Annotated in this window: 369 protein-coding genes, 59 pseudogenes and 2 riboswitches (2 of these 430 only partly in view); of the genes and pseudogenes, 240 read left to right on the plus strand and 188 right to left on the minus strand. The window is 63.3% G+C overall.

Annotation, left to right across the window (positions count from 1 at the left end):
• Nucleotides 1-14, plus strand: the 3' portion of a protein-coding gene (gene recD / locus ACQVLG_RS20130; RefSeq protein ID WP_474290769.1) for an exodeoxyribonuclease V subunit alpha. 1,945 nt of this gene lie to the left of the window's left edge; the window shows 14 of its 1,959 coding nt (coding positions 1,946-1,959); its start codon lies beyond the left edge, outside the window; its stop codon occupies nt 12-14.
• Nucleotide 15: 1 nt separating this feature from the next.
• Here recD and ACQVLG_RS20135 read toward each other — a convergent pair whose 3' ends face one another.
• Complete coding sequence (locus ACQVLG_RS20135) at nt 16-678, minus strand: thiol:disulfide interchange protein DsbA/DsbL (protein WP_474290770.1); 663 nt, start codon at nt 676-678, stop codon at nt 16-18.
• Between the two features lie 198 nt (nt 679-876).
• On the opposite strand from ACQVLG_RS20135, the gene ACQVLG_RS20140 reads away from it, so the two are divergent.
• Nucleotides 877-2,817, plus strand: coding sequence for a methyl-accepting chemotaxis protein (locus ACQVLG_RS20140; RefSeq protein ID WP_474290771.1), 1,941 nt, complete (start codon nt 877-879; stop codon nt 2,815-2,817).
• Nucleotides 2,818-2,824: 7 nt separating this feature from the next.
• On the opposite strand, the gene ACQVLG_RS20145 is transcribed toward ACQVLG_RS20140, so the two are convergent.
• Entirely contained in the window at nt 2,825-3,448 is a 624-nt protein-coding gene (locus tag ACQVLG_RS20145) for a LysR family transcriptional regulator substrate-binding protein (protein ID WP_474295736.1), read from the minus strand.
• On the minus strand, nt 3,330-3,725 hold the full coding sequence (locus tag ACQVLG_RS20150) for a LysR family transcriptional regulator (protein ID WP_474290772.1): 396 nt from the start codon (nt 3,723-3,725) through the stop codon (nt 3,330-3,332). The genes ACQVLG_RS20145 and ACQVLG_RS20150 overlap by 119 nt, the downstream gene beginning before the upstream one ends.
• 110 nt (nt 3,726-3,835) lie before the next feature.
• Between ACQVLG_RS20150 and ACQVLG_RS20155 the strand changes: the two genes are divergently transcribed.
• On the plus strand, nt 3,836-4,771 hold the full coding sequence (locus ACQVLG_RS20155; RefSeq protein WP_474290774.1) for a DMT family transporter: 936 nt from the start codon (nt 3,836-3,838) through the stop codon (nt 4,769-4,771).
• On the opposite strand, the gene ACQVLG_RS20160 is transcribed toward ACQVLG_RS20155, so the two are convergent.
• Nucleotides 4,772-5,650: a serine hydrolase gene (locus ACQVLG_RS20160; protein WP_035826880.1), complete on the minus strand. Its 879-nt coding sequence runs from the start codon at nt 5,648-5,650 to the stop codon at nt 4,772-4,774.
• A 418-nt stretch (nt 5,651-6,068) separates the two neighbouring features.
• Here ACQVLG_RS20160 and ACQVLG_RS20165 point away from each other — a divergent pair, with 418 nt between their 5' ends.
• From ACQVLG_RS20165 to ACQVLG_RS20175, 3 genes are read left to right on the plus strand one after another with little or no spacing between them, the layout of a single operon-like run.
• Nucleotides 6,069-6,578: a hypothetical protein gene (locus ACQVLG_RS20165; RefSeq protein WP_474290775.1), complete on the plus strand. Its 510-nt coding sequence runs from the start codon at nt 6,069-6,071 to the stop codon at nt 6,576-6,578.
• Complete coding sequence (locus tag ACQVLG_RS20170) at nt 6,506-7,321, plus strand: sensor histidine kinase (protein WP_474290776.1); 816 nt, start codon at nt 6,506-6,508, stop codon at nt 7,319-7,321. The genes ACQVLG_RS20165 and ACQVLG_RS20170 overlap by 73 nt, the downstream gene beginning before the upstream one ends.
• A complete protein-coding gene (locus ACQVLG_RS20175) occupies nt 7,318-8,067 on the plus strand; it encodes a LytR/AlgR family response regulator transcription factor (RefSeq protein ID WP_474290777.1) in 750 nt (249 codons plus the stop codon). The genes ACQVLG_RS20170 and ACQVLG_RS20175 overlap by 4 nt, the downstream gene beginning before the upstream one ends.
• A 63-nt stretch (nt 8,068-8,130) precedes the next feature.
• Here ACQVLG_RS20175 and ACQVLG_RS20180 read toward each other — a convergent pair whose 3' ends face one another.
• Complete coding sequence (locus tag ACQVLG_RS20180) at nt 8,131-8,349, minus strand: TOBE domain-containing protein (RefSeq protein WP_034757699.1); 219 nt, start codon at nt 8,347-8,349, stop codon at nt 8,131-8,133.
• Nucleotides 8,350-8,522: 173 nt separating this feature from the next.
• Here ACQVLG_RS20180 and ACQVLG_RS20185 point away from each other — a divergent pair, with 173 nt between their 5' ends.
• The gene (locus tag ACQVLG_RS20185) at nt 8,523-9,008 is read left to right on the plus strand and encodes a hypothetical protein (RefSeq protein WP_474290778.1); all 486 of its coding nucleotides are present in this window, start codon (nt 8,523-8,525) and stop codon (nt 9,006-9,008) included.
• 57 nt (nt 9,009-9,065) lie between these two features.
• On the opposite strand, the pseudogene ACQVLG_RS20190 reads toward ACQVLG_RS20185, so the two are convergent.
• Nucleotides 9,066-10,023 (minus strand): annotated as a pseudogene (locus ACQVLG_RS20190) (sulfate ABC transporter substrate-binding protein).
• Nucleotides 10,024-10,573: 550 nt separating this feature from the next.
• On the opposite strand from ACQVLG_RS20190, the gene ACQVLG_RS20195 reads away from it, so the two are divergent.
• A complete protein-coding gene (locus ACQVLG_RS20195; RefSeq protein WP_474290779.1) occupies nt 10,574-10,957 on the plus strand; it encodes a GNAT family N-acetyltransferase in 384 nt (127 codons plus the stop codon).
• 66 nt (nt 10,958-11,023) lie between these two features.
• Here ACQVLG_RS20195 and ACQVLG_RS20200 read toward each other — a convergent pair whose 3' ends face one another.
• Nucleotides 11,024-11,836: a class II glutamine amidotransferase gene (locus ACQVLG_RS20200; RefSeq protein ID WP_230541871.1), complete on the minus strand. Its 813-nt coding sequence runs from the start codon at nt 11,834-11,836 to the stop codon at nt 11,024-11,026.
• Nucleotides 11,837-12,070: 234 nt separating this feature from the next.
• Here ACQVLG_RS20200 and ACQVLG_RS20205 point away from each other — a divergent pair, with 234 nt between their 5' ends.
• The gene (locus ACQVLG_RS20205; protein WP_474290780.1) at nt 12,071-12,898 is read left to right on the plus strand and encodes an EAL domain-containing protein; all 828 of its coding nucleotides are present in this window, start codon (nt 12,071-12,073) and stop codon (nt 12,896-12,898) included.
• Nucleotides 12,899-12,997: 99 nt separating this feature from the next.
• The gene (locus tag ACQVLG_RS20210; protein ID WP_373633025.1) at nt 12,998-13,747 is read left to right on the plus strand and encodes a YcbK family protein; all 750 of its coding nucleotides are present in this window, start codon (nt 12,998-13,000) and stop codon (nt 13,745-13,747) included.
• Between the two features lie 124 nt (nt 13,748-13,871).
• Here the strand turns inward: ACQVLG_RS20210 and ACQVLG_RS20215 are convergent, their stop codons facing one another.
• Nucleotides 13,872-14,075, minus strand: coding sequence for a DUF3460 family protein (locus tag ACQVLG_RS20215; RefSeq protein ID WP_474290781.1), 204 nt, complete (start codon nt 14,073-14,075; stop codon nt 13,872-13,874).
• A 68-nt stretch (nt 14,076-14,143) separates the two neighbouring features.
• Here ACQVLG_RS20215 and ACQVLG_RS20220 point away from each other — a divergent pair, with 68 nt between their 5' ends.
• Entirely contained in the window at nt 14,144-15,025 is an 882-nt protein-coding gene (locus ACQVLG_RS20220; RefSeq protein WP_474290782.1) for a LysR family transcriptional regulator, read from the plus strand.
• Here ACQVLG_RS20220 and ACQVLG_RS20225 read toward each other — a convergent pair.
• A complete protein-coding gene (locus tag ACQVLG_RS20225) occupies nt 15,001-15,468 on the minus strand; it encodes a PACE efflux transporter (RefSeq protein ID WP_474290783.1) in 468 nt (155 codons plus the stop codon). The genes ACQVLG_RS20220 and ACQVLG_RS20225 overlap by 25 nt on opposite strands.
• Before the next feature lie 206 nt (nt 15,469-15,674).
• Here ACQVLG_RS20225 and ACQVLG_RS20230 point away from each other — a divergent pair, with 206 nt between their 5' ends.
• The 3 genes from ACQVLG_RS20230 to ACQVLG_RS20240 all read left to right on the plus strand — a co-directional run bounded on the left by ACQVLG_RS20230 (nt 15,675) and on the right by ACQVLG_RS20240 (nt 18,405).
• Nucleotides 15,675-16,124 carry a hypothetical protein gene (locus tag ACQVLG_RS20230; RefSeq protein ID WP_230541875.1) on the plus strand — a complete coding sequence of 150 codons (450 nt, stop codon included), beginning with the start codon at nt 15,675-15,677 and terminating at the stop codon, nt 16,122-16,124.
• 116 nt (nt 16,125-16,240) lie between these two features.
• On the plus strand, nt 16,241-17,437 hold the full coding sequence (locus tag ACQVLG_RS20235) for a diguanylate cyclase domain-containing protein (protein ID WP_474290784.1): 1,197 nt from the start codon (nt 16,241-16,243) through the stop codon (nt 17,435-17,437).
• Nucleotides 17,422-18,405, plus strand: coding sequence for a putative bifunctional diguanylate cyclase/phosphodiesterase (locus ACQVLG_RS20240; protein WP_474290785.1), 984 nt, complete (start codon nt 17,422-17,424; stop codon nt 18,403-18,405). Before ACQVLG_RS20235 ends, ACQVLG_RS20240 begins: the two co-directional genes overlap by 16 nt.
• A gap of 28 nt (nt 18,406-18,433) precedes the next feature.
• On the opposite strand, the gene ACQVLG_RS20245 is transcribed toward ACQVLG_RS20240, so the two are convergent.
• From ACQVLG_RS20245 to flgB, 13 genes and pseudogenes are all read right to left on the minus strand, one after another.
• Complete coding sequence (locus ACQVLG_RS20245; protein ID WP_230541877.1) at nt 18,434-19,555, minus strand: glycosyltransferase family 2 protein; 1,122 nt, start codon at nt 19,553-19,555, stop codon at nt 18,434-18,436.
• A 120-nt stretch (nt 19,556-19,675) separates the two neighbouring features.
• Nucleotides 19,676-20,722, minus strand: coding sequence for a hypothetical protein (locus ACQVLG_RS20250; RefSeq protein WP_474290786.1), 1,047 nt, complete (start codon nt 20,720-20,722; stop codon nt 19,676-19,678).
• A gap of 5 nt (nt 20,723-20,727) precedes the next feature.
• On the minus strand, nt 20,728-21,639 hold the full coding sequence (flgL, locus tag ACQVLG_RS20255) for a flagellar hook-associated protein FlgL (RefSeq protein WP_474290787.1): 912 nt from the start codon (nt 21,637-21,639) through the stop codon (nt 20,728-20,730).
• A 10-nt stretch (nt 21,640-21,649) separates the two neighbouring features.
• On the minus strand, nt 21,650-23,011 hold the full coding sequence (gene flgK, locus ACQVLG_RS20260) for a flagellar hook-associated protein FlgK (protein WP_230541880.1): 1,362 nt from the start codon (nt 23,009-23,011) through the stop codon (nt 21,650-21,652).
• Nucleotides 23,012-23,092: 81 nt separating this feature from the next.
• The gene (locus tag ACQVLG_RS20265) at nt 23,093-23,497 is read right to left on the minus strand and encodes a rod-binding protein (protein WP_474290788.1); all 405 of its coding nucleotides are present in this window, start codon (nt 23,495-23,497) and stop codon (nt 23,093-23,095) included.
• Nucleotides 23,497-24,608 (minus strand): annotated as a pseudogene (locus ACQVLG_RS20270) (flagellar basal body P-ring protein FlgI). Before ACQVLG_RS20270 ends, ACQVLG_RS20265 begins: the two are co-directional and overlap by 1 nt.
• A gap of 9 nt (nt 24,609-24,617) precedes the next feature.
• Nucleotides 24,618-25,292: a flagellar basal body L-ring protein FlgH gene (gene flgH / locus ACQVLG_RS20275; protein WP_474290789.1), complete on the minus strand. Its 675-nt coding sequence runs from the start codon at nt 25,290-25,292 to the stop codon at nt 24,618-24,620.
• The gene (gene flgG, locus ACQVLG_RS20280) at nt 25,292-26,080 is read right to left on the minus strand and encodes a flagellar basal-body rod protein FlgG (RefSeq protein WP_170909686.1); all 789 of its coding nucleotides are present in this window, start codon (nt 26,078-26,080) and stop codon (nt 25,292-25,294) included. Before flgG ends, flgH begins: the two co-directional genes overlap by 1 nt.
• A 32-nt stretch (nt 26,081-26,112) precedes the next feature.
• The gene (gene flgF / locus ACQVLG_RS20285) at nt 26,113-26,841 is read right to left on the minus strand and encodes a flagellar basal-body rod protein FlgF (RefSeq protein WP_230541884.1); all 729 of its coding nucleotides are present in this window, start codon (nt 26,839-26,841) and stop codon (nt 26,113-26,115) included.
• Between the two features lie 26 nt (nt 26,842-26,867).
• The gene (locus ACQVLG_RS20290; RefSeq protein ID WP_230541885.1) at nt 26,868-28,046 is read right to left on the minus strand and encodes a flagellar hook protein FlgE; all 1,179 of its coding nucleotides are present in this window, start codon (nt 28,044-28,046) and stop codon (nt 26,868-26,870) included.
• Between the two features lie 57 nt (nt 28,047-28,103).
• Nucleotides 28,104-28,757: a flagellar hook capping FlgD N-terminal domain-containing protein gene (locus ACQVLG_RS20295; RefSeq protein ID WP_230541886.1), complete on the minus strand. Its 654-nt coding sequence runs from the start codon at nt 28,755-28,757 to the stop codon at nt 28,104-28,106.
• 3 nt (nt 28,758-28,760) lie between these two features.
• Nucleotides 28,761-29,179: pseudogene (flgC, locus tag ACQVLG_RS20300) on the minus strand (flagellar basal body rod protein FlgC).
• 7 nt (nt 29,180-29,186) lie between these two features.
• Complete coding sequence (flgB, locus tag ACQVLG_RS20305) at nt 29,187-29,549, minus strand: flagellar basal body rod protein FlgB (protein WP_034758109.1); 363 nt, start codon at nt 29,547-29,549, stop codon at nt 29,187-29,189.
• A gap of 281 nt (nt 29,550-29,830) precedes the next feature.
• Here flgB and flgA point away from each other — a divergent pair, with 281 nt between their 5' ends.
• A complete protein-coding gene (gene flgA, locus ACQVLG_RS20310; protein ID WP_474290790.1) occupies nt 29,831-30,451 on the plus strand; it encodes a flagellar basal body P-ring formation chaperone FlgA in 621 nt (206 codons plus the stop codon).
• Between the two features lie 6 nt (nt 30,452-30,457).
• Here the strand turns inward: flgA and ACQVLG_RS20315 are convergent, their stop codons facing one another.
• From ACQVLG_RS20315 to fliE, 19 genes and pseudogenes are all read right to left on the minus strand, one after another.
• Entirely contained in the window at nt 30,458-30,868 is a 411-nt protein-coding gene (locus ACQVLG_RS20315) for a glucosaminidase domain-containing protein (RefSeq protein WP_474290791.1), read from the minus strand.
• Nucleotides 30,777-31,220, minus strand: coding sequence for a hypothetical protein (locus tag ACQVLG_RS20320; protein WP_474290793.1), 444 nt, complete (start codon nt 31,218-31,220; stop codon nt 30,777-30,779). Before ACQVLG_RS20320 ends, ACQVLG_RS20315 begins: the two co-directional genes overlap by 92 nt.
• The gene (gene flgN, locus ACQVLG_RS20325) at nt 31,207-31,647 is read right to left on the minus strand and encodes a flagellar export chaperone FlgN (RefSeq protein ID WP_230541889.1); all 441 of its coding nucleotides are present in this window, start codon (nt 31,645-31,647) and stop codon (nt 31,207-31,209) included. Before flgN ends, ACQVLG_RS20320 begins: the two co-directional genes overlap by 14 nt.
• On the minus strand, nt 31,644-31,934 hold the full coding sequence (gene flgM, locus ACQVLG_RS20330; protein ID WP_230541890.1) for a flagellar biosynthesis anti-sigma factor FlgM: 291 nt from the start codon (nt 31,932-31,934) through the stop codon (nt 31,644-31,646). Before flgM ends, flgN begins: the two co-directional genes overlap by 4 nt.
• Before the next feature lie 13 nt (nt 31,935-31,947).
• Entirely contained in the window at nt 31,948-32,433 is a 486-nt protein-coding gene (locus ACQVLG_RS20335; RefSeq protein ID WP_474290794.1) for an OmpA family protein, read from the minus strand.
• Nucleotides 32,337-33,011 (minus strand): flagellar motor protein MotB, encoded by a 675-nt coding sequence (locus ACQVLG_RS20340; RefSeq protein WP_474290795.1) that lies wholly within the window; start codon nt 33,009-33,011, stop codon nt 32,337-32,339. The genes ACQVLG_RS20335 and ACQVLG_RS20340 overlap by 97 nt, the downstream gene beginning before the upstream one ends.
• Complete coding sequence (gene motA, locus ACQVLG_RS20345; RefSeq protein WP_034757817.1) at nt 32,938-33,852, minus strand: flagellar motor stator protein MotA; 915 nt, start codon at nt 33,850-33,852, stop codon at nt 32,938-32,940. The genes ACQVLG_RS20340 and motA overlap by 74 nt, the downstream gene beginning before the upstream one ends.
• Before the next feature lie 56 nt (nt 33,853-33,908).
• Nucleotides 33,909-34,654 (minus strand): annotated as a pseudogene (locus tag ACQVLG_RS20350) (FliA/WhiG family RNA polymerase sigma factor).
• Between the two features lie 33 nt (nt 34,655-34,687).
• Nucleotides 34,688-35,152 (minus strand): flagellar basal body-associated FliL family protein, encoded by a 465-nt coding sequence (locus tag ACQVLG_RS20355; protein WP_474290796.1) that lies wholly within the window; start codon nt 35,150-35,152, stop codon nt 34,688-34,690.
• An 11-nt stretch (nt 35,153-35,163) separates the two neighbouring features.
• Nucleotides 35,164-36,294, minus strand: a complete 1,131-nt coding sequence (locus ACQVLG_RS20360) for a flagellar hook-length control protein FliK (RefSeq protein ID WP_474290797.1) — start codon at nt 36,292-36,294, stop codon at nt 35,164-35,166.
• Complete coding sequence (locus ACQVLG_RS20365) at nt 36,291-36,533, minus strand: hypothetical protein (RefSeq protein WP_230541895.1); 243 nt, start codon at nt 36,531-36,533, stop codon at nt 36,291-36,293. Before ACQVLG_RS20365 ends, ACQVLG_RS20360 begins: the two co-directional genes overlap by 4 nt.
• A gap of 67 nt (nt 36,534-36,600) precedes the next feature.
• A pseudogene (gene fliS, locus ACQVLG_RS20370) lies at nt 36,601-36,999 on the minus strand (flagellar export chaperone FliS).
• Nucleotides 37,000-37,049: 50 nt separating this feature from the next.
• The gene (fliD, locus tag ACQVLG_RS20375) at nt 37,050-38,462 is read right to left on the minus strand and encodes a flagellar filament capping protein FliD (protein WP_230541896.1); all 1,413 of its coding nucleotides are present in this window, start codon (nt 38,460-38,462) and stop codon (nt 37,050-37,052) included.
• An 89-nt stretch (nt 38,463-38,551) separates the two neighbouring features.
• A complete protein-coding gene (locus ACQVLG_RS20380; RefSeq protein WP_474290798.1) occupies nt 38,552-38,929 on the minus strand; it encodes a flagellar export protein FliJ in 378 nt (125 codons plus the stop codon).
• A 67-nt stretch (nt 38,930-38,996) separates the two neighbouring features.
• Nucleotides 38,997-40,307 carry a flagellar protein export ATPase FliI gene (gene fliI / locus ACQVLG_RS20385; protein ID WP_230541897.1) on the minus strand — a complete coding sequence of 437 codons (1,311 nt, stop codon included), beginning with the start codon at nt 40,305-40,307 and terminating at the stop codon, nt 38,997-38,999.
• A complete protein-coding gene (gene fliH / locus ACQVLG_RS20390) occupies nt 40,304-40,993 on the minus strand; it encodes a flagellar assembly protein FliH (RefSeq protein ID WP_099375832.1) in 690 nt (229 codons plus the stop codon). Before fliH ends, fliI begins: the two co-directional genes overlap by 4 nt.
• Nucleotides 40,990-42,030: a flagellar motor switch protein FliG gene (locus ACQVLG_RS20395; RefSeq protein ID WP_230541898.1), complete on the minus strand. Its 1,041-nt coding sequence runs from the start codon at nt 42,028-42,030 to the stop codon at nt 40,990-40,992. The genes fliH and ACQVLG_RS20395 overlap by 4 nt, the downstream gene beginning before the upstream one ends.
• The gene (gene fliF / locus ACQVLG_RS20400; RefSeq protein ID WP_230541899.1) at nt 42,008-43,744 is read right to left on the minus strand and encodes a flagellar basal-body MS-ring/collar protein FliF; all 1,737 of its coding nucleotides are present in this window, start codon (nt 43,742-43,744) and stop codon (nt 42,008-42,010) included. The genes ACQVLG_RS20395 and fliF overlap by 23 nt, the downstream gene beginning before the upstream one ends.
• 60 nt (nt 43,745-43,804) lie before the next feature.
• A complete protein-coding gene (fliE, locus tag ACQVLG_RS20405; protein ID WP_034787870.1) occupies nt 43,805-44,143 on the minus strand; it encodes a flagellar hook-basal body complex protein FliE in 339 nt (112 codons plus the stop codon).
• Nucleotides 44,144-44,694: 551 nt separating this feature from the next.
• Between fliE and ACQVLG_RS20410 the strand changes: the two genes are divergently transcribed.
• The 7 genes and pseudogenes from ACQVLG_RS20410 to ACQVLG_RS20440 all read left to right on the plus strand — a co-directional run bounded on the left by ACQVLG_RS20410 (nt 44,695) and on the right by ACQVLG_RS20440 (nt 51,015).
• Complete coding sequence (locus tag ACQVLG_RS20410) at nt 44,695-45,573, plus strand: FliM/FliN family flagellar motor switch protein (RefSeq protein WP_230541900.1); 879 nt, start codon at nt 44,695-44,697, stop codon at nt 45,571-45,573.
• Nucleotide 45,574: 1 nt separating this feature from the next.
• A complete protein-coding gene (locus ACQVLG_RS20415; RefSeq protein WP_230541901.1) occupies nt 45,575-45,940 on the plus strand; it encodes a FliM/FliN family flagellar motor switch protein in 366 nt (121 codons plus the stop codon).
• On the plus strand, nt 45,937-46,707 hold the full coding sequence (fliP, locus tag ACQVLG_RS20420; RefSeq protein ID WP_230541902.1) for a flagellar type III secretion system pore protein FliP: 771 nt from the start codon (nt 45,937-45,939) through the stop codon (nt 46,705-46,707). Before ACQVLG_RS20415 ends, fliP begins: the two co-directional genes overlap by 4 nt.
• A 3-nt stretch (nt 46,708-46,710) precedes the next feature.
• Nucleotides 46,711-46,986, plus strand: a complete 276-nt coding sequence (locus ACQVLG_RS20425) for a flagellar biosynthetic protein FliQ (RefSeq protein WP_474290799.1) — start codon at nt 46,711-46,713, stop codon at nt 46,984-46,986.
• Between the two features lie 11 nt (nt 46,987-46,997).
• A pseudogene (locus ACQVLG_RS20430) lies at nt 46,998-47,800 on the plus strand (flagellar biosynthetic protein FliR).
• Nucleotides 47,790-48,931 (plus strand): annotated as a pseudogene (gene flhB, locus ACQVLG_RS20435) (flagellar type III secretion system protein FlhB). The pseudogenes ACQVLG_RS20430 and flhB overlap by 11 nt, the downstream one beginning before the upstream one ends.
• Entirely contained in the window at nt 48,928-51,015 is a 2,088-nt protein-coding gene (locus ACQVLG_RS20440; RefSeq protein WP_474290800.1) for a flagellar biosynthesis protein FlhA, read from the plus strand. The pseudogene flhB and the gene ACQVLG_RS20440 overlap by 4 nt, the downstream one beginning before the upstream one ends.
• A gap of 52 nt (nt 51,016-51,067) precedes the next feature.
• On the opposite strand, the gene ACQVLG_RS20445 is transcribed toward ACQVLG_RS20440, so the two are convergent.
• From ACQVLG_RS20445 to ACQVLG_RS20505, 13 genes and pseudogenes are all read right to left on the minus strand, one after another.
• Nucleotides 51,068-51,943, minus strand: coding sequence for a hypothetical protein (locus ACQVLG_RS20445; protein WP_474290801.1), 876 nt, complete (start codon nt 51,941-51,943; stop codon nt 51,068-51,070).
• Nucleotides 51,944-52,229: 286 nt separating this feature from the next.
• Complete coding sequence (locus ACQVLG_RS20450; RefSeq protein WP_230541907.1) at nt 52,230-53,105, minus strand: flagellin N-terminal helical domain-containing protein; 876 nt, start codon at nt 53,103-53,105, stop codon at nt 52,230-52,232.
• Between the two features lie 186 nt (nt 53,106-53,291).
• Nucleotides 53,292-54,167: a flagellin N-terminal helical domain-containing protein gene (locus ACQVLG_RS20455; RefSeq protein WP_230541908.1), complete on the minus strand. Its 876-nt coding sequence runs from the start codon at nt 54,165-54,167 to the stop codon at nt 53,292-53,294.
• 193 nt (nt 54,168-54,360) lie between these two features.
• Entirely contained in the window at nt 54,361-55,965 is a 1,605-nt protein-coding gene (locus ACQVLG_RS20460; RefSeq protein WP_474290802.1) for a Rieske 2Fe-2S domain-containing protein, read from the minus strand.
• Nucleotides 55,966-56,055: 90 nt separating this feature from the next.
• A pseudogene (locus tag ACQVLG_RS20465) lies at nt 56,056-56,815 on the minus strand (SDR family NAD(P)-dependent oxidoreductase).
• A gap of 4 nt (nt 56,816-56,819) precedes the next feature.
• Nucleotides 56,820-57,875 (minus strand): ketoacyl-ACP synthase III, encoded by a 1,056-nt coding sequence (locus tag ACQVLG_RS20470; RefSeq protein ID WP_474290803.1) that lies wholly within the window; start codon nt 57,873-57,875, stop codon nt 56,820-56,822.
• 2 nt (nt 57,876-57,877) lie between these two features.
• Nucleotides 57,878-58,096: a phosphopantetheine-binding protein gene (locus ACQVLG_RS20475; RefSeq protein WP_230541912.1), complete on the minus strand. Its 219-nt coding sequence runs from the start codon at nt 58,094-58,096 to the stop codon at nt 57,878-57,880.
• 73 nt (nt 58,097-58,169) lie between these two features.
• Nucleotides 58,170-59,186: a 3-oxoacyl-ACP synthase III family protein gene (locus ACQVLG_RS20480; RefSeq protein ID WP_474290804.1), complete on the minus strand. Its 1,017-nt coding sequence runs from the start codon at nt 59,184-59,186 to the stop codon at nt 58,170-58,172.
• A 57-nt stretch (nt 59,187-59,243) separates the two neighbouring features.
• Complete coding sequence (locus ACQVLG_RS20485) at nt 59,244-59,972, minus strand: LbetaH domain-containing protein (RefSeq protein WP_474290805.1); 729 nt, start codon at nt 59,970-59,972, stop codon at nt 59,244-59,246.
• Nucleotides 59,972-61,126: a DegT/DnrJ/EryC1/StrS family aminotransferase gene (locus ACQVLG_RS20490; RefSeq protein WP_474290806.1), complete on the minus strand. Its 1,155-nt coding sequence runs from the start codon at nt 61,124-61,126 to the stop codon at nt 59,972-59,974. Before ACQVLG_RS20490 ends, ACQVLG_RS20485 begins: the two co-directional genes overlap by 1 nt.
• On the minus strand, nt 61,123-63,489 hold the full coding sequence (locus ACQVLG_RS20495; RefSeq protein WP_474290807.1) for a tetratricopeptide repeat protein: 2,367 nt from the start codon (nt 63,487-63,489) through the stop codon (nt 61,123-61,125). Before ACQVLG_RS20495 ends, ACQVLG_RS20490 begins: the two co-directional genes overlap by 4 nt.
• Complete coding sequence (locus ACQVLG_RS20500) at nt 63,434-64,330, minus strand: tetratricopeptide repeat protein (protein ID WP_474290808.1); 897 nt, start codon at nt 64,328-64,330, stop codon at nt 63,434-63,436. Before ACQVLG_RS20500 ends, ACQVLG_RS20495 begins: the two co-directional genes overlap by 56 nt.
• A gap of 236 nt (nt 64,331-64,566) precedes the next feature.
• Nucleotides 64,567-66,243 (minus strand): electron transfer flavoprotein-ubiquinone oxidoreductase, encoded by a 1,677-nt coding sequence (locus ACQVLG_RS20505; protein ID WP_474290809.1) that lies wholly within the window; start codon nt 66,241-66,243, stop codon nt 64,567-64,569.
• 251 nt (nt 66,244-66,494) lie between these two features.
• Here ACQVLG_RS20505 and ACQVLG_RS20510 point away from each other — a divergent pair, with 251 nt between their 5' ends.
• Nucleotides 66,495-67,271 carry an SDR family oxidoreductase gene (locus ACQVLG_RS20510; protein ID WP_010397505.1) on the plus strand — a complete coding sequence of 259 codons (777 nt, stop codon included), beginning with the start codon at nt 66,495-66,497 and terminating at the stop codon, nt 67,269-67,271.
• A 56-nt stretch (nt 67,272-67,327) separates the two neighbouring features.
• Here ACQVLG_RS20510 and ACQVLG_RS20515 read toward each other — a convergent pair whose 3' ends face one another.
• The 3 genes from ACQVLG_RS20515 to ACQVLG_RS20525 all read right to left on the minus strand — a co-directional run bounded on the left by ACQVLG_RS20515 (nt 67,328) and on the right by ACQVLG_RS20525 (nt 69,999).
• Nucleotides 67,328-68,383, minus strand: a complete 1,056-nt coding sequence (locus ACQVLG_RS20515) for a class I SAM-dependent methyltransferase (protein WP_474290810.1) — start codon at nt 68,381-68,383, stop codon at nt 67,328-67,330.
• 130 nt (nt 68,384-68,513) lie between these two features.
• On the minus strand, nt 68,514-69,326 hold the full coding sequence (locus ACQVLG_RS20520; protein ID WP_474290811.1) for a phytanoyl-CoA dioxygenase family protein: 813 nt from the start codon (nt 69,324-69,326) through the stop codon (nt 68,514-68,516).
• Between the two features lie 106 nt (nt 69,327-69,432).
• A complete protein-coding gene (locus ACQVLG_RS20525) occupies nt 69,433-69,999 on the minus strand; it encodes a LuxR C-terminal-related transcriptional regulator (RefSeq protein WP_070221561.1) in 567 nt (188 codons plus the stop codon).
• A 147-nt stretch (nt 70,000-70,146) separates the two neighbouring features.
• Here ACQVLG_RS20525 and ACQVLG_RS20530 point away from each other — a divergent pair, with 147 nt between their 5' ends.
• Both ACQVLG_RS20530 and ACQVLG_RS20535 read left to right on the plus strand, forming a co-directional pair.
• Nucleotides 70,147-70,848, plus strand: coding sequence for a CoA transferase subunit A (locus ACQVLG_RS20530; RefSeq protein ID WP_230541918.1), 702 nt, complete (start codon nt 70,147-70,149; stop codon nt 70,846-70,848).
• A gap of 18 nt (nt 70,849-70,866) precedes the next feature.
• Nucleotides 70,867-71,517, plus strand: coding sequence for a CoA transferase subunit B (locus tag ACQVLG_RS20535; RefSeq protein WP_230541919.1), 651 nt, complete (start codon nt 70,867-70,869; stop codon nt 71,515-71,517).
• A 54-nt stretch (nt 71,518-71,571) separates the two neighbouring features.
• Here the strand turns inward: ACQVLG_RS20535 and ACQVLG_RS20540 are convergent, their stop codons facing one another.
• On the minus strand, nt 71,572-71,982 hold the full coding sequence (locus ACQVLG_RS20540) for a DoxX family protein (protein WP_474290812.1): 411 nt from the start codon (nt 71,980-71,982) through the stop codon (nt 71,572-71,574).
• A 235-nt stretch (nt 71,983-72,217) separates the two neighbouring features.
• The gene (locus tag ACQVLG_RS20545; RefSeq protein WP_474290813.1) at nt 72,218-73,555 is read right to left on the minus strand and encodes a dicarboxylate/amino acid:cation symporter; all 1,338 of its coding nucleotides are present in this window, start codon (nt 73,553-73,555) and stop codon (nt 72,218-72,220) included.
• 226 nt (nt 73,556-73,781) lie between these two features.
• Between ACQVLG_RS20545 and ACQVLG_RS20550 the strand changes: the two are divergent.
• From ACQVLG_RS20550 to ACQVLG_RS20560, 3 genes and pseudogenes are all read left to right on the plus strand, one after another.
• A pseudogene (locus ACQVLG_RS20550) lies at nt 73,782-74,665 on the plus strand (alpha/beta fold hydrolase).
• Nucleotides 74,666-74,719: 54 nt separating this feature from the next.
• Nucleotides 74,720-75,070 (plus strand): RidA family protein, encoded by a 351-nt coding sequence (locus ACQVLG_RS20555; protein WP_474290814.1) that lies wholly within the window; start codon nt 74,720-74,722, stop codon nt 75,068-75,070.
• 40 nt (nt 75,071-75,110) lie between these two features.
• A complete protein-coding gene (locus ACQVLG_RS20560) occupies nt 75,111-77,360 on the plus strand; it encodes a RelA/SpoT family protein (protein WP_099375840.1) in 2,250 nt (749 codons plus the stop codon).
• An 87-nt stretch (nt 77,361-77,447) separates the two neighbouring features.
• Here the strand turns inward: ACQVLG_RS20560 and ACQVLG_RS20565 are convergent, their stop codons facing one another.
• From ACQVLG_RS20565 to ACQVLG_RS20575, 3 genes and pseudogenes are all read right to left on the minus strand, one after another.
• Complete coding sequence (locus ACQVLG_RS20565; RefSeq protein WP_474290815.1) at nt 77,448-78,401, minus strand: cation diffusion facilitator family transporter; 954 nt, start codon at nt 78,399-78,401, stop codon at nt 77,448-77,450.
• Between the two features lie 116 nt (nt 78,402-78,517).
• Nucleotides 78,518-79,392: pseudogene (locus ACQVLG_RS20570) on the minus strand (pirin family protein).
• A gap of 57 nt (nt 79,393-79,449) precedes the next feature.
• Nucleotides 79,450-80,049, minus strand: coding sequence for an FMN-dependent NADH-azoreductase (locus ACQVLG_RS20575; protein ID WP_230541926.1), 600 nt, complete (start codon nt 80,047-80,049; stop codon nt 79,450-79,452).
• A 126-nt stretch (nt 80,050-80,175) separates the two neighbouring features.
• Here ACQVLG_RS20575 and ACQVLG_RS20580 point away from each other — a divergent pair, with 126 nt between their 5' ends.
• Nucleotides 80,176-81,081, plus strand: a complete 906-nt coding sequence (locus ACQVLG_RS20580) for a LysR family transcriptional regulator (RefSeq protein ID WP_326459983.1) — start codon at nt 80,176-80,178, stop codon at nt 81,079-81,081.
• Between the two features lie 17 nt (nt 81,082-81,098).
• On the opposite strand, the gene asd is transcribed toward ACQVLG_RS20580, so the two are convergent.
• Nucleotides 81,099-81,947 carry an archaetidylserine decarboxylase gene (gene asd, locus ACQVLG_RS20585; RefSeq protein WP_474290816.1) on the minus strand — a complete coding sequence of 283 codons (849 nt, stop codon included), beginning with the start codon at nt 81,945-81,947 and terminating at the stop codon, nt 81,099-81,101.
• 240 nt (nt 81,948-82,187) lie between these two features.
• Here asd and ACQVLG_RS20590 point away from each other — a divergent pair, with 240 nt between their 5' ends.
• From ACQVLG_RS20590 to ACQVLG_RS20620, 7 genes and pseudogenes are all read left to right on the plus strand, one after another.
• Nucleotides 82,188-84,410, plus strand: coding sequence for a TonB-dependent receptor plug domain-containing protein (locus ACQVLG_RS20590; protein WP_474290817.1), 2,223 nt, complete (start codon nt 82,188-82,190; stop codon nt 84,408-84,410).
• 118 nt (nt 84,411-84,528) lie between these two features.
• Nucleotides 84,529-85,769, plus strand: a pseudogene (locus ACQVLG_RS20595) (DEAD/DEAH box helicase).
• A gap of 51 nt (nt 85,770-85,820) precedes the next feature.
• Nucleotides 85,821-85,922 (plus strand): annotated as a pseudogene (locus ACQVLG_RS20600) (LON peptidase substrate-binding domain-containing protein); the annotation flags it as partial.
• A 37-nt stretch (nt 85,923-85,959) separates the two neighbouring features.
• Nucleotides 85,960-86,439, plus strand: coding sequence for an LON peptidase substrate-binding domain-containing protein (locus tag ACQVLG_RS20605; RefSeq protein WP_474290818.1), 480 nt, complete (start codon nt 85,960-85,962; stop codon nt 86,437-86,439).
• Nucleotides 86,440-86,582: 143 nt separating this feature from the next.
• A complete protein-coding gene (locus tag ACQVLG_RS20610; protein WP_046684938.1) occupies nt 86,583-87,326 on the plus strand; it encodes a DNA-binding protein in 744 nt (247 codons plus the stop codon).
• A 216-nt stretch (nt 87,327-87,542) separates the two neighbouring features.
• On the plus strand, nt 87,543-88,130 hold the full coding sequence (locus ACQVLG_RS20615; protein ID WP_474290819.1) for a chemotaxis protein CheB: 588 nt from the start codon (nt 87,543-87,545) through the stop codon (nt 88,128-88,130).
• 53 nt (nt 88,131-88,183) lie between these two features.
• Nucleotides 88,184-89,135, plus strand: a pseudogene (locus tag ACQVLG_RS20620) (cupin-like domain-containing protein).
• Here the strand turns inward: ACQVLG_RS20620 and ACQVLG_RS20625 are convergent.
• Nucleotides 89,136-90,041, minus strand: coding sequence for a DMT family transporter (locus ACQVLG_RS20625; protein ID WP_474290820.1), 906 nt, complete (start codon nt 90,039-90,041; stop codon nt 89,136-89,138).
• A 51-nt stretch (nt 90,042-90,092) separates the two neighbouring features.
• Here ACQVLG_RS20625 and ACQVLG_RS20630 point away from each other — a divergent pair, with 51 nt between their 5' ends.
• From ACQVLG_RS20630 to ACQVLG_RS20640, 3 genes are read left to right on the plus strand one after another with little or no spacing between them, the layout of a single operon-like run.
• Nucleotides 90,093-90,512, plus strand: a complete 420-nt coding sequence (locus ACQVLG_RS20630) for a helix-turn-helix domain-containing protein (RefSeq protein WP_474290821.1) — start codon at nt 90,093-90,095, stop codon at nt 90,510-90,512.
• A complete protein-coding gene (locus tag ACQVLG_RS20635; protein WP_474290822.1) occupies nt 90,490-90,648 on the plus strand; it encodes a cupin domain-containing protein in 159 nt (52 codons plus the stop codon). The genes ACQVLG_RS20630 and ACQVLG_RS20635 overlap by 23 nt, the downstream gene beginning before the upstream one ends.
• Before the next feature lie 16 nt (nt 90,649-90,664).
• Nucleotides 90,665-91,591 (plus strand): ADP-ribosylglycohydrolase family protein, encoded by a 927-nt coding sequence (locus tag ACQVLG_RS20640; protein ID WP_230541935.1) that lies wholly within the window; start codon nt 90,665-90,667, stop codon nt 91,589-91,591.
• Here the strand turns inward: ACQVLG_RS20640 and ACQVLG_RS20645 are convergent.
• From ACQVLG_RS20645 to trpS, 4 genes and pseudogenes are all read right to left on the minus strand, one after another.
• Nucleotides 91,588-92,319, minus strand: a complete 732-nt coding sequence (locus tag ACQVLG_RS20645; protein WP_474290823.1) for a class I SAM-dependent methyltransferase — start codon at nt 92,317-92,319, stop codon at nt 91,588-91,590. The two genes, ACQVLG_RS20640 and ACQVLG_RS20645, sit on opposite strands and share 4 nt — an antisense overlap.
• A pseudogene (locus ACQVLG_RS20650) lies at nt 92,316-93,571 on the minus strand (voltage-gated chloride channel family protein). The gene ACQVLG_RS20645 and the pseudogene ACQVLG_RS20650 overlap by 4 nt, the downstream one beginning before the upstream one ends.
• A 36-nt stretch (nt 93,572-93,607) precedes the next feature.
• Entirely contained in the window at nt 93,608-95,197 is a 1,590-nt protein-coding gene (locus ACQVLG_RS20655; protein WP_474290824.1) for a pyridoxal-dependent decarboxylase, read from the minus strand.
• A 124-nt stretch (nt 95,198-95,321) separates the two neighbouring features.
• Nucleotides 95,322-96,407, minus strand: coding sequence for a tryptophan--tRNA ligase (gene trpS, locus ACQVLG_RS20660; RefSeq protein WP_474290825.1), 1,086 nt, complete (start codon nt 96,405-96,407; stop codon nt 95,322-95,324).
• Between the two features lie 315 nt (nt 96,408-96,722).
• Between trpS and ACQVLG_RS20665 the strand changes: the two genes are divergently transcribed.
• Nucleotides 96,723-98,684, plus strand: a complete 1,962-nt coding sequence (locus tag ACQVLG_RS20665; RefSeq protein ID WP_474290826.1) for a CocE/NonD family hydrolase — start codon at nt 96,723-96,725, stop codon at nt 98,682-98,684.
• Here the strand turns inward: ACQVLG_RS20665 and ACQVLG_RS20670 are convergent.
• The 4 genes from ACQVLG_RS20670 to ACQVLG_RS20685 form a co-directional block, all read right to left on the minus strand.
• Nucleotides 98,681-99,439 (minus strand): EamA family transporter, encoded by a 759-nt coding sequence (locus tag ACQVLG_RS20670; protein ID WP_474290827.1) that lies wholly within the window; start codon nt 99,437-99,439, stop codon nt 98,681-98,683. The two genes, ACQVLG_RS20665 and ACQVLG_RS20670, sit on opposite strands and share 4 nt — an antisense overlap.
• 104 nt (nt 99,440-99,543) lie before the next feature.
• Nucleotides 99,544-100,365 carry a substrate-binding periplasmic protein gene (locus ACQVLG_RS20675; protein ID WP_230541942.1) on the minus strand — a complete coding sequence of 274 codons (822 nt, stop codon included), beginning with the start codon at nt 100,363-100,365 and terminating at the stop codon, nt 99,544-99,546.
• 100 nt (nt 100,366-100,465) lie between these two features.
• Nucleotides 100,466-101,746, minus strand: a complete 1,281-nt coding sequence (locus tag ACQVLG_RS20680) for a TCR/Tet family MFS transporter (RefSeq protein WP_474290828.1) — start codon at nt 101,744-101,746, stop codon at nt 100,466-100,468.
• Between the two features lie 119 nt (nt 101,747-101,865).
• Nucleotides 101,866-102,516 (minus strand): HD domain-containing protein, encoded by a 651-nt coding sequence (locus ACQVLG_RS20685; protein WP_474290829.1) that lies wholly within the window; start codon nt 102,514-102,516, stop codon nt 101,866-101,868.
• A 333-nt stretch (nt 102,517-102,849) separates the two neighbouring features.
• Between ACQVLG_RS20685 and ACQVLG_RS20690 the strand changes: the two genes are divergently transcribed.
• From ACQVLG_RS20690 to ACQVLG_RS20700, 3 genes and pseudogenes are all read left to right on the plus strand, one after another.
• The gene (locus ACQVLG_RS20690) at nt 102,850-103,341 is read left to right on the plus strand and encodes a chemotaxis protein CheW (protein ID WP_230541945.1); all 492 of its coding nucleotides are present in this window, start codon (nt 102,850-102,852) and stop codon (nt 103,339-103,341) included.
• 217 nt (nt 103,342-103,558) lie between these two features.
• Entirely contained in the window at nt 103,559-105,199 is a 1,641-nt protein-coding gene (locus ACQVLG_RS20695; RefSeq protein ID WP_230541946.1) for a methyl-accepting chemotaxis protein, read from the plus strand.
• A gap of 80 nt (nt 105,200-105,279) precedes the next feature.
• A pseudogene (locus tag ACQVLG_RS20700) lies at nt 105,280-106,919 on the plus strand (methyl-accepting chemotaxis protein).
• Here the strand turns inward: ACQVLG_RS20700 and ACQVLG_RS20705 are convergent.
• The 3 genes from ACQVLG_RS20705 to mgtA are packed head-to-tail and all read right to left on the minus strand — an operon-like array spanning nt 106,916 to nt 110,487.
• Nucleotides 106,916-107,428, minus strand: coding sequence for a ribonuclease HI family protein (locus ACQVLG_RS20705; RefSeq protein WP_474290830.1), 513 nt, complete (start codon nt 107,426-107,428; stop codon nt 106,916-106,918). The pseudogene ACQVLG_RS20700 and the gene ACQVLG_RS20705 overlap by 4 nt on opposite strands.
• On the minus strand, nt 107,425-107,766 hold the full coding sequence (locus ACQVLG_RS20710; protein ID WP_474290831.1) for a hypothetical protein: 342 nt from the start codon (nt 107,764-107,766) through the stop codon (nt 107,425-107,427). The genes ACQVLG_RS20705 and ACQVLG_RS20710 overlap by 4 nt, the downstream gene beginning before the upstream one ends.
• A gap of 36 nt (nt 107,767-107,802) precedes the next feature.
• On the minus strand, nt 107,803-110,487 hold the full coding sequence (mgtA, locus tag ACQVLG_RS20715; RefSeq protein ID WP_474290832.1) for a magnesium-translocating P-type ATPase: 2,685 nt from the start codon (nt 110,485-110,487) through the stop codon (nt 107,803-107,805).
• A 474-nt stretch (nt 110,488-110,961) separates the two neighbouring features.
• On the opposite strand from mgtA, the gene ACQVLG_RS20720 reads away from it, so the two are divergent.
• Nucleotides 110,962-111,651 carry a hypothetical protein gene (locus tag ACQVLG_RS20720; protein WP_474290833.1) on the plus strand — a complete coding sequence of 230 codons (690 nt, stop codon included), beginning with the start codon at nt 110,962-110,964 and terminating at the stop codon, nt 111,649-111,651.
• A gap of 97 nt (nt 111,652-111,748) precedes the next feature.
• Here ACQVLG_RS20720 and ACQVLG_RS20725 read toward each other — a convergent pair whose 3' ends face one another.
• The 4 genes from ACQVLG_RS20725 to ACQVLG_RS20740 all read right to left on the minus strand — a co-directional run bounded on the left by ACQVLG_RS20725 (nt 111,749) and on the right by ACQVLG_RS20740 (nt 114,252).
• Nucleotides 111,749-112,336 carry a hypothetical protein gene (locus tag ACQVLG_RS20725; protein WP_230541952.1) on the minus strand — a complete coding sequence of 196 codons (588 nt, stop codon included), beginning with the start codon at nt 112,334-112,336 and terminating at the stop codon, nt 111,749-111,751.
• Between the two features lie 62 nt (nt 112,337-112,398).
• Entirely contained in the window at nt 112,399-113,010 is a 612-nt protein-coding gene (locus tag ACQVLG_RS20730) for a TetR/AcrR family transcriptional regulator (RefSeq protein WP_230541953.1), read from the minus strand.
• Between the two features lie 25 nt (nt 113,011-113,035).
• The gene (locus ACQVLG_RS20735; protein ID WP_474290834.1) at nt 113,036-113,332 is read right to left on the minus strand and encodes a hypothetical protein; all 297 of its coding nucleotides are present in this window, start codon (nt 113,330-113,332) and stop codon (nt 113,036-113,038) included.
• Nucleotides 113,269-114,252: a Bcr/CflA family efflux MFS transporter gene (locus tag ACQVLG_RS20740; RefSeq protein WP_474290836.1), complete on the minus strand. Its 984-nt coding sequence runs from the start codon at nt 114,250-114,252 to the stop codon at nt 113,269-113,271. The genes ACQVLG_RS20735 and ACQVLG_RS20740 overlap by 64 nt, the downstream gene beginning before the upstream one ends.
• Before the next feature lie 144 nt (nt 114,253-114,396).
• Between ACQVLG_RS20740 and ACQVLG_RS20745 the strand changes: the two genes are divergently transcribed.
• Nucleotides 114,397-114,555 carry a hypothetical protein gene (locus tag ACQVLG_RS20745; RefSeq protein WP_157751005.1) on the plus strand — a complete coding sequence of 53 codons (159 nt, stop codon included), beginning with the start codon at nt 114,397-114,399 and terminating at the stop codon, nt 114,553-114,555.
• Nucleotides 114,556-114,772: 217 nt separating this feature from the next.
• Here the strand turns inward: ACQVLG_RS20745 and gcvP are convergent, their stop codons facing one another.
• The 3 genes from gcvP to gcvT form a co-directional block, all read right to left on the minus strand.
• Nucleotides 114,773-117,673, minus strand: coding sequence for an aminomethyl-transferring glycine dehydrogenase (gene gcvP, locus ACQVLG_RS20750; RefSeq protein WP_474290838.1), 2,901 nt, complete (start codon nt 117,671-117,673; stop codon nt 114,773-114,775).
• A 103-nt stretch (nt 117,674-117,776) separates the two neighbouring features.
• Nucleotides 117,777-118,157, minus strand: a complete 381-nt coding sequence (gcvH, locus tag ACQVLG_RS20755; RefSeq protein ID WP_076569743.1) for a glycine cleavage system protein GcvH — start codon at nt 118,155-118,157, stop codon at nt 117,777-117,779.
• 71 nt (nt 118,158-118,228) lie between these two features.
• A complete protein-coding gene (gene gcvT / locus ACQVLG_RS20760) occupies nt 118,229-119,356 on the minus strand; it encodes a glycine cleavage system aminomethyltransferase GcvT (protein WP_474290839.1) in 1,128 nt (375 codons plus the stop codon).
• A 74-nt stretch (nt 119,357-119,430) separates the two neighbouring features.
• Nucleotides 119,431-119,536: riboswitch (glycine riboswitch) on the minus strand.
• Nucleotides 119,537-119,564: 28 nt separating this feature from the next.
• Nucleotides 119,565-119,651: riboswitch (glycine riboswitch) on the minus strand.
• Nucleotides 119,652-119,820: 169 nt separating this feature from the next.
• On the opposite strand from gcvT, the gene ACQVLG_RS20765 reads away from it, so the two are divergent.
• From ACQVLG_RS20765 to def, 7 genes and pseudogenes are all read left to right on the plus strand, one after another.
• The gene (locus ACQVLG_RS20765) at nt 119,821-120,405 is read left to right on the plus strand and encodes an ATP-dependent Clp protease proteolytic subunit (protein ID WP_230541957.1); all 585 of its coding nucleotides are present in this window, start codon (nt 119,821-119,823) and stop codon (nt 120,403-120,405) included.
• Between the two features lie 162 nt (nt 120,406-120,567).
• Entirely contained in the window at nt 120,568-121,203 is a 636-nt protein-coding gene (locus ACQVLG_RS20770) for a phosphatase PAP2 family protein (protein ID WP_474290840.1), read from the plus strand.
• Between the two features lie 184 nt (nt 121,204-121,387).
• Nucleotides 121,388-124,919, plus strand: a pseudogene (gene smc / locus ACQVLG_RS20775) (chromosome segregation protein SMC).
• A complete protein-coding gene (locus ACQVLG_RS20780; RefSeq protein WP_474290841.1) occupies nt 124,916-126,091 on the plus strand; it encodes a cell division protein ZipA C-terminal FtsZ-binding domain-containing protein in 1,176 nt (391 codons plus the stop codon). Before smc ends, ACQVLG_RS20780 begins: the two are co-directional and overlap by 4 nt.
• A gap of 14 nt (nt 126,092-126,105) precedes the next feature.
• Nucleotides 126,106-128,461, plus strand: a pseudogene (gene ligA / locus ACQVLG_RS20785) (NAD-dependent DNA ligase LigA).
• 25 nt (nt 128,462-128,486) lie between these two features.
• On the plus strand, nt 128,487-129,380 hold the full coding sequence (gene galU / locus ACQVLG_RS20790) for a UTP--glucose-1-phosphate uridylyltransferase GalU (RefSeq protein WP_230541962.1): 894 nt from the start codon (nt 128,487-128,489) through the stop codon (nt 129,378-129,380).
• Nucleotides 129,377-129,913: a peptide deformylase gene (def, locus tag ACQVLG_RS20795; protein WP_230541963.1), complete on the plus strand. Its 537-nt coding sequence runs from the start codon at nt 129,377-129,379 to the stop codon at nt 129,911-129,913. The genes galU and def overlap by 4 nt, the downstream gene beginning before the upstream one ends.
• Nucleotides 129,914-130,049: 136 nt before the next feature.
• On the opposite strand, the gene ACQVLG_RS20800 is transcribed toward def, so the two are convergent.
• The 4 genes and pseudogenes from ACQVLG_RS20800 to map form a co-directional block, all read right to left on the minus strand.
• Complete coding sequence (locus ACQVLG_RS20800) at nt 130,050-130,814, minus strand: flagellar brake protein (RefSeq protein ID WP_230541964.1); 765 nt, start codon at nt 130,812-130,814, stop codon at nt 130,050-130,052.
• A 130-nt stretch (nt 130,815-130,944) separates the two neighbouring features.
• Complete coding sequence (locus ACQVLG_RS20805) at nt 130,945-131,694, minus strand: pseudouridine synthase (protein ID WP_230541965.1); 750 nt, start codon at nt 131,692-131,694, stop codon at nt 130,945-130,947.
• Nucleotides 131,695-131,735: 41 nt separating this feature from the next.
• Nucleotides 131,736-134,304 (minus strand): annotated as a pseudogene (locus ACQVLG_RS20810) ([protein-PII] uridylyltransferase).
• A 35-nt stretch (nt 134,305-134,339) separates the two neighbouring features.
• The gene (gene map / locus ACQVLG_RS20815; protein WP_474290842.1) at nt 134,340-135,152 is read right to left on the minus strand and encodes a type I methionyl aminopeptidase; all 813 of its coding nucleotides are present in this window, start codon (nt 135,150-135,152) and stop codon (nt 134,340-134,342) included.
• A gap of 401 nt (nt 135,153-135,553) precedes the next feature.
• On the opposite strand from map, the gene rpsB reads away from it, so the two are divergent.
• From rpsB to ACQVLG_RS20900, 17 genes and pseudogenes are all read left to right on the plus strand, one after another.
• Entirely contained in the window at nt 135,554-136,306 is a 753-nt protein-coding gene (gene rpsB, locus ACQVLG_RS20820; RefSeq protein ID WP_152283262.1) for a 30S ribosomal protein S2, read from the plus strand.
• Nucleotides 136,307-136,464: 158 nt separating this feature from the next.
• Complete coding sequence (gene tsf / locus ACQVLG_RS20825; protein WP_086137734.1) at nt 136,465-137,376, plus strand: translation elongation factor Ts; 912 nt, start codon at nt 136,465-136,467, stop codon at nt 137,374-137,376.
• Nucleotides 137,377-137,523: 147 nt separating this feature from the next.
• The gene (gene pyrH / locus ACQVLG_RS20830; RefSeq protein ID WP_034752258.1) at nt 137,524-138,240 is read left to right on the plus strand and encodes a UMP kinase; all 717 of its coding nucleotides are present in this window, start codon (nt 137,524-137,526) and stop codon (nt 138,238-138,240) included.
• Between the two features lie 163 nt (nt 138,241-138,403).
• Nucleotides 138,404-138,963, plus strand: a pseudogene (gene frr, locus ACQVLG_RS20835) (ribosome recycling factor).
• A 99-nt stretch (nt 138,964-139,062) separates the two neighbouring features.
• Nucleotides 139,063-139,830, plus strand: a complete 768-nt coding sequence (uppS, locus tag ACQVLG_RS20840; protein WP_474290843.1) for a polyprenyl diphosphate synthase — start codon at nt 139,063-139,065, stop codon at nt 139,828-139,830.
• Nucleotides 139,830-140,660, plus strand: a complete 831-nt coding sequence (locus tag ACQVLG_RS20845) for a phosphatidate cytidylyltransferase (protein ID WP_474290844.1) — start codon at nt 139,830-139,832, stop codon at nt 140,658-140,660. The genes uppS and ACQVLG_RS20845 overlap by 1 nt, the downstream gene beginning before the upstream one ends.
• An 8-nt stretch (nt 140,661-140,668) precedes the next feature.
• Nucleotides 140,669-141,854 (plus strand): annotated as a pseudogene (gene ispC, locus ACQVLG_RS20850) (1-deoxy-D-xylulose-5-phosphate reductoisomerase).
• Nucleotides 141,851-143,215 (plus strand): annotated as a pseudogene (gene rseP, locus ACQVLG_RS20855) (RIP metalloprotease RseP). Before ispC ends, rseP begins: the two co-directional pseudogenes overlap by 4 nt.
• 83 nt (nt 143,216-143,298) lie before the next feature.
• Nucleotides 143,299-145,634: pseudogene (gene bamA, locus ACQVLG_RS20860) on the plus strand (outer membrane protein assembly factor BamA).
• A gap of 51 nt (nt 145,635-145,685) precedes the next feature.
• Entirely contained in the window at nt 145,686-146,204 is a 519-nt protein-coding gene (locus tag ACQVLG_RS20865) for an OmpH/Skp family outer membrane protein (protein ID WP_230541972.1), read from the plus strand.
• Between the two features lie 21 nt (nt 146,205-146,225).
• Nucleotides 146,226-147,281 (plus strand): UDP-3-O-(3-hydroxymyristoyl)glucosamine N-acyltransferase, encoded by a 1,056-nt coding sequence (gene lpxD / locus ACQVLG_RS20870; RefSeq protein ID WP_474290845.1) that lies wholly within the window; start codon nt 146,226-146,228, stop codon nt 147,279-147,281.
• Nucleotides 147,278-147,772, plus strand: coding sequence for a 3-hydroxyacyl-ACP dehydratase FabZ (gene fabZ / locus ACQVLG_RS20875; protein ID WP_035818168.1), 495 nt, complete (start codon nt 147,278-147,280; stop codon nt 147,770-147,772). Before lpxD ends, fabZ begins: the two co-directional genes overlap by 4 nt.
• A gap of 1 nt (nt 147,773) precedes the next feature.
• A complete protein-coding gene (gene lpxA / locus ACQVLG_RS20880) occupies nt 147,774-148,565 on the plus strand; it encodes an acyl-ACP--UDP-N-acetylglucosamine O-acyltransferase (protein ID WP_230541974.1) in 792 nt (263 codons plus the stop codon).
• Entirely contained in the window at nt 148,549-149,727 is a 1,179-nt protein-coding gene (gene lpxB, locus ACQVLG_RS20885; RefSeq protein WP_474290846.1) for a lipid-A-disaccharide synthase, read from the plus strand. The genes lpxA and lpxB overlap by 17 nt, the downstream gene beginning before the upstream one ends.
• A gap of 44 nt (nt 149,728-149,771) precedes the next feature.
• Nucleotides 149,772-150,410, plus strand: a complete 639-nt coding sequence (gene rnhB / locus ACQVLG_RS20890) for a ribonuclease HII (protein WP_230541976.1) — start codon at nt 149,772-149,774, stop codon at nt 150,408-150,410.
• The gene (locus ACQVLG_RS20895) at nt 150,407-151,192 is read left to right on the plus strand and encodes a TrmH family RNA methyltransferase (RefSeq protein WP_474290847.1); all 786 of its coding nucleotides are present in this window, start codon (nt 150,407-150,409) and stop codon (nt 151,190-151,192) included. The genes rnhB and ACQVLG_RS20895 overlap by 4 nt, the downstream gene beginning before the upstream one ends.
• An 11-nt stretch (nt 151,193-151,203) precedes the next feature.
• Entirely contained in the window at nt 151,204-152,406 is a 1,203-nt protein-coding gene (locus ACQVLG_RS20900) for an aminotransferase class V-fold PLP-dependent enzyme (protein WP_474290848.1), read from the plus strand.
• A 34-nt stretch (nt 152,407-152,440) separates the two neighbouring features.
• On the opposite strand, the gene ppsR is transcribed toward ACQVLG_RS20900, so the two are convergent.
• Nucleotides 152,441-153,289, minus strand: coding sequence for a posphoenolpyruvate synthetase regulatory kinase/phosphorylase PpsR (gene ppsR, locus ACQVLG_RS20905; protein ID WP_230541979.1), 849 nt, complete (start codon nt 153,287-153,289; stop codon nt 152,441-152,443).
• 152 nt (nt 153,290-153,441) lie between these two features.
• Between ppsR and ppsA the strand changes: the two are divergent.
• The 5 genes and pseudogenes from ppsA (at nt 153,442) to ACQVLG_RS20930 (ending at nt 159,034) form a co-directional block, all read left to right on the plus strand.
• Nucleotides 153,442-155,876, plus strand: a pseudogene (gene ppsA, locus ACQVLG_RS20910) (phosphoenolpyruvate synthase).
• A 146-nt stretch (nt 155,877-156,022) separates the two neighbouring features.
• Nucleotides 156,023-156,520, plus strand: coding sequence for a Dps family protein (locus tag ACQVLG_RS20915; RefSeq protein WP_152255343.1), 498 nt, complete (start codon nt 156,023-156,025; stop codon nt 156,518-156,520).
• Nucleotides 156,521-156,699: 179 nt separating this feature from the next.
• A complete protein-coding gene (locus ACQVLG_RS20920; RefSeq protein WP_474290849.1) occupies nt 156,700-157,122 on the plus strand; it encodes an NfeD family protein in 423 nt (140 codons plus the stop codon).
• Nucleotides 157,123-157,137: 15 nt separating this feature from the next.
• Nucleotides 157,138-158,082, plus strand: a complete 945-nt coding sequence (locus ACQVLG_RS20925; RefSeq protein WP_230541981.1) for an SPFH domain-containing protein — start codon at nt 157,138-157,140, stop codon at nt 158,080-158,082.
• 643 nt (nt 158,083-158,725) lie between these two features.
• Nucleotides 158,726-159,034 carry an H-NS histone family protein gene (locus tag ACQVLG_RS20930; RefSeq protein WP_010397665.1) on the plus strand — a complete coding sequence of 103 codons (309 nt, stop codon included), beginning with the start codon at nt 158,726-158,728 and terminating at the stop codon, nt 159,032-159,034.
• A gap of 302 nt (nt 159,035-159,336) precedes the next feature.
• Here the strand turns inward: ACQVLG_RS20930 and smpB are convergent, their stop codons facing one another.
• Entirely contained in the window at nt 159,337-159,786 is a 450-nt protein-coding gene (gene smpB / locus ACQVLG_RS20935; RefSeq protein ID WP_034784131.1) for an SsrA-binding protein SmpB, read from the minus strand.
• A gap of 93 nt (nt 159,787-159,879) precedes the next feature.
• On the opposite strand from smpB, the gene ACQVLG_RS20940 reads away from it, so the two are divergent.
• From ACQVLG_RS20940 to ACQVLG_RS21010, 15 genes and pseudogenes are all read left to right on the plus strand, one after another.
• Complete coding sequence (locus ACQVLG_RS20940; protein ID WP_035818194.1) at nt 159,880-160,311, plus strand: type II toxin-antitoxin system RatA family toxin; 432 nt, start codon at nt 159,880-159,882, stop codon at nt 160,309-160,311.
• Complete coding sequence (locus tag ACQVLG_RS20945) at nt 160,304-160,597, plus strand: RnfH family protein (protein WP_474290850.1); 294 nt, start codon at nt 160,304-160,306, stop codon at nt 160,595-160,597. Before ACQVLG_RS20940 ends, ACQVLG_RS20945 begins: the two co-directional genes overlap by 8 nt.
• Before the next feature lie 135 nt (nt 160,598-160,732).
• A pseudogene (gene guaB / locus ACQVLG_RS20950) lies at nt 160,733-162,194 on the plus strand (IMP dehydrogenase).
• 175 nt (nt 162,195-162,369) lie between these two features.
• Entirely contained in the window at nt 162,370-163,980 is a 1,611-nt protein-coding gene (guaA, locus tag ACQVLG_RS20955) for a glutamine-hydrolyzing GMP synthase (RefSeq protein WP_070288027.1), read from the plus strand.
• Between the two features lie 258 nt (nt 163,981-164,238).
• On the plus strand, nt 164,239-166,011 hold the full coding sequence (locus ACQVLG_RS20960) for a ShlB/FhaC/HecB family hemolysin secretion/activation protein (protein WP_474290851.1): 1,773 nt from the start codon (nt 164,239-164,241) through the stop codon (nt 166,009-166,011).
• Between the two features lie 70 nt (nt 166,012-166,081).
• On the plus strand, nt 166,082-166,561 hold the full coding sequence (locus tag ACQVLG_RS20965; protein ID WP_474290852.1) for an ESPR domain-containing protein: 480 nt from the start codon (nt 166,082-166,084) through the stop codon (nt 166,559-166,561).
• Nucleotides 166,558-167,787 (plus strand): annotated as a pseudogene (locus ACQVLG_RS20970) (filamentous hemagglutinin N-terminal domain-containing protein); the annotation flags it as partial. The gene ACQVLG_RS20965 and the pseudogene ACQVLG_RS20970, both read left to right, overlap by 4 nt.
• Nucleotides 167,788-167,899: 112 nt before the next feature.
• Nucleotides 167,900-168,217, plus strand: a pseudogene (locus tag ACQVLG_RS20975) (hypothetical protein); the annotation flags it as partial.
• A gap of 99 nt (nt 168,218-168,316) precedes the next feature.
• Nucleotides 168,317-169,030 (plus strand): hypothetical protein, encoded by a 714-nt coding sequence (locus ACQVLG_RS20980; RefSeq protein ID WP_474295738.1) that lies wholly within the window; start codon nt 168,317-168,319, stop codon nt 169,028-169,030.
• A complete protein-coding gene (locus tag ACQVLG_RS20985; RefSeq protein ID WP_474290853.1) occupies nt 169,008-175,001 on the plus strand; it encodes a beta strand repeat-containing protein in 5,994 nt (1,997 codons plus the stop codon). The genes ACQVLG_RS20980 and ACQVLG_RS20985 overlap by 23 nt, the downstream gene beginning before the upstream one ends.
• A 35-nt stretch (nt 175,002-175,036) precedes the next feature.
• Nucleotides 175,037-177,307, plus strand: a complete 2,271-nt coding sequence (locus ACQVLG_RS20990) for a beta strand repeat-containing protein (protein WP_474290854.1) — start codon at nt 175,037-175,039, stop codon at nt 177,305-177,307.
• A 154-nt stretch (nt 177,308-177,461) separates the two neighbouring features.
• Nucleotides 177,462-184,049, plus strand: a complete 6,588-nt coding sequence (locus ACQVLG_RS20995; protein ID WP_474295740.1) for a hemagglutinin repeat-containing protein — start codon at nt 177,462-177,464, stop codon at nt 184,047-184,049.
• Nucleotides 184,046-185,464 (plus strand): hypothetical protein, encoded by a 1,419-nt coding sequence (locus ACQVLG_RS21000; protein ID WP_474290855.1) that lies wholly within the window; start codon nt 184,046-184,048, stop codon nt 185,462-185,464. The genes ACQVLG_RS20995 and ACQVLG_RS21000 overlap by 4 nt, the downstream gene beginning before the upstream one ends.
• 237 nt (nt 185,465-185,701) lie before the next feature.
• Nucleotides 185,702-186,160: a hypothetical protein gene (locus ACQVLG_RS21005; RefSeq protein ID WP_474295891.1), complete on the plus strand. Its 459-nt coding sequence runs from the start codon at nt 185,702-185,704 to the stop codon at nt 186,158-186,160.
• Complete coding sequence (locus ACQVLG_RS21010) at nt 186,051-186,440, plus strand: pYEATS domain-containing protein (protein WP_474295742.1); 390 nt, start codon at nt 186,051-186,053, stop codon at nt 186,438-186,440. Before ACQVLG_RS21005 ends, ACQVLG_RS21010 begins: the two co-directional genes overlap by 110 nt.
• A gap of 707 nt (nt 186,441-187,147) precedes the next feature.
• Here the strand turns inward: ACQVLG_RS21010 and ACQVLG_RS21015 are convergent.
• The 5 genes and pseudogenes from ACQVLG_RS21015 to tssK all read right to left on the minus strand — a co-directional run bounded on the left by ACQVLG_RS21015 (nt 187,148) and on the right by tssK (nt 193,554).
• Nucleotides 187,148-187,585 (minus strand): hypothetical protein, encoded by a 438-nt coding sequence (locus tag ACQVLG_RS21015; RefSeq protein ID WP_474290856.1) that lies wholly within the window; start codon nt 187,583-187,585, stop codon nt 187,148-187,150.
• 50 nt (nt 187,586-187,635) lie between these two features.
• The gene (locus tag ACQVLG_RS21020) at nt 187,636-187,944 is read right to left on the minus strand and encodes a hypothetical protein (protein ID WP_474290857.1); all 309 of its coding nucleotides are present in this window, start codon (nt 187,942-187,944) and stop codon (nt 187,636-187,638) included.
• Entirely contained in the window at nt 187,941-191,420 is a 3,480-nt protein-coding gene (locus ACQVLG_RS21025; protein WP_474290858.1) for a type VI secretion system Vgr family protein, read from the minus strand. The genes ACQVLG_RS21020 and ACQVLG_RS21025 overlap by 4 nt, the downstream gene beginning before the upstream one ends.
• Nucleotides 191,420-192,199 carry a type IVB secretion system protein IcmH/DotU gene (gene icmH / locus ACQVLG_RS21030; RefSeq protein WP_474290859.1) on the minus strand — a complete coding sequence of 260 codons (780 nt, stop codon included), beginning with the start codon at nt 192,197-192,199 and terminating at the stop codon, nt 191,420-191,422. Before icmH ends, ACQVLG_RS21025 begins: the two co-directional genes overlap by 1 nt.
• Nucleotides 192,200-192,208: 9 nt before the next feature.
• Nucleotides 192,209-193,554: pseudogene (gene tssK / locus ACQVLG_RS21035) on the minus strand (type VI secretion system baseplate subunit TssK).
• A gap of 354 nt (nt 193,555-193,908) precedes the next feature.
• Between tssK and ACQVLG_RS21040 the strand changes: the two are divergent.
• From ACQVLG_RS21040 to ACQVLG_RS21140, 21 genes and pseudogenes are all read left to right on the plus strand, one after another.
• The gene (locus ACQVLG_RS21040) at nt 193,909-194,487 is read left to right on the plus strand and encodes a tetratricopeptide repeat protein (RefSeq protein ID WP_474290860.1); all 579 of its coding nucleotides are present in this window, start codon (nt 193,909-193,911) and stop codon (nt 194,485-194,487) included.
• A gap of 68 nt (nt 194,488-194,555) precedes the next feature.
• On the plus strand, nt 194,556-195,065 hold the full coding sequence (tssB, locus tag ACQVLG_RS21045) for a type VI secretion system contractile sheath small subunit (protein WP_230506834.1): 510 nt from the start codon (nt 194,556-194,558) through the stop codon (nt 195,063-195,065).
• A 4-nt stretch (nt 195,066-195,069) separates the two neighbouring features.
• Nucleotides 195,070-196,554, plus strand: a complete 1,485-nt coding sequence (gene tssC, locus ACQVLG_RS21050; RefSeq protein ID WP_230542365.1) for a type VI secretion system contractile sheath large subunit — start codon at nt 195,070-195,072, stop codon at nt 196,552-196,554.
• 30 nt (nt 196,555-196,584) lie between these two features.
• The gene (locus ACQVLG_RS21055; RefSeq protein ID WP_230506832.1) at nt 196,585-197,076 is read left to right on the plus strand and encodes an Hcp family type VI secretion system effector; all 492 of its coding nucleotides are present in this window, start codon (nt 196,585-196,587) and stop codon (nt 197,074-197,076) included.
• A 145-nt stretch (nt 197,077-197,221) separates the two neighbouring features.
• Entirely contained in the window at nt 197,222-197,710 is a 489-nt protein-coding gene (gene tssE / locus ACQVLG_RS21060; protein WP_034777804.1) for a type VI secretion system baseplate subunit TssE, read from the plus strand.
• Between the two features lie 2 nt (nt 197,711-197,712).
• On the plus strand, nt 197,713-199,557 hold the full coding sequence (tssF, locus tag ACQVLG_RS21065; protein ID WP_474290861.1) for a type VI secretion system baseplate subunit TssF: 1,845 nt from the start codon (nt 197,713-197,715) through the stop codon (nt 199,555-199,557).
• A pseudogene (gene tssG, locus ACQVLG_RS21070) lies at nt 199,521-200,616 on the plus strand (type VI secretion system baseplate subunit TssG). Before tssF ends, tssG begins: the two are co-directional and overlap by 37 nt.
• A gap of 45 nt (nt 200,617-200,661) precedes the next feature.
• Nucleotides 200,662-203,349, plus strand: a complete 2,688-nt coding sequence (tssH, locus tag ACQVLG_RS21075) for a type VI secretion system ATPase TssH (protein ID WP_474290862.1) — start codon at nt 200,662-200,664, stop codon at nt 203,347-203,349.
• Between the two features lie 15 nt (nt 203,350-203,364).
• Entirely contained in the window at nt 203,365-205,053 is a 1,689-nt protein-coding gene (locus ACQVLG_RS21080) for a type VI secretion system Vgr family protein (RefSeq protein ID WP_474290863.1), read from the plus strand.
• Nucleotides 204,999-205,900, plus strand: a pseudogene (locus tag ACQVLG_RS21085) (DUF2345 domain-containing protein). The gene ACQVLG_RS21080 and the pseudogene ACQVLG_RS21085 overlap by 55 nt, the downstream one beginning before the upstream one ends.
• Before the next feature lie 37 nt (nt 205,901-205,937).
• Nucleotides 205,938-206,186: a hypothetical protein gene (locus ACQVLG_RS21090; protein ID WP_230542371.1), complete on the plus strand. Its 249-nt coding sequence runs from the start codon at nt 205,938-205,940 to the stop codon at nt 206,184-206,186.
• On the plus strand, nt 206,126-207,073 hold the full coding sequence (locus ACQVLG_RS21095) for a DUF4123 domain-containing protein (protein WP_474290864.1): 948 nt from the start codon (nt 206,126-206,128) through the stop codon (nt 207,071-207,073). The genes ACQVLG_RS21090 and ACQVLG_RS21095 overlap by 61 nt, the downstream gene beginning before the upstream one ends.
• Before the next feature lie 21 nt (nt 207,074-207,094).
• Entirely contained in the window at nt 207,095-207,571 is a 477-nt protein-coding gene (locus ACQVLG_RS21100) for a hypothetical protein (protein ID WP_474290865.1), read from the plus strand.
• Nucleotides 207,572-207,888: 317 nt separating this feature from the next.
• Nucleotides 207,889-208,395, plus strand: a complete 507-nt coding sequence (locus ACQVLG_RS21105; RefSeq protein ID WP_474290866.1) for a hypothetical protein — start codon at nt 207,889-207,891, stop codon at nt 208,393-208,395.
• 1 nt (nt 208,396) lies between these two features.
• Nucleotides 208,397-209,518 (plus strand): T6SS phospholipase effector Tle1-like catalytic domain-containing protein, encoded by a 1,122-nt coding sequence (locus ACQVLG_RS21110; protein ID WP_474290867.1) that lies wholly within the window; start codon nt 208,397-208,399, stop codon nt 209,516-209,518.
• Nucleotides 209,491-210,507, plus strand: a complete 1,017-nt coding sequence (locus tag ACQVLG_RS21115) for a hypothetical protein (protein ID WP_474290868.1) — start codon at nt 209,491-209,493, stop codon at nt 210,505-210,507. Before ACQVLG_RS21110 ends, ACQVLG_RS21115 begins: the two co-directional genes overlap by 28 nt.
• Nucleotide 210,508: 1 nt before the next feature.
• Nucleotides 210,509-210,775 (plus strand): PAAR domain-containing protein, encoded by a 267-nt coding sequence (locus ACQVLG_RS21120; protein WP_230542376.1) that lies wholly within the window; start codon nt 210,509-210,511, stop codon nt 210,773-210,775.
• A 7-nt stretch (nt 210,776-210,782) separates the two neighbouring features.
• Nucleotides 210,783-212,123 (plus strand): hypothetical protein, encoded by a 1,341-nt coding sequence (locus ACQVLG_RS21125; protein ID WP_474290869.1) that lies wholly within the window; start codon nt 210,783-210,785, stop codon nt 212,121-212,123.
• A gap of 406 nt (nt 212,124-212,529) precedes the next feature.
• Complete coding sequence (locus tag ACQVLG_RS21130; RefSeq protein WP_474290870.1) at nt 212,530-212,880, plus strand: hypothetical protein; 351 nt, start codon at nt 212,530-212,532, stop codon at nt 212,878-212,880.
• A 180-nt stretch (nt 212,881-213,060) separates the two neighbouring features.
• Nucleotides 213,061-213,777, plus strand: coding sequence for a hypothetical protein (locus tag ACQVLG_RS21135; RefSeq protein WP_474290871.1), 717 nt, complete (start codon nt 213,061-213,063; stop codon nt 213,775-213,777).
• A 157-nt stretch (nt 213,778-213,934) separates the two neighbouring features.
• Nucleotides 213,935-214,432, plus strand: a complete 498-nt coding sequence (locus ACQVLG_RS21140) for a DUF3304 domain-containing protein (RefSeq protein WP_474290872.1) — start codon at nt 213,935-213,937, stop codon at nt 214,430-214,432.
• 268 nt (nt 214,433-214,700) lie between these two features.
• Here the strand turns inward: ACQVLG_RS21140 and tssA are convergent, their stop codons facing one another.
• From tssA to ACQVLG_RS21175, 7 genes and pseudogenes are all read right to left on the minus strand, one after another.
• Nucleotides 214,701-215,744: a type VI secretion system protein TssA gene (gene tssA / locus ACQVLG_RS21145; protein WP_474290873.1), complete on the minus strand. Its 1,044-nt coding sequence runs from the start codon at nt 215,742-215,744 to the stop codon at nt 214,701-214,703.
• A 19-nt stretch (nt 215,745-215,763) separates the two neighbouring features.
• Nucleotides 215,764-216,526, minus strand: a pseudogene (locus tag ACQVLG_RS21150) (OmpA family protein).
• A gap of 35 nt (nt 216,527-216,561) precedes the next feature.
• Complete coding sequence (gene tagF / locus ACQVLG_RS21155; protein WP_474290874.1) at nt 216,562-217,542, minus strand: type VI secretion system-associated protein TagF; 981 nt, start codon at nt 217,540-217,542, stop codon at nt 216,562-216,564.
• A pseudogene (gene tssM / locus ACQVLG_RS21160) lies at nt 217,539-221,442 on the minus strand (type VI secretion system membrane subunit TssM). The gene tagF and the pseudogene tssM overlap by 4 nt, the downstream one beginning before the upstream one ends.
• 46 nt (nt 221,443-221,488) lie before the next feature.
• A complete protein-coding gene (locus ACQVLG_RS21165) occupies nt 221,489-222,940 on the minus strand; it encodes a hypothetical protein (protein ID WP_474290876.1) in 1,452 nt (483 codons plus the stop codon).
• A gap of 31 nt (nt 222,941-222,971) precedes the next feature.
• Nucleotides 222,972-223,241 (minus strand): PAAR domain-containing protein, encoded by a 270-nt coding sequence (locus ACQVLG_RS21170; RefSeq protein WP_230542386.1) that lies wholly within the window; start codon nt 223,239-223,241, stop codon nt 222,972-222,974.
• Nucleotides 223,242-223,256: 15 nt separating this feature from the next.
• The gene (locus ACQVLG_RS21175; protein WP_230542387.1) at nt 223,257-224,102 is read right to left on the minus strand and encodes a M15 family metallopeptidase; all 846 of its coding nucleotides are present in this window, start codon (nt 224,100-224,102) and stop codon (nt 223,257-223,259) included.
• Between the two features lie 217 nt (nt 224,103-224,319).
• On the opposite strand from ACQVLG_RS21175, the gene ACQVLG_RS21180 reads away from it, so the two are divergent.
• From ACQVLG_RS21180 to ACQVLG_RS21250, 15 genes are all read left to right on the plus strand, one after another.
• Nucleotides 224,320-225,078: a hypothetical protein gene (locus tag ACQVLG_RS21180; protein ID WP_474290877.1), complete on the plus strand. Its 759-nt coding sequence runs from the start codon at nt 224,320-224,322 to the stop codon at nt 225,076-225,078.
• On the plus strand, nt 225,075-226,088 hold the full coding sequence (locus tag ACQVLG_RS21185; protein ID WP_474290878.1) for a type VI secretion system Vgr family protein: 1,014 nt from the start codon (nt 225,075-225,077) through the stop codon (nt 226,086-226,088). The genes ACQVLG_RS21180 and ACQVLG_RS21185 overlap by 4 nt, the downstream gene beginning before the upstream one ends.
• Nucleotides 226,004-227,989: a type VI secretion system Vgr family protein gene (locus ACQVLG_RS21190; protein WP_474290879.1), complete on the plus strand. Its 1,986-nt coding sequence runs from the start codon at nt 226,004-226,006 to the stop codon at nt 227,987-227,989. Before ACQVLG_RS21185 ends, ACQVLG_RS21190 begins: the two co-directional genes overlap by 85 nt.
• Before the next feature lies 1 nt (nt 227,990).
• A complete protein-coding gene (locus ACQVLG_RS21195; protein WP_474290880.1) occupies nt 227,991-229,214 on the plus strand; it encodes a hypothetical protein in 1,224 nt (407 codons plus the stop codon).
• A 130-nt stretch (nt 229,215-229,344) separates the two neighbouring features.
• On the plus strand, nt 229,345-229,587 hold the full coding sequence (locus ACQVLG_RS21200; protein ID WP_474295744.1) for an AHH domain-containing protein: 243 nt from the start codon (nt 229,345-229,347) through the stop codon (nt 229,585-229,587).
• Nucleotides 229,569-229,916, plus strand: a complete 348-nt coding sequence (locus ACQVLG_RS21205; protein ID WP_474290881.1) for a hypothetical protein — start codon at nt 229,569-229,571, stop codon at nt 229,914-229,916. The genes ACQVLG_RS21200 and ACQVLG_RS21205 overlap by 19 nt, the downstream gene beginning before the upstream one ends.
• Nucleotides 229,917-229,966: 50 nt before the next feature.
• Nucleotides 229,967-230,539 carry an imm11 family protein gene (locus tag ACQVLG_RS21210; protein ID WP_474290882.1) on the plus strand — a complete coding sequence of 191 codons (573 nt, stop codon included), beginning with the start codon at nt 229,967-229,969 and terminating at the stop codon, nt 230,537-230,539.
• Between the two features lie 116 nt (nt 230,540-230,655).
• Nucleotides 230,656-231,273, plus strand: coding sequence for an imm11 family protein (locus tag ACQVLG_RS21215; RefSeq protein ID WP_474290883.1), 618 nt, complete (start codon nt 230,656-230,658; stop codon nt 231,271-231,273).
• Between the two features lie 274 nt (nt 231,274-231,547).
• Entirely contained in the window at nt 231,548-232,168 is a 621-nt protein-coding gene (locus tag ACQVLG_RS21220) for a hypothetical protein (RefSeq protein WP_474290884.1), read from the plus strand.
• A 216-nt stretch (nt 232,169-232,384) separates the two neighbouring features.
• Nucleotides 232,385-235,201, plus strand: coding sequence for a type VI secretion system Vgr family protein (locus tag ACQVLG_RS21225; protein WP_474290885.1), 2,817 nt, complete (start codon nt 232,385-232,387; stop codon nt 235,199-235,201).
• 55 nt (nt 235,202-235,256) lie between these two features.
• Nucleotides 235,257-236,189 (plus strand): DUF4123 domain-containing protein, encoded by a 933-nt coding sequence (locus tag ACQVLG_RS21230; RefSeq protein WP_474290886.1) that lies wholly within the window; start codon nt 235,257-235,259, stop codon nt 236,187-236,189.
• Nucleotides 236,176-239,070 (plus strand): T6SS effector BTH_I2691 family protein, encoded by a 2,895-nt coding sequence (locus tag ACQVLG_RS21235; protein ID WP_474290888.1) that lies wholly within the window; start codon nt 236,176-236,178, stop codon nt 239,068-239,070. The genes ACQVLG_RS21230 and ACQVLG_RS21235 overlap by 14 nt, the downstream gene beginning before the upstream one ends.
• Complete coding sequence (locus ACQVLG_RS21240; RefSeq protein ID WP_474290889.1) at nt 239,067-239,876, plus strand: hypothetical protein; 810 nt, start codon at nt 239,067-239,069, stop codon at nt 239,874-239,876. The genes ACQVLG_RS21235 and ACQVLG_RS21240 overlap by 4 nt, the downstream gene beginning before the upstream one ends.
• A gap of 162 nt (nt 239,877-240,038) precedes the next feature.
• Nucleotides 240,039-240,551, plus strand: coding sequence for a hypothetical protein (locus tag ACQVLG_RS21245; RefSeq protein WP_474290890.1), 513 nt, complete (start codon nt 240,039-240,041; stop codon nt 240,549-240,551).
• A gap of 398 nt (nt 240,552-240,949) precedes the next feature.
• On the plus strand, nt 240,950-241,645 hold the full coding sequence (locus ACQVLG_RS21250) for a putative type VI secretion system effector (RefSeq protein ID WP_474290892.1): 696 nt from the start codon (nt 240,950-240,952) through the stop codon (nt 241,643-241,645).
• A gap of 136 nt (nt 241,646-241,781) precedes the next feature.
• Here ACQVLG_RS21250 and ACQVLG_RS21255 read toward each other — a convergent pair whose 3' ends face one another.
• Nucleotides 241,782-242,063 carry a hypothetical protein gene (locus tag ACQVLG_RS21255; protein ID WP_474290893.1) on the minus strand — a complete coding sequence of 94 codons (282 nt, stop codon included), beginning with the start codon at nt 242,061-242,063 and terminating at the stop codon, nt 241,782-241,784.
• A gap of 197 nt (nt 242,064-242,260) precedes the next feature.
• Between ACQVLG_RS21255 and ACQVLG_RS21260 the strand changes: the two genes are divergently transcribed.
• Nucleotides 242,261-242,956: a putative type VI secretion system effector gene (locus ACQVLG_RS21260; protein ID WP_474290894.1), complete on the plus strand. Its 696-nt coding sequence runs from the start codon at nt 242,261-242,263 to the stop codon at nt 242,954-242,956.
• Nucleotides 242,957-243,149: 193 nt separating this feature from the next.
• Here the strand turns inward: ACQVLG_RS21260 and ACQVLG_RS21265 are convergent, their stop codons facing one another.
• Genes ACQVLG_RS21265 through ACQVLG_RS21275 form a run of 3 tightly spaced genes read right to left on the minus strand, consistent with a single transcriptional unit; the run spans nt 243,150 to nt 244,922 of the window.
• Nucleotides 243,150-243,419, minus strand: coding sequence for an ankyrin repeat domain-containing protein (locus tag ACQVLG_RS21265; protein ID WP_474295746.1), 270 nt, complete (start codon nt 243,417-243,419; stop codon nt 243,150-243,152).
• A complete protein-coding gene (locus tag ACQVLG_RS21270) occupies nt 243,317-243,682 on the minus strand; it encodes a hypothetical protein (protein ID WP_474290895.1) in 366 nt (121 codons plus the stop codon). The genes ACQVLG_RS21265 and ACQVLG_RS21270 overlap by 103 nt, the downstream gene beginning before the upstream one ends.
• A 40-nt stretch (nt 243,683-243,722) precedes the next feature.
• Complete coding sequence (locus tag ACQVLG_RS21275; RefSeq protein ID WP_474290896.1) at nt 243,723-244,922, minus strand: YbfB/YjiJ family MFS transporter; 1,200 nt, start codon at nt 244,920-244,922, stop codon at nt 243,723-243,725.
• Between the two features lie 307 nt (nt 244,923-245,229).
• Between ACQVLG_RS21275 and ACQVLG_RS21280 the strand changes: the two genes are divergently transcribed.
• From ACQVLG_RS21280 to ACQVLG_RS21290, 3 genes are read left to right on the plus strand one after another with little or no spacing between them, the layout of a single operon-like run.
• Complete coding sequence (locus ACQVLG_RS21280) at nt 245,230-245,904, plus strand: CsgG/HfaB family protein (protein WP_230538325.1); 675 nt, start codon at nt 245,230-245,232, stop codon at nt 245,902-245,904.
• 8 nt (nt 245,905-245,912) lie between these two features.
• On the plus strand, nt 245,913-246,281 hold the full coding sequence (locus ACQVLG_RS21285; protein WP_442908019.1) for a DUF4810 domain-containing protein: 369 nt from the start codon (nt 245,913-245,915) through the stop codon (nt 246,279-246,281).
• Entirely contained in the window at nt 246,278-246,940 is a 663-nt protein-coding gene (locus ACQVLG_RS21290; protein ID WP_442908018.1) for a DUF799 domain-containing protein, read from the plus strand. Before ACQVLG_RS21285 ends, ACQVLG_RS21290 begins: the two co-directional genes overlap by 4 nt.
• 380 nt (nt 246,941-247,320) lie before the next feature.
• Here ACQVLG_RS21290 and ACQVLG_RS21295 read toward each other — a convergent pair whose 3' ends face one another.
• From ACQVLG_RS21295 to ACQVLG_RS21310, 4 genes and pseudogenes are all read right to left on the minus strand, one after another.
• The gene (locus ACQVLG_RS21295; protein ID WP_474290897.1) at nt 247,321-248,424 is read right to left on the minus strand and encodes a tryptophan 7-halogenase; all 1,104 of its coding nucleotides are present in this window, start codon (nt 248,422-248,424) and stop codon (nt 247,321-247,323) included.
• The gene (locus tag ACQVLG_RS21300) at nt 248,421-248,939 is read right to left on the minus strand and encodes a LodA/GoxA family CTQ-dependent oxidase (protein WP_474290898.1); all 519 of its coding nucleotides are present in this window, start codon (nt 248,937-248,939) and stop codon (nt 248,421-248,423) included. Before ACQVLG_RS21300 ends, ACQVLG_RS21295 begins: the two co-directional genes overlap by 4 nt.
• A 94-nt stretch (nt 248,940-249,033) precedes the next feature.
• Nucleotides 249,034-249,261 (minus strand): annotated as a pseudogene (locus ACQVLG_RS21305) (LodA/GoxA family CTQ-dependent oxidase); the annotation flags it as partial.
• Nucleotides 249,216-250,289, minus strand: a complete 1,074-nt coding sequence (locus ACQVLG_RS21310) for a LodA/GoxA family CTQ-dependent oxidase (protein WP_474290899.1) — start codon at nt 250,287-250,289, stop codon at nt 249,216-249,218. The gene ACQVLG_RS21310 and the pseudogene ACQVLG_RS21305, both read right to left, overlap by 46 nt.
• A gap of 234 nt (nt 250,290-250,523) precedes the next feature.
• Between ACQVLG_RS21310 and ACQVLG_RS21315 the strand changes: the two genes are divergently transcribed.
• The 3 genes from ACQVLG_RS21315 (at nt 250,524) to ACQVLG_RS21325 (ending at nt 252,744) form a co-directional block, all read left to right on the plus strand.
• A complete protein-coding gene (locus ACQVLG_RS21315) occupies nt 250,524-250,697 on the plus strand; it encodes a hypothetical protein (protein WP_230538322.1) in 174 nt (57 codons plus the stop codon).
• A 77-nt stretch (nt 250,698-250,774) separates the two neighbouring features.
• On the plus strand, nt 250,775-251,440 hold the full coding sequence (locus ACQVLG_RS21320; RefSeq protein ID WP_474290900.1) for a response regulator transcription factor: 666 nt from the start codon (nt 250,775-250,777) through the stop codon (nt 251,438-251,440).
• Nucleotides 251,434-252,744 carry an ATP-binding protein gene (locus ACQVLG_RS21325; RefSeq protein WP_474290901.1) on the plus strand — a complete coding sequence of 437 codons (1,311 nt, stop codon included), beginning with the start codon at nt 251,434-251,436 and terminating at the stop codon, nt 252,742-252,744. The genes ACQVLG_RS21320 and ACQVLG_RS21325 overlap by 7 nt, the downstream gene beginning before the upstream one ends.
• A gap of 56 nt (nt 252,745-252,800) precedes the next feature.
• On the opposite strand, the gene ACQVLG_RS21330 is transcribed toward ACQVLG_RS21325, so the two are convergent.
• Together ACQVLG_RS21330 and ACQVLG_RS21335 are read right to left on the minus strand one after the other, a co-directional pair.
• A complete protein-coding gene (locus tag ACQVLG_RS21330) occupies nt 252,801-253,439 on the minus strand; it encodes an NAD(P)H-dependent oxidoreductase (protein WP_230538319.1) in 639 nt (212 codons plus the stop codon).
• Nucleotides 253,440-253,547: 108 nt separating this feature from the next.
• Nucleotides 253,548-254,546, minus strand: a complete 999-nt coding sequence (locus ACQVLG_RS21335; RefSeq protein ID WP_474290902.1) for an aldo/keto reductase — start codon at nt 254,544-254,546, stop codon at nt 253,548-253,550.
• A gap of 114 nt (nt 254,547-254,660) precedes the next feature.
• Between ACQVLG_RS21335 and ACQVLG_RS21340 the strand changes: the two genes are divergently transcribed.
• Entirely contained in the window at nt 254,661-255,551 is an 891-nt protein-coding gene (locus ACQVLG_RS21340; RefSeq protein ID WP_474290903.1) for a LysR family transcriptional regulator, read from the plus strand.
• Here ACQVLG_RS21340 and ACQVLG_RS21345 read toward each other — a convergent pair.
• Nucleotides 255,548-256,633 carry an ATP-binding protein gene (locus tag ACQVLG_RS21345; RefSeq protein WP_230538316.1) on the minus strand — a complete coding sequence of 362 codons (1,086 nt, stop codon included), beginning with the start codon at nt 256,631-256,633 and terminating at the stop codon, nt 255,548-255,550. The two genes, ACQVLG_RS21340 and ACQVLG_RS21345, sit on opposite strands and share 4 nt — an antisense overlap.
• The gene (locus ACQVLG_RS21350; RefSeq protein ID WP_474290904.1) at nt 256,633-257,382 is read right to left on the minus strand and encodes a response regulator; all 750 of its coding nucleotides are present in this window, start codon (nt 257,380-257,382) and stop codon (nt 256,633-256,635) included. Before ACQVLG_RS21350 ends, ACQVLG_RS21345 begins: the two co-directional genes overlap by 1 nt.
• Nucleotides 257,383-257,514: 132 nt before the next feature.
• On the opposite strand from ACQVLG_RS21350, the gene ACQVLG_RS21355 reads away from it, so the two are divergent.
• The 3 genes and pseudogenes from ACQVLG_RS21355 to ACQVLG_RS21365 all read left to right on the plus strand — a co-directional run bounded on the left by ACQVLG_RS21355 (nt 257,515) and on the right by ACQVLG_RS21365 (nt 263,264).
• The gene (locus tag ACQVLG_RS21355) at nt 257,515-258,687 is read left to right on the plus strand and encodes an efflux RND transporter periplasmic adaptor subunit (RefSeq protein ID WP_474290905.1); all 1,173 of its coding nucleotides are present in this window, start codon (nt 257,515-257,517) and stop codon (nt 258,685-258,687) included.
• Nucleotides 258,688-258,728: 41 nt separating this feature from the next.
• Nucleotides 258,729-261,880 (plus strand): annotated as a pseudogene (locus tag ACQVLG_RS21360) (multidrug efflux RND transporter permease subunit).
• Nucleotides 261,880-263,264 (plus strand): annotated as a pseudogene (locus tag ACQVLG_RS21365) (efflux transporter outer membrane subunit). Before ACQVLG_RS21360 ends, ACQVLG_RS21365 begins: the two co-directional pseudogenes overlap by 1 nt.
• 7 nt (nt 263,265-263,271) lie before the next feature.
• Here ACQVLG_RS21365 and ACQVLG_RS21370 read toward each other — a convergent pair.
• Together ACQVLG_RS21370 and ACQVLG_RS21375 are read right to left on the minus strand one after the other, a co-directional pair.
• A complete protein-coding gene (locus tag ACQVLG_RS21370) occupies nt 263,272-263,958 on the minus strand; it encodes a DAPG hydrolase family protein (protein WP_474290906.1) in 687 nt (228 codons plus the stop codon).
• 4 nt (nt 263,959-263,962) lie between these two features.
• Nucleotides 263,963-265,132: an MFS transporter gene (locus tag ACQVLG_RS21375; RefSeq protein WP_474290907.1), complete on the minus strand. Its 1,170-nt coding sequence runs from the start codon at nt 265,130-265,132 to the stop codon at nt 263,963-263,965.
• Between the two features lie 135 nt (nt 265,133-265,267).
• Here ACQVLG_RS21375 and ACQVLG_RS21380 point away from each other — a divergent pair, with 135 nt between their 5' ends.
• On the plus strand, nt 265,268-266,026 hold the full coding sequence (locus ACQVLG_RS21380; protein ID WP_474290908.1) for an IclR family transcriptional regulator: 759 nt from the start codon (nt 265,268-265,270) through the stop codon (nt 266,024-266,026).
• Here ACQVLG_RS21380 and ACQVLG_RS21385 read toward each other — a convergent pair.
• Complete coding sequence (locus tag ACQVLG_RS21385) at nt 266,016-266,198, minus strand: hypothetical protein (protein WP_474290909.1); 183 nt, start codon at nt 266,196-266,198, stop codon at nt 266,016-266,018. The two genes, ACQVLG_RS21380 and ACQVLG_RS21385, sit on opposite strands and share 11 nt — an antisense overlap.
• Before the next feature lie 28 nt (nt 266,199-266,226).
• Complete coding sequence (locus ACQVLG_RS21390) at nt 266,227-266,514, minus strand: 7(1) septoil knot domain-containing protein (protein ID WP_474290910.1); 288 nt, start codon at nt 266,512-266,514, stop codon at nt 266,227-266,229.
• Nucleotides 266,515-266,762: 248 nt separating this feature from the next.
• Here ACQVLG_RS21390 and ACQVLG_RS21395 point away from each other — a divergent pair.
• The 4 genes and pseudogenes from ACQVLG_RS21395 (at nt 266,763) to ACQVLG_RS21410 (ending at nt 269,799) form a co-directional block, all read left to right on the plus strand.
• Nucleotides 266,763-268,044 (plus strand): annotated as a pseudogene (locus tag ACQVLG_RS21395) (arsenic transporter).
• Nucleotides 268,045-268,089: 45 nt separating this feature from the next.
• Nucleotides 268,090-268,720 (plus strand): annotated as a pseudogene (locus ACQVLG_RS21400) (Rossmann-fold NAD(P)-binding domain-containing protein).
• 47 nt (nt 268,721-268,767) lie between these two features.
• Nucleotides 268,768-269,190 (plus strand): annotated as a pseudogene (locus tag ACQVLG_RS21405) (GNAT family N-acetyltransferase); the annotation flags it as partial.
• 3 nt (nt 269,191-269,193) lie between these two features.
• Complete coding sequence (locus ACQVLG_RS21410; RefSeq protein ID WP_474295748.1) at nt 269,194-269,799, plus strand: flavin reductase family protein; 606 nt, start codon at nt 269,194-269,196, stop codon at nt 269,797-269,799.
• On the opposite strand, the gene ACQVLG_RS21415 is transcribed toward ACQVLG_RS21410, so the two are convergent.
• From ACQVLG_RS21415 to ACQVLG_RS21425, 3 genes are all read right to left on the minus strand, one after another.
• Entirely contained in the window at nt 269,800-270,837 is a 1,038-nt protein-coding gene (locus ACQVLG_RS21415) for a DUF2145 domain-containing protein (RefSeq protein WP_474290911.1), read from the minus strand.
• Entirely contained in the window at nt 270,719-271,150 is a 432-nt protein-coding gene (locus ACQVLG_RS21420) for a hypothetical protein (RefSeq protein WP_230538359.1), read from the minus strand. Before ACQVLG_RS21420 ends, ACQVLG_RS21415 begins: the two co-directional genes overlap by 119 nt.
• Before the next feature lie 112 nt (nt 271,151-271,262).
• Nucleotides 271,263-272,075, minus strand: a complete 813-nt coding sequence (locus tag ACQVLG_RS21425; RefSeq protein ID WP_474290912.1) for an HDOD domain-containing protein — start codon at nt 272,073-272,075, stop codon at nt 271,263-271,265.
• A gap of 423 nt (nt 272,076-272,498) precedes the next feature.
• Here ACQVLG_RS21425 and ACQVLG_RS21430 point away from each other — a divergent pair, with 423 nt between their 5' ends.
• On the plus strand, nt 272,499-272,813 hold the full coding sequence (locus ACQVLG_RS21430) for a (R)-mandelonitrile lyase (protein WP_474290913.1): 315 nt from the start codon (nt 272,499-272,501) through the stop codon (nt 272,811-272,813).
• 38 nt (nt 272,814-272,851) lie between these two features.
• Here ACQVLG_RS21430 and ACQVLG_RS21435 read toward each other — a convergent pair whose 3' ends face one another.
• Entirely contained in the window at nt 272,852-273,958 is a 1,107-nt protein-coding gene (locus ACQVLG_RS21435) for an acyl-CoA dehydrogenase family protein (RefSeq protein WP_474290914.1), read from the minus strand.
• Nucleotides 273,959-274,032: 74 nt separating this feature from the next.
• A complete protein-coding gene (locus ACQVLG_RS21440) occupies nt 274,033-274,824 on the minus strand; it encodes an AraC family transcriptional regulator (protein WP_474290915.1) in 792 nt (263 codons plus the stop codon).
• Between the two features lie 69 nt (nt 274,825-274,893).
• Between ACQVLG_RS21440 and ACQVLG_RS21445 the strand changes: the two genes are divergently transcribed.
• The 3 genes and pseudogenes from ACQVLG_RS21445 (at nt 274,894) to panB (ending at nt 276,356) form a co-directional block, all read left to right on the plus strand.
• Entirely contained in the window at nt 274,894-275,028 is a 135-nt protein-coding gene (locus ACQVLG_RS21445; RefSeq protein WP_474290916.1) for a hypothetical protein, read from the plus strand.
• A 36-nt stretch (nt 275,029-275,064) separates the two neighbouring features.
• Nucleotides 275,065-275,511 (plus strand): PaaI family thioesterase, encoded by a 447-nt coding sequence (locus ACQVLG_RS21450; protein WP_474290917.1) that lies wholly within the window; start codon nt 275,065-275,067, stop codon nt 275,509-275,511.
• Nucleotides 275,512-275,520: 9 nt separating this feature from the next.
• A pseudogene (panB, locus tag ACQVLG_RS21455) lies at nt 275,521-276,356 on the plus strand (3-methyl-2-oxobutanoate hydroxymethyltransferase).
• On the opposite strand, the gene gstA reads toward panB, so the two are convergent.
• Together gstA and ACQVLG_RS21465 are read right to left on the minus strand one after the other, a co-directional pair.
• Nucleotides 276,353-276,967 (minus strand): glutathione transferase GstA, encoded by a 615-nt coding sequence (gene gstA / locus ACQVLG_RS21460; protein ID WP_474290918.1) that lies wholly within the window; start codon nt 276,965-276,967, stop codon nt 276,353-276,355. The pseudogene panB and the gene gstA sit on opposite strands and share 4 nt — an antisense overlap.
• Nucleotides 276,968-277,076: 109 nt before the next feature.
• Entirely contained in the window at nt 277,077-277,973 is an 897-nt protein-coding gene (locus ACQVLG_RS21465; protein ID WP_474290919.1) for a LysR family transcriptional regulator, read from the minus strand.
• Between the two features lie 75 nt (nt 277,974-278,048).
• Between ACQVLG_RS21465 and ACQVLG_RS21470 the strand changes: the two genes are divergently transcribed.
• Nucleotides 278,049-279,437 (plus strand): MFS transporter, encoded by a 1,389-nt coding sequence (locus tag ACQVLG_RS21470; RefSeq protein ID WP_474290920.1) that lies wholly within the window; start codon nt 278,049-278,051, stop codon nt 279,435-279,437.
• Between the two features lie 277 nt (nt 279,438-279,714).
• Complete coding sequence (locus tag ACQVLG_RS21475; protein WP_474290921.1) at nt 279,715-280,839, plus strand: fimbrial protein; 1,125 nt, start codon at nt 279,715-279,717, stop codon at nt 280,837-280,839.
• Nucleotides 280,840-280,942: 103 nt separating this feature from the next.
• Here ACQVLG_RS21475 and ACQVLG_RS21480 read toward each other — a convergent pair whose 3' ends face one another.
• A complete protein-coding gene (locus ACQVLG_RS21480) occupies nt 280,943-281,803 on the minus strand; it encodes a LysR substrate-binding domain-containing protein (protein ID WP_474290922.1) in 861 nt (286 codons plus the stop codon).
• A 142-nt stretch (nt 281,804-281,945) separates the two neighbouring features.
• Here ACQVLG_RS21480 and ACQVLG_RS21485 point away from each other — a divergent pair.
• The 5 genes and pseudogenes from ACQVLG_RS21485 (at nt 281,946) to ACQVLG_RS21505 (ending at nt 285,265) form a co-directional block, all read left to right on the plus strand.
• Nucleotides 281,946-283,473: pseudogene (locus ACQVLG_RS21485) on the plus strand (MFS transporter).
• A 33-nt stretch (nt 283,474-283,506) separates the two neighbouring features.
• A pseudogene (locus ACQVLG_RS21490) lies at nt 283,507-283,824 on the plus strand (hypothetical protein); the annotation flags it as partial.
• Nucleotides 283,825-283,955: 131 nt separating this feature from the next.
• Nucleotides 283,956-284,309: a hypothetical protein gene (locus ACQVLG_RS21495; RefSeq protein ID WP_474295893.1), complete on the plus strand. Its 354-nt coding sequence runs from the start codon at nt 283,956-283,958 to the stop codon at nt 284,307-284,309.
• Nucleotides 284,310-284,437: 128 nt separating this feature from the next.
• A complete protein-coding gene (locus tag ACQVLG_RS21500) occupies nt 284,438-284,755 on the plus strand; it encodes a hypothetical protein (protein ID WP_474290923.1) in 318 nt (105 codons plus the stop codon).
• Between the two features lie 87 nt (nt 284,756-284,842).
• The gene (locus ACQVLG_RS21505) at nt 284,843-285,265 is read left to right on the plus strand and encodes a hypothetical protein (protein ID WP_152615268.1); all 423 of its coding nucleotides are present in this window, start codon (nt 284,843-284,845) and stop codon (nt 285,263-285,265) included.
• Nucleotides 285,266-285,429: 164 nt separating this feature from the next.
• Here the strand turns inward: ACQVLG_RS21505 and ACQVLG_RS21510 are convergent, their stop codons facing one another.
• Nucleotides 285,430-286,494, minus strand: coding sequence for an NAD(P)H-dependent flavin oxidoreductase (locus tag ACQVLG_RS21510; protein ID WP_474290924.1), 1,065 nt, complete (start codon nt 286,492-286,494; stop codon nt 285,430-285,432).
• A gap of 87 nt (nt 286,495-286,581) precedes the next feature.
• Between ACQVLG_RS21510 and ACQVLG_RS21515 the strand changes: the two are divergent.
• Both ACQVLG_RS21515 and ACQVLG_RS21520 read left to right on the plus strand, forming a co-directional pair.
• Nucleotides 286,582-287,459 (plus strand): annotated as a pseudogene (locus ACQVLG_RS21515) (LysR substrate-binding domain-containing protein).
• Complete coding sequence (locus ACQVLG_RS21520) at nt 287,456-288,586, plus strand: YbfB/YjiJ family MFS transporter (protein WP_474290925.1); 1,131 nt, start codon at nt 287,456-287,458, stop codon at nt 288,584-288,586. The pseudogene ACQVLG_RS21515 and the gene ACQVLG_RS21520 overlap by 4 nt, the downstream one beginning before the upstream one ends.
• A 3-nt stretch (nt 288,587-288,589) precedes the next feature.
• Here ACQVLG_RS21520 and ACQVLG_RS21525 read toward each other — a convergent pair whose 3' ends face one another.
• The 3 genes and pseudogenes from ACQVLG_RS21525 to ACQVLG_RS21535 all read right to left on the minus strand — a co-directional run bounded on the left by ACQVLG_RS21525 (nt 288,590) and on the right by ACQVLG_RS21535 (nt 291,429).
• A complete protein-coding gene (locus ACQVLG_RS21525; protein ID WP_474290926.1) occupies nt 288,590-289,702 on the minus strand; it encodes a serine hydrolase domain-containing protein in 1,113 nt (370 codons plus the stop codon).
• Nucleotides 289,621-290,416, minus strand: a pseudogene (locus ACQVLG_RS21530) (alpha/beta fold hydrolase). Before ACQVLG_RS21530 ends, ACQVLG_RS21525 begins: the two are co-directional and overlap by 82 nt.
• Nucleotides 290,413-291,429 carry a M14 family zinc carboxypeptidase gene (locus ACQVLG_RS21535; protein WP_474290927.1) on the minus strand — a complete coding sequence of 339 codons (1,017 nt, stop codon included), beginning with the start codon at nt 291,427-291,429 and terminating at the stop codon, nt 290,413-290,415. Before ACQVLG_RS21535 ends, ACQVLG_RS21530 begins: the two are co-directional and overlap by 4 nt.
• A gap of 209 nt (nt 291,430-291,638) precedes the next feature.
• On the opposite strand from ACQVLG_RS21535, the gene ACQVLG_RS21540 reads away from it, so the two are divergent.
• The 6 genes and pseudogenes from ACQVLG_RS21540 to ACQVLG_RS21565 form a co-directional block, all read left to right on the plus strand.
• Nucleotides 291,639-292,382, plus strand: a complete 744-nt coding sequence (locus ACQVLG_RS21540) for an STN domain-containing protein (RefSeq protein WP_474290928.1) — start codon at nt 291,639-291,641, stop codon at nt 292,380-292,382.
• A complete protein-coding gene (locus tag ACQVLG_RS21545) occupies nt 292,379-292,954 on the plus strand; it encodes an RNA polymerase sigma factor (RefSeq protein ID WP_474290929.1) in 576 nt (191 codons plus the stop codon). The genes ACQVLG_RS21540 and ACQVLG_RS21545 overlap by 4 nt, the downstream gene beginning before the upstream one ends.
• 8 nt (nt 292,955-292,962) lie before the next feature.
• On the plus strand, nt 292,963-293,634 hold the full coding sequence (locus ACQVLG_RS21550) for a DUF4880 domain-containing protein (RefSeq protein WP_474290930.1): 672 nt from the start codon (nt 292,963-292,965) through the stop codon (nt 293,632-293,634).
• Nucleotides 293,604-293,945, plus strand: coding sequence for a FecR family protein (locus ACQVLG_RS21555; RefSeq protein ID WP_474290931.1), 342 nt, complete (start codon nt 293,604-293,606; stop codon nt 293,943-293,945). Before ACQVLG_RS21550 ends, ACQVLG_RS21555 begins: the two co-directional genes overlap by 31 nt.
• A 154-nt stretch (nt 293,946-294,099) precedes the next feature.
• The gene (locus ACQVLG_RS21560) at nt 294,100-294,663 is read left to right on the plus strand and encodes a hypothetical protein (protein WP_474290932.1); all 564 of its coding nucleotides are present in this window, start codon (nt 294,100-294,102) and stop codon (nt 294,661-294,663) included.
• Nucleotides 294,617-294,925, plus strand: a pseudogene (locus tag ACQVLG_RS21565) (two-partner secretion domain-containing protein); the annotation flags it as partial. The gene ACQVLG_RS21560 and the pseudogene ACQVLG_RS21565, both read left to right, overlap by 47 nt.
• Before the next feature lie 93 nt (nt 294,926-295,018).
• Here the strand turns inward: ACQVLG_RS21565 and ACQVLG_RS21570 are convergent.
• On the minus strand, nt 295,019-295,474 hold the full coding sequence (locus ACQVLG_RS21570) for a hypothetical protein (protein ID WP_474295895.1): 456 nt from the start codon (nt 295,472-295,474) through the stop codon (nt 295,019-295,021).
• Between the two features lie 62 nt (nt 295,475-295,536).
• Between ACQVLG_RS21570 and ACQVLG_RS21575 the strand changes: the two genes are divergently transcribed.
• The 15 genes from ACQVLG_RS21575 to ACQVLG_RS21645 all read left to right on the plus strand — a co-directional run bounded on the left by ACQVLG_RS21575 (nt 295,537) and on the right by ACQVLG_RS21645 (nt 320,790).
• Nucleotides 295,537-300,276 carry a hypothetical protein gene (locus tag ACQVLG_RS21575; protein ID WP_474290933.1) on the plus strand — a complete coding sequence of 1,580 codons (4,740 nt, stop codon included), beginning with the start codon at nt 295,537-295,539 and terminating at the stop codon, nt 300,274-300,276.
• Nucleotides 300,210-301,496, plus strand: coding sequence for a hypothetical protein (locus tag ACQVLG_RS21580; RefSeq protein ID WP_474290934.1), 1,287 nt, complete (start codon nt 300,210-300,212; stop codon nt 301,494-301,496). Before ACQVLG_RS21575 ends, ACQVLG_RS21580 begins: the two co-directional genes overlap by 67 nt.
• Entirely contained in the window at nt 301,493-304,057 is a 2,565-nt protein-coding gene (locus ACQVLG_RS21585; protein WP_474290935.1) for a translocation/assembly module TamB domain-containing protein, read from the plus strand. The genes ACQVLG_RS21580 and ACQVLG_RS21585 overlap by 4 nt, the downstream gene beginning before the upstream one ends.
• A complete protein-coding gene (locus tag ACQVLG_RS21590; RefSeq protein WP_474290936.1) occupies nt 304,008-305,048 on the plus strand; it encodes a hypothetical protein in 1,041 nt (346 codons plus the stop codon). Before ACQVLG_RS21585 ends, ACQVLG_RS21590 begins: the two co-directional genes overlap by 50 nt.
• Complete coding sequence (locus ACQVLG_RS21595) at nt 304,937-307,453, plus strand: sigma-70 family RNA polymerase sigma factor (protein ID WP_474290937.1); 2,517 nt, start codon at nt 304,937-304,939, stop codon at nt 307,451-307,453. Before ACQVLG_RS21590 ends, ACQVLG_RS21595 begins: the two co-directional genes overlap by 112 nt.
• Before the next feature lie 76 nt (nt 307,454-307,529).
• Nucleotides 307,530-308,180, plus strand: a complete 651-nt coding sequence (gene paoA / locus ACQVLG_RS21600) for an aldehyde dehydrogenase iron-sulfur subunit PaoA (RefSeq protein WP_474290938.1) — start codon at nt 307,530-307,532, stop codon at nt 308,178-308,180.
• Complete coding sequence (locus ACQVLG_RS21605; protein WP_474290939.1) at nt 308,177-309,136, plus strand: FAD binding domain-containing protein; 960 nt, start codon at nt 308,177-308,179, stop codon at nt 309,134-309,136. The genes paoA and ACQVLG_RS21605 overlap by 4 nt, the downstream gene beginning before the upstream one ends.
• Before the next feature lie 4 nt (nt 309,137-309,140).
• Nucleotides 309,141-311,339 carry an aldehyde oxidoreductase molybdenum-binding subunit PaoC gene (gene paoC / locus ACQVLG_RS21610; protein WP_474290940.1) on the plus strand — a complete coding sequence of 733 codons (2,199 nt, stop codon included), beginning with the start codon at nt 309,141-309,143 and terminating at the stop codon, nt 311,337-311,339.
• Nucleotides 311,340-311,464: 125 nt separating this feature from the next.
• Nucleotides 311,465-313,102 (plus strand): response regulator, encoded by a 1,638-nt coding sequence (locus ACQVLG_RS21615; RefSeq protein ID WP_474290941.1) that lies wholly within the window; start codon nt 311,465-311,467, stop codon nt 313,100-313,102.
• The gene (locus tag ACQVLG_RS21620) at nt 313,099-314,118 is read left to right on the plus strand and encodes an ABC transporter substrate-binding protein (RefSeq protein WP_474290942.1); all 1,020 of its coding nucleotides are present in this window, start codon (nt 313,099-313,101) and stop codon (nt 314,116-314,118) included. The genes ACQVLG_RS21615 and ACQVLG_RS21620 overlap by 4 nt, the downstream gene beginning before the upstream one ends.
• A gap of 10 nt (nt 314,119-314,128) precedes the next feature.
• On the plus strand, nt 314,129-316,138 hold the full coding sequence (locus ACQVLG_RS21625) for a GAF domain-containing protein (RefSeq protein WP_474290943.1): 2,010 nt from the start codon (nt 314,129-314,131) through the stop codon (nt 316,136-316,138).
• Nucleotides 316,042-316,608 (plus strand): response regulator, encoded by a 567-nt coding sequence (locus ACQVLG_RS21630; RefSeq protein ID WP_474290944.1) that lies wholly within the window; start codon nt 316,042-316,044, stop codon nt 316,606-316,608. Before ACQVLG_RS21625 ends, ACQVLG_RS21630 begins: the two co-directional genes overlap by 97 nt.
• 197 nt (nt 316,609-316,805) lie before the next feature.
• Nucleotides 316,806-317,321: a sigma-70 family RNA polymerase sigma factor gene (locus ACQVLG_RS21635; protein ID WP_230538273.1), complete on the plus strand. Its 516-nt coding sequence runs from the start codon at nt 316,806-316,808 to the stop codon at nt 317,319-317,321.
• The gene (locus tag ACQVLG_RS21640) at nt 317,318-318,235 is read left to right on the plus strand and encodes a FecR family protein (protein ID WP_474290945.1); all 918 of its coding nucleotides are present in this window, start codon (nt 317,318-317,320) and stop codon (nt 318,233-318,235) included. The genes ACQVLG_RS21635 and ACQVLG_RS21640 overlap by 4 nt, the downstream gene beginning before the upstream one ends.
• A 149-nt stretch (nt 318,236-318,384) precedes the next feature.
• Complete coding sequence (locus ACQVLG_RS21645) at nt 318,385-320,790, plus strand: TonB-dependent siderophore receptor (protein WP_474290946.1); 2,406 nt, start codon at nt 318,385-318,387, stop codon at nt 320,788-320,790.
• Between the two features lie 51 nt (nt 320,791-320,841).
• On the opposite strand, the gene ACQVLG_RS21650 is transcribed toward ACQVLG_RS21645, so the two are convergent.
• From ACQVLG_RS21650 to ACQVLG_RS21670, 5 genes are all read right to left on the minus strand, one after another.
• Nucleotides 320,842-321,948 (minus strand): TonB-dependent siderophore receptor, encoded by a 1,107-nt coding sequence (locus ACQVLG_RS21650; RefSeq protein WP_474290947.1) that lies wholly within the window; start codon nt 321,946-321,948, stop codon nt 320,842-320,844.
• The gene (locus tag ACQVLG_RS21655; RefSeq protein ID WP_474290948.1) at nt 321,891-322,931 is read right to left on the minus strand and encodes a TonB-dependent siderophore receptor; all 1,041 of its coding nucleotides are present in this window, start codon (nt 322,929-322,931) and stop codon (nt 321,891-321,893) included. Before ACQVLG_RS21655 ends, ACQVLG_RS21650 begins: the two co-directional genes overlap by 58 nt.
• A gap of 32 nt (nt 322,932-322,963) precedes the next feature.
• Entirely contained in the window at nt 322,964-323,257 is a 294-nt protein-coding gene (locus ACQVLG_RS21660) for a hypothetical protein (RefSeq protein ID WP_474290949.1), read from the minus strand.
• 61 nt (nt 323,258-323,318) lie between these two features.
• On the minus strand, nt 323,319-324,275 hold the full coding sequence (locus tag ACQVLG_RS21665) for a FecR domain-containing protein (RefSeq protein WP_474290951.1): 957 nt from the start codon (nt 324,273-324,275) through the stop codon (nt 323,319-323,321).
• Nucleotides 324,272-324,799, minus strand: coding sequence for a sigma-70 family RNA polymerase sigma factor (locus ACQVLG_RS21670; protein ID WP_230538268.1), 528 nt, complete (start codon nt 324,797-324,799; stop codon nt 324,272-324,274). Before ACQVLG_RS21670 ends, ACQVLG_RS21665 begins: the two co-directional genes overlap by 4 nt.
• Before the next feature lie 184 nt (nt 324,800-324,983).
• On the opposite strand from ACQVLG_RS21670, the gene ACQVLG_RS21675 reads away from it, so the two are divergent.
• The 5 genes from ACQVLG_RS21675 (at nt 324,984) to ACQVLG_RS21695 (ending at nt 331,116) form a co-directional block, all read left to right on the plus strand.
• Nucleotides 324,984-325,970 (plus strand): magnesium and cobalt transport protein CorA, encoded by a 987-nt coding sequence (locus tag ACQVLG_RS21675; protein ID WP_230538267.1) that lies wholly within the window; start codon nt 324,984-324,986, stop codon nt 325,968-325,970.
• A gap of 145 nt (nt 325,971-326,115) precedes the next feature.
• The gene (locus tag ACQVLG_RS21680; protein ID WP_474290952.1) at nt 326,116-327,123 is read left to right on the plus strand and encodes a helix-turn-helix transcriptional regulator; all 1,008 of its coding nucleotides are present in this window, start codon (nt 326,116-326,118) and stop codon (nt 327,121-327,123) included.
• Nucleotides 327,124-327,345: 222 nt separating this feature from the next.
• Nucleotides 327,346-328,749, plus strand: coding sequence for a hypothetical protein (locus ACQVLG_RS21685; RefSeq protein ID WP_474290953.1), 1,404 nt, complete (start codon nt 327,346-327,348; stop codon nt 328,747-328,749).
• Nucleotides 328,697-329,416, plus strand: a complete 720-nt coding sequence (locus tag ACQVLG_RS21690) for a hypothetical protein (protein WP_474290954.1) — start codon at nt 328,697-328,699, stop codon at nt 329,414-329,416. Before ACQVLG_RS21685 ends, ACQVLG_RS21690 begins: the two co-directional genes overlap by 53 nt.
• Complete coding sequence (locus ACQVLG_RS21695) at nt 329,416-331,116, plus strand: LeoA/HP0731 family dynamin-like GTPase (RefSeq protein ID WP_474290955.1); 1,701 nt, start codon at nt 329,416-329,418, stop codon at nt 331,114-331,116. Before ACQVLG_RS21690 ends, ACQVLG_RS21695 begins: the two co-directional genes overlap by 1 nt.
• 207 nt (nt 331,117-331,323) lie before the next feature.
• Here ACQVLG_RS21695 and ACQVLG_RS21700 read toward each other — a convergent pair whose 3' ends face one another.
• The 9 genes from ACQVLG_RS21700 to ACQVLG_RS21740 form a co-directional block, all read right to left on the minus strand.
• Nucleotides 331,324-332,022: an alpha/beta hydrolase gene (locus tag ACQVLG_RS21700; protein ID WP_474290956.1), complete on the minus strand. Its 699-nt coding sequence runs from the start codon at nt 332,020-332,022 to the stop codon at nt 331,324-331,326.
• 142 nt (nt 332,023-332,164) lie between these two features.
• Nucleotides 332,165-332,941, minus strand: a complete 777-nt coding sequence (locus ACQVLG_RS21705) for a universal stress protein (protein ID WP_474290957.1) — start codon at nt 332,939-332,941, stop codon at nt 332,165-332,167.
• Nucleotides 332,942-333,040: 99 nt separating this feature from the next.
• The gene (locus ACQVLG_RS21710; RefSeq protein WP_474290958.1) at nt 333,041-334,846 is read right to left on the minus strand and encodes a PHA/PHB synthase family protein; all 1,806 of its coding nucleotides are present in this window, start codon (nt 334,844-334,846) and stop codon (nt 333,041-333,043) included.
• A gap of 62 nt (nt 334,847-334,908) precedes the next feature.
• Nucleotides 334,909-338,451, minus strand: a complete 3,543-nt coding sequence (locus ACQVLG_RS21715; protein ID WP_474290959.1) for a response regulator — start codon at nt 338,449-338,451, stop codon at nt 334,909-334,911.
• A complete protein-coding gene (locus ACQVLG_RS21720; protein WP_474290960.1) occupies nt 338,448-339,590 on the minus strand; it encodes an FIST signal transduction protein in 1,143 nt (380 codons plus the stop codon). Before ACQVLG_RS21720 ends, ACQVLG_RS21715 begins: the two co-directional genes overlap by 4 nt.
• Before the next feature lie 14 nt (nt 339,591-339,604).
• On the minus strand, nt 339,605-340,663 hold the full coding sequence (locus ACQVLG_RS21725) for an HD-GYP domain-containing protein (protein ID WP_474290961.1): 1,059 nt from the start codon (nt 340,661-340,663) through the stop codon (nt 339,605-339,607).
• A gap of 49 nt (nt 340,664-340,712) precedes the next feature.
• The gene (locus ACQVLG_RS21730) at nt 340,713-341,216 is read right to left on the minus strand and encodes a chemotaxis protein CheW (RefSeq protein WP_474290962.1); all 504 of its coding nucleotides are present in this window, start codon (nt 341,214-341,216) and stop codon (nt 340,713-340,715) included.
• Nucleotides 341,217-341,273: 57 nt separating this feature from the next.
• Nucleotides 341,274-341,483 carry a GGDEF domain-containing protein gene (locus ACQVLG_RS21735; protein ID WP_474290963.1) on the minus strand — a complete coding sequence of 70 codons (210 nt, stop codon included), beginning with the start codon at nt 341,481-341,483 and terminating at the stop codon, nt 341,274-341,276.
• Nucleotides 341,480-342,178 (minus strand): GGDEF domain-containing protein, encoded by a 699-nt coding sequence (locus ACQVLG_RS21740; RefSeq protein ID WP_474290964.1) that lies wholly within the window; start codon nt 342,176-342,178, stop codon nt 341,480-341,482. Before ACQVLG_RS21740 ends, ACQVLG_RS21735 begins: the two co-directional genes overlap by 4 nt.
• Nucleotides 342,179-342,661: 483 nt before the next feature.
• Between ACQVLG_RS21740 and ACQVLG_RS21745 the strand changes: the two are divergent.
• The 3 genes and pseudogenes from ACQVLG_RS21745 to ACQVLG_RS21755 all read left to right on the plus strand — a co-directional run.
• Nucleotides 342,662-343,381 (plus strand): annotated as a pseudogene (locus tag ACQVLG_RS21745) (PAS domain-containing protein); the annotation flags it as partial.
• A gap of 196 nt (nt 343,382-343,577) precedes the next feature.
• On the plus strand, nt 343,578-344,102 hold the full coding sequence (locus ACQVLG_RS21750) for a methyl-accepting chemotaxis protein (RefSeq protein WP_474290965.1): 525 nt from the start codon (nt 343,578-343,580) through the stop codon (nt 344,100-344,102).
• A complete protein-coding gene (locus ACQVLG_RS21755; RefSeq protein ID WP_474290966.1) occupies nt 344,095-344,313 on the plus strand; it encodes a hypothetical protein in 219 nt (72 codons plus the stop codon). Before ACQVLG_RS21750 ends, ACQVLG_RS21755 begins: the two co-directional genes overlap by 8 nt.
• Before the next feature lie 34 nt (nt 344,314-344,347).
• Here ACQVLG_RS21755 and ACQVLG_RS21760 read toward each other — a convergent pair whose 3' ends face one another.
• The 8 genes from ACQVLG_RS21760 to ACQVLG_RS21795 all read right to left on the minus strand — a co-directional run bounded on the left by ACQVLG_RS21760 (nt 344,348) and on the right by ACQVLG_RS21795 (nt 354,492).
• Entirely contained in the window at nt 344,348-345,637 is a 1,290-nt protein-coding gene (locus ACQVLG_RS21760; protein WP_474290967.1) for a DUF445 domain-containing protein, read from the minus strand.
• Between the two features lie 76 nt (nt 345,638-345,713).
• Nucleotides 345,714-347,114, minus strand: coding sequence for an amino acid permease (locus tag ACQVLG_RS21765; RefSeq protein WP_474290968.1), 1,401 nt, complete (start codon nt 347,112-347,114; stop codon nt 345,714-345,716).
• 210 nt (nt 347,115-347,324) lie between these two features.
• The gene (locus ACQVLG_RS21770) at nt 347,325-349,112 is read right to left on the minus strand and encodes an MFS transporter (protein ID WP_474290969.1); all 1,788 of its coding nucleotides are present in this window, start codon (nt 349,110-349,112) and stop codon (nt 347,325-347,327) included.
• Nucleotides 349,113-349,162: 50 nt separating this feature from the next.
• Nucleotides 349,163-350,257, minus strand: a complete 1,095-nt coding sequence (locus ACQVLG_RS21775) for an N-acetylglucosamine-6-phosphate deacetylase (RefSeq protein WP_474290970.1) — start codon at nt 350,255-350,257, stop codon at nt 349,163-349,165.
• A 3-nt stretch (nt 350,258-350,260) separates the two neighbouring features.
• Nucleotides 350,261-351,028, minus strand: coding sequence for a DeoR family transcriptional regulator (locus ACQVLG_RS21780; protein ID WP_070223655.1), 768 nt, complete (start codon nt 351,026-351,028; stop codon nt 350,261-350,263).
• A 35-nt stretch (nt 351,029-351,063) separates the two neighbouring features.
• Nucleotides 351,064-352,407, minus strand: coding sequence for a D-tagatose-bisphosphate aldolase, class II, non-catalytic subunit (locus tag ACQVLG_RS21785; RefSeq protein ID WP_474295750.1), 1,344 nt, complete (start codon nt 352,405-352,407; stop codon nt 351,064-351,066).
• Nucleotides 352,407-353,369 carry an ROK family protein gene (locus ACQVLG_RS21790; RefSeq protein ID WP_474290971.1) on the minus strand — a complete coding sequence of 321 codons (963 nt, stop codon included), beginning with the start codon at nt 353,367-353,369 and terminating at the stop codon, nt 352,407-352,409. Before ACQVLG_RS21790 ends, ACQVLG_RS21785 begins: the two co-directional genes overlap by 1 nt.
• Nucleotides 353,356-354,492, minus strand: coding sequence for an AgaS family sugar isomerase (locus tag ACQVLG_RS21795; RefSeq protein ID WP_230538248.1), 1,137 nt, complete (start codon nt 354,490-354,492; stop codon nt 353,356-353,358). The genes ACQVLG_RS21790 and ACQVLG_RS21795 overlap by 14 nt, the downstream gene beginning before the upstream one ends.
• Before the next feature lie 539 nt (nt 354,493-355,031).
• On the opposite strand from ACQVLG_RS21795, the pseudogene ACQVLG_RS21800 reads away from it, so the two are divergent.
• The 9 genes and pseudogenes from ACQVLG_RS21800 to ACQVLG_RS21840 all read left to right on the plus strand — a co-directional run.
• A pseudogene (locus ACQVLG_RS21800) lies at nt 355,032-356,414 on the plus strand (TIM-barrel domain-containing protein); the annotation flags it as partial.
• A 134-nt stretch (nt 356,415-356,548) separates the two neighbouring features.
• Nucleotides 356,549-356,929 (plus strand): annotated as a pseudogene (locus ACQVLG_RS21805) (DUF5110 domain-containing protein); the annotation flags it as partial.
• Between the two features lie 115 nt (nt 356,930-357,044).
• Complete coding sequence (locus ACQVLG_RS21810; RefSeq protein WP_474290972.1) at nt 357,045-358,205, plus strand: NPCBM/NEW2 domain-containing protein; 1,161 nt, start codon at nt 357,045-357,047, stop codon at nt 358,203-358,205.
• 99 nt (nt 358,206-358,304) lie between these two features.
• Nucleotides 358,305-361,265 carry a TonB-dependent receptor plug domain-containing protein gene (locus tag ACQVLG_RS21815; RefSeq protein ID WP_474290973.1) on the plus strand — a complete coding sequence of 987 codons (2,961 nt, stop codon included), beginning with the start codon at nt 358,305-358,307 and terminating at the stop codon, nt 361,263-361,265.
• Between the two features lie 491 nt (nt 361,266-361,756).
• Nucleotides 361,757-362,062: a carboxypeptidase-like regulatory domain-containing protein gene (locus ACQVLG_RS21820; protein ID WP_474290974.1), complete on the plus strand. Its 306-nt coding sequence runs from the start codon at nt 361,757-361,759 to the stop codon at nt 362,060-362,062.
• Nucleotides 362,014-364,806: a TonB-dependent receptor plug domain-containing protein gene (locus ACQVLG_RS21825; protein ID WP_474290975.1), complete on the plus strand. Its 2,793-nt coding sequence runs from the start codon at nt 362,014-362,016 to the stop codon at nt 364,804-364,806. The genes ACQVLG_RS21820 and ACQVLG_RS21825 overlap by 49 nt, the downstream gene beginning before the upstream one ends.
• A gap of 66 nt (nt 364,807-364,872) precedes the next feature.
• The gene (locus ACQVLG_RS21830; RefSeq protein WP_474290976.1) at nt 364,873-366,264 is read left to right on the plus strand and encodes a Gfo/Idh/MocA family protein; all 1,392 of its coding nucleotides are present in this window, start codon (nt 364,873-364,875) and stop codon (nt 366,262-366,264) included.
• A gap of 105 nt (nt 366,265-366,369) precedes the next feature.
• Nucleotides 366,370-367,128, plus strand: coding sequence for a DUF5077 domain-containing protein (locus ACQVLG_RS21835; protein WP_474290977.1), 759 nt, complete (start codon nt 366,370-366,372; stop codon nt 367,126-367,128).
• On the plus strand, nt 367,016-367,591 hold the full coding sequence (locus ACQVLG_RS21840) for a DUF3472 domain-containing protein (RefSeq protein WP_474290978.1): 576 nt from the start codon (nt 367,016-367,018) through the stop codon (nt 367,589-367,591). Before ACQVLG_RS21835 ends, ACQVLG_RS21840 begins: the two co-directional genes overlap by 113 nt.
• 10 nt (nt 367,592-367,601) lie before the next feature.
• On the opposite strand, the gene ACQVLG_RS21845 is transcribed toward ACQVLG_RS21840, so the two are convergent.
• The gene (locus ACQVLG_RS21845) at nt 367,602-368,114 is read right to left on the minus strand and encodes a hypothetical protein (RefSeq protein WP_474290979.1); all 513 of its coding nucleotides are present in this window, start codon (nt 368,112-368,114) and stop codon (nt 367,602-367,604) included.
• Nucleotides 368,115-368,364: 250 nt separating this feature from the next.
• On the opposite strand from ACQVLG_RS21845, the gene ACQVLG_RS21850 reads away from it, so the two are divergent.
• The 3 genes from ACQVLG_RS21850 to ACQVLG_RS21860 all read left to right on the plus strand — a co-directional run bounded on the left by ACQVLG_RS21850 (nt 368,365) and on the right by ACQVLG_RS21860 (nt 372,404).
• Nucleotides 368,365-368,877, plus strand: a complete 513-nt coding sequence (locus tag ACQVLG_RS21850; protein WP_230538241.1) for a sigma-70 family RNA polymerase sigma factor — start codon at nt 368,365-368,367, stop codon at nt 368,875-368,877.
• Complete coding sequence (locus ACQVLG_RS21855) at nt 368,877-369,854, plus strand: FecR domain-containing protein (protein WP_474295752.1); 978 nt, start codon at nt 368,877-368,879, stop codon at nt 369,852-369,854. The genes ACQVLG_RS21850 and ACQVLG_RS21855 overlap by 1 nt, the downstream gene beginning before the upstream one ends.
• Nucleotides 369,855-369,938: 84 nt before the next feature.
• On the plus strand, nt 369,939-372,404 hold the full coding sequence (locus ACQVLG_RS21860; RefSeq protein WP_474290980.1) for a TonB-dependent siderophore receptor: 2,466 nt from the start codon (nt 369,939-369,941) through the stop codon (nt 372,402-372,404).
• A 4-nt stretch (nt 372,405-372,408) separates the two neighbouring features.
• Here ACQVLG_RS21860 and ACQVLG_RS21865 read toward each other — a convergent pair whose 3' ends face one another.
• On the minus strand, nt 372,409-372,786 hold the full coding sequence (locus tag ACQVLG_RS21865) for a SirB2 family protein (RefSeq protein ID WP_474290981.1): 378 nt from the start codon (nt 372,784-372,786) through the stop codon (nt 372,409-372,411).
• Nucleotides 372,774-373,319, minus strand: a complete 546-nt coding sequence (locus tag ACQVLG_RS21870; protein ID WP_474290982.1) for a GNAT family N-acetyltransferase — start codon at nt 373,317-373,319, stop codon at nt 372,774-372,776. The genes ACQVLG_RS21865 and ACQVLG_RS21870 overlap by 13 nt, the downstream gene beginning before the upstream one ends.
• A 283-nt stretch (nt 373,320-373,602) precedes the next feature.
• On the opposite strand from ACQVLG_RS21870, the gene ACQVLG_RS21875 reads away from it, so the two are divergent.
• From ACQVLG_RS21875 to ACQVLG_RS21885, 3 genes and pseudogenes are all read left to right on the plus strand, one after another.
• The gene (locus ACQVLG_RS21875) at nt 373,603-374,847 is read left to right on the plus strand and encodes an MFS transporter (protein ID WP_230538357.1); all 1,245 of its coding nucleotides are present in this window, start codon (nt 373,603-373,605) and stop codon (nt 374,845-374,847) included.
• A pseudogene (locus ACQVLG_RS21880) lies at nt 374,844-376,230 on the plus strand (NarK family nitrate/nitrite MFS transporter). The gene ACQVLG_RS21875 and the pseudogene ACQVLG_RS21880 overlap by 4 nt, the downstream one beginning before the upstream one ends.
• A 61-nt stretch (nt 376,231-376,291) precedes the next feature.
• Nucleotides 376,292-376,989: pseudogene (locus tag ACQVLG_RS21885) on the plus strand (carbonic anhydrase).
• Here the strand turns inward: ACQVLG_RS21885 and ACQVLG_RS21890 are convergent.
• A complete protein-coding gene (locus ACQVLG_RS21890) occupies nt 376,975-377,346 on the minus strand; it encodes a ribonucleotide reductase subunit alpha (protein WP_474290983.1) in 372 nt (123 codons plus the stop codon). The pseudogene ACQVLG_RS21885 and the gene ACQVLG_RS21890 overlap by 15 nt on opposite strands.
• 242 nt (nt 377,347-377,588) lie before the next feature.
• Between ACQVLG_RS21890 and ACQVLG_RS21895 the strand changes: the two are divergent.
• The 10 genes and pseudogenes from ACQVLG_RS21895 to ACQVLG_RS21940 all read left to right on the plus strand — a co-directional run bounded on the left by ACQVLG_RS21895 (nt 377,589) and on the right by ACQVLG_RS21940 (nt 390,063).
• Nucleotides 377,589-381,297, plus strand: a pseudogene (locus ACQVLG_RS21895) (nitrate reductase subunit alpha).
• Nucleotides 381,294-382,846, plus strand: a pseudogene (narH, locus tag ACQVLG_RS21900) (nitrate reductase subunit beta). The pseudogenes ACQVLG_RS21895 and narH overlap by 4 nt, the downstream one beginning before the upstream one ends.
• A 21-nt stretch (nt 382,847-382,867) precedes the next feature.
• Complete coding sequence (narJ, locus tag ACQVLG_RS21905; protein ID WP_474290984.1) at nt 382,868-383,536, plus strand: nitrate reductase molybdenum cofactor assembly chaperone; 669 nt, start codon at nt 382,868-382,870, stop codon at nt 383,534-383,536.
• A 27-nt stretch (nt 383,537-383,563) separates the two neighbouring features.
• Nucleotides 383,564-384,250 carry a respiratory nitrate reductase subunit gamma gene (gene narI / locus ACQVLG_RS21910; RefSeq protein WP_474290985.1) on the plus strand — a complete coding sequence of 229 codons (687 nt, stop codon included), beginning with the start codon at nt 383,564-383,566 and terminating at the stop codon, nt 384,248-384,250.
• A 25-nt stretch (nt 384,251-384,275) separates the two neighbouring features.
• On the plus strand, nt 384,276-385,022 hold the full coding sequence (locus ACQVLG_RS21915; RefSeq protein ID WP_474290986.1) for a peptidylprolyl isomerase: 747 nt from the start codon (nt 384,276-384,278) through the stop codon (nt 385,020-385,022).
• 102 nt (nt 385,023-385,124) lie between these two features.
• Nucleotides 385,125-386,111 carry a GTP 3',8-cyclase MoaA gene (moaA, locus tag ACQVLG_RS21920; protein ID WP_474290987.1) on the plus strand — a complete coding sequence of 329 codons (987 nt, stop codon included), beginning with the start codon at nt 385,125-385,127 and terminating at the stop codon, nt 386,109-386,111.
• A 29-nt stretch (nt 386,112-386,140) separates the two neighbouring features.
• On the plus strand, nt 386,141-388,042 hold the full coding sequence (locus tag ACQVLG_RS21925) for a type IV pili methyl-accepting chemotaxis transducer N-terminal domain-containing protein (protein WP_474290988.1): 1,902 nt from the start codon (nt 386,141-386,143) through the stop codon (nt 388,040-388,042).
• A gap of 23 nt (nt 388,043-388,065) precedes the next feature.
• Nucleotides 388,066-388,728: a response regulator gene (locus ACQVLG_RS21930; protein WP_086147379.1), complete on the plus strand. Its 663-nt coding sequence runs from the start codon at nt 388,066-388,068 to the stop codon at nt 388,726-388,728.
• A 124-nt stretch (nt 388,729-388,852) separates the two neighbouring features.
• Nucleotides 388,853-388,975, plus strand: a pseudogene (locus tag ACQVLG_RS21935) (NnrS family protein); the annotation flags it as partial.
• A 23-nt stretch (nt 388,976-388,998) separates the two neighbouring features.
• Nucleotides 388,999-390,063, plus strand: coding sequence for an NnrS family protein (locus ACQVLG_RS21940; RefSeq protein ID WP_474290989.1), 1,065 nt, complete (start codon nt 388,999-389,001; stop codon nt 390,061-390,063).
• A gap of 7 nt (nt 390,064-390,070) precedes the next feature.
• Here the strand turns inward: ACQVLG_RS21940 and ACQVLG_RS21945 are convergent, their stop codons facing one another.
• The 11 genes and pseudogenes from ACQVLG_RS21945 to ACQVLG_RS21995 form a co-directional block, all read right to left on the minus strand.
• On the minus strand, nt 390,071-390,196 hold the full coding sequence (locus ACQVLG_RS21945) for a hypothetical protein (RefSeq protein WP_263643050.1): 126 nt from the start codon (nt 390,194-390,196) through the stop codon (nt 390,071-390,073).
• A 33-nt stretch (nt 390,197-390,229) separates the two neighbouring features.
• Nucleotides 390,230-391,012 (minus strand): Hpt domain-containing response regulator, encoded by a 783-nt coding sequence (locus ACQVLG_RS21950; protein WP_474290990.1) that lies wholly within the window; start codon nt 391,010-391,012, stop codon nt 390,230-390,232.
• A complete protein-coding gene (locus ACQVLG_RS21955) occupies nt 390,901-393,651 on the minus strand; it encodes an ATP-binding protein (protein ID WP_474290991.1) in 2,751 nt (916 codons plus the stop codon). Before ACQVLG_RS21955 ends, ACQVLG_RS21950 begins: the two co-directional genes overlap by 112 nt.
• A gap of 74 nt (nt 393,652-393,725) precedes the next feature.
• On the minus strand, nt 393,726-395,447 hold the full coding sequence (locus ACQVLG_RS21960; protein WP_474290993.1) for a sensor histidine kinase: 1,722 nt from the start codon (nt 395,445-395,447) through the stop codon (nt 393,726-393,728).
• 156 nt (nt 395,448-395,603) lie between these two features.
• Nucleotides 395,604-395,957 (minus strand): response regulator, encoded by a 354-nt coding sequence (locus ACQVLG_RS21965; RefSeq protein ID WP_474295754.1) that lies wholly within the window; start codon nt 395,955-395,957, stop codon nt 395,604-395,606.
• Nucleotides 395,851-397,854, minus strand: coding sequence for a sensor histidine kinase (locus tag ACQVLG_RS21970; protein ID WP_474290994.1), 2,004 nt, complete (start codon nt 397,852-397,854; stop codon nt 395,851-395,853). Before ACQVLG_RS21970 ends, ACQVLG_RS21965 begins: the two co-directional genes overlap by 107 nt.
• Complete coding sequence (locus ACQVLG_RS21975; protein WP_230538222.1) at nt 397,851-398,213, minus strand: Hpt domain-containing protein; 363 nt, start codon at nt 398,211-398,213, stop codon at nt 397,851-397,853. The genes ACQVLG_RS21970 and ACQVLG_RS21975 overlap by 4 nt, the downstream gene beginning before the upstream one ends.
• 27 nt (nt 398,214-398,240) lie before the next feature.
• Nucleotides 398,241-398,866, minus strand: a pseudogene (locus tag ACQVLG_RS21980) (response regulator).
• A 74-nt stretch (nt 398,867-398,940) separates the two neighbouring features.
• Entirely contained in the window at nt 398,941-399,855 is a 915-nt protein-coding gene (locus tag ACQVLG_RS21985; protein WP_230538220.1) for an HDOD domain-containing protein, read from the minus strand.
• A 24-nt stretch (nt 399,856-399,879) separates the two neighbouring features.
• On the minus strand, nt 399,880-400,494 hold the full coding sequence (locus ACQVLG_RS21990; RefSeq protein WP_474290995.1) for a hypothetical protein: 615 nt from the start codon (nt 400,492-400,494) through the stop codon (nt 399,880-399,882).
• A gap of 49 nt (nt 400,495-400,543) precedes the next feature.
• Nucleotides 400,544-402,245 (minus strand): annotated as a pseudogene (locus ACQVLG_RS21995) (methyl-accepting chemotaxis protein).
• A 787-nt stretch (nt 402,246-403,032) separates the two neighbouring features.
• On the opposite strand from ACQVLG_RS21995, the pseudogene ACQVLG_RS22000 reads away from it, so the two are divergent.
• Nucleotides 403,033-405,007: pseudogene (locus ACQVLG_RS22000) on the plus strand (membrane-bound PQQ-dependent dehydrogenase, glucose/quinate/shikimate family).
• A 75-nt stretch (nt 405,008-405,082) separates the two neighbouring features.
• Here ACQVLG_RS22000 and ACQVLG_RS22005 read toward each other — a convergent pair.
• The 4 genes from ACQVLG_RS22005 to ACQVLG_RS22020 are packed head-to-tail and all read right to left on the minus strand — an operon-like array spanning nt 405,083 to nt 409,676.
• A complete protein-coding gene (locus ACQVLG_RS22005) occupies nt 405,083-405,982 on the minus strand; it encodes a hypothetical protein (RefSeq protein ID WP_474290996.1) in 900 nt (299 codons plus the stop codon).
• A gap of 17 nt (nt 405,983-405,999) precedes the next feature.
• The gene (locus tag ACQVLG_RS22010) at nt 406,000-406,176 is read right to left on the minus strand and encodes a hypothetical protein (protein ID WP_474290997.1); all 177 of its coding nucleotides are present in this window, start codon (nt 406,174-406,176) and stop codon (nt 406,000-406,002) included.
• Nucleotides 406,177-406,197: 21 nt separating this feature from the next.
• The gene (locus ACQVLG_RS22015; RefSeq protein WP_474290998.1) at nt 406,198-408,630 is read right to left on the minus strand and encodes a DUF748 domain-containing protein; all 2,433 of its coding nucleotides are present in this window, start codon (nt 408,628-408,630) and stop codon (nt 406,198-406,200) included.
• A complete protein-coding gene (locus tag ACQVLG_RS22020) occupies nt 408,618-409,676 on the minus strand; it encodes a DUF748 domain-containing protein (protein ID WP_474290999.1) in 1,059 nt (352 codons plus the stop codon). Before ACQVLG_RS22020 ends, ACQVLG_RS22015 begins: the two co-directional genes overlap by 13 nt.
• Before the next feature lie 245 nt (nt 409,677-409,921).
• Between ACQVLG_RS22020 and ACQVLG_RS22025 the strand changes: the two genes are divergently transcribed.
• The 7 genes from ACQVLG_RS22025 to ACQVLG_RS22055 all read left to right on the plus strand — a co-directional run bounded on the left by ACQVLG_RS22025 (nt 409,922) and on the right by ACQVLG_RS22055 (nt 418,819).
• Entirely contained in the window at nt 409,922-412,057 is a 2,136-nt protein-coding gene (locus tag ACQVLG_RS22025) for a TonB-dependent siderophore receptor (RefSeq protein WP_474291000.1), read from the plus strand.
• 55 nt (nt 412,058-412,112) lie between these two features.
• Nucleotides 412,113-412,508 carry a DUF2946 domain-containing protein gene (locus ACQVLG_RS22030; RefSeq protein WP_077403781.1) on the plus strand — a complete coding sequence of 132 codons (396 nt, stop codon included), beginning with the start codon at nt 412,113-412,115 and terminating at the stop codon, nt 412,506-412,508.
• Nucleotides 412,509-412,606: 98 nt separating this feature from the next.
• Nucleotides 412,607-414,694, plus strand: a complete 2,088-nt coding sequence (locus ACQVLG_RS22035; protein WP_474291001.1) for a TonB-dependent receptor — start codon at nt 412,607-412,609, stop codon at nt 414,692-414,694.
• 460 nt (nt 414,695-415,154) lie between these two features.
• On the plus strand, nt 415,155-415,592 hold the full coding sequence (locus ACQVLG_RS22040) for a hypothetical protein (RefSeq protein ID WP_474291002.1): 438 nt from the start codon (nt 415,155-415,157) through the stop codon (nt 415,590-415,592).
• A gap of 112 nt (nt 415,593-415,704) precedes the next feature.
• Complete coding sequence (locus ACQVLG_RS22045; protein ID WP_474291003.1) at nt 415,705-417,036, plus strand: D-serine ammonia-lyase; 1,332 nt, start codon at nt 415,705-415,707, stop codon at nt 417,034-417,036.
• The gene (gene dsdC / locus ACQVLG_RS22050; protein WP_474295756.1) at nt 417,036-417,956 is read left to right on the plus strand and encodes a DNA-binding transcriptional regulator DsdC; all 921 of its coding nucleotides are present in this window, start codon (nt 417,036-417,038) and stop codon (nt 417,954-417,956) included. Before ACQVLG_RS22045 ends, dsdC begins: the two co-directional genes overlap by 1 nt.
• A 41-nt stretch (nt 417,957-417,997) precedes the next feature.
• The gene (locus ACQVLG_RS22055) at nt 417,998-418,819 is read left to right on the plus strand and encodes a ferritin-like domain-containing protein (protein WP_474291004.1); all 822 of its coding nucleotides are present in this window, start codon (nt 417,998-418,000) and stop codon (nt 418,817-418,819) included.
• A gap of 27 nt (nt 418,820-418,846) precedes the next feature.
• On the opposite strand, the gene ACQVLG_RS22060 is transcribed toward ACQVLG_RS22055, so the two are convergent.
• A complete protein-coding gene (locus tag ACQVLG_RS22060) occupies nt 418,847-422,290 on the minus strand; it encodes a hypothetical protein (protein WP_474291005.1) in 3,444 nt (1,147 codons plus the stop codon).
• A gap of 226 nt (nt 422,291-422,516) precedes the next feature.
• On the opposite strand from ACQVLG_RS22060, the gene ACQVLG_RS22065 reads away from it, so the two are divergent.
• Together ACQVLG_RS22065 and ACQVLG_RS22070 are read left to right on the plus strand one after the other, a co-directional pair.
• Nucleotides 422,517-422,777, plus strand: a complete 261-nt coding sequence (locus ACQVLG_RS22065; RefSeq protein ID WP_230538206.1) for a hypothetical protein — start codon at nt 422,517-422,519, stop codon at nt 422,775-422,777.
• A gap of 155 nt (nt 422,778-422,932) precedes the next feature.
• A complete protein-coding gene (locus ACQVLG_RS22070) occupies nt 422,933-423,319 on the plus strand; it encodes a YkvA family protein (RefSeq protein WP_474291006.1) in 387 nt (128 codons plus the stop codon).
• Here the strand turns inward: ACQVLG_RS22070 and ACQVLG_RS22075 are convergent.
• The 4 genes from ACQVLG_RS22075 to ACQVLG_RS22090 all read right to left on the minus strand — a co-directional run bounded on the left by ACQVLG_RS22075 (nt 423,316) and on the right by ACQVLG_RS22090 (nt 427,091).
• The gene (locus tag ACQVLG_RS22075; RefSeq protein ID WP_474291007.1) at nt 423,316-424,509 is read right to left on the minus strand and encodes a serine hydrolase domain-containing protein; all 1,194 of its coding nucleotides are present in this window, start codon (nt 424,507-424,509) and stop codon (nt 423,316-423,318) included. The genes ACQVLG_RS22070 and ACQVLG_RS22075 overlap by 4 nt on opposite strands.
• Nucleotides 424,510-424,630: 121 nt before the next feature.
• Nucleotides 424,631-425,524, minus strand: a complete 894-nt coding sequence (locus ACQVLG_RS22080) for a cation:proton antiporter domain-containing protein (protein ID WP_474291008.1) — start codon at nt 425,522-425,524, stop codon at nt 424,631-424,633.
• Complete coding sequence (locus ACQVLG_RS22085; RefSeq protein WP_474291009.1) at nt 425,461-425,925, minus strand: cation:proton antiporter domain-containing protein; 465 nt, start codon at nt 425,923-425,925, stop codon at nt 425,461-425,463. Before ACQVLG_RS22085 ends, ACQVLG_RS22080 begins: the two co-directional genes overlap by 64 nt.
• 50 nt (nt 425,926-425,975) lie before the next feature.
• A complete protein-coding gene (locus ACQVLG_RS22090; RefSeq protein ID WP_474291010.1) occupies nt 425,976-427,091 on the minus strand; it encodes a mechanosensitive ion channel family protein in 1,116 nt (371 codons plus the stop codon).
• 260 nt (nt 427,092-427,351) lie between these two features.
• On the opposite strand from ACQVLG_RS22090, the gene ACQVLG_RS22095 reads away from it, so the two are divergent.
• The 4 genes and pseudogenes from ACQVLG_RS22095 to ACQVLG_RS22110 all read left to right on the plus strand — a co-directional run bounded on the left by ACQVLG_RS22095 (nt 427,352) and on the right by ACQVLG_RS22110 (nt 432,209).
• The gene (locus ACQVLG_RS22095) at nt 427,352-429,106 is read left to right on the plus strand and encodes an alpha,alpha-trehalose-phosphate synthase (UDP-forming) (protein ID WP_474291011.1); all 1,755 of its coding nucleotides are present in this window, start codon (nt 427,352-427,354) and stop codon (nt 429,104-429,106) included.
• On the plus strand, nt 429,030-429,620 hold the full coding sequence (locus ACQVLG_RS22100; RefSeq protein WP_474291012.1) for a trehalose-6-phosphate synthase: 591 nt from the start codon (nt 429,030-429,032) through the stop codon (nt 429,618-429,620). The genes ACQVLG_RS22095 and ACQVLG_RS22100 overlap by 77 nt, the downstream gene beginning before the upstream one ends.
• Nucleotides 429,620-430,384 (plus strand): trehalose-phosphatase, encoded by a 765-nt coding sequence (gene otsB / locus ACQVLG_RS22105; protein ID WP_474291013.1) that lies wholly within the window; start codon nt 429,620-429,622, stop codon nt 430,382-430,384. The genes ACQVLG_RS22100 and otsB overlap by 1 nt, the downstream gene beginning before the upstream one ends.
• Before the next feature lie 3 nt (nt 430,385-430,387).
• A pseudogene (locus tag ACQVLG_RS22110) lies at nt 430,388-432,209 on the plus strand (glycoside hydrolase family 15 protein).
• Between the two features lie 181 nt (nt 432,210-432,390).
• Here ACQVLG_RS22110 and ACQVLG_RS22115 read toward each other — a convergent pair.
• Nucleotides 432,391-433,317, minus strand: coding sequence for a LysR family transcriptional regulator (locus ACQVLG_RS22115; protein WP_474291014.1), 927 nt, complete (start codon nt 433,315-433,317; stop codon nt 432,391-432,393).
• A 116-nt stretch (nt 433,318-433,433) separates the two neighbouring features.
• Here ACQVLG_RS22115 and mdcA point away from each other — a divergent pair.
• The 9 genes and pseudogenes from mdcA to mdcH all read left to right on the plus strand — a co-directional run bounded on the left by mdcA (nt 433,434) and on the right by mdcH (nt 440,724).
• A pseudogene (gene mdcA / locus ACQVLG_RS22120) lies at nt 433,434-435,112 on the plus strand (malonate decarboxylase subunit alpha).
• Nucleotides 435,112-436,003 (plus strand): annotated as a pseudogene (locus tag ACQVLG_RS22125) (triphosphoribosyl-dephospho-CoA synthase). Before mdcA ends, ACQVLG_RS22125 begins: the two co-directional pseudogenes overlap by 1 nt.
• A 6-nt stretch (nt 436,004-436,009) precedes the next feature.
• Entirely contained in the window at nt 436,010-436,300 is a 291-nt protein-coding gene (gene mdcC, locus ACQVLG_RS22130) for a malonate decarboxylase acyl carrier protein (protein WP_474295758.1), read from the plus strand.
• On the plus strand, nt 436,297-437,151 hold the full coding sequence (locus ACQVLG_RS22135; RefSeq protein ID WP_474291015.1) for a biotin-independent malonate decarboxylase subunit beta: 855 nt from the start codon (nt 436,297-436,299) through the stop codon (nt 437,149-437,151). The genes mdcC and ACQVLG_RS22135 overlap by 4 nt, the downstream gene beginning before the upstream one ends.
• A pseudogene (mdcE, locus tag ACQVLG_RS22140) lies at nt 437,148-437,961 on the plus strand (biotin-independent malonate decarboxylase subunit gamma). The gene ACQVLG_RS22135 and the pseudogene mdcE overlap by 4 nt, the downstream one beginning before the upstream one ends.
• Nucleotides 437,962-438,015: 54 nt before the next feature.
• Complete coding sequence (madL, locus tag ACQVLG_RS22145) at nt 438,016-438,429, plus strand: malonate transporter subunit MadL (RefSeq protein WP_474291016.1); 414 nt, start codon at nt 438,016-438,018, stop codon at nt 438,427-438,429.
• A complete protein-coding gene (gene madM / locus ACQVLG_RS22150; protein ID WP_474291017.1) occupies nt 438,422-439,186 on the plus strand; it encodes a malonate transporter subunit MadM in 765 nt (254 codons plus the stop codon). The genes madL and madM overlap by 8 nt, the downstream gene beginning before the upstream one ends.
• Nucleotides 439,186-439,794: a malonate decarboxylase holo-ACP synthase gene (locus tag ACQVLG_RS22155; protein WP_474291018.1), complete on the plus strand. Its 609-nt coding sequence runs from the start codon at nt 439,186-439,188 to the stop codon at nt 439,792-439,794. The genes madM and ACQVLG_RS22155 overlap by 1 nt, the downstream gene beginning before the upstream one ends.
• Nucleotides 439,791-440,724, plus strand: a pseudogene (mdcH, locus tag ACQVLG_RS22160) (malonate decarboxylase subunit epsilon). Before ACQVLG_RS22155 ends, mdcH begins: the two are co-directional and overlap by 4 nt.
• Here mdcH and ACQVLG_RS22165 read toward each other — a convergent pair.
• The gene (locus ACQVLG_RS22165; protein ID WP_474295760.1) at nt 440,721-441,977 is read right to left on the minus strand and encodes a PepSY-associated TM helix domain-containing protein; all 1,257 of its coding nucleotides are present in this window, start codon (nt 441,975-441,977) and stop codon (nt 440,721-440,723) included. The pseudogene mdcH and the gene ACQVLG_RS22165 sit on opposite strands and share 4 nt — an antisense overlap.
• Nucleotides 441,978-442,209: 232 nt before the next feature.
• Here ACQVLG_RS22165 and ACQVLG_RS22170 point away from each other — a divergent pair, with 232 nt between their 5' ends.
• The 7 genes from ACQVLG_RS22170 to ACQVLG_RS22200 all read left to right on the plus strand — a co-directional run bounded on the left by ACQVLG_RS22170 (nt 442,210) and on the right by ACQVLG_RS22200 (nt 447,495).
• Nucleotides 442,210-443,040 carry an alpha/beta fold hydrolase gene (locus tag ACQVLG_RS22170; RefSeq protein WP_474291019.1) on the plus strand — a complete coding sequence of 277 codons (831 nt, stop codon included), beginning with the start codon at nt 442,210-442,212 and terminating at the stop codon, nt 443,038-443,040.
• Nucleotides 443,041-443,051: 11 nt separating this feature from the next.
• On the plus strand, nt 443,052-443,651 hold the full coding sequence (locus ACQVLG_RS22175; protein WP_474291020.1) for a PAS domain-containing protein: 600 nt from the start codon (nt 443,052-443,054) through the stop codon (nt 443,649-443,651).
• The gene (locus tag ACQVLG_RS22180; RefSeq protein ID WP_474291021.1) at nt 443,564-444,526 is read left to right on the plus strand and encodes an ATP-binding response regulator; all 963 of its coding nucleotides are present in this window, start codon (nt 443,564-443,566) and stop codon (nt 444,524-444,526) included. The genes ACQVLG_RS22175 and ACQVLG_RS22180 overlap by 88 nt, the downstream gene beginning before the upstream one ends.
• A gap of 628 nt (nt 444,527-445,154) precedes the next feature.
• Complete coding sequence (locus ACQVLG_RS22185) at nt 445,155-445,475, plus strand: hypothetical protein (protein ID WP_230538184.1); 321 nt, start codon at nt 445,155-445,157, stop codon at nt 445,473-445,475.
• 315 nt (nt 445,476-445,790) lie between these two features.
• The gene (locus tag ACQVLG_RS22190) at nt 445,791-446,312 is read left to right on the plus strand and encodes a hypothetical protein (RefSeq protein ID WP_474291022.1); all 522 of its coding nucleotides are present in this window, start codon (nt 445,791-445,793) and stop codon (nt 446,310-446,312) included.
• A 13-nt stretch (nt 446,313-446,325) separates the two neighbouring features.
• Complete coding sequence (locus ACQVLG_RS22195; RefSeq protein WP_474291023.1) at nt 446,326-446,730, plus strand: hypothetical protein; 405 nt, start codon at nt 446,326-446,328, stop codon at nt 446,728-446,730.
• Between the two features lie 66 nt (nt 446,731-446,796).
• Complete coding sequence (locus tag ACQVLG_RS22200) at nt 446,797-447,495, plus strand: aspartate/glutamate racemase family protein (RefSeq protein ID WP_474291024.1); 699 nt, start codon at nt 446,797-446,799, stop codon at nt 447,493-447,495.
• 113 nt (nt 447,496-447,608) lie between these two features.
• On the opposite strand, the gene ACQVLG_RS22205 is transcribed toward ACQVLG_RS22200, so the two are convergent.
• From ACQVLG_RS22205 to ACQVLG_RS22225, 5 genes are all read right to left on the minus strand, one after another.
• On the minus strand, nt 447,609-448,448 hold the full coding sequence (locus ACQVLG_RS22205; RefSeq protein ID WP_289898105.1) for a DUF3037 domain-containing protein: 840 nt from the start codon (nt 448,446-448,448) through the stop codon (nt 447,609-447,611).
• Nucleotides 448,449-448,499: 51 nt separating this feature from the next.
• On the minus strand, nt 448,500-449,183 hold the full coding sequence (locus tag ACQVLG_RS22210; RefSeq protein ID WP_474291025.1) for a HipA family kinase: 684 nt from the start codon (nt 449,181-449,183) through the stop codon (nt 448,500-448,502).
• A 166-nt stretch (nt 449,184-449,349) separates the two neighbouring features.
• Entirely contained in the window at nt 449,350-450,573 is a 1,224-nt protein-coding gene (locus ACQVLG_RS22215; protein WP_474291026.1) for an MFS transporter, read from the minus strand.
• 294 nt (nt 450,574-450,867) lie between these two features.
• Nucleotides 450,868-451,284 (minus strand): SRPBCC family protein, encoded by a 417-nt coding sequence (locus ACQVLG_RS22220; protein ID WP_474291027.1) that lies wholly within the window; start codon nt 451,282-451,284, stop codon nt 450,868-450,870.
• Between the two features lie 18 nt (nt 451,285-451,302).
• Complete coding sequence (locus tag ACQVLG_RS22225; protein ID WP_474291028.1) at nt 451,303-452,325, minus strand: aldo/keto reductase; 1,023 nt, start codon at nt 452,323-452,325, stop codon at nt 451,303-451,305.
• 102 nt (nt 452,326-452,427) lie between these two features.
• Here ACQVLG_RS22225 and ACQVLG_RS22230 point away from each other — a divergent pair, with 102 nt between their 5' ends.
• Complete coding sequence (locus ACQVLG_RS22230; RefSeq protein WP_474291029.1) at nt 452,428-453,330, plus strand: LysR family transcriptional regulator; 903 nt, start codon at nt 452,428-452,430, stop codon at nt 453,328-453,330.
• 27 nt (nt 453,331-453,357) lie between these two features.
• Here ACQVLG_RS22230 and ACQVLG_RS22235 read toward each other — a convergent pair whose 3' ends face one another.
• The 4 genes from ACQVLG_RS22235 to ACQVLG_RS22250 all read right to left on the minus strand — a co-directional run bounded on the left by ACQVLG_RS22235 (nt 453,358) and on the right by ACQVLG_RS22250 (nt 457,421).
• On the minus strand, nt 453,358-455,700 hold the full coding sequence (locus ACQVLG_RS22235; protein WP_474291030.1) for a hypothetical protein: 2,343 nt from the start codon (nt 455,698-455,700) through the stop codon (nt 453,358-453,360).
• Between the two features lie 150 nt (nt 455,701-455,850).
• Complete coding sequence (locus ACQVLG_RS22240) at nt 455,851-456,324, minus strand: DUF6328 family protein (protein WP_230538174.1); 474 nt, start codon at nt 456,322-456,324, stop codon at nt 455,851-455,853.
• Nucleotides 456,293-457,105 (minus strand): hypothetical protein, encoded by an 813-nt coding sequence (locus ACQVLG_RS22245; protein ID WP_474291031.1) that lies wholly within the window; start codon nt 457,103-457,105, stop codon nt 456,293-456,295. The genes ACQVLG_RS22240 and ACQVLG_RS22245 overlap by 32 nt, the downstream gene beginning before the upstream one ends.
• 103 nt (nt 457,106-457,208) lie before the next feature.
• The gene (locus ACQVLG_RS22250; RefSeq protein ID WP_034751103.1) at nt 457,209-457,421 is read right to left on the minus strand and encodes a hypothetical protein; all 213 of its coding nucleotides are present in this window, start codon (nt 457,419-457,421) and stop codon (nt 457,209-457,211) included.
• A gap of 262 nt (nt 457,422-457,683) precedes the next feature.
• Here ACQVLG_RS22250 and ACQVLG_RS22255 point away from each other — a divergent pair, with 262 nt between their 5' ends.
• Complete coding sequence (locus ACQVLG_RS22255; RefSeq protein ID WP_230538172.1) at nt 457,684-458,103, plus strand: YidB family protein; 420 nt, start codon at nt 457,684-457,686, stop codon at nt 458,101-458,103.
• 165 nt (nt 458,104-458,268) lie between these two features.
• Here ACQVLG_RS22255 and ACQVLG_RS22260 read toward each other — a convergent pair whose 3' ends face one another.
• A complete protein-coding gene (locus ACQVLG_RS22260; RefSeq protein ID WP_474291032.1) occupies nt 458,269-459,294 on the minus strand; it encodes a LacI family DNA-binding transcriptional regulator in 1,026 nt (341 codons plus the stop codon).
• Nucleotides 459,295-459,532: 238 nt separating this feature from the next.
• Nucleotides 459,533-459,899: the 3' portion of an Ig-like domain-containing protein gene (locus ACQVLG_RS22265; RefSeq protein WP_474291033.1), read on the minus strand. 1,724 nt of this gene lie beyond the right edge of the window; only the last 367 of its 2,091 coding nucleotides appear in the window; its start codon lies beyond the right edge, outside the window; the stop codon is at nt 459,533-459,535.

The raw sequence follows: 459,899 nt of genomic DNA on the forward strand, positions 1-459,899 counted from the left end.
GCTTGATCGGCTGATTTATTTCGCCAGCTTCGCCTTGGCCACCAGCGCCTGCACCACTTGCAGGGTGGCTTGCTCCACGTCCTGGCGCGGCAAGCCCGGGTTGGCGCCGGCGACCAGCGATGGATTGGTCAGGTAGCGCCCGCCCACGATCAGGGTGGGCGTGCTGTCGACCTGGTAGCCGGCGGACAGGCGGGGCAGATTTTTCAGCCTGGTCTGCACGCCAAACGACTGGTAGGCGCCTTCGAAGGTCGCCTTGTCCAGGCCATTTTTCAGCGCCCAATCGAGGTTGTCGCTGTCGCTGGCGAGGCGTTTGCGCTCCACATGCCAGGTGTGCATGACTTGCGCGTGCAGCGTCTCTTCCTTCTTCAGCGCTTCCAGGGTCAGGAACAGATGCGCTTCCGGATCGTTTGCCGGCGTGTGCGGCAAATGGATGCGGCGGAACGACACCGTGGCGGCATTTTCCTTGAGCCAGCGCGCCAGGCCCGGCTCCAGCGCGTTGCAGGCGGGGCAGTGGTACATGAAAAACTCGATCACTTCCACCTTGCCCGGCGCCGCCTGCACGGGCTGCGGCGTGGCCAGCACCTGGTATTCCTTGTCAGGCACGGGCGCTTGCGGCGAGGCGAAGGCGCTGGAGATGGCGAAGCTGGCGCAGGCCAGGACGACGTGGTGCAAACGCATGGAAGCTCCTTTGAAAAGATTGACTATGAGGCAATCGTTGTAGAGCGTCAACGTCTGATGGTGTTGCTTTGATGTAATAAATGCTTATTATTCCGAATATTGAATAATATCGTTCCGATTTTTGTGTGAAAATGGCAGCAGAGTGTGCGTGGCTCAGCCGCTGGTTCACACCATAAAAATCACCACAAGGAGTACACCATGTTTTCATCGTTGCGCACGCGTCTGGTGCTCATTTGCGTTTCCATCGTCGTGCTGTCCATGCTGGCCTTGTCGGTCGCCAACTACGTCACTACGCGCAACAGCATGCTGGCGTCGGCCGACCAGCAGATGCAGCAGCTGCTGCAAAGCCAGTCGGCCGTGCTGGCGCAATGGGTCGACGGCAAGAAAAAGGTCATGGCATCCGTCGTGATGTCGGCCGAGACGCCCGATCCGCTGCGCGCCTTCCAGATTGCGGAAAAGGCCGGCGATTTTGCGGAGGTGTTCATCGGCTACGCGGACAAGCGCTCCGTGTTTACCCATCCGGGCCGTCCGGCCGATTTCGATCCCACGGCGCGTGCCTGGTACACGGACACCGTCAAGGCGGGCGTGCCGATGCTGACGCCGCCGTACGTGGACGCGGCCAGCCACAAGCTGGTGGTGTCGTTTACGGCGCCCGTCGGGCCGAAAGAGGCGCTGCTGGGCGTGGCGGGCGCGGACGTGCTGCTCGATACGGTGATCGCCAACGTGGTGGCGATCAAGCCGACGCCGCACAGCTTTGCCTTCCTCGTCGACCAGAGCGGCACCATCATCGCCCATGCGGACAAGGAACTGAGCCTGCAGCCGGTGGCGAAACTCGATGCGGCGCTGTCGGCCGCGCAGGTGAACCGCCTGGAAAGCGCACGCCAGAGCGAGGCCGTGCGCCTGAATGACCGCGACGGCATGCTGTATGTGACGCGCGTGGCCGGTACCGACTGGCTGCTGGCCGTGGTGCTGGACCAGCAGGAAGCCATGCAAGCCTTGCAGACGATGCTGACGACGGCCACCGTCACGGCCGTGCTGCTGACGGGGCTGGCGGCGGTGCTGCTGTCGCTGCTGGTCTTTAAAATGCTCAAGCGCCTGGAACTGGTGCGCGACGCGCTCGACGACATCGCCTCGGGCGAGGGCGACCTGACGCGCCGCCTCGACGCTTCCGGCGTGGATGAACTGGCGCAGATCGCGGATGCCTTCAACCGCTTCATCGACAAGATCGCCGCCGTGCTCGTGAAAATCCGCACGGCCAGCGAATCGGTCAAGGTATCGTCGTCGGAAATCGCCGCCGGCAACCAGGACCTGTCGTCGCGCACGGAACAGCAAGCGAGCTCGCTGGAAGAGACGGCCGCCTCGATGGAAGAGCTGACGTCCACCGTCAAGCAGAACGCGGACAATGCGCGCCAGGCCAACCAGATGGCGCAATCGGCGTCCGGCGTGGCCAGCAAGGGCGGGCAGGTGGTGGCGCAGGTGGTCGACACCATGGCCTCGATCAATGATTCGTCGAAGAAGATCGTCGACATCATCAGCGTCATCGATGGCATCGCCTTCCAGACGAATATCCTGGCCCTGAATGCGGCCGTGGAAGCGGCGCGCGCGGGCGAGCAGGGACGCGGCTTTGCCGTGGTGGCGACGGAAGTGCGCAGCCTCGCCCAGCGCTCCGCGGGGGCGGCAAAGGAAATCAAGCTGCTGATCGACGATTCGGTGGGCAAGGTCGATTCGGGCGCGCGCCTGGTCGACGAGGCGGGGGCGACGATGCAGGAAATCGTCGACGACAGCGTGCGCCGCGTGACCGACATCATGGGCGAGATCACGGCCGCCAGCGTCGAGCAAAGCTCTGGCATCGAACAGGTGAACCAGGCGATCGCGCAAATGGACCAGGTGACGCAGCAGAACGCGGCCCTGGTGGAAGAGGCGGCCGCCGCGGCGGAAAGCCTGCAAGACCAGGCCAGCACCCTGGCGCAGGTGGTGGGCGTGTTCAAGCTCGATGACGGGCAGGCTCCGGCGGCCGTGCCGCATGCCGCAAGGCCCGTGGCGCGCGCGCCGGCTCCGGCGCGCATCGCGCAGGCGCCAGCGTCCAGGGCCGCGGCGCAGCGCAAGCCGGAAGCGAGCGAGGAGTGGGAAACGTTCTAAGCAGCGTTCAGGCGCGCCGGGGCGCCAGGGTCGGTGCCATCTGCTTGGCCACCTCGAAAAAAGCGTTGGTGGCCGGCGTGTTCTGGCGCCGGTCGCGCACGGCCAGGCCCACCTTGCGGCTGACGGGCGGATTTAACGGCAGGGCCACCAGTTCCGGGTATTGTTCCCGCAAGCGCTGCGGCAGGGCCAGTTCGGCGACGATGGAGACGCCGTCGCCGCGGCTGACCATGTCGAGGATGGTAATCACCTGGCTGATGCGGTAGGGGACATTGGGCTGCAGCCCCGCGTTGGCGAACAGCGGTTCGATCAGGCAGGCGCAGCCCGCCTCGGACATGATGAACGGCCCTTCGCACAGCTGCGCCAGGGTGATGGCCGTTTCGCTGGCCAGCGGGTGGCTGCGCGGCACCAGCGCCATCATCTGGTCTTCCACCAGCGGCGCCGTATCGAAACGCTCGTCGGGCAGCACGACGAAGCCCACATCCACGCGGCGTTCGCGTATCCACTGCACCACTTCATGGTCGGCGCCTTCGTCGATGCGCAGGGCGATGCCCGGATAGCGCAGGCGGAACTGCGCCGTGATGGCCGGCAGCAGATTTAACGACGAAGTGGGGCCGAAGGAGCCGATGCGCAGGCTGCCCCTGGCGCTGGCCCAGCACGTCGGCCGCTTCCTGGCGCATGGCTTCGGATAGCCCCAGGATTTCGCGCGCCCGCACCAGCAGCTGGCGCCCCACGTCCGTCAGCTCGGCCGACGCCTGGTGGCGCACGATCAGGTCCACGCCCATCTCCCTTTCCAGCGCTTTTAACGCGTGCGAGACGGCCGACTGGCTGATGCCCAGCTGCGCGGCGGCGGCGGAAAAGCCGTGCAGCTCGGCCACCAGGGTAAAGATTTCCAGTTGCGTGAAGGTCATCTGTGGTTTTCCTGTGCTATGAGTTTTTGCTCATTATTTCATGAGTTGATATTAGTATTAATATATAAGTGTACACCACCCGCCGCGCAAACGGCCTCACAGGAAATTCCATGTCTTCATCCGCCTTGCCCTCTGCCGCCTTGCCTGCCGCGCAATCGCCGCTCGTCTACCTCAAACTGATTTTCGTCGCCCTGTTCTGGGGCGGCACCTTTATCGCGGGCCGCGTGCTGGCGCAGCAGATGCCGCCCATGACGGCTGCCAGCGGGCGCTTCGGCGTGGCCGTGCTGCTGCTCGTCGTGCTGGCGTGGAAGCTGGAAGGGGGCTTGCCGCGCCTGAACCGCAAGCAGCTGGCAACGACGGCCGCGCTGGGCCTGACGGGCATCTTTTTATACAACCTGTGCTTCCTGGCGGCCCTGTCGCGCATGCCGGCCGGGCGCACGGCCCTGTTCGTGGCCCTGAACCCCATCGTCACGGCGCTGGCCTCGGCCATGCTGTTCCGCGAACGGCTGGGATCGTTCAAGTGGCTGGGCATCATGCTGGCGTTTTGCGGCACGGCCATCGTCATCACGCGCGGCGATCTGGCCGGCGTGCTGCACGGCACGGGCGGCGGCATCGGCATGGGCGAAGTGTTCATGTTTTGCGGCATTTCCAGCTGGGCCGCCTATACCCTGATCGGCAGAGTGGCGCTGAAGGGCCTCTCGCCCATTGCCGCCACCACGTACGCGTCGATGTGGGGCCTGGCCTTCTTGCTGGTCGGGGCGGTGGTGGAATTCCCGACGGTGCCGTGGCACAGTTTCGGCTGGCAAGTGTGGGCCGCCATCGGCTACCTGGGCGTGTTCGGCACGGTGATCGGCTTTGTCTGGTATTACGAAGGCGTCAAGGCGGCGCTGGGCCCGTCGCGCACGGCCGTGTTCAACAACCTCGTGCCCGTGTTCGGCATCGTGCTGGCGGCGGGGCTGCTGGGCGAACCGGTGCTGGCCTCGATGCTGGTGGGCGGCGCGGTGACGATAGCCGGTGTGGTGATGACCAACCGGCAAGCGAAGTAATTATTTGGCGCGGCGGCGCTTCGAAGGCTTCGCCGGCGCCTTCTTGTGCCGGCTGACGGATGCGCGCATCACTTTCGGCTCTTCGATGCCGTTTTCGGCCGCCAGCATGCGGCGGATGTTGACGGCATCCATGGCGCGCACGGAATTGGCGCGCGCGTTGAGCAGGATCATGGTGGCGAACTTGCCGGCCGACTTGATGCGCATGATCAGGCAGCGGCCCGCTTCATTCGTGTAGCCCGTCTTCGACAGGCCGATGTCCCAGCCCTTGGCGCCCACCAGGCGGTTCGTGTTGTGGTATTCCACGTCGCGGCCCTTGATCTGGATCACGTCCTTCGAATCGGTGGTGATGCGGCTGATTTCCGGGTAGCGCGAGGCGGCCACGGCCATCTTGACGAGGTCGGCCGCCGTCGACTGGTTATTCGGCGACAAGCCCGTCGGCTCTTCGATCACGGTCTGGCGCATGCCCAGGGCCTTGATCTTGGCGTTGACGGCCACGGCAAACGCCGTCGGGCCGCCGGGGAAGGTGCGCGCCAGCGAGGCGGCGGCGCGGTTGTCGGACGACATCAGTGCCAGTTGCAGCACGTCGTGGCGGCTCAGGGTGGCACCCACTGGCACGCGCGAAGTGCTGTGTTTCAAGGTATCGACGTCCTCGCGGTCGATGCTGATCTCTTCCTGCATATTCGCCTTGGAGTCGAGCACGACCATGGCTGTCATGAGTTTGGTCAGCGAGGCGATGGGCACTACCACGTTGGAATTTTTTTCAAGCAAGACTTTGCCTGTGCCGTCTTCGACCACCAGAATCGACTGGGAACCGAAGGGCACGGCGATGGCCGCTGTCGAAAGCGTCATCAGCACCGCGGCGAACATTTTTTTGAGCATGGGATTGTATGTGGGAAAGCAGTTTTGGGGCGCCATCGTGGGCGCTGCGCGCAAATCCGGAAGCGGGCCGCGCGGGGACGCGGCGTGTATCTCGGAGGCAATATTTGCCAAGCTTAAACAATACCATTAAAGATCAAGCGATGTCTACGGAATCAGGGTGCCACAGGCGGCGTTGCGGCCAATTTGGCAAATAAATGGGGCTATTCTTGCCGTAGTGAAAATTGTTGCGCAATTGTTGATTTCATCTTGGAAACTTCGTATGATTTCAGCAAGATTGGCAGCCTTGGCCGGGCAGGCACGGCGCGCGCGTCGTCGTTGATGCCTGCCGCTTCGTGCTTCGTCGCCCCGCGCTAGGTCCCGCAACCGGGGCGCCGTAGACTGCGTTCATGCCTGATTGATACGACAAGGAGAACGCAGCATGTGGAAAAAATTTGCCGGATGGTATCGCTGTTACGACGATGAAACCCTCAGGGTGCTTGCGCATCCGGACACGGCGGCCCAGTTGCCGCAGGGCTGGCGGCGCTGGGTGGCGTTGCGGCTGGCCACCCTGACGCCAATCGAGCGCCAGCAATTCCATGCCTTCATGCTCAAGTACCGGGGCGCCGGCTTTTACCTGGCTGCGGTCAGGCTGGTGCTGTTGTTTAGCATTCTCGGCGTCGCGCTGCACCTGCTGCTGCCGGACAGGGTAGGCTGGAGCAAGGCCTTGGTGCTCAGCAATATTCTCGGCCTGGCGATGGCCTGGGGCGTGCTGGGCGTCTGGTTCAATTACCGCAAGCTGGCGCAAAAGAAATTCAAGGTGCTTTACTGCTGCTTGTGCCCGCCCTGGCAGGTGTGGCGATTGGCGTCCTGCGCGCCATGCTGGAAGGTGATAGTTCCATCGGTCCGGCGCTGGAGCACGGCGTGCGCGTGGGCGGCTGGGCCGCGCTGACGACAGGGCTGGTCTACATGGTGCCGATGACCATCGTCGTTCTCTGGCGCAACCGCCAGTACGAAGCGCTGACCCTGCAGTTGCAGCAAGATGCCGAGCGCGACCGCCTGGCGCGCGAGCTGAGCGAATCGCAGCTGCGCCTGCTGCGCGCGCAGATCGAGCCGCATTTCCTGTTCAACACCCTGGGCGCCGTGCAGCAGCTGGCCGAGCAGGGCGCGCCCAGGGCCGCGGCGCTGACGTCCGACCTGATCGCCTTCCTGCGCGCCAGTCTGGCGGAAATGCGCAGCGAGCACGTGCCCTTGCAAAGCGAATTCGAGATGGTGGCCGCCTACCTGCGCGTGATGCAGGCCCGCCTGGGCTCGCGCTTGCGCTTCAGCCTGGACTTGCCGGCAGAGCTGGCGCAGGCGACGATACCGAGCATGATCTTGCTGACCCTGGCGGAAAACGCCATCAAACATGGCATCGAGCCATCGTTGCGTGGCGGCGAGATCGTTATGTCGGCCGCGCTCGCCGGCGATGGCAGGCTGCGCCTGCGCGTGCAGGACAGCGGCATGGGCTTGCCGGAAGACGGCGCGGGCAGCGCGCCCGGAGGCGGCCTGGGCCTGGAAAACGTGCGCAGCCGCCTGTTGCTGTCCGATCCGTCCGCCAGCTTGAGCCTGCGCGGCGGCGAAGAGGGCGGCGTGATCGCTGAAATAGTGTTGCCCATTAAAATTGCATCCAGCCTGAAAGACTCCGCCGCATGAACGCCACCATCCTGATCGCCGAAGACGAACCGCTGATGCGCGAGCGCCTGCAAATGCTGCTGGCGCAAGCCTGGCCCGAGGCGCGCGTCGTGCTGGTGGCGGAAAACGGCAACGATGCCTGGGACGGTTTCCTCGAACATGAGCCGGACGTGGTCTTCCTCGACATCCGCATGCCGGGCCTGTCGGGCCTGGAAGTGGCCGAGCGCATCGGCACGCGGGCCCACGTGGTATTCGTCACGGCCTATGACCAGTACGCCGTCGACGCGTTCGACGCGGGCGCCGTCGACTACCTGTTGAAACCCGTGCAGGGCGAACGGCTGGCGCGGGCGCTGGCCCGCCTGCGCGACAAACTCGGCGCCCAGCCGGCCGACATGGCCTATTTGCTGCAGTCGCTGCGCGCCGCCTTGCCGGCGCCGCCGCGCGAAAAACTGAAATGGATCAAGGCCAGCGTGGGCAAGCAGATCCGCCTGATCGACATCGACGATGTGCTGTTCTTCCAGGCGGATACCAAGTACACGCGCGTGGTGCTGGCCGGCTCGGAAGCGCTGGTGCGCACGCCGCTGAAGGATTTATTGGGGGGACTTGATCCGGAACAGTTCTGGCAAATTCACCGCGGCACGATGGTCAACGTGAAAGCCATCGAAGCGGCCGAGCGCATCGACGCCGAGCGCATGCAGGTACTGCTGCGCGGCAGCACGGAAAAGCTGCCCGTCAGCCGCACGTTTACGCATTTGTTTCGCGACTAGCCCGCAAGGCAAACGCCCCGCATCTGGGGGGGGGCGGGGGTGGTGATGGAGGCGGCGCCGCGCCTACTGGATCTTGGCGATCGACACTTCCGTCGATTTGACCAGCGCGATGACTTCGCTGCCCACTTTCAGGTCCAGATCCTTGATCGAGCGCGAGGTGATGACCGAGGTGACGATGCCGTGCGGCGTTTCCACGTCCACTTCGGACACGACGGGCCCAAAGATGATTTCCTTGATCTTGCCGCGAAACTGGTTGCGTACATTCACTTCCGAGATAGCCATGATATTTCCTTTGTGCCCGTAATACGCCGTGCGGCGCGACATGGCCAGAGTACGGCGCGCGCGTGGTTTTGACCACGAATCGATGCGCATATCGATATGCGCAAAGTGTGCGGCAGCGCTGGCGCAAGCATATTATTCGCCTATACTCGTTTGCATTGACCAGGAGGTTTGCCATGCGCCCATTGCCTTTGCTGCTGCTGTTGCCCTCATTTGCCGTGCTGGCGCAACCCACTGCCGCCCTGCAGCCGATGGCTTTCCTGGCCGGGCATTGCTGGAAGGGCGAATTTCCTGGTGGCAAGCAGACGGATGAGCACTGTTTCCAGTGGCTGTATGGCGGCCGGATGCTGCGCGACGTGCACACGGTGCGCAGCCCCGGCAAGCCCGATTACGTGGGCGAAACCACGTATTACCACGATGCCGTCGAAGGCAAGGTAGCCTTTCTGTATGTGGAAAACAGCGGCGGCCATAGCCGTGGCACGATGTTGCCGGCGGACGGCGGCCTCGACTTTCCCGCCACGCAGTATGTGGGTGCCAGCGGCAAGGCGCTGACCTACCGCGTGCGCTGGACGCCGTCGGGCGATGCCTACGAGGCGGCCAGCGAGATGCTGGTGGACGGGCGCTGGCTGCCGCAATTCAAGTTGCTGCTGAAAAAGCAGTGACGCGACGGCAATAAAAAACCGGGACTCATCCCGGTTTTTTATTGATGTGGCGCAAGCTTACTTCTGATAAATCTTGTCGAACTCGCCGCCATCGTCAAAATGTTTCTTTTGCGCTTGTTTCCAGCCGCCAAAGACGTCATCGATGGTGAACAGGGTGATCGGCTTGAAGCTGGCTGCGTATTTCTTCGCTACTGCGGCCGAACGGGGGCGCAAATAGTGCTTGGCGACCAGTTCCTGACCTGGCTCCGAGTACAGGTATTGCAGATAGGCCGTGGCTTCCTTGCGGATGCCGCGGCGGTCGACCACCTTGTCGACGACGGCCACCGGCGACTCGGCCAGGATGGAGATGCTTGGATACACGACTTCGAAGTTGTCGCCGAATTCGGCGCGCACCAGTTGCACTTCGTTTTCAAACGTCACCAGCACGTCGCCGATTTTCGCGCTGCGTAAAAGTGGTGGTGGCGCCGCGGCCGCCGCCGTCGAGCACGGGCACGTTCTTGAACAGCTTGGTCACCAGCTCGCGCGCCTGCGCTTCGCTGCCGCCTTTTTTCACGGCATAGCCCCAGGCTGCCAGGTAGGTGTAGCGGCCGTTGCCCGAGGTTTTCGGGTTCGGCACGATGACCTTGATGCCCGGCTTGGCCAGGTCGTCCCAATCCTTGATGTGTTTAGGGTTGCCTTTGCGCACCAGGTACACCATGGTCGAATAAAACGGCGCCGCATTGTTCGGGAATTTCTTGGCCCAGTCGGCCACCACGAGGCCGCGGTCGACGAGGATGTCGATGTCGTTCGCCTGGTTCATGGTCACGACGGACGCTTCCAGGCCATCGGCGACGGAGCGCGCCTGCTTGCTGGAACCGCCGTGCGATTGCTTGATGGTAATGGTTTCGCCCGTCTTGGCTTTCCAATCAGCAACAAATGCGGGATTCACATCCTTGAACAGTTCGCGCATCACGTCGTACGAGGCGTTCAGCAAGACCACAGGTTCGGCGGCGCTGGCGGCCATCGGCAGGCTCATGGCGGCAGCGGAAGCGGCCAGGGCGCTGGCCAGGAACCAGCGGCGCGAGCGTTGGGTGAGTGTCGCTGCGGCAGTCGATACGGCGTTGGAATGGGTCATGTTGAACTCTTGTTGTGAGAATAGACAGTCATAGTCTAAAATTCCGGCCGGAAAAGAAACGAATTTTTCGTAATATGCTTAGATCCGATTCCCGTTTGCGCTAAAAAACAGATATCGATTTCTGGAAACATTCGTGGGCAAGATGCGCATCAGCACTTAGTCTGCAGGCATGGCGCCATAGGCAAATCCGCCCCGTGGCGTGGCGCGAAAAAACCCGATTGCGCCGCTTGGTGTATAGTCGAATCGCGCGATACAGGGGTAAAACCGCCTGCATCGGCAACTGGAATATTTTGTGAGCGTACATGAGTCTTGAAATTCGTATTGCAACATCGACGACGACGCTTTCGAGGCGTGCAATGTATTACGACGCTCCATCGTCGAATGCTGCAGCCTCGATCATCGGGACGATCCGGCCATCCTGGAAGCCTGGCTGGGCAATAAAACACCGCAGATGGTGGCGTGCTGGTTTGCGTCGCCTACCAATTTTTCGCTGGTCGCAGTCGAGCAGGGCGCCGTCGTCGGCGTCGGCCTGCTGACGCGCGCCGGCAAGCTGGCCCTGTGCTACCTGCTGCCCGAGGCGCAAGGCCGGGGCGCCGGCAAGGCGCTGGTGGCGCAGCTGGAAGCGCAGGCGCGCGAATGGGGCATCAAGGCCCTGCAACTGCACAGCACGGCCAGCAGCCAGGCCTTTTTCGTCAAGCAGGGCTATATCGAGGCGGGCAACGTGCGCTCGCCGTATGGCGTGGAAACGATTTTTTGCTGGAAACAGATTGATCCCGCGGGTCTCGCTAGCGGCGACCCCAAGCGCAAGCGTTTTTGCAACTGCAATTCGGCCTGACGGCTTTTCTGCACTTCAGCCCGCCCATCCGGCGGCGGGCCATTTCCTTCCTTTGAATATTTCCCTTCAGTAACTGATCTGGATATACACGCCTTGTTGCGCGCCATCGCTTGCCTGCAGCAAGGTGCCGTTCGCAAACAGTTTCAGTTCGCCGGGCGCGAATGCCAGCCAGTCCTCGTTTTGCGTCAGCGGGTGCGTGGCGATGACGGCGATACGGTCGTCCAGGTGGTTGTGCTGGCGAAAATCGATGCTGCGCTCGCAGTCGATCAGTTGCGCCACGGAAAACGGGTATTCGCGGATCACATAGTGCAGATGCGTGGAGCAGTGGGCAAACAGCAGTTCGCCGTCCGACAGGATGAAATTGAACGTGCCGTGCGCGGCGATTTCCGTGGCGACCTCGGCGATGGCGGCGCGCAGCGCGGCGCGCGCGGGTTCGCCGGCGGGAAACTGCGCGCGCAAGCGGGCCAGCAGGTGGCAGAAGGCCTGTTCGCTGTCCGTGTCGCCGCTGGCGCGGTAGTGGGCATTGGCGGGGGCGCGCCACGTCTTGAGGTCGCCATTGTGGGCGAAGGACCAGGTCTTGCCCCACAGTTCGCGGGCGAACGGGTGGGTATTTTCCGGCGCGATGCGGCCCTGCGTGGCCTTGCGGATGTGGGCGACGATGTTTTTCGCCTTCACGGGATGCCGCTGCACCGTGGCCGCCAGCGGCGAATCGATGGCCGCCAGGTGATCCGTCAGCAAGGTGCAGCCGCTACTGGAATGATAGGCGATGCCCCAGCCGTCGCGGTGCTCGTCCGTGCGCCCGCCCCGCTCGGCAAAGCCGGCAAAGGAAAAGCCCAGCGCGGCCGGCTTGCTGCTGTTCATTGCGAGTAACTGGCACATGGCGGCCCTTCCTGATGGTATCGGTACATGACCACAGTAAAGGCCGGGGCAGGGCGCTGGAACGAATGTTTCCAACTATTGATATGCGCTGGCCGTTGCCGTGACCTTATTCGCTGGACGCATATCAAATGGCGAAACCATTCGTTCTCCTTTGGTTCGACCTGCCTTAGTCTGCACACTTTGGCGCCGCCTGCCCCACGAGAGCCGGCGGCGCAGCCCGATGAAGGAGCACGTATGCCATTTCCCGTCCTGAAAAACTACCTGGCCCGTTTGTCGCACCAAACCCAGGCCGGCACCAGCGTCTGGCTCGACGGCGAGGGCAGGGCGCTGGGGCGTTTTTTCAATTGCACCATGACCAGCGCCTTCCAGCCGCTGCGCGAACTCGACAGCGGCAAGCTGGTGGCGTTCGAGGGGCTGGCGCGCAGCGTGTCGAAGGCGGACGAGGGCTTGTCGCTGTGGCGCCTGCTCGATCACGCGGCCAGCGACGACGAATCCGTGGAGCTGGACCGCCTGTGCCGCATGTTGCACGCCATTAATTTTTTCCGGCAGGCGGAAGCGGAGCAGTCCGACCTGTACCTGAACGTACACGACCGCCTGCTCAGTGCCGTCAGCAGCAATCACGGGCACGCCTTCCAGCGCATCCTCGACGCGCTGGGCTTGCCCATCGAGCGCATCGTGCTGCAATTGCCGACGGTCACGCCGAACCAGGGCTGGCTGCTCAACTACGTGGCCGACAATTACCGGCGCAACGGTTTCCGCCTGGCCATCAACGTGGCCAGCGTGCAGGAGGCCACGGGCATGCTGGAGCGCCTGCACCCGCATGCGTTCAAGCTTGATGCGGGCAACCTCAGCGACGAGCAAGCCGTTGCCAGCTTCGTCACGGTGTGCCATGCGGCGAAGATCCGCGTCGTCTTCAAGCGCCTCGACACGCCGGCCGCGCTGGCCGCGCTGCAGCGCGTCGCCGCCATTACGGGCTTGCCCATCGTGGCCCAGGGTTATCTGCTCGACAAGCCTTTGACGGCGCTGGCGCAGGCAAATCGGGACGTTGCCGCCACCGCCTAGGGGGCCAGATGTCGAAATGAGGGCGGCACGATAGGCATTGAGGGTTTTTCTTCGCAGCACAATACGCTATAGTATTCCCATCGTTACATTGGACTGACTATGGCATCGCGCAGAAATTTTCTACACCACGGTATGGGCCTGGCCGCGCTGGGCCTGGTAGCCACCCCGCTCATCGGCTGCGCCTCGCGCACGGCCGCTCCCGCCTCCGCTTCGGCCAGCGCCAAGCCGCGCGCCCCGCGCACGGGCGTGCCGCCCCAGCCCACGCAGCTGGCCAGCGTCGACCGCTCGATCACTTCGCAGTCGCGCCAGGCGATCACGGAAATGGAACCGCCACCCGACATCTTCGATGCCCAGGCGCTGGACCTGGAATTCTGGCTCAAGCCCCGCACCCTGGAAGTGGTGCGCCCGGCCAGCAATGAAAAAGCGAAATTGCTGTACTGGAAAGATGGCGAAGTCATCGATTCGGCCTACCAGGAACTGTGCCACTTGCTGCGCGACGTGAACGGCAAGAAGACGGCCCCCATCGACCCGAAACTGCTGGAAACCCTGTGGGGCACGCAAGCGTTCGTGGCCCGCTACGGCATCGAGCAGCCGCTGGAAATCCTGTCGGGCTACCGCACGGCCGAATCGAACGGCAAGCTGCGCGAAGCGGGCGTGCCGGCCGCGCGCCAGTCGCTGCACATCTCGGGCCGTGCCGCCGACATCCGCGTGGCGAATCTGAACGCGGAAGTGCTCGGTTCGCTCGTGCGCAGCTTCAAGCAGGGCGGCGTGGGCTTCTATTACCGCTCCGGCCCCCGTGGCGGCTGGATACATGCCGATACGGGATTGCAGCGCGTCTGGAAAGGTTAAACACCTGACCAAACCTCGCTTGGCGCGCTTTGCGGCTTGCGATGCTCGCTGTGCTATAGCACAGCTGCGCTTCTCGGCCACAAATCACTGTCGCTCGCTACGGTTTTGTCAGGCGTTTGTTTGATCAGTCATAGTGATACGGCGGCTCCGGCACGCTATCGGTGCCGGCGCGCCGCCATGCGTCGAAATTCACGGGGCGCCCCCAGAAAATGCGCCAGCCCTGGCGCTGGCTGGCCTGCACCTCCGGGTGCGCCTGCAGATAGCCGTCGATAAAGCGCGTAAAGTCCGATACATAACCGCTGCGGCGGTAGGGAAGTCGATGCGGCATGGCTGCTCCTTTCTTGCCTGGCCTGGCTTTTGACCTCTGGCGCACGCAAAAGTGCCGCGCTCTCTTCCATGAAACTCTCCAGCCATAACATCGAACTGTTCCTGGCCGTCGTCGACGGCGGCTCGTTCTCGGCCGCCGCGCGCGCCTTGCGCCGGGCGCCGTCGGCCGTCAGCATGGCGATGGCCAACATCGAGGCGGAACTGGGTATCGCCCTGTTCGACCGGGGCGCGCGCGAAGCCGTGCCCACGCCGGCCGCGATGGCGCTGCTGCCCCACGCGCGCCTGATCGCCGAGCAGCTGAAACAGTTGCACCTGCACGTGCAGGAATTGTCGCAGGGGCTGGAAAGCCGCATTTCGCTGGGCATCGCGGCCGAACTCGACCATACGCCCTTCCTCGCTGCCGTGCGCGCGCTGTCGCAGCGCCATCCGCTGCTCGACATCGAGGTGCTGACGGCGCCGCAGGACGACGTGCTCGACATGCTGCACCGGGGCCGCATCAGCGCCTGCATGGCCTTCGCTGGCGGGCGCATCAATCACGAGGAACAGTTCCAGCTGGTGGGCAGCGATGCCTTGCTGGCGATTATTTCCACCCAGCATCCGCCCGACGCGGCGGGCCGGCCCCTGTATATCGAGGAATTGGTGAATTTGCGCCAGATCATCGTCGCCAGCCGCGAACTCGACCTGGCCGATGCGCGCCCCGTGGTGGGCTTGTCTTACTGGCGCACCGACAGCTTGCCGATGGCGCTGGCGATGGTGGAAGCAGGTTTGGGCTGGGGCAACTTTGCCGCCTCGGCCATCGCCCATTCTCTGGCGGCGGGGCGGGTGCGCCGCGTGGCGTTCAAGAATACGGGCAATGGCCTGGTCGTGCCCATCCACCTGGTGTGGATGAAGGACCGGCCGCTGGGCATGGCGGCGCGGTCCTTTCTTCAGTTGCTCAGCGAAGCGGCCTGAACGTCTGCAGGCTCTTCCTTCGGCTGCTGCGCCGACAGGGGCACGCCGAACAGGCCGTCGAAGAAGTAGTTGAAGATGAAGCTGTAGCAGGGAATGATCAGCATCAGCGCGAAATCCAGCACGAACGCTTGCCACAGGCTGATGTCGAGCCACCAGGCGATCAGCGGGATCAGGTAGATGACGAGGGTGATCTGGAAACCGATCGCATGCAGGATGCGGCGCCAGACCGTGCGCGTGCGCGACACTTGCCGGATTTCCCAGTATTCGAAAGCCGTGTTGTAGAGCAGATTCCAGATCACGGCGATGGTGGTGATCATGATGGCCAGCGGGCCCGTGCTGGTGGGCGATTCGCCCGAAAGCAGGGTCAGCCAGGCCGTGGAAATGGCCATGCCGATGATTTCAAAGGCCGTGACGTAGACGATTTTGTTTTTGATGCCTTGCATGTAAAACCTGTAAAGAAGAGATGGCGCGTATTTTAAGTCAGTCATGCTGATGTTAAAAGTTAATAGCTGTCAGTTTTTCTGATACATTGATGCGCGTAATCGCATGTTGCCCAGGAACGGGGGATAATGGCGGCTGGCGGGCGAACGCTCCCCTGCATCACCGCAGAACATCACCGCAGAACATCACCGCAGAAAAGGCAACGAGCATGCAAGGCGCAGCAGACAGCAACATCCCCGACACCCCCGCCAGCGCGGACGAACGTCCCCGTTTCCGCCCCCGTCCGTGGGAACACCTGGAAACGCCGTACGACGTGGAAGTGTGGATCGAAGAACATAACCGCAGCATGCAGGACAATATCCGCGCCACGGAAACGGGCGTGGGCATCTGCTTTACCCTGGCAGAAGGGGGCGATATCTATATGCAGACCAGCGCCGACGGCGCCGTCGTGCTCGACGTGACGCCGGACGCGGCCTGGGTCGCTCCCCTGATCAGCGCGGCCACGGGCTGCGAGACGCCGGACTCGTCACTGTGGATATTGCCTGACGATAAGCTGATTCAGCTCATCGTGGGACTGTCCAGTCTGGTCGCCAGCACTTTGCTGGTGGTCGGCCATGATTTCGGCTTGCGCCGGCGCGGCATGGGGCTGGGCCGCTGAGCGGCTTGTTGCAGAACAGTTATCCATGGCAGGCATGGCTCGACACTGCGCGTGGCGCGTGCTAGTCTCGCTACTGCACCCACCTTGTTGCCTGGGCGGCGGTGCAAAGGACAGCCATGGACACACCACCGCTAGCGGTACCTGCTCCGGATTCCTCCCCGCGCGTCCACGACGGCGTGCCGCGGCATGCCGCGTCCCTGCTTGATGATGGCGTCTTCAGCCCGGAGCGGGTGAAGGCCGAACGCGAGCAAGCCTATTTCAACGATTTATACCTGCTGGCGCCCGTCGCCTATTTCGTGCTCGGCCTCGATGGCGCGATCGTGCAAGTCAACCTGGTGGCGGCCGAGCTGTTCGGCCTGGCGCGCGAGCGCCTTGGCCACGTGCTGTTCCGTTCCTATGTGCACGAAGCCTTCCGCCACGATTACGAGCGGTTCGTGCAGCGCGTGCTCAATAGCAGCGAGCCCGAGCGCATCCAGCTGCAGGTGCAGCTGCCGCCGCCGCGTCCCGGCGCGCGCGAGGCCGGCTTGCCCGTCAGCCTGCTGGGCAGCGCCGATCCGAATGGCCAGGCGCTGCGCCTAGTGCTGGAGCAGGCCGAGGGCAAGCTGGCCGTGCTCGAACGCAGCGAAGAGCGTTTCCGGCGCATCGTGCACAGCGCCGAGGAAGGCATCTGGGAAATCGATGCGCAGGCGCTGACCAGCTTTGTCAATCCGAAGATGGCGCACATGCTCGGTTGCCGGATCGAGGATATGCTGGGCCAGCCGCTGGCCGCCTTCATGGATGAGGAGGGGCGCGCCATCCTGGAGCGCAACATTGCGCGGCGCCAGGATGGCATTGTCGAGCGGCACGAATTCAAGTTCCTGCGGCGTGACGGCAGCACCCTGTGGGCCACCCTGGCCACCAATCCCATCTTCGACTCCGGCGGCAGCTATCTGGGCGCGCTGGCGCTGGTCAGCGACATCACGGCGCAGCGCGCGGCGTCCGAGCGCATCTGGCGGCAAGCCAATTTCGACCAGCTGACGGGCTTGCCGAACCGCCACATGTTTCTCGACCGCTTGCAGCACGAGGCGGCCCATGCCAAACGCGAGGGCGGGTGCCTGGCCCTGCTGTTCATCGACCTCGACCATTTCAAGCAGGTGAATGACCGCCTGGGCCACGAGAAGGGCGACATGCTGCTGCGCCAGGCGGCACGGCGCATCAGCGAGCACGTGCGCGCCACCGATACGGTAGCGCGCCTGGGCGGCGACGAATTCACCGTCATCCTGGCCGGCGTGGGGCAGCTGGGCGGCATCGAGCGCGCGTGCTGCAGGAGCTGACGGCCGCGCTGGCCCTGCCTTTCCTGCTTGACGGCGACTCGGCGCAAGTGTCGGCCAGCGTGGGCGTGGCACTGTATCCGGCCGACGCCGAGGCGCCGGACGCCTTGCTGCGGCATGCCGACCAGGCCATGTATGCGGCCAAGAGCGGGGGGCGCAACGGCTACCGCTATTTCACGCCGGCCTTGCAGCAGGCTGCCGAACTGCGCCGCAACATGGTGCGCGAGATGCGCCTGGCGCTGGCGCAAGACCAGTTCGAAGTGCATTACCAGCCCATCATCCGCCTGCTCGATGGCGCCATCGAGCGGGCTGAAGCGCTGCTGCGCTGGCGCCATCCGCTGCGCGGCTTGCTGGTGCCCGCCGACTTCATCGCCTTTGCCGAGGCGAACGGCCTGATCGTCGATATCGGCGAATGGGTGTTTCGCCAGGTCGTGCGCCAGGCGCGGCAGTGGCAGGACGAGCTAGGCGCCGTATTCCAGATATCGATCAACAAGTCGGCCGTGGAGTTCCGCTGCGACGCCGCGCTGTACCAGGACTGGGGCAATGCCCTGGCGCGGGCGGGCCTGGCGCCGGGCGCCATCGTCATCGAAACCACGGAAGCGGTGCTGCTCGACGAGGCGCGCCAGGTGGCCGACCGCCTGCGCCAGTTCCGCGCCATGGGCCTGGCCCTGGCGCTCGACGATTTCGGCAGCGGCCAGGTGTCGCTCGCGTGCATCAAGAAGGCTGATATCGACTTTCTCAAGATCGACCGCTCGCTGGTCGCCGAACTGGGCCGCGACGGCGCCGGGCAGGGGCTGTGCGAAGCGATCATTGCACTGGCGCATCGGCTGGGGCTGAAAGTCGTGGCCGAAGGCGTGGAGACGGCGCCGCAGCGCGATGTGCTGCGCGCCGCCGGCTGCGATTATGCGCAGGGATACTTCTTTTCCCGCGCGCTGCCGGCGCAGCAACTGGCCGCCTTGATCGCGGCCTGACAAGGGATGCTCAAGGCACGGGGGATGCTCAGGACACGGCGGCGCGGCCCAGGCCCATCCTCAGCTTGTTGCGCCAGGCACGCACGGTGCGGCTGACGGTCTGTTTCACGTCAAAGGCGATACTGCCGCCCAGCACCTGGCGCAATTGCCTTGCCTGCTTCTTGCGGAACTCGCTGCGTTCCTGTGCCGCGGCGGCATCGCGCCCGCCCTGGCTGTCCCGGGGGAGCGGCATGGCCGCCAGCACGTCCTGCCACGGATGGAAGAGCGCCCCCAGCAAGGTCGCCCGGATTTCCTTGCGCAGCCGGCGGCCCTGCAGCAATGGCAGATTGTAGGTGTCCTTGACGATCCCGATGAAGACGTGGCACAGCGCCACGTCGAAATACAGGCGGCTGCCGGCGTTCAGGCCGCTCTCGGCAAAGTGGCGGCGCGCCGGCAGCAGGGCGGTGGACAGTTCGCGGAACGACTTGACGCTGCTTGTCTTGCTGATGCTGCCGTCGCGCTGGCGGTAGTTGATAATGCAATGCGGCAAATAATACAGGTTGTCGCAGCTGTCGAGCAGTTGCGGCAACGCAGTCACATCTTCATAGACGCGCCCTTGTGGAAAGACGGGGGCCGTCTGCCGCAAGTAAATTTCGCGTCGGAAAATCTTCGACCAGACGAACATATGACATTCGTCAAAATAGGTATTGAGTATTTCGTCTTTACTTGTCGTCAAGACATGCGGCGCAAAGGCCGTGGTGATCCGCTTGTTTTTCGACTCGCGTTGCGGATACCAGAATTGCAGGTCGCAGGCGATGACATCGGGGCGCGCTTGACGTATCACGTCATCGAGGGCATCGAGGGAAGCGGGCAGCAGGATGTCATCGCTGTCGACGAAGGCGATATAGTCGCCGCGTGCCAGCGCCAGGCCCTGATTGCGGGCCGCTGCGACCCCCTGGTTGCTTTGCTCGAAGATAGTGATGCGCAAGTGTTCGAACTCTTGCTGCAAGCGCCGCAGCTCTGCCAGCGTGCTGTCGCTGGAGCCATCATCAATGACGATCAGCTCATGGCATGGCCGCATTTGCGTGGCAATGGCCACGATGCTGGCGCGAATATAGTCTTGGACATTGTATGCAGGAACAATGAGGCTTAGCGAGATGGTGTCGGTCATGGATAGGTGCGCAATGGAAGTGGCGCTATCTTGACTGAATTTCTTGTTTTTGTGAAATGAAATTTCCTGCCGTAACTATTGATGCCGCATGCGTCCGGCAATTGCGCCGCCGGACCAGGCTTATTCCAGGCCCAGCAGGGCGACGACTCGTTCGCGGCTGATGCCGACCAATGCCGAGCTGATCGCCAGCAGCGATTCATAGCCGGGCTGGCTGGCCTTTTCCGTGAAGTTTTCCGCCAGGGTATCCATGCTGACGGCCACTTGCACCGGTTGTGCGCGGGCAACCCTTCCCGTGGCTTGCGCCAGGGCCAGGCTGACGGCGCTGCGCGCCGCCTGCAACTGCGCCAGCGCCTGCACCACTTGCTGCAAGGTGGCGCGCAGGGCTTCCGTGTCGCCCGTATGCCATTCTTCCGGGGCGATGGCGGCTGGCTCCACATCCGTGCGCACGCGGCTCATCTGGCCCGTCGGATAGCGGATGCCGCTGCCGCGCACGGACAGGCTGTCGCGCACGTTGGCCCAGGCGGCTTCCGAGGTGCTGAACACCAGCTCGCCATTCTCGCCCAGCTTCACGCCTATGCCTGAGGGCATCAGTGCGCGGTCGAAGCGGGAGACGATGTCGTTCGCGCTCAGGCCAGGTTCGATATTCACCGAGCGCAAGGCCTGGTTCGCGCCGCCGACGGAAAAGGCCAGCACTTCCTGCGGGCCTTCCTGCAGGCTGGCCATGGTCAGGCCGCGGATGCTGAAGTTCTGCTGTGCCGCCTGCGGGCTGGTATAGCTGAGCTGCGCGTCGAGCGTGCCGCCCGAGGCGCTGGCGCGCTGGCGCCAGGTATTGCTGAATTGGCGTACTCTTGCCTCGACTTGCCCCTCGCGGCCCTGGCGCGCGGCCAGCTTGGCCGCCGCCAGTTCGCTTTTCAGCGCTTGCAGCTGGCTGCTGCTGCGTTCCAGGTAGTCGAGGGTTTGTTGTGCGTTGGAAATTTCCCCCTGCAACTGGTGATCCCAGTTGCTCAGGCCACGCTGCAGGCTCGCCGTCGAACTCCTCGCTGCCGGCGCCTCGCTGCGCGCGCTGGCGCTGCCTTTGACTGCGGCGGACGCGTCATCGACGACGCGGGCGGTGCCGGCGCCTTTGGCGGCAACGCCGGAAGAGGAGGAGGTCTGAACGATTTGCATGATGGTCAGAGAAGATCAAACAGGGAAATGGTGCCAACCTTGGCGTAAGCCTTGTATGTTGCCTGCAGGGCCGTCTGGTAGCCGGTCAGGTCGATGGCGGCCGCGCCCATGTCGGTCTTTTTCAGGTCCAGCAGGGCCGAATTGTTCGACAGCGAGACATTGGCCAGGTTGCCGGAGAGCGTAGTGAGGATGTTTTGCGCGCCGCCGAAGATGGCGATCTTGCCGGAAAGCAAATCCATGCCATCATCGGTGCCGCCGAGGCCGTCGCTGACGATGGCGCGCACGGCAGGGTCGTTGGGATTGACGCCCGGCGCGCTGAGGGTGGCGATGACCTTATCGATCTTGTTCAGCCACACCTCCAGGTTCTTCACGTCGACGTTGGCCGCCTGCGACACGCCGTTGCCCACCACCACGGTTTGCGTGCCGGTATTGCCGATGTAGCTGTAGCGCGAACCGGCGTTTGCCGCCGAGTCGTATTTGATCGCGGGCTGGTCGGTAGCGGTGCCGGAAAACATGTAGCGGCCTTCCTGGTCCTTCAGGTTGGCCGTGTACAGCACGCTGTCGCGCATGGCGGTCAGCGATTGCGTCATCGCATTCAGGTCGCCGGGCGTGTTGCTGCCGTCGGCGGCCCACACCAGCAGGTCGCGCGCCTCGCCCATGTCGGTGACCATGCTCGACAGGTAGTTTTCGTTTTTCAGCAGGCGCACTTTGACCGTGGCGATATTGTCCTGGTACTGGGTCACCATGGCTTGCTCGCGCGTCAGGCGCGAAATGCGCACGTTGCCGATCGGATCGTCCGATGGCAGCTGGATGCGCAAGCCCGACGACATCTGCTGCGTCAGGAAGTTGATGCGTTCCTGGTTTTGCTGAAGCGAAATATTGATCAGCGATTGGTACTGGCTGCTGGCGACACGCATGATCTTCTCCTTAACCCATCATTTGCAAAGTGGCATCAAACAAGGTATTTGCCACGGAAATGACTTTCATGTTTGCCTGATACATATTCTGGAATTCGACCAGGTTCATCGCTTCCTCGTCCTTGTTCACGCCGCTGGTGGATTTCCAGTCGTCGATGGCTTGCGCGCGCACCGTGGTGGCCGTTTTCAGCAAGGCCTGGTTCTGCTGGCTGTAGATGCCCAGCTTGCCGACCAGCTGCGTATCCGCGTCGCTCATCAAGACATCACCCACCCAGCTGACGTTGATCGATTGATTCTTGATATCGATCAATTTTTGCAAGTTGCCGCTGTCGCCGGCGGCGCCCGTCAACGACAGGGCCAGATCCTTGGCGTTGAAGCCTGGAGTAATGCTCAGCTTGCCATTCGCGTAGGCCAGCAGTGGACCACCGGGGGTGCCAGCCATGGTTTTTCCCAGTGCCAGCTGTGCGTTGACCTTGCTGGTCAGCTGGGTGGCCATGTCTTGCAGCGACTGTTGCAGCGGTTTCAGGGTATTCTTTTCGAATTCGCCCAGGCCGCCCATCTGCCCGCCGATGGCTGCCAGATCGAGGGTGTACGTCGACTTGGCGAAATCAAGGCTCAGGGTTTGCTCGCCCGAGTTCGTCATGGTGCTGGTCAAGGTGCCGGCCAGGCTGCCGATGACCAGCGGCTGGCCAGACTTCAGCGAGACATTGCGCGAGCCGTCCGGCTGGTCGAGCACGTCGATGCCCATTTGCGAGGCCAGGCCATCGATCAGCTGGTCGCGTGCATCCATCAGCGACGACACGTTCGTGCCCGAGGCCGTGGAGGCGCTGATGCGCTGGTTCAGTGCGGCGATATTGGCCAGGGCGGTATTGGCTTGCGGCACGATCGCTGCGCGTTGTTGCTGCACCGACAGCAACTGGTTGCCCATGACGGTGCTGATGCTGTTGAAGCGCTGCGCCATGGCGTCGGCGGAGGTGATGATCTGCTGGCGCAGCGGCGTCGAGGTCGGGTCGACGGCCGAGGCGTTGAGGGCGGCGAAAAAGCCGTCGATGCCGTTGCTGATGCTGGAGGCATCGTCGCCCATCACGCGTTCGAGCTGCGTCAGATAAGGCTGGGTCTGCGAACGGGCGCCCTGGTCGGACGCGGCGCGCCACATTTGCTGGCTTTTATAAGCATCGGCAAAGCGCAGCAGGGCGGACACTTCCACGCCATTGCCGGCCGAGCGTACGCCGGCGCTAGCGCCAAGCGAGGACAACAGCACGCCTTGACGGGTATAGCCCGCCGTTTGCAGGTTGGCGATGTTCTGGCTGGCCGCATTGAGTGCGGCCTGGGCGGCGATGCTGCCTGACAATGCATTGCTGATGATGCTCATTGGGCAAGTTTCTTTCGTGAAGAGTGTGGCGCATGCGGGTGGGCAGGCATTGAATCGTTGTTACCTTGTACAGGCGACGCTTCAGGCCGATTTATTAAGCGGCGCTGCAATATTGTCGGTTTTGACAGCGCTTTTGCCAGTGACGTTGGCCGAAACGGGTGCGCTGGCCGCCGGCAGCAGCTGGCGCAGGATGGCGTCGGCGATGCCGAAGGCGCGCTGGCCGGCCATCTTGTCGGCCACCAGGTTGTCGGCCATTTCCAGCATGTCGCTGTTGATGGGGTCCTTGAAGACGCTGTCCTCGCCCGCCATCTCGCGCGTGCCTGAACGCATCTGGCGCAGCATGTGCGAGATGAAGAAGGCTTCGAACTTGACGGCCGCCTCGGTGGCCTTGGCCGCATAGCGGGGATCAGCCGGCGTGGCGGCGGCGGGGGTCTTGTCGTCGAGCGCCGAAGGCAGGGCGCTGCTGCTGTCATTTATATTAAGCATCAGATAACCACCAGTTCGCCTTCGATGGCCCCGGCCTGGTCGAGGGCTTGTAAAATTGCCATGATGTCATCGGGCGAAGCGCCCAGGCTGTTGACCACGTCGATGATCGATTGCAGCTTGGCGCCGGCCGGCCATTTGAACATATTGCCGTTGCCCTGGTCGACGGACACCTTCGATTGCGGCGTGACGGTGGTCTGGCCGCGGCCGAACGGCGCCGGCTGGCTGACGGCCGAACTCTCGGAAATGACCACTTTCAGCGAGCCGTGCGTGACGGCGGCCGCTTTCACGCGCAAGCCTTCGGCGATGACCACGGTGCCGGTGCGCGAATTGAAGACCACTTTCGGCGTGTCGACGCCCACATCGACGCTCAAGGCTTCCAGCTTGGCCATGAAAGCCACGCGCTGGGTCGGGTTTTCCGGCGCCAGCACGTCCACGCTGGTGGCGTCGGCGTGGTGGCGACGGCGCCGAAGCGGCGGTTCACGGCTTCGACGATATTGATGGCCGTCTCGAAATGCGGGTGGCGCAGGTTCAGGGTGACGGAAGGCTTGGTGGAAAAGTCGCTGAGAATCTCGCGCTCGATGTTGGCGCCGTTGGGAATGCGGCCCGAGGTGGGCGTATTCACGGTGACGGACGAGCCGCTCTTGCCGGTGGCGTTGAGGCCGCCGACGACCACGTTGCCTTGCGCCAGCGCATACGTTTCATTGTCGGCCGCGCGCAGTTGCGTCAGCAGCAAGGTGCCGCCGCGCAAGCTTTTCGCATCGCCCAGCGAGGAGACGGTGACGTCGATGGACTGGCCACGGCGGTATCCAGGCGGAAACACGGCGCTGACCATGACGGTGGCGACGTTCTTGCTTTTCGCTTCGGCGCCATCGGGCATCTTCACGCCGAACTGCTTGAGCATGTTGACCACGGACTGGCTGGAAAACTTCACCTGGGTGGTGTCGCCGCTGCCGTTCAGGCCCACGACGAGGCCATAGCCGACCAGCGGGTTGTCGCGCACGCCCTCGATGCTGACCAGGTTGCGCAGCACTTGCGCGGCGCTGGCGGGCAGGGCTAAGCCGGAGAGCACGGCCAGCATGGCTGCCAGGGGCAGGGCGGAACGAAATTTCATGAGCTCACCTTAAAACGGCATCCATGGGCCGACGAAGAAGCGCGTCAGCCAGCCTGGTGTATTGGCTTCGGCCAGGGTGCCCTGGCCGGAATAGGCGATTTGCGCATTGGCGATGCGCAAGGACGATACCTGGTTGTTGGAATCGATGTCGGCTGCGCGCAGGTAGCCGCGCAGGCGCACGAATTCCTCGCCCTGGTTCAGGGTCAGCGTTTTTTCGCCCTGTACGCGCAGCAAGCCGTTCGGCAGCACTTCCTGCACGATCACGGTGATGGCGCCGGACAGCGCATTTTGCTGCGTGCTGGTCGAGTCGCCGGCGAAGTTGCGGTCGGCCGACAGGTCGATGCCCGTCTTGGGGAAGGTCTTGCCGAGGATGTTGGCCGCATTCACGCCGACGGAGGAACCCTTGTTGAACGACGTGCCGGCCTTCTTGCTCGCTTGCGTGGTTTCCTGCAGGGCCACCGTGACGACGTCGCCCACGCGGAAGGCGCGGCTGTCCGAAATCAGGTCCAGTCCCGCATCGGGATTGAAGACGCCGCCGCCCACGCCGCCGCGCGCAGCGCTGCGCGGCGCCACGGGCAGCGGCGTATCGGAAAAGCTGGGCGCCACTGGCGCGGCCGGCTGGCTGGCGCAACCGGCGATCGACACCAGCAGCAGGGCCGCCGTGGCTTTCATGGCGACCGTCATCAGCGTGCCGCTTGCGCCAGGTATTGCAGCATATTGTCGGCGGCCGACAATACCTTGGTATTCATTTCATAGGTGCGCTGGGCCGCGATCATGTCGACCATTTCTTCCACCACCTGCACGTTCGAGCCTTCCAGCGCGAACTGTTTCAGCTTGCCCAGGGCGCCTTCGCCGGGACGGCCTTCCGTTGGCGTGCCGCTCGATGCCGTTTCCTGGAACAGGTTTTCACCGAGTGCCAGCAAGCCCGTCGGATTGACGAAGCTGGTCAGGTTCAGCTGGCCCAGCTGGGTGCCGTTGACATTGCCCGGCACGGTGGCCGTAACCATGCCGTTTTCGCCGATGGTGATCGCCGTGGCATTGTTCGGCACGGTGATCTGCGGCACCAGCGGCAAGCCCTGGGCGTTGACCATCACGCCGTTTTCATTGATGCCCAGCTGGCCGGCGCGCGTGTAGGCCGCTTCACCGTTCGGGCGCAGCACTTGCAAAAAGCCGTTGCCGGTGATGGCGACGTCGAATTCGCGGCTCGTCGTTTGCAGGCTGCCCGTGGTAAACACCTTTTGCGTGCCCACCATGTGCGTGCCGTTGCCCAGCTGCACGCCCGACGGCGACAGGGTATTGTCGGCGCGCTGCGTGCCCGGCTGCTGTTCGACCTGGTAAAACAGGTCTTCGAAGACGACGCGGTCGCGCTTGAAACCAACGGTATTGACGTTGGCCAGGTTGTTCGCGATGGCTTGCAGTTTGGCATCTTGCGCCTGCACGCCGGTCTTGCTGATCCACATTGCTGGATTCATGATTTACTCCTGGTAATTGGTTGGCGTGGGGCTTAGGCGCCCAGCAGGCGGTTTCCCGATTCCGTCATGGAATCGCTGGCCTTGAATACTTTCATTTGCATCTCGAAACTGCGGTTCAGGCTCATGGTGGCGACCATTTCCTCGACGGCAGAGACGTTGCTGCCTTCCAGGTGGCGGTCGCGCAGGCGTACCGTCGGATCGGCCTGCAAGTCTTCGCCGCCGCGCGCCACGATCAGGCCCGCCTCGTTCTTCGTCAGCTCGCCCGCTTCGGCATTGACCAGCTTGAGCTTGTCGACCGTCTGCATTTGCGCGGTGCCCGGCACCTGGATGGAAATCGTGCCATCGGCGCCGATCGACAGGCTGGTGTGTTCGGGAATCGTGATGGGGCCGCCTTCGCCCAGCACGGGCCGGCCGTTGATGGTCAGCGCGCCCGTTTCATCGAGGTCCATGGCGCCGGCGCGCGTGTAGGCTTCGCCGTTTTGCCACTGCACCGCGAGAAAGCCGTTGCCCGTGATGGCCACGTCGAGCTCGCGTCCCGTCTCCTTGATGGCGCCGGTGCGCGTGCCGACGGCGCTCGACTGCGTCTGCGTCATGTGGCGGTCGTCGTAGCCATAGCCGTTCTGCAGCGGCTGGGCCGTCGATACCTCGAGATTGGCGCGGAAGCCGCCCGTTTCGATGTTGGCCAGGTTGTTGGCGTGTACCTGCTGTGCCCGCAGGGCACGGTCGGCCCCGCTCATGGCGGTATAAATCAGCGCATCCATTGCTCTTTACCTTTGCGTATCGTGGATTACAGCGCTTGCATCAGCGATTGCAGCATGGCGTTCTCGGTCGAAATGACCTTCGAGTTCGCCTGGTAATTGCGCTGCGACGTCATCAGGCCCACCAGTTCGGAAGTGATGTCGACGTTCGACTGTTCCAGCGAGCTCGTCACCAGTTTGCCGGCCATGCCCACGCCCGGACGGTCATACATGGCGGTACCGGAGGTGGTCGAGGCGACCCAGCTGGTATCGTTGACGGCCGTCAAGGCGCCTTCGTCGGGGAAGGTTGCCAGGGCGATCACGCCGATGCTTTGTTTCTGGCCATTCGTGTATTTCGCCACGACGGAGCCGTCATCGGCCAGTTCCACGCCCATGTAGGTGCCCGAGGCATAGCCGTCGGCGCGGTCGGTCGAGGTCGTGGCTTCACCGGCGAACTGGGTGGTGCCCGCGTAGTCGATGGCGACCGTCATCGGCGCGGCGCCAGCCGGCGTCGGCAGCACTGGCGACGCGGTCGTGCCCGTCAACAGCTTGCCGTTCGTGTCGAAGGTCATGCTCGTCACCGGCGTCACATCGGCGTTGTCGAAGGTGTAGTGCACGTCCACGCCCGTTGCCGTCTTGACGAAGTACTGGCCCAGCGAGTGCTTCGCGCCCAGCGAGTCGTAGACGATCGAGGACTTGGCGCTGTTGTAGCTCAGTTCGTTGGTCTTGCTGAACGGCGGGGTTTTCACGGTCCATTCGGACGACATGTTGGCGGCATACGCCAGCTTGGTCGTTGCCACGGCGGGAATCTGGCCCGTCGGAATGTTCATGTCGCCCATGGTGCCCAGAGTGGTGCTGCCCTTGACGGCGGCGTAGCCCTGCACCAGGCGGCCGTTCGAGTCGATCAGCTTGCCATCATTGCTGGCCGAAAAGATGCCAACGCGGCTGTAGATCATGGTGTTCTGCGCATCGCGCGTGACGAAGTAGCCGCGGCCGTCGATGGCCGCGTCGAGCGCGCGGCCCGTGTTGAGCACGCCGCCATTGAGCGACATGCTTTGCGTCAGCGAACCGATTTCCGTGCCCGTGGCGCGCGACCCGGCGTACATGGCCGAAAAGTTGGCGCGGCTGCTCTTGAAACCGTAGGTGCCGGCATTGGCGATATTGTTACTGGTGCTGTTCAACTGTTGGTTGATGGACTGGATACCGGACAGGGCGATGTCGAAACTCATGTTGACTTCCTTTAGTGAAGGAGGAGATTAGTGTTCAGGAACGAAGGGGAGAGCGGATCAGGCCGTCTTACCGTTAAAGCCGGTGATCGCGCCAGGGTTGACTTCGCCCAGGTTCGACACGCTCAGAATCATGCTGCCGCCGGCCGACAGGCGCACGCTGTTCAGCTTGCCCGCGATATCGACCGTCGGCTTTTCGGTGCCATTGGTGGTGACCTTCATGCTGTAGGTGCCAGCAGGCAAGCCCAGGGCGACGGGATCGATGGTGAACGGCACCGTGCCGGCCGCCTTGGCGCCCAGTTCGATCTTGTATTCCTTGTCGTCGATGCCTTTCAGGGTCACGGTGGTCTTGGTGGTGCCGGACGCCAGCGCGATGCTGCCGCTGACCTTGCTCTTGTCGAGCTGCACCGTTTCGCTGTTGACCATGACTTCGGAACCGACTTGCGCGCCCAGGGCCAGCACTTGCATCGATTGCAGCACGCTGGCATTGGCGCTGGTCAGAGCCGACAGGTTCTGCATCGCTTCCGTCTGCGCCTGCTGCGTCAATTGATTGACGAACTGGCTCGGATCGGTCGGCGCGAGGGGATCCTGGTTCTTGATCTGCGCGACCAGCAATTTGGTGAACATATCCTGGGTGGCATTGCTTTGCGACTTGACGGCATTGCTGTTGCTGCCGCTGCCGCTGGTGTTATTTGTAAAGAGATTGGTTTCCATGGATTATGCTTCACCTAATTTGAGGAGCGATTGCTGCATCGACTTGATGCGGCCCAGAACTTCGACATTGGTTTCAAACGCGCGCGAGGCCGACATCATGTCGGTCATCTCGGCGACCTGGTTGACGTTGGGGTAGAACACCATGCCATCGGCATTGGCCATCGGATGGCCCGGTTCATACACCTTGCGCGCAGCGGCTCATCGCTTTGCACCACGTCGAGTACTTGAACTCGTCCGCCGGCGCCGCTGGCACCGGGGCCATCCATCACGGCCGCAAACACCGGCTTGCGCGCGCGGTAGGTTTCGCCTTCGGAACCGGCCACGGAATCGGCATTGGCCAGGTTGCTGGCGATGGTATTGAGGCGCACGGTTTGCGCCGCCATCGCCGAACCGGCGATCTTGGAAATATCCTGGAAGCTCATGTGATCCTTATTGTCCGGAAATGGCCTTGGACAGACCCTTCAGTTTCATGTTGACGAAAGTGAGGCTGGTCTGGAAGTCGGTGGCATTCTGCGAGAACGCCGCCTGCTCCACGCCGATTTCGACGGTGTTGCCGTCGCGGCTGGGGTGGTAGGGGACGCGGTACAGGGCGCTGGCATCGTCATCGGTCGACAGCAGGCCGGCCTCGTTATCCTGCAACTGCTGCAGGGCGCTGCCGAAATCCATGTCCATGGCCTGGAAGCCTGGCGTGTTTTCATTGGCGATGTTGGCCGCCAGCACGCGTGTACGGTCGGCGCGCAGCGCGAGCGCATCGGCGTGCACGCCCAGCGCATCCTTGAAATTAATCCCCATGGTCATCCTTTGTATTGAATTCGATCGTGCTTTTTGCGGTTCGGGCTAGAAAATAGATGGTGCAGAGGTAAAATCCCAGCCTGGTCATGTTGACGCATGGTAAGGTCATGCCGCTTCAGTATCTTTGATTAAGGTTAGCAATGATTTATTTTGAGAACTATTCCATGATGTGGAACAAGGCGCAAGGTCGTCACATACTATTGCCAAGCCTATTTTTACTGACCAGCCTATATAGTAGTGCAGGACGCGCAGAATTGCCAGCCGACAATATATTTTCGCGTGTGGAACAATTGGCGCGCGAGCAATTGGCACAGCAGGCAGCCTCGGCGGGATTGCTGGAGCCGCAGTTCCAGGTGGCCGTGGTGAAAAGCACGCGCCCCATGCCGGCGTGCGCGGCGCCCGTCGCGCTGGAAACGGCGGACAGCCGTTCGGCGCAGCGCATGCGCTTTGTTGCAGTGTGTCCTGGGAGCAACGGTTGGCGCTATGAAATGCTGGCGCGCGGCAGCATCACGGCCCAGGTGGCGGTGACGAGCGCCCCCGTGACGGCGAATACGCCCTTGCAGGCGGGCGACGTGACGATGGCGCGGCGCGATGTGACGATGGTGCCCGACAGCATTGCCTCCTTGCCCGGCGCCGTTGGCCTGTCGAGCCGGCGCAGCTTGCGTGCCGGCGAAGTGTTGCGGCAAGGACAACTGGCCTCGCCCGTGTTGATCAAGCGGGGCAGTGCGGTGAATATCGTGGCGCGCAAGGAGCAGGTGGAGGTGAGCATGGCCGGCGAAGCGCTGGATCCGGGCGCGCTGGGCGAGGTGATTCGCGTGCGCAACGCCACCAGCGGCACGGTGATACGTGCCAGGGTGGTCGATGCGGGTGTGGTGGAGCCGGCCGATATTGCTGGCCGTTAAGAAAAATCAGTCGGCGGCGGCCGTGCGCTGCAGCCGCGTCGCCAGCTGCGTCAGCTTGGCGGCGTAGTTGGGGTCGGTGGCATAGCCGCCGCGCGCCAGGCCTTGCGCGAAGGCGCCCGCGTCGGCACCCGTGTTCAGGGCGGCGCGGTAGCGCGGGTTGTCGAGCAGCACTTGCGCATAGTCGCGGAAGGCGCTGGCCTGGTCCGGGTAGCTGCGGAAGCGTTCCGTTTTTTTCAGGGCCGTAGCGCTGCCCGCCTCGTATTCGGTGGTGACATTGCTGGCCACGTCGCCCTGCCATTTGCCGCCGGCCTTGATGCCGAACAAATTATTCGTGTCCGCGCCCGTGCCCTGGCGCAGCGGACGCTGGCCCCAGCCCGATTCCAGCGCCGCGTGGGCGGCGACGATTTCCGGCGCCACGCCAAGGCGCGCGCCTGTTTCTTCCGTCCACGGCTTGATCGAGGCGAGGAATTGCTGCTGCGTTTCGCCGAATCTCGCCGCCCTGGCTGATGGCGCCCAGGACGTTGACAGGCTGGCTTTGCTCCAGGTAGGCGCGGCCCTGCGGGCTCAGGCTGGTGGCATTGCCGCCGCCCTGTTCGATGAAGCGGGCCACTTCGCCCTGCACTTGCCGGAACACGCTGCCAAAGCTGCCGCCGGAGACAGTGGCGCCAGTGGCGTCGGTGGCGCGCATATTGCTTTGCACGGCATGGGTCGCCGCCGTCGATGGCGTCGCCGCCGTGGCGCGGGTGGTCAGGAAATCAGCCTGGCGCATACGTATCTTCCTCGCCATGCAGCACGCGCTGCATGATGCTGTACTGCTCTGTTAATAAATCGCTGTTGCGGGCATTCAGGCGCTTGCATTCCAGCACCATCTGTTCCAGCAAGGCCCAATCGGCCTGGGCCTTGCTGCGCGCGTCTTCTTGTAATAACGCAAACAATTGCGGCATATCGCCTTGCGGGCCCAGCAGGGCAGTGACGAGGCTGACCCGCTGGCGGCGGCGCGCATCGAGTGGCTCGACGGCGGCGACGACCTGGTCGGCCAGCGCCGTCAGCTGCGCGCTCTGGTGGTGCAGGGTGGCCTGAAATTGTTCTTCCAGCAAGGTTTGCAGGGCGGCGTAGCCGGCGCGGTCGTCCGTCATGCCTTGCAGCACGCGGCGCATGGCTTCCTGGCGCGTGATGCCCTTGCGCGGCGCGGTCACGATTCGCCGCCGTGGAAACGCTGGATCAGGCCAGCCAGTTTTGACGGATCGAACGGCAATTCGCCCTTGGCCAGCGCATCGCGCAGCATGGCCACGCGCTCGTGATCGATCTCGGGCATGGCGCGCAGGGCGGCCATGGCCGGTTGCAGCACGGCCGATTGCAGTTCCGCCCCGGCCGACGAGCCGCCCATGGCGCCTGCGGCACCCGCGTGCTCGGCGATCGCCTCGGCCGGCGCCACGGCGCTGCTGCGCACGGCAGCGCCGGTATTGCCGGAGGAGATTTTCATACGTTGTTTGCCTTTAATTTGCATGCTCGTCCCGTTCCTTCTTTGCGGGCAGGCCCAGCTTATCACGCAGGCGCTGCAAGGTGCCCGAGTCCGGTTCACCCACTTGCAACTCTTCGCCTTGCGGCTTTTGCCCGGCCATGCCGAACATGGCGGCGATGCTGTCGGCCTGGCCACGCGTCAATATTAACAGTTCGATGCGGCGGTTGATGCCGGCACTGGCATTTTTCACGTCCAGCGGCGCGCGGTCGGCCATGCCCACCACTTGCAGCACGCTGTCCGGACTCATGCTGCCGATCAATAATTGCGCGCGCGCCGACATGGCGCGGTTGGCCGACAGGGTCCAGTTCGAAAAGCCTTCATAGCCGGTATTCGCGTATTGCATCGAATCGGTATGGCCGACGATCAGCATCTGGTTGTCCATCTGGGCAAAAACAGGGCCCATCTGGCGCAGCAGCTTGCGGAAGCGGTCGGTCGGCACGGCGCTGCCGCGCACGAACATGCCTGCCCTTGTCCGTATCGTGCAGCATGACGCGCAAGCCGTAGGGCGTGATCACCGATTGCAAGTTGCTTTTCAATCCAGCTTCGTCGCTGAGCTTGTCGAGCGCGCGCGACAGGCTCAGCAGGTCTTCCGGCGACTGGTAGCTGATCTTGGTCTGGTTTTGCGCGCGCGGCGCCAGCCTTGCCATCTTGCATCTGCTTGCCTTCCGTGCGCGTGTCGCCCGTGCCCTTGCGGGGCATGGGGAAGCGCTCGATCAGGCTGCCACGGGGGCCGCCTTTCTGTTCCGGCATGACGCCCTGGCCTTCGCCCTGGCGGCTGCCGGCGCTGGCATCCATCATGATTTCCTTCATCGCCTGCTGCTCGCGCGCGGCCATCAGCCACAGCACGAGGAAGAGCGACAGCAGGGCCAGGCAAAAGTCGGCAAACGCTACTTTCCAGGCGCCGCCGTGGCCGTCGTCGTCGTGCTTGCGGCCAGCCCGCTTGATGATGGCCTGTTCATGTTTCTCATGCGGCTTTAGCACGGCGGCCTCCCCGGCCTTGGCCTTGCTCTTGTTCGGCGCCGCCATCTTCCAGCGCATTGATCCAGCTTTCCAGCTGGGCGAAGCTTGGCTTGATGTTCAACTGCACCAGGCGGCGGCCCGCATCGATGGCCAGCAGGGGCGGTTTGCCCGCCACGTGCGTGACCAGCACGACCTTCACGCATTCCATGGTCGAGCCTTCCTCGCCCACCAGCTGTTTCATCATGTTGCACATCGGATCAAGCACGCCGTAGCAAAAGAAGATGCCGATGAAGGTACCGACCATGGCGGCGCCCACTTTTTCCGAAATTTCCGCCGCATCGGCGCCGTCGGCCACGGAATTCATGGCCATCACGATACCGAGCACGGCGGCCAGAATACCGAAGCCGGGCATGGCTTCGGCGATCTTGTGCAGCGACTTCGACGGTTGCAGCAATTCGTCGTGGATGGCTTCCAGTTCCTGTTCCAGCACGCCTTCGAGCTCATGCGCGTTGATCTTGCCCATCGCCATCAAACGGAAGTTGTCGACGATGAAAGCGAGCAGCTTCGGCTCTTCCAGCACCAGCGGATAGCGCTGGAACAGGGCGCTTTCGCGCGGTGCCTCGACGTGGGCATCGAGCGCCTTCAGGCCGCCGGCGGCCGTTTGCAGCAGTTCGTACATCAGCAGCAGCAACTGGCGCTGGAATTCCGAGCCTTGCTTCTTGTGCGTGACGATCTTGCGCATCTGGTGCAGCATTTCACCGAGTACATGCTTGGGGTTGCCCAACACCAGGGCGCCGACGGCGGCGCCGATGATGATGATCAACTCGACCGGTTGCCAGATCGCGTGGACGGTGCCGCCCATCAGGGCGAAGCCTCCGAATACACACCCCATCACGATTAAGATACCGATAATTACCATGTCAACTGCCTTTCTGCGTCATTGTGCTGCGTCAATTTGATGGATAGTGCTGAAACTTATGCGTCTTGCAGCATGGCTTTCATCTTGCCCAGTGCCGTCTTGTTGAGCTGGCAGACGCGGGCGTCGCTCAGGTCAAGCACGGCGGCTATTTCTTTGTAGCTCAGTTCGAATTCGTAATACATCTGGATCACGCGCTGCTCGCGTTCGTCCAGCGCGCGCAACGCTTGCTCCAGGCTGCGGCGCACCATCAATTCAATTCTTCCGGGCTCGGTGCGCTGTCGGCCTGCCCCAGGCTTTCCTGCAGCACTTCGTCGAAACTGGCGATCAGCTCGGCGTTTTCAGCCAATTGATATTCCTGGAAGGCTTCCGGCGTCAGCTTCAGGGCCGCCATGATTTCCGCCTCCTGCGGCTCGCGTCCCAGGCGCCGGGTCAGGGCGCGCACGCTGTCGCGCAGGCGGTGGCTTTCCTGGCGCACGGCGCGCGGGCGCCAGTCCTGGCGCCGCAGTTCATCGAGGATGGCGCCACGGATGCGCAGGCTGGCATAGCTGCCGAAAGACTGATCCGGCACGCCGTAGCGGCGCAAGGCTTCGAGCAAACCCATCAGGCCAATCTGCTCCATGTCGTCGCGGTCGATGGCGCCCGATACCTGCGAATTGAGCTGGCGCACGATGCGCTTCACCAAAGGGGCGTACGCCACCAGATGTTGTTGCTCTTCAGCAACGCTGAGCACGGCCGCGCAAGCGCTGGCGGCCGCATATTCTCCGGCGCCATACGCTTCCTGGTATTGCTCTGCATAAGCCACAGGGTCTCCCACTAGGTCGGCTGGCGTGTTGGCTTATTCAATGATCAGCTTGCCGACCATGACTTCGGTGAACGGCTTTTCCATCTGCTCGCGTTCATAGCTGACATTGAATGCCTTGTTGATCTGCTCGGCATACTGGTCCACGGTCATGGTTTGCGCCTTGTCCAGTGGAAAGCTCGACAGGGTGCTGACGGCGATCGAGCGCATCAGCGGCAAGTGGTCCTTGGTCAGCTTTTCCTTTTCTTCGGTGGTGGCGATCACCAGGTCGGCCGACAGGTAATGCGTTTCGCCTTCGCCGGGAGCGCGGCGCAGCATCACGATGACCTTGTCAAGCGTGATGAATTTGCGCGCCTTCTTGCCCGTGGCGGGTGGCGGCGGGGCTTTCGCTTCGGCAACATCGGCATGGCCGGCGACCGGTTTGGCCAGGTACCACATGGCGCCGCCTGCCGCGCCGGCGGCCAGCACCGCCACGGCGATAAAGCCGCCTATCAGTTTCATTTTCATAGTCATCAGGTGGTTTCTCGCTCATGCATGGCGTACGTGGTGCTGGAGGCTGTGCCATCGGACAGGGCGCGGCCCGGTTCGGCATCGTCCTGCTGGCGGCCCGGTTGACGCTGGCCGCGCGCATCGCCTTCGGCAAATGCCTGGGCGGCGGGGCTGCGCGGGGTGGCGCTTATATTGACGGCCACCTCGGTGTACTGGCGCTGCGCCAGGTCGCTGCGCATGTTTTCGCCGATGCCTTGCAACTGGCGCAACACTTCCGAGTTCGATGCCGTGACGTTCACCTGCAGCGCGCCGGCCGTGTGGCGGATGGAGATCTCAATGCGGCCCAGCATGGGCGGGTCAAGGCGGATCGTCGCGTGTTCGCTGTTGCGGCCGAGCTGCGTCTGCAGGCGTTCGCCCAGCGCTTCGCGCAGCGGTTCCTGCCATTGCTGGGCAGGGCCGTTGAGCTTGATGGTATCGCCGGCCGGGGCCGCCGTGGCGGCATTCCCGACCGCGCCCGTCAGGCCCAGATTGGGTGGCGTTGGCGTTGCAGCGCCGCGTTCGCCTTCGCGCGCCGCAGCGGCAGGAGTGGCGGCCGTCACCGGCGTGCCTTGCTGCAATAGCGACTCGAAAGGCTGGGCCGGCGCGCTGCCCTTGGCGGCGCTCGCCGGGATGGCTGCTGCCAGCGGTTCGCGCGTATCGCGGCCTGCCGGCTGCGCCGTTCCCTGTGCGCTGAGGCTGATCGCCGCCGGATGCAGGCTGATGTTGAGTGCCGGGTTGGCTTGCGCCACATTCGCCTGCGCGTGTGTCTGTGCCTGTGCCTGCGCGGCGGCGCGCGCCTCGGCTGCGGCCGCGTCCGTTGGCGGCAGCATCGTCAGCGGCAAGCCGATGACAGGGGCGGCCATGGCGGGCAGGCCGCTGTCGGCCTGGCTGTCGCTGTCGCCATCCTTGGCGGGTGCGGGCGTATCGCCATCGGCCGTCTGCGTGCCTGTCACATCGAGCACCTGCGCAAACAGGGGCAGGGCGGAGGGCGCTGCACCGTTGCTGCCATAGCCTGGCGTGCCGGGCAAGGCGGCCGCCTGTGCCGACGCTGGCGCCGGTGCCGCATTGGCCGTCGCTGCCGGAGCGGCCGGCGCCTTGTTGAAGTTCATGATCATGCTTGATTCCCGTCCGAGTCGTATTCGCCGAGTGCGGCGTAGGCGACCCAACCTTCCTTATTTGCCTGTAATGCACCCAGGTGTTGACCCAGGCGTTCTTTTTCCGCAGAGCAAATTTTAACCGCTTGCGCGTGAATTTTGCGCAATTGCAACAATTCTGTTTGTTCCAGCGCATTCCATGCGCCGCGTTCGGCCAGCAGCGGGATGTTTTTCGCCAGGCTGGCCGAGATTTGTTCCATCGCCTCCCAGTCTGCCTGGGCGACAGCCGCGCTCAAATGCCGGCTCAGCTGCTGCAGCGCAGCGCGCCTAGGCATTATTGGCCTGGACGCCCACCCAGCCGCGCTTGATGGTGGTCATCAAGGTAGTCACTTCATCGATCAGCGTCGGGTCGAGCTTGATGCCGGCCGTGTACAGGCGAGCCACGCAATAGTCGTACAGGCGCGCCAGGTTGACCACCACTTCGCCGCCATTGTCGAAATCGAGCGAGCTCGACAGACCGTTGATGATCTGCGTGCATTTATCCAGGCTGATGGCCTTTTGCTCGTAGCGCTTGCCCACGATATGCCCCGCGCGCGCGCGCCAGTTCTTCCAGCAAGCCGTCCGTCAGCACCAGTACCAGCTCGACCGGTGTGGCGCGGGCGGTCTGGGAATCGAGGTTGACGGCGTGACGGCGTGGTAGTTGCCGTAAGCTTCATTGTTCAACATTATTATCTTCTCGCTATGTTAACTGTGGCGGCGCGGCTGGCACGTCCGCCTTAGGATTTGCTGCTATTAAACATGGCATCGAACATGTCGGAATTCCTGGTCATTTGCTCCTGCAATACTTGCAGTCGGGAATACTGATCCAGGAAGCGGCTGTACGCCGTGTTGTACTGGTTGGTCAGACGCTCGCTGCTCTTGACCAGGCTCTTCTGCAACTTGTCCGTCGCTGCCATGCGTTGGGTGATCTGGCCCTTGGTGACATTGCTCCACTGGCCCAGCACCTTGTCCAGGCCGCCGAGCACGCCGGCAGGTGCCGACAGGCTGTTATTGCCGAACAGTTTGTCCAGGCCGCCAGGATTGTCTGCCAGTTTGGCCGTCAGTTTGGCAGAATTCAGGCTGATCGTGCCATCGCGCTGGGCCGTAATGCCATACGCCACCAGCGACACGCCATCGACGGTCAGGCGCAAGGCATCGCCCATGCTGGAGCGCAGGGCGTTCAGGCCGGAATCGTGGGCAAAGATGCCGGCAGCGATATTTTTCTCCGGGTTGCCGGGGTTGGCCAGGCCATCCATCACGCTTTTCAGCTTGTTGTAGGCGTCGACGAAGGCTTGCACATTGGCAATGGTGCCAGCGCTATCCGTCCCGACGGTCACGGTAAGCGGATTTTCGCCCGCCGTCATGGCCTTGGTGAATGTCATTTTCACGTCTGGCACGTTGGTAAACGTGTTCGATGCCTGCGTGATTTTGGTGCCGGAGCCCTGGGCTCCCAGCCAGACGATGGCATCCTTGGGCGCCACGAGGGCTTTCTTGTCGCTCTGCAGCGCTGTCTGCAGCGCCGGATCCGTCACACTGTTGGTGTCGATCGAGACGGCATTGGCCAGGCCGGTGAGATTCGATGTCAGCACCAATTGCGCCTGGTTGCCGATATTGATGACGGAAGCGGTGACGCGCGCATTATTCTTGCTGTTGCCATTGATGGCAGCGGCGATTTCCTGCGGCGTCAGGTAGGGGTCGCCATCCTTGTTGGCGGCGGCCAGGTCGATGTCGAAGGCATTGTCGGCCGTGGCAGCGGCTGCCGGGTCGCCGATGCGGATGGTCATGTTGCCGCCGTTGGCGGGCGTGGTGCTGCTCAAGCCGCCATACGACGTCTGGCTGGCCGTGGCCAGTTGTTCCACAAAGAATGCGTAGCTGCCCGGCGCCGCCTTGATGCCGGCCGTGGCCGTGCCATACGCGGTATTGCTGAAGGTGGCGGACTGGTTCAGCACGGATTTGCTGGACGTCATTGCCGACATCGCCAGCTGGAATGCCGAGATGGCCGATTTCAGGTTGCCCAGCGCGCTGGAGGTGTTGTTGGCAAGCGTACTCTGAGCCTCCAGGGCCGCCTTTTGCGCAGCCACCGATTTGGTAGCCAGTTGTTGTGCTGTGACGAGTGGATCGTATCGTGGTGCGGTAATTGCGTTTGCCATGCCAGACTCCTGAATAAAGGGTTATACCGGTACAAGGCGACCCCCATTCCCGTTTCGTGAAGTTTTCCTGAAAGAAACTTACACAAACTTCATTTTACCTGCCCGCGGAACCAGAATTGCGTCGCCAGCTCGTCTTGCCGCTTGGCATCAACTCGTTGTTGCTCATTTGCAACATGCTTCTGTTTTTGCGTCAGCACCTGGTCCAGCACTTCGCGCTTGGCCCAGGCCGTGTTCAGTGCGCGTTGCGAAACGGCCATGTTGGCTTCGTGCAGGTGCAAATCCGTGCGGTGCTGGTCGGCCATCTGCATCACGGCCTGCTTGAAGTTGCCGCAGTTGACGGACAGCGCCAGGGGCAGGGCGCCGCTGGGGCCGCTATCCGTGTACAGGCCCGTCAGGCGCTCCAGGTTTTTCTGGTAGCGCTCGCGCACGGCCGTCTGCGCCGCCATTTCGCCTTGCAGGCGTTCCACTTCGGTGCTGCGCAGGCGACCAGGGTGGTCAGATTGCGGATGGTATGCGCGTCGCTCACATATGCTCCTAGGCCATGATCTGTTCAAGTTGTTCGATGCACGGCCCCATCGGCGCCTCTTCCTTGGTGCCCTGGCACAGGAAGGCTTCGATGGGCGCGTGCAGCTGCACGGCGCGGTCGGTGATCGGGTCGGCGCCCGGCACGTAGGCGCCCAGCGGGATCAGGTCGCGCACGCGCGCGTGGCGCGCCATCGACGCCTTCAGCGCGCGCGCCGCCTGCATGTGCTCGGGCGTGATCACCTGCGCCATGCAGCGGCTGATCGAGGCGGCGATGTCGATGGCGGGGTAGTGGCCCCGTTCGGCCAGTTCGCGCGTGAGCACGATGTGGCCGTCGAGAATCGCGCGCGCCGTGTCGACCACGGGATCCTGCTGGTCGTCGCCTTCGGCCAGCACCGTGTAGATGGCGCTCATGCTGCCGTCCGGGTGGGCGCCGTTGCCGGCGCTTTCCACCAGTTGCGGCAGGTTCGAAAAGACGGAAGGCGGATAGCCGCGCGTGGCCGGCGGCTCGCCCAGGGCCAGCGCCACTTCGCGCAAGGCCATGGCATAGCGCGTGAGCGAATCGACCAGCAGCAGCACGTGCTTGCCCTGGTCGCGGTAGTGCGCGGCGATGGAATGGCACAGCTCGGTGGCCATGATGCGCATCAAGGGCGATTCGTCGGCCGGTGCGATCACCAGCACGGCTTTTTTCAAGCCTTCGGCGCCGAGCGACTTTTCGACGAATTCGCGCACTTCGCGGCCCCGTTCGCCGATCAGGCCGACGACGACGACATCGGCCACCGTCTGGCGCGTGATCAGGCCCAGCAGCACGCTCTTGCCGACGCCGGAACCGGCCATCAGGCCCACGCGCTGGCCCTTGCCCAAGGTCAACATGCTGTTGATGGCCCGCACGCCCACGTCCAGCGGTTCGACCACCGGTTGTTTCTTCAGGGGATTGATTTTTGGTGGCGTGACTTCCAGGATGTGTTCGCCGCCGAGGCGGCCCAGGTCGTCGATCGGCTCGCCCAGGCCATTCACCATGCGGCCCAGCCACGAGGGGCCGATCTGCAGGCTGGCCTTGTCGGGCAGGGGCAGGACCCTGGCGCCCGTGGTCAGGCCCGTGGCCTTCTTGAACGGCATCAGGTAAGACAGTTTTTCGCGGAAGCCGACGACTTGCGCATCGAGCCACTCGCCGCTGACAGTTTCAATTTGACAACGCTGGCCCGTGTGCAGGCGGCAGCCGGCGCTTTCCAGCAGCAGGCCGGAAGCGCCGACCAGGCGGCCGGTGGGTGTCGCGACCGGGATATCGCCGATCTCGAAACTGCGCAGCGTGTCGGCGATCATGCAGGCGCGCCCTGGTCAGCGTGTTCGGCGGCCAGCGCCAGGTGGCTGCTGACTTGCTCCATGCAGGCCGACAGGCGCTGATGGCAGCCGGCGTCGACTTCATTGTCGCCCGCCTTGATGCGGCATTCGCCCGCGTCGAGGCGCGCGTCGGCGATCAGGTTCCAGCGCTTGGCGCGCTTCGGATCGAGTTCGCTGATGCGTTTGAGTTCTTCCGGATTGAGGAAAACGTCGATTTCCTCGCGCGTGGGCGGCATCGAGGCCAGAGTCTCGTCGACCAGGGCCAGCAATTGCACCGGCTGCAGCGCCAGTTCCGCGCGGATCACCTGGCGCGCCACCTTGGCCACCAGGTCGACCACTTCCTTGCGCTGCGCTTCGCGGTAATCGGCGCGCACTTTCTTCAGGTCGCGCAGGATGGCGTCGACGGGGCGGGCCAGGCGGTCCAGCGCCACCAGGGTTTCATTGCGGCCTTCTTCGCGGCCCTGCGCCACGCCGTCGCTGCGCCCGGCGTCGTAGCCGTCCTGCTGGCCTTGCACCAGGCCCACTTCGTAGCCGTCGCGCTGGCCCTGCTCGAAGCCTTCCGAGACGGACGCCTGCCACTGGCCGTCCGTGTCCTCGCTGGCGGCGCGCTGGCCGGCGGCGATGAATTGCGACAGGGGCGGGAAACGATACGAGCGGAAGTGTTTCATTCGATCACCGCTTCGGCAAACAGTTGCACTTCGATTTCGCCCGCATCGGCGAGGCCCTTGACGGTGGCCATGATTTCCTGGCGCGTCTGTTCGATGCGGCTCAAAGGCACGGGGCCGGAACGGCGCATCATGTCTTCGAAGCTCTGCGCCTGGCGGCGCGGCATGGTTTTCAGCACGGCGTCGCGGATCGACGGTTCCGCGCCCTTGAGGGCGATGGCCCACTGTTCCATCGGCACGTCTTCCAGGATGCGCGTGAGCGTGACATCGCTCTGCGTGGCCAGGATCAGGAAGTCGTACATGCTCAGTTCGATTTCCGAGACGACGTCCGGGTCGTGCGCGCGCAGCAGTTCGACCAGCGCGGCACGGTTGCCCGGCATGCGGTTGAGAATCTCTGCCGCCTGGCGGATGCCTTCCACGCTGGTGCTTTGCGTGTCGAGCGTGCCCAGGCAGCGGCCCACCAGTTCGTCGAGCTCGACCAGCAGGTCGCGGTCGATCTCGTCCAGGCGGGCCAGGTTCAGCAAGACCAGGTCGCGGCCTTCGACGGGCAGGGCATCGAGGATCTGGCCGGCCAGCGCGGGCGGCAGGAAGGCCAGGAACACGGCTTGCATCTGCACGTGCTCGTTGACGATGTATTCGGCCAGCCATTTTGGCGAGGCCCATTGCAGGCGCGCCATTTTCGGACGGATGGCGTCGCCGTAAATGTTGTTCAGCACGCTGTTCGCGATATCGCTGCCCAGCGCCATGTCCAGCGAGCGCTTCAGGTAGCTGCGCGAGGCGCCGTGCACGCCGCTTTGCTGGCGGTAGTCGTCGAAGAAGGTCTGCATGGCCGTTTTCACGGATTCGACCTTGATGCCGCTCATGCGCGACATCACCTGCGTGACTTCCAGCAATTCTTCACGCGACAGGCAGCGCAGCACATTGGCGGCCTGTTCTTCGCCTATGCTCAGCAGCACGATGGCAGCCTGTTCCACAGGGCTCAGGCTGACGTTCTCGACATCTGCGTCGTCAGGGAAATTATTGTTGTTGAGTTCGGCCATTTTTCTGCATCCATTGTTTGACGACTTCGGCGACACGCTCGGGTTCTTTTTCCGCCAGCACTTTCAGGTGGTCGACCATCACGTCGACCGCCGAGCCGGGTGGCGGCAAGTCATAGTTTTCCAGCAGCGGCACGACCGGCATGCTGCCGCCGGCGGCAGCTTCGCCTTCGAGCGCCAGCGGGCTGCCATTCACGCCCAAGGCCGGCGCGCCGGCGGCGGCGGTGGCGCCAGTGGCGCCGGCCGTGCTGCTGCCGGCCAGGGCCATGGCGGGATCGATCTGTTTGAGTGCCGGCGGCGCCAGGCGCGTGGTCAGCAGGCGCAGCAGCGGACGCAGGATCAGGAAGTAGCCGAGCACGGCGCCCAGGGCGTACAGCAGCCAGCTGCTGAAATCGACGACGGTGTCGCGCTCTTCCCACCACTGCGCCACGGGCGGCTTGGCCGGGAAGGCCAGCGCCGTCAGGCTCAGGCTGTCGCCGCGCTGGGCGTTGATGCCCAGGCCGCTGTTGAGCATTTTTTCAATATTGCCCAGTTCGGCAGGGGTCCAGCCCGTTTTCGGGTTCGGTGCGGCGGCGCTGTTGAGGACCACGGCGACGCTGAGTTTTTCCAGGCGGCCACGGCTGCGCTTGATCTGCGTGATGCTGCGGTCGTACGCGTACTGGCGCGTGGTGGCGTTCTTGCGGGCCGTGCCGTCGTCGGACGGCTTCGGTGCTCCATCGGCGGGCGCGGCGCCGGCGGCGTCGGCCGGTGCCGGCACGGCGGCCGCTGGCGGACGGTTCGACAGGCTGCCGGGAATGCCGGCCACGGTGCGGTTGCGTTCCTGCTCTTCGCGCATCGCTTCGCTCGTCACTTTCGGAGCTTCGCCGTATTTTTCCAGCGTTTCGTCCACGCGGTCGTTGTTCACGGCGGCCGTCACGCTGAGCTTGAAGTTGTCTTCGCCGATGACGGGGCCGAGCAAGCCCGTGACGTTGCGGCGAATTTCATCCTGGAAACGTTTCGCGCCTTCATTGCCGGCGGCCGAGGCATCGAAACCGTCCGTCAGGTCGACGTGCGAGGACAGCAGGTTGCCGCCCTGGTCGACCAGGCTCACGCGCGTGGGCGCCAGGCTGGCGACGCTGCCGGACACCATGTTGATGATCGCGGCGATCTGTTCCGGCGCCAGGGTGCGGCCCGGTTTCAGCGCCACCACCACGGAGGCGGACGATTTGTCGCCGTCGCTGGCGACAAACGACGTCGATTTGGCAATCGACAGATGGACGCGCGCCGAAGCGATCGCGTCCATCGTCATGATGCTTTGCGCCAACTCGCCTTCCAGGCCGCGGCGGAAGCGCACGTCCTGCACGAATTGGGAGACGCCCAGCGGGTCATTCTTGTCCATCAGCTCCAGGCCGGCCGGCAGCTGCGCCGTCACGCCCTTCGAGGCCAGCAGCATGCGCACCTTGCCCAGCATGGCGTCGGGCACCAGCACCTGGCCGCTGTCCGGATGCAAACGGTAGGGGATGTGCTCGGCGTCCAGGGTGGCCATCATGTCCGTCACGGCCACTTTTTCGCGCGCGCCAAACACCGGCTTGTAGTTGGCCTGGTCGCGCCAGGCATACATGGTCACCATGGCGGTGATGCCGATGGCCAGCACGACGATGGGAACCAGGTTTTTCAGCAGGGCGGGCGGGATGGCGGGCTGGGCGCCAAGGCGCCAGCGCGCAAATGCGGACTTCATGGGGGTAATCACTTGGGGTAACTTTCGCTGGGAGGCTGGGCGTGGATCAGGACGTGAAGATTACAGAGGCAGTTTGATGAGTTCGTCGACGGCGCCCATGACCTTGTTGCGCACTTGCATCAACATGGAGAAGGACAGGCTCGCTTCCTGGCTGGCCAGCATGGCGCCGACCATGTCGTCGCTCTTGCCGCTGTCGACGTCGCTCATTTTCTGCGCGGCCATGCGGTCGTCGCCGTTGACCTTGCCGATGGCGTCTTTCATGCTTTGCGCAAAGGAGAAGCCGGACTGTTCCGGCGCGCCGAACTGGGCGGCGGGCGCGATGCTGGCGCCCAGGGCGCGCGCGTCATTGCTCAGTGCTGCCAGATCGGCCTTGATCAGACCTGCGAGTTCGTTGCTCATCTTGCCCTCTACTTTCAATATGCGGTGACGTATCAATCAGAAATTACTGGTGTTGCCATTCCGGCAGGCATTACATCCAATGCCATCCTGCCCGGTCCGAGTTGCAGGACCCATCAGTTTTATCAGTTGCCACACCATCCGCTCAAGCAGACTCAAACAAACCCAGCAAACCCACGCCGACATGATTTACATGGCCATGATAACTAATATTTATCTGATAAGAGTTTCTGCTGGTGGCAATAATAAAACTGGAAACTGCCATAAAAACCGGAATCAGGTAAGGGGAATGGCGCACTGCAAATCACTATTTTCTCGCCATAAGCTTACCCGCAGGCAACTATAAAGTAAAGAGAGGATTGTCTCAAGGAATATTGATACATGGCAATATTTGGCGTTTTCATGTATTGTTCAGCACCGTAGTCATCTAGCATGCGATACGATGCGCAATCGTTTGCTTGCATACCGGTAGGCAAGGTCAAGATGATGCTGTATTTAATTTCGGGCGATCCGTATAATTTGTTCTGCCACCGCAATACCGACATGACCACTACATGACAATCATTACCAAGACAGATCAAGCTGCGCGCCATCAAGTCCTCGATTCCTGTCTGCTTGGACGTCCTGTCCATTTGCTGCATGTATTCGGCGCCCAGCTGCGCGACGACCTGGCAGTGGCCTTGCGCCAGCCCATGAGCCGTCGCTACTGGGGTAATTTCCAGATCGATGCCGTGAATTTGTCGCGCGTGGAAAACGAGGACAGCGTGAATCGCTGGCTGAGTTTTTCCACGCCGGCCAGCCAGACGGGCTTTGCCCTCGAACGGCAGATCCTCTTGAGCGTGCTGAACTATCGCTATGGTAGTGCCGGCGCCAAGGGCGTGCTGCCCGATCCGGCGCAGGTGCGCGTGACGGCCACCGAGGAGCGCCTCGCTGTGGTGCTGGGACAACAGTTGGTGAACAGCTTGTTTACCCGTATCCACAAGAATCTGCAAACGCTGGGCAAAAGCAGCGGCATCGACACCAGTGCCGAGTTCGCCGTGCAGTCGGGCGTGCACCCGGCGCGCGGCAGCTGGATCGTCAGCGTGGCGCTCAGCGACGTCGAGGCAGGGCAGAGCGGCCACTTCTGGTTCTCGCTGGACAAGCGCCTGATGGCCGACGTGCTGCGCGGCCTGTTGCCCGAACGCGCGCAAGCGAAGAAGGCCTTGCGTGGCAGCGTGCGTCCGCTCGCTTCGCGCCTGCAAGTGACGCTGGAAGGCCGCCTCGTCAGCAAGCAGATGCAACTGGGCGCCTTGTTCGACCTGCGCGTGGGCGACGTGATTCCCGTCAGCCTGAGCCGTACTGACGTCATGCTGGACGACTCCCGTTTATTTACAGCTGCTGTTTCCGAACACAAGGGCAAGCTCTGTTTAACCTCATTTGAAGATGTCGAATAATATGAATATGAACGATACCAACCAGAGCGAAACCCTGCTGGAAGACCTGGGCGATGACATGATCATCGACCAGGGCGACGTGTCCGACGTGCCCAGCGGCCGCGCGCGGCGCGACATTCCGCAGATGATGCGCAAGATTCCCGTCACCCTGACCCTGGAAGTGGGCTCGGCCCGCATTTCGCTGGAAGAACTGATGGCCATCGGCCCGGAAAGCGTGATCGAACTCGACATGCTGGCCGGCGAACCGCTGGTGATCAAGGTCAATGGCACGCCGATCGGCCGTGCCGAAGTGGTAGTTGCTGGCGAGAACTATGGCCTCAAGGTCATCGACCTCGACGGCCTCAATCTCGACCTGATGACAGCATGAAGCTGGCGGTACCCGGTTTGAGCCGGCGCCGCGGTGCGCTGGCTGCCGCGCTGGCTGTTCCCGTTCTGATGCTGTGTTGCGCCGCTGCCGGCGCGCAGGACCTGCTGGCCGGCGTGGTGCCGGGCGCGAAGACCGACCTGTCGGTCAAGATGCAGATCCTGGTCGTCATGACCCTGCTCGGGCTGCTGCCCGTGATGGTCATGATGATGACCAGCTTTACCCGCTTCGTCATCGTGCTGTCCCTGCTGCGCCAGGCCCTGGGCCTGCAGCAGGGCTTGCCCAACCGCATCGTCACCGGCATCGCCCTGATCCTTACCCTGCTGGTCATGCGCCCCATCGGCGACCAGGTGTGGAAGGAAGCGTTTGTGCCGTACGACCGCGACCAGATCGGCATGCAGGAAGCGCTGAAGATCGCCGAAGTGCCGATTTCGCGCTTCATGCTGGCGCAGACGAGCAAGGCCGCGCTGGCGCAGATCGCGCACCTGGCCGGCGAGCCGTCGAGCATGCGCCCGCAAGACCACAGCTTCACGGTCAAGCTGGCTGCGTTTGTCTTGTCCGAACTCAAGACGGCGTTCCAGATCGGCTGTATGCTGTTCATACCGTTCCTCATCATCGATCTGGTGGTGGCGTCCGTGCTGATGGCGATGGGCATGATGATGCTGTCGCCGCTGGTGATTTCGCTGCCGTTCAAGCTGCTGCTGTTCGTGCTGGTCGACGGCTGGACCCTGACCGTCAACACGCTGGTTACCAGCATACAGGGCTATTGATCCATGTTTACCCCTGAAGTCGCCGTCGACCTGATCATCGAGGCCTTGCATGTCGTGATGTTGCTGGTGGTAATCTTGGTCGTCCCGGGTTTGCTCATGGGCTTGCTGGTCGCGCTGGTGCAGGCGGCCACCTCGATCAATGAGCAGACCATGAGTTTCCTGCCGCGCCTGCTGGTCACCCTGCTGGCCCTGATCCTGGCCGGACGCTGGATGGCCGGTTACCTGATGGATTATTGCGTGCGGTCCATTTTTCAGCGCGCCGCCACCCTGGTCGGATAGCGCCACGCGCCATGGATCAGATTTTCAATCAGGTGCTGCCGTTTCTGCTGGCCGTGTGGTGGCCGTTCTGCCGCATCCTGGCCATGCTCAGCGCCTCGCCCGTGATCGGCGACGCCATGGTGCCCGTCCCCGTGCGGGTGTGCTGCTGTCGCTGGTGCTGGCGATCCTGATGCTGCCCGTGATGCAGGCGTCGGGCGTCTCGCAGGAACTGCTGAAAATCGATCCGTTTTCCCTGCACGCCCTCGTCGCCACCCTGGAGCAGGCCATCGTCGGCTTCGTCCTCGGTCTGGCTTTCCACTTCGCCATGTCCGTCATGTCGGTGCTCGGCTATCTGGTGTCGAGCCAGGTGGGCTTTTCCATGGCCGTCATGAACGATCCGCTCAACGGCACCTCGTCGGACGTGATCACGGGTTTGCTCACCATCATGTGCATGATCGTGTTTTTCGCCATTGACGGCCACCTCGTGCTGACGGGCGTGATCGGCGCCAGTTTCACGGCCTGGCCCGTGGGGCAGGGCTACGGCCCGCTGCTGCTGCAGACGGTGGCGTATAACGTGGCGTGGATCTTCGCCGCCGCCATATTGCTGGCCTTGCCCATCGTCTTTTCCACCATGGTGGTGCAGCTCGGTTTTGGCTTCCTGAACCGCGTGGCGCCGTCGCTGAACCTGTTTTCGCTGGGTTTTTCCATGATTACCATGTTCGGCCTGCTGATGCTGACGCAGATCGTGCGCTTTATCCCGGAACACTATGTCGCCATGACCAACCGCGTGCTCGATATGATCCAGGAACAGATGCGGGTGGCCCATGGCGGATAGCAGCACGGGCGACAAGACAGAAAAGGCGTCAGCCCAGAAGCTGAAGAAATCGCGCCAGGAAGGGCAGGTGGTGCGTTCGCGCGACCTGTCGACGGCGCTGGGCATCCTGATCAGCATGAAGGTCTTCATTTATTTGCTGCCGAGCTATCTGGCGAGCTTTCGCGAGCTGTTCGCCATGGCTTTCATGCCGCTCGACAGCAAGGGCGCGCTGGAAAATGCCATGTCAATGGCGTTTACGACATCGGTGGGCTTGCTGATCAAGATGATCGTGCCGCTGTTCTGCGTGCCGTTGTTTGTTGTGCTCGGCTCATTGATCCCTGGCGGCTGGGTCGTCAGCACGAAGAACTGGATGCCGAAGATGGAGCGCCTGAGCCCGGCCAAGAACCTGGGCCGCCTGGTGTCGCCCAAGCATGGCTTTGAATTCGGCTTGTCCATCGCCAAGGCCGCCGTGCTGGGCATGGTGCTGGTGCACGTCAGCCGCTCCAGCCTGATGCAGTACGTGGATTTGCAACACCGGCCCCTGCAGCAAGCCATGCTCGATGGTTCCGTGCTGATGCTCGACGGCCTGATGGCGCTCATTTCCGTCTTTGTCCTGTTTGCCATCATCGACGTGCCGGCGCAGGCGTTTTTCTTTGCCCGCAACCAGCGCATGAGAGCAAGCAGGACGTCAAGGAAGAGCATAAAAGCAGTGAAGGGCGGCCCGAAGTGCGCCAGCGCATCCGCCAGCTGCAGCAGCAGATCGGCCGGCGCAGCGTGCGCAAGACCGTGCCCGACGCCGACGTGGTGATCGTCAATCCCGAGCATTACGCCGTCGCATTGAAGTATGACCAGGACCGCGCCGAGGCGCCGTTCGTCGTTGCCAAGGGCGTCGACGAGATGGCGCTGTATATCCGGCAAGTGGCGAAGGAACACCATATTGAAACGCTGGAGTTGCCGCCGCTGGCGCGCGCCATCTACAACACCAGCCAGGTGCAGCAGCAGATTCCCGTGCAGCTGTACCAGGCCGTGTCGCAGGTACTCAACTACATCCTGCAATTGAAAGCATTCCGGTCCGGGCAGCGTGCTGCCCAGCCCGTATTACCCACCGAGATGGCCGTGCCATCTCATCTGAGCGAGGTCGTACCACCATGAATTTCCTGAACCGGTTGGTTGCCGAAATGCGCCGCCACAAGTTCGCCACGCCGCTGTTCCTGCTGGTGATCCTGGCAATGATCATCTTGCCGCTGCCGCCCGTGCTGCTCGATATCTTGTTCACTTTCAATATCGTGCTGGCACTGATCGTTATCCTCGTCAGCGTGTCGGCCAAGCGGCCGCTCGATTTTTCCGTCTTCCCGACGGTGATCCTGGCCACCACCATGCTCAGGCTGACCCTCAACGTGGCGTCGACACGCGTGGTGTTGCTGCACGGCCATACGGGCGCGGACGCGGCCGGTAAGGTGATCGAGGCCTTCGGTAACGTGGTGATCGGCGGTAACTTCGTCGTCGGTATCGTGGTCTTCGTGATCTTGATGATCATCAACTTCGCCGTCGTCACCAAGGGTGCCGAGCGCATTTCGGAAGTGTCCGCGCGCTTTACCCTCGATGCCTTGCCGGGCAAGCAGATGGCCATCGATGCCGACCTGAACGCCGGCCTGATCAACCAGGAAAAAGCCCAGATCCGCCGCAAGGACGTGGCCGCCGAAGCGGATTTCTACGGCGCCATGGACGGCGCGTCGAAGTTCGTGCGCGGCGATGCCGTCGCCAGTATCTTGATTTTGATCATCAATATGGTCGGCGGCGTGGCCATCGGCTCGCTGATGCACGACCTGTCGTTCGGCGATGCTTTCCGTCAATATGCACTGCTGACCATCGGCGATGGCCTGGTGGCGCAGATCCCGGCGCTGCTGCTGTCGGCCGCGGCCGCCATCCTGGTGACCCGCATCAGCGATTCGGGCGACTTCGAACAGCAGGTGGCGGGCCAGGTGCTGACTTCGCCAACGGTGATCTTCAGCGCGGCCGGCATGATGGTGGCGCTGGCCCTGATCCCGGGCATGCCGTGGTTCATGTTCATGACTTTCGCCGGCGTGCTGGCCTTCGTGGCCTGGCGCTTGACCAAGCGCGTGAAGGGGCCGGACGCGGCCGGCATGGCGGCCATCGAGGCGGCCTTGCGCGACGAGCGCCCGGCAGAGCTGGAATGGCAGCAGTTGCCGGCCGTGCAGCCGCTGATGGTGATGCTCGGCTATAAGCTGGTCGGCATGGTTGATAAAACGCAAGGCGAACCATTGAACAAGCGCGTCAAGGGCGTGCGCCAGAGCCTGTCCGAGGCGATGGGCTTGCTGCTGCCGAACATCGGCGTGCGCGACGACCTGGCCTTGAAGCCGTCGCAATACGCGATCGTGCTGTCGGGCACGGTGGTGGCGCAGGCAGAAGTGCAGGCCGACCGCCTGATGGCGATTCCGTCGCCGAACGTGTATGGCCAGCTCGACGGCATCCCCGGCATCGAGCCCGCCTACGGCATGCCCGTCACGTGGATCGAACCGGGCGAAAAGGCGCATGCGCTGGGCCTCGGCTACCAGGTCATCGAGGCGCCCAGCGTGATCGCCACGCACTTGTCGAAAATGGTGCGCGAATACTTGCCGGAACTGTTCCGCCACGAAGACGTCTCGAACCTGATGGAGCGCCTGACGGCCCTGTCGCCGAAGCTGGCCGGCGCGCTGGACAAGGCGCTGACGCACACGCAGATGCTGCGCGTATTCCGTGTCTTGCTGGCGGAAAACGTATCGCTGAAGGATATCGTGCCCATCGCCACTACCTTGCTCGACAGTTCGGAAACCACCAAGGATCCGATTTTGCTGGCGGCCGAGGTGCGCTGCGCGCTGCGGCGCCAGATCGTCAGCGGCCTGTTTGGCCAGAAGATGGAAATGCAGGCATTCAACCTGGGCGGCGAGCTGGAAAACATGCTGCTCGGTTCGCTGAACCAGGCGCGCCAGTCCGGCAAGGTCACGCTGGATAACTATCCGATCGATCCGCACCTGCTGTCGCAGCTGCAGGTGAACATGCCGGTGGCGCGCGAGCAGATGAAGCAGCAGGCCACGCCGCCGCTGTTGCTGGTGCTGCCGCAGATCCGTCCGCTGCTGGCCCGCTACGCGCGCCTGTTCGCGCCGGGCCTGCATGTGCTGTCGTATAACGAAATTCCGGAAAACCGCGAAGTGAGCATCATCGGCACGGTGGGATAAACCGGGGCAATAACAAAAACGGCGCTTCGGGCGCCGTTTTTATTGTGCTGTATCAATCCTGCTCGTCGATGGGCGGCAGCAAATCCTGCTCCGGCGCTGCCGGCCCGGCCAGCAGCAGCACTTCATTTTCCTGGCTGTCCGCCGCCGCGTCGCCATAGTCGTAGCCGAGCGGCGCCGCCACTTCCTTCGAGACGATGATGGTTTCCTCTTCGGCCACGTCCGCGGGGGCTGCGGGCGCATCGGGATCGGCTGCCGCTTCCGCTTCCGGCTGCGTCAGCAGCAGCGCCACTTCGGCCATGGCGCGGAACAGGGCCAGCGACAGCGCAGCGGCGCCCGCCTGCATCGGGTAATTGCCGTGCATGCGCTGGGCATGCAGCTGGCGGTTCAGGCGGCAGCGCACCACGCGCAGGCCGGCGCGCCGCACGGCGTCGGCGATCCCGGGCAGGGCCAGGCGCAGATGGCGCAAGGCGGCTTCTTCGTCGGCGGCCAGCTCCAGCAGCACGCCGTCGCCGGATGGCTCCATCTGGATCACGACCCGGCCGATGCCGATGATGATCAGTTCGACGCGCAGCGCCACTTTGCCGCGCCGCCTCGGCGTTGCGTCCTCATCCTCGTCGCTGGCCAGCACGCGCAGCAGCAGGCGCTGGCCGCCCCAGCCATACACGGCAAAGCGCCACGCTTCGCTGTCGACCGTCAACGGTGGACGGGCGCCTTCGCGCAGCAGGGCCGGTTGCTGCTCGGCCATGAAGAGGTTGCCCGGCACGTGCTGGCCGCGCGCCTGTTCCTGCAGGGCGGCATATTGCTCGCCATACGTCTTGACCATCACGCGCCACGAGGCGGCCAGCTGCGCCGCGTCGGGCGGCTGCCAGACCAGCTGGCGCGTGAAGAACAATTGATTGACCTGCATGGCGCTGCTGTCGCGCGGCATGGCGCCCCGTACCGTCGGCGTTCGGCTTGATGAGGGACGCCAGGCTGTCCTGGCCCGGCTGTTGCAGCTGGGCGGGCAGGGTGCCGGCGTCGGGCGCGGGCGCCATGTAGGGGCCGATGGGCACCAGCGGCTGCACCACGCCAGGCGTCATCGGTGTCGCCGGGCTGACGTCAAGGCGCTGGGTAATCAGGGGCACAGGATTGCCCGATGAAATGCGGTCTATCGCCATGCCATTGCTTCCTGCTCATACATATTCATCCGATCCGCCATCGCGCCCTGCCAGTAACTATTGTAGTAAAGAAAGAATCAGCTTGCTCATGCTCTGGCTTTGCTTGAGCATTGCCGTGCTCGCTTGCAGCAGCATTTGCGCCGAGGTCATGTTGGCGCTTTCAGCCGCGTAATCGACATCCATGATGCGGCCGATGGCGGACCTGGTGTGGGTGATCATGTTGGACAGGTTATTGTAGACGTGGCCGAGCCGGTTCGCGGTGGCGCCCAGCGCAGAGCGCACGCTGCCCACCTTGTCGACGGCCGCTGCCAGCAGGTCGATCATGCCGTTGGCACTGTTGTTGCTGGCAAATTCGCTGCCGGGCGTGGCGCCTGGCGCGAAATTGGCCGAGATCGCCTGCAATGCCGCATCCAGGCTGCTCATGTCGCCCGCCACGCTGAACTGCATGGTCTCGCTGCCGGTGGCGCCGATCTGGAACGTCATGGCTTGCGACAGGGTGCCCTTGCCGGCGCTGCCGTTGCCCAGCAATAAAGTGCCGCCGTAGCGGGTATTCGTCATCACGTTGTACAGCTCGGCGCCCAGCGCATCGTATTCGCCCTGCATGGCGTCGCGGTCTTTCTGGTTCGACGAGGCGTCCGCTGCCTGGGTGGCCAGGTCTTTCATGCGCACCAGCATGGTGGTGACTTCGCCAAACGCGCCTTCGGCCGTTTGCAGCAGCGAGGTGCTGTTTTGCGTGTTGCGCATGGCCACCGCCATGCCGCTGGTCTGGGCGCTCAGCCTGGTGGCGATCTGCAAGCCGGCCGCGTCGTCCATGGCCGAGTTGATGCGAAAGCCCGTGGAGAGGCGCGTCATCGAGGTCGACAGCATTTGCTGCGCCCAGCCCATGGCCCGCTGGGCAGACAGTGCGGCAGTATTGGTATGAATGCTCAGCACGTGGCGGCTCCGGTAGGCGATTGTTCGGTGTTCTACCTTGTACAGGCGACTATGCGGGCAACATCGTTAAATATAATGGCAATTTAGTCAAATATGCCGGGAATGCATGTAACCGCAGGCGAAAAAAAAAAAAAGCCAGACCGGAGTCTGGCTTCGATAGATAGGCCGCGAACGGCCAAGTCCATATTATTGCAGCAGGGACATGACCATCGAGGACATGCTGTTGCTTTGTTTCAGCATTGCGGTGCCAGCTTGCAGCAGCATTTGCGACGACGTCATGTTCGAGCTTTCGGTAGCGAAGTCGGTGTCCATGATGCGGCCGGTAGCGGCTTTGGTGTTGGTGGCGATGTTCGACAAGTTGGTGTTGACGTGGTCCAGACGGTTAGCCGTCGCGCCCAGTGCCGAACGCAGCGTGCTGACGCTGTCGATGGCGGTAGCCAGCAGGCCGATGTTGGCGTTGGCGTTGGACGTCAGTTCCGTTGCGCCTGTTGCAGCGGCGCTCGAGAAGTTCGCGCTCAGGCCGGTCAGGGCTGCGTTCAGCGTGCTCAGATTGCCGGAAACGTCGAAAGTCATTTTTTCGGTCGAGCTTGCACCGATCTGGAAGGTCATCGAGGTCGACAGCGTGCCGTCAGCTGCAGCGCTACCTTTGCCCAGCAACTTGGTGCCGCCGAACGTGGTGTTGGTCATGACGTTGTACAGCTCTTGGCCCAATGCATTATATTCAGCTTGCATTGCGGTCTTGTCGTTTGCGGTCGACGAAGCATCGGCTGCCTGGGTGGCCAGATCTTTCATGCGCACCAGCATGTTGGTCACTTCGGCGAATGCGCCTTCGGCCGTTTGCAGCATCGAGGTGCTGTTTTGCGTGTTGTTCATCGCAACGGTCATGCCGCTGGTTTGTGCTTTCAGGCGGGTTGCGATTTGCAGGCCGGCAGCGTCATCCATTGCCGAATTGATGCGGAAGCCGGTGCTCAGGCGCGTCATCGAAGTCGACAGCTTGGATTGGGTATTCGTGATCGAATTTTGTGCCGACAGGGAAGCAGCGTTGGTGTGAAGGCTCAGCATGGTGTCATTCCTAATTTAGTGGTTACGGTGAGGAGCGACGTTTATCTGCTCCTATCAGTACAAGACGACCGTCCAGGCAGCTTAATTAAATGCTTTAAGGAAATTTTTGAAAATATTTTCAAAAATAGTGCGGTACAGGCTATTTTCCAGCGATTGCGCCGCAAACTCGATGCGAGCTGACTGGGTGTATCGCTCAATCGCCTGCGGCGGCAAGCAGGCAGGCGCGGAAATGCGCGATTTTCTCTTCATCGCTGGACAGGATGCCAAAGCGCGTGTTGTCGGCGGCATCTTTGGCGATGCGCTTGCAGATGGCATGATCTTCATCAAATACCTGCCGGTTCATGCGCGCGCTGGAATCGAAAAAATTTTGCAGCGCGGCCGCACTGGATGGATTGACGGCGCCATTGAGCAGGCGGCTGGAAAAGTGTGTGCGCCACGGCTGCGCGGACGGGAAGAAGTGCTGCAGCGAGTAGGAATACGAGTAGGTCGACGAGAGCATGGTAAATGGAAACAGATACAGGCTCTGGTAGCCTTCGTATTGCTGGTCCAGCTGGAACAGGCGTTTGATGGAGCGCAACTTTTTCGCCATGGGGGCGTTGCCCAGTTCCGCCTGCCACACGGAAGTCCACGGCGTAAAGTGGTTGCTGCCATCGCCGAGTTGCAATTCCGCCAGTGATTCGGGATGGACGAAAGGCACGTGCAGCGGTTCCAGCGCATTTTCCAGCGCGATGCGCCAGTCGCACTCATATATATAGGCGTTCACGTCGCTGCGGCCCGCGATGTTGAAGGAAATATCGGCCAGCAGCGCGTAGGTGTCGCCCAGCTGTTCGTCCAGCGTCATGCGCGGCGCGGGGGCGGCGAACAGGAAGTCGGCGCACCAGTCCAGTTGCAGCGTGTGCAGCTTTGCGTTGTCCAGTTCGTTTTGCGCATAGCGTTCGCGGCAGGGAATATGCATGGCGCCGGCGCGGTAGGACCAGCCGTGGTAGGGGCAGGCCAGCGGCGCGTTGCCATGCGTTTCCGTGAAAAAACGCGTGCCGCGGTGCGGGCACAAATTGTCGAAGGCCAGCAGATTGCCCTGGTCGTTATACACGACCACTTCCTCGCCCAGCCATTCGAGTTTGAGATAGTCGCCGCTGGACGGCAGTTCGCTGCGATGGCACAGCAGGTGCCAGAAGCCGTCGCGTAATTGTTGTGCTTGTTGCATGGGATTCATAAGGTCTTGGCCGGTTGGGCATATACGGTGGCGCCATCGGCGACGCGGCGCATCACCACGGCGCAGCGCAGCGCCGACGGTGGCGCGTTCGCCGACGGCGACGCGCGGCAGGACGGAGGCGCCCGAACCCACCATCACTGCCGCGCCCAGGCGCACGGCGCCCGTGATGTCAACGTGCGAACTGAGCGTGCAGCCCTTGCCCAGCACGGCGTCATGGCCGACGCTGGAGTAGCTGTTGATGGTGACGAAGTCGCCCACGTCGCTGCCGGCCGAGACTAGGGCGAATGGGCACACGACCACGCCCTGTCCCAGGCGGGCCGTGCGCGCCACGATGGCGCTCGGGTGGATCAGCGTGTGGAAGCGCGCGCCGCGCGCCGCCAGTTCTTCCGCGATGCGCAGCTTGGCTTGCGGCGCGCCGATCGCCAGCAGCAACGCGTCGCCGGGGGCCGGTTGATATTGCTGAATGCTGCCGAGCACCGGATAAGCATAGTCGGCGTCCAGCGCGGGCATGGCGGGCATGGTGTCGTCCAGCAAGCCGGCGATGCGCTCGCTGGCGGGATCGAGAGACTGTCTTCCAGCCAGCACAGCAGTTCACGGGCAAAGCGGCCGGCGCCGACGACGATGATGTTTTTCATGTAATTTCCAGTAGATGATCGGGCAGATGGACGTGTCGCTTCAGCGCGCCAGGTAGCCGCCGTCGACGGCCCAGGTGGCGCCGCTGACCCAGCGTCCCGCCGGCGACAGCAGGAAGGCCGCCGTTTGCGCGATATCATCGCTGTTGCCGAAACCCAAGGGGTGGCGCTGCTGGTAAGCTTGCATCGCTTCATCGGGCAAGCCGCGCGTCAGGCGCGCATGCATTTCAGTGGCGACGGCGCCGGCGGCAATGCTGTTGACGCGCATCGCGCGCGGTGCCAGTTCCACGGCCAGTGCGCGCACGAGGCCGTCGATGGCGGCCTTGGCCGCCGAATACACGCTCATGCCCGACTGGCCGCTCTGGCCCGCCACCGACGACATGAACAACAGCGCCGCGCCATCGCGCATCACGCCGCGCAGGGCGGCCGCGCGTGCCAGCGCGCCGCGCCGTCTTCACGCTGGAATCGAAGACGTCGTCAAATTGTTGCTCCTTCGATAGCTTTACGGGGCGCAGCAGTTCCACGCCCGCGGCGTGGAAGAGGCCGGAAAACGGCCGCTCTTCGCTGACCCGTTTCATGAAGTCGACGATGTGGTCGCCGCCATCGAGCGTCAGCGTTTCGGCCACGTGGCCGTCGCCGGGCAGCGCCTGCAAGGTCTGCTCCAGGCGCTGTGCGTCGCGGCCCGTGATCAGCAACTGGGCGCCGCAGCGCGCCAGCAGCAGCGCCGTATCGCGGCCGATGCCGGACGACGCGCCGGTGACGAGAATACGCTGGCCGGCGAGCATGTCGGAAGTAAATATCATGGGATCAGATTTCTATCAGGCGGTTGACGCGCAGCGACCCGAGATTGAGCAGGGCGGCCGACCAGGAATAGCCGACGCCGAAGCCGAACATGGCCACGTTCTTGCCTTGCGCGTGTGCTCCGAGGCTGGTGCAGATCAGCAGCGGAATCGAGGCGCTCGAGGTATTGCCATAGCGATCCATATTGATGGGCGCGCGTTCGGGCGGCAGCCTGGTCTTCTTGATAATGTGCTTGAGCATGAAGGTATTGGCCTGGTGGAACAGGAAAGCATCGATCTGTTCCGCCTGGCGTCCGGAAAAATGCAGCAGGTCGGCTACCAGCGGCGGGATGTTCTTCAGCGTGAAATTGAAGATTTCGCCGCCATCCATGTACAGCTTGGCCGCATCGCGCTGCGCCAGGCGCGTATCGTCGCCGAGGTAGGGACGGCAGGCGCTGGCGGCCATCATCAGGTGGCGCTCGCCGCTGCCGTCGCTGCCGAGGATGAAGTGGCTGGGCGTCGCCGCGGGGTCGAATTCCAGCGCGCTGGCCGTGCCTGCGTCGCCAAACAGCAGCGCCGTGGCGCGGTCGCTGTCGTCGACCGTCTTGCTGATGGTGTCGCCCACCAGCAGCAGCACGCGCCCGATGGCCTGGCCGTCGAGCATCCGCGATGCCAGCCACAGGCCGTAAGCGTAGGCCGAGCAGCCCAGGTTGACGTCGAACGCTACGCAAGCCTTGTGCAGGCCCAGACGGCCATGCAGCGCGCAGGCGGTAGCCGGCAGCACATAATCGGGGGTTTGCGAGATGAAAATCAGCGCATCGACGCTGTCGCGTTCCCAGCCCAGGTCGGCCAGCAGGGTTTCCGCCGCCGCCTGGCACAGGTCGGCCGTGGTCTGTCCTTCCGGCGCGCGGCGGCGCGACTGCACGCCGATCATCTTGCTCACGTCGGCCACGCCGGCGGCGCCAAAGCGCTCCTCGAACGCGGCATTTTGGATTTCCGTGCGCGGCAAGGCGCAGACGACGCCGCGCAAGGCAAGGTGCGCGGCGGTAAACGGCAAGCCCGAAGCGAGGCGCAGGCTGGACATGTTCAGGCCTTGACGGTGATCAATGCCAGCACGTCGGCCATGGTAACGCACTGCGCCAGGGCCTGGCCATCGAGCATCTGGTCGAACAGGTCGTCAACCAGTGCGATGGTGGAAATGATGGCCAGCGAATCCCAGGCATAGTCGCCCAGGTTCAGCTGCGGGCCGATCTTGTCGGCGTCGATTTCCAGGATGTCGGCCATGCCGTTGAAAAATTCTTGCATAATCATTTCTTTCGGAATAAGTAACAGGTCAGTGAGCAGAGGGTTCTCGGCGTCGCGCCGTCAGTGGGGCATCCTACAGGCGCGCCAGGGTGCCAGCCCAAGAATAGCCGACGCCAAAGCCCAGCAGCAGGGCGGTGTCGCCGGGACGGATGCGGCCCGACTGGCGCGCCCGCGCGATGGCGATCGGTATGGTCGAGGAGACAGTATTGCCGACGGTATCGATTTCAATCACGAATTTGGCTTCCGGGATGCGGATCTTTCGGCGCAGGGCGTCGAGCATGAATTTATTGGCCTGATGGAAGATCACGTGGTCGATATCGTCCAGCGTCTTGCCGGCGGCGTCGAGCAATTCCCGCATTGTACGCGGCACCGCGCCCAGTGTGAACTGGACGATCTCGGCGCCGTCCATGAACAGGTCGTCCTGGCTGCGCCAGTTTCCCGAGGCATCTTCTTTTTCTACCGCCGTGTCCGCGCTGCGCGGCAGGCGCATGGCGCCGGCCGGGACGATCAGGTTCTGCGCACCGCTGCCGTCCGTGCCCAGCACGAAAGGCCCCAGCCCCTGCTGCGCCGCGCCGCCCGTCACCAGGCTGGCCGCCGCCGCATCGCCAAACAGGGTGCGTACGCTGCGGTCGCGCGGATTGATGAACTTGGAATACGTATCGGCCGTCAGGATCAGCACCTGCTTGCGGATGCCGGCCTCGATCAGGCCCTTGGCCATCGCCAGTGCGTACACATAGCCGGAGCAGCCGAGGTTGATATCCAGCGCGCCGCACGAGGTGGGCAAGCCCAGGCGCTGCTGCAGAACGCAGGAGCTGCTGGGCAGCAAATGGTCGGGCGCCTGTGTGCACAGGATCAGGAAGTCGATGCCGGCGCGCGCGATGTCGTGGCTGGCGAACAGTTTTTCCGCCGCATGGTAGGCCAGGTCGCTGGCCGTTTCATCGGGTGCGGCGATATGCCGCTCGGCGATGCCAGTCTTGTCGAAGATCTTTTGCGCCGACCAGTCGTCCAATTCCTGCGCCAGGGCGTCGTTGGTCAGCGTGGCCAGTGGCAGGTGATAGGCGACGGCGGTAAGTTGGGCGTGGTTCTGCATGCGGGGCCGTTGGGTCAGTTGTCAGTGGAGTCAGGGGAGAGGGGGAGTTGGCGGTCCTCAGGCGGATACCTTGCCGTGCTCCCGCTCCCATTCCCGACGGCTGTTTTTGAGGATGTCGACGATCAGCAGGGCTTTTGCCTCGTCCGTGCACATGTCTTCCAGGAACATGGCATTGTTGTCGCGGACCCAGGCCAGCGGCATTTCCCACCACGCCAGTTCCAACAGTGCGGCACGGACTTTTTCCGTGAAGCGGTGGCGGATCAGGCGCGCGGGCGAGCCGGCATAAATGCCATACGGTTCCGAGCGGAAATTGGGCGGCAGCAGCGAGCGCGCGCCGATGACGCAGCCGTTCTCGATCACGCTGCCGCCCAGCACCATCACTTCGTCGCCGATCCACACATCGTTCCTGATCACCGTGTCGGCATACTGGGGCGGGGGCGCATTCTTCAATCCGCCGCCGAGGATCGACAGCATGTACGTGGAGATGGTGCGCATCTCGTGCTGGCCATTGAGCAGGAAGCGCAGGCGCGAGCCGCCGGCCACATACCGCCCCACGCACAGGCTTTGCTGCCCGCTGTCGTATTTCACCAGAGAGCCGACGCCAAAGCCGGAGCCGCGTCCGATGTAGAAGTGCCCGCTTGTCGGTTCCTGGTCCAGCCAGTCGCGGAAAAATTGATGGGGCAGGGTGCTGATGGCCCCATCGTCGTAGCCCAGTACCGTGAATTGGGCCGACCAAGGATGGTTCTCCGCCACGCCGGAAAAAATGGTTTCGGTGGAAATATGCATCAGGCTATGTTCCGTATCAATTCGTGTTGCCGTGCGGGGGCGGCGATCATGGCGATAATGGCATCCACGCTGGCCATCTCCAGGTCCGGATAGATGGGCAGGCAGATCACCTGCGACGACGCCAGCCGCGCCACGGGCAGATTGGCGTGCGCGGCCGACGGAATGCCGCGGTACATGGGGAAGTCGCTGATCAAAGGGTAAAAGTAACGGCGCGCGTAGATTTCCTGGTCGCGCAGCAGCTGGAACAGGGCGTCGCGCGACAGCGGGTAGCCGGGGCCCACCAGGATCGGGAAATACGCGTGGTTGGCTGCCTCGCCTTCGCTCTGCTGCAGGCAGGTGATGCCGTCGATGCCGGCCAGCTGCTGGCGGTAATGCGCATCGATGGCCTTGCGCTTTTGGCGCGCGCCGTCGATGCCCTTGAGCTGCAGCAAGCCGAAGGCGGCATTGATCTCGCTCATCTTGCCATTGATGCCCGCGGCCACGACGGTGACTTCATCGACGAAGCCGAAGTTTTTCAGATGGTCGATGCGCTGCTTGGTCTTGGCGTCCGGGCAGACGATGGCGCCGCCTTCGAAGGTGTTGAAAATCTTGGTGGCGTGAAAGCTGATCACGGAAAGGTCGCCGTGATTGAGCACGCTGCCACCGCGGTGGCGCACGCCGAACGCATGCGCCGCATCGTAGATCACCTTCAGGTTGTAGTTGTCGGCAATTTTCTCGATGGCTTCGATATCGCATGGGCGGCCGTAGCAATGCACGGGCATGATGGCGGTGGTCTGCGGCGTGATGGCCGCCTCTATCTTGCTCGGGTCGAGGTTCAGGCTGTGCGGCTCGATGTCGGCAAACACGGGCTTGATGTTGTTCCACAGCAAAGAGTGGGCGGTGGCGACAAACGAATACGGCGTCGTGATGACTTCGCCGTTGATGCGCAGCGCCTGCAAGGCCGTCATCAGCGCCAGCGTGCCGTTGGCGAACAGGCAGATGTGCTTGACGCCCAGGTAGTCGCACAGCGCCTGCTCGAGCTGCTGGTGGAACGGGCCGCCATTGGTCAGGATCTTGTTGTCCCAGATCGTTTCCAGATAAGGCAGGAAGTCTTCCAGCGGCGGCAGCAGCGGCTGGGTGACATACACCGGCTTGTTTTTTTGAGTGCTCATCATAATCCGATCGGCGGGTTGGGCACGGCCACGGGGGCTTCGAACGAGACAGGAGGCAAGCCTTCGCACCAGCGCTGCCAGGCGATGCGCAGGGCGTTTTCGAAGCCTTCCGCGATCAGTTGCGGCTTGCCCATGGTCGAGCGTTCCAGACGGTGCCGCGCACTGAAGCGATACGCTCCCAGCAGCAATGGATTGGCCGCAATGGCCATACCCTTGCGCACGAAATCCTCGTCGTCGCTGGCGATGAACTCTTCCAGCTCGACCTGGCGCAGGATGGACGTACCGGCACAGCTGGGCAACGTCGGTCCGGCCACAGTGAGCGTCGGCACGCCCATCCACAGCGCATGGAAGGTGGTCGTGCCGCCGCCATACGGGAAGGTGTCGAGGCACAGGTCGACGCGGTGGTGCATGGCCATGAATTGGCTCATGCCGGTGCGCCCTTCAAAGGTGAGGCGCTCCAGCGCGATGCCTTCCTCTTCGAACCACTCCTTGAGCTGCGCGGGCGCTTCCGACTTGGGCATCGCGGCCAGCAACATCTTCGAATCGGGCAGCGCGCGCAGCAGCCTGGACCAGCGCGCGACTACCTGGCGGTTGATTTTATTGAGGCGATTGAAGCTGCCAAACGTGATATATCCATTCGTCAATGCCGGTGCAGCTTGAATGCCGGGTGCATAGTGCGATGGCAGGAAAGGAGCGCAGGCTGGCAGCAACAGCAGTTTCTCGGTGAACTGGCTGTCGAATTTGCCGGGCGGCGAAAAGAATGGATCGCTCAGGTAGTAATCTATCGCCTTCAGGCCCGTGGTGAGTGGGTAGCCTATCCAGCTTGCCTGGACAGGCGCCGGCTTGGCGGCAAACATCAGCAGGCGATTCTTGCCCGAGTGGCCGGACAGGTCGATCAGAATATCGATGCCGTCGTCGCGGATATGTTGCGCCAGTTCCAAATCGGACATGCGCTCCACCTGGCGCCAGTGAGGAATGAGTTCACGCAAGCGCTGCGTGACGTCGTCGTTCTCCTGATTGTTGTGATAGGCATACAACGACAGGCTGGCGCCATCGATGATATTTTCCAGTATCGGGATAATGAAATGCGGGATCGGATGGTTGAGCAGGTCGCCAGATACAAGGCCAACTTTTAGCGTACGCAGCGGCTCTCGGGTATTGCTGTGCGCCGTGCGACTTTTTTCGATATGCGTCTCGAAGGTGTCGCTGAAGCGCTGGTGCTCGGCAAACAGCGTCTCGGCGTCGATGTCGGCGCTATGCGAGAGCAGGAACAGGTAGTTGCTGAACAGGGTTTCCCATAGCGGACAGATGGCCAGGCCCTTGCGGCAGGTTGCGATGGCTTCGTCTATCCGGCCGATATTGCTGAAGGTAGCGCTTATATTGAGGTAGGCATCCCGGTATTTCGGATTCATTGCCAGCGTCTTGTGATAGCACTCCAGGGCCAGCAGGGGCTCCTTCATGAGCACGTAGCAATTGCCGAGCGCAAATTGAGCGCGCTCGAATTTGGGGTCGATAGCGAGCGCGGCCAGATAAGTCTGCTTGGCTTGTTGCAATTGATTCTGCGCCTGCTGTGTCGATCCCAGGTTGCATAGCGCCGAGGTGTTTTCCGGCTTCAATTCCAGCGCGCGCAGGTAGGCTGCGGTCGCTTCGTCGAACGCCTTCAATTCCTGCAAGACGACCCCAAGGTTGTTATACGTATCACTATTGTCGGATTCGTATTCAAGTGCTCGACGGTAAGACGCTACGGCTTGCTCGAAGCGCTTGATCGTGTTGTAGTAATCGCCCAGATGTTTGTGCGTTGTGGCGTTGTCAGGCGCCATATCGATAGCTTGCTGAAAGTACTTCAGTGCATTGTCCCTGTCCTCGGCGGCACCGTAAGCGATGGCGAGCTGGGCGCAGGCTTGCGCATCGTCTGGCTGAAGACGATGCGCGCGCGTGCAATGTTCAATGGCTGCAGCGTACTTCTCTTGTTTGCATAGTAGCAACCCCAGATTGCTCAACGCCTGGGGGAAATCCCCATCGAGTGCGACCGCCTGTTCGTAGGCGGCCATGGCTTGCTCTGTTTGTCCCAGCGCCTGAAGCGCGCGTCCCAGGTTGTTGTGCAGCTTTGCGTCGTTTGCATGTAATTTGATGCCAGACTGGCAAGCGGCTACTGCGGCGTCGTATTCTTCGGCCTCGTGCAGTGCCGCCGCAAGATTGGCATGCGCCGCCGTGGTGTGGGGTGCCAGTTGCAGCACGGCCCGGTAGCTGACGATGGCCGCTTGCCATTGCTGCAGGTCTTGCTGGGCGTTGCCCAGGTTCAGGTAGATTTCAGCGTCGCCCGGGCAGGGCCAGTGCGCGCTGATAGCAGGCGACGGCTTCGGCACTGCGCTGCATCGCTTTCAATGTGTTGCCTAAATTAAAATGTCCTTTGGCATAGTCGGGGCGCAGCGCCAGGGCCTGCCGGTATGCCTGCTCGGCCTGTTCCAACTTGCCTTGCGCCTGCAGCGCCGCCGCCAGGTTGCCGTACGCCTCGACAAAGTCCGGATTCAGTTCCAGCGCCCGCGTATAGCTGTCGACGGCTTGCGTGTACATGCCCCGTTCCTGCCATGCGGTGCCCAGATTGCCGTGCGCCTCGGCATCGTTGGGTGCCAGTTGCACGGTTTTTTGCAGTGCCTCGAAGGCATCCTTGCCCTGTAATTGCAAGGCGGTGCCCAGTACGCTCCAGGCAAAGTCCGAGTCGGGATAGCGCTGCGTCAGGGAGTGGCTGGCCGCTTCCAGTTCGGCATGGTGGCCGGCTTGATACAGATCAATGACGTGCTGCGTTTCCTGCGCTGTCGGGGTGCTGGCGATGGCCGTTTCGATGCGGCTGCGCAAGCCTTGCGATTGTTCGTTGTCGAGACCGCGCGCGATGGCCGCCGTGACGATCTCCAGCGCCTGTTCTCGGTCGCCCGCCTTGAGCAAACCATCCGCATACGACAGCCAGAACTGGCCTTCGTCGGGGTTGACCGACAAGGCCTTGTGCAGATATGGCAAGCCAGCCTGGTATTGCCCGACTTGTCCAGCCAGCAAACCCATATTGTGGTTGGCAATGGCGTGGTATGGCTGCGCCTGCAAAATCGCCAGGTAAAGCTCTTCCGCCTCGGCGTACCGGCCAGCCTGGTGTTCGGTGATTGCCTGTTGCAATTCGGCGTCGAGGGGCACAGCTGGAAGGGCGTTTGCGTTCATGGGCGGGTGGAAGGTGAAATATTTAGCAGTGGGAATTGTAACTGCTGGAAGTGCTTCTGAGAAACTTTCCGGGTGGAATTTATCCGGGAATGCTGTCGCAATGCAAACTTGGTGTTGCTGGCGGGTCAAAGCGTGGGGAAATATGATGCTTTTAAAAAAAACAGCGCGCTACCGTGGGGTAGGGCGCTGTCTTTCTGCCAGCTGGCGACTTTGTCGCCATGCGTGGGTGCTGCCGTTTACATGTTTGGATAGTTCGGCCCGCCGCCGCCTTCCGGCGTCACCCACACGATGTTCTGCGTCGGGTCCTTGATGTCGCAGGTCTTGCAGTGCACGCAGTTTTGCGCATTGATCTGCAGGCGCTCGGCGCCGTCGTCGTTCTTCACGAATTCGTACACGCCGGCGGGACAGTAGCGCGCTTCCGGACCCGCATACGTGGTCAGGTTGACGTCGACGGGCACGCTGGCGTTCTTCAAGGTCAGGTGGATGGGCTGGTCTTCCGCGTGGTTCGTGTTCGAAATGAAGACGGACGACATCTTGTCGAAGGTCAGCTTGCCATCGGGTTTCGGATACACGATCTTTTTCGACTGGGCCGCCGGTTTCAGGCATTCGTGGTCGCCATGCGTGTGGTGCAGGGTCCATGGCGCCTTGCCGCGGAAGATGATCTGGTCGATGCCCGTCATCAGGCTGCCCAGGTACAGGCCTTTCGACAGCCATGGCTTGACGTTGCGCGCCACGTGCAGCTCTTCGTGCAGCCAGGATTGCTCGAAAGCAACTGGGTAGCTCGTCAGTTCGTCGTGCTGGCGTTGTTCGCCCAGCGCGCCGAAGGCCGCTTCGGCCGCCAGCATGCCGCTCTTGATGGCCGCGTGGCTGCCCTTGATGCGGCTCATGTTCAGGAAGCCCGCGTCGCAGCCGATCAGCGCGCCACCGGCGAACACCAGTTTCGGCAGCGATTGCAGGCCGCCGGCCGTGATCGCCCGCGCGCCGTAGGAGATGCGCTTGCCGCCTTCGAAGAATTTGCGGATTTCCGGATGCGTCTTGTAGCGCTGGAATTCCTCGTACGGCGACAGGTAGGGGTTTTCGTAGGCCAGGCCGACCACGTAGCCGACCATGACCTGGTTGTTTTCCAGGTGGTACAGGAAGGAGCCGCCGTAGGTTTTCGCGTCCAGCGGCCAGCCCGTCGAGTGGATCACCAGGCCAGGCTGGTGCAGGGCGGGGTCGATTTCCCACAATTCCTTGATGCCGATGCCGTACGATTGGGGATCCTTGCCGGCGTTCAAGTCATACCTGGCCATCAATTGCTTGCCCAGGTGGCCGCGCGCGCCCTCGGCGAACAGGGTATACTTGGCGTGCAGTTCCATGCCCAGCTGGAAGTCGGGGCCGGGTTCGCCGTCGCGCTTGACGCCCATGTTGCCGGTCGCCACGCCTTTGACGGAGCCGTCGTCGTTGTAGAGGATTTCCGCGGCCGGGAAGCCCGGGAAGATTTCCACGCCCAGGTTTTCCGCCTGCTGGCCCATCCAGCGCACCACATTGCCCAGCGAGACGATGTAGTTGCCGTGGTTTTCAAAGCAGGCCGGCACGGCGAAGTTCGGCGTCTTGTATGCCTTGGTTTCGGTCAGGAACAGGATGCGGTCTTCCGTCACTGCCGTGTTCAGGGGCGCGCCCAGTTCTTTCCAGTTCGGAATCAGTTCCGTCAGCGCTTTCGGGTCCATGATGGCGCCCGACAGGATATGCGCGCCCAGCTCGCCGCCTTTTTCCAGCACGCAGACGGACACTTCCTGGCTCTTTTCAGCGGCCAGCTGCTTCAGGCGGATCGCCGCGGCCAGGCCTGCGGGGCCACCGCCGACGATCACCACGTCATACTCCATGGTCTCGCGCGGTCCGTACTGTTCAACTAAGTTATTAGGCTGTGTCATGGTCTCGATTGTTAGTCACTAAATGGGTGGGTGAGGAATCTTCGAATAAATTTAAGCACGAGTGTGCTTGTTTTTGGCGAGGATTGCAACTTTGGCGCCATTTTGCGTGACATTGCCCCTCGCCGCAATCTAAATCCGGCCATTTTGTGTAATGATGGCGTTTACCTTTGCTCAGGTACGGCGCACGGTATTTTGCCCCGGTGCCATCGGCACGGCGTAAAGTGTTATCTAAAATAAAACAGGAGTAGCTCGTGGGCATAGAAGTCAATTTCGAGGGCAAGATTGCCCTGATTACCGGCGCATCGAGCGGCCTCGGCGCGCGCTTTGCGAAAGTGCTGGCCCAGGCCGGCGCGCAGGTCGTGCTGGCGTCGCGCCGCACCGAACGGCTGAAGGAGTTGCGCGCCGAAATCGAAGCCGACGGCGGCGCCGCGCACGTGGTGTCGCTCGACGTGACCGACTTTGCCAGCATCAAGTCGGCCATCGCGCACGCGGAAACGGAAGCCGGTCCCATCGATATCCTCGTCAACAATTCAGGTGTCTCCACCACGCAACGCCTGGTCGACGTCACGCCCGAAGATTACGCGTTCGTGATGGACACCAACCTGCGCGGATCGTTCTTCGTGGCCCAGCAGACGGCCAAACGCATGATCGCGCGCGCCAAGGGCGACCCGAAGAAACAGCACCGCATCATCAATATCGCCTCGATGGCGGGCTTGCAGGTGCTGCCGCAGATCGGCGTGTATTGCATGAGCAAGGCGGGCATGGTGCACATGACGCGCGCCATGGCCGTGGAGTGGGGCAAATATGGCATCAACACCAACGCCATCTGCCCCGGCTACATTTCCACGGAAATCAACGAAGATTATTTCGCCACCGAGCAGGGCAAGAAACTGATCGAGATGCTGCCCAATAAACGCCCGGGCAAGCCGGAAGACCTCGACGGCCTGCTGCTGTTGCTGGCGGGCGAGGATTCGCATTTCATCAATGGCGCCATCATTTCCGCCGATGGCGGCATGAGCACGTTCTGATCGTGTAATGGGCGGCACCGTTGCCGCTGCCGCCCATCGCAATCGTCGTTGCTTGTTTAATCGATTGATACGGTAAAAAACTCGGCTTCAGGATAGCTCGCGCTGGCTTTCGCCTGGATAATTGCCTGTACTGCGGAATAAGTGGAGCCGCACACCAGCAAGATGTTTTGTGGCGGCACTGCTTCCGCCTGTGCGCTAGCTTCGCGCTGGACGGGGATGCCCAGGAAATCCGCGCCTGGATAGCGTGTATCCAGGATACCTTTCACACGATGGCGCTCGGCGCCCAGCTTGTCCAGCGCTTCGGCCATGAAGGCGGAAAGGCCCCAGCACCAGATTTCCTGGTCTTTCGGTGCGGACAGTATTTTCTGCCGCAGCCGCTCCGCAATGACATCGAAATGGTCGTTGTAGTTCAGTACGGCATTGCGCAGCTGTGGACGGGGCGTGCACAGCACGCGGATGGCCGGCATGCGCGGCGCGCCCTGGGTTTCAAATGCGATGACGCGGAAACCCGCCTTGTGCACCATGTCCAGCAGGGAACGGTCGGTAAAATAGTGGTAGTGTTCCAGGCAATTCAAGGAGAATTTGAGGGTGCCGGCCGGATGTGCCGTAGCAAAATCGGGCACTTCGATATAGACCAGGCTGTTGCTGAAGCGGTGCAGTTCCTGCAGCAGCACGCCTGGATCGTTCAGGTGCTCGACGACGTGCGACAGCAGGAACAGGTTTTTGTCGTGCAACTGTTCTTCCAGCCGTTGTGCAATCCTGGGGCCATCCACATTCAAATCCATTTTCACGAAATCGAGCGAGGGGAAGGCGACGCGGTCGACAAAGTCCATGACGGTTGCGCGCGGGCGCCCCAGCGCCTGCCGGGCCTGCTCAGCCAGTTCGCCGGGACCACCGCCAAATTCCACAATCGTGCCATTGACCTGCGTCAAGTCGGCAGCATTTTGTATGAAGGCAAAACGCACGTCTCCGGCCGAGTGATCGGTTGGAATGGCGACATTCGAGTTGTACAGCACCTCGGCGGGAATGCTGTGCGTCAGCTGGCCATGTCCGCAATCCTGGCACAGGTATTGCGCCAGCTCGGTGGCCGGATGCAACAGGCTGGCGTGCATCGCACAGGAGGCGTTCGTGACCGCCTGCATCGGGCCATGGCAAATCGGGCATGCGTGCGCATTGTGGATGTCATATTGTCAGCTTTTAAAAGGGTGTTGAGGGAGGATGGCGATGCGGCCAGGTGGCGCGTTATTGCCCCGCGTGCAGGGCCTCGGCACGCTCCTTTTCATACTTGATAATTTTCAGGACGCGCGAATTGACGAAATAGCGGATGTAGTTCACGGGCGAATAGAAGATGTCCGTCTGCCATTCGCCGCACAGCAGCTCCTTGCCGGTCGGGTCATCGGCAGCCTGCACGATGGTATCGGCCAGGATGCGGTCGATGCCGGAGGTGTTCGGGCCAGATTCGTGCCACAGGGAACTGTGCATGATGACAAAATCGCCTGGCTGTAACTCGGGCGTGACCGTGGGCCACCGCATGTCGAATTTCTCCGGGTTGATTTCACCGGCATCGCCGAGAAACCCGAGCTGATGCGAGCCGACATGGAATGTCATGCCGCCATTGTCGCGATTGGCATTGCTGAGCGGCACGAACAGGCTGCATTTGTTGAGGTTGCCCACATGGTAGCAACTATCCTGATGCAAGAACACCTTGCCCGTGCTGAAGCGGTCCTTGATGACAAAGCGATGGTTGTACAGTGCGATATGCTCGCCCAGTACCTGCCGCATGGTCTGCGCGAAAACAGGGTGCCGGTACATGGTCGCCAGTGGCGGCGGCAACTGTTCTGATAGTGCAACAGGATTTGCCTGGTTCACATCGCGGCTTTCCTGCAGCTGCGTTGCCTGGAATTCAAGCCAGCTTGCTTGCCACTGCTCAATCGCATCCGAAGGAATTGCATTGCGCATGATAAATACGCCTGCCTTGCGGAAGATGTCTGGGTTGAAAACGGGGCCAGACAAATGATCGAGGATGGCGCTCGTAGGAACGGAAATTTTTTTCATTGGAACGACTTGAATAGGCAAGCCGGAAAGGCAGGGTTTGCTGACTCTTCATCATAACTTGTATTTTTCCTGCGGGCAACGTTTGCTGCTCGTTTTGAGCCGGCTCCTAGCGCTGCAGCTGCAAGCCCACCAGCTTGTGCACCAGCTCGGACGACGTCGAGGCGGCGAACTTGCGCATCAGCTTGGCGCGGTGCATTTCCACCGTGCGGGGGCTGAGGTCGATCTGGCGGGCGATGACCTTGCTGGTCTTGCCTTCCACCAGCAGGGCGGCGATTTCGCGCTCGCGCGGGGTCAGCTCCGCCGTCACGGGGCGTTTCTCGCTGACATCCTCGAACGTCCAGATGCCCGCTCCCAGCGGTTGGTTCGGCAGCATGGCGTGGCCCGTGACGTGGCACCAGAACAATTCTCCATTGCTGCGGCGCATAATTCGCTCGTCCGAATAGCGGCCCCTGGCGTTCATGATGGGGATGATGCGGTCACCCGTGCGCAGGAATTCGTCGTGCGTGGGGTAGAGTACTTCGAAGGACTGGTCGTCGAGCTGGGCGCGCGCGTAGCCGAACATGGCTGCCAGCGCTTCGTTGCAGCTGCGCATGATGCGGTTTTCCGACATGCACATGCCCACGGGCGCGTGCAGGAAGATGCTTTCATAATCGATGGCTGACGCGGCGTTCATCTGATACGTATCACTCTCACAGGGGGATTGCAGGCACGGCGCCGGTAGTTCTACGGTATTGTACTTTCCACTCGCGTATTTTATGCTGAGTCGCTGCCTGAGTCATGGACTCAAGACCAAAGCTTAACAAAAGATAGAGGGACACTCATGAATAAAGTTTATCCTGACGCCGCCTCGGCGCTGGCCGGTATCGTCCAAGATGGCCAGACCATCGCCGTCGGCGGCTTCGGCCTGTGCGGCATTCCCGAAGCCCTGATCGGCGCCTTGCGCGATTCGGGCGTGACGGGCCTGACGGCCATTTCCAACAACGCCGGCGTGGATGGCTTCGGCCTGGGCCAGCTGCTCACCACGCGCCAGATCAAGAAAATGATCGCCTCCTACGTGGGTGAGAACAAGGAATTCGCGCGCCAGTACCTGGCTGGCGAGCTGGAACTGGAATTCACGCCGCAAGGCACGCTGGCCGAGAAACTGCGCGCCGGCGGCGCCGGCATTCCCGCCTTCTTCACCAAGACGGGCGTGGGTACCATCGTTGCCGACGGCAAGGAAATCCGCGAATTCGACGGCGAACAATACGTGATGGAACGCAGCCTCGTGGCCGACGTGGCGCTCGTCAAAGCCTACATGGCCGACCGCGCCGGCAACCTGATCTATCGCAAGACGGCGCGCAATTTCAACCCGAACGTGGCCATGGCCGGCAAGATCACCATCGTCGAAGTGGAAAAACTGGTCGAAGTGGGCGAGATCGACCCGGACCAGGTGCATACGCCGAGCATCTTCGTGCACCGCATCGTGGTCAACGCGAACCCGGAAAAACGCATCGAGCAGCGCACCGTGCGCACTGAAGCATAAAAGAATACGGAGATTATTATGGCTTGGACGAGAGATGAAATGGCCGCGCGCGCGGCAAAGGAATTGCAGGACGGCTTTTATGTGAACCTGGGCATCGGCTTGCCGACCCTGGTCGCCAACTATGTGCCGGACAACATGGAAGTATTCCTGCAGTCGGAAAACGGCTTGCTGGGCATCGGCCCGTTCCCCACCGAGGATGAGGTCGATGCCGACCTGATCAACGCGGGCAAGCAGACGGTGACGGCCTTGCCCGGCGCCGCCTACTTCAGCTCGGCCGATTCCTTCGGCATGATTCGCGGCGGCAAGATCAACCTGGCCATCCTGGGCGCGATGCAAGTGTCGGAAAAGGGCGACCTGGCGAACTGGATGATTCCAGGCAAGATGGTCAAGGGCATGGGCGGCGCGATGGACCTCGTCGCCGGCGTCAAGCGCGTCGTCGTGCTGATGGAGCACGTGGCCACGGCCAAGGATGGCACGACGTCGCACAAGCTGCTCAAGCAGTGCGACTTGCCGCTGACGGGCGTGGGCGTGGTCGACGTCATCATCAGCGACCTGGGCGTCATCGACGTGACGGAAAACGGTTTGAAGCTGGTGGAACTGGCGCCGGGCGTGACCAAGGAACAGGTGCAGGCGGCCACGGGCGCGGAACTGGACGTGTCCGCCGTATAAGCAGGCGGATCGTCGTAGGGAATAAAAGGGCGGACAGCGATGTCCGCTTTTTTTTTACGCGCCCGCCTTGCCGCGCAGCCCGTCCAGGCTGTAAGCGCCGCCGCCCGCCGCCGCGAAGTACAGGAAGGTGAAGCAGTACATCACGGCCATTTCGCCGCCGTTCAGGATCGGCAGGAAGGCGGCCGGCGCGTGCGCGATGAAATAGGCGGCCGCCATCTGGCCCGACAGGATGAAGGCGACGGGGCGCGTGAACAGGCCGAGCAGCAGCAGGGTGCCGCCCACCAGCTCGATGACGCCGGCCGCGCCCATCAGGGAAAACAGTTGCAGGCCGTCGAACATGGCCACGTGCGGCGCGCCGAACAGCTTGGCCGTGCCGTGCTGCAGGAAGAGGAAACCGAGGATGATGCGAAGCAGGCCCAGCAAACGTGGGGACCAGGTGGCGTAGACGGCGGGCGAGAGGGACATGAGGTGCTCCATTCAATAATGAGGATGGTTCGGTGTCAGGCTTGCATTAACGCAATGTCATTATGCGGGAGCCTGGCGGCGAACAGTAAGCAGTACTGTAATGGTTTTGTATTCATTGATCATCATGATAAATATTGATGGATGATTTACTGTGGGTTGATGATCGGGTAAAGTGCGCGCGCATGAAAAAAGCCCCGCGGATCGCTCCGTGGGGCTTTTCAATGCTGAGTACGGCTTACTTGACGATGTTTACGCTCGGTGCAACGTAGGCGTCCTCGGTCGGGTGGGTTGGGTGGGCCAGCTCGCTGTGCAGCTTGTCCATGTCCAGTTCCTTTTCCCATTTCGACACGACGATGGTGGCCACGCCGTTACCGACGAAGTTGGTCAGCGCGCGGCATTCGCTCATGAAGCGGTCGATGCCCAGGATCAGCGCCATGCCTGCCACGGGAATCGTCGGCACGACGGCCAGGGTGGCGGCCAGGGTGATGAAGCCGGCGCCCGTGATGCCGGACGCGCCTTTCGAGGTCAGCATCGCCACGCCCAGGATGGTGAGCTCTTGCCAGATCGTCAGTTCCGTGTTGGTAGCTTGCGCCACGAACAGGGCGGCCATGGTCATGTAGATATTGGTGCCGTCCAGGTTGAACGAGTAGCCGGTCGGCACGACCAGACCGACGACTGGCTTGGAGCAGCCCAGGCGCTCGAGTTTCTTCATCAGGGCCGGCAGGGCCGATTCCGACGAGCTCGTGCCCAGCACGATCAGCAGTTCTTCCTTGATGTACAGCAAGAAGCGGCCGATGGAGAAGCCCGTGTACTTGGCGATCAAGCCCAGCACGACAAAGACGAACAGGAAGCAGGTCAGGTAGAACGAACCCATCAGCTTGGCCAGGGGGATCAGCGAAGCCAGGCCGTATTTACCGATGGTAAAGGCCATCGCGCCAAACGCGCCGATCGGAGCGACTTTCATGATGATGTTGACCATGCCGAAGATGGCATGCGACAGCTCGTCGATCAGCTTGGTGACGGGACGGCCGCGCTCGCCCAGCAGGGACAGCGAAAAGCCGAACAGGATGGCGATCAACAGCACTTGCAGGATGTCGCCCTTGGCGAAGGCATCGACGAAGGTCTTCGGGATGATGTTCATCAGGAAGTCGATGGTGCTCATGCCTTCGGCGTGCGTGTATTGCGCGATCGACTTGGCATCGAGGTGGGCCGGATCGGCGTTGAAGCCGGCGCCCGGTTTCAGGATGTTCGCAACCAGCAAGCCGATGGCCAGCGCGAAGGTGGAGACCACTTCGAAGTACAGCAGCGCCTTGCCGCCCACGCGGCCGATTTTCTTGACGTCCTGCATGCCGGCGATGCCGGAGACCACGGTACAGAAGATCACGGGGGCGATGATCATCTTGATCAGTTTGATAAAGCCGTCGCCCAGCGGTTTCATGTCGACGGCGTTCGATGGGTAGAACACCCCCAGCAGCACGCCAGCCACGATGGCGAACAGCACCTGCACGTACAGGATTTTATAGAATGGTTTTTTCACGAGCGGTCTCCTCTTGCGGGTTGATGCTGCGATCATCCGCCCATTGCCGGGCCGGCTCAATTGTGGATAACCGCAGATATGCAGTTTCGCTATATCGGGTATTGCGCCATGGCGAATGTGCCAGTGCAATGCTGCGGTGCAGCATTTCAGCCGCGCGCTTGGAGCATTGCCCGCGCTGCGCTACACTGCCGTAGCGTCGCGCGCGGGACATCCCTTGGCAGGCAGAAAGCGGTGCTCTTTTTATATCGAATAAGGAAATCGAATGATCGAAGCGAGCATCAAATCCGTCCAGTGCATCTCCCCCGCAGGCCTGCACACCATGTCGTACAAGGAGTGGGGCGCACCCGACAATCCGAACGTGCTCGTCTGCGCCCATGGCGTGACGCGCGTGGCGGACGACTTCGACAACCTGGCGCGCGCCGCCATGCCAGCGATTACCGCGTGATCTGCCCCGACGTGGTGGGGCGCGGGCGCTCGGGCTGGCTGGCCAACCCGCAGTTTTACCGCGTGCCGCAATATGTAAGCGACATGGTGACGCTGCTGGCGCGCGTGCTGGCCAACGGCGAGCGCCAGACGGTGGACTGGTTCGGCACCTCGATGGGCGGCTTGATCGGCCTGGGCCTGGCTTCGTTGCCCAACAGCCCGATCAGCAAGCTGGTCCTGAACGATATCGGCCCGACCCTGGCGCCCGAAGCCTTGCAGCGCATCGGCGACTACATCGGCCAGGACTTGCGTTTCGAAACCTTCGAGCAGGGCGCCAGGTTTGTGCGTGACGTGTCCGCCAGCTTCGGCCCGCACACGGATGCGGAATGGCATAAACTGGCGGTGGATGTGTTGCGTCAGGATAAGGATGGCCATTGGCGCCGCCACTATGATATGGGACTGGCCATGCCATTCCGCTCGGCCACGCCGGAATCGGCGGCCAGCGACGAAGCCATGCTGTGGGCCGCGTATGATGCCGTGCGCTGCCCCACCTTGCTGGTGCGCGGGTCGGAGTCCGATTTGCTGTCGCACGCGACTGCGCAGATCATGCTGGGCCGTGGGCCGAAGGCGGAACTGGTGGAAATCGAAGGCGTGGGCCATGCGCCCACTTTCGTTCACGACGACCAGATCGCCATCGCGCGCAAGTTTTTGCTGGGCAAGTAATCACATATCAAGCGATACCGCTGTACAGATTTTGAAACAACCGAAAGAAGAAGCATGGAAATTACACGATTGCACGTAGGCAAACGCCTCTCCGAAGTAGCGATACACAACAATACCATTTACCTGGCGGGCCAGATCGCGGAAGACACCACGCAGGGCATCGTCGGCCAGACGCGCGAAGTGCTGGGCCACGTCGACCGTTTGCTGATGGAAGCGGGCAGCGACAAGACGTGCATCCTGTCGTGCCAGATCTACATCGCCGACATGAAGGATTTCGACTGCATGAATGAAGTGTGGGACGACTGGGTCGCCTCCGGCCACACGCCGCCGCGCGCCACGGTGGAAGCGAAACTGGCCAATCCGGCTTGCCTGGTGGAAATTGTCATCATCGCTGCAGAACGCTAAGTTATTCAGTTATTGAGTTGTTAAGTTTATAAGGTATCACATGGTTTCCATCTCGGCCCCGAATAGCGCCACCTCGGAACAACTGGTAGAGGGCTTGAGTGCGCCGGACAGCGCGCGCGTGCTGGATGCGCTCGCGTATGCCACCGCGGCGTATGGCGACAAGCAGACCTTTGCCGGCCGCTCCGCGCTGGAGTTCGCCATCGGCGTGGCCACCACCCTGGCGTTCCTGCGCAGCGATGCGGAAACACGCATCGCCGGCCTGATGTTCGAGCTGACCTTGCTGGAACCGGACACGGCGGCCGACATCGAACCGCGCTTCGGCAAGCAGGTGTGCGACCTGGCAACAGGCGTGCGCCAGCTGATCCGTTTGCGTGCGCTGACCCAGGCGCAGCACGGCGGCGCTGGAGGTCGCGGCAAGAATGCGGCGCAGCAAGCCGTGGCCCAGGTGGAAACCTTGCGCAAGATGTTGCTGGCGATGGCGTCCGACATGCGTGTCGTGCTGGTGCGCCTGGCCGCCTGCGTGACGACCTTGCGTTACTTTGCCGACTTGAAGCTGTTCAATGAAATGACGCGCGAATACGGCAAGGAAACCCTGGATTTGTACGCGCCGCTGGCCAACCGCCTCGGCATCTGGCAGCTGAAATGGGAACTGGAAGATTTGTCGTTCCGCTTCATCGAGCCGGAAGCGTATAAGCGCATCGCCAAGATGCTGGAAGAAAAGCGCATGATGCGCGAGGGCTTCGTGTCCTCGGCGATTTTGCGCCTGCAGACGGAACTGGCTTCGGCCGGTATCCAGGCGGAAGTATTTGGCCGCCCGAAACACATTTACAGCATCTGGAACAAGATGCGCGGCAAGGAACTGGACTTTACGGCCCTGTATGACGTGCGCGCCTTCCGCGTCATCGTTGCCGACGTGAAAACTTGCTACACGGTACTGGGCGTGGTCCACAATATCTGGACCCCCATCCCGAAAGAATTCGACGATTACATTTCGCGTCCGAAACCGAACGGTTACCAGTCGCTGCACACGGTGGTGACGGCCGAGGATGGCCGCCCGCTGGAAGTGCAAATCCGCACGAACGAAATGCACAGCTTTGCCGAATACGGCGTGGCTGCGCACTGGCGCTACAAGGAAGAGGGCGGCTCGAACTTTGCCGGCCAGAAATACGACGAAAAGATCGCCTGGCTGCGCCAGTTGCTGGCCTGGAAGACGGAAGTGGCCGACGCCGTCGTGGGCCAGGAAGAAATCCAGCGCGAATGGGTGGAAAAGTTGAAATCCGCCACCCTGGACGACCGCATCTTCGTCATGACGCCGCAGGCGCGCGTGCTGGAATTGCCCGTGGGCGCCACGCCCGTCGATTTTGCGTACCACCTGCACACGGACGTGGGCCATCGCTGCCGCGGCGCCAAGGTCGACGGCATCATGGTGCCCCTGAATACGCAATTGAAGAACGGCCAGACCTGCGAAATCATCACGGCCAAGGGTGCACCGGGCACGGCCGGGCCGTCGCGCGACTGGCTCAGCGCCGGCTACGCCGTCAGCACGCGCACGCGCTCGAAAATCCGCGCCTGGTTCCACGCCATCGACATGCAGGAAACCCTGGCCCACGGCCGTGCGCTGGTGGAAAAGTCGCTGCAGCGCGAAGGCAAGACGGCTGTCAACCTCGAGGCGCTGGCGCAAAAGCTGGGCTTTGCCAAGGTCGACGAGCTGTTCCTGTCGGTGGGCAAGGATGAATTCAGCCTGCGCCACGTGGAGCAGGCGCTGCACGACAATGGCGAAGTGGTGGTGCCGGAAGACGCCGTGCTGGTCGGCAAGAGCCGCGCTTCCAGCGTGGAGCAGGGCGCCAAGTCCGGCGTGCTGGTGGTGGGCACGGAAGGCTTGATGACAGTCTTGGCCAAGTGCTGCAAGCCGGCGCCGCCGGACAGCATCGTCGGCTTTGTGACGCGCGGCAAGGGCGTCTCCATCCACCGCGCCACCTGCAAGAATTTCGAGGAAATGCGCGCCAAGGCGCCCGAGCGCGTGATCTTCACGGAATGGGGCAGCACGGGCCACGACACCGTGTATCCGGTCGACATCTTTATTCTGGCCGGCGACCGCCAGGGCTTGCTGCGCGACATCTCCGAAATCTTTTCGCGAGAGAAGATCAACGTGATCGGCGTCAACACCCAAAGCGCCAAGGGCCAGGCCCGCATGACGTTTACGGCCGAAATCAGCTCGACGGCGCAGTTGTTGAAAGCCTTGAATGTGATCAAGGATGTGAGTGGCGTGCTGGAGGCACGGCGTAGCTAGTCTTTGCACCCCAAGGATAGACGCCGGGGTCGTACCCTGAGGGACTCGGCGTCCCCGTACGACCCCAGTATTTGCTGTTGGGTTCAATCAATGCGTCTTGTCACCCTGATGCAGCCCCGCCATCGCCGCCGTCTCCGGCTGCAGGGTGATGTGGTCGATGCCATGCTTGGCCAGCAACATCTTCTTGATCGCGCGCAATACCTTCGGCCAATGGTCGAGGTGCTCGATCTCCACGTGGCCGATCAGGGCCGGTTGGCCCGGCGACATGTCCCACACATGCAGATCGTGCACGGCGATCACACCATCGACTTGTTCCACGTCCGTGCCCACTTCGACGTAGTCGATGTGGTGCGGCACGCCTTCCATCAGGAAGTGGTAGGACTCGCGCAGCACGCCGAACGTGGATTTCAGGATCAGCAGCGATACCAGCACGGACAGCAGCGGGTCGATCTGCATCCAGCCCGTAAAGTAAATCACGGCGCCCGCGATGATGGCGGCGACCGAGCCGAGCAAATCGCCCATCACGTGCACGAGGGCGGCGCGCGTATTCACGCTTTGCTTGTCCTTGGACAATACCCATGCATGCCACACCACGTTGATCGCCAGGCCGATGAAGGCGACGATGAAGACCATGCCGCCCTTGACGGGTTGCGGGGCGGAAAAACGCAGCACGGCTTCATAGCAGATCCAGCCCACCACGCACAGCATGGCCAGGCCGTTGACGAAGGCGGCCAGCGCCTCGGCGCGGCCGAAGCCGAACGAGTGGCGCGGCGAGGGCGGGCGGCGCGCGATCAGTTGCGCCAGCAGGGCCAGGCCCAGCGCGGCCGCGTCCGTGACCATGTGGCCCGCGTCGGAAATCAGCGCAAGCGAATTGGACAGGAAGCCGGCCGCCACCTCGATGCCGGCAAACGACAGGGTCAGCCCCAGCGCCCACGCAAGGATGCTCTGGCTGCGCCCCTCGAAGGAGTGGGTGTGCTTGGCGTCGCCCTTCAGGTGGGCGTGCAAATGGGTGGCGTCGTGATCGGTGTGCGTCGGCTGCATGGAATGCTTTGTGGAATGAGGTTGCCGTCAGTGTAATTGAAAAGCAACAACATAGGCGGCACGACAAAAAACCTGCAGGCCCGGAGGCGCTGCAGGTTTTTGCTGGTACACGTCAGTTACTGCGCGGCAGTCTCGCCAAACTTGCCTTCGCGGAAATCCTGTACGGCCTGGAATACTTCCGCCTGGGTATTCATGACAAACGGGCCATACTGCGCGATGGGCTCGTTCAAGGGCTGGCCAGCGACGAGGATCACGCGGCCGCCTTCCGGTGCTTCGATGCGCACGCCGTCGCTGCCTGGCGTATTGGCGAAGATGGCCATGCGCAGGGCGGGCACGGCCTTGCCATCGACCTGCACCTCGCCGCGGAACGTGTACAGGAAGGCGTTATGGCCTGGCGGCAAGGGCTGCTCGAAGCTGCTGCCGGCCGGCAAGTCGATATCGAGGTACAGCGGTTCCGTCAGCTCGCGCTGCACGGCGCCCTTCACGCCATGGCTCTCGCCGGCGATCACTTGCACGGCCACGCCCGCGTCCGTCGTGTAGCGGGGGTGTCGCTGCTCGTGAAATCGCGGTACCACGGCGTGCGCATCTTGTCGCGCGCGGGCAGGTTCAGCCACAGCTGAAAACCTTCCATAACGCCTTCTTCCTGCTCCGGCATTTCCGAGTGGATCACGCCGCTGCCGGCCGTCATCCATTGCACGCCGCCCGAGGTCAGCAAGCCTTCGTGGCCCGCGCTGTCCTTGTGGCGCATGCGCCCCGTGATCATGTACGAGACCGTCTCGAAACCCCGGTGCGGATGCTCGGGGAAGCCGGCGATGTAGTCGTTCGGCTTGTCGCTGGCAAAGTTGTCGAGCATCAAGAACGGGTCGAGACGGCGCTGCAGCTGCTGCGTCAGCACGCGGTTGATCTTCACGCCGGCGCCATCCATGACGGCCTGGCCGGCGATTACGCGCTCGACGGCGCGTGGTTTCGTGACGGTGGTGATGTCGCTCATTGCTTTCTCCTCTAGGCCAGGACGGCGCCAGTGCGCCGCCCCATTCACTGCTGGGAATTACACCAAAATGGCATTGATCTCGGCGTCCGCCTGGGCTTGCGCCTTGGCCACGGCTTCCGGACCCATGCCCATGCCTTCCGAATACACGTATTGCACGTCGGTCATGCCCAGGAAGCCGAACATGGTGTTCAGGTAGGGCACCTGGCTGTCGTTGGCGCTGTCGCGGTGCAAGCCGCCGCGGGACAGGCCCACGTAGACTTTCTTGCCGGTCAACAGGCCAACCGGGCCGTTTTCCGTGTACTTGAAGGTGACGTTGGCGCGGGCAATCGCGTCGAACCAGCTTTTCAGTTGCACGGTGATGCCGAAGTTGTACATGGGCGCGCCGATGACGATCACGTCCGCTGCTTGCACTTGCGCAATCAGCGCGTCGTCGAGGGCGATGCGGGCCGCCTGTTCCGGCGTGCGTTTGTCGGCTGGCGTGAACAGCGCTTGCAGGGTCGGCTCGTCGAGCACGGGGTGCGGCTGGGCAGCCAGGTCGCGGCGCGCCACGGTGGCGCCAGGGTTGGCGGCTTGCACGCGGGCAACGATGGCGTCAGCCAGGCGGGTCGAGGCGGAACCGGTGCTGCGGGCGCTGGAATTGATTTGCAGGATGTTCATCTTGTTTTCTCCGTTGTGAGGTGTCTTGCGATGGATGAACTATAGCAATTCCAAAATTGATGCGGAAGCCGTTAAAATGGATAACATTAACCCACTCATGGAACAATTGAGTTTACAGGTAAATATATGGATATCGATCCCGGAGATTTGCTGCTGTTCGCCCGCGTCGTCGAGTGCGGCAGTTTTTCGCGCGCCGCCGTGCGCGTGGACTTGCCCAAGTCGACCCTGTCGCGCCGCATCTCGCAGCTGGAGGCGAAGCTGGGCGAACGGCTGCTGCTGCGCACCACGCGCAAGCTGGCGCTGACGGAGTTTGGCGCCAGCCTGCTCGAACATGCGCGCAAGGTGGTCGAGGAAACGGAGGCGGCCGGCGCGCTGGCCCAGCACCGCCAGGCGGGGCCCAGCGGCTTGCTGCGCATTTCCATGCCGGCCGACTTCGGCGACGCGCTGATGCGCCAGGTGCTGGCCGAGTTCGTGCGCCGCTATCCGGCCATTTCGCTGGAGCTGGACTTGTCGGCGCGCCGCGTGGATTTATTGGAAGAAAATTTCGACCTGGCCATCCGCATGGGCAACTTGCCCGACGACGCCAGCCTGGCGGCGCGCCGCGTGGCCTTCAGCACGCTGGCCTTGTATGCCTCGCCGCAATACACGAGCGTGCACGGCTTGCCCGAGCATCCCGACGATCTGTACGGCCACGACCTGCTGAGCCTGCCGCGGGCCGTGCATGGCCTCGTGCACTGGACTTTGATCCGCGGCAAGACGACGTGGGAGCGCGATCTGCCCGTGCGCCTGCTGGCGAACTCGCCGGAATTGCTGGTGCGCATGGCCTGCACGGGCGTGGGCATCGCGGCCAGCACGGACCGCTTCGCCAAGGCCTATGTGGCGACGGGAGAACTGGTGCGCGTGCTGCCCGAGTGGAGTTTCCCGCTAGTCACGGGCTGGGCCGTGTTTCCCGGCCGGCGCTTGATGCCGGCCAAGACGCGGGCGTTTCTGGACCTGATGGAAGAGATGTATCAAACGGATGCACCCGTGTAGGCGCGCATCCCGCTGGCTTAGCTGGGCACGTTGCCCATGACTTCGCCCAGCTGCACGGGGCCGGCCGGTTGCCAGTTGGCATTGAATTGCACGGTGTCTTTCGGGAACAGCATCACGACGGTGGAGCCGAGCAGGAAGCGGCCCAGCTCTTCGCCCTGTTTCAGCACCACATTGTCGTTGGCATAGCTCCAGTCGCGGATCTCGCCCGTGCGGGGCGGGTTGACGACGCCGTGCCAGACGGTGGCCATGCTGCCGACGATGGTGGCGCCGACCAGGGTCATGACGAAGGGGCCGTTGGCCGTGTCGAACACGCAGACGACGCGCTCGTTGCGGGCGAACAGGCCGGGAATGCCGCGCGCCGTCGTCGGGTTGACGGAGAACAATTCACCGGGCACATAAATCATGCGCGTCAAGCGGCCGTCACAGGGCATGTGGATGCGGTGGTAGTCGCGCGGGCTCAGGTACAGGTTGGCGAAGCTGCCGTGTTCGAACTGCGCTGCCAGGGCCGCATCGCCGCCCACCAGCGCCGTGGTGCTAAAATTGTGGCCCTTGGCCTGGAAGATCTGGTCCTTGTCGATCGCGCCGAACTGGCTGATCCGGCCATCGACGGGGCAGACGTAGTCGGCCTTGGCCAGCGGCCGCGCGTCGGGGCGCAGCGCGCGCGTGAAAAAGTCGTTGAAGCTGGCGTAGTGCGTGATGTCCGGGTCCAGCGCCTCATCCATGTTGACGTTGTAGCGGCCGACGAACCAGCGGATCAGGCGCGTCGTCATGGCGCCGCCCTTGGCGCCGGCGATGCGTCCGGCAAAGTTGGTCAACGCCCCCTTGGGCAGCAGATATTGAGGCAAAACGGCAAGACGGTCAGACACGATGGGAAGCCTTTGACGGGGTGATCGGAATAATGGCGAAAACGCATTATAGCGGCGATGTGGCGCGCAATGATATGCGCCGTATGCAAGGGGGCGTATCGCAGTCTGCCACCGAATTTAATTTGCCATAGGAAATATTTTCAGGAAACTGTGCCACTCGGAAAAAATTACAGCACAATACAGCGGCCTGTTTTTTAGCTTTTAGCCATTTTTATTCAGCCAACTTTTTTCAGCCAGGTCATGATGCCACGCCGTTGCCTCCGCCTCACCGTTGTTTGTTCAGCTGTCCTGTTTGCCTGGAATGCCCAGGCCCAGCAATCCGAAACGCCCGCCGCCACCGACCCTGTCGGCGCGCCGCTGAAGGCTGAAAAGCCCGCCGCGCCCGCCATGCAAACCGTGGAGGTCAAGGGCAGCGGCTACGATCCGCGCCGCGACGATACGGCCAGCAAGATGGTCGTGAGCAGCGAAGAAATCCTCAAGTATGGCGACAGCAATGTCACCGACGTGCTCAAGCGCCTGCCCGGCATTACCGTGTCCGGCGCGGCAGGGCGCACGGGCGGCGAAATCCGCATGCGCGGGCTGGGCAGCGGCTACACGCAGATATTGCTCAATGGCGAGCGGGCGCCGGCCGGTTTTTCGCTCGACACCCTGTCGCCCGACGTCATCGAACGCATCGAGATTTTGCACGCGGCCAGCGCCGAATACAGCACGCAGTCGATTGCCGGCACCATCAACGTGGTGCTGAAAAAGGCCGTCAAAACGGCGCAGCGCGAACTCAAGCTGGGCGTGCAGGGCAGCGACGTGAGTTTTTCGCCCAGCGTGAACCTGCAACTGTCCGACCGCGACGGCAATTTCTCGTATTCGCTGGCCGCTTCGCTGTTCCGCTACGATTATCATTACGATAATCCCGGACTGGAACTGGGCTACGCGCCTGACGGCCGGCAAAACCTGCTGCGCCGCACGAATGGCACGGGCGATGGCCGTCCGGAAGGCATCAATCTGTCGTCGCCGCGCCTGAACTGGGTGCTGGCCAACGGCGACAACGTGACGGCGCAATTCTTTTTCAATGGCGGGCGATCGAACCACCGCAATTTCAGCCGCGCGGAAACAGAATTGGGCTTGCGCCCCGATTACGACACGAATACGGGCAGTTCCAGCAACCACAACGCCTTTGGCCGCAGCGACCTGACGTGGATGCACAAGCTGGCCGGCGGCGCCAAACTGGAACTGAAGATCGGCGCCTCGGCCGCCCGCAATACGTCCGACAGCCTGCAGCAGGGCTTTATCGATGGCAGCGGCCTGGCGCTCGAGCGCAAGGTGGGCGTGAAGGCGACGGAAAACGGCGTCAGTTCCACCGGCAAGTATTCCGCGCCCTTGCTGCCCGGCCATGCCCTGTCGATGGGCTGGGATGGCGCCTACACGGAGCGCGAGGAAACGCGCCGCCAGCGCGAAGCGGCCCTGGGCGTGCGTCCGCTCGTCAACAGCGACGAGGGTTTCGACGCCCATCCAGCGCGCCTGGCCCTGTTCGTGCAGGACGACTGGGAAATCACGCCGCGCTGGTCGATGTATGCGGGCGTGCGCTGGGAAGGCATCGATACGCGCAGCGCGGGCGATACCTATGACGAAGTGAATCAGCGCACCAGCGTGTGGAGCCCGCTGCTGCAAACCCTGTGGAAGTTGCCAGATACCAAGGGCGACCAGGTGCGCCTGGCCCTGACGCGCACCTACAAGGCGCAACCCACGTCGAGCCTGATTCCCCGCCGTAATACCTCGACCAACAACAGCCAGACGGACCCCGACCGCGAAGGCAATCCCTACCTGAAACCGGAGCTGGCGCTGGGCATCGACGCTTCCTACGAGCATTACTGGGCCGAAGGCGCCTTGCTCAGCGCGCGCGCCTCGGCCCGCCGCATCGACGGCTATACGCGCCAGGGCTTGCTGTTTATCAATGACCGCTGGGTATCGACGCCCGTCAACGATGGCCGCGCGAATACGCAGACACTGGAACTGGAAGCGAAGTTCCCGCTGCGCGCCGTGCTGGCCGCGCCCGTGCCGGCCATCGACCTGCGCGCCAGCGTCAGCCGCAACTGGTCGCAAGTGGAGCAGGTGCCGGGGCCAAACAACCGGCTCGACCAGCAAACGCCCGTCAGCGGCAATTTCGGTCTCGACTACAAGACGCCGGACGGCGTCTTGACCACGGGCGGCAGCTTCAATTTCCGCAATGGCGGCCCCGTGCGCATCACCGAGCGCCAGAGCGCCTACACGTCGCCGCGGCGCGACCTCGACATTTATGCGCTGTGGAAATTCGATGCGAAGAACCAGCTGCGCCTGGCCGTGTCCAACTTGCTGGCGCAAGACTTCGAAAACACCACCACGTATGCGGACGCCAACGGCGCCATCGTGCGCAACAGCATTTCGCCGAGTTCGCCGCAGGCGCGCGCAACCCTGGAAATGAAGTTCTGATCGTGCTGTTTTCGCGGTGAAACCCCGGCCGGCATCCCCGCTGGCCTATAATCTCGGCAATTGCGCGCGCGGCCGGCCCGTGCGCGCCGCCTTTTCCTTTGCCAAGATTGCTTTCCCCATGACGTTTTCCTCCCTCGGCCTGATCGATCCCCTGGTCCGCAAACTCGATGAGCTCGGCTATGCCAAGCCCACGCCCGTGCAGGCGCAAGCGATTCCTGCCGTGCTGGCCGGACGCGACCTGATGGCCGCCGCCCAGACGGGCACGGGCAAGACGGCCGGCTTTGCCGTGCCGCTGCTGCAGCGCCTGACCCTGGAAGGCGTGGTGGCGCCCCAGTGCGTGCGCGTGCTGGTGCTGGTGCCCACGCGCGAACTGGCCGAGCAAGTCTATGCCAGCTTCCGCAGCTATGGCGGTAACTTGCCGCTGCGCAGCTTCGTCGCCTATGGCGGCGTGCCCATCGAGCCGCAGATCAGCAAGCTGCGCAAGGGCCTCGACGTGCTGGTGGCCACGCCGGGCCGCTTGCTGGACTTGCAGACGCAAGGCGCCGTCAAGTTCGAGCAAGTGCAAACCTTGGTGCTGGACGAGGCGGACCGCATGCTGGATCTCGGTTTCGAGCGCGAGCTCGATATATTGCTGATGACCATGCCCAAGCAGCGCCAGACCCTGCTGTTTTCGGCCACCTTCTCGGACGCCATCCGCGCCATGGCGAAAACCATGCTGAAAGACCCGATTTCGGTGGAAGTCAGCGCGCGCAACAGCACGGTCAAGGCCGTGAAACAGTCGGTGATCGTGTGCGACAAGAAACGCAAGCCGGAACTGTTCCTGCACTTGCTGAAGAAAAAGCGCTGGGGCCAGGTATTGGTCTTCGTCAAGACGCGCAAGGGCGTCGAGCTGCTGGTGAATACCTTGCTGGAGCAGGGCGTGCGCGCCGATTCGATTCACGGCGACAAGACCCAGCCGAACCGTTTGCGCGCGCTGGCCCGCTTCAAATCTGCCGAGGTGCAAGTGCTGGTGGCTACCGACGTGGCCGCCCGCGGCCTGGATATATCGATCAATTGCCCGTCGTCGTCAATTTCGACTTGCCCACCGTGGCCGAAGACTATATCCACCGCATCGGCCGCACGGGCCGCGCGGGCGCCTCGGGCGAAGCCATTTCCCTCGTCTGCGCCGATGAAGTCGAATTGCTGTCGGCCGTGGAAGCGCTGACGCGGCAAACCCTGAAACGCAACGAGGAGCCCGGTTTCGAGGCCGAGCACCGCGTGCCGGGCACGTCCGCCGGCGGCACCATCCAGAAAAAGGCAGTGAAAGTGCTGGCGCCGAAGGCGGCGGAGCGGGCGAAAAAGCGCCGTTTTTATAAGTAAAGGACGCACAAGGCGCGCAGCACGGATATCGCATTCGTGCCATCATGCGCCATGACCTCGATACCTTTGTTCCCGCTCAATACGGTGCTGTATCCCGATGGCTATCTGCCCCTGCAGATCTTCGAGGTGCGCTACCTGGACATGATACGTCAGTGCATCATGGGCGAGCAGCCGTTCGGCGTGGTTGCAGTTGCTGGACGGCGCCGAAGTGCGCAAGCCGGGCCAGCTGGAAACCCTGGCGCCCGTGGGCACCCTGGCGCGCATCATCGACTGGGCCGCGCCCCTGTCTGGCTTGCTGCAAATCAAATGCATGGGCATGCAGCGCTTCCACATCGTCTCCAGCGAACAGCTGAAAAATGGCTTGTGGATGGCGCAAATTGAAACCTTGCCGCCCGACAAGGCCATTCCCATCCCCCAGGAGCAGCAGAACGTGGCCGACGCGCTCGGTGCCCTGATCCGCACCTTGCAGGAACAAAAGATTCCGCCCGAGCAAATGCCCCTGCAGCCCCCATACCGCCTCGACGAGTGCGGCTGGGTGGCGAACCGCTGGTGCGAGCTGCTGTCGCTGAGCGCCATGCAAAAGCAATTGCTGCTGAGCCAGGACAATCCCGTGCTGCGCCTGGAACTGGTACAGGATATGCTCACGGAAAACGGCTTGCTGGAAGAGTAAAACACGCCAGGCCGCATTTTTTTCTCGCGCTTCCGTTGTGCAATTGCAATTACTATTGAGAAATACTTTACGCTTTGCCGCCGCTGGCATAAGATAATGCCCCTGGGCAAGATTGCCCTGGGCAACATTCAAGAGCAGACGACATGGCAAAAGTAAGCGCGGAACAGATCAATGCGGCAATGGAAGCGATGGCCGGCGAAGGCCAGGCCATCACGGTGCGCGCCTTGCGCGAACGGCTGGGTAACGGGGCCTGCCTGGGCACCATCAGCAAGCTCTTGCAGCGCCGCAAGGCGGGCGCGCAGCGCCAGATCGCTGCGGCCGCCGAGCTGTCGCCCGTGCTGCAGCAAGCCATCCTCGATTATGTAGGACAGGAATTAAGCGCCAGCCACAGCGCGCATGAAGCCGAGATGAACGACAATCAACAGGAATTGATGGACCTGGCCAGCGAAAACGAGCGCCAGCAAGAGTTGCTCGACCTGCAGGCGGGCGAGCTGGAAACCTTGCGCGAGGAACTCGAACGCGAGCGGCAAGTGGCGAACCAGGCTAGAACGGACCTGGCCAAGGCGCAGCTGCGCCTGGAAGGCTTGCCGCGCCTGGAAGAGGCGGCCGAGCAGGCCCGCATGGACCTGGCCAAGGCGCAATTCAAGCTCGAAGGCATCCCACGCCTGGAAGAGGCCGCCGAAGCGGCGCGCGCGGAACTGATCCAGGCCCAGCTGAAGCTGGAAAGCCTGACGCGCGTGGAAACGGAACTGGCCGCCGCGCGCCTGGAACTGGAAGCGGAACGCGAAGAGCTGGGCGAAACGCGCGCCGAGCTGGACGAGGAGCGCACCTTGCGCATCAAAGCGCAGCAGTTTATCGTCGATCCCATCTTCAAAACGCCTGTCTGAGGACGCCCGGCATAAGCTGCTGCGCGTCGGTATAGGAGGCTTGCGATGCTCACCGCACTGCAGTGCGGTTGCGCTTCTCGGCCGCCTCTCCCTTCCGCTCGCGACGCTTTTGCCAGGCGTCGATGCGTCGGGCTGCTGCCTTGGGTTAAACGGCGCACGGAATCGTGATTCAAGGCGCCGCAGAATCCATGCTGGACTTGGGTGTAAGGGCCTGGCATGGAAACGCTGATCGTCATGGGGGCTTCCGTGGGCGGCGTGGCTGCGCTGTCCACCATCTTCGCGGCCTTGCCGGCGAGTTTTCCTGCGGCCATTCTGGCCGTCATGCACGTGGGGGCGCGCAAGAGCGTGCTGCCCGACATTCTCGATAAAGTATCCGCCTTGCCCGTGCGCTTTGCCGCAACGGGCGAAGCCGTGCGCGCCGGCTGCATCCTGCTGGCACCGCCAGACCGGCATATGCTGGTCGCCATCGCGGCGGGCCAGGCGACGGTCGAGCTGACCCGTGGTCCCAGGGAACATTACACGCGTCCCGCCATCGACCCGCTGTTTCGCAGCGCGGCCGCCGTTTTCGGGCCGAAGGTGGCGGGCGTGATCCTCAGCGGCTACCTCGATGATGGCACGGCTGGTTTGCGGGCGATCAAGGCTTGCGGCGGCAAGGCGCTGGTGCAGGAGCCACGGGAGGCGCAAGCGCCATCGATGCCGCAAAGCGCGCTGGCCCATGTGGACGTGGACTGGTGCCTGCCCGTGGCCGGCATCGCTCCCGTCCTGCTGGCGCTGGCCGGCACCGGCCGGGTCGCATTCGCTTAAAATAGCGCACGCCTGGCCGTTGCCGCGCAAGGCATCGATAGCAAAGAAGGTTTATGTCAGTAGAGAAAAATTCATCGGCCCCCGGGCAAATGCCGCCATCCACGGCGCCGCGCGCGCTGCCGCCGCGCCCGCCTGCCGAATTCAGTTCTGCCGCGACAGCTCTTGCGCATAAGCAAGCGCGCGAAGAGAAGGATGCGCAGGTGCGCGGCGTCACTTCCATCGATGCCATGCGCGAGGCCATCAAGCGGGCGGCGCGCGACTTGCCCGCCATCACCGAGGTGCCGCGCCTGGGCATGCTTGGCGCCGCCGCCTTCCGCGCGCGCGCCGCGCAAGGCTTGCCCTTCCTGATGCGCGGGCTGGTGCAGCGCTGGCCCTTGTCGGCATTGGGGCCAGAGGTCTTGCGCGAGCAGTTCAGCCACGTGCCCGTGCGGGCGCGGGTGGGCGACTACATCAACACGGCGTTCGCGGTCGACCGCGCCATGCAGGACATGTCGATGGGGCAATACCTGGATCTGGTGGCAGAGGGCGAGTACGTGCTGCCGCCGTACCTGGGCAACCTGGAATTGCGCGAGCTGAACCGCCTGTGCCACTGGCCCACGTATTTCGACAAGATGGGTCCGCCGCGCTTCTGGGTGGGACCGGCCGGCACGGTGACGCCCCTGCATTGCGATTACGACGACAATATCTTCGCGCAAGTGTGGGGCCGCAAGCGCATCTTCCTGTCGCCGCCGCACCACGATGCCTTCCTGTATCCCAGCGAGGCGAACGCCATCCTGTTCGGCTCGCCGTTCGACCCGGAAGCGCCCGATTTCCAGCGTTTCCCCTTTGGCAAGCCAGGCGACCATGATCGAATGCCTCGTCGAGCCGGGCGACATGCTGTATGTGCCCGCCGGCTGGTATCACCAGGTGCGCGCGCTGACGTTTTCGCTGTCGTCGAACCGCTGGGCCAGGGCCGTGCCGCTGGCGCTGCATGGGGATATGGCGCTGCGGCGTGGCGTGGCGTAATTATTGCTCGATGGGTTTGCCGTCGGCGCGCAGACGCCTGGGGCGCCACTCGCTGAGGATGCCCGCGCAAATGATCAATATGCCCCCCACGATGGCCAGCGCGGGCAGGCGCTCGCCGGCGATGCGGCCGATCACGCCGGCCCACACGGGCTCGCCCGCGTAGATCAGCGTCGCTTTCGTGGCGGAAATGCGCTTTTGCGCCCAGTTCATCACATATTGAATCAGCGCACTGGCGCAGCCCAGGGCCAGCACGCTGAGGATGAAGGTCTTGCCGAGCACCGGCGGCGCTTCGCCCATGACGGGCATAAGCAGCAGGGCGATCAATGACGCCGTGGCCAGCTGCACGATGGTCACGCGCAAGATGTTCAATTGCGGCGAGACGCGGCTGATCAGAATAATTTCCAGGGCGATCGCGATGGCGCCCACGGCTGTCATCAGTTCGCCCTTGCCCAGGCCCATGCTCAGGCCATCCGTGCCCGTGAGCAACAATAATCCCACGAACGCCAGCACCACGGCCGCCCACACGGCAGGGCGGGGCCGCTGCTTGAACACCAGCCATTGCACCAGCGGCACGATGGGCACATAGAAGGCCGTGATGAAGGCCGATTTGCTGCTCGTGATATGCATCAAGCCATAGGTTTGCAGCGCGTAGCCGCCAAAGATGCTCACGCCGATGGCCATGCCCGTCAACAACTCGGCCTTCGTCAACTGGCGCAGCTGGCCCCGGCAAATCAGGGCGCCGATGCTGGCGGCCACGGCAAAGCGGGCGGCAACGAAGGCCAGCGGGCCGCTGACCGTCACGGCATGCTGCACGACGAGAAACGTGCCGCCCCAGATGAAGGTGATGGCGATCAGGGCCAGTTCGGGCAGGCCGAGGGCGGGCGGGGGACTTGCGTGTGTTTTCATGGGAGGCTATGCTATGAGCAAAATATTTCCCATCATCATAGGAGCAATATATTGCGCAGTCAAGCCGAGGCCGGTGGCGTGCTGGCACACCTTTCCACCAATCTGCGGCGCTTGCGCCTCGCTGCCGGCCTCAGCCAGGAAGAGCTGGCGCGCCGGTCCGGCCTGAGCCGGCGCATGGTCAATGGCGTCGAGGCGGGCGGCACCAACATCAGCCTGGCCAACCTCGACCATGTGGCGGCGGCGCTGGGTGTCGCTTTTGTCGACCTGGTGCAGCCGCCGCGGCAACCGCACGACAGCCTGCGCGTGCTGATGTGGCAAAGCGCATCGCAGGCGAGCCAGGCCGTGCTGCTGGGCGCCGCGCCCGCCAGCCGCCAGGTGGAACTGTGGTCGTGGACCCTGGCGCCGGGAGCGCTACGATGCCGAGGCCGATCCGGCGGGCTTCAGCGAAATGCTCTACGTGCTGGAGGGTGAATTGCAGCTGGTGCTGGCGGCGGAAACCAGGCAACTGGCCACGGGCGACTTTTTCGTCTTCAGCAGCGCGCAAGCGTATAGCTATGTGAATGCGGGTGAGTCCACTGTGCGCTTTACGCGCAATGTAGCCAGCTAGGAATCAAGGAGGAATCATGCTGACGTCAACTTTTTACAAGCCAACCTTGCACAACCGTTATATGGGCGCCTTGCTGGGACTTGCCTGCGGCGATGCCGTCGGCACCACCGTGGAATTTTCTCCGCGCGGCAGCTTTGCGCCCGTGACGGGCATGCAGGGCGGCGGACCGTTCGGCCTGCAGCCGGGACAATGGACGGACGATACCTCGATGGCGCTATGCCTGGCCGAGAGCCTGATATCGAAAGGGGCATTCGATCCGGCGGACCAGATGGTACGGTATCTGAACTGGTGGCAATGGGGCTACCTGAGCTCCACCGGCACCTGCTTCGATATCGGTGGCACGGTAAGGAGCGCGCTGGCCAGCTTCCAGGAGACGGGCAATCCCTGGAGCGGCTCCGCCGCGCCTGACACGGCGGGCAATGGTTCGCTCATGCGCCTGGCCCCCGTCGTGCTGTTTGCCTATCCCGATGCCGACGCGGCCCTGGCCTGCGCCGCCGATAGTTCGCGCACCACCCACGCGGCGGCGGAAGCCGTCGAAAGCTGCCAGTTGTTTGCCGCCTTGCTGTGCAGCGCGCTGGCGGGCACGGCAAAAGAAGAGCTGCTGGGCAGCATCGCATACCGGCCTGCCGAACCGAAGCTGGTGGAGCTGGCCAGCGGCAGTTTTCTCGCCAGGACGGAGCAGCAGATACGCGGCACCGGTTATTGCGTGGAATCGCTGGAAGCGGCGCTCTGGTGCTTCTTCCATACCGATTCACTGGAAGCGGCCGTGTTGCGCGCCGTCAACCTGGGCGAGGATGCGGATACGACCGGCGCCATCGTCGGCCAGCTTGCCGGCGCGTATTATGGCGCGCAGGCGATTCCGCCACTGTGGCTGGAAGCGCTGGCCATGCGCGCCGATATCGAAGAGCTGGCGGCCAAATTGTTCGAGCGGACCCGGGACTAGCGCCGGCCGCAGCCCACCAGCAGCAGCATCGGCCGTTCGCGCTCTTCCGCCAGGGCCGGCTGCTGCGCGATCTGCTCGTCAGTGGGGCCCCATTCTTCCACATGTTCCAGCTGGAAACCGGCGCGCAGCAGCGCATTGATGGTCGTGCCCAGGGTGCGGTGCTGCTTGATGACGCCGGGCGCCAGCCAGTCCGACACGCGCGGGCCTTGCTGCTGGTAGCTGTCGACGGGCCAGCGCTTGCGGCCTTGCCCATCCGTCAGCCAGCCGGGCTGGCGCGGCGCCATGAAGATCGGGTGCTCGATGGAAAACACCAGCTTGCCGCCAGGCTTCAAGCCTTCGCGGATGGCGGCCAGCAAGGCGTCGAACCCTTCGACGTAGTGGAAGGCGAGCGAGCTGTAAATCAGATCATGGCTGGCGGGCGGCAAGGCCAGTTGTTCCAGATCAAGCCGCGCATAGCTGACGGCCGCGTGCGTCCCCATGGCATTCGCCTGCGCCAGCATCTTTTCCGACACGTCCACGCCCAGCACCCGCGCCGCGCCCTGTTCTGCCGCCCAGCGGCAAAACCAGCCATAGCCGCAGCCCAGGTCGAGCACGCTTTTTCCCCGCAGCTCAGGCAGCATGGCGCGCAGGGCCGGCCATTCGGGCGCGCTGTCGAGGCCGCCGATGGAGCGCGGCAGCTGGCTGTAGGCCGTGAAAAAGGCGTCGTTATCGTAGATGTTCTGTGTCATGTGTCGAGATCCTTGGCAGGATGGCGTTTGGCGTGGCCGCCCCGCTGCGCCCGGTAAATGCCCGCGTGGCCGGAAAACAGGTAGGCGACGACGCAGGCGATGGCCGCGTACACGCCGATGTCCGCGCCGAACACAGTTCCATGGCCATCAGGGTCGAGGCAATCGGCGTGTTGGCGGCGCCCGCAAACACGGCGACGAAGCCGATGGCGGCCAGCAGGGCGACGGGCTGGTGCAGCAGCGGGCCCAGCGCATTGCCCAGGGTCGCGCCGATGAAGAACAATGGCGTCACTTCGCCGCCCTTGAATCCCGTGCCCAGCGACACAATGGTGAACGCCATCTTGCCCAGAAAATCGTATGCGGGCAGCGGCTGCTGGAGCGCGTCGACGATGGTCGGAATGCCCAGGCCGATATATTTGTCGGTGCCCAGCAGCCATACGGCGAGCGCGACGACGAGGCCGCCTGTCAGCGGACGCAGCGGGGCGTAGGCAATCTTGCGCTTCATCAACCCGCTCAAGCCGTGCGTGGCTTGCGCAAACAGTTTGCCGGTTACGCCGAACAGCACGCCCGCGATCACCATGGCGGATAAGGTCCAGGCGGAGAGGGCGGGAATCAAGGGCACGGCGTAATGCGTATGGCCAATGTGCAAAAACGGCCCCAGCAGCAGGACCACCTGGTCGGCGATGACGGCGGCCAGCAGGCAGGGCAGCATGGCTTCGTAGCGCAGGCGGCCGATGGCCAGCACTTCCAGGCCGAAGATGGCGCCTGCCAGCGGCGTGCCGAAGACGGAGGCAAAGCCGGCGCTGATGCCGGCCATCAGGATGATGCGGCGGTCTTCATTGTTCAAACGAAACAGGCGCGTGAGCTGGTCGGCCAGCGCGCCGCCCATCTGCACGGCCGTGCCTTCGCGTCCGACGGAAGCGCCGAACAGATGCGAGATGACGGTGCCGCCCAGCACCAGCGGCGCCATGCGCAGCGGAATGATTTTTTTCGGATCGTGGATTTCATCGATGAGCAGGTTCGCGCCGCCCTCGACGCTGCTGCCGTAGCGCAAATACAGCCAGCCGACGGCAAAGCCCGCCACGGGCAGCAGCCAGATCAGCCAGGCGTGCGCCAGGCGCGTCGCGGTCGCCCGGTCGAGGGCGTACAGGAAGCCGGCCGAGGCCGACCCCGCCAGCACGGCCACGACAAAGGCCAGCAGCAGCCATTTCAACAGATGCTTGAATAGATCGGTGAGGGCGCTCAGGCGGTGCATCGGGCATCCAGTCAAGGCTGATGGGTGGGAGATTCCTTACAGGCCCAGTTCCGCCACCAGCGCCTGGCCGATGGCCCGCTGTTCGGCCAAAATGGCGCGCAGGTGGTGGGGGCGCGTCTTGACATTCGTCATGACCACGCGCAATACATTCGTGGGGCCAGGGTAGCGCGTCGATTCGAGCACCGTGCGCGAGACAAAGCTGTGGCCTTCGGCCTTTTGCCGGTTTTGCAGCTTGGCGGTCAATGTGTTCAGTTGCTTGTTCAGCTCGGTCGCCGCGTCCACCTGGCCGCCGGCCAGCAAGCTGTCCATGCGCTGGCGCAAGTGCGCGGGCACGTAGCGGTAGGTCAGAATGAAGGTGTCCGAGCGCGTGACGAGCTCGAAATCCTGCTGGTCTGCCAGCAAGTCCTGCAACTGGCCGGACAGGGTGGCCGCCTGCTGCAGCAAGGTCGTGTAGCCAGACACGCCCAGCACCTTGAACGAGGTCCATAGTTTCAAGGCGTCGAAGCGGCGCGAGCCTTCCAGCGAGGTCTGGCCCAGGTCGCCAGAATTGTCACGCAAGATGTAGTTGGCGTTGTGTTTGAGCAAGTTCAGGCTGGCGCCATCCTTGAACAGCACCATGCTTTGCGCCATCGGCACCCACAGCAATTTATGCCCGTCGATGACGACGGAGTCGGCCAGGGCGATGCCGTCGTACAGCGGGCGGTACTGCTCCGCGATTAAGAGGGCGCCGCCCCAGGCCGCATCCACGTGGAACCAGATGTTTTCCCGTGCGGCAATCGCCGCCATGGCGGCCAGCGGGTCGATGGCGCCCGTTTCCGTCGTGCCGGCGATGCCGATCATGGCGACGACCTTGATCTTGCGCAATTTCAAGTCGGCAATCGTCGCTTCCAGCGCGGCGACGTCGATGCGGTTGTCGCGGTCGACTGCCACCAGGTGCAAGGCGTTTTCGCCCAGGCCCAGGGTCGCCAGCGCCTTTTTCACGGAATAATGGCTGCGGGCCGAGCCAATCACGGCCAGCCCGGCGTAGCCTGATTCTTGCATGGCGGCAAACAAACCGCGCTTGCGCGTGCCGGGCAACTGTTTTTCCAGCGCCACGGCCAGGGCCGTCAAGTTGCCCATGGTGCCGCCATTGACGACGTTGCCCAGCGCGCCGCTGGTGGCGGCCATCGCCTGCGTGTAGACGCTGTCGGCCTGCTGGTACACCTGGCGGTGCAGCCAGCCCAGGATTTGCTTTTCGATCAGGGTCGACACATACGCCGTCTCGATCTTGACCTGGTTCTGGTTCAGGGTGGCCGTAAACGCTTCGGCCAGCACGCTGATCCAGGGCAAGGCCTGCGTCATGTGGCCGATGTATTGCGGGTGGTTCAGCTGGGCCGTATTGGCCAGCACACTGGCGTCAAGTTCTTGCAAGAAATCGGCCACGGGCATGCCGTGCGCGGGCGGGCTGATGTCGGACAGCTGCGTCAGCAGTTCCGTGTAGGGCGTGTGCGGATAGGCCGTGTCGCGTTCGGCGGCCAGCCAGCCGCCCAGCATGCGCAGCGCCTGCTGCAGGGGCGCGGGCGAGCGTTGCAGCGCATCGATGGAAAAATGCTGCTGCAGCAGCCGTTCGATAGCGGTATCGGTCATTGCGCGTTTGTCTTCTTCTCTACGGATTGCTGATGCCACGGTGCCAAATGCATTGCGCCCTGGCGAAAGCGGGATTTTACCCGACTCCGCCAAGGCGCATCAGTTTGCTATTGGTAAATGATAATCAGAAGTAATTCAGGCCCAGCGCCGACTTGACTTCATCGGCCGTGCGGGCCGCCACTTCGCGTGCCTTGAAGGTGCCTTCCTTGAGCATCTGGATGACTTGCCCCTTGTCCTTGGCGAACTCTTCGCGGCGGGCGCGGATCGGCGCCAGCAATTCCTGCAAGACCACGTCCAGGCGCTTCTTGACGATGCTGTCGCCCAGGCCGCCGCGCACGTAATGGGCCTTCATTTCGGCCAGCGCCGCTTTTTCCGGGTCGAAGGCGTCCAGGTAAGTAAACGCGATGTTGCCTTCCAGGTGGCCCGGGTCTTCCACGCGCAGGTGCAGCGGGTCCGTGTAGACTTTTTTCACGGCGGCCGTGATTTCAGCCGAGGTCGCGCCCAGGTTGATGGTGTTGCCCAGCGACTTGCTCATCTTCGCCTTGCCGTCGATGCCGGGCAGGCGGCCGATGTCGGGCACCAGCGCCTTGCATTCCATCAATACTTCGCGGTTGTACATGCGGTTGAAGCGGCGCACGATTTCATTCGTTTGCTCGATCATCGGGATCTGGTCTTCGCCCACGGGCACCACGCCCGCCTTGAAGGCCGTGATGTCGGCCGCCTGGCTGGCCGGGTAGGTCAGGAAGCCGGCCGGAATGTCGCGCTCGAAGCCGCGCAGGCGGATTTCTTCCTTGACGGTGGGGTTGCGCTCGAGGCGCGCCACGGTGACGATGTTCAGGTAGTAAAAGGTCAGCTCGGCCAGTTCCGGGATCTGCGACTGGATGAAGACCGTGGTCTTGGTCGGGTCGATGCCGACGGCCAGGTAATCGAGCGCCACTTCGACGACGTTGCGGTGCACCTTGTCGATGTCATCCATATTGTCCGTCAGCGCCTGCGCATCGGCCAGCATGATGAATTGCTTGTAATTGTTCTGATAGGAAACGCGGTCGCGCAGGCTGCCGACAAAGTGGCCCAGGTGCAAGGGGCCGGTGGGGCGGTCGCCCGTCAGGATCACGGATTGCGAAGCGATGGCGGCGGCGGACAGCGGTGCTGCCGGGGTGTTGTCGGTGTCGGGAGAGTTTTGGGTATCGGGGGTGTTAGGCAAGCTCATCAAGTTTCCTTTTGAGCCGCCTGCATCGGGGATGATCCAGGGAGCCTGTTACGCCACCGATCGAGGCGGCGTGGATCAAATTCACATCACTATGGAGTGGCCGCGCGAAAGTGAGCGGGACCACCAATTCAAGCAAGCGCGTTGTGACGGGATAAATTTCATGGCGTTATGGTTGCAGTTCGTGCGCGTTCTGTCAAGTTGCGGCCCCGATTTATCTGCTGCGCCGCGTCAGAGGCTTGCCTTATGCAAAACTTGCTTTCCGAGTACTATTGCCGTTCGGCCACTTTTGCGTGGCATGAATCATTGGAGAACAGTATGCGCGTGTCGTCCCCCGTCCGGCTCACCGGCCTGGCCCTGCTTGTCAGTACCTTGTTCAGCGCTCCCTTGCTGGCGCAAACCCGGCAAACCCCGCAAACGCCGCCGATGACGCCCGATATCGGCGCCAAACTGGTGGTGCCCGATATGAATGATTACGTCAAGCGCGTGGTGATGATCCCCATGCGCGATGGCGTCAAGCTGTACACGGTGATCGTCGTGCCGAAGGGCGCCAGCCGCGCGCCGATCATGCTCACGCGCACGCCCTATAACGCTGCCCGCCGCGCCCAGCGCGCGGCCAGCCCCAGCATGCTGGCCACCTTGCCGCAGGGCGACGATACCCTGGTGGAAAACGGCTACATCCGTGTGTTCCAGGATGTGCGCGGCAAGCATGGCTCGGAAGGCGATTACGTGATGACGCGCCCCGTGCGCGGTCCGCTGAACCATACCAAGGTCGATAATGTCACCGATGCGTGGGACACCATCGATTGGCTGTCGAAGAATATTCCGGAAAGCAATGGCAAGGTGGGCATGCTGGGTTCCTCGTACGAGGGCCATACGGTGCTGATGGCGCTGGTCGACCCGCATCCGGCGCTGAAGGTGGCCATTCCCATGAGCGCCATGGTCGACGGCTGGCGCGGCGACGACTGGTTCCATAACGGCGCCTTCCGCATGCCCAGCTTGTCCTACCTGGCGTGGCAGACGAGCGCGCGCGGCAGTGGCGAGGCGCCCGTGCTGGGCGTCTACGACGATTACGACGCGTATCTGCGCATCGGCTCGGCCGGTGATTTCGCGAAAAAATTCGGCATCGACAAGCTGACGTACACGAAAAAGCTGTTCGAGCATCCGGCCTACGACAGTTACTGGCAGGAACAGGCGCTCGATAAAATCCTGGCCAAGCGTCCGCTGATCGTGCCCACCATGCACGTGGTGGGGCAGTGGGACCAGGAAGACATCTATGGTCCCTACGCCAGCTATACGGCGATGGAAGGGCGCGACAAGCGCAACAACCTCAATTACCTGGCCATCGGCCCGTGGCGTCATAGCGGCGTCAACTATGACGGTTCCAGCCTGGGCGCACTGAAGTTCGACGGCGATACGGCGCGCCAGTTCCGCGAAAAAGTCATGCAGCCATTCCTGAACCAGTACCTGAAGGATGGCGCGCCGGAGGCGAACACGGCGCCCGTCGTGTCCTACCAGAGCGGCACGAACCAGTGGCAGCGTCTGCAGCAGTGGCCGCTGGCTTGCGAGACTTGCGACACCAAGCTGACGCCGATCTACCTGCAGGATGGTTCCAGGCTGGGCTTTGCGGCGCCAGCGGGCGCTGCGGATGCGGCGGAAGGCGCTTTCGACGAATACGTGGCCGATCCCGCCAAGCCCGTGCCTTTCGTGCCCCGTCCCGTGCGCCTCAATGACGCCGACGTGTGGAAGCCATGGCTGGTCAGCGACCAGCGCGGCTATGCGGACCGCACGGACGTGCTCAGCTACGTTTCCGAACCGTTGAAAACGGCCGTGCGCATCGCCGGCGCGCCGATGGTCAACCTGTTCGCGGCCACCAGCGGCACGGATGCCGACTGGGTGGTAAAGCTGATCGACGTGTATCCGGACGAAGTGCCGTCGCAGCCGGCCATGGGCGGCTACCAGCTGGGCGTGGCGATGGATATCTTCCGCGGGCGCTACCGCGACAGCTTCGAGCACCCGACGCCGATTCCGGCGGGCAAAGTGGAGCGTTACCGCTTCGCCTTGCCGAACGCGAATCACGTCTTCCTGCCGGGCCACCGCATCGCCGTGCAAGTACAGTCGAGCTGGTTCCCCCTGTACGACCGCAACCCGCAAAACTACGTGCCGAACATCTTCCTGGCCGACCCGGGCCATTATAGAAAGGCCACGCAGCGCGTGTACCACGCGACAGGGGCGGCCAGCGCCATCGAATTGCCGATCGCGCCGCTGGACGCCCGCTAGGCGATTCGCATCAAGACCGCTCCCGCCGCGATCAGGCCGATGGCCACACAGCGGCGGGGGCTGATTTTTTCGCGCAGGAACAGGGCCGCAATGGCGATGGCGAACAGAATCGACGTCTCGCGCAGGGCCGCGATGGCGGCCACGGGCGCCTGCGTCATGGCCCACAGGGCCAGGCCATATGACGCCAGGGTGCCGAAACCGCCCAGGGCGGCCAGGTGCCATTGCGTTTGCGCATACGCAAACAAATCGGCCGGACGGCGCAAGGCCGTCCACAGCAGCAGTCCGGCGCCGTTCAGCACAAAAATCCACATCGTGTAGGCGGCTGGCGCGCCGGACAGGCGCACGCCCATGCCGTCGATCAGGGTATAGCTGGCGATGACGCAGGCGTTGCCTAGCGCAAAGGCCGTGGCGCGCCCCGTGTTTGTCGCGGCGCCGGCCGCGGCGGGCAGGCGCGCGGCGAAATACAGGCCGAAGATGCCCGCGCTGATGCAGGCGACGGCGCCCATCTGCATGGACGACAGGCGCTCGCCGATCAGCGGCCAGCTGGCCAGCGCCACGAGCAATGGCGCGCTGCCGCGCATCAATGGATAGGCATGGCTCATGTCACCCGCCTTGTAGGCGGCCGCCAGCAGCGAATAATAGGCGAGCTGGGCCACGGCCGAGGCGGCCAGGTAAGGCCAGCTGGCGGGGGCGGGAGCATTGACGAAAGGCAATGCGAGGAGGGAAATCAGCGCCGCGCCCACGGAGACGAGCACGGTCGTGAGAGGTATCCTTGCCCGACTTGACGATGGCGTTCCAGCTGGCGTGCAGCAGGGCGGCAAACAGGACGACGGCGACGACGAGGCCGGACATGCAGGCCTTAGCGCGGGCGTATGCTCAGCGACAACAGTTCCTGGCGGTGATGGCGCTGGAAGCCGTCCATCAGGGAGCCCGAGCGGCCCGCCTTGTCCAGCAGTTCGCGCAGGGTCGCCTGGTCTTCCGCCGTCAGCGACTTGCGCGACAGGTAGACGCCGCTCATGCCCCAAGGCAATTCCGGCAAGGCTTCCAGGCGCAAACGGTCGGCCAGGCCGTACACGCGCGCATCGTTCTGCGCCACGCCGGCGAGGATGGTGGGGGCCATGATGGTGGCGTCGATGAAGCCGCTTTGCATCAAACGCGCCACGGACAGCGCGTCGACTTCGTAGAACAGGCGGCCCTGGCTGCTCAGCTCCTTGGCCAGCGCCTGGTACGGCGCGCCATAGTCGTAGCCGCGCACGAGCGCCACGCGCAATTCGCGCCGCTCGATCAGTTCCTGCATGGTGTTGATGGGCGTGCGCGCGCCCTGTAGCGAGATCAGCAGGGGGCGGCTGCCCAGCATGGGAATGAACAGGCCGTGCTGGTCGCGCCGCGGCGTGCTGCTGGCGGGGATCAGCAGGTCGGCCTTGCCCGTCTCGAACATCGCTTCCAGGCGCGCGCGGGGCACGGCCGTAAAGATGAAATTGCAGCCGAGCTTGGCGCCCATGCTGCGCAGCAAGTCGGGATAGATGCCGCCGATGGTGGCGCCATTGACCACCACGCTGGCGCCGATGGCCGAGACGGGCACCTGGATGTCGCGCGAGCACTGTGCACCCGCCAGCGAGGGCAGCGCCAGCGCCAGCATGGCCACGGTCCGGCGCCAGGCGCTGGAATAAAAGTCAGTCATACCCATCCTTGCTCACCATCGTAGCGCGGGCGTCGGCAACGTCCGCTTGATTATCCCATTCTCGCCTATTTATTTCTCAAATGCAATATTATCCCGCCGACTACTTTGTGGTGGAAACCGCAAGTCTTGCCTGGCGCTGTGCCTGGAAGTAGCGCCAGGCCACCACGATGCCCAGGGTTTGCATGATGGCGCACAGGTAGAAGGTGCTGCCGATGCGCCAGTCTTGCGGCGGCAAGTGGCTTACTTCGCCAAGGATCATGCTGCCGAGCAAAGGCATGATGATGATGCCCAGGCTGCTGATCGATTGCAGGGAGCCCATCAGTTCGCCCTGTTCGCTGGCCTTCGATGATTTCGAGATGATGCCCTGCAGGGCGGGCCCGGCGGCAAAGGCCAGCAGGTTGCACAAAATCAAGGCGTACATCATCCAGCCCTGCGTGGCCAGGCCGTACAGCAGGTAGGTGAGGGCGCCCGAAGCCATGCCCAGCAGCGACAGGCGCACTTCGCCAAAGCGCTTGATGAGGATGCCCAGCAAGCCCGCCTGCACGACGGCCGCGCACAGGCCCACGCAGAACAGGGCGATGCCGTTCTGGCGCGGCGTCCAGTCGAAGCGGAAGTGCGTGTACAGCACCCAGGTAGTGTTGAGCATCATTTGCGCAAAGGTCATCAGGCCGAAGGCCAGCACCAGGCCGCGGATTTCCACGCGGCGCACCAGTTTCATCAGGGCGGCGAACGGATTGATGCGCGCCCAGGTAAATGGCGCGCGGGGACCGGGCCGCAGCGATTCGGGCACGCAGAAATAGCCGTAGATGAAATTGGCCGCCGACAGGCCCGCCGCCACGTAGAACGGCAGGTGCAGGTTGATCTCGCCCAGCAGGCCGCCCAGCATGGGGCCGCAGATGAAGCCCAGGCCAAAGGCGGCGCCGATCTTGCCGAAGCTCTTGGCGCGGTTGTCCGGCGTCGACACGTCGGATGCATAGGCGGACGCGACCGACATGCTGGCCGACGAGACGCCGCCGATGATGCGGCCGATGAACAGGCAAGCCAGGTTCGGCGCCCAGCCCGTGGCCAGGAAATTGATGCCCATGCCGGCCATCGAGTACAGCAGCACGGGACGGCGGCCCACGCGGTCGCTGATGGCGCCCAGCATGGGCATGAAGATGAACTGCAGCAAGCCGAAGACGGCCGCCATGATGCCGTACCAGAATGCCTGCGCATCCTTGCCGTCGACAAAATCGCCGATCAGGATGGGCAGCACGGGCACCACCAGGCCGATGCCCAGCATGTCGATGAAGACGCAGGCGAGGATGAAATTGAGGTTGCCGGCGCTCTTTGGGGCGGGGGATGACGGGGAATGGCTATCGGGGCGGGTTTTATCGGACATGCATGCTTTCGGCGCGTTGGCAAAGCGCTGGCGCGTGGCAGTGTTCTGCTGGCGCGCGGCGCGATCGCTGAGCCTTGCATTATAGACAGCATGCGCGCTGCTGGCTATCGCCACCCATGCTATGCGGCAATTCCCCACTCGTCCGCAAAGGCGGCGCGGAAATCCGTCAGCACGGCCAGCCGCTGTTCGGCCAGGGCGCGGCCGGCCGCCGTCTGCATTTTGCCGGGTAGTTTATCGAGCTTGGTGACGATATGGTCGAGCGCGTATGCCTTGTCGTCGAGTTCGCGATGCCGGGCCAGCGGATCCGCGCCATGCGCCAGCGCGCTATCCATGCGCGCCGCCGTGTAGAACAGGCGCGCCAGTCCCACGGCGCCCAGCGCGTCGATGCGGTCGGCATCCTGCACGATCTGCGCTTCAAGCGTGTGCGGCGGCAGGTTGGCGGAAAAACTGTGCGTCTCGATGGCGTGTGCCACGCCGGCCAGTTTTTCTGCCGGGAATTCCAGTTCGGCCAGCTGGCGGCAAGCCAGGGCGGCCGCCTGGCGCGAGGCCAGGTGCCGTTCGGGGTGATTTTTCGGCAGGTTGACGAGGTCGTGCAGATAGCAGGCGGCCATCACGGTGAGGGCATCCGCTTGCGCATGGTCCTGCAGCAGGACGCTGGCGTTGCGCCAGACGCGGTGCAGGTGGTTGATGTCGTGGGCGCCGTCATCGCCCAGGCCGGTCGTGGCCAGCGCCAGCAGGCGTGGCTGCCATTGAGAAAGCAAAGAATCCATGGTTCAAAGTCGTAAAAAGCAGGGGCCGCCAGTGTGGCATAAAACGCCGCCGCGTGCGGCGGCCGGCCAAGTGCGCCGGCGTACTGTATTTGCCACAGTAATTGCATTTTGGAAAATATTCAAACCGCCGAGTGCTCTTTTTTAGTGCATGTAAAATTTACATGGGGTAACATTGCCGCACGGAAATTAGAAGCATAAGCTAATTGCGAGAAAGTATTTGCAAAAAAACCTACAAGTGGCAGCCATTCCCTCGTGGATGGTTTTTGCCACGTCCAAGGCTTGCGCGCAGCGTGCCTTGGCCTGCGCCCCAGGCGAGTTAACGAAAGGATTATCATGAACACCAATTCCAGCGACACTGGCACTACCGTTGCCAAGGCTGCCGAATACCTGGCCTTTACCCTGGGCCAGGAAGAGTATGGCATCGACATCCAGAAAGTCAGCGAAATCCGCAGCTATGAAACGCCGACCCGCATCGCCAACGCCCCCGAGTTCGTCAAGGGCGTGGTCAACCTGCGCGGCATCATCGTGCCCATCGTCGACATGCGCATCAAGTTCAACCTGGGTACGCCCAGCTACGACCAGTTTACCGTCGTCATCATCCTCAACATCGGCAACCGCGTCGTCGGCATGGTCGTCGACCGCGTCTCCGACGTCACCACCCTGATGCCGGAACAGATCAAGCCCGCGCCGGACATGGGCCGCTCGATCGACACGGAATACGTGATCGGCCTGGGCACCATCGACGAGCGCATGCTGATCCTGGTCGATATCGACCAGCTGATGTCCAGCGCCGACATGGGCTTGATCGAGAAACTGGCGGCGTAATGCCGTAGTGAACAGAATTTCCCTCCATATTGTCAAAAACTATTGACATTAAGTATTGCATATCGTTTCCGCAGGGAGCACGCTAGCGCATTTTCCTGGCGCACGGTTCAACCGAACCGTGCGCCAGTTTACTTGTCAGGACAGATTTGGCGGCGTCCGCCACGCTGCCCTTGGCGCGGGCTGCAGGGCGCGTCTTCAGGATATTAGGATGGTTCACATGAATTTGTTAAGAAACGTCAGCATCGGGGTGCGTCTGGGATTGGGTTTTGCCGTCATTTTGCTGTTTTCCATGCTTATTACCGGCATCAGCGTCTGGCGTTTGCATGACGTGGCCAGCGCCACGCGCACGATGATGGAAGAGCCACTGGCCAAGGAACGTTATATTTCCGACTGGTATACGCGCATCGACAGCGCCGTGCGGCGCACGATCGCCATCGCCCGCAGCAGCGACACGTCGCTGAGCGGCTTTTTTGCCGAAGAGTCGAAAGCATCGACCGCCAGCTCGGCGGTCCTGCAAAAGAAGATCGCGGCGCTGCTCAAGGATCCGCAAGAGCAGGCCATGTTCGCCGGCCTGCTGGAATTGCGCGAAGTCTATGTCGGCTCGCGCGACCAGGTCTACAAGCTCAAGGGCGAGTCCCAGGTCGAGGCCGCCAACGAAGTGTTTGAAAAGACCTTCGTGCCTGCCGCCGCCAAATACCAGAAGATGGTCTACGGCTTGCTGGAACACCAGCGCGCCACCATCGACGCCACGGCGCGCCAGATCGATGACATCGCCATTACCAGCCGCAAGCTGCTGCTGTTGCTGTCGGCCCTGGCGCTGGCCTTCGGCATCGTGTGCGCCTGGCTGTTGATGACGGGCATCGTGCGCCCCCTGCGCACGGCCGTGGAGATTGCCCGCAAGGTGGCCGATGGCGACTTGACGGCGCAAATCGATGCCAGCGCCAAGGATGAAACGGGCCAATTGCTGCAAGCGCTCAAGGATATGAATACCGGCCTGCTCAATATCGTGGGTGAAGTGCGCAGCGGCACGGACAGCATCGCCACGTCCTCGACGCAAATCGCTGCCGGCAACCAGGATCTGTCTTCCCGCACGGAAGAACAGGCAGGTTCCCTGGAGGAAACAGCTTCGTCGATGGAAGAGCTGACCAGTACCGTGAAACAGAATGCGGACAATGCGCGCCAGGCGAACCAGTTGGCGGCCTCGGCCGCGCAAGTGGCCGTCAAGGGCGGCGAGGTGGTGGCGCAGGTGGTGGGCACGATGGAATCGATCAACGCGTCGTCGAACAAGATCGTCGACATCATCAGCGTGATCGACGGCATCGCCTTCCAGACGAACATTCTGGCCCTGAACGCGGCCGTGGAAGCGGCGCGCGCCGGTGAGCAGGGCCGCGGCTTTGCCGTGGTGGCGTCCGAAGTGCGCAACCTGGCCCAGCGTTCGGCGTCGGCGGCGAAGGAAATCAAGACCCTGATCGGCGCGTCGGTCGAGCAAGTCAATGCGGGCAGCATGCTGGTGGCGCAGGCAGGCTCGACCATGAACGACATCGTCGACAGCGTGCAGCGCGTGAGCGACATCATCACGGAAATCACGGCGGCCAGCAGCGAGCAAAGCGTGGGCATCGACGAAATCAACCGCGCCATCGGCCAGATGGATGCTGTGACGCAACAAAATGCAGCCTTGGTGGAAGAGTCGGCCGCCGCCGCCGAATCCATGCAGCACCAGGCGCACAAACTGGCGCAAGTCGTCAGCGTGTTCAAGTTGAATGGCCAGCGGGCCGGCGGCAGCGGTGCGAAGGATGTAGCACCTGCGCAAAAACGCCCGGCAGCGCCGCAAACCGCCTTGCGCATCGGCAAACGCTGACGCTGGCGCGGCTGCCCCGTGCAGCCGCTTTCTGCTGTCTCCTTTTATATAGTCTGGTTCCGCTTTTTCAGGATATTCACATGAATTTGTTAAGAAACGTCAGTATTGGTGTGCGCCTCGGCCTGGGTTTTGCCGTGATTTTGCTGTTTTCCATGGTCATCACGGGCATCAGCGTGTGGCGCTTGCACGATGTGGCGACGGCCACGCGCACCATGATGGAGCAGCCGCTGGCCAAGGAACGTTATATTTCCGACTGGTACAGCAAGATCGACAGCGGCATCCGCCGCACCACGGCCATCGTGCGCAGCGCCGACACCTCGCTGGGGCCGTATTTTGCGGACGAAGCGAAACAGTCGTCCGTCGTCTCGAGTGAACTGCAAAAGAAGATCGAAGCCCTGATTTCCGGCCCGCAAGAAACGGAACTGTTCCGCCAGGTCAGCGAAATGCGCAAGGTGTATCTGGATGCCCGTGAGCAAGTATCGAAGCTGAAGGCGGCCGGCCAGACGGAAGAAGCGGAAAAGGCCTTCCAGGCCGTGTTCGTGCCCGGTTCGACGAAATACCAGAAAGTCATCATGAACATGCTGGAACACCAGCGTGCCAGTATCGACGCCACGGCGCGCGATATCGACGAAGTGGCCAAGACCAGCCGCAACCTGATGCTGGCGCTGGCCGCGCTGGCGCTGATCTTTGGCGTCGTCTGCGCCTGGGTCTTGACGATGGGCATCGTGCGCCCCCTGCGCACGCACGGCCGTGGACATCGCCCGCAAGGTGGCCGATGGCGACTTGACGGCACAGATCGATGCCAGCGCCAAGGATGAAACGGGCCAACTGCTGCAAGCGCTCAAGGATATGAACACCAGCCTGCTCAATATCGTCAGCGAAGTGCGTACGGGCACGGACAGCATCGCCACGTCGTCGACGGAAATTGCTGCAGGGAATCAAGATCTGTCTTCCCGCACGGAAGAGCAGGCCGGTTCCCTGGAAGAAACAGCTTCGTCGATGGAAGAGCTGACCAGTACCGTGAAACAGAATGCGGACAATGCGCGCCAGGCGAACCAGTTGGCGGCCTCGGCGGCGCAAGTGGCCGTCAAGGGCGGCGAGGTGGTGGCGCAGGTGGTGGGCACGATGGAATCGATCAATGCGTCGTCGAACAAGATCGTCGACATCATCAGCGTGATCGACGGCATCGCCTTCCAGACGAACATTCTGGCCCTGAACGCGGCCGTGGAAGCGGCGCGCGCCGGTGAGCAGGCGCGGCTTTGCCGTGGTGGCGTCCGAAGTGCGCAACCTGGCCCAGCGTTCGGCGTCGGCGGCGAAGGAAATCAAGACCCTGATCGGCGCGTCGGTCGAGCAAGTCAATGCGGGCAGCATGCTGGTGGCGCAGGCAGGCTCGACCATGAACGATATCGTCGACAGCGTGCAGCGCGTGAGCGACATCATCACGGAAATCACGGCCGCCAGCAGCGAGCAAAGCGTGGGCATCGACGAAATCAACCGCGCCATCGGCCAGATGGATGCCGTGACGCAACAAAATGCGGCCCTGGTGGAAGAATCGGCGGCGGCCGCCGAATCGATGCAGCACCAGGCGCATAACCTGGCGCAGGTCGTCAGCGTGTTCAAGCTCAATGCCCAGCAGGCCAGCGTCAGCGGTTTGAAGGGGATGAAACGCCCGGCGGCCAAGGCACCGCAAGATACCTTGCGGATCGGCCGCGCCGCTTAATCTTTCTCCACCCAGCCGGCGATCGCCAGCTGCGACAGCCGGTCCGCCTCGCCATTCCTGTGGCGCGGCAGCCAGCGCAGCGTTACATCGTGTAATTGTTCCAGCAGGGCCACTACGGTGGCCCTTTGCGTTTCCAGCCCCTTGGCGCCAGCCGCCGCCGTTCCCAGTACGTCATTGATCACCACCTGGCTGTCGCCGTACAGCAGCAGTTGCGCGGGCGGCGGACGCACGGCCAGTGCCGCCTTCAGCACGGCCGTCAGGGCCGCATATTCCGCATCGCTGCTGCTGCCGTAACCGGCCGCCTCGCTCACCTCGATGCGTTCGCCGTTCGGCCCCAGCAGCAGGGCGCCTATGCCGAGCTTGCCAGGGTTCGGGTGGGCGGAACCGTCGAACCAGCCGCGCCAGGCCAGCGGCCCGCCATGGTCCTGCCGCTTGAGCGCCAGCTGGGCGCGGTGCGCCTGCATCTTCGCTTCCTTGCGCAGTTTGCGCGCCTCTGCTTCCGCCGTCATGGTTTGAGGAACCATGTATCGATGAGGCTGCCTATCCAGCACGCCGCCAGCACACACACGGCCACCGTCATGGCGGGGCCGTCATTGGCGGAGAGCGCCTCCACTTTTTCCATGATCAGCTGCACGTCCAGGGGCAGGGCGCCGCTGTCGATCTGTGCCATTACCTGGTCCAGTCGTGCCATGATCTGGCGCAATACGATCGCCAGCGCGACCAGGGCCGGCACGAGGAAGAGGCAGCCGCGGGCCTTGCGTTGCAAGACAAAATGCCCGCTGCCGGGAAAGACGAGGGCCGACAGCAGCAGGGCGAGATGACGTTTCGGAAGGGAGGAGCCGCTCATGCGTGCCTTTTGTAGGGGAAAGAGCGGCTCATCATACTATTGCCAGCCGAATTTGCGCAGATACACGCGTTTCATGAACGTCGTCAGCACGGTGTAGCAGACGAGGATGCCCAGCAGCCAGGGGAAGTAGCCCAACGGCAATGCTTGCAGCTTGAAGTAAGTCGCCAGCGGTCCCATCGGCAGGAACACGCCCACGGCCATGATGAGGGTCGTGGCCACCAGCAGGGGCACGGACGCGATGCTGTCGATGAAGGGCAGCTTCGGCGTGCGGATCAGGTGCACGATCAGCGTCTGCGTCAACAGCCCCACGACGAACCAGCCGGACTGGAACAGGGTTTGCTGCTCCGGCGTATTCGCGCCGAACACATGCCACATCAGGATAAACGTGCTGATGTCGAAGATCGAGCTGATGGGGCCGAAAAACACCATGAAGCGGCCGATGTCGCGCGGGTTCCAGGTCAAAGGCTGCTGGATCAGTTCGGCGTCGACGTTATCGAACGGAATGGCGATCTGCGACACGTCATACAGCAGGTTTTGCACCAGCAGGTGCAGCGGCAGCATGGGCAAGAACGGCAAAAAGGCGCTGGCCACCAGCACGGAAAACACATTGCCGAAGTTCGAGCTGGCCGTCATGCGGATGTATTTGAGCATGTTGCTGAAGGTGCGGCGGCCTTCCAGCACGCCTTCTTCCAGCACCATCAGGCTTTTTTCCAGCAGGATGATGTCGGCCGCTTCCTTGGCGATATCGACGGCCGAATCGACGGAAATGCCGATGTCGGCCGCGCGCAGGGCGGGCGCGTCGTTGATGCCGTCGCCCATGAAGCCGACGATATGGCCATTGCCGCGCAGGGCGCGCACGAGGCGTTCCTTGTGCAGCGGGCTGAGCTTGGCAAACACGGTGTTGTCCTCGGCCGCCCTGGCCAGAGTGGCATCGTCCATCTCGTCCAGCTGCGGGCCTTGCAGCACGCCATGCACGGCCAGGCCCACTTCGCGGCAAATCTTCGCCGTCACCAGGTGGTTGTCCCCCGTCAATACTTTCACGGTGACGCCATGTTCCGCCAGCGCGCGCAGGGCGGGCGCCGTCGATTCCTTCGGCGGATCGAGGAAGGCCACATAGCCGATCAGGGTCAGCGCCGTTTCATCGGCCACGCCGTACACGGTCTTATGGGGCGGCACTTCCTTGACGGCCACGGCCACTACGCGCAAACCTTCCGCGTTGAGGCCATGCGTGGTTTCCAGCACCTTGTCCAGCAGGGCGGCATCGAGCGGCACGTTGACGCCGTTCAGACGCAGATGGCTGCAGGCGGCGAGGATTTCCTCGACGGCGCCCTTGCAGATCAGTTCATGGTGATCATTCTTTTCGGAAACGACGACGGACATGCGGCGGCGCACGAAATCAAACGGGATTTCATCGACCTTGACGTAATCGCGGGCCAGCTGCATTTCCGTCTGCAATTCCACGTGGTCGAGCACGGCGCGGTCCAGCAGGTTTTTCAGGCCCGTCTGGTAGTGGCTGTTCAGGTAGGCAAATTGCAGCACTTCATCGGACGGCTGGCCGAACACGTCCGTATGGCGTTCCAGCACGATCTTGTCCTGCGTCAAGGTGCCTGTCTTGTCCGTGCACAACACGTCCATGGCGCCGAAGTTCTGGATCGCGTCCAGGCGCTTGACGACGACTTTCTTTTTCGATAACTTCACGGCGCCCTTGGCCAGGGTGCTGGTGACGATCATGGGCAGCATTTCCGGCGTCAGGCCGACGGCGACGGACAGGGCGAACAGGAACGCTTCCATCCAGTCGCCCTTGGTCCAGCCATTGATGAGGAACACCAGCGGCGCCATCACGAGGGCGAAGCGGATCAGGAGCCAGCTGACGCTGTTCACGCCCGCCTCGAACGCCGTCGGCGTGCGCTCGGTGGCCGTCACGCGCGTGGCGATGGTGCCGAAATACGTGCGGTTGCCGGTGGCCAAGACCAGCGCCGTGGCCGCGCCCGAGATCACATTCGTGCCCATGAACAGCAGATTGGCCAGTTCCATCGGGTCTTTGCCATGGGCGTCGGCCAGTTCGGCCATCTTTTCCACGGGCAAGGATTCACCCGTCATGGCCGCCTGGCTGACGAACAGGTCTTTTGCGGACAGCAAGCGGCAATCGGCGGGCATCATGTCGCCTGCCGACAGCACGATGATGTCGCCCTGCACCAGCTGGCGGATCGGCAATTCCGTCTGCTGGCCATTGCGCAGCACGGTGGCCGTGTTGCTGACCATGGCTTTCAGGCGTTCGGCGGCGCGGTTGGAGCGGCCTTCCTGCACGAAGCGCAGCAGGGTCGACAAAATCACCATGGTGCCGATGACGATGGTCGCCTTCGGGTCTTCCGTCAGGTAGGAAACGATGGCCAGCACGGTGAGCAGCAGGTTGAACGGATTCTTGTAGCACAGCCACAGGTGCTGGTACCAGGCCAGCGGCTTTTCATGCTCGACCTCGTTCGGCCCCGTTTGCGCGCCGATCACTTGCGCTTCGGCATCGCGCAAGCCTTCCAGGCGCGTGTGCAGGCGGTTCAGGGCGCTGTCCAGGTCTTCATGGGCGGCGGCCAGCAACTGGCGCGCCAGATGGTCTGGCACGGGACGGGCCGTGCTGTTTTCCAGCGGCATGGCGCGGCGGCGGAAGTTGCCGGCCGTATGGCGCTTGCGCAGGAACGATTCGAATAAGCGGGTGAAGAGGTTCATGGCTCTTCCTTTCACGACGAGGTGTTGACGGGCGGCGCAGCCGCAGGCAAGACTTGCGTGCCGCCAGGACACAATAGTGCTGGCGGGCAATCCGGGTCAGTAGCCGGTCGCGATCGGAAAGAGGGAGGGAGAGGCGCGCAGCCGGACTGGCCGCGCGAGACACCGCACCTTGCTCAGCAAGGCACGGAGGAAAGGGAATTCCGCGTTGCTTGCTGCTTAGCTGCCGAGGCAATCGCCGATACAGGATCGGCTACTGTCACTAGAACAAGTACCCACGTGGGACTCCGTAAAATGAATAATGCAGCGATGATAAAAGTGCATGCAGACAAGGTCAAGCAAAGATCGTCAACATTACCGAAGCGTAATGTTGACCGGGTCTTGGCCAGCGCTTTTCTGCCGGCGTTCGTCCTGGCCTCGATTGTTATAATCGGGGCAAACCGTCATGTTCGACGAAAAGGCAGTCAAGACAGGCCCATGAAAGGCATTGGTCATATGGCAAGACTCAAAGAGATCAGGGTGGTGGAAACGCCAATCAGTTATTCCAACCAGCACGCCTGGTCTTTCCATCCGGGCGCGCATCATGTGCGGCAGTTGCTGATGCATTTTTTGCCGTCCGATTTCGTCCTTGATGGCTCTTCGCTCCTGTCCGTCATCTTCGGCGAAAAACCGGCCGGCGAGGCGCAGTGCAGCCAGGTGCTGGGCTGCACCAGCTATTATGTGGAAGACTTCGATATCGGCGCCTACATGGCCTGTTCCCCGTCCGCACAACAGGAGCGCATGCTGCTGGAACTGACGGCGGTGCTGGTCCGGCTGGCCAGTGGTGCCGAGGCCGAGGCCGTCAATCAGGCGGCACGCCGTGTGCGCGACTGCGCGTTTACACTCCGCATCCCGGTGCGCAAATTATGGCGTTCGTCGCCGGACAGACAATATCGCGTCGAAGTCTACCGGTGCCTTGGCCCGGCCATCGGCGAGGTGTGGCAAGCTCACCTCGTCGACAAAGCCGGAAAACCATTGGCTGTCGACGGCATCACCGGCACGCCAGGCTACCTGGACCGTACCTCCCACTTCAGCAAGTCCCGCTGGGACGGCGCGTTGTTTCAGATCGTGCACACCACGCTCAATTCCGTCGTGTATAGCCTCGACACGACGCGGTGCTATACGTAATGGTTGCTGTGGAAACTATTTTGAAGCGGAATTATTGAAGCATTTGCAAGGCGCGTGGTGCCTGGTACTGGCAATGCCGGCACCCGCTTGTGCACGCTTATCTCAGCGGAACCGGCAAGCGCCGGGTCAGCGGACGCATGCTTTGACGATCCGTCCATAGACCGGGAAAGACTTCGAACTTCAAATCGTCACGGTTGACGCCGGTATCGAAATAGCGGCACAGCCTGTCGCTGAGGTCTGCATCGCCCCACATATTGGTCAGCTCATGGCGTTCGATCAGGTCGCGGCTTGCGGGCAGTGCCAGTTCTTCTTTCAGCGCGGGTATCACGCTGTAGTCGAGGGCACAGTCAGCACCCAGATCGACCAGATCGGCACCGCGAAACGGGAAGCCTCCCTCAAAATTGACAAGCGGCCTCAACCAATAGCGTTCATGGTCGCCGACAATCAGAGGACTACCCGCTGGGATTTGCTCGACGGCAAGCTGTCGCAAGACGATTTTCCCGACAAAGCCGCTGAAAAGGACCGGTGTCGTATCGAGCGTCAGGCCGCTCCAGTCACCGGTGGCGCTGCTGGCAGCGTAAAAGCGCATGATCGAGTTCCTGGTCATCTGTGCCAGCGCATATAAATTCTCGCGCAGCTTGAGGCTGACCAGGTCGCCTTCCTTCCAGACGATACGCTTTACCATGGGATACTCCTTGTCGGTGACGGTGAGGGTGTTGAACCGCAGAAGGTCAGGCAGGTTCGATTTCAGGAGGGCTTACAGGTGCTTAAGGAAAGTGAATCGGCCAGGATGTGCCACAGCGCCGCGTGGCGCTGCTGCAGCGCGGCGCCGCCAGCGTAAATGAGTTCCACGTGCAGGCTGTCGACGATGCCCAGGTAGGCTTGCGCATACAGGTCGATGCGTTGCGGCGGCAGGGCGGGCGCCAATCGCCCCAGGCTGGCCACGTAGTGCCGCTGCAATTGCGCCAGCAACGCTTCATAGCCCGTGCCCACTTCCACGCGCAGGGGCGCGGGCGGCAGGTACGCCGTGCGCAGCAAAAAGCGCAAGTGGGCCGAATCGGCATAGCGCTGTGCCATGCGGTCGCAGTACAGGGAACCGGCCAGCTGGCCGCCCGGTGCCGCCAGCGCCGCCTCGTCGGCGAAGCAGGCGTCCATGAAGGCTTGCTCTTCGGCCAGTGCGTCGGCAAACACGTCCAGAAACAGGGCGTCCTTGCCGGCGAAGTGGGAGTACAGCGAGGCCTTGCGCATGCCCGCCTGCGCGGCGATGTCGCTGAGGGACGAGGCGTCGTAGCCGTGTTCGGAAAAGTGCACGACGGCGACGGTGCAGATGTTATCGGCCGAGGCCGAGCGTTTCTTCATATGAGGGTAGTAGTTGGGTGAAGCGTCAGTGCGCGCCCAGGCTGCTGGCGTGTGCCGGATGGATGCGCGCAGCGGCCAGGGTCAGCCATGATACCAGCAGGCCGGCCACGGTCAAGAACAGCAGCCACGGCAGCGGTCCCCGCTCGGACAGGCCGGCCGCCAGCGGCGTGGCCAGCGACGATAAGCTCATCTGTATGGCGCCCAGCAATGCCGCCGTGGAACCGAGGGCGCGCTGCTGCGAACCCATGGCCATGGCCATCAGCGCCGCTTCCGCGATGCCCAGGCCAAACAGGGCCACGAACATGCCGGGGACGACGGCCATGATTCCCCCTCCGGCCCAGGCGCCGAGCAGGGCCAGTGCCGCGCCGCCCAGCATGGCCAGGCTGCCCGCCACGCAGAGGCGCGCCACGCCCTGCGTTTCCACCAGGCGGCCGCTGGCATGGCGCCGAGCAGCACGGCCACGCCCGTGGCGCCGAACACGAGGCCGAAGCTGCCGGCGGACAGGCCGAAATCGCGCTGGTAGACCAGTGACGCGCCGCCGATATACGCAAACAGGAAAAAGAACGCGGCCGACAGGGCCAGTGCGGGCAGCAGGAAGGCGCGGTCGAGCGCGATGCGCGCATATGTGCGGTGCATGCCGCGCGGCGAGACCCGCTTGGCGACGGGTAAGGTTTCCGGCAGGAACAGCGCGCTATTGAGCAGGGTCAAGGCGCCCAGCGCGGCCAGGGCCAGCATCACGGCGCGCCAGCCGTAATGGGCGTCGAGCAAGCCGCCCACGGCGGGCGCCAGCACGGGCGCCAGGCCGACGATGGTCATCAGGAGGGCGAACAGCTGCGCCGCTGTGACGCCATCGGCCACGTCGCGCACCATGCTCATCACCACGACCAGGGTCAGCGCCGCACCCAGGCCTTGCAGCGTGCGCGCCAGCAGCAGGGTGGTCAATTGTTCCGCCTGCGACGCCCACACGGCCGCCACGATGTAGACGGCGATGCCGGCCAGCAGCGGGCGGCGCCGGCCCAGCATGTCGGTCAGCGGCCCGCACAGCAGCTGCCCGCCGCCCAGAGCCAGCAGGAAAACGGTCAGGCTCAGCTGCACGTTCGCATACGAGGTGTGCAGCTCGCGCGCCATGGCCGGCATCGATGCCAGGTACATGTCGATGCCGGCCGGGCCGAGCACGGCCACCAGGGCCAGGGAAGCCGCCAGCCCGAGACTGGCGGCGGGGAGAGGGGTTTGCTGCTGCATTGCGCTTCCTTTGTATCGTCAAAAAACACGGCATGGACACTGCCGTCTTTTTTATTGTACACTGGCTACCTACCGATAGGTAGCTTGCTCAGTCAATGAAAGGATGAGAACGATGAAGGAAGAAACTATGATGGGAGAGACGGCATGACGGAAGTGGGAATCTCGCTCAGCGGCGTGGCCGTGGCGCTGCTGTTCGCCGCCTGGAGCTCGCACCGCACCCGCTGTGAGCGGCGCGACGTCATGTTGCTGACGATACTGGGCACCGTGCTGGGGCTGCCGGGCGCCGTCTTGCTGGCGCTGTAGAGCGCGCATAAAAAACGGCAGACCTTGCGGCCTGCCGTTCTGTTTTAATTTAATACTCCCGGCTTTTGCCGGGATTTTATTTCTAGATTGCTGAGTTTCGACGCCTGACAAAACCGTAGCGAGCGTCAGTGATTTGTGGCCGAGAAGCGCAACCGTACTCTAGTACGGTGAGCATCGCCGGCCGCAAAGCGCGACGCGCAGTAGGTTTGGTCTGGCGTCATTCCTCTTCGTAGGAGCTGATCGGCGCGCAGCCGCAGAACAGGTTGCGGTCGCCGTACACGTTGTCGGCGCGGCCGACCGGTGGCCAGTATTTGCGCTGGCGCAAGGAGGCGACGGGGTAGGCTGCGATTTCACGGCTGTACTTGCGTTCCCAGTTGTCCGACATCAATACCTGTGCCGTGTGCGGCGCGTTTTTCAACGGGTTGTCGTCGTGGTCGAATTCACCGCTGGCGACCTTGGCGATTTCCGCGCGGATGGCGATCATGGCGTCGATGAAGCGGTCGATCTCCGCTTTCGATTCGCTTTCCGTCGGCTCGATCATCAAGGTGCCCGGCACGGGGAAGCTCATGGTCGGCGCATGGAAACCGAAATCCATCAGGCGCTTGGCCACGTCTTCGTTGCTGATGCCGGTGGCGTCCGTGATCGGGCGCAGGTCCAGGATGCACTCGTGCGCGACCAGGCCGTCGTGGCCCGAGTACAGCACAGGGTAGTGCGGCGCCAGGCGGCGCGCGATGTAGTTTGCCGCCAGGATCGCCGTCTCGGTCGCTGCCGTCAAGCCTTCCGCGCCCATCATGGCGATGTACATCCACGAAATCGGCAGGATGCTGGCCGAGCCGAATGGCGCGGCGCTGACGGCGCCGATGCCGGCGACGTCGCGCTGGTAGCCCGACGAACGCTGGTTCGGCAGGAATTTCGCAAGGTGGGCGCCCACGCCGATCGGGCCGACGCCTGGGCCGCCGCCGCCGTGCGGGATGCAGAAGGTTTTATGCAGGTTCAGGTGCGATACGTCGCCGCCAAACGAGCCGGGAGCGGCCACGCCGACCAGCGCGTTCATGTTGGCGCCGTCGATGTAGACCTGGCCGCCGTGCGAGTGAATGATCTCGCACAGTTCCTGGATGCCTTCTTCAAACACGCCGTGGGTGGATGGGTAGGTGACCATCACGCACGCCAGGTTGGCGCTGTGCTTTTCCGCTTTCGCCTTCAGGTCGGCCAGATCCACGTTGCCGTTGGCGTCACAGCTGGTGACGACGACCTGCATGCCGACCATGTTGGCCGAGGCAGGGTTGGTGCCGTGCGCCGACGATGGAATCAGACAGATGTTGCGGTGGCCTTCGCCGCGCGATTCGTGGTACGCCTTGATCACCAGCAGACCCGCGTATTCGCCCTGCGAGCCGGCGTTCGGCTGCAGCGAGACGGCAGCGTAGCCCGTCAGCGCGCACAGCATCTCTTCCAGCTGCGCGATCATTTCGCGGTAGCCGACCGTTTGCGCATCGGGCGCGAACGGGTGGATGTTCGAGAACTCGGGCCAGGTGACGGGGATCATCTCGCTCGTCGCGTTCAGCTTCATGGTGCACGAGCCGAGCGGGATCATGGTGCGGTCCAGCGCCAGGTCCTTGTCGGCCAGGCTGCGCAGGTAGCGCAGCATTTCGTGTTCCGAGTGGTAGCTGTTGAAGACGGGGTGCGTCAGGTAGGCGCTCTCGCGCGCCAGCTGCGCCGGCAGGGCGCTGGTGACGCCCGCTTCAACCGCATCCAGGTCCGGCGCGGCAGGCGCGTTGGCGACGCCGTCGGCGAAGACGTTCCACAGCAGCGCGATATCGTCGCGCGTCGTGGTTTCATCGAGCGACACGCCGACGTGGGTGGCGTCGACCTTGCGCAGGTTGACGCCGTGCTTCAGTGCCGCCGCGTGCAGTTTTTCCGCATCGGCGACCTGGATGGTCAGGGTGTCGAAATAGGTGGTGTTAATGACCTTGTGGCCCAGGGTCTTCAGGTTGGCGGCCAGCACGCCCGTAAAGCGGTGCACGCGCTGGGCGATCTGCAGCAGGCCGGCAGGGCCGTGGTAGACGGCGTACATCGAGGCCATCACGGCCAGCAGCACTTGCGCCGTGCAGATGTTCGAGGTCGCTTTTTCGCGGCGGATGTGCTGTTCGCGCGTCTGCAGGGCCAGACGGTACGCCTTGTTGCCTTGCGCATCGACGGTCACGCCCACCAGGCGGCCCGACATATTTCGCTTGAATTCATCGCGCGTGGACAGGTAGCCCGCGTGCGGGCCGCCGAAACCGAGCGGCACGCCGAAGCGCTGGCTGTTGCCGACGACGACGTCGGCGCCCCATTCGCCAGGCGGCGTGAGCATGGTCAGGGCCAGCAGGTCGGCCGCGACGATGACCATGGCGCCATTCGCGTGCAGTTTTTCCACGCCGGCGCGGTAGTCGCGGACTAAGCCGTTTACGCCAGGGTATTGCAGCAGCACGCCGAAGCAGGCGTCCAGCGACTCGATTTCAGCCGGATCAAACGTGCGCACTTCGATGCCGATCGGCTGGGCGCGCGTCTGCACCACTTCCAGCGTTTGCGGCAGCACGTCATTGGCGACGTACAGCACGTTCGACTTCGACTTGCCCACGCGCTGGATCAATGTCATCGCTTCGGCGGCGGCCGTGCCTTCGTCCAGCATCGAGGCGTTCGAGATGCCCATGCCGGTCAGGTCGGTGATCACTTGCTGGAAATTCAAGATCGCTTCCAGGCGGCCTTGCGAAATCTCAGGCTGGTAAGGCGTGTAGGCCGTGTACCAGGCGGGATTTTCAAAGATGTTGCGCAAAACGACACCGGGGGTGAAGGTGTTGTAATAGCCTTGGCCAATCAGGGATTTGAGTACCTGGTTCTTGCCGGCGATGGCTTTCAGGCGCGACAGCGCTTCCTGTTCCGGCATCGGCTGCGAGTAGGCGCCCAGGGGCAGGGCGCCCTTGTTGCGGATGTTGCTTGGCACCAGGGCGTCGATCAGCGCGGCGCGCGATGGATAGCCGAGGGTCGCCAGCATGGCTTGCTGTTCGGTGGAAGAGGGGCCGATGTGGCGGGCGATGAAGGCATCGCGTGCTTCGAGTTGGGTCAGGCTGGTGCGGGTCATGATATAGAGGCCAAAAAAGACTGAAAAACCGGGAGGCGGCGCGCGGGCGCAGCGCAGAAAAAAAGCAAACGGGCCGCAATTGCGGCCCGTGAATCAAACGCGATTATGCGCTGGTGGTGGCGCCATAGGCGGCAGCGTCGAGCAAGCCGTCCAGGGCCGACACGTCGGCTGGCTTGATCTTGAACAGCCAGTTGGCGTAGGCGTCGGCGTTGATCGACTCAGGCGAGTTGACCACGTCGTCGTTGACGGCCACGACTTCGCCGGCCACTGGCGCGTAGATGTCGCTCGCTGCCTTGACCGATTCCACCACGGCGGCATCGTCGCCGGCGCCATAGGTATTGCCCACGGTTGGCAGTTCGACGAAGACGATGTCGCCCAGGGCGTCCTGCGCGTATTCGGTGATGCCGACGGTGACGGTGCCGTCGCCTTCAAGGCGTACCCATTCGTGGGAAGCGGTGTACTTCAGGTCTGCAGGAATGTTCATGTGTGGCTCCAGATGGTAAATGTTCGTTATTGATTATGGTTGTACGGTCTTGCGGGCGGCTCTATAAAACCTTACGCAGCCAGGATTTTACCGTTACGCACGAAAGGCAGCTTGACGACGGAAGCGGCCAGCTGCTTGCCGCGGATTTCCACGTGCACGGTGTCGCCCACGGCGACGCCGTTCGGCACGCGCGCCAGGGCAATCGCTTCCTGCATGGTGGGGCTGAAGGTGCCGCTGGTGATTTCGCCCGTGGCGTCGCTGCCGGCGATGATGACTTTTTGATGGGCGCGCAGCACGCCGCCTTTTTCGCGCAGGATCAGGCCGACGAATTGCGCGTTCTGGCCTTTCGCCAGCAGGGCGGCCTTGCCGATGAAATCGCGTTCGCTGACGAGGTCGATGGTCCACGCCAGGCCCGCGTCCAGCGGGTTGACGGTTTCGTCCATGTCCTGGCCGTACAGATTCATGCCCGCTTCCAGGCGCAGGGTGTCGCGCGCGCCGAGGCCGGCCGGCTTGACGCCGGCGGCAGCCAGGGCGTTCCACAGCGCTTCCACCTGGGTCGCGGCCACGCCGATTTCAAAGCCGTCTTCGCCCGTGTAGCCGGTACGCGCCAGCATGACTTCGCCGAAGGCCGTGTCCTTGACGATGACGACGTTGAACGGCTTGATGGCTTCGGAAGCGGCTTGCGTTTCCGGCAGCACTTGCCACACCTTGGCGCGCGCGTTCGGGCCTTGCACGGCCACCAGGGCCATCGGATTGTTGGCATTGCGGCGCTCGGTAATCGTCAGGCCGCTGTTGGTGTTGGTGTTGGTGTTTTGCTGCTGCATCCAGGCCACGTCTTTTTCAGCCGTGCCTGCGTTGACGACGAGGCGGAACCAGTTTTCGTTGAAGAAGTAGACGATCAGGTCATCGATGACGGTACCTTCGGCATTCAACATGCACGAGTACAGCGCCTTGCCCGACACTTGCAGCTTGTCGACGTTATTGGCCAGCAAGCCGCGCAGGAAGGCGCGCACGTTCGGGCCTTCGATATCGACCACACACATATGCGACACGTCGAACATGCCGGCGTCGCCGCGCACGGCATTGTGTTCTTCGATTTGCGAGCCGTAGTTGACGGGCATGTCCCAGCCGCCGAAATCGACCATGCGGGCGCCGAGGGCACGGTGGGCGTTGTTGAGTGGGGTCGCTTTGAGCGTCATGGATTCCTCGGGACGAAGGTAAAAGGGGAGTTAACAAAACATAGAATAGCCAAACACGGCTTTCCAGCGTGATCACTGACCCCCCTGTCCTTTGTACCTGAGAGATTACGGGGGCTTGCCCCGTGCGCCCCTTCGGTGGGCCGCCGGCAATAGCCGCGGCCGCTCTCCAGAGTTGAGCTAAAACGTGTCGCCAAAGCAACAGCTTCAGTCCGCCTGATCGGTCCTTTTGCCTGAGAGTTTTTGGGTAGTGCCCCTTCGGCGGCAACGCTGGATTGCCCTCTCCCGATCAAGTGGGAGGAATATATGCCAGCAGGGTGTTTCTGTCAATCTGTAAAGACGTTGCCAAATTGCAGCAAAAGCCCCGGTTTGCGGGGCTGGCAGAGGGCCTGGCCTGGCGCAAAAGGGCGCCCTGCCGCGCGCGAATGGACTATGATGAAGTTCTGGCTTTCTTGCGGGTGGCTGCCATGAATACGACACAAAGCGGGACACAACACGAGACACAAAACAACACCGAGCAGCACGGTTACTTTACCCTCTCGGGCGACGTCAACAGCGACATGGTGCGGCGCGTCTTCAACGCCGTGTCCGACATCACGGAAGACAAGCTCACCACCGCGCACATTTTGATCCAGTCGAACGGCGGCTATGTCAGCGACGGCATCTGTCTGTACAACTTCCTCAGCAAGTTGCCGCTCGACATCATTACCTACAATGCGGGCGCCGTGGCGTCCATTGCCGTGACCCTGTTCCTGGCGGGGCGGCACCGCCACGCCAGCGACACGGCCCGCTTCATGGTGCACAAGTCGCATGCGACGGCCTCGCCCGGTTCCCGCCCCGATGCGCTGAGCATCATCGTCGAAGGCTTGCGCGCCGACGACATGCGCACCGAGCGCATCCTGCGCGGCCACGTCAAGCTGACGGAAGAGCAGTGGCAGGTGCACGCGTATTCCGACCTGCACCTGACGGCCGACCAGGCGCTGGAAGTGGGCATGGTCGAATCGATCCGCGACTTTTCGCCACCCAAGGGCAAGCGCCTGACGAATATCTGACCCTTCGCCCATGCGGCTGCCGCGAAAACATTTTCATATGGCAATTTTCGAGGTGAAAATTGTAATGGGATGTAATTCTTGCCTGCAGTTGATGAAAACCGGGGCGCAAGCAGGGCTAGTCGTGGCATAGTGCACGCTGATCATGAAATAAGTGCAGGCACGATGACTTGGTGGAATGGGATTTCTTTTGCGGCCGATATGTCGGTGATGGGGCCGGCTGGCGTGGCGATTGCCCTGTGGCTGCTCGTCTCGCGTCAATGGCGCCTGGTGCTCAGCTGGAGCTTGTGGTACGGCGGCGGGCTGGCCCTCGTGGTGCTGTCGAAGCTGGCTTTCATGAGCTGGGGAGTGGGCAGCAGCGCGCTCGATTTCACGGGTTTCAGCGGCCACGCCATGCGCGCCGGCGCCGTGTTTCCCGTGCTGATGTATGTGCTGCTGCAGCGGGCCGAGCCGCGCTGGCGCCATGCCGCCGTGCTCGTCGGCGTGGCTTTTGCCGTGCTGGTGGCCATTTCGCGCGTGGTCGTGCATGCGCACAGCGTGTCGGAAGCCGCCAGCGGCTGCGTGCTGGGCCTGGCGTTGGCGCTGGGTTTCATGTGGAGCGCCCGTGGCGCCGTGAATATCGCCGTCAGCCATGCGCTGGCGCTGGCCAGCCTGGTGCTGATGGTGGTGCTGAGCTTCAAGGCGGAACCGATGCCGACCGAGCAGTGGCTGCAAAAACTGGCCCTGGTACTGTCCGGCCATGAGCGCGTTTTTTCCCGCGAAGACTGGAAACTGGCGCAGGATGGCCGCCCAGCCCCGTGATGCGGGGCAGGCTGGCGCCTGGCGCTACGGTTTTTTGGCCAGAAAAGCATCAGGAAATGGTATGATGAACCACTTTTTTTGCGGTGAATGGCCAGACAGCCGTCGCGATGGTGCATCTGAACTGAATATGAACCGGGTTCACCCATAATATAACCGCCAGCATAGGCCAGGAACTCTAAAACACGTGCGTCTCTCTTCCATCAAGTTGTCGGGATTTAAGTCTTTCGTCGATCCCACCAATTTCCAGGTGCCACAGGCCAGCTCGTGGGCGTGGTCGGGCCGAATGGCTGCGGCAAGTCGAACATCATCGACGCCGTGCGCTGGGTGCTGGGCGAATCGAAAGCGTCGGAGTTGCGCGGCGAATCGATGCAGGACGTCATTTTCAACGGCTCCACGCACCGCAAGCCCGCCGGGCGCGCCTCGGTCGAGCTGGTGTTCGATAACAACGATGGCAAGGCCTCGGGCCAGTGGGGCCAGTACGCCGAGATCGCCGTCAAGCGCACCCTGACGCGCGACGGCACGTCCACCTATTACATCAATGGCCAGCCCGTGCGCCGGCGCGACATCCAGGATATCTTCCTCGGCACGGGCCTCGGCCCGCGCGCCTACGCCATCATCGGCCAGGGCATGATTTCGCGCATCATCGAATCGCGCCCTGAGGAATTGCGCGTGTTCCTGGAAGAAGCGGCCGGTGTCTCCAAATACAAGGAACGCCGCCGCGAGACGGAAAACCGCTTGCAGGATACGCGCGAGAATTTGCTGCTGCGCGTGGAAGACATCTTGCGCGAACTCAATGCCAACCTGGAAAAGCTGGAAGCGCAGGCCGCTGTCGCCACGCGTTTTCACGCCTTGCAGGCGGACCAGGAAGAAAAGCAGAAACTGTTGTGGCTGCTGCGCAAGAACGAGGCGCAAAACGAGCAGACGCGCTATTTCCGCGAAGTGGAACAGGCGCAGACGGACCTGGAAGAGCAGACGGCCAAGCTGCGCAACGTGGAACTGACCCTGGAGCAGATGCGCCAGGCGCACTTTGCCGTGGGCGACCGTTTGCATACGGCGCAAGGCCATCTGTACCAGACGAATGCGGAAATCGGCAGCCTGGAAGCGCAGATCAAGTTCGTCATCGAATCGCGCGCCCGCCTGCAGGCCCAGCTGGCCACCCTGACGGCCCAGCGCGACCAGTGGAACAGCCAGGGCGGCGAATATCAGGAACAGATCGAAGAGGCGGAATTCCACCTCGAAGAGCTGGCTGCCAAGGTCGAGCAATCGCAAATGATGGCGGAGCAGAAGGGCGAGCAATTGCCCGAGCTGGACGCCGCCTGGCGCGCCGCGCAAAACAAGAGCACGGAATCGCGCGCCCGGATCATGCAGGCGCAGCAGCAGCTGGAACTGGAATCGGCGCACCAGCGCAACGCCTCCAACATCCTGGCCAGCCTGTTGACGCGCCGCGAGCGCTTGCAGCAGGAAAAGAACAGCCTCAGCTTGCCTGACAGCAGCCATCTGGAAAACCTGAAGCTCCAATTGGAAGAAAAGCAGCAAACCCTGGAAGAGCAGGGTTTCTACCTGGAAGAAGCGCTGGAGCAGCAGCCCAAGCTGGAGCAAGAGCGGGCCGAGGCGCAGGCGCAGGTGAATGCCGAAACGGCCGCCAACGCCCAGCTGGAAGCGCGTCTTTCCGCTTTGAAACAACTGCAGGAACGGGTGCAGACGCAGGGCAAGGTCCAGCCGTGGCTGAAAAAGCACGAGCTCGACACTTTGCCCCGTCTGTGGCAAAAGCTGCAGATCGAGGCGGGCTGGGAAGCGGCCATGGAATCGATCTTGCGCGAGCGCACGTCGGCCCTGCAACTGTCGAATATCGACTGGGCCAAGGCATTCTTTGCGGACGCGCCGCCGGCCAAGCTGGCCTTGTACGCACCATCGACGGTGGCGCCGTTGCCCGTGCCGGACGTGCCAGGCCTGAAACCGTTTTTGAACTTGTTGAAACTCAACGATCCGGGCTTGCGCGGCTTGCTGCAGGATTGGCTGTACAACGCCTACGCCGTGGAAGACGCGGCCGAAGCGCTGGCCGAGCGCGGCAAGTTGCCGCCGGGCGGCTATTTCGTCACGCGCGCGGGCCACGTGGTCACGGCCACCAGCGTGCGCTTCTATGCGGCCGATTCGGAGCAGGAAGGCATGCTGGGCCGCCAGCAGGAAATCGACAATATCGGCAAGCAGCTGCGCGCCCAGCAATTGCTGGCCGAAGAGGCGCGCGCCCGTTCCGTGCGGGCCGACGCCGCCGTGGCGACGCTCACGCGCAACCTGTCCGACTTGCGTTTGCGCATACAGCAGCTGACGTCTTCCGTGCATACTCTGCAACTGGACGTGGTCAAATTGTCGGAAGTGGAAGCGCGTTTCAACCAGCGCAGCACGCAGATCGGCGCCGACCTGGCGAAATTGCCGCGCAAGAAGCCGAACAGATGCAGACCAAGCTGGAATCGGAAGAGAAATTCGAACAGCTGGACATGGAACTGGGCAACTTGCAGGAAGCGCACGAAGACGGCCATACCGACTTCTTGCAGAAAGAGCAGCGCCTGGCCGAAGCGCGCGAAGCCTTGCGCGACCTGGAACGCGCCGCCAAGGATACGGAATACGCGGAAAAAGCCCACCGCGCGAAGATCGAGGAATTGCGCCGCAATATCGCCACGGCCAGTACGCAGGCCCAGCAAGTGACGGAAAGCCTGCAGGCGGGCGAACTGGAACTGGCCAACCTGGAAAGCGGCGCGGCCGCCGACGGCTTGCAGGATCTGCTCGAGCGCCGCACCACGCAGGAGCGGGCGCTGGCCGACGCGCGCCATGAACTGGACCAGATCACGCAGCAGCTGCGCCTGTCCGAAGATGCGCGCACGCAATCGGAACGCAGCTTGCAGCCGCAGCGCGACAAGATCATGGAAATGCAGCTCAAGGAGCAGGCCGCGCGCCTGAATCAGGAGCAATTCGCCCAGCAATTGCTGGAATCGGGCGCCGACGAGGCCGCCTTGACGGAAAAATTGCATCCGGACATGCGTCCTTCGTATCTGCAGGGCGAGGTCACGCGCCTGACCAACGCCATCACGTCGCTGGGCGCCGTCAACCTGGCCGCGCTGGACGAACTGGCGCAGGCATCCGAGCGCAAGAATTTCCTCGACGCCCAGAATGCCGACCTGACGGAAGCGATCAATACGCTGGAAGACGCGATCCACAAGATCGACAAGGAAACGCGCGACTTGCTGCAAGACACGTTCGACAAGGTCAACCACCACTTTTCCGAGCTGTTCCCTATTTTGTTTGGCGGGGGCCAGGCCAGGCTGACCATGACGGGCGACGAGATTCTCGATTCCGGTGTACAAGTCATGGCGCAGCCTCCCGGCAAGAAAAATGCCACCATCCACCTGTTGTCCGGTGGAGAGAAGGCGCTGACCGCGACCGCATTGGTGTTTTCCATGTTCCGCCTGAATCCGGCGCCGTTCTGCCTGCTCGACGAAGTCGATGCGCCGCTGGACGATTCGAACACGGAACGCTTTTGCCGCATGGTCAAGCGCATGTCCGACCAGACCCAATTCCTTTTCATTTCGCATAACAAGATTGCGATGGAAATGGCCCATCAATTGATCGGTGTGACGATGCAGGAGCAGGGCGTATCGCGCATCGTGGCGGTGGACATGGAGTCCGCCGCAAATTTTGCAACCGAGGCACAAGCAGCATGACAGACCTTCAAATTACCTTGTTCGGCGCCGGCGGCGTCTTTATCGTCGGCGTTTTCTCGTACAACAAATGGCAGGAATACAAGGCCAAGAAAAGCGTGGAACGGGCTTTTTCCACCGACCACGATGACGTGCTGATGCGCGAGGGCGACGCTCCTGCGGTGGAAGCCCAGGAACCTGTCTTGCGCCAGGAACCGCGCTTCGACGCCGCGCCTGCCGCCAAGGCGGAACCGTCGTTCGGCGCACCGCCGGCCGCCGTTGTGCCGGACGCGCCCGTGCATGCGGAACCGTCATTGGGCGATACCGCTGCCGAACCGGCTCCTGCCGCCGCTGCGCCCGCCGCCCCCGTGCAGGAAGTGAGCGCGGCCAGCGAACAGGCGACCAGCCTGGTCGACCCGCTGATCGATTGCCTGCTGCCCCTGTCGCTGGAAGCGCCCGTGCGCGGCGACAAGATCCTGCCCGTGCTGCAAACCTTGCGTCTGGTGGGCAACAAACCCGTCCATTTCATCGGTTTGCACGTGAATGGCGACTGGGAACCGATCACGCATGGCGGTGTCTACACGAAGATGCAGGGCGGCGTGCAGCTGGCCAGCCGCAGCACGGCCCTGAATGAACTCGAATACTCGGAACTGGTCACTCGGCTGCGCGGCGTCGCCGACGAGATCGGCGCCGAGCCGGAAGTGCCCGACATGATGGAAGTGATGGCCGAAGCGCGCACCTTGCACCGCTTCGTTGCCGGCCACGACGCCCAGCTGGGCGTGAACCTGCACACGAATGGCGCGCCGTGGGCCATTTCCACCTTGCTCGTTGCACTGGAGAAACAAGGTTTCGACGTGCGTCCGGACGGCCGTTTCGTCATGCCGGACGGCGACGGCGGCCATCTGTTCTCGCTGTCGACGAACGTCACCCTGGCCGAGGAAACGACGCCCCGCCTGACCCTGCTGCTGGACGTGCCTTGCGTGGCGCCGGTGCGCGACGGCTTCGGCGCCATGGTCGCCTGCGCCAAGGCGCTGGTGGGCCGCCTCGACGCCACCATCGTCGACGATTATTACAACCAGGCCCTGTCCGATGCGGCATTGGCCGAGATCGCCGGCCAGGTGCAAGAGTTTTACCAGGAAATGGACGCGGCCGACATCCCGGCCGGTTCCACCCGCGCCCTGCGTTTATTTAGCTGAAGAATCCCGCAACAATGACCGATCCGATCAACCAGGATGCGCAAGCGCGCGTCCTGGCACTTACTGCCGAACTGAACCGGCATCTGCACGCCTACCACGTGCTTGACAATCCCACCATTCCCGACGCCGAGTACGACAAGCTGTTCGTCGAACTGCAGGCGCTGGAAGCGGCCCATCCCGAACTGCGCGCACCCGATTCGCCCACCTTGCGCGTGGGCGCGGCACCGCTGCCGCAGTTCGAGCAAGTCACGCACACGGTGCCGATGTTGTCGCTGAACAATGGTTTCACCGACGACGATATCGTCAATTTCGACCGCCGCGTGCGCGACGGCCTGGAACTGGACGGTGCAGAAGTCGACTATGCTGCCGAAGTGAAATTCGACGGCCTGGCCATCAACCTGCGCTATGAACACGGCCTGTTCGTGCAGGCGGCTACGCGCGGCGACGGCGCCACGGGCGAAGATGTGACGGCGAATATCCGCACCATTTCCGGCATCCCATTGCGCCTGCATGGCGGCAAGATACCGGCCGTGCTCGACGTGCGCGGCGAAGTGATGATGTTCAAGGCCGATTTTGCCCGCCTGAACGAACGCCAGCGCGAAGCGGGCCAGAAAGAATTCGCCAATCCCCGCAATGCGGCGGCCGGCAGCCTGCGCCAGCTCGATTCGCGCATCACGGCCCAGCGCAAGCTGCGCTTCTATGCGTATGGCATCGGCGCCCTCGATGGTGCCGCCATGCCGGTGTCGCATTCGGCCTTGCTGGACTGGTATGAGACCCTGGGCATCCCCGTGTCCAAGGAGCGCCGTGTGGTGCAGGGCGCGCAAGGCTTGCTGGCCTACTATGCCGACATCGGCGCGCGCCGCCCGGCCTTGCCTTGCGTATGAAATCGACGGCGTCGTCTACAAGGTGAACGCGACGGAAGACCAGCAGCAGCTGGGCTTTGTGTCGCGCGCGCCCCGTTTTGCGCTGGCGCACAAGTTTCCGGCAGAAGAAGCGCTGACGCAGGTGCTGGGCATCGATATCCAGGTGGGCCGCACGGGCGCCATGACGCCCGTGGCGCGCCTGGCGCCCGTGTCCGTGGGCGGCGTGACGGTGACCAACGCCACCTTGCACAATGAAGATGAAGTGCTGCGCAAGGACGTGCGCGTGGGTGACACCGTCGTCGTGCGCCGCGCCGGCGACGTGATCCCGGAAGTGCTGAGCGTGGTGCTGGAGAAGCGCCCGGAACCGGCGCCGCCGCCGTTCAAGATGCGGGAAACTTGCCCCGTCTGCGGCTCGCACGTGGTGCGCGAAGAGGGCGAGGCGATTGCCCGCTGCTCGGGCGGCCTGTTCTGCTCGGCGCAGCGCAAGGAAGCGTTCCGCCATTTCGCGGGCCGCCGCATGATGGATATCGAGGGACTTGGGGAACGTTACATCGATACCCTGGTCGAACTCGAATACGTGCATGGCCTGGCCGACCTGTACAGCCTGACCCTGGACAAATTGCTGGAAATGAAGCTGCGCGCCGACGAGCGCGATGGTTCCACGCCGGAAACAGTGCAACAAGGCAAGATTCCCACCAAGTGGGCGGAAAACCTGCTGGCCGGCATTGAAGCGAGCAAGCGTCCGCCGCTTGAGCGCTTCCTGTTTGCGCTGGGCATCCGCCACGTGGGCGAATCGACGGCCAAGACCCTGGCCGAATGGCTGGGCAGTTTGCACTACGTGCGGCGGGCGCCGGCGGCCTTGCTGCGCGTGCTGCCCGATATCGGCGGCACCGTGGCCGAGTCGATTGCCGGCTTCTTTGCCGAAGAAAAGAACCAGCAGGCGCTGCAGGCATTGCTGGACGCCGGCGTCGCGCCGCAGGGCGAACACGCGCCCAGCGCCAAGCTGCGCGCGCAATTGGAGCAAACCAAGCTGCTCGCCGCGCTCGGCATTCCGAAGCTGACGGAGCCGCGCAGCAAGCAGCTGGTGGAGCGGGGCGTGACCCTGGCCAGCCTGGCGGCGCAGGGCGCCAGCTTCCACGCGGGCTTGCCCGCCACCGTGGCCGAAGCGCTGGCGCAATGGCTGGCCGATGAAGACCATGTCAAGCTGCTTGGTCAACTGGACGCCCTGCGCAGTGAATTACTGTCACAATTGCCTGAAATGTCAGCCGCTGGCGGCAAGCTGGACGGCAAGACCTTCGTCCTGACAGGCACCTTGCCCAATATGAGCCGCGACGAGGCCGCTGAGTTGATCGAGGCGGCCGGTGGCAAGGTCAGCGGTTCCGTGTCGAAGAAGACAGGATATGTCGTGGCGGGTTCTGACGCTGGCAGCAAGCTGGCCAAGGCGCAGGAACTGGGTGTGGCCATACTTGACGAGGCCGGTTTGCTGGCCTTGCTCGCGCAAGACTAATTATTCAATATCTTACAGAAGACCCATGAAAAAAATCAGAAAAGCAGTCTTTCCCGTCGCCGGCCTGGGCAGCCGTTTCTTGCCTGCGACCAAGGCGCAACCGAAGGAAATGTTGCCCATCGTCGACAAGCCCCTGATCCAGTACGCGGTGGAAGAAGCCGTGGCGGCAGGCATCACGGAAATGATCTTCATCACGGGCCGCAACAAGCGCGCTATCGAAGACCATTTTGATACGGCCTATGAACTGGAATCGGAGCTGGAAGCGGCCGGCAAGCGCCAATTGCTGGAAATGGTGCAAAACGTCATTCCCAAGCACATCAATTGCATTTACATCCGCCAGTCGGCGCCGCTGGGTCTGGGACATGCCGTGCTGTGCGCCCGTCCCGTGATCGGCGACGAGCCGTTTGCCGTCTTGCTGGCCGACGATTTCATGGATGTGGAAGAGGGCGTGCGCCCCGTGCTGGCGCAGATGACCGATGTCTTCCAGTATGAAAATTGCTCGCTGCTGGCGGTACAGGATGTGCCGCGCGCGGAAACCAGGCAGTACGGTATTGTGTCGGCAAAGAATTATCAGCCCGACCTGGAAGTGGTCTCGGCCATCGTGGAAAAGCCTGCGCCGGAAGAGGCGCCATCGACCCTGGCCGTGGTGGGCCGTTATGTGCTGACCAGCCGCATCTTCGGTCACCTGGAAAACCTGGGCACGGGCGCCGGCGGCGAAATCCAGTTGACGGACGGGATAGCCGCCCTGATGCGCGAAGAGCGCGTGCTGGCATACCGCTATCAGGGGCAGCGCTATGACTGCGGCTCCAAGCTCGGTTATCTGAAGGCAACGACGGCGATGGGCATGAAACATCCGGAAACAGGCGCGGCCTTCCGTACTTACTTGCAAGAATTGCAATCGACACTGGAAGCAAAATGACCGTACGCGAGATTCTGAAGATGGGCGATCCGCGTTTGCTGCGGATGGCCGAGCCCGTGCGTGAATTCGATACGCCCGAGTTGCACGCCTTGATCGCCGACATGTTCGACACCATGCATGCGGCCAATGGCGCCGGCCTGGCGGCGCCGCAGATCGGCGTCAACCTGCAGCTGGTGATCTACGGCTTCAAGCAGAATCTGCGCTATCCCGACGCGCCGCAAGTGCCGGAAACCGTGCTGATCAACCCGTTGCTGACACCTTTGTCGGAACGCAAGGAAGAGGGCTTCGAGGGTTGCCTGTCCGTGCCCGGCCTGCGCGGCAGCGTGCCGCGCTGGAGCGAGCTGCATTACGAAGGCGTCGACCAGTTCGGCCAGCCCATCAGCCGCGACTGCGACGGCTTCCATGCCCGCGTGGTGCAGCATGAAGTGGACCACCTGCACGGTATTTTGTATCCGATGCGTATCGTTGATTTTACGCAATTCGGCTATACGGAAGTCATGTTCCCCGACCTGGATCCGAACGACGACGATTGATCGGCTCCTGAGAAAACGTCCATGGCGGCGTTGCCTTGCCCTGAACGTTTTTCAGGCGCCTCGTGACTTTGGCTGTCAAACAAAAAATGGCCGCGCAGCATCAGCTGGGCGGCCATTTTTTATGCCTGAAGCAATCCTAGCGCACCTTGCGGCTGCTGCCCAGGTTGTCGAGCAAGGTTTTCAGTTCATCCTGCATGGCCTCCGTCAGGTTCAGGAAGCGGCAGCCGATCTGCACCTGCTCGCCCAGCAGGAAGGAGCGGAAGGTGCGCGACAGGCGGATTTCCAGGTCGGCGATCATGACCTTGTCCGGCCCCAGTTCCAGGCGCACGCGCGACAGCTTGCGCCCCACGTACAGGCCCACCGTGTCGCGCGGGTGGGCGCGCATGCCGATGCCGCCGGCGGAGAAATCATACAGCTGCAATTCATACGGACGGCCCTCGAGCACGAAGGCGGCCAGGTAGTACACGCCCAGCGGCGTTTCCAGGCGCGCCGATTCGCGCCGCTCCAGCACCAGGCAATGGCTGGGGAAGTTGGTCAGGTAGACGTTTGGCCGCTCGGGATACGCCTCCCATTCGCCATTGATGGTAAATTGCAGTTTGGCGCTTTGCACCCACGACACAAACGTGGCGCCGCCTTCGGGCAGGGTCGCGCCTTCGTTGAGTTCCAGCACGAATTGCGGCAAGTCGTCGTCGACGGACAGGACGCGCGCCATGATGACGTCTTCGCCGCCCGTCGGGTAGATGGAAATGGCGTCGCCGTTATCTGCCAGGCTGCACAGGGTTTCGCCGATATCCCACGGATCGCTCATATGGTGCGGCTTGGTGCCTGGCTCCATCGGCTCGGCCACGTCAGCCAGACTGGGGGCGCCTTTGCGCAGGGGATTAGGAATGGGATCGTTCACGACGGCGTATCTCTTGTAATTTCTAATGGGGAATAGTGTATAGGTTCAGGGCAATATTTGCTAACCAAATCACAATAATTGCCTTTGTTGCACTATTCTTGTTGCCTTCTGGATATAGATCCCGGCAAGCTTAAAACTGCTCGTCCGCGCTCAGGTAGCGCCATTGTCCGGTCGGCAAATCGCCCAGCTTGACCTTGCCGATGCGCACGCGTTTCAGTCCCAGTACTTTCAGGCCGACGGCTTCGCACATGCGGCGGATCTGGCGTTTCTTGCCTTCGCGCAAGGTAAAGCTCAGCTGGTCTTCATTTTGCCAGCGCACCTTGGCCGGCAGCAGCGGCTTGCCGTCCAGCCACAGGCCATGGTTGAGTTTTTTCAGCTCGCTGTCGGGCAGGGTGCCGCCCTTGGTGTAGCTCACGCGTACCAGGTATTCCTTGTCGATATCGGTATCGTGGCCGATCAACTGCTTGGCCACGCGCCCATCCTGCGTCAGGACCAGCAAGCCGACGGAATCGATGTCCAGGCGGCCGGCCGCCACCAGGCTGCGCAGCTGGGTCGGGTGGAACTGTTCCGGGCTGCGGTCTTCCGCCCAGCGGTTTTCTGCCTTGATCAGGGCCACGGCGGGCGTGTAGCCGTCTTCGGCCTGGCCGCTGACATAGCCGACGGGTTTGTTGATCAGCACGGTGACGCGCTTCGACTGCTCGGCTGCCGCCTGGCGTTCCACGGTGACGCGCTGGCTCGGGAAGACCTTGCTGCCCAGCTCGGACACCACCTTGCCATCCACGCGGACCCAGCCGCGCGCGATCCATTCATCGGCTTCGCGGCGGGAGCACAGCCCCAGTTCGGACATGCGTTTGGACAAGCGTAATAATTCTTCGGTCATGTTGTTTCAGTTTCAGTAAGGGTAGGCGCTGCGCGGAAAGCTTACACTTTCAGCGCATCGAGTAAATCGGTTTCCAGCAATATCTGGTTGCGGGCATTGTTGAGCGCGGGACCGTCGACGAGGAAAACGTCTTCGACCCGCTCGCCCAGGGTCATGATCTTGGCCGTGTGCAAGTTGATGCGATACTTGGTCAGCACGTTGGCGATCGCGTACAGCAGGCCCGTGCGGTCGTTGGCGGCCACCGACAGCAGGTAGTACTGGCCTTTTTCATCGGCCGCAGGTCCACCGTCGGCTGGAAGGGGAAGGTGCGCGACAGGCGCGACAGCCGTCCCTTGCCCGGCGGCGGCAGCGGCGTCTGCGACTGCAGCAATTCGCCCAGCTCATGCTCGATCAGGCTGATGATGTCGCGGTAGCTCTTGGCGAAGTTTTGCTCGGTGACGAGGAAGGTGTCGAGCGCATAGCCATTTTTCGTCGTGTGGATCTTCGCGTCGAGGATGCTGAAATTCTTGCGGTCGAAATAGCTGCAGATGCGCGCGAACAGGTCCGGCTGGTCGGGAATGTACACGGCCACCTGCAAGCCTTCGCCGATGGGCGCCAGCCGGCATTTTACCACCGGCAACTTGCTGTCGAGCTTGTCATACAGCGAGCGCGTCTGCCAGGCGATGTCCGAGGCGTCGTGGCGCAGGAAATACGCCACGTCCAGCTGCTGCCACAGCTTTACATGCGCATCGGGCGGCAAGCCGTACAGGCGCAGGGTGGCCAGCGCTTCCTGCTGGCGGTTCTTCAGTTCGCGGTCAGCCGTGTGCGGCTCGCCGCCCAGCACGCGCAGGGTGATCTTGTACAGGTCTTCCAGCAGCTTGCCCTTCCAGGCATTCCACACTTTCGGGCTGGTGCCGCGGATGTCGGCCACCGTCAGCAGATACAGGCCCGTCAGGTGGCGCTCGTCCTTGACCACTTTCGCAAAGGCGGCGATGACGTCCGGGTCGGACAGATCTTGCTTTTGTGCAACTTGTGACATGGTCAGGTGATTTTCCACCAAGAAAGCCACCAGTTCCGTGTCATCAAACGACAGGCCGTGGTCCTGGCAGAACTGGGTGGCGTCGGCCACGCCCAGCTTCGAGTGGTCGCCGCCGCGGCCCTTGGCGATGTCGTGGAACAGGGCCGCCACGTACAGCAGCCACGATTGCGAGAAATCGGCCATCAGCTGGCTGCAGAACGGGTATTCGTGCGCATGTTCGCTCATGGTGAAGCGGCGCATGTTGCGCACCACCATCAAAATGTGTGCTGGTCGACCGTGTACACGTGGAACAGGTCGTGCTGCATCTGGCCCACGATGCGGCGGAAATTCGGCAGGTAGCGCCCCAGGATGCTCATCTCGTTCATGCGCCGCAGCGCATGGATGATGCCGACCGGGGCTTGCATGATGCGCAGGAACAGGGCGCGGTTGACGGGGTCCTGGCGGAAGGCGGCGTCGATCTTGAAGCGCGCGTGCCACAGGGCCCGCGTGGCGCGCGAGGTCATGCCTTTCAGGGCCGGGCGCTCCGTCATCAGCACGAAGATTTCCAGCATGGCCGAAGGATATTGCTCGAACGTATCGTCGGCGCTGATGTCGATCAGGCTGTTGACTTCATTGAAGCGTTCGTTGATGGGCACGGCCACGTCGTCCTGCGGAAACAGCCGCGCCTCGATGTTTTGCAGCAGAATCGTGTTGAGCTGGGTCACGGTCTTGGCGGCCCAGTAATAGCGCTGCATGAGGAATTCGCTGGCGCGGCGCATGTGCGGTCCGCTGCCCGTCGCCTGCAAGCCCAGCGATTCGGCGATGGCCGTCTGCACGTCGAACACGAGGCGGTCTTCGCGCCGCCCAGCATGCAGGTGCAGGCGCACGCGGATATCCTTGAAGGCGCGTTCCTTTTCCATCAGCTGGCGCGCTTCCGTCAGGGTGATCAGGCCGCCAGTTGCCAGCGTGCGCCAGGAATTGGCCAGGCCGGCCGCCTTGGCCACCCACAAAATCACCTGCAGGTCGCGCAGGCCGCCCGGGCTTTCCTTGCAATTCGGTTCTAGGCTGAAGGCCGTGTCTTCATATTTGGCATGGCGCTGGCGCATTTCCGCCGTTTTTGCCTGGAAAAATGCCTGCGGATCCATCGCCGCATCGTAGCGCTGCTGCAATTGCGCGAACAGGTCCGCATTGCCGCACACAAGGCGCGCTTCGAGCAAGCTCGTTTGCACGGTGATGTCGGCCTTCGATTCGACCAGGCACTCGTCGACGGTGCGGATGCTGTGGCCGATTTCCAGGCCCAGATCCCACAGCAGCTGCACCAGTTCTTCCAGTTTTTCCTGCGCGGCCGCGTCCGGCGCCTGTTGCAGCAGGATCAGCAGGTCGACGTCGGAATACGGAAACAGTTCGCCGCGGCCATAGCCGCCCACGCCCACCAGGGAAGTGCCTGGCGGCAAGCCCGCTTCCTGCCAGGCGCGCGCCAGCACCCCGTCGACGCTGTGGCGCAGGCTGCGCAGCAGTTTTTCAGGCTTGCCGTCGGCCTGGAAGGCCGCAATGACGACCTGGCGGTCGGCTTTCAGTTGCTGTTTCAGCTGTTCCCGAACTTGCTTTTTCATCTGAGCCCTGGGTGGCGGTGCGTGGGATGGAAGAATCAGGCTTTGTTCAGGATCAAGGCGGGCGGCGGCGGCATGCCGGGCGAGACGGTCAGCACTTCATAGCCCGTTTCCGTCACCAGCACCGTGTGTTCCCATTGCGCCGACAGGCTGCGGTCCTTGGTTTTGATGGTCCAGCCATCGTTCATTTCGCGGATTTCGCGGCGGCCCGAGTTGATCATCGGTTCCACGGTGAAAATCATGCCCGCTTCCAGGCGTTCCAGGGTGCCTGGCTTGCCGTAATGCAACACTTGCGGTTCTTCGTGGAAGACTTTGCCGATGCCATGGCCGCAGAATTCGCGCACCACGCTGTAGCCGGCCTTTTCTGCATGTTGCTGGATGGCGTGACCGATATCGCCCAGGTGGGCGCCCGGCTTGATCTGGTCGATTCCCAGCCACATGCATTCATAGGTGATTTCCGACAGGCGCTTGGCCAGGATGGTGGGCGTGCCGACGAGGAACATGCGGCTGTTGTCGCCGTGGTAGCCATCCTTGATGACGGTGATGTCGAGATTGACGGAATCGCCGCTTTTCAAGACCTTGTCGCCAGGAATGCCGTGGCAGATGACGTCGTTGACGGAGGTGCAGATGGCTTTCGGGTAGGGCGTGTAGCCGGGCGGACAGTAGTTCAGCGGGGCAGGGATGGTGCCCTGCACGTTGACCATGTATTCGTGGCACAGGCGATCGAGTTCGCCCGTGGTGACGCCGACCTTGACGAAGGGCGTGATGTAGTCGAGCACTTCGGCGCCGAGTTTGCCGGCAACGCGCATGCCTTCGATGTCGGCGGGGGTATTGATACGGATGGTGGACATGGTGTAATTCGCAATCTGCAAGATGTTCGGGTGAAAAGCACAGACGAATCTCAGCGTATGAGGAAAAGTCTGCAAATATGTCGAAATTATAAACGAGGCGCCCTGAATCCGCCGCCTCCTTCCTATGGCTGAGGCGGGGATTTGTGGGGGAAACGGCGCTCTATCGGCGGTGGCGCCACGTCTTGCACCAAGGTGGTGCGTTGAGTGTTTCCACAGGGCCGGCGTTTTGCAGTGCGGACTTGATGCGGCGGTCATTTCAGTGTAGAATCCCGGGTTGCTTGAATTCTCTTTTGAGCAATGCAGTAAATAGTGTCTTTAATTTATATAAACACGCGAATCCGGTCGACAAGGGTGCCTGTATGGTGACTGATCGGATTCCAGACCCAACCCTGGAGTTAATAATGTCCGTAACAATGCGCGAAATGCTGGAAGCCGGTGTCCACTTTGGTCACCAAACCCGTTTTTGGAACCCAAAAATGGCACCGTTCATCTTCGGCCATCGCAACAAGATCCACATCATCAACCTGGAAAAAACCATGGCGATGTACCAGGACGCAATGAAGCACGTGCGTCAACTGGCTGCAAACCGTGGCACCATCCTGATGGTTGGCACCAAGCGTCAAGCTCGCGAAATCATCGCTGCTGAAGCACAACGCGCTGGCGTGCCTTTCGTTGATCAACGTTGGTTGGGCGGTATGCTGACCAACTTCAAAACGATCAAAACCTCGATCAAGCGCCTGAAGGACATGGAAGCGATGATCGAAGACGGTTCGATCGAGAAGCTGTCGAAAAAAGAAGCGCTGATGTTCTCCCGCGAAATGATCAAGCTGCAAAAATCGATCGGCGGCATCAAGGACATGGGCGGCATTCCTGACGCAATCTTCGTCGTCGACGTCGGCTACCACAAAGGCGCGATCACCGAAGCAGCTAAGCTGGGTATCCCGGTCATCGGCGTTGTCGATACCAACCACTCCCCAGAAGGCGTGAACTTCGTGATCCCAGGTAACGATGACTCCTCGAAAGCCATCATGTTGTACGCTCGCGGTGTTGCTGACGCAATCATCGAAGGCCGTGCAGCTGCCGGTAACGAAGTTGTTGAAATGGTTAAAGCAGCCGCTGGCGACGAATTCGTCGAAGTAAACGAACAGGCTTAATGGCCAGGCTATCGAAGGATAGCCGTTTGTAAGCACAGCAGTAAGGGAAAAGGGGTGGCAGCAGCTCCCCCTTTTTTTTAACAAAAAAACGATAGTGACCGCTGGCGAGGCATGCATGCCCGGCCGCGACTATCGACTCACCGAATCAGGAGAAACACATGGCAGCGATTACAGCAGCGATGGTAGGCGAATTGCGCGGCAAAACCGACGCACCAATGATGGAATGCAAAAAAGCACTGACCGAAGCCGAAGGCGACATGGCGCGTGCGGAAGAGATCCTGCGCGTCAAACTGGGCGGCAAGGCATCGAAAGCATCGGCGCGCATCACCGCTGAAGGCGTCGTGGCAACCTACATCGCCAACGGCGTAGGCGCCCTGGTCGAAGTGAACTCGGAAACCGACTTCGTTGCGAAAAACGACGATTTCCTGGCACTGGCCAACAACGCTGCCCGCCTGGTAGCAGAACACAACCCGGCTGACGTGGCTGCCCTGCTGGCCCTGCCACTCGACGGCAAGACCCTGGACGAAGTGCGCGCTGCCCTGATCGGCAAAATCGGCGAAAACATGACCATCCGCCGCTTCCAGCGTTTCGAAACCAGCGCCAAGCTGGCTTCGTACCTGCACGGTTCGCGCATTGGCGTGATCGTCGAATTCGACGGTGCCGATGAGCAAGTAGGCAAGGACGTGGCCATGCACATCGCTGCCATGAAGCCAGTATCGCTGTCGTCGAACGAAGTTCCTGCGGAACTGATCGAAAAAGAGCGTTCGGTTGCACAACTGAAAGCCGAAGAAGACGCAGCCAAAGCGGCCGCCGAAGGCAAGCCAGCGCAATCGCCGGAAATCCTGGCCAAGCGCCTGGAAGGTTCCGTACAGAAGTTCCTGAAAGAAGTATCGCTGCTGAACCAGGCTTTCGTGAAAAACGACAAGCTGTCGGTTGAGCAAATGCTGAAGGCGGCTAACACCAGCGTCAAAGGTTTCGCCATGTACGTAGTGGGCGAGGGCATCGAGAAGAAGCAAGACGACTTCGCAGCAGAAGTCGCAGCACAGATGGCTGCCTCCCAGGGAGCGTAAGTAAAGCGGGCCGAGAGGCCCGTTTTTTTGGCCCGCCCGCACCTGCCGTGCCGGGCGGCGGCATGGGCAGTCCCGCGCGCCTATCCGGCGCTGCAAGGCGCTGCGCCATGTCATACTCGAATAACCTCATTTATGGAGCCCCAGCTCATGTCAAAACCAGCCTACAAGCGCGTCCTCCTCAAGTTGTCCGGCGAAGCCCTGATGGGTGATGATCCCTACGGCATCAACCGCGCCACGATCGAGCGCATGGTGGCCGATGTGGCCGAGGTGGCGAAGTTGGGTGTGGAACTGGCAATCGTGATTGGCGGCGGCAATATCTTCCGCGGCGTCGCGCCCGGCGCGCAAGGCATGGACCGTGCCACCGCCGACTACATGGGCATGCTGGCCACGGTGATGAACGCACTGGCCCTGGCCGATGCCATGCGCCACGTGGGCATCACCGCGCGCGTCATGTCGGCCATCGGCATCGAGCAAGTCGTCGAGCCGTACGTCCGCCCGAAAGCCCTGCAATACCTGGAAGAAGGTAAAGTAGTGGTCTTCGCCGCCGGCACCGGCAATCCGTTCTTCACCACCGACACGGCAGCCGCCCTGCGCGGTTCCGAGATCAGCGCCGAGATCGTCCTGAAGGCCACCAAGGTCGACGGCGTCTACACGGCCGATCCGAAGAAGGATCCGAACGCCACCCTGTTCCACACGATTACGTTCGACGACGCCATCGCCAAGCACCTGCAAGTGATGGATGCCACCGCATTCGCCCTGTGCCGCGACCAGAAACTGCCAATCAAGGTGTTTTCGATCACCAAGCCAGGCGCGCTGATGCGCGTCATCATGGGCGAAGACGAAGGCACGCTGGTTCACGTATAGAAATAAGGAGCACCGGGAAGCCGTCCATGGCTGCGTTGCAGCGCCTCGCCGTACATTCGGCGCTGCGCCTTGCCCTGAACGGTTTTCGGCACTCCCGGCTGCGGTACCATTAAAGCCGCAAGCGCAATAGAATATTCATTATTATCAAGACAAGGAGTAGGTAATGTCCTTAGCTGACGTTAAAAAGAACACCCAGGAACGCATGACGAAGTCGCTGGAAACCTGCGGGCCGACCTGGCCAAAGTGCGTACCGGCCGTGCCCATACGGGTATCCTGGACCACGTGATGGTCGACTACTATGGTTCGCCGACGGCGCTGACCCAGGTCGCCAACGTGACCCTGATCGACGCGCGCACCATCGGCGTGCAGCCGTACGAGAAGAAGATGGCCAACACCATCGAAAAAGCCATCCGCGACGCCGACCTGGGCTTGAATCCATCGGCACAGGGCGACCTGATCCGCGTCCCGACGCCGCCGCTGACGGAAGAGCGCCGCAAGGAAATGGTCAAGCTGGTCAAGAGCGAAGCGGAAGATGCGAAGATTGCCGTGCGTAACATTCGTCGCGATGCGAACGAGTCGCTGAAAAAGCTGGTCAAGGAAAAAGCCTGCTCCGAGGACGATGAGCGCCGCTCGTCGGAAGAAGTGCAGAAACTGACCGACAAGTTTATTGCCGACATCGACAAGATGGTTGTCGACAAAGAAAAAGAAGTGCTGACGGTCTAGTTTTCAGTCCTTTTGACGCTGCCCGGGAAAGCATGGCTTTTCCGGGCAGTGCTATTTGGCGCATAATAGCTATCTTTTATTTTTGGTATTCGTGTTTTCATGATCTATTCGAGTTCGACAACGGCAGTACCTGAGGTTGGCACGGTGCCGCGCCATGTAGCAATCATTATGGATGGCAATGGCCGCTGGGCAACCAAGCGCTTCCTGCCCCGCGTGGCTGGCCACGTCAAGGGCGCCGACGCCGTGCGCGGCATCGTCGAGAGTTGCCTCAACCGCGGTGTCGAATATCTGACCCTGTTTGCCTTCAGTTCGGAAAACTGGCGCCGCCCGGAAGAAGAGGTGTCGATGCTGATGCGCCTGTTCGTTACCATGCTGGAACGCGAAGTGGTCAAGATGCATGCCAGCGACATCCGCCTGAAGGTGGTGGGCGACCTGTCGCGCTTCAATGGGGAGCTGCAAACCCTGATCGCCAATGCGGAGCGCAAGACGGCCAACAACACGCGCCTGACGGTGTCCATCTGCGCCAATTACGGCGGCCGCTGGGATATCATGCAGGCAGTCAACAAAATGACGGCCGAGGCGGCAGCCAGCGGCCAGCCCGCCGGCCACGCCTACACGGAAGAGCAACTGGCGCCGCACCTGGCCATGGCCTACGCACCCGAGCCTGACCTGTTCATCCGCACGGGCGGCGAGCAGCGCATTTCCAATTTCCTCCTGTGGCAACTGGCGTACACTGAGTTGTTTTTCACCGAGACTTTCTGGCCCGACTTCGATGACGAGTGCCTCGACGCGGCAATCGCGTCTTACCAGCAGCGCGAACGGCGCTTTGGCCGTACCAGCGCGCAATTAACTGAAAAGACAAACTGATGCTGAAAACACGGATAATCACCGCCCTGGTCTTGTTGGCGGTCTTGCTGCCGGTTCTGTATCTGAATTATTTCCCCGCCTTCGCCGTGATCGCCACGGCGTTCTTTGGCGCCGCCGTCTGGGAAAGCTTCATCTTCAAAAATCGCCAGGCGCTGCTGATCGCCGCCGTCTGGACTGCCGCCTTCGCGTATACGTTTTTTGTTGGTAACGGCATGGCGCAGCTCAATTTCTGGTTCGCCCTGTGCGTGGCCATCTGGCTGATCCGCTTCGTGCCTTCGCTGGCGACGGGCTTGCCGCCCACCGAAGGCCTGGGCAATACCTTGCTCAGCCTGGTGTACCCGGTGACCATCGTCGGCTGCTTCGTCGCCATCATCGCCTTGTTCCTGCATAGCCCTTTGTACCTGCTGTCCGTCATGGCTCTCGTGTGGATCGCCGACATCGGCGCCTATTTCTCGGGCAAGGCTTTCGGCAAGCGCAAGCTGGCGCCAAGCATTTCCCCAGGAAAATCCTGGGAGGGCGCCATCGGCGGCGGCATCGCCGTGCTGGTCATCGCCGCCATCACCATCGTTGCCGCGCCATCGCTGCCGGTCTTGCAAGACACCTTCGCCGTGCAGCTGCAGTTGCGCCGCGGCTGGCCGGTGGCCTTGCTGGTGCTGCTGCTGATCGTCGCCGCCAGCATCGTCGGCGACCTGTTCGAATCCCAATTGAAACGCCGCGCCGGCATCAAGGACAGCAGCAACCTGCTGCCTGGCCATGGCGGCGTACTCGACCGTATCGACGCGTTGATCCCGGTCCTGCCATTCGCCGCTCTCGTGGCCAGCTGGCTTTAAGGAAACTCATGCAATACATCACCATCCTTGGCGCGACCGGTTCGATCGGCGTGTCCACCCTGGACGTGCTGGCGCGCCATCCTGAGCAATACAGCGTGTATGCGCTGAGCGCCCACAGCCGTGTGGCCGAACTGGCCGCCCAGTGCCTGCAGTTCCGTCCCCAACGCGCCGTCGTCGGCACGGCGGATGCCGCCCTTGAACTGACGCGTTTGCTGCGCGGGCAGGGCGCCGATACGCAAGTCGATTATGGCGAGGAAGCCCTGTGCGCCATCGCCAGCGCGCCGCAAGTGACGGGCGTGATGGCGGCCATCGTCGTGTGCCGCCGGCCTGGCGCCCACCCTGGCGGCCGCACGGGCTGGCAAGAAAGTATTGCTGGCCAATAAAGAGGCGCTGGTCATGTCGGGCCAGCTGTTCATCGATGCCGTGCATGACAATGGTGCCGTGCTGCTGCCGATCGACAGCGAACACAACGCCATCTTCCAATGCATGCCGCACGCCCATGGCCGCGCGCCTGGCGCGGCGGGCGTGGCGAAAATCGTGCTCACCGCGTCCGGCGGCCCCTTCCTCACGCGCGACGTCGAGACGCTCGATAGCGTGACGCCGGACCAGGCGTGCAAGCATCCGACCTGGGCCATGGGCCGCAAGATTTCCGTCGATTCGGCCACCATGATGAACAAGGGCCTGGAGGTGATCGAGGCGCACTGGCTGTTCGGCGCCCCTGCCGACCAGATCGAGGTGCTGATCCACCCGCAAAGCGTGATCCATTCGATGGTGTCGTATATCGACGGTTCCGTGCTGGCCCAGCTGGGCAATCCGGACATGCGCACGCCCATCGCGCATGCGCTGGCGTATCCGCAGCGTATCAATTCTGGCGTAGCGCAGCTTGACCTGGCACAAGTTGCCACCTTGCAGTTCGAACGTCCCGACTTCCGCCGTTTTCCTTGCCTGGCGCTGGCCTTCGACGCCCTGCGCGCGGGCGGCACGGCGCCGGCCCTGCTGAACGCGGCCAATGAAGTGGCCGTGCAAGCGTTTCTCGATGAACAGATCGGCTTCCGCCAGATCGACCGGGTCATCGCCCACGTCATTGAGACGGTGCCGCATGGCGCCGCTTCCAGCATCGAGGCCGTGATGGAGCAGGATCGGCTGGCCAGAGCGGCCGCGCACGCGTACATCGCCCACAGGCTGGCCGCATGACCTTGATTACCACCTTGCTGGCGTTTATCGTCGCGCTGGGCTCGCTGATCACCTTGCACGAGCTGGGCCACTATCTGGTGGCGCGCTGGTGCGGCGTGAAAGTGCTGCGTTTCTCGATTGGCATGGGGAAAGTGGTGTATTCGCGCAAGTTTGGCAAGGATCAGACGGAGTGGGCGATTTCCGCGCTGCCGCTGGGCGGCTATGTGAGCATGCTCGACAGCCGCGCGCAAGACCTCAGCGACTTGCCGGAAAGCGAATTGCGCCGCGAATTCACGCGCCAGAGCGTGTGGCGCCGCATCGCCATCGTGGCCGCCGGCCCGCTGGCCAATTTCCTCGTCGCCATCGTGCTGTATGCGGGCCTGTTCATGCATGGCATCGAAGAGCCGTCCAGCAAGCTCGGTCCCGTGGCCGAACAGACGGCCGCCTATGCGGCCGGCTTGCGCAGCGGCGATACGGTTGAGTCGGTGAATGGCAAGGCCGTGGCCAGCTGGTCCGAGCTGCGCTGGGAGCTGATCCAGGCTACCCTCGACAAGCAGCCGGCGCGCATCGAAGTGCGCCGCCCCGACCGTGGCCAGCAGGAAGCGACCTTGCCGACGGACGGCCAGCCTGACGGAAACGGACCTGGAAGGCGACGTGCTGGGCAAGCTGGGCCTGACTATGGCCCGTTCCGCGCCCACATTGATGGAAATCATGCCCGATGGCGCTGCCGCGCGCGCCGGCCTGCAGAAAAACGACCAGATCCTCGCCATCGACGAGCAGCCCGTGCACGACGTGGCGGCCGTCATCGCCACCCTGAGCCAGGCGCCGGGCCGGACCTTGCAGTTGCAGCTTTTGCGACAGGGGCAGGATCTGACCCTGTCCATTACGCCGGAAGCTGTCAAGGCTGGCACGGCAGAGGGAGCTGTAACAGTTGGTAAGATCCAGGCAAAGCTGGGGCAGGTGCCGGATATGATCACCGTGGCATCGGGACCGTTCGCCGCCGTGGGCAAGGCGTCCGCCAAGGTCTGGGATACCAGTGTCATGAGCCTGAAAATGCTGGGTAAAATGATCACCGGCCAGGTCTCGCTGAAGAATGTGACGGGGCCCATTACCATCGCCGATTACGCGGCCAGACGGCGCGCATCGGTCTGGTAAGCTATCTGAGCTTCATTGCCTTCATCAGTATCAGTCTGGGCGTGATGAATTTGCTACCCATTCCTGTTCTGGATGGCGGGCATTTGCTGTATTATTCGCTGGAAGTTTTGACCGGACGCCCCTTGCCGGAGCGCGTAGGCGAGATTGCCCAGCGCCTGGGGATCGGTTTGTTGCTGACCTTGATGGTGCTTGCCGTCTTTAATGACGTGTTGCGATTGCTGAATTAGGGCGGTGGTTGATGCCATTGCGTGAGTCGCACAAGCAATCTTTTGTGTATGTTGTCCATTGATTTACCCATTGAATAACCCCAATGAAATTACATTCTGCTCGTTTTGCCTTGCCTTCCTTTCGTCGCAGCCTGATCGGCGCCGCCGTCATGGCCTTCTGTGCCGGCCATGCGCTGGCCGTCCAGCCATTCACTGTCAAGGACATCCGGGTCGAAGGGATCCAGCGTACTGAAGCGGGCACTGTTTTCAGCTATCTGCCGGTGCGCGTCGGCGAGACGTTCTCCGACGAAAAGAGTATCGCCGCCATCAAGGCCCTGTATGCGACGGGTTTCTTCAAGGACGTGCGCCTGGAAGTCGATGGCGACGTGCTGGTGGTGCTGGTCGAGGAACGCCCGGCCATCGCGGCCGTGGAATTTACGGGCACCAAGGAATTTGAAAAAGACGTGCTGGTCAAGGCCCTGAAGGAAATCGGCGTCGGTGAAGCCAAGATTTTCGACAAGGCGTCCGTCGACCGCGCGGAACAGGAACTCAAGCGTCAGTACCTGTCGCATGGCCTGTACGGCGTGAAGATCACTACCACCGTCACGCCGATCGAGCGCAACCGCGTCAACGTGGTGTTCGCCGTCGACGAGGGCGACGTGGCCCGCATCAAGCAGATCAACATCGTCGGCAACAAGGCTTTCACGGACAAGGAACTGCGCGAACAGCTGGCCCTGAACACGGGCGGCTGGTTCAGCTGGTACACCAAGGCCGACCAGTATTCGAAAACCAAGCTGACGGGCGACATCGAGTCGCTCAAGTCCTACTATCTGGACCGCGGCTATATCGAGATGCAGGTCGACTCCACGCAAGTGTCGATCACGCCCGATAAAAAAGACATCTACCTGACGATTAACATCACCGAAGGCGAGAAGTACAAGATCGCCGGCACCAAGTTCGAAGGCGAAATGTTCGGCCGCGAAGAGGAGCTCAAAGCGCTGAACCTGATGCGCGAAGGCGAGATCTACTCGGGCGCGCGCCTGACGGCGACGAACAAGCGCATCCAGGACCGCCTGGCTACCTTTGGTTATGCCTTTGCCAACGTCAATGCGAATCCGGAAATCAACCGCGAAAAGCATGAAGTCGGTTTCACCTTCTTCATCGATCCGGGCAAGCGCGTGTACGTGCGCCACATGAATATCGCCGGCAACACCACCACGCGCGATGAAGTCATCCGCCGCGAATTCCGCCAGTTCGAATCATCCTGGTACGACAGCAACAAGATCAAGCTGTCGCGCGACCGTGTCGACCGCCTCGGCTACTTCAAGGACGTCACCATCGATACCCCGGAAGCGCAGGGCACGACCGACCAGGTCGACGTCAACGTGACGGTGGTGGAAAAACCAACGGGTAACTTCCTGATCGGCGGCGCCTTCTCGCAATCGGAAAAATTCACCCTGTCGGCGTCGATTTCGCAAGCCAACTTTGCCGGCAGCGGCAACACGGTCGGCATCGAACTCAATACCAGCCATTACAGCCGCACGATTGCGTTTTCGCAAACCAATCCGTATTTTACGGACGATGGCATTTCGCGCAGCTTCGAAGTCTACCTGCGCACGACGGAACCGCCGGCGCTGAATATCGGCAGCTACAAGATCAAGCAGACTGGTGGCCGCGTCAGTTTCGGCGTGCCGTTCTCGGAAGTCGACACTGTCTTCTTCGGCATCGGCGCCGAGCGCTCGCGTATCGAAACCGACATCACCAGCCGATTCGCTTCAAGCAGTATGTGGTCGACAACGGCGGCCCGTCCGACGGTATCGGTTCGGCCACCACGAATTCCATCCCGCTGACGGCGGCATGGCAGCGCGACAGCCGCGACAGCGCCCTGACGCCATCGATCGGCCGCTACCAGCGCGTCAACCTGGAGGCTGACCTGATCGGCGACCAGAAATACTTCCGTGCCATCTATGAGCACCAGTATTTCCGTCCGCTGTTCAGCAAGGTCACCCTGGCGCTGAAGGGCGAGCTCGATTACGGCCACGGCATCGGCAAGCACGTGTATCCGGTCTTCAAGAACTTCTACGGCGGTGGCATCGGTTCGGTGCGCGGCTACCTGAGTTCCTCGCTGGGCGCGGTCGAACCGAGCACCAACGATGCCTTGGGCGGCGCCTCGCGCCTGATCGGTAACGCGGAACTGCAGATGCCATTCCCCGGTTCGGGCAATGACCGCAGCTTGCGCTGGTTCGGTTTCCTCGACGGCGGCCAGGTCTACCAGGAAGGCGAAAAAATGCGGCTCTCGCAATTGCGCTATTCTGCTGGCTTGGGCATCAGCTGGATTTCACCAGTGGGCCCGCTCAAGCTGAGCTATGCCAAACCGCTGAACGCCAAGCCGACGGACCGCCTGGAGCGCTTCCAGTTCCAGATGGGCACCGGTTTCTGACCGGCCATCTGAATCGGGGCGACAGCTTTTACTTTTTGACCATGGAGTATCATGAACACCGCATCCGCCACCCTGCCCAAGTCCCTTGCCATGATTGCATTGTGCTGGAGTTCGCTGTTGCCGGTGCAGGCGCAGGCTCAGGAGTCGAAGATCGCCTGGATCAGCAGCGAACGTATTTATAACGAATCGAGGCTGGCCAAGCTGGCCAGCGCCAAGCTGGCCGAAGAGTTCCGCTCGCGCGAAAAAGCCGTGCAGGAACTGGCGGCCCGCTTCAAGGTCGCCAATGAAGCCCTGGAAAAGGACATGCCGACCTTGAGCGAGCCGGAGCGGGCCAAGCGCCAGCGCGAGTTTTTCGAGCTGGACAAGGAACTGCAGCGTCGCCAGCGCGAGTTCCGCGAAGACCTGAGCCAGCGCACGAACGAAGAGCGCAGCGCCATCGCGGAAAAAGCCAATACCATCATCCAGCAGATGGCGCATATCGAAGGATATGACATCGTGCTGCAGGAAGCCCTGTGGGCCAGCCCGCGCATCGACATCACCGACAAGGTCCTGAAGGCGCTGGACAAGTAACATTAGAATAGAGGTAAATAGATGGGCACTCGACTAGGAGAATTGGTCGAACGCTTCGGTGGTCAATTAGCGGGCGATCCCAACCTGGAAGTCACAGGGATCGCACCGCTGGCCGACGCCGGCGCTTCGCACATCAGCTTTCTCAGCAATAGCAAATTCCGCGCACAGGCGGCGCAAAGCGGCGCAGCGGCGCTGATCCTCACGCCGGGCGACGACGCGCTGATCGGCGTTGAATACGCCGGCGCGCGCATCGTCACACCGAATCCCTATGTGTATTTCGCGCGCGCGGCGCAGTATTTCGCCGCCCTGCACGAGATCAAGGCGCCGGCTGGCATTCATCCGGGCGCCTTTGTCGACGCCAGTGCGCAGGTTGATCCGACCGCATCGGTCGGCCCGCGCGCCGTGATCGAGGCGGGCGCCGTGATTGGCCCTGCATGCGTGATCGGCGCTGGCTGCGTGATTGGCCGCGACGCCGTCATCGGCGCTGGCACCCAGCTGTTCGCCAACGTGACCTTCCACGCGCGCTGCGTGATCGGCCAGCGCGGCATCATCCATTCGGGCGCCGTGATCGGCACCGACGGATTCGGCTTCGCCAACGAAGGCGGCGTGTACATCAAGATACCGCAGACGGGCAGGGTGGTGATCGGCGACGATGTCGATATCGGCGCCAACACCACCATCGACCGTGGCGCGCTGGCCGACACCATCATCGAAGACGGCGTCAAGCTCGATAACCAGATCCAGATCGGCCACAACTGCCACATTGGCGCGCACACGGCCATGGCCGGCTGCGTCGGCGTGGCCGGCAGCGCCATCATCGGCAAGTACTGCACCTTTGGGGGCGCCGCCATGGTGCTGGGCCACCTGACCATTGCCGACCGCGTTCACGTGGGCTCGGGCAGCATGGTGTCGCGTTCGATCGCCGAACCGGGCCAGTACACGGGTTTTTATCCGCTGGCCAAGAACGCCGACTGGGAAAAGAGCGCCGCCATCGTGCGCAACCTGTCAAGCATGCGCGAGAAGATCCGCGCGCTTGAAAAAACAATTAAAACACTGACCACGCAAGACGAAAAATGACTACTGAAAAAAAGACCCTCGACATCCTGGCCATCAAATCGCTGCTGCCGCACCGCTACCCGCTGCTGCTGGTTGACCGCGTGCTGGACTGGGAAGCGAACAAAACCATCACCGCCATCAAGAACGTGACGGTCAACGAAGAGTTCTTCCAGGGCCATTTCCCGCACAAACCGGTCATGCCAGGCGTGCTGATGATCGAAGCGCTGGCGCAAACGGCGGCCCTGCTGTCGTTCCTGTCGATGGGCGTGAAACCGGACGAGAATTCGGTGGTGTACTTTGTCGGCATCGACAATGCGCGCTTCAAGCGTCCTGTCGAACCGGGCGACCAGCTGAAGATGGACGTCGAAATCCTGCGCGTCTCGCGCGGCATCTGGAAATACAAGGCTGTCGGTACGGTCGACGGCAAGGTCGCGCTGGAAGCGGAACTGATGTGCACCATCCGCAGCGCGCAGGATGCGAGCCAGTCTGCGAGCCAGCCAGCGGGGCAGTAACATGGCGGCCATCCACTCTACCGCAGTGATCGACCCGAAGGCCGAGCTCGACAGCTCGGTCGAGGTGGGTCCGTACACCATCATCGGTCCGCACGTGCGCATCGGCGCCGGCACCAGGGTCGGCCCGCACGTGGTGATCGACGGTCACACGACGATCGGCAGCGACAACCACCTGTTCCAGTTTTCCTCCATCGGCGCGCAGCCGCAGGATAAAAAATGGGCAGGCGAGGCGACGCGCCTGGAAATCGGCGACCGCAACACCATCCGCGAATTCTGCACCTTCAACACGGGCACCGTGCAGGGTGGCGGCGTGACGCGCCTGGGCAACGACAACTGGATTTCGGCATATGTGCACTTGGCGCACGACTGCCTGGTGGGCAACAACACGATTTTTTCGAACAACGCCCAGCTGGCGGGCCACGTGGAAATCGGCGACTGGGTCATCATGAGCGGTTTCGCCAACGTGCACCAGTTCTGCAAGATCGGCGCGCACGCCTTTGTCGGCATGAGCACCAGCCTGACGCAGGACGTGCCGCCGTTCGTGCTCCTGAACGGCAATCCGGCGCAGGCGCATGGCGTCAATATCGAAGGCTTGAAACGCCGCGGCTTTACGCGCGAGCAGATCAACGGCATCCGCGCCGCGTATAAGCTCATCTACCGCTCGGGACTGACCCTGGAAGAATCCAAGGCGGCCCTGTTCGAAGAAGAAGCGGCGTCGTCGCCCGAGGTGGCGCAACACATTCGCGCCATGCGCGAATTCCTTGGCGTCGCGTCGCGTGGCATCGTCCGCTGACCAGGCCAGCAGCCTGTCGGTCGCCATCGTCGCCGGCGAGGTGTCGGGCGACCTGCTGGCCAGCCGCCTGCTGTCCGGCCTGGTGCCGCAGCTGCCCGGTGCCCGCTTCCACGGCATCGGCGGCGAGCACATGGCCCAGCAGGGCTTTGTGTCCGACTGGCCGCTCGACAAGCTGACGGTGCGCGGCCTGTTCGAGATCATTCCCCGCTACCGCGAAATCAAGGGCATCCAGAACGCGCTGCGCGACCAGCTGCTGGCGGAGCGGCCCGCCGTCTTCATCGGCGCCGATTATCCGGGCTTTAACCTAGGCCTCGAGCAGCAGCTCAAGGAAGGCGGCATTCCCACCGTGCACTACATCGGGCCGCAGATCTGGGCCTGGCGCGGTGGACGCATCAAGAAAAAAATCATCAAGGCCGTCTCGCACATGCTGGTGATCTTCCCGTTCGAGGAAGAAATCTACCGCAAGGCGGGGGTGCCAGTTACCTATGTCGGCCATCCGCTGGCCGAGATGATCCCGCTGCAGCCCGACGAAGCGGCGCGCGCGCGCGCCCTGGGCTTGCCGCAGGACGCGAATGTCGTGACCCTGATGCCGGGCAGCCGCATGGGCGAACTCAAATACAATGCGGTGGCGTTTGTCAGCGCCTGCAAGCTGCTGCTGGCGCGCGACCGCTCCTTGCGTTTTGTCGCGCCCATGGCCGGCGAAAAGCAGCGCCAGTACTTCCTGCAGCTGATCCGTGAGGCGGGCTTGCAGGACGTCGAGATACTGCTCACCGATGGCGGCTCGCACACGGCCATCTGCGCCGCCGATGCGGTATTGGTGGCCTCCGGCACGGCCTCGCTGGAAGTGGCGCTGTACAAGAAGCCCATGGTCATCGCCTACAAGATGATGCGCGCGTCGTGGGAAATCATGCGCCACATGGGCTACCAGCCGTGGATTGGTTTGCCGAACATCCTGGCGCGCGATTACCTGGTGCCCGAGCTGCTGCAGAACGCGGCCAGCCCGCAAGCGCTGGCCGAGGCCATGTGGCAGCAGCTGAGCGATGTGCCTGGCCGCTTGCGCCTGGTGCAGCGCTTCACGGACATGCACCACAGCCTGCTGCGCGACAGCGCGCGCGAAAGCGCCAACGCCGTCATGCAGGTCATCGCCGCCAACCGCAAGTAACGCCCGATCACCGCTTCAACCGCAGTACCAACCAAAGATTCAACGTGAAAAATATCTATCCCGGCCTGTTTGACGACTTGCCATTCTCGCTCGATGAAATCATCTGCGGCGTCGACGAGGCAGGGCGCGGTCCGCTGGCCGGTCCCGTGTTTGCCGCCGCCGTGATCCTCGACCCGAACCAGCCCATCGACGGCTTGCGCGACTCGAAAAAGCTCACCGAAGCCAAACGCGACCTGCTGGCGCCGCAGATCAAGGCCAAGGCCCTGGCCTGGGCCATCGCCGAAGCGTCGGAAGAGGAAATCGACCGACTGAACATCCTGCAGGCGTCGATGCTTGCCATGCGCCGCGCCGTCGAGGCTTTGGCCACCGTGCCGACCCTGGCCCTGATCGATGGCAACCGCTGTCCCGTGATGCCGATACGCGGCATGGCCATCATCGGTGGCGACGACAAGGTCGATTCGATTTCCGCCGCCTCGATCCTGGCCAAGACGGCGCGCGACGCGGCCCTCGTGCACCTGCATGCGGCCTATCCCGAGTACTGCTTTGACCAGCACAAGGGCTATGGCACGAAATTGCACCTGGAGCGTCTGCATCTGCACGGCGCCTCGCCCGTGCACCGCCGCTCGTTCGCGCCCGTGCGCAACGTGATCGCCCTGTTCGGTGGACAAGAGGTGGCGGCATGAAGACGATTACCTCGCGCGACAATGCGCAATACAAGGAGCTGCTGAAGCTGGCGGGCAGTTCGCAGGCGCGTCGCAAGTCGGGCCGCACCCTGCTCGACGGCGTGCACCTGTGCCAATCCTACCTGCAGCTGCGCGGCATGCCGGAGCAGTGCATCGTCAGCGAAAGCGCCTTGCGCAATCCGGAAGTGATGGAGATCGTCGGCCAGCTGGAAAGCCAGCGCGCACACGTATTGGGCTTGCCCGACGCGCTGTACCACGCGGTGAGCCAGGTCGAGCACGGCGTAGGCGTGATGTTCCTCATCGAAACGCCGGAACGGGCCGTCACGCAGCCGCTGAGCGTGTCGGCCGTGCTGCTCGATAACCTGCAAGACCCGGGCAATGTGGGTTCCATCTTGCGCAGCGCGGCCGCAGCCGGCATCACGCAGGTGTACTGCAGCGCCGGCACGGCCTTCTGCTGGTCGCCCAAGGTGCTGCGTGCGGCGATGGGCGCGCACTTCGTGCTCGACATCTTTGAAAACGTCGACCTGGCGGCGCTCGTATCGAGCGCCCAGGTGGCGACCCTCGCCACCAGCGGCTACGCCACGCAGCGCCTGTACGACGTCGACCTGCGCCAGCCCGTCGCCTGGCTGTTCGGCCATGAAGGGCAGGGCGTCGCCGATGATTTATTGTCGATGGCGACGCACCAGGTGGTCATTCCCCACCTGGGCCAGATCGAATCGCTGAACGTGGCTGCCTGCGCCGCCGTCTGCTTCTTCGAGCAGCTGCGCCAGGGCCAGTCCTGAACCGGGTCGCCATGTCTTTGCCTGTGCTTGCCGACGGTGCGGCTCGTGACGAGGCCTGGTGGCGCCAGGTGGCCGCGTTTTATCCCGCGCCGCCGGACGCCATCGTCAATCTCGAACACGGCTATTTCGGCGCCATGGCCGCGCCCGTGCAAGCGGCCTTCGAGCAGGCCGTGCGCTACACCAACGAGCAGCTGAGTCCCTTCGTGCGCGGCGAGTTTACGCGCACGCATGTGGATATGCTGCGCCAGCGCGTCGCCGCGCTGATCCATGCAGAGCCGCATGAGATCCTGCTGACCCGCAGCGGCACCGAGTCCATGCAGGTGCTGATTACGCAATACCATGGCCTGGCGCCAGGCGATACGGTGCTGTGGAGTAATCTCGACTATCCGGCCATGCGTACGGCCATGCGCTGGCTGGCGCAGCGCCGTGGCGTCACCAGCACGCAAGTCACATTGGGCCTGCCCATCGGCGATGACGAAATCATCGCCCGTTACGCGCAAGCCATGCGCCAGGCCGTCAAGCCCAGATTGCTGCTGCTGTCGCAGGTGACGCCGGCCAACGGCCAGCAACTGCCAGTAAAGGCTATCATGGCGCTGGCGCGCGAACACGGCATCGACGTATTGCTCGACAGCGCCCATGCGCTGGGGCAGGTCGACGTGGACGTGCAGGCCATGGGCGTCGATTTCGCCGGTTTCAATCTGCACAAATGGCTGGGGGCGCCGGCGGGACTCGGTGTCGTGTATATCCGCGCATCGCAGTTGCACAAGATCGAGCCGCATTTTGGCGACGACGATTATCCGCTTGACGATATCCGCAGCCGCCTGCACATGGGCATGCCGCCGATCGGCGCCATCCTGGCCGCACCCGCCGCGCTCGACTTCCATGAACACCTGGGCGGCACGCCAGCCAAGAGGGAACGCCTGGCCTGGCTGCGCAATTACTGGATCGAACGGGTGGCGCGGCTGCCCGGCGTGCGCATTCTGTCGCCGCTCGATGCGCTGCGTGGCACGGCGCTGGTCGCCTTTGCCGTCGATGGCATGGCGGCGCGCGTGCTGCAGCAGGCCTTGCTGCACCGTTTCGGGGTTTTTACCGTGCAGCGCAATATCGGCGACATGGACGTTGTGCGCGCCACGGTGGCCGTCACCACCACCACTGCTGAACTCGATCAACTGGTGGCGGCGCTGACGGTGCTTTCGAGAGAAACGAACACCTGACAAAACCGACGCGCAGCAGGTTTGGTCAGGCGTTCTAGTACTCGCGGCGGTTCGGCTTGATCTCTTGCAGGATCGTCGTGGAGATCTCTTCGATCGACTTGGTGGTCGACGACAGCCAGCGTATGCCTTCGCGTTTCATCATCTTTTCCGCTTCGTTGACCTCGTAACGGCAATTTTCGATGGCCGCATACTTGCTTCCAGCGCGTCTTTCGTTGCGTATTTCCGACAAACGTTCGGGCGTAATGCTCAATCCGAAAATTTTATTCTTAAATTCCAGCAGGGCCGATGGCAGCTTGTCGCGCTCGAAATCGTCGGGAATCAGCGGATAATTGGCCGCCTTGATACCGTATTGCATGGCCAGATACAGGCTGGTCGGGGTCTTGCCAGAGCGCGAAACACCCACCAGAATGACATCGGCCGAGGACAGGTTCTTGTGCGACTGGCCATCGTCGTGCGCCAGCGAATAGTTGATCGCCTCGATGCGGTTCTTGTATTCCTCGCTGTCGACGATGTTGTGCGAGCGCCCGATGGTGTGGGTCGACATCACGCCCAATTCCTGCTCCAGCGGGGCGACGAAGGTCTGGATCAGGTCCATGTGCATGCCGCTCGACTTGCGGATCACGGCCGACAGGTCGTTTTTCACCAGGGTGGAGAAAATGATCGGGCGCTGGCCGTCGGCGGTGAAGGCTTCGTTGATCTTGCGCGCCGCCTCGTAGGCCTTGTCCATGGTGTCGATGAAGGGCAGGCGGATCTGGCGGAAGCGCAGGTCGAACTGCGTCAGCACCGAATGGCCGAAGGTCTCGGCGGTGATGCCGGTGCCGTCGGAAACAAAGAAAACGGTGCGGGCCGCGGAGGGCAGAGGGGGGCGTAGTTCTTGTGTCATGGGTTTTCGGATCAAGATTGTGCGTCGTCAATTTGCGCCGCACAAGGTAAAATGGCTGTAACGGTATGATTGTGCTGCACGACGCCAAGAATAACAAGAAGACTGTCCGTGCGCCGCGCGTAAAGATTTCTATCATCAGTAAGGGTGTCATTATGACCAACGCAGTATCGCAACAGCAGGAAGACAAGGACGCGGTGTATGTTGCCTCGTTCGAGCATTTGCGCATGACGGATGTCGAATCCGTCGGCGGAAAGAACGCCTCCCTGGGCGAAATGATCAGCCAGCTGGCGGAAGCCGGCGTGCGCGTGCCCGGTGGCTTTGCCACCACGGCGCAGGCATTCCGCGATTTCCTCTCGTATAGCGCCAACGGCGGCTTGCCGCTGGCCGAACGCATCGCCCAGCGCCTCGAAGGGCTGAACATCGATGACGTGCGCGCGCTGGCGCAAGCCGGCGCCGAGATCCGTCAATGGATCGTGGAAACGCCGTTCCAGCCACGCCTGGCCGCTGAAATCGACCAGTTCTACGCCAAGCTGGTAGCCGATTCCGACACGGAAATGTCGTTTGCCGTGCGTTCCTCGGCGACGGCGGAAGACTTGCCGGATGCTTCTTTTGCTGGCCAGCAAGAAACCTTCCTGAACGTGGTCGGCATCGACAACGTGCTTGAAGCCATGAAGCAGGTATTCGCCTCGCTGTACAACGACCGCGCCATCTCCTACCGCGTGCACAAGGGCTTTACGCACGCTGAAGTGGCCTTGTCGGCCGGCGTGCAGCGCATGGTGCGTTCCGACCTGGGCGCGGCCGGCGTGATGTTCACCATCGACACGGAATCGGGTTTCAAGGACGTGGTGTTCGTCACCTCCAGCTATGGCCTGGGCGAAACCGTGGTGCAGGGTGCCGTCAACCCCGACGAATTCTATGTGCACAAGCCGATGCTGGAAAAAGGCAAGTCGCCCGTGATCCGCCGCAATATCGGTTCGAAGCTGCTGAAGATGGAATTTACGAACGAAGCGAAAGCTGGCCGTTCCGTGAAAACCGTCGACGTGCCCGTCGAAATGCGCAACCGCTACTCGCTGAACGACAGCGAAGTGGTGGAACTGGCGAAATACGCCGTCATCATCGAAAACCACTACGGCCGTCCGATGGACATCGAGTGGGGCAAGGATGGCCGCGACGGCAAGCTGTACATCCTGCAGGCGCGTCCTGAAACCGTCAAGTCGCAGCAAAAGGCGACCGACGTGCAGGAACGCTTCAAGCTGAAGAGCACCGGCACCGTGCTGACGTCCGGCCGCGCCATCGGCCAGAAGATCGGCGCCGGCCCCGTGCGCGTGATCCACGACCCGGCCGACATGGAGCGCGTGCAGCCAGGCGACGTGCTCGTTGCCGACATGACGGACCCGAACTGGGAACCGGTCATGAAGCGCGCTTCGGCCATCGTCACCAACCGTGGCGGTCGTACTTGCCACGCAGCAATTATCGCCCGTGAACTCGGCGTGCCGGCCGTCGTCGGCTGCGGCGACGCGACCGACGTGCTGAAAGACGGCACCTTCGTCACCGTCGTGTGCTCGGAAGGCGACGAAGGCAAGATTTACGACGGTCTGCTGGAAACGGAAGTGTCGGAAGTATCGCGCGGCGAATTGCCGAAGCTCGATACCAAGATCATGCTCAACGTGGGCAATCCGCAGCTGGCGTTCGACTTCCAGTCCGTGCCGAATGCCGGCGTGGGCCTGGCGCGCCTGGAATTCATCATCAATAACAATATTGGTGTGCATCCGCGCGCGATCCTGGAATATCCGAACATCGATGCCGACCTGAAAAAGGCCGTGGAATCCGTGGCGCGCGGCCACGCTTCGCCAAAAGCGTTCTATATCGACAAGCTGGCCGAAGGTATCGCTACCATCGCCGCCGCGTTCTGGCCGAAAAAAGTCATCGTGCGCCTGTCCGACTTCAAGTCGAACGAGTACAAGAAGCTGATCGGCGGTTCGCGCTACGAGCCGGACGAGGAAAACCCGATGCTGGGCTTCCGTGGCGCGGCGCGCTACCTGTCGGCTGACTTCTCCGAAGCATTCAACATGGAATGCGAAGCGATGAAGCGCGTGCGCAATGACATGGGCCTGACGAACGTGGAAATCATGGTGCCATTCGTGCGCACCCTGGGCCAGGCCGAGAAAGTCATCGACTTGCTGGCGAAAAACGGCCTGAAGCGCGCGGCGAGAACGACTTGCGCGTCATCATGATGTGCGAAGTGCCGTCGAACGCCATCCTGGCCGACCAGTTCCTCGACCATTTCGACGGTTTCTCGATCGGTTCGAACGACCTGACCCAGCTGACCCTGGGCCTGGACCGCGATTCCGGCATGGAATTGCTGGCCGCCGACTTCGACGAGCGCGATCCTGCCGTGAAAGCCCTGCTGGCCCTGGCCATCAAGGCTTGCCTGGCACGCGGCAAGTACATCGGCATTTGCGGCCAGGGTCCTTCCGACCATCCGGACTTCGCCGTCTGGCTGATGGAGCAGGGCATTGAATCGATGTCCCTGAATCCTGACTCGGTGATCGATACCTGGCAAAAGCTGGCTGCGCTGAAAGCGTAAGCATCTTTATTGCCCCTTGAAAACCCGCTGCCACTGACCTGGCAGCGGGTTTTTTTATGCCTGCCATGCTGCGCACGGCAGTATTTGATGGGCTTGCGCCAGATCAGCTAAAATGATTCCACCAATACATTGAAACGGGAGTTCTCATGGCAAGCAAGAAACCGAGCAAGGCTGCAAAGATCGATATCGGCATTTCCGAGGCGGACCGCGCGAAGATCGCGGAAGGCCTGTCCGGCCTGCTGGCCGACAGCTACACCTTGTACTTGATGACCCACAATTTCCACTGGAACGTGAAGGGGCCGATGTTCAACACCCTGCACCTGATGTTCATGACGCAGTACACGGAACAATGGGGCGCGCTGGACCTGATCGCCGAGCGTATCCGCGCCCTTGGCTATCCGGCGCCTGGTACCTACAAGGAATTCGTCAAGCTGGCCTCGATCAAGGAAATCGACGGCGTGCCGCCGGCGCTGGATATGGTCAGCCATCTGGTGGCGGCACAGGAAGCGACCGCTCGCACGGCGCGCCGCCTGTTCCCATTGCTGGAAAAAGCCAATGACCAGCCGACGGCCGACCTGATCACGCAGCGCCTGGATTTACATGAAAAGACGGCGTGGATGCTGCGCAGCCTGCTGGAGGAATAATTGGCTGGTCCGGTGGCGCTAATTCGCCCCCGGCTATTGACGTCATCCGGAATTGCGTTAGACTGCTTGTATATAGGTGTATGGCAAGAATAATATCAGGCAGTATTGCGCATCAAACCCCGTCGCTTATATAGGCCGCGGGGTTTTTTATTTTTTGGATTCAAATGGATGGAGGCATCATGGCTGAATGGGTGGGCTGGTTTGTGGCGGCAGGTGTGGTATTGATCCTGGAATTGTTCACGGGCACCTTTTATCTGCTGATGATCGCCATCGGGGTCGGCGCTGGCGGATTGGTGGCGCTGGCGGGCGGTAATGGCAGCTGGCAGGCCGTGACGGCGGCAATTGTCGGCGTGGCGGCCACCTTGTTATTGCGGCGCAGCCGTTTTGGCAAGGCGTCGCGGCGCGATGCGGCCCAGGATCCGAATGTGAATCTCGATATCGGCCAAAGCGTGGCCGTGGCCGTGGCGCATTGGGTCGATGGCGTGGCGCGCGTCATGTATCGCGGCGCCTTGTGGGATGTGGAATTGATACCCGGCAGCGATACGCAGGCCGGTCATTACACCATACGTGCCGTGCGCGGCAGCCGTTTGATTGTTGGATAACCTGGAGAGTAGATTATGGAAGTAAACATCGGAAGCGTGTCGCTTATCTTGTTATTGCTGGCATTGGTATTTGTCTTCAAGACGGTCAATGTGGTGCCGCAGCAGCATGCCTGGGTGGTTGAACGCCTGGGTAAATTCCATGCCGTATTGGGTCCCGGCTTGAATATCGTCGTGCCGTTTGTCGACCGCATCGCCTACAAGCACGTACTCAAGGAAATTCCGCTCGACGTGCCGCCGCAGGTGTGCATTACGCGTGATAACACCCAATTGCAGGTCGACGGCATTCTGTATTTCCAGATTACCGATGCCATGCGTGCTTCGTATGGCTCGTCGAATTATATCGCCGCCATTACGCAACTGGCGCAAACGACCCTGCGTTCGGTGATCGGGAAAATGGAACTCGACAAGACATTTGAAGAGCGCGACCATATCAATACGGCCATCGTGAATGCCATTGATGAATCGGCGGCGAATTGGGGTGTCAAGGTATTACGTTATGAAATCAAGGATTTGACGCCGCCGAAGGAAATCCTGCATGCGATGCAGGCGCAGATTACGGCTGAGCGCGAGAAGCGCGCCCTGATTGCTGCTTCGGAAGGGCGCAAGCAAGAGCAGATCAATATCGCCAGCGGCGAGCGCGAAGCGGCCATTGCCCGCTCCGAAGGCGAAAAGCAGGCGTCGATCAACCGCGCCGAAGGCCAGGCGACGGCCATCGTCGCGTTGGCGCAGGCCAGTGCGGAAGCGCTGCGCCAGGTGGGTGCGGCCATACGCGAGCCAGGCGGTGAAGATGCCGTCAATCTGAAGGTGGCCGAGCAGTATGTGGGCGCGTTCGCGCAATTGGCGAAAACAAATAACTCGATTATCGTGCCAGCCAATCTGGGCGATATGAGCAGTTTGATCGCCACGGCGATGCAGGTGGTGAAAACGCAGAAGCCGAAAGGCGGCGTGGCTATTCCCTGATTGCCTGGCTTGCCCGGTGAATAGCAAACTCATAGCAAGTTTGTCGTCAATACTGCCCGCCGTTTCGCGGGCAGTTTTCATTTGTGCTACTGGAATATATGGTGAGAGCAGGGCTGGAGTATCTGTGTTTGAATCATTCGCGTTGAAAATCTTTTCTTTATGCTATGCTGTGCGCACTTTCGGGATTATATGCTGGCGTGCGCCGCTTATCTTTTTAATTGAAGTAAAATCTGCCGCGCATGCGTGGCGATGATTGCGCCGAAATCCGTAACGGATACATGGGTGGTGTCTGGGTAGATGATGCGCAATTGCCGATAGTATTGCTCCCATGTATATTTTGAATTGCTATTTGTAATTACTATAAATTGCAATGAAACAGAAAGTACTGCAAAATAAATACTGCCGATGGCGCTGTATCGAATCGCAGGCGTACAAAGCGGAGGCGACTGCGCAGACTGTCCATGCGTGATGGCTGTTCCCGGGATTGAAGACTTGCAGCGCTTGAAAGCCAGGGAAGTCGAGGTTTTTTGGTGAAAGAATTGTAAAAAACAATCAAATCTCAAGAAAAATCACCTCAGTCGCGTTACAATTGGATAGAATTTAACTGTTCAGTTATATTTTTCAACTCACACAAGGAAATATCATGGATCTGTCCAGCTTATCCCTGTCCGAACTGCGTACCTTGCAGGACGACATCAAGAAGCAAATGAAGAAGCGCGAACAGGACGATCTGTCCAAAGCGCGCGAGCAAATCCTGGCAATCGCCCAGAGCGTCGGCGTTTCCGTAAAAGATCTGGTTGGTACGGGTATCCGCGCTAAAACCGGCACGGTCGCGGTACGCTATCGCAATCCGGATGACGCGACGCAGCAATGGACTGGCCGTGGCCGTCAACCGAAATGGGTCAAAGAGTGGACCGATTCGGGCAAGTCGCGTGATCTGCTGAAGGTTTAACAAACCGTTCATTCGGATGCTTGTCCTGTGGAGTGGCAGGTGGAGTACAAGGCAGCATGCAAGCATCCGGAACTTTCTTGATTTATCGTCGTTGGCCAGGCAGGCCTGTTTGTCTCTCTGCTGCTTATCTCCATGGTATTTTTCTAAATGCCAGTCTTTTTTCCCGCCTTATCTCATTTCATCCCTGTTTTAGTTCTGCTGCGCCGCGCTTTTTTCCGTTTGCCGTAGATGGTGGCAAAATAAAACCCGGCATATAGCCGGGCCTATTTGTGTGAACGCAGCCTGCTGCGCGCGGTGGCGGATCAGCGGCGGTGCGACTTCATTGCTGCCTGCACTTCCCGTGCACCATCGCGGTCACGTTCGGCAGCCCGCTTGTCGTGCTGTTTCTTGCCCTTGGCCAGGCCGATTTCGCATTTCACGCGGCCGCCCTTGTAATGCAGGTTGAGCGGTACCAGCGTATAGCCGGAGCGTTCCACCTTGCCGATCAGTTTATCCATTTCCGCACGGTGCAGCAGCAGCTTGCGCGTGCGTACGGCTTCCGGATGAATGTGGGTAGAGGCGGTCGGCAGGGCGCTGATATGCGCACCGAACAGGAAGAGTTCATCGCCGCGGACGACGACGTAGGCTTCCTTGATTTGTACGCGGGCGTCGCGGATGGCTTTGACTTCCCAGCCTTCCAGCACGATGCCCGCTTCGTAGCGATCCTCGATAAAGTAGTCGTGGAAGGCTTTTCTGTTGTCTGCTATGGTCATGAGATGGTAAATGTGCGCGGGTCGGTTAAACTACTGTCTCGCGCAAGCGCGATAAAATCAAATGTATCCAACATCATAGCAAATGGTTCTTCAATGGCAGTAGTACATAAATCAGTTTTTCTCGGCTATAGCGCCGAACAAATGTTCGCGCTGGTGGCGGCGGTGGAGGATTATCCCAAATTCCTGCCCTGGTGCGGTGCGGTCGAGATTCGCGAGCGGGGCGAGAACACGGTCGTCGCCAGCGTGGGCATACATTACCACGGCGTGCGCCAAAGCTTCACCACATCCAACGAGAACGTGCCCCCGACTTCCATCAAGATGAAGCTGGTAGACGGTCCTTTCAAGACCCTCGACGGCGTGTGGACCTTCAAGGCCCTGCGCGAAGATGCATGCAAGATCGAACTGGACCTGCATTACGAGTTTTCCAGCCGCGTACTGGAGCAGATCATCGGCCCTGTCTTCGGCATGATCGCCAATAGCATGGTCGATTCCTTCTGCAAGCGCGCGGAGACGGTGTATGGCTGACGATATTCAGGTGCAGGTTTGCCACGCCTTGCCCGATAGCAGCTTTCTGCATGCATTGAAGGTGCCTGCAGGCACCACCATCGGGCAGGCGGTGGTGTTGAGCGGCTTGCTGCAGAAAATCCCCGACATCGACCTGGCCGTCAACATGGTCGGCATCTATGGCAAGAAGAAGCCTTTGGATACCGTATTGCGCGAGCATGACAGGGTGGAGGTGTATCGTCCCCTGCAGGCGGACCCGAAAGAAGCGCGCCGGCGCCGCGCCGGCAGCAAGCCTGCCAAAGGCTGAGCGGGCAGGGCGGTGCTAGCCCGTCCGCTGCGTGGCAGCCGCCATTTTTTGCTATTTTCAAATATCTTTTCTATGCTGCAAGGACGGAGGGCACTTTTTTCTGTATAATCTGCTTTTGCGCCAATAGGAAATGCTATGCGTCTACTTCAAAAAGCACTCACATTCGATGACGTGCTGCTCGTCCCAGCCTACTCCAACGTTCTGCCCGCCGATACGTCCCTTAAAACTCGCCTGACCCGCAATATCACCCTGAATATTCCCTTGCTGTCCGCAGCCATGGATACGGTGACGGAAGCCCGCCTCGCGATCGCGATGGCCCAGGAAGGCGGCATCGGCATTATCCACAAGAATTTGAATCCGAAAGACCAGGCACGTGTGAGTGGCCCGCGTAAAGCGTTTCGAAGCAGGCGTACTGCGCGATCCGATCACGATTCCGCCGGACATGAAGATCCGCGACGTGATCGCGCTGACGGAACAATACGGCATCAGCGGTTTCCCGGTTGTCAAGGGCAAGGAAGTCGTTGGCATCATCACCAACCGCGACTTGCGCTTTGAACAGGAACTCGACGCGGAAGCGTCCGCCAAGATGACCCCGCGCGAAAAGCTGGTGGTCGTCAAGGAAGACGCCGATACGGCCGAAGCCAAGCGCCTGATGAACAAGCACCGCCTCGAGCGCGTGCTGGTCGTCAACGACGCATTCGAATTGCGCGGCCTGATCACCGTCAAGGATATCCAGAAGTCGACTTCCCACCCGTTCGCGTCGAAAGACAGCCAGGGCAAACTGCTGGTCGGCGCTGCCGTCGGCGTGGGTGCCAAGGATGAAGAGCGCATCGACCTGCTGGTCGCCGCCGGCGTCGACGTGCTGGTGGTCGACACGGCCCACGGCCACTCGCAAGGCATCCTCGACCGCGTACGCTGGATCAAGACCAAGTATCCGCAAGTGGAAGTGATCGGCGGCAACATCGCTACCGCCGCTGCCGCCAAGGCGCTGGTGGAATACGGCGCCGATGCGGTCAAGGTCGGTATCGGTCCTGGCTCCATCTGCACCACGCGTATCGTCGCCGGTGTGGGCGTGCCGCAAATCACGGCCATCTCGAACGTGGCCGAAGCACTGGAAGGCACGGGCGTGCCATGTATCGCCGACGGCGGTATCCGCTTCTCGGGCGATATCTCGAAAGCGCTGGCCGCTGGCGCCTCGACCGTCATGATGGGTTCGATGTTTGCCGGTACGGAAGAAGCGCCAGGCGAAGTGATCCTGTACCAGGGCCGCAGCTACAAGTCGTACCGCGGCATGGGTTCGCTGGGCGCGATGTCCGACGGTTCGGCTGACCGCTATTTCCAGGACGCCACCATGAAGGCCGACAAGTTCGTGCCTGAAGGTATTGAAGGCCGTGTCGCCTACAAGGGCAGCGTGCTGGCGATCATCTTCCAGCTGGTGGGCGGCGTGCGTCAATCGATGGGTTACTGCGGTTGCGCCACCATCGACGAACTGCGCGAAAAAGCGGAATTCGTGGAAATCACCTCGGCCGGCATGCGCGAGTCGCATGTCCATGATGTGCAGATCACGAAAGAAGCCCCTAACTACCGTTCAGAGTAAGCGTACTGGAGAAACTGTCCATGACTGCGTTCCAGTGCCTCGCCGTACTATTCGTACTGTCTTCGGCACTGCGCCTTGCCCTGAACAGTTTTCCAGCTACGCTATTGTGGTAGCGACAGACCAGACCGGCGCCTAGTGCGCCGGTTTTGTAATGACCTCAGATAAAGTCCCCATCATGCATTCTAAAATCCTCATTCTCGATTTCGGTTCCCAAGTCACCCAGTTGATCGCCCGCCGCGTGCGCGACTCCGGCGTGTTTTCCGAAGTCTTCCCGTATGACGTCAGCGACGAATTCGTGCGCAACTATGGCGCCGCCGGCGTGATCTTGTCGGGCAGCCACAATTCCACGCTGGACGGCGACTCGCCGCGCGCACCGCAAGCCGTGTTCGAGCTGGGCGTGCCCGTGCTGGGCATCTGCTACGGCATGCAAACCATGGCGGCCCAGCTGGGCGGCAAGGTGGAAAACGGCCTGGTACGCGAATTCGGCTACGCCGAAGTGCGCGCCCGCAGCCACACCAAGTTGCTCAACGGTATTGCCGACTTCGTCACCGACGAAGGCCACGGCATGCTGAAGGTGTGGATGAGCCACGGCGACAAGGTGCTGGAAATGCCGCCAGGCTTCAAGCTGATGGGCAACACCCCGAGCTGCCCGATTGCCGCCATGGCTGACGAAGAGCGCCAGTTCTACGGTGTGCAATTCCACCCGGAAGTGACGCACACGGTGCAGGGCAAGGCCATGATCGGCCGTTTCGTGCATGAAATCTGCGGCTGTAAATCGGACTGGAACATGCCCGACTACATTAGCGAAGCGGTGGAAAAAATCCGCGCGCAAGTGGGCACTGATGACGTCATCCTGGGCTTGTCCGGCGGCGTCGATTCGTCCGTGGCTGCTGCCCTGATCCACCGCGCCATCGGCGACCAGCTGACCTGCGTCTTCGTCGACCACGGCCTGCTGCGTCTGGACGAAGGCAAGATGGTGATGGACATGTTCGCCAAGAACCTGGGCGTGAAAGTCATCCGCGTCGATGCGGAAGACCAGTTCATGGGCCACCTGGCCGGCGTCACCGATCCTGAGCAGAAGCGCAAGATCATCGGCCGCGAATTCGTCGAAGTCTTCCAGGTCGAATCGGGCAAGCTGGTCAACGCCAAATGGCTGGCGCAAGGCACGATTTACCCGGACGTCATCGAATCGGCCGGCAAAGGTAAAAAGGGCCAGACCATCAAGAGCCACCACAACGTGGGCGGCTTGCCGGATACCATGAAGCTCAAGTTGCTGGAACCTTTGCGCGAACTGTTCAAGGACGAAGTGCGCAAACTGGGCGTGGCCCTGGGCTTGCCGCATGACATGGTCTACCGCCACCCGTTCCCGGGCCCGGGCCTGGGCGTGCGCATCCTCGGCGAAGTCAAGAAGGACTACGCCGACCTGCTGCGCCGCGCCGACGCCATCTTCATCGAAGAACTGCGCAACACGCCGTATGAACCAGTCGTGGTTCCTGGTTTCGACCAGGATAGCGTGCCAACCAACTGGTACGAAGCGACGAGCCAGGCTTTCGCCGTGTTCCTGCCCGTCAAATCGGTGGGCGTGATGGGCGACGGCCGCACCTACGAATACGTGGTGGCCCTGCGCGCCGTGCAGACGCAAGACTTCATGACGGCCCACTGGGCACACCTGCCGCACAGTCTGCTGGGCAAGGTGTCGAACCGCATCATCAACGAAGTGCGCGGCATCAACCGCGTCGTCTACGATATCTCGGGCAAGCCGCCAGCGACCATCGAGTGGGAATAAATTTCCCTTTGGAAATTTTGCATGTCGAAATGACTGAGTAAGCGAAAGCCCTGTTTTTACAGGGCTTTTTTTATGGCACCTGTTGTGGATGCGATTATCTGATTTCTTGCCATGACGCGGTAAGCTTGTTTACTAGTGGTAATTCGATAGTTAAAAGGCAGTTAGCAAAGAGGAAAAGTTCTCAAGAAATAAATATAGTTGCCATATAGAAATAGTTATTTTATAATTTCCTTACGTAAATAATTATTTGAGGCAACTATGCACCTGCGCTTGACGCCATGGTGCGGTGTATTTTTGTTTAGCAGCACCTTGTGTGCCGCCGTGTCCGCGCAGACCCGTCCCGAAATCGCGCCGCCCCTTCCCACTACGCCTGGCCTCGGCCAGCGCGACGATGCCAGCCAAGAATTGATACGCCAGCAAGAACGCGAGCGCCTCCTGCGCCAGCAGCAGGAACGCACGCCCGACGTGCGCCTGCTCGAGGCGCCCGCGGCCGCCTCCGCCAACCGCCTGCCCGCAGGCGAATCGCCGTGCTTTACCATCGATCATCTGCAATTGCGGGGCGAGGACGCCGCCCAGTTCCAGTGGGCGCTGGCCGCCGCCGCGCGTGACGACCTGGGAGCGCCGGACTCGCCGCTGGGGCGCTGCCTGGGCACGCAGGCCATCAATGTACTGATGGGCCGCATGCAGAACGCCATCATCGCGCGCGGCTATGTCACCACGCGCGTGCTGGCCGAGCCGCAGGACCTGAGCCGTGGCACGCTGGCATTGACGCTGATACCGGGGCGCATCCGCCAGATCGGCTTTGCGCCCGGCACGAATCCCCGCGCCACGTGGTGGAATGCCGTGCCGGCGCGGCCGGGCGACTTGCTCAATGTGCGCGATACGGAGCAGGCGCTGGAAAACTTCAAGCGCGTGCCGACGGCTGAGGCCGATATCCAGATCATGCCGGCCGAGGGCGGCAATGCGAAGCCGGGCGAGAGCGACCTGCAGATCCAGTGGAAGCAGGGTTTGCCGTTCCGCCTGGCGCTGGGCCTCGACGATGGCGGCTCGCGCTCGACCGGCAAGCTGCAGGGCAGCGTGACCCTGTCGTATGACCACTGGCTGACCCTGAACGACCTGTTTTACCTGAGCCTGAACCAGAACGTCGACGGCAACCGCAACGGTCCGCGCGGCACGGGCGGCATGGTGGCCCACTATTCGATTCCCTACGCCTACTGGCTGCTGGCCTTTACGGTCAGCGACAGCCATTACCACCAGTCCGTGGCTGGCATCAGCCAGGACTACAACTACAGCGGCGCCAGCCAGAATCGCGAAGTCAAGTTGTCGCGCCTGGTGTACCGCGACGCCTCGCGCAAGACGACGCTATCCCTGCGCGGCTGGCAGCGCGCCGCGCAAAACTTCATCGACGACACGGAAGTGGAAGTGCAGCGCCGCCGCATGGCCGGCTGGGAGCTGGGTCTTGGCCACCGTGAATTCATGGGCCAGGCAACCCTGGACCTGAATCTGCAATACCGGCGCGGCACGGGCGCGATGGATGCGATGGCCGCGCCCGAGGAAGCGTTTGGCGAAGGCACGTCGCGTTTCAAGCTCATCTTGGCCGACGCGGCCGTGTCGGCGCCGTTCACGCTGGCCGGCCAGCCGCTGCGCTACGCGGGCAGCTGGCGCATGCAGCATAACCGCACGCCACTGGTGCCGCAGGATCGCTTCGCCATCGGCGGACGTTACACGGTGCGCGGCTATGACGGCGAAAGCAGCCTCTCGGCCGAACGGGGCTGGCTGCTGCGCAACGAATTCGGCGTGCCGCTGGGCAACAGCGGCCAGGAAGCGTATGCGGGCCTGGACCACGGCGAAGTATCGGGACCGTCCGCCGAATGGCTGATCGCGCGGCGCCTGACGGGCGGCTTCGTAGGCTTGCGCGGCCAGTGGCTGGGGGTGCAGTACGACGCCTTTGTCGGCTGGCCCGTGCGCAAACCTGAGCTGTTTCGCACGGCCAGCCATACGGCCGGCTTCAGCCTGAACGCCAGTTACTGAGACTGAGACGCCGCAACCAGCCAGCGTTCTCCCCCTTGATCGCATCATTTAATTGTCATTAGGACATTTCATGAACAAGAACCTGTACCGCATCATCTTCAATAAACGCCGTGGCCAATTGATGGTCGTCGTCGCTGAAAATGCTTCCTCGCAAGGCAAGGCTGCCAAGGGGGAGGGGGGCCTGGACAGCGGCGTATTTGAGGGCGATGGCGGTGGCGGGATCAATGGCAAGTTGCGGCCGCTGGCCTTGGCGATATTTGGCGCGCTGGGCATGGTGAGCTTTGTGGCGGGACCGGCCATGGGGCAGATTGTGGCCGACCCAAACGCGCCGGGCCGCCAGCGTCCGACCGTGGTGCAGAGCGCCAATGGTGTGACACAGGTGAATATCCAGACGCCGAGCGCGGCCGGCGTGTCGCGCAATACCTACAGCCAGTTCGACGTGACGGCCAATGGCGCCATCCTCAACACAACAGCCGCGGCAACGTGCAGACGCAGACGGGCGGCTGGGTGCAGGGCAATCCATGGCTGGCGGGCGGCAGCGCGCGCGTGATCCTCAACGAAGTCAATTCGGCCAACCCGAGCCAGTTGCGCGGCTATGTCGAGGTGGCGGGCCAGCGGGCCGAGGTCGTCATCGCCAATCCGGCCGGCGTGGCCGTCGACGGCGGCGGTTTTATTAACGCCAGTCGGGTCACACTGACGACGGGCACGCCTATCCTCAACGGCGGTAACCTGGATGGCTACATGGTGCAGCGCGGGGTGGTCAGCATCAACGGACGGGGACTGGATACCTCGCTGAGCGACTACACGGCGATCCTGGCGCGCGCCGCGCAGATCAATGGCGGCATCTGGGCGCAGGAATTGAAAGTGGTGACGGGAACTAACCAGATCGATGCGGCGCATGGCGTGGGCGCTGGCGTCGCCGCTGCGGGCTCCGTCCCAGCCTACGCACTGGACGTGGCGCAGCTGGGTGGCATGTATGCGGGCAAGATCACCCTGATCGGTACGGAAGCGGGCCTGGGCGTGCGCAACGCGGGCGTTTTGGCGGCCACGGCCGGCAACCTGGTGCTGCAATCGAATGGCTGGTTGAGCAATAGCGGCAACATCCAGTCTGCCGGCGCCGGCAGCCAGACGAGTATTGCCGTCGCGGGTGACGTGGCCAACAGCGGCACTGTGTATGCAGGCGGCGACAGCCAGGTGCAGGCCCAGGGCAATATCGCCAACAGCGGCGTGATCGCGGCCCAGGGCAATGCCAGCGTGCAAGCCACGGGCGCGGCAGCGCGCATCGATGCCACTGCTGGCTCGGTGCTGGCGGCTGGCTTGAATCTGGATAATACCTTGGCCGCCAGCGGCAAGCTGAACGTTTCTGCTGGCGATACCATTGCCGTGCATGGCACGGCCGTGGCAGGCGGAGACAGCAGCCTGGCGGCGCGCCAGCTGGACATTACTGGGGCGCAAGTGTCGGGCGGCAACGTCAGCCTGGGCGCCAGCGCCGGCGACCTTGACGCCAGCCGCGCGCAGGTCAGTGCCCGCGACCGCCTGCAGCTGGACGCGGCACGGACCGTGCGCAGCGATGCGGCGCAGCTGACGGGCCAACAACTGGGCGTGCGGGCGCATGACCTGTCGAACGTGGGCGGCCAGATTATGCAACTGGGCGCCGGCGACCTGGCGATTCAATTGCCTGGAAGCCTCGACAATACGCGCGGCGTCATCGCCACGAATAGCCAGGCCTTGCGCCTGCAGGCAGGTAGCCTGAGCAACCAGGACGGAACCATCCAGCATGCGGGCACGGGCGCGCTGGAGATCGGCGCGGCGCAGATCAACTTGCAGCGCGGCAGCATCGTCAGCAATGGCGCCATGGCGCTGAGCGGCGAACACATCGACCATCGCGATGCCCGCACGGTGGCGGGGCAGCTCAACATCGACGCCGGGACCCTGGACAACCGGGGCGGCAGCCTGGCGCAAAGCGGCCAGGGGCACGACCGGCGTGCAGGTGCGCGGCGGACTGGACAACCGCGGCGGCGCGCTGGAGAGCAATGGCGCGTTGACTGTGCAGGCAAGCAATGTGCACAACCAGAAGGGGCGCATCGTCGCCAGCGGCGATCTGGCGCTGTCGACAGGCGCGCTGGACAACACCGAAGCGACCCTGGCGGCGGGCCGTACACTGCGCCTGGACAGTGGCGACATCGACAATACGCGCGGACAGATCCAGGCGGTAGCGGGCGATGCAGCTTTGATGGTCGCAAAACTGAACAATACGGCCGGCAGCGTGTTTACCGGTGGCAACCTTGCCACCCGGGCCAGCGAAGTGCTCAACAGCGGCAACCTGTATGCGGCCGGCAGCCAGGCGCTGCAGGTGAGTGGCGCCGTCAGCAACAGCGGCGTCATCGCCACCCAAGGTGACAACCGCATTGATGCCAGCCGCATCGACAGCACGGCCGGCAGTCTGCTGGGCGCCGGCATCCGCGCCGACGGCAGCCTGGCCGGCAGCGGCCAGCTGCAGCTGACGGCTGCGCAAGCGATCAGTGCGCATGGCCAAAACCTGGCCGCCGGCAAGACCAGCCTGCACGCTGCCAGCATCGACCTGAGCGGCAGCCAGACGGGCGGCGCGGCTATCGCGCTGAACGCCAGCGCCGGCAACGTCGTCACCGACAAAGCGCTGGTGACGACCACGGGCCTGCTGTCCGTGGCGGCAGCAGCCAGCGGCCAGGCTTTGTCCAACGTGCGCGGCACGCTGAGCGCCGGCCAGTTGGATATCCAGACGGGATCGCTCGACAACCGCAGCGGCACCATCATCCAGACGGGCAGTGGCGACACGGCATTGCAAGGCAGCACCCTGGACAACACGGGCGGGCGCATCGCCGTCAACAGCGCCAACTTGACAGTGCTTGCGGATAAGGTGACTAACCGCGACGGCAGCATCGAGCACGCGGGCACGGGCCGCCTGAACATCGACGCGGTGCGCTTCGATGACGAACGGGGCAAGGTGACGGGGCAAGGTGACGGGCAATGGTTTAGTTGATATCCAGGCGGAAACGGTCGATCACCGTCATGCCGTCACGTCGGGGCAGCAAGTCACCGTGCAAGCCGGCCAGCTGGACAACAGCGACGGTACCCTGCAGCAGACGGGGCCAGGACAGATGCGCGTGGACGTGGCGCAGACCCTGGACAATACGCGCGGCAGCATCGCCGGCAATGGCAGCCTGCAACTGCAGGCGGGTGTGCTGGACAATAGCAAGGGCCGCATCACGTCCGCTGCCTCGGCGGATATCGCCAGCAAGGGTGCGCTGAAGAATATGGACGGCGTGATGGCTGCGACCACTGATTTGAAGGTCGGCGGTATCGCACTGGACAACACGCGTGGCGTATTGCAGGCGGACACTTTGCGTCTGGATGCGGCGACCTTGCTGAACCAGCAGGGGACGGTGAGCGCCGGTTCGGACCTGACGGCGCGGATCAGCGCAGACTTGAGCAATACCGGCTTGCTGTATGCGGGCCGCAACCAGCAACTGACGGTGGGGGGATTGCTGAACAACAGCGGTTCCATCGCCTCCGTTGGCAACACCAATATTTCCGCTAGTAAAGTGACCAGCAGCGGCTTGCTGGGTGCCGGGGTGAAAGCGGACGGCAGCCTGGGTATGGCGGGCGATCTGACCATCAATAGCGATGGCGTGCTGCAAGCGAGCGGGCAGAACCTGGCGGCGGGTAGCGCCTTGCTGACGGCCGATTCCATTGATCTGTCAGGCAGCCAGACGGGTGCGGCAAACATCGGCATCACTGCGCGCGGTGGCGACGTGCTGGCCAACAAGGCGGTCATTTCTGCCAGCAAGTTGCTGGTGATTACCGCCAATGCGAATAACGCCCAGTCGCTGGCGAACAGCCAGGGCCAGCTGGTGGGCGGTCAGTTGCAATTGAACGTGGCCAACCTGAACAACGCCAGCGGCGACATCGTGCAGACGGGCACGGGCGACACCGTCATCACCACTGGCAAGCTGGACAACACGGCAGGCCGCATCGCCGTCAACAGCAATAACTTGGCCTTGAACGCGACGGTGTTGACGAATATCAATGGCAAGCTGGAGCATGCAGGCAGCGGCGTGCTGGCCATCCACGCGGGTCAGTTCAACAACCAGTTCGGCAAGATCACGGGCAATGGCAAGCTCGACATCACCGCCGCGACCCTGGATCACCGCAATGCGACCACCATCGCCAATCAGCTGACCATCAACACCGGCACGCTGGACAATCGCGCCGGCAGCCTGGCGCAAACGGGTAGCGGTTTGATGAACATCAATGCTGTCGGCGTGCTGGACAATACGGGCGGCAAGATCGAAGGCAATGGCGATGCGCTGGTGAAAGCGGATGCGTTGCTGAACAACAAGGGCCGCATCGTGGCGGCACAGGATGCCGAGTTGAACGTCGGCAGCCTGGACAATACCGAAGGGATTGTGGCCGCAGGGCGCAACCTGGCATTGAATAGTGGCAACATCGACAATGCCAAAGGCCAGCTGCAAGCCGTGGCGGGCAACGCCACCTTGAACGCTGCGAACGTGAATAATGCGGCAGGCAGCGTGTTTGCCGGCGGTAATCTGACCACGACGCTCGATACCTTGAACAACACGGGCAGCCTGTATGCGGCCGGCAATCAATCCCTGACTGCAACAGATGCCATCGTGAACACGGGCGTCATCGCGGCGCAGGGCAACAACAGCATCACGGCAAAGACCCTCGACAGCAGCGCAAGCAGCTTGATCGGCGCCGGCATGCAGGCCGATGGCAAGCTGGGTGCGGCCGGCGACCTGACGATCCATACCGAGCAAACGCTGGCTGCGCATGGCCAGAACCTGGCGGCAGGCAGCGCCAATCTGACCGGCACCAGCATCGACATCGGCGGCAGCCAGACCAGCGCCGCGAATATCGGCCTGACGGCAACCCAGGGCGATGTCAGCACGAACAAGGCTGTCGTGACGACGCCTGGCACGCTGAACGTCACGACCAGTTCCACCCTGCACAACACGGACGGCACAGTGCAGGCAGGCCAGCTCGACCTGCACGTGGCAAACCTGGACAACGCCAAGGGGACGGTGTTGCAGACGGGTAGTGGCGACACAAGCATCGTTACTGGCAATCTGGACAATACAGCGGGGCGCATCGCCGTCAACAGCACGGACTTGCACATCGATGCGGCCACGTTGACGAACCGCGATGGCAAGATCGAGCATGCGGGAACAGGCATCTTGTCCGTGCAAGCAGGCGTGTTGGACAACAGCAAGGGCCGCATCACGTCCGCTGCATCAGCCGACATCACCAGCAAAGGTGTATTGAACAACACCGATGGCGTGATGGCTGCGGCCGCCGACTTGCACGTCGGCGGCGTGAATATCGACAACACGCGCGGCGTGTTGCAGGCAGACAATTTACGTCTGGATGCCGTTACCTTGCTGAACCAGCAGGGTACGCTCAGCGCTGGCACGGACCTGACGGCCAAAATCAGTGGTGACCTGAACAATGCCGGCCTGCTGTATGCGGGCCGCAATCAGCAATTGACGGTCGGCGGCTTGCTGAACAACACGGGGTCGATTGCCTCCGTCAACAACACGATAATTTCCGCTGGCAAGGTGACCAGCAGCGGCTTACTGGGTGCTGGCGTGAAAGCCGATGGTAGTTTGGGCACGGCGGGTGACCTGATCATTAACGCAGATGGCGTGCTGCAAGCGAGCGGCCAGAACCTGGCGGCAGGCAGTGCGGTGTTGACGGGGAACAATGTGGACCTGTCGGGTAGCCAGACGGGTGCGGCGCACATCGCCATCACGGCCCTTGCTGGCGATGTCATCACCAACAAGGCAGTCATCTCGGCCAGCAACATGCTGGCCATCACGGCCAATGCGAACAACGCCCAGTCGCTGGTGAACAGCCAGGGCCAGCTGGTGGGCGGTCAGTTGCAACTGAACCTGGCCAACCTGAACAACGCCAACGGCGAGATCGTGCAGACGGGCACGGGCGATACCATCATCACCACGGGCAAGCTGGACAACACAGCCGGCCGCATCGCCGTCAACAGCGCGAACCTGGCTTTGAACGCGACGGTGTTGACGAATATCAATGGCAAGCTGGAACACGCGGGTGCAGGCGTGCTGGCCATCCACGCGGGTCAGTTCAACAACCAGTTCGGCAAGATCACGGGCAATGGCAAGCTCGACATCACCGCCGCGACCCTGGATCACCGCAATGCCACCACCATCGCCAATCAGCTGACGGTCAACGCAGGCAACCTGGACAACCGCGCCGGCACCCTGGCGCAAACGGGTACAGGCTTGATGAGCATCAACAGCACGGGTTTGCTGGACAATACGGGCGGCAAGATCGAAGGCAATGGCGACACGCTGGTGAAAGCGGGCACGTTGCTGAACAAAACCGGCCGCATCGTGGCGGCGCAGGATGCCGGGTTGAACGTCGGCAGCCTGGACAATACCGAAGGGATTGTGGCCGCAGGGCGCAACCTGGCATTGACTAGTGGTAACATCGACAACACCAAAGGCCAGCTGCAAGCCGTGGCGGGCAACGCCACCTTGAACGCTGCGAACGTGAATAATGCGGCAGGCAGCGTGTTTGCCGGCGGCAACCTGACCACGACGCTCGATACCTTGAACAACGCGGGCAGCCTGTATGCGGCCGGCAATCAATCCCTGACTGCAACAGATGCCATCGTGAACACGGGCGTCATCGCGGCGCAGGGCAACAACAGCATCACGGCAAACAGTCTTGACAGCGGCGCAAGCAGCTTGATCGGCGCCGGTATCCAGGCCGATGGCAAGCTGGGCACGGTTGGCGACCTGACAATCAAGACCAAGCAAACGCTGGCTGCGCATGGCCAGAACCTGGCGGCAGGCAGCGCCAATCTGACCGGCACCAGCATCGATATCGGCGGCAGCCAGACCAGCGCCGCCAACATCGGCCTGACGGCAACAACGGGTGACGTCAGCACGAACAAGGCGGTCGTCACGACACCAGGCACATTGAATATCACGAGCAACGCCACCTTGCACAACACGGACGGCACAGTGCAGGCAGGCCAGCTCGACCTGCACGTGGCAAACCTGGACAACGCCAAAGGCACTGTCTTGCAGACAGGTGCAGGCAATACTGTCATTCAGACAGGTAATCTTGATAATACAGCCGGCCGCATTGCCGTCAATAGCGCCAATTTGACCTTAGATACAGCCACCTTGGCGAACAAAGACGGCAAGATCGAGCACGCGGGTAGTGGCATCTTGACGGTACAGGTGGGCGTGCTGGACAACAGCAAGGGCCGCATCACGTCCGCTGCCTCGGCAGATATGGTCAGCAAGGGCACCTTGAACAATACGGATGGTGTAATTGCCGCCACGCAAGAGTTACGAGTTGGCGGCATCAATGTCGACAACACGCGCGGCGTGTTGCAGGCAGACAAATTACGTCTGGATGCCGTTACCTTGCTGAACCAGCAGGGTACGCTCAGCGCGGGCACGGACCTGACGGCCAAAATCAGTGGTGACCTGAACAATGTCGGCCTGCTGTATGCGGGCCGCAATCAGCAATTGACGGTCGGCGGCTTGCTGAACAACACGGGGTCGATTGCCTCCGTCAACAACACGATAATTTCCGCTGGCAAGGTGACCAGCAGCGGCTTGCTGGGCGCTGGCGTGAAAGCCGATGGCAGCCTGGGTACTGCAGGCGATCTGACCATCAGCGCGGATGGCGTGCTGCAAGCGAGCGGCCAGAACCTGGCTGCGGGCAATGCCGTGCTCACTGGCGTGAGTGTGGACCTGTCTGGCAGCCAGACGGGGGCAAGCAACCTTGCCATCACCGCGCGCAGCGGCGACGTACTGACGAACAAGGCGGTGATTTCCGCCAGTAACGTGCTGGCGATCACGGCCAACGCAAACAACGCCCAGTCGCTGGTGAACAGCCAGGGCCAACTGGTGGGCGGTCAGTTGCAATTGAACGTGGTGAATCTGGACAACGCCAGCGGCGACATCGTGCAGACGGGCGCGGGCGATACGATCATCACCACAGGCAAGCTGGACAACACGGCCGGCCGTATCGCCGTCAACAGCAATAACTTGGCCTTGAACGCGACGGTGTTGACGAATATCAATGGCAAGCTGGAACACGCAGGCGCGGGCCTGCTGGCCATCCACGCGGGCCAGTTCAACAACCAGTTTGGCAAGATCACGGGCAATGGCAAGCTCGACATCACCGCCGCGACCCTGGATCACCGCAATGCGACCACCATCGCCAATCAGCTGACCATCAACACCGGCACGCTGGACAATCGCGCCGGCAGCCTGGCGCAAACGGGTAGCGGTTTGATGAGCGTCAATGCCGCCGGCTCGCTGGACAATACGGGCGGCAAGATCGAAGGCAATGGCGATGCGCTGGTGAAAGCGGATACGTTGCTGAACAACAAGGGCCGCATCGTGGCGGCACAGGATGCCGGGTTGAACGTCGGTAGCCTGGACAATACGGAAGGCACCGTGGCCGCCGGGCGCAACCTGGCATTGAACGGTGCTGACATCGACAATACCAAGGGCCAATTGCAAGCCGTAGCCGGCAATGCTGCTTTGACAGTCGGTAAATTGAACAATGCCACCGGCAGCGTGTTTGCCGGCGCCAATCTGAACGCGACACTGACCAGCTTGAACAACGCGGGCAGCCTGTACGCTGCTGGCAATCAGACCTTGAACGCCAGCGGCGCCATTGTGAACACTGGCGTCATCGCGGCGCAAGGCAACAACAGCATCACGGCAAACAGCCTTGACAGCAGCGCAAGCAGCCTGATCGCTGCGGGCATGCAGGCCGATGGCAAGCTGGGCATGTCGGGCGACTTGACGGTCAACACTGCGCAAACGCTGGCCGCGCATGGCCAGAATCTGGCAGCAGGCAATGCCAACCTGACAGGCGCCAGCGTGGACTTGTCTGGCAGCCAGACCAGCGCCGCCAATATCGCCTGACGGCAACTCAGGGCGATGTCAGCACGCATCAAGCCGTGGTCAGCACGCCTGGCGCCTTGACGATCCATGCGCAAGACACCTTGCGCAATACGGAAGGGCAACTCAGTGCCGGCCAACTCGACCTGCACGTGGGCAATCTCGACAACGCCAAGGGTACTGTGATCCAGACGGGCACGGGCGATACCGTCATCCAGACGGGCAAGCTGGACAATAGCGCCGGGCGCATCGCCGTCAATAGTAACAATTTGACCCTGGGCGCGGCCAGCTTGACGAATGCGGGCGGCAAGATCGAGCATGCTGGTGCAGGTACCCTGGCCATCACGGCTGCCACCTTGCAGGGCGTGGGCGGCAGCATCATCGGCAACGGCGCCGTCGATCTGAAAGCCGGTCTGTTCAACCACGCCAACGCCACCACCACGGGCCGGTCCCTGAGCGTTCAGGCTGACAGCCTGAGCAACCGGGGCGGCCATTTGCTGCAGACGGGCGCGGGCGGGCGCATGACGGTGGCCGTCACGGGACAGCTCGATAATACGAGTGGTGAGATTGCCGGTAATGGCTTGCTGTCGGTGCAGACCGGCAGCCTGGATAATACCAAGGGCAAGATCACTTCGGCCACTTCCGCCGACATCGCCAGCATTGGCGCGCTCGTCAATGCCGATGGCGTGATCGCGGCGGCGACCGATTTGCACCTGGGCGGCGCCATCGACAATACGCGTGGCTTGCTGCAGGCGGGGACTGGCGTCTTGAGCCTGGACGCGGCCAGCTTGCGCAATGCGCAGGGAACGCTGAGCGCGGGCACGGATATCACGGCCAAGGTCAGCGGCGACGTGCTCAACGCTGGCGTGCTGTATGCGGGACGCAACCAGAGCCTGGATATCGGCGGCTTGCTCAGCAATACAGGCTCGCTGGCCGCCCTGGGCAATACGACGATCACGGCGGGTAGTCTGGACGGCAACGGCTTGCTGGCAGCGGGCATGCGCGCCGATGGCAGCTTTGCCTCGGCTGGCGATCTGACGGTGAAAACGAGCGGCGCCTTGCAGGCTGGCGGCCAGAACATGGCGGCCGGCCAGTTGCAACTGACGGGTGCGTCTGTTGACGTGGGCGGCAGCCAGACCAGCGCGGCGAATATCGGCTTGACGGCATTGACGGGCAATGTGACGACCAGCAGGGCGGTCGTGTCGACCAATGGCCTGTTGAATATTACGGCGAGTGCCGCCAACGGGCAGGCACTGGTCAACCAGGGCGGCAGCCTGAGCGCGGGGCAACTGGCCTTGCGCGTAGGCAATCTGGACAACACCAAGGGCACCGTGATCCAGACGGGCACGGGCGACACCGTCATCGAGACGGGCAAGCTGGACAATACGGGCGGGCGCATCGCCGTCAACAGCGCCAATCTGCGCCTGCAGGCGGGCGACCTGACGAATACGGATGGCAAGATCGAACATGCAGGCAAGGGTGTGCTGGACATCCGCGCCACGAATCTGTATGGCCAGCGGGGCCAGCTGACGGGCAATGGCGCGCTGCAGGTGGCGGCCAATTACATCGATCACCGCAACGCCAGCCTGCTGGCGCAGCAGGTGAGCGTCTCTGCTGGCATCCTCGACAATCGCCAGGGGCAGATCACGCAGCTGGGCACGAGTGCGGCAACAGTGCTGGCCAGCACGCGCCTGGACAATAGCGGCGGCAAAATCGAAGCGAATGGCAATGTGCGCGTGGAAACGGGTGAGTTGCTCAACGATCATGGTCGTATTGCGTCTGCGCAAGATGTCAATGTGGCAGCGACGGGCAAGCTGGACAATGCCAGCGGCGTGATCATTGCCGGGCGCGACCTGACGGTGGCCGGCGGCAAGGTGGACAATACGCTGGGACAATTGCAGGCAGCGGGCGGCAATGCGCAATTGACCATGGACGAGCTGCTCAATGAGCAGGGCAGCATCGTTGCCAGCGGTAATCTGACGACCACGGCGGGCAGCGTGCGCAACAGCGGCAGCCCTGTTGCCGGCGCAGAACAGGTGCTGACCGTGACGGGCGCGCTGGAGAATACCGGCGTGATCCTGGCCCAGGGCAACAACACGATCAGCGCGAAGAGTATCGACAGCGGTGCGGCCAGCCTGGTCGGCGCGGGCGTGAAAGCCGATGGCAGTTTGCAAAACGAGCGGCAACTTGCAAATTACGGCACAGCAGGCATTGGGTGCGCATGGGCAAGTGTTGGCGGCAGGCAATGCCGTCCTGAGCGGCGGCAGCGTCGACCTTGGCGGCAGCCGCAGCAGCGCCGACAATATCAGCCTGACGGCCAGCGCAGGTGACGTCAGCACCAGCGGCGCCGTGGTCACCACGCCGGGCGCCTTGACGATCAAGGCCGGTGCGAATAGCCAGACGTGGAACAACCAGCGCGGCGACATCAGCGCCGGCCAACTGGCCGTCGGCGTGGGCAACCTCAATAACCAGCACGGCAGCATCGTGCAGACCGGTGTCGGCAATACCGCCATCGAGCTGACATCGCCAGCAGGCACGCTGGACAACACGGGCGGCCGCATCGCCGTCAACAGCGCCAATTTGACCCTGAAGGCAGCCACCCTGACGAATACGGATGGCAAGATCGAACACGCGGGCAGCGGTACCTTGAGCCTGCAAGCCACGCAGTTGAACGACCAGCGTGGCCAGATCACGGGCAATGGCGCCCTGGTCGTCACAGCCGATGTCATCGACCACCGCAACGCCAGCACCATCGCGCAGCAAATCAGCATAACGGCCGCGACCCTGGACAATGGAGGCGGTAACCTGACGCAGCTCGGTAAAGGTGATACCAGCATTCAATTGAGTGGTGGCCTGGATAACCGCGGCGGCACCATCGCCAGCAATGGCAATACCAGCATCGTCGCGCCGAGCCTCAACAACCAGGGCGGCAAGCTGCAGGCGGCGGGTACATCCAACCTGACGGTGACGGCGAACAATGTACTCGACAACAGCCTTGGCGGCGCCATCGCTGGCGGCGGCAATGTGGTGCTGGGCGCAGGTAGCCTGCTGAACCAGGGCGGCAGCGCCACGGCGGGCGGGCAGCTGACGGCGAACGTGGCGCAGGCCTTGAACAATGCGGGCGGCTTGCTGGCCGCCACGGGCAATATGAACGTAAACGCGGCCAGCGTCGACAACAGCGCCGGCGGCAAGCTGGCCTCGGTGCAAGGCCTGTTGACGGTCACCTCCACGGGCGCCACCGTCAACGACGGCGGCACCCTGCAGTCTGGCGGCGACATCATTTTGCGTAATGGTGGTCTGTCGAACGGGCAAGGCACCATTGCCGGCGCGAACGTCACGCTCGACACGCATGGCCAAGTCTTCAACAACAACCAGGGCACTTTGGCGGGCACGGGAAGCGTCAACTTGCAGACGGGTATTCTGGACAACGATGGCGGCTTGCTGCAGTCGGGCGGCGCCATGACCATCGATACGCACGGCAACGCCTTGCTCAACACCAATGCGGGCGCGTATGTGGTGCGCCATCCCGGCAGCGCCGGCGGCATCAGCAGTGGTGCCGGATTGACCCTGCAAACGGGCAGCTGGAACAATGCGGGTGGCTACCTGGGCGCTGCCGGCAACATCACGGGCAGCGTGGGCCAGCTGGACAATCGCGGCGGCCAGGTCGTCGGCAAGTCGGCGCTGGATTTGACCCTGAGTGGCTTGCAGAACCAGGGCGGACAAATCCAGGTGCTGGGCAATATCGGCTTGAACGCCGGTGGCGGCAGCGTCAACAATCAGCAAGGCTTGATCCGTTCCGGCGCTGCCGTCACGCTGACGGGCGGCGCAATCGACAATGCCAGCACCCTGGGCGCGAACCAGGGCATCGAAGGCGTGCAGGTGACCTTGAACAGCGCCAATGTCAGCAATGTGCAGGGAGCGGTGCGCGCCGATGGCAACCTGGCGATTAACAGCGCACGCAGCGTCAACAATACCTTGGGCATGCTCAGCGCCGGTGGCGCGCTGGCGCTGCAGGACACCGGACTCGGCCGTGGATTGGCCGTGACCAACTCGGGTGGCACCATCATCGGCGGTGTGCGCACCGACATCCGCGCGGGCAGCCTGAGCGGTGACGGCAAGGTGCTGTCACAGAAAGATCTGGCGCTGGACCTGGCCGGCAACTTTACGCTGAACTCGGGCGCCGAGATCATGGCCAACGGTAACGCCGATATTGCCATCGGCGGGCAGCTGGTGAACGCGGGCAAGATCCAGGCGCTCAGCAAACTGACCCTGGGTGCCGCCAATTTCGACAACGCTGCTACCGGCGACATCAATGCGGGCACGACGCGCGTCAATGTCGGCGGCGTGCTGAACAACCGGGGCGTGATCGATGGCATCTACACGCAACTGAACGTCGGCACGCTGAACAACATGGGTACGGGCCGCATCTATGGCGACTATCTGAGCATCGGCGGCGGCACCGTCAACAATGACGTGGAAGGCGGCATGGCGGCCACCATCGCGGCGCGCACCCGCCTCGATATCGGCGTCACGACACTCAATAACCGCGAACACGGCCTGATCTTCAGCGGCGGCGACATGGCCATCGGCGGTTACCTGGACGGCAACCGCATCGCCACGGGCTGGGCGGTATCGGTGACGAATGCCAGTGCGACGATCGAGGCGTTGGGGAATCTGGATATGGGGGCGAGTCAGTTCCGAAATTTAAATACGCATTTCAGGATCGAGACGCTCGATAGCGGGACTGTAAGCGTCAGAGAGTATGGGAGCCTGCCTTCCGGAGGAGACCAGCGCTTTCGTAGCGAAGGCGGTAATGTTGTTGATGCTAAGGGGATAGTACAAAAAGAGTACGTCATCTACAGACTGACCCGTACCTCACGTACGGAGACCGTGGTGGATACCGATCCGGCGAAGCTGGTGGCTGGAGGCAACGTGACGATACGGTCCAGCGATGCGCGCAACGAGCAAAGCCATGTCATTGCGGGTGGGAGACTGTTCATGGAGGGGGCTGCGCTCGTTAATCCGCAAGTTGATCTACATACCTATTCGAAGGAGACGGGAACGTCCGAGAATGTATTGTATTTGCCATCGAGCGCCTGGGGCGGTTATGTTCAAAAACCGATGGGAGAAAGTCCCTTGACTCCGGTCGAGCATAGCTCGGTGAATCCTGTAACACAGATTTATCAGAAAACCACCTATACCTCGCCATCGTCGACAGGCGTGAGCGGCGTCAACGGCGGGACCAGCGCCACTGGCGCCACCAGTGCAAATGTGACGCACACTGCAGTGAATGGCACGCCTGGCAGTGTTGCAGGTGTGACTGCTGCTGGAGGGACAGGCGCCGCGGCAGCCAGCGGCACGGGTGCATTGAGCGGCGCCAGCGGCACGGGCAATGCGGGGCAGGCGGGCAATGTCGGCGCGCTCAGTGGTTCAGCCGTCGCCGGCGCCACGGGTGCGGGCGGACATACGGCGACGTCGGGCATCCACACTGGCCGTGCCACGGTGGGTGTCGATGGCAAGAACGCGGACGCCGTTGCCGCACAAGGTACGCAGGATGGCAGTGGCCGGATTAGCAATGCTGGGAAAACAACCGGCCATGGCATGGTGCAGGGAGGTTCCACCGGCGCTGCCACGGGCAGCGGCGCTGCCAGCACGGTTGATTCCGCACTGTTGGCGCGCGAGGCGCAAGGCGGACCGGGAGCAGTAGGCGGCGGCAGCGGCTTGCAAGGTAGTGGACGCCTTGGCAATGCTGGCCAGGCAGCAGGCCATGGCAGTGTGCAAGATGGCGGCGTTGCCGCCGTCGGCGCAGTGGCTGGTGCTGGCAAGGTCGATGCGGGCTTGCTTGCTAAAAATACGCAAGGTGGTCCTGCCGCCGTGGGCGACAACAGTGGCTTGCAGGGGAGCGAACGTGCCGGCAATGCCGGCCAGGCGCTCAGTCTGAATGATGTCAAGCAGGTAATGGCGGCCGGCGCCACGGGGCCGGGTACGGTCACGCAATCGGGTATGGCCGCAGCGAATGGCGCCACTGTTTCACACGCCACAGGTGGAGCGACGCAGGTGGCCGGCGCCGGCGGCGCGTCCGCCGGACGCATGACGGTGATCGGTCAGGTGGCTTTGGCGAACCCTTCCGGCCGCGCGCAAGTCGTGCGTACGACATTGCCTTCCACGCAAATTCCGAATGCCAGCCTGTTCAGGACGAGTCCCGGACCTGCATCGCGCTTCCTCGTGGAAACGGATCCCCGTTTTGCCAATTACAAGGATTGGACGGGGTCGGATTACCTGACCAGTAAGGTCCAACTCGATCCAACCGTGACGCAAAAGCGCCTCGGTGACGGTTTTTACGAGCAACGCCTGGTACGCGAGCAGATCGCGGAACTGACGGGGCAGCGTTTTACTGGCGACTATTCAAGCGATGATCAGCAGTATCGCGGGCTGATGGATGCCGGCGCCGCCTTTGCCCAGACCTGGGATTTGCGCCCTGGCCTGGCGCTGACGCCGGCACAGATGGCGGCGCTGACCAGCGATATCGTGTGGCTGGTGGAGCAGGACGTGACCTTGGCCGATGGTTCCACGCAAAAGGTGCTTGTGCCGCAGGTCTACGTACGCGTGCGCGAAGACGACCTTGATGGCGCAGGCAGTCTGTTGGCAGGCAAAGAGGTCGATATCCGCTTGTCGGGCGACCTGGTGAATGGCGGCACCATTGCCGGCCGTGAAGTCGTGTTGCTGAATGCGGAGAATGTCAGCAATCTGGGTGGCCGTGTTGGCGCCGATAACGTCGGCATCGCGGCGCGCAACGACTTGAATAATATCGGCGGTACCATTTCGGCCAATAACGCACTGCAGGCGAGCGCAGGACGCGACATTCATATTTCCACCAATACGCTGGAAGACGGGCGCTACCTGGGCCGCGTGGCGGGGCTGTACGTCAGCGGCGATGCCGCCAGTGGCAGCAGCCTGGTGCTGTCTGCGGGAAGGGATGTCAGTATCGCTGGAGGTATTGTCAGCAATACCGGGCAGGGCGGCGTCACGGCAATCTCTGCCGGGCGCGACCTGAGCGTCGAGACGGTGGTGGCCACCTCCGGTAGCGGCTTGTCGGCCAAGCGTATCGAGCAACAGGCAGGCGAAGTACACGGCGACAAAGTGGCGCTGATCGCCGGCAATGACATCAATAACCGCGGCAGCAGTGTTGTGGCCGAATCCCAGTTGTTGGCCAGTGCAGGCCGCGATATCAATGTGGTCAGTACCACCGTCAGCAACGCCAGCCAGAGATGGACAGGCAACACGTCGACCAGCACCACCATTGGCACGACGGCAGGCATGTACGTGACGGGGACGGACGAAGGCGCTGCCCTCGTCGTCCAGGCAGGGCGCGATGTGACGGTGACGGGCGGCGTCATCGCCAACGCCGGCGTGAATGGCCAGACCAGCGTGATTGCCGGCAATAACCTGACCCTCAATACCGTTACCGTGGCCTCTACGCAGAATGACATACGCAATGCTGACAATTACAGCAAACAGAGCAAAACCAGCGAAGTAGGCAGCCAGATCATGGGCGCCGGCAATGTCAATCTGCAGGCGGGCAATAACCTGACAGCGCGCGCGGCGGACGTGCAGGCGCAGGGAACGTTGGGCTTGGTGGCGGGCAATGACATCAGCCTGGTCAATGGTTTCCAGAACGAAGTGAGCGATATCGCCAGCAAATCGACGAAGAAGGGCTTCTGGAACAAGACCACGACGACCAAGCATGATGTGGTCGATACCACCACGGCAATCGGCACTTCGCTGGGCGGCAGCAGCGTGACGGTGCAGGCTGGGCATGATCTGCAAGTTACGGGTTCGAGCATCTTGAGTGACGATGCGACACGATTGCTCGCGGGTAACAACATCACGATCGATGCGGCCACCAATACCGTGTATGAACAGCATCACTTGAATACCAAGAAAACCGGATTTATGAGCAGTGGCGGCATTGGCTTCACCTATGGCACCAATAGCACGACCGTGGATCGGCAACGTGATGCTACGCTGCAGAGCGGTGACTCGCGCAGCATGATTGGTTCCACGGGGGGAGCGTTGACGATGGTTGCTGGCAACGGCGTCAAAATAAGTGGCAGCGATATTGCCGCCGCGACTGACCTCGATATCATCGGGAAAAGTGTCACCATTCAGCCTGGGCAAGACAATGAGAAAGGCAAAGTTGTTACCAAGATCGTGCAGGATGGCTTCACCCTGGCTGTGGGTGGCAGCGTGGTCAGCGCCATTCAAACCGTGCAAGGCATGGGCGAGGCGATGGGCAAGACGAGCAACGGGCGGGTGCAGGCCATGGCTGCGGCCACGGCCGCCTTGGCCGCCAACAACGCCAAATCGCAAGGCCCGAGCGTGAGCATCAGCCTCACTTACGGTCATTCGGAAAGCGAACAGACGCAGACGACGGCCAGCACGACGCATAGCGGCAGCATATTGAGCGGCAAAAACATTGACATTACGGCAACTGGCGGCGGCAAGGATAGCAACATCAATATCCTCGGCAGCGAGCTTAATGCCAGCAATATCGTTCGACTGGGCGCAGATAATCAGGTCAACCTGCTGGCAGTGCAGGATACGGAAAGTCAGCACACCAAGAGTTCCAGCCTGAGTGTTTCGGCGGGTGTCTCGGCTAACATCAGCAAGAGCGGGCCGGCGTTTGGCCTGACCGGCAGTATCAGCGCCAGTCAGGGCAAGCAGGATGGCGAGGGCAGTACCCAGCTGAATACGCACGTCAATGCAGGCCAGTTGCTGGTGATTAATAGTGGAGGGGATACCATGATCAAGGGTGCGGTGGCGAATGCCGGCCAGGTGATTGCCAATATCCAGGGCAATCTGAATCTGGAAAGTTTGCAGGATACAGCCAAGTTCGACAGCAAGAACCAGAGTGTCAGCGTGAGCGGAACCTATGGCGCCGGTGCCAGCGTAAGTGCCAGTTTCAGCCAGAGCAAGATGCACAGCGATTATGCCAGCGTGCAGGAACAAAGCGGCTCATCAGGGCCGGCGCGGGCGGCTTCCAGATCGCGGTCGGCGGCAATACGGACTTGAAGGGCGCCATTATCAGCAGCAGCGCCGCGCCCGGCGCCAACAGCCTGAATACGGGGACGCTCACGCAGAGCGATATCAAGAACCACTCGGTGGCCGACGCCAGCAGCATGGGGCTGAGTGGCGGCTTCAGCTTTGCAGATCCGGACGCCAAGAAAGACAGGGAACAGGGCAACAAGGAGGGGAATGACAAGGTGGCTGGCGGCAAGGATATCGGCAAGGGGAAAGGCCCGGGCGGCACCGACTTGATCAACGCGGGCAGCGGGCCGAATGCCACCGATAATCTGTACGAGGGCAGCAAGCTGGTGGCGAAAAACCTGCTCAATAACAGTTCCGATTCCTCTTCCTCGAACGGACTCACGCGCAGCACGATCAGCAATGGCGTGCTGACGATACGCGACAATGCGCAGCAGCAGGCGCTGACGGGGAAAGATGGCGCTGCCGCCATCGCGGCGCTGAACCGCGATACGGGCGTGGCGCACACGGCGGCGGAAAAACAGAATGTCCAGGAATTGGCGAAAAATGCCGAGATCGTTCAAGGCTTCAAGAACGCCATGTATGGCGAGGCCACCTACTACACCGATCAAACCTTTATTGCGGCCAATACGCCAAGCAAGTTCTACAAGCTGAGCTGTCCAGGCGACCGCAATGCCTGCATCAAGGAACCCGGTTTGCTCGTGAAGGAAGAGATCACCAAGGAGGAGGCCATCGCCATGAAAGGGGTACTGGCCGTGAATGGCATTCGCAATGGCATGGACCGTGCCGCGGAACTGGCCTACCAGAACGTGCTTCTCGATGCCGAGAATAAAAAACCGGATGTTATTGTCCTGATGCATATCGAGCAGACGAAAGACGGCTTCGCAGATGTGCTCCTGGCTGGCTATGAAAAATTGCTGGCGCCGGTATTGGGCTATTCGGCTGGCGACAAGGAACTGGCGCAGGTACTGATGGGGCGCCAGGATACGGAAAATCTGCTGTTGGCGCATAGCCGCGGCGCGATCGTTGCCAGGAATGGCCTGGATATCGCGGCGAGCAACGGCTTTGTCAACCCGAAGCTGACGCTGCAGGCCTTCGGTCCAGGCATTTCGAACACGGATCTGTATTCCTCGTTCGGCAAGGTGAACACCCAAACGTCGTCGGACAAGGAGCTGTACCGCTATACGTACATGAAAAATGATCCGATTCCTGTCCTGACGACCATGAATCCTGGCAATATCATCGCTTCCATATTCGAGTTTATCAATGTGTATAAAACCTCATATAGCGCGCATAGCTGCTATGGCACGGGCGCGAAAGGCTGTGTCACGGTTAGCAATCCGGCGCCAGGTTACGACTTTTCTGAGAAACAGGATCCGAACAATATCGTTACCTTTATCAATGGCAAACTGGTGAAAAAAGAGGAAAGCAAAACGCAGTAGAGGCGCGCCTTGGTTTGCTGGCTCTGGCCAGGGTCAGGTCCGCCATTTGTCTAGGGGCGGGGTCAACCTGACCCCGTTCCCATGCTGGTATTTTGATCGTGCTCAAAGCTTCGGATGTGGCGTTCTACCGACTGTATTCTAAGATGATAAGTTGGCGGGTAAGGGAAATGGTCAACGCGTGTCGTCCGCCTGCCTGATATCAAGTACTGCATACGATATGCCGACTGGGAGAGGGACATGGAGGGTAATGATGCCAAGGTTCAGTTGGAGCGTGAGCGGTTCGAATATGAGAAGCTCAGAAATCAAAATGAATTGAAGTCTACCGTACGCCGGCTGAGTTTGGGGCTGGGCATTGCCGGGGCTATAGTAAGCCTTATTACGGGATCAGTTCAATTTTGGATAGGTAACGATCGGGCCGAAAAAGAAGGGGTTTTTTCTTTGGGTAAAGTATTGCTTGAGCATGGGCCAAAAATCTATTCAACCAATCCAGCGGAACGAACTTTTGTGATTGAGGTCATAAAAATGACTTCCCCGAATAGAAAGGTAACAGATACGATTTTTGCAAAATTTGCTTCGGCTACTAAGGATGTGGAGATTCAGGAGCAGCTTCGAGCTGCGCAGACGATCATTTCGTCGAATACGCAACACCTTGTCGCAAATACTCCTATGCCGATTGGGGGAGGCGAGAAAAAATAGTTCATCCATACACTTTTCCGTACTGGCTAATGAAAGACGCAGCGGAGGTTATCTGTTTACAATTGCTCCGCATGACTCCTTGGCTGAAATAAGCTCCGTCATCTATAAGGTTAATCATCCTAGTTTTAAGCAGAAAGTTTATGAGGGTGATAAAAATTCAGGCTTTTCCATGCAATATGCAGGATGGGGGGCAGTGGACGATGTCACTGCCACCATCACTTTGAAGTCAGGCGCCGTCCAGGTTTCTAATATCGATATGATAAGCGAACTCGGTTGGTAGCTGCGTGCGCTGACTTTTGCGGCGAGGGGTATGCGCCATACGTGGAAGCCGGAGTCAGATCCGCCATTAGTACACGATCTCAGCCTTGGCCGTTTCGATCTGCAGCAAGTTGCGCTTTATTAAATGCTGATATGGCCCGACTCACTGCCCTGCTCGAGACGTGAAAAGCGACGGCGATATGGGCCATGGTAAAAGCGGTTGAGAGATAAGCGCGTGCCATTGCCTCGTCTCTGTTGCTATAGAGGGCTTGATATTGCGCTAGTGTCAGCGTGACAGCGCTGTGCTGCTGTCTTGACGTATCCTCGAATGCATCGGCAGGCTGCATCGCTCAGAAAAAAACTGGCGACAGCTGCGAGTGGGCCGACGTGCCTCTACCGACACCCTCGGGATAAATCGATAATGATGGAGATATCTAGTGAGGGTATTTTTGAGGGTCTCGGCAACTGAGTAACGTGAAAAGCTCTGAAAAATCAAATGTTTAGATTTATTGTTGGCAATCGAGTGGGATAATCTCCCGTCCGGCACCGTAAGGTAATACCGGGTCAATGCAACAGCTAATCCCCTGATTTTTCAGGGGATTTTTTATGCGGGGCCGGAAAACTGTAGCGGCCGGCCAGCAAGTGATCGTATGGCGCTATTGTTTCCGTGGCGACAGCAGTTGCTGGTCGACGCGTATGCTCTACAGCACCATCCGCGCCAGCATGGTTTTAGTCATCTTTTTCAACGATGCGGATCTTCGCGCCGCCCTGGTAGTCCTGCAGTTCCGCTTCGCCATCGATGCGTATATTGCCCTTCAATATCACCTCCACGCTGATATCGACTTTTTTGATGCGAAACGTTTCAATGTCGGTGGGATGTACATCGATTTCCATGGAAATCGAGGCGCCTGGCGCAATTGTGGTGAATTGCGTTTTCAGCGCCGGATTGGCCAGGCCGCGGCGGGCGTAGGTGACGGCGCCCGTATCGGTATCGATGAATTTGACGATCGGGCCCGACTTGCGCAGGTAGTCGAGCGGAAAGCCGATATCGCGGCTGCCATCGTTACGGATGGTGACCAGTATGTCGATCGGCTTGCGCTGATAGACGCAGCCAGCGTTGCCCAGGCATTGCAGGGAAATGGAGAGGGGCGCGTGAGTGCTCGTCATGGTATTGGCTTTCAATGGTAGTGCCATCAGCATGGCATAAATAAGCAGTGTCAGACAATATCGCATCGTATTTTCCTGCCGATTTTTTTGCTCAGCAATTCCTGCGCTTCAATCGCGATATTCCAGCCGTGGCGTTTCAATATCAGTGCGCCTTCTGCATACGACATGATCGATTGCGTCAGGTCTTCCGGCGAGGTGCCGTTGACGTGGCAAACGATGGGCGCGTCGAGTGTGCCGTCCGGCTTGAAATAGCGTACCGTTTCTTCGAACTCCGTGTACGAGTATTCGTCGGGCATGCCGACGCAATGCCCGAATTCATGCGCATACGTGGTCAGTGCCGTTGCCAGCGACACGTTCATGACGTCGCCGGTGACGTTTTCTCGGTCATAGCGCTTGTGGATCTGCGCGTGTAGTGCTGCTGATCGTCGACCCAGAGGACGCGGAAAACCACGGGCAACACTTTTTGCCCGCATTGCGGATCATTGATTTCAAGCCGGAACTTGTTGTTCCAGTTGCCTTCGATGCCGGCCGTCGCGTTTTTCTGCGCCAGCGCTACCACGTTGGCGCGCTGCTTGACGCGCAGCGCCGCCGATTCGGTGCCCTTGTCGCTCTCTTCCAGCGCCTGTCCTGCGGCGTCCAGTACCGGGATGGCCTTGAAACGCACTTCCACCACCACCGGACCGTCCGATTTTGCCGGTATGTACAGCTTGAACCAGATCTTGTCCCTGTATTTGTGTGGCGTGCCGTCGTGCTGGTAAGGCTGCGCATAGCGGCCATACGAGGGGCCGGCGATTTCCTTTTCGTAGTCTTCGATCCAGCAGGCCGGCAGCTTGACCAGTACTTCCTTGCGGCGCTTGTTGTCCACCGGCGTGGTGCTGGAGTCGCCTGCCGGCTTGTATTTTGGTTCCGGCGGGGTGTTTGCCTTGGCCGCCGGCTGTCCTGGCGAACCTGGTACCGGCGCCGGCGCTGAAGAGGGGGCGGGTGCCGATGCCGAACCCTGACCGCCCATCGTTTTCAGCAGCTCGATCACCAGCGCCTCGGCGGCGGCCGCTGCAATCACATGCGTCAAGCCCTTTTCGTCGGTCATGCCACTCTCATAGCTGCCATCTTCGCGCTTGATGCGGTAGGGCTGGCGCGGCATCGGTTCCCCCGTGTCGCGGTCGCGCAGCACAAAGCCTTCGTCGAACAGCTTGATGCGCGTATCGGGCAGTGCCGGCAGCATGCCGGCCGCGCTGGCGCCGCCGTTGAAGACATGCTGGCCGCCCTTGACCGTGAAGTTGCCGGGACACTTAAACGTGATATTGCCGCCCTCTAAGGTGATCGACGATTGCCCGGCCTGCAGCGTGATCTTCTGGTTGGCCTTGATGTCGATGACGTCGTTGACCGAGATCACGGTAATGGCCTTGTCGGCCAGAATTTCCAGTTGCCCCGTATGCGCCTGCAGCGATACCGGGCCGTTGGCGGCGATCACCTGGATGCCGCCGGTGTGGGTAAACAGGGCGCTGGCGCTGGCCGACACGGACGACCAGGTGTGGCCGGCCGTCATGTGCAGGTCCGCCTGCGTGGTCCATTGCAGCTGCTGCGCGGCAAACAGTACGGTCGAGCCGGGCGTGGCCCAGTTGATGCTGGCCGGCGCCTCCATTAGAACCAGGGGCTGGCCGAATTTTTCCACCGGCTGGTCGGTGGCCAGCTTGCGCTCGCCTGCGCTGGCCTTCAGCGCTTCCTGCCCGCCCACGCTGGCCCGGTATCGACCATCCTGCTGGGGATCGATTTGCTTGATCAGGTCCAGCTGGGCCTGTTTCGCTTCCTGGCTGAACAGGGCGGTTTGCTGTTGCGCGGCTTCGGCCAACGACTTGTTCAGTTCGGCTGCGCCTTTCAGCTGGCCCAGCGCTTCCGCAGTGTCGAGCTGGGTAGAAGCTACGCCCGCCCCCGCCTGTGCGCGGGTGGTGGTGGAAATGAGCACGCCTTCGCCGCCGCGCAGCACGGCCCAGGCGTCGGTACGCAGTTCGAAGCCGCTGCCGCGGTAGCTGCCGCGCTGGGCCGTGCCCACGCCTTGCTGTATCAGGTAACCGAGGTTCAGCTGCGTGGCGGCGCTGCTCGTCGCCAGGCGGGTACGCAACTGGCCCGGTGTGTCGTCGATTACCCACTGGTTATGGCCGCCGCCATCGAAATTGTGGCTGTGGATGCCGGAAATGACGCCGGCATGGTTGACGTCCGAATCGACGCCGGCCGCGTAAGGCGGCGTGTCGCTGCCTGTGTAGAGCTGGGCCACCACCAGCGGGCGGTCCATGTCGCCTTCGATGAAATCGACCAGGACTTCGGTGCCGATGCGCGGCGTAAACTGCGAGCCCCAGTTCGGGCCGGCCAGCGCTTCGGCCACGCGCACCCAGGTGCCTGACGCTTCGTTGCCGGGCGCGTTGCCTTGTTGATCCGTGTTGTGCGTCATGCCGCCCGGATTGGCGGCGCTGCCCCGTTGCCAGGCGAACTGGATGCGTACCTGATGGTCGCGTCCGGTGGTGGCCACGCTGTCGGGCAGGCCGACCACCAGTGCCGTTTGCGGCCCCAGCGCGCTGCTGGCCTGGCGCGCGGCGGTGGCGCGCGGCACGATGGCCACGCTGGTGCGCACGCAGCCGAAGGTGTTGCGGTAGGTGCCGGCCTCAAGCTGCCCATCGAGCAGGCTGGCAACGTCGCCCAGGCTGGCTATTGTCGACAGTTTCGACAGCACCGCCGTCAGCGCGCCGCCGGCCGGCCCCAGGTTGTTGCGTGCATGGTGCTCGACCCACAATACGGTGAACTGGTTGGCGCCATCGGCATACTGTTCGTGCTGCAGCAGATCGAAGGCGTGGCCGGCCGCCATGCGCCGCACCGCGCCGGCGCCCGTGAATTGCTTGTTCTCCAGTTCCAGCGCCTGCAGCATGCGCAGGCCGCGCGGATCGGCCGCCGTGCTGTCGGCATGGCGCCGTTCGCCGGCGCCGTCGTACAGCGGCAGGGGCGGCAGTTCGCCCGCCTGCAGGCTCGAGCTGTGTTCGGCGGCCGGCGCCGCCAGCTGCTGCGGGTCCCAGCTGCTGATGCTGACCGCATTGGGCCGCACCTGGCGCCGCGCGCTGAAGCTGTCGATGGCGTCATCGGTATCGCTGGCGCGCACACCGTGAAAGCGCAGGCCGGACACGCCCGGCGTCGCTGGCGCGACGGCCTTGCTGTCGAAAATTACCAGCTTGTGCTTGGCCTGCTGCGCGTCCTGCCGTGCCGCGCCATCCTGCTCGTGCTCGAAGCGCCAGCTCAGGCCTTCGAAGGCGAGCACGCGGGCCAGGAAGGCCAGGTCGCTTTCGCGGTATTGCGTCCAGACCGGACGCGGCGCCAGTTCCTGGCTGACATCGAATTCGAAGCGGACCTGCGGATAGTCGCCGAGCAGTTCCGTAATGAGGTCGCGCGCGTTCTTGTCCTGGAAAATATAGCTGTCGCGGCGCAAGCCCAGCAAGGCCAGGGCAGGTTCCAGGCGCAGCCGGTAGCGCGCCACGCCGCCGTCGGCGCCGGCAAAGGCGCAGTCCGTGCACAAGCCGTGCCAGGCACGCCAGCTGCCGTCGGGCTGCAGCAGCTTGAGCGTGATTTCTTCGCCGAGAAAGCTGGCCAGGTCCAGGCCAGCTGCCGTGCTCAAGGCATCGACTTCGAAGCGGAACAGCTCATTGACCGCCTCGCGGCCCGTCACCTGCTCGGCCATCAGCGATTCGGGCAAGTTCGATGCCTGCGCCGTGGCCAATGTGATCAGCCGCGCATGCTGGGACAGGCCGGTGCCGAACATGCCCTGGGCAGTTTCTGTCGTCGCCAGGCCGCTCATTACGGCAACGTGATGGTCAGGTTGGCCGTGCGTGGCGCCAGCTTGACGATATCGCTGTAGGCGTTCATCTGCTTTTCGGTATTTTTGGCCAGCATGGTGCGCAGGCCCAGGTAACCCAGTGCGCAGATCAGCGCGAATACCGAGCACAGTACCCACAGCGGCACATCGTTGCGCAACTTGTGCGCAATCTGGTCGGGGCGTTCCGCATGCGGCGCAAAGCCGGCTTTCCTGCCTTTCATCTGGGCGATTTCGTCACCCACGCGTGCCGTCAGGTAGGCCAGCTTTTCCGAGCCTTCCAGGATGTACCTCCCCTGAAAGCCGAGCAGCAAGCACATGTGGAACACTTCCAGCGCCTGCAGGTGGGCGCTGCCGCGCGCGCGCAGCGCTTCGAGCCGTATGAAGAAGTTCTCGCCGGCCAACTGGTCGCCGAACAGCACCAGCTGCAGCGGGCGGCGCGCCCAATCGTCGCGGATGGGATACGGCGAGCGCAGGATGATTTCGTCGACAGCCGCGCAAAATGCATACTTGGCGGCATCGATATCATCGGCCGAGGCACCATGTTTTCTCCGCGCGTGCCCAAACTCGTCGAGAAACTGCGTCATCTTTCTGATGAAGTCGGCATTGTCTTGCGGGCCGCTGCCATTTTTCAGCATGAACAGCGCGTAGAAGCCGTCGTACATCAGATCCGTCAGCGTGTGTTCGCTACCCGGGCCGGTCGGTACGCTCGATGCGTAAGCGGCGGAGCCGCCGGACATCAGGGAAGGGGCGTTTGCATTCATCGTTTATCTTCAGGAAGTGATGGCGACAAGTTCAAGTTTCAGATCCCGCATGCCGGACGGAACGTAGATCGAGATCGACTGGGCCTGCAGCATGCGCTCGTACATCTGGCCCTTCGCTTCGACGGTGAAGTAGTAGGTATCGGGCCGTACCGGCACGGCGGCCGGCACCTGCGGCGTGTGCTGCAGGCGCACGCCGGGCAGGGCCGACAGCACGAATTTTTCCACGTCGTCCGGCGCGCCGATCTTGAAGCGCAGCGGGACCACGTCCACCAGTTCCACGCCCGGCATGTCGGCCGAGACGCCCAGGTAAAACGCCGTTTTGTCGTCGATCTTGCCCGAGTCGAGCTTGCCGTGATGGTAAGACGGCTTGACTTCGCTCAATGCAATGGCGAAATATTTTGAAGAGATCACCGTGTCGAGCAGTTCGCGGATGATCGCGTGCAGGCGCGCGAACGATGGTCCCGGATCGGCGTGCTGATAGGCCGGCAGGTCGGCCAGCGCATGGGTTTTCGAGAATGTCATCAGCGCACCGGCCAGCGCCAGCAGCGCTTCGTACAAACGCTCCGGGTGCAGCGCCGGATGGTGGAAATAGTGGCTGAGCGAGGCAAACGCCGAACTGGCCGTGTGCAGCAGCCAGAACGAGGACATGTCGCCGGAACGAAATTCGATCACATTCTTGCTCGGTTCGCGATGGTGGCCGTACAGGGCGTTGACCTTCGCCTGCAGCGCATCGATCAGGCGGCGCAGTTGCAGGAACAGCAGCGGCGCGCCGCGGATCGACAGGCTCGGCGGCACGAATGACGGGTCGGGCTCGAAGCCGCCGGTCGACAGGCGCCGCAGGCGCAGCAAGGGAAAATTCACATACGAATCGCGTGGTTCCGATTCGGCCACCAGGCGCAGCGATTTTTGCAGGTAGGCCAGTTCGGCCTGCGCGGCATGGGTGTACAGGTCGGGCGTTTCCAGGTTGGCCTGGCCGTAGCGCGCCGCGCTGTTGGGCTGGTCGGACGCGGCAAAATTGCCGCCGAAATGCTTGAAGGCGGGCAGGGCGGCATAAAACGTGACGGTTTGCTGCGATTGCAGCAGCTTGCCCAGGTCCACGGCTTCGGGCAACTCGTCGGCGCCGGGAGCGTTGTAGATTTCGCCGTCCTGGAACACCAGCGACAGTTCCAGCAGCCGCAGGGTGTTATTGCTCAGCGCATCGCGGTCGATCTGCACGTGGTTGACCCCCCAGGCATAGGGATGCAGCGCCTTGATGCTTTCGTGCAGGCGATGTTCATGGTACTGGTCTGCTGCTGGAAATGCTGGGGGCGCAGAAACAGGCCTTCACCCCATAACAATTTACTTGTAATGCTCATCGATTGCCTTTTTCCGAGGAAGTCAAAGCGCGGAGAACGCTGACGCTCGCGGGCTGTCGTGCAGCGCGGTCGCCATGTTGCCGGTGCGTCCAATCATCTAATCTTTGCAATAAAATTATGTGCTTTTTTCGCAACTGCAACAACATTAACATTATCTGAAAGAAAGGTGCGTACGGTACGTTTTCCGCATGGCTGCTGCCTTAGTGGCCGATCGGAATGTGAGTTTTCGCGTATTTTCTATTGAACGGAGTCAATATTAAATCCGTGTTAGTCTCGCAAAAATAAGAATTTAGCAACTATAAATTGCAACATTTTTTTAATGAACGCGTCATCTTTTTTGAGGGAAATCAGACCATGTCTCGCCAATCCACATTCCATTTTTTTGCCGCGGTTGCTTGCGCATTGACGCTCAGTGCCTGCAGCACCGCACCCGCGGTCAAGACGCCGCCGCCGCCGCCCTCGCTCGACGAGCTGATGGCAAAGGCGACCCAGGCTGCCAGTTCGGGCAACAACGAAGCGGCTATGGGTTTGTGGAAACAAGCTGCTGTCGAATTTCCAGCCGATAAGAATCCATGGGTTCGCATGGCCCAGACCCGTTATGAGGCGGGCCAGTACGGCGACGCCATCATCAATGCCCAGGAAGTGCTGGTGCGCGACCCTGCCGACAAGTTGGCCAACAGCGTCATTGCGATCAGCGGACTGCGCTTGTCGACGCGTGCATTGGCTGACCTGAGCCGTCAGAACAATCTGTCCGGCCCGCTGCGCACCGAATCGCAGGATCTGGCCAAGCTGTTGCGTGAAAGCCTGGGCGAAACCGTGCTGGTGCCGGCGCCGGCCGCGGCGCAGGCGCGCGACAAACCGCCGCGTCCGTCGCGCAAAGGGCAGGCCAAGGCTGCCGAAAGCAGCGCCAATCCTTTCGATGGGTTGAAGTAAACTGAGGCAGTAAAGAAATTATCAGGGGCATCGCCGATGCCGTCGATTATTCGTAAAGGGATGATGTCATGTCAAAAAAAGAAAGTGTTCAAAAACGCCTGCAAAAGGTCCGTCCGCCACGCGTGCAGATGACGTATGACGTGGAAATCGGCGATGCGATTGAAAACAAGGAACTGCCCTTTGTGATGGGCGTCGTGGGCGACTTCGGCGGCAATTCCGAAGTCGAGCAAAAACGGCTGAAGGACCGCAAGTTCATCGGTATCGACCGCGACAATTTCGACGAGGTGCTCAAGGGGGTCGAGCCGCGCGCCGCGTTCGGCGTTTCCAACGAGCTGAGCGATGAAGGCGGCCAGTTGCGGGTCGACCTGCGCTTCAAGTCGCTCAACGACTTCCGTCCCGAGGCGGTGGTCGAACAGGTGGCACCGCTGCGACGGCTGCTCGAAGCGCGCACCAAGCTGGCGGACCTGCGCAACAAGCTGGCCGGCAACGACAAACTGGAAGATATCCTCAACGACGTGCTCAACAGCACTGAAAAGCTGGCCCAGCTGGAACAGCAATCCACCGCCAAGAAAGGCTGATCCCATGTCCGCTCAACTGACCCCCGCGTCCGGCGCCGCCGCGACCACCGATATCGGCTTGCTCGACCAGATCGTCGAGCAAAGCAAGGTTGCCAAATCCAGCGTCGAGCATGCACGCGCCAAGGATCTGATTTCAGAACTGGTCAGCCAGGTGATGGACGGCACCGTCGTGGTGTCGGATAACCTGGCCGCCACCATCGATGCGCGCGTTGCCGAGCTGGACCGACTCATTTCGCGCCAGCTCAGCGTTATCCTGCATGCGCCCGAATTCCAGAAGCTGGAAAGCAGCTGGACGGGCCTGCATCACCTGGTTGACAACACGCCCACCGGCACCAATCTGAAGATCAAGCTGCTCAACGCCACCAAGCGCGAGCTGGTGCGCGATTTCCAGGGCGCGCTGGAGTTCGACCAGTCGACCATGTTCAAGAAAGTGTATGAAGAAGAGTTCGGCACCTTCGGCGGTGCTCCGTTCGGCGCGCTGCTGGGCGACTTCGAATTCACGCGCCAGCCCGAAGACATGTATTTCCTCGAACAGATGTCGCATGTGGCCGCTGCTGCCCACGCGCCCTTCATTTCGGCCGCATCGCCCGAGCTGTTCGGTCTTGAAAGTTATGCCGACCTCGGCAAACCACGCGACCTGGCGAAGGTGTTCGATACGGTCGAGTACGCGAAGTGGAAGTCGTTCCGCGAATCGGAAGATGCGCGCTACGTCGGCCTCACGCTGCCGCGCTACCTTGGTCGGCTGCCGTTCAATCCGGCCGATGGCGCCACCGTCGACGGCTTCAATTTCGTCGAGGATGTCGATGGCACCAACCACCAGAAATATCTGTGGTGCAATGCAGCCTACGCCTTCGGCGCCAAGCTGACGGCGGCCTTCGACGACTACGGCTGGTGCGCGGCGATCCGCGGCGTGGAGGGCGGCGGCCTGGTCGAGGACTTGCCGACCCATACCTTCAAGACCGACGAAGGCGAAGTGGCGCTGAAATGCCCGACCGAGATCGCCATTACCGACCGGCGCGAAAAGGAGCTGAGCGACCTGGGTTTCATCTCGCTGGTGCATTGCAAGAACACGGATTACGCGGCGTTCTTCGGCGCCCAGTCGGCGCAGAAGGCCAAGAAATACAACACCGATTCCGCCAATGCGAATGCGGTGCTGTCGTCGCAGCTGCAATACATCTTTGCCGTCTCGCGCATCGCCCATTACATGAAGGCCATGATGCGCGACAAGATCGGCAGCTTTGCCGCCGCGTCCAACGTCGAAGATTTCCTCAACCGCTGGCTGATGCAATACGTGTTGCTCGACGATAACGCCAGCCAGGAACAGAAGGCCCAGTTTCCTCTGCGTGAAGCATCGGTGCAGGTGTCGGAGGTGCCTGGTCGTCCGGGCGTCTATCGCGCCATTTCCTTCTTGCGTCCCCATTTCCAGCTCGATGAGCTGTCCGTTTCACTCCGTTTGGTCGCGGAGCTGCCGCAATCGACCAAATCCTGATTTTTTTTATAAACAACCGAAAGGAATGACATGGCAATCGACGTTTACTTGCAAATTGATGGTATCAAAGGCGAATCCACCGACACCTCCCATAAAGATTGGATCGAATGCAAGTCGGTCCAATGGGAAGTGCTGCAACCGAAGTCCGCTACTGCCTCGACGGGCGGCGGCCATACCGCCGAGCGTACCGAGCACAAGGATATCGTGGTGGCCAAGCTGGCCGACCTCGCCACGCCGCTGCTGCTGCAAAATTGCTCGTCCGGTAAAACGATCCCGAAAGCCAAGTTCGAATTCCTGCGCGCTGACGGCCAGGGCGAGCGCATCAAGTACTTCGAGATCGAGTTGGAAAACGTGCTGATCAGCAGTGTGGCGCCGTCCGTCGCACCTGGCGACATCCTCGGCGAAAACCTGTCGATCAAGTATTCCAAGGTCAAGTGGAAATACACGCAGCAAAAAGTGGGCGGTGGCTCCGGCGGCAATACCTCCGGCGGTTGGGATCTGTCGGCCAACAAGACGATTTGATCGACAACGGCCCTTGCCGGATGAAGCCGTTCCGGCCAGCTGCCGGCGCTGACTCCGGCTTGTGCCTGCGCGACTGAGTTTCCTGCATCAAAGGGCCGCCGCAGGCCGCCCTTTTTTTCATACTACTGCCAAGCACAGGATACCGATGAAGGGTTTTACGCCGGGATTGTTCGACCGCCTGATGGACACACCTGTCCAGGGCGCTTCCAGCAGCACCGTCTCGCGCCTGTCGCTGGAAGACTTGAAAGACACCGTGGCGCGCGACCTGGAGGCGCTGCTCAACACGCGCACCGTGATACCGGAAGCGCTGCTGAAAAAATTTCCCGAATGCGGCCGCTCGATCGTCACCTACGGCCTCAATGACTTCGCCGGCCTGAGCTTGTCGAGTTCCGACGACCGCGCATATATCTGCCAGTGCCTGGAAAAAGCCATCGCGCGGCATGAGCCGCGCCTGCGCAGCGTGCGCGCTTCGCTGGAAATCCAGGAAGGCTCGATTAACCGCCTCAATTTCGCCATCACCGCGTTACTGGTGGTGCACTCGGCGCAGGAACCCGTCAACTTCGACGCCATCCTGCAGCCATCGAGCCTGCATTACACGATCAGCAAGGCGCGCCGTGCTGCGCAAGGAGCCTGAACTTGGAAGAATTGTTACCGTATTACGAACGCGAGCTGGGTTTCCTGCGCCGCTATTCGCGCGAGTTTTCCGAGCGCTACCCGAAGATCGCCGGGCGCCTGCTGATCGGCGGCGAAGTCTGCGAAGACCCGCATATCGAGCGCATGATCCAGTCCTTCGCGCTGCTCAATTCGCGCATCTCGAAACGCCTCGATGACGATTACCCCGAATTTACCGAGGCGTTGTTCGAGGTGCTGTATCCGCACTACCTGCGGCCGTTTCCTTCGTGCTCGATCGCGCGCCTCGACTACAGCGGCGCGGCGGCGCAGCTGACTGCCGCCACCGAGATCGCGCGCGGCACCGAACTGGCGACGCGTCCCGTCAAGGGCGTCGCGTGCACTTTCCGCACCGCCTATCCCGTCACCGTGGCGCCGCTGGCGCTGACGCATGCGGCATTTTTCGCCATCATCGACGCGCCCGAGCAAATGCAACTGCCGCCCAACGCCACTTCCAGCGTCAGCATCGTCATCGAAGCGACCGCCGAGCAGATCTCGCTGGCGCAGCTGGGCGTGGCGAAGCTGCGCGTGTTCATCGATGGCGAACCCTCGTTTTGCGCGGCGCTGCGCGACGCGCTGTTCATGCGCACGGTCAAGGCCTATGTGGAAGCTGATGACAGCGGCCGCTGGAGCGCGCTGGCGCAGGTGCCTGTCAGCATCGCCGGTTATGCCGAGGACGATGCGCTGATCCCGTTTTCGGCCCGATCCCATCCGGCCTACCGGCTGCTGACCGAATACTTCTGTTTTCCGGAAAAATTCAATTTCTTCGACATCGACCTGGCCGCGCTGTGCGCGCCGCTGCCGTCCGGCTGCCGGCGCATCACGCTGCACCTGGCCCTGGCCGGCCTGCGCACCGATTCGAATACGGCGCGCATGCTGGGCACCATGTCGACCAACAACCTGCTGCTGGGCTGCACGCCGGTGGTCAACCTGTTCCGCCTGCGCGGCGAACCGATCCGGTTGACGCACACGGCCGCCAGCTATCCGGTGCTGGCCGATGCGCGCCGCGCCTACGCCTTCGAGGTGCACGCAATCGAGTCGGTCAAGCTGGTGCGCCAGACGCCGCAAGGGGAGTCGGTCACCGAATTTCGTCCTTTCTATTCGCTGCGCCACGGCCAGACACCGGCCAGGGATGGCCATTACTGGGTGATGCGGCGCGATGACACCATCAGTGAAAAAAGTCCCGGCTACGAGACCGAGATTTCCATCGTCGACATCGATTTCGATCCGGCCGCGATTGAAACGGATACCCTGAGCCTGGAGCTGAGCTGCACCAACCGCGACCTGCCGGCGCAACTCACCTATGGCCTGCGCGGCGGCGACCTGTTCCTGGAAGGCGGATCGAGCGTGCGCAGCATCCACTTCCTGCGCAAGCCGACCGAGTCGCACCGCTTCGAGCGGGGCCGCGGCGCGCACTGGCGGCTGATCTCGCACCTGTCGCTGAACCATCTGTCGCTGTCGGGCAGCGGCCTGGAAGCGTTCCAGGAGATGTTGACCCTGTATGACTTGCCCCGTTCGGCGACCTCGCAGCGGCAGATCAGCGGTATCGCGGCGATCGACCACAAGGCGGCCAATGCCTGGCTGCCTGGCAATCCCTTCGCCTGCCTGGTGCGTGGAATCGAGGTGCGCCTGACGCTGGACGAAGAAGCGTTTGTCGGCAGCGGCATCCATGCGTTTGCCCATATCGTCGAGTGTTTTCTCGGCCTGTACGTGCATGCCAACAGTTTCACGCAACTGGTGGTGCTGTCGAAAAAATCGGGAGAGGAGTTGTTGCGATGCAAACCACGCAGCGGCGATTTGAGCCTAGTGTAATCGAGCGCCTGTTCGCCGAGCCTTACCGCTTCCAGTACTTCCAGGCGGTGCGCATGCTCGAACTCTGGCTGGTGCGCAACGGCATGGCGCGCGAGGGCGCGGTGGCCAACTTCCTGCGCTTTCAAAATTCGGTGTCGCTCAGTTTCGCGCCCAGCCAGCTTGAAGCGGTGCAGGCCGAACCGCGCGAGCTGGGCGCCCTGGCGGGTGACATGCGCGCACTGGGCGAGGCCGTGCGGCGCGCCGAGCTGAAATACATCCGCCTCACGCCGGCCTTCATGGGTTTTCTTGGCGTGGCCGGGGCGCTGCCGGCCCATTACACGGAACGCATCGCCGCGCACCAGCTGTACGAGAAAGACGCGGGGCCGCGCGCCTTTCTCGACACCTTTTCCAACCGCGCGCTGGCGCTGTTCTACGAAGCGTGGCGCAAGTACCGCCTGGAGCTCAAGTATCAGCTCGATGGCAAGGACAAGTTCCTGCCGCTGCTGCTGTCGCTGGCGGGCCTGGGCCATGAGTCGCTGCGCCGGCGCCTGTACGACGATGGCGACGGCGTGCTCGACGAGTCGGTGGGATTTTTTGTCGCCGCCATGCGGCACCGGCCGCCATCGGCGGTGGCGATGGGTCAGGTATTGTCCGCGTATTTCGGCCAGCCGATCAAGGTGATCCAGTTCGTTGGCTGCTGGTACGACGTGCCGCGCGACCAGCAAAGCAGCCTGGGCGGCATAAACGCCATGCTCGGTTCGACCGCGCTGGTCGGCGCGCGCGTCTGGCAGCGCGATCTGCGCATGCGGCTGGTTGTCGGCCCCCTGGCGCGTGCCCATTTCGACGCCTTCCTGCCGGGCGGGGCGGCGGCGCGCGCGCTGGAAAAAATGCTCACCATGTTTACCGGCCTGTGCCTCGAATACGAAGTGCAGCTGTGCTGCGCGCGCCGACGACGTGCATGGCGTCACGCTGGAGCAGCCACGCAGCGGCGGGCGGCTGGGCTGGGACAGTTTCCTGATCACCGCCGGTGCCGCGCAGGACCGCGGCGACGTGCGCTACGAACTGCATGCGCTGGCATGAACCATTTTCTTTTTTTATCCGTTTCCATACAAGGACCTTCGCCCCATGAGCATCAACCTCAAGACGCTGATCAGCAAGCTCAATGACACCAGCCGCACCGCCGCCACCCGCGCCGCCGGCATCTGCGTCGGCCTCGGGCAATACGAGGTCGACCTGGAACATTTGTTCCTGGCCCTGCTGGAGCAGCCGGCCAGCGACTTCGCGCTGATCGCCCGCCACAGCGGCATCAGCGTCAGCATGCTCGAAGCGGACCTGCAGGCCGAAGTGGCGCGCCTGCAGACCGGCAATGCGCGCACCCCCGTGTTTTCGTCCAGGCTGCCGAAGCTGTTTGAAAACGCCTGGCTGATCGCCTCGCTCGACGTGCAGGCCGGCCGCCAGGCCAGCATCCGCAGCGCCCATCTGCTGCAGGCGCTGCTGACCGACCCTGAACTGGCCCAGCTGGCGTACCGCGGTTCGAAACTGTTCAACAAATTCAAGCTCGACGACCTGAAACACAATCTCGACAAGATCACGCAAGGCTCGCAGGAGGCGGCCGGCGCCCCGGCGGCCGATGGCGAGGCGGGGGAGGGCGGCGAGGGAGGAGGAGACCCCGTCGGCGAACTCGAAGGACGCGCGGCCGCATCGAAAACCCCGGCGCTGGACCAGTTCACCACCAACCTGACGGCGCGCGCGCGCGACGGCAAGGTCGATCCGGTGATCGGGCGCGACGCCGAGATCCGCCAGGCGATCGATATCCTGATGCGCCGCCGCCAGAACAATCCCATCCTGACGGGCGAGGCGGGCGTGGGCAAGACTGCCGTGGTGGAAGGGCTGGCGCTGCGCATCGCGCTGAACGACGTGCCCGACGTGCTGAAGGGCGTCGAGATCCATACGCTGGACATGGGCCTGCTGCAGGCCGGCGCCAGCGTCAAGGGCGAGTTCGAGAACCGCCTGAAGAACGTCATCGACGAAGTCAAGAAAAGCCCGCACGCCATCATCCTGTTCATCGACGAAGCGCATACCATGATCGGCGCCGGAGGCACGGCCGGCCAGAACGACGCGGCCAACCTGCTCAAGCCGGCCTTGGCGCGCGGCGAGCTGCGCACGATTGCCGCCACCACCTGGGGCGAATACAAGAAATATTTTGAAAAGGACGCCGCGCTGGCGCGCCGCTTCCAGGTCGTCAAGATCGAAGAACCCAGCGAAGAACTGGCCTGCGCCATGTTGCGCGGCATGGCGCCGCTGATGGAAAAGCATTTCAATGTGCGCGTCTACGACGAAGCCATCACCGAAGCGGTACGCCTGTCGCACCGGTACATCTCGGGCCGCCAGCTGCCCGACAAGGCCATCAGCGTGCTCGATACCGCCTGCGCCAAGGTGGCGCTGGGCCAGAACGCGACGCCGGCCTTGCTGGAAAACCTAGTCAAAAGGCTGGACCGCATCGACGCCGAAGTCGCGACGCTCGAGCGCGAGGAAAAGAGCGGCGGGAAGCACCCGGCGCGCCTGACAGACTTGCGCGCGCAGCGCAGCGGCGCCGCCGGCGAGCATGCGGCCCTGGCCGCGCGCTGGGAAAGCGAAAAGGCGCTGACGGGGAAAATCAAGGCGGCGCGCCAGGAGCTGGAAAGCGCCGGCGCCGGCCAGTCCGGCACGAAACCGGATGCCAGCCAGGCGGGCGACCTGCAGGCCTTGCTCAAGGACTTGCGCGCGCTGCAGGGCGAAACGCCGATGGTGCCAGTGCAGGTCGACGGCCACGTGGTGGCGGAAATCGTCGCCGGCTGGACCGGCATCCCGCTGGGCAAAATGGTCAAGGATGAAATCCGCACGGTGTTGAAGCTGAAGGACATGCTGGAAGAGCGCGTGCTGGGCCAGTCGCATGCGATCGAGGCGGTGGCGCAGCGCGTGCGCACCTCGCGCGCCAACCTCGATGACCCGAACAAGCCGAAGGGCGTGTTCCTGTTCGTCGGCCCGTCCGGCGTGGGCAAGACGGAAACGGCGCTGGCGCTGGCCGACGTGCTGTATGGCGGCGAACGCAAGCTCATTACCATCAACATGAGCGAATACCAGGAAGCGCACAGCGTGTCGGGCCTGAAAGGCTCGCCGCCCGGCTACGTCGGCTATGGCGAAGGCGGGGTGCTGACCGAAGCCGTGCGGCGCAACCCGTACAGCGTGGTGCTGCTCGACGAAGTGGAAAAAGCCCACCCGGACGTGCTCGAACTGTTCTTCCAGGTCTTCGACAAGGGCGTGATGGAGGATGCCGAAGGGCGCGAGATCGACTTTAAAAATACCATCATCATCCTGACCTCGAACGTCGGTTCGAGCATCCTGATGCAGGCCTGCCTGAACGTGGCGGCGCCAGACCTGCCGACGCCGGAACAGCTGGAGGAAAAGCTCCGCCCGCAACTGGTCAAGAACTTCAAGCCGGCCTTCCTGGGGCGCTTGAAAGTGATCCCGTTCTATCCGATCTCGGACGATGTGCTGGTCAATATCATCGGCCTGAAACTGGGCAAGATCGCCCGGCGCATCGCGGTCAATCACAAGGCCGAATTCAGCCACGACGAAGCGCTGGTCGAGGCCGTGCTGGCGCGCTGCACCGAAGTCGATTCGGGTGCGCGCAATGTCGACAATATCCTCAACGGCACCGTGCTGCCCGAGATCGCCGAGTCGGTGCTGGCCAAAATGGCCGAAGGCGCCGCGATCACGAAAATCAAGGTCAGCGCCAGCAAGCAGGGGCAGTTCAAGTACACCATCAAGTAGAAGGAGCCGTATTTCATGGCTGAGTTGCAACAGGAACTGGAAAACATGTTCGCGGGAGTGGGCCAGCACGCCAGGCTGCTCAAGCTCGACACGCCGCTTGGCGCCGACGTCCTGCTGGCGCAGCGCGTCCATGCGGTCGACCGCGTGAGCCAGGGATACGACTATATCGTCGATCTGCTGTCGCTCGACGGCGCGCTGGAACTCAAGCAGCTGATCGCCCAGGAAGTGACCTTGTGGGTACTGCAGCCGGACGCCAGCTACCAGCCCGTCCACGGTTACGTACACACGGCCAGGAAGCTGGGCAGCGACGGGCAGCTGTCGGCCTACCAGATCGCTTTTGCCAGCTGCCTGCATTTTCTCAAGTTCCGCAAGGATGCGCGCATCTGGCAGAACAAGGGTGCCGACGACATCATCGCCGACGTGCTGGGCGGCCATCCGCAATGCCAGGGCAAGTTCAGGTTCGACCTGAACCAGGCGGTGCGCCAGCGCTCCTACTGCACGCAGTACGAGACGGACTGGCAATTTGTCATGCGCATGCTGGAAAGCGAAGGCTGGTACGGCTATGTCGAACAGGCGGCCGATGGCAGCGGCCATCAGTGGATCATCACCGATTCGGTGCAATCGCTCAAGCCGCTGCAGCCCGGGCAGATCGCCTTTCACCGTGCCGATGCCACCGAGGAACTGGACAAGATCGTCCAGTGGGGCGGCGCCCGCACGCTGTCGAACAGCCAGCTGGCGACCCGCACCTACGACTACAAGGCGCCTCGCAGCGGTCAGCAGAATGCCGTGCAGATCTTGCCAGGGCACGGCAGTATTCCATCGCAGCTCGAGGTCTATGAATATACGGGCGCCTACAGCAGCGCCGACACCGAGCACGGCGCGGAACAATCGCGCATCCGGGTGCAGGAGTGGGAATCGCGCATCAAGCGGTTTTTTGGCACCTCGGGCGTGCGCCGGCTGCCGGTGGGCTGCTGGTTTACCTTGCTCGACCATCCGGCCCACGCCGAAGAGGCGGCCGAGGAGCGCCAGTTCATCGTGCTGGGCGTGGAATGGGCGATCGAAAACAACTTGCCGCTGTCAGGCATGCAACAGGATTTTTCGGGCAGCCTGAAAGGCCGGCTGCTGCAGTTCAAGGAAGAGGCGGGCCTGAACCGTGCCGGCCTGGCCCAGCCCGGCGCCGGCGATGAGCGCACCGGCCACTGCTTCAACCGCTTCGAAGTGCAGCGCCGCAGCGTGGAATACCGCAGCGCCTGCGTGCACGCCAAGCCGGTCATGCATCCGCAGACGGCCACCGTGGTCGGTCCGGCCGGCGAGGAAATCCATACCGATGCGCTGAACCGCGTGAAGGTGCGCTTCCACTGGGATCGCCTCAATCCCGGCGACGAAAAGGCCTCGTGCTGGGTGCGCGTCAGCTATCCGAATGCCGGCGAGGGATACGGCGCCGTGCATGTGCCGCGCGTGGGCCAGGAAGTGATTATCACCTTCCTGGACGGCGACGTGGACCGGCCCATCATCACGGGCCGCATCTACAACGGCGAACAAGCGCCGCAATGGCATACCGATGGACGCGTGTCGGGCTACAAATCGAAGGAATACAAGGGCGCCGGCTTCAACCAGCTGGTAATGGACGACACACCGAGCAGAACCGGGTGCAACTGTACAGCAGCAATACCCATGCGCAGCTCAACCTGGGCTACCTGGTAGGGCAGCAGGGCAATCAGCGCGACGGCTTTTTCGGTTCCGGCTTCGCCCTCAATTCGGATGCGTATGGCGCCATCACCACGCAAAAGGGACTGTACATCAGCACCTATGGCCGGCCCGGCGGGCGCGGCTCGCAGCTCGACGTGCGCGAGGCATACGATCAGCTGACGCAGGCGCACGAGCTGGCGCAAAACCTGTCGGACGTGGCGGAAAAGTCCAGTGCCGAGGCACTGCCGGGGCAGCAGGCGTTCCAGCAATTCATCGACGCGACCCAGGCGCAATACGACGGCGCCGGCCAGCAGGGCGCCAACCGCTTCGCCGAACCGGTGCTGCTGGCGGCGTCGCCGGCCGGCATCGGCCTCGCCACGCCGAAGAGCACGCATCTGCACAGCGGCGAGCAGGTCACCATGTCGTCGGGCGAGGATACCAATTGGCTGTCGGTAAAAGCCTGATCGCCAGCGTCAAGGAGAAGATCAGCCTGTTTGCCTATAACGCGGGCATCAAGCTGTTCGCCGCGAAAGGAAAGGTCGAGATCCAGGCCCACGGCGGCGACATCGACATCATCGCCCAAAAAGTATTGCGCCTGCTGTCAGCCACCGACCGCATCGAAATTTTCGCCAAGAAGGAGATCATTCTCGGCGCCGATGGCTCGGCCATCAGGATCAACGGCGCGGGCATCACCGACATGACGAGCGGCCAGCGCATCAGCCATAACGCCGACTTCTCGATGCCCGGCCCGAAGACCATGCCGTATGCGCTGCCGGTGCTGCCCATGGAAGTCTGCATGGAATGCCTGAAAAAGCGCGCAAAACAGCGTACGGCCTTCGTCAACAAAGGATCGCAACGATGACATTTTCATCGCTGGAATACATAAAGGATAGAACATCATGAGGCACGACAAACGAGATATGTCCGGCAAGTCATTGCAGCCACTGCTGTCAGGCCGGCGCAGTGTGCTGGGCTTGATAGGACTGGGTGTGATGATGCCGCTTGCGGCTTTCGGACAAAAAAATAAAACCACGAAAAAGGCGGCCGCGGCGCGTGGCGCAGTGCGGCCGCAGGGAGTCTGCAAGGAATGCCTGCAAAAGCGCGCAAAACAGCGCTCCGCCTTCGTCAACAAAGGACCTCAACGATGAAATTTTTACCTCTGGATAAGGCTTCGTTTGAAGCAAACCTGGCAAGTGCGCTCGACAATCGTGAACTGAGCTGTTATGCCATTGTCGACCAGGCGCAGGACGGCACGCTGCTGGCGCGCTTTGAAAAAGAGCAGATCAGCATGCGCAGCAAGTGCCTGCTGCCAGCGGCGCTCGGATCCGACACGGAAGCGTATGCGCCCCATCTGGTGGCGTTGTCGCCACTGGCCGCCGATACCGAAGCGTGGCCGGAAATCGCGCAAGGCGCCGCCAGCCATCCCGCCAGCCTTACGCTGCTGGCAAGTACTGATGATTTCGACACGCTGTGGGAAAGCCTGGCGGCGTTTACCGAGATACTGCTGCCGGACGGCACCGACATGATTTTTGCCTTCTGGGACCCGGCCATCCTGGGTACCCTGATGGGACAGAAAAGCGATCTGACTTTGCACGTAGGCGTGCCGGCGCTGACCGTTTCCCAGCGCGAGCGCCTGCTGCAGGGCATACAGGCATGGTGGTACTGGGACCGCGAAGGCCATCCGCAGCAGATACTGCCAGGCGAAAACGACAACGGTCTGCCGCCCCATCAGGTGACCTTGCCGCTCAAGCTGGCCCAGGTGCAGGTCGACATGCTGGTCGAAGCGGGCATGCCGGACCAGCTTTTGTCGATGCTGCAGGAGAACCAGCCGCAGCTGCTGATGGATATTCCACGCGCGCAGCACTACCGCCTCGTGCAAAAACACCTGTTAGCCGCGCGCAAACTGAAGCTGTTCGGCATGCGCGACATTCTGAACTACATCTCTCGCCGCCCTGATCTACGGCGACAAGCTCCAGACCAACCCGGCCATTGCGTCACTGCTGGCGCAGGTCAAGGCCGGCGAAATCAGCTTTGAAGCCGCCATGGACCAGTTTCCATGAGTATCTGGAAACAAGAAGCAAGGACGCCAGGCCGTCGGCTGGCGCTCGGATTGATCGCGTGCGGTTTGATACTGCCGCTGGCGGCGTGCGGGCAAGCGGTAAGGAAAGAGATATGGCTGAATGTGGAGGTTATCTCTTATATTGATCATGTCATTACCAACATTTTTTTTAACGGTACGCCCCTGGGTGTGATGAATCGGTATGGTGCTACGGGAACTATTGCTGGTGTCCAGATCCCGTTCGGCGTTCAGGCATTGCAATGGGAGTTGGATGGGCCAAGGGGTACTCCGCGCATTGGCGAGGTGGTGACCGCTAAGGGGCCGCTGGTGATTTCTCCGGAACAGATACCGCCAGGAACGCGCTATCTTGGCATACATCTTTACCCCGACGATACGGTCGAGTTCACCTTTGCTGAGGGCATACCAGAGCTAACAGCCAGAGGCCAAAAAATTCTTGCTGACAGAAAGAAATAGTATGGGTGCAAGGGTGCAAGGGTGCAGGAACGCGGCAACTCAAAAATTGGCACCTTCGCCGCGAAGCAGGCGTCACGCCACCAGGGTGATTGCACTGGGCTGGCAATCTCGCTGGTGGACTGCGGTCATGTCTTGCGGAAAGAAATTGGTTGACGTGGAGATGTTCTCTTACCTAGGCAAGCTGATACATGAAACAGGGCGGTAGGTGTCCACGCCTGCAGCCGTGATATCGCTGCGGTGAAAACCGGCACGAGACTGCATTGAAATGATAGCTAGCGGCACACTTGGTCACACACACAGCATAAGGGCGAAACATCATGACAGGCGACGAACGAGATTTGGTTATTCATAGGTCACGACTATTGCTATCAAGTCGGCGGAGTGCCATCGGCTTGATAGGTTTGGGTTTGATGATGCCGCTTGCGGCTTGTGGGCAAGGAAAGAAAACAATGCAAAAAGAAACAACACTCCATGTAGAAGTGTTCTCCTACGTTGATCAGGTCATTACCGACATTTCTTTTAATGGAACAGGCTTGGGTGTGATGAATAGGTATGGTGGCACGGGAACGATTACTGACGTTTACATTCCGTTCGGGAATCAGATATTGAAATGGACATTGGACGGGCCGGAGGGAACACCGCGCAATGGCGAGCGTATGACCCCAAAGAATCAACTTGTCATTTCACCGGAGCAGATACCGCCGGGAACGCGTTATCTCGGCATACATGTTTATCCCGATGATACGGTTGAGTTCACCTTTGCGGAAGGCATACCAGAGCGAACCGCCAGAGGCAAAAAAATTTTTTCTAACAGGAAGAAATAAAATGGCCGAAAACGACAAATGTCTTGCGGCCCGCGCATGCAACCGTGACGTAGCTGGCGCAAAACCCAGTGCGAAACAGAATTGCTCGGATATCGTGAATATCAGCATTTACTTTGATGGTACGGGTAACAACAGGGACGCGGATAGGGATCTCCGGCGTTGGGCCAATCCTGCAAGACTGTGGCAATCGGCCCAGTTTCTTGTTTTCCCTGAGATTCCGAATTACCCTATTTATGTCTCCGGGGTTGGGACGCAGTTTAATGGCTCTGCGACAGATTGGATGGACGAGAAGTTGACGAAAGCGGAAGATGCCTACACCGGCGGAGCATTGGGTGGCGGTGGTACACGTCGTGTCGAATCTGGAAAAAATAACGTTGACGATGGGTTGCGTGCCGCCCTCATGCAAAACGCTGCCAAGCTGAACATCCCCTTGAAGGCCTATAGAGAAAAGGGGAAGCCGGCCAATATCAATGGTCTCGCTGCCGCTATCGAGGCGCACGGCCTGATTACCATCATTAATCTTTCTATCTTTGGTTTTTCACGCGGCGCAGCATTGGCCAGGGCCTTCAGCAACGACATGCTGAAGGCATGCACTACTGGAAAAGATGGCCTGCTGCGTTACAAGGGAGTACCCATACGCTTCAATTTTATGGGATTGTTCGATACGGTTGCCTCGTTTGGCTTGCCAGCGTTGAACGTCGATACGCCATTTAACGAAAAGAATCTCGTCGTACCGCATACTGTGGAGCGTTGCGTGCACTACGTGGCAGCCCATGAGTTGCGCTTTTCATTTCCCGTTGATTTGATTCGGAAGAACGGTGTACTCAAGCGTGGCTGGACTGAAACAGTTTACCCAGGCGCGCATTCCGATGTGGGAGGTGGATACGAGCCCAAGAATCAGGAGATCTTGAATAACTATGCACGTATTCCCATGCGTGACATGATGCGCGAGGCTGTAAAGAGCGGTGTACGGTTGGTTGACTATGACGACCTCCCTAAGTTCGGGAAAGGCATCTTTGGAGACCGTTTTGAGTTTAAGCCTGAAGTCGAAGCCTCGTACAAGCAATACATGGCAGCAATTGGTGCTCCGCCACCGTGGAACAAGCGGTCACGGCTCACATGAAAGCCCTGTACTCTACCTGGGGAACGATGACCAAGCGAAAAATCAAGACACCGGACTTGATTGAAGCCGAGAGCGCGGCTGGCAGCAAAAAAGGTCATCCCGGCATCGCGTGGGAAGCAGAATTGTTACTGAGCGTCAACAAGATGAAAGAATTTTCCTTAGCGCAATTGCCGCTAAGAGTTGCCTCAGAGCCACTGCAGGTAATCGGCAAAACGTACAGCATGGTCGTACGCCCGGAAAAGTGGCGGCTCGATGCCTGGCAAGCGACGGCGTCCGATCCCGTACTCAATTTCATCAAATCCGCGGTGCATGATTCCAAGGCCGGCTTCATGGGTGGCATCGAACCATTCAGCTATTTCCGTCCGCGCGGCATGGCCGAGTCGTCGCGCAATGTGCTGGCGCAAGGCTTGGACTGGCTGGACGATACCGTCACTGCCATCAAGAAGGGCGTGATCAAGGTGTACCACCGGGCCGAGGGCGTGGTGATGGAAACCTGGGAAGGCGGCAAGCGGGTGGCCACGCATACGTACAAGGTAGGTGAAAAATTTGTCGTCGAGACCGTGAAGGCGGGCGTCACCTATACGGTGGAGGTGTATCAGAGCGGCAAGCAGGTCGTCATCGCTGCCGTGAAGCGCGGCCAGCAGATGGTCATTACCTCGGTCAACGTCGTCAAGAAAGAAATCACCGATGCCGCCACGGCCGTGCAGAAAAAGGCCGGCGAGGTGGTGGACGCGACCCAGGAGCTGGCGGCCGAGGCCGGACGCAAGGTGCAAAGCGGCGTCAAGCAGGCCAAGGACATGGCCACCGAAGCCGCAGGCAAGGTGCAGCGTGGCGCCAGCCAGGCCCAGGACATGGCCACGGAGGCCGCACGCAAGGTACAGAGCAGTGCCAGCAAGGCGGGCAAGGCGATCAGCGACGGCATCGATGCGCACGTCAAATCGGTTGAAGATGGCTGGAGTTCCTTCCGGCGCAATCAGCTGGGATTTTGACATGGCACTCGCAATCATCCGGCTCGGCGACAAGACCACCCACGGCGGCGTCGTGGCAAGCGCTTCTCCTGTGCACACCCTCCACGGCATCGGCATCGCCAGGCTGGGCGACATGGTCGCGTGCCCGTTGGCGGGCCATGGCAGCAATCCCATCATCGAAGGCAGCGCCGTCTTCAGTATCGGCGGGCGCAAGGTGGCGCTGCATGGGCATAAAAGCGCTTGCGGCTGCGCGCTGATCGCCAGCCTGCCCGTGGCCACGATAGGGTAGGCGCATCATGAGCGATATTCCATTGCAGCAGTTGCCACCTGTACCGCGCTCGGGCCGCCGGCTGGCGCTCAGGATCGTTTTGTGGATACTTGTGCTGGCAATTGTCGGCCTTGCCTGGATTGTCTTGCTGGCAAGCGTGGCGCCATCGCGCCTGGATTTGTCAGGCGGGGGAGCGATACTGATGCTCTGCGCGCCGCCCGTTCTGCTGGCCTTGCTGGGCTGGACAGGCCTGCAATTTCTTTCTGCGCCAAAATCCGTGCCGTCCTTGCCTGCAAGTATGCCTGCCTCCGTACCGGCGCCAGAGGTCGCGCTGGCGCCTCCCATACCCCTCGTGCGCCTGCGGATCGGCGCCTGGAGCGCGCTGACGCCGCATGGCGCCGTGACCGAAACGGCCGAAGGCAGCAAGGCGCGCAAGCAGGTCTTCAAGCCCGACAAGGCCATCCTGCACCCGTCCGGCTACCCGGCCCATGCGGGCATCGTCGATCCCCTCGATCTCGCTGCGACGGGACATGCCGCCGGCACGCGCCTGCGTGCGCCGCGCGTCATGGCCCTGCTCGCCACCATCCTTGACGACCTGCATGCGCAGCAAGGCAGCCTGGTTCGCAGCGAAGATGGCCCGGTGAGCGTGTACTGGCTGGCACCCGATGCGATATCCGGCGGCGAGGCGCAGGGCGCCGTCTTTGCACGGGCCTGGCAGCAGTCGGCCTGGCGTGACATTGCCTATGTCTTGCAGGCGATGCGGGCCGGCGAGGCCCATCTTTTCAGCGTGCTGTCGGCCCTGCAGAACGGCGCCAGCCAGCCTGGCGTTGCCTGCACCATTATCGTCGGCGCCGACAGCTTGCTGGACCCCGAAGAACTCGCGCCTGCGCTGGCGCTGGGACAGGTGTTTTCCAGTAGCGCGCCGCAGGGCTATATTCCTGCCGAAGGCGCGGGCGGCATCGTGCTGTGGAACCCGGACAGGGCGCCGGAGCAGGTGTGGGCAAATGCCGCAATTCTGGGGCCGGTCAGCACTCTGCAGGGCACTGCGACGCGCGCCGCCTTGCGCAGCGTGATGTCCACCGCAATCACGGCGTCGGGCATGGACGCCGCCGACATCGCCCATGTCGTCAGCGACGCCGATCATCGCCCCCAGGCAAGCATGGCGGTGGTGGCCGCCATGCAGCAGGTGCTGGCCGGTCTCGACCCGTTGGAACAGCGGCTGAGCCCCATGAAATCGGCAGGCAGTTTCGGCATCGCAGCGGATCTGGTCCATCTTGCGCTGGCGGTAGAGCTGGCCAGTGAAAAACCGGCGTTGGCGCTCGGTACTGCCGGCGGACAGTGTGCTGGTGTCGTGGTAATGCCAGCCTGAGCGGCAAGCGTGCAGCTGCACGCATCACCACGCTGGCTGCGCGGATTGACGCAAGCAGCGCGAAAATCTCAATGGCAGGCAAGAAAATCAAGCGCGCGAAGGCTGTGGTGGATGCCCTCATAAGAATGTATTTTCGAAGAGAGTATCAAGCGAAGTGAGATTGATCAGTTCAACGGAATAATTTTGGGCGGCAGTGTGAAAGAAAAGTCCAGGAAAAAATAACTTAGATGAAAAAATATGAGGAGCAATATTATTTTATGATGAGATCAGTAGATGATGAAATAATTCCTTCTTTATCTCCGGATCGGAATACGTCGGAAAGGAAGTATGATATAAGGCAGTTTTCATTAGGTGAGTCGCCTTTATTTTTGTTAATGGCGCGTTGTATTATAATAAAAAAAGAGGCGTGCCATCTCTGAAAAAAATCCCGGATGTTTTATTTGATGGGCTTGATTTGTTAATTCCGAGTGCTATGCGGGAAGCGCTTCTTGAATTAAATATTTCGGGTCTTTATATGCATCCATCAGTTTACATACATGATGATGGGAAATGGTATGAAAATTACTGGTATATGAGTTTTGTTGAGGGTTTTGATTGCTGGAGTAGGTTGATGTCGGATTATGACAAGGATGGCGAGGCAATAAATTTAGGTGGGTTTGAACTGCATCAAATCTACCACTATGCTTTTAATGATGACTTATTGAAGTCTATTCCTGAATCTCAGCGGCTGCTCTTCAAGATGGGGGGGGAGTCTTGATCCATTTATTGTTTGTCATGAGTCAATTTTAAATATATTTAAATCAGGGAATGGAAATGGTATAAAATTTATCCAGGTCGGTGATTGTTGATTTCGATTCGGGATAAGTGGAGTTGCAATGATGAAAATATTTTCTATCGGCGGGGGTTAATTTCGAAAATCAAAATTTCGAATTATTGCTTGGTCGATAGAGATTGCCATGGTAAATTTTATTATTTTCAGGAAAATGAAAATAGCTTATTTATTTGGCGCCAAGTAAAAGTTAAAAGCAGGAAGGAAATTTTGGGAAAATTTGATAAGGAATACTATTTCATTGTCTCGTCGGGTAATGATGCTAATCCAATGTTGACGCCTGATGAAAATACTGAAGGTAGGGCATTCAGATATGAGGCTCAGTTGATTGGTTCTCCGCCATTGGTTTTCTTTAATGGATCGTTTGAATATCAAAGAAAAAATAAAATTCCATCCATGAAAATATCATCATGTATTCTTTTATCTGGTTCGAATCTTGTAATCCCAGGCTCTATCAGGGATATTTTATTGGAGTTGGAAATTCCAAATTTGCATATGCACCCCGTTGTTTATAAGCATGATGATAAAAAATGGTACGAGGATTACTGGTTTATGGCATTTTCTGAGAGGTTTGATTGCTGGGACAGGAAATTCTCGCATTATGACCAGGAGGCACCTCCAATAGAGTTGGGAGGATTTGTTTTGGAGCAGGTATATAGCTATAATTTGAATGATGAACTGCTGGAAAAAACCCCATTGAGGAACCGTTTGATGTTTCAAATGGGAGGGGATTTGTCTGCTTTTTTTGTCTGCCATAAAAGTTTGCTTAAGTTATTTAACGGATCACAGGAAAGCATTCATCTTATATCAATAGGGGATTTTTAATAATTTGCATCATGACCAAGTATTTTTGGAGGTGGGAGATATCAATTTTCTGGAAAGAGAACGGATTACGGCCAAGTGAGCCGCTTGAAATAATAGGAGAGTAATTTTCTCATATGAATGTTTTTTGTGATAATGCATTTTCAGTTTCTGGAAGGCTATGGTGAATTTTCTGGGAAAACGATTTGGTTGCGTATTTTTATGTGGATTTCTTGTGTTTTTAAATACAGCTTGTAGCAAGGAGGCAATGAAGATTGACGTAAATATGACTGCGTATAACCATACCGAGCATGGTGTTGGCAGCTATGTCGTGACACTCGAAGACGGATCTTCAGCCGAGGCTGGCTACCTGAGCCCAGGTGAAGGTGGTGGAGGAAAAACCTGCTGTCTTTCTATCCCAGCGACATGGACGCCAGGCATGAAAGCGGCGATTGTCATGCATACTGTAAAAAATGGTAAGCCGGTTCGGGTGGAGAAGACTGTCGCTATCCCTCATTACAATTCTTCCGATGCCGACAGGTTTGTCGTCCATTTTCTTCATGATGGAAGTTATAAGATACTTGTAACAAAATATTTGCTGGGACATCGAAAATATCCCCTTGCTGGCAAGGAGGCGGAACTGGAGCCGGGCATTCCACTGGAAATAATATGGGAATAGAAGTTGTGAAAATAATTCAGGAGTTCTTGTAAAAACAGGCACAGCAATGTTACCGGGCGGGCTATGGGATGTGTATCTTGAAGAACCTGGCAATGGATCATTCCGTACAAAAGCCAATTTGAAATATGCCAATGCAGAGGCCGATTGGAAGGCGCAGCTGTTAAAGCGCTGGCGCGAGGAAGACCGGGGAAATGTGAAATAAGACTGCGCCAAGCAAAAAACTGAACACCCTGGCGGCAGATACGCCGCCAGGGTGCGAGTAGCGGTTTCAGCCATTCTCGGGCGGCTGCACGCCCAGCAGTTCTTCGATATGCGCCAGCGAACCGGCGTCCTTGACCACCGAGCGCAACCAGCTGTGCAAGTCCTGGTCGGCGGCATTGGCGGCCTTGTCGGCAAAATACGAGACGGGGCTGTGCGGTTCGCTACGGCGGAAGAACTGCGCCACGGCGCGCAATTGCTCGATCGCCTGCGCGCGCGTGGCGATGGCGCCCGGTGGGCCGGCCGGGATCGCCAGCATGGCAGGCGCCATCGTGCTTGCGGCAGCGGCTGCTCCGCCCGCGACAGGGACGGCGGCAGGCGTCACGCCGGCACTGGCTGGCATCACGCGCAGCATCGCTTCGACGGCTTCGCGCGCCGTGGAAAAGGCCGGGCTGTCGTTGCCCAGCCGGGCGTCGACGACTCTTTCGAGCTTGCGCAGCGCTTCCAGGCAATCTTGCGCGTCGACGGCGAAGCTGGCGCAGAAGGCGGCCGAGTTGTTACGCCGCGCCGCTTCCATGTCGGACAACTTGACGCCCTCATGCGGCCTGGCCGAATCGCCCACGCCGGCCTGGCGCCGCGCGGTCTCGAAATCGATGGTGGAAAAGGCGCCTCCCGGGCCGCCCGTGAGGGGCACCTCGCGCAGCAGCGGCGGGATGCGCGAGAGTATCCAGCTAAGGTTGCCGATGCGCTGCTCCTGGTCGCCGTCTTCCGCTTCCGGAAACAGGCCCCGGTCCCAGAACTTTTCGCACAGCCCAGCCAGCACCAGCAAGCCTTCGGCCATGCCGCGCAGGTGATAGCGCTTGGCGCCCGCTTCAGTCAGCCAGACCGCCAGGCGCAGATCCTTGCTGCTGCCGGCAAGCAGGCCGGCGCAGCTGCGCACGACGAAGTCCCAGTCGGCTTCCTTCAGGTCGGCGACCCATTCGCCCTGGTCGAGCGAGGGGTCGTCGAACTTGCGCGCCAACGTAATGGCATCGAGTTCGGGCGAAAACGCCAGATCCACGCCCGCCGGTTGTTCATTGCTGATCGGAAGTAATAACTGTTCGGCTGAAAACATGTGGTCCTCTGATAGATGGTTATTGCGCCATGCGAAATTCAATGCGCCGGTTGCGGGCGCGCCCGTCCGCCGTGTCATTGCTGGCGATCGGCCGGTCGGAGCCCTGGCCCGACGCCGTCAGCAGTTCGCTGTGGATGCCCTTCGACGCCAGGTAGAATTTGACGGCCTCGGCCCGCGCCTGGCTCAGGCTCTGGTTACTGGCGCGCAAGCCCTGGTTGTCGGTATGGCCGATGATTTCCACTTTTGCGGCCGGCCAGCTTTTGCATGGCCGCCGCCATTTCATCGAGGATGGCGCGGCCCGATGCCGTCAGCATGGTCTTGCCGCTTTCAAACTCGATGGTGCGGTTGGCCAGGGTGGTGTCGAGCACGCCTTGTTCGCTGGCCGACACGCGCAGGCCGTTGTTGACGGTGTAGGTGGGGTTGAGGCTTGTGGCGATATCGCTGGCGATCTTTTGCCGCTGCGCCTCGTTGGCCACCTCGCCGCGCACGCTGACGACGCTGCCGTCGATCTTCAGCTGGCCGCGGCTGATCTGCTTGAGATTGGGTGACAGCAACTTTTGCACATAGGCGTTCCAGTTGGCGGGCAACACCACCTGGCTCACCGCGATCTGGTCGACCACCTTGTCGGCGCCGTACAGTTCGCGCAGGCGCACCAGTACGGCGGCCTTGCTTGCTTCGTCGGGCACCGTGCCGCTGGCCAGCACCTGGCCTGGCTGCGGCGTGGCGGCCGTGGGTATCGATAGGGGCGCTTGCGCTGAAGCGGACATGGCGGCCAGCGCCATGCCGAGGAAGAGAACGATCCGGGATATGCGCATGGTCAGGTTCCGATAAAGGCGGCGCGCAAGGAGTCGTGCGCCGATTTGAGCGAGAGGTTGGCTTGCGCCAGATAGGTCGACACTTTCTTGATCGCATAGTCGCTGCCGACCTGTTCTTCGACCCAGTCCAGGTCGTCGAACGCGATATGGTGATCGAGTGCCGCTTGCGGGTTCATCAACACATGCAGGGTCTGCGCCGAGGCGCCGGAAAAGCCCAGCACCAGCGTCTGGCGGCCGCGCAGCCGGGTGATGAACAGCGCCAGCTCGAAGTCGGCGCGCGCCAGGAACGGCGTGATCAGGTGCATCCAGAACGCCGCCACCATGTTGCGGTACAGCGGATCGGCCGGCAGCGGCAGTTCCAGGCTTTTCTCCAGCCGGCTGGAACTGCTGGCCATCACCGGCTGCAGCAGCAGGCCCAGCGCCAGCAGCACTTGCCGCACCGTGCCCGTGAAGCCGGTGGGCGCCAATAGCGCGTCGAGTTCGCCCACGGTCTGCATGTCGAGAAAATCGTTGAAGGCGGCTTCATAGGCGGCGGCGCGCAGGTCGACGTCGATGCTGGCATGCGTGGCCGCCTGCAGCGCGTTGCCCGCATCAGGGCCGCGCATGTCGTTGCTGAGCGCCTCGAAGCGGTTCCACAGGCGCGACAGCACCAGCGGACTGTTGGCGACAAACGCGGCCGGCTGCTCCACTTCCATGGTGCTCATCATCAGGAAGGGAAAACGGCGCGACGAGGCATCGCTGCTGGCGGCGATATGGCCGGCGATGGCGCGCCCCCGGCGCGGGCCGATAAAGGCGAAATGCATGGGCGGCAGCGCATCGTAGGTCAGCTTCCAGCGCGCGTCGGCACTGAGCAGGTCCATCGCCTGCGCCAGCCAGTCGTCGAGGATCTTCAGCAGGGCCGGGTTGTCGCTGGCCTTGACGAAGTCGCCACGGCTGGGCAGTTTGCCGAAATAGCCGATCGGGGTGGCGGTGGCGCGGCTCATGGCACGGCGGCGGCATTGGCCGCGATGGCGCCGGCAGGGGCTGCCGGCGCGGGGGTGTTGACGGCCGGTACGCTCTGGGCCACGCTTTCCGGCAGTTTCAGGCCGCGGAAGCCCGCGGAGCCCGAGGCGGTGCTTGGCGCGGCGGCCGGCGCCGGCGTGGCGACGATCTTCAGGTTGGCCGCCACGGTCACGCCGCTGTTTTCCCAGCTCAGTTCGAATACGCCGCCATCCTTGCGCTTGCGCTTGGCCGAATCGATCATTTTCTTCAGGCCGAAATGGCCTGGTTCGTTGAGCAACACGATCGTGCGGCCTTCCGGCGTGATGGCGCTGATGCGCGCGCCGGGCGTGCCTTGCGGATTCGGCCAGGCCATATGGATCCACGGCTGCGGCTGGCCGCGCCAGCGCAGGGCCTGGCCATCGATCTCGATCGTGTACTCGGTGGCGCCGCTGGCGGCCAGCGCCTGCAGGTCGAAACGCGTTTGCGCTTCGCCGGCGCCGGCCGCCGTGGCCACGCCGTTGGCGCTGAGCGGAGCGATCCAGCCGGGGAAGCTGGCTACCACGGACGGCGCCAGGCCGATGCCCATGTTGGCCCAGGTCTTGGCGCTGAGTGAATCGCCACGGCGCACCACCAGCGGGCCGATGGTGGTATTGAAGAACTTGGCGATGCTGCCTTCCGGTCCGAACACCTGGCCGATGTCGGCATTGCTGGCCTCGCTACCGGAGGCGGGCGAGAACGGATACTTGGGCGCCAGGGTTTTCTGGAACGGTTCAAGCACCTGCGCCAGCCAGACCTTGTTGATTTCCGTCTCGGTCGGCTTGATGATGACGGCAAACGTCTGCATCAGCGGGCGCACCAGCAGCGGCCGGATCGCCTGCTTTTGCCCGTCGGTCATGCCGGTCAGCATCTGTTCATCCACGTATTTGAGCGCATCGGCCAGTTCCGACCGGTGCCGTCGAGCGTCTGCTGCATGAATTGCTTGGCACCGGGGCCGGTATCGCCCTGGTTCTTGATCTGGTTGAAGCGGGCGCGCAGCTTCGATAGCGCTTCCATATAGCCGCGCATCAGCGAAGCGTCCTTGTCCTTGGCAACCACCAGGCGGGCGACGCCGGAAAACTCGCGGCCCACCGGTCCCATCGGCAAGGCGCCGGCGGCGGGCGCGCCCGTGCTGACGTTGACGTTGATGCCGGAGGGTTTCTGGCGCAGGATGGTTTCCTTGAACCAGCCTATCACGCCGCGCTGGGCGCGCTGCAAGCCCTGGCCCAGCAGCGACGGGTTGTCCCACGAGGTTTCCTTGTACACCGTTTCGATCAGCTTGTTGATCGGCGAGGTTTGCGGGTCGCCGAGCCGGTTCATGGCCGCCGCCGCGTTGTCGAAGCCATTCAGCTCGCGGATGCTGACACCCTGGATGAATTTCTGCCATTCCCTGGCGTAGTCCGTCTTGTACAGTTCGACCAGCGCTTTCTGGATCTGCTCCGGGCTGCCTTCCAGTGTCAGGTCATCCTTCGAGGCCGTTTTCAGCACCCAGTCGGCGCTTTGCAGTTCGCGGTTGGCCGCTTCCTGGAAGGCTTGCTGGATGAATTGTTCCCAGGCGTCGCGCGTGAAGGTGCCGGGAATGGCGTAGCTGCCCAGCACCAGTTCCTTGTCCTGCTCGCCGACGATGCGCGCCACCGTCATCGAGGCGAAGCGCGTGGCCGCGCGCGCCTTGACGTCGGCGTACACGCGCTCGCGCGCCGGCATGCCCCGCACCACGCGGCGCAGGCTGTCGCGTGACTGGTCGACCAGCGCCAGCTTGCTGTCGATCCGCGGCCAGGACGGGTCGTTGATCTGGGTCAGATAAAACGAAATCATGCGTTCGGCGCTGCGTATCATCTGCTCGCGCGGCATGCTGCCGCGATTGCTGTCGAGCCAGACACGCCAGAAACGGGTCAGCTGGTCGTTCAGGTGGCTCGCTTCGGCGCGCGACTTGTCGCTCAGCATCAGGTAGGTCTTCAGCGCGTTATACGCGTCTTCCACATTCGCCGGCGAGGCATCCTTGAATTGCTGTGCGCCCAGGTTGACGGCGGCGGCCGTGGCAGGCGGTGCGGCGGCAGGGGCGCTGGCCAGGGCTGGCGTCGGCGTGGCCGCCACCGGTGCGGCCAGGGTGCCGGCCGGCGCGGGCAGGGTGGCTGCCGCGCTGGCCGACACCGCGCCCGACTGCGGCGTGCTGGCCATCGGCTGCAAGCGGCTGGCGCCCGCGTTGACTTCGGCCAGGAAGGCTTCCAGCGATTGCGCCACCGGGCCCAGCATCACTTCACGCACGCCCGAGAAATACTCCTCGCGCAGCTTGCGCTCCAGCAGATCCCCCTGGTACAGCCCCAGGCCCAGCGAGACGGGGCGGCTGTTGCGGTAGGAATCGAGCTGCTCGATCCGGTCCTGCAGGATTTCCAGCGCTTCGAAGCGCGATGCAGGTCGAGGCGCTTGTCCTGCACCTTGATCGCCTGGTCCAGGTCGGCCTGCACATTGGCCACCAGCTGGCGGTTGGCCATGTAGGACCAGCTCCAGCCGGCCAGCGCCAGGCCCACCAGCGCGGTGGCGGCAAAGAAGGTGGCGTAGCGCAGGCGGGTCTTGGCTGGACTGGCGTACTGGGCCACCAGTTCCTTGTCGGCAAATATCACCTTGCGGAACAGATTGAGCAAAAAATAGCCATGCTGGTCCTGCACCGCGTTGTGTTGCTGCGGCTGCAATTTCAAGTCGAAGCGCTGCGCCACGCGTTCCGACGAGGCCGATACCGACGCGCCTTCCTGCAGCGCGCTGGTGAAATAAAAGCCGCGCATGACGGGCTTGAACTGGAACGGGTTTTCCTCGAACAGGGTGGCGATGAAGGCGCGCAGCGACCCCTTGATCGCGCTGAATTCGAGCGGGAAGGTGAAGACGCCCGGCGGCATGCGTTCGTTCTGCTGCAGCGCCATGCTGGCCAGGCTCAGTTCTTTCAATCCGTCATACAGCTCGTCGAAACGCTGGTCGAACTGCGCCAGCACGTCCTGTTTGGAACTGGTCTGGCTGTAGGGCAGGGTGGCACCCCATACCCGGTCGCGTTCGCCGCGTTCCGTGTCCTGGAAAAATTCGTTGAAACCGGTAATCAGGTCGGCCTTGGTGAACACCACGTAGACGGGCGCGTGCACTTCCAGTTTTTCCGTCAGCTCCTGCACCCGCTGGCGCAGGTTCTTGGCCAGGTTGATGGCGAATTCGGGCCGGCTGCCCGTCAGTTCGGCAATGCTGACGGCGATGATGATGCCGTTGATCGGCGCGCGCTTGCGGTGTTTTTTCAGCAGCGACAGAAAGCCGAACCATTCGGCGCGGTCTTCGTCGTTGACGGAATAGCGGCCCGCCGTGTCGAGCAGGATGCCGTCGGTGGTGAAGAACCAGTCGCAATTGCGGGTACCGCCGATGCCTTGCACGATCTTGCTGTCGGCAAACGGAAACTGCAGGCCGGAATTGGCGATCGCCGTGCTCTTGCCGGCCGCCGGATTGCCGATGATCATATACCAGGGCAATTCATACAGGGCCGCGTCGCCCGACAGCTGGCCCAGCTTGGAGGTCTTGATGGTGCTGATCGCCTCGAGCATGCGCTTGCGGATGGCTTCGGTTTCTTCGCGCTGGGCGGGCCCGGCCTTGGGCGCCGCGCCGGCTGTCTGCTGTTCCAGCATGCCGCCGAACCGGGCGGCATCGCGCTGGCGGCGCCTGCGCTGCAGCCACCAGACCACGCTGGCGACCAGCAGGACCAGCGCCAGTGGCGGCACGATCCATACCAGCGGCCATTGAAAGATGACGGCGCAACTGGCCAGCAGCGCGGCCAGCGCCACGAAGCCGATGGCGAACAGGCTGAAACGGGTAGTAATGGAATGCCAGAATCGTTGCATCATAGTATGAGGGGCGAGAGGTTGATAGGCATGGTGGAGGGAGGGGTCATGTCGCGGCCAGGGTTTCAGGGGGCGCGGCAGGAGCGGCATCGGCGGCCGGACCCACCACTACGGCGGCCCGGTGGAAGGCATCGAGGTTGCTCAGGCATAGCACCTGGCTGGCATTCTCGGCCGCCTCGTGCCGCGCCAGCACCAGCGCCGCCAGGGTGGCCACCTGGCCGCTCTGGCCGCAGGCCGCCGACACGCTCAGTACGTCATTGCTGAGGTCGATATCGGGCAGCAGCGTGCCTGCATTGTTCATCAGTTCGATCATGCGGCTGGAGCGCTGGTCGGCATCGGCGTACAGCCGCGTGATCGCGGCCGGGGCGACGGACGCGGCCGACATCGCCTTGCCGCCCAGCTCGGCCAGCAAGCTGGCATCGCCATGGCCGCGGCTGTCCGCCGACTGGCCGCGCACGGCCGTGCTGGCATGGTGCAGCAGTACCGGCGTGTCGGCCTGCAGCGCTGCCGCCTGGGCCGCGTCGGCCAGCAACAGGCCGGCCGCGCCTTCGCCGGGAATCTGCCCGCCCGGCTGGCCGGCATTGAACAGCAGGCCGCGCGTAGTCCAGTCATGCACGGTCATCTCGCCGATATGGGAAGCGCAAGCTAGCACGATGGCCAGGCACGGCACCTCTTGCAAGGCAGCCTGCGTGGCCAGCTGTTCGATCAGCGCCAGCGGCCCGCAGTCGCCGGCCAGGTGCACGCTGAGCTTGTCGGACGGCCAGCCTTGCTGTCCCGCTTGCGCGTGCAGCCAGGCGGCGCCCATGTCGCGCTGCGGCTTGTCCCAGTCCGGCGGCAACAGCAGATGCAGTTGCAGGGTCGGCAGGGCGGCACGCGCGCCCGTTTGCGCCGTCTTGTAGCCGTCGAGCGCCGCGTGCATCGCCGCTTCCTGCATCAGTTCATTCAATACGCCAGCACCCAGCGCCAGTGCGCGCAAGTGTTCGGCATCGAAATGCGCTGCCGCGCCCTGCGCCGTAGCGGCAGGACGGGTCCGCAGCAAGTCGTCCAGCAGTTCCTTCTGGCCCTGTTCATCGAGATCCGCCACGCGGGCGCTCATCACGGGGTAGCCCTGCGCGTCGGTCAGCTCCGGATCGAGTTCGGGGCGCTGCTGCTTGTCCTGCAGCGCGGCCGCCAGTTCCGGCGCCGAGCTGCCACCGGGCATGCGCAGCGCGGCGGCGGCCAGGTGCAGCGGCGCGCGCGGCGGCGCTTCGATGCCGCCCGCCAGGGCGTCGCTGCCGGCGGCATCGGCCGGCGCCGCTGCCGGCGCGGCTAGCCTGGCCAGCAGTTTCTTGCCCAGCCACCAGCTGGCGAGCAGCAGCAGCGGCAACGCCAGCATGGTGCCTGCCAGGTCGCCCGTCGACGGCATGCGCATGCTGGTGCGCCAGTACCAGATTGCGCCGCCCCAGCACAGGGCGAACACGGCCAGTATCAGCAGGCTGCGCCGCAGCCACGGGCGCATCAGCGCACTTCCTTGCAGTGGCGGCGGGACGTCATAGTTGATCCGTGGTGGCTTGCTGGCTGGCGATCAGCATCGCGCCACAGCTGGTCTTGTCGCCGTGGCGGGCGACCGGCTTGCCGTCGATGATCCAGCTGGCGTCGCCGCTGACGATGGGGCAGGTGCCATGGCCCGGCAGGGGGCACGAGACCTTGTCGCCCACGCGCGCGATGCCGATGCCGCCGCTGTCCGTCATCGCCGAGGCCTCCAGCACGCTGCCGCCATGCGATGTTTTATCGCCCAATCTGATTACGGGACCAGCCATATGTGTTCCTTCCAGTCATCGTTGTTTTTTCATCACACCCGGCACGCGCAGTTCCGTGTGGCCGAAATCCATCATTTTCCAGCGGCCGCCCCAGGTCATGCCGACCGATTCGGCCACTTCGCCATACAGCTGATAGCCGCGCATGGCCCAGGGATCTTTTTCCGAGATCACCAGCTTGCCGTCGCGCAAAAAGGCGCAATCGGCCGCCAGGCCATACTGATGCCAGCTCTGGAACGCGGCCGCATTGGTGACATTGCTGCCCATGCCGGCCAGCATGTTTTGCCGCTCCGGACTGCGGTAGCCTTCCAGGATGGCCATGTCGTAACCATGTTTTTCTTTCATGATCTTGAACACCAGCAGCAGCCTTTGCGCATATTCGGCATTGAGCAGCGTCCAGTTGCGGCTGGCCGATACCAGCATCGGCCGCACTTGCTGCACTTCCTCGGTGGCAAACACCAGCGGCGGCAGGTCTACCGGCGGCACCAGCTGTTCGCCTTGCAGCAGGGCCGATACCTGCGTATTCATTTCGCGCGTCGAGACCTCGTAGCCGCCCAGCATGTTCTTGCTGCCTGCCAGCAAGGCGATCGCCGGCGGCAGGCAGACCACCGCCGCACCGCCCAGGAACAGCAGGTAATGGCGGCGCACGAATGCCGCGCCGCCGAGCAGCGTCCTGGCGCCGCCACGGCGCAAGGTGTCCAGGCCGGCGTTCCTGCGCCGGGCCAGCCGATCGAGCCGCGCCGCCAGGCCTTGTTCGGCCGTCGCCAGCGTCCGCAGTACCAGTTCGCGGCCGGATGGAAACAGCGCCAGCCAGCTGATCAGGCATGCGAGTAAAAAATAGAGTGCCACCGCCAGTAAAAACACGCCCACTCCGTTCGAAAAAAGGCGCCATGCATGGGCAGCTGAATGCCGCGGTGCCAGCGTTTTCGCTAATATTGCCTCTGAGTATATCTTACTAACTTGCTAATTACGGGAGCTTTGTTTCAATTGTGCGCCGGGTGCGCACTGTTGATTTCCTAACATGCGTCACGCTTTTTTTTATTGTCGTAAGGTGTTGTAAATATTGACAGGAGTTAAGATTTTGCAAAGCAATGACGACAGCCGACGGCCATCGACACGGCCCAGCTTACTGACGCCCGCGCAACAGGCCGAGGCCGACCGCAGCCGTATCCTGAACCACCTTGAAGGCGGCCGCCGGCCCGCGCCCGTGCCACATGACGGCAGGCGCATCGGCCGGTGGGCCGTCTGGGTGGGCATGCTGGCTGGCGCCATGCTGTTGCTGGCCACCGGTGCCTGGCTGGGGCAAGGCGAAACGGCGGCGCAGGCCGAACCGGCATTGGCCAGCACGGCGCCAGCGCCGGAAACGCCAGCCGCCGCCCCTGTCACCGCCGCGGCCAGCATACGCGAGGAGGAGCAGCAGGCACTGCCGCAGCAGAGCTTGAGCGAAATGCTGGACGCCGACCTGCCGGCTCCGGTTTCGGCTCCCGTACCCAGCGCCAGGGATGTGCTGAGCAAGGCTCTTGAGAGGCCGCAGAAGAGCGCGCCCAAGGCGGCGCCGCCAAAAAAACCAACGGCCAAGCCGCTCAAGCCTGCGGCACCGGCCAAGCCCGCCACCACGCCGGAACAGGAAAACGACGTGGCCCTGCTGGCCGCGCTGGTCTCGCACGCCCAGGCGGCCAAGCCGCCCAAAAAAACGCCGTCCAGCCTGCAAGCCCAGTTGCAGCAATGCAGCAAATTGAAACCGGCGGCGGCCGATAGCTGCCGTCAGAGAACGTGCGCCGGCCGCGTCGACAAGCCCCTGTGCAAGGCGGCCAAGGCAGCGGCGAAAGGCGCGCGATGAGCGCAGCGCTGCTGGACCAGGTGGGCGCCGCGTTGGGAGCGTTCTCCAGCATCACGCGCTTGTACGAGCTCAAGCTTGAAGGTGACGGCGCGCAAGAGACTGCGCCCCTGCTGGTGGAAGCGTTCGCCTGCGACGAGCAATTGCAGACGCCGGGCGCGCGCGATGTCATCGTGCTGTCGACCAGCGCCGAGCTGGCGCTGGCGCCCATGCTGGGCAAGCTGGCCACGCTGCAGGTGAGCCTGTTTGATGGCAGCCGCGCCAGTTTCAGCGGCCATATCAGCGAGGCGGCCATGCTGGGCAGCCTGGGCGGCCTGGCGCGCTACCGGCTGCGCCTGACACCGTGGTTGTGGCGGCTGGGCCAGGTGCGTAACAGCCGCGTCTGGCAAGACAAGTCCGTGATCGAGATCGTCGAGTCCGTGTTCCAGGCCTATGCGCCGGCGGCGTTATGGCGCTGGAGCGACGACACGCGCCCGTTCATGGACGGCGCTGCGGCGCGCAGCTATTGCTGCCAGTACCGCGAATCGGACCTCGATTTCGTAAGCCGACTGCTGACGGAAGAAGGGCTGGCATGGCGCTTTGAGGAACAGGACGGCGGCCATTGCCTGGTGCTGTTTGCCGACAGCAGCGCCGACAGCGCCGTGCCGGAAGATGCGTCCAGCGCGGTCGGCGGCGGCATCCGCTTTCATGGCGCGAGGGTTGGCGAGCAGGGCGACACGCTGCAGGCATTCAGCACGGCGCGTTCGCTGAGCACGGCGCTGGCGACGGTGCTCAGTTATGACTACAAGGCAAAGCAGGCGGTCGCGGCCAGCGTGCCGACCCGGACGGCGGTGGGCGGCCGGCAGGCGCCACTGCTGGAAAGCTACGATACACCGGGCCAGTATTACTATGCCGACGCTGCCAGGCCAGCCGCTACGCGCTGTTGCGCATGCAGGCGATCGAAGCGCGCGGCGAACGCTGCGTTGCGCGTTCGATGGTGCGCACCTTGCGCGCCGGTACGCGTTTTACCTTGACGCAAGGACCCTTGCAGGCGGCGGGCGGCGACACGCCGTCCTACACCGTGCTGCGCGTCTGCAGCGTGGGTGTCAACAACCTGCCGGCGCCGGCCCGGCAAGGATTGGCCGAACTGTTCGGCCCGATCCCGGAACTGCTGCAGGAAAGCCTGGGTACGCTGAACCTACGGCCGCATTACATTGAACATTTCGAGCAGGTGATCGCCCAGGCGGTGGCCAGCGGCTACGCCAACCACCTGGAAGCGATTCCTGCCGCCACGCCGTGGCGCCCGGTACTGGGCGAAAACGGACTGCGCCAACATCCGAAACCTACCGCCCTGGGCAGCCAGAGCGCCATCGTCGTCGGCGCCGACGGCAATGACGTGGCCAGCGGCGCCGATGAGATTTACTGCGACAAGCTGGGCCGGGTGCGCATCCGCTTTCACTGGCAGCAAGAGACTGGCGCAACGTGCTGGGTGCGGGTGGCCCAGCGCGCGGCCGGCGGCGGCATGGGCAGCCAGTTTTTGCCGCGCATCGGCCAGGAAGTGCTGGTGCAATTCCTGGAAAACGATATCGACCGGCCCGTCATCGTCGGCGCCCTGTACAACGGCCAGGGCGAGGGCGGCACCAAACCGACCCCAGGCGGCGTCGGGGGCGAGCCAGGCGACGCCGGCGTGTTCCAGCCGGCGCACGACCACGCCATCGCGGGCCAGGGCAATGTGGCGGGCGGCAACAGTCCGCTGTGGCATGGCGCCGCGGGCGCCAGCGCGGCGCACCGCAATGGCGCAGCGCAATGGGGCATCCGCAGCAAGGAATTCGGCAAGGCGGGCAGCGCGGCCGGCTACAACCAGTTGCTGTTCGACGACACCGACCAGCAGGGCCGCATCCAGCTGAAAAGCAGCCACGCGGCCAGCGAACTGAACCTGGGCCACCTGATCCATGGCGCCGACAACTACCGTGGCAGCCTGCGCGGTGCCGGCGCCGAGTTGCGCACCGACGCGTATGGCGTGGTGCGCGCCAGGGCCGGCTTGCTGGTAAGCAGCTATGTGCTTCTGCACGAGGCCGCGCAACGCGATCCGGCCGGCGACAATGCGGGCGGGATCGCGCTGATGAAACAGGCGGTGCTGCTGGGCGACACCTTCAGCGCTGCCGCCAAGACGCATCAAACGGTGGCCTACGCCAGCCATGTCGGCGCCAGCGCGCCGAATGCCAGCGAACTTGACGGCCAGGCGGCGCCCTTGAAAGCGATGCTGGCCAGCGTTTCCGGTATGCATGAACAGTTGCCGCACACAAAGGACGCCATCATCGCGATCGCCGCCAGGGCCGGACTGGGCGTTGTCGCGGGGCAAGACATGCAACTGGCCAGCGGCGAAACCGTCACCATGATGAGCGGCCAGGATACCCAGTTCACCGGTGGCGGCCAGTGGCGCGTGCACGCGGGCCAGGCCATCGGCGTGCTGGGCGGCGTGGTCAAGGCCGGCGAGGGTGATGCCGGGGTGCAACTGATCGCGGCCCAGGGCGCCATCGACCTGCAGGCGCAGGCCGACGTGCTCAACGTGCAGGCGCGTGACGAGGTCAACGTCATCAGCGCCAACGCGCATGTGGACTGGGCGGCGGCGAAAAGCATCCGCCTGTCGACGGCGGGCGGCGCGAATATCACCATCGAAGGCGGCAATATCACGATCCAGTGCCCGGGCAAGATTACGGTGCATGCGGGCAAGAAAAGCTTCAGCGGACCGACGAAACTGGACCATCTCATGCCAGTGTTGCCCAAAGAAGACAATACCTGGGTTGAACTCGAGGCAAGTTACGACGATGCATGGAATACACCTTGGCCTCTGGAACAGCTGAAATTCAAGGTCGATGGCAAGAGCATTTTACAGTCGGTCAATGTCAACCCGCTCAAATCAGGTAGCAAATAAGATGCAAGAGAAAGACTCGGAAATCAAGCACCTGCAGTTGCCGAAAGATGGTGCTGTGCTGGTGACCAGCGAACCCAAGGTGACGGAACGGGAAATCTTCGAAGACCGTGAATCCATCGTCCAGCGCCTGCATGCCACTTACCTCAACCTGACCGACCAGATGGCGGAATTCCAGAGGCTATGGGATGACGGCCCGACATTAGCGTTTATCAATAGCGCACGCGAGGGCTTGAATCAGGGGGGAGCCAGCTGGCTTGATGATCAGGCCGAGCTTTTCGAAGCCCGGACCTGGGTGGCAATAGGTGACAACATCAAAGAGAACGCAGGTACAGCTTATGACCGTCTTGGGACATACAGCGGGCAGCGTTATCGGGCACTTCAAAAGGAATTGAACAAGCATATCGATCATCCGGAAGATACCTTGTACAACTGGGCATGGTGGCGGAAGTCCATTGAAGATGAAGCGAGCGAACTGTATCGGCAGCAAGTCGGAAAATTGAAAAATACGGTTAATGCAATTTCCGACACTGCCGGGATGGTGCTCAATACAGCAGCAACAGCGAAGAAAATCTACAAGCATCGCACCGCCATCCTCAATCTGCCCAGTTTGATTGCCAATGGCGATCCAAAGCCGATCCAGGCGTTTGTCGACAGGGAATTGATGGATATCGATCCCAAACTGGCCAAGGCCATTAAAAATGACCCCAATTTTCCAGTTGTGCTGGAAATTATTGCCGACGCCGATAGCGCCTTGGCCTATGTCTCTTACGTTGGCTTGATGCTGGAAGCGATTCCGCCGAATTTCTATGCTTATGCGGCTGGCAAAGGGGGCGCGTATTTGATGATCGAGGTAGTCCTGCTGATTGTGACCGCTTTATTGAGTGCCGGAACCGCAGCAGCTGCACGCATCACCATGCTGGTCGCGCGGATTGCCGCAAGCAGCGCGAAAATCGCAACGGCAGGAAAGAAAATCAAGCGCGCGAAGGCAGCGGTGGATGCCCTGATAAGAATGCTGGAAGACTTGTCGAATGCGGTGGATGACTTGCACCAGCTCGGCGCCAAGCTGGTCAAGGCGCGCGCAAAAGGACTTCGCATCAAGGGGAAATCAAAGATGACGCTGAAAGCCAGGAAAGAAAGAAAGCATCAAACGCGACAAAAAATGTCGCTTGTGCGGCAGTACCGGGCACAGCACGCCGCGTGGCAGGCAGGGAACAGTGGTCTATAAATGATATTTTAAATTTATCGAGGCACGTATGGCATTGATTGGAAATTCATCCAAGGATAGTAAATACTTGAATCGAATTAAGGCGGTAATTGAAGGAGATCATCATCATCCTCGCAATAACGGCGTGAGAATGCAGGCGCATCATATTATTTCCGCAGAGGGTATGAAGCGAAGTCAGCTTGGGAAGAAAATAGAGAAGTTTGGCTATGATATTAATCTTCTGCCGAATCTTGTATTTATACCATGTACTTTGCAAGGGGCCTGTGTCACCTCAACGTTCAGTTACATCGAGGGAATCATACTGCAAATCAGGACTCTTATGATGACGATTCTGAACCCACGGACTACCACGATATGGTCGCAGAAAAAATAAAAGATCTTCGCTTGCCTCTTCATAAGGAATGCATTGGAAGTAAAATTGAAAATTCTGAAAAAATCATATCTGACCTCAATAAGCTTAGCAAGTGGATATTAAAATTAATTCAAAATAATCCTGGTGAGGCACCGTTGACGAGAATATCTAAAAATTTTTCTCGAAATATTCTTCAAGGATGTGGCAGTGTAGATTCAATAAAGAAATATAATGATAAAAAAATATGCAGTGTAAGTAGGGATCATTTTAATAAAAACGCAAAAGAGCAAATTAGTGAAAAAATTAATTTTAAAAAAATTAATAATTACATTTTAAAAATTGGAAAATAAATTGAAAAATTATGAGCAGCAATATTATTTTTTAAGAAAGAAAAAGGGAAATGAAAGTCTTCCTTCGCTATGTCCTGACGATAATACCTCAGATAAAAACTATGATTTCGAAGAGTTTCCAGTTGCTTCTTCCCCATTCTTTTTTCTTAATGCGGGAAGAGAATATAATAAAAAAAAGAAATATTCCATCTATGAAAAATATTCCGTCCATATTGTTTGATGGAACGAATTTGCTTGTGACTAGCAGCATGCGGGAGGAACTTCTTGAGCTGGATATTCCACATCTTCATATGCATCCATCGGTTTATATTCATGACGATGGACAATGGCATGAGGATTATTGGTACATGACATTTGTGGAAAGATTCGATTGTTGGAGTAGGGAGAAATCCGAATATGATAATGAAGATGAACCTATACAGCTTGGTGGATTTGATCTTTTTGAAGTTTATAAATTTCACTTTGATGAAAAGCTGTTGAATTCGATACCTCTATCTCAGCGCTTGCTTTTTAAGATGGGCGGTGCGGTGAATGCTTTTATTGTTTGCCATGAGTCAATTTTGAATATATTTAAATCAGGAGATGGCGATGGTGTAAGATTTGTAAAGGTGGAAGATTATTAATTCATGGAGTAATAAATTCAGGGGGCGAGCATGGAAACCAAGATCAATCGATACGGCCAGGTAGATTAATTGGCTATAAAAAGTCGAAAGCTATATTTTCATGATGGGAAGGTAATGTGAAGAAATATGAACAGCAATATTACTTTTTGAGAGTTGCAGATGATGAAAGGATTCCTTCAGTTTCTGCAGATGATGACACGTCAGATAAAAATTATGATTTCGAGGAATTTCCAATCGGCTCGCCTCCTTTTATGTTTTTTAACGCCGGGAGAGAATATAACGAAAAGAATGGGATTCCATTATTGAAAAATGTTCCGGCCATATTGTTTGATGGAACGAATTTGCTTGTGCCTGGCAGTATGAGAGAGGCACTTCTTGAGCTGAATATTCCCCATCTTCATATGCATCCTTCAGTTTATATCCACGATGATGGGCAGTGGCACGAAGACTATTGGTATATGACCTTTGTAGAAAGATTGGATTGTTGGAGCAGGGAGAAATCTGATTATGAAGATGAAATTGAACCCATACGACTGGGTGGATTTGAATTTTTTCTAGTTTATAAATTTTGTTTTGATGAGGAGTTGTTGAACTCGATGCCGCAATCCGAGCGTCTGCTGTTCAAAATGGGTGGAGCATTAAATGCTCTTATTGTATGCCATGAATCTATATTGGATATATTTAAATTGGGCGATGTGCATGGCATCAAATTCATAAAAGTTGAAGATTATTGATGCTCGGCGAGGGGAATATGTTGCGGTTGTCCGGAGAGCTGAAAGTTCGAGTGGCATATTGGATGTGATAAAGAGTATTCCTAATAAGGCAGCTCTCGCAAGAATTGCTGAGAATTCCCATTTTGAATTTGCAGGCTTGCGATGGGTGGATTCAGTAAGAAATGAAATAATAAAAAGAAATATGAGGTGCATGGTCAAAAAGAAGCGAAACTAAAACAAGTGAAATATAAATTGCAAAAGATCGACGATTCAAATTTCAAAATAGGGAAATGCAATGAAGAAATATGAGCAGCAATATTATTTTTTAAGTGAGTTGGAGGATGAGCGAGTTCCTTCACTGTCTCCAGATGATAATACATCTGATAGGAATTATAATTTTGAAGAGTTTCCAATCGGCTCTCCTCCATTTGTATTCTTTAATGGCGGAAGGGAATATAATGAAAAGCGAGGCATTCCATCGTTGAAAAAAGTACCATCCATATTGTTTAGCGGGACGGATTTGCTTGTAACCAGCAGCATGCGGGAGGAACTTCTTGAACTTGATATTCCGCATCTTCATATGCATCCATCGGTTTATATTCATGATGATGGACAATGGCATGAAGATTACTGGTATATGACTTTTACGGAAAGATTCGATTGTTGGAGCAGGATTAAATCTAATTATTTCAAAGATGCCGGACCTGTAAGTCTGGGTGGATTTGAGCTTTATGATGAGGTATTTGACTTCTGTTTTGATGAAGAGTTGTTGAATTCAATTCCGCAATCCAAGCGTTTGCTGTTCAAAATGGGCGGCGCTTTGAATGCTTTTATCGTATGTCATGAATCAATTTTGAATATATTTAAATCCGGTAAAGTCAATGGAATAGAATTTACCAAAGTCGAGGATTATTGATTTTTGTTGCAGGTAGGACTCATGAGTCCTGGTTGTTACCAGAGCTAAAAATTCTGCTGGGCGCGTGCTTTGGCCACAGCTTTGAACCAATGATTGCCGCAGTCCCGATTTCAATCGAATCACTCTTGCTATAACGAAATTTCTAGGGTGTAATGGCTTTGATAAAAGTGCTTATTTACTAATTTTGTGCGGGAAGCCGCGTGATGGAGTTTCCGGATGTCGATGTCCTTGCCCGCCAGTTTCACGCAAGCCAGCAGATTGCTACAGCTGACCACGCCCCTCGGCGCCGACCGCCTGCTGGCCGAATGCGTGCGCGGCGAGGAAGGCTTGAGCACGGGCTTCGTGTTCCAGATCGCGGCCCTGTCGACGGACGCCGCCATTTCCTTGCGCACCCTGATCGGCCAGCCGGCCTTGCTGCAATTGCTGACCTCCACCAGCGCCGACGCGCTGCGCCCGTTCCACGGCCATATCACCGCCGTTGAACTGGTCGGCGCGAACGGCGGCATGGCGCGCTATCACCTGACCCTGGAACCCTGGAGCGCGTTTCTTGCGCATGGCCGCGACAGCCGCGTGTTCCAGGACATGACGGTCTTCGACATCCTCGACGCGCTGTTTGCCGCCTATCAGGCGCAGGGCAAGCTGGCGCCGGTCTGGCGTTTCGATATTCTCGACCGCGCGGCATACCCGAAGCGCAGCCTGAGTACCCAGTACCAGGAAAGCGACTGGGCTTACGCGCAGCGCCTGATGCACGAGGAAGGGCTGTTTTATTACTATGAACACGGCGGCGATCCCGGCAGCCCCAGCCTGGGCAGCCACTGCCTGGTGATCGCGGACCATAACGGCGCGTTCAAGCCGAATGCCCAGAGCAGCATCAACTTCACGCAGCCGGGCGCCGTCATGAAGGTCGACAGCATCGACCGCTGGCGCACCGAATTGCGCCAGCAGACCAATGCCATCGAAATGGGCAGCTGGGATTACCGCTCGCTCGACCAGCGTGTCGCCAGCGCGGCGGCAGAGGCGGGCGGGGCGCAGGGCGTGGAGCTGCTTAGCCGCGACGCGCCCGGCGCCTATGCCTACGCTTCGCGCGAGCAGGGTCAGCGCATCGCGCGCAACCAGTTGCAGGCGCTGGAAGCGGGGAAGGAGATCCACGTGGCGGCCGGTACCGTGCGTACCTTGTCGCCGGGCACCACGTTTGTCTTGCAGGGACAGCCGGTGTTCGACGAGGCCGGCGGTGACGACGAACGCACTTTCCTGGTCGTGCGCACGGTCCACTTGATGCACAACAACTTGAGTGCGGATTTGCAGTCATCCATTGTGCAAACGCTCAAGACGGGTTTGCTCGATGCGGCCATCCGCAAGGAGCAAGCGGGCAGCCTGCACCGTATGCCGGCGCTGTTGGGCGCCATTGCCGAGCGGCCCCTGTATCGCAACCGCATCGATGCCATCCGCAGCAATATTGCTTATCGCGCCAGCGGCAAGGACCAGCATGGCCATTTGCTGCATCCGCGCCCGACCGTGCATGGCCAGCAGACGGCTGTCGTGGTGGGGCCGGCCGGCGCCGTGATTCACACAGACCGCGACCACCGCATCAAGGTGCAATTTCACTGGCAGCGCGGCGTCATGAGCCACAGCCGCCTTGACCATCCGCAAGGCGGAGGGCATACGGGCGCGCCGGGCGACGACAGTGCCGGCACCTGGGTACGCGTCGCTTCCACCATGGCGCCGGTGGCGGGCGCCAACTGGGGCGGCCATGCACTGCCGCGCATCGGCCAGGAAGTATTGATCGATTTTCTGGAAGGCAATATCGACCGGCCGGTCGTCATCGGCGCCGTCTACAACGGCCAGGGCACGGCCGATGCACAGAATAACCGCGTGAGCCATGGCGCGGGACCGGCCACCGGCAACGCGCCAGCCTGGTTTCCCGGCGAAGCGGGCGCGCATGCCCATCCGGCCGCGTTGTCCGGCATCAAGAGCCAGGCCATGCAGGCCAGCCAGCAGGGCGGCGCGGCGTACAGCCAGCTGGTGTTCGACGACAGCCCCGGCCAGCCGCGCGTGGCCCTGCAGCGCCATGCCGGCGCACACCAGGGCACTGCCGAGCTGAACCTGGGACATTTGCGCCATCAGACGGACAACCAGCGGCTGGCCGCCGCCGGCTTCGGCGCCGAACTGAAAACCGGGCACAGCGCCGCGCTTCGCGCAGGGCAGGGGTTGCTGTTGTCGACCGACGGGCGCAGCAACGCCAGCGGCACGCAGATGGATAGCAAGGAGGCGACGGACCAGATCGAACAGAGCCTGGTCTTGCTGACTTCGCTTGCGGAAACGGCGCAAAAGCACAATGCGGGGCTGAAAGGTGGCCAAGGGCAGGCCGAAGCGGCGCCCGACACCTTGCCGGCGCTGAAGCAATTGGCGCACAGCATAGAAATGCTCAAGGGCACGGCGGGCACGGGCGACGGCCAGGCGACGGCCTATGGCGCGCCGCAGCTGCAATTGTCCAGTCCGGCTGGCATCGCCGCCACCACGCCGCTCAATGCGCTCTTTGCAGCCGGCAATACCAGCAGCATCGCGGCAGGGCAGGACATCAATTTCGGCGCGCAAGGCAACCATTTTCATGCAATCAGTTCCGGCATCAGCCTGTTTACCTACGGCAAGGCCAGCAAGCCCGACAAACCGAACCAGGAAACCGGCATCCGCCTGCACGCCGCCAGCGGCAAGGTCAGCAGCCAGAGCCAGTCCGATGAAACAAAATTAACCGCAGACAAGGCCGTGACCGTGGCCAGCGTCAGCAAGAGCGTCAACGTGAGCGGCAAGCAGCATGTGCTGCTGACGGTGCAGGGCGCCTATATCAAGCTCGAAGGCGGCAATATTGAGATTCATGGACCCGGCAAAATGGAATTCAAGGCCGGCATGAAGGAGTTGACTGGGCCGGCGAGCGCCAGTCCTGCACCGATTGCCTTGCCGATAGGACAATTGAAAGGCTGTGCACTGAAACTTCTCGATGCCACGCAGGCGGGAGCGGCCAGTGTCAAACGATAAAGCGCCATCGCCAGCACTGTCTCCTGCCGCGGTATCGACGGCGCGCGCCGATGAAGTGCTCTACAACGTGGCCCGCGGCTATGACAGGACCGTCGTCCTGATCGACCAGTTCATCGACAATCCCCTGCGCGAGGCGATTGCGGCCCTGTCGCCGCCCGCGGCCAGCTTGCTGCTCGATGACCCGATCTTCGAGGATGACCTGCAGCGCGCGCCGATGCTGCTCGCCTTGTCCAACCAGCTGCCCGAGCACTATGCACTGGTCGAGCACAGCCTGAAGCTGGCGCAAGAGCAGCATGCCGAACCGGGCGGGGTGCCCGGCATTTGTGCCTGGCTATTTAGCAATGCGCCCCTGGAGCGCCTGCGCAGCGCCATGCTGGCGCGCCTGAATCTGCGCTATCCGTCCGGCGAAGCCGTCTACCTGCGCTATTTCGACCCGCGCGTCATGCCGCATCTGGCAAGACTGTTGCCGCCGTCTGACGCGGCAGGCCGGCCGGGGCGCAGCAGTTTTGCCGATCTGCTTGGTCCTGTGGAGACCTGGTGCCAGCTCGATCGCGAGGGGCAGCTGATCCTGCATGGCCATGCGCAGCCATTGTCGGCAGTACAAGACGTTCCCCTGCGCATCGATGAACCAACCAGGCAGGCGATGGATCGCATTGAGCAGATCAATCTGGTATTGCGCATCCTTTGCGCAAGGCAAACGCCAATCGGCGCCGGCATCGACGCGCAGATCGACCGCTATCTTGTCGACAGCGCAAGCGCGGGTCTGGCGCAGGCGGACGCAGATCCAGATCGCCTATGCCTGGCGCGCCGTCGAAAACGGCCAGGCCTTCACCTTGCACCCCGCCCTCGGGGAACTGATGCGGATGGCAAGCACGCAAGGCTTGCCACTGGATATAGTATTGAACGCCCGTCTGCATTCCCTAGGCTGATGCCCAGCAGAATGACCGCGTGCCGCCCACCCAACAGGAAGAGCAATGAAAGACTGTAAATTTTGCGATAAGAACGGCTTGTTCATTTTGCCGCTGCGCTATGCGGCAGTGGTCGGCGAGGGCGCGGCCAGTCAGGTCTCCGCCTTGCCCGGCAAGCTGGGCGACAAGGTCAGGCACATCAAGCTGGAGAACGCCGGCTATGCGCCGCGCCTGCTGCGCTCGGGATTCTTGTACGTGCTGATCAAGCGCGCCGGACTGCTGTACTGGGAAGGTTATTTTGCCGACGACGACGCGTTTCTGTCCAAATTTTCCGTCGATACGCCACCCTCGGCGGCAGTGAATTTTTCCTGTGACCGCACCACCTGCGGCATCAATGCCAGCATGATCGCGATCGACAAGATCGAGTTTGTCGAAAAAATCTACCTGTTGTTTACGCCAACTGCCATGACGCAAAACAGGCTCGACGCGTATGCGGCCAATGCCGACGCCAGAGCTGAAAAGGGACAGATGCAGGTTTTCCTGCCGAAGGAATGGGCTGCAGGCAGTACCGAGCAGCCGCACAGCCTGAAACCTGAAGAGCTTGGCAAGTATGTTCCCGAAGCCGTACTCGCCAGACAGTATCAGAATGCCTGGAAGAGCCCCTTGGGGAAGAATCTCATGCAGCAGCTCTACATGGGAAGTTACGATGCTTATGTAGGCATGGCAAATCTTCCACTGGCGACGCCGGGCGGGCGGATGGGGACGCTGGAAGAGAAAATGGTGGCGACGAAGGCGGCAGCATTTGTTCTGTTTGACCCGATCGGCATTACGCAGGAATTGAATGATTTCCGTAATGCCGCCCTGCAGCCGCTTGAAAATTTTCTCGATAGCGAGGACAAGGAAAAAGTCAGCAATCGGCGGAAGATGGACGTCATGGTCGGCATTGATGATATCAAGGACTGTGTCATCAAATATGGCGTGGAAATCAGAAAGAAAAATCTCGATGACATGGATTCGAGGGCACTTCCGGACATTAATAAGAATAATGCCGAAATGCTCAGGAAATTGAACCGTGTAAAAGAAGCTGAAATAATCGAAGAGAGAATGAGGAAAATTGCTGACGCGCGCGAGAAAAGGCGCGAGCAGATCCTTGCGACAAGTGAGCAGGACGCACGCGCAAACTTCGAGAAGAAATATGAGTCGCTGATCTCTGTCGCGGAAATCGATTTGCTGCGCAAGACGCTGGATAAACTGTCGCAGGAAGCCGAGGCAAGATCGAGGAAGAGAACTGCCGATCATGTCAAGTGGGTAACCTCCACGGAGTTGGTTGAGGCATTTGATAGTTATGACGAGGAAAATATCGGTAGCGGATTTTGCTTTACTTTTGAATATTCCCGGTGTGTGTTTGGCATGTTTTCCGGCAAGGAAAATGCACCTGTTCTTAAAAATTGGATGAATGTGAGTTCAATTGAAAGAAAAAATTTGTACATGCGGTCAAATTTCTACAACCATAAGTCTTTGTATGACCTTGCGGAAAAGGCCTTTAAAGATGCTAAAGAACAAGTTGATGCTGCAGGGGATATTTCAAAAGTACAGGCGGCACCATGGTTAAAAGCCGGCAAGGGCCTGATTGACTCCTTTAAGAAAATTGATTCCGCATGGGATGAATGGTTGCGTGATGGCGGAGTCCTTAAAATTCACAACAAGGATCCAACGGCCAAGACGGATAAGCCGATAGTAAATTTATCAAAGTACCATCGAACTGCGGAAGGGATGGCATTTGCAAAAATCTCGGAGTGGACGCAAGCAATGTTCACTAAAAGCGGGAAGTTGGACAAGGCAATTTCCAGCATCGTCGGCGTATTGCTGTATTCAAAATTGGCGGATCTTGCTGAAAAAATAAGCTTCGATGAATTGATGCTTCCTCTGAAGAAAAAAAATATTGAAGAATTAAGAGAAAAAACAAAGAAATATTCTGAAGCGCTGAAATCGGAAAATGAAAAAAACAAATTAGAGCAAGGAATCGAAAAGAAAGCTGAGCGCATGGCGCGAACAGAGGCGACCAAAACTGCTCGAGCAGATGCGGCAAAAGTGGAAGGGAGCATACAAAATTTGATAGGGGATGAGCAGGAAAAGGTAAAAAGAAAGGTGAAGATTGCATTGGACGAACTGGACGTGGGTAAAAGGCCCGAGACCAATAATTTTCGCCATGCTCGCATTGGTGTTCTTTTGATGTCAATTGAAAGCCTTTCCCTGGCAACCAAATTGCCTCATTTTAACGATTCAGGCAGACTAAAGTCTGAGGTGATAGCCTCAATATTGTCACTGAGCAGTATATCTTTTGATCTGGTTTATGCTGTTACAAAATCTATAAGGGAAATATCCCCTTATAGTAAAATTAGCGGAATAAACAAGGCGGCAGATGTTATTCGAGGTGGATTTAAAATGGCTGCCGGGTTACTTGGGGCTCTTTCTGGTTTTATGATAGTTTGCTTGGATATTGATTCGGCTTATGATGAAATCAAGAAAGAGCGATCTGATGGAATTTTAGTGGCGATTTATACTAGCCGAGCTGTCTTTGGTGCCATTAACATGGGTTTAGGCTTGACCGCTGCATTGTCCTACTGTGCTCCTTTATTGACACGATTGGCAGGATCTCAGCTGGCGAAAAATTTCAGTTTTTCTTTAAAGGCAATAAATTATTTTGGTGGATTGGCAACAAGCTTGATAGGTGGAAGAACTATTTTATTGATAAGATTGGCTCGATTTAATCTGATTGGTCTCGGGATAACTGTTGTTGAAGTCGGATATCGGGTATGGATCATGGATGATGAATTGGAGAATTGGTTTCAAGCGTGTACTTTTAGAAAAAGAAGAGGATGGCTTTCTGAAAAACCATTTACTAATGTTGAGCAGGAGTTAATGGAGTTACAGAAAGCTTTTAAGGCAATTCAATCATGAATTTCGAGGTGAATGTGGCAGAGGAGAAAAATGAAAATATGTTTTCCAATGACGCTTTTTTTACAGTGGAAGGACGAATAACAGAGATTCAAATTGCTGCAACAACTATAAATTTACTCAGAAAAATAGAAAAAAATATTGAGGCAAAAAACCTTGCAGGGGGTGTCGCTGCCGCTATCAATGGCATGCCTGGAACATTGGCAACTTCAGCCATGCTAAGTTTGTACGATGGCGAAGATGTGCATAGTTTTGCCGGACTGGTCAATGGCGAAGTCGTGTGTGGAACTTTTGTCGATGCGGACAAGATCCGGGATGGCGATGTCGTCAAATTGGTCGTGACAAGAAGGGGTGATGTCCTGCACGTACATAGTTTGCTACGTATTGAGGATAGCTTGTTATTGATGCCCCTGAATGCGTATTGCGGAGAACGCGCCTTTTTTTGGAGTTGCATGAGATTCGCAAGAAACATGACGCTATTTGTTTGGTTTGTTTTGTTTTCCGGATTTTTCTTGTTTGTCGATGTGTCGCTGGAAAGAAAGGAGGATTTGATTACGGCATGTGGTGCGATATTACTGATGCCCCCGATTTTCTGTTTCCCTTTCGAGTATTGGACATATAAGACCATGCGTGACTATTCAATATATGCTGAGAAAATATTCGTCGCTTATGGATTTCCAAGGCCGGAAATATTTGATGCGCGTCGCGGAATTACTTTTTTTGAGAGTGATGGCAATAAATTTTTTGCGACTAATTGTGAACTGGCGCTGAAAAAACACAAGTCGAAGTACAATATGGCATCTGCCTGATTATTTGAGCGGCAAATTTGCAAGTTCCTCTTGCGGGTTTTATTGTATTTTTGAGCCGAAATGAATTGTTGCACGCCAAATAGAGGTGCATCCTCACCTTGTCTACGTGGTGAAATCGCAGAAAACATCAAAATAGATTCAGTCGTAATTATCAGGGTGCGTATGATGGCAGCAAAGAGTAATAAACATGCTTCTCCCGAGGAAGCTTTTTTTACTGTGGAAGGAAAAATCACAGAATTTCATGTAGCTGCAACAAGTGTAAATTTGCTCAGTAAAATTGAAAACAGCCTTGCGGAAAAGAATCTGGCAGCTGGTATCGCCGCCGCAATCAATGGCATGCCGGGGGTATTGGCAAATGCAGCCATGCTAAGTTTTTACGATGGCGAAGATATGTTCAATTTTGCCGGGTTGGTTAACGGGAAAGTAGTCTGTGGGGTTTTTAGCGACGCTGACAAGATCAAGGATGGCGATTTTATTAAATTGGTAGTCACAAAGAAAAAGGATGTGCTGTACGTGCATAGTTTGCTCCGTATTGACGATAGCTTGTTGCTAATGCCTCTGAATACCTATTGCGGGGAGCGTGCCTTTTTTTGGAGTTGCATGAAATTTGCGCGGGAATATGATATTGTTTATGTGGATTATGGCTTTTGCTGCATTTTTTTTTTCATATGTTGATGTATCTGTAGAAAACAAAGAATATTTAATTGTGACATGTGGAATTATATTATTGGTGCCTTTGATTTTTTGGTTTCCTTTCGAATATTGGACATTCAGAACCATGCGTGACTATTCAATATACGCGACAGAAATTTTCGCTGCCCATGGTTTTCCAAGGCCAAGTGACTTTGATATGCGCTCTGGCGCTACTTTATTCAAGGATCACAGCTATGGTTTTATTGGATACAGTTGCGAATTGGCTTTGAAAAAACACAGGTCGAAATACAAAATTCAATCTGCTTGATAATTTCCTCATACATTTCCGTTACTTTCCAAGTTGGATCTGAGTCGCTTCCTCCCCGAAATTGATGGCATTGCTGTAAAGATATTGCCAGTTCAGCGATCGAGAAAATCATATGCATGAATTCTCCTATAAGTTGGTCAGCGGTGTTGTTGAGGAGTTAAGAACTTCCGACATGCATGTGAATTATTTGAAGAGTGCCGCATCGTTCAAAAAAATGTCCGGTTTGACCTCGATCGTGCAGGCTGCCACGGGCGAATCAGGCGCTGTTCACAGTGCGCAGGCGGCAGCAAGTGACGGAGATCCTGTTACAGGCTTCAGCATGAGTGTGGGCGGCAAGTTAGTTACCGGAAGTTTTTGGGAGGTTGATTTTAGAGACGGAGACGAGGTTCAGATTGTGGGATATGAAAAAGGCAATGAGTTTATCGCTGTCGCAGTCGTTGATGTAAAGGAAGAAAAAATATGGATGCAGCCACATTGTGAACGTGGAACACTTGCCAAAAAATATCATCTTTTAAAATGCTGTGGATATTCTTTTATTGGATTATGTATTTTTGAAATTTTATTGGGATTTTTTACTGGATTTCCGATTTGGTTTGTTTTGATTTGCTCTGCTTTTATTAACCCAATTATTTTGTTTGTAACTGTTGGATTAAGCTGGAAGGATTTTATGAATTTTGCAAAAGAAATGAATGAGGTAGGAAAGGCGCTAGTGATCGCTGAGCCGGAAAAAATTGATCTTTTTAAAAGTACGAGAAAATCCAGAAAGTCAGGGAAGCCAGCTTTGCCGATGGGTGTGTATTATCTTTAAGTGTGAGGGCGCTACTCTATAGAGATATTTCCAGATGCCATAGATCCTGATGTAAATTTCATCCATCGGCCAGCTCAGTCGACCGGACGCTTGTGCTTGTAAGCCATCTTTTCGATGAGCAACAGGAGTCGATCGCCTACCTGTTGATCGATGAATGGTTAACCGATACGCCGCGCCTCTCCATCAAATTTTGAAGATGGATATCTGATGTAGAGCAGGAATGACGAATGGGTGAACCGGTTTCAAGCATGAAAATGGAGGAAAAGATGAGAGTAGCTTGGCGAATAGCCGTTTGATTCTGTTGAAAAATTAATGCAATTGCAGAAGGCATTAAAGACGGTTCAACCATAATTTTTAGGAAGCGCATGGTGGCTGAAGAGAATAATGAAAATACATCTTCCGACAAGGCTTTTTTCATAGTGGAAGGGAAAACTCACAGAATTTCATATGGCTGCAACAAATGTAAATTTACTTGGTAAAATACAAAATTCAATCTGCTTGATAATTTCCTCGATACATTTCCGTTACTTTCCAAGTTGGATCTGAGTCGCTTCCTCCCCGAAATTGATGGCATTGCTGTAAAGATATTGCCAGTTCAGCGATCGAGAAAATCATATGCATGAATTCTCCTATAAGTTGGTCAGCGGTGTTGTTGAGGAGTTAAGAACTTCCGACATGCATGTGAATTATTTGAAGAGTGCCGCATCGTTCAAAAAAATGTCCGGTTTGACCTCGATCGTACAGGCTGCCACCGGCGAATCAGGCGCTGTTCACAGTGCGCAGGCGGCGACAAGTGACGGAGATCCTGTCACAGGCTTCAGCATGAGCGTGGGCGGCAAGTGGGTTAGCGGGAGTTTTTGGGAAGTTGATTTTAGAGACGGAGATGAGGTTCAGGTTGTGGGATATGAAAAAGGCAATGAGTTTATCGCTGTCGCAGTCGTTGATGTAAAGGAAGAAAAAATATGGATGCAGCCACATTGTGAACGTGGAACACTTGCAAAAAAATATCATCTATTAAGATGTAGTGGGTATTTTTGCACAGGTTTATACATCCTTACTCTTGGAATGGGGTTTTTTGGGAATATTCCATTATGGTTGATGTTGATTACTGCGACTATAACAGCGCAAGTTATTTTATTTGCAACAGTAGGATTGAGTTGGTCAGATTTTATGGATTTTTCAAAAGAAATGGATAGAGTTGGAGCAGCATTAGGGATTGATCACCCGCAAAAAATTGATCTTTTTAAAAGTACGAGAAAATCCAGAAAGTCAGGAAAGCCCGCTTTGCCGATGGGCGTGTACTATCTTTAAATTAGATAAGTAAAATGTACGATCCCGTTGATTTTCCTAGTGAGCTGCTCCTTTCTGGGGTAGAAATGAAGCATCTTCATTTTTCTGGACAAGGATGGCCGCAGGTACTTAGCGCTCGATGCTCTGGCGGTCGTAATCGCGCGCCATCTCCCGCGATGCCGTAGCGCGACTACTGGCAGACAGTGCCCCTGTTTTATTCCGCTTGGCCCAGGCTGGCCAGACGTGCCAGGGTCTCTTGCGCATTCATGCTCCTGGCCAGCGTGACGGCAGTCATGCCGCGGCTGTCCACGGCATCGATGCGGGCGCCGTGCTGCAGCAGCAGGTCGAGGATGGCCAGGCGGTTGAACATGGCTGCCATCATCAACGGGGTCTTGCCGTCCGGGCTGGCGCCGTCCACGCTGGCGCCGTGCAGGAGCAGCAGTTCGGCGAGCTCCAGGTAGCCCTTGTAGGCCACGCCGGCCAGCGGCGTCTGGCCCTGGTCGTTCGGGACGTTGGCGTCGGCGCCCGCTGCGAGCAGCAGGCGCGATGTTCCAGGTGGCCATGGTAGCTGGCCAGCATGATCAGGCTGTCGCCTTTTTCGTTGCGGAAGTTGACCGGCACGCCCTGGGCCACCATGGCGCCCAGTTGCTGCGTATCGCCTTCGCGCACTAGGGCAAACAGGCCCTGGATGAATTCCAAGGTTTCGGCATCCATCGTTGCCGGGCGTTTGCGCGCATCGTCGTTCATCGTCTTCTTTCCGCCAAGGTTAATTAATGCCTTTAGTCTACTATGCGGCCGGCGCCAGCGCCTTTTGCCGCGCAGCCAGCGCCGCGCCGATGAAGAGGGCGATGGCCGAGGCGATCAAGCCCCGTTCCAAACCGGCCGGGCCATCGGCGATCCAGCCGACGACGATGGGGCCGACGATCTGGCCCAGCGCGAACACGGTCGTGTAGGCGGTGATGCCGGCCGTCCACGATTGCTGCGGCAAATTATGCCGCACCAGGGCCGTGGTCGAGGCCACCACCGACAGGAACACGGCGCCGAAGACCAGGCCGGAGAGGAACACGACGGGCACAAAGCTTGTCAGCGCGGGCAGGATGGTCACCGCGCCCAGCACGCCATTCAATATCGCCAGCGATTCGCCGCCCTTGTAGCGGTCGAGCATGCGCGCCCAGATGCGTGACGACGCCACCACCGCCAACCCCAATAAGGTGTAGAAGACAGTGATCAAGGTGGCACCCATGCCTTGCTGCTTGAGCAGGGCGATGACGAAGGTCATGTAGCCGATGTAGCCGACGCCAAACATGAAATAGCCGGCCAGGCTGGGGGAAAAGTCGCGCCAGGCGAAACGCCGCGCCGTGTCGACGGCGCGCGGCGCTTCGCCGATCGCCTTCGCCGGCAGGGCCATGATGGCGGTGGCGGCCAGGCAGGCCGTGCCCAGTGCCAGCCAGGGCCATTGCCAGGCATGCGCGGCGCCGTGCGCCTGGGCGGACGTCAATGTGGCCGGCACCAGCAGGGCCGACAGGGCGATGCCGAAGCCCGTGCCGCCATAGTACAGGCCGATATACAGGCCGGCGCGCCGGCTGTGCATGGAGCCGAGGCGCGCCGCCAGCACGCCGCCGGCGATAAAGATGAAGGCGCTGGCCACGCCCGCGCACACGCGCTGCAGGAACAGGGCGGCCGTATCGCTGACCAGGCCCGACAGCAGCATGAAGACGCTGGCCAGCACGCAGCCGGTCATCAGCAAGCGCCACACGCCCAGGCGGCGCATCAGGGCCGGCGTGGCCAGGGCGCCGAGAAAGTAGCCGAGCGCATTGAAGGTATTCATGGCCCCGGCCAGCAGGTATGACCAGCCCAGGTCGGCGCGCATGGGCGGCAGCAGCAAGCCATAGGAAAAGCGCGACAGGCCCAGGGCTATGGCGGCGCCCAGCGAGAGCGCCAGCGCCGTGGCCAGCGGATGGGCCGGGGAATGATCGTGTGTCGGCATGGCCTGGTGACCCGTCTATGTGAGAGCGTGGAGTTGGCGCCGGGTGGGGCAGGCCGGCGGGCAAGGTCTGTGGCGGCAGTGGCGTACGGCGCTGCCTGCACGCTCTTTTACTGCTAAGTTAATGAATCGGCTCCGGGAAGTCAAGCAGGCGCGCGCCTGACGTGGCTGGCAACAATGCAATCCTTGCCATCGTTACTTTTGGAGAGAATTATAAGACATGCAATGCCATATAATTGCATTTAGGAAAGTAACTTGCTTATAATCAATTTTGTGAGTTGCTCCTGATCCTACATATCATAAGGGCACTATGAACAAGAATAAACCCGGCGCGTTGTTGATTGCAGCGCTGATTGGCGCGGCCCTGGCTGGCTGCGCTTCCGAATCCTCGCAAGCTTTGGCTGTCCCCACGGTTGCCAGCGCAGCCCGTCCCTACGTTGGTCCTCGTACCCTGATCGCTGTCGGCAAATTCGACAACCGCTCGAACTTCATGCGCGGCATCTTTTCCGATGGCGTCGACCGCCTGGGCAGCCAGTCGAAAACGATCCTGATTGCGCATCTGCAGACGTCCAACCGTTTCAACGTGCTCGACCGCGACAACATGGCGGAACTCAAGCAGGAAGCCGATTTCAAGAAGCAGGGCCAGAATATCAAGGGCGCCGATTTCGTCGTCACGGGCGACGTGACCGAATTCGGCCGCAAGGAAGTTGGCGATAAGCAATTGTTCGGCATCATGGGCCGCGGCAAGACGCAAGTGGCGTATGCCAAGGTCACCTTGAACATTGTCAATATCGCCACCTCGGAAGTCGTGTACTCGGCTGGTGGTGCCGGCGAATACAGCCTGTCGAATCGTGAAGTGCTGGGTTTTGGCGGCACCGCCAGCTATGACGCCACCCTGAACGGCAAAGTCCTGGACCTGGCCATGCGCGAAGCCGTCGAGCGCCTGGTGGCTGGCGTCGAAGCGGGCGCATTGCGCAAACAATAAGGTTTCCCATGAAAACAATGATGAACAAGGGCGCAGCCCTGCTGGCGCTGCTCGCCTGTGCCGCCCTGACCGGTTGCGCCACGCAATCGAAGACCCTGTATCAATGGGAAGGCTACCAGCCGCAAGTGTACGAGTACCTGAAGGGCGAAAGTCCCGAGCAGCAGATCGCCGCCATGGAAAAAGACTTGCAAATGATCGCTGCCAAGGGCAATCACGCGCCGCCGGGCTACCACGCCCACCTGGGCATGCTGTACTCGATCGCGGGCAAGCCGGAGCAGGTCGCCGCGCAGTTCGAGGACGAGAAGAAGCTGTTCCCGGAATCGGCGCCGTACATGGACTTCCTGCTGGGTAAAATGAAAAAAGGCGAAAAATTATGATGTCGCGCATGTTGAAAATGGCCCTGTGCCTGGGTCCCGCCATCTTCATGGTCGGTTGCGCCACCAAGCAGGCGGCATACGATTACACCGCCTTCAAGGCGGCCAAGCCCCGTTCCATCGTGGTCTTGCCGCCGTTGAACAACTCGCCCGAAGTCAATGCCGCCAACAGCGTCTACGCGCAAGTGACCTATCCGCTGGCCGAAGCGGGCTACTACGTGCTGCCGGTGGCCGTGGTCGGTGAAACCTTCAAGCAGAACGGCTTGACGAACGCCGCCGATATCCACGGCGTCGATGCCAAGAAGCTCAACGAGATTTTCGGCGCCGATGCGGGCCTGTACGTGACGATCTCCAAGTACGGCACGACCTACGCCGTGATCGACAGCGTGACGGTGGTGTCGGTCGATGCCAAGCTGGTCGACCTGAAGACGGGCGCCTTGCTGTGGCAGGGCGCGGCCAGTGCATCGAGCAATGAAGGCAATAACAGCGGTGGCGGCGGCCTGGTCGGTATGCTGGTGACGGCGGCGGTCAAGCAGATCATCAACACCAGCACCGACGCCAGCCATCCGCTGGCTGGCACGGCGAATGCGCGCATGCTGTCGGCCGGCGTGCCGAATGGCTTGCTGTACGGCCCTCGTTCGGAACGCTATCTGGCGCAGTAATCGTTCGGTAATACCCCGCACAGGCCCTGCATCAGGCAGGGTCCGTGGCGCTTCGGTTTCCCTTCAGTTGAAGCGCCCGGGCCGCCATGCTCAGACCTCGACGGCCACGGTGCCGCCCTTGGCGATCAGCCGCCCGAAACTTTGCCGGCGACGCTGGCAGATTTCGGTATGGCTGACGGATGGCGCGCATTTCATCGCGTTCGCCGGCGGCTGTCGAGCGTGGCGCTTCACTGCGTGGTCGTGGCCGGCACCGTGGATGCGCCGGCCGGCGAGGCATGGCAAGATGGGGGCGCGGACGACAGGGCCATCGAGGCCGGGTTTGACCTGGTCATGCGGCCGTACTGGCGCACAATATGGCTAAAAATGCAACATCGTCAGGCTCAGCTTGCTTGTATCGCGGGCCTGCGCCGGCGCCAGAACGGCGCCGACGGCCAGCGCATTTCCTGGCCGTAGCAGTACGCCAGGTGGCGCTCGTACGCCGCGCCGATGGCCGACAATTCTCCATGGTAGTGTTGATAAGCTTGCGGCTCTCCCTGCAGTGTGCGGTCGGCGGCCTCGGCAGCGGCCAGGCCCGTGTACAGGGCGTTGAAGATGCCTTGCGACGACAACGGATCGAAGCTCAGGGCGGCGTCGCCGACGGCGAACCAGCCTGGGCCGGCGCCGGCGTCCAGGGTGGCCGTATGGGCGGGCGTGGCCAGGGTTTGTGTAGCGGCCATGTAGCCTTGCTGTTCCAGTAATTCCCGCGTGGCCGGCAGACGCCGCGCCGCCGCTTCCAGCCAGCCGGCATCGCGCAAGGCGTTGCTGTCGAGTAAATCCGCGTCCGTGTGCAGGGCCAGCACGCGGCGCTGGCCGGGCAGGGGCGCGCTGTACCACCAGCCGTATTCGCAAGCCTCGATGTGGGCAACGCCCCGCGCCGAGGGCGTGCGCTCATGTCCGTATTGCCACACTGAAACTAACCGGTCGCTGCGCTGGCGCCGCGCCCCGATGCCGCGGGCCAGCCGGGCGCTGCGTCCGGTGGCGTCGATGACGATGCGCGCCGCCGCGTCGCAGGGGCCGCGCGGCGTTTCCAGCCGTACTCTCCAGCCGCCATCGTCAGGCGTGATGCCGGCGACCTTGGCCGAGGCCAGCAGGGCGGCACCGCGCCGGCGCGCCTCGTCGCGCAGCCACAGGTCGAAGGTGCCGCGCGCCAGGTGCCAGCCGTGCCCGTCGGGATCACTGAGAAAATGGTGTTCCGTCCAGGCGCCGTTCCACCAGGCGCGGTTGCCGTGGTAGGGCGCATGGCCCTGCCGCAGGAAGGCGTCAAGCAAGCCCATGTCCCGCAGCAGGCGCGCGGCGGCCGGCGGCAGCGATTCGCCGATGCGCGCCAGCGGCGCGGCCAGCCGGTCCACCAGCAAGACCCGGTGCCGCCCCGCCAGGTTCAGGGCGGCCGTGGCGCCGGCCGGACCGGCGCCGACGATCAGCACGTCGGCCTGCAGCACGGTCACAAGCGGTGCCGTTGCAGATGGCGCGCTTTTTCCGTGCCTTCCAGGTCGACGTCGACGAACTCGTCCGGTATGGAGGCTGCCGCGCGCAGCTGGTGCCTGCCGGTTATCGGCTGCGGCAGGTTTTCCACTTGCAGGAAGGCAGGGAAGCCGGTCATATCCGTGGGGCCGGGGCGCACCTCGACCACGCCCACTTGCGCGAGGTCGGCGATCATGTTGTTGATCTGCTCTTCATAGCTGATGTTGCCCAGCGGACGTATCCACGCGGCACGCCGGGCGAAGGCGGCCAGGCGGTCGTCGATGGGCACTTCGCGGTTCATCACCGTGTCGTAGGCAAGCTTGCTCATCACCTGGTTCGGCACGCGCGCGGGCCAGAACGTGGGCACGTAGGGATCGTAGTCGGACTGGTAGCCGGAGCGGCAGCTGGCTGTGTCCGTCTGCCATGGCACGGCCATCCAGCGCGTCACGCCGCCGGCGATCTGCGCCGAGCAGGGGCCGCCGATATTGTCCGGCGTCAAGACGGCGCCGTAATCGGGCTCGACCCAGCCGGGCGGCCGTGCGCGCCAGGCGGTAGGGCGCGCTGTACATGCTGGCCTGGCGCATGGGCCAGGTCATTTCGCAGCCGGGGTGGAAGGCGTCGGCCAGGCAGAATTCCATGGCCGCGCGCAGCAGGGTGTCCGGTTGCAGGGCCACGTCCACGTCGGCCAGGCTTTGCGGCGGCACCTTGCCGGGCGCATAGTCGTCCGTGAATTCGCCGGCGGCCCATTGCTTGAGGAAACGCAATTGCAGATTGCTCAGCGCGCAGTTCTGGCGCGGCGTGTCTGCCGGCGGGATGGCCATCGCGTCGCCATACAGCCACGGCCACGGCGATGGCGCCCAGGCGTCGCGCTCGAACTGGCGGAACTGGTTATAGATGACGTTGCGCCACTCCTTGCGGTTTTCGGACGGGCTGGCCAGGCGCGCCATCCATTCGTCGCGGCTGAACGGCGTGCTGCCATCCCAGCCGAAGGCGGCCGCGAAGCCGGCGTTGACCCATTGCAGGTTGGACAGGCGTTCGAAAATATAGGGCGGATATCGTCCTGGAACGAGGGAACGGCAGGCGCGGCAATTTTGCCTTCGGCAACAAACAAGTCGCGCATCAAGTCCCACATGGTGCGCACCGACTTTTGCTGCGGCGCGTAGTCGGGCGGCGCGACGACCACCCAGGCCATGTCGACGGGCAAGGCATGGCCCTGGTAGTGCACGGTGGCGCAGACGGGGCCGTCGGCCGTGTCGTCGTACCAGCCTTCGTTGTTGGCAAAGGTGATGGCGCGCGCGCCATTCCACGAAGCGGACTTGCCATGGCCGCCCAGCACGATCAGCCGGCCCATGGCGTCCGTGCGCAATTCGCCCAGGTAGACGGGCGTGCCCAGGAAGCTGCCGCTGTCGAAGGCCACGGCCGGCTGTTCGCTGCCGCTGATCTTGCGCTCGCCCGGCGTGATGGACAGTTGCGCGCGGTCGGTGACGGCCATGTTGCGCAGGAACGAGGGCTGGGTGACGTGCGCCTCGGGAATATCGAGCGCGATCTGGAACTGGTACCACGCCGCCTTGGTATTGGCCAGGGTGACGGACCATTCGATGTCGGCATTGCCGGCGTTCAATTCGGCCACCGCCACGCCGGCGGCGTTCAGGCCGTAGATGCGAAAGCCGGCCGCCTGGCGCTTGATGGCCCCGGACGCATCGCGGTAATACCCGGCCGGCCGCGCCGCCGGTTCAGGCACCTCCGGTCCCAGAAAATACTCGCTGGGGCTGTTGCCCACGCGGGCAATGCCGATGGGGGGATAAATCGCCGCCTTGACGATGACGGTATCTTGGGTGGAACTGGACATGGCATGCCTTTCCAGGTGCGTGGAGGGAAGGAAAATATACCGCATAAAAAACGCGCCAAATGCGCACATAGTCACGCTAGCGTGAATTCATGCCGGGCAGGGCCGAGCAATCCAGTTGCTGCACAGATTGACTTGTTGCCGGCATGTCGGTATCTTGGGCTGGCATTGCCTGTTTGTTAATATATAAAATAATATATTAATCCGCTCTTTTCTATGCAACCTTCAAGGAATGATATGAAAATCAAGGCTATTTTCTGTGTTGGCGCGGTATCCCTGCTGGCCTTTCTGCCCGTATCGCAAGCGGCCCAGCCTGGCGAGGCGCTCGCTGCGGCGGTACCGCTTGCGAAAGGCGTGGCGCTGTATCCGCAAGAAGGCAATATTCCACCGTTCCGCGGGTCTGGCAAGTAAGGCCAGTGCAGCAGCCCATGCGGCGCGGCGCCGGTCAAGGTAAGATGGCGGCTTTTTCAAGACCTTGAGAGGCCCGGGTGCGCGTGTTGCTGGTGGAAGACGATCCGATGATCGGGGAAAGCCTGGTCGAGGGCTTGCGCGGCGAGTGCTATGCCGTGGACTGGGTGCGCGATGGCCACGATGCGGAGCTGGCGCTGGCCGGGTTCGCCTACGATTTGATGCTGCTGGACCTGGGCTTGCCCGGCAAGCAGGGCATGGACGTGCTGCGCGCCATGCGCGCGCGGGGCGCCGACCTGCCCGTGCTGATCATCACGGCGCGCGACGGCACGCCGGCCCGCGTGGAAGGGCTCGACAGCGGCGCCGACGATTACCTGGTCAAACCGTTCGACCTCGACGAGCTGCTGGCGCGCATCCGCGCGCTGCTGCGGCGCCGGGTCAGCCGTTCGCGCTCCGTCATCGAGCATGGCGCGCTGATCCTGGACCTGGCCAGCCACGACGTCACGTTCGAGGGAGAGCTGATCAAGCTGCCGCCGCGCGAGTTTTCCGTGCTGCGCGCCTTGCTCGACCATCCGGGCAAGGTGGTGTCGAAGCGCCAGCTGAGCGAAAAGCTGTACGGCTGGGATTGCGAAGTGGAAAGCAATACCGTCGACGTCTACGTCTACCAGCTGCGCAAGAAGCTGGGCGCGGACGCCATCCAGACCGTGCGCGGCGTGGGCTACAAGATGCGGACGGCGCCATGCTGACGATCCGCCGCCAATTGCTGCTCGGTTTGCTGGCCGCCACCTTGCTGTGCGTGCTCGGTGCCGGCATTTCGCTGTTCCGCTCGCTGCTGGAAGAAACCAATGAGCTGGCCGACTTGCAGCTGCGCCAGCTGGCCGTGGCCTTGCCCGACGAGTTCGAGCCGCAGACGGGCCTGGCCGCCGCGCAAGAGCCGGAAGAAGCGTTCGTGCTGCAGGCGTGGGACGAGGAGGGGCAGCCATTGCCCGTCCTGCAGGGCCAGCCGGCCTTGCCGCGCTATGCGCTGGCCGGCTTTGCCGATGTCGCGGTGCACGGCGAGGACTGGCGCCTGTACGGCGAAACGCGGCGCGGCCGCTACGTGCAGGTGGCGCAGGCGCAGGCCGTGCGCGACCAGCTGGCCTGGCAGATGACCATGCGCGCGGGCGCGCCCCTGCTGGTGTTCGCGCTGATCCTGGCGCTGCTGATCGTCGTCGTGGTGGGGCGCGCGCTGGCGCCGCTGCACCGGCTGGCCGAATCCGTGGCCGGCCGTTCGCCGGATACGCTCACGCCGCTGGCGGCCGACGACATGCCGCCCGAACTGCGGCCCGTGGCGCTGGCGCTGAATAGCCTGATGGGGCAGTTCGAGGCGGCGCTGGCGGCGCAGCGCACCTTTGTTGCCGATGCCGCGCATGAATTGCGTTCACCGCTGACGGCGCTGAAACTGCAGCTGCAGGTGGCCGAACGGGCCGCCAGCGAAGACGAGCGCCGCGTGGCGCTGGCCAAGCTGCATGACCGGCTGGACCGCAGCACGCACCTCGTGCGCCAGTTGCTCAGCCTGGCGCGCCATGAAACGGCGTTGACTTCCAGCCAGCTGCACACGGTGGACCTGGGACAGTTGCTGGAAGCGGCCGTGGCCGACCACAGCGCGCTGGCCGACAGCCGCGCGATCGACCTGGGCGTGGTGGAAACGCTGCCGGCCCCGGTGCTGGTGCAGGCCGATCCCGACGGCTTGCAAGTGTTGCTGAATAACCTGATCGACAACGCCTTGCGCTACACGCAGCAGGGCGGCCGGGTCGACTTGCAGGCGGCGCTGGAAGAGGGCAGGCCCCTGCTGCGCGTGTCCGACAACGGCCCCGGCGTGCCAAGCCAGCACCATGCGCGGCTGTTCGACCGCTTCTTCCGCCCCGACGGCAACGACGCCTGGGGCTGCGGCCTGGGCCTGTCCATCGTGCGCCATATCGCCGAGCACCACCAGGCGGACATTGCGCTGGCCGAAGGCGAGGCGGGGCGGGGCTTGCAGGTGACGGTGCGCTTCCCGCAGGCGGCCTGAACGAAAAAAAGCGGATGCCGGCGAGGGCATCCGCTTTTCAGTCGCTGGTGAGGCGCTTAGGCCAGCTCGGTGATGAACTGCTCGCGCGCAGGGCGCACTTTTTTCAGGTCCACCAGCCAGTCGCCTGCGTCGGCGCGGTAGCCCAGCGGCAGCATGACGACGGAACGCAGGCCTTTTTCGCGCAAGCCCAGGATTTCATCGACCTTGGCCGGGTCAAAACCTTCCATCGGCGTCGAATCGACTTTTTCCTGTGCCGCGGCGATCAGGGCCGTGCCCACGCCGATATACGCCTGGCGCGCCGCGTGCTGGTAGTTGGTTTCCGCGTCGCGCTGCGGATACGTGGCCAGGATCTGCTGGCGGTACGCTTCCCAGCCTTCATTCTTGAAGCCGCGCACGGTGTTGACCAGGTCAAAGCGCGCGTTGATGCGCTCGGCCGTGTAATTGTCCCAGGCGGCAAACACCAGCAGGTGCGAGGCTTCCGTCACTTGCGACTGGTTCCACGCGTGCGGCTTGATCTGCTCGCGCAGGGCCGGATTCGTCACGACGAACACTTCATACGGGTGCAGTCCGCTGGAGCTGGCCGTCAGGCGCACGGCTTCCAGGATGCGCTCGACCTTGTCTTGCGGCACCGTTTTCGCCGGGTCCATCTTCTTGGTGGCGTAGCGCCATTGCAGTGTTTCGAGCAAATCGGACATGTGAATCCCTTTCAAAGTGAATAGTTCAGATTGGAAATGATAGCGGATTCAGCCATTTCAAGTGCGGCCCCGCAAAGAGAGTTGTATAGATGAGCTGTCTCTTGCCCTTTACAGCCCCACCATGGCCAGCTCCACGTCCGGGTAGCGCGCGCCCTGTACGCTGGCGGGCGCGATGGCGGCGCCGATGGCGGCCAGCTCGGCGCCGCTCAGGGTAAGTTGCGCGGCGGCCACGTTCTCTTCCAGGTGCGCCAGGCTGCGGGCGCCGGGAATCGGCACGATGTCAGTGCCTTGCGCCAGCAGCCAGGCCAGGGCCAGCTGGGCCGCCGTGGCACCGCGCGCCGCCGCCAGGCCTTGCAGTTCGGCAACCATCTGCGCGTTGGCCGCCATCGCCGGCGGCTGGAAGCGGGGCAGGCTGTGGCGGTAATCGTCTGGCGCCAGGACGGCGCTGGAGGGCAGCTTGCCCGTCAGGAAGCCCCGGCCCAGCGGGCTGTAGGGTACGAAGCCGATGCCGAGCGCGCGGCAGGCGGGCAGCACGTCCGCTTCCACGTCGCGGCTCCACAGCGAGTATTCGGACTGCACGGCCGCAATCGGATGCACGGCGTGGGCGCGGCGCAGGGTGGCGGCCGACACTTCCGACAGCCCCAGGTGGCGCACCTTACCGGCCCGCACCAGCTCCGCCATGGCGCCGACGACGTCTTCGATGGGCACGGCCGGGTCCATGCGGTGCTGGTACAGCAGGTCGATGCACTCGATGCCGAGCCGGGACAGCGACGCTTCCACGGCTTGCACGATGTGCTCGGGGCGGCTGTCGACACCGGCCATGCGTTCGACGCCCTGGCCGTGCGGCAAGATCTTGAAGCCGAACTTGGTGGCGACGCTCACTTGGCCGCGCAATTGCTTCAGGGCGCGGCCCACCAATTCCTCGTTGGCGTAGGGGCCGTAGACTTCCGCCGTGTCGATCAGGGTCACGCCCAGTTCCACTGCCCGGTGCAGCACGCGCAGCGAGGCGGCTTCGTCGGCGCCGCCGTAGGCAAAGCTCATGCCCATGCAGCCCAGGCCGATGGGGGCGACGCGCAAGCCGGAGTGGCCCAGTGTTCTGTGTTCCATTGTCATTTCCTTTCAAAAAAAGATGCAAGGAGTATGGATGAAGCAACAGCATGCGATAAGATGCCTAATCCTGCATGCATTACTGAATTTTGTTCATGAATTTTTTCCTCGACAATGGCTGACCTCAACGAATTGACGGCCTTTGCCGCCGTCGCCCGCCTGCGCAGCTTTCGCAAGGCGGCCCTCGAACGTGGCGTGTCCGCTTCCGCCCTCAGCCATGCGCTGCGGGCGCTGGAAGAGCGCCTGGGCGTGCGCCTGTTGAACCGCACCACGCGCAGCGTCACGCCGACCGAGGCGGGGCAGCAGCTATTGGCGCGGCTGGAACCGGCCATGCGCGAAATCGACGATGCCTTGCTGGACTTGAGCGCCTTGCAGGATGTGCCCGCAGGCAAGCTGCGCCTGAACGTGCCCCGTCCGGCCGCGCGGCTGCTGCTGGCGCCCATGCTGGCCGGCTTTATCGCGCGCTATCCGCGCGTGCAGGTGGAAGTGGTGACCGATGACGGCATGATCGATATCGTGCGCGACGGTTTTGACGCGGGCATCCGCTTCGGCGAGCAGGTGGCGGCCGACATGATCGCCGTGCCCGTGGGCGCGCCGCAGCCGTTCGTGGTGGTGGCGTCGCCCGCCTACCTGGCTGCGCATGGCGCGCCAGGCACGCCGCGCGACTTGCTGGCGCACGCCTGCATAGGCCGGCGCTTTCCCAGCGGGCGCCAGTATGCGTGGGAATTCGGGCCGGCGGGCGAGGGCGTCAGCATCGCCGTCGGCGGCCCGCTGGTGTTCGACGACGATGAATTGATGCTGCGCGCGGCCCGCGATGGGGCGGGACTGGCGTATGTGTACGAGGCCGATGCGCGCGCCGATATCTCGGCGGGCCGGCTGGCGTGCGTGCTGGAGCGCTGCCTGCCGCCGCCATCCCGTTACTTCCTGTACTACCCGGGCCGGCGGCAGATGCCGCCCGTGCTGCGCGCCTTTGTCGACATGCTGCGCGCCGGCGGTGTTGCCTAGACCGCGGCCGGCGGCGCGCCGTGCTCGACCGGCCACTTGACGGTAAACACGCTGCCGCCCGCCTTGCCGCGCGTGCAGGCCGCGCTGCCGCCGTGCGCGCGGGCGATGGCTTCCACCACCGCCAGGCCCAGGCCGCTGCCCGCGTTCAGGTCGACCCTGGCGCTGTCGCCGCGGCGGAACGCTTCGAACACGTGCGGCGCCAGTTCCTCGGCAATGCCGGGGCCCGCATCCTCGACGCTCAGGTAGTACTGGCCGGCCAGCACGCGGGTGCGCACGCGCAGCAGGCCCGGATGCGCGTAGCGGCGCGCGTTGTCGAGCAGGGCCAGCACGATTTGCCGGATGCGCGCCGCGTCGCAGCAGACGGGATGGTCGGACAGGTGCAGTTGCAAGGTAAAGCCGGCCGCTTCCATTTCCTGCGCCAGCAGCCGGCCCACTTCCTCGATTTCCAGGGTCAGGTCCGTCCACGCCATGCGCAGCTGCATGTGGCCGCTGTCGGCCAGGCTCAGGGTGCGCAAGTCCTCGATCAGGCGGCCCAGATCCTCGACTTGTGCCAGCAGGCTGGAAAACGGCACTTCCTCGGGCTTGAAGACGCCATCGACGACGCCCTGCAAGGTGCCGCGCAGGATGGTCACGGGCGTGCGCAGTTCGTGCGCGATGGCCGCATTCCACGTTTCGCTTTCCTTTGCGCCCCGCTGCAGGCGCTCGGCCATGCTGTTGAAGTCATCGACCAGCATGGCCGTCTCGCCCAGGCTGCGGTCGCCCGCGAAGGCGCGCGCGGACAGGTCGCCGTGGGCCACGCGGCGCACGCTGTCCATCACGGAATTGATCGGTTTTAAGATGCGCGCGGCCAGCTTGATGGCGAAAAACGCGGCCAGGCCCAGGCCGAAGACGGTGATGGCGAAGATCCACAGCCATTCGACGGTGCTGGGCGACCAGTCGTCCGGCTCGGACAGCATGCCGGGATCGATCTTGAAGGCGATGGCGAAGAAGGTCCAGGAACCGATCCAGATGATCAGGATGCTGCATACCATCAGCACGGACATCGACAGGATGATCTGCCGGTTCAGGCCCGTGAAGCGCATCAGTCGCTTTCCAGCCGGTAGCCCACGCCGCGCAGGCTGGCGGGCATGTTCATCACGCCAGCTTCTTCCAGCTTCTTGCGCAGCTTGCTGACGTGGCTGTCCACCGTGCGTTCCATCGAATTGCTTTCGGGCATGCACGACTCCAGCAATTCCAGGCGGCTGCAGACGCGGCGCGGCGTGCGCGCCAGGTGCGCCAGCAGGCGAAATTCCGTCAACGTCAGGGTCAAGGGCACGGGCGCGCCGTCGCGCAGGACGCTGGCCACGTACGTTTCCTGGTCGATGTCGATGGGGCCGCAGCGCAGGCGCTGGCCGCCGACCGGGTGGTGGCGCACGCGCGAGCGGCGCAGCACGGCGGCCACGCGGGCCACCACTTCGGCCGGATTGAAGGGCTTGATGATGTAGTCGTCGGCGCCCACGCGCAGGGCGGCCAGCTTGTCGGCATCCTGGTCGCGCGCCGTCAGCATGATGACGGGCGTTTCGCCGCGCCGCCGCACCTCCGCCGCCAGCACGCCCCAGCCGTCGACGCGCGGCATTTGCACGTCGAGCAGCAGCAGATCCGGCGCCAGCGCCAGGTGCTGCTGCAGCGCTTCCTGGCCATCGAGGGCGAAGGCCGTGCGGTAGCCGTCGCGCTCCAGGTAACCGGCGAGGATGCGGGCGATTTGCGGTTCATCTTCGGCGATCAGGACGAGGGCGGAAGGCGGCGTGGTGGCAAGAAACGAGGGCTGGCTGGCGCTGTGATGATAGTTCATTGAAATAGTCTAGCATTCTTCTTTCTCTCCATCGAATCTCCACATTTCTTTGACGAAATATCCACCTTGGCCTTTTATGCTGCGCTTATCTGTCGACCGGACCGCCGGTTGGGATCTGCCATAGAAAAGACCATGCATCCGAACCACCTCTCCAAGAAAAACATGTTGATCGCCGCGGCACTGTTCAGCCTTGCCGCCTGTTCCAAACCCGCGCCGGAAGAGGCGGCCGCGCCGCCCGCCGCCGTCACGGTCCTCAAGCTGCAAGCGGCGCCCGTCGTCCTCAGCGACGAATTGCCGGGCCGGGTGGCCGCCTTCCGCACGGCCGACATCCGTCCGCAGGTGGGCGGCATCGTGCTGCGCCGCCAGTTCGAGCAGGGCGCCGACGTGCAGGCGGGGCAGAAGTTGTTCCAGCTCAACCCGGCGCCGTTCCAGGCGGACGTCGATTCCGCCGCCGCCGCCCTGCAGCACGCGGTGGCCACGGCGAACCGCGCCAGCAGCCAGGCGGACAGGTTAAAACCGCTGGTGGAAGCGGACGCCATCAGCCGCCAGGCGTATGACGATGCCGTGGCCCAGCGCGAGCAAGCCGTGGCCACCGTGGCGCAGGCGCGCGCGACCCTGGCCCGGCGCCGCCTGGACCTGGCCTTTGCCAGCATCGAGGCGCCCATTGCCGGGCGCATCGGCTCCGAACTGGTGACGGAAGGCGCGCTCGTGGGCCTGGCCGACGCGGCGCCGATGGCGCGCATCCAGCAGATCGACAAGGTGTATGTCGACGTGCGCCAGCCGGCCGCCGCGCTGGCCGCGCTGCGGGCCGCAGGGTCGGACGGCACCGGCGGGGCCGACAAGCTGCCCGTGACCATTTTAGGCGCCGATGGCCTGCCGCATCCCGTCACGGGCCGCATCCTGTTCTCGGGCATCAGCGTCGATGCGGGCACGGGCGACGCCGTCATCCGCGTGCTGGTCGACAATCCGCAGCGCCAGTTGCTGCCGGGCATGTTCGTGCGCGCCCGCATCGCCCGCGCCGTGCAGGCCAACGGCATGTTGCTGCCGCAGCAAGCCGTGTTGCGCAGCAGCGGCGGCCAGGCGCAGGCCTGGGTGCTGGACGGCACGAACAAAGCCAGCCTGAAAACGATCACCGTGGGCGACGTGGTCGAGCACCAGTACGTGGTCAGCGGCGGCCTGAAGGCGGGCGACACCGTCGTCATCGAAGGCCAGGAACGCCTGCAGCCGGGCGCCACCGCCGCACCCCAGCCATGGAAGCGCGCCGCCGCCGTCGCCACCGCGCCCGTCGTCAGCGCCGTGCGCTGATCCGTACATATTTAAAGTGTACTTATTGAAAGTTTAATTACATGCCTCAGTTTTTCATCAACCGCCCCGTCTTTGCGTGGGTGGTGGCGGTCTTCATCGTCCTGTTCGGACTGATCGCCATACCGCAATTGCCGATTGCGCGTTTTCCTTCCGTGGCGCCGCCCAGCGTCAGCATCAGCGCCAACTACCCCGGCGCCACGCCGCAAACCATGAACGATTCCGTGGTCAGCCTGATCGAACGCGAACTGTCGGGCGTCAAGCACCTGCTGTATTTCGAGTCGTCCACCGACACGTCGGATCGGCCTCGATCAGCGTCACTTTCCAGCCGGGCACCGACCCGGAAATGGCGCAGGTGGACGTGCAAAACCGCCTGAAAGCCATCGAGCCGCGCCTGCCGCAAGCCGTGCGGCAAAACGGCTTGACGGTGGAATCGGCGTCGTCGGGCTTTTTGATGATCGTCAGTTTGATTTCCGACAATGGCCAGCATGACGAAGTGGCGCTGGGCGACTACCTGGCGCGCAACGTGACGGAAGAACTGCGCCGCATTCCCGGCGTGGGCAAGGTGCAGCTGTTCGGCTCCGAGCGGGCCATGCGCATCTGGGTCGATCCGGCCAAGCTGGTGTCGTACAACATCGCCATGGGCGAACTGACGGCCGCCATCGCCCAGCAGAATGCGCAGATCGCGCCGGGCCGCCTCGGCGATTCGCCCGCCGTGCACGGCCAGCGCGTGACGATTCCGCTGACGGTGCAGGGCCAGCTGCAAACCCCGGCCGAATTTGCCGCCATCGTGCTGCGCGCGAATGCGGACGGCTCGAAAGTGACCATCGGCGACGTGGCGAAAGTGTCGCTGGGGGCGCAAAGCTTCAATTTCAGCATCCGCGAAAACGGCCAGGCCGCGTCGGGCGCCGCCATCATGCTGTCGCCCGGCGCCAACGCCGTGCAGACGGCGGCCGCCGTGCGTGCGCGCATGGCCGAACTGGCGCACACCATGCCGGCCGGGATCAAGTACTCGGTGCCGTTCGACACGGCGCCGTTCGTGAAGATCTCGATCGAAAAGGTCATCGTCACCCTGCTGGAGGCGATGGTGCTGGTGTTCCTCGTCATGTACCTGTTCCTGCAAAAGATACGCTACACCCTGATTCCCGCCATCGTCGCGCCGATCGCCCTGATGGGCACCTTTACCGTGATGCTGCTGGCCGGCTATTCCGTCAACGTGCTGACCATGTTCGGCATGGTGCTGGCCATCGGCATCATCGTCGATGACGCCATCGTGGTGGTGGAAGCCGTCGAGCGCCTGATGGCGACGGAAGGCCTGTCGCCGAAGGAAGCGACTTCCAAGGCCATGCGCGAAATCACGGGGGCGGTGGTCGGCATCACCCTGGTGCTGACGGCCGTGTTCATCCCGATGGCGCTGGCCAGCGGCTCCGTGGGCGCCATCTACCGCCAGTTCACCCTGGCGATGGCCGTGTCGATCCTGTTCTCGGCGTTTCTGGCCTTGACCCTGACGCCGGCCCTGTGCGCCACCATGCTCAAACCGATCGGCCCGCATGACCATGATAAAAAAGGCTTTTTCCGGTGGTTCGACCGCCAGTTTGACCGCATGACGGCCCGCTATGAAAAGGGCGTGGTGGCGATGCTCAAGCGCGCGGGGCGCTCGATGGTGCTGTATGTCGCCATTGTCGCCGCGCTGGGCGTGGCCTTCATGCAGCTGCCGTCGGCCTTTTTGCCGGAAGAAGACCAGGGCTATTTTATTACCTCGATCCAGCTGCCGTCCGACGCCACCATGGAGCGCACGCTCGATGTCGTCAAACTGTACGAGCAGCACGTGGCCACGCGGCCCGGCATTGAGGTAAATCAATCGATCCTCGGCTTCAGCTTTTCCGGCGCGGGACCGAATGCGGGCCTGGCGTTCACCATGCTGAAGGACTGGAAAGAACGTAACGGCGCCACGGCGCAGGAAGAGGTGGCGCTGGCGCAGGCGGCCATGGCGCAGGCGAAGGAGGGCGTGATCATGAGCCTGATGCCGCCCGCCATCGATGAATTGGGCAACTCGTCCGGCTTTTCCCTGCGCCTGCAAGACCGCGCCAGCCAGGGCATCGCGGCCCTGCAGGCGGCGCAGAACCAGCTGCTGGGCCTGGCCGCGCAAAGCGCCAAGGTGGCGGGCGTGTATCCGGACGGCTTGCCGCCCGGCGCCAGCGTGCGCCTCGATATCGACCGCACCAAGGCCGAGGCGCTGGGCGTGCCGTTTACGGCGATTGCCGACATGCTGACGGTGGCCATGGGTTCGACCTATGTCAACGATTTTCCGAATGCCGGTCGCATGCAGCAAGTGATCATCCAGGCCGACGCGCCGTCGCGCATGCAGCTCAACGACGTGCTGGCCTTGCGCATTCGCAATAACGCGGGCGGCATGGTGGCCTTGGGCGAGCTGGTGCGCCCCGTGTGGAGCGAGTCGCCGCTGCAGCTGGTGCGCTACCAGGGCTACCCGTCGGCGCGCATTTCCGGCAGCGCGGCGCCCGGCGTGTCCAGCGGCGACGCCATGCTGGAAATGGAGCGTCTGGTGAAGCAATTGCCGCCCGGCTTCGCGCTGGCATGGACGGGCCAGTCGCTGCAAGAGAAGGAATCGGCCTCGCAGGCGCCCATGTTGATGGCGCTGTCGATGCTGGTGGTGTTCCTCGTGCTGGCGGCCCTGTATGAAAGCTGGTCGATTCCCGTCTCCGTGATGCTGGTAGTGCCTTTGGGCTTGCTGGGCGCCGTGCTGGCCGTGATGGTGCGCGGCATGCCGAACGACGTGTTCTTCAAGGTGGGCATGATCACGATCATCGGCCTGTCGGCGAAGAATGCCATCTTGATCGTCGAATATGCGCGCCAGCTGCAGGCGCAGGGCAAGGGGCTGGTCGAGGCGACGGTGGAGGCGGCCCGCCTGCGCCTGCGCCCGATTTTGATGACGTCACTGGCTTTCGCCTTGGGCGTGGTGCCGCTGATGCTGGCCACGGGCGCCAGCGCCGAGACGCAGCACGCGATCGGCACGGGCGTGTTCGGCGGCATGATCACGGCCACCGTGCTGGCCGTGTTTTTCGTGCCCGTGTTCTTTGTCGTGGTGCTGGGCACTGTCGACAAGATGGCAAGCTATTTTCTAAAAGACAATAAGCGCAATCGCACCGCCGTCAAGGCGGTGGAAGGAGAATCGTAATGCGTTTGATATTTATCATGCCCCTGGCCGCGCTGGCCTTGTCGGCGTGTTCCCTGACGCCGCCGCTGGTCAAGCCGGCGCCGCCCATTCCGGCTGCCTATGCCGAGGCGTCCGCGCCAGTCGTGGCCGGCACCGCGGCCGACACCGCGGCCGGCCTGGGCTGGCGCCAGATGCTGCTCGATGCGCGCCTGCAGCGCCTGGTCGACATCGCGCTGGAAAACAACCGCGACTTGCGCGTGGCCTCGCTCAACGTGGAAGCCGTGCGGGCCCAGTACCAGATCCAGGATGCGGGCCGCTACCCGGCCATCGGCGCGAATGCGGGCGGCGTGCGCCAGCGCGGCGCCGATGCCACCGTTCAAAACACGTTCACGGCCGGCATCGCCATGAGCGCATTCGAGATCGACCTGTTCGGCCGTTTGCGTTCCTTGTCGGACGCTGCGTTTGCCCGCTACCTGGCCACGCAGCAGGGCCAGCGCGCCGCGCATATGGCCCTGATCGGCGCCGTGGCCGACGCCTACCTGGAGCAGCGGCTGGCCGAGGAACAGCTGGCGCTGGCCCGGCAAACCTTGCTTGACTGGCGCCAGGCCTTGCTCCTGACGCACGCCTGCACGGCGCACAGCAGGGCAGCGGCCTTGACGTGGCGCAAGCCGAAGGCCAGGCCGCCACGGCGGAAGCGGACGTGCAGGCGCGGGAACGGGCCAGTCTACTTTCGCGCAACAACCTGGAATTGCTGCTCGGCGCGCCGCTGCCAGCCGATTTGCCCGCCGGCCGGCCGCTCGCTGGCCAGCCCGTGCTGACGCAGCTGCCGCCCGGCCTGCCGTCGGACTTGCTGGCGCGCCGTCCCGACATCCTGCAGGCCGAATACGCGCTGGCGGCGGCGAATGCGGAAATCGGCGCCGCGCGCGCCGCCTTCTTCCCCCGCCTGTCGCTGACGGCGTCGCTGGGCCTGGCCAGCCCGGAGCTGGGCGACCTGTTCCGCGGCAGCGCCCGCAGCTGGTCGTTCGCGCCGCAAGTGACGCAGCCGCTGTTCCAGGGCGGCCAGCTGCGCGCGGAACTGCAGCTGTCGCGGCTGCGCAAGGATGTTGCCGTGCTGCAGTATGAGCAAGCGATCCAGGCGGCATTCCGCGACGTGCGCGACGGCCTGGCCGGCAGCGCCACGTTTGCGCAGCAGATCGCCGCGCAAGAGCGCGTGGTGGCGGCGGCCCGGCAGCGCCAGCGCCTGTCGCAGTTGCGCTACGACGCGGGCCAGGACAGCCGGCTGGAATTGCTCGACGCGCAGCGCCAGTCGTATGCGGCCCAGCAAGCCCTGCTCGACGCGCGGCGCGACCAGTTCAAGTCGGCCGTGGCCCTGTACAAGGCGCTGGGAGGCGGCCTCGAGGAGTGACCTCCGTCTACCAGGGCAGCGCCACGGGCACGCTGTCGCGGTGCTTCGCCTGGTAGTGGGAACGCAGGAATTGCGCCAGGAAAGTGAATTCGTTGTAGCAATGCATGAGCAGGGCGCGGGCGAATGCATCGGGGAAGAGGGCTGCGATCTCTTGCTGGCTGTGGCCGGCGTCCGGCAAGTCCTGGCCCATGTAGAAATGGCTGCGCAAGGTCATGCCCCAGGCCGTGTCGCGGCCCATGTGCAGCAGGCGCCCGCCGATGACGGCGCCGTCCGCCGTGCGGGGCGGCGCATAGCTCATGCCCACCCTGGCGCACACGGCGGCCGAAATGCGGCCTTCGGCCCGCGCCGCCGCGTATTGTTGTACCTCAAAGAACTCACGCGGATCGCGGAACTGGATGGCCAGCTGTTCGGCCGGCATGCCGCTGAAAAATTCTTCCGCCAGATGGATGGAGCCGACGTGCGTCCCGGCGCTGCCTTCGGCCCAGCCGCTGGCCAGGTGGTCGACCGGATGCCACATCAGGTAGCGTTCCGTGTCGGGCCGCGAACGGAACCACCATTCAAACATCTCGCCAGTGCAATTTGGTAAGTCGGTGCGGCACGCCACGTGCAGCACGCCGCTGGGCAGCCGTTCGAAGCCCGTTTCCAGCGCCAGGGGAGCGGGGTGCAGCAGGGCGTGGACGTCGTTGAGATCCATGGTCTTACCTTTCAGTGCGGGTGGTGGAAACAGTCGCGGAGCCGGCGGCGCGGCGGCGCAGCAGCGGGGCGGCCGCCACGGCCGCGCCCAGCAGGGCCAGCGCGGCCGTGGCGGCAAACATCGTGGCGTGGCTGCCGGGCAGACAGGTCATGAAGGAAGAGAGAAATTGCCCGCCGAAGATGGCCATCGACAGATAGGCGAGGTTGCGGTTGCGGCTGGGCAGGTGGCTGCGCTCGACCGTCATGTGCGTGCACAGGGGCACCGACAGGCCGAAGCCCATCCCCAGCGCCACGGCGCCGGCCAGCAGCGCGGGCAGCGCGGCGGCGCCCGCAAACAGCAGGTGTGCCAGCGCATAACAGGCGAAGGCGGCGCCCAGGGTGCCGTGTTCATGCAGGCGCCGGACCGCCTGGGGCATCAGCCAGGCGGCCGCCACGGCCACCAGCGACACGAAGGAAAGCAAATACCCGGCCCGGTCCTCGCTCCAGCCCAGCTGCTGCAAGCGCAGGGGCAAGACGATGATGGCGGCAAAGAACACCGTCATGGAGAGCGCCGCCAGGGCGTGGACGTGAAGCAGGGCGCGCGACGGGCCAGGACCATCCATGCCGCCATCCCCGGCCGGCACCAGTGCCGGCACGCAGCGCCAGGCGAATGCCAGCAGCACCCACGAGGCCAGATACAGCAGGAAGGGATAGCGCCAGCCCGCCGTGGCCAGCAGGCCGCCCAGGGCGAGGAAGAGCACGCCTCCCAGTTCGATCGTCATGCCTTGCCTGGCGATCATGCGCAGCCGCGCCTGGCCGCTGAACAAGGCCGAGATCAGTCCCGTGCCCGAGGCCATCACCAGCGCCGTCGGCGCGCCCAGCAGGAAACGGTCGGCGAACACGGCCAGGTGGCCATGCAAGAACATGCCCGAGACGCCCAGCAAGCCGTACAGGAACAGCCCCGCCAGCAGGCTGCGGTGCAGTCCCAGGCGCTGCATGAGCATGGCGGCGAAGGGGCCGGCCAGCACCACGCCCAGCGAGGGCAGCGTGACGAGCCAGCTGGCGGCGTCGGCCACCCCGAGCCGCGCGGCGATGGACGGCAATCCCGGAACCAGCACGCATCCCACCATGATGGTCAGGCTGGCAACGCAAAGGAGCGTGCACGTTGCTGTCTTCGATATACTGCGGCTGGACATGCGCCTCCCTGGTGCTCGGGTTAATTAAACCGTTGGTCGGAACAGTGTTCCGAATGATGGAACAATTATAGGGCCATGTACAATGCCGGTCAATGCCGTCACGGCAGCTATCGTCATGCACAATTGGGTAAAGAGATGAGTGAAGAAAACGAAGGCAATAGCGGCAAGCAAGTCATCGCGCGCGCGGCGGCGGTGCTGCGCGCGCTGGAAAACCAGACGGGCGGCCTGAGCCTGGCGCAGATCGCCAAGGGCGCGGACTTGCCGCGCACCACGGTGCACCGCATCGTCGCCGCGCTGGAAGCCCAGCAACTGGTCAGTTCCGGCGCCGGCGGGGTGAAGCTGGGGCCGCCCATCGCGCGTCTGGCGGCGTCGGCGCATACGGACGTGGTGGCGGTCCTGCGGCCGTACGCGGAAGCGTTGGGCCGGCGCACGCGCGAAACGGTGGACGTGTGCGTGTACCGCGGCCTGCATGCGGTGTCGGTGGACCAGTACTGTTCCGACCATGAGCTGCGCGTCGTCTCGGCCGTGGGAACGGCCTACCCGATCCACTGCACCGCGCATGGCAAGGCGTTGCTGGCGCAGATGCCGGACGAGGCGCTGGGCCGGCTGTTCGGCGAACGCCTGGAAGCGCGCACGGGCCAGACCATCGCGGCGCTTGCGCAACTGCTGCCGCACCTGGCGCAGGTGCGCGCGCAGGGCTACGCCGTCGATATGGAAGAGCACGCGCCGGGCGTGTGCGGCATCGGCGTGGCCCTGGACACGGGCACGAGCGAGCGCTACGCGCTGTCGCTGGGCGTGCCGGCCCTGCGTTTCCACGCCCAGCGGGAGCTGCTGCTGTCGGCGCTATTGCAGTGCAAGGCGGAAGTCGAAGCCGTGCTCGGTGTCAAGCCGTAAAAGCGCCGATCGGGCGGTTGCGCGCCAGGCTCCAGCCCGTCGTGTGTCGGGTGCCGGGTTGGCCGTCCGCCTGCAGCGCGCCGTTGTCCCTCCAGGCGCTGTCGATCAGGCTGCCGCCGTCCGGCGCCTTGCCGAACACCAGGTCAGGGTTGCCGGGTTCGAGCAAAATCAAATCTATGACGCATTCCTCCGCTTGAGTGTCAGCTGCCGCCGTGCGAGAGGCAGCCCTTGAGCCGGTGTGGCCTGGTCCAGCCTGCCTCGCCGGCCTGGCCGACAAAACAGATGGTCAGCTGCGCAAAGCCTTGCGAGGTGAAGTACACGCTGGCCGTGGCGTCCTGGCGCTCGCGCGTGATGAACCACTGCGCGTCGCCTGTCGCCAGGCCCCGGCTGGCTGCGCGGTGCACGAGCAAGTCGGCATTGCCGCGCTGCACGATGGCCACCCGCACGTCGGCTTCACCCATGTTGTTGGTCTGATAAATGCGTGCCACTTTCCTGACCCCAGTTTCAATCGTGCCTGCGACTATACACCGATTAAGTTGCTGAAAGACAAGTGCAAACGGCGGCGGAGACACTTTTTTTTCACCGCTGGTTCCCGCCCTGGCCATCGCCTCGACGTGGAGGAATGCCTTGCTGTTTTGCATTAATTCAATAATTCCAGTATTATGGAATGAATGAAAACATACTCAGGCTGCGGCGCATGCTGCCCGCGACGCCGCATCGCACGGAACCTCGCCCCATGCTGACCGCTTTCCTGATCTTTCTCGCCACCCTGACCCTCGTCATCTGGCAGCCGCGCGGCCTGGGCATAGGCTGGAGCGCCGTCATCGGCGCCTGTGTCGCCTTGCTGGCCGGCGTGATCCACTGGGGCGACATCCCCGTCGTCTGGCACATCGTGTGGAATGCCACCGGCACCTTTGTTGCCGTGATCATCATCAGCCTGCTGCTGGACGCGGCCGGCTTCTTCGAATGGGCCGCCTTGCACGTGGCGCGCTGGGGCGGCGGCAGCGGGCGCAAGTTGTTTACCTTGCTGGTCTTGCTGGGCGCGCTGGTGTCCGCCGTGTTCGCCAACGACGGCGCCGCGCTGATATTGACGCCCATCGTCATCGCCATGCTGCGGGCATTGAAGTTTTCCGCCAAGGCCACCTTGGCCTACGTGATGGCGGCCGGTTTCATCGCCGACACGGCCAGCCTACCGCTGGTGGTGTCGAACCTGGTCAATATCGTCTCGGCCGACTATTTCAGGATCGGCTTTGCCGCATACGCGTCCGTGATGGTGCCCGTCAACGTCGTCGCCGTGGGCGCCACCCTGGCGGCCTTGCTGCTCTTTTTCCACCGGGATATTCCCCGCGACTATGCAGTGGCGCAGCTGAAGCGCCCGGACGCCGCCATCCGCGACCTGGGCACCTTCCGCGCCGGCTGGCTGGTGCTGGCGCTGCTGCTGGTGGGATTCTTCTCGCAAGAAGCCCTGGGCGTGCCCATCAGCCTGATCGCCGCCGTGGGCGCCGCGCTGTTGCTGGGCGTGGCCGGCAAGGGCCATGTGATTTCCACGCGCCACGTGCTGCGCCACGCGCCGTGGCACATCGTCGTCTTTTCGCTGGGCATGTACCTGGTCGTGTACGGCTTGCGCAATGCGGGTTTGACGGCTTACCTGACGGACATGCTGAACCACTTTGCGCAGTACGGCGTGTGGGGCGCGGCCATGGGCACGGGCGTGCTGACGGCCTTGCTGTCGTCCGTGATGAACAATCTGCCGACGGTGCTGGTGGGCGCGCTGGCCATCGACCCGACGGCGGCGCAGGGGGCCGTACGCGAGGCGATGATTTACGCCAACGTCATCGGCAGCGACCTGGGACCAAAGATCACGCCCATCGGCAGCCTGGCCACCTTGCTGTGGCTACATGTGCTCGACAGCAAGAATATCCACATTTCCTGGGGCTACTATTTTCCGCGTCGGCATCGTGCTGACCGTGCCCGTGCTGCTGGCGACCCTGGCGGCGCTGGCGCTGCGCCTGTCCTGAGTTCCGTGTATGGTGGTGGCTGACAGCAACTTGAACGGGAAAGCCATGAAATTACTGCTCGTCGGCGCCACCGGCCTCGTGGGCCGCGAAGTGCTGCGCCTGGCGCTGAGCGACGCGCGCGTCAGCCAGGTCGTCGCGCCCGTGCGCAAGGCCTTGCCGGCGCATCCCAAGCTCGATGCGCCCATCGTCGATTTCGACCGCTTGCCGCCCGGCGCGCCGTGGTGGCAGGCCTGCGCCGTCATCTGCACCCTGGGCACGACCATGAAGGTGGCGGGCACGCGGCAGGCGTTCCGGCGCGTGGACCACGACTACCCGCTGGCCGTGGCGCGCCTTGCGCTGGCGGCCGGCACGCCTGCGTATGCGCTCAATTCCGCCGCCGGCGCCAACGCCGGCTCGCGCATCTTCTATAACCGCGTCAAGGGCGAGCTGGAACGCGACCCTGGAGCAGCTGGGTTTTGCGTCGCTCACCTACGTGCGGCCGGGCCTGATCGGCGGCGAGCGCGAGCAGGCGCGCGCGGGCGAGGGCGCCGCCTTGCGCGTGCTGCGCGTGCTGGGGCCCGTGCTGCCGCGCCGCTGGTGCATCAATCCCGCGCCGCGCATCGCCGCCGCCCTGCTGGAAGCGGCGCTGGCCGCGGCGCCGGGCGTGCATGTCGTCAGGTCGGAGCAGCTGGCATGAATGCGCATCGCCTATAATCGGCATTCATGTTCTTTTGAGTACGGAAAATGCAAACAATACGTCCTTACCGGGCCGGCGACCGCGACGCCTGCCTGGCCCTGTTCGACGGCAATGTGCCGCGCTTTTTCGACCCGTCCGAGCGCGCGGACTTTGCCGCCTGGCTCGATACCTCGACGCATCCGTATCTGGTGATTCTGCGCGACGGCCGCATCGTCGCCTGCGGCGGCCATGCCATCGAGGCGGGCGGCAGCGTCGCCAGCCTGTGCTGGGGCATGGTGGCGCAGGATGCGCATGGCCAGGGACTGGGCCGCGCGCTGACGCAGGCGCGCCTGGACGCGATACGCGCCATGCCGGGAGTCGCCAGCGTGCGCATGAATACCAGCCAGCATACGCAGCAGTTTTATGCGCGCTTCGGCTTTGAGCCCGTGAAGGTGACGCCGGACGGCTTCGGACCGGGCATCGACCAGTGGGACATGCTCCTGTCCCTGAAAGGCACGGAGCCTGAACATGGCCATATCGCCCCGGTGCCGCTGGAAAAGGCCTACCGCTTGCTCAATCACGGCCCCTCCATCCTCGTCTCGGCCCGCCATGGCGGCGTGGACAATGTGATGGCGGCCGCGTGGGCCTGCGCGCTCGATTTCGCGCCGCCGAAGCTGACCGTGGTGCTGGACAAGGCCACGCGCACGCGCGCGCTGGTCGAAGGCAGCGGCACTTTTGTCATCCAGGTGCCGACGGCGGCGCAGCTGCAGCTCACGCATGCCGTCGGCACGCACGGGCTCGATGCGCAGCCCGACAAGCTGGTCCGCGCCGGCGTGCGGCTGTTTCAGCGGGAAGGATTTGATCTGCCATTCGTTGCCGGATGCTCGGCCTGGCTGGCCTGCCGCCTGATCCCCGAGCCGCACAACCAGGCTGCGTATGACCTGTTCATCGGCGAAGTGGTGGGCGCCTGGGCCGACACGCGCGTGTTCCGCGATGGCCACTGGCATTTCGAGGATGCTGGTCCGGATTGGCGCAGCCTGCACTACATCGCCGGCGGGCGCTTTTATGCGATTGGCGAAGCGCTCGACGCGGATATCTAACTAATCGAGCGCGATGACCCGGTCGTCCGCGCCAGGAATACAGCCGTCGGCGATGGCTTCCCAGCCCCGGTGCACCACCACCTGTTTGCCGTCGTGGCAGATTTCCACGCGTTCGCTGGCGGGCAGGCGCTGGCGCGCGAACGCTTCCAGGCTGGCCGGCAGGCTCACTGCCAGCCGCATCGTGCCGATGGCTTCGGGCGGATGGTCGTCCATGTGCACGAGGGGCACGAAGATGGAACCGAGCATCAGCCAGCGGGCGCCCACGTCGACGGGTGCGGGGTTGTAGGGCGCGGCGCGCAGCCAGTCCTGGGCGCGGGCGCGCAAGCCGCTGCCTGCGGCCAGTTCGCCCCAGGCGGCGGCCAGCATTTCCACCACCCACTGGTTGCAATTCTGATATTTCAGGCTGAATGCATACGCATTGGCGCTGTAGCGGCCCGCCAGCAGCTGCTGCACGCGCGCGGGGTCGAGCAGGGCGCGGCGCAGGGGCGGCACGGTTTCCGCCGGCAGTTTCACGAGCGAGATGTAGCCGAGCGATGGATTGGCCGTGCCCATGGCGAAACCGGCCGTGCCCTGGTCGAAGATGCGCGGGCGGCCTTCGTCGCAGGCGTAGTACAGCTGGCGCGCGGACCAGCCGTCGTCATTGTCGTGGCGCCAAGCCAGCGCCGCGTGCGAATAGCGGATGCCGAAGCGGGCCAGGTCCAGGCCGGAACGGCTGATCAGGGCCACGCTGCCTTCGCTGGCGGCCAGTTCCTCGCGCACGACGGCGGCAAAGCGCAGCAGCCGGTCCTGTTCCGTGGCCGTGAGTTCCTGGGCGCGGTCGCAAAAGCGCGAGGAGGCGAGCGAAGTGCCTGCCTGGACGGTGCCGGCCAGGACGAGCGCGCGGCGCAGCCGGCCAGCAGCGGCGCCAGCTTGCGCAAAATCAAAGGCTGACGGGACGCGTGGCCAGTTCGCCGTACCACTCGTCGGCCAGCACGAGGAAGAAGGCGGCGCGCGTGTCGTTGCGCGAAAATTCGATGCCGTAGGCGCGGTTTTGCGCATGCACCACGTCGCCCTGCGCCAGCTGCTGCTTGTCGAGCGCCGCTTGCGGCAAGTCCAGCACCAGCGGCGTGGCCGTGGCGTCGGCCTGCATGGTCAGGCGCGTCATGCCGTCGCGGCCCGGTAAGGCGGCCACGTCGATGATGCGGTAGGGACCATTGGCCACCTTGTTGTCGCGCGAGGAACTGTTGCTCGAACCGTTGAGCGAATCGGAAATGCTGCCGCTCGACTGGGAGCCAGCGCTGGAGGCCGAGGAAACGAAGCTGTCGGCGTTGGCGTTGCACGCCACGGTCAGTGCTGCGGCCAGGCCGAGCATGCGTAAGGAGATAGTCAAGGCAGTTTTCCAGTGGACGTCAATGAAAGCGCGCCGGGTCCATCCCGGCCTGCGCCATCATAGCAGATCGGCCATCAGCTGAGGAGCACCTCGATCAGGCCCTTCGCTTCGGCCGACGGCTGCGTGCGCAGCGCCTGCAGCACGGGATCGTGCTCCAGATAGGCCTGCAGCGGCGCGCCGACGGTGATGCTGGCCTGCGGCAGCGGCGACGGAACCGGCGCCAGCGCCTTGGCCAGCAGCAGGGTGTCGCGCAAGCCTTCGGGCGGCAGCATGATGGTCGAGCCGGGCAAGGCGTTGACGGCGTCGGCCACCGCTGCGGCACGCCCAGCTGGCGCATCAGTCCCCGGCCGATCACTTCCAGCGCGGAGGCCATCTGCGTTTCCAGCTGGGCGTACAGGCCCGGCGTCTTGTCGGCCTGGGCCAGCAAATAGAAGCCGGCCACTTCATGCACGATGCCGGCGAACAGCGCCGTATCGGCATCCGTGTGCGTGACGGCGCCGGCCAGCGCATGCGCCAGCACCGCCACGTGCACGGTGTGCGCCCACAGCTGGGTGGCATGGGCGCGCAAGGCTTCGTCGCGGATGCCCGCGTTCAGCTGGCGGATGACGGCCGCCGTCGCCAGCGCATACAGGTTGCGGTGGCCGAGACGCTCGACGGCGGCGCGCACGCTGGTGATGGCGGGTGCCTGGCCGGGCGCGAACAGGGCTGAATTGGCCAGCGCCACGGCGCGCGCCGACAAGGTCGGTTCGCACAGCAGCAGCCGGCTGATGTCGGCCGAGTGGCAATCGGGGTTGGCCAGTTCCTTTTGCAGGAGCAGGGCCGTATTGATGCTGGTAGGAAAGGCCAGGGTTTCCGTTTCGGCGCTGGCCAGAAGTTGCGCCAGGCTGCTGAGCGTGTTGACGTGCATGGATGGGGGAGCGAAAAGTAGCAATGCCCCCATATTATCAGGCAATCCGGCCCGCATGGCGTCCGCCAGCCTTTCCTGTGCAACTGGCCCCGCCTCGGCTCATTCATCAGCCCAGCTTATAAGTCCTAGCGGATTTTCTGCGCTAATCAGCGCGGGCCAGCACTGTTAAGCTTGGCTTGCCAGGACAGGCGCAGCCGGCTGCCCGGCGGCACGTGTGCTTATCTTACCGGCATGAAAGGAAAACAGACATGCATCGATACGCCGCGGCACTCTTGCCGCTTTGCCTGCCCGCCGGGGCCGTCTCTGCCTCCGCGTCCGCCGAGGCCGCAGCCACACACGCCGCCGTGACCGTCACGCGGGCCGCCGCCATGCCCGCCATCACGGGCGACGCCCGCTATTTCACGGACGGTCGCAGTCGACGCCATGTTCCAGCGGCCGTCTCCGGCCCGCGTGGGCGGCGCCATCGTCACGTTTGCGCCCGGCGCCCGCACGGCCTGGCATACGCATCCGCTAGGCCAGACCCTGATCGTCACGCAAGGCCACGGTTGGGTACAGCACTGGCAGGGACCGCTGCAGGCGCTGGCCGTGGGCGACGTGGCGTGGATACCGCCCGGCGTCAAGCACTGGCACGGTGCCACGGCCACGTCCGCCATGCAGCATGTTGCCATTGCCGAGGCGCAAGATGGATCGGTGGTCAGCTGGCTGGAGCAGGTGACGGACGACTGCTATCCGCGCTAAGGAGGCGCTGGCTGGCGTTGCCGCGCGGCGCGTTCACGCTACGGCAGCAGCAGCGCATGCTGGCTGGCCGTATGGAAATCGCGCCAGACGCGGTTGATGGCGCTGTCTTCGCGGGCCGCGTACAGGCCGCAATATGGATACAGGCCGTCGACGGCCGCGCGGCAGACGGCGACCAAATCCAGCGAACTGGCCTGCACGGCCTGCATGGCGTGCTCGTCGAGCGCCGCGCCGTCTGCCACCTGTGCCCAGCTGTCGTCCAGCACGGCATAGAAGCGGGTGCGTGCGGCCATGAACGCGTCTTTCCTGGCTTGCAGCATGGCGGCCACTTCCGGCACGTCCAGCAGCGGCAGGCCGGCGCGCGCATGGCGCCGGTGGCGCATGCATTCCTCGGCCAATTCCATGAAATGCGTGGCCATGCCGGCCACGTTGGCGGCCAGGGTCACATAGGCAAGTGAATAAAAGGGATAGCGGTACAGGGGGCCGTCGGCCGTCGCGGTGTCGGGACTGATGGTAAAACCGTGTTCCTTGGCAAGCCATTCCCCGTCGATGCGGTAGCTGTGCGAGGCGCTGGCGCGCATGCCGATGCTGTTCCACGACGGCACCAGCTGCACCAGCGCGGCGGGCACGAGGAAGGCGCGGATGCGCGGTTGTCCCTGCGCATCAAGCAGGGGCTGGCCAGCACGCTGCAACCGGGCGTTCAGGGTGAAGTGGGTGGCCATCGGCGCGCCGCTGGCGTAGTCCCAGCTGCCCGTGATGCGGTAGCCGTCGCCTTCTTCCTCCGCGTAGCCGGTGGCCGCGCCGCTGCCGCCCAGGCAGACGCGCGGCGTGCCGATGATGCTGCGCGCCATGCCGGGCGCCAGAAAGCCCGCGAACCAGCCCGCGCCCGCGCACAGGGTCAGCACCCAGCCCATGCTGCCGTCGACGCCGGCCACGGCTTCTTCCAGGCGCACCACCTGCGGCAAGGGCAGCTCGGCGCCGCCCGCGCTGCGCGGCGCCAGCATCGTCAGCCAGCCGCGCCGGTGCAGCAAGGCTTGCTGGGCCGGATGCAGGAAGCGGGCGGCATCGGCCGCCTGGGCGTGGCGCGCGATGCGCCGGGCGTCGCGCCCGGAAAGGGTGGCAAGGGTAGCGAGAGCAGCGTGCGGCATGAGTAAAGTCCGGCAATGGCGAAGGCGGGCATTTTCGCACAGTGGGCGTGGTTGCGGGCGCCTGGCGAGTGCGGCTAGGCGCTGCGCCGCCGGTACTCGTCCGGCGTCTCGCCCGTCACCTTGCGGAACATGGTGATAAAGGCAGAGGAGCTGGCGTATGCCAGGTCGAAGGCGATGCTTTCCACCGTCTGGCCCGCTTCCAGCATGGCCATGGCCTTGATCACGCGCAACCGCGCGCGCCATTGGGCAAAACTCATGCCCAGGTCGCGCTGGCAGCGGCGCATCAGCGTGCGCTCCGTGGTGTTGACGGCTTGCGCCAGCGCGGCCAGCGGGCGGTCATCGCCGGGGGTGCTGTCGAGCATGGCCAGCACCTTGCCCAGCATGGGGTCATCCGAGCTGGGCAGATAGCTGCCCACGGGTGCGGCGCGCGCCAGCTGGTCCAGCAAGACCTGCAAGAGGCGCTCTTCATGAATCGTCTGCGGCATGCCGGGCGGATGGCTGCGCAAGTGCTCGTGCATGGCGCGCACGAAAGGCGTGACGGCCAGCGCGCATGGCGCGGCGGGCAACTCCCCGCACAGTGCTTCGCTCACATACAGCGAGCTGTGGCAGGCGGGATGGCGGTTCTGCCCCGTATGCGCCACGCGGGGCGGCAGCCAGATTCCGTACTGGGGCGGCACCAGGTAGTGTTTTCCGGCCACCAGCACTTCCACCACGCCGCTCAGCGCATACACGAACTCGCCCCAGGAGTGGCTGTGGCTGGGATAAATTCCTGCGGCGGGCATGGCGGCGCTGCGAAAGCAGATGGCGGCTGGCAGGGCACCGCGGTAGGGGGCCAGCAGCAGATGTCTTGTGGTGGGCACGGGCATTGTGGTTGGCTGTACTGAAGGAGGGAGTGTCGGATTCTCACTATATCAAGAAAAGCCGCACCGTTGATAATGATGACTCTGCAACAAGGAATCCTGACGCCGCTGTCCGGCGTGTTGCTGGCCGGCATCGTGCTGGTCAGTGCCTGCGGCACCCTGACCGTATTGTTCGCGCCGCGCAAGAAGCAGGGTAGAGTGGTGCCATAAGTTCTTTTTTCTGTTCACTTGAGAAAGTATTTCACCATGACACGACTTCCCGACCCGCAATTCGCCGACCGAGTCCGCGCCAGTTTTGATTTGCAGAACGCCATGACCCTGATCCGGGCCAGCCTGCCCATGGTGGCGCACGGCAGCACGGAAATCCATGTGCCGCACTGGAGCGGCATCGAGCAGCAGCACGGCTTCGTGCACGGCGGCGTGGTGGGCATGATCGCGGACTCGGCCGCGGGTTACGCGGCCATGACGATGGTGCCGGACGGCGCGTCCGTGCTGACGGTGGAATACAAGATGAATTTGCTGGCGCCCGCCGATGGCGAGAAACTGATTGCGCGCGGCAAGGTGGTGCGTCCCGGCCGCACGCTGATCGTCACGCAGGCCGAAGTGTTTGCCGTCAAGGATGACAAGGAAACCCTGTGCGCGCTGATGCAGCAAACCATCATGGTGATGCACGGCAAGTCCGAAAAAACCTAACTTAATGAAATGAAGACCATGCCCGCCCCAGACCAGAGTGAAATTTTGCCGCGGAGTCCCCCGTTGACGGTGCCAGCCTTGCTGGGCATGCGCGCTGCGGGGCAAAAAATTGCTGCACTGACTTGCTATGACGCCAGTTTCGCCACCCTGATGAATGCCTGTGGCGTGGAACTGCTGCTGGTCGGCGATTCGCTGGGCAACGTGGTGCAAGGGCAAGGCACGACCTTGCCCGTCAGCGTGGCCGACATTGCTTACCACACGGCCAGCGTGGCGCGCGGCAACCGGACGGCCGTGCTGGCGGCCGACATGCCGTTCGGCAGCTATGCCACGCCGCAGGCGGCGTATGCCAACGCCGTCCAGCTGATGCGGGCGGGCGCGCACATGGTCAAGCTGGAGGGCGGCAGCTGGCTGTGCGAAACCGTGCGCTTTCTCACCGAGCGGGGCATCCCCGTGTTCGCCCACCTGGGTTGACGCCGCAGTCCGTGCATCAGCTGGGCGGCTTCAAGGTACAGGGCAAGACGGCGGAAAGCGCGGCAATCTTGCAAGCCGACGCGCTGGCCCTGCAGGCGGCTGGCGCTGCGCTATTGCTGCTCGAAGCCATTCCGGCCGCGCTGGGCAAGGCGGTGTCGGAACTGCTGGCCATTCCCACCATCGGCATCGGCGCCGGCCCCGGTTGCTCGGGTCAGATACTCGTCATGCACGATATGCTCAACGTGTTTCCCGGCAAGAAGGCGCGCTTCGTGCGCGACTTCATGACGGGGCAGGCCAGCATCGCCGGCGCGTTCAGTGCTTATGTGGCGGCCGTCAAGGCACAGGCCTTCCCGGCGCCGCAACACTGCTTTTAAGCGCTTTTCTGCAAGCCTTCCGCTTCCCGAGCAGCGTTGACGCTGTCGCGCTGGCCCACTCTTGCCAGGAAGGCTTGCAGATGCGCCAGCGCGGACAAATCCACGCCCACGTTCGGCGCCCAGCCGGTGACGACGAACATATAGGCGTCGGCCACGGTGAAGGTGTCGCCCGTCAGATAGGCACGGCCTTCCAGGCGGCTGTCCACATACTTGTACTTCTTGCCTAGTTGCTCGACGAACAAGGCCTTGGTGGCGGCGTCGAAGCGGGGATCGAACAGGGGACTGAACGATTTGTGCAGTTCGGACGTGATGTAATTCTGCCATTCCAGCACCTTGTAGCGGGCCGGGCTGCCTACGGGCGGCAATAAATCCTGCCTGCCGGCCCGTTCGGCGATGTACTGGGCGATGACGGGGCCTTCGCTCAGGGTCGTGCCATCGTCGAGGGCCAGCAGCGGCACCTGGCCTTTCGGGTTGAGGTCGTAGTAATTGCCGCCTTCCTGCGTGCGGTGCTGGCCCAGGTCGACCTTCACGAGGGTGAAGGCCGCCCCCGTTTCGCGCAGGAGGATGTGCGGTGCCTGCGAGCAGGCACCCGGCGAGTAGAAGAGTTTCATGGCGATCCTTGAAAGGGTGGGAAAGCAGCCACTATAGTCCTGTGCCGCCGCACGGTAAACGCGTGTTCGTGTGGTTCGCCGTTGACGCCCGGTGTAGCCTTGCGCTGGCTCAAAGCCGGGGATAGCGCAAGGTGTCGAGCAGCAAGGTAAACGCGGGCGAGGGGTGGCGCCGGCTCGGGTAATACAGCTTGTAGCCCGCATACGCGGGGCACCAGTCGTCGAGCACGCGGATAAGGCGGCCATCGGCGACGTAAGGCTGTACCACATCTTCCGCCATGCAGGCTATCCCCAGGCCATCGAGCGCCGAATGCAGCCGCATGGCCATGTTGTTATAGATCATCTGTCCTTCCACGCGCACTTTCAGCTCCTGCCCATCCTTGGCAAATTCCCAGGCATACAGGCCGCCCAATGTCGGCAGGCGCATGTTGATGCAATTGTGCGCCATCAAGTCCTGCGGCGTGGCCGGCGGCGGATGGCGGCTGAAATACGCGGGCGAGGCGACGACGGCCATGCGGAAATCGGGGCCGATGGGCATGGCGATCATGTCCTTGGCCACTTGCTCGCCCAGGCGCACGCCCGCGTCGCAACGGGCGGCAACGATGTCGGTCATGCCATTGTCGACGACGACTTCGATGTGGATGTCCGGGTAGTGCGGCAGCAAGCGGGCGATGGCCGGCTGCAGGACGGTCAGCGCCGCATGTTCGCCCGCACTGATGCGGATGTTGCCGGCCGGCTTGTCGCGCCGTTCGCTGAGCAGGGCCAGTTCCGCCTCGATCTCGTCGAAGCGGGGCGCCACCGTGCGCAGCAGCTGTTCGCCCGCTTCGGTCGGCGAGACGCTGCGCGTGGTGCGCACAAGCAGGCGTAGACCGAGCCGTTCTTCCAGCGCGCGCACCGTCTGGCTCAGCGCCGACTGCGACACGCCCAGCTTGGCCGCCGCCCGGGTAAAACTGCCGGCGCGGGCCACGGCCACGAAGGCGAGGATGTCGTTGAAGTTGGTTTGTGCCATTCATTAATCCTGCTAATAAGTTCATGCGGACTTTAGCATCTATTCATGGTAATGGGGAAGGCATACAGTGGCGGCATGAAAAATCTCCCCGCTCACGCCGCCGCGCCGCACAAGGCGGCCATCCTCGCCATCATTCTCGTCAGCTATGTGATGATCGTGCTCGACACGTCCATCGTGCTGACGGGCTTGCCGAAAATCCATCAGGAACTGGGCTTTACGGACACGGGCCTGGCCTGGGTGCAAAGCGCGTATACGCTGACGTTTGGCGGCTTGCTGCTGCTGGCCGCGCGCGCCGGCGACGTTTTCGGCCGGCGCAGGATGCTGCAGCTGGGCCTGGCGCTGTTCACCGTGGCGTCGCTGGCCATCGGCCTGGCGCAGTCGCCAGCCATGCTGATCGCCGCGCGCGCCATCCAGGGCACGGGCGCGGCCATCCTGGCGCCGTCGACCCTGGCACTGCTGCAAACCACGTTTGCGGAGGGGCGCGAACGCACGCGGGCCATCGCCCTGTACAGCGCCGTGGCCGGCATCGCCGCCAGCGTGGGCCTGGTGCTGGGCGGCGTGCTGGCCGAATGGCTGTCGTGGAGAGTCGGTTTCTTCCTCAACCTGCCCATCGGCGCGGCCATGCTGGTGGCCGCGCGCCGTTTCATTGCGGAAAGTGACCGCAGCCGGGGCTCGTTCGACGTGGCCGGCGCCGCCAGCTCGACCTTTGGCATGTCGGCCTTCGTGTATGGCTTGATCCGCTCGGCCGGCGCCGGCTGGGGAGATGCCTTGACACAAGGCGCGCTGGCGGCGGGCGTGCTGCTGCTGGCCGCTTTCATACTGATCGAGCGGCGCGCCGCGCAACCGATCCTGCCGCTGAGGCTATTTGCCGATAGGCAACGCAACGCTGCGTACGGGGCCAGGGTGCTGTTCCTGGGCGCCATGATCGGCTTCTTCTTTTTCACCACGCAATTTTTGCAAGTGGTGCTCGGCTATCCGCCATCGTTGACGGGCCTCGCCTTCCTGCCCATGACTTTGGTCAACTTTGCCGTCGCCCTGTGCGTGCCGCGCTTGACGCGGCGCTTCGGCAATGTGCGCCTGCTGGCCATGGGACTGGGCTTGACCCTGCTGGGCATGGCATGGCTGAGCCGTGTCGGCGCGGACACGGCGTACTGGCTGGGCGTGGCCCTGCCGATGGTGCTGATCGGTGCGGGGCAGGGCATGGCGCTGAGTCCCCTGACGGCGGCCGGCGTGGCCGGCGTGCCGGCGCGGGATGCGGGCGCGGCATCTGGCATCGTCAACGTGGCGCACCAGCTGGGCAGTTCGCTGGGGCTGGCGACGCTGGTGGCGATCTCGGCTGTTGGCGCGGGCCAGCTGGCGGGCGTGCCGCTGCTGGCGCACCGCGTCACCGTGGCCCTGGGCAGCGCGGCCGTCATGCTGGCGCTGGCCTTGCTGCTGGTGCTGTCATGCCGCCGGCGCGGCTGACCGTTCACGCAGCAACCGTCCGGGCCCTGCGGCCGCCGCATTTTTCGGAGTGCTCCTATATTGCTTGAGTTGCAGGGGTTTTACACTTCACCCCGCAATGACACAGGAGCGCGGCCAAGAAAGGGGCTTCCAGGAACGGACTGGAAGCGCAAGCCGGCCAGGTCGCCTGCGGGCGTGCGGCCATGGCCGCTAGAGCTCCGGGCGCCCTCATCAAATCCTTGATGTACCGCATGCAATCTCAGTAAGTTGCACCAATCAACATCGTAAAGGTACCGTTATGAATATTGGCTCTTTGGTCAAATCGGGGGTGGCCGCCGCGCTACTGTGGGCAGCGACCGGCCCGGCCTTCGCGGTCACCTGCACCTACATGAACGGAATCCAGCCGGCGGTGGGCGCCATGCCGCTGCAGGTCTCGGCGATCACTGTCGGGCGCGATGTGCCGGTGGGCACCGAAGTGTATCGCCAGACATTCAACATGGCCGGCGGCCAGGCGGTGAGAGCGGAGTGCCTGTATCCTCCGTATCAACAATTTACCGAGTTTATGGTTGAGGCAGGTTCCGGCCAGGCCAACTGGACCAGCGGGATGTATGCCGGTAAAGTCTACCAAACCAGCATTGCGGGACTGGGGGTTGCCTTCAACAGTACGGGCGGTCTGCTGCCCAGACAGACAGGCAAGGTATGGACCACTTGTGAAGCGGGCTATCGCTGCATTGTTCCTTTTGATGGGCCTGCCAATTTTGAATTGATATTGATCAAGCTGGGCGACGTGGCACCGGGCGTGCTGCGGGGCGACTCACTGCCGACCGTCAGCCTGTTCGGCAATTTCGGCGATGCGAGAGTGCTGGGATTCAAGATGGGCGTCTCCGGCAGTCTGCAGATTGTCTCGCGCACCTGCCGCACGCCGGATGTGGCGGTGTCCATGGGCACGCACCGGCCCAAGGCATTGACCGGGGTCAACAGCGCCACAGGGTGGACGGATTTTTCCATTTCCTTGAACAATTGCCCGGCCTTCCATGGCACAGTGAACAAGACTCCTGCCAGCTGGGTCTCGCAAAGCGGCAGCCCGCCGAGAGGCACGGGTGGCAGCGGAACCAGCGACAATAACAGCCTGCAGTACCGCATCGATCCAGCCGGCGCCGCGATCAACCCGGCCAATGGCGTGCTGGGCCTCGATCCCAGCCCTGCGGGCCGTCCTCCTGCCGCCAGCGGCATCGGCGTGCAGGTGGCGACCACGGCCGGCACGCCGCTGCCGTTGGCTATCAAGCGCAGCAGCGGGCTGACCCTGAGCGCCAGTGACCGCAGTTATACCATCCCCCTGCGCGCGCGCTACCTGCAGACCGGGGCCAATGTGACGCCGGGTCCGGCGAATGCGTCGGCGACGTTCACGATCAGCTATGAGTAATGTTGTTCAGGAAGCCGGGGCTGGGCCGGCTGACGGCGTGCCGGTACAGATGCCACTGGCGCCGCCTCGGGCGTCGTCCGGTAGAACAGGACAGCGCGCAGCGTCAAGCCAGCGCCGCGGCCGACCATTCGCGCAGCATCTGGCCGAACGCTTCGGCCGCCGCCGTCTGGCTGGCGGCACGCCGGAGCAACTGGAACTGAGCAGCGGGCAGGGCGGGCAAGCCAAACTGCTCATCGATGACGACCATGCCCGCTTCCAGGTCGCCTTGCGGCAGGGCCGTGATCGCCAAGCCAGCCAGCACGGCGGCGCGCAAGCCCTGCTGGCTGGGCGAGGTGAACGCCACGCGCCAGTCCAGGCCGGCGCTCTCGAGGGCATCGACGCCCACTTGCCGGTGCATGCACGGCGCCGGTGAAAACGCCAGCGGCAGGGGCAGCGCGCCGTCGTGGCGGAAATCGTGCGCCGCGGCCCAGACGAAGCGCGTGCGGCGCAGCACGGCCGCCTCGTCGCCGCTATCGGCCGGGGCCATGATGACGGCCAGGTCCAGCGCATCGGCCGCGACCAGTTTCTGCAAATCAAGATAAGTGCCCACCGTCACGTCCAGGCGCACGGCGGGAAACAGGTGCGCGAACTGCGCCAGCAGGGCCGGCAGGCGCGCGCCCATGAAATTTTCCGGCACGCCGAAGCGCACGGCGCCGGCGATCGAGGAACGCTGGAAGCGCCGCGACAGGGCATCCTGGGCCGCCAGGATCTGCCGCGCGTGGCGCAGGAAATCCTCGCCATCTTCCGTCAGGCGCAGGCTGCGCGTCGTGCGCACCAGCAGCGCCGTGCCCGCCTGATCTTCCAGGCGGCGGATCTGGTGGCTGATGGCGGACTGGCTCAGGTGCAGCCGTTCGGCGGCGCGCGTAAAGCCGCCCGTGTCGTGCACGGCCACAAAGGCGCGCAGCAGGGCGGTATCGAAGTCCATGGGTTTCCCGTGATTCATGAAGAAAATGAATGAATTGTACAAAATTTTATCATTTCCCTCATGAGTCGAGGCTTTCTAGAATGGCGGCTCGCGGTGCGCCGTCTCTACGCGCCCCTCCATGACTACCGACATCAAGGCTTCGATGCTACCGACTACTTCGCAACAAAATGCACTGACCCTGGCCGCCGTGTGCCTGGCCTCGCTCATGTTTGGCCTGGAAATTTCCAGCGTGCCCGTCATCCTGCCCACCCTGGAAACCGTGCTGCATGGCGGTTTCAAGGACTTGCAATGGATTATGAACGCCTACACGCTGGCTTTGCACCACCGTGCTGATGGCAACCGGTACCCTGGCCGACCGCTATGGCCGAAAACGCTTGCTGCTGGCCAGTCTGGCGCTGTTCGGCCTCAGTTCGCTGGCATGCGGCTGGGCCGGCAGCACGGGCGTGCTGATCGCCGCGCGCGCACTGCAAGGCATGGCCGGCGGCGCCATGCTGATTTGCCAGGTGGCCGTGCTGTCGCAGCAGTTCCCGGCCGGCGCCGCGCGGGGCAGGGCGTTTGGCGCCTGGGGCATCGTGTTTGGCCTGGGCCTGGGCTTTGGCCCCATCATCGGCGCGGCCATCGTCGCGCTGTCCAGCTGGCAATGGGTATTTCTCGTGCACGGGCCGCTGGCCGTCGTCGCACTGCTGCTGGCGGGCCTGGGCGTGACGGAATCGCGCGATCCGCAGCGGCGCAAGCTGGACGTGACAGGCATCGCCACCCTGTCGCTGGCCGTGTTCAGCCTGGCGTGGTGCATCACGCAGGGGCCGGCCCTGGGATTTTCCGACCCGCGCAGCGTGGCCAGCCTGGCCGTGGCGCTGGCCGGTTTTGCCGCGTTTGCCGTCATCGAACGGCGCCAGCCTGAGCCGATGATCGATTTTTCCGTCTTTCGCATCCGCCGTTTCTCGGGCGCCTTGCTCGGTTCGGCGGGCATGAATTGCAGTTTCTGGCCTTTCATGATTTATCTGCCCCTGTACGTGCAATATGGCCTCGGCTACGGCAGCCTGGGCACGGGCCTGACCCTGCTGGCCTACACGGTGCCCACCTTGCTCATGCCGCCGCTGGCCGAGCGGCTGGCGCTGCGCTACCGGGCCGATGCGGTCATTCCCGCCGGCTTGCTGGCCATCGGCGCAGGTTTCCTGCTGATGTTGTGGGGCAGCCGTGCCGAAACTGCCACCTGGCTGACCATCCTGCCCGGCTGCCTGCTGGCCGGCACGGGCCTGGGCTTGACGAATACGCCCGTCACCAACACGACGACGGCCGCCGTGCCGGGCGAGCGGGCGGGCATGGCGTCCGGCATCGACATCAGCGCGCGCATGATCAGCCTGTCGGTGAATATCGCGCTGATGGGCTTTATTCTCGTCGCTGCCATCCAGTCGGCCCTGCGTCAGCATGTACCCGGCGGACTGGATGCGGCTACCTTGCGCGCCATGGCGGAGGATTTGTCGGCAGGCAAGGGCGCCGGCGCGCTGCCGGCCGGCGTGGCGAAACTTGCGCTGGCACAAGGCTTTGGCGCCGTGATGCTGTACGGCGGCGTGGCCGCCTGCCTGTTCGCCGTGGCCAGCTGGCTGGTGTTTCGGGCCGGGAGGACGAGCGCGCCAAGGGGCGGGGAGGCTATAATCGGGTCACGTTGACAAGTGTTGCTCAACGTTATTACGAGGCCGCCCATGCATAAACTGATTTCCGAACTCACCCGCCTGTACCTGTTCGAGGAACAGCAGCACTACGTCGATGCGCAGGGCGGCGTCCAGCCGTTGACGCCGGCCGTGCTGGCGCGCCATCTGGCGGGCGAACAGACGGTGGCGGTGCAACTGGTGAGCGAACGCGGCCTGGCGCGCGCGCTGGTGCTGGAGTTTGGCGGCAAGGGCGGCGGCGAAGCGCACTGGAGCGCGCTGTGCACGATCGCCAATGCCGTGCAGCACGAGCTGGACTTGCCGGCGCCCGCCGTCAGCATCTCGGGCACGGCGTTCCAGCTGTGGCTGTCGCTGGCCACGCCCGTGCCCGCCGCCCAGGCGCGCCAGTTCGTGCAGCTGCTGCGTTCCACCTTTTTACCCGCCTCGACCGATATCCTCGCCGTCGCGCCGCCAGACTACGTGGAACGGGCGGCGCTGCCGCCGTGTTTGCAGCCGTCGGGCAAGTGGGGGCCGCCTTCATCCACCCCAGCATGGGCGCCGCCTTCGTCGACGAACCGGGCCTGGACATGCCGCCGCCACCGGCCGCCCAGCTGGGCTTCCTGGAAAGCTTGCGCAGCATCAATCCAGCCCAGTTCGCACAGGCGCTGGCGAAATTGCAGGGACATGCGGGGCTGCTTGACGCCGTGCCCGCGCCTGCGCCCGTTCCCGGGCCATTGCCGGCGATCATGCCCGTCGCCCAGCCTGGCTTGCTGCTGCAGGATGCCACGCTGGAAGACATCGTGCGCTGGCTGCACGCGCGCAATATCGAGCCGACGTTCCGGCACCGGTTGCCGTAGCGGGGGCGCTCGCAGATGTCGGCAGCAGGCAGCTATAGCCGGCGTTTTTTTCGTGTGAGAATCGGAGAGTATTATTGTTGTAAATTATTGTATTATGAGCAATTCTGGCAATCTTCATTTCCTGACAAATGAGCAAGCGAGCAATGGTTTCATTAGCGATTTTGATTGCTACCTCTATCGTTATTTATACCCAATTGACGATTTTTGTCGTTCCACCTGTTGAGAGCCTGCCTGGCGGGATGACGATTGTTTTTCCTCGTCTCGGCAAGACCAACTTCATCGACAGTCCCGATGCGATGTGTGAACGTAATGCGGGCCAGGTCAGCTTGCTATGCCGTGGAACCACCCTTGGCGCCGTCGCTGCGAAGGCGAGAATAGTTGCGCGACTGCCATACAGCGAGACGCTTTATCGCATTTCTACCCGTGGCAATAATTCCGCCAAGTAAGCTAGTCATGGTCGGCGGTGGGGGCTGACTTCGGCCAGGAGCGGACAGTCGGCAATTGACCAATTAAGCTTTACTCAGAAAGTCAGCATGTCTCACCGTGATCCTTTTGATGTTATTTCATCCACCGTTGATCTGGATGATCCGGTAGAGCACGGTGATGCTCAACGCTTTATGGTTAACGCCCTGGCTCGGGTGATCGAATGTCTACCCGTTACCGCGCAGTCTTCTGTTTTGGCTGCTAAACGATATCTTGAGGGCGCGGCAACGGATAGCGAGGCCTTAGCTGTCCGGATGAGGCTTTGGGAGACCATCCGAGGACGCGATATGTCGGATGACCCTGAGGTGTTGCGTATCAGAACCACGATTTGTGCGCTGCACGGCATGGACGCTGAAGCACCTTACGACAAGTTGGAGTACTTTCTGTTTTTTTGGGAGCGCAGCGGCTTAAGCATGGTCGAGCTAGCTGGAGCTATGTTCGACACATACGGCGTTGTTTATCACGACGCTTAATCTGCTGCGGTGGCATATGTCGAATGCGTCAGATCTATGTCTGCTTTGGGGCGAAAGCGGACACTACAGTGTAGCCGCAGCGCCGGGCCACTTTGCCATCTCCAGATAACATGCGGCCTGTGGCATAGCAGCCCTGGCGGCATTCATCTCAAAAGCATGCTGACTCAAGCAGCCATTTCCCTGGCCAAAGTCAACACCAGCTCCTCCGCCCCCATTTCGCGCGCGCGCAGCGGCGCGCCCTGGCCTGCCCATTGCGCGGCGAATTCGCTGTCGCCGTGACGGCTCGCCAGCGTGTTCAATTGCTTGGCGGCATCGTAGGCGACGGGATAATCGGCCGGCGGCGGGCTGCCGGGCGCTTCGCCGTGTTCGATCAGACGGTTCACCATGCCGCGCGCCAGGCGGCCCGAGAGCACGCTGGTCAAACGCGTGCTTGCGGCCCGCGCGCTTTGCAGGTTGGCGCGGTAGCCCGCATTGGCCGACGATTCCGGGCACAGCACGAAGGCCGTGCCCAGCTGGGCGGCTGCGGCGCCCAGGTCCAGCGCGGCGCGGATGCCTTGTCCATCCATGATGCCGCCGGCGGCGATCAGGGGGAGCGTAGTGCGGCCCGCCAGCAGCCGCAGCAGCACGCTGGTGCTGTGGCGCTCGTCGGGCGCCTGCGGGTCGAACGCGCCCCGGTGTCCGCCCGCTTCCACGCCCTGCGCCACGATGGCGTCCACGCCCGCCTGTTCGATCAGCTGCGCCTCGCGCAGATTGGTGGCCGTGGCCATCGTGCAGATGCCGGCCTGGCGCAGGGCGGCGATCTGCGGCTGCGCCGGCAAGCCGAAATGGAAGCTGACGACGGCGGGGCGCAGTTCCAGCAGCAGGGCAAACGCTGCCTCATTGCCGAGAAAGGTTTGATATATCTCATCGAGTGCCACAGGCACGGGCGCGCCCAGCTCCGCGAACAGGGGCGCCAGGTGGGCCAGCCAGGCCGCTTCGCGCCGCGCATCGCGTACCGCCGGCGCGTGGCAGAACACATTCACGTTGAAGGGGCGGTCCGTCAGCGCGCGGGTTTCCTCGATCGTCTGGCGCGCCTGCGCCACCGTGCCGGCGCCGATGGCCAGCGAACCGAGGCCGCCCGCATGCGAGACGGCGGCGGCCATGCGCGGCGTGGAGACGCCCGCCATCGGCGCCTGGATGATGGGGTGCTGCAAGCCGAGACGGTCGAGGAAGCGCTGGATTGAAGTCATGATGTTTCCTTCATCAAGTTGAGGATGCCGCATTCAATTCTTATTTTGAGAATATAATAGCATGATAATTCTTAAAGCGAGAACATGATGGACATGGAATCCCTGACGATTTTCTGTGCCGTGGCGAGTGAACTGAGCGTCACCCAGGCCGCAGCCCGGCTGGGCCGCGCGCCGTCCAGCGTCACCACGCGCATCCAGCAGCTGGAAGCCGATATCGGCGCCGAGCTGTTCGTGCGCACCAATAAACGCATGGCGCTGACGGCGGCGGGCGAGCGCTTTCTCGAATATGCGCGGCGTTTGCTGGCGCTGGCGGAAGAAGCCCGCCACGTCGTCACGGGCGGGCGCGAGGGCGGCACCTTGCGCGTGGGCAGCATGGAAAGCACGGCGGCCAGCCGCCTGCCGGCGCTGCTGGCCGCGTATCACGCCCGCCATCCGGACACGCGCCTGGCGCTGAGCACGGGGCCGTCGCGGCCCCTGATCGAGCAGGTGCGCGCACGGGCTTGCTCGACTGCGCTTTTGTCGCCTTGCCGCCAGCGTTCGGCGGCGCCGCCGCGCTGGAAGAGCTGGGCCTGGCGTCAACCGCCGTATGGCGCGAGGAACTGTGCTTGCTGCTGCCGGCCAGCGAAGGGCAGGCGCGGCGCCCCGCGGACGTGCGCACGCGCTCGCTGGCGGCCTTTCCCCAGGGCTGCACTTATCGCGGTATCGCCGAAGAGCTGCTGGGCGTGGCCGGCAGCACGCAGTGGCGCGTGCAGGAGCTGAGTTCGTATCACACCATGATCGCTTGCGTGGCGGCCGGCGCCTGCGTGACCGTGCTGCCGGCCAGCGTGCTGGCGCTGTCGGACGCGCCGGCCAGCCTGGCGACTATTTCCGCAGGACAAGCCGACACCGTGCTCGTGTGGCGCGCGGGCTTCGACGTGCCCGCGTTCCAGCACTTGCTGGCGCAACTGGGCGAGGCGGCGCCGTGAGCGAGGCGGCCAGGCTGCGTGCGGCCATCGCCGCGGCGGCCATTCTTGCCATCGGCATGGGCTTTGGCCGCTTTGCCTTCACGGCCATCTACCCGCACATGGTGGGCGAAGGCGTCTTGAGCTTGCGCGACGGCAGCCTGGCCGCCTCGGCCAACTATGCCGGTTATTTGCTGGGGGCCATCCTGGCCATGCGCGCGCGGGCGCCCGGCGCGCACCGGCTGTGCCTGTGGTCGGTGGCCGGCACGGCGCTGTGTCTGGGCGTGCTGGCCTTGCCGATGCCCGTCTGGCTCATCGTGGCCGTGCGGGGCGCGGCGGGCGTGTTCAGCGCCCTGGCCATGGTGGCAGCCTCGCTGTGGCTGCTGGTGCAGCGCGGGCATGGCCGCGGCGCGCCGCTGCTGTACGCGGGCGTGGGCGCGGGCATTGCCGTGTCGGCCGAATTGCTGGTGCTGGCATCGCAGCTGGGCTGGCACAGCGCCGGCATGTGGCTGCTGCTGGCCGGCGTCACCGTGCTGCTGGGGGGCTGGGCCGCGCCCGCCATTGGCGCAGGCGGCCAGGCGACGCCGGACGCGCCGCCGCAAACCGTTGCATCGACCCTGGCGCCCGTGTCGCCCTGGCCGCTGGTGCTGATCTATGGGCTGGCGGGACTCGGCTACATCGTCACGGCCACCTACTTGCCCGTGCTGGTCGGCGCGGCCTTGCCCGGGCTCAATTCCGCCCACGTGTGGGCCGTCTTCGGCCTCGGCGCGGCGCCGTCGTGCTTCCTGTGGCACCGGCTGCACGAGCGCCTGGGCACGCGCCGGGCGCTCAGGCTCAATTTGCTGATGCAGGCGCTGGGCGTGGCCTTGCCCGTGCTGGCGCCGTCGGCCGCCGGCTACCTGCTCAGCGCCATCCTCGTCGGCGGCACGTTCGTCGGCACGGTGACCATCGCCATGCCGGCCGCGCAGCGGGCCGCCGTCAGGGCAGGCACGAACATGATGGCCATCATGACGGTGGTGTATGGCGTGGGCCAGATCATCGGCCCGGTGCTGGCCGGCAGCCTGTATGCGCAGTCGCACAGTTTCAACAGCGCACTATTGGCGGCGGCCGGCGCGCTGCTGCTGGCGATTATCGTCAGCCTGCGGCTGTAAAACTCAAAGATCGAAGGCGCAGCGCATGAAGTCGCCCCGCAGCGCGTTGATCCTGGCGAAATCGCGCGTGTAATACAGCTTATTGGTCAGCAGCACCGCATAACGGCCGCGCCGGGGGCTGATCCACATGGCCGTGCCCGTGAAACCCAGGTGGCACCAGACATCGTCTTCCGGCCCCGTGCCTGCCGCCGGATGCCAGAACAGGCCGCGCGACGGGTTCAGGGTGCCCGTCTGCACCGTCAGCGAATCCCTTACCCAGCCGGCATTGAACACCTCGCCTTGCTGGGCCAGCATCGCTCGCAGGAAGCGCTGCAGGTCCGGCACATTGGAAAACAGCCCGGAAATGCCGCACACGCCGCCCAGCAGCCGGGTCGAAAAATCATGCGTCACGCCGGCCAAGGGGGCGCCCGCCTGCTCGCAGTATTCGGTCGGCGCGACTTGCCTGCCGCGCCCTGGCGCCAGCGGGCCATAGCCCGTGGCGGCCATGCCCAGCGGCCGCAGGACATGCTCTGCGAGGGCCTGGTCCAGCGGCATGTCCAGCAGCCGCTCGATGACCAGGCCGAGGATCAGGGCCGCGCGGTCCGTGTATTCCACGGCCCGGCCCGGCTTGCCTTCCAGCGGCTCGCGCAGCACGCCGCGCACGATATCGTCGTATGCCTCGCCATAGCTGGCGCGCAGGCGGGCGCGCAGCGGCAGGCCGGCCGTATGCGTGAGCAGCTGGAAAATCGTGACGGGCGCCAGCGCATAACCGTGGGTGCCGGGCAACAGGTCGGCCAGCCGGCTGTCCATGCCCAGGCGTTCCTGCTTTACCAGGCGTCCCGTCAGCGACCAGACGCTGATGATCTTGGTCAAGGAAGCGATATCGAACAAGGTATCGATTTGCATTTCGGCACTGTCTGGCCCGGGCGTGAGCCGCCCGGCCGCGCCCGCCACGCCTTGGCCGATGCCGCCCACGGCCCAGGCCGCCCCAGGGAAAATCCGCCCCTGCACGCCGGCCTCTGCCAGCGCTGCCAGTTGCTCTGTACTGCCGCTTGTTATCCGCATGATGACTGCCCTGTGCCGCCATGCTCCGTCACTTCCTCGCCCAGCCAGCGCGCTACCGACTGCGCCACCCATTCGCCTTCGTCCAGCGGCAAGTCGTGTCCGGCGTCGCCGTGGATCAGGCAATCGGCTTGCCAGGCGCGCGCCAGCCGCTGCGAGCAGCGGTGGTCGACCAGTTGGTCTTGCGCGCCGGCCATCACCAGCACGGGCATGGCGGGACGGCTGGCGGGAGCGCGGTAGCGGGCGGCCGACAGCAGCTGGCGCAGCGCGTTGCGGCGGCTGACGGGGTATTCCTGCTGGAAACTTAGCCAGTTGGCCAGCAGCGCGGGGTCGCCGCCAGCATGCCGGCGGCTCCAGGCGCAAGATCAGCGCTTCCTGGCTGGCTGCGTCGCCGACCAGCAGCTGGCGCAGCAGGGCGCCGTAGTTTTGCCAGCGCAGGCGCCGGTAAAACGGGCTGTATGGCCGCATGCTGGTGTTGATGAGTACGCAGCGGGCGATTTCCTGCGGGTAGCGGCTGGCCCATTCCACGGCCACCATGCCGCCCAGCGACAGGGCCAGCAGGCGGTAGGGCGGGGCGATGCCGCGCGCCAGCAAGTCCTGGCGGCAGCTTTCCACCATGGCGGCCACGCGGGTGGCGCTGTCCTGCGCGTGGCGCGTGCCGTTGCCGGGCAGGTCGGGCGTGACGATGCGGGCGCCGGGCAGGGCGCGCGCCAGCGTGGCGGGAAAGGTTCCCCAGTGGCGCTGTTCGCGCATCAGGCCGCGCAATAAAATCCAGGTGGGCGGGTTCATGCTTCGTACCATTGCGCCAGGGCGCGCCGGCGCTGCGCCTTGCGCAGCAAGCCTTCCGGCATCCAGCGGCCGTGGCTGCTGGCGGCGCGCATGAGGAAATCGAACCACACCATGTGCCGGCGCAGCACGCGCTGCAGGCGGTGCGCGGCCGTGGGATTGAAGATGCTGACCCGGTTGAACAGCTGGCGCGGATTTTTCTTGACCCACAGCCACGAGCCCATTTCCAGGGTCAGCGGCAGGAACACGCGGCCCGTGTAGCTGGTGCCGTTCAAATACAGATAATCCCACAGGTCGCCATGCGTGCGGTATTGCCGGCTTTGCGGCTCGAACACGTAGTTGTGGTTGGGGTAGCTCTGGCTGAACAGCTCTTCCAGCGCGCCGATCTCGGCCAGGTGTGCTATCGGCACCTTGGTGTGGGCGTGGGGAAACCAGATGCGGTCGCGCAAGCCGAAGCCGGAATGGCAATCGAGGGCGATGCTGAACTGGCGCGACAGCAATTCGCGCTCGACGAGGTCGCACACGGCCCGGCTTTCCAGCTCCATCGCGCCATCCGCCGCGCCCCGGTACCAGGGCAGGCGGGCGCTGTAGCGCTGGCCGCCGAGCATGAACGGCACTTTTTCGCGCGCGCTCAAGGGCGCATTGCGCATCAGGTCCACGCCGCGCGGATTGCAGCGCGTGGCTTGCCACATGCCGCCCGGATTGACCAGCGGCATGAAGACGAGGCGCATGCTTTCCAGCTGCTGGTGCAGGGTGGCATCCCAGCGCAGGCGGGCGACCAGGCTTTCCAGGAAAGACAGGATGACTTGCGTGCCGATGCGTTCGAGGCCGTGGATGCCGCCAAACAAGCCCAGCACGGGCACGTCGGGACTCGGATTGCCCAGCGCAATCGTGTACACGGGAAACTCGCGCCCATCCATGGCGATGCTGCAGGGCGCGGCCACTTCCAGGTGGCTGCCGCCCTCGTCGATGAGGCGCTTCAGCATGGCCAGCTCGGGCAGGTTCTTTTCGATCATCAGGCGTCTGAAAGGGAAAGTGACAGCCAGTGTAGCTGAAATCATTGCCGCGCCGGCTGTCCCGCATGGCGAAATTTATTGGTGATAGGCATGTCACGAAGCCGTCATGTTTGCTGTGTAGCCTGTTGCAGTTGACGCAAGGATTGTTAATGTTGAACACCCCCAGGCGTCCTGCTTTACTTCTCACACGATAGCGACACGATAGCGATATGACAGGCAGCCCGGCATCCGTCCATGTGCTTGCGCTGGCGGGATACCTGGTTTTGCTGGGTTTCCTGGCCGCGGTGGGGCCAGTGCGGGCGCAGCCGGCCGACGGCCCCGTGCTGCAGTTCGATATCGCCGCGCAAAACCTGGGCGACGCGCTCGACCTGTACAGCCGCCGCACGGGCATCGCCGTGCTGATGGACCAGCGCTACGCGCAGCGCCAGTCGGCCGCCGTGCGCGGTGCATACGCGGCCGGAGCGGCCCTGCAAGTCTTGCTGGAGGGCACGGGCCTGCAATCGCGCCTGTCCGACGCGCAAGCCGTCATCGTGTATGCCCCGGCCGCGGCTTCAGCGCTGGCCGCAGCGGACTTGCCGCCGGCCGCCGTCGTGGCCGCCGCCGACATCCCGGGCGCCGCGCAGGGCGGCGGCGACCACCTGGCCTATGTCAGCCGTCTGCAGCACGTGCTGCTGGGGCTGCTGTGCCGCGCGGCGCAGACGCGTCCCGGCGGCTACCGGCTGGCGCTGCAGCTGTATCTGAACCGCGCCGGCGTCGTCGACCGCGTGCACCTGCTCGACAGCACGGGCTTGCGCGCGCGCGACACGGCGATTGCGCGCGTGGTGCTGGGCATGCGCGTGGGCGCCGCGCCGCTGCCGTCGATGCCGCAGCCCGTTTCCATCCTGCTGCTGCCGCAAGGGCCGGGCAGCGAAGTCGATTGCGCCCCTGGCGCGCCGGGCAGAAACGCGCCATGAGCCTGCCCGACCTGCGCACCAGGCTGAAAGGCCACCTCAGCTCGCGCTACGCCGTGCTGCGCTGGCGCCTGGAAAGGGTCGTCGGCTGCAAGCACCATGCGGCCGATGCGCTGCAGGAAACCTGGCTGCGCCTCGAAGCGATGGTGGCGCCGGGCTCGGCCGCCGCGCCCGTCCACAATCCCGACGCCTACCTGCTGCGCATGGCGGCCAATATCGCCACCGATGCCTACCGCCGCGACCGCATCATCGTCACCGAGCGCGAACGCGACGAGCTGATGCACATGGCCGATGAACCCGGCGACGACATCAGCGACCCGGCGCGCATCGTCTCGGCGCGGCTCGACGTGCAGGCGCTCGACGCGGCGCTGGCGGGCCTGTCGCCGCGCCGCCGCGCCATCCTGACGGCGGCGCGCATCGACGGCATGCTGAATGCGGACATCGCCGAGCGCTTCGGCATTTCCGTGGCGATGGTGAAGAAAGAATTGCAGGCCGCCATGCAACACTGTAAAACGTGCATGGCCGACGCCGAGGCCGTCCAGCGCAGCGATGTGTCGGGCCGCCGTAAATATTGATGAATCTCATGACTGCTCCTGACCGCGATCAACGCGCCCCTTTTAATCGTGCCGGCAGCGACGCTGCCATCGGCCAGCAAGCCGCCGCCTGGTGGGCGCGGCTGCGCTCCGATGATTTCACGCAAGCCGATGCCGACGCCTTGCGCGCCTGGTGCGCGCTCAGCCCCGACCATGCGCGCGCCTGGCGCGAACTCAGGCAAGTGTGGCAGGCGCTCGATCCCGCCTTGACCCGCGCCGCCGCCGCGCCACAACGTGAAAACGTGCTGGCGTTTCCGCTGCGCCCCGGGCGGCGCGCCTTCCTTGGCGGCGCGCTGGCGGCCGGCGTGGCCGTGCTGGCCCTGCGTCCGCCGCTGGGCGCCTGGCCGTCGCTGCAGGAATTGAATGCCGACTACCGCACGGGCACGGGCGAGCAGCGGCAGGTGGCCGTGTCGCAGCAGATGACGGTGCAGATGAATACGCAGACGCGCATCGATGTGCGGGCGCCCGAGTCCATCGAACTGCTGGGCGGCGAGGCGGAAATCCTCGCCAGCGGCGCGCGCGCCAGCCCGTCAGCGTGGTGGCGGGAGCGGGGCGCCTGCTGGCGCAGTCGGCCCGCTTCAATGTGCGCCACACGGACGACGCCGTCTGCGTCACTTGTCTGGCGGGCGCCGTGGAAGTCGTCTGGCAACAGCGGCGCGTGACCCTGGACGCGGGGCAGCAACTGGCGTACGACGAGCGGGGCGTGCAGGCCGCCACGGCCGCAGCAAAGGGCGAGGCCAGCGCCTGGCGCACGGGCGCGCTGTCGTTCGTCGGCAAGCCGCTGGCCGATGTCGTCGATGAAATCAACCGCTACCGGCCCGGTCGCGTGCTGCTGCGCAATGCCGAACTGGGCCGCCGCCTCGTGCGCATGCGCTTTTCCATCGGGCAAACCGATGGCGCGCTGGCGATGATACGCGACCTGTATGGCGCGCAAATGACCAGCTTGCCAGGCGGCATCGTCTTGCTCAGCTGATTCCGGGTTTTCCTTTGACGGGCTTATTTGAAAATATTAATAATATTTTTCAGAAAACATTATCCCTTCCGTCATCGAGCTACGTCATGGAGGCATGGACGCCTGCGCTACCGCCAGGCTCCGTTCCCTACTCTCTAGCCAGGAAACCATTGCCATGACCAAGTTTCACACTGCCCAGCGCCCCGTCCCAAACGTCGACACGGGCGCGCAGCGTAGCTCCACGCTGGGCAGCCGCTTGCGGCTCACGCCGCTCGCTTACGCGCTGACCACCATGCTGATGGCGGGCGCCTTCACCACGCCGGCCCGCGCGCAGCAGTCGTTCAGCGGCGGCTGGTTCGCGGCCAAGGGGGCGAACCAGAATACGGCGGCCAGCTCGGGCCGCCTGCCGAATGGCCAGCCGCTGCCCCTGGGCAGCCGCCCCGAGGGCCAGCAACAGCAGGCCAATCAGCAGTTGCAGCGCTCGCTCAACAACCTGAATCTGGCCGCGCGCGCCATCGCCGCGCAGCAAGCGGCCCAGGCGCAGGCGCGCCAGGCCTGCCGCCGGCGGCGCCAGCGTGCCGAACGGCCTGGCGCAAGGCGGCTTGCAGGTCGACACCAACAGCCTGACGGCCGGCTGGCTCAATGCCCAGGGTCCCGTGCAGACGGTGGCGAACGGCAAGACGGCCGTGGTAGTGCAGCAGACGGCGGACAGGGCCATCCTGAACTGGGAAACGTTTAATGTGGGCAAGGACACGACCCTGACGTTCCAGCAACAGAAGGACTGGGCCGTGCTGAACCGCGTCAACGATCCGCAAGCCCGACCCAGCCAGATCCAGGGCCAGATCAAGGCCGATGGCACGGTGCTGCTGGTCAACCGCAACGGCATCGTGTTTAGCGGCACGAGCCAGGTCGACACGCGCAGCCTGGTGGCGGCCGCGGCCCGCATCGGCGATGCGCAATTCCAGAAAAACGGCATCTACAGCGCCGGCACGGCCGGCGCCACGACTTTTACGGACGCGGGCGGCAAGGTGCAGGTGCAGGCGGGCGCGCGCCTGGGCCAGCAATGCGCCCAAGGGCAGCACGGAGGGCGGCGGTTATGTGATGCTGCTGGGCAAGGAAGTCCACAACGGGGGCGAGATCAGCACGCCCAAGGGCCAGGCCCTGCTGGCCGCCGGCGACAGTTTTACCATCAAAAAAGGCGTGGGCACGGACGGCAATCCGCTGTCGACCACGCGCGGCAGCGAAGTCACGCCGCAGTTTGCGGTCGGCGGCACGGCAGGCAAGGTCGTCAACACGGGCCTGATCCAGGCACGCGAAGGCGACGTCACCCTGGCCGGGCGCGACGTGCGCCAGGAAGGCGTGGTGCTCGCTTCCACCACGGCGGCCACGCGCGGCACCGTGCACCTGAACGCCCTGGGCAGCGACGCGGCCGTCACCGTGGGCCGCGGTGCCACGACGGCCATCGTCATCGAGGACGATGGCAAGACGACGGCGCTCGACAGCCAGCGCGACGCCATGCGCGGCCCGGCCGTGACGGGTACGGAAAACATCGTTTCCGTGAACGAACGACCGCCGCGACCAGTCGCGCATCGAGATCGGCAGCGCCGGCACGGTGGAATTCCTCGGCGACTCGCTGACCCTGGCCACGGGCGGCCAGATCGCCGTCAACGCGGCCAGCCGCAGCCTGCTGCGCGACGGCGCCCAGCTCGACGTTTCCGGCGCCGTGGGCGTGAAGGTGGCCATGGAAGCGAACAATGTCGAGATCAACGTGCAGGGCAACGAGCAGCGCGACGCGCCCGTCAACCGCGATGGCAAGGCCTTGCTCAACAGCAGTATCTGGGTCGACCGCCGCAAGCTGGTGTTCGTACCGAAGGGCACCAACGGCTACGACAGCGACCGCTGGTACACGGCCGGCGGCTTGCTGGAAGTGGCTGGCTACCTGGGCACGCAGGGCCATTCCGTCAGCGAATGGATGGCGCAGGGCGGCACGGTCAGCTTCGGCGGCAAGGATGTCGTCACGCAGCTTGGCTCCGCCATCAACCTGTCGGGCGGCACCCTCGACGTGCAGACGGGCGCGCTGCGCCAGACCTGGCTGAAGGGCGCCGATGGCAAATTATATGAGGCGGGCAGCGCGCCGGCCGACCTGGCGTATGCGGGCGTGTACAAGGGCTACGAGGAAGAACATGCGCGCTGGGGCAAGGAAGCCAGCGCGTTTTACGCCAGTCCCCTGATCGCCGCGCAAAAACGCCTGGAAAACGGCTACACGGTGGGCCGCGACGCCGGCAAGCTGGTGGTTGCGACCGGTTCTGCCGTGCTGGAAGGGGCGATTGCGGGCGAGGTCTTCCAGGGCGAGCGCCAGACGCAGGCGCCGCAGGCCCTGCTCGACGGCTACCAGCAGTCGCAGCTGGCGGCCGCGCAGCGGGGACAATTGATCGTCGGCCAGTACCAGCCCATGTTCGACAAGCGCACGGGCGTGCTGCAGCATGCATTGTCGGCCGTCATGGACGAGGTGCGCCTGACGCGCGTGCAGGACGGCATCGCCGCCGGCCTCGACGTGACAGGCGTGCTGGCGCCCGAGCGCCAGGGCAAGCTGCTGCTCGATACTGGCTTGCTCAATGAGCAACGTCTGGGCGCCATCCGCCTCGCCGCGAAAGGCGCGATCACGGTCGACAGCGCGCTGCAGGTGGCCGATGGCGGCAATATCACCCTGTATGGCAAGGACGTGGCGATCAACGCCAGCCTGCGCAGCCATGGCGGCAGCATTGCGGCCGGCAATGTGCTGAACCAGGTCGGCGCGCTGGGCATGGTCGATACGGTCGTGAACCCGGGCGGGCCAGCGGGCCAGCTGGTGCTGGCCGACGGCGTCACGCTCGACACCAGCGGCTTGCTGGCCAATGTGCTGCGCGACCCGCTGGCCGCTGCCGGTTTGCCATATATCAATGGCGGCAATGTCACGCTGCGGGCGAACGGCGACGTGCGCATCGGCAGCGGCAGCCTGATCGACGTCAGCGCGGGCGCGGCAATTCTTTCTCAGGCGAAACAGCAGGGCGGCAAGGGCGGCAACGTGACCCTGGCCAGCTATGGCGCCAAGGCCGACCTGGTGCTGGGCGAGGGCGCGCAGCTGCGCGGCCATGGCGTGACGGGCGGCGGCAAGCTCGAATTACAGGCGAACAAGATTGTCATTGGCGACATTGAAAAACCCGTCGCAGGCGCCCTGCACCTGGGCGGCGACTTTTTCGACAAGGGCTTTTCCAGCTACAGCCTGCTCGGCAAGCAGGGCTTGACGGTGGCGGACGGCACGCAAGTCGACGTGCGCATGCCCGTGCTGCGCGTGGTGGACAATGAAAAACTGGCCTTGTGGACGCCGGAGCAGGTCACGGAAAACGCGCTGAAGAGCACTTTGACGCAGCGCAAGGGTGCCAGCCTGGCCCTGCAGGTGGGCGATATCCAGTCCGGCGCGGCCGACATGGCCAGCGCCGAGTTGCTGATAGGCAAGGGCGCCGTGGTGAGCGTCGATGCGGGCCAGGCCATCAAGCTGGCCAGCGTGGGCCAGCTGACGGTGGAAGGCCGGCTGAACGCCTGGGGCGGCAAGATCAGCCTGGGCGGCGTGGGCGTCGACGTGAACGTCTCCGAAGCGGTGGAAGCGGCCGGCCATGGCCGTTCCATCTGGATAGGCGAAAACGCCGTGCTCGACGTCGCGTCGCGCGCCGTCACGGCCACGGATGCGCAGGGCCGGCGCTACGGCAAGGTGATCGATGGCGGCAGCATCGTCATCGGCGGCGAGATCGACCATGCGCAGGGCAGCACGTCGGCGGCCAGCCTGTTCGTCGTCGTGCGCGATGGCGCCGTATTGGATGCTTCCGGTGCGCACGCCGTGCTGGACGTAAACGGCGCGGCCGTCGACGTGGCCAGCGCGGGCGGCAGCATTGCGCTGGCGTCGAACAACGGCTTGTACCTCGATGGCCAGCTGCTGGCCCGGGCGGGCGGTGCGGGCGCGGCGGGCGGCAGCCTGTCCGTGGCCACGGGCACGCCCGTCTACCTGAAAACGCTGGCGACGGACAAGGTGCTGCAGGGGCGCCAGCTGGCCTTGACGCAGAGCAAGGTTGCCAGCGACCTGGCCGGCGGCGTGCATGCGCAGGACGCGGCACCGCTGCTGCAGTATGGCCATGGCCGCTACTCGGTGGAGCAAGTGGAGGCGGGCGGCTTCGGCAACCTGTCCCTGCTGGGCGCCGCCTCCTTCGATGGCGACGTGTCGCTGACGCTGCAGCAAAGCTTCCAGCTGTACGGTGCGCCCGTGCTGGCGCCAGGCAGCAAGCCCGGTGCGAAGGTCGGCATCGCGGCGCCGTACGTGCGCCTGGCCAGCGTCAAGCCGGCAGGGCGCGACTACTATGTCACGCCGGGCACGGCGGGCCAGTCGCCGGTGGCCGGCCAGGTCAGCATAGCTGGCGACCTGATCGACGTGCGCGGCATGGTCAATGTCGTCGCCGACGACGTGCGCCTGACGAGCCGCGGCGACCTGCGCTTCCTGCTGTCGCCGCTGGGATGGGATGGCAACCAGGCGACGACGGTACTGTCCACGCCGGGCGACATGACCCTCAGCGCGGCCCAGCTGTATCCGGAAACGGGCGCCGGCGCCGCCGTGCGGGCCGGTTATGGCAGCATCAATGGCAAGATCGGCTACGATCCCGCCCATGCCCTGCACATCGCGCGCACCACCGACAGCGTGCCGGCCATGCCGTATTCCGCCTTCGGCTCGCTGGAACTGGCGGCCGCGCATATCGAGCAGGGCGGCGTCGTGCGCGCGCCGCTGGGGCGCCTGGCCATCGGCGCGGCAGGCTATGACAATGACAAGAGCCTGAGCGTGAATCTGCTGTCCAACAGCATCACCTCGGTCAGCGGTGCCGGCCTGGTCATGCCGTACGGCGGCACCGTTGATGGGCAGAACTGGAACGTGGATGGCAAGTTGACCTCCCTCATGGGCGTGGGCGGCTTCAATGCGCAGGGCGCCCTGCGCCTCGGCGTGGAAATGGCCGGCGTGGCCGTGGACGTGCGGCCGGGCGCGCTGCTGGACCTGTCCGGCGGCGGCGAACTGACGGGCGCCGGTTTCATCGCCGGCCGCGGCGGCTCCACCGACGCGCGCTACCATCCGCTGGTACAGGTGGGCGCAAACGGCGGTTTTGTCCTGCCGGGTCTGGCGACGAATCCCGTGTACGCCATCGTGCCGGGCGTGCAGGCGCCGCAATCGCCTTCGGGCGGCGACAAGGCGGCATCCGATGCGGCCGTGGGCCGGCAGGTGACGATAGGCAATGGCGTGCCGGGCTTGCCAGCCGGCACCTACACCCTGATGCCATCGACCTATGCCTTGCTGCCGGGTGCCTTCCGCGTGGAACTGAACGGCCTGGCGGGGCAGGGCAGCGCCGGCACGCTGGCGCAGCAGCTGCGCAACGGTTCCTGGGCGGCGCCTGGCACACTGTCGATCGCCGGCACGGACATCCGCGCGCCGCTGGCCAGCCAGCTGATACTCACGCCGGCCAAGGTCTTGCGCTCGTACTCGCAGTACAACGAAACAGGCTATGCCGCGTTTGCCCTGGCCGATGCGCAAACGCGTGGCATTCCCCGCGCGCAGCTGCCATCCGATGCCAAGACGCTCAAGCTGACCCTGGCGCAAGGCGGCGGCCTGGACACGTTCCAGTTCAATGGCACGGGCAAGTTCGCCGCAGCCGAGGGCGGCTATGGCGGCAGCGTGGTGCTGATGCCGAACATTAACTCCGCTGGCGTGATTGAAATCCTCGCCGACGGCGCGCCGGCCACCAGCGGCGCCGGGCAGGTCAGCGTGCGCGCGTCAAGCCTGAACAATATCGGCGCGGCCCGCATCGTGGTGGGCAATTCATCGACGGTGGAGTATGGCCAGGGCGGCAATTACGTGAACTTCGGCGTCAACTCGGCGCGCGCCATCTACCTGCGCGCGGGAGCCATCCTGTCGGCGCCCGAGGTATTCCTGGTGGCCCAGGATCCTGGCAATTATGAATTGGGCGATGGTTTGATCGATATCGCCGCCGCCGCGCCGGCATCAACACTGTGGGGCGCGGCAAGGCCGCGTATGACGCCAACGACGGCTTCATCTACAAGAGCCGCCCGGATGTGCACGTGCTGGCCGCCTCGAACGGTTTGCTCAATGTGGCGCCGGTTGGCGGCGCGACGCGCGGCGGCATCCGCATCGGCGTATGCGACGACGCTTGCGGGGGCACAGGTACGGGCACAGCGGGCCTGTACTCGGAAGGCACGTTGCTGCTGTCGACCACCGGCAGCTTCCAGCTGGACGACACGGCGCGCTATGGTACGCGCAACCTGAGCCTGGCCGTGGGCGCCATCAATATTGGCTCGAACGAGGCGCTGGCGGCGGCCCAGGCCAGCGGCACGCGTTCCACCGGCCTGGCGATGAACCAGGGCTTGCTGGACCGCCTGCTGCGCGGCGATACCAGCACGGGCGCGCCGGCCCTGCAGTCGCTCATGCTGAGCGCGGCCGACAGCGTCAATTTCTATGGCGACGTGGTGCTCGATACCTATGACAAGGGCACGGGGAAATCGACCCTGGAGCGCCTGGTGCTGACCACGCCCGCCATGTATGGACAGGGCGGCGCCGATGCCGTGGCGACCATTCGCACGGCTAACCTGATCTGGGGCGGCGCCCTGTCGCCGGCCGGCAATGTGATTACGCGCGGCGCCGGCACGGGCAGCGGCACCCTGAACCTGGAAGCGGAGCGCATCGATTTCGGCTTCGGCCCGTTCACGCAGCCGGCCGGCGTCGCCTCGTTCGACCGCCTGGCGCTGGGTTTTGGCAACGTCAACCTGAAAGCGTCGGGCCAGGTCACGGCCAACCACAAGGGCAGCCTGTCCGTCTACCAGGCGCAGGGCGCCTATGAAACGGGCAAGGGCTACCAGTACAGCGGCGGCAACCTCCATATCAGCACGCCGCTGCTGACGGGCGACGCCGGTTCCGCGCACAGCTACACGGCGGGCGGCGCGCTGACGGTGGCGGCGCCGGCCGGCGCGGCGCCAGCGGCTCCCGTCAGGAATAACGCGGCGCTGGGCGCGCAGCTGGCGCTGAACGGCGACAGCGTCACCGTCGCAACGGCCGTGGTGTTGCCGAGCGGCAAGTTGACGATCAGCGCCCAGCGCGACATTACCGTGGCCGACGGCGCGCGCATCGACATGGCGGGCCGCAAGTCCACCTTCTTCGACGTGGACAAATACAGCTGGGGCGGCGACGTGACCCTGGACAGCCGCGCCGGCGATATCCGCGCAGCTGGCGGCGCCGTGATCGACCTGTCGGCCGAGCACAACCGCGCCGGCAGCCTGAAGGCCGTGGCGCTCGATGGCGCGGCCGGCATGGTGGACTTGCAGGGCAGGATCCTTGGCGGCGCCAGCGGCAGCTATGACGCGGGCGGCACCGTGGTGCCGTACAAGAAGGGCAGCGTGGACGTGCGCGCGCAGACGCTGGGCGCGGGCGGCACGCTGGACAGCCAGTTCGCGTCGCTGAACACGCGCCTGACGGAAGGCGGCGTGACGTGACGGGCGGGCGCAGCTTCCAGCTGAAACAGGGCGACTTGACCATCGTCAATGAACTCAAGGCGGGCGAGGTGCAGGTATCGCTCGACAACGGCCGCCTGACGGTGGCCGGCACAATCGACGCCAGCGGCGAGCGCGTGGGCAGCATCCGCCTGGCCGGCAAGCATGGATTAACCTTGGCCGGCAACGCCGTGCTCGACGCGCATGGCACGCTGTTGCGCGTCGACAGCTATGGCAAGATCATCGACAGCCCGAACCGGGCCACGGTGGAACTGAATGCGGGCGACGGCACATTGGACCTGGCCGGCGGCGCGCAGATCGACGTGCGCCACGGCACGGTGGCCGTGGCCGGCAAGGGCAAGGGCGAACACGACGGCGCCGCGCGCGGCACCGTGGAACTGAGCGCGCCGCGCCTGGGCAGCGGCGGCGTTCGCACGGATCTTGATGCGGCCACCTTCGGCGACATCGCCATTGCGGCCGGCGGCGGTTTGACGATACGCGGCGCGAAATCGATCGCCGTCAACGCCATGCAGCGCTATGACGACGCGGCCTACGCCACGGACGTGTCGGCCAGCGGCCGCCCCTACCAGGTGATCGACCAGGCATATCTTGACAGCAAGCACGCGGACAGCACGGCCTTCATCGACGCGGCGCTGGCCAACACGAACTTGCGCAATATCAAACTGGCGGGCTTGACCACGGCCGCGTATGCCGATGCGCTGCACTTGCGTCCCGGCGTCGATATCGTCAGCAAGACGCCGGACGGCGACCTGGTGGTGCGGGGCGACCTGGATCTCTCAAACATGCGCTACGCCAGCCTGAACCCGCGCTTTCACGCAACAAATGTGCGCGGTTCGGGCGAGGTGGGCAGCCTGCTGCTGCGCGCCGGCGGCGATTTGAGCATCTACGGCAGCATCAATGACGGCTTCGCGCCGCCGCCCGCCACCAAGGACGACGGCGGCTGGGTCTTGCTGCCGGGGCGCGACATCAATGGCAGCGACGTCATCGTGCCGGGCCAGGGCGTGACCGTGGCCGACGGCACCTTGTTCCCGGGCGGGATCGCGCTCAATTACGGCGTGCCCCTCAAGGGCTTCAATCTGCTCGCCGACACGCGCCTGCCCGTGGCCGCGACGCTGGACCAGGCCGTCACCTTGCCGGCCGGCACGGTGCTGGCGGCCGCCGTGCTCGACAGCGCCGGCAACATCGTCCATGCGGCAGGCAGCTTGCTGGCCACGGCGCAGACCTTGACAGCCGGCATGCGCCTCGACGCGGGCAGCGTGCTGGCGCAAGCGGTCAAGGTGCGCGCCATGACCTGGCCCAAGGGCGTGCCACTGCCTGGCGTGGCGGGCGAACGCTCGGTGTTCGCGCTCAATGGCAACCTGGCGCTGGCCGTGGGGGCGCTGATCCCGTCCGGCACGGACGTCAAGCTGATGCCCAATGTGGATTCAATCCAACTGCGTCCGGACGTGGCGGGCAGCCAGGGCAAGCTGTGGGCCATCGCGCCCATGCTGGCGGAAGGCTCGCAAGCATGGGGCATGCGCCTAGTGGCCGGCGCCGACCTGGAGGCGGCCGACACGCGCAGCGTGCAGGCGCACCCAAGCCACGGCACCCTGCGCCTGGCCGACAGCCATTACGGCATGTATGGCATCCTGATCCCGCCGAAGGGCGTGCAGTACTGGAGCAAGGAAGCGGGAGAGCAGGGCATCGAAGGCGTCGTGGCGGGCGAGCCGATCTCCGAGGAATTCCTCAATCAGAACGGCACCACGATTGCGCAGTTCTGTGCCGACACCCCCGGCTGGTGCGATCTGAGGGTGGCCTACGTGTGGACCAAGGCCGGCGCGGAAGAGTTTGCGGATGACAACGTGAAGGCGGGCGACCTGCTCGACCCCGTGGCGCTCAAGTGGCCGACCATTTGCGAGGACAATCCCACCTGGTGCGGCCTGCCCAACGCCACGTTCGACTACAAGGCGTCGAGCCTGCGCCACAGCGTGCTGCGCACGGGCACGGGCGACCTGGACCTGGTCAGCGGCGGCGACTTGCGCGTGGACAGCCTGTACGGCGTGTACACGGCCGGCATGTCGTCCACGGCGACGTCGGCAGGCGACCCGTTCAACCAGGCACGGGCGCGCAATGCCGACGGCAAGGTATTGAACAATCCGGACGGTGCGCACGAACATCTGGTCGACGGCGGCGCCGACAGCATTTACCGCGCATGGTATCCGGACCAGGGCGGCAATCTGCTGCTGCAGGTGGCCGGTGACTTGAGCGGCTCGCTGATCGACGCGGCTGTCGCCAGCAACCTGCGTCCCGTGAGCAAGGATGGCATGGCTGACTCGGTGGCAGTGGGCAACTGGCTGTGGCGCCAGGGCAGCGGTGGCGTGGCCACAGGCGGCGCGCCCCAGCCGACGGCGTGGTGGATCAATTTCGGCAGCTACGTGGCCCGCGATACCCTGGCCGATACGGTGCTGGGCTTTACAGGCTTCGGCACCCTGGGGCGGCAATCTGCGCGCCGACGTGGCAGGCGATGCGGGCGTGCTGGCGCCGCTGACGGGCAGCTCTTATAGTGAAAACATCAACCGACGCTCGCAGGGCTTGCTGCTGGCTGTCGGCGGCACGGGCCGCGTGCAGGCCGACGGCAGCCTGCTGCTGACGGGCGGCGGCGACCTGGACCTGCGCGTGGGCGGCGCCCTCAACCCCGCCAGCAAGCCCGGTGGCGGCCACCTGAATGGCGCGCTGGTCGACTTGCGTGGCCACGTGGAAACGTTGGCCACGCAGTTGGGCAGCGTGGCGCTGGAATACGGTACGCGCAATACGGATCACGTGCCGCTGGAAACGCGCGCCTTTGACGCCTTCCGTGCCACGCGCGCCTCGCCCCGGGGCGGCATGACCCTGGTGCCGGGCGATGCCACGTTCAACGTGGCGACGCTGGGCGACCAGGTGCTGCAGGACGTTGCCGACCCCGGCCGCGTGACCGCGTTCAATGCCACGCCGTTTACCGGCGCGGCGGGCGAGCAGGGCTTTGGCTACAGCTGGTTCAGCCTGTGGACGCCGCGCACGGCGCTCGACCTGTTCTCCGCCGGCGGCAACATGACGCCGTTGACGGCGCCGGTCGGCACGGCCACCGACCTGGCCATCGTCTATCCCTCCATCGTGCGGGCGGCTGCCGCGAATGGCAGCCTGTACTACGGCAAGACCATCGCGGATTGGGGTAGCGCGTCCGTGTATGCGGATCCTTTGGTGCTGGCGCCGTCTTCCAACGCCCAGTTGCAATGGCTGGCCAGTGATTCCATCTATGCGGGCGGCTATGCCATCAGCCAGTCCGGCGCTGCCGCCGACAGCATCGCGACGCCGTTCAAGCCTGGCTTCACGGGCTGGGATATCAAGTCTTACGTGACCAGTCCCCTGGCTAGCAATGTCTCAAGCACGGGGACGCCGGCAACGAAATGGAACTTCCCGCTGTTTGCCTTCGGCCCCAATTCCTCGGCCGGCTCCGCCAACACAGCGGCACGCAAGCGGCCCGTATCTATGCCGTCACGGGCGACCTGGTGGGCGTGAATAGCGGCCGCATCCTCGCCTTTTCCGACGCCAAGCATGCGGGCATTACCTGGTACGAGGGCGGGCAGCCCGTGTGGATGAAGGCGGGCCGCGATATCGTCGGCAGCGGCACGGCGCAGCTGGAAGCCATCAATGGCCAGGCCAGCGGCAGCGAGATGCGTTTCGCCAATATCAGTAACCTGGTCGTGCACAATAATGCGTATGACGTGTCGCTGGTGTCGGCCGGGCGCGATATCCTGAACAGCTCCTTCAACGTGGCCGGCCCCGGCACGCTCGATATCAGCGCCGGACGCAACATATTGATGCAGGACAAGGGCAGCGTCGTCAGCCTCGGTCCTGTCGTCGCCGGAGATAAACGCCCGGGCGCCAGCATCGCCATGCAGGCGGGCGTGGGCGCGGCCGGTCTCGACTACCTGCGCTTCGTCAAGCCGTATCTGGACCCGGCCAACGTGGCCCAGGCGGGCGTGCCGCTGGCCGACCAGGCTGGCAAGGTGGTGAAGTCGTATGCGACCGAATTGACGACCTGGCTGAATGAACGCTACGGCTTCAAGGGCACGGCCGCCGAGGCGCAGGCCTTTTATCTGGCCTTGCCCGAGCCGCAGCAGCGCGTGTTTGCCCGCGACGTGTATTTCGCGGAACTGAAGGCGGGCGGGCGCGAGTTCAACGATGCGGACAGCGCCCGCTACGGCAGCTTCCTGCGCAGCCGCAACGCCATCGCGGCCCTGGCGCCGGCCGCCGACGCGAATGGCAAGGCGATTGCCTATGCGGGCGACATCGTCATGTACCGCGGGCTGTACGCGGTGCGCAATGATGGCGAGCAGCGCTGGGACTATTTCCCCCGCAGCGGCTACGTGCACACGAACTTTGGCGGCGACATCCAGCTGTTGACGCCGGGCGGCAAACAGGTGTTCGGCATCGAAGGCGAGGCACCGCCGTCGACCTCGGGCATCATCACCAAGGGCGGCGGCAATATCGAGCTGTTCTCGCACGGCAGCATCCTGCTGGGCCAGAGCCGCGTCATGACGACGTTTGGCGGCGATATCCTGGGCTGGTCGTCGCAAGGCGATATCAACGCGGGCCGCGGCTCGAAGTCGACCATCGTCTACACGCCGCCCAAGCGCGTGTATGACAACTGGGGCAACGTGACCCTGTCGTCCGACGTGCCGAGCACGGGCGCCGGCATCGCCACCCTGGCGCCGATCGCCGAAGTGCCGGCCGGCGACGTCGATTTGCTGGCGCCGCTGGGCACCATCGACGCGGGCGAGGCGGGCATCCGCGTGTCGGGCAGCGTCAACCTGGCCGCGCTGACGGTGATGAACGCGGCGAACATCCAGGTCAAGGGCGAATCCAAGGGCATGCCGGCGGTGGCGTCCGTCAACGTGGCCGCCATGACCAACGCCAGCGCGGCTGCCACGCAGGCGACGGCCGCGGCCCAGGACGTGGTGCAGCGCGAGCGCGCCGCCACCCGTTCGGCGCAGCCATCCGTGTTCACGGTGCGCGTGCTGGGCTTTGGCAGCGAAGCCCCGCCCGACAGCGCGCAAGCGGCGCCGCAGGAGGGCGCGCGCACCGAGGCGGCCGACTACAAACCCGCGCAGCGCCGTGCGCGTGCTGGGCCTGGGCCCGCTGCCGGAATCGGCCACGCGCCAGCTGACGGCGCAGGAACGCAGCAGGTTGTCGCCATGATGGCCGGCATGGCGAATGTGGCCGATGCCTTGCCCTTGCGCATGGCGGGCGCTGCAGGCATGGCCAGGTTCCGGCCCGCCATCCGGCCCCGCCGGCAGGCGGCCAACGACGTGGCGCCCCTGCCGGCGCCGGGGCAGGGCGCCCGGCTGCAGGCGGTACTGGAAAGCAATTACCGGAGCCTGCACCGGCGCCTGGCGCGCCACCTCGGTTGCGCCGAGCTGGCCAGCGACAGCCTGCACGACGCCTGGCTGCGCCTGGGCGCGCTGACGGCCGGGGATGGCGCGGCGCTGGCGCACAGCCCCGTCGCCTATGTGTTCCGCGTGGCGTGCAATGCGGCCATGGACAGCCTGCGGCGCAACCGCGCCTGGCTGTATGCGGATGAGGGCGATGGAGATGGCGCCGTCAGCCTCGTCGATTTCCTGGCCGATACGGCGGCCGGGCCGGAGCGCCTGGCCGAGCTGCAGGCCGACGTGCGCCGCCTGGCGCAAGCCGTCGAGCTGCTGCCGCGGCGCCACCGGCAAGTGCTCGAAGCGCTGCGCGTGGATGAGCTGACCCGCCAGGAAGTGGCCGAGCGGCACGACATGTCCTTGCGCAATGTCGATACGGCCTTGCGCCAGGCGCTCGACCACTGCGCCCGCCACACGGGGTATGCGGCGCAGGGGGGCGTCGGCACGACCCGGCGCGGTTTGAGGCTGAACGTTCGTTCGCGTACAGACGCGTAGGAATCCGGCCGCCAGACTGCTGCTTCGGGCTTGCATGCGCCCACCCAGCCAGTCCACAGCCAGGAGGAAGCGCGACATGACAGAGATTAATCCTATCAATGCCGGCAGGCGCGGCGTGCTGATCGCCGGCGCGCTGTCGGCCACGGCCGCGGCGGTGCCCGGCGTGGCGGGAGCGGCGCAAGCGGTCAACACGGCCAGTGTTTCTCCGCCGCCGGTGTTGATGAAAGTCAATCTGGACATCAACGGCCGGCGCCACAGCCTGGAACTCGACACGCGCACCACCTTGCTCGACGCCTTGCGCGAACATTTGCACCTGACGGGGACCAAGAAAGGCTGCGACCACGGCCAGTGCGGCGCCTGCACCGTCATGCTCGACGGCCAGCGCATCAATGCCTGCCTCACTCTTGCCGTGATGCATGACGGCGCCAGGGTCACCACCATCGAGGGGCTGGGCACGCCGGAGAAACTGCATCCGATGCAGACCGCCTTCATCGCGCATGACGGTTATCAATGCGGCTATTGCACGCCGGGGCAGATCTGCTCGGCCGTCGCCGCGCTGGCAGAGATCCGCCAGGGCATCCCCAGCCACGCCAGCGCGGACTTGAATGCGGCCCCCTCGGTGACACCGGAAGAATTGCGCGAACGCATGAGCGGCAATCTGTGCCGCTGCGGCGCGTATTCCAACATCATCGACGCCATCACCGAGGTGGCGGGGAGGCCGGCATGAGAGTCTTCAGCTACCAGAAGGCCGCCACGCCGGCCGAAGCGGCGCAGGCCGCCTTGCACACGCCGGGCGCCCGCTTCATCGCGGGCGGCACGAATCTGCTCGATCTGATGAAACTGGAAATCGAAACGCCCACGCATTTGATCGACGTCAATGGCCTCGCGCTGGATACAGTGGAAACGACGAAGGACGGCGGCTTGCGCATCGGCGCCCTCGTGCGCAATACGGCCCTGGCCGCGCACGCCACCGTGCGCCGCGACTATGCCGTGCTGTCGCGCGCCTTGCTGGCCGGCGCCTCGGCGCAACTGCGCAACAAGGCGACGACGGCCGGCAACCTGCTGCAGCGCACGCGCTGTCCGTATTTCTATGACACCAACCAGGCGTGCAACAAGCGCGTGCCGGGCAGCGGCTGTTCGGCCATCGGCGGCTACAGCCGGCCGCTGGCGATTTTGGGCGGCAGCGAGGCGTGCATCGCCACGCACCCGAGCGACATGGCCGTGGCCATGCGCGTGCTCGACGCCGGCATCGACACGGTGCGGGCCGACGGCAGCACGCGCAGCATTCCCATCGCCGACTTTTACCGCTTGCCGGGCAACACGCCGCAGCTGGAAACGGCGCTGCAGCCGGGCGAATTGATCACCAGCGTGACCTTGCCCCCGCCTATCGGCGGCACGCATGTCTATCGCAAGGTGCGCGACCGCGCCTCGTACGCGTTCGCGCTGGTGTCCGTGGCGGCCATCATCTTGCCGGACGGCACGGGCCGGCTGGCCATGGGCGGCGTCGCGCCGCAGCCGTGGAGAGTGCTTGCCGCCGAGCAATCGATGCCGGATGGCGCCGCCGCCGTCAGCGAGCGCCTGCTGGCCGGCGCCAGGCCGACGGCCGACAATGCCTACAAGGTGATTCTGGCGCAGCGCACGATTGCCGCCGTGATGGCTGAAGCACCAGCGAAGAAAGGCTAGGGCCATGAAATTCACGACACCTGCGACCACCAATCCCATCGACCAGCTGAAAGTCGTGGGCCGTCCCACGGACCGCATCGACGGCCCCCTGAAAACCACGGGCACGGCGCCGTACGCGTATGAACAGAACAAGGGCGCGCCGCACGCCGCCTACGGTTACGTCGTCGGCGCGCCCATCGCCAAGGGGCGCATCGCGTCCATCGACACGGGCGCGGCGCGCCGGGCGCCCGGCGTGCTGGCCGTGGTGACGGCGGATTCGGCCGGGAAATTAACAAAAGGCAAGATGAACACGGCGAAGCTGCTCGGCGGTCCGGACATCGAGCACTACCACCAGGCCATCGCGCTGGTGGTGGCGGACACCTTCGAGCAAGCCCGTTCGGCCGCGCAGTTGCTCGATGTCAAGTATATCGCGCAGCAGGGCGCCTTCGACCTGGCCAAGGCCAAGGGCAGCGCTGCCAAGCCGAAGGACGGCAAGCCCGACAGCAAGACGGGCAATTTCGCCGGCGCCTTTGCTGCTGCCCCCGTGCGCCTGGACGCGACCTACACGACGCCAGACCAGTCGCACGCCATGATGGAGCCGCACGCCTCGATTGCCGCGTGGGAGGGCGATAAATTGACGGTCTGGACGGCGAACCAGATGGTGGACTGGGGCCGGGGCGACCTGGCCCGCACCCTGGGGCTGCCGAAAGACAAGGTGCGCATCGTCTCGCCCTACATCGGCGGCGGTTTCGGCGGCAAGCTGTTCGTGCGCGCGGAAGCCTTGCTGGCGGCGCTGGGCGCGCGGGCGGCGCAGCGTCCCGTCAAGGTGGCCCTGACGCGGCCCCTGATGTTCAACAACACGACGCACCGGCCCGCCACCATCCAGCGCCTGCGCCTGGGCGCCACGCGCGACGGCAAGATCACGGCCATCGGCCATGAATCGTGGTCGGGCGACTTGAAGGGGGGCCAGCCGGAAACGGCCGTGATGCAGACGCGGCTGCTGTACGCGGGCGCGAACCGCATGACGGCCATGCGCCTGGCCGTGCTCGACTTGCCAGAAGGCAATGCCATGCGCGCGCCGGGCGAGGCGCCGGGGCTGATGGCGCTGGAAATCGCCATGGACGAACTGGCGGAGAAATTGAAAATGGACCCCATCGTCTTGCGCATCCTGAACGACACCAAGGTAGACCCGGAAAAACCGGGCCGGCCGTTTTCCCAGCGCCGCCTGATCGATTGCCTGCGCACGGGCGCCGTGGAATTCGGCTGGAAGGAGCGGCACAGCCGGCCCGGCACGCGGCGCGACGGCCGCTGGCTGGTGGGCATGGGCGTGGCGGCCGCCTTCCGCAACAACCTCGTCATGCAGTCCGCCGCCAGGGTGCGCCTCGGCGCCAACGGCATCGTCACCGTGGAGACCGACATGACGGACATCGGCACGGGCAGCTACACCATCATTGCGCAGACGGCGGCGGAAATGCTGGGCGTGACCTTGAACCGTGTCGTCGTGCGCCTGGGCGACTCGGATTTTCCCGTCTCGGCCGGTTCGGGCGGGCAGTGGGGCGGCAACAGCGCCACGGCCGGCGTGTACGCGGCTTGCGTGCGCCTGCGCCAGGCCATCGCGGCGAAGTTGGGCTTTGACGAAAATCAAGCGCGGTTTTCTGATGGGCAAGTGAGCGAGGGCGAGCGCAGCGTGCCGCTCGTTGCCGCCGCCTACCATGGCGACGTCGTCGCGGAAGACCGCATGGAATATGGCGATCTCGATAAAAAATTCCAGCAATCGACGTTTGGCGCGCATTTCGTCGAGGTGGGCGTGGACGGCGACACGGGCGAAGTGCGCGTGCGGCGCATGCTGGCCGTGTGCGCGGCCGGCCGCATCCTGAACCCGAAAGCGGCGCGCAGCCAGGTGATCGGCGCCATGACCATGGGCGTGGGCGCGGCCCTGATGGAGGAACTGGCGGTCGACCGCCGCCGCGGCTACTTTGTCAACCACGACCTGGCCGGCTACGAAGTGCCCGTGCACGCCGATATCCCGCACCAGGACGTCATCTTCCTGGACGAAACGGATCCCATGTCCTCGCCCATGAAGGCCAAGGGCGTGGGCGAGCTGGGCATTTGCGGCGTGGCGGCGGCCATCGCCAATGCCGTCTACAACGCCACCGGGGTGAGGGTGCGCGACTATCCCGTGACCCTCGACAAGCTGCTGCGCGGGCTGCCCGTCATGAGCTGACATCTGCCCGGCGCCGGCGGGCGCGTGACAAAGCGTGTATTTTTGGTAATTTCCAGGTGCTATGCTCGGAACGCATGTTGCGGGGCGAGTTCCCGGCCCGCAAGGTCATGCCGCCAGGAGAATGCATGAACAGCTCGTCAATGCCGCCGCGGATACTGATAGTCGATGACGAGCTGGCGCACGTGCGCGCGCTGTGCGACACCCTGCGCGGCCAGGCCTATGACACGACGGGGCTCGCTTCGGGCGAGGCCGCGCTGTCGCTGCTGGCCGTCGAATCGTTCGACCTGCTGCTGGTCGACCTGATGATGCCGGGAATGAACGGCATCGCCGTGGTGGAGGCGGCGCGCCGGATCGACCCGGATCTGGCCTGCATCATCATGACGGGCGAGGGCACGATCGCCTCGGCCGTGCAGGCGATGCAGGCGGGCGCGCTCGATTATGTCGTCAAGCCGTTCAAGGTCTCGGGCATCCTGCTGATACTGGCGCGGGCGCTGGAGACGCGCCGCCTGCGCATCGCCAATGCGCGCCTGGAAATGCTGCTGCGCCAGCACACGGCCGAACTTGACGCCATGAACCAGGATCTGCAGCTGGCGCGCGAGGTGGCCGAGCGGGCAAACCAGGAAAAGACCAATTTCCTGGCCAGCATGAGCCACGAGCTGCGCACGCCGCTCAACGCCATCCTGGGCTTTTCGCAGATGCTGATGTCCGATTCCATCCCCTCGACGGTGCAGGAAAAGAAAACCTTTGCCTCGCACATCTTCGGCGCGGGCCGGCACTTGTTGACCCTGATCAACGATATCCTCGACATCGCCAAAATCGAGTCGGGCAATCTGTCGCTGTCGATGGAGTCCGTGGGCCTGGCCGGCATCTACCACGAATGCTGGCAAATGATGGAACCGCTGGCGCGCAAGCGCGGCATCACCCTGACGTTCGTCGAGGCGGGCAGCATGCACGTGCTGGCCGACCGCACGCGGCTCAAGCAGGTGCTGCTCAACCTGCTGTCGAACGCCGTCAAGTACAACCGCGAACAGGGCGAGATCCACGTCGATTGCCAGCCCGCCGATGCGCACCAGCTGCGCCTGTCCGTGCGCGACACGGGCGGCGGGCTGAGCGCCGCGCAGCTGGAGGCGCTGTTCCAGCCCTTCAACCGCCTGGGACGCGACGCGCGCGACGAGGAGGGCACGGGCCTGGGGCTGGTGGTCAGCAAGCGCCTGGCCGAAGCCATGCAGGCGACCCTGGGCGTGGCCAGCACGCCCGGGCGCGGCAGCACCTTCTGGCTCGATATCGCCAGTTGCCCGGCGCGCCAGGCGCTGCCGGAAAGTGCGCGCCTGCCCGTGTTCCCCCGTCCGGCCGAAGCGCTGCCGTTGCCGGAACGCAAGACAGTGTTGTATGTGGAAGACAATCCCCTGAATGTGACCCTGGTGGCGGGCCTGATCCATTTTCGCCCCGACCTCGACCTGCTGTCGGCCGGCGACGGGCAGGCGGGCCTGGAGCTGGCGCGCCGCCACGTGCCGCAGCTGATCCTGATGGATAGCGACCTGCCCGACATCAGCGGCACGCAAGTCATGCAGCTGCTGCGCGCCGATGCCCGCACGGCGCATATCCCCGTCATCGCCCTGACGGCCGTGGCCGGACCGGGCGATGTCCGCCAGGGGCTGGCCGCCGGCTTTTACCGCTATCTGACCAAGCCGATCGACGTGACGGCGTTTTCCGAGGCCATCAACAGCGCGCTGGAATCGGCCACGGCGCAGCGCAGCGCATGAACGCCCCGGCGCGCCGGGCGGCCTGGCTGGCGGGCATCGCGCTGTTGCTGGCGCTGGCCGCCGCGGCGCTCTGGCGGCTCGCTGCCCGTCCCGCGCCGCCCGGCCCCGTGGAAGTGCTGCGCCTGGCCGTGAATGGGGAATACGTGGGCAGCTGCCCCGTGCTGGCCGCGCGCGGGCAGGGCTATTTCGCGCGCGAGGGGATCGACGCGCTGCTGCAGCCGTATTCGTCGGGCAAGGCGTCGCTGGAAGCCGTGCTGCAGGGCAAGGCCGACCTGGGCACGGTGTCCGACATTCCCGTGGTGCTGGCCAGCCTGCAGAACCAGTCCGTCGTCATCATCGCCAGCATCTTCGAGGCCGAGCGCGACCACGGCATCGTGGGGCGCCTGGACCGCGGCGTGTCCACGCCCGCCAGCCTGAAGGGCAAACGCATCGGCGTGACCCTGGGCACCTCCGGCCAGTTCACGCTCGATGCTTTTTTGAACCGCCAGAAGCTGCTGCCGGGCGAAGTTACCTTGCAGAACTACGCGCCGGAGCAGCTGGCCGGGGCGCTGGCGCGGGGCGAGGTCGACGCGGCGGCCGGCTGGGAACCCTTTTTGACGGCGATGACGCAGGCCATCGCGGGCAAGGCGGCCCTCTTCTATGGCGAGGACGTGTATGCGGGCCTGTTCAACGTGGCCGGCACGGGCGCCTATGTGCGCAGCCACCCGGCCACGATGCGCAAGGTGCTGCGCGCGCTGATCGCCGGCGCGCGCTTTTGCCAGGATGAGCCCGATGCCGCGCGCAGCCTGTTTTCCAGGGCCTCGGCCGGCGAGGCGGCGCGCCTGCAGGCGGCCTGGCGCGGTTATCAGTTTGATATCGTGCTCGACCAGCGCTTGCTGCTGGCGCTGGAAGACGAGGCGCGCTGGGCCATCAAGAACCGCCTGGCCGGCAGCGGCGAGATGCCGAACTTCCTCGACGCCGTCTACCTGGACGGCCTGGAAGCCGTGGCGCCATCGGCCGTGACGGTCATTCATTGAGAAGGCCACCGTGAAAATCGTGACGCGCTTCAAGCTGGCCCAACTGTTTTGCGTGGCGCTCGTGGCCATCATCGTCGCCGTGCTGTTTTCCACCACCATGGCGATGCAGCGCGAACTGGCGAAGAACAAGGCGGCAGCCGATATCCTGCAAGCCGTCACCTCGCTGCGCTATCTGTCGATCGAGTATGCGCTGCACCATGGCGCGCGCACGCGGGCCCAGTGGCAGCTGCGCAGCGAGTCGCTGGCCACGGGGCTGCTGGCTACGCCCGCCTTCAGCACCGGCGAGGAGCGCGCGCTGTTGCGCGAATTGCAGGGCGACCTGGCCGGCGTGGGCGCTTTGTTCCAGCTGTTTGTGGCGAATCACCGCGAGCTGGGGCAGGACCCGCAGCGGCGCGAGGTGCTGGGCGAGCTGGAATCGCGCCTGTCCGGCCAGATCATGGGCAAGGTGCAGGGCATGATCGCCGACGCGATGCGCTTGTCCGAATTGAGCCGGCAAGGGGTGCTGGCGGCGCAGCAGCGGGCGAATGTGGCCGTGATGCTGTTTGGCGGCGTGATCATCGCGCTGGTGGCCGGTTTGATCTACTTCACCATGACCAGCGTCACGGGACCGCTGGAGAAGCTGCGCCAGGGCACCTTGATCGTCGGCGCCGGCAAGCTCGATTTTGCGCTCGGCGTGCACACGAAGAATGAAATCGGCGACCTGGCGCGCGCCTTCGACGGCATGACGGACAAGCTGCGGCGCACCACCGTCTCGCGCGACGAGCTGGCGCAGACGAATGCCGCCCTGGAAACGCAGATCGCCGAGCGCCAGCTGGCCGAGCGCAAGGTGCATGAACAGCTCGAGCGCCTGAACCTGCTGCAGCAGATCACGCGCTCGATCGGAGAGCGGCAGGACTTGCGCAGCATCTTCCAGGTGGTGGTGCGCAGCCTGGAAGAGCAGCTGCCCATCGATTTCAGCTGCATCTGCCTGTACCGGCCGTCCGAACACGCGCTGCAGGTGACGTGCGTGGGCGTGCGCAGCGAGGCGCTGGCGCTGTCGTTCATGATGGGCGAGCAGGCGCACATTCCCATCGACGAAAATGGCCTGTCGAGCTGCGTGCGCGGCAAGCTCGTGTATGAAGCGGACATCGGCGAAGTGGCATTTCCGTTTCCGCAGCGGCTGGCGCAAGGGGGGCTGCGCGCCCTCGTCATGGCGCCGCTGCTGGCCGAAAACACGGTCTTCGGCATCCTCATCGTGGCGCGCCGCGCCGCGCACAGCTTTACCAGCGGCGAATGCGAATTCCTCAGCCAGCTGAGCGAGCACGTGGCGCTGGCCGCCAACCAGGCGCAGCTCTATGGCGCGCTGCAGCGCGCGTATGACGACTTGCGCCAGACGCAGCAGTCGGTGATGCAGCAGGAACGCCTGCGCGCGCTGGGGCAGATGGCCAGCGGCATCGCGCACGATATCAATAATGCCATTTCGCCCGTGGCCCTGTACACCGAGTCCTTGCTGGAGACGGAAACCAATCTCAGTCCGCAGGGCCGGCATTGCCTGGAAGTGATCGAGCGCGCCATCGACGACGTGGCCGCCACGGTGGCGCGCATGCGCGAATTCTACCGCCAGCGCGAACCGCAGCTGGCGCTGTCGCCCATCGACGCCAACCTGGTGGTGCAGCAGGTGCTGGACCTGACGCGGGCGCGCTGGAGCGACATGCCGCAGCAGCGCGGCATCGTCATCGCCCTGCGCACGGAGCTGGAGGACGGCTTGCCCATGCTGCCCGGCAGCGTGGGTGAAATCCGCGAGGCGCTGACGAACCTGGTCTTCAACGCCGTCGACGCCATGCCGGAAGGCGGCACCCTGAGCGTGCGCACCAGCTGCGCCGGTGCAGCGGGGGCGAGGCGGCGCGGCAGGTGCGCATCGAGGTGGGCGACACGGGCGTCGGCATGGACGAGAATACGCGCCGCCGCTGCCTGGAGCCGTTTTTCACCACCAAGGGCGAGCGCGGCACGGGCCTGGGCCTGGCCATGGTGTACGGCATGATGGAGCGCCATGGCGCCAGCATCGACATCGCCACGGCGCCGGGGCAGGGCACGGCGGTGCGCCTGGCGTTTCCCGCCTGCGCGGTGGACGCGGCGGAGCAAGCGCCCGACGCGGCCCACGCCGTGCCGCCGCGCCTGCGCATCCTGGTGGTGGACGACGACCCGATGGTGCTCAAGTCCCTGCGCGACATCCTGGAAATCGATGGCCACGAAGTGGTGTCCGCCGACGGCGGCCAGGCCGGCATCGACTGCTTCCGCGCCGCATGCGAGCGGCACGAATACTTCGCCGTGGTCATCACGGACCTGGGCATGCCCCACGTGGACGGGCGCAAGGTGGCCAGCGCGGTGCGCCAGTGCTGCGCCCGCCCGCCACGCCCATCATCATGCTCACGGGCTGGGGCCAGCGCCTGGCGGCCGACAGCGATTATCCCGAACACGTCAACTGCGTGCTGGGCAAACCGCCCCGGCTGAAAGAACTGCGGCGCGCCCTCAATACCGTCATCTCGACCAAGTAGCCGCCTGCGGCCTCCATCATCGCTCGAAGACCAGCCACCTGCGTGCGATGGGTGGCGTTGCCAGCGGTTGACAAGCATCGCAAAATTGCGCGACATCTTCCAGTGCCTGTCATATAATGAGAATCATTATCATTTATATCGCCGGGTCCGCTCTTGTCTGCCTTTTCTTGTCCCTCGAATGACGCCACCCTGGCCGCCAGCCTGTTTACGGGCCACCAGGGCTGGCTGCTGCAGCGCTTGCTGTTGCGCTTGCGTAACCGGGCGGAAGCAGAGGATGTGGTGTCGGAAACCTTTGTGCGCGTGCTGCATGCGGGAAGATTGTCCGCCATCCGCGAGCCGCGCGCCTACCTGACGACGGTAGCGAAAAGCATCTTGCTGCAGCAGTGGCGGCGGCGCGATATCGAGCAGGCGTACCTGGAGACCCTGGCGCTGCTGCCCGATGCCGTCCAGCCGTCGCCGGAGGAACGCGCCGTGCTGCTCGAAGCGCTGGAACGGCTGTCGCGCGCGCTCGATACCCTGTCCGCCAAGGCGCGCAGCGCTTTTCTGATGAGCCAGCTCGATGGCCTCACGTATGCGCAGATCGCCGCCCGCCTGGGCGTGTCGGCCAGCATGGTGCGCCAGTACATGGCGCAGGGCTTGCGCTGCTGCCTGGCGGCGCAGGCGGCATGAGCATGTCCCCCGCGGTACAGGATGCCGCCATCGGCTGGCTGGTCGAACTCAGTTCGGGCGAGGCGGACGAAGGACAGCACCAGGCCTTCGCCCGCTGGCTCGCCGCCGATGCGCGCCATGCGGCCGCGTGGCAGATGCTGGGGCAGGCCGTCGAGCACAGCATCGGCCCGCTGCAGGCGGCGGGCGGGGCGGCGGCCGTCGGCCACACCCTGGCGCGCGCCGCCCGGCACGATGATCAGCGGCGCCAATGGCTGCAGGGCGCGCTGTGCCTGGCGGGCGCGGCCTTCGGCGGCGCCTGGCTGCTGCGCGGCAGCCCGTTTTTGCCGGACTGGAGCGCGGACCTGCATACGGCCACGGCCAGGCGGGGCCGCTACACGCTGGCCGACGGCAGCGTGCTGACCCTCGACGCCCGTTCCTCGGCCGATACGGATGTCACGCATGAACACCGGCGGGTCGCCTTGCGCCAGGGCCAGCTGCTGGCGCGCGTGGCGGCGGGCTCTGCTCCCTTCTTGTTGCGCAGCAAGCACGGCACGGTGACGGCGCTGGGCGGCGCGCTGATGCTGCGGCGCGAAGCGCGCGGCACCGTGGCGCTGGCCGTGCAGGGCGATCTCGACGTGCATCCGGCCGGCAAAGGCCTGGCGCGCGTGCTGCGCCAGGGCCAGGCGGCGCGCTTCGACGCGGACCGCTTGATGCTGCTGCCAGGCATGGCGGCAGGGCAGGCGACGGCGTGGCAGCAGGGCATGCTGGTGGCCGTCGACCAGACGCTGGGCGACGTGGTGGCGGCGTTGCGGCCGTACCGCCACGGCTACATCGACGTCACGGCGCGCAGGCGGCGGCGCTGCGCGTGTCCGGCAATTATTCGCTCGACGACAGCGGCACCACCCTGCTGGCGCTGGCCGAAACCCTGCCCGTGACCGTGCGCCAGGGGCCTGGCGGCTGGTGGACGGGACTCGACCTGAAGACAAGCTGACATTTTTTTTCGCCGGCACTGTCACTTTTGGCGCGCCGCGACTCATACCTGGTGTAGCCCACTTTTCCTTCACCATCAAGATAGAGTCCCAGCATGCCACCATTGTTGATGCGCCAGATTCCCCTGGCCGTAATGTTACTTTCCTTCACCGTTCCTGCCGCCCTGGCGCAGACGCCATCGGTGCAAGCCGCGCCGGCCGCCACCCGCTTCGACGTGCCGGCCCAGGCGCTCAATGCCAGTCTGATCGCCATTGCCAGCCGTGGCGGCGTGCGCATTTCCATCGATGCGGACCTGGCGCGCGGCATCAGCAGTGCGGCCGTGCACGGCGATTTCACGGCCGAGCAGGCCTTGCGCCGCGCCTTGCAGGGCACGCCGCTGGCCCTGCTGAAGACGGACAGCGGCGTGTATACTGTGCAAAACGCCGTGCAAAACGCCGTGCAAAGCGCCGCGCCAGCCGCGCCGCAGGCCGCCGTCCGGCTTGAGGCGACCATGCCGGAAGTGGTCGTCACCACCAATTACCTGGGCCAAGTGACGGAGGACACGGGTTCCTACACGACGGGCGCCGTCAGCACGGCGAACCGCCTAGTGCTGTCGCCGCGCGAGACGCCGCACGCGGTCAGCGTGGTGACGCGCCAACAGATGGACGATTTCGGCCTGGTGCAGCTGAGCGAGGTGCTCAATCACACGCCGGGCGTGTACGTGCAGCACATCGACAGCGAGCGCACGATTTATTATGCGCGCGGCTTTTCGCTCGACAATTTCAGCTATGACGGCTTGCCGTGGACGCGCGACGCCTCGCTGAACCTGGGCGAATCGCTGGCCAATATGGACCTGTACGACCGGGTCGAGGTGCTGAAGGGCGCGAATGCGCTGATGAGCGGGGCCGGCACGCCGGGCGCCACCGTCAACCTGATCCGCAAGAAACCCACGCGCGAATTGCGCGCGCTGGCCGACCTGTCGGCCGGATCGTGGAGCAATTACCGTGCCATGGCGGACGTGGGCGGTCCCCTGAACGCCAGCGGCAGCGTGCGCGCGCGCGCCGTCGCGTCCTACCAGGACAAGCACTCCTTCGTCGACCGCTACCAGCGCCGCTCCGAACTGGCGTACGGCACGCTGGAGGCCGACTTGTCGCCGCGCACCTTGCTGACCGTGGGCGCCGACTACCAGCACACGGTGCCGCGCAATAGCGACTGGGGCGGCGCACCGCTGTTCGACGCGGAAGGCAAGCGCTTCACCATGCCCCGTTCGTTCAACGGCGCGCCCACCTGGAGCACGCAGCAGACGGAAGCCAAATCCGTCTTCGCCTCGCTCGAACACAGTTTCGACAACGGCTGGATGGCCAATCTGCGCCTGATCCACCAGGCCAATGCCCTGTACGCGCCCGTCGCCTACCTCGACAGCTTCCCGAAGGCGGACGGCAGCGGCACGGCCATCACGGCGCGCCAGTACAACAGCGACGCCACCAGCAATGGCCTGGACGTGTACGCGAAGGGCCCGTTCACCCTGCTGGGCCGCACGCATGAACTGGTGGTGGGCGCGAACGCCTACCGCAAGCAGTCGGACGACGTCTTCAGCCCGTATTCCTTCATCAAGGTCGACAATATCTATACTTACCGTGGCGAGGTGCCGGAGCCAACGTGGGTGCTGGACACGGCCCGCGAAGTCATCCGCCAGAAGGCCGTGTACGCGACGGGCCGCTTCTCGCTGCCGCAAGGCGTGCACGTGATCCTGGGCGGCCGCCTGTCGTCCTACGTCAACCCCACGGCCGACATCGACGAGGCGTCCATCTTCACGCCGTATGCGGGCCTGACCTGGGACTTCGCGCCGAATTTGACGGCGTTTGCCAGCTATAGCGACATCTTCAGTCCGCAAAACAGCCGCGATGTCGACAACAGGACCCTGGACCCCGTGCTGGGCAAGAATATCGAGGCGGGCGTAAAGGGCGTGTTCCTCAACGGCCGCCTGAACGCCAGCGCGGCCGCTTTCGAGGTGCGCCAGGATAACTTTGCCGAGTCCGTCGATGCCGTGAACAAGGTGACGGGCATGGATGCCTACCGCGCCATCGATGGCGTGCGTTCGCGCGGCGTGGAACTGGAAGTGTCGGGCCAGCTGATGCCGGGCTGGCAGCTGCAGGCCGGCTACACGCACAAGGTGGCGCGCGACGCAGGCGGCAAGGTCAATACCCTGGCGCCCGAAGACCAGCTCAGCCTGTACAGCACCTGGCAGCCGATGCCGCGCCTGACGGTGGGGGGCGGCGCGCGCTGGCAATCGCACACCTGGCAAAACACGCGGGCCGTGCGCGGCGGCATGACCACCGTGCACCAGGGCTCGTATGCCGTGTTCGATGCCATGGCACGCTACCAGCTATCCGACCGCCTGGCCCTGTCGTTCAACCTCAACAACCTGACCGACCGCGCTTACTATGGCATCAGCACGGGCCGCAGAGTCAGTTACGGCGACCCGCGCAATGCCATGCTGAGCCTGAATTACCGCTATTGACGTGATTGATGTAGAGCAAGCCGGGCGCATGCCGCCCGGCTTGTGCGCGTACTAAAAACGGTACGTCAAGGTACCTCGCACACTGCGCGGCGCGCCATACGTGCCTTGCGCATAGGTGTTGATGTTGATGTACTTCTTGTCGAGCAGGTTTTCCACGTTTAATTGAGCCGTCAGCTGGCGCGACAGCTGGTACGTGGCCATCAGGCTGACCGTGCTGTAGGCTTGCTGCGTCACTCTTTCCTTGCCGTTCGGGCCCGCGTCGTCGAAGTAGAACTTGCTTTGCCAGTTGACGCCGCCGCCCACGGTGAGGTCGGGTCGTACCTTCCATGTGGTGAACAATCGCGCCGTCGAGCGCGGCGACAGGGTGTTGATATCCTGCTGCTCGCGGTCCTTGGCGCGGAAGTGGCTGGCGCTGGCCGTCACGTTCCAGCCTGGCGCCAGGCGGCCCGACAATTCCCCCTCGATGCCGCGGCTGGTGGCGCCGCGCGCCGCGTAATACGCCTGCGTGGTGGTGCCGGGGATCCGGTGCGCACCGTCCGGCTGGGCCAGCTTGTCCTGCTTGATCTCGAAGAGGCCGATGGAGCCGTTGGCCTGGCCGCCAGCCCATTCTCCCTTCACGCCCACTTCCATGCTTTGTCCCGTCAGCGGGTCCAGCCAGGCGCCTGCGCGGTCCTGGTTTTCCTGCGGGCGGAAGATGTCCGTGTAGCTGGCATACGCGGAATACGTGTCGTTCAGGTCCACCACCAGGCCCGCATACGGCACGAACTTGCTCTTGGCGAAGGCAAAGCGGGCGCTGCCGTCAAAGCCGATGCGGTCCTTGTCCCAGCGGCTCAGGCGTCCGCCGACGATCAGTTTGGTGTTCTCGGCCAGGTTCAGGCGCGCCGCGCCATACGCGCCGTATTGTTTCGTCGTATATTTTTCCGACAGCACGGGCTCGCCCCAGGCCGGCTGCGGGTAGCTGCCGTCCCAGGCGAGGAAATTGCCGATCGGTTCGGGATCGAGCGCTTCCTTGACGCTGAATTGCGCGTGCTGCACCGTGTAATTGGCGCCCACAATGACTTCATGTTCGCGTCCGCCCAGGGTAAACGGGCCGGATAGTTTCAGGTCGGCGCTGCTCTGGTCGCGCTGGCCGATGTAGCGGTTCGGGTAGCCCAGCATGCCCAGGCCCGTGATGCGGTCGGGCCGCTCGGCCAGGAAGAGAGCAGCGGCGTGTCTTCCGTGTGCTTGCTGTACATGGCTTGCGCCTGCGCCTTCCAGCCCTGGCCCAGCGCGTGTTCCAAGGTGGCGTGCACGTTGGTCTGCTCGGTGGCCCAGGCGGCCCAGCGGGGCGCCGTGGTGACGGAACGGTCGAAATCGGTGCGCGAACCGTCGCTGTACCACAGGGGGAAGCCCCCCCAGTTGCTGCCTTTCGGGTCGTTCTTCTGGTAGCTGGCGCCCACCATGACGACGCTGCCGGGCGCCAGGTCCGCCTCGGCGGTGGCGTAGACGAGCTGGCGCTGGTTCGAATAGCCATTGGTAAACGACTTGCGGTCCTGCCAGGCGCCGGCGATCCTGCCGCGCACGGAGCCGTCCGCGTTCAGCGGCGCGGCCAGGTCGACGGTGCCACGGTAGTCGCTCCACGAACCGGCCGCCAGCGACCATTGCCCTTCGAACTGCCTGGCGCTGGCCCGCTTGCGCACCAGGTTGATCGAGGCGGACGGGTAGCCGGCGCCCGTCAGCAAGCCCGTGGCGCCCCGCGTCACTTCCACGCGGTCGTAGATCAGCGAATCCATTTCCGATTCGCCGCCCGAATACTGCACCTTATACGTGGTGGGCACGCCGTCGTACTGGAAATTGTCGACGTCGAAGCCGCGCGCGGAAAAGGTGCTGCGCTCCGTGTCGAACTGGTTGACGGCGATGCCGGGCGTATTGCGCAGCACGTCGCGCACCGTCAGCAAGTCCTGGTCATCCATGCGCTGGCGCGTGATGACGCTGACCGATTGCGGCGTCTCGCGCAGGGACAGCACCAGTCCGGTGGCGCTGGCCGTGGCCGGCGTCGTGTACGAATTTGTCCCTTCCGTGCTGGTGCTGCGCTCGGCCGTGGCGCGCACGGCGATGCCGGGCAGGGTGGTTGCCTCGGCGGCGGACGGCAGCCTGCGCACGGCGTAGTGGCCCCCGCCCTGGTCGACGGCAATCAGGCCGCTGCCATCGAGCAGGCGGGCAAGCCGTCGGCCACCTGGTAATTGCCGCTCAAGCCCCGGCTGTGCAAGCCCGCGTACAGGCTGGCGGCGCCGGAAATGCTGACGCCCGCCTCGGCCGCAAACGCGGACAGGGCCGTGCCCAGCGGGCCGGCTGCCACCTGGTAGTGGCGCGCGGGCGCATCTTGCCGCTGCGCCTGCGCGAGCGGCGCCAGGGCCAGGCTGCTCAGCAGGGCGAGAGTGATGCTGGTGTTGCGATAGTGCTTCATTGCTTGTTTCCCTTCGTTCATGTGTTGGTCCTGTGTGGATTGACGGGGCACATGCGCGAAAGGGACATTTTTTTAAGAATATTTATGCGGGGCCGACGGAAATCCACCAGCGGCTGTGGCGCTGCACGCGGATGGGCAGCGATGCTTGCAATAGTGATAATAGTTGATCCGTATCATGCAATTGGTACACGCCCGACACGCGCAGCCGCGCCACGGCAGGGTCGCAGCGCACCACGCCGTGGCGGTAGCGGCTCAGCTGCGCCAGCACGTCGGCCAGCGGCGTGTCGTCCGCGTACAGCAATCCCTTGGTCCACGCGGACGCATGCGGCGCCAGCGGCCGCGGCGCGCTGGCGGCGTCCGCGTCGAAACTGGCTTGCCAGTCCGCCCGCACGATGCGGGCCTGGCCCTCGGCGGGCCGCACTTCGACGGCGCCCTGCGAGACGGCCACGTGGGTGCGCGCGCCCAGCAGGTTGTCTTCCTGGCGTACCGTGAAGCGCGTGCCGAGGGCGCGGATGCTGCCGTTGCTGGTGCGTACGACGAACGGCCGCCCAAGGGCATCGGGGCTGGTTGTCACGTGAATCTCTCCGGCGCGCAAGCGAACCAGGCGCAGGGATGCGCTGAAGGCGATGTCGGCGGCACTGGCCGTGTTCAGGCTCAGGGCGCTGCCGTCGGCCAGGGGAACATGGCGGATTTCGCCCGTCGCGGTGCGCAGTTCGGCCGTCCACGCCTGCCATGGCGCCAGCTTCAGCATGGCCCAGCCGCCTGGCCCGGCGGCGATCAGCAGGGCCAGGGTTTTCAGGGCGGCGCGGCGCGGTGCACCGGCCGGGCGGTCGAGCACTGGCATGGCCAGGGGCGGGGGCAGCATGCCGAAGGTGCGGCAGACCTGCTCGGCGCGCCGCCAGGCCGTTTCATGGTCGGGGTGGGCGGCGCGCCAGCGGGCCAGGGCCTGCTGCGCGGCGGCGTCCAGTTCGCCGCCCTGCAGGCGCATCATCCAGTGCGCCGCTTCGCGCGCGGCGCGCGCATCGATGGCCGTGCTCATGCCAGCAGCAGGATGCACTGTTCGAACGCCTGCACCATGTAGCGCTTGACGGTGCGCTCGCTGATGTTCAGGCGCGCGGCGATGTCCGCATACGCCAGGCCTTCCAGCTGCGACAGCAAAAAGGCCGTGCGCACCTTCGCGCCCAGGCCGTCGAGCATGGCGTCGATCTGGTGCAGGGTTTCCAGGATCAGTAAACGCTCTTCGGCCGATGGCGCGGCGGGCGCGGGCAGCTGCGCCAGGGTGGCCAGCCAGGCTTGCTCCAGCGACTGGCGGCGGTAATGGTCAATCAGCAGGCGGCGCGCCACGGTGGTCAGGTAGGCGCGCGGCTCGCGCAGGGTGACGGCGCGCTCCGATGGCGTGGCCAGAAGCTTGACGAAGGTATCCTGCGCAAGGTCGGCCGCGTGATCGGTGCAGGACAATTTGCCGCGCAGCCAGCGCAGCAGCCAGGGATGGTGCTCGCCGTACAGCTGGCTCAATGAAGACGGGCCTTGAGGATCGGCGGCAGGGGATACGGCATACGTCACGGCACACTCCAGTTGGCGCGGAAGTCCCGTGCCGCTGGCGCATGCAGGCCCTTCTTAAATGCGAATGGTTCTCATTTTACATTGACGTGCCTGAAAGTCAATGCGGCAGCGCCATTGACATGGCCAGCATGGCATTTCCGCTATACTGGCCCCCCAATATTGCCGCCATTCGCCGAAAATCACCATGGACCTGAGTACCCACGCCGCCGTCGTCAATTGCGAAGCATATCGCGACGGCAGGAAGATCGCCCATTTCGACATCGACAAGGTGGGCGACTTCCTCGGCGACCCCGATTGTTTCGTCTGGATCGGCCTGGCCAGCCCCGACGTCACGGCCATGCACGCGCTGCAAGCGGCCTTCGGCCTGCACGAACTGGCCGTCGAGGATGCGCAGGGCGCGCACGAGCGGCCCAAGCTGGAAGAATACGGCGACACGCTGTTCATGGTGATGCATACGGCCACCCTGGACGGCGATGCCATCGTCTACGGCGAAACCCACGTCTTTCTCGGCCCCCGTTTCATCATCACGGTGCGCCACGGCGCCTCGGCCGGCTATGCGAAGTTGCGCGAACGCAAGGAAAGCGTGCCCGAGAAACTGGCCAGCGGCCCCGGTTACGTGCTGTATTCCATCATCGACTTCATCGTCGACCAGTACCAGCCCTGCATCGACCATTTGCAGGCGAAGTTTCAGCACTATGAACTGCAGCTGTTCAAGCCCAGTCTGAGCGAGGACAAGCTGCAGGATTTCTACCAGCTCAAGACGGAGCTGCTGAAACTCGATGCCGCCGTCAACCCGCTGCACGACATTTGCACCCAGCTGATCCGTTTCCATGGCGATATCGTGCCCAAGGAAAACCGCATCTATTACCGTGACATCCTCGACCACGTCAAACGCGTCACGCACACGGCGGGGCAGATGCGCGAGCTGGTCAATTCGGCCATGCAGGTGGCGCTGGGGCAGATTTCGATCCGCCAGAACGAAGTGGTCAAGCGCCTGGCCGCCTGGGCCGCCATCCTGGCCGTGCCCACCATGGTCTTCAGCCTGTACGGCATGAACTTCGAATTCATGCCGGAACTGAAGTGGCGCGGCAGCTATCCGGCCGTGATTGTCGTTATCATCGCCGGCTGCTACTGGCTGCACCGGCGTTTGAAGCGCGAAGGCTGGCTGTAGCGTTCAAAGCACAGGTAAGGAAGTATATTTATTGCAAGAAATGTTGCCAATAATGGTTTGAAATAAATAAATGTTGCTTTACTCTTTCTAAAAATTCTCATAGGAAATAAAATGCTGCGTTAGTTAAAATGCAAAGGATAATGTCGTGGCAACGAATCAGCAGTCTCTACTGCGCCAGTGGCACATGCTGCAGGACATCCCGCGTGCTCCGAGCAAGGTTTCGGTAGAGGACATTTGTGTGCGCTTGAAGGCACTCGGTTATCTGGTCACGGCGCGCACGGTCCAGCGAGACTTGCAGGCCTTGCGTGAAGTGTTTGCGCTAGAAGTGGACGCGCGGGAAAAACCATTTGGCTGGAGCTGGCGCCGTGATGCGCCGCCATTCAGTATTCCTGGCGTTACCATTCCCGAAGCATTGACGCTCAAACTGGTGGAGCAGCATCTGCATCACCAGCTGCCTCCGCATACGGCACAGGCCTTGCGCCCCCATTTCGCAGCGGCGGAGCGCACGCTGGCGACGCTGGATAGCACGGAGCCTTCGAATGCGTGGCTGGACAAGATACGCCATATTCCTTCGATGCTGCCGCTGTTGCCTCCCGTGCAGGACGAGGCGGTGCGCAACAGCGTGTATGAAGCCCTGATGCAGGATTGCCAGCTCGAGCTGAGTTACCGCCGGCGCGACGCGGCGGCGGCCACAGACTATCCCGTTGTACATCCGCTGGCCATCGCCCAGCGTGCCGGCGTGGTCTATTTGATCTGCATGTTTGCTGACTATACCGACATCCGCATGCTGGCGCTGCACCGCATCGAACACGCGCAGCGGCGCTATGAGCCGGCGCGCAAATGTCTGGACTTCAATCTCGATGCCTACATCGCAGCCGGACATCTCGGCATTATCAACGGCGCGCCCCTGGCGCTGCGTGCCACGTTTTCCAGCGCGGCAGGCGCCCACCTCTACGAAACGCGGCTGCACGCCGAACAAACCTTGGAGCGGGCGGCCGACGGTTCGCTGACCTTGTGCGCCACCGTACCCAATACGCAGGCGCTGCGCTGGTGGCTGCTGGGCTTTGGTGCGGGCGTCAGTGTGCTGGAGCCGGCGGCGCTGCGCGGCGAAATGGCCGCCATCGCGCAGCAGATGGCCGCGTCCTACGCCTAGATCCCCCCCCAAACTGATCGTTTGCTGCGACGGCTTTCGTCGCTACTGGCCCGATGATGTGGCATGTTTATTTAGAAAGACAAGAAGATGAGTCTGGATTTATTATCCCCGAAGGATATCTTTACTGCCGTGAGCAAGCAGGTCAATGTCCTGTTAGGCAGCTTGCGCCAGCCGATGCAGGACGTACAGCTGGAAAGTGCCAGGCAGGCGGCGGCCGGCGAATTGAACATCCTGCTCGATCTGCTGCAGGTGGATCTCGATGCACTGGAAAGTAATGCCGAATGGCAAACTTTCACGATTGCCCTGTATGGTGAAACGAATGCGGGCAAATCGACCATCATCGAAACGCTCAGGATCGTGCTGGGCGAACAAAGCAAGTTGCAGCAGCAACAGGCATTCAAGGAACTGCAAGTCAAGCTCGGCATCACGGCGGCTGATCTGGCGCAGATGGCTGCCGCTGTCGAGCAAGCCAACCGCCTCGTCACGGAATTGCGGCAGGAACACGATGTACTGCAGCGGCAAGGCGTCAGCAAGCATGACATATTGCTGACGCGGCGCGATAGCCTAGCGCACGCCGTCACGGAGCTCAAGCGCAATGCCTCGCTGTGGCAAAAGATCGTCAATCTGTTCGCCAAGCTGCCCGAGGAAAAAGAGTACGCGCGGCAGGTCAGCGCCATCGCCTCCCATGAGTTGGAACAGGCGCAGGTATTGGAGAAGCAGCAACAGCGCGTGGATGCCGCCGGGCGGGAACAGGAGCATGCCCGGCAGGCGGAACAGCGTGCACAGGACGCGCTGGGCCAGCTGGCAGCCACCGCCGACGGGGCGATTATTGGCGATGGCCGCTCCGATTACACCCGTGCCACGCAGCGCTATGATTTTGTGGCCAACAACCAGCAATTTTGCCTGCTTGACGTCCCCGGCATCGAAGGCGATGAAAGTGCCGTGAAGGACAGTATCGGGTCTGCCGTGAAAACGGCACATGCCGTCTTTTACGTGACGAGCAAGGCGGCGCCGCCACAGCGGGGAGAGGGCGGCAAGAAGGGCACGCTGGAAAAAATCCAGGAGCACCTGGGTGCGCAAACGGAAGTCTGGACGCTGTTTAACAAGCGTCTTGCCAGTCCTGGCGCGCTGGCAAAACCCAGCTTGATCAGCGACGATGAACAAGTCAGCCTGGATGACCTGGACAAGAAGATGCATGAGTATCTGGCGCCGCATTACGTGCGCACGCTCACGCTCAGCGCTCAGCCCGCATTCATGGCCGTGGCCAGCTGTCTGGTACCCGATTCGTCGCCGGCCAAAAGTCAGGCCAAGTTCCTGGCTGGTTACAGCCAGGAGCAATTGTTGGAGAAGTCGGGCGTGGGCGCATTCCAGCAACTGCTGACGGGAGAACTGGTACGTGATTACCGGCAGAAAATCATCCGCTCGAATTTTAACAAGGCCAGTCAGGCAGTCAAGGCGGCCGGTGCCAAGGTGAGCGAGTTGCTGCGGCACTCTTTCCATCCCTTGCTTGCGCACAAAGCTGAGCAACGATGCCGAGAAAGCGGAGCAGCAACTGGCATTGGCGTTCAGTGGCTTGAAGAGCCAGCTCGATTCGCGTTGCGAAGATGTCATCAGCAAATTCGCTAACGAAGTGCGCCGTTCGACGGACAGCAAAATCAGCGAAGGCATCGACAACGATGAGTTCAGAGAGGTGCTGGAGAGAAGTATCAAAAGGGCACAGGAGGGATTGACGCAGCAGTTTTCCAGCCTCATGCAAGATGAGCTGGCGCGTTTCCAGGAAGAAACCCGGGAAGTCATCGAGCGCTTCCGCCAATTTGCCGAGGAACTGTTTGAGGTCTATGGCAATGTGCAGATCAAGGGCGTCGACCGCCATTTCCAGCTGAAGATCGATATCGACAATGGCATCAAGGTGGCCGGCCTGATCGGCGCCGTGGTGGGGGCCGCGCTGATGTTCTGGAATCCTGCCGCCTGGCCCATCCTCGCGGTGGGCGCTGTGACCGCGCTGGTGAGCGTGGCGAAGTCGGTCATGGGCTTTTTCAGCAAGGACTACAAGATGGCGCAGCAGCGCAAGGCCGTGTCGGAAAACTTGTCGAAAGTGGTGCGCAAACTGCGTGAAGCGCTGGAGGAAAGTCTGGAGCCGGCCTGGCCGCAGCTGGAAGAAAAGATGGAGGCACTGGCGGCGGCGGTCAGGCAGCCCGTCGCACAGGTTGACGGCATCATCAAGGTCTTGAGCACATCAGAAATCCAATTGAAAATGTTGTCCCACAATATAGAAAAGGCAGGGAGCAAATAATGGAACATACCTTAGACGCATTTCAAGTCAAGAAAGCACAGGCGCTGGCTATCCTGCAAAAGTTGCAAGTGTTTCTTCAGCAGGGACAGGACGCAGGCGTGCAGATCGAGGAAAATACCCGGCACAAGCTTGAGGCTGCGCTGAGCAGTGTTTCCGGTGAAAAACTGAAGATCGCCCTCGTGGGTGGCTTTTCGGAAGGAAAAACCTCGATTGCTGCCGCCTGGATGGAGCAGCTCGACAAGGCGAGCATGAAGATCAGCCATCGGGAATCGTCGAATGAAGTCGTCATCTACGATGTGGGCGCGGGCTTTGAATTAATCGATACGCCGGGCCTGTTCGGCTTCAAGGAAAAATTCAACGCCGACACGCACGCGATCGAGAAGTACAAGGATATCACCAAGAAATACGTCAGCGAGGCGCATCTGCTGCTGTATGTGATGAACCCGGTCAACCCCATCAAGGAAAGCCACAAGGACGATCTGATGTGGCTGTTCCGTACCCTGAATCTGTTGCCGCGCACAATTTTCGTGCTGAGCCGTTTCGATGAGGTGGCCGATGTGGCCGACAACGAGGAATATCAGCAGAGCATGGCGATCAAGCGTGCCAACGTGATCGGCCGCCTGAGTGACCTGATCGGCTTGACGGCGGCCGAGTCCTCGGCGCTGGCCATTGTCGGCGTGGCTGCCAATCCGTTCGACATGGGCGTGCATCACTGGCTGGACAATCTGGAGCAATTCAAGGCCTTGTCCCATATCGCCACCTTGCAGACCGCCACCTCGGAAAAGATCAAGGCCAATGGCGGCGCCGTCGCAATTGCCGATGAAACCAGGAGAAGCATCATCCGCGACGTGCTGACGCGGCAGTTGCCGATTGCCGTGGCGATCGATGAGAAAGAGGCAGTGGAAGTCGCCAAGCTGGAAGGCATGAATTTCAGCCTGAGCAAGCAGCTCACCGTCACGGACGGCAAAATCAGCGATGCCCGGGTACGCCTGCGTTCTTCGATTGTCGAGTACTTCTCCGACTTGATCCTGCAGGCGCAGGGCGTGACGATGGATACTGCCGTAGAATTCTTCGAGCGCGAAGTCGGCGATGAAGGCATCATCGTGTCCAACCGCCTGAAAAACATCTTTGACCGCACTCTGAAGTCGGCGACGCTCGAGGTGAGCAAGATACAGGTGAGCTTCGAGTCTGAAGTGAACCATTTCAATGGCATGGTCAAACAGTATGGGAAACAGGGACTTAACTATCTGCGCAGTAATAATTTGATCAATAACAAGAGTGTCCTGGGTGTGCGCGATGGGCTGGTCAGCATGGGGGGCATGGTGGGTCTGGACCTGGGGAAATACCTGAAGTTCAAGCCATGGGGAGCGTCGAACCTGGCCAAGAACATCAATGGCGCATTCGCTATCGCCGGCCTGGTGATGGAAGCCTGGGATAGCATTGAGCAAGCGCGGCGGCAGGACGCGTTCGGCAAATTGCGCGAGACCATGGTCAGCAACTTCAAGAAGCAGCGCGCCGAGTTGCTGGAGCTGATCGATGCCGCCACTTTCAACGAGACATTCTTCAGCGACTACGTGACGCTGGTCGGCAATGTCGAGGAAGTGCGCAAGGACGTTGCACAACGCCAGCGCCAGCGTGAAAAATTCCACGCCTGGCGTGAGGCGGGCGAGGCGATTGACGTGGAGTTTGCCGCGATCTGATTGCCGCCATGCAAACATTGGAGAGTTTTGCCGTGCAATTAGCTGCTACGATGAAACTGTCTCAGTGAATGCGCATGATGGCAGGTGACTGAACCTCCTTGGCGTGGATGGCGTGTCCGGCCGGCGCTGTACCCCACAGCCGCCGGCAGGCGTACATTGCCTGTCCGGCGCCACAAGGCTCCTGTAACCCGGGAGCCTTCTTTTTGCCTATTTCACCAGCACCGCCGCAGCCGCCTCGAGGATCAGCGCCGCCACCTCCACGGGACGCGAGGCCAGCGAGGCGTGGCTGGCGTTGAGCGTGATGACTTTGCGCGCTTGCAGGCGCGCGGCCATGCGCTCCTGGTTGACGGGGGAAATCATGCGGTCGGCGCTGGAAACCTGGTACCAGCTGGGTTTATGCTTCCAGGCCGGGTCGCTGACCGTATCGCCGAAGGTGCTGGCCAGCGGCGCCTTCTGGATCACGCTCAGCACGGCGCCTTCTTCCGCGTCGAGGTCCTGGCAAAAGCTGTCATGGTATTGCTCGGGCTTGACCCACAGATAGCCGTCGCTGTCGCCTTCCAGGCTGGCCGCGCCCAGCGGCGGGTGTTCCTGCGTGATGCTGCCCGGGCTTTCGCCCGCGTCGGGGGCGAAGGCGGCGATGTACACGAGGCCCGCCACATTCGGCGCATTGCCGGCCACGCTGATGACGGCGCCGCCATAGGAGTGTCCTACCAGCAACACCGGGCCAGGCACTTGCGCCACCATCTTGCGCGTGCGCTCGGCATCGTCGGCCAGCGAGGTCAAGGGCAGTTCGACGGCGCGGATGGCCGTGTGGCCCTGCCGGCGCAATTCGACGATGACGCGGCTCCAGTGGGCGGCGCCGCCCCAGAAACCGTGGACGAGGACGATGGTGGCTTGCTGGCTCATGCGGATACTCCTTGATGTAGGGGAAACGGCAAAGACCGCGCAGCTGCAGAAGAGTAAGCGCGCGGCGGACGGCTGCGCAACCATTGTAGACCTTCCGGCGCCGCCGCCAGCGCCGCTTTATTTTTCCCGGCGCATGGCTGCGCTAGTGCGACACCAGTACCGGCAAGGTCATTTCCTGCAGCACCGTGCGCGTGACGCCGCCCAGCAGTGCTTCGCGCAGGCGCATGTGGCCGTAGCAGCCCATCACGACCAGGTCGCAGCGCCGCTGCGTCGCCATGGCCAGCAGGGCCGCGCCCACGTCCTGGCCCGGCGGCGTGTCGTGTTGCAGCACCTCGACGTTGACGCCGTGCCGCGCCAGGTACAGGGCCAGGTCGGCGCCCGGCTGCTCGCCATGCGCGGCCGGCTGGGCGTGCGAATTGACGACGGCCAGGGTGACTTGCCGCGCGCGTTGCAGCAGCGGCAGCGCATCGGTGATGGCGCGCAGCGCTTCGGCGCTGCCGTTCCAGGCCAGCAGCGGATGCTGGCCCGCCTGCGGCGGGACGGCGGCGGGCGCATGCGGCACCATCAGCACGGGGCGGCCGCAATGGAGCATCAGGTATTCGGCCGTGCCGGCGATGACGCGCGAGGGCGTGTCCTGCGCGTCCGTCTGGCCCAGGATCAGCAAGTCGCAATAGCGTGCCTGCAGCAGCAGTGCGCCTTGCGCGTCGTCGTCGACGAAGCGCGTTTCATAGGTGCCCAGGCCTTCCTCGCGGGCGATGCGCTCGAAGTCGTGCAGCGCGTCGCTGGCCTGGGTGCGCAGCGCCTGCATTTGCGCCGGCGCAAACTGCAGCGCGTTGACGCCGCCGCCATACGCGTAGCGCGAAATGCCGCTCATGGCTGAACCGATCAGGTGCGCGCCTTCGGCGATGGCCAGGCGCACGGCCAGGCGGATGCGCTGGGCGCAGTGGCGGGAATTGTCTACGTGGACAGCAGGGTAGTGTAGGGCATGGCGTTTTCCTCGGTTGTCGGTTGTCGGTTCTCAGGTCTGCAGCACGTAGCTGCCCGGCGCGTCGCCCAGGGCAGCCCCCATGGCCGGCGGCGCCGCCTGCGCGCCCGCGCGTTCTGCCAGCCAAGCTTGCCAGGCCGGCCACCACGAGCCCTCATGGTGCGGCACGTCGCGCTGCCAGCTGTCTGCGTCGATGTAGGGCGCGTCGTGGCGGTGCGTGGCCAGCTGGTAGCTGCGGCGCGGCTGGCCCGGCGGCGAGACCACGCCCGCATTGTGGCCGCCCGACGTGAGTAAAAAGGTGACGTCCGTGTCGGTCAGCAGCTGCAGCTTGTACACGGAGCGCCACGGCGCCACGTGGTCCGTCAGGGTGCCGACGGCGAAGATGGGCGCGTCGATGTCGGGCAGGGCGATGTGGCGGCCCGCCGTGCGGTAGCGCCCTTCGGCCAGGTCGTTGTGCAGGAACAGGCGGCGCAGGTATTTCGAGTGCATGCGGCAGGGCATGCGCGTGGCGTCCGCATTCCAGGCCATCAGGTCGCTGTCCTGCTCGTCGAGTCCCAGCAGGTAGTGGCGCAGCCGGCGCGACCAGATCAGGTCGTTTGAACGCAGCAGCTGGAAGGCGCCCGCCATCTGCTTCGTATCGAGGTAGCCCTGCTTCCACATTGCCGCTTCCAGGAAGCTGACCTGGCTGTCGTCGATGAACAGCGACAGTTCGCCCGGTTCCTTGAAATCGACCTGCGAGGCGAGCATGGTGAGGCTGGCCAGACGCGTGTCGCCGTCGCGCGCCATCGTGGCGGCGGCGATCGACAGCAGGGTGCCGCCCAGGCAGTAGCCGGCCGCGTGCACCTGCGGCGCGCCCGTGAGGCGGGCAACGGCGTCGAGCGCGTCCATCACGCCCAGCTGGCGGTAGTCTTCCAGCGACAGCTCGCGGTCTTCCTCGGTGGGGTTTTTCCAGGAAATCATGAACACCGTGTGGCCTTGCTGCACCAGGTAGCGCACCAGCGAATTGTGCGGCGACAGGTCGAGAATATAGAACTTCATGATCCAGGCGGGCACGAACAGCAGCGGCGTGGCATGCACCGTGGCGGTCGCGGGAGCGTACTGGATCAATTCGATCAAGTCGTTGCGGTAGACCACCTTGCCCGGCGTGACGGCCACGTTGACGCCCACCTGATAGGTGCGCTGGTCGGGCGCATGCACGCCCATGGCGGCGCGCTGCCAGTCCTCGGCCGCGTGGGCCATGCCGCGCGCCAGGTTGGCGCCGCCGCTTTCCAGGGTTGCCTGCTGCACCACGGGATTGGTCAGCAGGAAGTTCGACGGCGCCAGCATGTCGAGCCACTGGCGCACGGTAAACGTGACGACATCTTCATGATGGGGCGCCACGCCGCGCACGCCCGTGGTGGCACGGTGCCACCATTGCTGCTGCAGCAAGAAGCCCTGGTAGACCAGGTTGTAGGGCCAGCGCTGCCAGGCCGCGTCCTCGAAGCGGCGGTCCTGCGGCAGCGGCGCGATGCATGGCGGCCCGAAGGGTGCACCCGGCAGCGCAGCTTGCATGGCGTACTGTTGCCAGCGGCCGATCTTTTTCCACGCTTCCTGCAGCAGCGCTTGCTGTTTCGATGGCGCCAGCGCCAGGTGGCTGAGCCAGTCGGCATAGGCGTTGCCCAGCGCGGCCGGCGAAATACCGCCCGTAAACTTGCCCAGCCAGGCGTTCAGCAGCAGATCCAGGGTGGCGCCCTCGGGCGCGCTTTCCGGATAGTCGGGCACCGGCACGCCTTGCCAGGCGCTGCCCAGGCGCTCATGTTCAACGTTGTGCTCCGCCTTGCTCGGCTGCGTCTTGCTCATCCAGGACTCCCGTCATTTTTTTACAGGATAGCAAGAGCTTGTTCAAAAAATTATGATCTACATCAAGTTTGGCCGGATGCGTGCAGCAGGCAGCCTGCCGCCGGGATGGCCGCGCCGGTGTCCTGCACAAACAGCCGCACTTGCTCCTCCAGCGCATCGAGCCGCGCCAGCAGCGCCGCCTGCGGAGCATTTGCCGCTTCGCGCTCGATGGCGGCGGCGATGGCGACGGCGGGAGCCGCATGGAAGTTGGCCAGCAAGCCGGCCAGGGTATGGGCTTGCCGGCTCGCGCTGGGCCGCTCCCCTGCCTGCAGGGCCGCGCGCATGGCCGCCAGCTGCCCCGGCAAGCCGGCCAGGAACGATGCGCCGATGATGCCGAGCACGTCGGCGTCGGCGTCGGCCAGCGCGGCGGCATAGTCGAAGCGCGGCGCGCCGTTCCTTGCCGGCACGCTCATGGCCGGCGCCAGGGCCGGTGGTTGCTTGCTTATTCGCAATACATGCTGTTCGATCAGGCTCTGGAAGGCGGCCGTGCGGAACGGCTTGGACAGGTAGTCGTCCATGCCGGCGGCGATGCAGCGTTCGCGGTCGCCTTCGAAGGCGCTGGCCGTCATGGCGATGATGACGCTCTTCGGCATGCCCTGCGCTTCGCGCGCGCGTATCTGCGCGGTGGCGTCGAAACCGCCCATTTCCGGCATCTGCAGGTCCATCAGGATCAGGTCGAAATGGGCCGCCGCCTGGCATTCGAGGGCGATGCGGCCGTTTGCCGCATGCGTGACCCGGTGCCCCGCATTCGACAGCAGCACGGTGGCCAGTTCGCGGTTCATGGCGTTGTCCTCGACCAGCAGGATGTCCAGGCCGGGCGTGTCTGCGCGCACGCACTGGGGCGCTGCGGCGGGGGCGGCGCCGGGCATGCCGCGGCACGTGCCCAGCACGCCCGCGGTGATGGCCAGCAGTTCCTCGGGGCTGGCAGGCTTGAGCAGGTAGCCGTCGATGCCCAGTTCGCGGCAGCGTGCCGCGTCGCCCAGGCTGCCGCTGGACGACAGCATGACGATGGGCACCTGGCTCCAGTGGGGCAGGGCGGCCAGGGCCGCTGCCGTGTCGAAACCATTCATGCCGGGCATGGCGCAGTCCATGATGATGCAGCCCGCGGGCAAGCTGGTGCGGCAGCCGTCGAGCGCCGCCTCGCCCGACTCGCAGGCGGTGACGCTGGCGCCGCAATGCTCGAAGATCCTGCGCAGGATGGTCAGGTTGCTGGGGTTGTCGTCGACCAGCAGGATGCTGCGTCCCGCCAGCGAAGCGCCGGGCGGCGGCAGCAAGGGCTGCTGCTCGCCGACGGGCAGGGCCAGGTCGACGGTGAAGCAGCTGCCCTTGCCCAGTTCGCTCGACAGGCTGATACTGCCTTTCATCATCGTCACCAGGCGGCGCGTGATCGACAGGCCCAGTCCCGTGCCGCCGAAGCGCCGCGTGGTCGACCCGTCTTCCTGCTGGAAGGCGTCGAAGACGGCCTCCTGCATGTCGGCGGCAATGCCGATGCCGGTGTCGCGCACGTCCAGCTGCAGCCGGACCATGCCGTTGCCGCCGGCACGCTGCCTGGCGCTGACGACCACCTCGCCGCGCGGCGTGAACTTGATGGCGTTGCCCGCCAGGTTGGTCAGCACCTGGCGCAGGCGGCCCGGGTCGCCCAGCAAGGTTTGCGGCAGCGCCGGATCGATGTCGAGCACCAGTTCCAGCCCGCTGGCCTGCGCCCGCATGGCGTGGGCGCGCATGGTTTCCTGCATCAGCTGGCGCAGGTCGAAGGGGATGCTTTCCAGCGTCAGCATGCCCGCCTCGATCTTCGAGAAATCGAGGATGTCGTTGATGATGCACAGCAGGGCGTCGGCCGAGGCCTTGACGATTTCCAGGTACTTGCGCTGGTGGCCATCGAGCTCGGAATCGAGCACCAGGTCCGTCATGCCCAGGATGCCATTCATCGGCGTGCGGATTTCATGGCTCATGTTGGCCAGGAATTCGCTCTTCGAGCGGCTGGCCGACTCGGCCGCTTCCTTGGCCAGCAACAGGGCCCGTTCGGCCGCCTTTTGGCTGGAAATGTCGACCAGGGTGCCCACCAGGCCGTGCAGGCTGCCGTCGGACTTCAGCAGGGTTGCCTTGCTGAACAGCACGTCGACCTGCCGCGTGCCGGCGGTCAGCCGGTCTTCATACGTCTGGTTGCCCTTGTCGAGCATCAGGCGCAGGTCCTGCCGCGCCACCAGCTGCGCTTCCTGCGGCGGCAGGATGTCGGCCGCCGTCATGCCCAGGATATCCGCTTGCGCGAGCTGGAAGAAGGCGCAGAAGGCGCGGTTGGCGCGCAGGTAGCGGCCCTGTACGTCCTTCAGGTACAAGGGGATAGGGATGGTTTCGATCAGTGCGTCGACGAAATTGAGGTTGTGCCGCAGCTCGCGCGCCGCCAGGCGCCGCTCGGTGATGTCGGTGAGGCTGCCGGTGATGCCGGCCAGGCGCCCCAGGCCGTCGCGTTCGGCGCGTGCGCACACGTCGATCCAGCGCACGTTGCCATCGCTGGTGACGTAGCGCGCTTCATGGCGCATGCTGTCCACCTGGCCGTCCAGCAGCTGGGCCAGGCCGGCGGCGGCGCGCTCGCGGTCACGCACATCGACGAATTGCAGGATACGCTTGCCCAGGCTGTCGGCGATGGAAAAACCGGTGATGGTGTGCCAGGCGGGGTTCAGGAAGGTCCAGGCGCCGTTCAAGTCGGTGCGGAAGACCACTTCATTGAGGCTGTTGACGACGTTGCGGTATTCGCGCTCGCTTTTCGCGATGGTCTCGGCCATGCGCTTGCTCTCGCTGATTTCCGTGCGGATGGCGATGTACTGGTATGGCTTGCCGGCCGCATCGAGGAAGGGCACGATGGTGGCGTCCACCCAGTATTGGCCGCCATCCTTGGCATGGTTGCAGATTTCGCCATGCCAGACCTGGCCGGCGGTAATGGTCTGCCACATCTGCGCAAAGAAGGCGTCCGCATGCGTGTGCGAGTTGATCAGGCGGTGCGTCTGGCCGACCAGCTCTTCGCGCGCGAAGCCGCTGATGGCGCAGAACTTGTCGTTGACGTAAATGATGGCGCCGCTCGTGTCGGTGATGCTGACAATGGCGTGCTGGTCCATCGCAAAGCGCTGGTTCTGCAGTTCGATGCGGCGCAGTTCCTGCTGCGCCACCAGTTCGGCCAGCAGCACCGACAGGCCTTCGATGTCGCTTTCCTGCGGCAGGCGCAGGCCGGAATCGTCGTTGTCGAGCAGGCGCACGGCCGCCACGCGCAGCGACTGGATCACGCGGTTGCGGCTGGCCAGTTCCGTGCGCAGCAGGTCGTTGGTCATGCTCAGTTCCGTCGAACTCAGTTCCAGGCTGCGCGAGCGCAGATCCAGGTCGCGTTCGGACTGGTCGTAGGCGCTGTCGATGCGCAGCAGCAGGGCCGGCAGGCCAGCCAGGAAAGCGGCCAGTTCGGGCGGCGTGCCGGCCTGCGCGCTCAGTGTCTGCGCCTGTTCCAGCAAGGCGGCGCAGGCGCTTTCCGAGTCGATATTGCAGACGCGGTTCAATTGGCGGGCGAGGGTGCGGTTCATGCTTCGCTCAGGACGGTGACGGTCATCGTCTGGTTATGCAGCTGGCAGGTGCCATGCGGCTGGGCGATGCCGATTTCGCCGTTGGAATAAAAACCGGCGATGCAGGCCGCGCCGCCCAGCAGGTCGGCCACGGCTTCGACCTCTTCCTCGACCCGGTCGCCCATGACCAGCTTGCGCCCCACGCAGCTGACCAGCAGGGCCAGCTGGTCGCCCGCCGCGTCGGCGTGGGCCTGGACGCCGCGCGCGGCCGTTTCTGCCCCGTCGATCAGCCTGTTGGTGCTCGAATGCATCAGTTTCAGGTACCCGTCGGCGAGGATGTCGCCGGCCAGGGTCAGCGAACCCTGTTCCTCGTCGACGGCGAGGATGGTGCGGAAGACATTGCTTTTTTCGTGCGCGGCCGTCAGCATTTCAAAGGGGAACAGCAGCCCCGAGCCGGGCAGGTCGCGCGCATAGTCGCCCAGGTACAGCTTGTAAATGTCGAGTGCGCGCGCGCCGTCCAGGCCATACAGCACATTGTCGACGCAGCGCGTCACCTTGCGCGCCGGACCGAACGCTTCCCAGCCCGCATGGCTGCCGTAGCCGAGACGGATGCGCTCGCCGTACAGGCCGACGGCGACGATGGTGTTGTCGGCCGCGCCGCGCGGACCCAGGGTCCAGGTCTGGCGGAAGGCGCCGCCGTCGGCCGCCAGCCCGCCGGACACCGTCACGCCCGGCGGCAGGTTGGCCTGCAAGCCGGCGATGAGGGCGCTGCCATTGATGGCCACGCCCGTGCCCAGCATGAAAACGGCCGCCAGGCCGTCCTGCGGCAGCGCCTGCGCCAGGCGCTCGCCCGTGTCGTGCGAATCGGCCATGTCGCAGATGATGGCGTCGGCGATGACCACCGTCGTGTGCTCGAAGCCGATGGCGGTGATGACGCAGCTGTCGTCGTAGACGCGCTTGCCGGCGATCTCCCCGGCCGTGGAACAGCCGGCGATGACGGCGCCGGGCATCTGGCGGCGCAGCGCCGCCGTCAGCTCGGGAGTGGCAAAGTAGGCGCAGGCGCCAAAGGCCAGCACCAGCTGCGGTTGCATGGCGGCCAGGGGGGCCAGGGCGGCATCGAGGTCGGCATGGTTTTTCAGGATCAGTTGTTGCACGCGCATGGCAGGTTCCTCGCTTACAGTGGGTGGGCGTGGTGATGGATGGGGTCGGGCAGGCTGTCGCGGATGGCGAGCACGTCGTTCCAGGCGCCCAGGAAGGCGTCGATGCAGCGCGGGCAGAAATGGCTGCCCTTGTTCTCTTGCAGGAACTGGCGCGCCTGGGCCAAAGGCCAGGCGGGCTTGTACGGGCGCTCCGAGCTCAGTGCGTCGAAGACGTCGGCCACGGCCACGATGCGCGCCGACAGCGGTATCTGGTCGCCCGCCAGGCCGCGCGGATAGCCGCTGCCGTCGTATTTCTCGTGGTGGCCGCAGGCGATTTCCTCGGCCAGGCGGATCAGCGGCGAATCGCTGCCGGCGAGGATCTGGCCGCCGATTTCCGCATGCTGGCGCATGATGGCCATTTCCTCGGGATCCAGCCGCCCCGGCTTGAGCAGGATATGGTCGGGCGTGGCCAGCTTGCCCACGTCGTGCATGGGCGCCGCCTTGAGCAGCAGGTCCTGCCATTGCGCGTCGAGACCCAGTTCCCTGGCGATCAGCTCCGAGTAGCGGGCCATGCGCATGATGTGGCCGCCCGTTTCGGGATCGCGGAATTCGGCCGCCCGCGCCAGGCGCGCGACCAGTTCCATCTCTCTGGCGGTGACGTTGGCGATGGCCTCGGCCACTTCGTGTTCGAGCAGCTTGGCGCGGTCGGCCAGCATGGTTTGCGCCGTGCGCAGGGCCAGCAGGTTGCGTACGCGCAAACTGAACTCGATGGTGTCGATGGGTTTGGTGAGAAACTCCGTCACGCCCAGCGAAAAGGCTTGCTTGCGCACGGCGCGGTCGTTCTCGGTGGTCACCATGATGATGGCGATGTTGGCCATGCCCGGCATCTTGCGGAAAATGCTGAGGAATTCATTGCCGGACAGGCTGGGCATCCGGTAATCGAGCAAGACCAGGTCCGGCACGTTCGATTCGCACCAGTACAGCGCGTCGATGGGATCGTTCATGCAGACCGGTTCGGCGGCGCTGGCCTTGCGCGCCAGGGTCGCCAGCAGGCTCAGATTGGTATCGTTGTCATCGACGATCAGGATGCTCATGGTGTCTCCGGCGGGGCGGGTTCGGGTGGTGGCGGGGCTGGTGGCTGGCTCAGGCCGCCAGTTTTCCGCCGGCGTGCATGCCCATGCCCGACAGCAGGCTATCCATGTCGAGCACGATCAGCATGCGCTCGTCCAGGGCGCCGATGGCCGTCACGTGGCCGGCCATGGCCGAGCCGTGCAGCTGCGGCGGCGGCTTGATCTGCGCCGGCGCCAGCGGCACCACGTCGGCCACGCGGTCGACCACGATGCCGGTGGCGCCATGCGCGAAGATCAGGATGATCACCACGGTCGAGGCGTCGTAAGCGGGTTCGGCCTGGCCCAGCGCGATGCGCAGGTCGACCAGCGGCACGATGCTGCCGCGCAGGTGGATGAAGCCCTTGAGGAAGGCGGGTGCGTTGGCGATGCGGGTGACGGCGCCGTAGCCGCGGATTTCCTGCACCAGGCCGATGTCGATCGCATATTCCTCCTTGCCGAGTCCGAAGACCAGCAATTCCCGGGCGTCCGCTTGCGCCAGCTGGCTCGCTGCTGCGGCATGTGTCGTGATGGTTTCCATGTGCTTGCTCCTGTCAGGTGCTGCGGGGTGAATGAAACGGCGGAAATGGCCGGGTACTCAGGCTTGCTCGATGCGGTTGCGGCCATTGTTCTTGGCCTGGTACAGCGCGGCGTCGGCTTGCATGAAGCCCGCCTTCCAGTCGCCGTTCTCGGGCAGCGGCGCCAGGCCGATGCTGATGGTCACCGGAATGGACAGCTTGCCGAACTCGAAATGCGTCTCTTCCACGGCGCGGCGGATGCGTTCGGCCACCTGGCAGGCCATGCTCATGTGTTCGTATGCGGGAACAGGAAACCGAATTCCTCGCCGCCCACGCGGGCGACGACGTCCGAGGCCCGCGCCTGGAACTGGAACACGGCGGCGATGGCTTGCAGGACGGCATCGCCGGCGGCATGGCCATGCTGGTCGTTGACGTGTTTGAAGAAGTCGATGTCGGCGATGCCGATGGCCAGTGGGCTGTGGGCGCGCCGGGCCCGCGCGGCGGCACGCACGGCTTCGACCTCGAAGGCGCGGCGGTTGGGCAGATGGGTCAGCGGGTCGCTCAGGGCGATGCGCTGCAACTGCTGCCAGCGGGCCGCATTCTGCTGTTCGAGCGTGCGCTCGCGGCGCTGGTCGATGAAAAAGGCGCCCATGTAGTTCTCGTCGCCGAGCTTGCCCAGGTCCATGGCCTTGAGCACGATGGGCAGCATGGAGCCGTCGTGGTGGCGAATGGCGAAATGGCGTTTGTGCCCGAGTACCCTGGACTTCTTTTCGCCGGCCAGATAGGCGCCGATCTGCGCGCCATGCTGCTCGCGCACGGCGTCCGGCAGCAGCGCCTCGATCTGCCGGCCCGCCAGGCTGCCCTGCGCATAGCCGCTCAGCGCATACATGGCGTCGTTCGCATACTGGATGCGTGAAGCGGCGTCGATGATGACGGCGGCGTCTTCTGCTGCGTCGAGCAAGCGCAAGGCCAGGACTTTGTTCATGCGTATCTCCCCTACATAGGTGCGGATTTCCCGGGTGGCGAAAGTGACGATGTCGTCGCATCGTTTTTGTTTTCCCATGTCAATCATCATACCTCAAATAAAATAGAATGCAATGAATTTCATGATTTTAATGATTTGTGTTTGCCGCGCAACTGCCGTCTTGTTGGCGATATTACCTCGTGGCGCCGTATTTTTCCTCTGTCGAGACGAAAATCTATCCATTTGTCACCATTTCAAAAATGACAAATTCGTTTAAATTTTCATTTAAATGTTGTAATTGGTTAAATCATGGAGCAAAATGAATTTGATTTAAATCAAAAAGAGGGCAAATAGAGGCAAGTTGTTGGCAAGGCGCCTCTCGCCACTTGTCAGGATCTGTGCAGGAAAGAGCAGTGTTGTTCAGACCAGGGCGCGAGCCCGCTTCTTTTCGGGTGGCGCCGCCATTCGCTTGTGTAGGATAGGGAGACAGAAATGCGTACAAATATGCCGGTAACGAACAGGGAATATGTGCTTCATGATGGTCAGACGGTGGTATCGAAGACTGACCTGAAGGGCAACATCACCTATGTCAACCAGGATTTCATCGATATCAGCGGCTTTTCGGCCGAGGAGCTGATCGGCGCGCCGCAAAACATCGTGCGCCATCCGGATATGCCGGCCGAGGCCTTCGCCGACTTCTGGCGCACCATCAAGAGCGGCAAGGCATGGACGGGCATGGTCAAGAACCGCTGCAAGAATGGCGATTACTACTGGGTGGAAGCGAATGCCGCGCCGATGCTGGAAAACGGCCAGATGGTGGGCTACACCTCGATCCGCGTGAAACCCAGCCGGGAACAGGTGGCCGCCGCCGAGCAGGCATACCAGGCCATCAAGCAAGGCAGCACGACGCTGGAAGTGCGCGAAGGCGTGGCCATGCACCGCTCGGTCCTGCGTCGCCTGAACCCGCTGGCGCAGCTGACGCTGCGCGCCCGGATGTCCCTCGTGTTCGGCTCGCTGGCGCTGCTGTTCGTTGCCGCGCCGGCCATCTCCTACGTGGCGTCGGGACACGCCGGCATGCCGATGCTGTTCAGCACTCTCTGCGGCGTGGTGTCGTGCGCGGCCGGCGGCTACACCTTGCAGCGCGCGGCCGTGGCGCCGCTGGAGCGCATGCGCGGCGATATCGAGCGCATGAGCGCGGGCGACCTGTCGGGCAGCATCAGCGCCAGCGGCAACGACGAATTGACGGCGGTGGCGCAGGCGCTGCGCGTCCTGCAGACGAACGTCAAGCTGCTGGTCGGGCAAATCAAGGAATCGACGGGCGTAGTGGGCCGCGCGCGCGGAGGAAATCGCCGCAGGCAATGCGAACCTGTCGCGGCGCACGGAGTCGCAGGCCAGCGCGCTGGAAGAGACGGCGTCGTCCATGGAAGAACTGACCGGCACGGTCAGGCAGAATGCCGACAATGCGCGCGAGGCGAACCGCCTCGTCAGCACCGCCTCCGAGACCGCGCACAAGGGCGAGCAAGCCATGTCGCAGGTGATTGCCACCATGGGCTCGATCCAGGACAGCTCGCGCAAGATCGTCGACATCATCGGCGTGATCGACGGCATCGCCTTCCAGACGAATATCCTGGCCCTGAATGCGGCTGTCGAGGCGGCGCGGGCCGGGGAGCAGGGGCGCGGCTTTGCCGTGGTGGCGTCCGAGGTGCGCAGCCTGGCGCACCGCTCGGCACAGGCGGCCAAGGAAATCAAGGTGCTGATCGGCGATTCGGTGGACAAGGTGGGGGCGGGCAGCCGGCTGGTGCAGGACGCCGGCAAGACGATGGGCGATATCGAGCAGTCAGTCGGTGCGCCAGGTGGCCGGCTACATGGCGGACATTACGGCGGCCAGCCAGGAGCAGAGCGAGGGTATCGAACAAATCAACCAGGCCATCACGCAGATGGATGACGTGACGCAGCAAAATGCGGCCCTGGTCGAGCAGGCCGCCGCCGCCGCGGCCGGCATGCAGCAGCAGGCCGTGCAACTGGCGACGCTGGTCGATTCCTTCCAGCTGGTGCGCAGCGTGGCGGCCGGCGTGGCGGCCCGGCCGGCAGCCAGGGCTGCCGCGCCGCGCAAGCAGTTATCAGTGACGAGCCTGTTGAAACCGCAGCTGGCGTGATGCCGCGGCAGGCGCTGGCGCTGGAAAAGCCCGCTTACACCGCCTGGCTGACGGAGTAAATCAGCAAGCCGGCCAGGCCGCCCACGATGGTGCCGTTGATGCGGATGAATTGCAGGTCGCGCCCGATGGCCAGTTCGATGCGCTCGCTCATTTCATCCTTGCTCCACGAGTCCAGGCGGGCGGCGATGAAGGCGCCCACCTCGCCCCGGTAGCGCCGTACCAGCGAGCCGCTGCCGGCGACGATGGCGTCGTTCAGCCATGCCCGCGCCGCCTTGTCCTCGCCCAGCACCTGGCCCGTGTTGCGCGCCAGGCCGGCAATCGCTTGCGCCAGCACGGGGGCGTCGGCGTGCAGGTCGGCCAGCACGCGCGCGCGGATGGCGTCCCACAGCTCGCCCAGCATGGCTTGCACCGTGTCGCTGGCGATCAGCTGCAGCTGGTAGCGGCGCACCGTTTCCTGCCACTGCGGGTCGGCTTTCAGGTGCAGCGCGCTGTCGGCGATCCAGCCGGCGATGCGCTGGCGCAGCGGGTGGGTCGGGTCGATGCGCACGGTCAGGGCGAATTTTTGCAGCGAGGCGATCATGCGCGGCTCATACGCCTTTACGGCTTTCTTGACCAGCGCGTTTTCGATCTGGAAGGCGCCCAGCACGAAGTCGCCGATGGCCGTGTGGTGCGCCTCGTCGTCCAGGTAGGCGGCACTGCGGTCGAGCAGGAAGTCCAGCAGTTCCTGCGGCTTGCCATCGGCGATCAGCGCATCGATGCAATCGGCCGCCACGTCCGATACATTCAGCTGGCCCAAGTAGCCGCTGGCCTGTTCGCGCAGCAGGCGCCCCAGCTGCTCATGGTCGGCCATCGCCAGCAGCTGTTTCGCCACGCCGGCACCGGTCATGCCCAGCTGCCGCGCGTGGGCCTCCTCACGGAGCCAGGCGCCCAGGCGGGCGGCGGGATCGGCTTGCGCGATGCGCTCGGCGATGCCTTGTTCGGTAATGAAATGGTTTTCCACGAAGGCGCCCAGGCTGCGGCCGATGTCCGCCTTGCTGTTCGGGATGATGGCCGTATGCCACAGGGGGATGCCCAGCGGGTGGCGGAACAGGGCCACGACGGCGAACCAGTCGGCGATCGCGCCCACCATGGCCGCTTCGGCAAACGCTTCCGCATAGCCCCAGGCGGGGTGGCGGCCCCCCCTTTGCGAGCGGGCCACGGCGAAGACCAGCGCGGCCAGCAGCAGCAAGCCGGCGGCCAGCCACTGCATGTTGCGCAGGCGCGCGCGCTTGAGCTGGTCCGTGCTCTGGTCCAGCTGTGCGATGAGGTCTGGGGATGGTTGCATGGATGGCGGCCTGCAGGGTTGCGAGACCGCCATCTTAACTGCGGCAGCGACAGGATGTGTCGCTGCACGGGACTTTTTACTGCTGCGGGTGCAGCAGCGAACGGCGGCGCGCGTAGCCGAAGTAGATGGCCAGACCGATCACCAGCCAGATGGTAAAGGCCATCCAGGTGACCCAGCTGAGGAAGCTCATCAGGCCCACGCACAGGATCACGGCCAGCGCCGGCACGAACGGCACGCCGGGGCAGCGGAAGGCGCGCGGCAAGTCGGGACGCTTCTTGCGCAGCACCACCACGGCAATCGACACCATGGTGAAGGCGGCCAGGGTGCCGATGTTGATCAGCTCGGCGAGGATGTTGAGCGGGATCGTGGCGGCGATCAGGCCGAAGACGATGCCGACCAGCCAGGTGGCGAAGAATGGCGTGTGGAAGCGCGGGTGCACGGTGGACAGGCGCTTGGGCAGCAAGCCGTCGCGCGACATGGCGAAGATGATGCGTGTCTGGCCGAAGGCCATCACCAGGATCACGGTGGTCATGCCGAGGATGGCGCCCAGGTCGACGAAGCCGGCGATCCAGTTTTCGCCCGCATACTGCAGGGCCAGCGAGACGGGATGGTCGACGCCGAGGAATTTCTGGTACGGCACGATGCCCGTCATGATGGCCGAGACCACCACGTACAGTACGGCGCACACGGCCAGCGAACCGATGATGCCGATCGGCAGGTCGCGCGACGGCTTCTTGACTTCCTCGGCGGCCGAGGTGACGGCGTCGAAGCCGATGAAGGCGAAGAACACGAGGGCGGCGGCGCTCAGCATGCCGTGGTAGCCGAACGGCATGTAGGGCTGCCAGTTGGCCGGCTGCACGTGGCGCGCGCCGAAGATGATGAACAGCAGCACCACGCCCACCTTGATGGCCACCATGATGTTGTTCAGGCGCGCCGATTCGCGCACGCCCCAGCCCAGCATGGCCGTCAGCAGCAGCATGATGACGAGGGCCGGCAGGTTGATGAAGGTCGTCACGCCGGGCAGGGCGCCCGGCGCGGCCGTCAGGGCCACGGGCAGGGCGATGCCAAAGCCCGACAGCAGCGACTGGAAATAGCCGGACCAGCCGACGGAGACGGCGGCCGCGGCCAGCCCGTACTCGAGCAGCAAGTCCCAGCCTATCATCCAGGCGGCCAGCTCGCCCAATGTCGCATAGCTGTAGGTGTAGATGGAGCCGGCCACCGGCACGGTGGAAGCGAATTCCGCATAGCACAGGGCGGCGAAGCAGCAGGCGACGGCCGCCACGACGAAGGACAGCGACAGGGCGGGGCCGGCCGTCAGCGCACCCGTGCCGGTGAGTACGAAAATGCCGGTGCCGCCGACGATGGCGCCGATGCCCATGAGCACAAGGTCGAACGGTCCCAGCACCTTGGCCAGGCCTCCCGGCTTCTTGCTGTGGGCAATCATGTCATCCAAATTCTTGGTTCTAAATAAGCTCACTGTGTCTCCTGGTGGTTTTTGTCATGGCGCCATTGCCGCCTCGTGAGTAGCACGACGCAGCCAGATTCTAGCCCACGCGCCCGTGATTCCAGAAGGAAAACCGTACATTGCCGTGCGCGCCCGCCCTGTCAACTTGCGAAACAGGCAAAAAAACAGCCCCGGATGTGGGCCGGGGCTGGAAAGGAGACTGCTACAAATGGTTACTTTGGCTTACCTGGAAAAGTGCGCTTCGATCTCTTCCAGCGTCTTGCCCTTGGTTTCGGGGAGCAAAAACGCGGCCGCCAGGAAATACAGCACGGTGCAGCCGGCGCCGAAGAAGAACAGTGTCGAATAGCCATGCAAGCCGACGGTGGGCAGGAAGATGGCGGCGATCACCGTCGAGACGAACTGGTTCACCAGCAGGGCGATGCTCATGCCGTTCGAGCGGATGCGCGTCGGCATCAGCTCGGACAGGGCCAGCCACACGCACACGCCCGGTCCCACGGCAAAGCTGGAAACGAACACGCAGATGGCAATCGCCACCAGCCAGCCATGCGTGGACGAGGGCACGGGGCCCAGGCTGGCCTTCTCGATGCGCAGCGGCGCTTCGCGCCCGGCGGCCGGGTCGGCGAAGGGGTTCAGGTGCAGCTTGCGGAAGAACACGCCGATCACGCTGTCGGCCTGCACGGCGTCTTCGCGGGCAATGCTGACCTGGCGCAGCACGGGATCGTCGCTGCGCACGCTTTTTACGTTGGTAAAGGGGCCATAGGCGTAGGCGATGGTCAGCTGCTGCGGCGTGCCGTCGGCCGCCGCGCCCAAGGCCGTCAAGGTGGCCGCATCGAGGCGCACGGCCAGACCGTCGTGCTGCACCTGGGCGGCGATGGCGGGGCGCACGTCGGCCAGGTGCGCTTCGGCGCCGCGGAACAGCAGGCCGGCCGCCAGCAGCGAGACGACGATACCGCCCGTGCCCAGCATCAGCAGGAATTTGCGGCCCTTGCGGTCCACCAGCAGCACGGCCACCACCGTCATCACGGCGTTCAGCACTTTCAACAAGACGTCCGCCATGTTGGCCGAAGCGCCCGACAGGCCCGCCTGGTTCAGGATATTGACGACATAGGCGAGGATGGAATTGATGCCTGTCGCCTGCGTGCAGGCGAGGATCAGGCAAGCGAGCAGGAAGGGCAGCACGTAGCGGCGGCTCAGCAGCGGGTCTTTCGCCTTACCGCTGGCCTTGGCCGCGTTTTCCGGCGTGTCTAGCATCTCGCGCAACTCGATGTCGGCGGCGGCGGCCAGGCGCGTGCGCAGCAGCGACTGGCGCGCCTGCTCGATGCGGCCCCGTTGCGCCAGCCAGCGTGGCGACTCGGCCAGCAGCAGGGCGCCGATGGTAAACACGAGGCCCGGCGTCAGGCAAACCCAGAAGATGCTGCGCCAGGCGTGGTCCTTGGCGGTAAAAATGGCGGCGATGCGGCCCGCTTCCGGCAAGGCTTGCGCCGCCTGCGTGGCCGTTTCCACCGTCTGCGCCTGCAGCAGGCCGATCAGGGCGGCGGCCACCAGGCCGATGGTCAGCAGCAACTGGAACAGGGCGGCCCCGCGTCCACGCTGTTGCGCGGGCAGGCATTCGGCCAGGTACAGGGGCACGACGACGCCGATCAAGCCGCCGCTGATGCCTTGCAGCAGGCGGCCCAGCAGCAGCGGCGTGTAGCCGTCGGCCAGGGCAATCAATGGAATGCTGGCGCTAAACAGGGCGCCGGCCAGGAACATCACCCAGCGCCGGCCCAGGATATCGGCCAGGGCGCCGGCGAACAGCGACGACAGGACTGAACCCAGCAGCACGGCGGCGACGATAAAGCTCAGCTGCTGGGCCGTCAGCTTCCAGGCCACCGAGGCCGTCGATTCCAGGTAGGGCAGGGCGCCGGCGATGATGCCGATGTCTATGCCGTACAGCAATCCCCCCATGCCGGCAATAAATAGCAGGTAGCGCATGGCCCACACGGGGGCCTTGTGTGACGTGTCGTGCATGGTAACTCCGGGACGGGGTTGAGGTTGGGGGCTGGGTCTAGAGACGGAATCTAGCGGGTGGAAAGATCGATGGCCGCGCCTTCGACGAAGACGGACACTGGCTGTAATTGGGGATCGAGGACGACGATATCGGCCCAGGCGCCGGGTGCCAGGCGGCCCCGTTCGGATTCGCCCAGGTAATCGGCCGGGTACAGCGATAAACGGTTCGAGGCGTCGGCCAGGTCCAGGCCCAGCTCGACGAAATTGCGCAGGGCCTGGTCCATGGTCAGTACGCTGCCGGCCAGCGATCCCGTGGCCAGGCGCACGCAACCCAGGCATTTGTAGACGCGCTGCGTGCCCAGGCCGTATTCGCCATCGGGCATGCCGGTGGCCGAGGTGGCGTCCGTCACGCCGTACAGGCGAGGGATGGCGCGCAGGGCCGCGCGCAGGGCGCCCTTGGCCACGTGCTGCAGGTCGGGGATGATTTCCGCGTATTCGGCATGCGCCAGCGCCGCGCCCACCATGCCGGGGTCGTAGTGCGTCATGCCCGTCATGCCGTTGTACAGGTGGGTAAAGCCGGAGACTCCGGCCTGCAGCGCCGCCAGGCCTTCGTCATACGTGCCGGCGCTGTGGCCGATCTGCACGCGGATGCCCATCGCCGCCAGTTGCGGGATCAGTTCCAGGTGGCCGGGGATTTCCGGCGCCATGGTGAGCACCTTGATGGGGGCGAGGGCGTGGAAGCGCTGCACCAGCGCCAGGCTCGCTTGCACCACGTCGGGCGGCTGCGCGCCCAGGCGGTGCAAGTTCAAAAACGGGCCTTCCAGGTGCACGCCCAGCATGCGCGCGCCGTTGGCCGGGCGCTCGGCGATGACGCCGGCCAGCCCTTGCAGGGCGCGCACGATCGACGGCTCCTTCGCCGTCAGGGTGGTGCCCAGCAGGGCCGTGGTGCCGTGGCGCGCATGCACCCGCGCCACGGTGGCGCCCGCGTCACCGGCCTCCATGATGTCGACGCCGGCCGCGCCATGCACGTGCAGGTCGATGAAGCCGGGCAGGATGGTCAGCGCGCTGTCGGCGGCAGGGTCTTCTTGTATCTGGACGATGCGCTGGTCAAAAGTGATGGTGCCCGTGATCCAGCCAGATGGGGTAAGGATTCTGCCGCTCAGCATGTGTTATTCCGCTATAAAAAGTTCGATGCCCAGCTTGTGCAGCCCTTCGCGGTATTCCTGGCTGATGCTGGCATCGGTGATGACGGTATCGACGCGGTCCAGTTGCACGATGCGGTGCAGGCTGACGCGGCCGAACTTGGAGGCGTCCGTGAGGACGATGATTTTCTTCGCCCGTTCCACCATCTTGTGGTTCAGGCTTGCTTCCGCTTCGTGGTGGGTGGTGACGCCGAACTGCAGGTCGAAGCCGTCCACGCCCAAAAACAGTTTGTCGAAGCTGTAGGCTTGCAAGCAGGTTTCGGCCTGGCTGCCCTGGATTGACAGCGACTGCTTGCGCAGCAGGCCGCCCGTGAGGATCAGGTCCACGCCGGGAGCGTCGGCCAGCTCCCACGCGATGTTCAGGCCATTCGTGGCCACCGTCACGCCAGTCGCATCGCGCAGATGGCGCGCCAGCGAGATGGTGGTGGTGCCCGAGTCGATGATGATGTTGTCGCCCGGTTCCACCAGCCGCGCCGCATACGCGCCGATGCGCTCCTTCTGCTCGTGGTTGATGGCATCCTTCTGGCGTATCGTGTGCTCGGGCGGCGGCGTGCGCGTCAGGGTCGCGCCGCCGTGGCTGCGCGTGGCCATGCCTTGCGCTTCCAGCGCATTCAAGTCGCTGCGGATGGTGACCGCGGACACGCCGAGCTTTTCCACCAGATCGGTCACCTGCACCGAGCCCTGCTGGGCAAGCATTTGGAGGATGGATTCACGGCGTTGGCTGGTATTTCGCATGGTGGCGGGCTCAGTAAAAAATGAAAATACCGAGCTTAACAGATTGCCGCTTCGGCAATGGCGGCCACTGCCGCATTGCGGTTGCAGGCGCGCGCATATTGCGCCAGCAAGCTGCCGATCTTGTGCTCGATCAAGGCCGGCGCCTCGGCTTCCAGGCTGCCCTGCACCACGGCCAGATACTGTTCCGGCAAATGCTGGCTCAGCAGCGGCAGCGGAATCGCCGCGGCGTCCAGGTTGGCCAGCAGCTTGCCGACGGCGGCCGCCACTTCCGGCTCGCCCCAGTAATAGCGGCAACGGTCGCTCAAGCCGTAGCGGCGCATCAGGCGCTGCTCGTCCGGCGTGCCCAGGTAATGCTTGATCCAGTTCTTCGGCTTGGCCACCATCACGTCGTCGAGCACCTGCATCAGCTGCGAGGTGGCGTGCGCCGGCAGCAGTTCTTCCTCGATCTGGCACAGGGCGAACAGCGCCTCGCGCAGGGCGAAGGTGGCGGCCGGGCCCACTTTCAGGATGGCGAAATGGTCGCGCACCATGGCGTGCAGGGCCGATTCGCGCTGGTAGTCGGTGGAATGGGCTTCGAACACGAGGCCGGGCTGCTCGGCGACGAAGGCCGACAGCTCGGCGGCGGCATCCGCATCGTAGTGCTGGATGCTGCTCTGGTCGAAATCGACGCCCGGCTGCACCACCATGGCGATGACGCGGCGCCATGCGTCGTGCAGGCCGTTGTCGAGGAAGGCGCGGCAATGCACGTCGAGGGTGCGGCGCGCGGCCTGTGGGCTGGTGACGGCGCCGGCCTGCGCCAAGGACGCTTCGCCGCCGGGAATCGGCACTTCCGTGCCGATCACGTAGACGGGCGGCGCGAAGCCGGCGGCGGCCGCCGCCGCTTCGGCGACGATGCACAGGCGCGCCGAACGGGCGGCCACGGTTTCATCATCGAGCTGCAGGGGGTCGTCGGCACAGCGCATGCTGCAATCGAGGTGGATTTTATGGAAGCCGGCCGACGCATACGCGGCGATCAGCGTTTCGGCGTGATCCATGGCGGTAGCCGCATCGAGGTGCTGCCAGGCGTTCGGACCCAGGTGGTCGCCGCCCAGCACCAGGCGGCTGGCGGGGAAGCCCTGTTCGCGGGCCAGCGCCAGCATGGTGTCGCGGAAAACGTTTGGTGTCATGCCCGTGTAGCCGCCGAACTGGTCGACCTGGTTCGACGTCGCCTCGACCAGCAGCACGGTGTCGTATTCGCTGGCCACGCGCATGGCGGCGCGCAGCACGCTCGGATGGCTGCAGCAGACGGCGTACAAGCCAACGCGCTCGCCGCGGCGGTGCGCCTTGATCACTTGCTGGATGGGCGACAGGGTAAAAGTCGGGTTTTCCGCTTGCTTCATCATGTTGACGCCTTTATATGTTGTCGTATCAAAAGGGCCGCGCCGCGCGCGCCGCCGGCGTCGCCAAAGCGGGGCGGCAGGATGGGCGGCACGTGCACGCCGGGGAATAAATGGCGCCTGACGGCCGCCGGCAGCTTGTCGTACAGGTGCGGCAGCTTGGACAGGCCGCCACCGAGCACGATGACGTGCGGGTCGTAGGCCAGCACCAGGCCGGCCAGCGCGTGACCCAGCACGTCGAGGTGCACGGCCACCGTGCGCTGCGCCACGGCGTCGCCCATGTTGGCGCGTGCCACGATGGCCAGCGTGGCCAGCGGTTCTGTGCCTTCGCCGCCGAAATGCGCATATAACTTGCTCATGGCGGGGCCGGAGACATAGCGCTCCAGGCAGCCCGCCTTGCCGCACGGGCACGGGTATTCGGTCAAGCCATGCTGCGCCAGCAGGGTGGCGGGCAGGCTCCAGTGGCCCCATTCGCCGGCCACGCCGTTCAAGCCGCGCAGCAGCTGGCCGCCCACGCAATAGCCGCCGCCCGCGCCCGTGCCGAGGATGGCGCCGAACATGCTGGCGGCATGGTCGGCCGCGCCGCCTTGCGCTTCCGACAGGGCGAAGCACTGGCAATCGTTGCCGATGGCGACAGGGCGTTGCAAGGCTTGCTGCAGGGTTTGCGCCACCAGGCGGCCGTTCAGGGCCGGCACGTTGGAACTGAGCTGGCGGCCGCTGGCGCTGTCGATCACGCCGGGCAAGCCGATGCCGACGGGCGCCGTCGTACCCAGGGCGGCGTCGCCGCGCGCCACCAAGTCGACGATCGCTTGCACGAAGGCGCTAAAATCGTCGCCCGGCGTGGCCACCCGTTCGCGGAACACCTCGGCCAGCGCGCCGTCGCGGTCGGCAAAGGCGACCAGCTCCATCTTGCTGCCTCCGATGTCGATGCCGTGGTAGCCGGCCGTGTGATTAGAATTGGTCATGGCCATAGATGGTGACGCCCTGCACGACACGGTTGACGATGCCGCCGGCGAATGGATTGTCGGGGCGCAGTTGCAGCAGCGCGGACTGGTGCAGCGCATATTGTTGCGCCATCAGCAGCCACAGCGGGGCCAGCCAGGCGTCGGGCCAGGCCGGAGCGTCGGCTGACAGGTCGCCGCCGATGCCTACCGTCAGGCACGCCTGCGCCACGCTGTCGCGCTGCAGTTCTTTCAATAGATCGTCTTCATACTGGCGCGCCAAGGGTTTGCTGCTGCGCAGCAGGATCACCAGGGACTCCGTGGTGACGGCCGATTTCGGGCCGTGGCGGAAGCCCAGCGCGGTATTCGCCATCGCCATCACGCGACCGCCCGTCAATTCCAGGATTTTCAATGCCGCTTCCTTGGCCAGCGCTTCCAGCGGACCGCTGCCCAGGTAGACGACGCGCTGCACGGGTGTTGATCCCAGCTCTGCCACGGGAGCCGACCAGTCGCGCAAGGCTTGTTCGCCCAGCTGCGCCAGGCTCTCCAGGCGCGCCACGTCGACGTCCTTGCCCAGGACCGACAGGGCCGCCAGCAGCATGCTGCTAAAGCTGCTGGTCATGGCGAAGCCGCGGTCGCAGCTGCCTTCCGGCATCAGCAGGTTAAAGGTACTGCTGTCGTTGGCGCCCTGGCGCGCCAGCTTGCCGTCCGCGTTGCAGGTGATATTTAAAAAGCGCGCGCCGGGCACGACCTGGCGCAGCAGTTCCACGGCCGCCAGGCTTTCCGGGCTGTCGCCGCTGCGGGCAAACGAGACGAGCAGGGTGGGCGCATCCGCTTCCAGGTACAGCTCGTGGTGCGTCAGCAGGGTGGTGGTGGCGATGGCGCGGATCTGCGCGGGCCAGGCCGCATTCAAGGTGTCGACGACGATTTCGCCCACATACGCCGAGCTGCCGGCGCCCGTCAGGATGACGCGCTGCGCGGGATTGGACAGCGCGTCGCCCAGGAAGGCGGCCAGGCTGGCTTGCTCGTTGCGCAAAATGCCGGCCAGCGCGCGCCAGATGGCCGGCTGGTGGGCGATTTCCTCGGCCGTGTGCAGGCCGCCGATGTCGCGCCAGGTTTGAATGTCACGCTGAAGAAGGGTAGTCATGGAGTGTCAGTAAAGTGTTTGTTGGAGAAAGCATAAATACTAAATTTCGAAAAGTCAAATACGAAAGTAAAACGAAAGTAAATTGTTTTGCAGCTTGCGAAATAATGTCGTCGTATTGGTGTTTTTCTGGACCGAAATCATGTTGCGGTGCCGCATGAAACACAGTCGTGCTGCCGCCTGTCGCTGAAATGCGACGATAACGAAAGTATGTTTTGTGACATTTTGGTGAAACGTAAGAAAAATGCGTCAATTCTGGGCGTTTTATTAATAAATTGCTGCTTTAACTTTCTTTTTGTTGACGATGTTTATTTTTCTTCTTAAAGTAATTTCATTGAATCACTTCTGAAAGCCAGCAGATGAAACCTCTCCCGCTTCCCCGCCGCGCCCTTGCCGCCTGTGTCCTCGCCGCCCTTGCCACCCTGGCTGTCCCTGGCTTGCAGGCCGCGCCCATCGGCAATCTGACAAGCCTGAGTGCCGTGCGTGCGGCCGACGTGGCCAAGGGCGAGGCGCTGGGCTGGGATCTGCGCAGCGACACGGGCATGCAGCTGCGTATCAGCCTGCCGCAGGCGGACGTGCTGCGCATTCAGGCGGGCGGCAAGGCCGGTTTGACGGGAGCGGGCGACAAGGCCGCGCCCATCGTCGTGGGCCAGCCGGCCGCGCAGGTGGCATATGAGATCAGCGAGCAGGCCGACCATATCCTGATCGGCACCGAAGCCCTGAGCCTGCGCATCGACCGCAAGCCCCTGCGCTTTACCTTGTACCGCAAGGGCGACGCAGTGCCGCTGTGGCGCGAAGTGCAGCCGCTGTCGCTCGACGACAAGCAGGGCGTGCAGGTGCTGTCGAGCCTGCCGGGTGAGCGCTATTTCGGCGGCGGCCAGCAGAATGGGCGCTTCGAATTCAAGGGCAAGCAGGTGCCCGTGTCGTATTCGGGCGGCTGGGAAGAGGGCGACCGTCCGAATCCCGCGCCATTTTTGATGAGTTCACGGGGCTGGGGCATGCTGCGCAATACCTGGTCCGACGGCAATTACGATTTGCGCGACAAGGAACAGATCTCGCTGCAGCACGCGGAAGGGCGCTTCGATGCGTATTTCTTCGTCGGCAAGGACTTGCGCGACGTCGTCGCCCGCTACACGGACTTGACGGGCCGCGCGCGCATGCTGCCGCGCTGGGCGCTCGAATACGGCGACGCCGACTGCTACAACGATGGCGACAACGTGAAAAAGCCCGGTTCCGTGCCGAAGGGCTGGACGGACGGCCCCACCGGCAAGACGCCGGACGTGGTGGAAAGCGTCGCGCGCCAGTACCGAGACCACGACATGCCGGGCGGCTGGATCCTGCCCAACGACGGCTATGGCTGCGGCTACACGAACTTGCCGGAAACGGTGAAGGGCCTGGCCGGCTATGGCTTCCGCACGGGCCTGTGGACGGAAAACGGCGTCGACAAGATCGCCTGGGAAGTGGGCCAGGCGGGCAGCCGCGTGCAAAAGCTGGACGTGGCGTGGACGGGCAAGGGCTACCAGTTTGCCATGGATGCGAACAAGTCGGCCTACGACGGCATCCTGAACAACTCCGACAGCCGCCCGTTTTTGTGGACGGTGATGGGCTGGGCCGGCATCCAGCGCTACGCCGTGGCGTGGACGGGCGACCAGAGCGCCAGTTGGGATTACATCCGCTGGCACATTCCGACCCTGATCGGCTCGGGCCTGTCCGGCCAGGCGTATGCGTCCGGCGACGTGGATGGCATCTTCGGCGGCAGCCCGGAAACCTATCTGCGCGACTTGCAGTGGAAAAGCTTTACGCCCGTGCTGATGGGGATGTCCGGCTGGGCCGCGGCCGAGCGCAAGCACCCGTGGTGGTTCGATGAACCGTACCGCGACATCAACCGCCGCTATCTGAAACTCAAGATGCGCCTCACGCCGTATATGTATACCCTCGTGCGCGAAGCGGAACAATCTGGCGCGCCGCTGGTGCGCGGCCTGATGTGGGATTACCCGCAAGACCCGGCGCCTACACGGAAGCGTATAAATATCAATTCCTGCTGGGCCGCGACGTGCTGGTGGCGCCCGTCTACCGCAGCCAGGCCGTCAGCGGCGGCTGGCGCAAGGGCATTCATTTACCGCAGGGCACGTGGTACGACTACTGGGATGGGCGCCAGGCCACGGCCGGCGCGAAAGGGCGCGACCTCGATATGCAGGTGACCTTGGACAAGCTGCCCGTGTTCGTGCGCGCCGGCGCCATCCTGCCCATGTACCCGGAAATGCTGTACGACGGCCAGAAGCCGAAGGATCAGCTGACGCTCGATATCTACCCGCACGGCGATTCCGAATACACCCTGTATGAAGACGACGGCAACACGCGCCAGTACCAGGGCGGCGCCTTCAGCCAGCAAGTCATCCGCATGCGCCAGACGGGCGGCGACGTGCAGGTCGACATCGGCGCCGTCGATGGCAATTACCAGGGCCAGGAAGCGCGCCGCGGCTATGCGCTGCGCATGCTGGCGGGCCCAGCGCCCGGCAGCCGCAGCCGTCAGGGCGGGCGAACGCCTGCTCGCGGTGTCCGCCGATCGTGCCGCCTACGACAAGGCGGTCGAAGGCTGGTATTTCGACGCGGCAGACAGGCAAGGCACCTTGCACGTAAAAGTGGCGGCGCAGGATATCCGCCAGTCCCTGGCCTTGCAGGTGGCCGGTGCGCAGGCCGTGGCGCGACTGGACGCCGACTTCCCCGCCGCGCCCGTGCCGGGCCGCGCCTTGCCGGCCGACGCCATGCAGGTGGTGGCGCGTCCTGCGGAAGAAAGCGGCTATCCGCTGGAAAACGCCTTCGACGGCAAGCCCGAGACGTGGTTCCGCACCGTGCGCAGCCCGTCCGTGAAAAGCGGTCCGCACGAATGGGTGATCGGCTTTACGGAACGGCGCCTGGTGGACGGCATCGAACTGGCGCCGCGCAACGACCAGCACTGGAAGCATGGCCAGGTGCGGGATTACGAAATCTACATCGGCGACAACAACGGTGAATGGGGCGCGGCGCTTGCGCGCGGCACCTTGAAACTGCAGGAAGGCAGGCAGACGATCAATTTCCCCGCCACGGCCGGGCGCTTGCTGCGCTTCCGTGTCATGAGCACGCAAAATCCGGAAGGCGATGGCGCGGCGTCCACCGACCCGATGGTGACGGCGGCGCAAACGGGCCCGGTGGCGCGCGCGTTCGACGCGGCGCTGGCCACCGACGTGGCGCCCGTCACCTTGTCCGCCTTCCGCGTGCTCGAGCACCGCGTGGCCGAAGGAGAAGAGGTGCAGCGCTACCTGTCGGACCTGGCGCTGCCGAAGAACATCGCGAAAGACCGGCCGGCCGGCAAGGCGGCCGAGATGCGCATGAACGGGCTGTGGTTCCGCAAGGGCCTCGGCGTGGGGCCTGCCAGCCGCATCGACTTGCAGCTGGCGGGTAACTGGAATCTGCTGCGCGCCGACCTGGGCGTGGACGATAGCTGCCGCAGCGCCGGCGGCTTGCAATTCCAGGTCTGGAGCGGTGAGCGGCTGCTGTATGACAGCGGCCTGGTCACGGCTCCCGGGGTGGTCAAACCCGAGATTGACGTGCGCGGCCTGAGCCACCTCAGTTTGCGCACCCTGGGCGCGCGCGGCGCCCACCCGGCCCAGGTCTGCGGCAACTGGGCCAACGCCGTACTGACCGGCACGGAAGGCGCGACAGTCAAGCCGCGCTAACCGCAATCACTTCATTTCACCAAATCGAGCCCCTCTTTGGACCGGGGAGGGGCTCTTGCAGCCTTACGAAAACAAATCACTTATAAAAGGGAGTCGGGAATGCACTTGAAAAAACTGATGGCCGCCATGGTGGCGGTAGGATTGTGCTCAACTGCGCTGGCATCAACGGCGCTGGCGGCGGAGGAGGAAAAACTGGCGCGCGTCGAAGTGACGGGCTCCAGCCTGAAGCGCATCAACGCGGAAACGGCGTCGCCCGTGCAGGTGATCAACGCCAAGCAGATCGAAAACATGGGCGCGCTCACCTTGCTGCAAGTGCTGGATAACTTGCCTGCGGCCCGTCCGGCGCAGCAGGACTTCCGCTCGATGTTCACGGGGTCCGACGGCGGCTCGCAGGCGAACTTGCGCGGCATGGGCGCGCAGGGCACGCTGGTACTGCTCAATGGCCGCCGCCTGTCGTTCTACGGCGCGCCGGCCGGCTTCCAGACCATGTTCGTCAATATCGACGCCATTCCCGCCGCCGCCATCGAGCGCATGGAAATCCTGACGGATGGCGCGTCGGCCGTGTATGGCTCCGATGCAGTGGCCGGCGTCATCAACGTGATCACCAAAAAATCGTATCAAGGCCTGGAAGCGCGCGCCAACGGCGAGTTTTCGCCTAGCGTGAAAGCCTATGGCGAGCGCCAGGCCAGCGTGCTGTATGGCCTGGGCGACCTGGCCAGCGACGGCTACAACATCTACGGTTCCGTCAACGTCTACCAGCGCGACCGCATCGCGCTGGCCGATACGTGGCAGAAGCGTCCTTCGTATTTTTATGCGAACAATCCCAATTTCATCCCGAACATGCGCGTGGGCGTGGGCAGTGAGCCGGGCGTGATGAATCCGGGGACCTTCTTTGTCTTCGACAAGGCCAGCAACAATGCGCGCACCCAGCGCGCCGCGCCCGGCTGCAACACCAGCATCACCGAAGCGTCGGGCACGCGCTGCGTGTGGAATGCGCTGCCCAACCAGCTCGACACTGGCCCCACCTCGGAGCGCGCCACGGCCTACCTGAGCGGCCGGCTGAAACTGGGCAACGACATGGAAGCGTTCGCGGAAGGCGCCTTCACCCACATCAAGATGCGTGGCGAGAATGGCCCGTCCAGCTTCAACAGCGGCAGCACGAACAACTGGTTCGCGCGCAACACGGGCAATACCCTCAATACCTTCGCCACGCCTTTCCTGAGTCCGAACAACGTCTACCTGAAGGGCAAGCTCGATGCCGATATGCTGGCCAAGATGGGCGGCGCGGCCGGCTTGAACTATCTGCTGCAGGATGCCACGGGCCACTTCGGCCAGAAGAACGTGGATGAAAACTACCGCGCGCTCGTCGGCCTGCGCGGCAGCATCGGCGGCGGCTGGGATTTTGAAACGGCGCTCAGCGTGGCGGGCAGCCATTCCACCCTGTTCCAGACGGCGAACATCAACATCAATGGCTTCAGGCAGGCGTTCGGCCCGTTCACCAAGGACCCCGTCAGCGGGCGCACGTATATCTCGGACAATCCCGCCTACAAGTTCGGCGAAATCAGCGAGGCCAATGCGGCGCTGGTGCGCGCCGCCTATCCGACCTTCGCCATCGAATCCTGGACCAAATTGATGACCTGGGACGCGAAGCTGGAAGGCACGCTGTTCAAACTGGGCGAGCGCGAAGTGCGCGCCGCTGTCGGCACCAACGTGATGCGCGAGAGCTTTCTCACTCCCGGCAACGCGGATGCGGCCAATGGCCTGATCACGCAGCAGGGCGGTTCCTGGTTCGATGGCAAGCGCACCATCGCCGCCGTGTTTGGCGAAGTGGTGGTGCCGCTCAGCGACACCCTGGAAGTCAATGCGGCCGCGCGCCTGGACAAATACCCGCATTTTTCCGCCAACCTGGCGCCCAAGCTGGGCGTGATCTGGCGCGCGCGGCCCGACCTGATGCTGCGCGGGACGTATTCGGAAGGCTTCCGCGCGCCCAACCTGGCTGAATCGGGCTCGGGCGGCGTCTTTGCGCAGGTGGGCGGCATCCGCGACACGGTGCGCTGCGATGAAACGAATGCCATGGCGCGCGCGCTGATGAAATCGAAGGTGGCGACGGACGCCGACCTGGGCAAGAGCCTGCTCAATTCGAACTGCTCGACGACGGTGGGCGGCCTGACGCCGCCGAACCAGAACCTGCGTCCGGAAAAGGCCAAGATTTCCACCGTGGGCCTGGTCCTGCAGCCGGCCAAGGACGTGAGCATCTCCATCGATTACTGGTTCATCAACCGCCGCGACGAGATCGTGCGCCAGGACTTCAACGAGCTGTTTACGGAACTGGTGGACAAGTATGGCCCGACCCTGGCTGGCACGCCCAGCGCCATCCGCAACGACCTGACGGACACGGACCGGGGCAATATGGCGGCGGTGGCGGCCATGTGCGCCAATCCCGCCAACGCGGGCGTGTGCGCGGGCGGCGTTCCCGGCTACTCGGTGGGCAACCTGGGCGGCTTGATCAACTCGTATTCGAACCGCGGCCGCACCCTGATGGACGGCGTGGACATCGATGCGCGCACGCGCTTTGCGCTCGGCGACTGGGGCAAGCTGAGTACCGGCATCGCCGCCACCATCCGCAAGCGCGACACCCACGACAGCGAAGACGGCAGCGACATCAAGGGCAATACCGTCGGCTACTACGATTCGCCGCGCTACCGCGCCACGGTCAATGCCGACTGGAGCTACCGCAACTTCGTCAGCAGCGTCTTCATCAACTATTCGGGCAAGACGCGCTGGGCCTATGGCCCGTGGGACAAGGACAACACGCCGGAAAACTGCACCGCCGCCTCGGTGGCGCTGCCGGCGGGCCAATGCAAGGGCGCGCCGTCGTACACGACGGTGAACCTGGCCTTCAGCTGGAAGCCGGTGAAGAACCTGGACGTGGGCCTGAACGTGAAGAACGCGTTCAACAAGCAGCCGTACTACGACCCGAACGGCTGGGAAGGCTACAACCATAGCCAGGACCTGTTCGGACGCCAGTTTGCGCTCTCGGCCAGCTACAAGTTCTTTTAAGGCGTGACGCCGCCCCGGCCTGCCTGCGGGCCGGGGTATTGCCATGAAAAGAAAAATACAATATTCCGAAATGCGCAATACGAAAGATAAACGTAAGTGAAAGGCGATTGGCCTGTCGTCTTTCGCGTTTTTCTCTCCCCATTACTGCGCGAATTATGCGCTTCCGACGGCCTCCTTGCGTGCGCGTGTATCTGTTACACCACGATAACGAAAGTTATCTGCGGCATTGTTCATTAAAGTGAAAGATAAATGGCATTTATTTGCTCGTTTTAGAGATAAATTTGCGTTATGGCTTTCTTTTTATTGACGATACTTATTTTTCTTTTTAAAGTATTCCCAAGAAAACGAAAATCAGCCGAAACGGACTGATTTCCCGGAAGGGACGGCTGCCTGGCTCTACCTTCCGACGCTCACCATAAAAATTGCATCCCCCCGACTTCGCCCTGGAGCGGGGAGGGCGCGCATAACCCTCGATATAGACGGAGAGACACATGCATACCACCCGACTCAAATTGCGCGACATCAGCCGCGCCGCCGCGATCGTGATCGCCCTGGCGGCCGGCGTGCCAGGCCAGGCCTGGGCACAGTCGAACGCCACGAGTACCATTTTCGGCGAAGTGAGCGCGCCCGCCGGCGCCACCGTGGTGCTGGAAAACCTGGCGACGGGCGTGCAGCGTACGCTGACGCCGGATACGTCGGGCCGCTATGTGGCCAACTCCATGCCGCCGGGCCGCTATGCGGTGTGCGCGTGCTGCGCGCCGGGTCGGTGGAAGCGTCGCAGGAAGTCGAAGCCCTGATCGGCGCGGGCGCGGAAGCGAACTTCGGCCCGGCCAGCGCGGCAGGCACTGTGGGCCAGGAGCAGACCGTCGTGGTGAAGGCGTCGCGCAATCCGATCGACGTATCGAACACGAACAATGGCGTGATCTTCACGGCCAAGGAATTGAAAGCGCTGCCAGTCGGCAACGATGTCGCCTCCATCGTGCAGCTGACGCCGGGCGTGGCGCGCGGCACCAACAGCGTGTATGGCAATGCACCATCGATCGGCGGCTCGGGCCAGTCCGAAAATGCGTTCTACGTCAACGGCTTCCCCATCACTAACCTCCTGACCCAGGTGGGCGCCTCGGAGCTGCCGTTCGGCGCGATCTCCAACCTGCAGGTGCTGTCGGGCGGCTACGGTTCGGAATTCGGCCGCTCCACGGGCGGCGTGATCAATATCACCACCAAGAGCGGCGGCAACAAGGTCGAATTCGGCGGCAAGGTCTCCATCATCCCACGCTCGCTGAAGGGCACGACGGAAAACCGGTATTACCCGAACACGGGCGCTAATCCGGAGACGGATGGCACCTTGAAGTACTGGAACCGCGATAACGGCAGCACCAGCAAGGTCGTCGGCTTGTACGGCAGCGGACCGCTGATCAAGAACAAGCTGTTCGCCTTTGTGGCGCTGGAACAGACGCGCACGGACGGCGGCGCCGTCGCCGGTGCGCGCGACGACCTGGTCGACAAGGTGCTGCCGAACGGCTGGCGCGAGAGCAAGAGCAAGGTTGACCGCATGATGGCCAAGCTGGACTACAACCTGACGGACGACCATCACTTTGAATATACCAAGCTGTATGACCGCACGACTACGGACAGCCAGAGCTATGGTTTCGACTATGCCACCTTGAAACGCAACAACGTGCCTGGCGGCGGGAGCGAGACCACCATCAACTGCTGCGGCTCGTCGGCCGCGCCGGGCGCGAATGTCGACATCTTCAAGTACACGGGCTACCTGACGGACAACCTGACGGTGACGGCGATGATGGGGCAGTCGCGCACTTCGCACCGCCGTACCCCGGAAGGCTACAATCCGCTGCTGGCGCAAACGTCGTCGAATGAATCGACCCAGGTGCCTGGCCTGACGTACACCAATCCGCAAACGGTGACCGGTACTCTGGTCGACCCGTCGTCGGAAGACCGCCAGAAGGCCAAGCGCCTGGACCTGGAATACAAGCTGGGCAAGCATTCGCTGCGCGGCGGCATCGACCGCATCGACGTGGAATCGAAAGTGGGCCTGAGCCTCGCCGGCGGCTACCGCTGGAGGTACGAGAAGGTCAAGGATCCGACGCTCCTGATCAACGGCGCCTTTGAAACGCCGGCCCAGGGCAACGGCTACGGCAAGGATGGCTATTACGTCAGCAAGGAATTGAACGCCAACCTGGCGCGTCCGACCAGCGTGCAATCGGCGCAGTACATCCAGGATCACTACCAAGTCACGGAACGGGTGCTGCTGGACCTGGGCCTGCGCCGCGAACAGTTCACCAACTACAGCACCGATGGCGTGGCCTTCATTTCGCAGCGCAACATGATCGCCCCGCGCCTGGGCGCCACCTGGGATTACCTGGGCGACGGCACCCTGAAATTCTTCGCCAACGGCGGCCGTTACCACTTGCCGGTGCCATCGAATTTGTCGAGCAACATGGCCAGCCCCTTCCTGGCCACCAGCGAGATGTTCACCTATACGGGCGTCGATCCCGTCACGGGCGCGCCGACGGGCCTGCACGCCATCAGCAAGCCGTATTCGGCCAACAACGCGTATGGCCAGAGCCGCGATGCGCGCGAAGTGACGGCCGTCGGCCTGAAGCCGCTGTCGCAGGATGAATTCTCGCTGGGCTTCGAACGCGCCCTGAGCAAGAAACTGGTGGTGGGCGCCAGCTTCCTGTACCGCAAGCTGAACGACACCAACGACGATGTCTGCGACGAGCGTCCGCTGCAGGCCTGGGCCACGCGCAACGGCGTCGACACGGGCAAGTGGAGCGGCTTCCAGTGCGCCATCATCAACCCGGGCCGCGACAACAGCCTGATGGTGGACTTTGACGATGGCAAGGGCCTGCGCCGCGTGGATATTTCGGCGGCGGAGTGGGGCAACCCGCTGCCATCGCGCACTTACCGCGCCTTGAACATGTTCATCGAGCACCCGTACACGAATGGCTGGTACGGCAAGCTGACCTACACCTTGTCCGGCCTGAAGGGCAATATGGAAGGCCAGACGGACAGCATCGGCGGCGGCGACGTGGGCCTGACGGTGAGCGACGACCACAAGGAATTGATGTACAACGCGTATGGCTACCTGCCGGGCGACCACCGCCACGCCTTCAAGGCGTATGGCTTCATGCAGGTCATCCCGGACGTGACGGTCGGCGCCAACCTGTCGCTGACCTCGGGCGCACCGCGCAACTGCATCGGCGCGCTGCCCGACAACCTGAGGTTCGAGAAAGATTACGACGATTCCTACTTCTATTGCAATGGCAAGCCGGCGCCGCGCGGCAGCCAGGGCCGCCTGCCGTGGCAAACCCAGCTCGACATGAATGTGGCCTATACTCCCAGCGCCGTCAAGGGCCTGAGCCTGAAAGTGGACGTCTTCAATGTGTTCAACAGCCAGACCGTGACCCGCTATACCGAAACGCGCGAAGACCATGGCGCCATCTCCCGCAATTACCTGCAGGTCGATGGACGCATGGCACCGCGTTCCGTGCGCTTCACGGCGGAATACACCTATTAAACTGCAGCCGGCCCGCTGTGCGGCGGGCCGGCGACGATCATTACCAACGGAAGCGAGTAGAGACCAATGACAACACAAATCAATCGACGCAATTTCCTGTCCGCCAGCGCCGCGCTGGCCGGTGGCGCCATGGCCGGCAGCGCCTTGCTGCCTGGCGACGCCAGCGCCGCAGCTGCCGCCGGCCGCGACAAGGTCCGCCTGGGTGTGATCGGCACGGGCATGCGCGGGCAGGTGCTGCTGGCCGAACTGGTGCGCCGCGACGACGTCGAAGTAGTCGCCCTGTGCGATATCGAGCCGATCATGCTGAAACACGCGCTGGGCCAGGTGGCCAAAGCCGGCAAGCCGCGTCCGCGCACGTATGGCGAAGACCGCGACCAGAAAGCCTACAAGCGCATGCTGGACGCGGGCGGCCTCGATGGCGTGATCATCGCCACGCCATGGGAATTCCACGCACCGATGGCGATCGCCGCCATGCAGGCGAAGATCGCCGTCGGCTGCGAAGTGGTGGCCGGCATCACCCTGCAAGACCACTGGGATGTCCTGAATACCCAGCTGAAAACGGGTACGCCCTACATGTTGCTGGAAAACGTGTGCTACCGCCGCGACGTGATGGCTGCGCTGCAGATGGTGCGCGCAGGCCTGTTCGGCGAACTGCTGCACCTGCAGGGCGGCTACCAGCACGATTTGCGCGCCGTCAAATTCAACAGCGGCAATCCGGCCAAGCCGTATGGCGGCGGCGTGGAATTCGGCGAAAAGGGCTGGTCGGAAGCCCATTGGCGCACGCAGCACTCGGTCGAGCGCAATGGCGAACTGTATCCGAGCCACGGCATCGGCCCATGCGCCATGTACACCAACATCAACCGCGGCAACCGCTTCACGCGCATCAACGCCTTCGCCACCAAGGCGCGCGGCTTGCACGACTACATCGTCAAGCAGCCGGGCGGCGCGCAGCATGCGAACGCCAAGGTCAAGTTCAAGCTGGGCGACGTCGTCACCACCACCCTGGCGTGCGAAAACGGCGAGACCATCATCCTGCAGCACGATACGAGCCTGCCGCGCCCGTATTCGCTGGGCTTCCGCGTGCAAGGCACGGACGGCCTGTGGATGGACCTGAACAACTCGATCCACATCGAAGGCGTCAGCAAGCCGCACCAGTGGGATGACTTCAAGGTTTATCAGGACAAGTATGATCACCCGGTCTGGCGAAAATACGCGGCGCAAGCCGAAGGCGCGGGCCACGGCGGCATGGACTTCTTCGTCATCCACGCCTTCGTCGAAGCATTGAAGGCCAACGCGCCGATGCCGATCGATATCTACGATGCCGTGACGTGGAGCGCCATCACGCCCCTGTCCGAGCAATCTATCGCCGCCAACTTCCAGACCCTGGACTTCCCGGACTTCACGGGCGGCCAGTGGAAATCGCGCAAGCCGATCTTCGCCCTCGACGGCAAGTACTAAGCCTTAACGACCCGCTACCGCGCCTGCCGCCGTAGCGGGTTTTTTCCATCCCGGGAGACGTTGATGAAACACAGAAGTGCATTATTCCATTCAGTCCTGCCCGCCATGCCTTTGCTGGCCGCCTGCCTGGTCATGCCCGTGGCGTTCGCGGCACCCGCCACCGTGGAACTGGCGGGCAACGCCTTCATCACCAGCGGCGACACAGGCGCCGTCATCGGAGAACATGGCCTGGCCGGCTGGAGCAATCCCGCTGCCGTCGCCAGCACCTACTTCCGCGTGGCCGAAGCGGGCCCCGTCCAGGTGGCGCTCGATGCCAGCTTGGCCGACGGCGGCAACAGCACCATCCGCGTGAAGATCAACGGCACGCCGTTCGACGTCAGACTGGCCGGCAAGGCGCGCAAGACTTACGCCGTCGGTACGGTCAATGTGCCGGCGGCCGGCTATGTGAAGGTGGACTTGCAGGGATTGACGCGCGCAAAGGCCACGTTCGGCGAGGTCGCCGCGCTGAAGGTGACTGCGAACGCGGCGCTCACGTATGCCAACGACCCGGCCAATTACTACTGGTCGCGGCGCGGACCGTCCGTGCACATGGGTTACACGGTGCCGGCCAATACCGAGTACTTTTATAACGAAATGACGATACCCAAGGGCCAGGACGCCATCGGCTCCTATTTCATGGCCAACGGCTTTGGCCAGGGCTACATGGGCATCCAGGTCAAGTCGCCCAGCGAGCGCTGGATCCTGGTTCTCCGTGTGGGACGCCGACAATGGCGCGAAAACCACCCTGGTCAGCAAGGGCGCCGGCGTGGTCGACAACGCGTTTGGCGGCGAGGGCACGGGCGGACAAACCTACCTTTCATATAATTGGACGGCCGGCATGACGTACCGTTTCATCACGCGCGCGCGGCCGGACGGCAAGGGCAGCAGCGATTATTCGGCCTGGTTCTTTGCGCCGGAAACGGGCCAGTGGCGCTACATCGCCACCTGGAAGCGGCCGGCGATTTCCACCTATTTGACGCGCATGCATTCCTTCCTCGAGAACTTCATCGATACACTGGGCTATACGGAGCGCCGCGTCCAGTTCGGCAACCAGTGGGCGAGGAACGTTGCCGGCACCTGGTCCGAAGTGACGGCGGGGAGGTTCACCGGCGACGCCACGGCCACCAATGCGCAGCGCATGGATTACGCGGGCGGCCTGGAAAACGGCAGGTTCTACCTGCATAACGGCGGCTTTTTTGCCGATGTCGTGAAAACCGGCCAGAGCTTCACGCGTCCGGCCACGGGCCAGGCGCCCGCCGTCGACGTGAGCGCCTTGCCGATGCAATAGGCATTGATCCTTACCCCGGCCGCTTGCCCACCATCGCTTCGATGCCGCGATAGTAAGTGAGCGGGCGGCCTATCGTCACTCCCATCAATGCCGCCGCCTGGATGATGTCGTCTGTATCGCGCCGGTACACGACCAGCGCATCCATCTGGTCGGTGCCGTTGCCGTCGATCTGGATCAGGTCATAGCCGCCTTCGTCCACGGCGCGCTGCGCCAGTTCCGCGTCCAGCCACTCGAAATAGGGCAGCGCGCTACCGTCGCCTCCCTCGAGCATTGCGTACGGGAAGTCGGGGAATTCGTCGAACATGTCCTGTATCTGTTCGTGCAGCTCATCGAGCTTGTCGCCCGACGCCATATAACCAGCCAGGTGCCAAAGGATCGCCACCGCGTAGGCATGCGCATCGCTGTCGATCCATTCGTCGCGCGGAGCGGAGGGCGCAGCGGTGATGGCGGTGACGGCTTCGTCGAGTTCCTCTCCTTCCAGGTCACCGCAGGTCAGCTTGGTCAGCAGTTCAGATAACAGCATGTTTACCTTTCAATAGTGTGGATGCATGGCCAGGGAGGCCAGCTTGTTGGGCTGTTGCCAATACTATCATTGCCGCGTATCTGGGCGCGCTCTGCAGAACTTGCAATGTGGGCTACGCCACCGGAGACGATCAGCAAGGAAATGTTGGAAAGAAGCGCGTCAAACAAGCCTTTGCAGGCCGCTTGCGCCGCAGCCCCGCATGGATATAGAATGCGAATCATTATTATTTGCGAATCAGGGAGGTTGCGACGTGTCGGCTGCCCAACCCGGCGTCCACCAGGAGGTGGGCAGCCTGTATCACGAACACCACCGCTGGCTGCAAGGCTGGCTGCGGCACAAGCTGGGCAATGCGTTTGACGCGGCCGACGTGGCGCACGACACCTTCATGCGCCTGCTCAATCGCGAAGAAAGCATCGCCGCCCGCGAGCCGCGCGCCTTTTTGACGACGGTGGCCAAGGGCGTGCTGGGCAATCTGTACCGCCGCCGCGACCTGGAAGCGGCCTACCTGGAAACCCTGGCCAGCCTGCCCGCGCAATGCGCGCCCGATCCCGAGGCGCAAGCGATCCTGCTCGAAGCCCTGTTCGATATCGACCGCCGCCTCGACGGCCTGGCGCCTGCCGTGCGCCGCGCCTTTCTGCTGTCGCAGCTCGATGGCATGCCGCAGGCGGCCATCGCGCTGGAACTGAATGTCTCGCTGGCCACCGTGCAGCGCTATCTGGTGAAGGCCATGCACCAGTGCTTCTTTTCCCCGTCGGCGCCGTGATGGGCGGCTTGACGCCGGAAGCGGCCAGCTTGCAGGCGGTCGAATGGCTGGTGCGCCTGCAGGCCGGCGATTGCGCGCCCGAAGTGGAGCAGGCCTGGCGCGCCTGGCGCGGCAGCGACCCGGAAAACGAGCAAGCCTGGCAGCATGTGGAAGGCTGCATGGCGCGCATGCGAGCCTTGCCGGCGCCGCTGGCGCACGGCACCCTGGCGCGCAAGCCCGCGCATGCGCAGGCGAATGCGGCGCGCCGGCAGTCGCTCAAGCTGCTGGCGCTGCTGGCCGTGGGCGGGGGCGCATGGCTGGCGGGCGGCGACGAGCAGGCGCGCTTCTGGCTGGCAGATTACCGCACCGGCACGGGCGAATTGCGCCGCCTCGTGCTGGCAGACGGCACGCGCATCACCCTTGGCACGGCTACCTCCATCGACGTGCGCTATGACGCGGGCCAGCGCCTGGTGACGTTATTCAAAGGCGAGATCATGATCCGCACGGCGCGCGACGTGGCGGGCCGGCCGTTTTTCGTGCAAACGGCGCAAGGCCGCTTGCAACCGGTGGGTACGCGCTTTGCCGTGCGCGCCGGCGGCGAGTCCACGCGGCTGGGCGTGTTCGAAGGCGCCGTCGATATTCTGCCGGAACAGGCGCCGCCCGCCGCCGCGCGCCGGTTGCAGGCGGGCGAACAAGCGACGTTCACGGCCGGCCGCGTCGGGCCCGTCGAGTCCCTGCCTGCCGGCGCGGACGCCTGGACGGCTGGCATGCTGGTGGCGCACGACATGCCGCTGGCCGATTTTATCGGCGAGCTGGCCCGCTACCGGCAGGGGCGCCTGGCCTGCGATCCGGCCGTCGCCCATCTGCGCGTGTCGGGCATCTACCCGCTGGCCGACACGACGCAAGTACTCGACATGCTGGCGCGGACCTTGCCCGTCGACGTGCGCCAGACCACGCGTTTTTGGGTGACCGTGATGCCACATCGGCAGCATCCATAATTATTTTCTGAAAAGTGAGGGGTTTTCGATTTTCGCGTGACATAGCAAGTGAACCCTTCATTCACTTTCAGGAAAACAGTCCGCATGCCCAGCACAACACCTATTTACGCTTCTTCCATTTCCAGCACATGCCGCCGCAGCGTGGCGGCGCTGGCCTCAGCCAGCCAGGCCCTGTGGCTGCTCGCCGCTGGCGGCGCCTCGGCCGCCGCCCCCGTTGCCCAGGCAGCCAATGCGGCGCGCATCGAGTTGGCGATACCCGCCGGCACCCTGGAACAGGTGCTGGTGCGCTTCGGCCAGGAGACGGGCACCATGATTTCCTACCAGGCCGCCGCAGTGGCGGGCAAGCGCAGCGCCGGCCTGGCGGGCAGCTACAGCGTGCCTGCAGCGCTGGGCGCCATCGTCGCCGGCTCGGGCTTGCGCGCAGTGCCGCAGGCAAATGGCGGTTATGTCCTCGACGTGGCGGCGGTCGATGGCGGCCAGACCATGCCCGAGATGAAGGTCAGTGCCAGCGCCGATGCGCATGGCGCGACGGAAGGCAGCGGCTCCTATACGACGCAGACCATGCGCTCGGCCACGCGCCTGGGCTTGTCGGTGCGCGAAACGCCGCAAGCCGTCAGCGTGGTCACGCGGCAGCAGATGGATGACCAGAACCTGCAAACGGTGGAAGATGTGCTGCAAAACGCGGCCGGCGTGGCCATCAACCGCTACGACAGCGACCGTACCTCGTTCTTCGCGCGTGGCTTTTCCATCGCCAGCTACCAGTACGACGGCATTCCCACCACGGTCGACAATGCGTTCAGCGTGGGCGACAGCACCCTGGACATGACGGCTTACGACCGGGTCGAGATCGTGCGCGGCGCCACGGGCCTGCTGACGGGCGCGGGCGAGCCGTCCGCCACCATCAACCTGGTGCGCAAGCGCGCGTCATCGAGGCAGCTGGCCGGGAATGCGGCCCTGAGCCTGGGTTCCTGGAACAATGCGCGCGCCAGCGCCGACCTGTCCACGCCCCTGAGTGCGGACGGCAAGGTGCGCGGACGAGTCGTCGCCAGCTACCAGGACAGCGAATCGTATGTGCACCTGTATCACGCCAAGAAAGCCATGGCGTATGCCACCATCGAAGCGGACCTGGCGCCCGGCAGCGTGCTGATCGCCGGCTATGAATACCAGGATAACCGCCCGCGCGGCGGCATGTATGGCGGCTTGCCGCTGTGGTATGCGGATGGCGAACGCGCCACGCTTTCCCGCTCCGCCACCACGGCGACCACCTGGAGCCGCTGGTTCAGCACCAGCCAGACGGCCTTTGTGCGCCTGGAGCAGGAGCTGGGCAGCGGCTGGAACCTGACGGCCATGCTGAATCACGGCTGGGGCAATTATTCGGCCGCCGAGCTTTTCGCCAATACCTGGCCGGACAAGGCCACGGGGCAAGGCGTGACGGGCTACGCCGGTTTTTACGCTGGCACGCGGCGCCAGGACAGCGTCGACGCCTATGTGCAGGGCCCCGTGCAGCTGCTGGGCCGCACGCACGACCTGGCGTTCGGCGTCTCGGGCAGCAACCAGTTCTCCAGCTATCCGGGGATTGCCGGCAGCAGCGTCGATTACGGCAATTTCTACCAGTGGCAGGGCGTGGCGCCGGAACCTGACTGGAATGATCCGAGTTTCTCGCGCTGGCAGCTGCTCGACACGGTGCAGCAGCGCGGCATCTATGGCACGGCGCGCTTTTCGCTGGCGGATCCCTTGAAGCTGATCGTCGGCGCGCGTTACAGCCGCTACAAGGCGGACCACGTCGATGACTGGGGCGGCAGCTACGGCTATGCCAAGCACGCCGTCACGCCGTACGCGGGCCTGGTGTGGGATATCGATGCACAGCATGCGCTGTACACCAGCTACAGCAAGATATTCAAGCCGCAGGGCTACCAGGACCGGTTCGGCCGCTACCTCGATCCCGTACAGGGCAAGAATGTGGAGGCGGGCGTGAAGGGCGAGTATTTCGGCGGCAGGCTCAATGCGGCGCTGGCCGTGTTCCGCATCGCGCAGGATGGCCTGGCGCAGGAAGACACGGGCCGTTTCGTCGGCAATTCGCTGACGCAGGCGTACTACGCGGCCTCGGGCACCACCAGCAAGGGTGTGGAACTGGACGTGTCGGGCGAGCTGGCCAAGGGCTGGAACGTCTCGGCCAGCGTGTCGCATGCGGCGGCTGAGGACAACACGGGCGCGCGTCTGAACAGCTATGTGCCGCAGACCCTGGCGCGCGTGTTTTCCACGTATCAGCTGCGTGGCGACTGGCGCGCGTTATCGGTGGGCGGCGGCGTGAACTGGCAGAGCGGCGCCTACCGCGACGCCACCGGGCCGACGGGTACGGAGCGCGTGGAGCAGGGCGGTTACGCCGTGGCCAGCCTGATGGCGAAATATGCGCTGTCGCGCCAGCTGTCGCTGCAGGCGAACATCAACAACGTGTTCGACAAACATTACTACAGCCAGCTCGGCATGTACAACCAGGCTTACTGGGGCGCGCCGCGCAACGCCAGCGTCACCCTGCGTTACCTCTTCTGATGTATCAGAATGGCCAGGCCTGCTTGGTCACGGCCACGGCGATGATGTAGGCGAAGACCAGCACGGCTGCCGCGAAAGCGGCGCCGCGCACGGCCGGCGTCTTGCCCCGCTTCAGGGCGATGGTGCCCAGCGCGATGTAGGCCACCAGCGCGCCCAGCTTGGCGGCCAGCCAGGGCTGGTTGCCCGGGGATTGGCCGCTCCACACGGCCAGGGTGATGGCGCTGGCCAGCAGGGCCGTGTCGACCAGGTGCGGCAGGATTTTCACCCAGCGCTGCTGCAAGGCGGGCGAGGCGCGCAGCATCCAGGCGCCGCGCAAGAGGAACAGCGCGCCGCTGGCGGCGGCGCAGCCCATGTGGAAATGCTTGAGGCTCAGATAATCCATGCGAGAGGTGGTGGGCGTTGATTGATGGTGGCGCCAGCATAGCCGCCTTTGGCGTCCTGCGCCATACGCCGTCGGGATGAGACGGGCCTAATGCAGAAATTTGACGTACACGAGTTCAGGGTCGTCCTCGTCGAGATGGTCGATCTGGCCGCTGCGCACGAAGCCAGCGCTGGCGAACAGCCGTTGCGCGGCGCCGTTGGATTGGTTCGTCGAGGTGAACAGTTTGGCCTCGTGCACGCGTCTGCGGCCGCCGCCAGCAGGCGCAAGCCTACGCCGCGCCGCTGCTGTCCGGGAGCGACCATCACCAGCGAGACAAAACCGTAGCCGAAGAAGTCGCCGTGCGTGAGGACATAGCCGGCCACCTGGCCAGCCCGGATGGCCACCTGGCAGCGGCCGTGGCCCACGGCGGCGCGCACGGCCTGGCCACGCTCCGGGTGCGTCTGGGCATAGGCGTCGCAAGCCAGCATGGCTTCTACATCGCCATGCCCGGCCATGCGCGTGACGATTTCATCTGCTTGCGTTCTGTTTTCCATGCCTCTCCCCGTTGTGCCGGTGCCGAGTGTGCCAAAAATGCGCCGTTTTGTAAAACACCCGCCATCCAGGCTAGGTCCATCCCCCGCCATCTAGTCACTTTTGCCGATGCGGCTATCCAGATTGCCTTTCCAGAATCACCCTGTGGCCGATAGTGCCTTTCGCCTCTGCCACGTAAGCTGGTCGGGACGGCTGGCCAGACGGCCAGTGCATTCATGGAGAAACATCGTGGCTACCCTAGATGGCACTAAGAACAACAGTAGTAACAAGGCAGTCGAACCCGGCATGCGGCGCAAGCAGTTTTCCGTGTTAGTCAGCAGTACCTTCGCATTTACCATCTGCTTTGCAGTCTGGATGATGTTTGCCGTACTGGGCATCCCCATCAAGACCAGCTTGGGCTTGACTGAAACACAATTCGGCCTGCTGGCCGCCATGCCCGTGCTGACGGGTTCCCTCGTGCGCGTGCCCTTGGGCATCTGGACGGACAAATACGGCGGACGCCGCGTCTTCTTCCTGCTGATGCTGGCCAGCGTGGTGCCGATCTACCTGATTTCCTACGCTACCGCCTATTGGCACTTTCTCGTGCTGGGCATGTTCGTCGGCCTGGCGGGCGGTTCGTTTTCCGTCGGCACGCCGTACGTGGCGCGCTGGTATGAAAAGGAGCGCCGCGGCCTGGCGATGGGCATTTTCGGCGCCGGCAACTCCGGTTCCGCGCTGACCAAGTTCGTCGCACCGGGCATCGTCGCCGCCTTCGGCTGGCAAATGCTGCCCAAGGTGTATGCAGTGGCCATGCTGGCCACGGCCATCATCTTCTGGCTGTTTTCGTTCACGGATAAATCGCACCTGGCGCCATCGGGCGAAAGTTTTTCGGCGCAGATGAAAGTGCTGAAGGACCCGCGCGTGTGGCGCTACTGCCAGTACTACTCGGTGGTGTTCGGCGGCTACGTGGCGCTGGCCTTGTGGATGACGAAGTACTACGTGGCCGAATATGGCTTTGACTTGAAGCACGCGGCGCTGCTGGCCGCCTGCTTCTCGCTGCCGGGCGGCGTGCTGCGCGCCGTGGGCGGCTGGATCTCGGACAAATACGGTGCGGCCAAGGTGACCTGGGCCGTGATGTGGGTGTGCTGGGTGTGCTTCTTCCTGCTGTCGTATCCGCAAACGCAGATGGTGGTGGAAACCGTCACGGGGCCGCTGGCCTTCCATATCGGCCTGTCGCCGCTGTGGTTCACCGTGCTGCTGTTCATCGTCGGCATCGCCATGGCTGTCGGCAAGGCGTCCGTCTTCAAGTTCATCGGCGATGATTTTTCCGACAATATCGGCGCCGTCTCGGGCGTGGTCGGCCTGGCCGGCGGCCTGGGCGGCTTCATCCTGCCCGTGATGTTCGGCGCCCTGGTGGATTTCACGGGCGTGCGTTCGAGCTCCTTCATGCTCCTGTACGGCACCGTCTGCGTTTCCCTCGTCTGGATGCATTTCTCGTTCAAGCCGCTGCGCGCGGCACCAACTACTCAACCTGCAGGAGTTAAAGCATGAGCCGCTATATGATCAATACCTGGGAACCGGAAACCCCGAGCTTCTGGCAAAGCACGGGCAAGGCCACGGCCGCGCGCAATCTGTGGATTTCGATTCCCGCGCTGCTGCTGGCGTTCGCCGTGTGGATGGTGTGGAGCGTGGTGGTGGTCAACCTGCCCAACATCTGGTTTTACCTACAGTAACAACCAGCTGTTCTGGCTGACGGCCTTGCCGGGCCTGTCCGGCGCCACCTTGCGCATCTTTTACTCGTTCATGGTGCCGATCTTCGGCGGCCGCCGCTGGACGGCCATTTCCACGGGTTCGCTGCTGATTCCCGCCATCGGCATCGGCCTGGCCGTGCAGGACGTGAACACGGGTTATCCGACCATGCTGATCCTGGCGCTGCTGTGCGGTTTCGGCGGCGGCAATTTCGCCTCGTCGATGGCCAACATCAGCTTTTTCTATCCGAAGGCGAGCAAGGGCTTCGCGCTGGGCATGAATGCGGGCCTGGGCAACCTGGGCGTGTCGGTGGTGCAGTTCGTCGTGCCGCTGGTGATCACGTTCGCCGTCTTCGGCGCCTGGGGCGGCGATTCGCTCACCTGGGTGAAGAATGGCGTGAGCAAGGAGATGTGGCTGCAAAACGCGGGCTTCATCTGGGTGCCGTTCATCGCGCTGTCCACTTTGCTGGCCTGGTTCGGCATGAATGACCTGGCCTCGGCCAAGGCTTCGTTTTCCGAGCAGGCCGTGATCTTCAAGCGCAAGCACAACTGGCTCATGTGCTGGCTGTACACGGGCACCTTCGGCTCCTTCATCGGCTATTCGGCCGCGTTCCCACTGCTGATCAAGATCCAGTTCCCCGACGTCAATCCGCTCGATTACGCCTTCCTCGGTCCCCTCGTCGGTGCGCTGGCGCGCGTGGCCGGCGGCGTGATTTCCGATAAACTGGGCGGCGCACGCGTCACCCTGTGGTCGTTCCTCTTGATGATAGGCGCCGTGCTGGGCGTGCTGTACTTCATGCCGCAGGCCGGCGTGGGTGGTAGTTTTAGTGGCTTCTTCTGGATGTTCATGCTGCTGTTCGCCGGCACGGGCATCGGCAATGCGTCGACCTTCCGCATGATCCCCGTGATTTTCCTGACGGAGCACCAGCGCGCGGCGGCCGGCAAGGGCAAGGCGGCGCAGGAGCAAGCGATCGTCGACGCCAACAAGGAAGGCGCGGCGGTGCTGGGCTTCACGTCGGCCGTGGCGGCCTACGGCGCCTTCTTCATCCCGAAAAGCTACGGCACCTCGATTGCGCTGACGGGCAGCCCCGACGCGGCCCTGTGGTGCTTCATCGGCTTTTATGTCAGCTGCATCGCCATCACCTGGTGGTGCTACGCCCGTAAAAACGCGCCGATGCCTTGTTAAGTGAGCAAAACGCCTGGCAGGTCGCACTTGTCAGGCGTTGTTTAAAGTATCAGAGGTAGTCATGGAAGAACTGGAAAAATTCGTCAACGGCTTCAGCCTGTTTCAGCAGCAGTATTTCAGCGAGCCGCAAACCTTGTACGACAGCTTGCGCGACGGGCAGCGGCCCTCGACCTTGCTGATCGGCTGCTGTGATTCGCGCGTCGACCCCATGCTGCTGACGGGCAGCGACCCGGGCGACATGTTCGTCGTGCGCAATATCGCCAACCTGGTGCCGCCGTGCACGCCGGACGCGCCGCCCGGCGTCAGCTCGGCCATCGAGTTCGCCGTCTGCAAGCTGGAAGTGGCCAGGGTCATCGTGCTGGGCCATGCGCGCTGCGGCGGCATTCGCGCGTTGCTGGAACCGCGCAGCCGCGCGCGGAAGGCCAGGAAACGGACTTCGTGGGACAGTGGATGCGCATCGCCGAACCGGTGGCGCAGCGCGTGCGGCGCGACCTGGCGCACCGTTCGTCGGCAGAGCAGCACCACGCGTGCGAATTGGCCAGCATCCTGCAGTCGCTGGACAACCTGCTTACCTACCCGTGGCTCAAGCGCCGGGTGGAGCAGGGCGTATTGAAACTGCATGGATGGTATTTTGATATCGACAGCGGGGCGCTGATGGCGTATTCGGCGCGCCAGCAGCAGTTTTTGCCGCTGGTCTGTCCCATCGAAAGGGCGCGCCACCTACACGAGCGCCCTTGGCCGGATTCAGCTAAAACGTAGCAAATCCCCGCTGCGGTCGAACGCCAGCAGGCTGTCGATGCGGCCTTGCTCGATGGCCGTCACCATGGCGCGCAGGGGCGCTTCGCATTCCTGCGCGGCCGGCGGCTGGCCCTCGCGGCCCGCCAGTCCCGCCACGAAGACCACGTCCCAGTGCGTCTGCATCTGTTTCGACTCCTCCTTCAATGTCTCGAAGCTGCCCAGTTCCTCGGGCAGCTTGTCGGCGCACATCACGGGCGTGAGGGACTTGCCCTGGCCGCCAGGCTGGGCCTGCGCCTGGGTAAAGGTGAACAGCAGGCGTTGCGGCTGCTCCTGGTTGCGGGCGCTGCGCAGCAGGCTGGCGTAATCGGTAATGTGCATGGTTTTCCTCCTGATTGAACGATGGCGACAGGTATACCTCAGCGCCGCCTTGCCGCCCATAGGCAATAGTGACTATCCGGGTGACTACGCGCCTATGCATTCCTGGTGCCGGAAACCGACTTCTTGCCAATACCGCCGGGCAGGGCGCATCGATAGACTGTTTGTATCGACGCTTGAGCCATCCTGCTTGCAGCGTTTTTTAAGACCTGGCGCCGCTGCCTGCGGCGCAATGTGGAGGTAGCATGAGTCACTTTCTGGACCGCCTGAAATTTTTTAGCAAGCCCGCCGAGCCGTTTTCCAACGGCCATGGCACCGTGGTCGACGAAGACCGTACCTGGGAAAACGCCTACCGCCAGCGCTGGCAGCACGACAAGATCGTGCGCTCCACGCATGGCGTGAACTGTACCGGCTCGTGCAGCTGGAAGGTGTATGTCAAGAATGGCCTGATCACCTGGGAAACCCAGCAAACCGATTACCCGCGCACGCGGCCCGACCTGCCCAACCACGAACCGCGCGGCTGCCCGCGCGGCGCCAGCTATTCCTGGTACGTGTATTCGGCCCAGCGCGTGAAATACCCGATGGTGCGCGGCCGCCTGATGGAAATGTGGCGCGAAGCGCGCAAGACCATGGATCCCGTCACGGCCTGGGACTGGATCAGCCAGGACCCGTGCGCTCGCAGCAGTACAAATCCATCCGCGGCCTGGGCGGCTTCGTGCGCGCCACCTGGGACGAATCGAATGAAATCATCGCCGCCGCGAACGCGCTGACGATCAAGAAATACGGCCCGGACCGCATCATCGGCTTTTCGCCGATTCCCGCCATGTCCATGGTCAGCTACGCTTCCGGCACGCGCTACCTGTCGCTGATCGGCGGCGTGGCCCTGAGCTTCTACGACTGGTACTGCGACTTGCCGCCGGCCAGCCCGCAAGTGTGGGGCGAGCAGACGGACGTGCCGGAATCGGCCGACTGGTACAACTCGACCTATCTGATGGTGTGGGGCTCGAACGTGCCGATGACGCGCACGCCGGATGCCCACTTCTACACGGAAGTGCGCTATAAGGGCACGAAAACCGTGGCCATCTCGCCCGACTATGGCGAAATGGTGAAGTTCGGCGACATCTGGCTGGCGCCGAAGCAGGGCACGGACGCCGCGCTGGCGCTGGCCATGGGCCACGTCATCCTCAAGGAATTTCACTCGGAAGGGCAGAGCGCCTACTTCCGCGACTATGCGCGCCAGTACACGGACTTCCCCATGCTGGTCCTGCTCAAGGAGCATAACGGCACCCTGGTGCCCGACTACTTCCTGCGCGCTTCGCACCTGGACAACAACCTCGACGAAACCAACAACCCGGAATGGAAAACCCTCGTCATCGATGAAACCACGGGTGCGATCACGGCGCCGGCCGGCTCCATCGGCTTCCGCTGGGGCGAGTCGGGCAAGTGGAACCTGGAGCAGAAGGCCGGCGGCAGCGGCGCGCCCATCGTGCCGATGCTCTCCATGATCAACGACAGCGACGCCGTCACGGAAGTGGGCTTCGCCTACTTCGGCGGCAAGGACGCGTCCGACATGCTGCTGCGCAAGGTGCCGGTGAAAACCATCCGCCTGGCCGACGGCACGACGGGCCTCGTCACCACCGTGTTCGACCTGACCCTGGCCAACTACGGCATCGACCGTGGCCTGGGCGGTGAAAACGTGGCGGAAAGCTATGACGACGACGTGCCGTACACCCCCGCGTGGCAGGAAAAGCACACGGGCGTGAAACGCGCCGACGTCATCACCGTGGCGCGCCAGTTCGCGGAAAACGCGGACCAGACGCGCGGCAAGAGCATGGTCATCGTGGGCGCCGGCCTGAATCACTGGTACCACATGGACATGACCTACCGCGGCATCATCAACATGCTGATGATGTGCGGCTGTATCGGTCAGTCGGGCGGCGGCTGGGCCCATTACGTGGGCCAGGAAAAACTGCGTCCGCAAACGGGCTGGACGCCTCTGGCATTCGCCCAGGACTGGGTGCGCCCGATGCGCCAGATGAACGGTACCTCGTTCTTCTATGCCCACACGAGCCAGTGGCGCCACGAAAAGCTGGAAACGGGCGATATCGCCTCGCCATCGGCGGCCGGCGGCACGGGCGACCTGACCCTGCTCGACTACAACGCCAAGGCCGAGCGCATGGGCTGGCTGCCATCGGCGCCGCAGCTGCAGACCAATCCGCTGGAAGTGGCCAAGGCCGCCAAGGCGGCAGGGCAGGCGCCGGCCGCGTATGCACTGGACCAGATCAAGGCGGGCCAGCTGCAATTCTCGTGCGACGATCCGGACAATCCGGCCAACTTCCCGCGCAATATGTTTGTCTGGCGTTCGAACATCCTCGGCAGCTCGGGCAAGGGCCACGAGTACTTCCTGAAATACCTGCTGGGCACGCAAAACGGCTTGCTCAGCGATGAAGACGACTGCATCACGCCGAAACAGGTGAAGGTGCGCCCGGCCGCCGAAGGCAAGCTCGATCTGCTGGTGGTGCTGGACTTCCGCATGTCGACCACGTGTCTGTATGGCGACGTGGTGCTGCCGACGGCCACCTGGTACGAAAAGGATGACTTGAACACCTCGGACATGCATCCGTTCATCCACCCGCTGTCCGAAGCCGTGCAGCCGCTGTGGCAATCGAAGTCGGACTGGGAAATCTACAAGGGACTGGCCGAAAAATTCTCGGAAATCGGCGGCGAACTGCTGGGCACCCAGCAAGACATCATCCTCACGCCGCTGATGCACGATACCCCGGGCGAACTGGGCCAGCCTTTCGATCCCAAGGACTGGCGCGCCGGCGAATGCGATGCGATTCCCGGCAAGACCATGCCGAACATGACGGTGGTCGAGCGCAATTACCGCGACGTCTACAAGAAGTTCACTTCGATCGGGCCGCTGCTGGAAACCATCGGCAATGGCGGCAAGGGCATTTCCTGGAAAACGGGGCATGAAGTGGACGTACTGCGCGGCATCAACCGCACGGTGCTGGAAGAAGGCGTGTCGCAGGGCCAGCCGCGCCTCGATACGGCCATCGATGCGGCCGAGATGATCCTGTCGCTGGCGCCGGAAACGAATGGCCACGTGGCCGTGAAAGCCTGGGCCGCGCTGTCCGCCATCACGGGACGCGAGCATACCCACCTGGCGCTGCGCCGCGCGAGCATGACAGCATCCGCTTCCGCGATGTGCAGGCGCAGCCGCGCAAGATCATCTCCTCGCCCACCTGGTCGGGCCTGGAAAGCGAAGAAGTCAGCTACACGGCCGGCTATACGAACGTGCATGAACTGATCCCATGGCGCACCTTGACGGGCCGCCAGCAGTTCTACCAGGATCACCTGTGGATGCGCGACTTCGGCGAGGGCCTGTGCGTGTACAAGCCGGCGATTAACACGAAGACGACGGAAGCGCTGCTGGGCACCAAGCCGAACGGCAACAAGGAACTGGCGCTGAACTTTTTGACGCCGCACCAGAAATGGGGCATCCACTCCACGTATTCGGACAACCTGCGCATGCTGACCCTGTCGCGCGGCGGACCGCACGTGTGGCTGTCGGAGACCGACGCGCAAGCTGCCGGCATCGTCGACAACGACTGGATCGAGGTCTTCAACGTGAACGGCAGCCTGACGGCGCGCGCCATCGTCAGCCAGCGCATCCCGGCCGGCATGACGATGATGTACCACGCCCAGGAAAAGATCATCAACGTGCCTGGCGCGGAGATGACGGGCAAGCGGGGCGGCATCCATAACTCGGTGACGCGCGCCGTGCCCAAGCCGACGCACATGATCGGCGGCTACGCCCAGCTGGCCTACGGTTTCAATTACTACGGCACGGTGGGCTCCAACCGCGATGAATTCGTATTGGTGCGCAAGATGAACAAGGTTGACTGGCTCGAAGGGCCATTGGAAACAGAAGACGGGAGCATGGTATGAAAATCAGAGCGCAAATCGGCATGGTGCTGAACCTGGACAAGTGCATCGGCTGCCACACCTGTTCCGTCACCTGCAAGAACGTGTGGACCAGCCGCGACGGCGTCGAATACGCATGGTTCAACAACGTCGAAACCAAGCCCGGCATCGGCTATCCGAAGCAGTGGGAAAACCAGGACAAGTGGAACGGCGGCTGGCGCCGCACGGACGCGGGCAAGATCGAGCCGCGCCAGGGCAGCCGCCTGAAGATCCTGGCGAATATCTTCGCCAACCCGAACCTGCCGGCCATCGACGAGTACTACGAGCCGTTCACCTACGACTACGAGCACCTGCAAAGCGCGCGCCGCTGTCGCAGACGCCGCCGACGGCCCGTCCGATCTCCGTGCTGACGGGGAAAAAGATGGAGAAAATCGAGTGGGGCCCGAACTGGGAAGATGACTTGGGCGGCGAGTTTGCCCAGCGCAGCAAGGACAAGCTGTTCGACAACATGCAGAAGGAGATGTACGGCACGTTCGAAAATACCTTCATGATGTACTTGCCGCGCCTGTGCGAGCATTGCCTCAACCCGACGTGCGTGGCGTCTTGCCCGTCCGGCTCCGTGTACAAGCGCGAAGACGACGGCATCGTGCTGATCGACCAGGACAAGTGCCGCGGCTGGCGCATGTGCATCTCCGGTTGCCCGTACAAGAAGATTTACTACAATTGGTCTTCCGGCAAGGCGGAGAAGTGCACCTTCTGCTTCCCGCGCATCGAAGCTGGCCAGCCTACCGTGTGCTCGGAAACGTGCGTGGGTCGCATCCGCTACCTGGGCGTGCTGCTGTACGACGCCGACAAGATCGAGGCTGCCGCCTCCGTGCCGCAGGAGCAGGACCTGTACCAGGCGCAGCTCGACCTGTTCCTCGATCCGCACGACCCGGCCATCATCGCCGAGGCGCGCCGCCAGGGCATCCCTGACCTTTGGCTGGAAGCGGCCGTCAAGTCGCCCGTCTACAAGATGGCCGTCGAGTGGAAAGTGGCGTTCCCGCTGCATCCCGAATACCGCACCTTGCCGATGGTGTGGTACGTGCCGCCCCTGTCGCCGATCCAGGCGGCCGCCGAATCGGGCAAGCTGGGCGTGAACGGCATGCTGCCGGACACCCAAAGCCTGCGCATTCCCGTGCAGTACCTGGCCAATTTGCTGACGGCCGGCGACCAGCCGCCCATCGTCACGGCGCTGGACCGCATGCTGGCCATGCGTGCCTACATGCGCAGCAAGACCGTCGAGAAGGTGGAAAACCTCACGGTGCTGAAACAGGTGGGCTTGAGCAAGGCGCAGGTGGAGGACATGTACCACATCATGGCCATCGCCAATTACGAAGACCGCTTCGTCATCCCCAGCAGCCACAAGGAAATGGCCGAGGACAGCTTCAACGAGAAGGGTTCGTGCGGCTTCAGCTTCGGCAACGGCTGCTCGGACGGCAGCAGCGAGCCGACCTTGTTCGGCAAGAAAAAGCACGGTTCGGCCATCTTCATGCAGATGCCGAAGTCGCGCAAAACGGCGCCAGGCGCTTAAGGAGCTCATATGGAACACGCTATGCATCACTACCAAGTCCTTTCTCGCCTGCTGCTGTATCCCGAGCCGGAGCTGATCGCGCACCTGCCGCAGCTCGACGCCGCGCTGGCGGCCGTGCCGGAGCAGCACGCGCTGCTGCGGCCCTTGCTGGCGCACCTGGAAAGCAGCAGCCTGATCGACCTGCAGCAGCAGTACGTGGCCACCTTCGACCGCAATCCGTCGCACTCGCTGCACCTGTTCGAGCATATTCACGGCGAATCGCGCGACCGGGGCCAGGCCATGGTCGACCTGATGGAGGAATACAAGCGCCACGGCCTGCAGATGGTGGGCGACGACTTGCCCGACTTCGTGCCGCTGTTCCTGGAGTTTCTGGCGCAGCTCGATGAGGCAGTCTCGGCGCCGTTGCTGGGCGACGCCGTCCACGTGCTGGCGCACATCGGCCGCAAGCTGACGGCCAACGGCAGTCCGTATGCGCCCGTCTTCACGGTGCTCGAACGCCTGAGCCCCGTGGCGGCCGAAATGCTGGCCGAACCGCCGGTGCGCGACATGGACGAAGCGCTGGAAACCTTTGGCCCCGGTGCGGACGGCGTCGAGCCCCTGCTGCGCCAGGGGCCGGGCCAAGGTCTGGGTCAAGTCCCAGGCGGCGTCCATCCCGTGCATTTTCACCCGCAGCCGCGGCGCGCAGCTTGAACCGCGTCCGCATGAGGAGAGTACATCATGAGTAATTACTTGCATCAATTTCTGTATGGCATCTATCCATACATCGCACTGGCCATCTTTTTCCTGGGTAGCCTGATTCGTTTCGACCGCGAGCAATACACGTGGAAGTCCGATTCCAGCCAGCTGCTGCACCGCGGCAGCCTGCGCCTGGGGAACATCCTGTTCCACCTCGGCATCATCGGCCTGCTGTTCGGCCATGCGGCCGGTTTGCTGACCCCCGTCTGGGTGTGGGATACGCTGGGCGTGTCGCATAGCCTGAAGCAGGGCGTGGCCATGGCGGCCGGCGGCGTGATGGGCGGCCTGTGCCTGGCCGGCATCCTGATCCTGCTGGCGCGCCGCTTCGGCAATGCACGGCTGCGCGCCGTTACCACGGCCGGCGACAAGCTGGTGATGGTGTGGATCTTGCTGACCTTGCTGCTGGGCCTGTCGTCGATTTTTGTGTCGGCTTCGCACATGGATGGCCACATGATGGTCTTGCTGATGAACTGGGCGCAGCACATCGTGACTTTCCGCGGCGACGCGGCCAGCTTCATCGTCGATGCGCCGCTGGTGTTCAAGCTGCACCTGTTCATGGGCATGTCGCTGTTCGTCATCTTCCCGTTCACCCGTCTGGTGCACGTGTGGAGCGGCTTTGGCGCAGTTGCATATCTGGGCCGCGCTTACCAGTTGGTTCGCCGCCGCTAAGGCGGTCATTGAAAGGAGAATCATCATGGGAATTTCCGTCAATGGCATCGATATCGACGATGCCGACATCGCGCAGGAATTGCCGCATCACGACGGTGCCGGCAATCCGCTGAAACAGGCCGTGCATGAACTGGTGCTGCGCCGGCTGCTGCTGGACGAAGCCGAACGCCTCGGCGTGCAGGGCGGCAGTGACGATGCCCGCATCGAGGCGCTGTTCGAGCAGGAAGTGCGCGTGCCGCCCGCCGACGATGCGGCTTGCCGCACCTTTTATGCGCAGCGCCCGCAGCTGTTTCGCAGCGGGGCGCTGGTCGAGGCGCGCCACATCCAGTTCCAGGTGACGCCCGAGGCTCCCTTGGAGCTGCTGCGCACGACGGCGCAAGCCGTGCTCGACGCTCTGAAACTGGCGCCCGAGCGCTTCGCCGAACTGGCGGCGCAGTATTCGAACTGCCCGTCCGGCGCCCTGGGCGGGAGCCTGGGCCAGCTGTCGCCGGGCCAGAGCGTGCCGGAATTCGACGCGCTCGTGTTCCGCCTGGAAGAGGGCGCGCTGGCTGGCCATTTGCTGGAAACGCGCTTCGGTTACCACATCGTGCAGGTGCAGCGCCGGGTCGAAGGCCAGGCCATCCCGTACGAAGCGGTACAGGCGCAGATCGCCGACCGCCTGTCGCGGGCGGCGTGGCAGCGCGCCGTGCACCAGTATCTGCATTTGCTGGTGGGGCGCGCCGACATTGCCGGCATCGAGCTCGAAGGCACAGCCAGTCCGCGGGTTCAGTAAGTAGAAATGCGTAGCTAAAAAGGCGTAGGCCGCTAGGCCTTCTGGGGCACAGCCAGATCGTGCCCCAGCCTTTACAATCACGGAAGAAACAGGAGTAGCGTCATGGGTAGCGTCAAGTTGCAGGACCGTTTTGGCCGTTCGATCGATTATGTGCGGCTGTCCGTTACCGACCGATGCGACTTGCGTTGCAGTTATTGCATGCCCAAGGGCTTTCGCGGCTTCGAGGAGCCGAAGGACTGGCTGACGTTCGACGAGATCGAGCGCCTGCTGGGCATTTTCGTGCGCCTCGGCACGCGCCGCGTGCGCCTGACGGGCGGCGAACCCCTGTTGCGGCGCAACCTGCCCGAGCTGGCGCAAAAGCTGTCCGCGCTGCCCGGTCTGGACGACCTGTCGCTGTCGACCAACGCCACCCAATTGGGCAAGCACGCCGTGGCCTTGCGCGCGGCGGGCGTGGACCGCATCAACGTCAGCCTCGATTCGCTCGACCGCGCCTGCATGCAGCAGATCACGGGGCGCGACAGCCTGCAGCCCATTCTCGATGGCCTGGTGGCGGGCAAGGCGGCCGGTTTCGACCCGATCAAGATCAATATGGTGGCCATGCGCGGCATCAACGACGGCCAGATCGAGGCCATGGCGGCCTTCTGCATCGAGCAGCAGTTCATCCTGCGCCTGATCGAAGCCATGCCGATGGGCAGTACGGGCCGCAATGCCAGCTACATGCCGCTGGGTCCCGTGCGCGAGCGCCTGGCGGCCCGTTTTGGCCTGGTGCCGCAGGCGGCCGAATTAGGTGGCGGGCCGGCGCGCTATCTGGCGACGCAAGATGGACGCTCGAGCATCGGCTTCATTACGCCCATGTCGCAGCATTTTTGCGCCACCTGCAACCGCGTGCGCCTGTCCGTCGATGGTACCCTGTACCTGTGCCTCGGGCAGGAAGAGAAATTCGCCTTTGGTCCCATGCTGCGCGGCGGGGCCACGGATGCGCAGATCGAAGCGGCGATCCGCGCCGCCATCGAACTCAAGCCGCAGCAGCATGATTTCAATTCGCAGCCGGACAAAATCGTGCGCTTCATGGCGCAGACGGGCGGCTGAGACAGTTTGCATTTACATTCAAGGGCGGTATGAAATTCAAGGCGATGTTTTCCTCGTGGCAGAAGCTGTCGACCAAGATCGTCGGCGCGCTGCTGCTCATGCTGGTGCTGGCCCTGAGCGCCATCGGCTGCACCCTGTTCCTGTCGTGGCAGCTCGAAGGCAGTTCGGCCGCCATCAATGAAACGGGCCGGCTGCGCATGCAGACTTACCGCCTGACCCTGCTGCTTGCCAGCGACGCCGGCGAACAGGCGCGCCAGCAGGTGCTGCTGATCGACGAAACCCTGGCCAAGATCGGCCACGGCGACCCGCAGCGCCCCTTGTTCCTGCCCCCCAGCACGGCCATCAAGTCCGAATTCGAGCGCATCGGCACCGCCTGGCGCGGCGCCTTGCGCCCGGCCGCGCTGGCGGCCGATTCCGCTGCGCGCGCGCGCCAGTTCGAGCATGACGCCGATACCTTCGTCGGCCAGGTCGATCAATTGGTGCGCCTGATCGAGCACGATAGCGAACAGCGCACCTTCTGGCTGCGCGCCTCGCAGCTGATCCTCGTCGGCATGGCCGTCATCGGCACGGTCAGCATGATTTACCTGATGTTCATGCTCATCATCGAACCGGTGACGCGCCTGCGCCTGGGCATGCAGCGCATGAAGGAGCGCGATTTCAGCGTGCGCCTGGCTGTCGAGAGCAATGACGAATTCGGCCAGCTGGCCAGTGGCTTCAACCAGATGGCCGACCGCCTGCAGGCGCTGTACGGCAACCTGGAAGAGGGCGTGCGCAGCAAGACGGCCACCCTCGAATACCGCAACCGCGAGCTGGCGCTGCTGTACGAAAGCGCGGCCTTTTTGCAGCGCCCGCAGCCCCTGGAAGACATTTGCGGCGGCTTCATGCAGCGCATCGTCGATTATTTCGAGGCCGACGGCTCCACCGTGCGCGTGCTCGACGCCGAGCGGGGCAACCTGCACATGGTGGTGCATACGGGCCTGTCCGAGGAACTGGTGGCGTCCGAGCATTGCCTGAAGGTGGGCGACTGCCTGTGCGGCACGGCCGTCGAGATGAAGGTGGCGAAGGTGCACGACATGCGCCGCATCGACAAGGCGCACGAGCTGCGCTGCCACCGCGAAGGCTTTGCCACCGTTTCCGTCTTCCATATCCATGCGCATGAACAGCACCTGGGCTTCTTCAACCTGCATTTCCGCCATGCGCGCGTGTTTTCCGCGCGCGAGCTGGCCTTGCTGGAAACCCTGGGCCAGCTGCTGGGCATCGCGCTGGAAAACCTGCGCCTGGCCGCGCGCGAACGCGAAATGGCCATTTCCGAAGAGCGCAACCTGGTCGCGCAGGGCCTGCACGACAGCATCGCGCAAAGCCTCAATTTCCTGAACCTGCAGGTGCAGATGCTCGACGACTCCGTGCGCAATGCGCGTTTCGACGAGGTGGCGGGCATCGTGCCGGCCCTGCATGCGGGCGTGAAGGAAAGCTACGAGGACGTGCGCGAGCTGCTGGCCAACTTCCGCAGCCGTTTGATGGAGGATGACCTGATCGGCTCCCTGCGCGCGGCGCTCGACAAATTCCGCCGCCAGACGGGCATCGACGCCGAGCTGCTGGCCGATGTCGACGGCGCGCCATTTCCCCGCGAGCAGCAATTGCAGTTATTATTCATCGTGCAGGAAGCGCTGTCTAACATCCGCAAGCACGCCCAAGCCAGCCACGTCGAGGTGCGTCTCGCCGATCACCAGGATTTTACGCTGACGATCAGCGACAATGGCGTCGGCTTCGACGCTGCCGCCGTGCTGGAAAAGGGCGACAGCCACGTCGGCATCCACATCATGCGCGAGCGCGCGCAGCGCATCGACGCCACGTTCGACGTGCACGCTTGTCCCGGCGGGGGCACGACCGTCGAACTGCATCTGTCGCGCGAGCAGCGCCGCGCCGCCTAAGCCACTATCAGAAAGTATAAAAAATGGAGACTCCCGATAAACCGATCACCGTCATGCTGGTGGACGACCACGCGCTGTTCCGCAGCGGCATACGCTCGCTGCTGCAGCGCCACACGGAATTTTCCGTCGTGGGCGAGGCGGCAGACGGCGTGGAAGGCATCAAGCGCGCCATCCAGCTGCAGCCCGACGTGGTGCTGCTGGACCTGAACATGGCCGGCATGTCCGGCGTGGAAGCGCTGCAGCTGATGCAGCACGACTGTCCCGACACGGCCATCGTCATGCTCACCGTGTCGGAAGATGCGGAGGACCTGGCGACGGCCCTGCGCGCGGGCGCCTGCGGCTATTTGATCAAGAATATCGACGCCGACTACCTGGTGCGCGCCATCCGCCGCGCGGCCGCTGGCGAAGTCGTCATCGCCGAAGCCATGACGGGCAAGCTGGTGGCGCAACTGCAGGCGGGCACGCGGCGCGAGGAGCCCGTGTCGGAGCTGGACAAGCTCACGCCCCGTGAAAAGGAAATCATCGATTGCCTGTCGCGCGGCGAAAGCAACAAGGGCATCGCCCGCACCCTGGACCTGGCTGAAAGCACGGTCAAGATCCACGTGCAGAACGTGCTGAAAAAACTCAACCTCACCAGCCGCGTGCAGGCGGCCGTGTACGCGGTCGAGCACCGCCAGGGCAAGTAGCCCGAGTTGGGGTCTGACCCGGCGGGCCGGACCCCATGGCTATTATCTCTAGTCCTTTTTGCCGATGGCAGTTCCTGCGCTTTTAAAGTAGTATATTGAATATATCTTTAAAGGCGACTCCATCATGGCCATCACCCCGATCAGCGAACCTTCTTCCTCTCCCGCCGCCTCCGGCGCGGCGCCATGGCAAGCCGGTCACGCCGTCTGGCAACTGGGTTTCCGCCCGTTTTACCTGCTGGCGGCCGTGTTTGCGGCCATCGCCATGCCCCTGTGGCTGGCAGCTATGCGGGCCTGCTGCCGGGCGGTTTGCAGGTGGGCCTGGGCTGGCACATGCACGAGATGGTGTTCGGCTTTGCCGTGGCCGTCGTCGTGGGCTTCTTGTACACGGCGGGACGCAACTGGACGGGCTTGCCCACGCCGCATGGTGTCCAGCTGATGGCGCTGGCGGGGCTGTGGCTGGCCGGGCGCGTGGCCATGCTGTGCGGCCCCGGCCTGTTGCCGGCGCTGGTCGACTGGCTGTTCCTGCCGCTTGCCGCCTGGCCCCTGTACCAGGTGCTGCGCCGTTCGGGCAATACGCGCAACCTGTTCCTCGTCGGTCTGCTGGCCTTGCTGGCGCTGGCCAATGGCCTGTTCCACGCGGCTGAGCTTGGCTGGCTGCCGCTGTCGCTGTTCCTGCCCGTGCAGGCGGCCATCTTCATCATCGTGCTGATCGAATCGGTGATCGGCGCGCGCGTCATTCCCATGTTTACGCGCAATGGCGCGCCTGGCAGCACGCCCGTGGCCAGTCCGCAGCGGGCCCTGATCGCCGTGGCCTGCATGGCGGCCGCCGCCATCGCGTGGCTGGCCGGTGCTCCAGCCTGGCTGACGGCGCCGCTGGCGTTCTGTGCTGCCGGCGTGTCGCTGGCCAACCTGCTGGCCTGGCAGCCGCAGCGCACGGTGCGCGTGCCGCTGCTGTGGATACTGCACCTGTCGTATGCGTGGATAGGCATCGGCTTTGCGCTGCTGGGACTGGCCAGTCTCGGCCTGCTGCCGGCCAGCGCCGCGCTGCACGCGCTGACGGTGGGATCGATGGCGGGCCTGATCATCGGCATGATGACGCGCACCACCCTGGGCCATACGGGCCGTCCATTGAAGGGCGGCAGGGCGGAAGCGGCGATGTACTGGCTGATCCAGCTGGGCGCGCTGGCGCGCCTGCTGGCCGCCGCCGGTCCCGCCGCGCTGTCCATGCCGCTGCTGCTGGCGGCCGGCGCGTGCTGGTCGCTGGCCTTTGGCCTGTATGCGTGCGTGTATGCGCCCTATCTGTGGCGCGCCAGGGTGGATGGGCGCGAAGGCTAAGCTGGTATCAGGACGGGCGCCAGGCCAGCAGTTTCCTGATTTCCGGCGTCCAGTACGACAGCGATTCGCCCACGACGAATAGCAGCAGGCCCAGCATCAAGGCTCTCAGCAGCAAATCCCTGCACCAGATCATGGCGTCTCCTGATTTTTTATATTGGCAAGTTTATCATTGGCATGCGCTGCCATGTTGCGTTTCTGGCGTGGCTGCCTGGCCAGGCGCCGGCGCCTGTGCCGTGTATGCGGCGGCGGCATCGATGGCGTGCGCCAGCGCCAGTTCCAGGGTGTCGAGCGCGGCGGCCGCGTCCTTGCCGGCGTGGAGCAGCTGCTCCGCGCGCTGGGCCGCGTGCAGGGTGGCGGGCAGGGCCAGGCTGCCCGCCACGCCGGCCAGCTTGTGCGCCAGCGCGGCGGCGTCGCCGCGCGCGTTGGCCGCCAGCAGGGCGCGCATGGTGGCGACGGTGTTGCGGTACGTGGCGCCAAAGCGCGACAGGTGCTGGCGGTAGGGCGCCTCGTCGAGCCACTGCGCCAGTCCTTGCGCCAGGTCGATCACGGGTGCCGTGCCGGATGGCGGCACGGGCATCGCCGCCGCGCTGATGGCTGGCGGCAGGGCCGGCAAGCCTTGTGCATGGCGCCGGTGCACGCGCGCGACCAGGGCGATGGTCTGCGGCACGTCGAATGGTTTGCTGATGAAATGGTTCATGCCCGCTTCCAGCGCCGCCGTCTGCTGCGTCTGGAATGCGCCCGCCGTCAGCGCCACCACGGGAAGGTCGTGGAATTGCGGCAGCTGGCGCAGCGCGCGCGTGGCCTGCAAGCCATCCATGACGGGCATCTGCACGTCCATCAGCACGATGTCGACTTCATCCGGGTGATCCAGCAGCCAGTCCAGCGCCTGCCGGCCATCGCAGGCGAACGCGGGCAGGGCTCCCTGGTCGCGCAGGATATGGTTGACCACGTCACGTCCCGGTTGATTTCGCTGTCGTCGACCACCAGCACGCGCACGCCGGCGAGCTGGCGTTCCTCCAGCGCCGCATGGCTGGCATCGAGGCCGGCCAGTTCGGCGCGGCGCTGGCGCGCATCCATCGTTGCGTTGTACAGGCTGGAGGCCGTGACGGGTTCGTTGAGGATGGCATCGGCGGGATTGTCCGGATCGGTATGGCGCCGCGCGGGCGCCGTGGCCGGCGCGCCGCTGGCCGCCACGATGACGACGGGGCAATCTTGCGGCGGCAAGTGCTCGCGCAGCGCGCGCGCAACGGCTTCGCCATCCATGTCAGGCAGGTGCGCGGCCAGCAGGACGGTGCCGGGCCGCGCGCCCTCGGCGCAGGCGAGCGCGTAGTCGAGCGCCGCCTCGCCGCCGGCGACCGCATGCACGCTCCAGCCCAGGCCTTGCGCCACGGCGCCGACCGTCGCGCGCGTGGCGGCGTTGCCGTCGGCCAGCAGCACGTGCAGGCCCTGCATGTCGGGCATGCCGCGCGCGCGCGCGGGCATCAGCTGCAGCGGCGCCGTGAAACTGAATTCGCTGCCCTGGCCCAGCGTGCTTTTCAGGCGCAGGGCGCCTCCCATCAGACGCACCAGCTGGCGGCAGATGGTCAGGCCCAGGCCCGTGCCGCCGAAGCGGCGCGTGGTCGAGGTGTCGGCCTGGGTGAAGGCGGAAAAGATCGTTTCCTGCACTTCGGGGGCGATGCCGATGCCCGTGTCGCGCACGCAAAAGCGCAGCACGGCGACATCGCCATCGCGGCTTTCCAGCGCCGTGTGCAGCTCGACTGTGCCCTGCGCCGTGAACTTGATGGCGTTGCTGGTGAGGTTGACCAGCACCTGTTCCAGCCGCAGCGCGTCGCCCAGCACATGGTCGATGCCGTCGGGCAGGGGGCCGATGCGCACGGCGATGGGCTTGTCATGCACGGCCACGCCCATGCTGGCGGCGATCTTGTCGATCACCTCGGCCAGGCGGAACGGCGCCTGCTCCAGGTGCATATGGCCCGCCTCGATTTTCGACACGTCGAGCACATCGTTGATAATGCCGAGCAGCGACTGGCCGGCGGCGCGGATCTTGCGCGCCATCAGCAGCGCCTCGCCATCGAGGCCGCCTCTTTCCAGCAGCCAGGCCATGCCGAGGATGGCATTCAGGGGCGAGCGGATTTCATGGCTCATGTTGGCGAGGAATTCGGCCTTGCTGCGGTTGGCCGCCTCGGCCCCGTCGCGCGCCAGCAGCATGGCTTCCTCGGCCTGTTTTTGCGCGGATATGTCCTGCACGAAGATCAGCGTTGCCGGCCCGTCCTTGAGCATCACGCGGGCCGTCGTCTTGAGGATGGGCACGGGCCGTCCCTGCTTGTCCAGGCCGACTGCTTCGAAGACCTGCTCGCTGGCGGAATCGGCCTCGATCAGCGCCTCGCTGCTCGCCAGCGCCGCCTGCGATTCTGCCGTGAGCATGCTGCGCCACGGCAGGCCGCTCAAGTCGTCCTCGAGGGCGTAGCCGTGCAAGTGGCGGTAGCGGGGGTTCGAATAGACGAAGCGGCCATGGCGCAGGATGGCGATGGCCAGCGGCGCATCCTCGATCAGCGTGCGAAAGCGCGTTTCGCTGTCCGACACGGCCTGCATGGCCTGCCGCGCGCTTTCCTGCTGCGCGTGCCAGGCGGCCAGGTGCCGCCGGCGCCGCTGGCTCCAGTACAGCAGCGCGCTGCCGGTGGCGGCCAGGATGGCGAAGAAAATGGCATAGCCGGTTGCCTGGCGCCGCAGCGGAGCGGCGATGGCCGCTTCCTCGCGGCTCAGGCCGATGATCAGCGCGCGGTCCATGTGCAGCGCCGGCGGCGCGATCGTGGCCATGGCCATCATGCGCGGCGGGCTGGCGGGCTGGCCGGGCACCATCACACCGTCGAGCACCGCCGATGGCTGGCCGCTGTCGCGCAGGCGCCGCAGGAAGCTGCCGGGCACGTCCAGGTTGCTGCCGTCGACGGCGCCCTTGGCCGGGTAGTTGAGGAACTGGTGGCCGTCGCCGTGCAGCACCACGGCCCACACGTCGCCCGCATACATGGCGGTGCGGAACTTGCCCGTGAAATATTCGGGATCGAAGGTGGCCATCACCAGGCCGGCAAAGCGGCCCTGCCGGTCCGGCACCATGCGCGCGGCCGTCATCACGAGGTCGTTCCTGAACGAGCGGAAGGGCGGCGACAGGTACAGCATGTGCGCGTCGGGCGCGTCGCGCACCGTCTGGAAGTAGCCGCGGCGCGAAAAATCCTGTTGCATCAACTCCGGGATATTCGTGGCGAGGGGCTTGCCGCTGGCGTCGAGCACCAGCATGGTGCGCACGCCGGGCATGGCGTCGACCAGGGCGGTCAGGCGCCGGGGCAGGGCCTGGCTGGCGCCCGTTTCCGCCGCGGGGCCGAGAAAGTCGCGGATCACGCCTTCGAGCACCAGGTTGGTGGCGGCCAGGTCGACTTCGATATTCTTTGCCAGCAGCGCCGTCAGCACCTCCAGCCGCTCGCGTTCCGCCGCCGCGTGCCGCGTGGCTTCGGCGAGGTGCAGATACGCCAGGGTGACGCCGATGACCAGCAGTCCGAGGAGAAAAAAAAGCCACTCAATCAGTCGTCTGTGCACTGCGTCGCCACCTGGTAGTCGGATCATGTGACGATGCTATACCGTATAGGGGAGAAGAACAACTTTCCCTGTGACTACTCAGCCGATAGTGTGGTCAATTTGTCGAAGTGGCCCACCGGCTGCGCCGTGTCGGCCAGCGGCAGGTACAGGCTGAATACGGCACCCTGGCCCGGCGCCGATTCCACCGCGATGCGTCCGCCCATCAGGACCGCCAGGTGGCTGGCGATGGCCAGGCCCAGCCCGGCGCCGCCATGCGCGCGGCTGGGCGTGTCGTCCGCCTGCGAGAATTTCTCGAAGATGCTGGCCTGCTGCGCCTGCGCGATGCCGACGCCCGTGTCGCACACGGCGATGCGCAGCTGGCCGGCGTGGCGCGCCACGCGCACGTCGATGCGTCCGGCGGGCGTGAAGCGCAGCGCGTTGTCGAGCAGGATGGCGAGCAGGCGCACCAGGCGCGGGCGGTCGCAAACGAGGTGCGACGGCGTATCGGCGGCGCACCAGGCCAGGGCGATGCCCTGCTCCGCCGCGCGCTGGCGGAACGGCGCCAGCGCCTGGGCCAGCACGCCGGGCAGCGGCTCCACCGCGCACTTGAGCCTGAGCTGGCCGCCCTCGAGGGCACTCAGTTCCATGGTCGCCTCGACCAGCGACAGCAGCTGGCGGCCGCTGGCGCGTATGGCCTGCGCGTGGCTGGCCAGCCCGGGCTGCGGCTGCAGCTGCTCCAGCAGCAGGTCGGAAAAGCCGAGGATGCCGTTGAGCGGCGTGCGCAGCTCATGCGACATGTTCGACAGGAAGCGCGACTTCGCTTCGCTGGCGGCGATGGCCCTGGCGCGGCTGTCGATCAGGCGCCCGATCAGCAGCACCAGCGCGGCCCACGACAGCACGATCAGCGCGCTGGTGACGGTCGCCATCAGCAGCGCCTGCTCGCGGCGCGAAGCGTAGTCGGCCAGCACCGTGTCGCGGTCCAGGCCGATCAGCATGTAGAGCGGATAGTGCGCCAGCTTTTCAAACGCGTAGTAGCGCAGGGTGCCGTCGATGGGGCTGCGCTGCAGGAAGCTGCCGCGCGTCTTGCCGCGCATCTGCGCGAACAGAGCGCTGTCGCCGACGTCCTGGCCGATGGTGTTGACGCTGCCGACGCGGCGCGCCCGCATCACGCCATCGGTGCCGATGAGGGCGATGGAGCTGTTCTTGCCCAGGTCGACCTCGTCATACAGGCGCGTGAAGTAATACGGATCCATCGACGCCACCACCACGCCCTTGAAGCTGCCATCGGGGTGATTGATGCGCCGCGTCAGCTGGATCGACCATTTTTTCGACACGCGGCCCAGCACGGGCTTGCTGATGTAGAGTTCGCCGCTGTCGCCGCGCACGTGCACCTGGAAGTGCTCGCGGTCGGCCAGGTTGGTGGGTTTGAACGGCTTGCTCGTCAGTACGGTGTCGCCCCGCTCGTTGACGATGCTGAACAGGTTATACAGGGGGCCGGGATTGAGCCCCTGCTGCAGGTCGGTGACGATGTCGAGCTTGTCTCCCAGCGCATTGTAGCGCCCGCGCAGGTAAGTGACGGCCTGGTCGGCCCCTTCGATGGTGCGTATCGCATGTTCGTCGAAGACCCGCGCCATGCTGCGCGCATCGCGCTGGGCGTCGGCGATGGCCCGCTCGTGGGCGTGGTCGAGTTGCCGCAGCGTGACGCCCCACAGGCCGGCCAGCAGCAGGGCCACGAAAAACGACAGCAGGATGCGCGTGTCCAGGCGTTCCCAAGGCAGGGCCTGCCATTTCAATCGTGGTGTGATGTCGTGCCGCATGCCGCCTCCCACAGTAGTCGGCCCGTGACGGCCGCCGCGATGGCGGACCTGGACACGGACTGCATTACTCTCTCTGAGATCAATTATATCGAATATAAATGATTTAATCGATAAAATTGAATTATTTGTGGTAAGTGTTGTATTTGACCGCTGCGCCTAGGATGCGGCCTGGCGTGCCAGCCAGTGTTCCACCAGCTCGCGCAACTGGGCCGCCGTGAAGGGTTTGGACAGGTAAGCGTCCATGCCGGCATCCATGCAGCGCTGCCTGTCGTCGTCGGTGACGCCCGCCGTCAGGGCGATGACGGGGGTACGCGCGGCACCGCTGCGCAGTTCGCGCGCGCGCAGCGTCTGGCAAGCCTGGTAGCCATCCATGACGGGCATCATGCAATCCATCAGCACCAGGTCATAGCGCTGTGCCGCCAGGGCCAGCAGGCCCAGCTCGCCGTTTTCCGCCGTATCGATGGCGTAGCCGCGCCCGCCCAGCTGCAGGCAGACCAGCTGGCGGTTCAGCGCCGTGTCCTCGACCAGCAGGATGCGGGCCGCGGGCGCGGACTCCGGCTCCGGTGCCGGCGCAGGGCGCAGGGACGGGGGCGGGCGGTGCGGCAGGCGGCGCGGCGCACGCATCGTCCTGCGGCGCGCCAGCCGGCGCGGCCGGGCCGCACGGGATGCGCACGGTGAAGCGCGAGCCGGCGCCGGGCGTGCTGTCGCAGCCGATCTCGCCGCCCAGCAGTCCGGCCAGCTGCTGGCAGATGGCCAGGCCCAGTCCCGTGCCACCATATGCGCCGCTGATGCTGGCGTCGGCCTGGCAGTAGGGCTGGAAGACGCGGCCCAGCTGCTCGGGCATCATGCCGATGCCGGCGTCGCTGACGCGGAACAGGAGGGCGGCCGTGCCGGGGCTGTCCGGTGCGCCAGGCGCCAGCTGCAGGCTCACCGTCACCTGTCCCGACGCCGTGAATTTGATGGCGTTGCCGACCAGGTTGCCCAGTATTTGCGCGATGCGCGTGCGGTCCGAGCACACCTGCCGCGGCACGCGCGGGTCCACCTCGGCCACCAGCTGCAAGCCTTTGCGGTCCGCCTGCGCGTGGTGCAGCGCCAGCAGGTCGTCGAGCAGCTGGCGCGGGTCGAAGTCGCGCAGTTCCACGCCCATCTGGCCCGCCTCGGCCTTGGACAGGTCGAGAATGTCGTTGAGTATGTGCATCAGGTCGTGCACGCCGTTGCTGACGTTGGCCGCATAGTGGCGCTGCGTCGCATCGAGCGGGGTTTCCAGCAGCAGTTCGGCCATGCCGACGATGCCGGCCATCGGCGTGCGGATTTCATGGCTCATGATGGCCAGGAAGCGCGACTTGGCGGCATTGGCCGTTTCCGCGTGCGCCTGCAGCGCCAGCGCCTGGGCCGTGTCGCGCTCGCGGCGCCGCAGCAGGCCCATGATCAGCGCCACGGCCAGCGCCACCGCCAGCAGGCTGACCAGCGCCGCCCCGCCCATGGTGCGCAGCATGCGGCGCCAGCCCGCCAGGTAGACTTCGTCCGTGACGGTGACGTTGACGGCCAGCGGATAGTCGCGCACCAGGCGGATGCCGGCCAGGCGGTCGACGGGGCGGCCCTGTTCGGCCGCGCGCGGCAAGTCCACCTGCAGCACGCCATGCGTCTTGCCCTGTTCCAGCAGGCGGTAGGTACTGCCCGTCAGGTTGCGCTTGCCCATCATGGCGGGGGCGGCAGGCCAGCGCGCCAGCAGGGTGTAGTCGCTGCGGTACAGGGAAAAGGCCGTATGCTCGCCGATGCTCGTGTTCTGGAAGAATTTGCTGAAGAAATCGCACGACAGGCCCACCAGGATCACGCCCAGGAAGCGGCCGTCCGGCCCGCTGATGCGCCGGCTGATATAGAAGGTCCAGGCACCGTTGCCCTTGTTTTGCACGGGCGCGCTGACGTGCATGCCGCCGTCCGGGTGGCGGCGGTGGTAATCGAAATAATCGCGCTCGTCGAGGCGGATGGGCGGTGCGGGAAAGGCGCGGCTGAAGACCAGCACGGCGCCGTCGCCGCCCACGATGGACACCACGTCCACTTGCGGCACGCCGCCGATCTTGTGCCGCAGCATCTGGTGCATGGCCTGGTTGCCGGCGGTGGCGGCCAGCGCGGCTCCGTCGGCCGGGGCGGCTGCCTGCACTTCGTTGCTGACGCTGTCGAGCACGAGGCGGGCCGCCGTCATGCTTTGCGCCGTGTTTTCCGCCAGCAGCAGCGACAGGTTGGACAGATCCCGTTTCCAGTCTTCGACGGCTTCGCGGTGCAGCAGCATGCCGGAGATGACGATGCACAGCGCCAGCAGGCCCACCAGCGCCAGGCCGGCCACGGCTGCCGTGGTGCGCGGCGGATAGCGGTGGACCAGGCGCAGGATGGCCCGGCGCGCATTCATGCCTGTGCGCCCGTGTAGTCAAGCATGCTGCGGCGTACCTCCTGTTCCACCGCGCCGAGCAGCGCCGCCGTTTCTGCGAGCCAGCCGGGCGCCGCCACGCCCTGGTGGCGCACCAGCTGCTCCAGTTCCGCCAGGCGCGCCGTCAGCGCGCGGGCGCCCAGCAGGGCCACCGTGCCGCGCAGGGTATGGCAGGCATGCACGATGGCTTGCGCCGCGCCGCCGCGCACGGCCTGCTCCACGCGCGCGTACATGGCCGGCGACGTGTCCAGATAGGTCTGGGACAGGGCGCGGAACATCTCCAGGTCATGGCCGGTGGCCTGGAACAGCACGGCGGGATCGATGTGGCGATAGGCTGGCATGCTGGACTCCCGGACAAAGGTGGTGAACTAGGCGGCCAGGCTGTTGCGCCGCGCATGGCCGGCGCAGCAGGCGCGCAGATAGCCGCGCAGCTCGTCGTAATTGACGGGTTTGGCAAAGAACACCACGCCGGGCGGCACGCCGCCGCGTTCTTCGAGTTCCTCCGACGTCAGGCTCGACAGCATGGCGATATGCATCTCCGCCAGCAGCGGATCGGCCAGGATGGTGCGGATCACCTCGTAGCCGTCGATGCCTTCCATGACGATGTCGGCCAGCAGGATGTCGGGCTGGTCGCGGGCGATTTCATCAGCGCCTGGTAGCCGTTCTCGCAAAAGCGCAATGCCGCCTGCAAGCCCCAGGAGCCGATCTGCTTTTCATACAGCGCGCGCTCGATCGGATTGTCTTCGATTACCAGGATGGAGGGCGGACGGCCTGATGGGGCGGGGCGGCTGGCGCGCGCCGCGCGCTGGTCCTGGCCCGGCTGGCCGGGATTGCCCTTGTAGGCCTCGACGGCCGCGAGGGGAATGCGCCGGTGGCCGCCCTTGGTTTTCCAGGCTTCGATTACGCCTGCCTCGACCAGTTGCTGTACCGATGTCACCGAAATACCGAGGATTTCGGCGGCCTTTTGGGTAGTGCAAACGTCTGCAGTGTGCATGATGGACTTTATGGTCGCGGATGAAGTTGAAGGGAATGATACGCAATCGCGCTCAAAAAATCAATTTCAACGAATTAGATGAATTCACTAAAAACCTGGCCGGTGGCGGGCCGGGGCCTGGTGCGCGTGCGGCAAGTGGCGACATGGGCGGGCGCTGCCAGGATCTCGCGCCATTCGCTCCACTCGGCGTTGCTGTGGCGTAGCAGGGTTTCCATGTGTTCTGCGTCCAGGCCCAGTACCCGCGCGGCGGCCAGGGCTGGCCCGCGCGGCCCTGCACCATTGCGCAGTATCAAGTCGGCGAAACTGCTGGCCAGCTTCAGCAGCCAGGCCAGGTCCGTCATGTGCCCGGCACGCCCGAAGCCGGGCGGCGCGGCATGGCAGCGCACGGCGTCGCACAGGATCTCCGGCATGCCCCAGCCCCGCATGAGGCTGGCCGACAGCGCCAGCCGGTGGTGGCCGAAGCGCCGCGACTCCGCGCACAGCAGCCGGGCGCCGGCAGCGTCGCCATGCTGGGCCAGCAGTTGTCCATATTCCTGCGGATGCAAGGTGGCCAGGGCCAGCTGGCCGCAGTTGGCCAGCAAGCCGCAGCTGTACAGCTCATCGGCCGGCGCCAGCTGCAGCGCGTCGCCCGCCACGCGGGCGGCGCACGCCATGGCCAGCGAGTGCGACCAGAAGCGCTGCGCGTCGAAATGCGCGCAGGTGGCCGCTGGCGGGGCCGGGGCGGCGATCGCCTCGCGCAGGGCGGGCAGGCCGATGGCTTCCAGCAGCGCGGCGTTGACTGCAGCATGCATGCGTTCGCCCGGTGGTACGCCGGCATTCGCCAGGCCGATGACCTTGCCGGTCAGGGCCGGATCGCAGCCTATCTGTTCGGCAAGCTCATCGAGCGGAACCTGCTGCTGGCAGCGGCTCGCCAGCCAGTGCTGGCGCCAGGCGGGCGAAGGCAGGATGGCGCCGCCGAGCAAGCCTGCCAGGTCGATGTGCGCGCTCATGGCCGGCTCCCGATGTCGCTATAGTCATCGGCTTGCGCCGTGCCCGTTTGCAGGGCCGTGACGGCTTGCGACAGCGCATCGAGCGCCATCAGCAGATCCGCATGCAGGAGGCGCAGCGCGCCGATATCGTTGGAGAAGCCCGCATGCACGGCCGGCCTGGCGCGCCAGCGCCTGCAAGGGAAGCAGTCCCATGGCCTGGCTGCCGTCGAGAATTTCCTGCGCCAGCACGCGTGCGGGGGCGGCCCGCTCGCAGCGCAGCGCATGGGCGATGCCGGCCAGGCGGTCGCGCGTCTCGGCCACGAACAGGGCCAGGATCTCGCCCTGCAGGCGCCGGTCGTAACCGAACATCGCGTCGAGCCGGGCCGCCTCGAAGGGCGGCGTGTCCGCTGCCCTGGGCGCCGGCGGCGGTGCGCTGTCAGCCGCCTTGGCCGGCGGGGCCGCTTTGCGCGTTTGCAGCAGCTGATGCAGATCGGGCGGCGTGCCGCCTGCGGCCGGCGGGCGGCCGGCATGGCGCCAGCGGGTACGGCGCCAGAGCAGGGCGGCCAGCAGCAACAGCAGGCCCGCCAGCGCCAGCGCCGGGCGCATCAGCGAGAGGTCTTCGCAGCGAAGGAAGGGGTGGATGGAGAGTAAGGCGTTCATGGCAGTGCTCCAGTACGGACGATGCTTGTTATCTTGCGTGATGGCGGACCTAAAATACTTCCCAGTCGCCGGAGTCGGCCACCGCCGTGGCCGTGCCCTTGGACTGGCCCGGGGCAGGCGTGGCGACCAGCTTGAGCGACGCCTTGCGCTGTGCCGGCCGCGGGGCGGCAGGCGCGCGGGGCGCTTGAGGCGGCGCTGGCCGGGCCGCCGCGCCGGCTTGCCCGTGCGCCAGCTTGAAGGTGCCCACCACGCCGGCCAGGATGCCCGCCTGCTCCTGCAGCGATTGCGATGCCGCCGCCGCCTCTTCGACCAGGGCCGCATTCTGCTGCGTGACTTCATCCATTTGCGTGATGGCGCGGTTGATTTCCTCGATGCCCGTGCTTTGTTCCACGCTGGCGGCCGAGATTTCGCTGACGATGTCGGTGACGCTGCGCACCGTGTCGACCACTTCCGTCATGGCCGCGCCGGCCTGCCGGACCAGCTTGCCGCCTTGTCCCACCTGTTGCACGGAGTCGCCGATGAGTCTTGATTTCCTTGGCCGCCGCCGCCGAACGGTGCGCCAGGTTGCGCACTTCGGTCGCCACGACGGCAAAGCCGCGCCCCTGTTCCCCGGCGCGCGCCGCTTCCACGGCCGCATTCAGGGCCAGGATATTCGTCTGGAAGGCGATGCCGTCGATGACGCCGATGATGTCGGCGATCTTGTTGGACGCGCTGTCGATCGCTTCCATGGTGCGGATGACGTCGTCCATCACCTGGCCGCCCCGTTGCGCCTTGTCCGAAGCGCTGACCGCCATTTGCTGGGCCTGGCGGGCATTGTCCGCGTTCTGCCGCACGGTGGCCGTCAGTTCTTCCATGGCCGAGGCGGTTTCTTCCAGCGAGCCGGCCTGCTGTTCCGTGCGCGCCGACAGGTCCAGGTTGCCCATTGCGATCTCACCCGACGCGGTGCTGATGGTGTCCGTGCCGGAGCGCACTTCGGACACGATGCGCACCAGGCTCCCGCTCATCTCCGCCATGGCGTTCATCAACTGGCCCACCTCGTCGTTCGAGGTGGCGCTGATTTGTGCGCTGAGGTCGCCGCCGGCGATGGTGCGGGCCACGCCGATGGCGCTCTCGAGCGAAGAGGCGATGCGCCGCGCCAGCAGCAGGCCCATGCCGGCCACCAGCGCCGTCACGGCCAGGGCCAGGCCGAGCGAAATCCAGCGCGCGCTGGCCGCGGTGGCGGCGCCCTCGGCGGCTCCCCTGGTGGCCAGGCTTTCGTTGTAGCGGTGGTGGGCGGCGAGGGCATCGACCAGTTCCTTGATGACGGGCTGGCTCTGCATCAGAAAGTCGCGCGCCGCGTCGAGTTCTCCCGCCTTCGACAGTGTCAGTACCTTGTCGCGTACGGCGTCGTAGTGCTGCAGCACGGCGCGGTCCGCGGCCAGCAGTGCTTTATCTTGCTCATCGGAAAGGTTTTCTTTTTCATACTTGTCGAGCGCCTGGCCGACTGCCGCGCGCGCTTCCTTGATGCCCGCTTCCAGGGCGTCGCGCCTGGCGGCATCCTTGCTGGCCATGTGTTGCCAGACGGCCGTGCGCATCTGTGCGAACGGCACGAAAGCCTGGTTCAGGGTCAGCAGGCTGGGAACGGTGTTGACGGTGGCATAGCTGGCCGCCGTGTACACGCGATTCATCTGGTAGATGCCAAAGCCCGTCAGGGCGGCCAATCCCAGGACGACGGCAAGGATCAATAAGTACAGGCGTTTGGCAATAGTCATGATGGGGACCGCTCCAATGAAGTGAAATTCACGAAAAGTGCTTGGTTTCGATGTTTTTTCCATTTTACGATAAAAATATGTTTTATTCGAGAAATTTGTTGTTGATTTATTTTATTCAATGATTTTCATCAAAATCGCACTGCTGTATCTGGCTTGACGGTCAGTTCGTGTATAAAAAGCCACACGGCACGCGGCGGGCGCTCTCGCGTGTGCCACGCTTTGCCGATTGGTGAAAAAATGAAATTGCATTGATCGCCGTCAATTCGGTGCGCTGGCGCGTGCCGCCGACTTACCCTTGCAAAGGAGCATCATGACTGCCTCTACCCGGCCTGGACCCTTGTTAGTCATTACCGCAGTCGTCTTTATCCTGCTTGGACTGGCGCTCGCTGGCGGCGGCGCCTGGCTCGTCAGCCTCGGCGGTTCCTGGTATTACGTGGTGGCCGGCATCGGCATGCTCGTCGCGGGCGCGCTCGTGGGGAAGGGGCGGCGCAGCGCCCAGCTTTTCCTCGCGCTGCTGCTGTTTGCCACCCTGATCTGGTCCGTCATCGAAGTAAAGTTCGACTGGTGGCAATTGCTGCCGCGCCTCGATATCTGGTTTGCCGCCGCCGTCTGGCTGCTGCTGCCGTTCGTCGACCGCCGTCTGGCGCCGGCCCTGATCCACGGCGCCAAACCGCGCGACGCGGGCAAGAGCGCCTTGACGGCGGCCGTGCTGCTGACGGCCGCCGTGGCTATCTTTTCCCTGTTCCAGGATTACTACACCTTGCACGGCGAAGTGCCGGCCGAGAACATGGCGGCCGCGCCGCAGGGCGACTACGCGCCCGGCGTGGCGCCCAACGACTGGGCCGCGTATGGCCGCTCCGGCTATGGCGACCGCTATGCGCCGGCCGCGCAGATCACGCCGGCCAACGCCGCGCAGCTGAAACAGGCGTGGGTCTACCACACGGGCGACTTCAAGGGGCCGAACGATCCGGGCGAGATCGCCAATGAAGTCACGCCCCTGAAAGTGAACGGCATGCTGTATCTGTGCACGCCGCATAACATCGTCATCGCGCTCGATCCGGATACGGGCAAGGAGCTGTGGCGCCACGATCCGAAGATCAACCGCGACGCGTCCAGCTACCAGCACATGATCTGCCGCGGCGTCGCCTACTGGGACGTCAACGCGGGCCGCGCCAAGGGCGACCCTGCGCCCGAGGCGGCCGGCATGGAGTGCCCGCGCCGCATCTTCGCCCCCACCATGGACGCCACCTTGATCGCCGTCAATGCCGATACGGGCGCAGCGTGCAAGAGCTTTGGCGAAAACGGGGTGATCGGCCTGTACCATGGCATGGGCATGAAGAAACGGGGCTTTCTGATGCCGACGTCGCCGCCGGCCGTGGCGCAGAACGTGGTGGTGATGGCCGCCAGCGTGACCGATAACTTTTCCACGGAAGAACCGTCGGGCGTGATCCGCGGCTACGATCCCGTCACCGGCAAGCTGATGTGGAACTGGGATGCCTCGAACCCGGACGACACGGCGCCGATCGCCGATGGAAAAACCTATACGAACAACTCGCCCAATTCCTGGGGCGTGTCCAGCGTCGATGAAAAGCTGGGCATGGTGTACGTGCCGATGGGCAATGAAACGCCGGACACGTGGGGCGGCAAGCGCAACCCGAATGGTGAAAAGTACAACAGCGCCATCGTCGCGCTCGATCTTGCCACGGGGAAAGTGCGCTGGGTCTACCAGACCGTGCACCATGATATCTGGGACATGGATATCGGCGGCCAGCCCCCCCTGGTCGACATCGACACGCCGAAAGGCAAAGTCCCATCGGTCGTCGCCACGACGAAACGGGGCGACATCTACGTGATCGACCGGCGCGACGGCAGCCTGGTCGTGCCGGCGCCGGAAAAACCCGTGCCGACCGCCAACGCGGCCCCCGGCGACCGCCTGTCGCCCACGCAGCCGTTCTCGGCCCTCACTTTCTTGCCCGAGAAACACATCAGCGAAACGGATATGTGGGGCACGACGCCGTTCGACCAGCTGGCGTGCCGCATCATCTTCCGCCAGCACCGCTACGAGGGGCCGTTCACGCCGCAGACGGTGGCCGAAGGCAAGATCAAGGGCGCCATCATCTCGCCCGGTCCGCTCGGCATCTTCGAGTGGGGCGGGGCGGCCGTCGATCCCGTGCGTCAGTTGCTGCTGGTCAATCCCGACTACATGGGCTTTCTGGAGCGGCTGGTGCCGCGCGCGCAAGCCAATGCGCCGGGCGGCACGGGGTCGGAGAGAGGGCTTGCAGCCGCAGACGGGCGTGCCGTTCGCCGTGGAAATCAAGCCCTTCCTGTCGCCGCTGGGCTTCCCCTGCCAGGCGCCGCCATGGGGCTATGTGGCCGCCGTCGACTTGCGCACCATGAAAAAAGTGTGGATGCACAAGAACGGCACGACCATGGACAGCGCACCCGTGCCCATCCCGCTGCCGCTGGGCGTGCCCAGCCTGGGCGGCATGAGCACGACGGGCGGCGGCGTGGCATTTCTCAGCAGCACGCTCGATTACTACATCCGCGGCTACGACGTGCGCAATGGCAAAACCGTATGGAAAGCCCGCCTGCCGGCCGGCGGCCAGGCCACGCCGATGAGTTATGTCTCCGACAAGACGGGCAAGCAATATGTCGTCGTCATGGCCGGCGGCCATGGCTCCCTGGGCACGAAGATGGGCGACAGCCTGGTGGCGTTCGCCTTGCCGGACGAGGCGGTGAAGGGGGCGGGGAAAGGGAAGTAAGAAGAAAAGTAAGTGAAGCGCATCCGCGGCATGGTCTGGCCATGCCGCGGATGCGCCGCCATAAGGGCCCCGACGCTATGGCAAGCGGCGATTCAAGACGATGAGTTCGGCATTATCCGCAGTATCGTCCGCCAGCGGGTAGAGCACGACCGCATAGGCACGCTCCGTGGTCTTGTTGATGCTGGAAATGATCAATTTGTCACCGGGTATCGACAGAACCTCGTTGGTCAGCAGGTTCCGGTAGCCTTGCACGCCTTTGCTATAGAATATTTCCAGTAATTTATCATTTTGCGTGGTCAGCCAGCCGTTTCCAAACTCGGTATTGAAACGCGTGACAAAAGTGTCGTCAGCGATGTCGACTGGTTGCCATGTATTGAACAGCGGGTCGGCAAAGTCCACCAATTCAATGATCTCGCTTGCCCCGGACGCAGCTATTTTTTCGATAATGATTTTATCGTTTTCTTGCGCCAGCAGATAAGAATCCTTGTCGAAGGAGGCGCTTAATATCTGCAATACATGGATATCGTTCGCGCCGATCTCCCGCGAGCGCGTGACATTGCCTTTTTCATCGATCTCCCGGTGCAGCAGGATGCTGCCGTCATTTGCCAGCAAGTGGATCGCCTTGTTGCAAATGGCGATGCGATTATTTGCGGGCAAGGGGACCTTGCTATTGTGTTTCTTCTTCAGCTTCCCATTGATAAACTCGATGGCCAGGATTTTGTCCGGTTTCTTATCGTCAAAATCCACGTCGTGAAATATCGAATGCGAGTCCGTCGTTCCAATGAAGTCTCCTGTACATGGACGGTTACCCTTTGGTAATTCCACATCTTCACGATGAAAGACGGGAATGCTGATTTCCAGTTCTTTATCAGGATGATAGGGAATGACGGAAACATAATTTTCCTGATCCGGACTCAGGAACAGTGTCGGCAAGATGCCGTCATCCTCGACGTAGTTTTCAATACTGCCATCCATCCCGACAGTCGTATATATCAGCTTGTAGGTGCCATTTTTTTTTCATACACATAGTTAGCCAGCAGCGTCTTTTCAGCAAAGGAGATGCTGTCTTTGGCTGATATTGCTGTTTCAGCAAGCAGTGTTGTCATTGTGCCCCAGTCGCCTTGCGTGACAGACGATGTATAGGGCGCTACCTTGTCGAGGTTTTTCATGCGTCAGATGGTTCCCATATCTTATTGTGCCGCCAATCCCAGTTTCAGCCCCACCAGCTTGCCCGGTGCGGCCTCCGTTTTTTCCGGCGCCCCCGCGCTGACCCTGGCCGCCGGCGTGCCGTCCTGCTGCAGGGCCGCCAGAATCGCCGCGCTGCGCTGGGCACCCAGTTTATTCAATGCATCGGCAGGCAGGGGCTGTCTGGCTTCCAGCTGCTCGCGCAAGCCGTTATAGAAAGCCCCCGTGTCGGCCACTTGCGGCTCGCCCTCGATCAGCTTGCCCAGGCGCTGCAGGACGGGGATCTTGGCCGTTGCCGGAGCGGAGGCAACGGCGGATGCCACCGCTCCGGCTGGTACGGCCGACTCCGCCGCCTTCTTCTGCTTGTCCAGCTCGGCCTTGCCGAAGCGTTCGCCGTACAGGTCGCGCAGGGCGCCCCGTATCTTGCGTTCGCCCAGGTTCAGCGGTCCCGGTTCTTCGCCCGCTTCCAGCTTGATGCCGGCCTTGGCGGCGACGGCGCGGCGCACGGCCTGGGCGCGCAGGGCGGCCCCGTCCGTGTCGCTGTACTGGCCCGGCACGGCCAGCTTCAGCTGTTCGCGCTTGGAGAGGATCTGCGCCACCTGCTTGAGCTTTTCCCGTTCGGGCGGCAGCAGCACGGCGCTGCCCGCATCGAAATCGATGGCTTCCAGCTTGTCGGCGCTGATGCCCAGCAAGTTGCCCAGCGCGCGGAACGGCGCCGTGACGATCTTGGTCAGCACATTGCCGACGGCTTTCCAGATCAGCGCGCCATAGCTGAATTGCGGGTCGTTCATGTCGCCCGACACGGGCAAGCCCAGGTCGATGCGCCCGTCGCTATCCTTGAGGATGGCCAGCGCCAGTTCCAAAGGCAGCTTCAAGGCGTCCGGGCTGTCGATGCGCTCGCCCAGGGTCAGCTTGTCGAGCACGATCTGGTTGGTGCCGTCGAGCTGGCGGTTGCGCACCTTGTATTGCAAGTCCAGCGAAATCTTGCCTTCGGCCACCTTGTATCCCGCGAACTTCATCGTGTACGGCGAGGCGGAGACCATGTCGACGTTCTTGAAGACGACGTTCAAGTCCGTGTTGTCGGTCGGGGCGAAGGGATTTAATTGTCCGCGCACGCGGGCCAGGCCGAATTCGTCGATGCGGCCATCGAGTTCGATCTGGCTGCGCGCATCGCGTTTCGTCGACAGGCCCGTGACGACGCCGTTCAATTCATAGATTTTCGCCGCAAACTGGGGCCGCAGGCTGAGGTCGGCAAAGTCCAGCTTGGCATTCTGCAGGCGCACGCGGCGTACGCGCACGGGGAAGGCGGCGTCGGCCGCCTGCGCAGTGGCGGTCGCAGGAGCCGGGGAGGGCGCCGTGGCAGGCTCGGGCGGTTTCACCAGCAGGCGCTGCGCGTTCAGGCTGCGGTCGTTTTCGATGATCAGCTGGGCGTTCGGTTCGACCACGCGCAGCTCGGGGATGTCGACAAAATCGGGGCCCACGCTGGCCGTCAGCTTGTCGGCGCGCACGCTTTTCCATGAGGCAAAACGCTTGCCATCCGTTTCATTGAGCACGAGGCCGGCGATATCCACGCCGCCCTCATAGCGCACTTTGGGCGCTTTCGGCGCGCCGCCGCCCGTCGTCAGGCGGCCGCTGCCGGAGAGGGTGCCGCCCGCCAGCTTCAGCTTTACATGCTGCGCCAGCAAGGGTTGCACGGGCCCCAGGGTCAGCTGTTTCAAATTCAGCTGCGCATCGACGGCACCCGTGCCCGGCACGAACTTGCCGTTGGCAGTGAGCAAGCCGCCTTCGCGCAGGCCCACGCCCAGCTCGAACGGCAGCGCCTGCTTCATATCGTTGCTGACCTTGTGCAGCGACAGGCGCGCGTCCTGCAGCGTGCCCTTGATGCCCGTGCCCGCATCGTCGAAACGGGCGCCGAACTTGCTCAGTTCTACCTTGTCTACCTGGGTGGACCACGGCGCGGAAGCGGTTTCCTTGCCTGCGTCGGCCTTGCTGGAGGCAAACACGGGCAGCTTTTGCGCAATCGCAAACTCTCCCTGGCGGTTGCGCGCCAGGTCGATCTGCGCGCCGCTGGCCGTCACGGCGCCCAGGTGCACGGTATGCGCCGCCAGGTCGATCTTGCCTTCCGTAAAGCCCAGCTGGGCCAGCTTGAACGGCGTTTGCGCGCCGCGCTGCATGGCCAGATCGGCCAGGCTGAAATTCGCGCCGTCGATCACGGTAGCCATGCCCGCTGGCCCTTGCTGCAAGCCCAGCTGAAGCTGCAGTTGCAACTGTCTGGCGCTCAATTGCAGGGCGGGCGAGACGGTTTCATCGATGGCGGACACGTCCACATTGGCCAGCGCCAGCTGTTTTAAATCCACCTTCCACTTGCCAGGCTTGGCTGGCGCGGCGGCGGCCGATGCTACGGGTGCGGGATTGCCCGGCAGCATCAGGTTCGCCACATCGATCTCGCCCTTGCGCCCTTGCTGTTGCGCCGCACGGCCACCTTGCCGCCGTACAGATTGATTTTATCCACCGTGACGTTCTGGCGCGCCAGGTCCACATTCACGCCGGCGATGCCCAGGGTGTCCAGCGATGTAAATGGCGCGCCCTTGCCATCTTGCACCAGCGCCAGGTCGCGCAAGGCCAGGCCCGCGCCCTTGACCGTCGCTTGCAGCGTGCCGTCGGCATAGGAAAAGGCGTAGGGCAGGCGGGCCGACAGCTTGCCGCTCGTCACCGTCGCGCGCGTGTACGCTTTCAAATACGCGGCCAGGCCGGGCAGGGAAGCGTCGTTCAGTATCAGTTCGCCTTCGCCACGGATGGGGCTGAGCGAGGCCGTGCCGCGCCAGTGCAGCTTGCCGCCGCGCGCCGCGTCGGCGCTGAGGCTGTAGCTGCCGTTGGCGTCGGGCAAGGTCGAAATATTGTCGAGCGTAAAGTTGATCGGCGTGAAGTTGTCCGCGTAGCCCGCTTTCTGGTCTTGCCAGTCCACTTTGCCTTGTTCCAGCGCAAAGTGGGCGATGACGAGGCGCGGCATGCCGCCTTCGCTCTTGTCCGGGTGATTGCGTTGCCAGGTGGCCAGCACTTCGGCCAGGTTGAACTTGCCGTCCGGCGCGATGGTCAAATGCGCCTGGGGCGCCGTGATGCGGATTTCCGCCAGGCTCCAGGCGCGGCGCACGATGGATTTCCATTCCAGCTGCACGGCCAGGGCGCCGATGGACAGCAGCGGCGCATCGCTCTTGCCATCTGCGCCGGGCGCTTCCTTGAAAGCGATCTGATCCGCTTCCAGGCGCAAGGTAAACGGGTTGAAGCGCACGTCGGCGATGCTGGCCTGGCGCGCGAGTTCTTTTTCTGCAAATTTGGGCAACTGATTCTTGATGACGTAGGGCACCAGCCAGAAGCCGGCCGCGCTGTAGGCGGCGAGGGCGCAGCCGGTGCCAAGGGCCCAGCGCTGCCAGCGTTTCCAGCGAAATGTTTTCGTCTGCACGCTTTTGTTGTCGATTGTGTTCACGAACTTACCTTTTGACCTTGTTGGGCGGCGCATCTTGGGTGCCGTGACTGTCAGTATGCCTCTTTGCGGCCTCGTCTGCAAAATTCAAACGTGTTCAAGTGATAACAGGCGCCACGGTGGCCTTGTTTCCCCTATAAAACTCACACAAACTCACTCTTACTTGATAATGATTCTCATTATCGGTATCATGCCCGCTAACCGTAAGTTTCCATTCGTACATATTTTCTCATTGAAAGCCCGATGTCATGCCTGTCGTCTCTCCCCGCACCCGCTTACTTCCAGTCGCCGCCGCTTTGTCGCTGGCCTTCGCTTCCCATGCGGCCCATGCCGCCAGCGGCCAGGATGACTTGACGGCTGGCGATGAGAAAGTCATGCAGGCCGTGCAAGTGACGGGTGCCCGCGCGCAAGGCCTGGTGCCCGTGACCACGGAAGCGGGCAGCTTTCGCGGCGCCAGCATCATGGACGTGCCCTCGACTGTCAACGTGATCACGCGCGCATTGCTGGAACAGCAAGCCGTGTCCGGCCTGTACGACGCCGTGCGCAATACGGCAGGCGTGACGCGCCAGCAAAACGGCGGCGAAACGTGGGATCAGCTGGTCATCCGCGGCATCGCCGTGGAAAACCGCACGAATTACCGCCTCAACGGCTCCATGCCCATCATGAACTTCTCGCAAGTGCCCATGGAAAACAAGGAGCGGGTGGAAGTGCTGAAGGGGGCTTCGGCCCTGTACTACGGTTTTACGTCGCCGGCCGGCGTCGTCAACTTCGTCACCAAGCGGGCTGGCAGCCAGCCCGTCACCAGCATGGGCCTGGTCCTTGACGACCGCGGCAGCGCCGTGGCGAATGTCGACGTGGGCCGCCGCTTTGGCGCGCAGCAGGAATTCGGCGTGCGCATCAACGCCGCCGGCGGCACCCTGGGTTCCTACCTCGATCATGTCGGCAATGGCAACCGCAGCTTTCTCTCCACCGCGCTGGACTGGCGCGTGACAAATAAACTGCTGCTGAAGGCGGACCTGGAATACGACCGCCGCAAGGTGACGGAACAGGCGGGCGTGGCCTTGCCGGCCGCCGTGAAAGGCGTGATCAGCCTGCCGCGCGCCGTCGACCCGCGCCAGCTGATCGGCCCCGACTGGTCGAATTTCGAGGCGCAGACGAAAAACGCGCAATTGCGCGCCGACTACGCCATCACGGATGGCTGGGCCTTGACGGTGGAGGCGGGCCACTCGGAAACGGCGCGCGATCGCCGCCTGGCGATCTTTCGCCTGAACAATGCGGCGGCGCTGGCCACAGGCGCGGGCCGCATCACGGGCAATATCCAGCACAGCGTGACGGCGTCGGATTTGCTGCGCGCGGAACTGGCCGGTAATTTCAATACGGGCTCGATTGCCCACGAACTGACCCTGGGCGCCTCGCGCACGGACAAATCGCAAGACCCTATCTACCAGAGCAACTACATGATCGCGTCGCAAAACCTGTACCAGCCCGTGCCCGTGACGAATGTCGTGTTCGGTCCCAAGCCGGCGTCGCCCACGACGGCCGCGCTGGAGACGCGCGACACGGGCTTGTACGCGCTCGACCGCATGGTCTTCAGCCCGCAATGGCAAAGCGTCATCGGCGTGCGCCGCAGCAGTTACCAGAGCGACCAGGGCGCCAGCCACTACGACGTCAGCAAGACGACGCCGATGGCCTCGCTGATCTACAAGGCCACGCCCGAACTGTCGTTCTACGCCTCCACGGCGCGGGGGCTGGAAGAGGGCGAGACGGGCCCGACGGGCACGGCCAACCAGGGCGTCAAGATGGCGCCCGGCGTGAGTAAACAAAAGGAACTGGGTGCACGCTGGCTGACGCCGGCTGGTACCCTGGTCTCCGCCGCGCTGTTCGACATCACGCGCCCCGGCTACTACACGAATGCCAGCAATATATTTACGTCGGATGGCGAACAGCGCTATCGCGGCCTGGAAATCTCGACGCAAGGCAAACTGACGCGCCAGCTGTCGTGGCAAACGTCGGCCCAGCTGCTCGACCCCAGGTTCGCCAACATCAACGCCGATTACAACGGCAAGGCGCCGGAAAACGCGTCGAAACGCACGGCCAGCGCCTTCCTCGCTTACGCGTTTGACGCCGTGCCTGGCCTGTCCGTCAACGGCGGCGCGTATTATTACAGCGCGCGTCCCGTGAACGACCTGAACCAGGCATTCCTCGGCGGCGTGAGCCTGTTCAGCGCGGGCGCCCGCTATGCGAGCCGCGTGCTGGACAAGGCCGTCGTCTGGCAGCTGAACGTGGAAAATCTTGCCGACAAGCGCTACTGGGCCGGCGCCGGCACGCGGCTGGCGTCCGGTGCGCCGCGCGCCATCAAGCTGTCGATGAAGGTGGATTTGTAAGCAAGGCTTGACCTGCACCCTGTGCGCAGGGGCCTTGCCCTGATACAATGTTGCCATGTTCATCAGCAAAGGCAAGGCCAGCATCGTCCTGTGGATCGCGTGTATCGCCATCTTCCTGGCCACGCTCGCCCCTACGGTGTCGCGCGCGCTGACGGTCGCCAGCGGCCTGGCCGTGCCCAGCCTGGAAATCTGCTCGGTGGCGGGCGGCATGAACATGCTGCCGGCAACGTTTTCCACGGACGCGCCCGATACTTCCAAGGGCGGCATGCGCATGGGCGATTGCCCGTGCTGCAGCATGCATGCCGACACCTTGTCGATACCGCCTACCTCGCTCGTGCTCGCGTCAGGCGAGCTCATCACGGGCTTGCTGCCCGAACTGTTCTACCAATCCGCTACGCCGCTGTTCGCCTGGACGCCCGTCCAGCCCCGCGGCCCGCCCGCCGCTTTCTGACCTGTCCCTTATCCTGAACTGCCTTGCGCCGCGCGGCAATGTGCTGTGCTGCGCTTGCGGCCGTTCGTCTGACCCATACAGAATCTGAAAGCAGCACCATGAAACATTTACCGTTCTTGATTTCCCTCGCCATCGCCATGCCCGCCGTGGCGCAAACCCGCAATGAAGCAGGCACCACCGTCTTGCCCGAGATGAAAGTCATCGTCACGGCCATAGGTGACGGCTACCGTCCCGCCGCCGACACGGCGCTGATGCTCAGCAGCACGCCCGGCTACAGCGTGGCGGCCGGCGGCGGCGTGTCCGGCTTGCCAGTGGTCAATGGCTTTGCCGATGACCGCATCAAGATTCGCATCGATGGCATGGAACTGACGTCCGCCTGTGCCAATCATATGAATGCGCCGCTGTCCTACATTGATCCGCAACAAGTGCAGCGCATCCGCCTGATCGCGGGCGTCACACAAGTCAGCGCGGGCGGCGACAGCATCGGCGGCACCATCGAGGTGCAATCGAACGCGCCCGTGTTCGCCCAGCCCGGCGCGGGGCTGCTCACGCAAGGCAGCTTTGCCGTGTCGGGGCGCAGCGTCAACAACAGCGTGGCGACCAGCGTGAACGCCTCGGCCGCCAGCGACACGCTGAGCATCGGCTACAGCGGCGCCTACACGCGCGGCCACAGCTATGAAGATGGCCACGGCAATAAAGTGCTGGCCAGTATGTATGAAAGCGTCAACCAGGCCATCGTGCTGGCGGCGAAGGGCGATGGCCAGCAGCTGACCCTGCGCGCCGGCGTGCAGCACATTCCGTACCAGGGTTTCCCGAATCAGTATATGGACATGACGGACAACCATGGCCAGTTTGCCAACCTGGCCTACCAGGGCACGTTTGCCTGGGGCGTGTTCGATGCGCGTGCCTACTGGCAGCAGACGGACCATGAGATGGGCTTTTTCTCGCCCGAGCGCAAGGGTTCGATGCCGATGATTACGCATGGACGCAACACCGGTTATGCCTTGATGGCCAGCCTGCCGACGGCGGCGGGCGAGTTGCGCCTGGGCCAGGAGTGGCACGGCTTCCGCCTCGACGACTACTGGCCGGCCGTGCCCGGTTCCATGATGATGGGGCCGCGCACCTACCTGAACATCAATGACGGCAAGCGCGACCGCACCGTGCTGTTCGGCGAACTGGAAACGCGCCACGCTGCGCGCTGGACGAGCGTGCTGGGCGTGCGCGGCGAATCCGTGCGCATGGATGCGGGCGACGTGCAATCGTACGGCACCAACATGATGAACATGCCGGACCTGATGGCTGCCAAAGCCTTCAATGCGCGCAGCCGCAGCCAGCGCGACACGAATATCGATGCCACGGCGCAAGCCACCTTCACGCCGGACCTTGCCAGCAGCTATGAATTCGCGCTGGCGCGCAAGGTGCGCTCGCCCAATTTGTACGAGCGCTACTCGTGGGGCCGCGGCTCGATGGCCATGACCATGACCAACTGGTTTGGCGACGGCAACGGCTATGTGGGCAGTATCGACCTGAAACCCGAGACGGCGTACACGGCGGCTTTCACGGCCGACTGGCATGGCGGCGGCGAGGAGGGCTGGTTCCTGCGCGTCAATCCGTATTACAGCAAGGTCGACAATTACATCGACGTCGACGTGCTGGCGTCTTTCCACCCGTACATGAAAATGGGCGCGAACGGCAACTTGTTGCGCTTTGCCAACCACGACGCCAAATTGTACGGCGCGAATGTGGCGTGGCAGTTGCCGCTGGCCAGCAGCGCGCGCTTGGGGCGCTTCATGGCGACGGGCAACGCCGCTTACACGCGGGGCAAGCGCAGCGATGGCGGCGATTTGTACCGCATGATGCCGTTCAACGCCTTGCTGGCCGTCGAGCACAAGCTGGGTGCCTGGAGCAGCCGCATCGAAACGAAGATCGTGGCCCGCAAGGACAAGGTCGATGCCCGCCGCTTCGAACCGGAAACGGGTGGTTATGCGCTCGTCAACCTGCGCAGCAGCGTGGCATTGAACAAGATGGCCAGCCTGAGCGCCGGTGTCAGCAACCTGTTCAACCGCGCGTATGCGGACCCGCTGGGCGGCGTGTACTTGTCCGGCCTGAAGGCGAACGGCGGCGCGCTGCAAGCCTTGCCGGCCGAGGGCAGGTCGATTGATCTGGGGCTGCAGCTGAAGTTCTAACAGCTACGGCGCCTTTCAGATACCGATGCGGGCTATGGAAGGCGCCTGCCGAACTTGCCGTGTCGGCGAAAGCCAGGTGCTCGTGACAATGTGCGCATGTTTCCTCTTGGTAATTTGTTATGCTGCATGGTGTCCTGTTTCTGGCGTCCCGTTTTCGGCGTTTGCCGCACAGGTGCGATAGCGAGGCTTGTTGCTATCGGTGGACAGCGTGCTGGCTGATAAAAAGGGTGTACATGATCGCATTTAAAGATTTCCGTTCTACTACGTCGGGCAGTCCTCTGTCCGACGGCATCGACAGAGCGCTGGTATTGGCCAATGAATGGCTGGCAAAAAACGGGTGTACGTCCTGTTAACATTGAAACGCTCACGGAAACCAGGGGCGCGGTGTCGATATCCCAGGTTGAGCGCGGTCTGCGCGTGTGGTACGAAGTGGGTTCCGTACCGCCAGCAGCGTAAGGGGATGGATATTTTCCCCCGCAAACTGCTTGGCGAAGATGCCGCCGCCATCGTGCTGTCCCTGACCGTTGTCGCGTATGTGGCATCCCTGTTTTTAACGGCAATCGTGGACTCCCACGAAGTCTTGCTCGGTGGGGGCGTATTATTGCTCGGCTGGTTAGGGCCGTTGGCCGGCAGTTTTGCCTGGTTTGCCAATCCGCCGCTTATTTTTGCCATGTACTTTTCGAAAGAGAAGCCCAGTGCCGCCATGGTGGCCGCCTTTTTTGGCTTTGCGCTGGCACTGACAACCTTCGGCCTTAAAATAATTCCTAGTGATAATGGTTCCTACACGGTGCTGGGCTTCGGTGCCGGATGCTATCTTTGGCTGGCCTGTTTTCCAGCCGTGTTCTTCGCATCGTTCTTGAGCAGCAGAAAATCCAGGGCGCTTGCTTCTGGCGAATAGTTCTGTTGCAGCAGGACAGGTGATCTCCCGTCACCCATTGCCTGATCAAGCATCCTTTGCCAGCGGCGCCCGGATGCGGTCTAATCATGGTTTGTTCCTACACGAGCTTGCCATGCTGCCCACTCCCGCCATCGCCGCGCTGCGCGAAAAATTTCCCCTGATTACAGAATTGATGGCCTTGCAGCCCTTGAGCTGGTTCAATCCCGCCATCGCGCCTGCGGCCGAGGCCCTGAACGACGTGGGCTTGACGGCGGCCGACGTGGCCGACGCCAGCGCGCGCCTGGCGCGTTTTGCGCCGTATCTGGCGAAGGCGTTTCCGGAAACGCAGGCCAGCGGCGGCATCATCGAGTCGCCCGTGGTGCCGCTGCCCGCCATGCAGGCGGCGCTGGGTTTGGCGTCAGGCATGACGAGCGGTCAGCTATGGCTCAAGCAGGATAGCCATCTGCCCATTTCCGGCTCGATCAAGGCGCGCGGCGGCATCTATGAAGTGCTGAAGCACGCGGAAACGCTGGCGCTCGATGCCGGTTTGCTGAAGGAGGGCGACGATTACAGCCTGCTGGCCAGCGACGCCGTGCGCGCCTTCTTTGGCCAGTATGCGGTCGCCGTCGGCTCCACGGGCAATCTGGGATTGTCGATCGGCATCATGAGCGCGCGCCTGGGCTTTCGCGCCACCGTGCACATGTCGGCCGACGCGCGGCAGTGGAAGAAGGATAAATTGCGCAGCCATGGCGTCACGGTGGTCGAATACGCGACCGACTACAGCGTGGCCGTGGAAGCGGGGCGCAAGCAGGCGGAGGGCGACCCCACCTGCCACTTCGTCGACGATGAAAACTCGCACGATCTGTTCCTCGGCTACGCGGTGGCGGGCCAGCGCCTGCAAGCCCAGTTTGACGCTGCCGGCGTCGCGGTCGATGCGCAGCATCCGCTGTTCGTCTACCTGCCGTGCGGCGTGGGTGGCGGCCCCGGCGGCGTGGCGTTTGGCTTGAAGCTGGCGTTTGGCGATGCCGTTCACTGCGTGTTCGTCGAGCCGACCCATTCGCCGTGCATGTTGCTGGGCGTGCACACGGGCTTGCACGAGGGAATCAGCGTGCAGGAAATCGGCATCGACAACCTGACGGCCGCCGATGGCCTGGCCGTGGGACGCCCGTCCGGCTTCGTGGGCCGGGCCATGCAGCGGCTGATCGACGGCTACGCCACCGTCACGGATGAAGAACTGTACCGCTTGCTGGCGACGCTTGAGCAAACGCAAGGCTTGCGCCTGGAACCGTCGGCCGTGGCCGGTTTCGCCGGCATTCCTGCCGTGCTGGCCGCGCCGCAATACCAGGCGCAGCTGAAAACGGCCACGCACCTGGTGTGGGGCACGGGCGGCAGCATGGTGCCGGCGCAGGAAATGGCGGCCTACGTGGCCCGTGGCCGCGCGCAGCTGAAGGCCGGAGCCGCGTGATGCCGGCCGGCGCGCCGCGCATGTCCACGCTGACGGCCAGCCAGTTCGCCAACCTGCACACCTTTCTCGTGGCGGCGCGCCATGCCAGTTTCGCGCTGGCCGCGCAGGAACTGGCGCTCACGCCCAGCGCCGTCAGCCACCGCATCGCGCGGCTGGAAAGCAGCCTGGGCTTGCGCCTGTTCCAGCGCCTGACGCGGCAAGTCAAGCTGACGGCCGATGGCGAACGCATCTTCGCCGCCCTGCAAATCGGCTGGGACGGCTTGCAGGCGGCGCTGGCCGGCGGCGATGCGCTGGCGGGCAGCATCACCGTGCATGCGCGCCCGTCCATCGCCCAGTGCTGGCTGGTGCCGCGCCTGGCAGGGTTCGCCGCGCAGTTTCCGGACGTGTCGCTTGATTTGCGCGTGGGCAATGAAAGCGTGGACTTTCGCGCCGGCCAGGTCGACCTTGCCTTGCACTATGGCGACGGCCACTTTCCCGGCCTGGCCTCGCGCAAGCTGATGGATGAATGGCTGGCGCCCGTGTGCAGTCCGCAATATGCGCGTGAACACGGCTTGTTTGACGCGCCGCAACACCTGGCCGGCGCGACCGTGCTGCACGATACGCTGGCCTGGCCCGCCTGCGCGCCCGACGCAGAGTGGCGGCTGTGGCTGGACGGGCAGGCGCCCGGGGTGACCTTGCCCGCGCGCAGTCTGCGTTTCGACCGCGCCGACCTGAGCGCGCAGGCGGCCATCCACCACGCTGGCGTGGCCATGGGCCGGCGCCAGCTGGTGCAGCCGTGGCTCACCAGCGGCCAGCTGGTGCTGCCGTTCGGCGCTTTCGGCTTGCCCAGTCCGCAGGCGTATTACCTCGTGCATGCCGCGCGGCCGCTGCCGGCCAGGGTGCAGGCCCTGTTCGACTGGCTGCTGGGGCAGGCAATTTGATACACTGCGCCCCTCATTGAAACGCGCACGAAAGAATGCCCATGCAGCCATCCCCATCGACCTCGACCGCGCCGCCGCAATTGCGCGAGTTACGCAGCACCGCGCTGGCCTGCCTGCTGGAACCGGACCCGGCCACCAAGGTGGCGATGGTGGCGGCCATGGCCGCAGCCGAGCTGGCGCTGGACGTCAAGGCGCCGCTGGCGCCATCGGGCGCAGTGCCGGGCCGGCCCGAGCGTCCTGAACTGGTGCCGCCGCGCCTGGTGGGGCGGCGTTCGATGATCACGCCGGAAGGGCGCGCCATGCTGGTGCACGCGCTCGCGCACATCGAATTCAATGCCATGAACCTGGCGCTCGACGCCCTGTGGCGTTTCCCGGACTTGCCCTTTGAATACTACACGGACTGGCTGCGCGTGGCGAAAGAGGAAGCGACGCACTTCGCCATGCTGCAGGCGCACCTGCAGGTGCTGGGCCACGCGTATGGCGACTTTCCCGGCCACGACAGCCTGTGGGAAATGGTCGACAAGACGCGCGGCGACGTGCTGGCGCGCATGGCGCTGGTGCCGCGCACCCTGGAAGCGCGGGGCCTCGATGCGATTCCGCCCCTGCGCGCCAAGCTGGCGCAGGCGGGAGACATGGCCGCCGCCGCCATCCTCGACATCATCCTGCGCGATGAAGTGGGGCACGTCGAGATCGGCAACCGCTGGTACGGCTACCTGTGCGATCAACGGGGCCTGGAATTGCGCGCCACCTATGCCGAGCTGGCGCTGCGCTACGAAGCGCCCACCCTGCGCGGCCCGTTCAACCTGGAAGCGCGGCGCCGGGCCGGCTTTTCGGAACTGGAATTGTCCGACTTGCCGGCCTGAGCCGCCGCATGCCCGCCGCCGGGACGCTCAGGGATGGGCCGTCAGGCTCAGGTGCCAGTGGCTCAGGTGGGCGGGATCGATGCTCACCTTGGCGGGTTTGGCCCAGGCCGGCACGCCGGGTATCCTGGCGTTGGGCGGGTTGGCAAAGCGGCCGTCGACGAGGGCCAGCTTGACGAAGCTGTGGCCGATGTAGATGACGCGCGTGGCGCCCTGTGCCGCTTCCAGCGTCAGCATGGCCCGGTTGGCCGCGATCCACGCCACCAGCAATGCCAGTCGCGGTTTTTTCGGCAGGCCGGCCGCCACTTCTGCCTGCGCGTCGTTGATCAGCTTGCGGATGCTGGCGCCGTTGCCGGCGCCGCCCAGCGTATCCGTGTAGCCGCCCGCGCCGTCCGCGTAGCGCATGTCGATCTGCTGGCCATCGCTGTGGCCGCTATGGCCGAGGATGGAGCGGCCCGCCGCCGTCTGCGTCACATGCTGGCCGCTGATGTCGTCGAAGCGGTAGGGCTTGTTCAATAGCCAGGCGATCGTCAGGCGCGTGGCCCACGAGTCGCCGCCCGCATCGCGGGCGCCGTAGCGCCGCGCCGCCAGCGCCGGCTCGTTGTTGGCCAGGTACAAGGGGATGAAGGCCGTGTCGCCCTTGAAATCCACCTGGCCCCCTTCGGCCGGATCGGACGTCGCTTCGCTGCCGTCGATCTGCCCCTTCAGGCGGATGGTGACGACGGCCTTCTTGTCGATCTTGTTGCCGGCAAAGGTGGGCAGCACCAGGCCCTCAAACTTGACCTTGCCGGGATTCTTGGTGTTTGCCTGGGCCAACAGGTTGTCGGCGCTGAACGACGGGTTGCCGCCGCCGGCGGATATGCCGATGTTGACTTCCGTAATGGTGGCCGCCGCCGGCGTGTACTGCAGTTCCAGCGGTACCGTGTGGGTCGGCGTGGTGGCGCCTTGCGACACGGAAACATAGGGGCCCGGCAAGTTGCCTGCTACCTTGATCGGTTGCAAGATGGGATGGCCATCCTTGTTGGGTGACAGAAATTGCGCCTTGCTGACTTTCAAACCCTTGCACGCCAGGCTCAGCTCTACCTGGGTGACGGTCGGCAGCAGGCTGTCGCCGATATTCGTGGCGCTGACGGCGCCGCCGAGGGTCAGGGCGCCATTCACGGTTTGCTTGCTGACATCGATGCAATCGGTTTTGACGATGGTTCCCTGCGTGAAGTGCGACTGGTTCACGGCGCCGGCGGCTGCCAGGTTGGCGCCGGGCAAACCGAGCACGGCATATGACCAGGTATCGTTGAAACGGCTTTGCTGCGTCGTGTACGCGGGATATTCGGCGGTGCTGACGGTGATCTTCACGCCCACGTATTTCGTGCCTTGCGGCACCGTGTAGGCGATGGGGACGCTGATGGTCTGGCCTTGCGCGGCCGCCGCGGCCGTAAAGGTCTGGCTGCCCTCGCCATTGAGCGGCGTGGCAGGGGGCGGCGGGGCCGCATCTTCCTGCGCGCTGCGCGCGGGCGGCGCGCTGCCGTCCTGGGTGACGGTGCCGGCGACAAAGGCGCCGCCGGCGGCTGGCCTGGCCGCCGACGCCGCATAGGGATAGACGATGCCGACGTTGACCGTCGTGCTGTTCGGAAAGACGGCAGCGCTGATGCTGACCGCATTCGGATGTTCGAGGTCGTTCAGGGTCAGCTGGTAGGTGTCCGGGATGACGCCGTCGAAGCGGAAGGCGCCCTTGGCGTCGATCACGGCCACGCGGCGCTGGCGGAGGTTATAGCCGGCCAGCAAGATCTTCTTGCCGGCCAGGCCCGTGGCATTGCTGCCCGTCGGCGTGCGCATCTGCCCCAGCAGCACGGTGCTCGATTTGATGACGGTCAAGGCATACGACACGGCAAATTCGCCGTCCTGCGAAACGAAGTTGAGCTGCATGTCGAGCGCGCCGGAGGGCAGGGCTGCCAGCAACTGCTGCATGGCCGTGGCGCTGATGGTGAAGCTGCCCGTATCGGGATGGAACACCCAAAACGGCTTCAAGGCGACGGCCGTGCCGCCGGGCGCCGCCAGGAAGCCGTCGCTGTCGTTCTGCAGGGCCAGCACCGGTGCGCCGCTCAGGCGCAATGTCAGGCCGCCGGCCTGCAGCGTATTGTTCGGCCCCAGTCCCGTGATGGCCAGCTTGGGCGGCGTTGCCGGCAGGCTGCCATCGTCGAGCGGTTCGACATAGGTTTCCACCGCCGTCGGCACTTCCGTCTGGATCAGCACATCGAAGATGGCGACCGTAGCACCCTTGCTGATGAAAAATTGCGCATGCTGGTCGCTGCCCGTATCGCCGGGCGTGGAAAAGCGCAGGCTGCCATCCTTGAGCAGCACGTCGGTGATGGCGCCGGCGGCCTTGACGCTATCGGCGCCATCCGGAAAGCCCAGGGCGTCCAGCGCCAGCACCACCACCTGCGCAGGCCGCACGGGGGCGAGCGCCACGCTGTCGCCGGCCGTGACGTTCCACACGAGGCCGCCCATTTCGAACGGACGCGTGCGGTCGATGCGCAGCACGATGACGTCGGTGGCGGTGACCGTCGCTCCTGCCGCGATGCTGCCGGCCAGGACGTCGCCGTCGACGATGGTGGCACCGTCCGGCGTACTGGCGAGGACGGCATGCACATTGTTTGCCGTGTCGCTGCCGTTGTTGCGGATGCTGACGCGAAACGTGTATTCGTAGATCCTGCGGTTGATGCGCCGCTCCGCCGTCTTGCGCAGCGACGTGACGTCAAAGGGACCGGCGGCAACGCCTTCATCCGTGCCATCCATGGCCGCTGGCACAGCATCCTTGCCGGCGTCCTCTGGCGTGGCTGCCGCCTCCCCATCCGCTGCCGCCAGCATGACTTTCGGCGTGGGCGGCTGCGTCGGGTCGTTCGAGCCGCCGCAGGCGCACAGGCCCGCAGCCAGCAATGGGACCAGCGCGGCGGCGGCCAGTTGCCGGCGCCGCAGGCACAGCATGGCCAGCACGCCGGCCAGCAGCAGCCATGGCGTGGCGGGCAGGGGCACGGCGGCCGCCTGCGTGAAGCCCGCGTCTAGCTCGGTGAAAGAGACGGGGTCGAGAATGGAAAACGGCTGGGCGCCGGGGCTGCCCGCGCCCAGGTAATCGAAGGTGACGGAAAAGCCCGTGGCCGTGGCGCCGGGGGCAAGGCCGCCCAGCAATGCCAGCGCATCGAAGTAGCCGCCGGCGGGAATGGCGGGATCGGGCTGCACCAGCAGCACGTCCCAGCCGGGCGCCATGGAGACGTTCTGCAGGTTGGCGTACGTGCCCTCGCTGAAGAACAAGGTGAATTCGGCGATGGGCACGGCCAAGGTGGTATTGCTGACCGTGTAGTCGTAGCGCCACTGCGTGCCGCCCAGCGACGTCGCCGTGTAGCCGATGCTGGTGGCGCGCGCGGCCGGCAACATGCATAGCATGATGCATAAGAGCAGCGCTTGTTTGAGGTATCTCATGTGCACTCCCTGGTATGGTGATTTTGCATGGCGCATGCGGATCACGAAGCAGGAAGCGTTCCCGTCAGGTTTTTCCTTTTTAAACAAGGGATTGCCGCACAGGCTGGCGGCGGGTGTCAAATCTGCCGACACTGCTTCTTATGGATGAGCCTGTCAGCGCTGTCCTACCCATCTTGTCGAAAGCGTCTGATTGTATGCCTTGCGGAAACACGCGATGATCGTGTTCATGCTGCAACAGTCAACCAATCCGATGGAGTATGCGATGCACAAGCCTGACCAGTCTTTTCACGTGAACAAGCCATTCCTGCTGATCTGCCTGTTCACGTGCTCGACCCTGGCGGCCAGCCTGATGCCCGCAGGCGACGCTGTCGAAGCGGACACGGGTCCGGCGCCGATGGCGCGCGAGGCTGGCCATGCGACACTGCCGGTATGCAGTACCGACGCGCTCAAGTTGTCCGCCCATTGCCAGCCTGGCCGCCAGGCTTGATGCCAGCCTGCAGCCGCTGCTGCGCCCGCGCGTGGCGCGGCCCGTTGCCTGCAGATGGCCGTTGGCGTGCGGAACTTGCCGGGCTTGCCCACCCGGCGCGCCGTTATGCTAAGGTGCGCATTCGTAACGCCGTGCGCGGCAGACAGGAGCAGCAGATGTTTGGCAGAAAAAAGAATCTGGAAGAAGACCACGCCCCCCAGGCCGACAAGCAGTACGAAAAGAAATACACGGATGACAGTTTTCCCTGGGACAAGGTCGTCAAGTTCGCCAGGACGGCGGGGCGCGAAGTCATCGAGAAAGCCCTGTGGCTGTACTACGCGGCGCAGCAGCCGAATACCCCGCTGTGGGCCAAGACGGCCATCTATGGCGCGCTCGGCTATTTCATTTCGCCCATCGATGCGATTCCCGACATCACGCCCGTGGTCGGCTATGCGGACGACCTGGCCGTGCTGGCGGCAGCCGTCGCCACGGTCGCCACCTACATCACGGCCGACGTCAAGGAACGGGCCGCCGACAAACTGCGCGGCTGGTTCGGCGCCTAGCCTTTCTTGGCCGCCGGCGCGCCGCTGCCGCCATGCGCGAGCAGGCGCAGCACGACTTCTTTCTGGAATGAACGAAACTCCTTGTCGGCGCTGACGTTGGCGAAGGCCAGCACGGCCGTCTTGCTGGCGCGGTCGACGCAGACGACGGACGCGGCGCCCGGGTCGCCGCCGCTGTGCGTGGCCAGCGGCTTGCCGTCGACGACGTCGCGCAGCAGCCACACGAGGGCCTGGCGCACGGACGAGTCGGCGGGCACGACGGGAGCCGCTTGCGGGGCAAAAAACAATTGCAGGGTGGCATCTTGCAGGTAGCGGTGGCCATCGACCCGGCCGCCATTGCTGAAAATGGCCAGGAAACGGGCAAAGTCATGCGCCGAGCTGCGCAGCAGGCCTGCAGGCCAGTCCGGGTAGCCGACGGGCGGCAGCACTTGCAGGCCCGGCTCCTTGTGCGCATACGGCTGGGCCACGACGGCGCGCCGCGGCAAGCCGGCCAGGCTCCACGCCGTGTTGTCCATGCCCAGCGGCTCGAACAGGTGCTCGTGCGCAAAGGCGTCGAGGCCATCGGGGTTCAAGCGGCCCACCAGATAGCCGAGCAGGGCGATGCCGACATTGCTGTAGCGCCATTCCGTGCCGGGCCGGGCCGCAAACGACACATCCGCGTCATACCAGGCGCCGCCGCGCGACAGATAGCCCTTGACGAAGTCGCGCAGCGGCAAACGCGGGTCGCCCTGCACGGCAAATGCTGTCGTTTTGTCGTACACGGCGTCGGAAATGCCCGAGGTGTGGCTGAGCAAGTGCCGAAAGGTGATGGGCACGTCGGGAAACTTCGGATGCATGAGCGGGAAGTCCAGGTAGGCCGCCACCTTGTCGTCGAGCTGGAAGGCGCCCTGTTCCAGCAGCATCATGACGGCCGTGGCCGTGACGAGCTTGCTGACGGAGGCGATATGGAACACCGTGTTGGCGTCGGCCTTCTTGCCGGCCTCGATGTCGGCCCAGCCATAGCCGCGCGCGAAGATGGTCTGTTCGCCGCGCACCACGGCCACGCTCATGCCCGGCGTTTCCGTGCGGGCCAGGCCATCGCGCATGAAGCCGTCAAATTCCGTTTCCCACGCCAGCCTGGCCGGATCGGTGGCGCAACCCGTCTGCAGCAGGGCCAGTGAGACGCCCAGTCCCAGCACGCTTCTTCGTTTCATTGATTCTTTCTTTAGCCATTTTTAATTATCTTAACAATATTTCCGCCCGCCATAGGGGCGATTGACAAAACATTGCTCTGTAGCAATGACAAAGGAGGCAAGCGGCGCTCATTTGCACCTGTTATTTGCGCCAGTAGCGTTCCAGCAGCGGCTTGACCGTCAGGCCGTGCGCGACGATGGAGACGATGACGACGACGAGGGTGATGTCGGCCAGTTCGCGCGCCAGGCCGCGCGGCAAGCCATGCGCGATCGCATAGCCGAGGTAATACAGCGAGCCGATGCCGCGCACGCCAAACCAGGCGGCCAGCCCGCGCAGGCGCACGCTGGTGCCCGAGGCCAGCAAGCCGAGCATCACGCTGGCCGGACGCGCCACCAGCAGCAGGAACAGCGCCACGCTCCATGCCTGCCAGCTCCAGGCGGCGGCCGTGACGGTGCCGCCCAACAACAGCACCAGCGTCAGTTCGGACAGGCGTTCCAGGTGTTCCTTGAAGACGAGGGATTCGCCGCTGACGGTCAGCGTCACCTCGCCGTCGTGCGGCCTGGCGGCGGACACGGCATGCGTTTCCTCCGCCTGCAGCAAGCCGTGCCGGTCTTTCGGCGCACCGGCCAGGCGCAATTCCGTCTGGCGCAAGGCGACGCCGGCAAAGAACACGGCCAAAAAGCCCCACGCGTGCAGCCAGGTAGTCACGCCGTAGACGAAGGCGATCAGGCCCAGGGCCGCCAGGTCGTCCAGCATGGCGTGTTTCGGCTCCTTGGCGCGCAGCTGCCAGCCCAGCCATGCCAGCAGCGCGCCGCCGGCCACGCCCAGGGCGATGGCGCCCGCGCTGGCCCAGCATAAATCGCGCCACAGCCATGTGGCGCCATGCGGCCCCAGCTCATGCAGGCCCAGCAAGCCCAGGCCCAGCATGACGAAAGGAAAGCCGCTGCCATCGTTCATGCCCGCCTCGCTGGTCAGCATGAAGCGCAATTGTTCGCTGTCGCCCGCATGGCGCAGCTGCACGTCGGTGGCCAGCACGGGTCGGTGGGCGCGAGGATGGCGCCCAGCAGCACGCCCGCGCCCAGGGGCAGGCCCAGCACCAGGCACGCAAAGGCCGCCACCAGGGCCACGGAAATGGCCATCGACAGCCACGCCAGGCGCAGCGACGGCATCCAGCGTGCCAGGCTGAACGGCACGGGCATCTTGACGCCTGCGGAAAACAGGGAGATGAGGACGGCGATTTCCGTCAGGGTTTCCAGCAGGGGCGCCTGCTGCAGCAGGTCGAACGAGAACAGGCCGAGGAACATCGGCCCCAGCAGCAGGCCCACGCCCAGGTAAGCCATGGCCGAAGTCAAGGGCAGGCGCGCGATGCCGTCGGCGCCCAGGCCGCGCGCCAGCATCAGGCAACCGATGAGGATGAACCAGGCGGTGGTGTTCATGTGCCCCATTGTAGCGGCGCATGGGCCGGGGCAGCGCGCCGCAGCTTGTTTTACGCCTTGTGCAGCGACAGCGTATCGTTTTGCGCCTGCATGGTGTGCAGCTCGATCGGGTCGTGCGTGGAGCGCAGGCGCGGCAGGCTGTGCGGATAATTGCTCGTGATAAAGGCCAGCATCTGCTCGCGCACGAGGCAGCGCAATTCAAACGCCGTGCCTGAATCCACTGCGCTGATGAGGAAGCGCACGCGCACGGCCCGCTCGTTCGAATCCGTCGCCTGCACCGTGCAGACGCGGCCATCCCATTGCTTGGCCCCTTCGCAGATGCGCGTCAGTTCCGCGCGCAGCGGCTCGATCGGGACGCTGAAATCGAGCCACAGGAACACCGTGCCCAGGATGTCCGAGGAGGTATGCGTCCAGTTCTCGAACGGATTTTCGATAAACCATTGCAGCGGGACGATCAGCCTGCGCTCGTCCCACACGCGCACGACCACATACGTGCCCTTGATTTCCTCGACCGTGCCCCATTCGCCATTGACGATCAGCACGTCGTCGATGCGAATGGGTTGAGAAAACGCAATTTGCAGCCCTGCAATGAAATTGCCGAGCACGGGGCGGGCGGCGATACCGGCCACCAGGCCCGCCACGCCGGCCGAGGCCAGCAGGCTGGCGCCGATCTGCCGCGCGCCGGGCAAGGTCAGCAGCACGAAGGACACGCCCAGGAGGACGACGATGGCATGCGCGCTGCGCGTGAGCACGCGGGCCTGGGTGATCCGGCGCCGCGCGCGCAGGTTGTCGGCCGCGTCGACGGGGTTGATTTCGGAAATCGTGATGGACAGCGCCTGAATGCATTGCATGGCCAGCCAGGTCAGCGCGATGATCAGCGCCACGCTGGCCAGGTGCGACATGGCGACCAGGCCCGGCGTATCGTCGGGCGCGCTGGCCAGCACCATGCGCAGGCCGAAGACGATCAGGCACAGCTGGCTGGCGCGGAAGGCCACGCGCGCCACGTTGCTGGCCAGTGCGTGGCCCTGGGCCAATCTTTTCAGCAAGCCGATGCCGGCCCGGTGCACGCCGATGGCGACGAGGGTGACGAGCAGGGGGGAAACGAGCACGGTCAGCGCCGAGCGCAGCGGGCCTCCCATCAGCGAGTGAAACGTGCTGAGATCCATAGGCGAAAACTCCTTATTGATAAGTGAAATGGATGTCGGAAGCGGCTATTTTACGGGCAGATGACGTCGCGGGGGCGTGCGTTGCCGTACGGATAAGACTTGTATCAAGGTGGATACTGGAAGAAATTGCTGCGCTGCGCCATGCCACGTTGACGTTTCAATACGGAAAGCAAGCGGGCGTCGCCGCATTGGAAACATAGTCATACTTGCCATGCTTTTTGTTTTTGCAAAGGAAACCGATGATAGTACGATCACTGCGAATGTCCTTGCGCTTCATCCTGCCGCTGGCCCTCATGCTGGGGCTGTTTGCCTATATCGTTGTGCCCCTGTTGGACAATATTACCCTGCGCTGGTATGTGCGCGACCTCGACAGCCGGGCCGAATTGCTCGCTGGAACCCTCCGCCCCTCGCTCACCGAATACCTGCCCGCGCAGGATGCCACGCGCATCAGTGAACTGTTCCAGGGCGCCACGCGCGACGAACGGCTGATCGCCATCGGCTTTTGCGACAACGCAGGCCACTTGCTGTACCAGTCCGCGCAATACCCGGCCTCCATCGGCTGCTGGAGCACGCCTGACACGGGCGGCTTGTATAAATCCCTGGCGCAATTGCCGCAAGGCCAGGTCCACCTGAGTGAAACGCCCGTCATGCAGGACGCTTCCCAGCTGGGCCGTCTGGTGCTGGTGCAGGACATGAGCTTTGTCGAGCGCCGCAATACGGATACCAAGCGTTTTATTTTTGCCTTCCTGGCCGTGCTGGCCGTGCTGATTTCCCTGATGACCGTGTTCGTCGCCCACCTGAGCTGGCGCGGCTGGTTGTCGGCCGTCAAGGAGATCTTGCGGGGCGAGTTGCTGCCGAAAAGCAATGGTGCAGTGGCCGCCGCCACGGCGCCCGCCGCCGCGCTCGCGCCGCCGCCGGAAATGCAGCAGACGCTGATCGGCGACTTGCGCGAATTGCTGCAGGAATACCATCTGGAACGCCAGGGCGATAACGGCTGGTCGTCCGACTGGACGCCGGACAAGCTGCGCGCCTTGCTGGAAGCGGACTTGCAGGGCGACCAGGTACTCGTCGTGTCGAACCGCGAACCGTATATCCACACCAAAACAGAAAGCGGAATTGCCGTGCAGCGCCCCGCCAGCGGCCTGGTGACGGCCGTGGAAGCGGTGATGCGCGCGTGTTCCGGCACGTGGATCGCGCATGGCGCCGGTTCCGCCGACCGCGAGACGGTGGATAAATTCGACCACGTGCCCGTGCCGCCCGACAATCCCAGCTATACCTTGCGCCGCGTGTGGCTGACGGAAGAGGAAGAGCAGGGCTACTATTATGGCTTTGCCAATGAAGGCATGTGGCCGCTGTGCCATATCGCCCACGTGCGCCCCGTGTTCCGCTCATCCGACTGGGAACAGTACGTCAAAGTCAACCGCCGCTTTGCCGACGCCGTGATCGCCGAGGCGAAGACGGACAATCCCGTCGTGCTGGTGCAGGACTATCACTTTGCCTTGCTGCCGCGCATGGTGCGCGAAGCCTTGCCGAAGGCGACCATTATTACTTTCTGGCATATACCCTGGCCGAACTCGGAATCGTTCGGCATTTGCCCTTGGCGCGAGGAAATCCTCGACGGCTTGCTGGGCAGCACGATCCTCGGTTTCCATACGCCGTTCCACCGCAAGAATTTTCTCGAAACGGTGGACCGCTACCTGGAAACCCGCATCGAGCCGGAGGCATCGACCATTTCGTATGGCGGCGAGATGACGCAGGTCGAGGATTACCCGATCTCGATCGCCTGGCCCGAGGACGACCCGGCGCAGCCCGACGTGGCCGCGTGCCGGGCACAGATCCGTGCCGAACTGGGCGTGGCGCCCGACCACTTGCTGGGCATCGGCGTGGACCGCCTCGATTACACGAAAGGCATCGTCGAGCGCTTCCAGGGTCGAGCGCATGTTCGAATTGCAGCCCGGCATGGTCGGCAATTTCACTTTCGTGCAGATCGCCGCCCCCAGCCGCGCTTCGCTTGACGAATATCAAAGTTTTGACGCCAGGGTGCGCAAGATGGTCGAGCGCATCAACCGCCGTTTCGGCAGCGGCGACTACGTGCCCATCCTGCTGAAAGCCGAGCACCATGGACAGGACGATCTGCAGCGCTATTTCCGCGCCTCGGAAGTGTGCATGGTGACAAGCTTGCATGACGGCATGAATCTGGTGGCCAAGGAATTCATCGCCGCGCGCGACGACGAGCTGGGCGTGCTGGTGCTGTCGCAATTCACGGGCGCGGCGCGCGAACTGCATGAGGCGCTGATCATCAACCCGTACCACATCGAGCAGGGCGCCGATGCCCTGTACCGTGGCCTCGTGATGCCGCCCGTGGAACAGCGCGAGCGCATGAAGAGCATGCGGGCCCGCGTGAAACATTTCAATGTCTACCGCTGGGCCGGGCGCATGCTGCTGGACGCCGCCCGCTTGCGCCAGCGCGACAAGGTCATGACCAAGATCGACGCCCACAGCCGCATCAAGCGGCGCAAGGGGATGTGATGGCCGATCTCCGTGACGATAGCGCCGCCCTGTTGCAGCTGCTGAGTGCGCCCGGCACAGCCGTCTTCCTCGACTTCGACGGCACCCTGGTCGACCTGGCGCCCACGCCCGACGGCGTGCGCGTGGCGCCCGGCGTCATCGAAGCGCTGGCGCTGCTGGCCAAGCGCCATGGCGGCGCGCTGGCCCTCATTTCCGGTCGTCCCGTGGCGCAGATCGACGCCATGCTGGCGCCCCTGGTCTTGCCTGTTGCCGGCGTGCATGGCGTGGAGCGGCGCGGCGCCGATGGCCAGTTTCACGTGGCGGCCACGCCCGATGTCTCTCCCGTGCTGGCGCGCGCGCAGGCGCTGGCCTCCGTCCACCCCGGTTTGCTGGTGGAGCAGAAGCGGGGTGCCGTGGCCCTGCATTACCGCCTGGCGCCCGAGCTAGAACCGTTATGCCTGCAGGAAATGACCGCCGCCGTGCAAGCGTGCCCGGGGGTATTGCTCTTGCATGGCAAAATGGTCGTGGAAGCCAAGCCGGCCGCCACCGACAAGGGCGGCGCCATTGCCGCCTTCCTGCAGGAAAGCCCGTTTGCCGGCCGCCGGCCCGTGTTCGCGGGCGACGACACCACCGACGAGGCAGGCTTTGCCTTTGTACAACAAGCAGGCGGGCAGGGCGTCAAAGTGGGCAGCGGCCCCAGCGCCGCCACCTTGCGCCTGGCCAGCCCCGGCGCCTTGCGCGCCGCGCTGCTGGCCGCTGCCGTATCCCCGACATCGAAGGAGTAGCCCATGACGACATCGCATGACACCCCCGCCAGCCAACCGCACGCGCAAGCGTCCCTGAACTGCGGCGTGGTGGGCAATTGCGCCTTCAACGCCCTGATCGACCAGGCCGGGCAGGTCGTCTGGTCTTGCCTGCCCCGATTCGACGGCGATCCCGTCTTCAACCGCTTGCTGGACGACACGGAAAACGGCAGCGTGTGGAGCATCGACATCGAGAACTTCGCGCGCAGCGAGCAATTCTACGAGCCAAACACGGCCGTGCTGCGCACGCGGCTGTACGACACGCAGGGGCGCGGCGTGGAAATCACGGATTTCGCGCCCCGATTCCTCAGCCGTGACCGCATGTTCCGCCCGCTGATGCTGATCCGCCGCGTCCGGCCGCTCGACCATGCCGTGCGCATCCGCGTGCGTCTGCGCCCCCGCTACGACTGGGGCCGGCTGGCGCCGCAGATCACGCAGGGCAGCCACCACATCCGCTACGTGGGACCGGAACAGACCTTGCGCCTGAACACCGATGTGTCGCTCAACTATGTACTGAGCGAAACGTATTTCGTGCTGGGTGGCACGGCCAACTTCCTGCTGGGCCCCGATGAAACCCTGGCCGGCGGCATCGACGAGACGGCGCGCATCTTCGAAAAGGAAAACCATCAACTACTGGCGCACCTACACGCGCCGCCTGGCCGTGCCGCTGGAATGGCAGGACGTGGTCATCCGCGCGGCCATCACATTAAAACTGTCTTTATATGAAGACACGGGCGCCATCATCGCCGCCATGACCACCAGCATCCCCGAAGCGCCGGGCAGCAGCCGCAACTGGGATTACCGCTATTGCTGGCTGCGCGACGCCTTCTTCGTCGTGCGGGCATTGAACAGCCTGTCCGAGGTGGGCACGATGGAAGAATATCTGCGCTGGCTGACGAATATCGTCGCCCGCTCGAAAGGCGGCCACATCCAGCCCCTGTACGGCATCGGCCTGGAAGAGCAGTTGCCCGAATCTATACTCGACCACTTGCCCGGCTACCGGGGCAACGGCCCCGTGCGCGTGGGCAACCAGGCGCAGGAACACTTCCAGCACGATGTCTACGGCAACATTGTATTAGGGGCGGCACAGGCCTTCCTCGACCACCGATTGTTCCACCGCGCCGGCAAGGCCGAGTTTGCCGCGCTGGAAGCCGTGGGCGACCAGGCATTCCGGCTGCATGCGGAGCCGGACGCGGGCATGTGGGAGCTGCGCACGCGCGCCAGGGTCCACACCTCGTCCATGCTGATGAGCTGGGCCGCCTGCGACCGCCTGGCCAAGGTCGCGCACAAGCTGGGCTTGCCGGACCGCGCCGACCACTGGAACAGCCGCGCCGTGCTGATCCGAGAAAGATTACTGCGCGAAGCGTGGAGCGAGGAGCGCCAGGCCTTCGCGGAAAGCCTGGGCGGGCGCGACCTCGACGCCTCCGTCCTGCTGATGGCGGAAGTCAACTTCATCGACCCCATGGATCCCCGTTTCATCGCCACCGTCGACGCGCTGGAAGCATCCTTGTGCGACGGCCCCTACATGCGCCGCTACGAAGCGCCCGACGACTTCGGCAAACCGGAAACGGCTTTTAATATTTGCACCTTCTGGCGCATCGACGCCCTGGCGCGCATCGGCAGGAAAGACGAAGCGCGCAAAATCTTCGAAACCATGCTGCTGGCACGCAACCACCTGGGCCTGCTGTCGGAAGACACGCACCCCGTGACGGGAGAGATGTGGGGGAACTTTCCGCAGACTTATTCGATGGTGGGGTTGATCAATTGCGCGGTCAGGTTGTCGGCGCCTTGGGATAGTGCTATTTAAGTGCGGGCCTGGATCGCGGGCCTGAGAAAATGTCCATGGCTGCGTTGCTTGGGCTTGCCGTACATTCGTACTGTCTGCGCCCGCGCGCCTTGCCCTGGGCATTTTTCAGGCCCGCTGGGCCCGGGGTGCCCGGGTTGGAGACTCGGGCCTTGGGTTGTTTTTCCATTGTTTAAATGTTAAGTCAGAGTTTTGGTAAAGCTGGCTCCCTGCGCCCATACAACCTGCACTCCGCCGCCAGCGCCAGCAGATTCGGGTCGCGCTCGCGGCTGCTCTGCATCAGCAGGGTGATTTGCTGGTGCGAGCCGTAGCGCGCGTCGAGGGGCAGCAGTTCGATGCGCGAGCTGAAGGCGCGCACGCGGCCGGGCAGCAGGCTGTAGCCGATGCCGCCGCTCACTAAGTTGATCAGGGAGAAGATGTCGCCCACGCGCATGGCCGTGTCGGGCACGAATCCCGCCAGTTCAAACGCGTGGCTGAAGCTTTGCGAGGTGACGAAACCCTCGCTGAGCGTGACGAATTTGTCGTTGCGCAACTGTTGCAAGTCCACGGAAGCGGCCCCTGCATAGGGCGAACCGAGCGGCGCGGCCAGGAAGATGTCGTCCTGGAACAGGGGCACGGCCACCAGCCCCGCATGCTGTTCGTCTTCCTGCACGCCGATGATGATGGCGTCCAGGCGGCCGTCGGCCAGGCTTTGCAGCAGGTCGCGGTTCGAGCCCAGTGTCAGGTCGATGTCCAGGCCCGGTCGGCGCAGCTTCAGGGCGATCACCAGCTGCGGGATGCAGTGCAGGGTCAGTGAGTACAGCGAGCCGATCTTCAGCCGCACGGGGTTGATGCCCGACATTTCGCGCACCTTGCGCACGCCTTCCTCGCATTCGGCCAGCGCGCGCCGCGCCGATTCGGCAAAGGTGTAGGCCGCATGCAAGGGGATCAGGCTGCGCCCCTCGCGCTTGAACAGGGGGCAGCGCAAGCCGTCTTCCAGCGAGTGCAGGGCGCGGTGCACGCTGACCGTGCTCTGGCCCAGCGCATCGGCCACCCGCGCCAGGTTGTTCAATTCCATAAAGCTGAGAAACACTTCCAGCTTTTTCAGGGTAATTTCTTCGTTGATGGCCATGACTAGCCTCTTTCAAGGGAGTTCATTAACTTCAAGGTAATGAACATGCTAGCAGATTGATTGTCGCGCTGGCGCTTTCGTTCTATCGTCTGGATTCGATAGCTCATTCCGGAGGCATGATGTCAACCGCCACAGCAGCGCCAGCGCAGCGGCAAAAACAATGGGACACGCGGCGCACCGAGAAACGCCGACGCCTCTCGCCGCCGTGCGCCAGTACGCCAGCGGCCCCGTGCTGCAACCGGGCGACATGGTCGCCGTGCTCGAAGCGCTGCTTGCGCCGGGCGACCGCGTCGTTCTTGAAGGCAATAACCAGAAGCAGGCCGATTTCCTCGCCCGCATGTTGACCCAGGTCAACCCCGACAAGATCCACCATCTGCACCTGATCATGCCCAGCGTCAGCCTGCCCGAGCACCTGGACCTGTTCGAACGGGGCATCGCCCGCAAGCTCGATTTTTCGTTCGCCGGCACGCAAAGCCTGCGCATCGCCCAGTTCCTGCAGGATGGCTTGCTCGAAGTGGGCGCCATCCACACGTATATCGAACTGTATGCGCGCCTGTTCGTCGACCTGACGCCCAACGTCGTCATGGTGGCCGGCTACATGGCCGACCGCCAGGGCAATCTGTACACGGGCCCCAGCACGGAGGACACGCCTACGCTGGTGGAATCGGCCGCCTTCCGCGACGGCATCGTCATCGCCCAGGTCAACCAGATCGTCGACGACGTCAGCGACTTGCCCCGGGTCGACGTGCCCGGCTCGTGGATCGATTTCGTGGTGCAGTCCGACAAGCCGTTCTTCATCGAACCGCTGTTCACCCGCGATCCGCGCGTGATCAAGCCCGTGCACGTGCTGATGGCCATGATGGCGATCCGCGGCGTGTATGAAAAACACCAGGTGCAGTCGCTGAACCACGGCATCGGCTTCAATACGGCCGCCATCGAGTTGATTCTGCCCACGTATGGCGAGCAGCTGGGCTTGAAGGGCAAGATTTGCCGCAACTGGGTGCTCAACCCCCATCCCACCCTGATCCCCGCCATCGAGACGGGCTGGGTCGAGAGCGTGCACTGCTTCGGTGCGGAACTGGGCATGGAAGGCTATGCGGCCGCCCGGCCCGACGTCTTCTTCACGGGCCGCGACGGTTCCATGCGCTCGAACCGCGCCCTGTGCCAGCTGGCTGGCCAGTACGCGGTCGACCTGTTCATCGGCGCGACTTTGCAGATGGATGGCCTGGGCAACTCCTCGACCGTCACGAACGGCCGCCTGGCCGGTTTCGGCGGCGCGCCCAATATGGGCCACGACCCGCACGGCCGGCGCCACCCGACGCCAGCCTGGCTGGACCTGATCGAGACGGACGACCCGCTGGCGCGCGGCAAGAAGCTGGTGGTGCAGATGGTCGAGACGTTCCAGGACGGCGGCCAGCCGACCATCGTCGAATCGCTCGACGCCGTGGCCGTGGGCCAGGCCAGCGGCATGCCGCTGGCGCCCGTGATGATCTATGGCGACGACGTCACCCATGTGCTGACGGAAGAGGGCATCGCCTACCTGTACAAGGCCCGTTCGCTCGACGAGCGCAAGGCCATGCTGGCGGCCGTCGCTGGCGTGACGCCCATCGGCCTGCGCCACGACCCGAAGACGACGGCGAAATTGCGCGCCGGCGGCCTGATCGCGCTGCCCGAGGATATCGGCGTGCAGCGCGGCGCGGCGAACCGCTCGCTGCTGGCCGCGAAAAGCATCGCCGACCTGGTCGAATGGTCGGACGGCCTGTATCAACCCCCCGCCAAATTCAGGAGCTGGTAATGAGCACAATGATGACAATGACGCCGGTGCGGGAACGTTCGGCAGCGCTGGGTCGGCAGGTGCTGCAGGCGCTGCTCGATGAAGTGACCCTGACGCCGAAACCGGGCCTGGTCGATTTGCGCAGCCGCGGCGCCCACACGGACTTGAACTGGGCCCTGATGTGCCACTCGGCCTGCGTGCTGCAGCCCGTATTTGCCGCCATGGCCCAAGCGGCTTGGGACAGCGACGATGACGACCTGCTGCGCCAGCGCATCGGCGCCCTCGGCCGCGACGGCGAGGCGCTGATGCTGGCAGCCACGGGCGGCGTGAACACGCACCGGGGCGCCATCTGGGCCCTGGGCCTCCTGGTGACGGCGGCGGCGCAGCAGGGCGCGCGCGGAGCGTCGCTGGCCTCGCTGGCGCCGCTGGCCGTGGCGGGCGGCGCGGGCCGGCGCGCTGGCCCGTTTGCACGACCGGGGCGCGCCTGCCGTCACCGGCAACAAGGGCGAGCTGGCGTGCCGCCAGTACCACGTCGATGGCGCGCGGGGCCAGGCCCGCGCCGGTTTTCCCCTCGTGACGGGGGCGGGTCTGGCGCAGCTGCACGCCTCGCGGGCGCGCGGCGACAACGAGACGACGGCGCGCCTGAATGCGCTGCTGGCGATTATCAGCCGGCTGGACGACACCTGCGTGCTGTCGCGCGGCGGCGAGACGGCCTTGCTGGCACTGCAGGCAGGGGCGGCGCGGGTGCTGGCGGCCGGCGGCGCGGCCACGGCAGATGGCGCCAAGGCACTGCTGGCGCTGGAAGCGGTGGCGTTGGCGCGCGGCGTGTCGCCGGGCGGCGCGGCGGACTTGCTGGCGGCGACCCTGTTCCTGGACAGATTACAAGAAGGAGAAGCGCATGGAAACGCGTGACTATACATTCCCCCGCCGGGGCGGCCGGCATCGGGGCGCGCGCTGGCCGGCGTCGTCGGTTCGGGCGACCTGGAAGTGCTGCTGCAGCCCGGCGAAGATGGCGTGACCCGCATCGTCGTCAACACCTCCGTCGACGGCAAGGGCGCCGTATGGGATGCGCTTTTGCTGCGCGTGTTCGGCGGCGAGCCGCTGCCGGCGGCGACCATCGTCATCAACGACTGCGGCGCCACGCCGGGCGTGGTGCGTATGCGCATCGAGCAGGCTTATGAAGAATTGCAAGCTGGGAGGGCGGCATGAGCACATTACAACAACTGCTGGAGCGCGACAGCTTCATCGAACGGGGCGCGCGTAGTCGTGCCAAAGCCCTGCTGGATGCGGGCAGCATGCGCGAACTGCTCGACCCATTTTGCGGCATCGCGTCGCCGTGGCTGCCGCAGCAAGGCGTCACGGCGCAGGCGGACGACGGCGTGGTGGTGGCCAAGGGCCTGTTCGACGGCCAGCCGGCCGTGGTGCTGGCCATCGAAGGCGCCTACCAGGGCGGCAGCATGGGCGAAGTGGGCGGCGCGAAGATCGCCGGCGCGCTGGAACTGGCGGCGCGCGACAACCGCCAGGGCGTGCCGACGCGCGCCGTGATCCTGTTCGAGACGGGCGGCGTCCGGCTGCAGGAAGCCAACCTGGGCCTCGCTGCTATCGCCGACATCCATGCCGCCATCGTCGACCTGCGCCGCTACCAGCCCGTGATCGGCATCACGGCCGGCACCGTCGGCTGCTACGGCGGCATGTCGATTGCGGCAGGCCTGTGCAGCTATGTTGTCGTGACGCGCGAGGCGCGACTGGGTCTCAATGGCCCCGCCGTGATCGAGCAGGAGGCGGGCGTGGACGAATTCGACTCGCGCAACAAGCCATTTATATGGAGCCTGACGGGCGGCGAACAGCGCTTTCACAGCGGCCTGGCCGACGCCTATGTGGCGGACGACACGGCGCAGATGCGCGCCACGGTGGCCGAACTGTTCGCGCGCGGCGTGCCGGAGCGGCATCGCAGCAGCCAGGCCGACGGTTTTCTCGCCCGCCTGGCGCAAGTGGACGCCGGGCCGCAAGCCACGCCGGACGCCGTGCGTTTGATCTACAGCAAAGGAGCCGCAGCATGAACGCCATCACCCATTCCAGCCGCGGCGCCGCCTGGCTGGCGGCACTCACGAATAACACTGCGCCGCTGGAAGGCTATCCGCTTTCCGTGCGCGTAGCCGACGCGCCGCTGGCCGGCGAGCCTGCGCGCTATCTGGCCGTGCTCCCGGACCCGGACAACCGTTTTACGCGCGCCCGCACCGGTGAAATCGGCCTGGTCGAGGCGTGGCAGCTGGCGCGCGCCGTGCAGCAGGCAGTCCTCGAAGACCAGGCGCTGGCCGTGAAACGTCCTATCGTCGCCGTCATCGACGTGGCCAGCCAGGCGTATGGCCGGCGCGAAGAAGCCTACGGCATCCACCAGGCGCTGGCCGGCGCGGCGGGGGCCTATGCCGAGCGCGCGCCTGGCCGGCCATCCCGTGATCGGCCTGATCGTCGGCAAGGCCATGTCGGGCGCGTTCCTCGCGCATGGCTACCAGGCCAACCGCCTGATTGCGCTCGACGATCCGCAAGTGATGGTGCACGCGATGGGCAAGGCATCGGCCGCGCGCATCACCCTGCGCACGGTGGCAGCGCTCGAAGCGCTGGCCGCGACGATTCCACCGATGGCTTATGACATCGCCAATTACGCGACCCTGGGCCTGCTGTGGCAAACCTTGCGGGTGGCGCAGCCGGACGCGCCGTCGGAGCTTGATCTGGCGCAGGTGCGCGCCAGCCTGCAGGCGGCGTTGCATGATATCCGCGCCGACCCGGAACGGGGTCTGGCCAGCCGCCTGGGCGCGCCGCACCGCCAGGCGTCGGCAAAAGTCAGGGAGGTGCTGGGGCAGCAGTGGTAAGTGAAATAACAGAGAAGACAGCAAGTCATTCCTATTCCAATAACGGAGACAATCATGATCATTTACGGAACCGCATTGCTGGCGCTATGCCATTTGCTCGGCATCTTCCTGGGCGACCTGCTCGGGCAGCTGATGGGCGTCAAGACGAACGTGGGCGGCGTGGGCATCGCCATGCTGCTGCTGATCTGCGCCCGGCTCTACATGCAGCGCCGATCCTGGCTGCCGCAGATGACGGAACGGGGCGTCGAATACTGGGGCGCAATGTATATTCCCGTGGTGGTGGCGATGGCGGCGCAGCAGGACGTGGTCGCGGCGCTGCGCGGCGGCCCGGTGGCCGTGCTGGCCGCCATCGCTTCCGTGGTCGTCTGCGGCGCCGTCATTTCGCTCATCAATCGCACGGAAAGCCCGGCCGCCATCGCCGCCGCCGAAGCAGATTTGATGCTGGTCAAGGAGCACCGTCATGCTTGAACTCTTTGATAAAGCCGCCATCCACAATGGCCTGGTGACGGCGTTCGCCTTTGTCGGCCTGATCATGCTGCTGTCGATGGCGCTGTCGAAATACCTGACCTTCGGCCGCGTGCACGGTTCAGCCATTGCCATCGTGATCGGCCTGGGGCTCGCTTACTGGGGCGGCGTGCATAGCGGCGGCCACAAGGGTCTGGCCGATTTGTCGCTGTTCGGCGGTATCGGCCTGATGGGCGGCGCCATGCTGCGCGACTTCGCCATCGTCGCCACCGCCTTCGAAGTGCAGGCGACCGAGGCGCGCAAGGCGGGCCTGATCGGCCTGGCGGCCCTGGTGCTGGGCGTGGTGCTGCCGTTTCTCGTCGGCGCCGGCGTGGCTTATGCGTTTGGCTATTCGGATGCCGTCAGCATGACCACCATCGGCGCCGGCGCCGTCACCTACATCGTCGGCCCCGTCACGGGTGCGGCCATCGGCGCCAGTTCGGACGTCATGGCGCTGAGCATTGCGGCGGGCCTCATCAAGGCCATCCTGGTGATGGTGGGCACGCCCGTCGCGGCGCGCTTCCTGCGCCTGAAGACGCCCCGTTCGGCGATGGTCTTCGGCGGCCTGGCCGGCACCGTCAGCGGCGTGTCGGCGGGCCTGGCCGCCACTGACCGCAAACTGGTGCCGTATGGCGCCCTGGTCGCCACTTTTCACACGGGCCTGGGCTGTCTGCTGGGGCCTTCGCTGCTGTTCTTTGCCGTCAAGGCGGTGGTGGCCTGATGGAAGCCTGGCGCGCGCATGATTTGCTGTGGGTGTCTGGCTTGCCGGACGGTGCATCGTTGCCCGCCTGGCTTGATGCCGCGTGGCTGGCCGCTGCGCCGCTGGTGGTGCGGCGCGCCAGCACCTCGCCAGGGCGCATCCCCGTCGGTGCGCGCGGCATGCTGCGCAGCGAGCGGCACGCGTGCGAAGTGGAGGCTGCCGCCGTCGTGCGCCGCGTGACGCCGGAAACGGTGGCGAGAATGCCGCTGCCTGATCTTTCCTGCGCCGCGCTGGACGCATTGCGGCTGGTGGCGCCGCTGCTCGACGCCACGGGCTGGGCCTGGGGGCCGACGGGCGGCGTGGGCTTTGCCCTGGCCAGCGGCTTGCCCGTGCTGCGCCCGGACAGCGACCTCGATCTCGTGCTGCGCCTTGCCGCGCCGCCGGACGCCGCCCAGGCCGAGGCCCTGCGCGCCATCGCCGCCAACGTCACGGTGTGCCGGCTGGACCTGCAGATCGACACGGGCCATGGCGGTTTTGCGTATGCCGAGTGGGCGGCGGGGCGCGGCAGGGTGCTGCTGAAGACGGACCACGGTCCCGTGCTGACGGCCACGCCGTGGGAGCCAGCATGAGCGTATTGTTTACCTTTCCCGGCCAGGGCGCCCAATACCCGGGCATGCTGCACGCGTTGCCCGGCGACGCGGCGGTGGCCGATACCCTGGCCGAAGCGGCTGAAGTGCTGGGCCACGATCCCTTGACACTGGACGCGGCGGCCGCGCTGGCGTCGACGCGGGCCGTGCAACTGTGCTTGCTGATCGCGGGCGTGGCCATGGCGCGCTCCCTGGCGGCGCGCGGGGGCGGCCCGATATGGTGGCCGGTTTTTCCATCGGCGAGTATGCGGCTGCCGTCGTCGCGGGCGCGCTCGATTATGCGGACGCCCTGCGCCTGGTGGCGCGGCGCGGACAGTTGATGGAGCAGGCGTATCCCACCGGCTACGGCATGGCGGCCATCGTCGGGCTTGATCTGGCACAACTCGAACCCTTGCTGGCCCGGGTGCACGGCGCGGCCACGCCCGTGTATGTCGCCAACCTGAATGCGCCGCGTCAGATCGCCATCGCCGGCAGCGCACCCGCCTTGGAGGCCGTGATGGCGCTGGCCCTGGCGCACGGCGCCGGCAAGGCCAAGCGCCTGGCCGTCAGCGTGCCGTCGCACTGCCCGCTGCTGGAAGGCGCCGCGCTGGACTTGCGCGCGGCTTTCGACGGCGTGGCCATGCGCCGGCCGTCGCTCGTCTACCTGAGCAGCAGCGCGGCGCGCGCGCTGTTCGACCCGGCCCGCATCCGCGACAGCCTGGCCGCCACATGGCACAGCGCGTGCAGTGGGCCGCTACCGCGCGCCTGGCGTGGGAACGGGGCGCCCGGCTGGCGCTGGAAATGCCGCCCGGCAGCGTGCTGACGCGGCTGACAGCGCCCGACTTCACGGATGGCGTGGCCGTCTGCTGCGACGGCAACCGGGACGACAGCCTGCTGGCGCTGGTGGGGCGGGAGCGCGATAGCGCCGCTTAATCGGCGGCCACTGTCTTTTTATGCGCCTGCAGCCGGCGCGCACGGCGCTTTCTTTCCCATATGACAATGCCCGTCACGGACAGCATGGCAACCATCAGGCCCATGCAGGACATCAGTATGCGCCCTGGCAAGCCGAGGATGCGGCCCGAGTGCAGGGGGAATTGCAGTTGCACGAAGACGTCGGCGGCCGTGCCTTCCCACGGCTTGTGCTGGCCGATGATGCTGCCGTCCATGCCATCGACGTACAGGTTCGACAGGCCCATGCCGGCCGCGCCGAATTCGTCGGCCGGGTCGAAGAACGAGACGTTGTAGAACGAATAATTGCCGCCATAATAAATGCCGCCGATGGGCGCCGTGATGCCGCGCTGCACGGCTTGCTTTTTCGCAATGTATACTGCCTGCTCGAAGCCGATTACGGGCGCGATGTAGCTGCCGTACGGCGCCGGCGTCTGCGTCTCGTACGGTCCAGGCGTGGTGGTCGAGACGAGCGACATGACGGGATAAAACACTTCGCGGTACAGGTTCAGCGAGAACGAGGTGAACGCGACGACGATGATGATGGCCCACACCCACAGGCCGCCCGCGCGGTGCAGGTCGAAATTGAGCTTGTAGCCGCCGGCAGCCCAGCGCAGCACCCACGACGGTTTCCAGCGTTGCCACCAGCTGGCGGCGTCGCGGTGGCGCGGCGCATCAGCCCGTTCGCGCAGGCGCCGCGGCGTGGTCAGGTAAAACGCCACCATGCTGTCGAGCAGCCAGATCAGGGCCACGCTCCCCATCAGCCAATAGCCCCAGCGGTCCGTGCCCCAGAAGGCGGGCACGTGCAGGCTGTAGTGCAGGTGGCGCAAGAACGGCATCAGGCTACGGCGCGACAGGGAAATGGCCGTCGAATCGCGCGTGCCCGTGATCTGCGCCGTGACGGGGTCGATGTAGACGGTGTTGTAGCCGAGCACGAACGGCTTGTTCGTGGCAGGGTCCGTCAACGGGCGCACCATGAAGGCGGCTGCATGGCCTTCTTCCAGACCCAGGGTCATGTAATTGACTGCCGCGCGCGGGTCGGCGGCGGCAACCTTTTGCGCCAGCGCAAACGGCGCATGCAGGGGGCCGCGGCCCGGCGTGTTCATGATGTCGGCATTGAGCCATTCATCGAGTTCATGGTCCCACGAGGTGACGGCGCCCGTCAGGCCCGCGACGATGAGGAAGAGGGCGATGGTGAGACCGGCCCAGCGGTGTATGACAGTCCAGAAAGCGCGCATGCGGTACAAACCTTCAACAAAAACCGGCTTGTTGCCGCCAGCGGGCGCCATGGCGGCGCACAGGAAAACGCCAGGCACACGCCTGGTAGTTTGATAATGGGAATCGTTCTCATTATCCGCCTGGGCGCGGCGTTTGTCCAGCGCCAATGGTGTTGCCCAAGGTCAAATCGCGCATGCTAAGATGCTAGCAAGATGCTAATTTGAGTTCCATGTGGCAATACTCAGGACGAACATGCGTATAGAAGACCGTAATAATATCCGCGTGAGCGAACGCAGCGGTGCGCAGCAGGCGGGCGCGGCAGCCACCATGGTATTCATGCATGGCTTTGGCTGCGACCAGACCATGTGGCGCTACCTGGAGCCGCTGTTCCGCCCGTACTACCGCACCGTGCTGTTCGACCTGGTCGGCAGCGGCGCATCCGACCTGGGCGCCTACGATTTCGATCGCTACGCGCGGCTCGACGCGCATGGCGCTGATTTGCGCCAGGTTATCCATGCCGTCGGCGGCGGCCCCGTCATTTGCGTGGGCCATTCCGTCAGCGCCATGAGCGCCTTGCTGGCCACCATCGCCGAGCCGGAGCTGTTCGCCGCGCAAGTCATGCTGGCGCCGTCGCCATGCTATGTCGACGATGCGGCGGCCGGTTACCGGGGCGGCTTCAGCCGTGCCGATATCGACGACTTGCTCGATGCCATGGACAGCAATTACCTGGGCTGGTCCGCCGGCATGGCGCCTGCCATCATGGGCGCCCCCGGCCAGCCGGCGCTGGGACAGGATCTGGTGAACAGCTTTTGCCGCACGGACCCCGTCATTGCCCGGCATTTCGCGCAAGCCACTTTTCTGTCCGACCACCGCGCCGTCTTGCCGCACAACCGCACGCCGGCCCTGATCGTGCAATGCAGCGACGATTTCATCGCGCCGCCGGCCGTGGGCGTGTATTTGCGTGAAATGTTGCCGCACAGCAGCCTGCACGTGCTCGAGAACGTGGGCCATTGCCCGCACATGAGCGTGCCCGATGCCAGCTACCGCGCCATCCGTCAGTTTCTCGACGGCCTGCACCTGTAATGCGCGACGCCATGTCCACGCCTTCCTTGCCCGATGCCCATACCCTGTTCCAGCATGCGGCCTGCGGCTTGCTGCTGTGCGCGGCCGACGGCACCATCGTGCAGGCGAACGCCACCTTTTGCGGCTGGCTCGGCTATGGCGCCGGGGAATTGCTCGGGAAAAAGAAACTGCAGGACTTGCTGACCATCGGCGGGCGCGTGTTCCACCAGACGCACTGGCTGCCGCTGATGCAGGTGCAGGGCAGCGTGTCGGAAGTGCTGCTCGACATGCGCCAGCGCCAGGGGCAAGCGATACCCATGCTGTTCAACGCCGTGCGGCGCGTGCATGACGGCGTGCCCTACGACGAAATCGCCGTGTTTGTCGCCAGCGACCGCCGCAAATACGAGCAGCAGTTGCAGCTGGCGCGCAAGGAAGCAGGCGAGCTCAACGATCAGCTGGCGGCCGCCGACCGGCGCAAGGACGAATTCCTGGCCACCCTGGCCTGGCGCACGAGCTGCGCAACCCGCTGGCGCCGATCCGCAATGTGCTGGAAGTGCTGCGCCTGGCGCAGCTGGATGACCCGCAGCTGTGCTGGGCCCGCGACGTGCTGGGCCGGCAAGTGGGGCACATGACGCACCTGGTCGACGACTTGATGGAAGTGTCGCGCATCACGCGGGGGCGCATGGAGTTGCGCCGCGCCAGCGTGGAACTGGCGCCCGTGGTGGAAGCGGCCCTGCACAGCGTGGCGGAGCTGGCGGCGCAGTCGGGCCACGAGGTGCACGTGGAGCAATGGCCGCAGCCGATCTGGCTCGACGCCGACGCCACGCGCCTGGCGCAAATGATCGCCAACCTGCTGACCAACGCCGTCAAATACACGCCCGCCAACGGCGTCATCGGACTGGACGTGGCCTGCACGGAAAATGAGGTGCGCATCAGCGTGCGCGATTCGGGCATCGGCATCGCGCCCGAGCATCTGGATACCGTGTTCGAGCTGTTTTCTCAGCTGGAACCGGCCCTGTCGCGCGCCCAGGGCGGCCTGGGCATCGGCCTGTCCCTCGTGCGCGGCCTGGCCGAATTGCATGGCGGCAGCATCAGCGCGCACAGCGATGGCGTAGGGAAGGGCAGCACGTTCGAACTGCGCCTGCCGCTGCCGGCCGTGCCGCTGGAACCGGCCGTGCCGCCGGACCGCCGCCTGCTGGCGGGCACGCGCGAGGGCACCGTGCTGGTCATCGACGACAGCGCCGACGCGGCTGAAAGCCTGGCGCTGGCGCTCGACATCCTCGGCTACGAGGTACGCACGGCCTACGATGGCGCGGCAGGCATCGCGGCAGCGCAAAGCTTCATGCCGCAAGTCATCCTGCTCGACATCGGCTTGCCGCACATGAACGGCTACGACGTGGCGCGCCTGTTGCGCAGCGAACCCTGCGGCCAGCACGCCATCCTCGTGGCCGTGACGGGCTGGGGCCAGGACAAGGACCGCCAACTGGCGTCCGACGCGGGGCTTTGATCTGCACCTGACCAAGCCCGTGGATTTTTATGAGCTCGATGCGGTGCTGCAAAAGATGCTGCAAACGCGTTGAGTTGCCGTGGGGCCAGTCGGTTCCATGCTGCCCCCATTGCCTGAGCCTGTTTTTCTTCCCCCACATCTCTTTCCGTCGGTATATCTCTATTGTTTGTGCTAAATCAAACACGAAGTTCCAATATTCAATATATAAGAAATTTCATTTAAAAATTAAATGTTATTAATGGATAGATTCTAAATATTATTAAAAATAATTTGACTTAAAAAAATAGATAAAATATTCTCTCTTCGTGGTTGCGGTAATGAAGATCAAAAAATCCCATTGATCATCAGATGCATGATCTTATCGATAGATTTGGTGATTTATTGATATATTTCGTGTATTTTTAATTGATATATTTTGCGTATTTTTATGCGCCAGTGATGGAATCCGTTTGCGCCGATGGCGCTGCCGGTAATTTGACTGGATCTTCATTATTTCATCGCGCAAAGGATAGCTGTAATGTTTAATTCCATTCCAAAGAGGGGCAAAACCATGGCAACAATTAATGTGCTGGTAGCGGTCAATGTTGGTCAGGCAGTGGCACAAAAAGATCTGAGCAGGTACGTCTTCATGGTCGATACGACCGGCTACTCGGGCAATGGCAACGAAGGCGGCAATGAACTGGTGACGACGTGCAAGAACGGCGACACCATCGTCTGGAACGTGAGCTCGCTGGACCCGGCCGAGCAAGTTTCCATCCATAACTTCGATGGCACGGCCATCACCAGCGGCATGATCAATCCGGCGCCTTACCCGCAATATGACAGCACCGTATGGGGTGGCCGCGTGAATGCCAAAGGCAGCAATGTGCAATATACGATCACCTTGTTGTTGGCGGGCAATACTCTGCTGACCTTCGATCCATTCATCGTGGCGTCGAATCCGCAATAATCGGGCAAGGGCCATGTTCGGCATGCCGCGCGCATGGCCTGTTTTGATGTTTCTCAAAAAGAATACTTTCCCGATAAACTTCGGATTGGATATTTCAAATTGATTTATTGTTTCCATTCTCCTGAATAATTGCCCCGCTGCGCGGCAGTATAGTCAATTGTTTCCCTCTCTTTCCTGTCGAAGCGTAAGCCCTTCGTTTCAGCCCTTATTCCCTGCGTGCGCTTTGCACTGTCCATCGTATAATATGTCCGCAACAACCATCCTTTCAGGTGCCGGGCACCGTTTATAGCAGCGACGCGCTTGCGAAGAATAACAATGGAACAATTGACAGAACTTGAGCTGGAATGCTTCCAGCTGCGCCATGGCGATGGCCGGGCGGACCGCTGCGTGGACTGGGCCGTGGAGCGCTTGCGCCTGGATCAGGAGGGCGACGACCTGAATATCGTGCTGCTGGCCAGCGCCCGGGGCATGGACGAGGTGCTGGCGCTGGCCGAGGCCATCATCGGACGCTATCGTGGCGACGCGCGCCTGGAGGAACAATTCCTCGCCGGCAAATACCTCGTCGAACTGCGCGCCGCCTACCTGGCAGGCAGGGAAAGCGTGCAATCGCTGGACGCCAGGCTGACGCGCTTGTATCCGGCGCTTGGCTATCCTGACTGGCTGGTCATGCTGAGCCGCAATTGCGAATACGCGACGGACGTGCCCGACTTTGAGCAGCCGTTCGAGCGGGAGTTCGATTACCTTGCGGGCTTGTGGGCCGAGGCCGGTAATGTTGCCGAATTTGAGCAGCAATATTCCCGCGAGACGTCGAACCGGCACGATGTGAGCGCTACCTGATGCAGAACGCACTATGAAGAAAATCGATATCTTTGTCTGTTCCGAGGCCGAAATGCGCGCATGTGCCAACTGGCAGGATGCTTTCAATGCGTTTCCCGTCACCGGCATCACCTTGCCCGGCGAACTGGATTTTGTGTCACTTGGGCAATTATTGACGCAGTCGGCAGCATCTGCCCTCCGGCCGGCGCCGATGCATGGGCGCGAGCTTTACGTGTTTACGGACGCCATAGCGCAGGCGATCGGCGGCATGGCGGCCGACGAGTTGAGCGATATCGCGGTGGCATGGTCGAAGACGGCACCTTGGGCCGGTTCGGATATCAATCCTTTCGACCTGGCGGGATTTCTTATGGAGCTGCAGTCGGCCTGGCATCAATCCGTGACACCGGACAAGGCGCTGTTTGCGTGGATCGACGCCTGATGCCGGCATACTCATGGTGGTGATCGCTATCGTATAATTTGCGCAATTCTTTTCGCTGGGAATAATGTGCAAAACAAGACGATAGGACTCATCGGCGGCATCGGCTGGGCTTCCACCCTGGAATATTACCGCTTGCTCAATGAAATGCTGGTGGCGCGCATCGGCCCCGCGCACAGCGCGCGCATCATGCTGGTCAGCATGGACCAGGCCGATTTCGTCGCGCGCGCGGCGCAGCCCGGCACGCAGGCGATCGAGCAATTCCTGGTCACGCAAGGGCAGCGCCTGCAAGGCATGGGCGCGGACTTCTTTTTGCTGTGCGCGAATGGCGCGCACCGCTTCGCGCCGGCCGTCGTGCCGCGCATCGGCTTGCCTTTTATCAGTATCGTCGAGGAAACGGCAAAGCGGGTGCAGCAGTCGGGCATACGCAAGGTGGGCTTGCTGGGCGTCAAACAGACGATGGCGGGCAGTTTTTATCACCAGGCGCTGGAGCAGCAGGGCATCGCGACGGTGACGCCCGATGCGGCCGACCAGGAAATCCTGCACGACATCATCTATACGGAGCTGGTGCAGAATGTCTTTACCGATACCAGCCGGAACATTTTCCTGGGCATCATCGGGAAGCTGCGGCTGCAAGGCGTGCAGGGCGTGATTTTGGGTTGCACGGAAATACCGCTGCTGATCCAGCCCGGCGATGTCGACTTGCCGCTATTTAATACCACGGCGATTCATTGCGAGGCGGCGGTGGCGTTTGCCATTGCGGAGTAGCGATACCTGTCAATGTCCTCTGCGCGATACGAGTAGCGATCTGGGTCATTCACGGACATTTTGAGCGGTACGGCCACTTTTAAGATCGCTACTATTATGATCAGGCGCTAAAGTCAGCTTCTGTCAGTCGCGAACTTGAGTATTTGACGTTCATCGTCTGCGGCCACTACCTGTACATTTTCAGCCAGCAAATCTTGCCGAATCTCTTGGAATGCATGGTAAGGCTTGGTGTTGGCTGCCGGTTGAGTGACCGGGAACAAGACCTTTGGTGGTAGTGCATTGCGTTTGCGTAGGCGCCGGACTTTGTCAACCCATTGACCACCATGCGTAAGGATCTTGGTGCTGTCGCCTTGGGCAAGGTACAGTGGTTTGATCACTCGCTCAGCTTTGCCTTCAACCATGTCGACAAAGGGAAAGTTTACGGCGAAGTCCTCCGTACCAACCTTTTCACGTTGATATCGCGCTCCGATTTGCGCGTTGAGGAGGAGTTTGCGAACATTGTTTTCCAATAAACGCTCTTGGTATTCCTTGGTTACAAAGTTGCGTTCGACATAATGATCAAAGAGCTGCAGAAGTTTGGCCTTTGGATCCTCCGCCAAGACGACTCGTTGATCGGCAAACTGCAGCATCGCTTCTCGTGGGCGTACCACTTCAGCAAACAGATTTCTTGCGAGCACTATATCTGGCTGTGTTTTTCGTCCATCTAGTGCCAGCCGACGAAGCTCGAGAGCGAAGCGATCCATCTCTTCTTTAAAGAGTTGGCGGCCATCCAGATAAATTTGACGGTCAAGCTGATGAAAGAATTGGGTGATACGGCCATACCGCTTCAGTATGCGGAAGCCAAAGAAGCGCGCTTCGGGTGCGATCAGCGCAATACCGACGTTGGCGAACTCTCCGGTTTCGACAAACGGGCGAAATCGCAAAAGAGCATATTGGCAGGCGAACTTTTTCATGGGGTATTCCAAAAATCTTCTCGGCGGCACCGTTGCAGGCATGCTTCGATTTCATCCCATGTCACATTTGGGGACGCCCTCGTCAACATACCACCAAGAGTCAGGTATGTTAGCACGGATATTCGCCAATTTTGGCAAAATTGCCTCCAGTTTCCTTGCGTAGTGTTCGCGTTGAAAATGGTCGCTAAAAATGTCATTCCACCTGCTCGCAAACACATGCGTTTTCAGGAAGTTGCTCGAATCAAAGTGTCGATCAAAGGCTTGGTTATGGTCGATCACGACCAACTCTGAACTCTGCATGTCCCAAAGCAAGTTAGGATTGCCGCCACGTGCGGTTAAATGACGATCTTCGTTATGCAACCACCAGTCGAAAACCAACACATCGCTTGCCAGTTGATCCGGCACAAGGTCTCGTGTGATCGCTGTCAGCTCTTGTGGATGTGGAAGCTCTTTCGATGCAAAGACTATCCCGCTACCGAGTTGGCTGATATTGGGAAATGCATCTGCCTCGATGAGTTCCTCAGCTACTTCGGCCAATGCATACTCCGCGATGGGAAGGCCAAATTCGGTGGCTAGTTGCGCCGAGACCCACTCACAAATCTGGCTACGCCGACCAGCCCCTTTGCCTTTGATAAAGTAAATCGCCCCATCGTCGCCTCGGCAAATAAATGGCTCGGTTATGCCTTGCTGCGCTCGCCCGAGAACCTCGTCAATGAAGATGGTCGCGGTACTCACAGAGGACAGCTTTCAGATGTGTATCTGGCGATGATTGCTTTGTTCATGGCTTGCACATTCATCATGTAAAGAAATCGGATGCGCAGGAATTGCGAAATCCGATCTTTATTCATGATATAGGAAATGATAACTATCCTAAGAAAATTATCCTACCAATGCGCAAGCATCAAGCCGGCTGCGCGCCGCCCACATTCCGGCTGCGGTTTTCCACCAGCACGGAAATACCGAGCACGACGATGCCGCCGCAGGCCAGCATGGCGCCCACCCAGCCCGTCGAGCGCAAACCCATGCCCATGGCGATGGCGATGCCGCCGGCCCAGGCGCCCAGCGCGTTGGCGATGGCGATGTTGAAGGCGGAATGGTTGAGCGCGGCGGCCACCGTTTGCGCGTCGCCGGCCACGTCCATCAGGCGCGTCTGCACGGCCGGGGCGACGGCGATGCCGGCGCCGATGGCGAACAGGTTGATCGCCGTCAACCAGACATTGCTGCTGGTATAGGTAAACGCGGCCAGCGCGGCCACGTTCCACAGCAGCACGCCAAAGATGGTCCACAGGCGCGAGCGGTCGGCCAGCCAGCCGCCGATCAGATTACCCACCGTCATGCCCACGCCGATGATGGCCAGCAAGATCGAGATGACCAGCGGCGACACTTTCGTGATTTCCAGCAAGGTTGGCGTAATAAACGTGTAGACGGCGAACATGCCGCCGAAGCCGATGGCCACCATCAGCAGGGTCAGCCACACTTGCAGGCGGCGGAACACGCCCAGTTCGCGGCGCGGGCTGGAATCGCCGGCGGCGACCATGGGCACGAAGATGCGCACCATCAGCATGGTCAATAATCCCAGCGCGGCCACCAGCAAAAAGGCCGAGCGCCAGCCCAGGGTCTGGCCGATGTAGGTGGCCAGCGGCACGCCGAAGATATTCGCCACGGTCAAGCCCATCAGCACGCGGGCGACGGCCTGGCCGCGCCGGTCCGGTTCGGCCAGGGCGGCTGCCACCAGGGCTGCCACGCCGAAATACGCGCCATGCGGGATGCCGGCCACGAAGCGGGCGACGACCAGCAAACCGTAGTTGGGGGCGATGGCGCTGAGCAAGTTGCCGCCCGCGAACATCAGCATCAGACAGATCAGCATCAGCCGGCGCGGCATGCGCGCCAGGAAGATGGTGATTAATGGCGCGCCGATAACCACGCCCAGCGCGTAGGCGCTGATCATGTGGCTCATCTGGGGCAGGGTCGTGCCCAGGTCGTCGGCCACCACGGGCAGGATGCTCATGGAGGCGAATTCGCCCGTGCCGATGGCGAGGCCGCCGATGGCCAGGGCCAGGTCGGCATAGCCAGCGCCAAAAGGCGCGGTGACGCGCGGAATCAGGGGATCTACGGAGGCGTGCATGTTCTTGTTGTTTGGGTAAAGAATGACAGGGTGGAGAGGCGCGCAGTGGCCCGGCCGGAAGTGGCAATGCGCCACCAGAGTCGACGGCTGGCCCGTATTTTCGGGCTATAACAACTGCCCAAGGACAACATTGTAAAAGATTCGGGCAAGTTCTGCCGGGCGGCGGCCAAAATATGCTGCACTGCACCTAACAGCGCTTGCTCTTGTTGTTAACGATAACACGGAATGCCTGCGATTCCGCCACAGGGCCGGCGAAGAAAATCCGGCTGTGGCGGAAATGGTCTTCGCGGCTTGTTATTTCGCCAAGGATTGCTGCAGCGCTTTCAATCCTGCCGCATAGATGCCGTGGAACAGCGCCGTGACTTCCTGCTCGCTCACACCCACGGGCGTGAAGCGGCCGGACCAGGTGACCCTTGCCTCAGCGCCGTCTGCCAGGGGTTCAACTTGCAGGGTGGACAGGTAATCTGTGGCGGGAAACGGCGCCTGCAAGATGGAGTAACTGTAGCGGCGCGCCGCATTGTCGTACGCTTCCAGCTGTTCGACGATGACGTCGCCGGCCGGATTGGCCAGGTGGCGGATGCGGCCGCCGCCGCTCAAGGTGCTGCTGGGAATGTAGGGCAGCCAGTCGGGCAGCGAGTTGAAGCCGCCGATCAGTTGCCATACTTGCGTCGGCGTGGCGGCGATGTCGATCGAGGTGGTGGTGTGTGCCATGGTGTGTTCCTGTATATATTAGTTGGCGCCGGTTGGCAGCGGGGCGAACGGCGACACGAGTTGCTCGGCGCGCATGTCGTGCCAGAAGGCGGCCGGGATGACAGCGTGTAACGCTTGCTGGTCTTCGGCCAGGCGTTCCGGACGGCTGGCGCCGGGGATCACGGCGGCGACAGCGGGATTGGCCAAGGAAAATTGCAGGGCGGCAGCCTTGACGCTGACGCCGTGGCGCGCGGCGATGGCCTTGATCTTGATCTTTTCCACTTTCGCGATGATGGCGGGCGAGGCTTTCTGGTATTCGAAGTGGGCGCCGCCGGCCAGGATGCCTGAGCTGTAGGGACCGCCGACGACGATGTCGACGTTCTGGCTTGCCGCGGCCGGCATCAATCGCTGCAGCGCCCGTTCATGGTCGAGCAGGGTGTAGCGGCCGGCCAGCAGGAACGCGTCCGGTTGCGCTTCGGCCAGGTCCAGGGTCAGTTCCAGCGGTTCCACCTTGTTCACGCCCACGCCCCAGGCCTTGATGACGCCTTCTTCGCGCAAGCGGGTCAGCACGCGGAAGGCGCCCGTGCGGGCAATCTCGAATTGCGCCAGCCAGTTGTCGCCATGGAAGTCTTGCGCGATGTCATGCACCCAGACGATGTCGAGGCGATCCGTATCCAGGCGTTTGAGGCTGTCTTCGATCGAGCGCAGGGTGGCGTCGGCCGAATAGTCGTCGACGATCTTGTTCTTGCGGCCGAATTCGAACAATCCCCCTTTTTCGCCCAGTTCGCGGCTGGCCGGGTCTTCCAGTTCGTCGAGGATCAGGCGGCCGACCTTGGTGCTCAGCACGTAATCGTCGCGGCGGCGCTGTTTCAGGGCGGCGCCCAGGCGCAGCTCGGCCAGGCCGGCGCCGTAGAACGGGGCCGTGTCGAAATAACGGATGCCCGATTCCCAAGCCGCGTCGACGGTGGCCAGCGCTTCTGCTTCGGGAATGTTGCGGAACATATTGCCCAGCGGCGCCGTGCCGAAACCCAGTTTGCCTGTCAGTAAGTGTTTGATTGTCATGGTGTTTTCCTTCAATGAGTGAGTGAATGGAGACAGAATAGCTGGACAAGTTAAGCCTGTCCAAGACATAATTGGCGCAACTTGAGTCCTGAAAGGTCTGATATGCTGGACATGCGCCAATTGCAATACTTCATCGCCGTCGCCGAGGAAGAACACGTGGGCCGGGCCGCCGAGCGCCTGCACATTTCCCAGTCGCCGCTGAGCCGGCAAATCGCCCAGCTCGAAGACAAGCTCGGTTTGACCCTGTTCGAGCGCAGCGCGCAGCGCATCCGCCTGACGCGCGACGGCCACACTTTCCTGGCCGAAGCGCGCGCTTTTATTACCCACGGGAACCGGCTGGAAGCGCTGGCGAAGCGCCTGGGGCGCGGTGACGAAGGGGGACTGTGCATCGGCTACATCGAAAACGCCATGCATGCGGGCGTCTTGCCCGACGGTTTGCGTGCCTTGCGCGCCACGCGGCCGCAAGTCCACGTTGCCCTGTACAACCTGCATTCGGCCGAACAAATCGAGGGCTTGCGCCAGCGCAGCCTCGATATCGCCTTGCTGTGCGAACCGCCGCTGCCGAACGACCCGGACCTCGATTGCGCGCAAGTGCTGAGCGACCCCATGCTGCTGGCCTTGCCGCAGACGCACCCGCTGGCGGCCAAGGCCCAGCTGACCCCGGCCGACCTGGCGGGCCAGGAGTGGATTGCCGTGCTGCACAGGGAAAGCGTGCTGAAACACGATAACTTCATCGCCGCCTGCGCGCGCGCCGGTTTTACGCCCGATATCCGCATGGAAGCGACGGAACCGCTGACGGCGCTGGGCCTGGTGGCGGCCGGGCTGGGCATGGCCATGATACAGCGCAGCCTGCGCCAGCACGCGCCGGCCGGCGTTGTCGTGCGCGAACTGCCGTGGTTCAGCTACCGCACGCCCCTGTGGCTGGCCTGGCACAAGGTGAATCTGCGTCCGCTGGTGGGGATTTTCCGCGCCACCTTGCTGGAACAGGCGGGCGCGCTGGCCTGACGGGGCGCCCGCCTGACCGGCCCGGCATCATGCGCTGCCGGGCCGCGGAGCGCGTGGCGTAGGCTTGGCGATGACGGGGACATCCGTCAGCCTCGCTTTCAGGCGCGCAAACTGCGGCCAGCAGGGGATGGCCAGCTTCTGGACTTGCTGCGCTTGCCGCTCGGCTGGCAGCTTGCTCCAGGAATCGACATGCAGGTGTCCGTTCTTGATATCGATGCTGTAACGGGCCGTGTACAGCGCTGGCGTATCCTGCACTTCGAACTGCCAATGGTCTTCGTTCCTCTTCTTCGTCACGCTACGGTGATGGATGCTGGCGAACAGCGTGCCATCCTTGCATGGGGACAGCGATCGAATGCCGATCAGCGGCGGGTAGGTCCTGGTCTTGCGTTGCCTGTCCCACCACTTGTTTTCCTCATGGGCATCCCTGTCGCCGATCAGCGCATCGGGCGAGTGCGTCATCCACCTTGGCTTGTCGATCAGCCCGCGCAGGCAGCTGATGACCGAGGCGTGCGTGGCGCACGCCATGCCCCATGGCCCGAAAACCCAGAGAAAGTGCGGGTCGACGTCGATGCCGCCATAGCTGCCCCACGGAGACGGCACGTAGCGCAGTGTGTTTAGATAATCAACATAGATGTCGCCGGACGAGGCGAGCGCGCCATACAGGATGGCATGCTCTTCGCCCTTGCCTTGCAGCAGCTCTGGCGGCATGGCGTCCCCGTGCGGATCGCCAGGCAAGGTGGCGGGCGGGTGGTGAAGGGCGCGCACATTGACGATGCCGGATTTGGTGGTCGCTTTCCAGCCGATTTCCTTCAAGGTGTCGCTGGCACCGATCGCAAACAGTTTGACGGCGCCGCTGTTGCCATCATTGCGTGCCGCATACACGAACGAGGTATCGCGCTCCTTGGGGGAGGGGATGGCCCAGACGTCATGGAATTTATCCGGGGAAATCATTGCGCGGCCAGAAATGTCGACGGCGGCAGGGTCTACCCAGCCGTGCTCCATGTCTCCGTTGTCGGACAATACCCAGTGCTGGCAAAAAAAGATGCGATAGCGGGCCTGCAGCGAGCCCGCGAATGTTCCGGGAATGCTCATGGCGAAGCGGTGGCCGCGGTCGTAAGGCCCCATTTGCAACAGGGTCCAGTCAGCGGGTTCCATGGCCTTGCCTCCCGTGGCAGCGTAGAGGTCGGACTTGTTCCTGTTTCTATTGTTATAGTTGTTGTTCAGGTTACTGTTTTCACTGGCGCCGAGGTAGACGAACAGTCCCCGCGCGCGGGCCACCGGCTCGACGGCCTGCATGAACCGCAAGATCAGATCGTTACCGTCGTCCCACAGCTTCGGTATCGCCTCGACGGTGGCACTGAGCATCATCAAACGATCATAGATCGCGTCGAATTGGTGCTGGAACCTCTTGTAGTCCGGGTTTTTACTCGAGGCGTCGTCCAGCCGTTGATTCACCACGGCAAGGTTTGCCATGGATGCCAGTGCCATGTTGGAGAGCAGGGAATCGGCGTAGGTGCGGCAGAAAACGCCCAGGATTTCCGGCCATTGGGGCAGTTCCTGGGTTTTCGGATCCTTCAGCCATTCCGCGGTCGCCCATTTTTTGTATAGCAGGGAAATCTTGTCGTGCGCCTTGTTGATGGAAACGAGGCAGGTATCGAGACCTTTGTGGAACGTCCTGAGGTCCTCTTCCGTCTTCATGGGAAGTTGCAACAGGAGCGGCAGGTCTGCTCGCATGCGATACACGGTGCGCGTATATTCGTCGACGACATTGGCATGCTCTTGCGCGTTGCGCAGTTTTTCGTCCGCATTCAGCCCCTTGATCGCCTCGATGATCTGGTCCTTGAGGGAAGGCTGCTCTTCCCCGAAATACGTGAGGAGCTGGCCGACGAGGCCAAACAGCGCCGCAAACGCCACGCCATACGGACCTGCGGCGACAGAGAAGCCGGCGAGTATCTGCATGCCGGAAGCGCAGATAGTCATCAGCGCGGCACTGCCGTTGATATGGTCGCCGGCCTTGAAGGCGGCAGACGCGGACAGCATGGCGTCGACCATGTCGGGCAGGTTCTTGTCGATGGCGTCGAGGATGTCCTTGGCATCTTTCCTGGCCTTGCCGCCTGATTTCTCGTCGTGCAAGGTGCGCAGCGCATCCTCATACGTCGTCTGTATCTCGCGGGTTGCCGTCGCAATGATCTGGATCTGCTTGTTTTCCTTGGTCGATTGCGCATGCACGTTCATCAGCGCAAGCTGTCTCTTGATTTGGTCGGGATCGGCAGTCAAGTTGTCATCCTTCCATTGCGGCGCAAGCGCTTGTTGGGAAAAGAAAAATATTGCATCCAGAATAACATGGGCGGCTGGGCGCAGAGGCAACATTTGATGGCGGCAAGCCAGCGCAGCGGCATGCGGCGGCCGGCACCCTGGCGCCACTGGACGAAGGAAGGGGATGGAATTGCCGTGTTGACGGGCAATATTGTCATGCAGTAAATTAAAATGGCTATGCTTTCGCTAGTCAGCCAGCCCCGCCTAGATTTTCCTGCTGCGCTTCAAGTGCAATGGCAGCAGCCACCACAGGCAGACGATGAGCGTGCCCATCAGCGCGCAGGCGACGATGCCGGCGACGTGGCCGAAGACTTCCGATATCACCAGATTCGTGCCCAAAATAAACGCCAGCGCCAGGGAAAAGGCGCCGCACATCATGATGCGGTCGGCCACGCGCTTGAAGCGTTCGCGGTCTTGCAGGGGGCGCATCACGCGGTGCTGGATGGCCGGCGCGCTGAGCAGCACCAGGCTGGTCATGGAAAGGAAGAACGTGGCCAGGAAGACGATCTTTTCCGCCTGCACGATCTTCGCGAAGCCGCCGTTGAAGGGCAGGATGATGAGGAAGGCCGTCAGCATCTGCGCGCCCGGCAAGAGGATGCGCAATTCGCTGAGCAGGTCGGACAGATCGCCTTCGTCGTCTCGCTGGCTATTCTCGTCGTGTGGCGGGGTGTGCGGCATGGCGGCGTTCCTGATGGTGGCGATGCGCCCAGTCTACGGGGCCTTGTCCGTGCCGACTGTGGGCGGGCGCACCTTCAGACGCAGTGCGTGATGCGCTGGCGCAAGCGCCACAGCGGTGTCGAGACGATGGCGGTGGCGCTGTGCGAGGCGTCGTGGCCGCAATGGCCGCAACTGTGGCGCCGGTGCGGCGCCAGCGCGAAGCTCCCAGGTCCAGGTGGGGATGGCCGCAGCGGGCGCAGTCGCTGCAATCGAGCGGCGTGCCCGCCTGCAAGGCGGCAACGTAGGCTTGCGCGGCGGGCGGCGTGAGGTTCAGCTGGACTATGTCGGGCGGAAACAGGCCGGGCAGGGCGCGGCAATCGATGGCCAGCGCGGCCGCGTCGCGCGCCAGCAGGGCGCCGCCGTCATCGGCCCGGGCGCGCAGTTGCAGCAGGCCGTCCGGATCCAGGCGCAAGGTGGCGGCGTGGAACTGCATGGGATCGAACAGTTCAGGGTACAGCACATAGCCCATGGGGCTGGCGTGCTGGCGGCAACGCATGTGGCCTGTAGCTTGCCAGTTGGCCAGGTCGGCCTTGGCGCCCCAGTAGCACTGGTGCGTGCGGCACCAGTGGCGCGCCGCGCCATTGCGAAATTTTCCGGCCGGAAGGAGATCGCACAGCACGATGGCATCGCAGCCCGCCCCGGCGCGAAAGTGGCCCGTGATGTGGGACGTGGCGACGGCAAGATCGCCCGTGCTCGCGTGCAGGGGCCAGCAGATGCCGGGCAGGGTCAGCGGGGTGGACAATGAAGCCTCCGCGCGGCGACCGGCGTGCCAGCCGCCATGGCGTAAAAAAGCCCGCCGACGTGGGCGGGCCGTGCTGACGGGAATGCCTGCGGCATGGCCCGTTCTATTCTTCCGTATCGGCCAGGGTGACGATGGCGCGCGCCCACTTCGAGTATTTCAGGTTCGCCAGGTCGCGCACGGTCTTGATGTTGAACGCTTGCTTGAGCAGTTCCGCATCTTTCTCGCTCACGCCTTGCAGCGCATCGACGGGCGCATCGGCGATTTCCTTGAACGTCTTTTTTTCGTAGGCTTTGTCTACCGCTTTATTGATGTTCATGTGTTGATACTCCTCAGTAAGTAGGAAAATTAATTCTACACGGTTTTGTAAATCGTCAATTTACGCTTGCATGTTGTACCGAACTAAATATGATGGAGGTGGGTGAGGCTGCTGCCGAGCCTGTTTTTAGCCAGTCCGTTGAATTGCAAAAGTGACATTGTAATTATTCATAGTATAATTGTTGTGTGTGTCGGCGACTATGCGCCGGCATTACCGGACGCCGCTGTAGGCGGCACTGATTGACAGCGTTCAGGAGAATACGATGAGTTTGCTAGACCAACTTGCAGGACAGGCGATGAGCGCTTTGGGCAACAAGGGGGCGGAGGGGGAAGCCCCGTCGGGACTGATGGCCAGCGTGATGGACCTGGTCAACCAGCATGGCGGCTTGCCCGGCCTGCTTCAGAAATTCCAGGAAAGCGGCTTGGGCGACCAGGTAGCCAGCTGGATCAGCACCGGCGCGAACGCGCCCGTCTCCGGCGAGCAGATCAAGGATGCGCTGGGCGCCGACACGATCACGCAAATCGCGGAAAAAGCGGGCGTCGCCCCGGACGCGGCCTCGGGCGGCCTGGCAGCCTTGCTGCCCCAGCTGATCGACAAGCTGACGCCGGACGGTCAGGTACCGGAGGGCAATGACCTCGTCAGCCAGGGCTTGAATATGCTCAAGGGCAAGATCTTCGGTTGAGCAGCCGATGCCACAACAAAAAACCTCGCAGCGATGCGAGGTTTTTTTATGTGCAAGGTTTTGTGTGCGAACTATGAACGTCTGAAAAACGCCCAGGGCTAGGCGCCTCCCCGAAGACAGTACGCGAGTACGGCGAGGGGCAGGCAACAACGCCATGGGCGTTTTTCAGGCGGCGACCATCATGCCGAAGTGGGGAGGCGCGCCGGTCAGCCTGGCCGTACTCCCCTCGACCAGATACGAGCAGTACCGTCTCCGCTCGGCGCTGCCGCCGCGCCGCTCCATCAGTTCGCTCAGCATGGCGACGGCATCGGTGGCCATCTTTTGCACGGGCTGGCGCAGGGTGGTAATGTCGTAGCTGAGCCAGCCGGACGCTTCCAGCGCGTCGAAGCCGGCCACGGACATCTGCAGCGGCACCTGGATGCCCATCTGGTGGCGCGCCGTGTCCAGGCAGCCGATGGCCATGATGTCGTTGCCGCAGATGACGGCGTCCGGCACGCGGCCCAGGCGGTCGATGACCTTGCGCAAGCCCCGGCCGCCGCTGGCGTAATCGTAGTTGCCGCTGACGACGATGGGCGCGGGCAAGCCCAGCGTGAACAGGCGGTCCAGCATGCCCGCCTTGCGTTCCTGCGCGACGGCCGAGTCGCCGGGGCCGTCGATGATGGCGAACTGGCGGTGGCCCGCGTCGGCCAGGCGCGAGACGAGCAGGCGCGCCGCTTCGCCCTGGTCGCACAGCACGGCATGCACGGCGTGTTCGCGGGGGCTGCGGTTGAACAGCACCAGCGGCACGTCGCGCCGGGCGAATTCAGCCATCTGCTCGTCCGACAGGCAGGCGGCGACGACGGCGCCGTCGACCTGGTATTGCCACACATCGCTCAAGACCTTGCCGATGTCCGCTTCGCGCTCCAGGGTAAACAATAACAAGCGCTTGCCGAGGCGGGCGATTTGCTGGCTCAGGTCGGACAACACTTGCGGATAGTACAGATTGGCCAGGTTGGAAATGATGACGGCCACCAGGTTCGAGCGCCGCGTGATCAGGCTGCGCGCGGCCGCGTTGGGGATGTAATCGAGGGTGATGGCCGCCTGCATGACCTTGGCATGCGTGGCTGGCGAGACGCTGGCGCCCGGCTTGAAGCAGCGCGATACGGCCGATTGCGACACGCCGGCCAGCAGGGCCACGTCATACGAGGTCACGCGCCGTCCGGCACCGGGTATGGCGCGGGCAGTGGTGCCGGGTGTCCTGGCTACAGTATTCTTTTTTCGCATATTGGTTTGGCAAGCAACCTGTCTCAAAGTATTCCTGCAGGCCCGGCCGCTTGTGGCGGCCTGGGCGGGAAAAATGAGCATAGCGAAAATATTTCCATGTGGCAAGACTGTTTTCTTATCCATGTTGCAAATAATTTGATTGAATGGCAAGTGGTATGCTTGCCCCTCAATCGGCACTGTCGCAGGGGCCGCTGCCATAGGGGCTGAGGCGTCCCGGCGGGTCCACGCGGCGGGCGCTGAAGTCGCTGGCCAGGACGGGTAATGGAAAATCCGCGGTGGCGCTCGCCTCCGTGCCGCTGACGGTGCCCCGCACGGTCAGGGCGACCTCTACCCAGGAACCAAAGTTGCGCGGATAGCTGATGGTCACGGTGGCCATGCCCAGCGCGTCGCTCAGGCCGCTGGCGCTGACGGTCAGCGGGATGCCCGGGTCGAGCACGCCATTGCCGTTGCGGTCGTAGGCGGCGTCATAAATGCCGTTGCGCAAGACGTCTTCGTTGGCGCAGCTGTAGTGGGGCAGGGCCAGGCGCCACACG

The organism is Janthinobacterium sp. TPC_1, from assembly GCF_056037845.1.

What these genes read in the sequence shown, in the direction of transcription:
- ACQVLG_RS20135 (WP_474290770.1), bottom strand. Translation starts at nt 678, where the DNA reads ATGCGTTTGCACCACGTCGTCCTGGCCTGCGCCAGCTTCGCCATCTCC.
- ACQVLG_RS20140 (WP_474290771.1), top strand. Translation starts at nt 877, where the DNA reads ATGTTTTCATCGTTGCGCACGCGTCTGGTGCTCATTTGCGTTTCCATC.
- ACQVLG_RS20150 (WP_474290772.1), bottom strand. Translation starts at nt 3,725, where the DNA reads ATGACCTTCACGCAACTGGAAATCTTTACCCTGGTGGCCGAGCTGCAC.
- ACQVLG_RS20155 (WP_474290774.1), top strand. Translation starts at nt 3,836, where the DNA reads ATGTCTTCATCCGCCTTGCCCTCTGCCGCCTTGCCTGCCGCGCAATCG.
- ACQVLG_RS20160 (WP_035826880.1), bottom strand. Translation starts at nt 5,650, where the DNA reads ATGCTCAAAAAAATGTTCGCCGCGGTGCTGATGACGCTTTCGACAGCG.
- ACQVLG_RS20165 (WP_474290775.1), top strand. Translation starts at nt 6,069, where the DNA reads ATGTGGAAAAAATTTGCCGGATGGTATCGCTGTTACGACGATGAAACC.
- ACQVLG_RS20170 (WP_474290776.1), top strand. Translation starts at nt 6,506, where the DNA reads ATGCTGGAAGGTGATAGTTCCATCGGTCCGGCGCTGGAGCACGGCGTG.
- ACQVLG_RS20175 (WP_474290777.1), top strand. Translation starts at nt 7,318, where the DNA reads ATGAACGCCACCATCCTGATCGCCGAAGACGAACCGCTGATGCGCGAG.
- ACQVLG_RS20180 (WP_034757699.1), bottom strand. Translation starts at nt 8,349, where the DNA reads ATGGCTATCTCGGAAGTGAATGTACGCAACCAGTTTCGCGGCAAGATC.
- ACQVLG_RS20185 (WP_474290778.1), top strand. Translation starts at nt 8,523, where the DNA reads ATGCGCCCATTGCCTTTGCTGCTGCTGTTGCCCTCATTTGCCGTGCTG.
- ACQVLG_RS20195 (WP_474290779.1), top strand. Translation starts at nt 10,574, where the DNA reads ATGGTGGCGTGCTGGTTTGCGTCGCCTACCAATTTTTCGCTGGTCGCA.
- ACQVLG_RS20200 (WP_230541871.1), bottom strand. Translation starts at nt 11,836, where the DNA reads ATGTGCCAGTTACTCGCAATGAACAGCAGCAAGCCGGCCGCGCTGGGC.
- ACQVLG_RS20205 (WP_474290780.1), top strand. Translation starts at nt 12,071, where the DNA reads ATGCCATTTCCCGTCCTGAAAAACTACCTGGCCCGTTTGTCGCACCAA.
- ACQVLG_RS20210 (WP_373633025.1), top strand. Translation starts at nt 12,998, where the DNA reads ATGGCATCGCGCAGAAATTTTCTACACCACGGTATGGGCCTGGCCGCG.
- ACQVLG_RS20215 (WP_474290781.1), bottom strand. Translation starts at nt 14,075, where the DNA reads ATGCCGCATCGACTTCCCTACCGCCGCAGCGGTTATGTATCGGACTTT.
- ACQVLG_RS20220 (WP_474290782.1), top strand. Translation starts at nt 14,144, where the DNA reads ATGAAACTCTCCAGCCATAACATCGAACTGTTCCTGGCCGTCGTCGAC.
- ACQVLG_RS20225 (WP_474290783.1), bottom strand. Translation starts at nt 15,468, where the DNA reads ATGCAAGGCATCAAAAACAAAATCGTCTACGTCACGGCCTTTGAAATC.
- ACQVLG_RS20230 (WP_230541875.1), top strand. Translation starts at nt 15,675, where the DNA reads ATGCAAGGCGCAGCAGACAGCAACATCCCCGACACCCCCGCCAGCGCG.
- ACQVLG_RS20235 (WP_474290784.1), top strand. Translation starts at nt 16,241, where the DNA reads ATGGACACACCACCGCTAGCGGTACCTGCTCCGGATTCCTCCCCGCGC.
- ACQVLG_RS20245 (WP_230541877.1), bottom strand. Translation starts at nt 19,555, where the DNA reads ATGACCGACACCATCTCGCTAAGCCTCATTGTTCCTGCATACAATGTC.
- ACQVLG_RS20250 (WP_474290786.1), bottom strand. Translation starts at nt 20,722, where the DNA reads ATGCAAATCGTTCAGACCTCCTCCTCTTCCGGCGTTGCCGCCAAAGGC.
- flgL (WP_474290787.1), bottom strand. Translation starts at nt 21,639, where the DNA reads ATGCGTGTCGCCAGCAGCCAGTACCAATCGCTGATCAATATTTCGCTT.
- flgK (WP_230541880.1), bottom strand. Translation starts at nt 23,011, where the DNA reads ATGAGCATCATCAGCAATGCATTGTCAGGCAGCATCGCCGCCCAGGCC.
- ACQVLG_RS20265 (WP_474290788.1), bottom strand. Translation starts at nt 23,497, where the DNA reads ATGCTTAATATAAATGACAGCAGCAGCGCCCTGCCTTCGGCGCTCGAC.
- flgH (WP_474290789.1), bottom strand. Translation starts at nt 25,292, where the DNA reads ATGACGGTCGCCATGAAAGCCACGGCGGCCCTGCTGCTGGTGTCGATC.
- flgG (WP_170909686.1), bottom strand. Translation starts at nt 26,080, where the DNA reads ATGAATCCAGCAATGTGGATCAGCAAGACCGGCGTGCAGGCGCAAGAT.
- flgF (WP_230541884.1), bottom strand. Translation starts at nt 26,841, where the DNA reads ATGGATGCGCTGATTTATACCGCCATGAGCGGGGCCGACCGTGCCCTG.
- ACQVLG_RS20290 (WP_230541885.1), bottom strand. Translation starts at nt 28,046, where the DNA reads ATGAGTTTCGACATCGCCCTGTCCGGTATCCAGTCCATCAACCAACAG.
- ACQVLG_RS20295 (WP_230541886.1), bottom strand. Translation starts at nt 28,757, where the DNA reads ATGGAAACCAATCTCTTTACAAATAACACCAGCGGCAGCGGCAGCAAC.
- flgB (WP_034758109.1), bottom strand. Translation starts at nt 29,549, where the DNA reads ATGGGGATTAATTTCAAGGATGCGCTGGGCGTGCACGCCGATGCGCTC.
- ACQVLG_RS20320 (WP_474290793.1), bottom strand. Translation starts at nt 31,220, where the DNA reads ATGCGCCAGGCTGATTTCCTGACCACCCGCGCCACGGCGGCGACGCCA.
- flgM (WP_230541890.1), bottom strand. Translation starts at nt 31,934, where the DNA reads ATGAAAATCTCCTCCGGCAATACCGGCGCTGCCGTGCGCAGCAGCGCC.
- ACQVLG_RS20335 (WP_474290794.1), bottom strand. Translation starts at nt 32,433, where the DNA reads ATGTTCGTGCGCGGCAGCGCCGTGCCGACCGACCGCTTCCGCAAGCTG.
- ACQVLG_RS20340 (WP_474290795.1), bottom strand. Translation starts at nt 33,011, where the DNA reads ATGCGCTGGAAGATGGCGGCGCCGAACAAGAGCAAGGCCAAGGCCGGG.
- motA (WP_034757817.1), bottom strand. Translation starts at nt 33,852, where the DNA reads ATGGTAATTATCGGTATCTTAATCGTGATGGGGTGTGTATTCGGAGGC.
- ACQVLG_RS20355 (WP_474290796.1), bottom strand. Translation starts at nt 35,152, where the DNA reads ATGAAACTGATAGGCGGCTTTATCGCCGTGGCGGTGCTGGCCGCCGGC.
- ACQVLG_RS20360 (WP_474290797.1), bottom strand. Translation starts at nt 36,294, where the DNA reads ATGATCATGAACTTCAACAAGGCGCCGGCCGCTCCGGCAGCGACGGCC.
- ACQVLG_RS20365 (WP_230541895.1), bottom strand. Translation starts at nt 36,533, where the DNA reads ATGGAACAAATCTCGGCCAGCCTGGCGAAAAACATCCCGCTGCTGGCC.
- fliD (WP_230541896.1), bottom strand. Translation starts at nt 38,462, where the DNA reads ATGGCAAACGCAATTACCGCACCACGATACGATCCACTCGTCACAGCA.
- fliI (WP_230541897.1), bottom strand. Translation starts at nt 40,307, where the DNA reads ATGATCGCCGACACGCTGCGCAGTTTCGAGATCGGCGATATCCCGGTC.
- fliH (WP_099375832.1), bottom strand. Translation starts at nt 40,993, where the DNA reads ATGAAACACTTCCGCTCGTATCGTTTCCCGCCCCTGTCGCAATTCATC.
- ACQVLG_RS20395 (WP_230541898.1), bottom strand. Translation starts at nt 42,030, where the DNA reads ATGGCCGAACTCAACAACAATAATTTCCCTGACGACGCAGATGTCGAG.
- fliF (WP_230541899.1), bottom strand. Translation starts at nt 43,744, where the DNA reads ATGAAGTCCGCATTTGCGCGCTGGCGCCTTGGCGCCCAGCCCGCCATC.
- fliE (WP_034787870.1), bottom strand. Translation starts at nt 44,143, where the DNA reads ATGAGCAACGAACTCGCAGGTCTGATCAAGGCCGATCTGGCAGCACTG.
- ACQVLG_RS20410 (WP_230541900.1), top strand. Translation starts at nt 44,695, where the DNA reads ATGACAATCATTACCAAGACAGATCAAGCTGCGCGCCATCAAGTCCTC.
- ACQVLG_RS20415 (WP_230541901.1), top strand. Translation starts at nt 45,575, where the DNA reads ATGAATATGAACGATACCAACCAGAGCGAAACCCTGCTGGAAGACCTG.
- fliP (WP_230541902.1), top strand. Translation starts at nt 45,937, where the DNA reads ATGAAGCTGGCGGTACCCGGTTTGAGCCGGCGCCGCGGTGCGCTGGCT.
- ACQVLG_RS20425 (WP_474290799.1), top strand. Translation starts at nt 46,711, where the DNA reads ATGTTTACCCCTGAAGTCGCCGTCGACCTGATCATCGAGGCCTTGCAT.
- ACQVLG_RS20440 (WP_474290800.1), top strand. Translation starts at nt 48,928, where the DNA reads ATGAATTTCCTGAACCGGTTGGTTGCCGAAATGCGCCGCCACAAGTTC.
- ACQVLG_RS20445 (WP_474290801.1), bottom strand. Translation starts at nt 51,943, where the DNA reads ATGCCGCGCGACAGCAGCGCCATGCAGGTCAATCAATTGTTCTTCACG.
- ACQVLG_RS20455 (WP_230541908.1), bottom strand. Translation starts at nt 54,167, where the DNA reads ATGCTGAGCCTTCACACCAACGCTGCTTCCCTGTCGGCACAAAATTCG.
- ACQVLG_RS20470 (WP_474290803.1), bottom strand. Translation starts at nt 57,875, where the DNA reads ATGTCCAGCCTGCGCCTCGCTTCGGGCTTGCCGTTTACCGCCGCGCAC.
- ACQVLG_RS20475 (WP_230541912.1), bottom strand. Translation starts at nt 58,096, where the DNA reads ATGCAAGAATTTTTCAACGGCATGGCCGACATCCTGGAAATCGACGCC.
- ACQVLG_RS20480 (WP_474290804.1), bottom strand. Translation starts at nt 59,186, where the DNA reads ATGCAGAACCACGCCCAACTTACCGCCGTCGCCTATCACCTGCCACTG.
- ACQVLG_RS20485 (WP_474290805.1), bottom strand. Translation starts at nt 59,972, where the DNA reads ATGCATATTTCCACCGAAACCATTTTTTCCGGCGTGGCGGAGAACCAT.
- ACQVLG_RS20490 (WP_474290806.1), bottom strand. Translation starts at nt 61,126, where the DNA reads ATGATGAGCACTCAAAAAAACAAGCCGGTGTATGTCACCCAGCCGCTG.
- ACQVLG_RS20500 (WP_474290808.1), bottom strand. Translation starts at nt 64,330, where the DNA reads ATGAACGCAAACGCCCTTCCAGCTGTGCCCCTCGACGCCGAATTGCAA.
- ACQVLG_RS20505 (WP_474290809.1), bottom strand. Translation starts at nt 66,243, where the DNA reads ATGACACAGCCTAATAACTTAGTTGAACAGTACGGACCGCGCGAGACC.
- ACQVLG_RS20515 (WP_474290810.1), bottom strand. Translation starts at nt 68,383, where the DNA reads ATGCACGCCAGCCTGTTGCATCCGGCCACCGAGCTGGCGCAATACCTG.
- ACQVLG_RS20520 (WP_474290811.1), bottom strand. Translation starts at nt 69,326, where the DNA reads ATGAAAAAAATTTCCGTTCCTACGAGCGCCATCCTCGATCATTTGTCT.
- ACQVLG_RS20525 (WP_070221561.1), bottom strand. Translation starts at nt 69,999, where the DNA reads ATGAACGCCGCGTCAGCCATCGATTATGAAAGCATCTTCCTGCACGCG.
- ACQVLG_RS20530 (WP_230541918.1), top strand. Translation starts at nt 70,147, where the DNA reads ATGAATAAAGTTTATCCTGACGCCGCCTCGGCGCTGGCCGGTATCGTC.
- ACQVLG_RS20535 (WP_230541919.1), top strand. Translation starts at nt 70,867, where the DNA reads ATGGCTTGGACGAGAGATGAAATGGCCGCGCGCGCGGCAAAGGAATTG.
- ACQVLG_RS20540 (WP_474290812.1), bottom strand. Translation starts at nt 71,982, where the DNA reads ATGTCCCTCTCGCCCGCCGTCTACGCCACCTGGTCCCCACGTTTGCTG.
- ACQVLG_RS20545 (WP_474290813.1), bottom strand. Translation starts at nt 73,555, where the DNA reads ATGATCGCAGCATCAACCCGCAAGAGGAGACCGCTCGTGAAAAAACCA.
- ACQVLG_RS20555 (WP_474290814.1), top strand. Translation starts at nt 74,720, where the DNA reads ATGGAAATTACACGATTGCACGTAGGCAAACGCCTCTCCGAAGTAGCG.
- ACQVLG_RS20560 (WP_099375840.1), top strand. Translation starts at nt 75,111, where the DNA reads ATGGTTTCCATCTCGGCCCCGAATAGCGCCACCTCGGAACAACTGGTA.
- ACQVLG_RS20565 (WP_474290815.1), bottom strand. Translation starts at nt 78,401, where the DNA reads ATGCAGCCGACGCACACCGATCACGACGCCACCCATTTGCACGCCCAC.
- ACQVLG_RS20575 (WP_230541926.1), bottom strand. Translation starts at nt 80,049, where the DNA reads ATGAACATCCTGCAAATCAATTCCAGCGCCCGCAGCACCGGTTCCGCC.
- ACQVLG_RS20580 (WP_326459983.1), top strand. Translation starts at nt 80,176, where the DNA reads ATGGATATCGATCCCGGAGATTTGCTGCTGTTCGCCCGCGTCGTCGAG.
- ACQVLG_RS20590 (WP_474290817.1), top strand. Translation starts at nt 82,188, where the DNA reads ATGATGCCACGCCGTTGCCTCCGCCTCACCGTTGTTTGTTCAGCTGTC.
- ACQVLG_RS20610 (WP_046684938.1), top strand. Translation starts at nt 86,583, where the DNA reads ATGGCAAAAGTAAGCGCGGAACAGATCAATGCGGCAATGGAAGCGATG.
- ACQVLG_RS20615 (WP_474290819.1), top strand. Translation starts at nt 87,543, where the DNA reads ATGGAAACGCTGATCGTCATGGGGGCTTCCGTGGGCGGCGTGGCTGCG.
- ACQVLG_RS20625 (WP_474290820.1), bottom strand. Translation starts at nt 90,041, where the DNA reads ATGAAAACACACGCAAGTCCCCCGCCCGCCCTCGGCCTGCCCGAACTG.
- ACQVLG_RS20635 (WP_474290822.1), top strand. Translation starts at nt 90,490, where the DNA reads ATGCTCTACGTGCTGGAGGGTGAATTGCAGCTGGTGCTGGCGGCGGAA.
- ACQVLG_RS20640 (WP_230541935.1), top strand. Translation starts at nt 90,665, where the DNA reads ATGCTGACGTCAACTTTTTACAAGCCAACCTTGCACAACCGTTATATG.
- ACQVLG_RS20645 (WP_474290823.1), bottom strand. Translation starts at nt 92,319, where the DNA reads ATGACACAGAACATCTACGATAACGACGCCTTTTTCACGGCCTACAGC.
- ACQVLG_RS20655 (WP_474290824.1), bottom strand. Translation starts at nt 95,197, where the DNA reads ATGACCGATACCGCTATCGAACGGCTGCTGCAGCAGCATTTTTCCATC.
- trpS (WP_474290825.1), bottom strand. Translation starts at nt 96,407, where the DNA reads ATGAGCTTGCCTAACACCCCCGATACCCAAAACTCTCCCGACACCGAC.
- ACQVLG_RS20665 (WP_474290826.1), top strand. Translation starts at nt 96,723, where the DNA reads ATGCGCGTGTCGTCCCCCGTCCGGCTCACCGGCCTGGCCCTGCTTGTC.
- ACQVLG_RS20675 (WP_230541942.1), bottom strand. Translation starts at nt 100,365, where the DNA reads ATGACTGACTTTTATTCCAGCGCCTGGCGCCGGACCGTGGCCATGCTG.
- ACQVLG_RS20680 (WP_474290828.1), bottom strand. Translation starts at nt 101,746, where the DNA reads ATGTCCGATAAAACCCGCCCCGATAGCCATTCCCCGTCATCCCCCGCC.
- ACQVLG_RS20685 (WP_474290829.1), bottom strand. Translation starts at nt 102,516, where the DNA reads ATGGATTCTTTGCTTTCTCAATGGCAGCCACGCCTGCTGGCGCTGGCC.
- ACQVLG_RS20690 (WP_230541945.1), top strand. Translation starts at nt 102,850, where the DNA reads ATGAACACCAATTCCAGCGACACTGGCACTACCGTTGCCAAGGCTGCC.
- ACQVLG_RS20695 (WP_230541946.1), top strand. Translation starts at nt 103,559, where the DNA reads ATGAATTTGTTAAGAAACGTCAGCATCGGGGTGCGTCTGGGATTGGGT.
- ACQVLG_RS20705 (WP_474290830.1), bottom strand. Translation starts at nt 107,428, where the DNA reads ATGACGGCGGAAGCAGAGGCGCGCAAACTGCGCAAGGAAGCGAAGATG.
- ACQVLG_RS20710 (WP_474290831.1), bottom strand. Translation starts at nt 107,766, where the DNA reads ATGAGCGGCTCCTCCCTTCCGAAACGTCATCTCGCCCTGCTGCTGTCG.
- mgtA (WP_474290832.1), bottom strand. Translation starts at nt 110,487, where the DNA reads ATGAACCTCTTCACCCGCTTATTCGAATCGTTCCTGCGCAAGCGCCAT.
- ACQVLG_RS20720 (WP_474290833.1), top strand. Translation starts at nt 110,962, where the DNA reads ATGAAAGGCATTGGTCATATGGCAAGACTCAAAGAGATCAGGGTGGTG.
- ACQVLG_RS20725 (WP_230541952.1), bottom strand. Translation starts at nt 112,336, where the DNA reads ATGGTAAAGCGTATCGTCTGGAAGGAAGGCGACCTGGTCAGCCTCAAG.
- ACQVLG_RS20730 (WP_230541953.1), bottom strand. Translation starts at nt 113,010, where the DNA reads ATGAAGAAACGCTCGGCCTCGGCCGATAACATCTGCACCGTCGCCGTC.
- ACQVLG_RS20735 (WP_474290834.1), bottom strand. Translation starts at nt 113,332, where the DNA reads ATGGCCGTCGTCCCCGGCATGTTCGTGGCCCTGTTTGGCCTGGGCATC.
- ACQVLG_RS20740 (WP_474290836.1), bottom strand. Translation starts at nt 114,252, where the DNA reads ATGCAGCAGCAAACCCCTCTCCCCGCCGCCAGTCTCGGGCTGGCGGCT.
- ACQVLG_RS20745 (WP_157751005.1), top strand. Translation starts at nt 114,397, where the DNA reads ATGACGGAAGTGGGAATCTCGCTCAGCGGCGTGGCCGTGGCGCTGCTG.
- gcvP (WP_474290838.1), bottom strand. Translation starts at nt 117,673, where the DNA reads ATGACCCGCACCAGCCTGACCCAACTCGAAGCACGCGATGCCTTCATC.
- gcvH (WP_076569743.1), bottom strand. Translation starts at nt 118,157, where the DNA reads ATGAACATTCCTGCAGACCTGAAGTACACCGCTTCCCACGAATGGGTA.
- gcvT (WP_474290839.1), bottom strand. Translation starts at nt 119,356, where the DNA reads ATGACGCTCAAAGCGACCCCACTCAACAACGCCCACCGTGCCCTCGGC.
- ACQVLG_RS20765 (WP_230541957.1), top strand. Translation starts at nt 119,821, where the DNA reads ATGAATACGACACAAAGCGGGACACAACACGAGACACAAAACAACACC.
- ACQVLG_RS20770 (WP_474290840.1), top strand. Translation starts at nt 120,568, where the DNA reads ATGACTTGGTGGAATGGGATTTCTTTTGCGGCCGATATGTCGGTGATG.
- ACQVLG_RS20780 (WP_474290841.1), top strand. Translation starts at nt 124,916, where the DNA reads ATGACAGACCTTCAAATTACCTTGTTCGGCGCCGGCGGCGTCTTTATC.
- galU (WP_230541962.1), top strand. Translation starts at nt 128,487, where the DNA reads ATGAAAAAAATCAGAAAAGCAGTCTTTCCCGTCGCCGGCCTGGGCAGC.
- def (WP_230541963.1), top strand. Translation starts at nt 129,377, where the DNA reads ATGACCGTACGCGAGATTCTGAAGATGGGCGATCCGCGTTTGCTGCGG.
- ACQVLG_RS20805 (WP_230541965.1), bottom strand. Translation starts at nt 131,694, where the DNA reads ATGACCGAAGAATTATTACGCTTGTCCAAACGCATGTCCGAACTGGGG.
- map (WP_474290842.1), bottom strand. Translation starts at nt 135,152, where the DNA reads ATGTCCACCATCCGTATCAATACCCCCGCCGACATCGAAGGCATGCGC.
- rpsB (WP_152283262.1), top strand. Translation starts at nt 135,554, where the DNA reads ATGTCCGTAACAATGCGCGAAATGCTGGAAGCCGGTGTCCACTTTGGT.
- tsf (WP_086137734.1), top strand. Translation starts at nt 136,465, where the DNA reads ATGGCAGCGATTACAGCAGCGATGGTAGGCGAATTGCGCGGCAAAACC.
- pyrH (WP_034752258.1), top strand. Translation starts at nt 137,524, where the DNA reads ATGTCAAAACCAGCCTACAAGCGCGTCCTCCTCAAGTTGTCCGGCGAA.
- uppS (WP_474290843.1), top strand. Translation starts at nt 139,063, where the DNA reads ATGATCTATTCGAGTTCGACAACGGCAGTACCTGAGGTTGGCACGGTG.
- ACQVLG_RS20845 (WP_474290844.1), top strand. Translation starts at nt 139,830, where the DNA reads ATGCTGAAAACACGGATAATCACCGCCCTGGTCTTGTTGGCGGTCTTG.
- ACQVLG_RS20865 (WP_230541972.1), top strand. Translation starts at nt 145,686, where the DNA reads ATGAACACCGCATCCGCCACCCTGCCCAAGTCCCTTGCCATGATTGCA.
- lpxD (WP_474290845.1), top strand. Translation starts at nt 146,226, where the DNA reads ATGGGCACTCGACTAGGAGAATTGGTCGAACGCTTCGGTGGTCAATTA.
- fabZ (WP_035818168.1), top strand. Translation starts at nt 147,278, where the DNA reads ATGACTACTGAAAAAAAGACCCTCGACATCCTGGCCATCAAATCGCTG.
- lpxA (WP_230541974.1), top strand. Translation starts at nt 147,774, where the DNA reads ATGGCGGCCATCCACTCTACCGCAGTGATCGACCCGAAGGCCGAGCTC.
- ACQVLG_RS20895 (WP_474290847.1), top strand. Translation starts at nt 150,407, where the DNA reads ATGAAGACGATTACCTCGCGCGACAATGCGCAATACAAGGAGCTGCTG.
- ACQVLG_RS20900 (WP_474290848.1), top strand. Translation starts at nt 151,204, where the DNA reads ATGTCTTTGCCTGTGCTTGCCGACGGTGCGGCTCGTGACGAGGCCTGG.
- ppsR (WP_230541979.1), bottom strand. Translation starts at nt 153,289, where the DNA reads ATGACACAAGAACTACGCCCCCCTCTGCCCTCCGCGGCCCGCACCGTT.
- ACQVLG_RS20915 (WP_152255343.1), top strand. Translation starts at nt 156,023, where the DNA reads ATGGCAAGCAAGAAACCGAGCAAGGCTGCAAAGATCGATATCGGCATT.
- ACQVLG_RS20920 (WP_474290849.1), top strand. Translation starts at nt 156,700, where the DNA reads ATGGCTGAATGGGTGGGCTGGTTTGTGGCGGCAGGTGTGGTATTGATC.
- ACQVLG_RS20925 (WP_230541981.1), top strand. Translation starts at nt 157,138, where the DNA reads ATGGAAGTAAACATCGGAAGCGTGTCGCTTATCTTGTTATTGCTGGCA.
- ACQVLG_RS20930 (WP_010397665.1), top strand. Translation starts at nt 158,726, where the DNA reads ATGGATCTGTCCAGCTTATCCCTGTCCGAACTGCGTACCTTGCAGGAC.
- smpB (WP_034784131.1), bottom strand. Translation starts at nt 159,786, where the DNA reads ATGACCATAGCAGACAACAGAAAAGCCTTCCACGACTACTTTATCGAG.
- ACQVLG_RS20940 (WP_035818194.1), top strand. Translation starts at nt 159,880, where the DNA reads ATGGCAGTAGTACATAAATCAGTTTTTCTCGGCTATAGCGCCGAACAA.
- ACQVLG_RS20945 (WP_474290850.1), top strand. Translation starts at nt 160,304, where the DNA reads ATGGCTGACGATATTCAGGTGCAGGTTTGCCACGCCTTGCCCGATAGC.
- guaA (WP_070288027.1), top strand. Translation starts at nt 162,370, where the DNA reads ATGCATTCTAAAATCCTCATTCTCGATTTCGGTTCCCAAGTCACCCAG.
- ACQVLG_RS20960 (WP_474290851.1), top strand. Translation starts at nt 164,239, where the DNA reads ATGCACCTGCGCTTGACGCCATGGTGCGGTGTATTTTTGTTTAGCAGC.
- ACQVLG_RS20965 (WP_474290852.1), top strand. Translation starts at nt 166,082, where the DNA reads ATGAACAAGAACCTGTACCGCATCATCTTCAATAAACGCCGTGGCCAA.
- ACQVLG_RS21005 (WP_474295891.1), top strand. Translation starts at nt 185,702, where the DNA reads ATGGAGGGTAATGATGCCAAGGTTCAGTTGGAGCGTGAGCGGTTCGAA.
- ACQVLG_RS21010 (WP_474295742.1), top strand. Translation starts at nt 186,051, where the DNA reads ATGTGGAGATTCAGGAGCAGCTTCGAGCTGCGCAGACGATCATTTCGT.
- ACQVLG_RS21015 (WP_474290856.1), bottom strand. Translation starts at nt 187,585, where the DNA reads ATGACGAGCACTCACGCGCCCCTCTCCATTTCCCTGCAATGCCTGGGC.
- ACQVLG_RS21020 (WP_474290857.1), bottom strand. Translation starts at nt 187,944, where the DNA reads ATGAACGTGTCGCTGGCAACGGCACTGACCACGTATGCGCATGAATTC.
- ACQVLG_RS21025 (WP_474290858.1), bottom strand. Translation starts at nt 191,420, where the DNA reads ATGAGCGGCCTGGCGACGACAGAAACTGCCCAGGGCATGTTCGGCACC.
- icmH (WP_474290859.1), bottom strand. Translation starts at nt 192,199, where the DNA reads ATGAATGCAAACGCCCCTTCCCTGATGTCCGGCGGCTCCGCCGCTTAC.
- ACQVLG_RS21040 (WP_474290860.1), top strand. Translation starts at nt 193,909, where the DNA reads ATGTCTCGCCAATCCACATTCCATTTTTTTGCCGCGGTTGCTTGCGCA.
- tssB (WP_230506834.1), top strand. Translation starts at nt 194,556, where the DNA reads ATGTCAAAAAAAGAAAGTGTTCAAAAACGCCTGCAAAAGGTCCGTCCG.
- tssC (WP_230542365.1), top strand. Translation starts at nt 195,070, where the DNA reads ATGTCCGCTCAACTGACCCCCGCGTCCGGCGCCGCCGCGACCACCGAT.
- ACQVLG_RS21055 (WP_230506832.1), top strand. Translation starts at nt 196,585, where the DNA reads ATGGCAATCGACGTTTACTTGCAAATTGATGGTATCAAAGGCGAATCC.
- tssE (WP_034777804.1), top strand. Translation starts at nt 197,222, where the DNA reads ATGAAGGGTTTTACGCCGGGATTGTTCGACCGCCTGATGGACACACCT.
- tssH (WP_474290862.1), top strand. Translation starts at nt 200,662, where the DNA reads ATGAGCATCAACCTCAAGACGCTGATCAGCAAGCTCAATGACACCAGC.
- ACQVLG_RS21080 (WP_474290863.1), top strand. Translation starts at nt 203,365, where the DNA reads ATGGCTGAGTTGCAACAGGAACTGGAAAACATGTTCGCGGGAGTGGGC.
- ACQVLG_RS21090 (WP_230542371.1), top strand. Translation starts at nt 205,938, where the DNA reads ATGAGGCACGACAAACGAGATATGTCCGGCAAGTCATTGCAGCCACTG.
- ACQVLG_RS21095 (WP_474290864.1), top strand. Translation starts at nt 206,126, where the DNA reads ATGCCTGCAAAAGCGCGCAAAACAGCGCTCCGCCTTCGTCAACAAAGG.
- ACQVLG_RS21100 (WP_474290865.1), top strand. Translation starts at nt 207,095, where the DNA reads ATGAGTATCTGGAAACAAGAAGCAAGGACGCCAGGCCGTCGGCTGGCG.
- ACQVLG_RS21105 (WP_474290866.1), top strand. Translation starts at nt 207,889, where the DNA reads ATGACAGGCGACGAACGAGATTTGGTTATTCATAGGTCACGACTATTG.
- ACQVLG_RS21110 (WP_474290867.1), top strand. Translation starts at nt 208,397, where the DNA reads ATGGCCGAAAACGACAAATGTCTTGCGGCCCGCGCATGCAACCGTGAC.
- ACQVLG_RS21120 (WP_230542376.1), top strand. Translation starts at nt 210,509, where the DNA reads ATGGCACTCGCAATCATCCGGCTCGGCGACAAGACCACCCACGGCGGC.
- ACQVLG_RS21125 (WP_474290869.1), top strand. Translation starts at nt 210,783, where the DNA reads ATGAGCGATATTCCATTGCAGCAGTTGCCACCTGTACCGCGCTCGGGC.
- ACQVLG_RS21140 (WP_474290872.1), top strand. Translation starts at nt 213,935, where the DNA reads ATGGTGAATTTTCTGGGAAAACGATTTGGTTGCGTATTTTTATGTGGA.
- tssA (WP_474290873.1), bottom strand. Translation starts at nt 215,744, where the DNA reads ATGTTTTCAGCCGAACAGTTATTACTTCCGATCAGCAATGAACAACCG.
- tagF (WP_474290874.1), bottom strand. Translation starts at nt 217,542, where the DNA reads ATGAGCCGCGCCACCGCCACCCCGATCGGCTATTTCGGCAAACTGCCC.
- ACQVLG_RS21165 (WP_474290876.1), bottom strand. Translation starts at nt 222,940, where the DNA reads ATGCGCCCGTGGCTGCGGCGCAGCCTGCTGATACTGGCCGTGTTCGCC.
- ACQVLG_RS21170 (WP_230542386.1), bottom strand. Translation starts at nt 223,241, where the DNA reads ATGGCTGGTCCCGTAATCAGATTGGGCGATAAAACATCGCATGGCGGC.
- ACQVLG_RS21185 (WP_474290878.1), top strand. Translation starts at nt 225,075, where the DNA reads ATGAGCGCAGCGCTGCTGGACCAGGTGGGCGCCGCGTTGGGAGCGTTC.
- ACQVLG_RS21190 (WP_474290879.1), top strand. Translation starts at nt 226,004, where the DNA reads ATGCAGGCGATCGAAGCGCGCGGCGAACGCTGCGTTGCGCGTTCGATG.
- ACQVLG_RS21195 (WP_474290880.1), top strand. Translation starts at nt 227,991, where the DNA reads ATGCAAGAGAAAGACTCGGAAATCAAGCACCTGCAGTTGCCGAAAGAT.
- ACQVLG_RS21200 (WP_474295744.1), top strand. Translation starts at nt 229,345, where the DNA reads ATGCAGGCGCATCATATTATTTCCGCAGAGGGTATGAAGCGAAGTCAG.
- ACQVLG_RS21205 (WP_474290881.1), top strand. Translation starts at nt 229,569, where the DNA reads ATGGTCGCAGAAAAAATAAAAGATCTTCGCTTGCCTCTTCATAAGGAA.
- ACQVLG_RS21210 (WP_474290882.1), top strand. Translation starts at nt 229,967, where the DNA reads ATGAAAGTCTTCCTTCGCTATGTCCTGACGATAATACCTCAGATAAAA.
- ACQVLG_RS21220 (WP_474290884.1), top strand. Translation starts at nt 231,548, where the DNA reads ATGAAGAAATATGAGCAGCAATATTATTTTTTAAGTGAGTTGGAGGAT.
- ACQVLG_RS21225 (WP_474290885.1), top strand. Translation starts at nt 232,385, where the DNA reads ATGTCGATGTCCTTGCCCGCCAGTTTCACGCAAGCCAGCAGATTGCTA.
- ACQVLG_RS21235 (WP_474290888.1), top strand. Translation starts at nt 236,176, where the DNA reads ATGAAAGACTGTAAATTTTGCGATAAGAACGGCTTGTTCATTTTGCCG.
- ACQVLG_RS21240 (WP_474290889.1), top strand. Translation starts at nt 239,067, where the DNA reads ATGAATTTCGAGGTGAATGTGGCAGAGGAGAAAAATGAAAATATGTTT.
- ACQVLG_RS21245 (WP_474290890.1), top strand. Translation starts at nt 240,039, where the DNA reads ATGATGGCAGCAAAGAGTAATAAACATGCTTCTCCCGAGGAAGCTTTT.
- ACQVLG_RS21250 (WP_474290892.1), top strand. Translation starts at nt 240,950, where the DNA reads ATGCATGAATTCTCCTATAAGTTGGTCAGCGGTGTTGTTGAGGAGTTA.
- ACQVLG_RS21255 (WP_474290893.1), bottom strand. Translation starts at nt 242,063, where the DNA reads ATGAAAAAAGCCTTGTCGGAAGATGTATTTTCATTATTCTCTTCAGCC.
- ACQVLG_RS21260 (WP_474290894.1), top strand. Translation starts at nt 242,261, where the DNA reads ATGCATGAATTCTCCTATAAGTTGGTCAGCGGTGTTGTTGAGGAGTTA.
- ACQVLG_RS21270 (WP_474290895.1), bottom strand. Translation starts at nt 243,682, where the DNA reads ATGAACGACGATGCGCGCAAACGCCCGGCAACGATGGATGCCGAAACC.
- ACQVLG_RS21275 (WP_474290896.1), bottom strand. Translation starts at nt 244,922, where the DNA reads ATGCCGACACACGATCATTCCCCGGCCCATCCGCTGGCCACGGCGCTG.
- ACQVLG_RS21280 (WP_230538325.1), top strand. Translation starts at nt 245,230, where the DNA reads ATGAACAAGAATAAACCCGGCGCGTTGTTGATTGCAGCGCTGATTGGC.
- ACQVLG_RS21285 (WP_442908019.1), top strand. Translation starts at nt 245,913, where the DNA reads ATGAAAACAATGATGAACAAGGGCGCAGCCCTGCTGGCGCTGCTCGCC.
- ACQVLG_RS21290 (WP_442908018.1), top strand. Translation starts at nt 246,278, where the DNA reads ATGATGTCGCGCATGTTGAAAATGGCCCTGTGCCTGGGTCCCGCCATC.
- ACQVLG_RS21310 (WP_474290899.1), bottom strand. Translation starts at nt 250,289, where the DNA reads ATGTCCAGTTCCACCCAAGATACCGTCATCGTCAAGGCGGCGATTTAT.
- ACQVLG_RS21315 (WP_230538322.1), top strand. Translation starts at nt 250,524, where the DNA reads ATGAAAATCAAGGCTATTTTCTGTGTTGGCGCGGTATCCCTGCTGGCC.
- ACQVLG_RS21325 (WP_474290901.1), top strand. Translation starts at nt 251,434, where the DNA reads ATGCTGACGATCCGCCGCCAATTGCTGCTCGGTTTGCTGGCCGCCACC.
- ACQVLG_RS21330 (WP_230538319.1), bottom strand. Translation starts at nt 253,439, where the DNA reads ATGTCCGATTTGCTCGAAACACTGCAATGGCGCTACGCCACCAAGAAG.
- ACQVLG_RS21335 (WP_474290902.1), bottom strand. Translation starts at nt 254,546, where the DNA reads ATGGAACACAGAACACTGGGCCACTCCGGCTTGCGCGTCGCCCCCATC.
- ACQVLG_RS21340 (WP_474290903.1), top strand. Translation starts at nt 254,661, where the DNA reads ATGGCTGACCTCAACGAATTGACGGCCTTTGCCGCCGTCGCCCGCCTG.
- ACQVLG_RS21345 (WP_230538316.1), bottom strand. Translation starts at nt 256,633, where the DNA reads ATGCGCTTCACGGGCCTGAACCGGCAGATCATCCTGTCGATGTCCGTG.
- ACQVLG_RS21350 (WP_474290904.1), bottom strand. Translation starts at nt 257,382, where the DNA reads ATGAACTATCATCACAGCGCCAGCCAGCCCTCGTTTCTTGCCACCACG.
- ACQVLG_RS21355 (WP_474290905.1), top strand. Translation starts at nt 257,515, where the DNA reads ATGCATCCGAACCACCTCTCCAAGAAAAACATGTTGATCGCCGCGGCA.
- ACQVLG_RS21370 (WP_474290906.1), bottom strand. Translation starts at nt 263,958, where the DNA reads ATGGATCTCAACGACGTCCACGCCCTGCTGCACCCCGCTCCCCTGGCG.
- ACQVLG_RS21375 (WP_474290907.1), bottom strand. Translation starts at nt 265,132, where the DNA reads ATGTCCAGCCGCAGTATATCGAAGACAGCAACGTGCACGCTCCTTTGC.
- ACQVLG_RS21380 (WP_474290908.1), top strand. Translation starts at nt 265,268, where the DNA reads ATGAGTGAAGAAAACGAAGGCAATAGCGGCAAGCAAGTCATCGCGCGC.
- ACQVLG_RS21410 (WP_474295748.1), top strand. Translation starts at nt 269,194, where the DNA reads ATGCTCCTGTCCCTGAAAGGCACGGAGCCTGAACATGGCCATATCGCC.
- ACQVLG_RS21415 (WP_474290911.1), bottom strand. Translation starts at nt 270,837, where the DNA reads ATGCGCAAAACCGCGCCTACGGCATCGAATTTTCGCGCAACGACACGC.
- ACQVLG_RS21420 (WP_230538359.1), bottom strand. Translation starts at nt 271,150, where the DNA reads ATGCTCGGCCTGGCCGCAGCACTGACCGTGGCGTGCAACGCCAACGCC.
- ACQVLG_RS21425 (WP_474290912.1), bottom strand. Translation starts at nt 272,075, where the DNA reads ATGCACGTCAACACGCTCAGCAGCCTGGCGCAACTTCTGGCCAGCGCC.
- ACQVLG_RS21430 (WP_474290913.1), top strand. Translation starts at nt 272,499, where the DNA reads ATGTTCCAGCGGCCGTCTCCGGCCCGCGTGGGCGGCGCCATCGTCACG.
- ACQVLG_RS21435 (WP_474290914.1), bottom strand. Translation starts at nt 273,958, where the DNA reads ATGCCGCACGCTGCTCTCGCTACCCTTGCCACCCTTTCCGGGCGCGAC.
- ACQVLG_RS21440 (WP_474290915.1), bottom strand. Translation starts at nt 274,824, where the DNA reads ATGCCCGTGCCCACCACAAGACATCTGCTGCTGGCCCCCTACCGCGGT.
- ACQVLG_RS21445 (WP_474290916.1), top strand. Translation starts at nt 274,894, where the DNA reads ATGATGACTCTGCAACAAGGAATCCTGACGCCGCTGTCCGGCGTGTTG.
- ACQVLG_RS21450 (WP_474290917.1), top strand. Translation starts at nt 275,065, where the DNA reads ATGACACGACTTCCCGACCCGCAATTCGCCGACCGAGTCCGCGCCAGT.
- gstA (WP_474290918.1), bottom strand. Translation starts at nt 276,967, where the DNA reads ATGAAACTCTTCTACTCGCCGGGTGCCTGCTCGCAGGCACCGCACATC.
- ACQVLG_RS21465 (WP_474290919.1), bottom strand. Translation starts at nt 277,973, where the DNA reads ATGGCACAAACCAACTTCAACGACATCCTCGCCTTCGTGGCCGTGGCC.
- ACQVLG_RS21470 (WP_474290920.1), top strand. Translation starts at nt 278,049, where the DNA reads ATGAAAAATCTCCCCGCTCACGCCGCCGCGCCGCACAAGGCGGCCATC.
- ACQVLG_RS21475 (WP_474290921.1), top strand. Translation starts at nt 279,715, where the DNA reads ATGAATATTGGCTCTTTGGTCAAATCGGGGGTGGCCGCCGCGCTACTG.
- ACQVLG_RS21480 (WP_474290922.1), bottom strand. Translation starts at nt 281,803, where the DNA reads ATGGACTTCGATACCGCCCTGCTGCGCGCCTTTGTGGCCGTGCACGAC.
- ACQVLG_RS21500 (WP_474290923.1), top strand. Translation starts at nt 284,438, where the DNA reads ATGAGCAAGCGAGCAATGGTTTCATTAGCGATTTTGATTGCTACCTCT.
- ACQVLG_RS21505 (WP_152615268.1), top strand. Translation starts at nt 284,843, where the DNA reads ATGTCTCACCGTGATCCTTTTGATGTTATTTCATCCACCGTTGATCTG.
- ACQVLG_RS21510 (WP_474290924.1), bottom strand. Translation starts at nt 286,494, where the DNA reads ATGACTTCAATCCAGCGCTTCCTCGACCGTCTCGGCTTGCAGCACCCC.
- ACQVLG_RS21525 (WP_474290926.1), bottom strand. Translation starts at nt 289,702, where the DNA reads ATGGGTGGCGCAGTCGGTAGCGCGCTGGCTGGGCGAGGAAGTGACGGA.
- ACQVLG_RS21535 (WP_474290927.1), bottom strand. Translation starts at nt 291,429, where the DNA reads ATGATCGAAAAGAACCTGCCCGAGCTGGCCATGCTGAAGCGCCTCATC.
- ACQVLG_RS21540 (WP_474290928.1), top strand. Translation starts at nt 291,639, where the DNA reads ATGACAGGCAGCCCGGCATCCGTCCATGTGCTTGCGCTGGCGGGATAC.
- ACQVLG_RS21545 (WP_474290929.1), top strand. Translation starts at nt 292,379, where the DNA reads ATGAGCCTGCCCGACCTGCGCACCAGGCTGAAAGGCCACCTCAGCTCG.
- ACQVLG_RS21550 (WP_474290930.1), top strand. Translation starts at nt 292,963, where the DNA reads ATGACTGCTCCTGACCGCGATCAACGCGCCCCTTTTAATCGTGCCGGC.
- ACQVLG_RS21560 (WP_474290932.1), top strand. Translation starts at nt 294,100, where the DNA reads ATGACCAAGTTTCACACTGCCCAGCGCCCCGTCCCAAACGTCGACACG.
- ACQVLG_RS21570 (WP_474295895.1), bottom strand. Translation starts at nt 295,474, where the DNA reads ATGTTTTCCGTACCCGTCACGGCCGGGCCGCGCATGGCGTCGCGCTGG.
- ACQVLG_RS21595 (WP_474290937.1), top strand. Translation starts at nt 304,937, where the DNA reads ATGGAACTTCCCGCTGTTTGCCTTCGGCCCCAATTCCTCGGCCGGCTC.
- paoA (WP_474290938.1), top strand. Translation starts at nt 307,530, where the DNA reads ATGACAGAGATTAATCCTATCAATGCCGGCAGGCGCGGCGTGCTGATC.
- ACQVLG_RS21605 (WP_474290939.1), top strand. Translation starts at nt 308,177, where the DNA reads ATGAGAGTCTTCAGCTACCAGAAGGCCGCCACGCCGGCCGAAGCGGCG.
- paoC (WP_474290940.1), top strand. Translation starts at nt 309,141, where the DNA reads ATGAAATTCACGACACCTGCGACCACCAATCCCATCGACCAGCTGAAA.
- ACQVLG_RS21615 (WP_474290941.1), top strand. Translation starts at nt 311,465, where the DNA reads ATGAACAGCTCGTCAATGCCGCCGCGGATACTGATAGTCGATGACGAG.
- ACQVLG_RS21620 (WP_474290942.1), top strand. Translation starts at nt 313,099, where the DNA reads ATGAACGCCCCGGCGCGCCGGGCGGCCTGGCTGGCGGGCATCGCGCTG.
- ACQVLG_RS21630 (WP_474290944.1), top strand. Translation starts at nt 316,042, where the DNA reads ATGGACGAGAATACGCGCCGCCGCTGCCTGGAGCCGTTTTTCACCACC.
- ACQVLG_RS21640 (WP_474290945.1), top strand. Translation starts at nt 317,318, where the DNA reads ATGAGCATGTCCCCCGCGGTACAGGATGCCGCCATCGGCTGGCTGGTC.
- ACQVLG_RS21645 (WP_474290946.1), top strand. Translation starts at nt 318,385, where the DNA reads ATGCCACCATTGTTGATGCGCCAGATTCCCCTGGCCGTAATGTTACTT.
- ACQVLG_RS21650 (WP_474290947.1), bottom strand. Translation starts at nt 321,948, where the DNA reads ATGCTGGGCTACCCGAACCGCTACATCGGCCAGCGCGACCAGAGCAGC.
- ACQVLG_RS21660 (WP_474290949.1), bottom strand. Translation starts at nt 323,257, where the DNA reads ATGAACGAAGGGAAACAAGCAATGAAGCACTATCGCAACACCAGCATC.
- ACQVLG_RS21665 (WP_474290951.1), bottom strand. Translation starts at nt 324,275, where the DNA reads ATGAGCACGGCCATCGATGCGCGCGCCGCGCGCGAAGCGGCGCACTGG.
- ACQVLG_RS21675 (WP_230538267.1), top strand. Translation starts at nt 324,984, where the DNA reads ATGGACCTGAGTACCCACGCCGCCGTCGTCAATTGCGAAGCATATCGC.
- ACQVLG_RS21695 (WP_474290955.1), top strand. Translation starts at nt 329,416, where the DNA reads ATGGAACATACCTTAGACGCATTTCAAGTCAAGAAAGCACAGGCGCTG.
- ACQVLG_RS21700 (WP_474290956.1), bottom strand. Translation starts at nt 332,022, where the DNA reads ATGAGCCAGCAAGCCACCATCGTCCTCGTCCACGGTTTCTGGGGCGGC.
- ACQVLG_RS21710 (WP_474290958.1), bottom strand. Translation starts at nt 334,846, where the DNA reads ATGAGCAAGACGCAGCCGAGCAAGGCGGAGCACAACGTTGAACATGAG.
- ACQVLG_RS21715 (WP_474290959.1), bottom strand. Translation starts at nt 338,451, where the DNA reads ATGAACCGCACCCTCGCCCGCCAATTGAACCGCGTCTGCAATATCGAC.
- ACQVLG_RS21720 (WP_474290960.1), bottom strand. Translation starts at nt 339,590, where the DNA reads ATGCGCGTGCAACAACTGATCCTGAAAAACCATGCCGACCTCGATGCC.
- ACQVLG_RS21725 (WP_474290961.1), bottom strand. Translation starts at nt 340,663, where the DNA reads ATGAGCATCCTGATCGTCGATGACAACGATACCAATCTGAGCCTGCTG.
- ACQVLG_RS21730 (WP_474290962.1), bottom strand. Translation starts at nt 341,216, where the DNA reads ATGGAAACCATCACGACACATGCCGCAGCAGCGAGCCAGCTGGCGCAA.
- ACQVLG_RS21735 (WP_474290963.1), bottom strand. Translation starts at nt 341,483, where the DNA reads ATGAGCATGGCCTGCCAGGTGGCCGAACGCATCCGCCGCGCCGTGGAA.
- ACQVLG_RS21740 (WP_474290964.1), bottom strand. Translation starts at nt 342,178, where the DNA reads ATGAACAAAGTCCTGGCCTTGCGCTTGCTCGACGCAGCAGAAGACGCC.
- ACQVLG_RS21750 (WP_474290965.1), top strand. Translation starts at nt 343,578, where the DNA reads ATGGAAGAACTGACCGGCACGGTCAGGCAGAATGCCGACAATGCGCGC.
- ACQVLG_RS21755 (WP_474290966.1), top strand. Translation starts at nt 344,095, where the DNA reads ATGGATGACGTGACGCAGCAAAATGCGGCCCTGGTCGAGCAGGCCGCC.
- ACQVLG_RS21760 (WP_474290967.1), bottom strand. Translation starts at nt 345,637, where the DNA reads ATGCAACCATCCCCAGACCTCATCGCACAGCTGGACCAGAGCACGGAC.
- ACQVLG_RS21770 (WP_474290969.1), bottom strand. Translation starts at nt 349,112, where the DNA reads ATGCACGACACGTCACACAAGGCCCCCGTGTGGGCCATGCGCTACCTG.
- ACQVLG_RS21775 (WP_474290970.1), bottom strand. Translation starts at nt 350,257, where the DNA reads ATGCTGAGCGGCAGAATCCTTACCCCATCTGGCTGGATCACGGGCACC.
- ACQVLG_RS21780 (WP_070223655.1), bottom strand. Translation starts at nt 351,028, where the DNA reads ATGCGAAATACCAGCCAACGCCGTGAATCCATCCTCCAAATGCTTGCC.
- ACQVLG_RS21785 (WP_474295750.1), bottom strand. Translation starts at nt 352,407, where the DNA reads ATGAAGCAAGCGGAAAACCCGACTTTTACCCTGTCGCCCATCCAGCAA.
- ACQVLG_RS21790 (WP_474290971.1), bottom strand. Translation starts at nt 353,369, where the DNA reads ATGACCAATTCTAATCACACGGCCGGCTACCACGGCATCGACATCGGA.
- ACQVLG_RS21795 (WP_230538248.1), bottom strand. Translation starts at nt 354,492, where the DNA reads ATGACTACCCTTCTTCAGCGTGACATTCAAACCTGGCGCGACATCGGC.
- ACQVLG_RS21815 (WP_474290973.1), top strand. Translation starts at nt 358,305, where the DNA reads ATGCACTTGAAAAAACTGATGGCCGCCATGGTGGCGGTAGGATTGTGC.
- ACQVLG_RS21820 (WP_474290974.1), top strand. Translation starts at nt 361,757, where the DNA reads ATGCATACCACCCGACTCAAATTGCGCGACATCAGCCGCGCCGCCGCG.
- ACQVLG_RS21830 (WP_474290976.1), top strand. Translation starts at nt 364,873, where the DNA reads ATGACAACACAAATCAATCGACGCAATTTCCTGTCCGCCAGCGCCGCG.
- ACQVLG_RS21835 (WP_474290977.1), top strand. Translation starts at nt 366,370, where the DNA reads ATGCCTTTGCTGGCCGCCTGCCTGGTCATGCCCGTGGCGTTCGCGGCA.
- ACQVLG_RS21845 (WP_474290979.1), bottom strand. Translation starts at nt 368,114, where the DNA reads ATGCTGTTATCTGAACTGCTGACCAAGCTGACCTGCGGTGACCTGGAA.
- ACQVLG_RS21855 (WP_474295752.1), top strand. Translation starts at nt 368,877, where the DNA reads ATGGGCGGCTTGACGCCGGAAGCGGCCAGCTTGCAGGCGGTCGAATGG.
- ACQVLG_RS21860 (WP_474290980.1), top strand. Translation starts at nt 369,939, where the DNA reads ATGCCCAGCACAACACCTATTTACGCTTCTTCCATTTCCAGCACATGC.
- ACQVLG_RS21865 (WP_474290981.1), bottom strand. Translation starts at nt 372,786, where the DNA reads ATGGATTATCTGAGCCTCAAGCATTTCCACATGGGCTGCGCCGCCGCC.
- ACQVLG_RS21870 (WP_474290982.1), bottom strand. Translation starts at nt 373,319, where the DNA reads ATGGAAAACAGAACGCAAGCAGATGAAATCGTCACGCGCATGGCCGGG.
- ACQVLG_RS21875 (WP_230538357.1), top strand. Translation starts at nt 373,603, where the DNA reads ATGCGGCGCAAGCAGTTTTCCGTGTTAGTCAGCAGTACCTTCGCATTT.
- ACQVLG_RS21890 (WP_474290983.1), bottom strand. Translation starts at nt 377,346, where the DNA reads ATGCACATTACCGATTACGCCAGCCTGCTGCGCAGCGCCCGCAACCAG.
- narJ (WP_474290984.1), top strand. Translation starts at nt 382,868, where the DNA reads ATGCATCACTACCAAGTCCTTTCTCGCCTGCTGCTGTATCCCGAGCCG.
- narI (WP_474290985.1), top strand. Translation starts at nt 383,564, where the DNA reads ATGAGTAATTACTTGCATCAATTTCTGTATGGCATCTATCCATACATC.
- ACQVLG_RS21915 (WP_474290986.1), top strand. Translation starts at nt 384,276, where the DNA reads ATGGGAATTTCCGTCAATGGCATCGATATCGACGATGCCGACATCGCG.
- moaA (WP_474290987.1), top strand. Translation starts at nt 385,125, where the DNA reads ATGGGTAGCGTCAAGTTGCAGGACCGTTTTGGCCGTTCGATCGATTAT.
- ACQVLG_RS21925 (WP_474290988.1), top strand. Translation starts at nt 386,141, where the DNA reads ATGAAATTCAAGGCGATGTTTTCCTCGTGGCAGAAGCTGTCGACCAAG.
- ACQVLG_RS21930 (WP_086147379.1), top strand. Translation starts at nt 388,066, where the DNA reads ATGGAGACTCCCGATAAACCGATCACCGTCATGCTGGTGGACGACCAC.
- ACQVLG_RS21945 (WP_263643050.1), bottom strand. Translation starts at nt 390,196, where the DNA reads ATGATCTGGTGCAGGGATTTGCTGCTGAGAGCCTTGATGCTGGGCCTG.
- ACQVLG_RS21960 (WP_474290993.1), bottom strand. Translation starts at nt 395,447, where the DNA reads ATGCGGCACGACATCACACCACGATTGAAATGGCAGGCCCTGCCTTGG.
- ACQVLG_RS21970 (WP_474290994.1), bottom strand. Translation starts at nt 397,854, where the DNA reads ATGAATGCGCGCCGGGCCATCCTGCGCCTGGTCCACCGCTATCCGCCG.
- ACQVLG_RS21975 (WP_230538222.1), bottom strand. Translation starts at nt 398,213, where the DNA reads ATGCCAGCCTATCGCCACATCGATCCCGCCGTGCTGTTCCAGGCCACC.
- ACQVLG_RS21985 (WP_230538220.1), bottom strand. Translation starts at nt 399,855, where the DNA reads ATGAGCGCGCACATCGACCTGGCAGGCTTGCTCGGCGGCGCCATCCTG.
- ACQVLG_RS21990 (WP_474290995.1), bottom strand. Translation starts at nt 400,494, where the DNA reads ATGAACGCCTTACTCTCCATCCACCCCTTCCTTCGCTGCGAAGACCTC.
- ACQVLG_RS22005 (WP_474290996.1), bottom strand. Translation starts at nt 405,982, where the DNA reads ATGGATGGCAGTATTGAAAACTACGTCGAGGATGACGGCATCTTGCCG.
- ACQVLG_RS22010 (WP_474290997.1), bottom strand. Translation starts at nt 406,176, where the DNA reads ATGAAAAACCTCGACAAGGTAGCGCCCTATACATCGTCTGTCACGCAA.
- ACQVLG_RS22025 (WP_474291000.1), top strand. Translation starts at nt 409,922, where the DNA reads ATGCCTGTCGTCTCTCCCCGCACCCGCTTACTTCCAGTCGCCGCCGCT.
- ACQVLG_RS22030 (WP_077403781.1), top strand. Translation starts at nt 412,113, where the DNA reads ATGTTCATCAGCAAAGGCAAGGCCAGCATCGTCCTGTGGATCGCGTGT.
- ACQVLG_RS22035 (WP_474291001.1), top strand. Translation starts at nt 412,607, where the DNA reads ATGAAACATTTACCGTTCTTGATTTCCCTCGCCATCGCCATGCCCGCC.
- ACQVLG_RS22040 (WP_474291002.1), top strand. Translation starts at nt 415,155, where the DNA reads ATGGATATTTTCCCCCGCAAACTGCTTGGCGAAGATGCCGCCGCCATC.
- ACQVLG_RS22045 (WP_474291003.1), top strand. Translation starts at nt 415,705, where the DNA reads ATGCTGCCCACTCCCGCCATCGCCGCGCTGCGCGAAAAATTTCCCCTG.
- dsdC (WP_474295756.1), top strand. Translation starts at nt 417,036, where the DNA reads ATGCCGGCCGGCGCGCCGCGCATGTCCACGCTGACGGCCAGCCAGTTC.
- ACQVLG_RS22055 (WP_474291004.1), top strand. Translation starts at nt 417,998, where the DNA reads ATGCAGCCATCCCCATCGACCTCGACCGCGCCGCCGCAATTGCGCGAG.
- ACQVLG_RS22060 (WP_474291005.1), bottom strand. Translation starts at nt 422,290, where the DNA reads ATGAGATACCTCAAACAAGCGCTGCTCTTATGCATCATGCTATGCATG.
- ACQVLG_RS22065 (WP_230538206.1), top strand. Translation starts at nt 422,517, where the DNA reads ATGCTGCAACAGTCAACCAATCCGATGGAGTATGCGATGCACAAGCCT.
- ACQVLG_RS22070 (WP_474291006.1), top strand. Translation starts at nt 422,933, where the DNA reads ATGTTTGGCAGAAAAAAGAATCTGGAAGAAGACCACGCCCCCCAGGCC.
- ACQVLG_RS22075 (WP_474291007.1), bottom strand. Translation starts at nt 424,509, where the DNA reads ATGAAACGAAGAAGCGTGCTGGGACTGGGCGTCTCACTGGCCCTGCTG.
- ACQVLG_RS22085 (WP_474291009.1), bottom strand. Translation starts at nt 425,925, where the DNA reads ATGAACACCACCGCCTGGTTCATCCTCATCGGTTGCCTGATGCTGGCG.
- ACQVLG_RS22090 (WP_474291010.1), bottom strand. Translation starts at nt 427,091, where the DNA reads ATGGATCTCAGCACGTTTCACTCGCTGATGGGAGGCCCGCTGCGCTCG.
- ACQVLG_RS22095 (WP_474291011.1), top strand. Translation starts at nt 427,352, where the DNA reads ATGTCCTTGCGCTTCATCCTGCCGCTGGCCCTCATGCTGGGGCTGTTT.
- ACQVLG_RS22100 (WP_474291012.1), top strand. Translation starts at nt 429,030, where the DNA reads ATGTTCGAATTGCAGCCCGGCATGGTCGGCAATTTCACTTTCGTGCAG.
- otsB (WP_474291013.1), top strand. Translation starts at nt 429,620, where the DNA reads ATGGCCGATCTCCGTGACGATAGCGCCGCCCTGTTGCAGCTGCTGAGT.
- ACQVLG_RS22115 (WP_474291014.1), bottom strand. Translation starts at nt 433,317, where the DNA reads ATGGCCATCAACGAAGAAATTACCCTGAAAAAGCTGGAAGTGTTTCTC.
- ACQVLG_RS22135 (WP_474291015.1), top strand. Translation starts at nt 436,297, where the DNA reads ATGAGCACATTACAACAACTGCTGGAGCGCGACAGCTTCATCGAACGG.
- madL (WP_474291016.1), top strand. Translation starts at nt 438,016, where the DNA reads ATGATCATTTACGGAACCGCATTGCTGGCGCTATGCCATTTGCTCGGC.
- madM (WP_474291017.1), top strand. Translation starts at nt 438,422, where the DNA reads ATGCTTGAACTCTTTGATAAAGCCGCCATCCACAATGGCCTGGTGACG.
- ACQVLG_RS22155 (WP_474291018.1), top strand. Translation starts at nt 439,186, where the DNA reads ATGGAAGCCTGGCGCGCGCATGATTTGCTGTGGGTGTCTGGCTTGCCG.
- ACQVLG_RS22165 (WP_474295760.1), bottom strand. Translation starts at nt 441,977, where the DNA reads ATGCGCGCTTTCTGGACTGTCATACACCGCTGGGCCGGTCTCACCATC.
- ACQVLG_RS22170 (WP_474291019.1), top strand. Translation starts at nt 442,210, where the DNA reads ATGCGTATAGAAGACCGTAATAATATCCGCGTGAGCGAACGCAGCGGT.
- ACQVLG_RS22175 (WP_474291020.1), top strand. Translation starts at nt 443,052, where the DNA reads ATGTCCACGCCTTCCTTGCCCGATGCCCATACCCTGTTCCAGCATGCG.
- ACQVLG_RS22185 (WP_230538184.1), top strand. Translation starts at nt 445,155, where the DNA reads ATGGTCGATACGACCGGCTACTCGGGCAATGGCAACGAAGGCGGCAAT.
- ACQVLG_RS22190 (WP_474291022.1), top strand. Translation starts at nt 445,791, where the DNA reads ATGGAACAATTGACAGAACTTGAGCTGGAATGCTTCCAGCTGCGCCAT.
- ACQVLG_RS22195 (WP_474291023.1), top strand. Translation starts at nt 446,326, where the DNA reads ATGAAGAAAATCGATATCTTTGTCTGTTCCGAGGCCGAAATGCGCGCA.
- ACQVLG_RS22205 (WP_289898105.1), bottom strand. Translation starts at nt 448,448, where the DNA reads ATGAAAAAGTTCGCCTGCCAATATGCTCTTTTGCGATTTCGCCCGTTT.
- ACQVLG_RS22215 (WP_474291026.1), bottom strand. Translation starts at nt 450,573, where the DNA reads ATGCACGCCTCCGTAGATCCCCTGATTCCGCGCGTCACCGCGCCTTTT.
- ACQVLG_RS22220 (WP_474291027.1), bottom strand. Translation starts at nt 451,284, where the DNA reads ATGGCACACACCACCACCTCGATCGACATCGCCGCCACGCCGACGCAA.
- ACQVLG_RS22225 (WP_474291028.1), bottom strand. Translation starts at nt 452,325, where the DNA reads ATGACAATCAAACACTTACTGACAGGCAAACTGGGTTTCGGCACGGCG.
- ACQVLG_RS22230 (WP_474291029.1), top strand. Translation starts at nt 452,428, where the DNA reads ATGCTGGACATGCGCCAATTGCAATACTTCATCGCCGTCGCCGAGGAA.
- ACQVLG_RS22235 (WP_474291030.1), bottom strand. Translation starts at nt 455,700, where the DNA reads ATGTTGCCTCTGCGCCCAGCCGCCCATGTTATTCTGGATGCAATATTT.
- ACQVLG_RS22240 (WP_230538174.1), bottom strand. Translation starts at nt 456,324, where the DNA reads ATGCCGCACACCCCGCCACACGACGAGAATAGCCAGCGAGACGACGAA.
- ACQVLG_RS22250 (WP_034751103.1), bottom strand. Translation starts at nt 457,421, where the DNA reads ATGAACATCAATAAAGCGGTAGACAAAGCCTACGAAAAAAAGACGTTC.
- ACQVLG_RS22255 (WP_230538172.1), top strand. Translation starts at nt 457,684, where the DNA reads ATGAGTTTGCTAGACCAACTTGCAGGACAGGCGATGAGCGCTTTGGGC.